The organism is Cupriavidus necator A5-1 (assembly GCF_000744095.1).
GTDB lineage: Bacteria > Pseudomonadota > Gammaproteobacteria > Burkholderiales > Burkholderiaceae > Cupriavidus > Cupriavidus necator_A.
The window spans coordinates 3,141,440-3,601,355 of record NZ_JQLI01000001.1; the positions used below are offsets into that span (position 1 = coordinate 3,141,440).

At 65.4% G+C, this 459,916-nt stretch carries 404 protein-coding genes, 2 tRNA genes and 14 pseudogenes (2 of these 420 cut by a window edge); 183 read left to right on the plus strand and 237 right to left on the minus strand.

Translation table 11 applies throughout. From position 1 onward, the window contains the following. A protein-coding gene (locus K307_RS13995) for an IclR family transcriptional regulator (RefSeq protein WP_042878983.1) crosses the window boundary here: on the minus strand, window positions 1–716 show its 5' portion. It extends 94 nt beyond the left edge of the window; the window shows 716 of its 810 coding nt (coding positions 1–716); the start codon lies at window positions 714–716; the stop codon falls past the left edge of the window. Window positions 717–1,018: 302 nt separating this feature from the next. Between K307_RS13995 and K307_RS14000 the strand changes: the two genes are divergently transcribed. The 4 genes from K307_RS14000 to K307_RS14015 all read left to right on the plus strand — a co-directional run bounded on the left by K307_RS14000 (window position 1,019) and on the right by K307_RS14015 (window position 5,510). Continuing rightward, window positions 1,019–1,978, plus strand: coding sequence for an MBL fold metallo-hydrolase (locus tag K307_RS14000; protein WP_042878985.1), 960 nt, complete (start codon window positions 1,019–1,021; stop codon window positions 1,976–1,978). A 45-nt stretch (window positions 1,979–2,023) separates the two neighbouring features. After that, window positions 2,024–3,754 (plus strand): FAD-dependent oxidoreductase, encoded by a 1,731-nt coding sequence (locus K307_RS14005; protein ID WP_042878986.1) that lies wholly within the window; start codon window positions 2,024–2,026, stop codon window positions 3,752–3,754. Window positions 3,755–3,787: 33 nt separating this feature from the next. Next, complete coding sequence (locus K307_RS14010) at window positions 3,788–4,024, plus strand: DUF2783 domain-containing protein (RefSeq protein WP_042878987.1); 237 nt, start codon at window positions 3,788–3,790, stop codon at window positions 4,022–4,024. Window positions 4,025–4,163: 139 nt separating this feature from the next. Then, entirely contained in the window at window positions 4,164–5,510 is a 1,347-nt protein-coding gene (locus K307_RS14015) for an MFS transporter (protein WP_042878989.1), read from the plus strand. Window positions 5,511–5,566: 56 nt separating this feature from the next. Here the strand turns inward: K307_RS14015 and K307_RS14020 are convergent, their stop codons facing one another. After that, window positions 5,567–5,875 carry a hypothetical protein gene (locus K307_RS14020; protein WP_022538918.1) on the minus strand — a complete coding sequence of 103 codons (309 nt, stop codon included), beginning with the start codon at window positions 5,873–5,875 and terminating at the stop codon, window positions 5,567–5,569. Window positions 5,876–6,061: 186 nt separating this feature from the next. Between K307_RS14020 and K307_RS14025 the strand changes: the two genes are divergently transcribed. Then, window positions 6,062–6,283 (plus strand): DUF2188 domain-containing protein, encoded by a 222-nt coding sequence (locus K307_RS14025; RefSeq protein ID WP_042878991.1) that lies wholly within the window; start codon window positions 6,062–6,064, stop codon window positions 6,281–6,283. A 55-nt stretch (window positions 6,284–6,338) separates the two neighbouring features. After that, complete coding sequence (locus tag K307_RS14030; RefSeq protein WP_042878994.1) at window positions 6,339–7,706, plus strand: erythromycin esterase family protein; 1,368 nt, start codon at window positions 6,339–6,341, stop codon at window positions 7,704–7,706. Between the two features lie 101 nt (window positions 7,707–7,807). On the opposite strand, the gene K307_RS14035 is transcribed toward K307_RS14030, so the two are convergent. From K307_RS14035 to K307_RS14050, 4 genes are read right to left on the minus strand one after another with little or no spacing between them, the layout of a single operon-like run. Next, the gene (locus tag K307_RS14035) at window positions 7,808–8,107 is read right to left on the minus strand and encodes a hypothetical protein (RefSeq protein ID WP_042878995.1); all 300 of its coding nucleotides are present in this window, start codon (window positions 8,105–8,107) and stop codon (window positions 7,808–7,810) included. Between the two features lie 24 nt (window positions 8,108–8,131). Further along, window positions 8,132–8,410: a BON domain-containing protein gene (locus K307_RS14040; protein WP_042878996.1), complete on the minus strand. Its 279-nt coding sequence runs from the start codon at window positions 8,408–8,410 to the stop codon at window positions 8,132–8,134. A gap of 12 nt (window positions 8,411–8,422) precedes the next feature. Next, window positions 8,423–8,971 (minus strand): BON domain-containing protein, encoded by a 549-nt coding sequence (locus tag K307_RS14045; RefSeq protein WP_042878998.1) that lies wholly within the window; start codon window positions 8,969–8,971, stop codon window positions 8,423–8,425. A 23-nt stretch (window positions 8,972–8,994) separates the two neighbouring features. Continuing rightward, window positions 8,995–10,107 (minus strand): flavodoxin family protein, encoded by a 1,113-nt coding sequence (locus tag K307_RS14050; RefSeq protein WP_080745019.1) that lies wholly within the window; start codon window positions 10,105–10,107, stop codon window positions 8,995–8,997. A gap of 274 nt (window positions 10,108–10,381) precedes the next feature. Here K307_RS14050 and K307_RS14055 point away from each other — a divergent pair, with 274 nt between their 5' ends. The 3 genes from K307_RS14055 (at window position 10,382) to K307_RS49465 (ending at window position 11,992) form a co-directional block, all read left to right on the plus strand. Continuing rightward, window positions 10,382–10,999: a DUF421 domain-containing protein gene (locus K307_RS14055; RefSeq protein WP_042878999.1), complete on the plus strand. Its 618-nt coding sequence runs from the start codon at window positions 10,382–10,384 to the stop codon at window positions 10,997–10,999. Continuing rightward, the gene (locus K307_RS14060) at window positions 10,996–11,583 is read left to right on the plus strand and encodes a CinA family protein (protein WP_051974878.1); all 588 of its coding nucleotides are present in this window, start codon (window positions 10,996–10,998) and stop codon (window positions 11,581–11,583) included. Before K307_RS14055 ends, K307_RS14060 begins: the two co-directional genes overlap by 4 nt. A gap of 235 nt (window positions 11,584–11,818) precedes the next feature. Continuing rightward, window positions 11,819–11,992: a hypothetical protein gene (locus tag K307_RS49465; RefSeq protein WP_230625666.1), complete on the plus strand. Its 174-nt coding sequence runs from the start codon at window positions 11,819–11,821 to the stop codon at window positions 11,990–11,992. A gap of 101 nt (window positions 11,993–12,093) precedes the next feature. Here K307_RS49465 and K307_RS14070 read toward each other — a convergent pair whose 3' ends face one another. The 3 genes from K307_RS14070 to K307_RS14080 form a co-directional block, all read right to left on the minus strand. Continuing rightward, the gene (locus K307_RS14070; RefSeq protein ID WP_051974879.1) at window positions 12,094–12,720 is read right to left on the minus strand and encodes a hypothetical protein; all 627 of its coding nucleotides are present in this window, start codon (window positions 12,718–12,720) and stop codon (window positions 12,094–12,096) included. A gap of 139 nt (window positions 12,721–12,859) precedes the next feature. Next, complete coding sequence (locus K307_RS14075) at window positions 12,860–13,303, minus strand: PA2169 family four-helix-bundle protein (protein WP_042879000.1); 444 nt, start codon at window positions 13,301–13,303, stop codon at window positions 12,860–12,862. Between the two features lie 37 nt (window positions 13,304–13,340). Then, a complete protein-coding gene (locus tag K307_RS14080) occupies window positions 13,341–13,793 on the minus strand; it encodes a hypothetical protein (protein WP_230625668.1) in 453 nt (150 codons plus the stop codon). A gap of 298 nt (window positions 13,794–14,091) precedes the next feature. On the opposite strand from K307_RS14080, the gene K307_RS14085 reads away from it, so the two are divergent. From K307_RS14085 to treY, 8 genes are all read left to right on the plus strand, one after another. Beyond that, window positions 14,092–17,502: an alpha-1,4-glucan--maltose-1-phosphate maltosyltransferase gene (locus K307_RS14085; RefSeq protein ID WP_042879002.1), complete on the plus strand. Its 3,411-nt coding sequence runs from the start codon at window positions 14,092–14,094 to the stop codon at window positions 17,500–17,502. A 21-nt stretch (window positions 17,503–17,523) separates the two neighbouring features. Further along, window positions 17,524–20,880 (plus strand): maltose alpha-D-glucosyltransferase, encoded by a 3,357-nt coding sequence (treS, locus tag K307_RS14090; protein WP_042879004.1) that lies wholly within the window; start codon window positions 17,524–17,526, stop codon window positions 20,878–20,880. Then, complete coding sequence (glgB, locus tag K307_RS14095; RefSeq protein WP_042879006.1) at window positions 20,877–23,141, plus strand: 1,4-alpha-glucan branching protein GlgB; 2,265 nt, start codon at window positions 20,877–20,879, stop codon at window positions 23,139–23,141. The genes treS and glgB overlap by 4 nt, the downstream gene beginning before the upstream one ends. 11 nt (window positions 23,142–23,152) lie before the next feature. Next, window positions 23,153–25,393, plus strand: a complete 2,241-nt coding sequence (gene glgX, locus K307_RS14100; protein ID WP_042879007.1) for a glycogen debranching protein GlgX — start codon at window positions 23,153–23,155, stop codon at window positions 25,391–25,393. Further along, window positions 25,390–27,660, plus strand: coding sequence for a 4-alpha-glucanotransferase (malQ, locus tag K307_RS14105; RefSeq protein WP_042879009.1), 2,271 nt, complete (start codon window positions 25,390–25,392; stop codon window positions 27,658–27,660). The genes glgX and malQ overlap by 4 nt, the downstream gene beginning before the upstream one ends. Window positions 27,661–27,802: 142 nt before the next feature. Further along, window positions 27,803–30,337, plus strand: a complete 2,535-nt coding sequence (locus K307_RS14110; protein WP_042879011.1) for a glycogen/starch/alpha-glucan phosphorylase — start codon at window positions 27,803–27,805, stop codon at window positions 30,335–30,337. Between the two features lie 312 nt (window positions 30,338–30,649). Further along, window positions 30,650–32,632, plus strand: a complete 1,983-nt coding sequence (gene treZ, locus K307_RS14115) for a malto-oligosyltrehalose trehalohydrolase (protein WP_042879012.1) — start codon at window positions 30,650–30,652, stop codon at window positions 32,630–32,632. After that, on the plus strand, window positions 32,629–35,388 hold the full coding sequence (treY, locus tag K307_RS14120; protein WP_419187121.1) for a malto-oligosyltrehalose synthase: 2,760 nt from the start codon (window positions 32,629–32,631) through the stop codon (window positions 35,386–35,388). The genes treZ and treY overlap by 4 nt, the downstream gene beginning before the upstream one ends. Here treY and K307_RS14125 read toward each other — a convergent pair. Continuing rightward, window positions 35,333–36,001: a hypothetical protein gene (locus K307_RS14125; protein ID WP_042879014.1), complete on the minus strand. Its 669-nt coding sequence runs from the start codon at window positions 35,999–36,001 to the stop codon at window positions 35,333–35,335. The two genes, treY and K307_RS14125, sit on opposite strands and share 56 nt — an antisense overlap. A gap of 574 nt (window positions 36,002–36,575) precedes the next feature. On the opposite strand from K307_RS14125, the gene K307_RS14130 reads away from it, so the two are divergent. Genes K307_RS14130 through K307_RS14140 form a run of 3 tightly spaced genes read left to right on the plus strand, consistent with a single transcriptional unit; the run spans window position 36,576 to window position 37,658 of the window. Next, entirely contained in the window at window positions 36,576–36,947 is a 372-nt protein-coding gene (locus K307_RS14130; protein WP_042879017.1) for a BON domain-containing protein, read from the plus strand. A 48-nt stretch (window positions 36,948–36,995) separates the two neighbouring features. After that, entirely contained in the window at window positions 36,996–37,226 is a 231-nt protein-coding gene (locus K307_RS14135) for a hypothetical protein (RefSeq protein ID WP_042879019.1), read from the plus strand. Window positions 37,227–37,256: 30 nt separating this feature from the next. Continuing rightward, on the plus strand, window positions 37,257–37,658 hold the full coding sequence (locus K307_RS14140; RefSeq protein ID WP_042879020.1) for a hypothetical protein: 402 nt from the start codon (window positions 37,257–37,259) through the stop codon (window positions 37,656–37,658). A gap of 111 nt (window positions 37,659–37,769) precedes the next feature. On the opposite strand, the gene K307_RS14145 is transcribed toward K307_RS14140, so the two are convergent. The 4 genes from K307_RS14145 to uvrA all read right to left on the minus strand — a co-directional run bounded on the left by K307_RS14145 (window position 37,770) and on the right by uvrA (window position 45,904). After that, window positions 37,770–38,528 carry a BON domain-containing protein gene (locus K307_RS14145; protein WP_051974880.1) on the minus strand — a complete coding sequence of 253 codons (759 nt, stop codon included), beginning with the start codon at window positions 38,526–38,528 and terminating at the stop codon, window positions 37,770–37,772. Then, window positions 38,525–39,424 (minus strand): endonuclease/exonuclease/phosphatase family protein, encoded by a 900-nt coding sequence (locus K307_RS14150; protein WP_419187153.1) that lies wholly within the window; start codon window positions 39,422–39,424, stop codon window positions 38,525–38,527. The genes K307_RS14145 and K307_RS14150 overlap by 4 nt, the downstream gene beginning before the upstream one ends. Window positions 39,425–39,579: 155 nt before the next feature. After that, the gene (locus K307_RS14155; protein WP_042879022.1) at window positions 39,580–39,933 is read right to left on the minus strand and encodes a hypothetical protein; all 354 of its coding nucleotides are present in this window, start codon (window positions 39,931–39,933) and stop codon (window positions 39,580–39,582) included. A 91-nt stretch (window positions 39,934–40,024) separates the two neighbouring features. After that, window positions 40,025–45,904: an excinuclease ABC subunit UvrA gene (gene uvrA / locus K307_RS14160; RefSeq protein WP_042879025.1), complete on the minus strand. Its 5,880-nt coding sequence runs from the start codon at window positions 45,902–45,904 to the stop codon at window positions 40,025–40,027. Window positions 45,905–46,220: 316 nt separating this feature from the next. On the opposite strand from uvrA, the pseudogene K307_RS46120 reads away from it, so the two are divergent. Further along, a pseudogene (locus K307_RS46120) lies at window positions 46,221–46,495 on the plus strand (type II toxin-antitoxin system RelE/ParE family toxin). A gap of 10 nt (window positions 46,496–46,505) precedes the next feature. Continuing rightward, window positions 46,506–46,826, plus strand: coding sequence for a HigA family addiction module antitoxin (locus K307_RS14165; protein WP_042882021.1), 321 nt, complete (start codon window positions 46,506–46,508; stop codon window positions 46,824–46,826). 71 nt (window positions 46,827–46,897) lie between these two features. Here K307_RS14165 and K307_RS46125 read toward each other — a convergent pair. Both K307_RS46125 and ribA read right to left on the minus strand, forming a co-directional pair. After that, window positions 46,898–47,065 (minus strand): annotated as a pseudogene (locus tag K307_RS46125) (6-aminohexanoate hydrolase); the annotation flags it as partial. A 282-nt stretch (window positions 47,066–47,347) separates the two neighbouring features. Next, a complete protein-coding gene (ribA, locus tag K307_RS14170) occupies window positions 47,348–47,944 on the minus strand; it encodes a GTP cyclohydrolase II (protein ID WP_042879026.1) in 597 nt (198 codons plus the stop codon). A 266-nt stretch (window positions 47,945–48,210) separates the two neighbouring features. Here ribA and K307_RS14175 point away from each other — a divergent pair, with 266 nt between their 5' ends. Next, the gene (locus tag K307_RS14175; protein WP_042879029.1) at window positions 48,211–48,741 is read left to right on the plus strand and encodes a hypothetical protein; all 531 of its coding nucleotides are present in this window, start codon (window positions 48,211–48,213) and stop codon (window positions 48,739–48,741) included. Between the two features lie 21 nt (window positions 48,742–48,762). Here K307_RS14175 and K307_RS14180 read toward each other — a convergent pair whose 3' ends face one another. After that, window positions 48,763–49,233: an Lrp/AsnC family transcriptional regulator gene (locus K307_RS14180; RefSeq protein ID WP_042879030.1), complete on the minus strand. Its 471-nt coding sequence runs from the start codon at window positions 49,231–49,233 to the stop codon at window positions 48,763–48,765. Between the two features lie 152 nt (window positions 49,234–49,385). Between K307_RS14180 and K307_RS14185 the strand changes: the two genes are divergently transcribed. After that, window positions 49,386–49,727: a hypothetical protein gene (locus K307_RS14185; RefSeq protein ID WP_042879032.1), complete on the plus strand. Its 342-nt coding sequence runs from the start codon at window positions 49,386–49,388 to the stop codon at window positions 49,725–49,727. Between the two features lie 11 nt (window positions 49,728–49,738). Here K307_RS14185 and K307_RS14190 read toward each other — a convergent pair whose 3' ends face one another. Further along, the gene (locus K307_RS14190; protein ID WP_042879034.1) at window positions 49,739–50,662 is read right to left on the minus strand and encodes a LysR family transcriptional regulator; all 924 of its coding nucleotides are present in this window, start codon (window positions 50,660–50,662) and stop codon (window positions 49,739–49,741) included. 131 nt (window positions 50,663–50,793) lie between these two features. On the opposite strand from K307_RS14190, the gene metE reads away from it, so the two are divergent. Continuing rightward, window positions 50,794–53,166 carry a 5-methyltetrahydropteroyltriglutamate--homocysteine S-methyltransferase gene (metE, locus tag K307_RS14195; protein ID WP_042879035.1) on the plus strand — a complete coding sequence of 791 codons (2,373 nt, stop codon included), beginning with the start codon at window positions 50,794–50,796 and terminating at the stop codon, window positions 53,164–53,166. Window positions 53,167–53,341: 175 nt separating this feature from the next. Beyond that, entirely contained in the window at window positions 53,342–55,435 is a 2,094-nt protein-coding gene (locus K307_RS14200; protein WP_042879036.1) for a TonB-dependent receptor family protein, read from the plus strand. 87 nt (window positions 55,436–55,522) lie between these two features. Here K307_RS14200 and K307_RS14205 read toward each other — a convergent pair whose 3' ends face one another. The 3 genes from K307_RS14205 to K307_RS14215 all read right to left on the minus strand — a co-directional run bounded on the left by K307_RS14205 (window position 55,523) and on the right by K307_RS14215 (window position 57,923). After that, window positions 55,523–56,938, minus strand: coding sequence for a DUF1254 domain-containing protein (locus tag K307_RS14205; RefSeq protein ID WP_042879038.1), 1,416 nt, complete (start codon window positions 56,936–56,938; stop codon window positions 55,523–55,525). A gap of 299 nt (window positions 56,939–57,237) precedes the next feature. Continuing rightward, window positions 57,238–57,534, minus strand: coding sequence for a YciI family protein (locus K307_RS14210; RefSeq protein WP_042879039.1), 297 nt, complete (start codon window positions 57,532–57,534; stop codon window positions 57,238–57,240). Window positions 57,535–57,545: 11 nt separating this feature from the next. Further along, window positions 57,546–57,923: a hypothetical protein gene (locus tag K307_RS14215; RefSeq protein WP_042879040.1), complete on the minus strand. Its 378-nt coding sequence runs from the start codon at window positions 57,921–57,923 to the stop codon at window positions 57,546–57,548. A 247-nt stretch (window positions 57,924–58,170) separates the two neighbouring features. Here K307_RS14215 and K307_RS14220 point away from each other — a divergent pair, with 247 nt between their 5' ends. After that, complete coding sequence (locus K307_RS14220) at window positions 58,171–59,868, plus strand: MBL fold metallo-hydrolase (RefSeq protein ID WP_042879042.1); 1,698 nt, start codon at window positions 58,171–58,173, stop codon at window positions 59,866–59,868. Between the two features lie 91 nt (window positions 59,869–59,959). Then, a tRNA-Arg gene (locus K307_RS14225) sits at window positions 59,960–60,036 on the plus strand. 89 nt (window positions 60,037–60,125) lie between these two features. Here the strand turns inward: K307_RS14225 and K307_RS14230 are convergent. Next, window positions 60,126–61,040 carry a hydrolase gene (locus K307_RS14230; RefSeq protein WP_042882022.1) on the minus strand — a complete coding sequence of 305 codons (915 nt, stop codon included), beginning with the start codon at window positions 61,038–61,040 and terminating at the stop codon, window positions 60,126–60,128. Window positions 61,041–61,270: 230 nt separating this feature from the next. Between K307_RS14230 and K307_RS14235 the strand changes: the two genes are divergently transcribed. Beyond that, window positions 61,271–63,076, plus strand: a complete 1,806-nt coding sequence (locus K307_RS14235) for a GGDEF domain-containing protein (RefSeq protein ID WP_042879044.1) — start codon at window positions 61,271–61,273, stop codon at window positions 63,074–63,076. A 272-nt stretch (window positions 63,077–63,348) separates the two neighbouring features. Here the strand turns inward: K307_RS14235 and K307_RS14240 are convergent. The 7 genes from K307_RS14240 to K307_RS14270 form a co-directional block, all read right to left on the minus strand. Beyond that, window positions 63,349–63,435: transfer RNA gene (locus tag K307_RS14240), tRNA-Leu, on the minus strand. Window positions 63,436–63,537: 102 nt separating this feature from the next. After that, complete coding sequence (locus K307_RS14245) at window positions 63,538–64,824, minus strand: amidohydrolase family protein (RefSeq protein WP_042879045.1); 1,287 nt, start codon at window positions 64,822–64,824, stop codon at window positions 63,538–63,540. Window positions 64,825–64,902: 78 nt separating this feature from the next. Then, on the minus strand, window positions 64,903–65,607 hold the full coding sequence (locus K307_RS14250) for a TetR/AcrR family transcriptional regulator (protein ID WP_042879046.1): 705 nt from the start codon (window positions 65,605–65,607) through the stop codon (window positions 64,903–64,905). Then, complete coding sequence (upp, locus tag K307_RS14255) at window positions 65,607–66,305, minus strand: uracil phosphoribosyltransferase (protein WP_042879048.1); 699 nt, start codon at window positions 66,303–66,305, stop codon at window positions 65,607–65,609. Before upp ends, K307_RS14250 begins: the two co-directional genes overlap by 1 nt. 100 nt (window positions 66,306–66,405) lie before the next feature. Further along, on the minus strand, window positions 66,406–67,728 hold the full coding sequence (locus tag K307_RS14260; protein WP_042879050.1) for a URC4/urg3 family protein: 1,323 nt from the start codon (window positions 67,726–67,728) through the stop codon (window positions 66,406–66,408). Beyond that, window positions 67,725–68,963: a GTP cyclohydrolase II gene (locus K307_RS14265; protein WP_042879051.1), complete on the minus strand. Its 1,239-nt coding sequence runs from the start codon at window positions 68,961–68,963 to the stop codon at window positions 67,725–67,727. Before K307_RS14265 ends, K307_RS14260 begins: the two co-directional genes overlap by 4 nt. A gap of 297 nt (window positions 68,964–69,260) precedes the next feature. After that, window positions 69,261–70,355 (minus strand): acyltransferase family protein, encoded by a 1,095-nt coding sequence (locus K307_RS14270; RefSeq protein ID WP_042879053.1) that lies wholly within the window; start codon window positions 70,353–70,355, stop codon window positions 69,261–69,263. A 250-nt stretch (window positions 70,356–70,605) separates the two neighbouring features. On the opposite strand from K307_RS14270, the gene K307_RS14275 reads away from it, so the two are divergent. Together K307_RS14275 and K307_RS14280 are read left to right on the plus strand one after the other, a co-directional pair. Beyond that, window positions 70,606–71,565, plus strand: coding sequence for an amino acid ABC transporter substrate-binding protein (locus K307_RS14275; RefSeq protein WP_042882025.1), 960 nt, complete (start codon window positions 70,606–70,608; stop codon window positions 71,563–71,565). 194 nt (window positions 71,566–71,759) lie between these two features. Next, window positions 71,760–72,071 (plus strand): hypothetical protein, encoded by a 312-nt coding sequence (locus K307_RS14280; protein ID WP_042879054.1) that lies wholly within the window; start codon window positions 71,760–71,762, stop codon window positions 72,069–72,071. A gap of 82 nt (window positions 72,072–72,153) precedes the next feature. On the opposite strand, the gene K307_RS14285 is transcribed toward K307_RS14280, so the two are convergent. After that, window positions 72,154–73,053 (minus strand): hypothetical protein, encoded by a 900-nt coding sequence (locus K307_RS14285; RefSeq protein ID WP_042879056.1) that lies wholly within the window; start codon window positions 73,051–73,053, stop codon window positions 72,154–72,156. A 491-nt stretch (window positions 73,054–73,544) separates the two neighbouring features. Between K307_RS14285 and K307_RS14290 the strand changes: the two genes are divergently transcribed. Genes K307_RS14290 through K307_RS14320 form a run of 7 tightly spaced genes read left to right on the plus strand, consistent with a single transcriptional unit; the run spans window position 73,545 to window position 80,764 of the window. Continuing rightward, complete coding sequence (locus K307_RS14290) at window positions 73,545–75,281, plus strand: glycosyltransferase family 39 protein (RefSeq protein ID WP_042879058.1); 1,737 nt, start codon at window positions 73,545–73,547, stop codon at window positions 75,279–75,281. Between the two features lie 18 nt (window positions 75,282–75,299). Then, window positions 75,300–75,671: an EamA family transporter gene (locus K307_RS14295; RefSeq protein WP_042879060.1), complete on the plus strand. Its 372-nt coding sequence runs from the start codon at window positions 75,300–75,302 to the stop codon at window positions 75,669–75,671. 49 nt (window positions 75,672–75,720) lie between these two features. Continuing rightward, a complete protein-coding gene (locus tag K307_RS14300; protein WP_042879062.1) occupies window positions 75,721–76,890 on the plus strand; it encodes a DegT/DnrJ/EryC1/StrS family aminotransferase in 1,170 nt (389 codons plus the stop codon). Further along, complete coding sequence (locus K307_RS14305; RefSeq protein ID WP_042879064.1) at window positions 76,869–77,864, plus strand: glycosyltransferase; 996 nt, start codon at window positions 76,869–76,871, stop codon at window positions 77,862–77,864. Before K307_RS14300 ends, K307_RS14305 begins: the two co-directional genes overlap by 22 nt. Further along, a complete protein-coding gene (locus K307_RS14310; RefSeq protein WP_042882027.1) occupies window positions 77,864–78,802 on the plus strand; it encodes a formyltransferase in 939 nt (312 codons plus the stop codon). Before K307_RS14305 ends, K307_RS14310 begins: the two co-directional genes overlap by 1 nt. Next, the gene (locus tag K307_RS14315; RefSeq protein ID WP_042879066.1) at window positions 78,799–79,851 is read left to right on the plus strand and encodes a bifunctional UDP-4-keto-pentose/UDP-xylose synthase; all 1,053 of its coding nucleotides are present in this window, start codon (window positions 78,799–78,801) and stop codon (window positions 79,849–79,851) included. The genes K307_RS14310 and K307_RS14315 overlap by 4 nt, the downstream gene beginning before the upstream one ends. A gap of 13 nt (window positions 79,852–79,864) precedes the next feature. Beyond that, on the plus strand, window positions 79,865–80,764 hold the full coding sequence (locus tag K307_RS14320; RefSeq protein WP_042879068.1) for a polysaccharide deacetylase family protein: 900 nt from the start codon (window positions 79,865–79,867) through the stop codon (window positions 80,762–80,764). A 74-nt stretch (window positions 80,765–80,838) separates the two neighbouring features. Here K307_RS14320 and K307_RS14325 read toward each other — a convergent pair whose 3' ends face one another. The 4 genes from K307_RS14325 to K307_RS14340 all read right to left on the minus strand — a co-directional run bounded on the left by K307_RS14325 (window position 80,839) and on the right by K307_RS14340 (window position 86,011). Continuing rightward, a complete protein-coding gene (locus tag K307_RS14325) occupies window positions 80,839–83,202 on the minus strand; it encodes a heavy metal translocating P-type ATPase (protein ID WP_042879069.1) in 2,364 nt (787 codons plus the stop codon). Window positions 83,203–83,310: 108 nt separating this feature from the next. After that, window positions 83,311–83,721 (minus strand): VOC family protein, encoded by a 411-nt coding sequence (locus K307_RS14330; protein ID WP_042879070.1) that lies wholly within the window; start codon window positions 83,719–83,721, stop codon window positions 83,311–83,313. A 155-nt stretch (window positions 83,722–83,876) separates the two neighbouring features. Then, window positions 83,877–85,325 (minus strand): heavy metal sensor histidine kinase, encoded by a 1,449-nt coding sequence (locus K307_RS14335; protein ID WP_042879072.1) that lies wholly within the window; start codon window positions 85,323–85,325, stop codon window positions 83,877–83,879. After that, window positions 85,322–86,011 carry a heavy metal response regulator transcription factor gene (locus K307_RS14340; RefSeq protein ID WP_042879075.1) on the minus strand — a complete coding sequence of 230 codons (690 nt, stop codon included), beginning with the start codon at window positions 86,009–86,011 and terminating at the stop codon, window positions 85,322–85,324. Before K307_RS14340 ends, K307_RS14335 begins: the two co-directional genes overlap by 4 nt. A 213-nt stretch (window positions 86,012–86,224) precedes the next feature. On the opposite strand from K307_RS14340, the gene K307_RS14345 reads away from it, so the two are divergent. Then, window positions 86,225–86,650, plus strand: coding sequence for a hypothetical protein (locus tag K307_RS14345; RefSeq protein WP_042879077.1), 426 nt, complete (start codon window positions 86,225–86,227; stop codon window positions 86,648–86,650). 90 nt (window positions 86,651–86,740) lie between these two features. Here the strand turns inward: K307_RS14345 and K307_RS14350 are convergent, their stop codons facing one another. Together K307_RS14350 and K307_RS14355 are read right to left on the minus strand one after the other, a co-directional pair. Beyond that, a complete protein-coding gene (locus tag K307_RS14350; RefSeq protein ID WP_042879079.1) occupies window positions 86,741–87,106 on the minus strand; it encodes an H-NS family nucleoid-associated regulatory protein in 366 nt (121 codons plus the stop codon). Window positions 87,107–87,285: 179 nt separating this feature from the next. Further along, window positions 87,286–87,501 (minus strand): hypothetical protein, encoded by a 216-nt coding sequence (locus K307_RS14355; RefSeq protein ID WP_042879082.1) that lies wholly within the window; start codon window positions 87,499–87,501, stop codon window positions 87,286–87,288. 333 nt (window positions 87,502–87,834) lie between these two features. Here K307_RS14355 and K307_RS14360 point away from each other — a divergent pair. The 11 genes and pseudogenes from K307_RS14360 (at window position 87,835) to K307_RS14410 (ending at window position 102,531) form a co-directional block, all read left to right on the plus strand. Next, a pseudogene (locus tag K307_RS14360) lies at window positions 87,835–89,959 on the plus strand (TonB-dependent receptor). A 240-nt stretch (window positions 89,960–90,199) separates the two neighbouring features. Beyond that, window positions 90,200–91,405: an ATP-grasp domain-containing protein gene (locus K307_RS14365; RefSeq protein ID WP_042879084.1), complete on the plus strand. Its 1,206-nt coding sequence runs from the start codon at window positions 90,200–90,202 to the stop codon at window positions 91,403–91,405. Continuing rightward, complete coding sequence (locus K307_RS14370; RefSeq protein ID WP_042879086.1) at window positions 91,402–93,222, plus strand: IucA/IucC family protein; 1,821 nt, start codon at window positions 91,402–91,404, stop codon at window positions 93,220–93,222. Before K307_RS14365 ends, K307_RS14370 begins: the two co-directional genes overlap by 4 nt. Beyond that, window positions 93,219–94,394 (plus strand): MFS transporter, encoded by a 1,176-nt coding sequence (locus K307_RS14375; RefSeq protein WP_042879088.1) that lies wholly within the window; start codon window positions 93,219–93,221, stop codon window positions 94,392–94,394. The genes K307_RS14370 and K307_RS14375 overlap by 4 nt, the downstream gene beginning before the upstream one ends. A gap of 46 nt (window positions 94,395–94,440) precedes the next feature. Beyond that, complete coding sequence (locus K307_RS14380; RefSeq protein WP_042879089.1) at window positions 94,441–96,258, plus strand: IucA/IucC family protein; 1,818 nt, start codon at window positions 94,441–94,443, stop codon at window positions 96,256–96,258. Continuing rightward, a complete protein-coding gene (locus K307_RS14385) occupies window positions 96,255–97,487 on the plus strand; it encodes a type III PLP-dependent enzyme (protein ID WP_042879090.1) in 1,233 nt (410 codons plus the stop codon). Before K307_RS14380 ends, K307_RS14385 begins: the two co-directional genes overlap by 4 nt. Next, complete coding sequence (locus tag K307_RS14390) at window positions 97,474–98,238, plus strand: HpcH/HpaI aldolase family protein (protein WP_042879092.1); 765 nt, start codon at window positions 97,474–97,476, stop codon at window positions 98,236–98,238. Before K307_RS14385 ends, K307_RS14390 begins: the two co-directional genes overlap by 14 nt. A gap of 127 nt (window positions 98,239–98,365) precedes the next feature. Continuing rightward, complete coding sequence (locus tag K307_RS14395; RefSeq protein WP_042879094.1) at window positions 98,366–99,811, plus strand: alkaline phosphatase; 1,446 nt, start codon at window positions 98,366–98,368, stop codon at window positions 99,809–99,811. 26 nt (window positions 99,812–99,837) lie between these two features. Beyond that, window positions 99,838–101,223, plus strand: coding sequence for an alkaline phosphatase (locus K307_RS14400; protein ID WP_042879096.1), 1,386 nt, complete (start codon window positions 99,838–99,840; stop codon window positions 101,221–101,223). Between the two features lie 99 nt (window positions 101,224–101,322). Continuing rightward, a pseudogene (locus tag K307_RS14405) lies at window positions 101,323–102,018 on the plus strand (hypothetical protein). Between the two features lie 279 nt (window positions 102,019–102,297). After that, complete coding sequence (locus tag K307_RS14410; RefSeq protein ID WP_042879099.1) at window positions 102,298–102,531, plus strand: hypothetical protein; 234 nt, start codon at window positions 102,298–102,300, stop codon at window positions 102,529–102,531. A gap of 16 nt (window positions 102,532–102,547) precedes the next feature. Here K307_RS14410 and K307_RS14415 read toward each other — a convergent pair whose 3' ends face one another. Together K307_RS14415 and K307_RS14420 are read right to left on the minus strand one after the other, a co-directional pair. Further along, entirely contained in the window at window positions 102,548–103,426 is an 879-nt protein-coding gene (locus tag K307_RS14415; protein WP_042879100.1) for a 3-keto-5-aminohexanoate cleavage protein, read from the minus strand. After that, window positions 103,423–104,391, minus strand: coding sequence for a 3-hydroxyacyl-CoA dehydrogenase family protein (locus K307_RS14420; protein WP_051974881.1), 969 nt, complete (start codon window positions 104,389–104,391; stop codon window positions 103,423–103,425). Before K307_RS14420 ends, K307_RS14415 begins: the two co-directional genes overlap by 4 nt. A 179-nt stretch (window positions 104,392–104,570) precedes the next feature. On the opposite strand from K307_RS14420, the gene K307_RS14425 reads away from it, so the two are divergent. After that, window positions 104,571–105,509 carry a LysR family transcriptional regulator gene (locus tag K307_RS14425; protein WP_042882030.1) on the plus strand — a complete coding sequence of 313 codons (939 nt, stop codon included), beginning with the start codon at window positions 104,571–104,573 and terminating at the stop codon, window positions 105,507–105,509. Window positions 105,510–105,606: 97 nt separating this feature from the next. Here the strand turns inward: K307_RS14425 and K307_RS48540 are convergent, their stop codons facing one another. The 3 genes from K307_RS48540 to K307_RS14440 all read right to left on the minus strand — a co-directional run bounded on the left by K307_RS48540 (window position 105,607) and on the right by K307_RS14440 (window position 108,276). Beyond that, window positions 105,607–105,777: a hypothetical protein gene (locus K307_RS48540; protein ID WP_042879102.1), complete on the minus strand. Its 171-nt coding sequence runs from the start codon at window positions 105,775–105,777 to the stop codon at window positions 105,607–105,609. Window positions 105,778–105,900: 123 nt separating this feature from the next. Next, window positions 105,901–106,566 carry a GntR family transcriptional regulator gene (locus K307_RS14435; protein ID WP_042879104.1) on the minus strand — a complete coding sequence of 222 codons (666 nt, stop codon included), beginning with the start codon at window positions 106,564–106,566 and terminating at the stop codon, window positions 105,901–105,903. A gap of 3 nt (window positions 106,567–106,569) precedes the next feature. Further along, entirely contained in the window at window positions 106,570–108,276 is a 1,707-nt protein-coding gene (locus tag K307_RS14440) for an IlvD/Edd family dehydratase (protein ID WP_051975055.1), read from the minus strand. A 350-nt stretch (window positions 108,277–108,626) separates the two neighbouring features. On the opposite strand from K307_RS14440, the gene K307_RS14445 reads away from it, so the two are divergent. The 3 genes from K307_RS14445 (at window position 108,627) to K307_RS14455 (ending at window position 111,300) form a co-directional block, all read left to right on the plus strand. Next, complete coding sequence (locus K307_RS14445) at window positions 108,627–109,658, plus strand: Bug family tripartite tricarboxylate transporter substrate binding protein (RefSeq protein ID WP_051974882.1); 1,032 nt, start codon at window positions 108,627–108,629, stop codon at window positions 109,656–109,658. Window positions 109,659–110,062: 404 nt separating this feature from the next. Then, window positions 110,063–110,977 (plus strand): NAD(P)-dependent oxidoreductase, encoded by a 915-nt coding sequence (locus K307_RS14450; protein WP_268989216.1) that lies wholly within the window; start codon window positions 110,063–110,065, stop codon window positions 110,975–110,977. A 146-nt stretch (window positions 110,978–111,123) separates the two neighbouring features. After that, window positions 111,124–111,300, plus strand: a complete 177-nt coding sequence (locus K307_RS14455; protein WP_029046952.1) for a glycine zipper 2TM domain-containing protein — start codon at window positions 111,124–111,126, stop codon at window positions 111,298–111,300. A 66-nt stretch (window positions 111,301–111,366) separates the two neighbouring features. Here K307_RS14455 and K307_RS14460 read toward each other — a convergent pair whose 3' ends face one another. The 6 genes from K307_RS14460 to K307_RS14485 form a co-directional block, all read right to left on the minus strand. Next, the gene (locus tag K307_RS14460; protein ID WP_042879108.1) at window positions 111,367–112,035 is read right to left on the minus strand and encodes a DUF799 domain-containing protein; all 669 of its coding nucleotides are present in this window, start codon (window positions 112,033–112,035) and stop codon (window positions 111,367–111,369) included. Between the two features lie 9 nt (window positions 112,036–112,044). Next, entirely contained in the window at window positions 112,045–112,485 is a 441-nt protein-coding gene (locus K307_RS14465; protein ID WP_230625670.1) for a DUF4810 domain-containing protein, read from the minus strand. Continuing rightward, the gene (locus K307_RS14470; protein ID WP_051974884.1) at window positions 112,482–112,799 is read right to left on the minus strand and encodes a hypothetical protein; all 318 of its coding nucleotides are present in this window, start codon (window positions 112,797–112,799) and stop codon (window positions 112,482–112,484) included. Before K307_RS14470 ends, K307_RS14465 begins: the two co-directional genes overlap by 4 nt. Before the next feature lie 11 nt (window positions 112,800–112,810). Further along, window positions 112,811–113,761 (minus strand): CsgG/HfaB family protein, encoded by a 951-nt coding sequence (locus tag K307_RS14475; RefSeq protein WP_051974885.1) that lies wholly within the window; start codon window positions 113,759–113,761, stop codon window positions 112,811–112,813. Window positions 113,762–113,954: 193 nt separating this feature from the next. After that, entirely contained in the window at window positions 113,955–114,809 is an 855-nt protein-coding gene (locus K307_RS14480; RefSeq protein ID WP_042879111.1) for a glycosyltransferase family 2 protein, read from the minus strand. A gap of 42 nt (window positions 114,810–114,851) precedes the next feature. Then, on the minus strand, window positions 114,852–115,112 hold the full coding sequence (locus tag K307_RS14485) for a phosphopantetheine-binding protein (RefSeq protein WP_042879112.1): 261 nt from the start codon (window positions 115,110–115,112) through the stop codon (window positions 114,852–114,854). A gap of 296 nt (window positions 115,113–115,408) precedes the next feature. On the opposite strand from K307_RS14485, the gene K307_RS14490 reads away from it, so the two are divergent. The 9 genes from K307_RS14490 (at window position 115,409) to K307_RS14530 (ending at window position 125,337) form a co-directional block, all read left to right on the plus strand. Continuing rightward, window positions 115,409–116,149: an acyl carrier protein gene (locus K307_RS14490; RefSeq protein WP_080745022.1), complete on the plus strand. Its 741-nt coding sequence runs from the start codon at window positions 115,409–115,411 to the stop codon at window positions 116,147–116,149. 32 nt (window positions 116,150–116,181) lie between these two features. Further along, window positions 116,182–117,885: an AMP-binding protein gene (locus K307_RS14495; RefSeq protein ID WP_042879114.1), complete on the plus strand. Its 1,704-nt coding sequence runs from the start codon at window positions 116,182–116,184 to the stop codon at window positions 117,883–117,885. Further along, entirely contained in the window at window positions 117,879–118,853 is a 975-nt protein-coding gene (locus K307_RS14500; RefSeq protein WP_042879115.1) for an acyl-CoA synthetase, read from the plus strand. Before K307_RS14495 ends, K307_RS14500 begins: the two co-directional genes overlap by 7 nt. Before the next feature lie 13 nt (window positions 118,854–118,866). Next, window positions 118,867–119,496, plus strand: a complete 630-nt coding sequence (locus K307_RS14505; protein WP_042879117.1) for a LolA-related protein — start codon at window positions 118,867–118,869, stop codon at window positions 119,494–119,496. Between the two features lie 29 nt (window positions 119,497–119,525). Further along, window positions 119,526–121,940, plus strand: coding sequence for an MMPL family transporter (locus K307_RS14510; RefSeq protein ID WP_042879118.1), 2,415 nt, complete (start codon window positions 119,526–119,528; stop codon window positions 121,938–121,940). Further along, complete coding sequence (locus K307_RS14515) at window positions 121,937–122,785, plus strand: polysaccharide deacetylase family protein (protein ID WP_042879120.1); 849 nt, start codon at window positions 121,937–121,939, stop codon at window positions 122,783–122,785. Before K307_RS14510 ends, K307_RS14515 begins: the two co-directional genes overlap by 4 nt. 64 nt (window positions 122,786–122,849) lie before the next feature. Further along, window positions 122,850–124,052, plus strand: a complete 1,203-nt coding sequence (locus K307_RS14520; RefSeq protein WP_042879122.1) for a beta-ketoacyl-[acyl-carrier-protein] synthase family protein — start codon at window positions 122,850–122,852, stop codon at window positions 124,050–124,052. 9 nt (window positions 124,053–124,061) lie between these two features. Further along, the gene (locus K307_RS14525) at window positions 124,062–124,868 is read left to right on the plus strand and encodes a beta-ketoacyl synthase chain length factor (RefSeq protein WP_042879123.1); all 807 of its coding nucleotides are present in this window, start codon (window positions 124,062–124,064) and stop codon (window positions 124,866–124,868) included. Further along, window positions 124,861–125,337, plus strand: a complete 477-nt coding sequence (locus K307_RS14530; RefSeq protein ID WP_042879125.1) for a 3-hydroxymyristoyl-ACP dehydratase — start codon at window positions 124,861–124,863, stop codon at window positions 125,335–125,337. Before K307_RS14525 ends, K307_RS14530 begins: the two co-directional genes overlap by 8 nt. A 6-nt stretch (window positions 125,338–125,343) precedes the next feature. On the opposite strand, the gene fahA is transcribed toward K307_RS14530, so the two are convergent. From fahA to K307_RS46130, 4 genes are all read right to left on the minus strand, one after another. Next, entirely contained in the window at window positions 125,344–126,606 is a 1,263-nt protein-coding gene (gene fahA, locus K307_RS14535; protein ID WP_042879127.1) for a fumarylacetoacetase, read from the minus strand. A gap of 148 nt (window positions 126,607–126,754) precedes the next feature. Next, window positions 126,755–128,074 (minus strand): homogentisate 1,2-dioxygenase, encoded by a 1,320-nt coding sequence (hmgA, locus tag K307_RS14540; RefSeq protein WP_042879129.1) that lies wholly within the window; start codon window positions 128,072–128,074, stop codon window positions 126,755–126,757. Between the two features lie 51 nt (window positions 128,075–128,125). Continuing rightward, window positions 128,126–129,823 (minus strand): FAD-dependent oxidoreductase, encoded by a 1,698-nt coding sequence (locus K307_RS14545; RefSeq protein ID WP_042879131.1) that lies wholly within the window; start codon window positions 129,821–129,823, stop codon window positions 128,126–128,128. Window positions 129,824–130,311: 488 nt separating this feature from the next. Then, window positions 130,312–130,695, minus strand: coding sequence for a helix-turn-helix domain-containing protein (locus K307_RS46130; RefSeq protein ID WP_080745023.1), 384 nt, complete (start codon window positions 130,693–130,695; stop codon window positions 130,312–130,314). A 350-nt stretch (window positions 130,696–131,045) separates the two neighbouring features. Here K307_RS46130 and K307_RS14560 point away from each other — a divergent pair, with 350 nt between their 5' ends. From K307_RS14560 to K307_RS14570, 3 genes are all read left to right on the plus strand, one after another. Further along, window positions 131,046–131,651 (plus strand): TetR/AcrR family transcriptional regulator, encoded by a 606-nt coding sequence (locus tag K307_RS14560; protein WP_041681816.1) that lies wholly within the window; start codon window positions 131,046–131,048, stop codon window positions 131,649–131,651. Between the two features lie 170 nt (window positions 131,652–131,821). Next, on the plus strand, window positions 131,822–132,835 hold the full coding sequence (locus K307_RS14565) for an alpha/beta fold hydrolase (RefSeq protein WP_042882043.1): 1,014 nt from the start codon (window positions 131,822–131,824) through the stop codon (window positions 132,833–132,835). Between the two features lie 14 nt (window positions 132,836–132,849). Then, window positions 132,850–133,182, plus strand: a complete 333-nt coding sequence (locus K307_RS14570) for a DUF2917 domain-containing protein (RefSeq protein ID WP_042879135.1) — start codon at window positions 132,850–132,852, stop codon at window positions 133,180–133,182. Window positions 133,183–133,395: 213 nt separating this feature from the next. On the opposite strand, the gene K307_RS49470 is transcribed toward K307_RS14570, so the two are convergent. From K307_RS49470 to K307_RS48545, 3 genes are read right to left on the minus strand one after another with little or no spacing between them, the layout of a single operon-like run. Then, window positions 133,396–133,566 (minus strand): hypothetical protein, encoded by a 171-nt coding sequence (locus K307_RS49470; protein ID WP_230625672.1) that lies wholly within the window; start codon window positions 133,564–133,566, stop codon window positions 133,396–133,398. Further along, window positions 133,563–133,736, minus strand: a complete 174-nt coding sequence (locus tag K307_RS49475) for a hypothetical protein (protein WP_230625674.1) — start codon at window positions 133,734–133,736, stop codon at window positions 133,563–133,565. Before K307_RS49475 ends, K307_RS49470 begins: the two co-directional genes overlap by 4 nt. Next, window positions 133,720–133,950 (minus strand): hypothetical protein, encoded by a 231-nt coding sequence (locus K307_RS48545; RefSeq protein ID WP_196251552.1) that lies wholly within the window; start codon window positions 133,948–133,950, stop codon window positions 133,720–133,722. The genes K307_RS49475 and K307_RS48545 overlap by 17 nt, the downstream gene beginning before the upstream one ends. Window positions 133,951–134,065: 115 nt before the next feature. On the opposite strand from K307_RS48545, the gene K307_RS14575 reads away from it, so the two are divergent. Continuing rightward, on the plus strand, window positions 134,066–134,509 hold the full coding sequence (locus K307_RS14575; protein WP_051974887.1) for an aminotransferase class III-fold pyridoxal phosphate-dependent enzyme: 444 nt from the start codon (window positions 134,066–134,068) through the stop codon (window positions 134,507–134,509). Window positions 134,510–134,557: 48 nt separating this feature from the next. Here the strand turns inward: K307_RS14575 and aliA are convergent, their stop codons facing one another. Genes aliA through badH form a run of 4 tightly spaced genes read right to left on the minus strand, consistent with a single transcriptional unit; the run spans window position 134,558 to window position 139,019 of the window. Further along, window positions 134,558–136,201 carry a cyclohexanecarboxylate-CoA ligase gene (gene aliA, locus K307_RS14580; RefSeq protein ID WP_042879136.1) on the minus strand — a complete coding sequence of 548 codons (1,644 nt, stop codon included), beginning with the start codon at window positions 136,199–136,201 and terminating at the stop codon, window positions 134,558–134,560. Window positions 136,202–136,247: 46 nt separating this feature from the next. Next, a complete protein-coding gene (gene aliB, locus K307_RS14585; RefSeq protein ID WP_042879137.1) occupies window positions 136,248–137,399 on the minus strand; it encodes a cyclohexanecarboxyl-CoA dehydrogenase in 1,152 nt (383 codons plus the stop codon). Window positions 137,400–137,429: 30 nt separating this feature from the next. Then, on the minus strand, window positions 137,430–138,212 hold the full coding sequence (badI, locus tag K307_RS14590; RefSeq protein WP_042879139.1) for a 2-ketocyclohexanecarboxyl-CoA hydrolase: 783 nt from the start codon (window positions 138,210–138,212) through the stop codon (window positions 137,430–137,432). A 39-nt stretch (window positions 138,213–138,251) separates the two neighbouring features. Then, a complete protein-coding gene (badH, locus tag K307_RS14595; protein WP_042879140.1) occupies window positions 138,252–139,019 on the minus strand; it encodes a 2-hydroxycyclohexanecarboxyl-CoA dehydrogenase in 768 nt (255 codons plus the stop codon). A gap of 138 nt (window positions 139,020–139,157) precedes the next feature. Between badH and K307_RS14600 the strand changes: the two genes are divergently transcribed. Beyond that, complete coding sequence (locus K307_RS14600; protein WP_042879141.1) at window positions 139,158–139,679, plus strand: MarR family winged helix-turn-helix transcriptional regulator; 522 nt, start codon at window positions 139,158–139,160, stop codon at window positions 139,677–139,679. Window positions 139,680–139,952: 273 nt separating this feature from the next. Next, complete coding sequence (locus K307_RS14605; protein ID WP_042879143.1) at window positions 139,953–140,246, plus strand: GYD domain-containing protein; 294 nt, start codon at window positions 139,953–139,955, stop codon at window positions 140,244–140,246. Between the two features lie 69 nt (window positions 140,247–140,315). Here K307_RS14605 and K307_RS14610 read toward each other — a convergent pair whose 3' ends face one another. The 7 genes from K307_RS14610 to oxlT (K307_RS14645) form a co-directional block, all read right to left on the minus strand. Beyond that, on the minus strand, window positions 140,316–141,332 hold the full coding sequence (locus K307_RS14610; protein WP_042879145.1) for a zinc-binding alcohol dehydrogenase family protein: 1,017 nt from the start codon (window positions 141,330–141,332) through the stop codon (window positions 140,316–140,318). Between the two features lie 176 nt (window positions 141,333–141,508). Further along, window positions 141,509–144,322, minus strand: coding sequence for a formate dehydrogenase subunit alpha (gene fdhF, locus K307_RS14615; protein WP_042879147.1), 2,814 nt, complete (start codon window positions 144,320–144,322; stop codon window positions 141,509–141,511). 9 nt (window positions 144,323–144,331) lie between these two features. Beyond that, window positions 144,332–146,041 (minus strand): NADH-ubiquinone oxidoreductase-F iron-sulfur binding region domain-containing protein, encoded by a 1,710-nt coding sequence (locus K307_RS14620; protein ID WP_042879149.1) that lies wholly within the window; start codon window positions 146,039–146,041, stop codon window positions 144,332–144,334. Window positions 146,042–146,222: 181 nt separating this feature from the next. Continuing rightward, a complete protein-coding gene (gene oxlT, locus K307_RS14625) occupies window positions 146,223–147,542 on the minus strand; it encodes an oxalate/formate MFS antiporter (protein WP_042879151.1) in 1,320 nt (439 codons plus the stop codon). A gap of 747 nt (window positions 147,543–148,289) precedes the next feature. Beyond that, window positions 148,290–148,508 (minus strand): hypothetical protein, encoded by a 219-nt coding sequence (locus K307_RS14630; protein ID WP_042879153.1) that lies wholly within the window; start codon window positions 148,506–148,508, stop codon window positions 148,290–148,292. A 136-nt stretch (window positions 148,509–148,644) separates the two neighbouring features. Next, window positions 148,645–149,568, minus strand: a complete 924-nt coding sequence (locus K307_RS14635; RefSeq protein WP_042879154.1) for a LysR family transcriptional regulator — start codon at window positions 149,566–149,568, stop codon at window positions 148,645–148,647. Window positions 149,569–149,855: 287 nt separating this feature from the next. After that, entirely contained in the window at window positions 149,856–151,196 is a 1,341-nt protein-coding gene (gene oxlT, locus K307_RS14645; RefSeq protein ID WP_042879158.1) for an oxalate/formate MFS antiporter, read from the minus strand. Between the two features lie 212 nt (window positions 151,197–151,408). Here oxlT (K307_RS14645) and K307_RS14650 point away from each other — a divergent pair, with 212 nt between their 5' ends. The 3 genes from K307_RS14650 (at window position 151,409) to K307_RS14660 (ending at window position 153,508) form a co-directional block, all read left to right on the plus strand. Continuing rightward, window positions 151,409–152,350 carry a LysR family transcriptional regulator gene (locus K307_RS14650; protein WP_042879159.1) on the plus strand — a complete coding sequence of 314 codons (942 nt, stop codon included), beginning with the start codon at window positions 151,409–151,411 and terminating at the stop codon, window positions 152,348–152,350. Window positions 152,351–152,453: 103 nt separating this feature from the next. Continuing rightward, window positions 152,454–152,759, plus strand: a complete 306-nt coding sequence (locus tag K307_RS14655) for a hypothetical protein (RefSeq protein WP_042879161.1) — start codon at window positions 152,454–152,456, stop codon at window positions 152,757–152,759. Between the two features lie 227 nt (window positions 152,760–152,986). After that, on the plus strand, window positions 152,987–153,508 hold the full coding sequence (locus tag K307_RS14660; RefSeq protein WP_063771678.1) for a hypothetical protein: 522 nt from the start codon (window positions 152,987–152,989) through the stop codon (window positions 153,506–153,508). A 25-nt stretch (window positions 153,509–153,533) separates the two neighbouring features. On the opposite strand, the gene K307_RS14665 is transcribed toward K307_RS14660, so the two are convergent. The 9 genes from K307_RS14665 to K307_RS14705 all read right to left on the minus strand — a co-directional run bounded on the left by K307_RS14665 (window position 153,534) and on the right by K307_RS14705 (window position 164,800). Next, on the minus strand, window positions 153,534–153,974 hold the full coding sequence (locus K307_RS14665; RefSeq protein ID WP_042882047.1) for a PAS domain-containing protein: 441 nt from the start codon (window positions 153,972–153,974) through the stop codon (window positions 153,534–153,536). A 146-nt stretch (window positions 153,975–154,120) separates the two neighbouring features. After that, window positions 154,121–155,371: a formyl-CoA transferase gene (gene frc, locus K307_RS14670; protein ID WP_042879163.1), complete on the minus strand. Its 1,251-nt coding sequence runs from the start codon at window positions 155,369–155,371 to the stop codon at window positions 154,121–154,123. A 42-nt stretch (window positions 155,372–155,413) separates the two neighbouring features. Continuing rightward, the gene (gene oxc / locus K307_RS14675; RefSeq protein ID WP_042879165.1) at window positions 155,414–157,147 is read right to left on the minus strand and encodes an oxalyl-CoA decarboxylase; all 1,734 of its coding nucleotides are present in this window, start codon (window positions 157,145–157,147) and stop codon (window positions 155,414–155,416) included. A 559-nt stretch (window positions 157,148–157,706) separates the two neighbouring features. Next, window positions 157,707–159,053 (minus strand): oxalate/formate MFS antiporter, encoded by a 1,347-nt coding sequence (oxlT, locus tag K307_RS14680; RefSeq protein WP_042879166.1) that lies wholly within the window; start codon window positions 159,051–159,053, stop codon window positions 157,707–157,709. A gap of 265 nt (window positions 159,054–159,318) precedes the next feature. After that, window positions 159,319–160,716 carry a Re/Si-specific NAD(P)(+) transhydrogenase subunit beta gene (gene pntB, locus K307_RS14685; protein ID WP_042879167.1) on the minus strand — a complete coding sequence of 466 codons (1,398 nt, stop codon included), beginning with the start codon at window positions 160,714–160,716 and terminating at the stop codon, window positions 159,319–159,321. A gap of 18 nt (window positions 160,717–160,734) precedes the next feature. After that, the gene (locus tag K307_RS14690) at window positions 160,735–162,297 is read right to left on the minus strand and encodes a Re/Si-specific NAD(P)(+) transhydrogenase subunit alpha (protein WP_042879169.1); all 1,563 of its coding nucleotides are present in this window, start codon (window positions 162,295–162,297) and stop codon (window positions 160,735–160,737) included. Between the two features lie 36 nt (window positions 162,298–162,333). Further along, on the minus strand, window positions 162,334–163,116 hold the full coding sequence (locus K307_RS14695; RefSeq protein ID WP_042879171.1) for a fumarylacetoacetate hydrolase family protein: 783 nt from the start codon (window positions 163,114–163,116) through the stop codon (window positions 162,334–162,336). Window positions 163,117–163,330: 214 nt separating this feature from the next. Next, complete coding sequence (gene frc / locus K307_RS14700; protein ID WP_042879174.1) at window positions 163,331–164,563, minus strand: formyl-CoA transferase; 1,233 nt, start codon at window positions 164,561–164,563, stop codon at window positions 163,331–163,333. Between the two features lie 27 nt (window positions 164,564–164,590). Then, complete coding sequence (locus tag K307_RS14705) at window positions 164,591–164,800, minus strand: hypothetical protein (RefSeq protein WP_042879176.1); 210 nt, start codon at window positions 164,798–164,800, stop codon at window positions 164,591–164,593. A 673-nt stretch (window positions 164,801–165,473) separates the two neighbouring features. Here K307_RS14705 and K307_RS14710 point away from each other — a divergent pair. The 3 genes from K307_RS14710 (at window position 165,474) to K307_RS50360 (ending at window position 167,337) form a co-directional block, all read left to right on the plus strand. Continuing rightward, window positions 165,474–166,517 (plus strand): IS110 family transposase, encoded by a 1,044-nt coding sequence (locus tag K307_RS14710; protein ID WP_051974888.1) that lies wholly within the window; start codon window positions 165,474–165,476, stop codon window positions 166,515–166,517. Continuing rightward, window positions 166,507–166,776 (plus strand): hypothetical protein, encoded by a 270-nt coding sequence (locus tag K307_RS44430; RefSeq protein ID WP_051974889.1) that lies wholly within the window; start codon window positions 166,507–166,509, stop codon window positions 166,774–166,776. Before K307_RS14710 ends, K307_RS44430 begins: the two co-directional genes overlap by 11 nt. Window positions 166,777–167,043: 267 nt before the next feature. After that, complete coding sequence (locus K307_RS50360; protein WP_051974890.1) at window positions 167,044–167,337, plus strand: IS110 family transposase; 294 nt, start codon at window positions 167,044–167,046, stop codon at window positions 167,335–167,337. Between the two features lie 137 nt (window positions 167,338–167,474). Here the strand turns inward: K307_RS50360 and K307_RS14720 are convergent, their stop codons facing one another. Together K307_RS14720 and K307_RS14725 are read right to left on the minus strand one after the other, a co-directional pair. Next, window positions 167,475–168,194: a GntR family transcriptional regulator gene (locus K307_RS14720; RefSeq protein ID WP_042879177.1), complete on the minus strand. Its 720-nt coding sequence runs from the start codon at window positions 168,192–168,194 to the stop codon at window positions 167,475–167,477. A gap of 276 nt (window positions 168,195–168,470) precedes the next feature. Continuing rightward, window positions 168,471–169,448, minus strand: a complete 978-nt coding sequence (locus K307_RS14725; protein ID WP_042879180.1) for a 2-dehydropantoate 2-reductase — start codon at window positions 169,446–169,448, stop codon at window positions 168,471–168,473. A gap of 198 nt (window positions 169,449–169,646) precedes the next feature. Between K307_RS14725 and K307_RS14730 the strand changes: the two genes are divergently transcribed. The 3 genes from K307_RS14730 to K307_RS14740 all read left to right on the plus strand — a co-directional run bounded on the left by K307_RS14730 (window position 169,647) and on the right by K307_RS14740 (window position 172,975). Then, window positions 169,647–170,402: a TerC family protein gene (locus K307_RS14730; RefSeq protein ID WP_042879182.1), complete on the plus strand. Its 756-nt coding sequence runs from the start codon at window positions 169,647–169,649 to the stop codon at window positions 170,400–170,402. Between the two features lie 131 nt (window positions 170,403–170,533). Further along, complete coding sequence (locus K307_RS14735; protein WP_042879185.1) at window positions 170,534–172,144, plus strand: glucan biosynthesis protein; 1,611 nt, start codon at window positions 170,534–170,536, stop codon at window positions 172,142–172,144. Between the two features lie 138 nt (window positions 172,145–172,282). After that, window positions 172,283–172,975 carry a GntR family transcriptional regulator gene (locus K307_RS14740; protein ID WP_042879186.1) on the plus strand — a complete coding sequence of 231 codons (693 nt, stop codon included), beginning with the start codon at window positions 172,283–172,285 and terminating at the stop codon, window positions 172,973–172,975. Window positions 172,976–172,994: 19 nt separating this feature from the next. On the opposite strand, the gene yedA is transcribed toward K307_RS14740, so the two are convergent. The 3 genes from yedA to K307_RS14755 form a co-directional block, all read right to left on the minus strand. Continuing rightward, on the minus strand, window positions 172,995–173,873 hold the full coding sequence (gene yedA, locus K307_RS14745; RefSeq protein ID WP_042882051.1) for a drug/metabolite exporter YedA: 879 nt from the start codon (window positions 173,871–173,873) through the stop codon (window positions 172,995–172,997). A 246-nt stretch (window positions 173,874–174,119) separates the two neighbouring features. Continuing rightward, window positions 174,120–174,305, minus strand: a complete 186-nt coding sequence (locus K307_RS14750; protein ID WP_042879188.1) for a hypothetical protein — start codon at window positions 174,303–174,305, stop codon at window positions 174,120–174,122. A gap of 338 nt (window positions 174,306–174,643) precedes the next feature. Further along, window positions 174,644–175,618, minus strand: a complete 975-nt coding sequence (locus K307_RS14755) for an AraC family transcriptional regulator (protein WP_051974891.1) — start codon at window positions 175,616–175,618, stop codon at window positions 174,644–174,646. Between the two features lie 280 nt (window positions 175,619–175,898). Here K307_RS14755 and K307_RS14760 point away from each other — a divergent pair, with 280 nt between their 5' ends. Together K307_RS14760 and K307_RS14765 are read left to right on the plus strand one after the other, a co-directional pair. Then, entirely contained in the window at window positions 175,899–176,642 is a 744-nt protein-coding gene (locus K307_RS14760) for an SDR family oxidoreductase (RefSeq protein ID WP_042879190.1), read from the plus strand. A 45-nt stretch (window positions 176,643–176,687) separates the two neighbouring features. Continuing rightward, window positions 176,688–177,448 (plus strand): annotated as a pseudogene (locus K307_RS14765) (SDR family NAD(P)-dependent oxidoreductase). A 195-nt stretch (window positions 177,449–177,643) separates the two neighbouring features. Here the strand turns inward: K307_RS14765 and K307_RS14770 are convergent. Both K307_RS14770 and K307_RS14775 read right to left on the minus strand, forming a co-directional pair. Beyond that, on the minus strand, window positions 177,644–178,573 hold the full coding sequence (locus K307_RS14770) for an NADP-dependent oxidoreductase (protein WP_042879193.1): 930 nt from the start codon (window positions 178,571–178,573) through the stop codon (window positions 177,644–177,646). Beyond that, window positions 178,573–179,001, minus strand: a complete 429-nt coding sequence (locus K307_RS14775; protein WP_042879194.1) for a nuclear transport factor 2 family protein — start codon at window positions 178,999–179,001, stop codon at window positions 178,573–178,575. The genes K307_RS14770 and K307_RS14775 overlap by 1 nt, the downstream gene beginning before the upstream one ends. A gap of 217 nt (window positions 179,002–179,218) precedes the next feature. On the opposite strand from K307_RS14775, the gene K307_RS14780 reads away from it, so the two are divergent. Further along, a complete protein-coding gene (locus K307_RS14780) occupies window positions 179,219–180,187 on the plus strand; it encodes a LysR family transcriptional regulator (RefSeq protein WP_051974892.1) in 969 nt (322 codons plus the stop codon). A 123-nt stretch (window positions 180,188–180,310) separates the two neighbouring features. Here K307_RS14780 and K307_RS14785 read toward each other — a convergent pair whose 3' ends face one another. The 5 genes from K307_RS14785 to K307_RS14805 all read right to left on the minus strand — a co-directional run bounded on the left by K307_RS14785 (window position 180,311) and on the right by K307_RS14805 (window position 186,828). Then, window positions 180,311–181,783, minus strand: a complete 1,473-nt coding sequence (locus K307_RS14785; RefSeq protein WP_042879196.1) for an aldehyde dehydrogenase family protein — start codon at window positions 181,781–181,783, stop codon at window positions 180,311–180,313. A gap of 46 nt (window positions 181,784–181,829) precedes the next feature. Then, window positions 181,830–183,635, minus strand: a complete 1,806-nt coding sequence (locus K307_RS14790; protein WP_051974893.1) for a thiamine pyrophosphate-binding protein — start codon at window positions 183,633–183,635, stop codon at window positions 181,830–181,832. A gap of 33 nt (window positions 183,636–183,668) precedes the next feature. Beyond that, complete coding sequence (locus K307_RS14795) at window positions 183,669–184,646, minus strand: Bug family tripartite tricarboxylate transporter substrate binding protein (protein ID WP_042879198.1); 978 nt, start codon at window positions 184,644–184,646, stop codon at window positions 183,669–183,671. Between the two features lie 293 nt (window positions 184,647–184,939). Continuing rightward, window positions 184,940–185,734: a class II aldolase/adducin family protein gene (locus K307_RS14800; protein WP_042879199.1), complete on the minus strand. Its 795-nt coding sequence runs from the start codon at window positions 185,732–185,734 to the stop codon at window positions 184,940–184,942. A gap of 149 nt (window positions 185,735–185,883) precedes the next feature. Next, entirely contained in the window at window positions 185,884–186,828 is a 945-nt protein-coding gene (locus K307_RS14805; RefSeq protein WP_042879200.1) for a LysR family transcriptional regulator, read from the minus strand. 134 nt (window positions 186,829–186,962) lie between these two features. Here K307_RS14805 and K307_RS14810 point away from each other — a divergent pair, with 134 nt between their 5' ends. The 3 genes from K307_RS14810 to K307_RS50650 all read left to right on the plus strand — a co-directional run bounded on the left by K307_RS14810 (window position 186,963) and on the right by K307_RS50650 (window position 189,281). Beyond that, window positions 186,963–188,015 (plus strand): tripartite tricarboxylate transporter substrate binding protein, encoded by a 1,053-nt coding sequence (locus tag K307_RS14810; protein ID WP_051974894.1) that lies wholly within the window; start codon window positions 186,963–186,965, stop codon window positions 188,013–188,015. A 178-nt stretch (window positions 188,016–188,193) separates the two neighbouring features. Continuing rightward, the gene (locus K307_RS14815; protein WP_329955869.1) at window positions 188,194–189,051 is read left to right on the plus strand and encodes a porin; all 858 of its coding nucleotides are present in this window, start codon (window positions 188,194–188,196) and stop codon (window positions 189,049–189,051) included. After that, window positions 189,018–189,281: a porin gene (locus K307_RS50650; protein ID WP_329955916.1), complete on the plus strand. Its 264-nt coding sequence runs from the start codon at window positions 189,018–189,020 to the stop codon at window positions 189,279–189,281. Before K307_RS14815 ends, K307_RS50650 begins: the two co-directional genes overlap by 34 nt. A gap of 218 nt (window positions 189,282–189,499) precedes the next feature. Here K307_RS50650 and K307_RS44435 read toward each other — a convergent pair whose 3' ends face one another. The 4 genes and pseudogenes from K307_RS44435 to K307_RS14835 all read right to left on the minus strand — a co-directional run bounded on the left by K307_RS44435 (window position 189,500) and on the right by K307_RS14835 (window position 192,648). Further along, the gene (locus K307_RS44435; RefSeq protein WP_155301152.1) at window positions 189,500–189,907 is read right to left on the minus strand and encodes a hypothetical protein; all 408 of its coding nucleotides are present in this window, start codon (window positions 189,905–189,907) and stop codon (window positions 189,500–189,502) included. 316 nt (window positions 189,908–190,223) lie between these two features. Beyond that, window positions 190,224–190,808, minus strand: a pseudogene (locus tag K307_RS14825) (isochorismatase family protein). Between the two features lie 18 nt (window positions 190,809–190,826). Next, window positions 190,827–191,564 (minus strand): pirin family protein, encoded by a 738-nt coding sequence (locus K307_RS14830; RefSeq protein WP_042879201.1) that lies wholly within the window; start codon window positions 191,562–191,564, stop codon window positions 190,827–190,829. A gap of 10 nt (window positions 191,565–191,574) precedes the next feature. After that, window positions 191,575–192,648 (minus strand): alkene reductase, encoded by a 1,074-nt coding sequence (locus K307_RS14835; RefSeq protein WP_042879202.1) that lies wholly within the window; start codon window positions 192,646–192,648, stop codon window positions 191,575–191,577. A gap of 230 nt (window positions 192,649–192,878) precedes the next feature. Here K307_RS14835 and K307_RS14840 point away from each other — a divergent pair, with 230 nt between their 5' ends. The 5 genes from K307_RS14840 to K307_RS14860 all read left to right on the plus strand — a co-directional run bounded on the left by K307_RS14840 (window position 192,879) and on the right by K307_RS14860 (window position 197,096). After that, the gene (locus K307_RS14840) at window positions 192,879–193,796 is read left to right on the plus strand and encodes a LysR family transcriptional regulator (RefSeq protein ID WP_042879203.1); all 918 of its coding nucleotides are present in this window, start codon (window positions 192,879–192,881) and stop codon (window positions 193,794–193,796) included. Window positions 193,797–194,097: 301 nt separating this feature from the next. Next, complete coding sequence (locus K307_RS14845; protein ID WP_042879205.1) at window positions 194,098–195,141, plus strand: CDP-6-deoxy-delta-3,4-glucoseen reductase; 1,044 nt, start codon at window positions 194,098–194,100, stop codon at window positions 195,139–195,141. Window positions 195,142–195,171: 30 nt separating this feature from the next. Continuing rightward, window positions 195,172–195,723, plus strand: a complete 552-nt coding sequence (locus K307_RS14850; RefSeq protein ID WP_042879207.1) for a VOC family protein — start codon at window positions 195,172–195,174, stop codon at window positions 195,721–195,723. Continuing rightward, a complete protein-coding gene (locus K307_RS14855; RefSeq protein ID WP_042879209.1) occupies window positions 195,724–196,617 on the plus strand; it encodes a fumarylacetoacetate hydrolase family protein in 894 nt (297 codons plus the stop codon). A 74-nt stretch (window positions 196,618–196,691) separates the two neighbouring features. After that, window positions 196,692–197,096: a GlcG/HbpS family heme-binding protein gene (locus K307_RS14860; protein ID WP_042879211.1), complete on the plus strand. Its 405-nt coding sequence runs from the start codon at window positions 196,692–196,694 to the stop codon at window positions 197,094–197,096. Between the two features lie 158 nt (window positions 197,097–197,254). Here the strand turns inward: K307_RS14860 and K307_RS14865 are convergent, their stop codons facing one another. The 14 genes from K307_RS14865 to K307_RS14930 all read right to left on the minus strand — a co-directional run bounded on the left by K307_RS14865 (window position 197,255) and on the right by K307_RS14930 (window position 210,267). Further along, window positions 197,255–197,947 carry an ABC transporter ATP-binding protein gene (locus tag K307_RS14865; protein WP_042879213.1) on the minus strand — a complete coding sequence of 231 codons (693 nt, stop codon included), beginning with the start codon at window positions 197,945–197,947 and terminating at the stop codon, window positions 197,255–197,257. Between the two features lies 1 nt (window position 197,948). Next, window positions 197,949–198,692 carry an ABC transporter ATP-binding protein gene (locus tag K307_RS14870; protein WP_042879215.1) on the minus strand — a complete coding sequence of 248 codons (744 nt, stop codon included), beginning with the start codon at window positions 198,690–198,692 and terminating at the stop codon, window positions 197,949–197,951. Then, window positions 198,685–199,692, minus strand: coding sequence for a branched-chain amino acid ABC transporter permease (locus K307_RS14875; RefSeq protein ID WP_042879217.1), 1,008 nt, complete (start codon window positions 199,690–199,692; stop codon window positions 198,685–198,687). Before K307_RS14875 ends, K307_RS14870 begins: the two co-directional genes overlap by 8 nt. A 7-nt stretch (window positions 199,693–199,699) precedes the next feature. Then, window positions 199,700–200,611 carry a branched-chain amino acid ABC transporter permease gene (locus K307_RS14880; RefSeq protein WP_042879218.1) on the minus strand — a complete coding sequence of 304 codons (912 nt, stop codon included), beginning with the start codon at window positions 200,609–200,611 and terminating at the stop codon, window positions 199,700–199,702. A gap of 24 nt (window positions 200,612–200,635) precedes the next feature. After that, window positions 200,636–201,823 (minus strand): ABC transporter substrate-binding protein, encoded by a 1,188-nt coding sequence (locus tag K307_RS14885; RefSeq protein WP_042879220.1) that lies wholly within the window; start codon window positions 201,821–201,823, stop codon window positions 200,636–200,638. A gap of 183 nt (window positions 201,824–202,006) precedes the next feature. After that, window positions 202,007–203,098, minus strand: coding sequence for a porin (locus K307_RS14890; protein WP_042879222.1), 1,092 nt, complete (start codon window positions 203,096–203,098; stop codon window positions 202,007–202,009). A gap of 138 nt (window positions 203,099–203,236) precedes the next feature. Continuing rightward, window positions 203,237–204,274, minus strand: a complete 1,038-nt coding sequence (gene dmpG, locus K307_RS14895) for a 4-hydroxy-2-oxovalerate aldolase (protein WP_042879224.1) — start codon at window positions 204,272–204,274, stop codon at window positions 203,237–203,239. A gap of 21 nt (window positions 204,275–204,295) precedes the next feature. After that, entirely contained in the window at window positions 204,296–205,240 is a 945-nt protein-coding gene (locus K307_RS14900; protein ID WP_042879226.1) for an acetaldehyde dehydrogenase (acetylating), read from the minus strand. A 40-nt stretch (window positions 205,241–205,280) separates the two neighbouring features. Next, window positions 205,281–205,505, minus strand: a complete 225-nt coding sequence (locus K307_RS14905; RefSeq protein WP_268989195.1) for a 2-hydroxymuconate tautomerase — start codon at window positions 205,503–205,505, stop codon at window positions 205,281–205,283. A 30-nt stretch (window positions 205,506–205,535) separates the two neighbouring features. Next, entirely contained in the window at window positions 205,536–206,324 is a 789-nt protein-coding gene (gene dmpH, locus K307_RS14910; protein ID WP_042879230.1) for a 2-oxo-3-hexenedioate decarboxylase, read from the minus strand. Window positions 206,325–206,356: 32 nt separating this feature from the next. Beyond that, entirely contained in the window at window positions 206,357–207,139 is a 783-nt protein-coding gene (gene dmpE, locus K307_RS14915; RefSeq protein WP_042879232.1) for a 2-oxopent-4-enoate hydratase, read from the minus strand. An 8-nt stretch (window positions 207,140–207,147) separates the two neighbouring features. Continuing rightward, the gene (locus tag K307_RS14920; protein ID WP_042879235.1) at window positions 207,148–208,602 is read right to left on the minus strand and encodes a 2-hydroxymuconic semialdehyde dehydrogenase; all 1,455 of its coding nucleotides are present in this window, start codon (window positions 208,600–208,602) and stop codon (window positions 207,148–207,150) included. Window positions 208,603–208,696: 94 nt separating this feature from the next. Continuing rightward, a complete protein-coding gene (locus tag K307_RS14925; protein ID WP_051974896.1) occupies window positions 208,697–209,404 on the minus strand; it encodes a class II aldolase/adducin family protein in 708 nt (235 codons plus the stop codon). Next, the gene (locus K307_RS14930) at window positions 209,401–210,267 is read right to left on the minus strand and encodes a VOC family protein (protein WP_042879237.1); all 867 of its coding nucleotides are present in this window, start codon (window positions 210,265–210,267) and stop codon (window positions 209,401–209,403) included. The genes K307_RS14925 and K307_RS14930 overlap by 4 nt, the downstream gene beginning before the upstream one ends. A 219-nt stretch (window positions 210,268–210,486) precedes the next feature. Here K307_RS14930 and K307_RS14935 point away from each other — a divergent pair, with 219 nt between their 5' ends. Next, window positions 210,487–211,392 (plus strand): LysR family transcriptional regulator, encoded by a 906-nt coding sequence (locus tag K307_RS14935; protein WP_042879239.1) that lies wholly within the window; start codon window positions 210,487–210,489, stop codon window positions 211,390–211,392. Between the two features lie 467 nt (window positions 211,393–211,859). Here the strand turns inward: K307_RS14935 and K307_RS14940 are convergent, their stop codons facing one another. Then, window positions 211,860–213,776 carry a potassium transporter Kup gene (locus K307_RS14940; RefSeq protein ID WP_042879241.1) on the minus strand — a complete coding sequence of 639 codons (1,917 nt, stop codon included), beginning with the start codon at window positions 213,774–213,776 and terminating at the stop codon, window positions 211,860–211,862. Window positions 213,777–214,836: 1,060 nt separating this feature from the next. Between K307_RS14940 and K307_RS14950 the strand changes: the two genes are divergently transcribed. Together K307_RS14950 and K307_RS14955 are read left to right on the plus strand one after the other, a co-directional pair. Further along, entirely contained in the window at window positions 214,837–215,385 is a 549-nt protein-coding gene (locus tag K307_RS14950; RefSeq protein WP_042879245.1) for a universal stress protein, read from the plus strand. Between the two features lie 127 nt (window positions 215,386–215,512). Next, window positions 215,513–215,728, plus strand: a complete 216-nt coding sequence (locus tag K307_RS14955) for a DUF2188 domain-containing protein (protein WP_042879247.1) — start codon at window positions 215,513–215,515, stop codon at window positions 215,726–215,728. 170 nt (window positions 215,729–215,898) lie between these two features. On the opposite strand, the gene K307_RS47810 is transcribed toward K307_RS14955, so the two are convergent. Then, window positions 215,899–216,117 (minus strand): hypothetical protein, encoded by a 219-nt coding sequence (locus K307_RS47810; protein ID WP_155301153.1) that lies wholly within the window; start codon window positions 216,115–216,117, stop codon window positions 215,899–215,901. Between the two features lie 71 nt (window positions 216,118–216,188). Between K307_RS47810 and K307_RS51050 the strand changes: the two are divergent. Further along, window positions 216,189–216,407, plus strand: a pseudogene (locus K307_RS51050) (NUDIX domain-containing protein); the annotation flags it as partial. A 150-nt stretch (window positions 216,408–216,557) separates the two neighbouring features. Here the strand turns inward: K307_RS51050 and K307_RS14960 are convergent. From K307_RS14960 to K307_RS14985, 6 genes are all read right to left on the minus strand, one after another. Continuing rightward, on the minus strand, window positions 216,558–217,169 hold the full coding sequence (locus tag K307_RS14960) for an ABC-type transport auxiliary lipoprotein family protein (RefSeq protein WP_042879249.1): 612 nt from the start codon (window positions 217,167–217,169) through the stop codon (window positions 216,558–216,560). Window positions 217,170–217,171: 2 nt separating this feature from the next. Beyond that, the gene (locus K307_RS14965) at window positions 217,172–218,062 is read right to left on the minus strand and encodes an MlaD family protein (RefSeq protein ID WP_042879250.1); all 891 of its coding nucleotides are present in this window, start codon (window positions 218,060–218,062) and stop codon (window positions 217,172–217,174) included. A gap of 30 nt (window positions 218,063–218,092) precedes the next feature. Beyond that, the gene (locus tag K307_RS14970; RefSeq protein WP_230625678.1) at window positions 218,093–218,857 is read right to left on the minus strand and encodes an ABC transporter ATP-binding protein; all 765 of its coding nucleotides are present in this window, start codon (window positions 218,855–218,857) and stop codon (window positions 218,093–218,095) included. Next, window positions 218,854–219,978 carry an ABC transporter permease gene (locus K307_RS14975; protein ID WP_080745027.1) on the minus strand — a complete coding sequence of 375 codons (1,125 nt, stop codon included), beginning with the start codon at window positions 219,976–219,978 and terminating at the stop codon, window positions 218,854–218,856. Before K307_RS14975 ends, K307_RS14970 begins: the two co-directional genes overlap by 4 nt. 295 nt (window positions 219,979–220,273) lie before the next feature. Next, window positions 220,274–220,858, minus strand: coding sequence for a YSC84-related protein (locus K307_RS14980; RefSeq protein ID WP_042879255.1), 585 nt, complete (start codon window positions 220,856–220,858; stop codon window positions 220,274–220,276). 427 nt (window positions 220,859–221,285) lie between these two features. Next, complete coding sequence (locus K307_RS14985) at window positions 221,286–221,999, minus strand: YoaK family protein (protein ID WP_042882061.1); 714 nt, start codon at window positions 221,997–221,999, stop codon at window positions 221,286–221,288. A 545-nt stretch (window positions 222,000–222,544) separates the two neighbouring features. Between K307_RS14985 and K307_RS14990 the strand changes: the two genes are divergently transcribed. The 4 genes from K307_RS14990 to K307_RS15005 all read left to right on the plus strand — a co-directional run bounded on the left by K307_RS14990 (window position 222,545) and on the right by K307_RS15005 (window position 227,434). After that, window positions 222,545–223,624 (plus strand): mechanosensitive ion channel family protein, encoded by a 1,080-nt coding sequence (locus tag K307_RS14990; protein ID WP_042879257.1) that lies wholly within the window; start codon window positions 222,545–222,547, stop codon window positions 223,622–223,624. 374 nt (window positions 223,625–223,998) lie between these two features. Next, complete coding sequence (locus K307_RS14995; protein ID WP_042879259.1) at window positions 223,999–224,667, plus strand: DUF2076 domain-containing protein; 669 nt, start codon at window positions 223,999–224,001, stop codon at window positions 224,665–224,667. Between the two features lie 337 nt (window positions 224,668–225,004). Then, a complete protein-coding gene (locus K307_RS15000) occupies window positions 225,005–226,030 on the plus strand; it encodes an IS110 family transposase (protein WP_042879261.1) in 1,026 nt (341 codons plus the stop codon). 1,017 nt (window positions 226,031–227,047) lie between these two features. Beyond that, on the plus strand, window positions 227,048–227,434 hold the full coding sequence (locus K307_RS15005; protein WP_042879263.1) for a potassium channel family protein: 387 nt from the start codon (window positions 227,048–227,050) through the stop codon (window positions 227,432–227,434). A gap of 288 nt (window positions 227,435–227,722) precedes the next feature. Here the strand turns inward: K307_RS15005 and K307_RS15010 are convergent, their stop codons facing one another. Continuing rightward, on the minus strand, window positions 227,723–228,295 hold the full coding sequence (locus K307_RS15010; RefSeq protein WP_329955870.1) for a hypothetical protein: 573 nt from the start codon (window positions 228,293–228,295) through the stop codon (window positions 227,723–227,725). A 6-nt stretch (window positions 228,296–228,301) separates the two neighbouring features. On the opposite strand from K307_RS15010, the gene K307_RS49485 reads away from it, so the two are divergent. Next, entirely contained in the window at window positions 228,302–228,706 is a 405-nt protein-coding gene (locus tag K307_RS49485) for a LysR substrate-binding domain-containing protein (protein ID WP_051974898.1), read from the plus strand. On the opposite strand, the gene K307_RS46145 is transcribed toward K307_RS49485, so the two are convergent. From K307_RS46145 to K307_RS15030, 3 genes are read right to left on the minus strand one after another with little or no spacing between them, the layout of a single operon-like run. Beyond that, window positions 228,598–229,290: a LysR family transcriptional regulator gene (locus K307_RS46145; RefSeq protein WP_042879265.1), complete on the minus strand. Its 693-nt coding sequence runs from the start codon at window positions 229,288–229,290 to the stop codon at window positions 228,598–228,600. The two genes, K307_RS49485 and K307_RS46145, sit on opposite strands and share 109 nt — an antisense overlap. 58 nt (window positions 229,291–229,348) lie before the next feature. Next, window positions 229,349–230,095: an SDR family oxidoreductase gene (locus K307_RS15025; protein ID WP_042879267.1), complete on the minus strand. Its 747-nt coding sequence runs from the start codon at window positions 230,093–230,095 to the stop codon at window positions 229,349–229,351. A gap of 29 nt (window positions 230,096–230,124) precedes the next feature. Beyond that, window positions 230,125–230,526, minus strand: coding sequence for a nuclear transport factor 2 family protein (locus K307_RS15030; protein WP_042879269.1), 402 nt, complete (start codon window positions 230,524–230,526; stop codon window positions 230,125–230,127). Window positions 230,527–230,727: 201 nt separating this feature from the next. Between K307_RS15030 and K307_RS15035 the strand changes: the two genes are divergently transcribed. Then, a complete protein-coding gene (locus K307_RS15035) occupies window positions 230,728–231,357 on the plus strand; it encodes a TetR/AcrR family transcriptional regulator (protein WP_042879271.1) in 630 nt (209 codons plus the stop codon). Window positions 231,358–231,665: 308 nt separating this feature from the next. Here the strand turns inward: K307_RS15035 and K307_RS15040 are convergent, their stop codons facing one another. Continuing rightward, window positions 231,666–232,460 carry an SDR family NAD(P)-dependent oxidoreductase gene (locus K307_RS15040; protein ID WP_042879273.1) on the minus strand — a complete coding sequence of 265 codons (795 nt, stop codon included), beginning with the start codon at window positions 232,458–232,460 and terminating at the stop codon, window positions 231,666–231,668. A gap of 123 nt (window positions 232,461–232,583) precedes the next feature. On the opposite strand from K307_RS15040, the gene K307_RS15045 reads away from it, so the two are divergent. After that, a complete protein-coding gene (locus tag K307_RS15045; RefSeq protein ID WP_042879275.1) occupies window positions 232,584–233,525 on the plus strand; it encodes a LysR family transcriptional regulator in 942 nt (313 codons plus the stop codon). 265 nt (window positions 233,526–233,790) lie between these two features. Here the strand turns inward: K307_RS15045 and K307_RS15050 are convergent, their stop codons facing one another. Further along, a complete protein-coding gene (locus K307_RS15050) occupies window positions 233,791–234,090 on the minus strand; it encodes a hypothetical protein (RefSeq protein WP_042879277.1) in 300 nt (99 codons plus the stop codon). Window positions 234,091–234,417: 327 nt separating this feature from the next. Here K307_RS15050 and K307_RS15055 point away from each other — a divergent pair. Further along, window positions 234,418–234,630 (plus strand): annotated as a pseudogene (locus tag K307_RS15055) (ISL3 family transposase); the annotation flags it as partial. Window positions 234,631–235,047: 417 nt separating this feature from the next. On the opposite strand, the pseudogene K307_RS15060 reads toward K307_RS15055, so the two are convergent. Beyond that, window positions 235,048–236,204, minus strand: a pseudogene (locus tag K307_RS15060) (IS110 family transposase). Between the two features lie 166 nt (window positions 236,205–236,370). Beyond that, window positions 236,371–236,631 (minus strand): hypothetical protein, encoded by a 261-nt coding sequence (locus K307_RS15065; protein WP_230625680.1) that lies wholly within the window; start codon window positions 236,629–236,631, stop codon window positions 236,371–236,373. Between the two features lie 607 nt (window positions 236,632–237,238). Between K307_RS15065 and K307_RS50655 the strand changes: the two genes are divergently transcribed. From K307_RS50655 to K307_RS15090, 5 genes and pseudogenes are all read left to right on the plus strand, one after another. Further along, window positions 237,239–237,487 carry a sensor histidine kinase gene (locus tag K307_RS50655; RefSeq protein ID WP_329955917.1) on the plus strand — a complete coding sequence of 83 codons (249 nt, stop codon included), beginning with the start codon at window positions 237,239–237,241 and terminating at the stop codon, window positions 237,485–237,487. Between the two features lie 96 nt (window positions 237,488–237,583). After that, the gene (locus tag K307_RS47820) at window positions 237,584–237,880 is read left to right on the plus strand and encodes a hypothetical protein (RefSeq protein ID WP_155301155.1); all 297 of its coding nucleotides are present in this window, start codon (window positions 237,584–237,586) and stop codon (window positions 237,878–237,880) included. 19 nt (window positions 237,881–237,899) lie between these two features. Continuing rightward, window positions 237,900–238,172 (plus strand): annotated as a pseudogene (locus K307_RS15080) (acetoacetate decarboxylase family protein); the annotation flags it as partial. A gap of 16 nt (window positions 238,173–238,188) precedes the next feature. Next, a complete protein-coding gene (locus K307_RS15085; RefSeq protein WP_042879282.1) occupies window positions 238,189–238,971 on the plus strand; it encodes a 3-hydroxybutyrate dehydrogenase in 783 nt (260 codons plus the stop codon). Between the two features lie 16 nt (window positions 238,972–238,987). Next, a complete protein-coding gene (locus K307_RS15090; protein WP_051974900.1) occupies window positions 238,988–240,265 on the plus strand; it encodes a DUF3734 domain-containing protein in 1,278 nt (425 codons plus the stop codon). A 234-nt stretch (window positions 240,266–240,499) separates the two neighbouring features. Here the strand turns inward: K307_RS15090 and cyoD are convergent, their stop codons facing one another. From cyoD to K307_RS15150, 12 genes are all read right to left on the minus strand, one after another. Further along, complete coding sequence (gene cyoD, locus K307_RS15095) at window positions 240,500–240,874, minus strand: cytochrome o ubiquinol oxidase subunit IV (protein ID WP_051974901.1); 375 nt, start codon at window positions 240,872–240,874, stop codon at window positions 240,500–240,502. Further along, window positions 240,871–241,491 (minus strand): cytochrome o ubiquinol oxidase subunit III, encoded by a 621-nt coding sequence (cyoC, locus tag K307_RS15100; protein WP_155301156.1) that lies wholly within the window; start codon window positions 241,489–241,491, stop codon window positions 240,871–240,873. Before cyoC ends, cyoD begins: the two co-directional genes overlap by 4 nt. Then, window positions 241,488–243,464 carry a cytochrome o ubiquinol oxidase subunit I gene (cyoB, locus tag K307_RS15105; RefSeq protein WP_042879287.1) on the minus strand — a complete coding sequence of 659 codons (1,977 nt, stop codon included), beginning with the start codon at window positions 243,462–243,464 and terminating at the stop codon, window positions 241,488–241,490. The genes cyoC and cyoB overlap by 4 nt, the downstream gene beginning before the upstream one ends. A gap of 3 nt (window positions 243,465–243,467) precedes the next feature. Then, a complete protein-coding gene (gene cyoA, locus K307_RS15110; RefSeq protein ID WP_042879288.1) occupies window positions 243,468–244,370 on the minus strand; it encodes a ubiquinol oxidase subunit II in 903 nt (300 codons plus the stop codon). A gap of 402 nt (window positions 244,371–244,772) precedes the next feature. Next, complete coding sequence (locus K307_RS15115; protein WP_042879290.1) at window positions 244,773–245,708, minus strand: electron transfer flavoprotein subunit alpha/FixB family protein; 936 nt, start codon at window positions 245,706–245,708, stop codon at window positions 244,773–244,775. A 16-nt stretch (window positions 245,709–245,724) separates the two neighbouring features. Beyond that, window positions 245,725–246,474: an electron transfer flavoprotein subunit beta/FixA family protein gene (locus K307_RS15120; RefSeq protein WP_042879292.1), complete on the minus strand. Its 750-nt coding sequence runs from the start codon at window positions 246,472–246,474 to the stop codon at window positions 245,725–245,727. A gap of 57 nt (window positions 246,475–246,531) precedes the next feature. Then, window positions 246,532–248,229, minus strand: coding sequence for an electron transfer flavoprotein-ubiquinone oxidoreductase (locus tag K307_RS15125; RefSeq protein WP_155301157.1), 1,698 nt, complete (start codon window positions 248,227–248,229; stop codon window positions 246,532–246,534). Between the two features lie 13 nt (window positions 248,230–248,242). Then, window positions 248,243–250,033 (minus strand): acyl-CoA dehydrogenase, encoded by a 1,791-nt coding sequence (locus K307_RS15130; protein WP_042879294.1) that lies wholly within the window; start codon window positions 250,031–250,033, stop codon window positions 248,243–248,245. A gap of 97 nt (window positions 250,034–250,130) precedes the next feature. After that, entirely contained in the window at window positions 250,131–251,078 is a 948-nt protein-coding gene (locus K307_RS15135) for a 3-hydroxyacyl-CoA dehydrogenase NAD-binding domain-containing protein (RefSeq protein ID WP_329955871.1), read from the minus strand. Next, window positions 251,075–251,965 carry a 3-hydroxyacyl-CoA dehydrogenase gene (locus tag K307_RS15140; RefSeq protein WP_042879298.1) on the minus strand — a complete coding sequence of 297 codons (891 nt, stop codon included), beginning with the start codon at window positions 251,963–251,965 and terminating at the stop codon, window positions 251,075–251,077. The genes K307_RS15135 and K307_RS15140 overlap by 4 nt, the downstream gene beginning before the upstream one ends. Further along, a complete protein-coding gene (locus K307_RS15145; RefSeq protein ID WP_042879299.1) occupies window positions 251,962–253,188 on the minus strand; it encodes a CaiB/BaiF CoA transferase family protein in 1,227 nt (408 codons plus the stop codon). The genes K307_RS15140 and K307_RS15145 overlap by 4 nt, the downstream gene beginning before the upstream one ends. Window positions 253,189–253,226: 38 nt before the next feature. Continuing rightward, window positions 253,227–254,060 (minus strand): enoyl-CoA hydratase-related protein, encoded by an 834-nt coding sequence (locus K307_RS15150; RefSeq protein ID WP_080745030.1) that lies wholly within the window; start codon window positions 254,058–254,060, stop codon window positions 253,227–253,229. A 1,039-nt stretch (window positions 254,061–255,099) separates the two neighbouring features. Between K307_RS15150 and K307_RS15155 the strand changes: the two genes are divergently transcribed. The 3 genes from K307_RS15155 to K307_RS15165 all read left to right on the plus strand — a co-directional run bounded on the left by K307_RS15155 (window position 255,100) and on the right by K307_RS15165 (window position 258,192). Then, entirely contained in the window at window positions 255,100–255,483 is a 384-nt protein-coding gene (locus tag K307_RS15155; RefSeq protein ID WP_042879300.1) for a response regulator transcription factor, read from the plus strand. 253 nt (window positions 255,484–255,736) lie between these two features. Then, complete coding sequence (locus tag K307_RS15160) at window positions 255,737–257,557, plus strand: PAS domain-containing sensor histidine kinase (protein ID WP_042879302.1); 1,821 nt, start codon at window positions 255,737–255,739, stop codon at window positions 257,555–257,557. Then, window positions 257,554–258,192 carry a response regulator transcription factor gene (locus K307_RS15165; protein WP_042879304.1) on the plus strand — a complete coding sequence of 213 codons (639 nt, stop codon included), beginning with the start codon at window positions 257,554–257,556 and terminating at the stop codon, window positions 258,190–258,192. The genes K307_RS15160 and K307_RS15165 overlap by 4 nt, the downstream gene beginning before the upstream one ends. Window positions 258,193–258,251: 59 nt before the next feature. On the opposite strand, the gene K307_RS15170 is transcribed toward K307_RS15165, so the two are convergent. The 4 genes from K307_RS15170 to K307_RS46155 form a co-directional block, all read right to left on the minus strand. Continuing rightward, window positions 258,252–258,452, minus strand: a complete 201-nt coding sequence (locus K307_RS15170) for a hypothetical protein (RefSeq protein ID WP_042879306.1) — start codon at window positions 258,450–258,452, stop codon at window positions 258,252–258,254. 71 nt (window positions 258,453–258,523) lie between these two features. After that, window positions 258,524–258,847: a hypothetical protein gene (locus K307_RS15175; RefSeq protein ID WP_155301158.1), complete on the minus strand. Its 324-nt coding sequence runs from the start codon at window positions 258,845–258,847 to the stop codon at window positions 258,524–258,526. Between the two features lie 853 nt (window positions 258,848–259,700). Further along, complete coding sequence (locus K307_RS15180; RefSeq protein ID WP_042879308.1) at window positions 259,701–260,342, minus strand: response regulator transcription factor; 642 nt, start codon at window positions 260,340–260,342, stop codon at window positions 259,701–259,703. Window positions 260,343–260,496: 154 nt separating this feature from the next. Beyond that, a complete protein-coding gene (locus K307_RS46155) occupies window positions 260,497–260,961 on the minus strand; it encodes a lecithin retinol acyltransferase family protein (RefSeq protein ID WP_196251589.1) in 465 nt (154 codons plus the stop codon). A gap of 579 nt (window positions 260,962–261,540) precedes the next feature. Here K307_RS46155 and K307_RS15190 point away from each other — a divergent pair. Together K307_RS15190 and K307_RS15195 are read left to right on the plus strand one after the other, a co-directional pair. Next, on the plus strand, window positions 261,541–262,008 hold the full coding sequence (locus tag K307_RS15190) for an MEKHLA domain-containing protein (RefSeq protein WP_042879312.1): 468 nt from the start codon (window positions 261,541–261,543) through the stop codon (window positions 262,006–262,008). 293 nt (window positions 262,009–262,301) lie between these two features. Beyond that, on the plus strand, window positions 262,302–269,414 hold the full coding sequence (locus K307_RS15195) for a PAS domain S-box protein (protein WP_051974904.1): 7,113 nt from the start codon (window positions 262,302–262,304) through the stop codon (window positions 269,412–269,414). 33 nt (window positions 269,415–269,447) lie between these two features. Here the strand turns inward: K307_RS15195 and K307_RS15200 are convergent, their stop codons facing one another. From K307_RS15200 to K307_RS15245, 11 genes are all read right to left on the minus strand, one after another. Further along, window positions 269,448–270,929, minus strand: coding sequence for an MdtP family multidrug efflux transporter outer membrane subunit (locus K307_RS15200; protein WP_051974905.1), 1,482 nt, complete (start codon window positions 270,927–270,929; stop codon window positions 269,448–269,450). Further along, window positions 270,926–273,031: an FUSC family protein gene (locus K307_RS15205; protein ID WP_051974906.1), complete on the minus strand. Its 2,106-nt coding sequence runs from the start codon at window positions 273,029–273,031 to the stop codon at window positions 270,926–270,928. Before K307_RS15205 ends, K307_RS15200 begins: the two co-directional genes overlap by 4 nt. A 21-nt stretch (window positions 273,032–273,052) precedes the next feature. Beyond that, entirely contained in the window at window positions 273,053–274,108 is a 1,056-nt protein-coding gene (gene mdtN, locus K307_RS15210; protein WP_042879313.1) for a multidrug transporter subunit MdtN, read from the minus strand. Between the two features lie 22 nt (window positions 274,109–274,130). Further along, on the minus strand, window positions 274,131–274,430 hold the full coding sequence (locus tag K307_RS15215; protein ID WP_230625684.1) for a YtcA family lipoprotein: 300 nt from the start codon (window positions 274,428–274,430) through the stop codon (window positions 274,131–274,133). Between the two features lie 300 nt (window positions 274,431–274,730). Continuing rightward, window positions 274,731–275,306 carry an acyloxyacyl hydrolase gene (locus tag K307_RS15220; protein ID WP_042879314.1) on the minus strand — a complete coding sequence of 192 codons (576 nt, stop codon included), beginning with the start codon at window positions 275,304–275,306 and terminating at the stop codon, window positions 274,731–274,733. Between the two features lie 2 nt (window positions 275,307–275,308). Then, on the minus strand, window positions 275,309–276,049 hold the full coding sequence (locus tag K307_RS15225; protein WP_051974907.1) for a YoaK family protein: 741 nt from the start codon (window positions 276,047–276,049) through the stop codon (window positions 275,309–275,311). 3 nt (window positions 276,050–276,052) lie between these two features. Further along, window positions 276,053–276,352, minus strand: a complete 300-nt coding sequence (locus K307_RS46160) for a XapX domain-containing protein (RefSeq protein ID WP_080745031.1) — start codon at window positions 276,350–276,352, stop codon at window positions 276,053–276,055. 26 nt (window positions 276,353–276,378) lie between these two features. Further along, on the minus strand, window positions 276,379–276,807 hold the full coding sequence (locus tag K307_RS15230) for a DoxX family protein (protein ID WP_042879316.1): 429 nt from the start codon (window positions 276,805–276,807) through the stop codon (window positions 276,379–276,381). A 26-nt stretch (window positions 276,808–276,833) separates the two neighbouring features. Continuing rightward, on the minus strand, window positions 276,834–278,705 hold the full coding sequence (locus tag K307_RS15235) for an amidohydrolase (protein WP_042879318.1): 1,872 nt from the start codon (window positions 278,703–278,705) through the stop codon (window positions 276,834–276,836). A gap of 148 nt (window positions 278,706–278,853) precedes the next feature. Beyond that, complete coding sequence (locus tag K307_RS15240; RefSeq protein WP_042879319.1) at window positions 278,854–279,537, minus strand: hydrolase; 684 nt, start codon at window positions 279,535–279,537, stop codon at window positions 278,854–278,856. A gap of 219 nt (window positions 279,538–279,756) precedes the next feature. Further along, window positions 279,757–280,122, minus strand: coding sequence for a response regulator (locus tag K307_RS15245; protein ID WP_042879320.1), 366 nt, complete (start codon window positions 280,120–280,122; stop codon window positions 279,757–279,759). 688 nt (window positions 280,123–280,810) lie between these two features. On the opposite strand from K307_RS15245, the gene K307_RS15250 reads away from it, so the two are divergent. Further along, window positions 280,811–281,554: a response regulator gene (locus K307_RS15250; RefSeq protein ID WP_042879322.1), complete on the plus strand. Its 744-nt coding sequence runs from the start codon at window positions 280,811–280,813 to the stop codon at window positions 281,552–281,554. A gap of 51 nt (window positions 281,555–281,605) precedes the next feature. Here the strand turns inward: K307_RS15250 and K307_RS15255 are convergent, their stop codons facing one another. Continuing rightward, entirely contained in the window at window positions 281,606–282,580 is a 975-nt protein-coding gene (locus K307_RS15255; protein ID WP_230625685.1) for a response regulator transcription factor, read from the minus strand. A 276-nt stretch (window positions 282,581–282,856) separates the two neighbouring features. Here K307_RS15255 and K307_RS15260 point away from each other — a divergent pair, with 276 nt between their 5' ends. From K307_RS15260 to K307_RS15270, 4 genes are all read left to right on the plus strand, one after another. Continuing rightward, the gene (locus K307_RS15260; protein WP_042882081.1) at window positions 282,857–283,963 is read left to right on the plus strand and encodes a porin; all 1,107 of its coding nucleotides are present in this window, start codon (window positions 282,857–282,859) and stop codon (window positions 283,961–283,963) included. 381 nt (window positions 283,964–284,344) lie between these two features. Next, window positions 284,345–284,740 carry a DUF3331 domain-containing protein gene (locus tag K307_RS46165; protein WP_080745032.1) on the plus strand — a complete coding sequence of 132 codons (396 nt, stop codon included), beginning with the start codon at window positions 284,345–284,347 and terminating at the stop codon, window positions 284,738–284,740. A gap of 593 nt (window positions 284,741–285,333) precedes the next feature. Next, window positions 285,334–287,055: a ubiquinone-dependent pyruvate dehydrogenase gene (gene poxB, locus K307_RS15265; RefSeq protein WP_042879327.1), complete on the plus strand. Its 1,722-nt coding sequence runs from the start codon at window positions 285,334–285,336 to the stop codon at window positions 287,053–287,055. A gap of 156 nt (window positions 287,056–287,211) precedes the next feature. After that, window positions 287,212–288,384: an MFS transporter gene (locus tag K307_RS15270; RefSeq protein WP_230625687.1), complete on the plus strand. Its 1,173-nt coding sequence runs from the start codon at window positions 287,212–287,214 to the stop codon at window positions 288,382–288,384. A gap of 124 nt (window positions 288,385–288,508) precedes the next feature. Here the strand turns inward: K307_RS15270 and K307_RS15275 are convergent, their stop codons facing one another. The 6 genes from K307_RS15275 to K307_RS15300 form a co-directional block, all read right to left on the minus strand. Next, complete coding sequence (locus K307_RS15275) at window positions 288,509–289,033, minus strand: RidA family protein (protein ID WP_042882083.1); 525 nt, start codon at window positions 289,031–289,033, stop codon at window positions 288,509–288,511. A gap of 63 nt (window positions 289,034–289,096) precedes the next feature. Then, the gene (locus tag K307_RS15280; protein ID WP_042879331.1) at window positions 289,097–289,762 is read right to left on the minus strand and encodes a PAS domain-containing protein; all 666 of its coding nucleotides are present in this window, start codon (window positions 289,760–289,762) and stop codon (window positions 289,097–289,099) included. Between the two features lie 104 nt (window positions 289,763–289,866). Then, entirely contained in the window at window positions 289,867–290,682 is an 816-nt protein-coding gene (locus tag K307_RS15285; RefSeq protein ID WP_080745135.1) for an ABC transporter ATP-binding protein, read from the minus strand. 14 nt (window positions 290,683–290,696) lie between these two features. Then, entirely contained in the window at window positions 290,697–291,410 is a 714-nt protein-coding gene (locus K307_RS15290; protein ID WP_419187122.1) for an ABC transporter permease, read from the minus strand. After that, window positions 291,410–292,096, minus strand: coding sequence for an ABC transporter permease (locus tag K307_RS15295; protein WP_042879335.1), 687 nt, complete (start codon window positions 292,094–292,096; stop codon window positions 291,410–291,412). Before K307_RS15295 ends, K307_RS15290 begins: the two co-directional genes overlap by 1 nt. Window positions 292,097–292,155: 59 nt before the next feature. Continuing rightward, the gene (locus K307_RS15300; RefSeq protein ID WP_042879336.1) at window positions 292,156–293,400 is read right to left on the minus strand and encodes an NAD(P)/FAD-dependent oxidoreductase; all 1,245 of its coding nucleotides are present in this window, start codon (window positions 293,398–293,400) and stop codon (window positions 292,156–292,158) included. On the opposite strand from K307_RS15300, the gene K307_RS48550 reads away from it, so the two are divergent. After that, window positions 293,341–293,511: a hypothetical protein gene (locus K307_RS48550; RefSeq protein ID WP_196251601.1), complete on the plus strand. Its 171-nt coding sequence runs from the start codon at window positions 293,341–293,343 to the stop codon at window positions 293,509–293,511. The genes K307_RS15300 and K307_RS48550 overlap by 60 nt on opposite strands. On the opposite strand, the gene K307_RS15305 is transcribed toward K307_RS48550, so the two are convergent. Beyond that, window positions 293,495–294,283, minus strand: a complete 789-nt coding sequence (locus K307_RS15305) for an ABC transporter substrate-binding protein (protein ID WP_042879338.1) — start codon at window positions 294,281–294,283, stop codon at window positions 293,495–293,497. The genes K307_RS48550 and K307_RS15305 overlap by 17 nt on opposite strands. 469 nt (window positions 294,284–294,752) lie before the next feature. On the opposite strand from K307_RS15305, the gene K307_RS15310 reads away from it, so the two are divergent. The 5 genes from K307_RS15310 to alr all read left to right on the plus strand — a co-directional run bounded on the left by K307_RS15310 (window position 294,753) and on the right by alr (window position 300,588). After that, window positions 294,753–295,715: a GlxA family transcriptional regulator gene (locus K307_RS15310; protein ID WP_051974908.1), complete on the plus strand. Its 963-nt coding sequence runs from the start codon at window positions 294,753–294,755 to the stop codon at window positions 295,713–295,715. Between the two features lie 153 nt (window positions 295,716–295,868). After that, a complete protein-coding gene (locus K307_RS15315) occupies window positions 295,869–296,888 on the plus strand; it encodes an arginine N-succinyltransferase (RefSeq protein ID WP_329955874.1) in 1,020 nt (339 codons plus the stop codon). Window positions 296,889–296,907: 19 nt separating this feature from the next. Then, on the plus strand, window positions 296,908–297,954 hold the full coding sequence (gene astA / locus K307_RS15320; RefSeq protein WP_042879340.1) for an arginine N-succinyltransferase: 1,047 nt from the start codon (window positions 296,908–296,910) through the stop codon (window positions 297,952–297,954). Then, a complete protein-coding gene (gene astB, locus K307_RS15325) occupies window positions 297,947–299,362 on the plus strand; it encodes an N-succinylarginine dihydrolase (RefSeq protein ID WP_080745033.1) in 1,416 nt (471 codons plus the stop codon). The genes astA and astB overlap by 8 nt, the downstream gene beginning before the upstream one ends. A gap of 107 nt (window positions 299,363–299,469) precedes the next feature. After that, window positions 299,470–300,588 (plus strand): alanine racemase, encoded by a 1,119-nt coding sequence (gene alr, locus K307_RS15330; RefSeq protein WP_230625692.1) that lies wholly within the window; start codon window positions 299,470–299,472, stop codon window positions 300,586–300,588. A gap of 278 nt (window positions 300,589–300,866) precedes the next feature. Here the strand turns inward: alr and K307_RS15335 are convergent. The 16 genes and pseudogenes from K307_RS15335 to K307_RS15410 all read right to left on the minus strand — a co-directional run bounded on the left by K307_RS15335 (window position 300,867) and on the right by K307_RS15410 (window position 322,224). Continuing rightward, window positions 300,867–302,178: pseudogene (locus K307_RS15335) on the minus strand (MFS transporter). A 276-nt stretch (window positions 302,179–302,454) separates the two neighbouring features. Further along, complete coding sequence (locus tag K307_RS15340; RefSeq protein ID WP_230625694.1) at window positions 302,455–303,537, minus strand: C45 family autoproteolytic acyltransferase/hydolase; 1,083 nt, start codon at window positions 303,535–303,537, stop codon at window positions 302,455–302,457. Window positions 303,538–303,544: 7 nt separating this feature from the next. After that, entirely contained in the window at window positions 303,545–305,188 is a 1,644-nt protein-coding gene (locus tag K307_RS15345) for a biotin carboxylase (protein WP_230625695.1), read from the minus strand. Between the two features lie 13 nt (window positions 305,189–305,201). Then, window positions 305,202–306,098 (minus strand): carbon-nitrogen hydrolase family protein, encoded by an 897-nt coding sequence (locus K307_RS15350; RefSeq protein WP_051974910.1) that lies wholly within the window; start codon window positions 306,096–306,098, stop codon window positions 305,202–305,204. Between the two features lie 175 nt (window positions 306,099–306,273). Then, window positions 306,274–307,026 (minus strand): class II aldolase/adducin family protein, encoded by a 753-nt coding sequence (locus tag K307_RS15355; RefSeq protein ID WP_042879348.1) that lies wholly within the window; start codon window positions 307,024–307,026, stop codon window positions 306,274–306,276. A gap of 16 nt (window positions 307,027–307,042) precedes the next feature. Continuing rightward, a complete protein-coding gene (locus K307_RS15360) occupies window positions 307,043–308,542 on the minus strand; it encodes an aldehyde dehydrogenase (RefSeq protein WP_042879350.1) in 1,500 nt (499 codons plus the stop codon). Between the two features lie 31 nt (window positions 308,543–308,573). Next, window positions 308,574–309,815, minus strand: a complete 1,242-nt coding sequence (locus tag K307_RS15365) for a Zn-dependent hydrolase (RefSeq protein ID WP_042879352.1) — start codon at window positions 309,813–309,815, stop codon at window positions 308,574–308,576. Between the two features lie 19 nt (window positions 309,816–309,834). Further along, complete coding sequence (locus K307_RS15370; protein ID WP_042879353.1) at window positions 309,835–310,920, minus strand: histone deacetylase family protein; 1,086 nt, start codon at window positions 310,918–310,920, stop codon at window positions 309,835–309,837. A 56-nt stretch (window positions 310,921–310,976) separates the two neighbouring features. Next, window positions 310,977–312,704 carry a thiamine pyrophosphate-binding protein gene (locus tag K307_RS15375; protein ID WP_042879355.1) on the minus strand — a complete coding sequence of 576 codons (1,728 nt, stop codon included), beginning with the start codon at window positions 312,702–312,704 and terminating at the stop codon, window positions 310,977–310,979. A gap of 54 nt (window positions 312,705–312,758) precedes the next feature. Then, a complete protein-coding gene (gene gabD / locus K307_RS15380) occupies window positions 312,759–314,216 on the minus strand; it encodes an NADP-dependent succinate-semialdehyde dehydrogenase (RefSeq protein ID WP_042879357.1) in 1,458 nt (485 codons plus the stop codon). Between the two features lie 23 nt (window positions 314,217–314,239). After that, window positions 314,240–315,502 (minus strand): 4-aminobutyrate--2-oxoglutarate transaminase, encoded by a 1,263-nt coding sequence (gabT, locus tag K307_RS15385; RefSeq protein ID WP_042879360.1) that lies wholly within the window; start codon window positions 315,500–315,502, stop codon window positions 314,240–314,242. 136 nt (window positions 315,503–315,638) lie between these two features. Beyond that, a complete protein-coding gene (locus K307_RS15390; protein WP_268989217.1) occupies window positions 315,639–317,324 on the minus strand; it encodes an ABC transporter ATP-binding protein in 1,686 nt (561 codons plus the stop codon). Further along, window positions 317,296–318,135 (minus strand): ABC transporter permease, encoded by an 840-nt coding sequence (locus K307_RS15395; RefSeq protein ID WP_042879362.1) that lies wholly within the window; start codon window positions 318,133–318,135, stop codon window positions 317,296–317,298. Before K307_RS15395 ends, K307_RS15390 begins: the two co-directional genes overlap by 29 nt. Further along, window positions 318,132–319,136, minus strand: coding sequence for an ABC transporter permease (locus tag K307_RS15400; protein WP_042879363.1), 1,005 nt, complete (start codon window positions 319,134–319,136; stop codon window positions 318,132–318,134). The genes K307_RS15395 and K307_RS15400 overlap by 4 nt, the downstream gene beginning before the upstream one ends. Window positions 319,137–319,202: 66 nt before the next feature. Continuing rightward, window positions 319,203–320,792, minus strand: a complete 1,590-nt coding sequence (locus K307_RS15405; RefSeq protein WP_042879366.1) for an ABC transporter substrate-binding protein — start codon at window positions 320,790–320,792, stop codon at window positions 319,203–319,205. A gap of 94 nt (window positions 320,793–320,886) precedes the next feature. Next, on the minus strand, window positions 320,887–322,224 hold the full coding sequence (locus tag K307_RS15410; protein WP_042879368.1) for an ArgE/DapE family deacylase: 1,338 nt from the start codon (window positions 322,222–322,224) through the stop codon (window positions 320,887–320,889). Window positions 322,225–322,344: 120 nt separating this feature from the next. Here K307_RS15410 and K307_RS15415 point away from each other — a divergent pair, with 120 nt between their 5' ends. After that, window positions 322,345–323,937, plus strand: coding sequence for a PLP-dependent aminotransferase family protein (locus K307_RS15415; protein ID WP_042879370.1), 1,593 nt, complete (start codon window positions 322,345–322,347; stop codon window positions 323,935–323,937). 84 nt (window positions 323,938–324,021) lie between these two features. On the opposite strand, the gene K307_RS15420 is transcribed toward K307_RS15415, so the two are convergent. Next, window positions 324,022–325,023, minus strand: a complete 1,002-nt coding sequence (locus K307_RS15420; protein ID WP_042879371.1) for a LysR family transcriptional regulator — start codon at window positions 325,021–325,023, stop codon at window positions 324,022–324,024. Window positions 325,024–325,151: 128 nt separating this feature from the next. Here K307_RS15420 and K307_RS47825 point away from each other — a divergent pair, with 128 nt between their 5' ends. From K307_RS47825 to K307_RS15470, 9 genes are all read left to right on the plus strand, one after another. Next, window positions 325,152–325,913: a hypothetical protein gene (locus tag K307_RS47825; RefSeq protein ID WP_155301159.1), complete on the plus strand. Its 762-nt coding sequence runs from the start codon at window positions 325,152–325,154 to the stop codon at window positions 325,911–325,913. A 26-nt stretch (window positions 325,914–325,939) separates the two neighbouring features. Beyond that, the gene (locus K307_RS15435) at window positions 325,940–327,247 is read left to right on the plus strand and encodes an NAD(P)/FAD-dependent oxidoreductase (protein ID WP_042879376.1); all 1,308 of its coding nucleotides are present in this window, start codon (window positions 325,940–325,942) and stop codon (window positions 327,245–327,247) included. Window positions 327,248–327,462: 215 nt separating this feature from the next. Then, the gene (locus K307_RS15440) at window positions 327,463–328,203 is read left to right on the plus strand and encodes a FadR/GntR family transcriptional regulator (RefSeq protein WP_042879378.1); all 741 of its coding nucleotides are present in this window, start codon (window positions 327,463–327,465) and stop codon (window positions 328,201–328,203) included. Window positions 328,204–328,669: 466 nt separating this feature from the next. Then, window positions 328,670–330,022: an MFS transporter gene (locus K307_RS15445; protein ID WP_042879380.1), complete on the plus strand. Its 1,353-nt coding sequence runs from the start codon at window positions 328,670–328,672 to the stop codon at window positions 330,020–330,022. Between the two features lie 43 nt (window positions 330,023–330,065). After that, window positions 330,066–330,698 (plus strand): RraA family protein, encoded by a 633-nt coding sequence (locus tag K307_RS15450; RefSeq protein WP_042879382.1) that lies wholly within the window; start codon window positions 330,066–330,068, stop codon window positions 330,696–330,698. Window positions 330,699–330,764: 66 nt separating this feature from the next. Then, window positions 330,765–331,691 carry a 2-hydroxyacid dehydrogenase gene (locus tag K307_RS15455; protein ID WP_042879384.1) on the plus strand — a complete coding sequence of 309 codons (927 nt, stop codon included), beginning with the start codon at window positions 330,765–330,767 and terminating at the stop codon, window positions 331,689–331,691. Window positions 331,692–331,723: 32 nt separating this feature from the next. Further along, complete coding sequence (locus tag K307_RS46170; RefSeq protein ID WP_080745035.1) at window positions 331,724–332,683, plus strand: HpcH/HpaI aldolase/citrate lyase family protein; 960 nt, start codon at window positions 331,724–331,726, stop codon at window positions 332,681–332,683. Between the two features lie 107 nt (window positions 332,684–332,790). Continuing rightward, complete coding sequence (locus tag K307_RS15465; RefSeq protein ID WP_042879387.1) at window positions 332,791–333,594, plus strand: BPL-N domain-containing protein; 804 nt, start codon at window positions 332,791–332,793, stop codon at window positions 333,592–333,594. A gap of 45 nt (window positions 333,595–333,639) precedes the next feature. Then, on the plus strand, window positions 333,640–335,214 hold the full coding sequence (locus K307_RS15470) for a M20/M25/M40 family metallo-hydrolase (protein ID WP_051974911.1): 1,575 nt from the start codon (window positions 333,640–333,642) through the stop codon (window positions 335,212–335,214). Between the two features lie 378 nt (window positions 335,215–335,592). Here K307_RS15470 and senA read toward each other — a convergent pair whose 3' ends face one another. Next, complete coding sequence (gene senA / locus K307_RS15475; protein ID WP_042879388.1) at window positions 335,593–336,792, minus strand: selenoneine synthase SenA; 1,200 nt, start codon at window positions 336,790–336,792, stop codon at window positions 335,593–335,595. Between senA and senB the strand changes: the two genes are divergently transcribed. The 5 genes from senB to phnE all read left to right on the plus strand — a co-directional run bounded on the left by senB (window position 336,791) and on the right by phnE (window position 341,281). Next, window positions 336,791–337,804: a selenoneine biosynthesis selenosugar synthase SenB gene (senB, locus tag K307_RS15480; RefSeq protein ID WP_042879390.1), complete on the plus strand. Its 1,014-nt coding sequence runs from the start codon at window positions 336,791–336,793 to the stop codon at window positions 337,802–337,804. The two genes, senA and senB, sit on opposite strands and share 2 nt — an antisense overlap. Before the next feature lie 209 nt (window positions 337,805–338,013). After that, window positions 338,014–338,838, plus strand: coding sequence for a putative selenate ABC transporter substrate-binding protein (locus K307_RS15485; protein ID WP_051975061.1), 825 nt, complete (start codon window positions 338,014–338,016; stop codon window positions 338,836–338,838). Next, window positions 338,835–339,662 (plus strand): phosphonate ABC transporter ATP-binding protein, encoded by an 828-nt coding sequence (locus K307_RS15490; protein WP_051974912.1) that lies wholly within the window; start codon window positions 338,835–338,837, stop codon window positions 339,660–339,662. Before K307_RS15485 ends, K307_RS15490 begins: the two co-directional genes overlap by 4 nt. Continuing rightward, a complete protein-coding gene (locus K307_RS15495; protein WP_042882100.1) occupies window positions 339,659–340,480 on the plus strand; it encodes a PhnE/PtxC family ABC transporter permease in 822 nt (273 codons plus the stop codon). The genes K307_RS15490 and K307_RS15495 overlap by 4 nt, the downstream gene beginning before the upstream one ends. 3 nt (window positions 340,481–340,483) lie before the next feature. Further along, window positions 340,484–341,281: a phosphonate ABC transporter, permease protein PhnE gene (gene phnE, locus K307_RS15500; RefSeq protein WP_051974913.1), complete on the plus strand. Its 798-nt coding sequence runs from the start codon at window positions 340,484–340,486 to the stop codon at window positions 341,279–341,281. A gap of 50 nt (window positions 341,282–341,331) precedes the next feature. Here the strand turns inward: phnE and K307_RS15505 are convergent, their stop codons facing one another. Together K307_RS15505 and K307_RS15510 are read right to left on the minus strand one after the other, a co-directional pair. Further along, window positions 341,332–341,997, minus strand: a complete 666-nt coding sequence (locus tag K307_RS15505) for a response regulator (RefSeq protein WP_080745036.1) — start codon at window positions 341,995–341,997, stop codon at window positions 341,332–341,334. Continuing rightward, window positions 341,978–343,648: an MASE1 domain-containing protein gene (locus K307_RS15510; protein WP_042882106.1), complete on the minus strand. Its 1,671-nt coding sequence runs from the start codon at window positions 343,646–343,648 to the stop codon at window positions 341,978–341,980. Before K307_RS15510 ends, K307_RS15505 begins: the two co-directional genes overlap by 20 nt. Before the next feature lie 499 nt (window positions 343,649–344,147). Here K307_RS15510 and K307_RS49490 point away from each other — a divergent pair, with 499 nt between their 5' ends. Beyond that, window positions 344,148–344,366: a hypothetical protein gene (locus K307_RS49490; RefSeq protein ID WP_042879392.1), complete on the plus strand. Its 219-nt coding sequence runs from the start codon at window positions 344,148–344,150 to the stop codon at window positions 344,364–344,366. 227 nt (window positions 344,367–344,593) lie between these two features. On the opposite strand, the gene K307_RS15520 is transcribed toward K307_RS49490, so the two are convergent. The 5 genes from K307_RS15520 to K307_RS15540 are packed head-to-tail and all read right to left on the minus strand — an operon-like array spanning window position 344,594 to window position 348,721. After that, entirely contained in the window at window positions 344,594–345,169 is a 576-nt protein-coding gene (locus tag K307_RS15520; protein WP_063771679.1) for a DUF1404 family protein, read from the minus strand. A 7-nt stretch (window positions 345,170–345,176) separates the two neighbouring features. After that, window positions 345,177–345,824 (minus strand): SCO family protein, encoded by a 648-nt coding sequence (locus tag K307_RS15525; RefSeq protein WP_230625697.1) that lies wholly within the window; start codon window positions 345,822–345,824, stop codon window positions 345,177–345,179. Then, window positions 345,821–346,435 (minus strand): c-type cytochrome, encoded by a 615-nt coding sequence (locus tag K307_RS15530; protein WP_042879394.1) that lies wholly within the window; start codon window positions 346,433–346,435, stop codon window positions 345,821–345,823. Before K307_RS15530 ends, K307_RS15525 begins: the two co-directional genes overlap by 4 nt. Before the next feature lie 13 nt (window positions 346,436–346,448). Next, entirely contained in the window at window positions 346,449–347,096 is a 648-nt protein-coding gene (locus tag K307_RS15535; protein WP_042879397.1) for a cbb3-type cytochrome c oxidase subunit II, read from the minus strand. Window positions 347,097–347,098: 2 nt separating this feature from the next. Further along, window positions 347,099–348,721, minus strand: coding sequence for a cbb3-type cytochrome c oxidase subunit I (locus K307_RS15540; RefSeq protein WP_042879399.1), 1,623 nt, complete (start codon window positions 348,719–348,721; stop codon window positions 347,099–347,101). 285 nt (window positions 348,722–349,006) lie between these two features. Between K307_RS15540 and K307_RS15545 the strand changes: the two genes are divergently transcribed. After that, on the plus strand, window positions 349,007–350,425 hold the full coding sequence (locus K307_RS15545) for a PLP-dependent aminotransferase family protein (RefSeq protein ID WP_042882113.1): 1,419 nt from the start codon (window positions 349,007–349,009) through the stop codon (window positions 350,423–350,425). Between the two features lie 292 nt (window positions 350,426–350,717). Continuing rightward, window positions 350,718–351,644: a 4-hydroxy-tetrahydrodipicolinate synthase gene (gene dapA / locus K307_RS15550; RefSeq protein WP_230625699.1), complete on the plus strand. Its 927-nt coding sequence runs from the start codon at window positions 350,718–350,720 to the stop codon at window positions 351,642–351,644. Window positions 351,645–352,103: 459 nt separating this feature from the next. On the opposite strand, the gene K307_RS15555 is transcribed toward dapA (K307_RS15550), so the two are convergent. Then, window positions 352,104–355,613, minus strand: a complete 3,510-nt coding sequence (locus K307_RS15555) for a pyruvate carboxylase (RefSeq protein ID WP_042879401.1) — start codon at window positions 355,611–355,613, stop codon at window positions 352,104–352,106. A gap of 190 nt (window positions 355,614–355,803) precedes the next feature. Between K307_RS15555 and K307_RS47830 the strand changes: the two genes are divergently transcribed. The 11 genes from K307_RS47830 (at window position 355,804) to K307_RS15605 (ending at window position 365,809) form a co-directional block, all read left to right on the plus strand. Continuing rightward, complete coding sequence (locus tag K307_RS47830) at window positions 355,804–356,103, plus strand: hypothetical protein (protein WP_155301160.1); 300 nt, start codon at window positions 355,804–355,806, stop codon at window positions 356,101–356,103. 154 nt (window positions 356,104–356,257) lie between these two features. Next, window positions 356,258–357,904: an alkaline phosphatase D family protein gene (locus K307_RS15560; RefSeq protein WP_051974915.1), complete on the plus strand. Its 1,647-nt coding sequence runs from the start codon at window positions 356,258–356,260 to the stop codon at window positions 357,902–357,904. 45 nt (window positions 357,905–357,949) lie between these two features. Then, on the plus strand, window positions 357,950–359,008 hold the full coding sequence (locus K307_RS15565) for a LacI family DNA-binding transcriptional regulator (protein ID WP_080745039.1): 1,059 nt from the start codon (window positions 357,950–357,952) through the stop codon (window positions 359,006–359,008). A 240-nt stretch (window positions 359,009–359,248) separates the two neighbouring features. Continuing rightward, window positions 359,249–360,052 carry a transporter substrate-binding domain-containing protein gene (locus tag K307_RS15570; protein WP_042879402.1) on the plus strand — a complete coding sequence of 268 codons (804 nt, stop codon included), beginning with the start codon at window positions 359,249–359,251 and terminating at the stop codon, window positions 360,050–360,052. A gap of 54 nt (window positions 360,053–360,106) precedes the next feature. After that, the gene (locus K307_RS15575; RefSeq protein ID WP_042879404.1) at window positions 360,107–360,865 is read left to right on the plus strand and encodes an amino acid ABC transporter permease; all 759 of its coding nucleotides are present in this window, start codon (window positions 360,107–360,109) and stop codon (window positions 360,863–360,865) included. Next, entirely contained in the window at window positions 360,862–361,512 is a 651-nt protein-coding gene (locus tag K307_RS15580; protein WP_042879405.1) for an amino acid ABC transporter permease, read from the plus strand. Before K307_RS15575 ends, K307_RS15580 begins: the two co-directional genes overlap by 4 nt. After that, window positions 361,499–362,233 carry an amino acid ABC transporter ATP-binding protein gene (locus tag K307_RS15585; RefSeq protein ID WP_042879406.1) on the plus strand — a complete coding sequence of 245 codons (735 nt, stop codon included), beginning with the start codon at window positions 361,499–361,501 and terminating at the stop codon, window positions 362,231–362,233. The genes K307_RS15580 and K307_RS15585 overlap by 14 nt, the downstream gene beginning before the upstream one ends. Then, window positions 362,230–363,018, plus strand: a complete 789-nt coding sequence (locus tag K307_RS15590) for a sugar phosphate isomerase/epimerase family protein (protein ID WP_051974916.1) — start codon at window positions 362,230–362,232, stop codon at window positions 363,016–363,018. Before K307_RS15585 ends, K307_RS15590 begins: the two co-directional genes overlap by 4 nt. Then, entirely contained in the window at window positions 363,015–363,959 is a 945-nt protein-coding gene (locus K307_RS15595) for a sugar kinase (protein ID WP_042879408.1), read from the plus strand. The genes K307_RS15590 and K307_RS15595 overlap by 4 nt, the downstream gene beginning before the upstream one ends. A gap of 20 nt (window positions 363,960–363,979) precedes the next feature. Continuing rightward, a complete protein-coding gene (locus K307_RS15600) occupies window positions 363,980–364,969 on the plus strand; it encodes a 2-hydroxyacid dehydrogenase (RefSeq protein WP_042879410.1) in 990 nt (329 codons plus the stop codon). Between the two features lie 24 nt (window positions 364,970–364,993). After that, window positions 364,994–365,809, plus strand: a complete 816-nt coding sequence (locus K307_RS15605; RefSeq protein WP_042879411.1) for a shikimate dehydrogenase family protein — start codon at window positions 364,994–364,996, stop codon at window positions 365,807–365,809. 46 nt (window positions 365,810–365,855) lie between these two features. On the opposite strand, the gene K307_RS15610 is transcribed toward K307_RS15605, so the two are convergent. From K307_RS15610 to K307_RS46180, 8 genes and pseudogenes are all read right to left on the minus strand, one after another. After that, window positions 365,856–366,818 carry a tripartite tricarboxylate transporter substrate binding protein gene (locus tag K307_RS15610; protein WP_042882124.1) on the minus strand — a complete coding sequence of 321 codons (963 nt, stop codon included), beginning with the start codon at window positions 366,816–366,818 and terminating at the stop codon, window positions 365,856–365,858. 145 nt (window positions 366,819–366,963) lie between these two features. Next, window positions 366,964–367,482, minus strand: a complete 519-nt coding sequence (locus K307_RS15615) for a hypothetical protein (protein ID WP_042879413.1) — start codon at window positions 367,480–367,482, stop codon at window positions 366,964–366,966. A gap of 131 nt (window positions 367,483–367,613) precedes the next feature. Beyond that, entirely contained in the window at window positions 367,614–367,961 is a 348-nt protein-coding gene (locus K307_RS15620) for a DUF3574 domain-containing protein (protein ID WP_230625701.1), read from the minus strand. 130 nt (window positions 367,962–368,091) lie between these two features. Further along, window positions 368,092–369,078, minus strand: coding sequence for a hypothetical protein (locus K307_RS15625; protein ID WP_042882126.1), 987 nt, complete (start codon window positions 369,076–369,078; stop codon window positions 368,092–368,094). A gap of 27 nt (window positions 369,079–369,105) precedes the next feature. After that, window positions 369,106–369,612: pseudogene (locus tag K307_RS15630) on the minus strand (RNA-guided endonuclease InsQ/TnpB family protein); the annotation flags it as partial. Window positions 369,613–369,781: 169 nt separating this feature from the next. Continuing rightward, window positions 369,782–371,371 (minus strand): gamma-glutamyltransferase family protein, encoded by a 1,590-nt coding sequence (locus tag K307_RS15635; protein ID WP_042879415.1) that lies wholly within the window; start codon window positions 371,369–371,371, stop codon window positions 369,782–369,784. Between the two features lie 65 nt (window positions 371,372–371,436). Further along, window positions 371,437–372,414 (minus strand): Bug family tripartite tricarboxylate transporter substrate binding protein, encoded by a 978-nt coding sequence (locus tag K307_RS15640; RefSeq protein WP_042879417.1) that lies wholly within the window; start codon window positions 372,412–372,414, stop codon window positions 371,437–371,439. A gap of 274 nt (window positions 372,415–372,688) precedes the next feature. Beyond that, window positions 372,689–373,056: pseudogene (locus tag K307_RS46180) on the minus strand (aldehyde dehydrogenase family protein); the annotation flags it as partial. Window positions 373,057–373,084: 28 nt separating this feature from the next. Between K307_RS46180 and K307_RS46185 the strand changes: the two are divergent. Continuing rightward, on the plus strand, window positions 373,085–373,423 hold the full coding sequence (locus K307_RS46185; protein ID WP_230625705.1) for a GntR family transcriptional regulator: 339 nt from the start codon (window positions 373,085–373,087) through the stop codon (window positions 373,421–373,423). Window positions 373,424–373,486: 63 nt separating this feature from the next. Continuing rightward, window positions 373,487–373,948, plus strand: a complete 462-nt coding sequence (locus K307_RS15655; protein ID WP_042879423.1) for a ProQ/FinO family protein — start codon at window positions 373,487–373,489, stop codon at window positions 373,946–373,948. Here the strand turns inward: K307_RS15655 and K307_RS15660 are convergent. Continuing rightward, on the minus strand, window positions 373,933–374,841 hold the full coding sequence (locus K307_RS15660) for a LysR family transcriptional regulator (protein WP_042879425.1): 909 nt from the start codon (window positions 374,839–374,841) through the stop codon (window positions 373,933–373,935). The genes K307_RS15655 and K307_RS15660 overlap by 16 nt on opposite strands. A gap of 114 nt (window positions 374,842–374,955) precedes the next feature. Between K307_RS15660 and K307_RS15665 the strand changes: the two genes are divergently transcribed. After that, window positions 374,956–375,699, plus strand: a complete 744-nt coding sequence (locus K307_RS15665; protein WP_042879426.1) for an SDR family oxidoreductase — start codon at window positions 374,956–374,958, stop codon at window positions 375,697–375,699. A 36-nt stretch (window positions 375,700–375,735) separates the two neighbouring features. On the opposite strand, the gene K307_RS47835 is transcribed toward K307_RS15665, so the two are convergent. The 11 genes from K307_RS47835 to K307_RS47840 all read right to left on the minus strand — a co-directional run bounded on the left by K307_RS47835 (window position 375,736) and on the right by K307_RS47840 (window position 387,278). Further along, complete coding sequence (locus tag K307_RS47835) at window positions 375,736–375,918, minus strand: hypothetical protein (RefSeq protein ID WP_155301161.1); 183 nt, start codon at window positions 375,916–375,918, stop codon at window positions 375,736–375,738. Window positions 375,919–375,938: 20 nt separating this feature from the next. Then, window positions 375,939–376,922 carry a 4-hydroxy-tetrahydrodipicolinate synthase gene (dapA, locus tag K307_RS15670; RefSeq protein WP_051974918.1) on the minus strand — a complete coding sequence of 328 codons (984 nt, stop codon included), beginning with the start codon at window positions 376,920–376,922 and terminating at the stop codon, window positions 375,939–375,941. A 2-nt stretch (window positions 376,923–376,924) separates the two neighbouring features. Then, on the minus strand, window positions 376,925–377,266 hold the full coding sequence (locus K307_RS15675) for a hypothetical protein (protein ID WP_042879428.1): 342 nt from the start codon (window positions 377,264–377,266) through the stop codon (window positions 376,925–376,927). Window positions 377,267–377,408: 142 nt separating this feature from the next. Beyond that, window positions 377,409–378,188, minus strand: coding sequence for a TorF family putative porin (locus tag K307_RS15680; RefSeq protein WP_042879430.1), 780 nt, complete (start codon window positions 378,186–378,188; stop codon window positions 377,409–377,411). Between the two features lie 129 nt (window positions 378,189–378,317). Continuing rightward, entirely contained in the window at window positions 378,318–379,013 is a 696-nt protein-coding gene (gene kdpE / locus K307_RS15685; protein ID WP_042879433.1) for a two-component system response regulator KdpE, read from the minus strand. Between the two features lie 90 nt (window positions 379,014–379,103). Next, window positions 379,104–381,947: a sensor histidine kinase gene (locus tag K307_RS15690; RefSeq protein WP_042879435.1), complete on the minus strand. Its 2,844-nt coding sequence runs from the start codon at window positions 381,945–381,947 to the stop codon at window positions 379,104–379,106. A 53-nt stretch (window positions 381,948–382,000) separates the two neighbouring features. After that, window positions 382,001–382,627, minus strand: a complete 627-nt coding sequence (gene kdpC, locus K307_RS15695; RefSeq protein ID WP_051974919.1) for a potassium-transporting ATPase subunit KdpC — start codon at window positions 382,625–382,627, stop codon at window positions 382,001–382,003. A 23-nt stretch (window positions 382,628–382,650) separates the two neighbouring features. Then, the gene (gene kdpB, locus K307_RS15700) at window positions 382,651–384,879 is read right to left on the minus strand and encodes a potassium-transporting ATPase subunit KdpB (protein WP_042879436.1); all 2,229 of its coding nucleotides are present in this window, start codon (window positions 384,877–384,879) and stop codon (window positions 382,651–382,653) included. 103 nt (window positions 384,880–384,982) lie between these two features. After that, window positions 384,983–386,803: a potassium-transporting ATPase subunit KdpA gene (kdpA, locus tag K307_RS15705; protein WP_042879438.1), complete on the minus strand. Its 1,821-nt coding sequence runs from the start codon at window positions 386,801–386,803 to the stop codon at window positions 384,983–384,985. Then, complete coding sequence (kdpF, locus tag K307_RS15710) at window positions 386,803–386,892, minus strand: K(+)-transporting ATPase subunit F (protein WP_042879440.1); 90 nt, start codon at window positions 386,890–386,892, stop codon at window positions 386,803–386,805. The genes kdpA and kdpF overlap by 1 nt, the downstream gene beginning before the upstream one ends. Further along, entirely contained in the window at window positions 386,892–387,278 is a 387-nt protein-coding gene (locus K307_RS47840; protein ID WP_155301162.1) for a hypothetical protein, read from the minus strand. The genes kdpF and K307_RS47840 overlap by 1 nt, the downstream gene beginning before the upstream one ends. Before the next feature lie 157 nt (window positions 387,279–387,435). Between K307_RS47840 and K307_RS15715 the strand changes: the two genes are divergently transcribed. Next, window positions 387,436–388,044 carry a universal stress protein gene (locus K307_RS15715; protein WP_080745040.1) on the plus strand — a complete coding sequence of 203 codons (609 nt, stop codon included), beginning with the start codon at window positions 387,436–387,438 and terminating at the stop codon, window positions 388,042–388,044. Between the two features lie 36 nt (window positions 388,045–388,080). On the opposite strand, the gene K307_RS15720 is transcribed toward K307_RS15715, so the two are convergent. From K307_RS15720 to tcuA, 7 genes are all read right to left on the minus strand, one after another. Continuing rightward, window positions 388,081–389,088, minus strand: a complete 1,008-nt coding sequence (locus tag K307_RS15720) for a D-2-hydroxyacid dehydrogenase (RefSeq protein WP_042879442.1) — start codon at window positions 389,086–389,088, stop codon at window positions 388,081–388,083. Between the two features lie 9 nt (window positions 389,089–389,097). Beyond that, complete coding sequence (locus K307_RS15725) at window positions 389,098–390,078, minus strand: Bug family tripartite tricarboxylate transporter substrate binding protein (RefSeq protein WP_042879444.1); 981 nt, start codon at window positions 390,076–390,078, stop codon at window positions 389,098–389,100. A gap of 78 nt (window positions 390,079–390,156) precedes the next feature. Next, window positions 390,157–391,053 (minus strand): amidohydrolase family protein, encoded by an 897-nt coding sequence (locus tag K307_RS15730; RefSeq protein WP_042879446.1) that lies wholly within the window; start codon window positions 391,051–391,053, stop codon window positions 390,157–390,159. A 16-nt stretch (window positions 391,054–391,069) separates the two neighbouring features. After that, complete coding sequence (locus tag K307_RS15735) at window positions 391,070–392,044, minus strand: Bug family tripartite tricarboxylate transporter substrate binding protein (RefSeq protein WP_042879448.1); 975 nt, start codon at window positions 392,042–392,044, stop codon at window positions 391,070–391,072. Window positions 392,045–392,115: 71 nt separating this feature from the next. Then, complete coding sequence (locus tag K307_RS15740) at window positions 392,116–392,904, minus strand: class II aldolase/adducin family protein (protein ID WP_042879450.1); 789 nt, start codon at window positions 392,902–392,904, stop codon at window positions 392,116–392,118. A 29-nt stretch (window positions 392,905–392,933) separates the two neighbouring features. Next, window positions 392,934–394,145, minus strand: a complete 1,212-nt coding sequence (gene tcuB, locus K307_RS15745) for a tricarballylate utilization 4Fe-4S protein TcuB (RefSeq protein WP_042879451.1) — start codon at window positions 394,143–394,145, stop codon at window positions 392,934–392,936. Next, complete coding sequence (gene tcuA, locus K307_RS15750; RefSeq protein WP_042879452.1) at window positions 394,132–395,544, minus strand: FAD-dependent tricarballylate dehydrogenase TcuA; 1,413 nt, start codon at window positions 395,542–395,544, stop codon at window positions 394,132–394,134. The genes tcuB and tcuA overlap by 14 nt, the downstream gene beginning before the upstream one ends. Window positions 395,545–395,821: 277 nt before the next feature. Here tcuA and K307_RS15755 point away from each other — a divergent pair, with 277 nt between their 5' ends. The 5 genes from K307_RS15755 (at window position 395,822) to K307_RS15770 (ending at window position 399,053) form a co-directional block, all read left to right on the plus strand. Then, window positions 395,822–396,148, plus strand: a complete 327-nt coding sequence (locus K307_RS15755; protein ID WP_042879454.1) for a DUF2188 domain-containing protein — start codon at window positions 395,822–395,824, stop codon at window positions 396,146–396,148. A 164-nt stretch (window positions 396,149–396,312) separates the two neighbouring features. Continuing rightward, complete coding sequence (locus K307_RS50365; RefSeq protein WP_268989196.1) at window positions 396,313–396,447, plus strand: hypothetical protein; 135 nt, start codon at window positions 396,313–396,315, stop codon at window positions 396,445–396,447. A 94-nt stretch (window positions 396,448–396,541) separates the two neighbouring features. Beyond that, on the plus strand, window positions 396,542–397,006 hold the full coding sequence (locus K307_RS15760; protein WP_042879456.1) for a MarR family winged helix-turn-helix transcriptional regulator: 465 nt from the start codon (window positions 396,542–396,544) through the stop codon (window positions 397,004–397,006). Between the two features lie 88 nt (window positions 397,007–397,094). Beyond that, window positions 397,095–398,087 carry a nitrilase-related carbon-nitrogen hydrolase gene (locus K307_RS15765; RefSeq protein WP_042879457.1) on the plus strand — a complete coding sequence of 331 codons (993 nt, stop codon included), beginning with the start codon at window positions 397,095–397,097 and terminating at the stop codon, window positions 398,085–398,087. A gap of 51 nt (window positions 398,088–398,138) precedes the next feature. Next, window positions 398,139–399,053, plus strand: coding sequence for an NAD(P)H-binding protein (locus K307_RS15770; RefSeq protein ID WP_042879458.1), 915 nt, complete (start codon window positions 398,139–398,141; stop codon window positions 399,051–399,053). Between the two features lie 33 nt (window positions 399,054–399,086). Here the strand turns inward: K307_RS15770 and K307_RS15775 are convergent, their stop codons facing one another. Together K307_RS15775 and K307_RS15780 are read right to left on the minus strand one after the other, a co-directional pair. Continuing rightward, entirely contained in the window at window positions 399,087–400,229 is a 1,143-nt protein-coding gene (locus K307_RS15775; RefSeq protein ID WP_042879460.1) for a DSD1 family PLP-dependent enzyme, read from the minus strand. A 2-nt stretch (window positions 400,230–400,231) separates the two neighbouring features. Then, window positions 400,232–403,267, minus strand: coding sequence for an FAD-binding and (Fe-S)-binding domain-containing protein (locus tag K307_RS15780; protein ID WP_042879463.1), 3,036 nt, complete (start codon window positions 403,265–403,267; stop codon window positions 400,232–400,234). 287 nt (window positions 403,268–403,554) lie between these two features. Here K307_RS15780 and K307_RS15785 point away from each other — a divergent pair, with 287 nt between their 5' ends. Next, window positions 403,555–404,283, plus strand: a complete 729-nt coding sequence (locus tag K307_RS15785; RefSeq protein WP_042879465.1) for a GntR family transcriptional regulator — start codon at window positions 403,555–403,557, stop codon at window positions 404,281–404,283. 51 nt (window positions 404,284–404,334) lie between these two features. On the opposite strand, the gene K307_RS44440 is transcribed toward K307_RS15785, so the two are convergent. Continuing rightward, window positions 404,335–405,051, minus strand: a complete 717-nt coding sequence (locus K307_RS44440; RefSeq protein ID WP_051974921.1) for a BON domain-containing protein — start codon at window positions 405,049–405,051, stop codon at window positions 404,335–404,337. 151 nt (window positions 405,052–405,202) lie between these two features. Then, window positions 405,203–405,871 (minus strand): alpha/beta hydrolase, encoded by a 669-nt coding sequence (locus K307_RS15795; protein WP_042879467.1) that lies wholly within the window; start codon window positions 405,869–405,871, stop codon window positions 405,203–405,205. Between the two features lie 480 nt (window positions 405,872–406,351). On the opposite strand from K307_RS15795, the gene K307_RS15800 reads away from it, so the two are divergent. The 3 genes from K307_RS15800 (at window position 406,352) to K307_RS15810 (ending at window position 410,981) form a co-directional block, all read left to right on the plus strand. Continuing rightward, on the plus strand, window positions 406,352–408,823 hold the full coding sequence (locus K307_RS15800) for a DUF3772 domain-containing protein (protein ID WP_042882131.1): 2,472 nt from the start codon (window positions 406,352–406,354) through the stop codon (window positions 408,821–408,823). A gap of 201 nt (window positions 408,824–409,024) precedes the next feature. Beyond that, a complete protein-coding gene (locus tag K307_RS15805; protein WP_042879469.1) occupies window positions 409,025–409,381 on the plus strand; it encodes a hypothetical protein in 357 nt (118 codons plus the stop codon). A gap of 208 nt (window positions 409,382–409,589) precedes the next feature. Then, entirely contained in the window at window positions 409,590–410,981 is a 1,392-nt protein-coding gene (locus tag K307_RS15810) for an IS4 family transposase (RefSeq protein WP_230625707.1), read from the plus strand. 80 nt (window positions 410,982–411,061) lie between these two features. Here K307_RS15810 and K307_RS15815 read toward each other — a convergent pair whose 3' ends face one another. From K307_RS15815 to K307_RS15860, 11 genes and pseudogenes are all read right to left on the minus strand, one after another. Beyond that, on the minus strand, window positions 411,062–414,178 hold the full coding sequence (locus K307_RS15815) for an efflux RND transporter permease subunit (protein ID WP_042879472.1): 3,117 nt from the start codon (window positions 414,176–414,178) through the stop codon (window positions 411,062–411,064). A gap of 6 nt (window positions 414,179–414,184) precedes the next feature. After that, entirely contained in the window at window positions 414,185–415,345 is a 1,161-nt protein-coding gene (locus K307_RS15820) for an efflux RND transporter periplasmic adaptor subunit (protein ID WP_042879474.1), read from the minus strand. A gap of 2 nt (window positions 415,346–415,347) precedes the next feature. After that, a complete protein-coding gene (locus K307_RS15825) occupies window positions 415,348–416,796 on the minus strand; it encodes a TolC family protein (protein ID WP_042879475.1) in 1,449 nt (482 codons plus the stop codon). 219 nt (window positions 416,797–417,015) lie between these two features. Beyond that, entirely contained in the window at window positions 417,016–417,420 is a 405-nt protein-coding gene (locus K307_RS15830) for a hypothetical protein (protein WP_042879478.1), read from the minus strand. Window positions 417,421–417,962: 542 nt separating this feature from the next. Then, window positions 417,963–419,000: an IS110 family transposase gene (locus K307_RS15835; RefSeq protein WP_042879481.1), complete on the minus strand. Its 1,038-nt coding sequence runs from the start codon at window positions 418,998–419,000 to the stop codon at window positions 417,963–417,965. Further along, window positions 418,936–420,419, minus strand: a pseudogene (locus K307_RS15840) (dihydrolipoyl dehydrogenase). The gene K307_RS15835 and the pseudogene K307_RS15840 overlap by 65 nt, the downstream one beginning before the upstream one ends. A gap of 162 nt (window positions 420,420–420,581) precedes the next feature. Continuing rightward, entirely contained in the window at window positions 420,582–421,313 is a 732-nt protein-coding gene (locus K307_RS15845; protein WP_042879483.1) for a glutathione peroxidase, read from the minus strand. A gap of 119 nt (window positions 421,314–421,432) precedes the next feature. Continuing rightward, window positions 421,433–421,672: a DUF2798 domain-containing protein gene (locus K307_RS46190; RefSeq protein ID WP_230625709.1), complete on the minus strand. Its 240-nt coding sequence runs from the start codon at window positions 421,670–421,672 to the stop codon at window positions 421,433–421,435. A gap of 106 nt (window positions 421,673–421,778) precedes the next feature. Further along, complete coding sequence (locus K307_RS15850) at window positions 421,779–422,504, minus strand: cysteine hydrolase (protein WP_042879485.1); 726 nt, start codon at window positions 422,502–422,504, stop codon at window positions 421,779–421,781. A 78-nt stretch (window positions 422,505–422,582) separates the two neighbouring features. Continuing rightward, window positions 422,583–423,575, minus strand: a complete 993-nt coding sequence (locus K307_RS15855; protein WP_080745041.1) for an alpha/beta fold hydrolase — start codon at window positions 423,573–423,575, stop codon at window positions 422,583–422,585. 115 nt (window positions 423,576–423,690) lie between these two features. Beyond that, complete coding sequence (locus tag K307_RS15860) at window positions 423,691–424,281, minus strand: TetR/AcrR family transcriptional regulator (RefSeq protein WP_042879487.1); 591 nt, start codon at window positions 424,279–424,281, stop codon at window positions 423,691–423,693. A 140-nt stretch (window positions 424,282–424,421) separates the two neighbouring features. Here K307_RS15860 and K307_RS50370 point away from each other — a divergent pair, with 140 nt between their 5' ends. Continuing rightward, window positions 424,422–424,553 (plus strand): hypothetical protein, encoded by a 132-nt coding sequence (locus tag K307_RS50370; protein ID WP_268989197.1) that lies wholly within the window; start codon window positions 424,422–424,424, stop codon window positions 424,551–424,553. 47 nt (window positions 424,554–424,600) lie between these two features. Here the strand turns inward: K307_RS50370 and K307_RS15865 are convergent, their stop codons facing one another. The 3 genes from K307_RS15865 to K307_RS15875 form a co-directional block, all read right to left on the minus strand. Further along, window positions 424,601–426,208, minus strand: a complete 1,608-nt coding sequence (locus K307_RS15865; protein ID WP_042879489.1) for a rhodanese-related sulfurtransferase — start codon at window positions 426,206–426,208, stop codon at window positions 424,601–424,603. Next, window positions 426,205–426,831, minus strand: a complete 627-nt coding sequence (locus K307_RS15870; RefSeq protein ID WP_042879492.1) for a cysteine dioxygenase — start codon at window positions 426,829–426,831, stop codon at window positions 426,205–426,207. The genes K307_RS15865 and K307_RS15870 overlap by 4 nt, the downstream gene beginning before the upstream one ends. A 113-nt stretch (window positions 426,832–426,944) precedes the next feature. Beyond that, window positions 426,945–428,156 (minus strand): acyl-CoA dehydrogenase family protein, encoded by a 1,212-nt coding sequence (locus K307_RS15875; protein WP_042879494.1) that lies wholly within the window; start codon window positions 428,154–428,156, stop codon window positions 426,945–426,947. Window positions 428,157–428,383: 227 nt separating this feature from the next. Here K307_RS15875 and K307_RS15880 point away from each other — a divergent pair, with 227 nt between their 5' ends. From K307_RS15880 to K307_RS15910, 7 genes are all read left to right on the plus strand, one after another. Further along, window positions 428,384–429,475 (plus strand): LLM class flavin-dependent oxidoreductase, encoded by a 1,092-nt coding sequence (locus tag K307_RS15880; RefSeq protein WP_042879496.1) that lies wholly within the window; start codon window positions 428,384–428,386, stop codon window positions 429,473–429,475. A 22-nt stretch (window positions 429,476–429,497) separates the two neighbouring features. Further along, window positions 429,498–430,331 carry a class II aldolase/adducin family protein gene (locus tag K307_RS15885; protein ID WP_042879498.1) on the plus strand — a complete coding sequence of 278 codons (834 nt, stop codon included), beginning with the start codon at window positions 429,498–429,500 and terminating at the stop codon, window positions 430,329–430,331. 37 nt (window positions 430,332–430,368) lie between these two features. Further along, entirely contained in the window at window positions 430,369–431,379 is a 1,011-nt protein-coding gene (locus K307_RS15890) for an ABC transporter substrate-binding protein (protein WP_042879500.1), read from the plus strand. Window positions 431,380–431,383: 4 nt separating this feature from the next. Continuing rightward, window positions 431,384–432,430 carry an ABC transporter permease gene (locus K307_RS15895; protein ID WP_042882135.1) on the plus strand — a complete coding sequence of 349 codons (1,047 nt, stop codon included), beginning with the start codon at window positions 431,384–431,386 and terminating at the stop codon, window positions 432,428–432,430. After that, window positions 432,424–433,302, plus strand: coding sequence for an ABC transporter ATP-binding protein (locus K307_RS15900; RefSeq protein ID WP_042879501.1), 879 nt, complete (start codon window positions 432,424–432,426; stop codon window positions 433,300–433,302). The genes K307_RS15895 and K307_RS15900 overlap by 7 nt, the downstream gene beginning before the upstream one ends. Before the next feature lie 31 nt (window positions 433,303–433,333). Beyond that, window positions 433,334–434,509: a c-type cytochrome gene (locus tag K307_RS15905; protein ID WP_042879503.1), complete on the plus strand. Its 1,176-nt coding sequence runs from the start codon at window positions 433,334–433,336 to the stop codon at window positions 434,507–434,509. Between the two features lie 177 nt (window positions 434,510–434,686). Then, window positions 434,687–435,586: a DMT family transporter gene (locus K307_RS15910; protein ID WP_042882137.1), complete on the plus strand. Its 900-nt coding sequence runs from the start codon at window positions 434,687–434,689 to the stop codon at window positions 435,584–435,586. Window positions 435,587–435,590: 4 nt separating this feature from the next. Here K307_RS15910 and K307_RS15915 read toward each other — a convergent pair whose 3' ends face one another. Beyond that, the gene (locus K307_RS15915; RefSeq protein ID WP_042879505.1) at window positions 435,591–437,459 is read right to left on the minus strand and encodes a bifunctional sugar phosphate isomerase/epimerase/4-hydroxyphenylpyruvate dioxygenase family protein; all 1,869 of its coding nucleotides are present in this window, start codon (window positions 437,457–437,459) and stop codon (window positions 435,591–435,593) included. Between the two features lie 130 nt (window positions 437,460–437,589). On the opposite strand from K307_RS15915, the gene K307_RS15920 reads away from it, so the two are divergent. Next, entirely contained in the window at window positions 437,590–438,357 is a 768-nt protein-coding gene (locus K307_RS15920; RefSeq protein ID WP_042879507.1) for an IclR family transcriptional regulator domain-containing protein, read from the plus strand. Here the strand turns inward: K307_RS15920 and K307_RS15925 are convergent. Next, entirely contained in the window at window positions 438,354–439,301 is a 948-nt protein-coding gene (locus tag K307_RS15925; RefSeq protein ID WP_042879509.1) for a LysR family transcriptional regulator, read from the minus strand. The two genes, K307_RS15920 and K307_RS15925, sit on opposite strands and share 4 nt — an antisense overlap. Window positions 439,302–439,385: 84 nt before the next feature. Between K307_RS15925 and aroQ the strand changes: the two genes are divergently transcribed. Next, on the plus strand, window positions 439,386–439,859 hold the full coding sequence (aroQ, locus tag K307_RS15930; protein ID WP_042882140.1) for a type II 3-dehydroquinate dehydratase: 474 nt from the start codon (window positions 439,386–439,388) through the stop codon (window positions 439,857–439,859). Between the two features lie 118 nt (window positions 439,860–439,977). Here the strand turns inward: aroQ and K307_RS15935 are convergent, their stop codons facing one another. From K307_RS15935 to K307_RS15945, 3 genes are all read right to left on the minus strand, one after another. After that, the gene (locus tag K307_RS15935; protein ID WP_042879511.1) at window positions 439,978–441,042 is read right to left on the minus strand and encodes a porin; all 1,065 of its coding nucleotides are present in this window, start codon (window positions 441,040–441,042) and stop codon (window positions 439,978–439,980) included. Window positions 441,043–441,087: 45 nt separating this feature from the next. Further along, window positions 441,088–442,416, minus strand: coding sequence for an MFS transporter (locus K307_RS15940; protein WP_042879513.1), 1,329 nt, complete (start codon window positions 442,414–442,416; stop codon window positions 441,088–441,090). A gap of 95 nt (window positions 442,417–442,511) precedes the next feature. Next, window positions 442,512–443,345, minus strand: a complete 834-nt coding sequence (locus tag K307_RS15945) for a shikimate dehydrogenase family protein (RefSeq protein ID WP_042879514.1) — start codon at window positions 443,343–443,345, stop codon at window positions 442,512–442,514. Between the two features lie 275 nt (window positions 443,346–443,620). On the opposite strand from K307_RS15945, the gene K307_RS15950 reads away from it, so the two are divergent. The 9 genes from K307_RS15950 to K307_RS15990 all read left to right on the plus strand — a co-directional run bounded on the left by K307_RS15950 (window position 443,621) and on the right by K307_RS15990 (window position 454,482). Then, window positions 443,621–444,703 (plus strand): 4-hydroxyphenylpyruvate dioxygenase family protein, encoded by a 1,083-nt coding sequence (locus K307_RS15950; RefSeq protein WP_051974924.1) that lies wholly within the window; start codon window positions 443,621–443,623, stop codon window positions 444,701–444,703. Between the two features lie 107 nt (window positions 444,704–444,810). Continuing rightward, window positions 444,811–446,421, plus strand: a complete 1,611-nt coding sequence (locus tag K307_RS15955) for an ABC transporter substrate-binding protein (RefSeq protein WP_042879515.1) — start codon at window positions 444,811–444,813, stop codon at window positions 446,419–446,421. Continuing rightward, window positions 446,396–447,424: an ABC transporter permease gene (locus tag K307_RS15960; RefSeq protein ID WP_051974925.1), complete on the plus strand. Its 1,029-nt coding sequence runs from the start codon at window positions 446,396–446,398 to the stop codon at window positions 447,422–447,424. Before K307_RS15955 ends, K307_RS15960 begins: the two co-directional genes overlap by 26 nt. Further along, the gene (locus K307_RS15965; RefSeq protein WP_080745042.1) at window positions 447,421–448,308 is read left to right on the plus strand and encodes an ABC transporter permease; all 888 of its coding nucleotides are present in this window, start codon (window positions 447,421–447,423) and stop codon (window positions 448,306–448,308) included. Before K307_RS15960 ends, K307_RS15965 begins: the two co-directional genes overlap by 4 nt. Before the next feature lie 10 nt (window positions 448,309–448,318). Next, window positions 448,319–449,326, plus strand: coding sequence for an ABC transporter ATP-binding protein (locus K307_RS15970; RefSeq protein ID WP_042879517.1), 1,008 nt, complete (start codon window positions 448,319–448,321; stop codon window positions 449,324–449,326). Continuing rightward, window positions 449,323–450,270 carry an ABC transporter ATP-binding protein gene (locus K307_RS15975; RefSeq protein ID WP_042882149.1) on the plus strand — a complete coding sequence of 316 codons (948 nt, stop codon included), beginning with the start codon at window positions 449,323–449,325 and terminating at the stop codon, window positions 450,268–450,270. The genes K307_RS15970 and K307_RS15975 overlap by 4 nt, the downstream gene beginning before the upstream one ends. A 429-nt stretch (window positions 450,271–450,699) precedes the next feature. Further along, window positions 450,700–452,466, plus strand: a complete 1,767-nt coding sequence (gene xsc, locus K307_RS15980; RefSeq protein WP_042882151.1) for a sulfoacetaldehyde acetyltransferase — start codon at window positions 450,700–450,702, stop codon at window positions 452,464–452,466. 214 nt (window positions 452,467–452,680) lie between these two features. Next, window positions 452,681–453,715, plus strand: coding sequence for a phosphate acetyltransferase (gene pta / locus K307_RS15985; RefSeq protein ID WP_042879519.1), 1,035 nt, complete (start codon window positions 452,681–452,683; stop codon window positions 453,713–453,715). Further along, on the plus strand, window positions 453,712–454,482 hold the full coding sequence (locus K307_RS15990) for a sulfite exporter TauE/SafE family protein (protein ID WP_042879521.1): 771 nt from the start codon (window positions 453,712–453,714) through the stop codon (window positions 454,480–454,482). Before pta ends, K307_RS15990 begins: the two co-directional genes overlap by 4 nt. Window positions 454,483–454,515: 33 nt before the next feature. Here the strand turns inward: K307_RS15990 and K307_RS15995 are convergent, their stop codons facing one another. From K307_RS15995 to K307_RS16020, 6 genes are all read right to left on the minus strand, one after another. Then, on the minus strand, window positions 454,516–455,817 hold the full coding sequence (locus K307_RS15995; RefSeq protein ID WP_042879522.1) for an MFS transporter: 1,302 nt from the start codon (window positions 455,815–455,817) through the stop codon (window positions 454,516–454,518). A gap of 24 nt (window positions 455,818–455,841) precedes the next feature. After that, the gene (locus K307_RS16000) at window positions 455,842–457,338 is read right to left on the minus strand and encodes an amidase (RefSeq protein WP_042879525.1); all 1,497 of its coding nucleotides are present in this window, start codon (window positions 457,336–457,338) and stop codon (window positions 455,842–455,844) included. 238 nt (window positions 457,339–457,576) lie between these two features. Further along, on the minus strand, window positions 457,577–457,756 hold the full coding sequence (locus tag K307_RS16005; RefSeq protein WP_042879527.1) for a hypothetical protein: 180 nt from the start codon (window positions 457,754–457,756) through the stop codon (window positions 457,577–457,579). Between the two features lie 250 nt (window positions 457,757–458,006). After that, window positions 458,007–458,714: a GntR family transcriptional regulator gene (locus K307_RS16010; RefSeq protein WP_042879529.1), complete on the minus strand. Its 708-nt coding sequence runs from the start codon at window positions 458,712–458,714 to the stop codon at window positions 458,007–458,009. Window positions 458,715–458,789: 75 nt separating this feature from the next. Then, window positions 458,790–459,788: a 2Fe-2S iron-sulfur cluster-binding protein gene (locus K307_RS16015; protein ID WP_042879531.1), complete on the minus strand. Its 999-nt coding sequence runs from the start codon at window positions 459,786–459,788 to the stop codon at window positions 458,790–458,792. Between the two features lie 47 nt (window positions 459,789–459,835). Continuing rightward, window positions 459,836–459,916 carry the 3' portion of a GlcG/HbpS family heme-binding protein gene (locus K307_RS16020; RefSeq protein ID WP_013953475.1) on the minus strand. 399 nt of this gene lie beyond the right edge of the window, so only the last 81 of its 480 coding nucleotides appear in the window; its start codon lies beyond the right edge, outside the window; its stop codon occupies window positions 459,836–459,838.

Consider the following 459,916-nt stretch of genomic DNA (forward strand, 5'->3'; position numbering starts at 1 on the left):
TCGATGGCGCCGGTCGAGCCGACCAGGGTCAGCACCAGTCGCAGCACGCCGGCGGCGTCCAGCACCGGCACGCTGAGGCTGCTGACGGCGGGGCTGGGGGTATCGATGCTGCGCTCGATGCCGCGCTCGCGGATGGCCTGCAGCGCTGCGCTGAAGGCGGCCAGCTCGGCCTCCGTCGCGCCCGGCTGCTGCACGCGCCATAGCGGCTGCCATTGCGGCGGCGGCTGGAAAGCGCAGAACACGCGCCCGGTGGCGGTGGCAGCCAGCGCCATCACCGTGCCTACGTGCAGATTCACATGCAGCGGCGCGCTGGCCGGCACATAGCGCACGATGGTCGGCCCCTGCGGGCCGGCAATGCTGATCGCCACGCTGAAGCCGGACCCCTGCGCCAGCGCATCCACCCGCGGCAGCGCCGCGCGGTAGGCCGGGTCCTGCTCCAGGTGCAGCAGGCCCAGCTGCAGCGACAGCGGCCCGGGCTCGTAGCGGCCTGACAGGTGGTCGCGCTTGATCAGGCCCAGCCGCGTCAGGCTGACCAGGTAGGCATGCGCCTGCGCTGGCGCCAGCTGCGCGGCCTCGGCCAGCGCGGCCAGCGGCATCGGCGTGCGCGCGGCGGCCAGCGCGGCCAGCAGGCGCCCGCCCACCTCCACGCTCTGGATGCCGCGCTGCGTCTTGTCGGCTACCTGCGTACCTTCGTCTCCCGCCTTGCGCCTGGCCATTGCCGTCCTGTGTGATCGGAAAACCCGGATATTAATCGAACGCCTCTGGCGAGCGCTCCTAGGGGGGTTTACCCGCGCCTGTCCCGGGCCCTTTCATGCCGACTCCTGCACACGGCAAATATTTATCATAGGCTAATCGTTTCGCTATTGATTAATTTTCGAACGTTTCCTAAGATTGCACTACCCCGTCGCACCAGTCGTGACACATCCATAGAAACGGGGCGAGACAGCCCGCGTGGCCCCGCTGCGCATCACTGCATGTCCGTGCGCCGTCTCGCCGCCCCACACAGAGGAAAGACGCCATGTCCAAGGCATTCGCATCCCAGGCCGACCTGGAAGAAAAGCAGATCACCTTTACCCAGCTTTCCGAGAACGCCTGGGCCTACACCGCCGAAGGCGATCCCAACTCGGGCGTGATCATCGGCGACGACGGCGTGCTGATCGTCGATACCACCGCCACCCCGGCGATGGCGCAGGACCTGATCGCCCGCATCCGCAGCATCACCGACAAGCCGATCAAGTACGTGGTGCTGTCGCACTACCACGCGGTGCGCGTGCTGGGCGCGTCGGCCTACTTCGCCGAAGGCGCGCAGCAGATCATCGCCAGCCGCGGCACCTGGGAAATGATCGTCGAGCGCGGCGAAGCCGACATGAAGTCCGAGATCGAACGCTTCCCGCGCCTGTTCGCCGGCGTCGAGACCGTACCTGGCCTGACCTGGCCGACGCTGGTATTCGAGAAGGAAATCACGCTGTTCCTGGGCAAGCTGGAAGTGCGCATCGCCCACCTGGGCTCGGGCCACACCAAGGGCGACACCGTGGTCTGGCTGCCGCAGCAGAAGGTGCTGTTCTCCGGCGACCTGGTCGAGTACGACGCCGCCTGCTATTGCGGCGACGCCCAGCTGGAGGACTGGCCGGCCACGCTGGACGCGCTGCAGGCGCTCAATCCGGAGAAGCTGGTGCCCGGCCGCGGCCCCGCGCTGACCACGCCGGAGGAAGTGAAGAAGGGCATCGCCTACACCAAGGACTTCGTCACCACGCTGTTCCAGTCCGGCAAGGAAGCCGTGGCCGAGAAGCTCGACCTGAAGGCCGCGATGGCGCACACCCGCCGCGCGATGGATCCCAAGTTCGGCCACGTCTTTATCTACGAGCACTGCCTGCCCTTTGACGTCTCGCGCGCCTACGACGAGGCCAGCGGCATCCGCCACCCGCGCATCTGGACCGCCCAGCGCGACAAGGAAATGTGGGCCGCGCTGCAGGATTGAGCCATAGAGGACACAAGCAACAAAGACGTGGATGGAGACACAAGCATGAGCAGCATCGACTACCAGCGGCTGTCGTTCGAGTACCAGCCCTGCGCGGAACAAGCGGCAGGGGCCGACCCTGCCATCCACCCGGTGGTGGTGGTAGGCGCCGGGCCGATCGGCCTGGCCACCGCCATCGATCTGGCGCAGCGCGGCGTGCGCGTGGTGCTGGTCGATGACGACTGCACGCTGTCGACCGGCTCGCGCGCGATCTGCTTTGCCAAGCGCACGCTGGATATCTTCGACCGGCTGGGCTGCGGCGATCGCATGGTCGACAAGGGCGTGAGCTGGAACGTCGGCAAGGTGTTCCTGCGCGACCAGCAGGTGTACAGCTTCGACCTGCTGCCCGAAAGCGGCCATCGCCGCCCGGCGTTTATCAACCTGCAGCAGTACTACGTTGAAGGCTTCCTGCTGGAGCGCGCGCAGGCGCTGCCCAATATCGAGATTCGCTGGCACAACAAGGTGGTGGGCCTCGAGCAGCGCCAGGGCGGCACGTCGGACGCGAATGTGGTACTGACCATTGAAACGCCCGAAGGCTGCTATCCGCTGGCCGCGCGCTACGTGGTGGCCGCTGACGGCTCGCGCAGCCCGATGCGCAAGCTGCTGGGCCTGGACAGCAAGGGCCGCACCTTCCGCGACCGCTTCCTGATCGCCGACGTGAAGATGGAGGCCGACTTCCCCACTGAGCGCTGGTTCTGGTTCGACCCGCCCTTCCACCCCAACCAGTCGGTGCTGCTGCACCGCCAGCCCGACAACGTCTGGCGCATCGACTTCCAGCTTGGCTGGGATGCCGACCCGGTGCTGGAGAAATCGCCGGAACGCGTGATCCCGCGCGTACAGGCGCTGCTGGGCAAGGACGTGAAGTTCGAGCTGGAGTGGGTCAGCGTGTACACCTTCTCGTGCCTGCGCATGGACAGCTTCCGCCACGGCAATATCCTGTTCGCCGGCGATTCGGCGCATGGCGTGTCGCCGTTCGGCGCGCGCGGCGCCAACAGCGGTGTGCAGGATGCCGAGAACCTGGCGTGGAAGCTGGCCTATGTGCTGCAGGGCCATGCCGCCGAAACCTTGCTGGACACCTATGCCAGCGAGCGCGAATACGCCGCCGACGAGAACATCCTGAACTCCACGCGCGCCACGGATTTCATCACGCCCAAGAGCGCAGTGAGCCGTGTGTTCCGCGATGCCGTGCTGTCGCTGTCCAGACGCCATGCGTTTGCGCGCGGGCTGGTCAACAGCGGCCGGCTGTCGGTGCCCGCGGTACTGCATGGCTCGCCGCTGAATACGGACGACGATGCCGATGGCTACAGCGGCAACATGGTGCCCGGCGCCGTGTGCTCCGATGCCCCGGTGTCCGGTGCGCAAGGCGAAGGCTGGCTGTTGTCGCACCTGGGCGAGGACTTCACCCTGCTGCTGTTCGGCAACCCCGAAGCGATCGATGCCGGCACGCTCGCCGACCTGGCCGCGCTGAAGCAGTCCGGCGTGCCGCTGCGGCTGGTCTACGTCACCGATGCCGCGCAGCCAGTAATGACATGCTCCAACGCCACCGTGCTGCGCGACGACCAGGGCCTGGCCGCGGCCCGCTACGGTGCCACGCCGGGCACCTGCTACCTGGTGCGTCCGGACCAGCACGTGTGCGCACGCTGGCGCCGCGCCGACCCCGCCGCGATCCGTGCCGCGCTTGCACGCGCCACCGGCGCCGGCCTACGCGCGCCGGAGCCGGGCCGGATAGCCGCCTGAGACGCGTCGGACAGAAGTACAGCGGAGACAACCATGCCCAATACCCTCAACACCCAGCCCAACCTCGCGCGTCCTGACGACTTCTACGAAGCGCTGATCGAGATGCACCGCGACCTCGACGAAGCGCAGAGCCAGGCGGCCAACGCGCAACTGATCCTGCTGCTGGCCAACCATATCGGCGACCACGACGTGCTGATGGCCGCGCTGCATGCCGCGCGCGAAGGCGTCGCGGACATGCCGGCACTTGCTCCGGCCACCGCGCCGGCCTGACCTGCCCCGGGCGCGGCGATGCCGCGCCCGCCCTGCTCTTTCCCTCGCACCAACCTGGGCTAACGCGCGCAAGACGCCGCCCTGGCGGAACCCCACGGCTGCCCGCCGCCGCAGCCATCACCGTACGGAGACAACGTTCATGAGCCATCCGGTCTCAGGGGATCTTTCGTCCCTATCCACCCTATCGCCCCCCGCCACGCTGGCCGCGCACGATGAAGACGCACTCTACCGCAAGGTCTGGCTGCGCATCATCCCGTTCCTGTTCGTCTGCTACGTCGTGTCGTTCCTGGACCGGATCAACATCGGCTTCGCCCAGTTGCAGATGAAGCAGGACCTTGGCTTCAGCGACGCCATGTACGGGCTCGGCGCCGCCGTGTTCTACGTCGGCTACGTGCTGTGCGAAGTGCCCAGCAACATGCTGCTGGCGCGCTTCGGCGCGCGGCGCACCTTCACCCGCATCATGGTGCTGTGGGGCATTGCCTCGGTGGCGATGATGGCGGTGTCCACGCCCACGCAGTTCTATACGCTGCGCTTCCTGCTGGGCGTGTTCGAAGCCGGCTTCTTCCCCGGCATCGTGCTCTACCTGACCTACTGGTTCCCGGCACGGCGCCGTGCCGCGGTGATGGCGATCTTCTTCGCCGGCGTGGCGGTGGCGGGCGTACTGGGCGGGCTGGTATCGGGCTGGATCATGCGCGACATGGCCGGCGTGCTCGGCCTGCAGGGCTGGAAGTGGATGTTCGCGATCGAAGGCGCGCCCGCGGTGCTGCTCGGGCTGGTGGCGGCGCGCTGCCTGGTCGACGGCCCGCAGCAGGCGAGCTGGCTCAGCGACAGCGAACGCGCGCACCTGGCCCGTGCCACCGCCAGCGAGCCGCATGCCGGCGGCCATTCGCTGCAGGCGCTGCGCCAGGTGCTGCGCAACCCGCGCGTGTACCTGTTCGCCTTTATCTATTTCTCGCTGACCTGCGGCTCGCTCGCGCTGAGCTTCTGGATGCCGCTGATGATCCGGGACTTCGGCATTACCGACGTGATGTCGGTCAGCCTCTATTCGGTGGTGCCCAATGCCGTGGGCGCGGTCGGCCTGATCCTGATCGCGCGCCATTCGGACCGTACCGGCGAGCGCCATCGCCACTTCCTGCTGTGCACGGCCGGCGGCGCGCTGGCGCTGGCAGCGTTGACGCTGCACCCGTCCAGCCTGGCTGCGATGCTGGCGATCCTGTCGGTGGCCGCGGTGCTGATCTTTGCCGCGCTGCCGGTGTTCTGGTCGCTGCCGCCCAGCTACCTGCCGGGCGCCGGCACGGCCGCGGGCATCGCCTTTATCAGCAGCATCGGCATCACCAGCGGCATCGTCAGCCCGTGGGTGATCGGGCAGATCAAGACCCAGACCGGCAGTCTCGACAACGCGCTCTACCTGCTGGCCGCGCTGCTGCTGGCCAGCGGACAGGCGATGTGGCTGGGCGTGCCAAGGCTGCCCGCGCAGCGGGCCTGAGCCGCGCCGCGGGTGCCTTCAGAAGCGGGATGTCCGCGCCCGACGGGGCGCGGTCTTCAGTGGGAGCGGCCGCAGGGGATGACGGAGGCGATTTCCTCGCGCATCACCTCGACCACATCGTCGATCTCCAGCCCCTCGGCCGTGACCAGCACATCCTGGCCGCGGCCGATGGCGTAGACCACGCCGCGCCAGCGGCCAGGCTCGACGGCCTCGCACAGGCGGATATTGAATTCGGTGTCCTGGTCCTGGCTATAAACGGTCACCAGGTCGCCAATCTGGGGGGCTTGCACCGCTTCTCCGTCGAACGCCCGGGCCACTACGGTCACCGGCGACTGGGTAAGTCCCCTGGCAAATCTTGCTCGCATGGTCCGCTCCTCTTATTGCGATCCGAGTCAGCTTACAAGAGGAGCTTACAAAAGGCCCGGCAAATAACCAGTAATTTCCGTCATAAAGTGGGGCTTGCTGCCCTTGACCGCTTGTCAGACGCCGCCGGATAGACAGGTCGGCCAGAAGGGCCACAATAAAGGCATTGACAGTCGAGGAGACCGCAAATGGGCACCAACCTACACGTCGTGCCGCATCAGGATGGCTGGGATGTGATCCATGAAGGCGCCCGCTATGCGGAATCGCACCATGCCACGCAGGAAGAAGCGATCGCGGCCGGCACGACCGCAGCACGGCGCGAGCACGTCGAACTGCTGATCCACGGCCGCGACGGCCAAATCCGTTCGCGCAACAGCTTCGGGCGCGATCCGCGCGCCATACCAGGCTGAACCCTGCCGGACACGACCGGCGGCACCGCAGGCGCCGTCGGAACCCTGACCCGACATGCCTGCCAGCCAGGCTGACCTGCACGCCGCGGCCGCGATTGCCGCCGCGTCGATTCCCCTTCCGGCCATCGACGACATGGCCGAAAGCCCCTTTAGCGGTCCGTTTGCCACCACACTGGCGGTGCAGGCCGACGCACTGGCCGCGCATCGGGTGGTGCTGCTGGGCGAAAGCAGCCACGGCACCGCCGAGTTCTACCACGCCCGCGCCACACTGACGGCGCATCTCGTTGCCCGCCACGGCTTTCACATCGTCGCCGTGGAAGCAGACTGGCCCGATGCCGCCGCCGTGGACCGGCACGTGCGCGACCGGCCTGCGCAACCGACCGAATCGCCTGGGGCACCCTTTACCCATTTTCCGGTCTGGATGTGGCGCAACCGCGAAGTGGCGCGCTTTATCCGCTGGCTCCGCGCGCACAATGACACCCTGCCGCCAGCACAGCGCACGGGCTTCTTCGGGCTCGATATTTACAGCCTGCGCGCTTCCATTGCCGCGGTGCTGGCGTACCTGGAGGGCGTCGATCCGGAGGCCGCGCGCGAGGCGCGCGAGCGCTACGCCTGCCTCGAACCCTGGGGGCGCGACCCGGCACGCTACGGCCGCGCCGTGCTGCACGGCACGCACGAGGATTGCGAAGAGGCGGTGATCGAACAGCTGCAGGCGCTGCTCGACAAGCGACTGGCCTATGCCCGCGACGGCCATGAAGACTTCCTCGACGCGGCGCAGAATGCGCGGCTGGTGGCGTCGGCCGAGCGCTACTACCGGGTGATGTACCACGGCAGCGACGACAGCTGGAACCTGCGCGACACGCATATGTTTGAAACGCTGGAACAGCTGCTGCACACGTACGGCCCGCAGTCGCGCGCGGTGGTGTGGGCGCACAACTCGCATATCGGGGATGCGTCGAAAACCGAGATGGGCACGAGGCAGGGGCAACTCAATATCGGGCAGCTGTGCCGCGAGACCTTTGGCGACGCGGCGGCGCTGGTGGGCATGAGCACCTACGACGGCACCGTGGCGGCAGCGACATGGTGGGATGGTCCGATGGAGGTGAAGGCCGTGCGGCCGGCGCGGGCCGACAGTTATGAGCACCTGTTCCACCTGGCCGGGCAGGCGCAGTGCTGGCTCGATCTGCGCGGTGCGGACAGCGGTGTGCTGGACGATGTGCGCAGGTTGCTCATGCCACAGCGGCAGGAGCGATTTATCGGCGTGATCTATCGTCCGGAGACCGAACTGCGGAGCCACTATACGAAAGCCTCGCTGCCGAAGCAGTTCGATGCGCTGCTGTGGTTCGATCGCTCGCGCGCGGTGCCGGCGCTGCCGACGGCTCCCGCGCCGGGGGCACCGGAGATGTGGCCCTACGGGCTTTGAAGGTACTACGGCTACCGATCCCGCTGGTTTGCTCCCCCTCTCCCGCGAGCGGGAGAGGGAGCACACAGGCAGCAGCGAAAAGCTTCGCAGCAACCCACTGCCTACTTCCGTGACTTAGGCGCCTTCGGCTCCGAAGCCGGATAGTCATACCGCTGCGCCGACTGCGGCCCCTCATTGACCGCCGGCGACGCAGGCGTAGCAGGCGTGGCACGCGTGCCGGCACCGCCCGGTGTCGCTGGCGTGGCCGGCGTCGCCCGGCGCGTATCCCCCTGTCCCGGCACGACATCGGAAGCCGATGTGCCCGGCGCACGCATGTCCGCACCCGGGCGCGTGGTGGATGTCTGTGCCAACGCCGGCATGCTCAGCAGCGCGGCCAAGGCAACGATTGCGGCGTGCTTCATGGTGTTCTCCTTCTCGGTGGGCGGTCAACCGCCGGTGCGGTCCGGTGCGACCTGGATATGGTTGACGATGCCGGCCACCCCGGCGCACCCGCGCACGCAGGCCTCCACTGCATCGCGGTCGGCCGCGGTGCCGATGGCGCCTTCAAGCGTCACGCGGCCCTGCGCAACGCGCAGCGATACCTCGCTCACGTCCAGGCCGGCGTCCCACAGCCGCGCGCAACACTCGGCCTGCAGCGCGGCATCGGCCTGCGCCGTGCCTTGCACCCCGCCGGTGTCGCCCGGTTCCGTCGATGGATCTTGCATGGGCGTGTTCGCTCAGTACACCGGCGTGCCGGTCCGCGGCACGCGCAGGTGGTTGGCCACTTCCTTCACGCCGAACACTTCATCGGCGATATCCTCGATCCGGTACTTCTGCTGCCGGTCCGGCACGCTGCCCTCCAGCTTCACCACGCCCTGCTCGACCTTCACCTCGACGTCGTTCAGGTCCAGCCGTGCGCTGCGCGTCAGTTGCTCGCACAGATCCTCCAGGATGCGTTCGTCCGAGCGCTGGTAGTTGCGCGGGCCGACCGGCCGCGCGCGCTGCGGGCCGCCGTGGTACAGGCCCATGCGCTCGTTGTAGCCGGTGAACTGCCGGTACGGGTCGGCCATACCCTGCGGCGCGCGGCGGCGCTCCGGCGGCATCTCGCGCGGCGCGCGCTGCCGCGCGCCGCGCGCCACGTCGAACTCGCCGGGGTCGACCGGCTCGTCATAGTCATAGACCCCATAGGCCCCTACATAGTGGCTGCGCATGTCGGTTTCCGGCACCGCGCTCTCGTGCCACGGTTCGCCGCGCCAGTGGTCTCGTCGCTCGTCTCGGCGGTCCATTGCTGTCTCCCCTGCAGTTGGCATTACTTCTGCCGCGGCGATACCACGCCGCGGTCGGGTTCGCTGAGTTCGCCCGCGCGCAGCTGCCGCACCGCGCACGCCAGCGCCCGCGCCACGTTGTCCACTTCGCCCTGCACGCCGCTGTCCTGGTCGAGTTCGACATGGCTGGTGGCGTAGGGCTTGTAATAGCCGATATAGCGGTCCAGCCGCGCCTGCGAGCCCGCGTCGATCAGCCCCATCCAGTCGAGCCAGTCGGACAGCGAGCGGCGCACGCTTTCGATGCCCGCCACGTCGCCGTGCACCACCAGCCCGTAGGCGCGCCCCGCGAGGTGCTTGGGGTAGTCCCAACCCTCCAGCTCCAGCGACTTGGCGCGCACCACATCCTTGCCCTGCGTCGAGGTCGGATCGGGGTTGCCGCCGTCGGCGCAGACCAGCCGGTCCATCATCAGCTTGAGCGGACTGGTGACCTGGTACCAGTACACCGGCGTGACGATCAGCACGCCATGACAGCCGGCCCAGCGCGGGTAGATGTCGTTCATCCAGTCATTGACCTGGCCCAGCGCATGGTTCGGGTAGCAGCTGCACGGCCAGTGGCACAACGGCATCGAGGTCGATACGCAGCCCTTGCAGGGGAAGATGCGCAGTTCCGCGTCGGAGGTCAGGTGGCTCAGGTCGAGCACGTCCACCTCCATGCCGTCCGCTTCCAGCTGTTGCCGCGCGCGCTCCGACAGGCGCCAGGACTTCGACATCTCGCCGGGGCACGTGTAGTCGTTGCGCGCCGCCGCGCACACCAGCAGCACGCGCGACGCCGTGGCCGCATCGGCCTGGCGCCGCTGCGCGGCCGCGATCGCATCGCTAGCTGCGCGCCATTCGTCGGAGAGTTCATAGTCGGGATCGGCATAGCTCGGCCCGGCCTTATGCTTGCGCGGCGCCTTGCGGCCTTGCTCGTACGCGTCCCAGGCGATGCGCTCGAGCCGGTCCAGCGCCGCAGCCTCCTGCCGGTAGGCCGGGTCGGTGAAGCGCGCGAGAAAGCGCTGTCGGAAGGCATCGCGCGGCAGCGGGCTGGTCACCTGGCCCTTGCGGACGTCGTTGGGGTCGCCAGGGTAGCGCTGCGGCTTTGGCGGCTGCTCGGGCATGGCTGTCTCCATACGTGCTGGTAGCCGGTTGGCATGCAAGATGGACGCCATCGCGGCGCGACGCGGGACACCGCTGTGGCGGCACCGGCGCAGCACGCGCCCACGCAGCTTTTACAAGGCGGCGGCCGGCGCTGCATGTACATTTTTCCCCGCATGGCGCGCGCAATGTGGCCTGTGCAGAGCCTGTACGCCGCGTGCAGGGTGGCATGCCCGATGTGGCGGCCCTGGCACGGAACCTGCCGCCGCAGGCATCGAATCCGCTCCGGATGCCGACATGGACATCATGGAAATTCTTGCCGATGTGATGCGCAACCTCGTAGGCGAAGGCGACGACCTGGCCTGGTGGCAGGGCGCGGTGCGGGCCGCGATCATCTTCGTCGGCACCTGGGCCATGCTGCTGTTGGCCGGCCGACGCGCCTTCGCGCAGAAGACTTCATTCGACCTGTGCATCGTGCTGCTGCTCGGGGCGGTGCTGTCGCGCGCGGTGGTTGGCGCCACGTCGTTTGCGGTGGCGTTCGCGGCGGCGCTGGTGCTGGTGCTGCTGCACCGCGCGGTGAGCTGGCTCGCGAGCCGCTACCCCGCCTTTGACCGCATCACCGGTGGTCATCCGCTGGACCTGCTGCACCAGGGCGAGCTCGACCGCAAACGCGTCAGCCGCGCAATGCTGACTGAAGAGGATTTGAAAGCCAACCTGCGCGCCTCACTGCAGACCGACAGCTTCGACGATCTCAGCCGCGTGGTGCTGGAGCGCGACGGCAAGGTGACCTTCGTGCGCGCGCACAAGGGCCACGCCCCGGCACAAGGTCGCAGCGCGCCTGCCCCCGCGCAGGGCGCACACGCGGTGTCGCGCGGCAACGGCGTGCAGGTCCGTCATCGGGGTACACGACGATGACGCACATTGGCAGCGACAACCAGAGCGTGGCGCGTTACCTGTTGCGCCACGGGCTGCACATGGTGACCGCTGAATCGTGTACCGCCGGGTTGATCGCCTCGCGCATCGCCGAAGTTCCGGGATGCGGCTCCGTCCTGCGCTGCGCGATCGTCGCGTATTCGCCGTGGGCCAAGGAAGAATTGCTGCGCGTGCCACCGGAGACCATCCGCCGCTACGGTCTCACCAGCGAGGAAGTGTCGCTGGCCATGGCCACGGGCGCCATGCAGCTCACCGGTGCCGAGCTGGCGCTGGCCAACACCGGCGTCGCCGATGACGGCGGCGACGGCGACACGCCCGCGGGCACGCAGTGTTTTGCCTGGGTCTTTCGCCGTCCCGGCCATGCCGCACGCAACGTGCTCGACACCACCGCTGGCGTCGCCACCTTCACCGAGACGCGCCGCTTTCCGGGCGAGCGCAACGCCGTGCGCGAAGCCGCGGCCGACTGGGCGCTGGCGCGCATCTGCCACTACCACGAGCTGGCGCGGCGCGGGCAGAGCGGCAGCCGTTTGCGCCTGGCTTCACCCGGCGCGGCAACACACCCGTGACTCGCTGGCTGCGCCGAAACGGCGCACCGGCATTACCGGGGCCCTGGGCCCGACCGACGTAGTCTTGCAATGGAGACCATCATGAAACGCACCCTCGCTACGACGGCACTGGTCGTCGGCACCGCGCTCTGCCTGCCGGCCTTCGCTCAACAAGCGCCTGCTTCGCGCACCGAACCCGAGCGCGCCGCCCATCGAAGGCGCCGGCGCTTCGCGCAACCAGCCGGCCGCCACCGACATGGGTGCCGCCTCGGCCCCAGGCTCGACCAAGGAGATGAAGAAGTCGAAGTCGACCAAGCAGTCGAGCTCGCGCAGCAAGAAGCCGCGCGAACAAGACGCGCCGCCGGCACCGACCGCCGATGCGCCGAGCGGCCCGAAGGGCGATTCGCCGAGCCCGGCACCGAAGCAGTAAGCAGCATCCTTCAGGGGTTGGCCCCGGCAAGGCCCGGGGCCACGGCGGGCGCTCCAGCGGACGGAGGTGCCCGCCGCCACCGGGCGGGCGCGGCCACGCGGCTATAAGCCGCCGCCGCGCGCGGCCCGCGTGGACTGCGCCAGGGCCGCCTCGCGTTCACGCCGGCGCCAGCGCACGCAGCGCCACAGCTCTTCCAGGTAAGGCAGGCCCGCAAGCACCACCACCGCACCCAGCAGCCCGGCCAGGTAGGCGGGCGGCAGTGGCTCGGGCTTGAGCGCCATGCGCGCCGGCTCGCTGCCCAACCCGAACAGGGCCAGGAACTGGCTCCAGTACATCACCACCAGGTACGACGCCGCGGTCAGCGGCAGGACCTCGAGCAGGCTGTGCATGTGCTGCTCGACCGGCGCGATATGGCGCCGCTTGCTGGCGTACTGCACGTCCCACCACGCGGTGGGCTCATGGATCACCAGTGCGGCGAGCACAATGCCGATCACCAGCGCGTTGACCTCGAGGAACAGCACCATCAGCATCGGCAGGCCGACCTCGGCCAGCATCAGCATATGCAGCAGCGATTCGGTGGGACCGGCATTGCGCTCGATGTGGGTGGCGCGGTGGCACAGCCAGTCGGCCAGGCCGGCCAGCAGCCATAGCGGCACCAGGCCGTACATCAGCACCAGGCGGGCGGCATGCTCGAAGGCTTGCAGGTCGGCGGACGTGGCAGTGGGCATGGCGGTGGCAGTGGCGGTGACGGCGGGCAGGGCACGGAAGCGATGACGCCATCCCGCAAGTTCAGTGCCCGCCGGACATCCACACCGCAGCGGCGTGCAATTCGTTCGAATCCTTGTAAGAAATGCGGGCGCCTTCGCGCTAAGGCGTGGTGCGCGCGGAGCGGTACCGTTCGTGCAGCACCCGAAACAGCTCATGGCTGACCTGCACGCCCCGGTAATGGCGCCGCACTACCGCGCGCAGGCGCGAGCCGAGGACATGCGCGCGCAGCGCACGCGCATAGCGCCTTTGCACCGCGTGCTCGCCCTTGCTGATGGCCTGCAGCAGGGCGCGATCAGAACTGCCCTTGCCGATGCCGCGCCCGGACGAGGGGGCCGGTATCGCCACCGACTCAGGCTGTTGTCCCAGGTCCAGCAGGCAGGCCTGGAGCTCTTGCGCGGCCAGCGCAAACGCATTGGCGCGGCTGGTGAAGAGCGACTTCAGGTGCGGATTGGCCGCGGCCATGGCCGCCCTGCGGCAAGCGTGTTCGCCCTCGCGCGAGGCCGCGATCAGCGCATTGAGCAACAGGATCTTTTTCTTCGCCATGGCACACCTGCCCTGGTCCGTGGCCGGACCCGTGAAGTCATCGATCAGGACCGGCTTCCGCCGGCGGTTGTCCGTTGGCACCGGTCCTGCCGCGCGCGGCCCGCACGCCAGGGTCCGACAAGGATAGGTGCCCTTCCCGCCCGGCGCCAACTGCGGAAAACGCGCGGTGCGAGGCCGCCCGCCACGCCTTGCGCGCCACGCGCATGCCGCGCAGGTTCATGACGATCAGGGCCAGCTGCAGCACGATCAGCGCGTACGCATCGCCATGCCACCCCCAGGCAATCCACAGCAAGTTGCTCGCGATGAATACCCAGAAGCCCGCGCGCCGCCGCGCGATCGAGCGCGACCCGACCATCCAGGTGGCGATCACCGTCACCACCATCGCCGGCCATTGCGTTGCCTCCAGCCACCAGTCCATGCGCATGCGCTCCATGTCGTGTTGATCGGTTCGCCCCGCCTTGACGCAGGCGCGCCTGGTCAGCGTTGGCACCTTCCGGTCAACAAGGGCAAGAAGCGTACCGGGCAGTCCACCCCGCCGGCACGGCCGATCCGTTATGCGCGTTCTTTCCATCGGCAAGAACGGCGCGGGTACTTTTTACAAGTAGTTGCCCATCGCGCACATCGTTCGATCGGGCGCTTGCCCTTGAACCGTCTTCGACCGACACTGACTGAAGCAACGCCGGGCGTGCTGGCACGCACTTCGCGTGGCAGTGCCATCCCGCCGGCTGGCCGCGAGGCGCCGGGCGGGGCATTGTTGCTCCAGCGGAGCGAAACCCCGGGAGGACTTTGTGCGGATCTGCCAGATCGACCTGACCGGAACGCCCGACGCCGATGAGCATGCGCTGAAACGCGTGGCGGCGCTGGGCTTCGACCACGTACTGATTGGCGGCTGGCCGCGCCTACTCGGAGAAGACGCTCTCGCGGCGTGCGCCCGGCATGGGCTGGCGCCGCTGCTCGATCTCTCACTGGACCGCTTTACCGCCGACGGCGCGGACAGCGCCGCCGACCCGCGCTGGATCGACACCAGCGCGCCTGCCTTCGCCCCCCACGAAACCGACAACCACATCCCCGGCGCGCGCCTGCGCTGGCACGACCCACAGGTGGCCGAGGCACTGGTGCAGTGGTGGGCGGCGCAGCTGCGCATGGCGTGGGCCGCGGGTGCGGCGGGATTCTGCTGCCGCGCGCCGGCACGCGTGCCTGGCAAATGGTGGGCGGCGCTGACCGCGACGCTGCGCGACGACGCCGTGCCGGAACCGGCGCGCGGTACGCCGCGCTTCCTGGCCTGGACGCCCGGGCTCAACCCCGCGCAGCTGGACGAGCTGGCACCTGCGGGCTTCGACGCCGCCTTCTGCTCGCTGCCGTGGTGGGACTTCCGCAGCGCCTGGCTGACCGAGGAAATCGCGCGCCTGCGCCGCTTTGGCCGCGTCCTGGCCGCGCCGGCGCTGACCCCGGCGCGCCAGGATGCGCTCAGTGCACGGCGTGCGCTGTGGACCGCCGCCGCCATCGGCGACGGCATCCTGGTGCCGGCGGGATTCGAGACCGGAGGCGCGCTCGCCCGCGATCCGCTGGCGCCCGCCGGGGCTGCGCAGGATGGCGCTCCCTACGACATCACCCACGAACTGCTCGAAGCCAATACCTGGCTGGCCGCTCGCGACCCCGCCCCGGCTTTGTCGGTGCGGCTGCTGAGCGGGCCGGACGCGCCCCTGACGGTACTCGCCCGGCTGCCAGCGCCCGACGGCTCCTGCGCCGTGCCCGGCGCCGCTGCCGATGACAGGGCGAACGCCTTGCCCAACGGCGCCGCGGCGCTGGCCGTGGTGGTCAATCCGGATCCGATGGCCCCCGGCACGCTCGGCGCCGACCGCGTGTTGAGCGCGCTGCCGCATGCCAGTGCGCACCTGGAAGCTTCGCCGGGCGGACCGGGCGGCACGCTCGACGGCGCCAGCCGGCTCGATGCGCTCGCCAACATCACGCTGGCGCCCGCCGATATCCGCCTTTATGAAGTGCCGCCAGTGCCGCTGACGCGCCCCGGCGTGCCGCGCCGCGACGCGCGCGAGCCGCACGGGCATGAAACGCTGGCGGCCACCGGGCTGGGCAGCGTGGTGGCGGCGATGGAAGCACCACGCATCGCCATCGAACGCGTCGAGCCCGCCTGCGACGACGGCCGCTTCGCGGTGCGGCGCATCGTCGGCGAGCGCGTCACCGTCAGCGCCGATATCTGGATGGATGGCCACGACAAGCTCGCCGCGGCGGTGCTGTGGCGCGCGCCCGGCGAATCCGACTGGCACGAGGCGCCGCTGCAACCCGTGATCAACGACCGCTGGGAAGGTAGTTTCCCGCTGGTGGCGCTGGGCCGGCATGAATTCACCGTGGAAGCCTGGCGCGATGCCTACGCCACCTGGCTCGACGAAATCGGCAAGAAACGCGCCGCCGGCCTCAACGTGGCGCTGGAGATCGAGGAAGGCGCGCGGCTGGTGGCCGATATGGTGCTGGGGCCCGCCGGCAAGAATGGCAAGAAAGGCAATGGCAGGAAGAACGGCGGAAAGTCGCCCGCGGACAGCGAACTGTCCGCCCTCGTCGATGAACTGACCGAAGCCGCCGGCGACGACGAACGCCGCCTGGAAATCCTGCTGTCGCCGCGCACCGCCGCCGCCGTGCAGACGGTGATGGCCACGCCCGCCGGGCGCCAGTTCGCCTCGCGCCACCCGCTGGCGATGCCGGTCGAGGCCGACCGTCTCGCCGCACGCTACGCCAGCTGGTACGAGCTGTTCCCGCGCTCGCAAAGCAACGACGAGCAGCGCCACGGCACCTTTGACGACGTGATCGCGCGCCTGCCCGCGATCCGCGCGATGGGCTTCGACGTGCTCTACTTCACGCCGATCCACCCGATCGGCCGCACCCACCGCAAGGGCCGCAACAACAGCCTGCGTTCAAAGCCGGGAGATCCCGGCAGCCCCTACGCAATCGGTAACGAGGAAGGCGGCCACGACGCGCTGCATTCCGAGCTGGGCACCTTCGACGACTTCCGCCGCCTGCTTGATGCAGCGGCAGCCCACGGCCTGGAGCTGGCGCTCGACTTCGCCATCCAGTGCTCGCCCGACCATCCGTGGCTGCGCGACCACCCGGAATGGTTCGCGCACCGCCCCGACGGCTCGCTGCGCTACGCCGAGAACCCGCCCAAGAAGTACGAGGACATCGTCAACGTCGACTTCTACGCAGCGCCGCCCGCCGGCGCCGCGCTGTGGCAGGCGCTGCGCGACGTGGTGATGTTCTGGGCCGACCATGGCGTGCGCATCTTCCGCGTGGACAACCCGCACACCAAGCCGCTGCCGTTCTGGGAATGGATGATCGCCGACATCCGCGCGCGCCACCCCGACACCATCTTCCTGGCCGAGGCCTTCACCCGGCCCAAGATGATGGCGCGCCTGGCCAAGCTGGGTTTCAGCCAGTCGTACACCTACTTCACCTGGCGCAACACCAAGTGGGAGCTGACCGAGTACCTGACCGAGCTGAGCCAGGGCCCGCTGCGCGACTTCTTCCACCCGCACTTCTTCGTCAACACGCCCGACATCAACCCCTACTTCCTGCACCACGGCGGCCGCCCGGCGTTCCTGATCCGCGCGGCGCTGGCGACCTTGCTGTCGGGGCTGTGGGGCATGTACAGCGGCTTCGAGCTGTGCGAGAGCGCGCCCTTCGTGCTCGACGGCAAGGTGCGCGAGGAGTACCTGGATTCCGAGAAATACCAGCTGCGCGCGCGCGACTGGCACCAGCCCGGCAATATCGTCGCCGAGATCTCGCGCCTCAATGAGATCCGCGCCAGCCACCCGGCGCTGCAGAACCACGTGGGCCTGCGCTTCTACCACGCCGGCAGCGATGCGGTGCTGTGGTTCGCGCGTTTCGTGCCGGGCACGGACTACCTGTTCGGCGACGACGTGCTGCTGGTGGCGATCAACCTGGACCCGCGCCACGCGCACGAGGCCGATATCGAACTGCCGCTGTGGGAATGGGGCCTGCCGGACCATGCCCGGGTGGCGGTGCAGGAGCTGATGCGCGGCGCGCACTTCGAGCTGCGCGGCAAGCACCAGCACATCCGGCTGGATCCGACGCACCTGCCCTTCGCGGTCTGGCATGTGCGCCCGCTGGAGCGGCCCGCGCCCCGCCCTGCGTCAGTACCGGCATCCACCGACCCGCACGGCGCCTGACAGGCATACGTGGAGACACGGATGAAACGCCTCACCGAAACCGGCAGTGCCGCCCTGCTCAACGCCGACCCGCTCTGGTACAAGGATGCCGTCATCTACCAGCTCCACATCAAGTCCTTCTATGACGCCAACGGCGACGGCGTGGGCGACTTTGCCGGCCTGCTGGCCAAGCTCGACTACCTGGTCAACCTGGGCGTGGACACGGTCTGGCTGCTGCCGTTCTACCCGTCGCCGCGCCGCGACGACGGCTACGATATCGCCGACTACCGCAACGTCCACCCCGACTACGGCACGCTGTCCGACGCGCGCCGCTTTATCGCCGCGGCGCATGCGCGCGGGCTGCGCGTGATCACCGAGCTGGTGATCAACCACACCTCCGACCAGCATCCGTGGTTCCAGCGCGCGCGCAACGCCAAGCCCGGCTCGGCGGCGCGGCGCTACTACGTGTGGTCGGACCATGACCAGGCCTACGCCGGCACCCGCATCATCTTCTGCGACACCGAGAAGTCCAACTGGAGCTGGGACCCGGTGGCGGGCGCCTACTTCTGGCACCGCTTCTACTCGCACCAGCCGGACCTGAACTTCGACAACCCGCAGGTGCTCAACGAGGTGCTGTCGGTGATGCGCTACTGGCTCGACATGGGTGTCGACGGGCTGCGCCTGGACGCGGTGCCCTACCTGGTCGAGCGCGAAGGCACCAGCAACGAGAACCTGCCCGAGACCCATGCTGTCATCCGCCATATCCGCGCCCACCTGGACGCGCGCTTTCCCGGCCGCATGCTGCTGGCAGAAGCCAATATGTGGCCGGAGGACGCGCAGCAGTACTTCGGCCTGACCGGCCCCGAGCCGGAAGGCGACGAATGCCACATGGCCTTCCACTTCCCGCTGATGCCGCGCATGTACATGGCGATCGCGCGCGAAGACCGCTTCCCGATCACCGACATCATGCGCCAGACGCCGGAGGTGCCGCCCAACTGCCAGTGGGCCATCTTCCTGCGCAACCATGACGAACTGACGCTCGAGATGGTGACCAGCAGCGAGCGCGACTACCTGTGGGAGGTCTACGCCACCGACCGGCGCGCGCGCATCAACCTGGGCATCCGCCGCCGCCTGGCGCCGCTGATGGAGCGCGACCGCCGCCGCATCGAGCTGATGAACAGCCTGCTGTTCTCGATGCCGGGCACGCCGGTGATCTACTACGGCGACGAGATCGGCATGGGCGACAACATCCACCTGGGCGACCGCGACGGCGTGCGCACCCCGATGCAGTGGTCGCCCGACCGCAACGGCGGCTTCTCGCACGCCGACCCCGAGCGGCTGGTGCTGCCGCCGCTGCAGGGCCCGCTGTACGGCTACGAGGCCGTCAACGTCGAGGCGCAGGCGCGCGACCCGCATTCGCTGCTGAACTGGATGCGGCGCATGCTGGCGCTGCGGCGCAAGCACCGCGCCTTCGGCCGCGGCACGCTGCGCTTCCTGTTCCCCGGCAACCGCAAGATCCTGGCCTACCTGCGCGAGTACGACGACGAGCACATCCTGTGCGTGGCCAACCTGTCGCGCGCGCCGCAGGCCGTGGAGCTGGACCTGTCCGCCTTCAACAGCCGCGTGCCGGTTGAGATGATGGGGGCCACGCCCTTTCCCGCGATCGGCACGCTCACTTACCTGCTGACGCTGCCGCCCTATGGCTTCTACTGGTTCGTGCTCAGCGACGAGGCGCAGCCGCCGTCGTGGCACGTGGAGGCGCCCGAACAGATGCCAGACCAGATCACCCTCGTAATGCAGAACGTCGCCCGCCCGGAGCTGACGGACGCCTCGCGCCGCATCCTGGCCACCGAAGTGCTGCCGCACTACATCAGCCGGCGCCGCTGGTTCGGGTCCAAGCATGAGCGCATCGAGCGCGTCGGCATGGCCTATGTGCTGCCGTTCACGCGCGGCGCCAGTGGTGAAGACGTCTACCTCGGCGAGGTCGAGGTGGTGCTGTCCGGACGCACCGAACGCTACCAGCTGCCGGTGGGCATCCTGTGGGACCGCGAAAGCGCAGACAGCGTGTCGCAGCTGGCGCACGGGCTGTCGATGGCGCGCGTGCGCCAGGGCAGCCGCGTGGGGCTGGCCACCGACGGCTTCGTGGTCGAACCCTTTGCGCGCGAGGTGGTGCGCGCGCTGCGCAACGGCGCGGAAATGCGCGCCGGGCAGGACACCATCCGCTTCCTGGCCGAACCGGGCCTGGCCGCGCTGGAGCTGGAGCACGACCCGATCGAATGGATGTCGGCCGAGCAGTCCAACAGCTCGCTGTCGTACAACAACACAGCCGTGCTCAAGCTGGTGCGCCGGCTCTCCGGCGGCATCCATCCCGAAGCCGAGATGACGCGCTACCTGACCGCGCAGGGCTATGCCCACGCCGCCTCGCTGCTGGGCGAGGTGGTGCGCACCGGCGCCGACGGCGTGCCGCACACGCTGATGCTGCTGCAGGGCTATATCCTCAACCAGGGCAACGGCTGGGACTGGACCCTGGACTACCTCGGCCGCGCCATCGACGACGCGCTGCCGGCGCAGGAAAGCGAGGACGAGTTCGCCGAGGCCATGAACGGCTACGCGGCGCTGGCCGGCACGCTCGGGCGCCGCCTGGCCGAGCTGCATGAAGTACTGGCGCGGCCTACCGACGACGACGCCTTCACGCCGCAGCCCGCCAGCAACGAGGATGCGCACGCCTGGGCCGAGCAGGCCATGAAGGCGCTGCAGCGCGCGCTGGCGTTGCTGGAAAAGCGCGCCGCCAGCATGCAGGGTTCGGAACAGCAGTCATTCGAAGCTGACGTGCAGGCGCTCGCGGCCGCGCGCGACGTCCTGCCGGCGCTGGTCGAGCAACTCGCCGCCACGGCGCCGGGCAGCCTGCAGACGCGCATCCACGGCGACTTCCACCTCGGCCAGGTGCTGATCGCGCAGAACGACACTTACCTGGTCGACTTCGAGGGCGAGCCCGGCCTGCCGCTGGACTGGCGGCGCCGCAAGGCCTCGCCGCTGCGCGACGTCGCCGGGCTGTTGCGTTCGCTCGATTACGCCGCGGCTACGGTGGGCACCGATCGCCAGGAGCGCACGCATACCGAGCTGCCCCCGCAGCTGGCCGAGCGCCGCGCCGTGCTGCTGGAGCGCTTCCGCAGCACCGCCAACGAAGCCTTCCTGAGCAGCTACCAGCAGCATATGGAAGCGTCGCCCGCGCCGTGGGTGGCGTCCGACCAGTTGCAGCCGCTGCTGGACCTGTTCCTGCTCGAGCGCGCAGCCTATGAGGTCGACTACGAAGCCGCCAACCGCGTCGCCTGGATCGACCTGCCGGTCAGCGGCCTGGCGCGCCTGGTGCGCAAGCTGGTGCCGGGAGGCCAGCCATGAGCCCCCCGACCACAAGCACCCGCGGCGCGGGCATGCTGCCGGGGCATGAACTCGACGCCCTGCTCGGCGCGCGCCACCATGACCCGTTTGCCGTACTGGGTCCGCATCCCGATGGCGACGGCACGCTGGTGCGCGCCTGCCTGCCGGGCGCGGTCTCGGTGCAGCTGGCCGATGCCAACGGCACGCCACTGGCACCGATGGAGCCGCTGCACGGCGGCGGCGTCTTTGCCGGGTGCCTGCCCGCGCGCGAGCGCCAAGCCCACGCCACCGACTACCGGCTGCGAGTGCAATGGCCCGACGGCTCCGAGCAGTGCGCCGCCGACCCCTATGCCTTCGGCCTGCTGCTGGGCGAACTGGACCTGCACCTGATCGCCGAGGGCCGGCACTTCAAGCTCGGCGAGTGCCTGGGCGCGCAATGGGAGAGCGTGGACGGCGTCGACGGGGTGCGCTTCGCGGTGTGGGCGCCGAATGCGCGGCGTGTGTCGGTGATCGGGGATTTCAACGGCTGGCATCCGGCGCGGCACCCGATGCGGCTGCGCCATCCCAGCGGCATCTGGGAGTTGTTCGTGCCGGCGGCGCTGGGCGCCGGGCCGGGCTGCCGCTACAAGTACGACCTGCTCGACCCGCACGGCACCGAGCTGCCCGACAAGGCCGATCCGCTCGCGCTCGCCACCGAGCCGCCGCCTGAGACCGCTTCCGTGGTGACCGCGCCCGGCAAGAGTGCGCCGCCCTTCGACTGGCACGATGCCGACTGGATGGCGCGCCGCGACGCCGCCAACCCCTACGCATCGCCGATGTCGGTCTACGAGGTCCACGCCCTGTCATGGCTGCGCGCGGCCAACGACACGCAACGCGGCTGGGAGGTCCTGGCCGAGCGGCTGGTGCCATACGTGCAGGAGCTGGGCTTCACCCATATCGAACTGCTGCCGATCACCGAGCATCCGTTCGGCGGCTCGTGGGGCTACCAGCCGCTGTCGCTGTATGCGCCCACCGCGCGGCTTGGCCCGCCGCAGGCCTTCGCCGCCTTTGTCGACCGCTGCCACCAGGCCGGCATCGGCGTGATCCTGGACTGGGTGCCGGCGCACTTCCCCACCGATCCGCACGGGCTGGCGCGCTTCGACGGCACCGCGTTGTACGAGCACATGGACCCGCGCGAAGGCTTCCACCAGGACTGGAACACGCTGATCTACAACCTTGGCCGCAACGAGGTGCGCGGCTTCCTGCTGGCCGGCGCGCTGCACTGGCTGGAGCACTTCCACGCCGACGGCCTGCGCGTGGACGCGGTGGCTTCCATGCTCTACCGCGACTACAGCCGCGAGCCCGGCCAGTGGGTCCCCAACCGTTTCGGCGGCCGCGAAAACCTGGAAGCCGTCGACTTCGTGCGCGAACTGAACACTGTGGTCCACGAACGCTGCCCGGGCGCGTTGACCATCGCCGAAGAATCCACCGCGTGGCCCGGCGTCACCGCCAGCATCGCCAGCGGCGGGCTGGGCTTCGACTTCAAGTGGAACATGGGCTGGATGCACGACACGTTGCGCTACCTGGGACACGAGCCGGTCCACCGCGCGTGGCACCACCAGGACATGACCTTCGGGCTGGTCTACGCCTGGTCCGAAGCCTTCGTGCTGCCGCTGTCGCATGACGAGGTGGTGCACGGCAAGGGTTCGATGATCGGCAAGGTGCCTGGCGACGACTGGCAGCGCTTTGCCGGTCTGCGCGCCTACTACGGCTTTATGTGGACCCACCCCGGCAAGAAGCTGCTGTTCATGGGCGGCGAGCTGGCCCAGTGGCAGGAATGGAACCACGACGCCGAGCTGGACTGGGCGCTGCTCGACCACCCCATGCACCGCGGTATGCACACGCTGGTGCGCGACCTGAACCGGCTCTACCGCGAGCTGCCGGCGCTGCATGCGCTGGATCACAGTCCGGAAGGCTTCCAGTGGGTCGTCGGCGACGACAACCACAACAGCGTCTTTGCCTGGCTGCGGCGCGCCGCGCCGGGCAGCCGCGAGGTGGTGCTGGTGGTGGCCAACATGACGCCGCTGCCGCGCTACGGCTACCGCCTCGGCGTGCCCTTTGCCGGCCCCTGGCAGGAATGCCTGAACACCGACGCCGAGTGCTACGGCGGCAGCAATGTCGGCAACGGCGGCACGGTGACGGCAGTGGACGTGCCCTCGCACGGCCAACCGGCCTCGCTGGCGCTGACGCTGCCGCCGCTGGCCACGCTGGTGCTGCGGCTTGACCAGGTTGAGGGTGCATAAGGCGCAACGACATGCCCCGACCGTTCGCAGACCGGCTGATGCCGGGCAAGCCATACCCACTGGGGGCCCACTGGGACGGGCTGGGGGTCAACTTCGCGGTGTTCTCGGCGCATGCTGCGCGCATCGACCTGTGCCTGTTCTCTGAGAGCGGCCGTAAGGAACTGACGCGGATGCCGCTGCCGGAATGCACCGACGAAATCTGGCACGGCTACCTGCCCAACGCATCGCTCGGCACGCTGTACGGCTACCGCGCGCACGGGCCCTACGATCCCGCGCACGGGCACCGCTTCAACCCGCACAAGCTGCTGCTGGACCCGTACGCGCGCCAGCTGAGCGGCCCGGTGCGCTGGGCCGATGTGCTGTTCGGCTACCGCCTGCAGAGCACGCGCGGCGACCTGACGCCGGACCGCCGCGACAGCGCCCAGAGCATGCCCAAGGCGGTGGTGATCGATGAGAGCTTCCACTGGGGCGACGACCGCCCGCCCGCGGTGCCGTGGCCATCCACCGTCATCTACGAAGCCCACCTGCGCGGCCTGTCGATGCTGCGCGACGACCTGTTGCCCAACCTGCGCGGCTCCTTCGCCTCGCTGTGCGACCCGCGCTTTATCGACCACCTGGTGCAGATGGGCATCACCACCGTCGAGCTGCTGCCGGTGCACGCCATCCTGCAGGACCGCTTCCTGCTGGAGCGCGGGCTGCGCAACTACTGGGGCTACAACACCATGGCGTTCTTCGCGCCGGAGCCGGCCTACCTGGGCACCGGGCAGCTGCAGGAATGCAAGGTGGCGATGCGGCGCCTGCATGCCGCCGGTATTGAAGTGATCCTGGACGTGGTCTACAACCACACCTGCGAGGGCAACGAAATGGGGCCGACGGTATCGTGGCGCGGCCTGGACAACGCCAGCTACTACCGCCTGATGCCGGGCGACGAGCGCCACTACATCAACGACACCGGCTGCGGCAACACGCTCAACCTGTCGCACCCGCGCGTGCTGCAGATGGTGATGGACTCGCTGCGCTACTGGGTGGAGTGCTACCACGTCGACGGCTTCCGCTTCGACCTGGGCAGCACGCTCGGGCGCGAGGGCAACGGCTTCGACCAGGGCTCGGGCTTCTTCGATGCGCTGATGCAGGACCCGGTGCTGAGCCGCGTCAAGCTGATCTCGGAACCGTGGGACCTGGGACCCGGCGGCTACCAGCTCGGCAACCACCCGCCCGGCTTTGCCGAATGGAACGACAAGTTCCGCGACGTGGTGCGCCGCTTCTGGCGCGGCGATGCCGGCAAGCGCGGCGAGCTGGCCGCGCGGCTGGCGGCCTCGGCCGACCTGTTCGACCGGCGCCACCGGCGCCCATGGGCCAGCGTTAACTTCATCACCGCGCACGACGGCTTCACGCTCGCCGACCTGGTCAGCTACAGCACCAAGCACAACGAGGCCAACGGCGAGGACAACCGCGACGGCACCGACGACAACGCCAGCGCCAACTGGAGCCCGGACGGCAGCGTCGAAGGCCCCACCGACGACCCTGAGATCCTGGAGCGCCGCAGCCGCGTGGCGCAGGCGCTGATGGCCACGCTGCTGCTCGCGCAGGGCACGCCGATGCTGACCGCCGGTGACGAATGGGGCCGCAGCCAGCAGGGCAACAACAACGCCTACTGCCAGGACAACGAGATTTCGTGGATCGACTGGAAGCAGGCCCAGACGCCCGGCGCGCAGCCGCTGCAGCACATGGTGCGCCGCCTGCTCGCGCTGCGCCGGCGGCTGCACGCCCTCACCGGTGACCGCTTCGCCCACGGGCGCCAGGAACCGGCGCGCGGCATCGCCGACATTGCCTGGTTCGATACCGACGGCAAGCCGCCCACCCCCGAGGAATGGGCCGATCCTGAGATCCGCACGCTGGCGCTGCGCCGGGCGGCCGCGCCGCCGCAACCGGAGCGCCCGCAGCTGGGATCGCTGCCGGAAGAGGAAGAGGACGAGGACGATGCGCGCACCGTGCAGGTGACGCTGCTGCTGCTCAACGCCGGCGAGGCCGAGGCGTCGTTCCTGCTGTCTGGCCCCAAGCTGGCCTGGACCCTGCTCTTCGACAGCAGTCGGCCCGAAGCCACCGAGTCCGAGCTTGCCGGCGAAGCGGTGGGCGAGAGCCAGGCGGTGCCGGGCCATTCGCTGGTGCTGCTGGCCGCCCCGGCCCGCAGCCGCGAGAACCCGCACCAGGAAAGCCCGCCGCTGGGCGCGCCGCAGGAGACACAGGAATGACCCGACGACGTACGCACCGCAGTGCCGCGCCGGCCGCCACGCCTCTGCAGAAGCTGGCGCTGTGCGCGGGCCTGCTGCCGCAGTGGACGGATGCCTGGAACCAGCCACAGACCGTCTCCGACGACGCCCTGCGGCGCGTGCTCAGCGGCCTCGGCCTGCCGTGCGCCACCGCCGGCCAGTGCGAGGCTTCGCGCGCGTGGCTGGCCGCCGACGATGCCGTCCATGCGTTGCCGCCGCTCATCACCGCCGAGCGCGGCAGGCCGGTGGCCGTGCCGTGGCCGCACACGCTGCCGCAGCGCGCCTACCGGCTGACGCTCGAAGACGGCGCCATCGTCACCGGCACCGCGGTGCGCGGCGACGATGACAGCGCGCGCGGCAACCACGGCACCATGCTGCTGCCGGCCATCGACGTATGCGGCTACCACCGCCTGGAACTGGGCGGCGCGCAGACCGTGCTGGCGGTGGCGCCGCCGCGCTGCTACGGCGTGGCCGATGCCCTGCGCCATGCCGGACGCGCCGGCGCCGACCCGCGCGCGCGGCCCTGGGGCCTGGCGGTGCAGCTTTACAGCCTGCGCCGCGGCGCGCCCTGCGGCATGGGCGACCTGAGTGCGCTGGCGCAGTGCTGCGTGAGCGCGGCCGGCGCGCACGCCGATGCCGTGGCGATCAACCCGCTGCACGCGGGCTTTGCCGCGCTGCCCGAGCGCTACAGCCCGTATGCGCCGTCCAGCCGGCTGTTCCTGAACCCGCTCTATGCCGACCCGGCCGTGCTGTTCGGCCAGGCCGCGCTGGACGCCGCCATCGCCGCGCTGGGCGCGGGCGAGGCGCTGGCCGCGCTGGAGGCGCGCACCGAGATCGACTGGATCGCGCTGACGCCGCTGCGCTACGCCGTCCTGCAGTGGCTGTGGCAGCGCCGCGAGACGCTGCTGCCGCGCGCGGCGCTGGACGACTGCGCCGCCTTCCGCGCACGCGGCGGCACCGCGCTGCACGCGCACGCCTGCTACGAGGCGATCCAGGCCCAGCGCCTGGCCGACAGCGCCAACGGCCTGAACCACAACGCCGCGCCGGACTGGCGCTGCTGGCCGGTGACGCTGCGCTCCCCCACCGATGCCGCGGTGTCCGGCTTTGCGCAGGCCCATGCCGACGACGTGGCCTACCACGCCTTCCTGCAGTGGATCGCCGGCGACGGGATGGCGCGCGCGCAACGCGCCGCGCGCGATGCCGGCATGGCCATCGGCATCGTCTCCGACCTGGCGGTGGGCGCCGACCCTGGCGGCAGCCAGGCCTGGACACGCCAGCAGGAAATCCTGGCGGGCGTGCATGCGGGCGCGCCGCCGGACGTGTACAACCCGCTGGGACAGGACTGGGGCGTGGCGGTGTTCTCGCCGCGCGGGTTGCGCCAGCATGGCTTTGCCGCCTTCCTGGAAATGCTGCGTGCCAACCTGGCCCATGCCGGCGGGCTGCGCATCGACCATGTGCTGGGGCTGGCGCGCATGTGGCTGGTACCGGGCGGCGCCCCGGCCAGCGACGGTGCCTACCTGCGCTATCCGCTGGACGACCTGCTGCGGCTGGTGGCGCTGGAGTCGTGGCGGCACCGCGCCATCATCATCGGCGAGAACCTCGGCACGGTACCGCCGGAGCTGAATGCGGCGCTGTCGGCGCGCGGCGTGCTGGGGATCGACGTGCTGTGGTTCCAGCGCGAGGATGATAGTGGGGACAGTGAGGACAGTGCACCGGCCGATACCGGCGACGAAGCCCGCAAGCCTGACGACGCCGTCCCGGCCTTCCTGCCACCCGCCCAGTGGCCGGCAGAAGCCATTGCCACCACCTCCACGCACGACCTGCCCACGGTAGCCGGCTGGTGGGCCGGCCGCGACCTGGACTGGCGCGAGCGGCTGCAACTGCTGGCGCCCGGCGAAACCATCGAACAGGCCCACGCCGGCCGCGCGCGCGAACGCAGCGCGCTGTGGCAGGCGCTGTGCGACGCCGGCCTGTGCCGCGGCCCTGAGCCAGGCCCGGCCCATGCGCCGCTCGACGCGGTGCTGGCGTGGCTGGGCACGGCGCGCACCGCGCTGCGCGTGGTGCCGCTGGAAGACCTGCTGGGCGAGGCCGAGCAGCCCAACCTGCCTGGCACCACCAGTGTCCATCCCAACTGGCAACGGCGCCTGGATGCCGACGTGCGTGCGCTGGCCGACACGCCCGAGGTGCGTGCCCGCGCCGAAGCCGTGCGCGGTGGCCGCCACGGCGCGCGGCCCCCGCCGCGCCGCTAGCCCCTCAGCGCACCCCTCAGCGCGCCGCCAGCCGTACATGTGGCGGCTGCCAGACCTTGTGGCAGTGCCGTAGCCAATTCCCGCGTTGCGACATTGCCTGATCCGCTAAGCTTGACGCACCAACATGCGCAGGAGCCTCGCCATGAAGGACGCCCTCCGGCCCGAGCATGCCGACGACACCCGTACCGCCCTGTCCGGCGCCAGCCTGCGCCGCGCTTTCCTGGACCACGTGTTCCATACCCAGGGCAAGCTGCCCGGCCACGCCAGCGAGAACGACCTCTACCAGGCCGCGGCGCATACCGTGCGCGACCGCCTGGTGCAGCGCTGGATCAGCACCGCCGAAGCCTACCTGGGCCAGCCCTCGCGCACTGTCGCCTACCTGTCCGCCGAATTCCTGATGGGCCCGCACCTGGGCAACAACCTGATCAACCTGGGTATCTACGACGAGGTGCGCGAGGCCATGGCCGCGGCCGGGCTGGACCTCGACAGTATCCTGGCGCAGGAGGTCGAGCCGGGGCTCGGCAACGGCGGCCTGGGCCGGCTGGCAGCGTGCTTCATGGATTCGCTGGCGACGCTGGAAATCCCCGCGCTCGGCTACGGCATCCGATACGAATACGGCATCTTCCAGCAGACCATCATGGACGGCATGCAGGTGGAGAAGACCGATACCTGGCTGCGCAACGGCAACCCGTGGGAGATCCAGCGCTCCGAATGGGCGGTGCAGGTGCGTCTGGGCGGCCACACCGAGCACTACACCGACGATCGCGGCCACTACCGCGTGCGCTGGGTGCCGGCCAAGACCGTGGTGGGCGTGCCGTTCGACTCGCCGATCCTGGGCTACCGCGTCAACACAGTGAACACGCTGCGGCTGTGGCGCGCCGACGCCACCGAGGCGTTCGACTTCCACACCTTCAACCGCGGCGACTACCTGGGCGCGGTCAGCAAGAAGGTCACCTCCGAGAACCTGACCAAGGTCCTCTACCCCAACGACGAAACCAGCCAGGGCAAGGAGCTGCGGCTGGAGCAGCAGTACTTCTTCGTCGCCTGTTCGCTGCAGGACATGCTGCGGCTGCTGGCCGTCGATGGCATCCCGGTGACGCGCTTCCACGAGAAGTTCGCGGTGCAGCTGAATGACACCCACCCCGCCGTGGGCATTGCCGAGCTGATGCGGCTGCTGGTCGACGACCACGACCTGCCCTGGAACGATGCCTGGCACATCACGCAACATGCCTTTGCCTACACCAACCACACGCTGCTGCCCGAGGCGCTGGAGCAGTGGCCGCTACCGCTGTTTGGGCGGGTGCTGCCGCGCCACCTGGAGATCATCCTCGAGATCAACGCGCGCTTTCTCGACGAGGTGCGGATCCGCTTCTACGGCGACGAATCGCGCCTGGCGCGGCTGTCGCTGATCGATGAGCACGGCGAGCGCCATGTGCGCATGGCCAACCTGGCGTGCGTGGGCAGCCACGCCATCAACGGCGTGGCCGAGTTGCACTCGCGGCTGATGCGCGAGGACGTGCTCAAGGATTTCTACGCGATGTGGCCGGAGAAGTTCACCAGCATCACCAACGGCGTCACGCCACGGCGCTGGCTGGCGCTGTCCAACCCGCGGATGACGCGGCTGGTGTCGGATGCGATCGGCGATGGCTGGGTCTCCGACCTGGACCGGCTCCGCGCGCTCGAACCCTACGCGGACGATGCCGGCTTCCGCGAGCAATGGCAGGCCGCGCGGCACGCCAACAAGGTGGACCTGGCGCAGCTGCTCCGCGACACCACCGGCGTGGTGGTGGACCCATCCTCGATGTTCGACGTGATGGTCAAGCGCATTCACGAGTACAAGCGCCAGCACTTGGCGGTGCTGCACGTGATCGCGCTGTACCACCGCATCAAGTCCGACCCCAACGCCGAGATCCAGCCGCGCACCTTCCTGTTCGGCGGCAAGGCGGCGCCGGGCTACGTGTACGCCAAGCTGATGATCCGCTTCATCACCTCGGTGGCGGACGTGATCAACCGCGACCCGCAGGTGCGCGACCGGCTCAAGGTGGTGTTCCTGCCCAACTTCAACGTCACCTACGGGCAGCGCATCTACCCGGCGGCGGACCTGTCCGAGCAGATCTCGCTGGCGGGCAAGGAAGCCTCCGGCACCGGCAACATGAAATTCGCGATGAATGGCGTGCTCAATATCGGCACCATGGACGGCGCCAATATCGAGCTGCGCGAGGCCGTCGGGCACGACAACTTCTTCCCGTTCGGCCTGACCGCGCCCGAGGTCTATGCGCTGCGCGCCAGCGGCTACGATCCCGCGGCCTACTATCACAGCAATCCACAGCTGCGCGCGGTGATCGACCTGATCCAGCAGGGCTTCTTCTCGCGCGGCGACCCGACGCTGTTCCGCCCGCTGTTCGACCCGCAGTTGCAGCATGATCCCTACCTGCTGCTGGCCGACTTCGCCTCGTATATCGAATGCCAGCAGTTCGTATCGGATGTGTTTGCCGATCCGCAGCGCTGGCAGCGCATGTCGGTGCTGTCGTGCGCACGCTCGGGCAGGTTTTCCTCGGACCGGGCGATCCGCGAGTATTGCGAGCGCATCTGGAAGGTCGAACCGGTGCCGGTGCGGCTGCTGCACAGCGCCAGCGGCACGCCCGGCGACGTGGAAGCGGGCGCGCGAGCGGCATGACCATGCGGCGGCGCAGCGAACGTGCGCTGGCGCATGTGCGGGTGGCTCGCGTAGTTTCTACAATCGCCCATGTAACAACGCCTGCAGCGTACCCGCGCCCTGCCCGCATGCCGCGCCGCAATGCGCCGTTCTGCTGGCATGGAGTTCGCATTGCGCAAGGGCCGGCCGGTCCGACGGCGCAAGCCGCGGCCGTGTTCCGGCACGCCTTGCGCGGCAGGATCCGCCGCATCACCGCATAGAAGCTGCGACACCCCAAACGCCACGAAGCGCCACGCCGCGCCCACGGTGGGCCTCTGAAGGCAGGAGCCGAATTTGAACGCGAACCCGTTTCTTCTCGCCCCCGGCGCCAGGTCCGCCCTGCCCAGCCTGGCGCCGCTCGAGTGCTTTGCGGCGCCTTCGGCGCAAGCCTTTTCCTCCAACGACGATCACGCACAAGACTACCTGTTCGGGCCCGCATGGCTGCGCGACGGCCGCGTGCGCTTTCGCCTGTGGGCGCCGGATGCCGCCGAGCAAGGCCAGGCGGTGCGGCTGGAGATCGCTGGCCTGGGGCCGGTGCATATGGCGAGCGGGCCCAACGGCTGGTACGAGGCGATCGTGCCGTGCTGCGAAGGGGCGCGCTACTGGTTCCGGCTCGATGACGGCACCACCGTGCCCGACCCGGCCTCGCGCTGGCAGGCCGAAGACGTGCACGGCCCCAGCATCGTGCCCGCCCGCGACGCCGCCGGCGCCTTTGCATGGACCTGCCCCGACTGGCGCGGGCGCCCCTGGCATGAGGCCATCGTCTACGAGCTGCACGTCGGCCTGTGCGGCGGCTACGCCGGCGCCGCGCGGCAACTGCCGCGGGTGGCGGCGCTGGGCTTCACTGCGGTCGAGCTGATGCCGCTGGCGGAATTCCCCGGCGCGCGCAACTGGGGCTATGACGGCGTGCTTCCGTTCGCGCCCGAGTCCAGCTATGGCACGCCCGACGAGCTGCGCGCGCTGGTGGACCAGGCCCACCAGCTCGGCATGATGGTGCTGCTGGACGTGGTCTACAACCACTTCGGCCCGGAGGGCAACTACCTGCACTGCTATGCCAGCGCGTTTTTCCGCGCGGACCGGCAGACCCCGTGGGGACCGGCCATCGACTTCCGCCGGCCGCAGGTGCGGCGCTTCTTCACCGAGAACGCGCGCTACTGGCTGGAGCAGTTCCGCTTCGACGGGCTGCGCCTGGACGCCGTCCACGCCATCGAGGACGAAGGCTGGCTGGCGGCGCTGCCCGGTGAGCTGCGCACCGTGCTGGCCCAGGGCGACGGCGCCAACCGTCATATCCACCTGGTCCTGGAGAACGACAACAACGACGCAGGGCTGCTGGCCACGGGCTTCGACGCGCAGTGGAACGACGATGCCCACCATGCGCTGCACGTGCTGCTGACCGGCGAGGACGACGGCTACTATCGCGATTACAGTGGCGATGCCGGCGCTATTTCCGGCGATAGCGCCGGCGGCGAGCGCGGCCAGCCCGCGCTGCGCCACCTGGCGCGCGTGCTGGCCGAAGGCTTTGCCTACCAGGGCGAGCGCTCGCTGCACCGCTCCGCCGAGAGCGCGCAGGTGTGCCGCGGGCAGCCCAGCGCGCACCTGCCGCCGACCGCCTTTGTCAGCTTCCTGCAGAACCACGACCAGACCGGCAACCGCGCGTTCGGCGAACGGCTGGCCGCGCTGGCGGAGCGCCAGGCGCTGCGTGCGGCGGTGGCGCTGCAGCTGCTGTGCCCGCAGGTGCCGTTGGTGTTCATGGGCGAAGAGACCGGCTCGCAACGGCCCTTCCTCTACTTCACCAGCCATCCGCCCGAACTGGCGCGCGCCGTGCGCGACGGGCGGCGGCGCGAGTTCGCCGCCAGCACGGCGTTCCACGACGAGGCGAGCGCCGCCACCATCCCTGATCCCAACGATCCGGCCACCTTCGAAGCGTCGCGCCCGGAGCTGGAGGACGACGGCGACTGGACCCCGTACTACCAGGAGCTGCTGTCGATCCGCCGGCGCGAGCTGCTGCACCGGCTGGCCGGCTGCCAGAGCGCCGGCGTCGATCTCCTGGGCCCGGCCGCGCTGTGCGCGCGCTGGCGGCTGACGGACGGCATGGAGCTGAGCCTGTGGCTGAACCTGGGCAGCGAAGCGGTGCCATGCACGCGCCCGTGCCGCGACCAGAGCACCGCGCTGCATGAGAGCGCACCCGGCGCCGCCGCGGAACTGTCCGCCGGCATGCTGCCGCCGCTGGCCTGCGTCGCCACCATGTGCGAGCCCGCCCCGGCGCGAGCGCGATGATGCCGGCCACGGCGGCGGACCCCGCAGACCGGGCCGCCGCGCACAACGGCCCCAGCGCCCTGCCGCGCGCCACCGCCCGGGTGCAGCTGCACCCGGGCTTCACCTTTGCCGATGCCGCCGGCGTGGTCGACTACTACGCCGCGCTGGGCGTGAGCCACCTGTACCTGTCGCCGGTGTGCAGCGCACGCCCCGGCTCCACCCACGGCTACGACGTCACCGACTTCACCAGCGTGCGCCCCGAACTGGGTGGCGAGCCCGGCCTGAAGATGCTGGCGGGCCGAGCGCGTGCGGCCGGCCTGGGACTGATCCTCGACATCGTGCCCAACCACATGGCCGCCGACGTCACCCACAACGGCTGGTGGCGCGACGTGCTGGCCCACGGGCGCGACAGCCGCTATGCCGGCTGTTTCGATATCGACTGGACCCCGCGCGACCCCGCGCTGCACGGCAAGGTGCTGCTGCCGATGCTGGGCCAGTCGTACTGGGACACGCTAGTGGCCGGCGAACTGCAATGGGTGCCGGCCAGCGGCGACGTCGCCGCGCACCTGCGCTATTTCGACCACGCGCTGCCGCTGGCGCCGGACAGTGCCGATGCCGAAGCCGGCGAGCCCGGCTGGTACGACACCACGCATGCAGAGGGCCGCGCCCGGATGCACGCGCTGCTGGAACGCCAGCACTACCGGCTCGCCTGGTGGCGCAGCGCCGCCGCGGCGCTGAACTGGCGCCGCTTCTTCGAGATTAGCGACCTCATCGGCGTGCGCGAAGAAGACCCGCAGGTCTTCGACATGGTCCATGCGCTGGTCTTCCGGCTGCTGCGCGAAGGCTGGATCGACGGCGTGCGCGTGGACCATGTCGACGGCTTGGCCGATCCGGCCGGCTACTGCCGCCGGATGCGCGAGGAACTGGACCGCCAAGCCGCCGCGCGCCCGCCGCTGCTGCGGCTCGATCGCCCCTGGCTGGTGGTCGAGAAAATCCTCGGCCCGCGCGAACGGCTGGCGCCGGACTGGCAGGTCGACGGCACCACCGGCTATGACTTCATGGACGATGTCGGCGCAGTGCTGCACGACGGGGAAGGTGAGGCGCCGCTAGGGGCACTATGGGCGCTGGTCAGCGGCGACGCGCGCCCCTTTGCCGCGCATGTCGCCGAGGCGCGACGCCAGGTGCTCGACCGGCACCTGGTGACCGAGTACGAGGGCGCGGCCGCGCACCTGCACGAATGCGCCAGGCAGGAACCCGGCACGCGCGACCTGACGCGCGCCGCGCTGCGGCGCGCGCTGGCGGCGCTGATGGCGGCGGTGCCGGTCTACCGCAGCTACTTCGACGCGCAGCCCTCGGCCCGCGACGCCGCGGCGGCGCAGGCCGATGAAGCGATGCTTGAAGACGCGCTGCAGACTGCGCGCACCGGCCTCGCGCCCGACGAAGTGGTGGCGCTGGCCTTTATCGCCGGCTGCCTGCGCACCGTGGCCGCCCCCGACAGCGAAACCGGGGCGCTGCGCCGCCGCCTGCAGCAGCTGATGCCGGCACTTGCGGCCAAGGCCGGCGAGGACACCGCCTTCTATCGCTACGGCCGGCTGCTGTCGCGCAATGAAGTGGGCAGCGATCCGGGCCAGCTGGCGATGCCGCCGGCGCAGTTCCATGCGCGCATGGCGGCGCGGCGGCTGGCATGCCCGCACGCGATGCTGGCCACCGCCACCCACGACCACAAGCGCGGCGAAGACGCGCGCATGCGCCTGGCGGTGCTGAGCGAGCTACCTGGCGCCTGGGCCGACGCCGTCACCGCCTGGGAGCGCGAATGCGCACCGCTGCTGGCCACGCTGCCGCTGGCGCCGGACCCCGGCGACCGGCTGATGCTGTACCAGGCGCTGCTCGGCGCCTGGCCGATGGAAGACACCGGCCCCCGCGCGGACAGCGCCCCCGACGCCCCCCCCCACACACTGCTCGCGCGCATCTCCGCGTGGCAGCTGAAGGCCATCCGCGAAGCCAAGCGCCATGGCAACTGGACCTGTCCCGATGCGGAATACGAAGCGGCCTGCGAGACCTTCCTGCGCGGCATCGCGGCCGGCTGGCCGCAGGGCGTGCTGGCGCATATCGGGCAGTTCGTGGCGCGCATCGCCACGGCCGGCGCGCTCAACAGCCTGGCGCAGGTGCTGCTGCAGCTGACCGCGCCGGGCATACCCGACCGCTACCAGGGCTGCGAAGGCTGGGATCTGAGCCTGGTCGACCCCGACAACCGGCACCAGCCAGACTTTGCGCGCCTGCAGTCGCGCCTGGGCTGCGCCGCAGGCTGGGCGCACTGGCTCGCGCACTGGCGCGACGGCCGCATCAAGCAGCAGCTGGTGCGCCACGTACTGGCGGTACGGCGTGCGCATCCGGACCTCTTTGGCGACGGGCAGTACAGCATGCTGGCGGCGCATGGCGCGCTGGTGCCGCAAGTGCTCGCCTTTGCCCGCACCGCGGGCTCGCGCCAGGCGATCACGGTGGTGACGCGGCTGGCGGCCGCGCGCGTCGATCCCGCCGTGCCGCGCATCCCGCCGGCCTGCTGGGGCGACACCACGCTCAACGTGGGCGCGCCGCAGCCGAGCCGCTGGACCGATGCGCTGACCGGGCATGTGGTGGACGCGCCCGCGGGCCGGCTGCGGCTGCGCGACGTGCTCGGCGGCCTGCCGGTGGCGTTGCTGCTGCGGGAACCTGACGCTCAGCTCAGGATTGCCCCGGCACCACCGTTTGGCCAGCCTGGTGCCAGACAATCGGCGTAAGCGGGCGATGGGGCGGCCGATGGGGCGCCGCGTGGTGGCTGTCCGGCATGCCCGGCCCATGCGGGGCGGCATACGGATCCGGCGGCTCGGTCGGCTCGCGCGCTGCCTGGCTGGGCGAGGCAGCGCGCTCCTGCGGCAGGTAGGGGCGGATCACCACCGCCACATAATCGTCTTCCTTCGGCGTGACCACGATGTACGCGAGGCCCGACATCACCAGGCCGACCTCGCCCAGTTCGGTCGCGATGCGCGCCACGATGAAGCGCTGCAGCAGCAGCGGATTGACGCTGTCGTCGATGGCAAGCGCAGCCGTGCAGATGGTAAGGAAGCAGCGCTCGACCTCGCGGCACACCACCACCACTTCATCGATGGCATAGCCCGAGCGGCTGGCGCGCACCAGCACCGACACGCCCGAGCTGGGCGCGGCTTTGTGCCAGCCGGGCTTGACCTTGAAGCTGGGCAGGCTCAGGCCGGAACCGGTGTCCTGCGCGACGGTATTGAAGCGCTGGGCAAAGTCGGATGGGGTGATGGCAAGCAACTGGCGCTCGACGGGCGCCGAAGATACCGAGACCGATGAGGCCAGGACGATAGTCGACAGGATGCTGGCGAAATTCATGGCTACCTCGCAACAGATGAGCCGCTCCCCCCGGCCGGCTGCGCTGATGGGCCCGGCTGCACGCGGCAAACGGGGTGCCGCCGCGGCATGGGGGCCGGCGTTGCGGGCTGTGCTCGCCGGCACATGACGCACGCCAGTTTTGGCCAGCATTTCCTTCACTATAGACAGGACGGCACGCAAGCACACGACGGCACGCAAGCGTTGCGCCAGCGCTGCCTTTGACGCGGGCGCCAGCGCAGGGAGGCGTCTGCACGGCGGCACATGCAGTTTCTGCAGCGGCTGTAAAAACTACGGCGCCAACAGTCTTTCCAGCCACTACCGGCGTGGCAGGCCTAAGCTGAGAACAGGCGTCGCGACGCCACGAGAGGCGTGCGGGGTTGTGCCGCATCGGGCCCCGGCGCGTCGTCCCCGCGCAGGCGGGGACCCAGTGACTTCCGGACTCCGGCTTTCCCAACGTGCGGCCATGGCAGGGAAGGCTCGCCAGCGCCGCATTGCGGCGGGAACGGAGCTTGCAGGTCAAAGCCAGATGCGGACAGGAACCGCCTTGCCCGCCGCCGAAAACAGGAGGATCGTCATGACATCCCGTCTACGCTTGCACGGCGCCCGCCTGACGCTGCCGCTCGCGGTGCTGGCGATGGCCGCCTCCCAGGCCATCCCGGCCGCCCCGACCGATGCCCCGCCCGCGCCGTCGTCCACCGGCCGCACGGCCGCGCCGCGCGACACTGAAGCCGCCAGCGACCGCGCCATTACCACCGAAGTGCGCGCGCGCCTGGCCAATGCGCGCACGCTGGATCCGGCCAAGATCCGCGTCTCGACCACCGATGGCGTAGTCAGGCTGGAAGGCACCGTGCGCGACGACAAGCAGCGCACCATGGCCATGGATCTGGCGCGCTCGGTGCGCGGCGTGACCGCCGTGTCCGACGAACTGCGTGCCGGCACCGACTAGCGCACCGATACGCCTATCTGCGATTGCTTTCACACCGAGGGAGACGCCATGACCACCCACCGCCAGCCCGACCACGACACCACCCGGCGCCGCACCGAGCCCCGCGATCCGCACAAGGGCGGACCGGACACCGAGCATGAACGGGGCAAGCCCGGGCGCGACCGCCGCCACGATGTCGAGCGCGAGCATGACATCCCCGACGAAAACGGCGAGCCGCCTTCCGTCAAGCGCCGCGGCGGCAACCCCGAGGAAAGCGAACCGCCGGTGGAGAACACCTGACGTCGCCGGCGCCAATGCACAGGAGAGACCATGAGCAAGACCATCCGTACCGGCGCACGCCACGGTGACCGCGTGGGCGGCACTCCCGCCATGCGGCACAGTGCGCCGCACGCCGCGGCCGCGGGCAAGCGCTCGCGCGACCAAACCGCGTCGCGCGCCGCGCGTGCCGAGGCCGGCAATATCCCGAGTACGCTGGATCCGGACCTCGACCAGGAGACCGACGATATCGAGGACGAAATCGTCCAGCGCGAGGAGGAAGCGCACACCCCGACGGAAGACGAGTCCCCCGAGGAAGAGATCGCCGATGAAGTCGTGCGCGCCGCTGAAGGGCTGCCCGCCGACATGCCGGTCGACAAGGCCGACCGCACCGACGACCGCGATGAGCAGCCGCCACACCCGCCGCGCACCGGCGAAGGCAAGGGCAGGTCCTGAGCGGTTGGAATGCCGGTTGGAAGGCCGGTTTGGAGGCCGGTCGGAAGGTCCCTGGAAGTCCCTGGAAATGCGACAGGCGGCGGTCCCGCGTTGGCGGGGCCGCCGCCGTTGTCATTCCGAGGCGAGCATGCCGTAGTGCCGCACCCGGATATGGTTGATGACGTCCTTCACGCCGAACACGCGCTCGGCGAGTTCCTCGATCTCGTACTTGGAGCGGCGGTCGAGGGCGTGGCCTTCCAGCGTCACCACGCCGTCCTGCACGCGCACCGAGACTTCGCTCACATCCAGTTCGTCGTGTCGCGCCAGCCGGTTGCAGACTTCGTCGTGGACCCGGTCATCGTCGCGGCGATAGTTCTTCGGGCCGGCGCCACGCTGCCAGCGCGGCTGCGGCGTGTCCCAGTCGCCCGGCACATAGCCGCCGTATTCATCGTATTGGCGGTATCCACCGTACTCGCCGCGGGGCGGCCCCTCGGGCCAGCCGCGCCGGTCCTGCGCGCCCGCATAGCGGCCGTAACCCGCGCCACGCGGTGCCATCCCTTCGCGCCGCCTTGACCATTCGTCCTCGAACTGTTCATCGCGCGGGGCGCCGGCGGCATGACGCGGCTCGTACGGCCGGCGCCATTCCTCCTCGACATAGTACCCATACCAGCCCTCTTCGCCGCGCCCGGCTTCGCGGGTCTCGTCGCGCGGCAGGCGCTCCGCGGTATTGCCATAGCGGCCCGCGGTGAGGTCGCGCTGGCGGCGGTTGCGTGCCTGCGCCGGGATGCCGCTGTAGCCCTGGTCGTTGCCGCCGTACTGGTGGTCGGGACGCCGGCGCAGGTAGTCGTCGTCGCCGCGCCTGCGCGGATAGTCGTCATCGCTGTGTCTCATGGGGTAGCTCCTCGGTTGGCTTCGGTTGTCCGGGAAGGATGCAATGCGGTGTCCTGCGCGGTCGGTTGCGGCTGCGCCGGCACCTCGAAGCAAGCCAGCAGCGGCAGGTGGTCCGACGCCACGCGCGCCAGCGGGCTGCGGTGGCTGGCCACGGATACCAGGTGGGCGCGCGGCGACACCCAGATGCGGTCCAGCGCGAACACCGGCATGCGCGACGGGAATGTCGCGGTGTGCGGCGTATGCTCGAAATACGCGTGCAGCCATCGCAGCGGGCGGCCCCACAAGAACCACTCGTTGACATCGCCCAGCAGGATGGTCGGCAATGGCGGCGCGGTGGCGATGTAGTTCAGCAACTGCTGCACCTGGTGGCGGCGCTCGCCCGGGCGCAGACCCAGGTGGGTAGCGATCACGCGCAGTTCGCTGGCGTGGCCCAACGCGGTGCAGGCCAGCGTCACGTCGATGGCGCCGCGTGGTTCGCAGCCCTTTACCGTCAGGTCGATCTGGTTGGCCGCCTGCGGCGCGAAACGGGTCAGCAGCGCATTACCGTAATCGGCATTGCCGCGCACGCGTGTAAAACCTGACACCACATGCATGCCGGTATGGCCGGCCAGGTATTCCAGCGTGTGGTCGTTGCTGCTGCCGGATTCGACTTCCTGCAGCGCGACGATATCGGCGCGGAGTTCCTCCAGCACCGCGGCGATGCGGTCCGGGCGGTAGCGGCGGTCCGTGCCCACGGCACGGTGGATGTTGTAGCTGACGACCGTCATGCGCGTGAGGTCCTCCGCGCGCAACGGCCCGCACTGTGCGGCGGTGGCCGCGGCGCTGGTGGCCGGGGGCGCGCCGTCCAGGTCACGCTGCTGGGCAGGATTTACAAGGGGCGGTAAGTCCGGGTGCATTCGCATTGGCCGTGCCTTCCCTGCGTGAAGTCTGCGAGACGTCTGCCAAACGTCTGCGTCCAGCCGGTCCGTCAAGGAAAGGGGATGCCGGTCCTGCGCGCTGATCGCGCGGGACCGGTGTGGCTGGCATCAATGGCCGGGGACAGTTGTGTCGATCAGCCGCCGCCGTCCAGGAACTGGTTACGCCGGCCGAGCGGACGGCCAAGGTCGGGGCTGCCCCAGCGCGTGCTGTCCATAGACGGGTCCGGGGTGCGCTGCATCGTCGCGCCAGGCATGCCAGGCTGAGCCGGCACGGTCGACGGCTGGGCCTCCGGCGCCGGTGCCAGGTCCTGCCGCGTAGGGGCGTTGGCGCCTTGCGAGTACGGGTCGAACTTCTCGGTGCTGCGTGCGCCTTGCGAATACGGATCATAGGTCCCGCGCGGCGTACCCGGCGATTGCGCCATGGCGGGGAGCGCGGCGGCCGCAAGGGCCACCGCGGCGAGAATGCGGCTGGGTCGGATATGCTTCATGGTTACCTCCGTTCAGGGGCGCGATGTGCACGCCAGTAACCATGGGCAAGCGAAAGGCGTGCCCGTGCGCGTTCCGCTTGTGCAACGCTCGCTACGCGATGCCCACTGCGCCCGCCTCCGCCGGCATGCCCGTCGCCGACTGGCCGCGCGCCAGCACCGGCACCAGCGCGGCCCCGGTATGGCTGGCCGCGATGCGCGACAGCCGCTCCGGATCGGCCGCACCGACGATGGTGCCGCCACCCGCACCGCCTTCCGGCCCCAGGTCGATGATCCAGTCGGCCTCGGCAATCACGTCGAGATCGTGCTCGATCACCACCACGCTGTGGCCGCCGTCGGTGAGCCGGTGCAGCACGCGGATCAGCCGGGCCACGTCGGCCATGTGCAGGCCCACGGTGGGCTCGTCCAGCACGTACAGCGTGTGCGGCGCCTTCTGTCCGCGGCGGGTGATGTCGTCGCGCACCTTGCTCAGCTCGGTCACCAGCTTGATGCGCTGCGCCTCGCCGCCGGACAGCGTTGGCGAGGGCTGGCCCAGCGTCAGGTAGCCCAGCCCCACGTCCTTCATCAGCTGCAGCGGATGGGCGATGTTCGACATCGCGGAGAAGAACTCCACCGCCTCGTCGATCTCCATCGTCAGCACGTCGCCGATATTCTTGCCGCGCCAGGTGACGGCGAGCGTCTCCGGGTTGAAGCGCTGGCCGTGGCAGACGTCGCACGGCACCTTCACGTCCGGCAGGAAGCTCATGCCGATGGTGCGCACGCCCTGCCCTTCGCACGCCGGGCAGCGGCCGTCGCCGGTGTTGAACGAGAAGCGCGAGGCGGTGTAGCCGCGGGCGCGCGCTTCCAGCGTATCGGCAAAGAGCCGGCGGATGGTGTCCCACACGCCGATGTAAGTCGCCGGGCACGAGCGCGGGGTCTTGCCGATCGGGGTCTGGTCGACTTCGAGCACGCGGTCGATCGATCCCCAGCCGGCGATGGCGTCGCAGCCATGCCAGTTGTGTTCGACGTTGAGCGGCTTCTTCGCCGATGATTTCGCCGCCTTGGCCTCTCCCTTCGCGGCATTGCGCGCGCGGCGCGTGGCCGGCGACGACAGCACCGAACGGCCCACCGCATCGAGCAGGTTGGTCATCAGCACGTCGCGCGCCAGCGTGGACTTGCCGGAGCCCGACACGCCGGTGATGGCCACCAGCCGCGACAGCGGAATACGCGCGTTGACGTTGCGCAGGTTGTGCAGCGACGCGCCATGCACGGTCAGCCATTCCGGCGGATCGGCCGGCTTGCCGGCCGCGCCCGGCCTGACCGTGCGCCGTGCCTGCAGCGGGTGGATGATCGGCTGCGCCAGGAACTGGCCGGTGGTAGACGTGGGCGCCGCGGCCAGGTCGGCTACGCCGCCCTGCGCCACCAGCGTGCCGCCGCGCTTGCCGGCGCCGGGGCCGATGTCGATGATGTGATCGGCGCGGCGGATGGTGTCTTCATCATGCTCCACCACCACCAGCGTATTGCCCTTGTCGCCGAGCTTGCGCAGCGCGTCGAGCAGGATCTGGTTGTCGCGCGGGTGCAGGCCGATGGTGGGTTCGTCCAGCACGTAGCAGACGCCCTGCAGGTTGCTGCCGAGTTGCGCGGCCAGGCGGATGCGCTGGGCCTCGCCACCGGAAAGACTCGGCGCGGCGCGGTCCAGGCTCAGGTAGCCCAGGCCCACTTCTTCCAGGAACTGCAGGCGGCTGCCGATCTCGCTGACCACGTCGCGGGCGATCTCGGCATCGCGCCCGGTCAGGCGCAGGCCGTCGACCCAGCGGCGCGTCTCGGACACGGTCCACTGCGCTACCTCGACGATGGCGTTCTCGTCGAACGTCACCGCGCGTGCGACCGGGTTCAGGCGCGTGCCGTGGCAGTCCGGGCACGGCGTGTCGCCCACGCCTTCGGGCTCCTGCTCCTCGGACGGCAGGCTCTGCTCGCGGCCGCGGTTGTCTTCGGCCAGCACGGTGTCGTCGTAGGCCGCGCGCTGCTCGCGCGTGAGCGCCAGGCCGGTGCCGACGCAGGTGCCGCACCAGCCGTGCTTGCTGTTGTACGAGAACATGCGCGGATCCAGCTCGGGATAGCTGGTGCCGCATACCGGGCAGGCGCGCTTGGTCGAGAACACCTTGACCTCGCCCACGTGCGCGGTGCCGCCGTTGGTCATGGCATGGTCCAGGCCATCCAGCGGCGCCAGCAGGTGCATCACACCCTTGCCGGCTTCGAGCGTCTGCGCCAGCAGCGCGCGCAGCTCCCCTTCGTTCTCCGGCGTGACCACCAGGTCGCCGACAGGCAGCTCGATGGTGTGCTCGCGGAAACGATCGAGGCGCGGCCACGGGTCCACCGGCAGGAATTCGCCATCGACGCGCAGGTGCGTGTTGCCGCGCGCCTTGGCCCACTTGGCGAGATCCGTATAGACGCCCTTGCGGTTCACCACCAGCGGCGCCAGCAGCCCCACATGCTGGCCGCGATGGTCGCGCAGCAGCTGCGCAGCGATCGATTCCGGGCTTTGCGAGGTCACCGGTGCGCCGTCATGCACGCAGTGCTGGATGCCCAGCTTGACGTACAGCAGGCGCAGGAAGTGCCAGACCTCGGACGTCGTCGCCACCGTACTCTTGCGGCCGCCGCGCGACAGGCGCTGCTCGATCGCCACCGTGGGCGGGATGCCGTAGACCGCGTCGACCTCGGGCCGGCCCGCCGGCTGCACGATCGAACGCGCATACGCGTTGAGCGATTCCAGGTAGCGGCGCTGGCCCTCGTGGAAGAGGATATCGAACGCCAGCGTCGACTTGCCCGAGCCGGATACGCCGGTGACCACGTTGAACTTGCCGTGCGGGATATCGACGCTGAGCGACTTCAGGTTGTGCTCGTGCGCGTTGACGATGCGCACCACGTCCTCGCCCTCGATCTCGCGGCGCGCGCGGCGTGCCTGCAGTGCGGTCTGCAGCGGCACGCCCTCCACCTCCGCACGCTCGGCAGCCAGCGTGCCGGCTCCACCCAGCGCCGCGTCATAGTGGATCAGCGCCTGGCCGGTATGCGATTCGACGCAGCCCTTCACGTCTTCCGGCGTGCCGGTGCAGACCACGCGCCCGCCGGCATCGCCGCCTTCGGGGCCCAGGTCGACCAGCCAGTCGGCCGCGCGGATCACGTCCAGGTTGTGCTCGATCACGATCAGCGAATGACCGCCGTCCAGCAGCTTGCCGAAGGCGCGCATGAGCTTGGCGATATCGTCGAAGTGCAGGCCCGTAGTGGGTTCGTCGAACATGAAGAGCCGGCGCGGCATGGTGCTGGCGCGGGTCCTGGATGGCGTTGCTTGCGCGGCTTCGGCGAGGAAACCGGCCAGCTTCAGGCGCTGCGCCTCGCCGCCCGACAGCGTCGGCACCGGCTGGCCCAGCTTCATGTATTCGAGGCCCACGTCGACAATGGGCTGCAGCACGCGCAGCACGGCCGTATCGCCGGCAAAGCAGGCCGCGGCCTCGCTGACGGTCAGCTCCAGCACGTCGGCAATGCTGAGCAAGCGCGGCGGCTGGCCGGGCGCGGCGCGCTCGATCTTCACCTCCAGCACTTCGGGGCGGTAGCGGGTGCCGTCGCAGTCCGGGCAGCGCAGGTAGACGTCGCTGAGGAACTGCATCTCGACGTGCTCGAAACCCGAGCCGCCGCAGGTCGGGCAGCGCCCGTCGCCGGAGTTGAAGCTGAAGGTGCCGGCGGTATAGCTGCGCTGCAGCGCCAGCGGCGCCTTGGCAAAAATCTTGCGGATCTCGTCAAACGCGCCGACGTAGCTGGCGGGGTTGGAACGCGCGGTCTTGCCGATTGGCGACTGGTCGACAAAGACCACGTCATCGACCAGCTCCACACCGCTCAGCTTGCGGTACGCCCCCGGCGATTCGGTCGCCTTGCCAAAGTGGCGCGCCATCGCGGGATGGAGCACGTCCTGCAGCAGCGTGGACTTGCCCGAGCCGGAGACACCGGTCACGCACACCAGCCGCTGCAGCGGGATCGCTACGGTCACGTCCTGCAGGTTGTGCTGGGTCGCGCCTTCCAGCACGATGCGCGGCAGCTTGTCGTCCACCGGGCGGCGCTGCCAGTGCGAGGCATCGGCCACGCGGCGACGCCCGCCCAGGTAGTCGCCGGTGAGCGTGTCGGCGCCGCGGATAGCCGACGGCGTGCCGTCGAAGATGATGTTGCCGCCGCGCTCGCCCGGGCCCGGGCCCATGTCGATCAGGCGGTCGGCGGCCAGCATCACCGAGGGGTCGTGCTCGACCACCACCAGCGTATTGCCGGCATCGCGCAGCCGGTGCATGGCCTCCACAATGCGGTTCAGGTCGCGCGGGTGCAGGCCGATGCTAGGCTCGTCCAGCACGAACAGCGTATTGACCAGCGAGGTGCCGAGCGCCGTGGTCAGGTTGATGCGCTGCACCTCGCCGCCGGACAGCGTGCGGCTCTGGCGGTCCAGCGTCAGGTAGCCCAGGCCCACATCGCACAGGTATTTCAGACGCGTGCGCACTTCGGCCAGCAGCAGCTTGAGCGCATCGTCCAGCATGGCGCTGGGCAGGGTCAGGTGGTCGAAGAAGCGGCGGATGCGCTCGATCGGCAGCAGCATCAGGTCATGGACGGTCAAACCCGGCAGCGCCTGCAGCTGGGTGCGGTCCCAGTCCACGCCGTGCGGCAGGAAGCGGCGTTCCGGCGCCAGCACGGCGTCGGCGTTGTCCTTCGATCCCAGGCGCCACAGCAGCGATTCGGTCTTCAGGCGTGCACCGCCGCAGGTTTCGCACGGCGTGTAGCTGCGGTACTTGGACAGCAGCACACGGATGTGCATCTTGTAGGCCTTCGACTCCAGGTAGCTGAAGAACCGCATCACGCCGTACCAGTGCTTGTTCCACTGGCCGTTCCAGTCCGGCGAGCCGTGGATGACCCAGTGACGCTCGGCCTCGGTCATCTCCGCCCAGGGCGTGTCGCGTGGGATGCCGGCCTTGCCGGCGTAGCGCATCAGGTCGTCCTGGCACTCCTTCCAGGCCGGGGTCTGCATCGGCTTGATCGCGCCGCCGCGCAGCGTCTTGCGCGCATCGGGAATCACCAGCCCGAGGTCGACGCCGATCACGCGGCCGAAGCCGCGGCAGGTCTCGCAGGCGCCGTAGGCCGAGTTGAAGGAGAACAGCGCCGGCTGCGGATCGGCATAGCGCAGGTCGCTGTCGGGGCTGTGCAGGCCGGTGGAGAAACGCCACACGGGGCCGTCGTCGCCATCCGTCAGCACGTAGATATTGACGCGCCCGCCGCCGCGCTTGAGCGAGGCTTCGATGGCCTCCACCACGCGCACCTTCTCGGCGTTGCCGATGCGGAAACGGTCGGCCACCACGTCGAGCATCTTGCGCGCGCCGGTCGGCGACTGCACCACGCGCTGCGCCTGCACGCGGGTATAGCCGCTGACCGACAGCCACTGCTGGACTTCCTCGTCGGTGGCCGATTCCGGCAGTTCGACCGGGAAGGTCACGACCAGGCGCGCATCGTGGTGCGGTTGGCCTGCGGCCGTGCGTGCCAGCAGCTCGGCGTAGATGGTTTCCGGCGAGTCATGGCGCACCGGCTGCGCGGTCTGCTTGTCGAACAGCTCCGCCGCGCGGGCATAGAGCAGCTTCAGGTGGTCGTTCAGCTCCGTCATCGTGCCAACGGTCGAGCGCGAGCTGCGCACCGGGTTGGTCTGGTCAATGGCGATGGCCGGCGGCACGCCGTCCACGCGCTCCACCTGCGGCCGGTCCATGCGGTCCAGGAACTGGCGGGCATACGCGCTGAAGGTCTCGACGTAGCGGCGCTGGCCTTCGGCATAGAGCGTGTCGAACACCAGGCTGGACTTGCCCGAGCCGGACGGCCCGGTCACCACGGTCATCTCGCCGGGGCGCAGGTCGAGATCGACATTCTTGAGGTTGTGCTGGCGGGCGCCGCGAATGCGGATTAGCTGCTTGCTCGACACGATTTCTCTTTCGAATCAGGGCGTTAAGGGAGAGACAGGGAGGGGCCGGCGGATGGCCTATACGGCCTGGCAAGAGAACCACCATAGCACAGCGGCCGGGGCCGCTTGGGCCAGCGGTTCACGCTGTCGGAGTGCCAGCGCGGATACTGTACATCCATACAGTGTAACAGTTTGGTAAAGATTTGGTATCGACCGCTTCACTCGAAATCAGAAGCGTGACGGTGTGGCGGCATCGGTAAGGCGATTTCATTTGGGGAGGGACACGGTCCTCGCGCAATTTCGCTTCTTTACTATTTATCGATTACCGATATACGATATGATCCAGTCATTCAGATGTGCCGACACCGCCGAGTTGTTCGCAGGCCGCTTTGTGCCGAGCTTTGCCAATATTCGTGCGGTGGGCTTCCGCAAGCTGCGCATGCTCAACGAAGCGATGTCCCTGCAATTCCTGCGTTCGCCACCGGGCAACCGCCTGGAAATGCTTGGCGGCGATCGCAAGGGCCGCTACAGCGCATCAACGGACAGTGGCGAATCTGCTTTATTTGGACGCATGACGGCCCCGCGGCTGTCGAGATCGTTGACTATCACTGAGGACAACAATATGGCTCGCTTCGAAGGCGGCATGCCCCCCATCCACCCGGGCGAAATACTGCGCGAGGAATACCTTGTGCCACTAGGCATGAGCGCCAATGCGCTGGCCCTGGCACTACGCGTGACCCCCGCCCGCATCAACGACATCGTGCGCGAGCAGCGCGGCATCACGCCGGACACCGCGCTGCGCCTGGCGCGCTATTTCGGCGGCGATGCGCGCTCCTGGATGAATCTGCAGGTCACCCATGACCTGAAGATCGCGCAGCGCGACCATGGGGAGCGGATCGCAGCGGAGGTGGTACCGCGCGACGGGGCGACCCATCCTGGCTAATCGACCACGGACAGGTAAAGACCCGGTGCTGCCGGGCGCGGGTCATTCGCTGCGCCCTGCTGGCAATCGCGTTACCGCATCAACGTTTCCGCCAACGCCCAGAACGCACGGAACGTAATCGGATTGTTCGCAGCATTCCCCGCCACGGGGTGCGACGCGTACCGGACGATGGTCAGCTCGGCCTTCGGGTCGACGTAGATGCCCTGGCCGTGGATGCCGGCGGCGTGGAACATGCCGTGGCGAAACGCTGCAGAAAGACGGCGACCACGACACCGCATTTGCCTACAAGACCGTAAATGCCGAGGTACTGGCGTGGATCCCCTGCGCCGGGCTTCGGGCCAGTCGCTGGCCAGGATCCCAAGACGAGGTGTGACGCTCAGGGGGAGGGTCGCATTGAAAAGCAGCGCGCGACAGGAAGTCGCAGTCAGGGAAACGGCTAGGACAGTATGGGGGAAGCCGGCCGGGAAAGATGGTGACCGGCGTCAGTCAGCCTGGACGGGCGGCCCTGGCTGCTTCAGGCATCAGTCGAGCAAATGCCCCATGCGGGTACGCTTGGTCGCCAGGTATTTTTCGTTCTCGGCATTGGACGGCACGATGTGGCGCATCTGCTCCACCACCTTGATGCCGGCCTTCTCCAGCGCGGCAGCCTTGAGCGGATTGTTGCTCATCAGCCGCACGGAGGTAACGCCCCACTGGTGCAGCAGGTCGGCGGCAAAGGCGTAGTTGCGTGCGTCGATCGCCTGCCCAAGGGCCAGATTGGCGTCGACCGTGTCCAGCCCGCCGTCCTGCAGCCGATAGGCGCGGATCTTCTCGGCCAGGCCGATGCCGCGGCCTTCGTGGCCGCGCAGGTACAGCAGGATGCCGCGGCCTTCGGCGGCGATCTTCTCCATGGCAAGCTCGAGCTGCGGACCGCAGTCGCAGCGGCAGGAACCGAAGACGTCTCCGGTCAGGCATTCGGAATGCAGGCGGATCAGGACGTTGTCGCCCGTCACGTCTCCCACGCTCAGCGCGAGGTGCTCGATGCCTGAATGGGCGCCCTTGAATGCGTGCGCCGTGAAGTCGCCGAACCGGGTCGGCAGGCGTGCCGAATCGATCAGCTCAATTTCTGTGTCGTTCATACCGGAATTCGTGGTCAATCGTGCTGGGGCTGCCCGGCACCGGCGACATTATGAGCGGAATTGCGGGTTCGCGCTCGGATTCCCCACAGCGGGCCCCACCGGGGGCGTCGGCCAATTCCTACAGCAGCACGCGCACCCCACTTATGCAGCCGCTTCAAAGGGGTCTATAGACTCAAGTTAACGGATACGGCTCGGGGGGATGCCAGGGGGCCGGTGCGCATGGCGCATCACCTGGCGGCTGCCGCGGGCTCTTGCAGGAGTTCACCATGAGCGCCAATCCCTTGAGCGCGGAAGCAGCCAGTACCAAGATCGCGGCCTTGTTCGACACCAAATCCGCCGCCAGCAGCGCCGCCGAGCGTGTCTGCTATGAGGCGCACCTCAAGCGCGGCCAGGTGCGACTGGTGCACCCGTACGAGGCGCACTTCGGCCGCAAGCTGGAGCCCGATAACGATGGCACCGTGCGGACCGCGATCCGAGCGCACCTGATGATGGGGGCGCTGGGCACGGTGATCGGGCTTGCCGTCGTCGGGATCCTGCACCGGCAGGGCATCGAGGCCGTCATCCAGAACCCTCGCCCCGCCGCCGGCGCGGCCATCTTCCTGGGCCTGGTGTTCGGCATGCTGCTGGCCGGCCTGGTCACGGCGCGGCCGGATCATCAGCTGGTGATCACGCCGGTGCGCGAAGCCGTGCAACTCGGCCGCTGGGCCCTGCTGGTCCACCCGACCACGCCGCAGCAATGCAACGAGGCACTGCGGGCGTTGCGGAACACTACCGCCGAGGTGCTGAGGACGGCCTAGCGATTGCCATTGACCGGCGGTTCAGGGCTCAACCGACGGCTCGCGCTTGAGCGTGCGCAGCACGAAAGTCGAGCGGCTGTGGCGCAGGCCTGGCAACTTGTAAAGCTTGTGCCGCAGGAATTCCTCATAGCCTTGCGTGCCCGCCACGGCGACCTTGATCAGGTAGTCATAGTCGCCGGTCAGCAGGTAGGCCTCCATCACTTCCGGCAGTTCCGCCAGCGCCTTGCCGAAGCGGTACAGCATGTCGTCGTCATGCCGTTCCAGCGTGACCTCGATCAACACGGTATCCGGCAACCCCAGCGCCTTCTGGTTCAGCAGCGCGGCGTACCCTTCGATCACCCCGCTCTCTTCGAGCGCCCGCACGCGGTTCCAGCATGGCGTGGCGGACAGGCCGACCTGCTCGGCCAGGCGGGCATTGGACAGGCGGCCATCGCGCCGCAGTTCGCGCAGGATGCGGCGGTCGGTTTCGTCGAGTTTGGGCAGCTGGGCCATGGCGGCGATCTCGAAAAGAAGAAATATCCACGTATTTTGTCACAGACGGATGTTTATTCTCGACATAATTTAAAACCGCAGAAATTTAAGAAGCCAATTTTGCGTGCCGGCTGGTAAATTTACTTCATCGATATACCTGCCGGAAACGCCACATGTCCGCCACTACCCTCCCTACCCTGCGCCTTTCGCTGCGACTCGACACCGCTGACCTGTTCGGCGCCATGGAATGGGTACTCGCCAATGCCCGCCGCACCGGGCTGGCGCCCGCGCAGTTCAGCTTCGACGCCACCCACGAGGCAGTGCTGCACGCCACGCTGACCGCTGGCGATGCCAACCTGCTGTGGCTGTTCCTGCGCCGGCTGGACAACGGCTTTGATGTGGAGCTGCTGTTCGCGGACGTGGATGACCCGGATGGCGATGCCCCGTCAGATCCCGCCCCGCGTGCCGTCACGCGCCGCGCCGACAGCGACGCGGCGCTCGCCCTGCCCGCCTGAACTCGCCCGCCTTATGCCGCCTGCGGCAGCAGCTCGATGCCGTCGAGCTGCGCCGCGCAGGTGTCGCGCACGATCGAGACGAAGTCCGCCACATACGGCCGCCCCGCCATCGCCACCGGCACCGTGGCATAGAGCTCGCTCCACAGGCCCCGGGCGCCGATGCGCTTGGCCAGCACATAATCGTGGTCGACGTAGTTCTTCACGCCCCAGTTCGGTAGCGCCGCCACGCCGCGGCGGCTCGCCACCAGCTGCAGCACGGCCACGGTAAGTTCGGCGGTGCGCCGTTCCAGCCGGATGCCGGCAGGCTCCAGCACTTCACGGATCAGGTCGATGCGCTGCTCCGGCACCGGATAGGTGATCAGCGTCTCGCCGGCCAGGTCGGCGGCTTCGATGCGGCGCTTGTTGCGCAACCGGTGCTCGTTGGCGATGACCGCCAAGATCTCGAAGCGGAACAGCGGCGCCACCTCCAGCCCCCGCCGCACCGCCGGCTGCGAGCCGATCACCATGTCGGCGCGGCCCTCGCCGAGCAACGCGATCGGGTCGGCGTGGAAGCCGGCCACCAGGTCCACCTCCACCTCGGGCCAGCGGCGGCGGAACTCGTCCATCACCGGCATCAGCCAGTCAAAGCAGGTATGGCATTCCAGCACCACGCGCAGTTCGCCGCGGGTGTCGCCCTTGAGCCGTTCGATATCGCGGTCGGCCGCGCTGACCGCCGCCAGCACCTCGCGGGCGAGCGCCAGCAGCCGCTCGCCCGCGGGCGTGAAGCGCAGCCCCTGCCGGGTGCGGTCGAACAGCGGCAGGCCGTAGTGCGCCTCGATCGCCTTGATCTGGTGGGATAGCGCCGACTGGCTGACGTGCACGCGCTCGGCCGCGGTGGCGAGCTTGCCGGATTCGGCAATCGCGACCAGCGAGCGGAAATGGCGGACTTCGATCATGCGCCGCCCTCGCCGCCCGGCAGATGCACCCTCGTATGAAATCGATTCATATGTTGTTTAAAACTTGTCGCTTGATTCATTTTACGGGCAAACGGACACTGTGTGCCAGACATCTTCCGGAGCAAGAACACATGGCACGCACCCATATCCTCGGCTTTCCCCGCATCGGCGAGCGCCGCGAACTGAAATTCGCACAGGAGGCCTTCTGGCGCGGCGACAGCACCGAAGCCGCGCTGCGCGACACGGCTGCGCAACTGCGCCGCCGCCACTGGCAACTGCAGGCCGAGCGCGGCCTGGACACGGTCGCCACCGGCGACTTTGCCTACTACGACCAGATGCTGAGTCTGACCGCGCTGCTGGGCGCGCTGCCGCGCCGCTTCGGCTTCGACGCGGCGCAGCTCACGCTGACGCAGTACTTCGAACTGGCGCGCGGCAACCGCGAGCAGCCGGCGATGGAGATGACCAAGTGGTTCGACACCAACTACCACTACCTGGTCCCGGAACTGGACGCCGACACGACGTTCGACGGCGGCCCGGCGTGGTTCTTCGAGGAAACCGATGAAGCGCTGGCGCAAGGCCTGCGCGCCCGCCCGGCACTGATCGGGCCGGTGACCTACCTGTGGCTGTCCAAGAGCCATGTGGCCGGCTTTGACCGCCTGACGTTGCTGCCGAAGCTGGTGCAGGCCTATCGCCGCATCCTCGGCCAGCTCAAGGCACGCGGCATCGAGTGGGTGCAAATCGACGAGCCGGCACTGTGCCTGGACCTGGAACCGGCCTGGCTCGATGCATTCGACACGGCCTATGCCGGCCTGCGCGATGCAGGCCCGAAGCTGCTGCTGGCCACGTATTTCGACACCGCCGCTGATCACGCGCAGCGCGCCGCCGCCCTGCCCGTCGACGGTTTCCATATCGACCTGGTGCGCGCACCGGCGCAACTGGCCGCATGGCAGACCGCGCTGCCCGCGCATGCCGTGCTCTCGGCCGGCGTGATCGACGGCCGCAATATCTGGCGCACCGACCTGCGCCGCGTGCTGGACACGCTGCGGCCCCTGCACGCCGCGCTGGGCGAGCGCCTGTGGCTGGCGCCGTCGTGCTCGCTGCTGCATGTGCCGGTCTCGCTCGCACACGAAGTGCGCCTCGATGCCGAACTCAAGTCGTGGCTGGCCTTTGCCACGGAAAAGCTCGATGAACTTTCGGTGCTGGCGCGCGCGCTGAACGAGGGCGATGCCGCCGTCGCCGAAGCGCTGACCGCATCCGACGCCGCCCAGGCCTCGCGCCGCCAGTCGCGCCGCGTGGTCAACCCGCGCGTGCAGCAGCGCCTGGCAGACGTTACCGCCGACATGGCCCGACGCGCCAGCCCCTTTGCGGAACGCATCGAACGCCAGCGCCAGGCGCTGCAACTCCCGCTGCTGCCGACCACGACCATCGGCTCATTCCCGCAGACCGCCGCCATCCGCCAGACCCGCGCGGCCTGCAAGCGCGGAGAGATCGGCGCGCTGGAATACCTGGAGCGCATCCGCGCCGAGATCACGCTGGCCGTGCGCAAGCAGGAAGAACTCGGGCTGGACGTGCTGGTGCATGGCGAGGCCGAGCGCAACGACATGGTGGAGTACTTCGGCGAGCAGCTGTGCGGCTACGGCTTTACCGAGAACGGTTGGGTGCAGAGCTACGGCTCGCGCTGCGTCAAGCCGCCGGTGATCTACGGCGACGTGTACCGTCCCGAGCCGATGACGGTCGAGACCGCGCGCTACGCCCAGTCGCTGACCGAGCGGCCGATGAAGGGCATGCTGACCGGCCCCGTCACCATGCTGCAATGGTCCTTCGTGCGCGACGACCAGCCGCGCGCCACCACCGCGCGCCAGCTGGCACTGGCGATCCGCGACGAGGTCTGCGACCTGGAACATGCCGGCATCCGCGTGATCCAGATCGACGAACCGGCGCTGCGCGAAGGCCTGCCGCTGCGCCGTGCAGACTGGGATGCGTACCTGGACTGGGCCGTCACCGCCTTCCGCCTCTCGGCCAGCGGCGTGCAGGACCAGACCCAGATCCACACCCATATGTGCTATGCGGAGTTCAACGACATCCTGCCGTCGATCGCCGCGATGGACGCGGACGTGATCACCATCGAGACCTCGCGCTCGGCAATGGAGCTGCTGGAAGGCTTTGGCGACTTCGACTACCCGAACGAGATCGGGCCGGGCGTCTACGACATCCACTCGCCGCGCGTGCCGTCGGTGCAGGCGATGGAGCGGCTGCTCAACCGCGCCTGCGAGGTGGTGCCGCCGCAGCGGCTGTGGGTCAACCCGGACTGCGGCCTGAAGACGCGCGGTTGGGAAGAAACCGAAGCGGCGCTGGCCAATATGGTGAGCGCGGCCCGCGCGCTGCGCGAGCAATGGTCGGTGCCGGCGACCGCATGGAAGCGGGTCAGCAAATCGACCGCTCCCGCAGCCGCGGCGCAACACGCCAGCGGCGCCTGCGTGGGCTGCACCACGCAAGCGCACTGACCCGGTGCAGCGCCGGTGCGGCGTGCGCCGCATGCGGCGCTGTGTCGCAGCGTAGCGCTGCCATTGTCTACGTATCCTTGCCGGCTCTCTGCCTTACACTCAGAGCACCGGCGCCCCGCCTTGGGAGAGGCGAGCATCCAGCAAGGGGCGCCGATGTGCCGGCATAAGGATATCGATGAAACGAGCCCGCCACTGGGGCCACGCAGCCGTGCTGCCGGCCGCCGCATTCACCGGCGTCGCGCTGGCGCAGGCCGCGCCTGACACCGCCGAACCGCCCACCCTCCCCACCGTTACCGCCACCGCCCCGGCGCCCGGATCGCTGACCGCGCCAGGCGTCGCCGCGCAGCGCTCGGCATTGTTCGAATCGGCAGGTTCGATCGGCTTTGTCGATGCCGCCGGCTACGCCAACACGTACGCATTCAATCTGCGCGACGTGCTCAAGGACTCGCCCGGCGTCTATGTGGAAGAACGCTACGGGCAGGAATTGCGCCTGTCGGTGCGCGGCTCGGGCGTGGCACGCGGCTTCCATACGCGCGGCCTGGAAATCCTGCAGGACGGCGTGCCGACCAATTTTGCCGACGGCAGCGGCGACTTCTACCAGATCGATCCCGCCGGGCTGTCGGCGGCCGAGGTCTACAAGGGCGGCAACGGCCTGGCCTATGGCAGCACCACGCTGGGCGGCGCGATCAACTTCACCACGCCTACCGCCTTCACCGCCGAATCGCCCAACGCGGTGCGCCTGGAAGGCGGCAGCTTCGGCACCGTGCGCGCCAGCGGGCAGGTGTCGCGCCAAATTGGCCAGTTCGACTTCCTGGCCAACCTGAGCGTCAATCATTCCGAGGGCTGGCGCGACCACTCGCGCGGCCAGTACGAGCAGCTCAATGCCAACTTCGGCTACCGCTTCACGCCGCAGCTGGAGACGCGTTTCTACCTGGGCGCCTACGTGGTCGACCAGCTGCTGCCGGGCGCGCTGTCGCTGCAGGATGCGCTGAACGACCCCACCAAGGCATCGGCCAGCGCGCTCGCCGGAGACCAGGCACGCAATACGCGCACCGTGCGCCTGGCCAACGTCACCACGCTGAAGCTCGCCAGCGGCCAGCTCGATATCGCCAGCTGGGCCATCCACAAGGACCTGTACCACCCGATCTTCCAGGTGATCGACCAGGACAGCTGGACCTATGGCATCGCGCCGCGCTATACCGGCACGCAGACGGTGGCGGGCCTGCGCAACCAGCTGATCGCCGGGGCGCGCTTTTTCGGCGGCAACAACGACGCGCTCCAGTATGTCAACGTGTCCGGTGCGCGCGGCGCGCAGACGCTGAACTCGCGCCAGGACGCCTACAACTACGAGGCCTTCCTGGAAGACCGCTTGTGGGTCACGCCCACGGTCGCGCTGATGGCCGGGGCCAAGGCGTACTACAGCCAGCGCCGCTACCAGGACTTCGGCGGGCTCGCCGCCAACCCGACGCCGAAGTCGGACGATACCCACTACAGCGGCGTCAATCCGAAGTTCGGCGTGCTGTGGCAACCGGCGCAGGATATCCAGGCCTTTGCCGACATCACCCGCAGCGCCGACGTGCCTGACTTCACCGACCTGAACCAGACCATCGGCACCACCACCCGCTTCGTGCCGCTGGCAGCGCAGCACGGCTGGACACTGGAAATGGGCACGCGCGGGCGCACCGAACGGCTGGGTTGGGACGTGACACTGTACCGCTCGCTGGTGCGCGACCAGCTGCTGCAGTTCACCGTCGATCCCAACGTGCCGGCCGCCAGCTTCAATGCCAACCGCACCACTTTGCAAGGCGTCGAGCTGAGCATCACGGCCGACCTGCTGCAGAACCTGGCCGGCCCGGGCGACAGGCTGACGCTGTCGCAGCTATGGAACTACAGCGATTTCCGTTTCGACAACGATCCGCAGTACGGCAACAACCGCATCGCCGGCGTGCCGGAGCACGTGTTGCGCACCACCATCGCCTACAGCCGCGCCTCCGGGCTGCGCGTGGCAGGCACCATCGACTGGGTGCCGACCGGTGCCTACGTCGACTACGCCAACACCATGAAAGTACCGGCCTACGTGCTGTTCGGCGTGCAGGCCAGCTATACGTTCGCGCGCGGCGTCACGCTGTTCCTCGATGCGCGCAACCTCGCCAACAAGCGCTACGTCAGCGATTTCAGCACGGTGGCGGATGCGCGCACGGCCAATACCGCGGTGTTTTATCCGGGCACGGGACGGGCTTTCTACGCGGGCGTGCGCTACAACTTCTGAGCGCTGCGCCGGCCGGCATGAGGGCAAAAAGGCCGCATGCCCTCGCAGGCATGCGGCCTTTTTTTGCCGGTTGCGCCGTGACGGGCGTCAGTTCACGCGCATCACCGCCGGCGGCATCCAGTTGCCGTCGAGCAGCGCCCGCTCCGGCCAGTACGCGCGCAGCATCATGTTGAGGCCGTCGGGCGGTGCCGGCAGCCAGTTCGATACCTTGGATGCGCTCGGGCGCTCGTGCTGGATATAGATATCGAGCGAGCCGTCGCGGTTGTAGCGCAGGCGGTCGCGGCTGCCGATGGCGAAGCGGTTGATCGGGTTGGGAATGAAGGCCTGGCCGTCGTTGTACAGCGTCAGCGACCAGAACGCGCGCGCCGGTGGCAGCTGCCCCTTGTCGAAATGCAGCACGTAGCGCGCCCCGCCCTGCAGCGGCTTGCCGTTGGCATCGGTGCGGGCGGAGGCGTAGATCGCATCCTCGGGCAGGTTGGCGCCCAGCCCCACCCACGCGATCACCGCGCGGCGGCCGTAGTTGGTGCCGTACGAGCCCAGGTCGCGATGCATGACCCAGCCGTTGCCGGCATCGGCATTGCCCTTGCGCGCGCCCTGGACGATCGCAGCCAGCGCCAAGGTGGCGCCTTCCTGCACCGCGCGCGCGGTGGAGGGCTCCATCACCGTGGTCTTGAACGGCACGCCGGGGGTAATGGCCATGCGGCGGATCTTGTCGACCATGGCGCTGTCGGCCAATGCCGGCGGGTTGGCCGGAAGCAGCGACGCAAAGCGCGTGAAGAACGCCTGCGCGTCCATCGCGGCCACCTGTTCGACCGGCGAGCTTTGCGTGTCGACCGTGGTCGCGCGCGGCGTGGCCTTGTCCGGCACGCGCCGACCGCTGCCCCAGGCCGACAGCGGCGTCAGCCGGTATTGGTCCTGCAGCCGGTGCACCGCCGGGAAGTCCTGCTTGCCATTGGCCTGCGTGCGGCCGATCAGCCAGACCATCGACGTGGGCGAGCGGATCTCCTGCATGCCTTTGGGCAGCGTGCCGCGCCAGTCAGGCCCGGTAATGACGAAATTGCCGCGGCGGGTGCCGGTGGTGCGCTTGCCCGGCGACGCGAACACATTGGTCCACGCATCCATCAGCGGCATCAGGTAATAGCGGCCGTTGGTGTCGGGCACGGACAGGATCACCGGCTCCTGCGACAGGTCGAGCCAGGCCGACGAGTACAGCGTGTCGGCATTGGGGCTGACCACGTCGGTGAAGCTCGCGTCCGGGAAGGTGCGCTTGTGGCTGAAGGTGTTGACCGGCGTGCGCGCGGTCATCAGCTCGCGCGTCACGTCCATCAGCACGATCGGATAGGCGTACGTGAAGACCTCGGCGGACAAGGCCTTCATGGCTTGGTCGGACGGCGGCTGCCCGGCGACGGCCGGGCTGGCAACATTGTCAGGTGCGGAGGCGCAGCCGGACAGCATGAGGGCGAGCGCGACCGCGCTCGCCAGTTGACGAAAGGAAGGCTTCATGACCCCGTTTCCCTATGTTCTTGCGGCTTGTCCGGGCGGTGCGGCTATGACTGCCGGCATGTCTTTCCGGAGGCGCATCTTGTTCCGTCCGCATCTTGTCCCGCAGGCTGGCGCCTGTCAATTGCTCCGAGGTGGGGCAGCGCGGGCAAGCGCACCAAGCGCTATCCGGGCGCGGCGCGGCGTAGTCTCGATACAAAGGACGGAACGAAAACGCGCATGATAAAGCACATAGGACATTCGATAAACGTCGGCGGCCGCTACCTTGCTTGCCGAATGGCGTCGGGTACGCGTGGCGCCGGTCAGATAAACCGGGCGCCGCCGAGATAGGCCTTGCGCCAGCGCACGATACGAACCTCGGCAAACAGGCCGGCCTCGGCGAACGGATCGGCATCGATGAACTGTTGTGCCGCCTCGCGGGTGTCGACATCGACGATATAGATGCCGCCGCCGGCATCCGAGCCATCGTCGTTGAGCTTGGCGCCGCAGGCCAGCAGCAGCGCCTTGTTGGCTTCCAGGTAGTCCAGGTGGCTGGCGCGGGTGGCCTGGCGTACGTGCTGGTGGGCGGGCTTGTCGACGGTTTCGATCAGGTATGGCATGTGCTCTCCCCTCAATAGCGCATCTGCACATCATCGACCTTCCCCGTGCGCGCGTTGTACAAGCACGCATAGTGGAATCCGATCGACGACGAACTGTTATCCGGCTCGAACACGCCCTCGCCATTGACCGAGGTCTGCGCGTTGGGCCGAGGGTAGTACTGCTCGCGGTCGGCCATCAGCATGACGCTGCCGGGCTGCGGGTAGCGGCGCTTGAGCGCTTCGACCACCGCCGGCTCGCAGGCGGCCGATGCGGCCCGGGTGTCGACCTGCGGCGCTTCCGTGATGCGGGTGGCCGGGGGCGGGACCGGGCGCGGCGCCATTTGCGGCGGCGTTTCGCAGGCGGCCAGCAGGCACGCCAGCGGCAGGCACAGGGTCGATGCTCGGATCACACTGGACCTCCTGCGGGGCCTGCGTCAAGGCAATTCGCGGCCCCAAAAAGTGAAGCGGAGCTATCAGATTACTGCGTCTGGTGGGAAAAGCCAAAGCCGGCGCTCGCTACCGCCCACCCCGAACGCCCGGCCATCCCCGGGGATGGCGAATCTTTCAACGCGGCTACACTATGGGCTCCCGGCGCCGGCCTGCCATGCCGGCACGGCACCGCGCCGCGCCGCAAAGCACACCCAAGATGCCGACACAATGACAACCACAGAGACAAACGGCAACCGCCCTGCCACCCCCACTCCGCTGCTGCGCAATGCCGCCAGCCTGCTCGTCGTGCGCGACGCGCCGGGCGGCATGGAAGTGCTGATCGTACGCCGCGTCGAGCGCGCCAACGACCGCAGCAGCGGCGCCTACGTATTCCCCGGCGGCACGCTCGACGTGCAGGACAAGGGGCTGCACGCGCATGCCCATGGCCTGGACGACGCCAGCGCCAGCGAGCGGCTGGGCCTGCCCGCCGGCGGCCTGGACTTCTACGTGGCCGCCGTGCGCGAATGTTTTGAAGAAGCCGGCCTGCTGTTCGCCTACGGCCGCGACGGTCGGCTGCAGTCGCCGCATGAACTCGGCGCGGCCGGGCAGGCGCTGCTGCGCGAGGCGGTGCAGCGCGGCGGCCCCGGTCTCGCGCATGCATGCGAGCAACTGGGGCTGCGGCTCGCGGCCGACCGGCTCGCCTATCACAGCTACTGGCTGACGCCGCCCGGCTTGCCCAAGCGCTTCGACACGCGCTTCTTCGTCGCCATCGCGCCCGAAGCCCAGGAAGTCGTTCCCGATGGCAGCGAGATCGTGGAGCACCGCTGGGTCCGCCCTGCCGAGGCCGCCGACCCGGCCAGCGGCCTGCCGATGATGCACGTCACGCGCCGCACGCTGAGCGCGATCGCGCAGTTCGACAGCGCCGAAGCCTGCTTTGCCTACTTCTCGCGGCTGCGCGGCATCGCCTGCATCATGCCGCGGCTGGCCACCGGCGCGGCCGGCGTGCGCCCGGTGATGCCCAACGAGCCGTGCTATGCCGAGATCGGCCGCATCGATCCGGACGGCAAGGTGCACGGCCGCTACGAGCTGGCGCCCGGCGTGCCGGTGCAGCTCTCCGGGCGTGTCTGGCGCGTGACCGCCAACAACGGCAGCGTGATGACCGGGCCCGGCACCAACACCTACCTGGTCGGCGGCGGTGCACGCAACGAGTGGGCCGTGATCGATCCCGGCCCCGATGATGACGAACACGTGCGCGCCATCCTGGAAGCCGCGCCCGGCCCGATCCGCTGGATCCTGGCCACGCACACGCACGTGGACCATTCGCCCGCCGCCGCCGCGCTGCAGGCCGCCACCGGCGCCACCGTGCTGGGCCGCTCCGCGCCCGCGGGCCAGTGGCAGGACGCGACCTTCACACCGCAGCGCGAGCTGGCGCATGGCGAGCGCATTGCGCTCGCCGACGACTGCACCTTGCGCGTGTGCCATACGCCGGGCCATGCGTCGAACCACCTGTGCTACCTGCTCGAGGAAGAGAAGACCCTCTTCACCGGCGACCACGTGATGCAGGGCTCGACCGTAGTCATCGGCCCGCCCGATGGCGAGATGCGCGCCTACCTCGATTCCCTGGCCGCATTGCAGGATGAGGACCTGGAATGGCTGGCACCGGGACATGGCTTCCTGATCGCGCGCCCGCAAGACGCCATCCGCATCCTGATCCGGCACCGGCTGCAACGCGAAGCCAAGGTGGCCGGCGCGCTGCGCGAACTGGGGCCCGCATCGGTCGGCGAACTGGTCGTGCGCGTCTATGACGACGTGCCGCCACGCATGCACCCCGTTGCGCAGCGCTCGCTGCTGGCGCATCTGATCAAGCTGCGCGATGACGGCAAGGCACGCGAGGCTAACGGGGTCTGGTCGGAGGTGACGGCATAGCGATGCCGGCGCACAGGCGAAGGCCGGCAAAAGTTTTTTCGCCAAACGCTTGCACAAACTGAAAACCGCGCTACAATAGCGCCTCTCGTGTGCGGCTGTAGCTCAGTTGGATAGAGTACTTGGCTACGAACCAAGGGGTCGTGGGTTCGAATCCTGCCAGCCGCGCCACCTATGCAGAACGGGAAAGGGCTTCCGGAAACGGAAGCCCTTTTTCTTTTGCCCGCTCGATTGTCCGCTCGCTTCGTCGGCCTGTGTCGCTACCAGCGGTACCGCGCCCCGACCGTCCCGCCCGGATTGCGCCCCGCCCTCACTTTGAACCACAGCTTCACGCCAGTCGACGTATTGCCGTGCGCGCCGATATTGAACGAGAACAATCCGCGCAGCAGGTCGGTATCGATCTTGGTGCCGTTGATGTTGATGGTCTGCTTGCGGCTGTCCTGCCACCAGTCCGCTTCCACGAACGGATAGATGCCGGCGAGCCGCGTGGGCTGGGCGCCGTACAGACGCACGCCGACGCCGGTGGCGCTGGAATCGCCGGGCATGGCCTGCGGCGGCATGCCGCCACTGACCGCGGGCATGCCTGGCTGGTAGGCCAGTTGCACGCGCGGCTGGATGGTCAGGCCGCCCGCGCGCGGCACGACCGCATCCATGGCCAGCGCCATGGTACGCACGCGGCTGTCGGCAAACCCGCCACCGGTGGTGATGTCGTCGAGGTGCAGCGATATGCGGCGCGGGCGCTCTGGCATCGCAGCGCTTTCGCGGTCGAAGGCGGCAAGGCCAGGGGCATCGTCGTCCGGCCCGGGGCCGACGGCAAGCGGCAATGACGATGATGGGGAAGGCGGCGGTAGCGCCGCATACTCGACGGGGATGGGTTCGGCAAGCCGGGCCGGCGCGTCCGGCGCGTCTGACGATTTCGTGCCGGCGACCAGCAGGTCAGGCACGTCGGCCGTGGCCTGTTGCGCCGGCGGGGGAAGATCCCAGCCCCAGCCCGATACCCCCTGGCCGTGGCTCTCGGGCACCGCGTCATCCGCTTGGGCCAGCGTACACATCAGCATGGCAAGGATGCAGCAGCATTGCAGGTGATGCAGGCTGTGTCCCGGGTGCGCGGCACATGGGTGCCAACCGGGGCAAGTCCCCGCCTCCCTCTCTCTCGACGATGACAAGCGCATCATGGCAACCACCTTCGGGACGTTATATGTACCCTGCCCGATGAGCTTGAGCATAGGTCAAATGCCCTGCGAGCGTTAGCGTCGAGTGTTCGGGCGCGCGCGTCGCGGCGGCCGGCGTTAGTGCAGAAAATCGCGGCGGGCCCTATCCGAAAATCACGCCTTTTCGTCAATAATGGCGGCAATGACAAATCTTCCAAGCATTGCCCGGCTTGCGGCCGCCGGGAGGAGACCTTATGGCGCTGTGGCAACGAGCGCGCCAGCGTGAATTCCCCGGCGCCGGGAGCGCGCCGACGCCCGCGCGCGGCAGCAGCCTGAAACGCAAGCTGGCGATCGCCACCGCGATCGGCGGACTGTGCACCGTGATGCTGGTCACGCTGGTGATCGCGCGTTCGTACGGCGACTTCGCCGCGGCCCGGCAGAACCTGTACGACATCTCCGAATACCGCCTGGTGCTGGACGCCGCCAACGTGCTGTCCGCGGAACGCGGGCCGGCCAACAGCGTGCTGGGCGAGCCACCCTCTGACAACAGCGCCGCGCGCGAACGCCTGCGCGCCTTCCGCGCGCGCAGCGACGCGGCGCTGGCGCGCCTGGCGGCACCGCCGCCGCCGCCCTTCGCGCTGCACAGCCACCACCTGCCGCCGCTGATGGTCGAGCGCGTGCGCGAGCGCCTGGTGCGGGCGCGCGCGCAGATCGAGGAGCTCGCCGCGCGCCCGCTGCAGGAGCGCCAGATGGACGAGATCCGGCGCGCGATCGAGAACATGTTCGACGTGGTCGACGTGCTGCAGCCGGCGATCGCGTGGCAGGTGCGGCAGTTGTCGGCCTGCCGCGAGGGCCTGGCCGCGCCCGCGCTGACCGGCAAGATGCTGGGCGACCTGCGCGAGTATGGCGGCCGCATCGCTTCGCAGATCATGGCGCCGGTGGCGGCGCGCCAACCGATGCCGGTGCAGAGCCTGGTGGATGCGACGCGCTCGCGCGGGCGGCTGCTCGCGTTGTGGCAGCTAACCGGCGCCGCCTACAACATGTACGGCGGCACGCCCACGCTGGAACAGGCCTATGCCGACACCAGCCACCAGTTCTTCGGCGAAGGGCTGGCGATGATCGACAGCCTGGTCGCGCAAGGCCGGATATCGGGCCGCTACTCGATGACGCCGACCGAGCTGACCAATCGCTACGTGCGCACGCTGCAGCCGCTGGAGCGGCTGCGCAGCGCGTTCCTGGACGAAGTGGTGGCGCATTTCGCCGCCACGCGCGCGCAGGCGCTGCGTGAACTGGCCGCCGCCTGCGGCGCCACCGCGCTGATCCTGGCCATGCTGGGTTACGTGCTGGTGTTTGCGCAGCGCTCGGTGTTCCTGCCGCTGCTGCGCGCCAGCGACGATGTGATCGGGCTGGCCGAGGAGCGCGGCCAGCCGCTCTACGCCGCGCCGCAGGCCGCGCCCACGCCGGCGACGGAAATGCGGCCGCTGTTCGATGCCCTGGATATCCTGCGCCGCAAGCTGCGCGAGCGCGCCTCGCTGACCGCGCAGCTCGAGCACCAGGCCCGTACCGACAGCCTGACCGGCCTGCTGAACCGGCGCGCGCTGGAGCTGGTGGCCACGCAGTACGCGGCGCACGAGCGCGCCAGCCTGGTGCTGATCGACGTCGACCGCTTCAAGCAGATCAACGACCACCACGGTCATGCCGCGGGCGACCAGGTACTGCGTGACATGGCCGCGCTGATGCGCGCGCTGGTGCCGCCGGAAAGCGTGCTGGCGCGCTTTGGCGGCGAAGAATTTGCCCTGCTGCTGCCGCACGGCCGGCCCGGCGCAGCCGCGGCGCTGGCCGAAGCACTGCGCGCGGCGATCGCCGCGCGGCCGGTGCACCTGTCGGGCACCACGCGGCTGCACGTGACCGCCAGCTTCGGCGTGGCGATCGGGCAAAGCGGAGAGTGCAACTGGCAGCAGCTGTTTGCTGCTGCCGACGCGGCCATGTATCGCGCCAAAGCCGAGGGCCGCAACTGCGTGCGCGAGGCGCAGAACCTGGAAGGCACTCCGGCGGCCTGACCTGCTGCGCAGCCGCCGGGCGTCGGCGATGCGGCCGACAAGAAAAACGCGGACGAAAAAAAACCCGCATCGCTGCGGGTTTCTTCCAGATATCCGAGGCTGCTGCCTCGGCATCGAATGGTGGTGCCCAGAAGAGGACTCGGTCACCCATGCGCGACCCCGGGCAACGCTTGCAAGCGTTGCCTTTTCTCGTCCTCGCGGGAAGTCCTCAAGGACTTCCCTTTCTGGGCCAAAACGAAGAAAGGCTCGCTTGCGCGAGCCTTTCTAAAAATTGGTGCCCAGAAGAGGACTCGAACCTCCACAGTGTTGCCACCGCTAGGACCTGAACCTAGTGCGTCTACCAATTCCGCCATCTGGGCTTCGTTTCGCTGCATTGCTGCTGCGATGCGAAGAACGATATTATGCTGAGCACAGCAGACACTGTCAACACCCTCTCGCAAAAAACTTTGACGTGTCGACCGCTACGCCGCGCCGCCGCCACGCAGGAAATCCACCTGCGCCGGCCGCTCCGGCAGGTGCAGCGTCGCCGTCGCCGCCGGCGTGCTGGCGATGACCTTGCCCGCACGCAGCACCCGCAGCCGCGTGGCGCGCAGCCGGATCGCCTCCACCGGGTCGCGCGCCTGCAGCAGCACCAGGTCGGCGCGGTTGCCCGGCGCGATGCCGTAGCCCTCCAGGCCCAGGATCTGCGCCGGCGTACCGGTGACGGCGGCAAAGCAGGCGCGCATCGCTTCCTGCCCGGTCATCTGCGCGACGTGCAGGCCCATGTGCGCCACTTCCAGCATGTCGCCCGAGCCCAGCCCGTACCAGGGGTCCATCACGCAATCGTGGCCGAACGCCACCGGCACGCCGGCCGCCAGCAGCTCCGGCACGCGGGTCATGCCGCGGCGCTTTGGATAGCTGTCGTGCCGGCCCTGCAGCGTGATGTTGATCAGCGGGTTGGCGATCGCCGCCACGCCCGCCTCGCGCATCAGCGGGATCAGCTTGGACACGTAGTAGTTGTCCATCGAATGCATCGAGGTCAGGTGCGAACCCGCCACCCTGCCCTGCAGCCCGAGCCGCACGGTCTCGCTCGCCAGCGTCTCGATATGGCGCGACAGCGGATCATCGCTCTCGTCGCAATGCATGTCGACGTGCAGGCCGCGGTCGGCGGCAAGCTCGCACAGCAGCCGCACCGACTCCGCGCCCTGCGCCATGGTGCGCTCGAAATGCGGGATGCCGCCGACCACGTCGACGCCCATGTCGAGCGCGCGCTTCAGGTTGTCGAGCGCACCGGGCGCGCGCAGCACGCCGTCCTGCGGGAACGCCACCAGTTGCAGGTCGAGGTAGGGGCGCACGCGCTCGCGCACGTGCAGCAGCGCTTCCACCGCCAGCAGCCGCGGGTCGCACACATCGACATGCGAGCGGATCGCCAGCAGCCCGCGCGCGACCGCCCAGTCGCAGTAGGCCAGCGCGCGTTCGACGATGGCCTCCTGCGTCAGCATCGGCTTCAGTTCGCCCCAGAGTGCAATGCCTTCGAGCAGCGTGCCCGACTGGTTCACCCGCGGCAGGCCGTACGACAGCGTGGAATCCATATGGAAGTGCGCGTCGACGAAGGGCGGCGTCACCAGCTGGCCCGCCGCGTCGATCTCCTCGCCCGCGCTTGCGGCGAGCGCCGGCTCCACCGCGGCGATGCGCCCGCCGGCAATGCCGATATCGATATCGGTACGGCCATCGGGGAGATTGCAGTGCCGCAGGATCAGGTCGAACATAGGGATTCTCTCAGGGCTGGATGCACGGCGATATTCTCATGGCGCTGAATCACGCGCCACGTGCAATCGATCCGGGCCTCACGCCTGCTCGTCGGAGAGCGCGGCAAGGGCCGCCGCCTCGGGCGCCAGCCCGCAGCCGCGCAGCAGCAGCGCCACCAGGTGCTCGGTGGCCTGCGCGTAGTCCTGCCGCCCCAGGCGGCTGACGCCGAGCACGGCACAGACCTGCGCTTCAAAGTCCGCGTACGTCTGCGTGGCCGCCCAGATGGTGAAGAACAGATGCTGCGGATCGACCGGCGCCATCTGCCCGCTGTCGATCCAATGCTGCACCACCGCCGCCTTGCGCGACACCAGTTCGCGCAGCGCATGCCGCAGGATCTCGCCGATCTCGGGCGCGCCGTGCAGCAACTCGTTGGCGAACACGCGCGATGCGTCCGGATGGCTGGCGGACAGCCGCATCTTGGCGCGGATGTACTGCTCCAGCGCCACCTGCGGCGGCAGCTCGGCGCGGATGATGTCGGTCTCTGACAGCCACAGCTGCAGCGTGTGCGCCAGCACCGCGCGGTACAGCGCCTGCTTGGTGCGGAAGTAGTAATGCAGGTTGGACTTGGGCACGCCCGCGCGCATCGCGATCTCCGCCATGGTGGCCCCGGCAAACCCGGCGCGCGCGAACACATGCTCGGCCGCGCACAGGATCATGGCCTGGTTCTCCTGGCGGATGCGGCCGCCCGCGGCAGCGCGTACGGGCAGCGCTCGCCGCGGCGCGGCGCGGGCGGGCGCGTCCATCAGCGGGTGCCGTAGAGGCGGTCGCCGGCGTCGCCCAGGCCGGGCACGATGTAGCCGTGCTCATTGAGCGTATCGTCGATTGCTGCGGTGACGATGCCGACCTCGGGATGCGCGGCGCGCAGCGCGCGCAGGCCCGGGCGCGAGGCGATCAGGCACACGTACTTCATCGTCGTGACCCCGGCCTCTTTCAGGCGGTTGAGCGCGGCGATGGCCGAGTTGCCGGTGGCGAGCATCGGGTCCACCACGATCACCATGCGCTCGTGGATGTCCTCCGGCATCTTGAAATAGTACTCGATCGGCTCCAGCGTCTCGGGGTCGCGGTACAGCCCGATATGCCCGACGCGCGCCGCCGGCAGCAACTCCAGCATGCCATCGATAAAGCCGTTGCCCGCGCGCAGGATCGACACCAGGCATAGCTTCTTGCCTGAGAGCACGCGCGACTGCGTCGGCGCGATCGGCGTGCGGATGGAGATGGTCTCCATCGCCAGGTCTCGCGTGGCCTCATAGGTAAGCAGCTGCGCGATCTCGCGCACCAGCCGGCGGAAATTGTCGGTGGTGGTTTCCTCGCTGCGCACCAGCGTGACCTTGTGCTGCACCAGCGGGTGGTCCACGACCAGCACGCCGGGAATGCCGGCAGAATTGGCCGCGGTGTCGGCAACGACAGCGACATCGGCGGGAACAGCGGACATGTCATTCATGGGACGCTCCTGAGGGCCACGTTTCACACGCAATTCCTTGCCGGCGCCGCGGCTGGCGCAGCGCCGGTCCTGCCGCGGGCGCCACCCGGGCGCCCGTGCGTCAGAACACCGTACCGTCGCTGATGATGCTGAACGGCGGCGGCCCGCCCGGGCGCCGCTTGGCCGCGATGCGCCGGCCGGCCGCCCAGGTGCCGCCTTCCAGCACGCGCGCCAGCGGGAAGTCCGCTTCCGCCAGGCCCAGCGCCTCGCGCACGCCATCGGCCACCAGGTCGAGCCCGGTGACGGTCAGCGCGCGCCATTCGACGATCACCGGCTCGTCCACCGCATGCGGCTCGGCAGCGAAGTTCGGGTCGCGCGGCACCATCAGCTCGAAGTCGTACAGCAGGCCGCCGTTGCGGTATTCGGGCAGGCCGGTCAGCGCGTCCAGCCCGGTCACGGTCAGGCCCGCATCTTCCAGCGGCTCCAGCAGCGAGTAGGTCAGCCACTGCGTCAGCTTGTGGAACGGCACCAGCCCGCCCGGCGCGGCCGGATGGCGCCAGCAGTCGCCCAGCGACACGCCTTCGATGCAAATGCGGCCCGGCCACACCGGCCCCAGGCCCACCAGCAGCGTGCGCAGCAGGAAGCTGGCGTCGAGCCGCTCGTTGACCGCGTGCGCCTTCAGGTAGTCGAACAGGTTGCCCAGCCGCGCCGGCCGGCCGAATAGCGCCGGCGTCGCCTCCATCACTTCGCCCAGCCGGCGCAGCAGCCCGGCGCGGCCTTCCAGCCCCACCAGCGGGTTGTGCTGCGCGACCTGGAAGGCATGCGCGATGCTGTCGGCATCGATGCGCTGCAGCCGTTCGGCATCCGCGCGCAGCGGATCGCCGGGCGCGGCCGAGAAGCCGCCGCGCGCGAACAGCACGAAGCTGGCCACGCCGAGGCCTTCGGAGCGGGTCAGCACCAGGTCACTCGACGGATCGCGATAGCGCCAGTCAGGGCCGGCGCCGGCATCCAGCAGTACGCTCGGGATCACCAGGTCGATGCCGATGCGGGCGCGCTCTTCGCGATGATCCGGCCCGCTCAGGCCGGCACGCTCGCACAGCACCTGCCAGCGGTCCGCGCGCTGCTCGATGCCACCGCTTTCAAAGTGGCGCCAGCGGCTGTGATAGGGCACCTGCAGGTCCGGGTAGCGCTGCCGGATGGTGCTGGCGACGTAGTCGGCAATCGCATGCACGCGGTCGGGATGCCACGTAAACAAATCTGACGCGCCGCTGGCCACGTGTTCCGTGACTGCCGCGCAATGCGTGCGCACCGCCTCGGCGCACAGCAGCGCCGAAGCGGGGTGCCCTTCCGGCACCGGGCTCAGCCAGCCGGCGCCCGGCCGCATTTCCTCGCCTGCTCCCCGACGGTCCATGCCGCCACGATCCTCTTCGGGATACATTGTCATTCGTTCAACCCCCTGCCCTTTGCCAGGGCCAGTTCGTCGGCATCCGGCGGCGTGTAGCGCGTAAAGTAGCCGGCGGCCACCTTGGCATCGATCTCCACGCGCGCGTCGGCGGGGATCAGGGCTTCGGGGATCGCCACCTGCTCGACCACCTCGATGCCCTGCGCCACCAGCGCGCCGTGTTTCATGTTGCTCATCGACGCCCAGCGGTCGATGCGGCGGATGCCCAGCCAATGGAACACATCCGGCATCAGCTCCTGGAAACGCATGTCCTGCACGCCTGCCACGCATTCGGTGCGGGCAAAGTAAGTCTCGGCGCGGTCGCCGCCCGCCTGCCGCTTGCGGGCGTTGTAGACCAGGAACTTGGTCACCTCGCCCAGCGCGCGGCCCTCCTTGCGGTTGTAGACCACCAGCCCGACGCCGCCCTGCTGCGCCATCTCGATGCACACCTCGATGCCATGCGCCAGATACGGCCTGCAGGTACAAATGTCTGACCCGAACACATCGGATCCGTTGCATTCATCGTGCACGCGGCAGGCGACCCGGGTTTCGGGCTTGCCGAGCTGGCTGATGTCGCCGAAGAAGTACAGCGTCATGCCACCGATGGGCGGCAGGAACACTTTCAGGTCGGGACGGGTCACCAGTTCCGGGAACATGCCGCCGGTCTGCTCGAACAGGCTGCGCCGCAGCACGCTCTCCTTGATGCCGAAGCGGGCCGCCAGGCCGGGCAGGTACCACACCGGGTCGACCGCCGCCTTGGTCACGCGCACGTCGCCGTTGGCGTAGAGGATGTTGCCGTCAGGCGTGAGCCGGCCCGCGGCGATGGCAGCGCCCAGCTCCGGCATATTGATGTGCGCGCGGGTGACGGCGATGGTCGGGCGGATATCGACGCCGGCGGCGATGCGGTCGGCAAACACGGTGGAGACCAGGTGCCCCCACGGGTCGAGCGAGACGATCTTGTCCGGATCGCCCCATTGCGGGTGCGGCCCGATAGCCTCGGCCGGTGCGGTATCGGTCAGGTCGGTGCGGTGGTCGCGCTGCAGCGAGCCCGCGGCCACTGCCAGCGCCCGGTAGATAGCATAAGCGCCGGCATGGGTGCCGATCACATTGCGCTGCGCGGGATTCGCCAGGCTGGCGATCACCGGTCCGCGCTCGGCCGCCGTCGGGGCGCCCCAGTGGATCGGCTCGGCCGGCTTGTCGCGGCGCGCGTGCGAGGTGAGGACGATATGGTCGGACATGGCTCCCTCGGTTCCCGATGGAATCCTGACCAAATGGTCAGGTTTACGATTCCATACTAGGCAACCTTCATGCCATCGCCCAATGCCCGTTTACGCGAGTTTTGCCGCCATGTGTATGACGGCGTACGCAAGTCCGGGGCAGCGGCATGCACACGCCGCGTGCCGGCCGCGTGACGTCCGCGGTGCACACGCACCAGCAAGAAGCGGCGCACGGCCATACAGGCGCGGCGCCGCTTCAAGCACAGTGCTAACGCTGCGCTGGCCGCCGCACATGCGAGCGCGCAGCACTTGCAAGCGTTACACGGTGGGACGGCTGGCCGAGCCGCGGTCGTCGGCCAGCAGCGAGCGCAGCGCCGCCAGCGGGCTGGCACTTTCCACGTAGCGATGGAACAGCGCTCCCGCCACGTTGCTGAGCATCCACGCCGCCACCATACCGAGCGCATTCAGCACCGGCCGCCCCGGCGCCAGGTTCGACACCGCGGCATTTACCAGCAGGCACACCGGAAAATGGACCAGGAACAACGAATAGGAGATGCGTCCGAAGAAACCGACCACGTGTGCGCGCGGCCAGCGTTCCATCCAGCCGCCGCGGCGTGAGATCGCCAGCAGCAGCGCGGTCGCCAGCGCCACGGCAATGCGCAGGCGGAATTCGACGATCAGCGCCGCCAGCACCACGGCGCCGAGCACCAGCAGCGCCATTGCCGAGCGGCCGGGGTTCGACGCCCACCACGCGAGCGTGCCCATGGCGTAGGCGCCAAAGAAGTACACCGCCCAGATATCCCACGCGGCATCGCGGTTGAACCAGAACAGCGAGGCCACCGCGAGCACGGACACGATGCCGACGCCCGCGCCGGCAGCCGCCTGCCCGCGCGACATGGCGCGCGCCGCCCACAGTGCCGCCAGCAGCAGTGCAAACAGCTGCAGGTCGATAGCCACGTACCAGACCCCGGCCGACAGTGCGTCCACGTCGAGCACGTTATGCAGCAGCGCCAGGTGCGCGAGGAACTGCGCCAGGTGCGGCGGCGCGGGGATCGACTCGTGCACCATCCAATGCCGCGCCAGGGCGGCGCCGGCAATGCTGAGCAGGATTGCCGCAGCGTAGGGCACCACCAGCTTCTGGTAGCGCTGCCACAACGCCAGCAGCGGATGCTGGCGCAGCTCCAGCCGGCCATACGGCGCGAGGCTGCGTGCGGCCAGGAAACCGCTGATCACCAGGAAGACCTGCACCGCGATGCGGGCGTAGTCGTACAGCCAGTCCACCAGCCCGGGCGCCAGCTGGTAGGCGGCGTCCGACATCGGACCATAGAACGCGAGATGGTGGAGCACGATCAGCTGCGAGCTGACCGCCTTCAGGGCATCGATGCACGGCAGGCGCGACGGACGGGGGCTCATTGTTAGAGAAAGGCGACAAAAGGCACGAAGGCGCGATTCTACCCCGTTGCCCGGCATCCAATGTGGCGCAAGGTTCACTAATTGCGGATTAGTTACATACTCGGCTGCCTCGCTACAATGCCGCGCCTCTTGTGCGTCATGTCTTAACAGGCAGGCATTTGCTTATGACGAGAATGTTCTTCGTCCACCCATGGCCCGGGTATACCCTAGCGTCTTTGCCGCACTGCCGGCCGCTTACGGTATCTCCTGCATGCCTGCCTTCGCCCTGTCTTCCCTGCTTGCCCGCCTGTCGCGCGCCCGCCGTCCGTTGGCGGCACTGGCCTTCTCCACCGTCGCCGTAGCCACCGGCGTGGCGGTGACTGGCGCGCTGACGCCGGCCTCTGCCCAGGCGCAGAGCCCCGTGCTCGACAAGATCCGCGAGTCCGGCACCATCGTGCTCGGCTACCGCGAATCCGCGCTGCCGTTCTCCTTTGCCGACAACAAGGGCCAGCCCGCCGGCTATGCGGTCGAGCTGTGCCTGCGCGCGGCCGAGGCGGCGCGCCAGAAGCTGGGCCTGAAGGACCTGAAGGTGCGCTGGATGCCGCTGACGCCGCAGAACCGTATCCCCGCGGTGGTCAACGGACTGGTGGACCTGGACTGCGCGCCGAACACCAATACGCTGGAGCGCCAGAAGCAGGTTGCGTTCAGCGTCTCGCACTATGTCTCGACGGTGCGCATGCTGGTGCGCGCCGATTCGGGCATCCGCTCGCTCGCCGACCTGCGCGGCAAGACCGTGGTCACCAGCGCGGGCTCCACCGGCGACCGCCACGTGCGCCGCCTGAAGGGACAGTACGGCTACCACGACGTCTACGCCAAGGACCACGGCGAGTCGTTCCTGCTGCTCGAGTCCGGCCGTGCCCAGGCCTTCGTGATGGACGACGTGCTGCTGGCTGGCCTGCGCGCCCGCGCCAAGGACCCGTCGCAGTACGTGATCATCGGCCCGGTGCTGTCGGTCGAGCAGAACGCGCTGATGCTGTCCAAGGCCGACCCGGAATGGAAGCGCGTGGTCGACCAGGCGTTGACCACCACCTTTGCCGGCGCCGAGGTCACCGCGTTGCAGAAGCGCTGGTTCCAGGAGCCGATCGGCAGCCGCGGCATCAACCTGGCGCTGGCACCGTCGGGCGAGGTGCGTGCGGCCTGGAAGCATCCGTCCGACGCCGTTACCGAGTAAGCGCACAAGACGTGCCTGCGGCCCCCATCGCAATCGGAGCGGGGCCGCAATTCAGGGTTTCCATGAGGCGTTGGCGCCGGGCAAGCCCCAAGTTGACAGCAAAGAACGATGTTGGCGACACTGGCCCGGGCTGTCCCTGCGAGGGGTAGGCCACATAATCGACCGCCCGACGGCGGCATTTCTCAGGAGAAACCATGAACAAGTTCGTCGCGACCGCGATTGCACTCTGCCTCGGCGCCGCCTCGCTGGCCGTGCAGGCCCAGACCGCAGGCAAGAAGCAGTTCGACCCATATTCCCAGGGAGCCAAGTCGGGCGAGAAGTTCGACACGTATTCACAAGGCGCCAAGTCCGGCGACAAGTTCGACCCGTACTCGCAAGGCGCGAACAAGAGCACGCGCAGCGACCTGACCGACGCCGCGGCACCGGCCGCTGAAAAGCCCGCCAAGAAGGCCACCAGCAAGAAGAGCAAGAAGAAAGCCACCCCCGCACCGGCCGCCGCCAGTTGAGCGCTGGCCGCGTGCACAAGAAAACCCGCCTCGGCGGGCGCCTCGGCGGGTTTTTTTGTGTCCTGCCGATGGCCAGCCCGGCTCAGGGCGCTTCAGAATCGCGCTCGAGCGCCGTCACGTCCACGCGCTGCACCTGGTTGTTCTGGCGCACCTCCGTGCGCAGCACGAAGGCCTCGGCCGGGCAGTACCAGTCGGTGATATGCATCACCGTGGGCTCGACCTGCACCACCTCCTCGCCGACCATCAGCGGGCCCAGCGAGGTGCGCTTGTCGTAGGTGATCGGCAGGCATTCCTTGCGCCCCATGGCCGTATCGATCATCTGCTTGCGTCCCACCTTGCGCGAGTCGATATGGATCGATGCGTGCAGGGCGCGCATGGTGCTGACCACCTGGTCCGATGCCACGGGGTAGATCTTGAGCGAGACGCTGGACTCGAAAGTCTCGCCCTCCAGCGTGCTGCCCTCGCGCAGTTCCAGGCCTGCGTAGTTGAACACGCCCTTGCCGCGGAAAGCGGCCTCTCCGTACATGCGCGCATAGCGGGCGCGGGCGTTGATGATGGCATGCTGGCTTTCGATGCTGGTCTGGTCGGCCGGCGTGCGGCGGTCGATCACCACCTCGTGGACCTGGTCCATGACCACAGGTGGCCCCATCAGCGCCGACATCGCCGACTTGGAGTTGACCTCGAGCTGCGCCCGGCAGCCGGAGGGACTGCGGCTGACTTCGCGCAGCGTCATGCGGATCGACATCGGCAGCACGCCGTCGCCTTCCATCTGCACGTGCGCGCCGGACTGGAACCAGGGCGCATTGCACAACACGGCCGCCGCCGAGGCCGAGACCTCGCTGACCGCCGTGTGCGCCGCCGCCATCGCCGCGGCGCTTGCCGCTCCCGAGGGCGCGGGCGCCTGCTGCGCGCCGGCCGCGCTTGCCAGCGCCATCCCCGCCATCAGGCCCGCCAGCCGGTACTGCTGCGCCTTTGTCTTCACATCATTCCCTGTCTAGAATGTCCAGACGCCCCCGACGTAGCGCCCGGCCTGCCAGGCGACGGCCTGGTCACTGAAATTATGGTGTCTTTGTCGCGCCTTTGTCGCGTTTTTACCCGCTACTGTCTTGTCGGGTTTTCCTCGATTCCAGTCCTGGCCAGGTTTTCTCGATGCCGGCGCCCAGGGCCACGGTGTGGCGGGCACGCTGGCGGTGCTATGAATGATCGGTTCGTGTGCCATCCTGTGCGGCATTCTGCTCCTCCCCGGCGGGGCTCCCCCGCCGCCGTGCTACCATTGCCCGCCGCGCGTGCCCCCGCGCCGGCTGTGGCGTTCCAGGCGCCTGTCAGCCGGTCGCCGGCGGTGTCCATCCGAAGGTGTTACGCCTCGGTGTTTCCCCTGATGTCCACCAATGGGCGGCGCAATGCGTTGTGATGGTTTCCCCCCACCGCGCCCCTCGGAGGACCATCCATCCGTCATGCTTTTCCAGGAGATCTATGCGTAGTTCATTGACCTCGCGATATGCCGGGCTGTCCGTCGGAGCCGCCACGGGTGCCATCGCCCTGGTCAGCCTGTTTATCCTGCTGGTCTGGTTCGGCACGCTCGACATGCGCCACCTGCTGCGCTCGGACGAGGGCCGCTACGCCGAGATCGCTCGCGAGATGTTCACCACCGGCGACTGGGTCACGATCCGCTACCACGAACTCAAGTACTTCGAGAAACCGCCCTTCCACCTGTGGGTGACCTCGCTGGCCTATACGCTGTTCGGCGTGGGCGACTGGCAGGCGCGCCTGTGTGTTGCGCTGTCGGGCATGCTCGGCCTGGGCGTGTCGATGCTGGCCGCGGCGCGCTGGTTCGGCACGCGCGCGGCGCTGCTGACCGGGCTGGTGCTGGTGTCGGCGCCGATGTGGAATGTCTCCGGACATTTCAATTCGCTGGACATGACGCTGTCCGGCGCGATGGCCTGCGTGCTGGCTTTCATGCTGCTGGCACAGCACCCCGAAGCCACGCCGGCGGCACGCCGCAACTGGATGCTGGCCTGCTGGGCCGCCATGGGCGTGGCGATACTGGTCAAGGGCCTGGTCGGGCTGGCGCTGCCCGGCCTGGTGCTGGTGGTCTATACGCTGGTGACGCGCGACTTCGGGCTGTGGCGCCGCCTGCATCTGCTGGCCGGCATCGCCGTGATGCTGCTGGTGACGGTGCCCTGGTTCTGGCTGGTGTCCGAGCGCAACCCGGAATTCCTGCGCTTCTTCTTTATCCACGAGCACTGGCAGCGCTACACCTCCAACGTGCACCAGCGCCAGGGCGCGATCTGGTTCTTCGTGCCGCTGCTGCTGGCCGGCTTCCTGCCGTGGCTGGGACTGGCGCCGCAGATGTGGCAGGCGGTGCGCGAGCGCGTGGGCGTGGCGCGCGGCACGTCGCCGCGGCCGTTCCAGCCGGCGCTGCTGGCCGCGCTGTGGGCGGTGGCAATCTTTGTCTTCTTCAGCCTGTCGGGCTCCAAGCTGCCGGGCTATATCGTGCCGATCTTCCCCGCGCTGGCGCTGCTGGCCGGGGTGGCGCTGGACACGGTGACGGAACGCGCGTGGCGCTGGCAGGTCAGCGCCATGATCGCGCTCGGCGTGGTGGGCCTGCTGGCCTGCCCGTTCGTCGCGATGCTCGACAAGCCCAGCACGCCCAATGTGGTCTATCGCGAATTTTCGCTGTGGATCGGCATCGCCTTTGCCGTGATGCTGGCCGGTGCGCTGCTGGCGCGCCGCCTGCTGCGCACGCGCGGCGTGTTCCCCAGCGTGGTGGTCTATGCGCTGGCGATGTTCGTTTGCTGCACCGTGGGGCTGCGCGGCCACGAGGCCATGGGCCGCCCCAGTTCCGGCGTGGACCTGGTGCCCGCCATCACCGCCGTGCTGGCGCCGGACATGCCGCTGTACAGCGTGGGCATGCTGGACCACACGCTGCCGTTCTACCTGCGCCGCACCACCATACTGGTCGAGCATCCGGACGAGCTGGAATTCGGCGTCGGCCAGGAGCCGCAGAAGTGGATCCCGACCATGGACGGCTTTATCGCCCGCTGGCAGGACGGGCAGCGCGCGGTGGCGATCATGTTGCCCGAGACCTACAACGCGCTGGCCGCGCGCGGCGTGCCGATGCACAAGATCGCCGGCGACCGCCGGCGCGTGGCGGTCGCCAATTTCGCGCTGCCGGGCCAGGGCCCGCAGGCGCAATCCCAAGGACAGTAACCGGCATTACCCGGCGCCATGACGCTTTCGACTTTCGCTTTCATCTTTTCCGGCGTGCTGCTCAATGCGGCCGCGCAACTGCTGCTCAAGGCCGGCGTCAACGCCGTCGGTGCCATCACGCTGGACCGCGGCACGCTGCTGCTCACGGCACTGCGTGTGCTGACGCAATGGCCGGTGCTGGCCGGACTGACGCTGTACGTGGTCAGCGTGGGCGTGTGGATCGTGGGGCTGTCGCGCGTGGACGTGTCGATCGCCTACCCGATGCTGTCGCTCGGCTACGTGGTCAATGCGGTGGCCGCCTGGTACCTGTTCGGCGAGATGATCGGCCCCTTGCGCGTAGTCGGCATCCTGCTGATACTGGCTGGCGTCTTCCTGATTGCCCGTTCCTGACGCGGTTGCCCGGCGCCCCCAGCACCAACCGCACTCTTTCGCCATTTCCATGACCGCTCCCGCCGAATTCCTGCCTTTCGTCCGGCCCGACATCGATGCCGCCGCCATTGCTGAAGTCAGCAAGGTGCTGGCCTCGGGCTGGATCACCTCCGGCCCGCGGATGCAGGCCTTCGAAGCCGCGCTGTCTGATCTCTTTGGCGGCCGCCCGGTGCGCACCTTCGCCAATGGCTCGGCAACGATGGAGATCGCATTGCGCATCGCCGATATCGGCCCGGGCGATGAAGTCATCACCACCCCGATCACCTGGGTCGCCACCGCCAACGTGGTGCTGGCGGTGGGCGCGCGGCCGGTGTTCGTCGATATCGACCCGCGCACGCGCAACCTGGACCTGGATGCGGTCGAGGCCGCGATCACGCCGCGCACGCGCGCGATCATGCCGGTGTACCTGTCGGGCCTGCCGGTGGACATGGACCGGCTCTACGCCATTGCCGCGAAGCACAACCTGCGCGTGATCGAGGACGCCGCGCAGGCGATCGACTCGCGCTGGCGCGGCCAGCGCATCGGCAGCTTCGGCGACCTGGTCAGCTTCAGCTTCCAGGCCAACAAGAACATCACCACCATCGAAGGCGGCTGCCTGGTGATGAACACGCCGGAAGAAGCCGTGCGCGCCGAGCGCCTGCGGCTGCAGGGCGTGATCCGTACCGGCATGGACGGCATGGATGTCGAGGAGCCCGGCGGCAAGTTCAACCTGACCGACGTCAATGCCGCCGTCGGCCTGGCGCAGCTCGCCAAACTCGATGCCATCACCGCGCGCCGCGCGGAACTGGCACAAGCTTATTTCCGCTGCGCGGCCGACAGCGGCCTGGCCGGACTCGGCATCGAACTGCCGCAGCCGCTCGATGCGCAGGCCGCCACCACCAACTGGCATATGTTCCAGGTTGTACTGCCGACCGAACGCCTGGAGGGCGGACCGGTGCAGGCACGCCAGAAAGTCATGGAGGCGATGCGCGAGCGCGGCATCGGCACCGGCGTGCACTATCCGTCCATTCATCTTTTCACCTATTACCGCTCGCTCGGCTGGCGCGAAGGCATGCTGCCGCATGCCGAACGCATCGGGCGCGGCATCGTCACGCTGCCGCTGTTCCCCGCCATGCAAGCCGCCGACGTGGAGCGGGTCTGCGCAACCCTCAGCGAAACATGCAAACGTCTTTCCAAATGAGCCCGGTCGAGGTTTCGGTCGTCATTCCGGTCTACAACGAAGAAGACGGGCTGCAAGCCCTGTTCGACCGCCTCTATCCGGCGCTGGATGGCCTCGGCGAGTCGTACGAGATCATCTTCATCAACGACGGCAGCGTCGACCGCTCGGCGCAGATGCTGGCGGCGCAGTTCCACAAGCGCCCGGACGTGACCCGGGTGGTGCTGTTCGCCGGCAACTTCGGCCAGCATATGGCGATCCTGGCGGGCTTCGAGCACACCCGCGGCAAGATCGTGATCACGCTGGACGCCGACCTGCAGAACCCGCCGGAAGAAATCCCGCGCCTGGTCGAAGCCATGCGCGCCGGCCACGACTACGTCGGCACCATCCGCCGCCAGCGCAACGACACCGCGTTCCGCCGCTATGCCTCGCGCGCGATGAACGGGCTGCGCGAGCGCATCACCAAGATTCGCATGACGGACCAGGGCTGCATGCTGCGCGCCTATGACCGCAATGTGATCGACACCATCAACGCCTGCCGCGAGGTCAATACCTTTATCCCGGCGCTGGCGTACACCTTTGCTTCCAACCCTGTCGAGATCGAGGTCGGGCACGAGCAGCGGCATGCGGGCGAGTCCAAGTATTCGCTGTACCAGCTGATCCGCCTGAATTTCGACCTGGTGACCGGCTTCTCGATCGTGCCGCTGCAGTGGTTCTCGGCCATCGGCACGATCCTGTCGCTGTGTTCAGGCGTCCTGGTGGTGGTGCTGCTGGTCCGGCGCTTCCTGTTCGGTTCGGAAGTCCAGGGTGTGTTCACCCTGTTCGCCATGAACTTCTTCCTGATCGGCATCCTGCTGTTCGGCCTGGGCCTGCTGGGCGAATATGTCGGCCGCATCTACCAGGAAGTGCGCGACCGCCCGCGCTACCGCATCAAGGCGGTGCTCGAGGGCGATCCCACGCGCGCCGCCGCACCGCACGTGGCCGGCAGGGAGCGATGATGCGCGCCGTCGTCTTTGCCTACCACAATGTCGGCGACCGCTGCCTGCGCGTGCTGCATGCGCGCGGCGTGGAGGTGGCACTGGTGATCACTCACCGCGACCGCGCCGACGAGAACATCTGGTTCCGGCGCGTGGCCGACACCGCTGCCGAGCTGGGCATCCCGTTCCTGTACGGCGAGGACCCGACCGATCCCGCCATCGCGCAGGCCGTGCGCGATGCCCGCCCGGACGTGATTTTCTCGTTCTACTACCGCTCGATGATCCCCGCGAGCGTGCTGGCCCTGGCGCCGGGCGGCGCCTTCAACATGCACGGTTCGCTGCTGCCCAGGTACCGCGGCCGCGTGCCGGTGAACTGGGCGGTGCTGCACGGCGAGACCGAGACCGGTGCCACGCTGCACGCGATGGAAGCCAAGCCGGACGCCGGCTATATCGTCGACCAGACCGCCGTGCCGATCCTGCCTGACGATACCGCCGGCGAGGTCTTCGAGAAGGTCACCGTGGCCGCCGAGCAGACCCTGTGGCGCGCCCTGCCCGCGATGATGGCCGGGCAAGCACCGCAACGGCCCAACCGGCTGGCTGAAGGCAGCTATTATTCCGGCCGCAAACCCGAGGACGGGCGCATCGACTGGAGCCGCCCCGCAGCCGAGGTCTACAACCTGATCCGCGCGGTGGCGCCGCCCTATCCCGGCGCGTTCACCGAGCCGGCGGGACAACGCTTTATCGTCGCACAAGCCCGCCGCCCGCTGCCCGATGCCGCGCTGGCGCTGCCGCCCGGCACTTCGCCCGGCCTGCACGTTCGTGACGGCCGCATTGTCGGCCTGTGCGGCGACGGCGGCCTGGTGCTCGTGACACAACTGCTGGCGCAGGACGGCTCGGCCGTCACGCCGGATGCCTTCGCCCAATTTCTTACCGAACAGTCCAACGAGGAACACCGATGAAAAAGGTCCTGATTCTTGGCGTCAACGGCTTCATCGGCCACCACCTGACGCGCCGCATCCTGGAAACCACGCCGTGGGAGGTCTACGGCATGGACATGTCGACGGACCGCCTGGGCGACCTCGTCGAGCACCCGCGCATGCACTTCTTTGAAGGTGACATCACCATCAACAAGGAGTGGATCGAGTACAACATCCGCAAGTGCGACGTGGTGCTGCCGCTGGTGGCGATCGCCACGCCCGCCACCTACGTGCGCCAGCCGCTGCGCGTGTTCGAACTGGACTTCGAGGCCAACCTGCCGATCGTGCGCGCCGCGGTCAAGTACGGCAAGCACCTGGTGTTCCCGTCGACCTCCGAGGTCTACGGCATGTGCAGCGACGACGAGTTCGATCCCGAGGCCTCGCCGCTGGTCTACGGCCCGATCAACAAGCCGCGCTGGATCTACGCCTGCTCCAAGCAGCTGATGGACCGCGTGATCCACGCCTACGGCATGGAGCAAGGGCTGAACTACACGCTGTTCCGCCCGTTCAACTGGATCGGCGCCGGGCTCGATTCGATCTTCGAATCGAAGGAAGGCTCGTCGCGCGTGGTGACGCAGTTCCTCGGCCATATCGTGCGCGGCGAGCCGATCAAGCTGGTCGACGGCGGCGCGCAGAAGCGGGCCTTTGCCGATATTTCGGACGGCATCAGCGCGCTGATGCGCATCATCGAGAACCCCAACGGCATCGCCACCGGCAAGATCTTCAACATCGGCAACCCGGCGAATATCCACTCGGTGCGCGAGCTGGCCGAGATGATGCTGAAGATGGCGGCGGACTATCCGGAGTACGCGGAGGAAGCGCGCAAGACGCAGATCGTCGAGACCTCGTCGGGCGACTTCTACGGCAAGGGCTACCAGGACGTGCAGCACCGCGTGCCGAAGATCGACAACACCATCGAGGAGCTGGGCTGGAAGCCCGAGATCAGCATGGAAGCGGCATTGCGCCGCATCTTCGAGGCCTACCGCGGCAAGGTGGTCGAGGCCCGCACGCTGGTCGATTCGGCCAACTGAGCGCGCACCGCAAATGGCACGCATTGCCCTGAAGGTCGACGTCGACACGCTGCGCGGCACGCGCGAAGGCGTGCCGAAGCTGCTGTCGATGCTGGCGGCCGCGCAGGCGCAGGCCACCTTCCTGTTCAGCCTCGGGCCCGACCATACCGGCTGGGCGCTGCGGCGCGTGTTCCGGCCGGGTTTCCTGAAAAAGGTATCGCGCACCTCGGTGGTGTCCAACTACGGGCTGCGCACGCTGATGTACGGCGTGTTGCTGCCGGGGCCCGACATCGGCCGCAAGGGCGCGGCCGAGATGCGCGCGGCACGCGCGGCCGGCCATGAATGCGGCATCCATACCTGGGATCACGTCTACTGGCAGGACAACGTGCGCGAGCGCGATGCGGCGTGGACGCGGCGGCAGATGCAGCAGGCGTTCGCGCGCTATGCCGAGATCTTTGGCGAAGCACCCACCACGCACGGCGCGGCCGGCTGGCAGATGAACGAGGATGCGTTCCGGCAGATCGATGACTGGGGCATGGCGTATGCGTCAGACGGACGCGGCACCGCGCCGTATATCCCGACCATCGACGGCGTGGCGTGCCGGCATGTACAGATGCCGACCACGTTGCCGACGCTGGACGAACTGATCGGCACCGGCGACCTGACCGAGGACAACGTCCATACCGCGCTGCTGAAGCTGACCGAAGGCTCGCGCGACCATGTGTTTACGCTGCATACCGAGCTGGAAGGCGGCAAGCTGGCGCCGGTATTCGAGCGGCTGCTGGCGGGCTGGCGTGCGCAGGGGCACGAGCTGGTGTCGATGGCAACCTGGTATCGCGGGTTGGATCGCGAGGGGTTGCCGGAATTGCCGGTGACGTGGGGGGAGATTCCGGGGCGTAGTGGGGAGTTGATTGTGCAGCCGGAGGTGGGCTGACCGATCGTCCCGACTACCGATTGTTTGCTTCCCTCTCCCGCTTGCGGGAGAGGGGAGCAAACCGAGAGCGGGATTTAAGCCACGCGCCTCACCGCCCCCACTCGCAGCCCATTAAACACCACCAGCAAGCTAGCCCCCATATCGGCGAACACCGCCATCCACATCGTCCCCATCCCCATCACCGTCAGCACCAGGAACACCGCCTTGATGCCCAGCGCGAGCGTGATGTTCTGCGCCAGGATGCGCGAGGTGCGGCGCGACAGCCGCACAAAGGCCGGGATCTTGCGCAGGTCATCATCCATCAGCGCCACGTCCGCGGTCTCGATGGCGGTATCCGTGCCCGCAGCCCCCATGGCAAAGCCGATATCGGCGCGCGCCAGCGCCGGCGCGTCGTTGATCCCGTCGCCCACCATGCCGATGCGGCCGCCGCGCGCATGCGCCGCGTCGGCCAGCGCGGCGATGCCGTCGGCCTTGTCCTGCGGCAGTTGGTTGCCGCGCGCCTCGTCGATGCCGACCTGGGCGGCGATGGCCTGTGCCGTGTGCGGGTTGTCGCCCGACAGCATCAGCGTCCTGACGCCCAGCGCATGCAGCTCCGCGATGGCCTGGCGGCTGGTGTCGCGCACGGTGTCGGCCACCGCGAACAAGGCCAGCGCGGTGGCGGCGCCGTTGCCGTCGACACGCGCCAGCAGCACCACGGTCTTGCCGTCGCGCTCGAACGCCTCGAGCCGCGCCTCCAGCGCCGGCGAGCATGCGCCCAGGTCATGCACCAGCCGGTGGTTGCCGAGCCGGTATTCCACACCACCCACCTTGCCGCGCGTGCCACGGCCCGCCAGCGCCTCGAAGTCATCCACCGCCAGCGTGGCGATGCCCTCCGCCACGGCCGCCGTGGCCACCGCGCGAGAGACCGGATGGTCCGAGCGCGCCGCCAGGCTGGCGGCAATGGCGCGCGCCTGCGGCACATCGTCGGCCAGCAGCGCGTGGTGGGTCTGCGCGGGCTTGCCGTGCGTGATGGTGCCGGTCTTGTCCAGCGCCAACCAGGCCAGGTGCCTGCCCTGTTCCAGGTAGACGCCTCCCTTGACCAGGATGCCGCGCCGCGCCGCCGCCGCCAGCCCGCTGACGATGGTCACAGGGGTGGAGATCACCAGGGCACAGGGGCAGGCGATCACCAGCAGCACCAGCGCCTTGTAGATCCAGTCGACCCAGGCACCGCCCATGAGCAGCGGCGGCACCACGGCCACCGCCAGCGCAATCGCAAACACCGTGGGCGTGTAGATGCGGGCGAACTGGTCGACAAAGCGCTGTGTCGGCGCGCGGCTGCCCTGCGCGGCTTCGACGGCGTGGATGATGCGCGCCAGCGTGGAATCGCTGGCCGGTGCGGTCACGGTGTATTCCAGCTCGCCGGACTGGTTGATCGAGCCGGCAAAGAGCGCATCGCCCTCCGCCTTGTCCACCGGCACGCTCTCGCCGGTAATGGGCGCCTGGTCCAGCGCCGACTGGCCGCGCACGACCTTGCCGTCCAGCGCCACGCGCTCGCCCGGACGCAGCCGCACCAGCACGCCCACCGCCACACTGGCGGCGGGCACGACCTCCCAGCTGCCGTCGGCGCGCCGCACCGTGGCCTGCTCCGGCGCCATCGCCATCAGCCCGCGGATGGCGTTGCGCGCGCGGTCCAGCGAGGCGGCCTCGATGCGCTCGGCCAGCGCGAACAGCACCATCACCATGGCTGCTTCGGGCCACTGGCGCAGCACCAGCGCGCCGGTGACGGCGATGCTCATCAGCGCATTGATGTTGAGGTTGCCGTTGCGCAGCGCGATCCAGCCCTTGCGATAGGTGGTCAGGCCACCAAGCGCCACCGCCGTCAGCGCCAGCACGGCCGGCAGCCACGGCAGGCCCAGCGCCAGCCATTCCGTCACCTCAGCGCCGATTGCAGCCACGCCGGCCAGCGCCAGCGGCCACCAGGGCTTGCTTGCGGTCGTTTCCGGCAGCACCTGCTGCGCCGCCTCGGTACTCAGCGGCACCGCTTGCATGCCCAGGCTCAGGATTGCTTTCTCGACCGGCTCCGGCGACGGCAGCGTGTGGTGCACCGTCAGCACACGCTGGATCAGGTTGAATTCGAGCGCTGCCACGCCCGCCATGCCGCCCAGCTTGTTGCGGATCAGCGTCTCCTCGGTCGGACAGTCCATGGCGTCGATACGCCAGACGGCGGTACGGGCGCCGGCCGGCACTTCGACTGGTGTCGGCGGCGTCAGCGCGACCGCCGACGAGCAGCCGCCACCGCAGCAGGCGGAAGCCGGCGCTGCGTGCGCGTGGTCGTGCGCACGGTCGTGCTCATGCCCGTGGTGGTGGTGATCGTGGTCGCCGTGCCGGTGCGCGGCGCCGTCGTGCGCATGGGCGGCGTGATCTTGAGGAAGGGCGTCTTCAGGTGACGTGCGAGCCATCTCTTGTTGTTCCCGCTGGTTTGACCTGATGACATTGAAGACCCTGTAGCGACTACAGAGTCAAGGGGCATGGCCGCGCCACTGTCCGCCATGCCACGCACTGGCGGGTCAGTGCTCGCAGTTGACCATCCAGGACATGCCGAAGCGGTCCACCAGCATGCCGAAGCCTTCGGCCCAGAAAGTCTTCTGGTACGGCACCACGACCTGGCCGCCATCGCTGAGGCCGTCGAAGATGCGCTGGCCCTCGTCCTTGCCGACCGCGCCCACCGACAGGCTGAAGCCGCTGAACGACGGTTGCGCGCCGGGGCGCCCGTCGGACGCCATCACCTGGTTCTCGCCGAACTGGATGTTGGCGTGCATCACCTTGTCCTTCCAGTCCTCCGGGACTTCCATGCCCTCGCTCGGCGGGGCGTCCTTGTAGCGCATCACGAACGTGACCTGCGCGCCCAGCACCTTGCCGTAGAAGGCCACGGCCTCGTCGAAGCGACCGCCAAAGTCCAGATAGGGTTGCACCTGCATGTCATTCTCCTTTTGGGTTGCCAATCGGGTTGCAATTCGGGGTTGCCATTCGGGGTTGCATTGCACTGGCGATGTACCGCGCACCCGGGTGGGGCGAAGCGGCACGCGCGCCATTATGCGCGCGTGCCGGCTGCATGCAAAGTGACGGAGGTGGCTCAGGAAACGGTCGCCGCGGCCGGCGCGGCAGCCGCCGTGGCATCGGCCGGGAACTGCAGCGAAAACACCGTTTCATCGTCGAGGCTGCGCACCGTCACGCTGCCGCCATGCAACCGCATGATGGTGTCGACAATGGCCAGCCCCAGCCCGGTCGACGCCGCCGAATTGCGGCGCGACGGGTCGGCCCGGTAGAAGCGCCCGAAGATATGCGGCAGGGTCTCGGGCGGGATCGCCGGCCCGGCATTGGCCACGCGGATGCAGGTAGTGGCGCCGCCGGGCGCCGGGATGCGGCTGACGTCGAGCCGAACCGTGCTGCCCTCCGGCGCATGGCGCAGGGCGTTGTCGAGCAGGTTGGTGACGGCGCGGCGCAGCAGGGTCTGGTCGGCCTGCACCGGCGCGTGCCCGGCGACCGCCAGCGTTACATCGCGGTCGGCGGCGACGGCCTCGAAGTACTCGGCCATCTTGTCCAGCTCTTCGCGCGCGTCCAGCGTGCGCACGCCCAGCGCCACCTGCGCGTGGTCGGCGCGCGCCAGGAACAGCATGTTCTCGATCATGCGCGCGAGCCGTTCATACTCTTCCAGGTTGGATTCGAGCAGCGTCTCGTACTCCGCCACGCCTCGGCTTTGCGCCAGGGTCACCTGGGTCTGGCCGATCAGGTTGCTGATCGGCGTGCGGAAATCGTGCGCCAGGTCCGCCGAGAACTCGGACAAGCGCGAGAAGCTGTCTTGCAGCCGCGCGAGCATGTCGTTGAGCGCCGCCGCCAGCTCGCGCAGCTCGGCCGGCGCGCTGCCCACGTCCAGCCGCGTGGCCAGGCGGCTGGTGGTGACCGCGGCGGCATCGGCGGCCATGCGCCGCAGCGGCCGCAGCCCGCGCCGCGCCAGCACGAAGCCCAGCCCCGCCGCGACCACGGCGCCGCACAGAGTGGCCCACAGCACCTGGTGGCCGTATTCGCGGATCAGCGCGACGCGGTAGCCGGCGTCGCGCAGCACCACGATCTCAACGGCCTTGTCCGAATTGCCCAGCTGGCCAAGCGCGGCAATGCCGCGCGACGGCACGCGGTTGCGCGGGTACCAGGTCTGCAGCATGCCCTTTTCAGGCTGCGTCGTGACGGGCAGCACGCGCAGCGGCGGCACGGTCTCATTACGCGGATTCAGCGTGACCAGCGGCTCGCCCTGGCGCGTGCGCACCACCAGGATCAGCCCTTCATGGCCCATCGCGATGTCGGCAAATCGGTGGGTATCGGCGCGGATCTCGGCTTCGCTGCTCACTTCGCGCAGCAGGTGGCGCACCAGCAGCACCTCGCCCACCAGCTCGCTTTCATCGCGCCCTTCCAGCTGGGTCGACAGCGCACTGGAGAGATAGGCGGCGACGCCAGCCAGGATCACGGCCGTGGCCAGCCCGTACGCCAGCGCCAGCCGCGTGGTGAGGGAAGACGTGAGCCGCTTCATTCGTCGCGCAACGCGTCGTCGCCATCATCCAACACGTAGCCCATGCCGCGCCGCGTATGGATCAGCTTGCGCGGGAAGGGATCGTCGACCTTGGCGCGCAGGCGCCGGATCGACACGTCCACCACGTTGGTATTGCTGTCGAAATTCACGTCCCACACCTGCGAGGCGATCAGCGAGCGCGACAGCACTTCGCCGCGGCGGCGCGCCAGCAGGTACAGCAGCGCGAATTCCTTCGAGGTCAGGTCGATCTTCTGGCCGGCACGCACCACGCGGCGGCGGATCGCATCGATCTGCAGGTCGGCCACTTCGATGAATTCGCTCTCGCGCAGCGGGCCACGGCGCAGGATGGTGCGGATGCGCAGCACCAGCTCGGCAAAGGCGAAGGGCTTGACCATGTAGTCGTCGGCGCCCAGCTCCAGGCCCTTGAGGCGGTCGGACAACTCGTCGCGCGCGGTGAGGAACAGCACCGGCGTGTCGCGTTCGCGGCGCAGCTCGCGCAGCACCTGCCAGCCGTCCAGGCCAGGTAGCATCACGTCCAGCACAATCAGGTCGTACGGGTGTTCGCGCGCGTGGGCCAGGCCGTCGACGCCGTCGCGCGCCAGGTCCACCACGAAGCCGGACTCGGTCAGGCCCTTGTGCAGGTAGTCGCCTGCCTTGGGTTCGTCCTCGACAATCAGGATACGCATGAATCAGTCACTTTCCGGCGGCACCAGCGCCGCCATGGCGTAACGCTATCCGAGGATGGCCGGAAATGGGCGAAGATTTCAGAAATGTCATCCCGCGGCAAGGGTAATGCAGGGGAAAACCCCGGTAAAATGCGCGGTGACCACAGGCATCGCCTTTGGTTCACGCCTCTCCGCCCCCCATTCTGTCGCGAACTCCCTCGCCCTGCCCTTCCGATGAAACGCCTCCCGAACCGCCTGCTGCTGTGCCTTGCCCTGTCCTCGCTGCCGCTCTCCGTCGCAGCAGCGACAGCGTTGACGGTATGCAGCGCGTTGCAGGCGGCGGGGCTGTCGCTGCCGGAACGGCATGTCGCAGCAAAGATGGAAGCGCAAGCGGTACTCGATGGCGCCAGCCAGCGTTGCAGCGGCGGCGCGGTGCAGTTGATGGCGGAGCCCACCGGCAATGGCGAGCCGCTGAGGTTGCAGGATGCTGATGCGTCGCAGTCGACCGACGACAGCGCCGCCTTGCCGGCACAACCCTTTGCCGCGGCCGGCGACCTGCCGGAGCTGCCCGCCGAGGTCCTGGTCCATTGGGCCCATGCGGCGCCGCTGGCGACGCCGGCCGTGTTCACCGGCCTGCTGCCGTTGGCCCCGCACTGCTGACGGCATTCGCGGCGCGGGCTTCACGCGCTGCGCATTATCCCCGAATCACTCCGAAGGCTGCGCAGCACGGCCGGCGTGCATGCGTGCGCCTTATTCGACGCGGAAGAATTCGATCGATTGCCCGGCGTTGACCGCGCGCTGCAGCCAGTCGGGATATTCGCCCTGGCCGTCCCAGCTCTGCCCCAGGGCATTGCGGTAAAGCGGGCGGGACGCGAAAGCCTGCGGCGTACCGTTTGGCGCGGGCTCTGCAAGCGGCGACTGCGCGGCGGCGACATCGGACTGCGGCGCAGCCGCAGTCTTTCGCGGTGCTTTCGCGGCAACAGGTTGCGCAGCGGGCGCCGGGACCTTGTCGAAGCATCCGGCAGCGACCAGGTCGTCGAGCGTCAGGGCATGACGGTCCATTTGCTCGCGGATCCAGGCCACCGCAGCGAGTTTGGCTGAATCAGACTCGGACATGACTTTCGTGAGAGACCCGCTGCATTCCCGCGGGCAATGGAGGACCGGCGATGGAACCGCTGGCCGGTCAGACAGACATGATTCTACAGCCTTTGCCTGCGCCGCCGCTTCTCCCTCGTGGCCGCACGGGCAATTGCCTCACGCGCGGCCGTCGCCCCCCGCGCAGAATGAGGGCGTTGTCATACTGCGGTCACGGCCGGCCAATTCGACTTCACGGACTCTCCGCCAGTGCGCAGACAGTGCACGTCGTCCATGGCGCCATTCAGTTCCCATACCGCCGTGCGAAGGCCCTCGCTGGCCAGGCGTTCCACCAGCAATTGCAGGAGCATCGGGTAGAGCGGGTTCGACAGACTTCCTACCACCACCGCTACCGTGCCGCTGCGACGCGTCTTCATGCCAAGAGTCTGCGGCGGTTCGTAACGGATTCCCTCTCTCACCACGGTGTGCGTGACGGCCCTGACGCCCACCGGCAGCCCTGGTGCCATCAGGTGCAGGCCCACCGTGATTCACAGCGGCGCAGCCCGAAACCGCATGCCGGAGCCTGCCGCGCGGGCAGTCACTGCCCGAGCTAGTACACAAGCTCCCTCGCCCGCTGAAGCGGGGGCTCGTTCCACGCGCGTATTCCCCCAGTTGGGTCAAGGTGTTTGTTGACCGGCCTCCACATGCAAATGATAATGCGTCGCATTTGAAAAATATATTACAGGCCATTACAGGGAAACAAGCAGGAAATGAGAACAAAACTTCACCCGATCTGTGCAGCGGTGGCGGGGAGCTTCCTTTTTCAACCGATGGCTGCATGGGCCCAGGCCGCGCCAGCCGCTTCGCAGTTGCCGGAGGTCACCGTCAAGGCCGATGCCAGCCGCGAGCTTGGCGTGGGCTATAACCCGCCCAATGCGGTCAGCGCGACCAAGACCGAGGCGCCGCTGCGCGACATCCCGCAGACGGTCAACGTGGTCACCGCGGACGTGATGCGCGACCAGCGCGCCAACTCGATGCAGGATGCGCTGAAGAACGTGCCGGGGGTGTCGTTCTCCACCGGCGACGGCCAGCGCGACCAGGTGTCGATCCGCGGCTTCAGTGCGATCGCCGACCAGTTCGTCGACGGCATCCGCGACGACGCGCTGTACTTCCGCGACCTGTCCAACGTCGACCGCGTCGAGGTCATCAAGGGCCCGGCGGCGGTGCTGTACGGGCGCGGCTCGGCGGGTGGCCTGATCAACCGCGTGACCAAGAAGCCGGGCATCGACGTCACCGACTTTGCGCTCAGCTATGGCATGTGGGCCGACCGCCGCGCCGAGGCCGACGTCGGCCGCGTGTTCGCCGACGGCGCTGCCGCGTTCCGCATCACCGGCGCGGTGCAGAAGGCCAACAGCTACCGCTCGCAGCAGTTCCTGGACCGCTCGGCGATCGCACCGTCGCTGGAACTGCGCGTGGCGCCCGAGACCACCGTGCTGCTGCAGGCCAGATCGCCGCGTGACCGACTTCGGCATCCCGGCCTTCCAGGGCCGTCCGGTCGACGTGCCGGCCTCGCGCTACTACGGCGCGGCCAATGCGCGCGACGCCGACTACTCGCAGTCGCGGGTGTTCTCCGGTACCGCCACGATCAACCATCGCTTCAATGAGAACTGGTCGATCCGCAATGCGACCCGCTACTACCACTACTCGCTGGACCGCAACAACACGCTGACCAACACGGTCAACGAGGCGGCCCGCACCCTGACCATGAACCACGGCAATGTCCGCCGCGAGGAGCATGGCTGGTTCAACCAGACCGACCTGATCCAGAAGGCCACCTTCCTCGGCACGCAGCACGAGCTGCTGTACGGCATGGAGATTGGGCAGCAGAACAAGGACCAGGTCAACAACACCAAGCCGGTGCTGGGCGCCAACGGCCAGGTCGCCACCTTTGACCTGTTCAACCCGGTGCTGCTGACGCTGCCGCGCCAGGCGCCGGGCACGCCGACCACCTCCAACCTCGGCATCTTCAATACCCTGGCGTTCTACACCCAGGACATGATCACCTTCAGCGAGCAGTGGAAGGCGCTGGTGGGCGTGCGCTACGACAACTTCCAGCAGGAGACCAAGAACCGCATCGCCGGCCAGCGCGACCTGTCGCGTACCGACACTGCCTGGAGCCCGCGCGCCGGCCTGGTGTGGCAACCGTCGAAGGCGCAGTCTTACTACGTGTCGTGGAGCAAGTCGTTCCAGCCTTCGGGCGAGGCCTTTGCGCTGGCGGCGAACAACGCCGACCTGGCGCCTGAGACCACCAACAACACCGAAGTCGGTGCCAAGTACGACTGGCTGAACGGCAAGGCCAGCACCACGATCTCGGTGTTCCGCCTGGAGCGAAACAACATGAAGGTGTCGAATGCCGCCGGCACCGCCCTGCTGCCGATCGGCACGCAACGCACCGACGGCGCGGAGCTGACCGCGGCTGCCGAGCTGCCCCAGGGTTGGCGCGTGCTGGCCGGCTACGCCTACCTTGACGCCCGGGTGATCAACTCCACCCAGATCGATGCAGGCCAGCCTGTGCAAGGCAAGCGCGCCACGCTGACGCCGATGCATAGCGGCAATGTCTGGCTGACGAAGGACCTCGGCCACGGCTTTGGCATTGGCGCCGGCCTGAACCTGGTCGGCAAGCGCTTTGCCAATCCGGGCAACACGGTCACCCTGCCCGGCTACGTCACCGCCGACGCCATGGCCTGGTACCGCCGCGGCGCGTTCGAGGCGCAGCTCAACGTGTACAACCTGTTCGACCAGGGCTACATCGTGTCGGGGCACGGCACCAACGCCAACCTGAACATGCCGGGCGCCCCGCGCAGCGTGATGGCGACGCTGCGCTACCGCATGTAATCAACGCGATCCCCACAGGTGAAAACCTGTGGGGGCAACGCTCCACCGGGGCATTTGCAGCAAGCTGACGGCCTTTCACGCGTCGCACGATTTTTGGGGCACCGGCCCGCTCACTTAGTTTGTCGTAACAAGACGTATCAAAACGACGTAATGCGAATCATTACAATTAGCATCACGATTTACTAAGCGCGCTTAACTAAACATCTCCAGCTGCACAACCCAACTCCAAGGCCCAAATCCATGCAAGAACTCTTCGTACTCGCCCACGTATCGACCGCCCCCGTCAATGAAGGCTTCCTGCCGGCGGCACGGGCACTCGGGCTTTCCGTCGTCTTGCTGACCGACTGTGCCGATGCGCATCGCGCCCACTTTGCCAGCACCGGATTGCCCGCCTATCCGGATGACGTCATCCCGTGCGATGTCTTCAACCCGCTGGCGGTCATCGATGCGATTACCCGTCGCGGTGGCAAGCCCGCCGCCGTCTTCTCCAACAGCGATCATCTGCAGACGGCCACGGCGATTGCAGCAGCCTACTTCGGCCTGCCGGGCAAGGACTGGCGTACCACCTACGCCGCCAAGAACAAGGCGGAAATGCGGCGGCGGCTGGCGGAGTCGGGCATCGATACGCTCTGGCACGCGGTCGTCTGCGATGCCGCCGGCCTGGCGGCCCTCGCCAACGTCCCGATGCCATGCATCGTCAAGCCGCGCGAAGGCGTGGCTAGTCAGCAGGTCAGCCTGGCGCGCAGCCACGCCGAGCTTGCCGAGCATTGCGGGGCCATATGGGCCCGGCACCCGGGCCAGGCGCTATTGCTGGAGGAATACCTGGAGGGCCCGCTCTACACGTTGGAAACGCTGGGCGATGGCGAGGAGATCCGCGCGCTGGGCGGCTTTCGTGTGAGCCTGTCGCCGCCGCCATACTTCGTTGAACTGGAAGCCGTGTGGGGCACCGCCCTGCCCGCGTCGGTCGAGGCCGAAGTCCTGGCCACCATCCGCCGCTTCGGCATCGGCTTTGGCGCCTGCCACACGGAATACGTGCTGACCCCGAAAGGCCCGCGGCTCATCGAGATCAACTACCGCAGCATCGGCGACTACCGCGAGTTCCTGCTGTCCGACACCCTGCAGTTCCCGCTGTTCGAGCAAGTTCTGCGCCTTCACCTTGGCGAGGCCCTGCCGGCGCTTGAGGTGCCGAAGCGGGCGGCCTGGATCCGCTATTTCACGGCGCAGGCGGAAGGCACGCTCCGGCATGCGCCCTCCCATAGCCAGCATGAAGGCGACGGTGTGCGCCTGACCTACCAGCCCCTGCGCAAGGTGGGCGACGCCATCCAGCTGACGAACTCCAACAAGGATTACCTGGGCGTGCTGCGCGGCAGCGGTCCGGATACCACGGGCCTTGCCGCCGCGGTGGAGCTGGCCAGCAGCAAGCTCGCATGGGAGATTGCACAATGACCGCCCGCCTGCCTGACCAACCGGGCCTGTCTGCCGCGACGACGGATCTGGATGCCGCCTACATCTGCGTCCGTGTCGTCGACACCTTGCTGCGCGAAGATGTCCGCACGTGCGTCAGTCACGGCGAGTTGCACGGCGCCGATGCCGTACCGGCCGCCATGGCGCATGGTTTCGACGCCAGCCAGCAGTGGCTGCGCGTGGCGCACCTTGGCGCCGGCACCCTCTGGATTCCGGTGATGCCCACCCGCTACATGCAGGAATGGCGCCTGACCCGCCTGCCGCTGCTGCGCGAAGACGCCGGCGCGTTCTCCCCGCTGCATGAAATCGACACGATCCTGGCAGCATTCGCCGGCGACCTCCCTGCCGAAGACGCACGCCTGTTCACCGCCTACGGCGACGAATGCCGTGCGGCTGTCGAGCATCGCAAGGTTTCGATGGCCGAGCGCGCGCGCTGGTTCGCGCAGCCCGACCGTGCCGACGGCCACGCGCTGCCGGCATGGGACCAGCGCATGCTGCACTACGACCGCGTCGCGGGCTTCCTCGACCACCCCTACTACCCCACCGCGCGTGCCAAGCTTGGCTTCACCGCCAACGATCTCGCACATTACGCGCCGGAGTTCCAGCCTGTATTGGCGCTGAACTGGCTGGCGGTGCCGCGCGAGCGCCATCATCCCAGCGGCGACATGCTGCCGCCGAACTGGCCGGATTTCGCTGATGTCGGCCTCGATCCCGCGCTCGCCCGGTCGCATGCGCTGGTGCCCGTGCATCCGTTCGTGTGGCAGCATCACCTGGACGGCTTCATGGTGGAAGCCGGACTCGACGGCCAGGTCATCCGGGCCCCGCGCCCGTACCTGCGCGTGTCTCCCACCCTGTCGGTGCGCTCGCTGATCCTGCTCGATGCGCCCGATTGGCACGTCAAGCTACCGCTCACGATCCGGACCCTGGGTGCCAAGAACATCCGCACCATCAAGCCCAGTACCATCGGCGACGGGCATCGCATCCAGACACTGCTTGGCGATATCGTCCGGCGTGAACCGGGCCTCAATGGGCAGGTGCTGTTGACGGACGAGGTCAACGGCGCCCATGTGGACCAGCGCCCGTTCCTGGGCTACATCCTGCGCCGCTACCCCGAACCTCAACTGGCGAACGCCACGGTGGTTTCGGTGGCCGGCCTGCTGGCCGAAACCGCCGGCGGCCTGTGCGTGGCCGAGGAACTCGCCGGCCGCTACCACGGCGGCGATCTCGATGCCTGGTTTGACGCCTACCTGGCGCTCACGCTGCAGCTGCACCTTACGCTGTGGCTGCGCTACGGCATTGCCCTGGAGTCGAACCAGCAGAATTCGATGCTGGTCTACGGCGACGATGGCCTGCGCCTGCTGCTGAAGGACAACGATGCCGCACGCATCGACCGCGGCACGCTCGGGCACCGCTGGCCGGCACTGGCGGCCCGCCTCGACGGCCTGGAAGACCAGCGCATTGGCGTGGCCGATGCGCTGCCGCTGGCGCAGATGTTCGTCACCATCACGCTGCAGCTGAACATTGCGGCCCTGGTGGAAGGCCTTGCGCAGCGTCGCGGCACCGATCCCGCCGCGGGTTACGCGCACGTGCGGCGCCATGTGGAGGCCGTGCTTGCCGACCTGGCCGCCGCCGGCGAAGACACCGCCTTCGCGCGCCAGGTGCTGCTTGACGACGACCGGCTGCACCTCAAGTACCTGCTGACCGCGGCGTCGCTGGTGGAAAAGGCGCAGACCGGCGCGACCGACGTCAACAAGTTCTATGGCAAGCGCGCGCCCAACTTCCTCCAGGTGGCCTCATGAGCACCGGCACGCGACAGGTGGTCGCGGTGGTCATGTTGTGCCATTTCATCGCCGCCTTCGCGGCGTTGGGCATGCCGCCGTTCTTCGCGCTGATCCTGCAGCGCTCGCTGCACAATGACGTGCCGTGGCTCGCGGGCGCGTTCTACGTGGTGCCAACGCTGCTGGCAGCGGTGTCGGCGCCATGGTGGGGCCGGCTCGCGGACCGCTTCGGCAAGAAGCCGCTGCTGATGCGCGCGCAACTGGGGCTGGCGGCAAGCTTCCTGCTTGCCAGCTACGCGACCAACTCGTTTGCCTTCCTGGCGGCGCTCGTGCTGCAGGGCGTGCTGGGCGGCACCTTCTCGGCATCCAATGCCTACCTGGCAACTGTCGCCAGCGGCACCACGCTCACACGCAGCCTGACGGCGATGCAGTGGTCGGCGCGCGCCGCGCTGGTGGCGGCGCCCGCCTGCCTCGGCCTGTGGATAGGGGCGGAGTCGCCAATCGTCCTCTACCGCTGGCTGGCGTTGCTGCCGCTGGTCGCCGCGGCACTGATCGCATGGTTGCCTGCGGGCGATGCCGCCGGCGCCGCAAAGCGCCCGGCTGCTCGCGCCGCCGCCACAAGCGCCGCGGCACCAGCCACGCCCCGGCAGATCTACGTGCTGCAGTTCGCGTTCGTGTTCGCCACCGTCGTGACGTTCCCGTACTTCATCCCCGACATGCAGCAGCGCATGCCTGCCATATCCGCGGCGACGGCCGGGCTGCTGTTCGGCCTGCCACACCTGGTCTACCTGGCCGCGGCACCGTTGCTGTCACGGCGGCTGGGACTGGCCCCGTCGCTGGGGCTGCTCGCCACCGCCTACGGCACGCTGGTGATCACCCTGCTGGCACAGGCGGCGCCGCTCGGCCTGCCGGCGCTGGTGGCCTGGCGCTTGCTGATGGGCACCGCCATGACGGTCGGCTTCATCGCGCTGCATGCGCTGGTGGCAAGCGTCGTGCACGCCGGCAACGCCGGCCGGACCTTCGGCTGGTTCGAAAGCAGTTCGAAATGGGGTGGCGTCGTGGCCGGGCTTGCCGCCGGCGCGGCAGTCAGCCTGGCCGGCCAGCGTGCGCCTTACCTCTTTGGCGCCGCGCTGCTTGCGCCGGCCGTCGCTTACCTGATCCTTACCGCCAGACAGCGGATGAGCACACTCTGATCCCTCCCGAGAACGAGGTCACAAGACAATGCAAGTGCAAACCAATATGGAAGTTACCAGCACGCGCCGCCTGTCGGCGGAACTGGCTGCCGCGCGTCGCTGCCAGGAAACGCTGCTGAACTGCTACTGCCGCGAGGTCGCGGCGCCCGCCGGCCAGTTGCGCGTCGGCCCGCCCGTCGGGCAGAACGACTGGCCTGCGACGATCACCATGACGCTGCGGCGCGAGCCGGCGCAGGTCCTGGAAGTGCAGCTGCCGCATATCCACGACCGGCTCCTGGCCGTGGTCGGCGGCGCCTGGCTTACCGGTAACTACCGCTACCTGTCGCCGGTGTTCCACAAGGCCGAGAACAAGCCGTGGGCACTGCTCGACTGGGAATCGCTGGCCGCGCTGCTGTTGCGCGAGATGGCGCAGCAGCACGAACTGCCGCCCAATACCGAGCTGATGGAGCAGATCCGCAACAGCGTGGCCGTCAGCACGGAAGTGCTGTCCGTGCCGGTGCCCGCCACGATTCCTGCCGATCCGGTGGAGGCCTACATCGATTCCGAGCAGTCGCTGACCTTCGGCCATCCGTTCCACCCTACGCCGAAGAGCCGGCAGGGCTTCTCCGACAATGACCTGCTGCGCTACTCGCCGGAACTGCGCACCCGCTTTCCGCTCGCGTGGTTCGCGGTGCCGCGCGAAGACCTCGCGCAGCAGTCCCTGCTCGACGCCAGCTGCGACCAGCTGATCGCCGCGACTGCCCCGGCAGTATCCGCCGACCGCGTGGCGGTGCCGGTCCACCCCTGGCAGGCGGGCTACCTGCGCGAGCTTCCGCTCGTGCGCGATGCGCTGGCGAGCGGCCGCATGCAGGACCTGGGCAAGCAGGGCGCGGACTTCTTTCCCACCTCGTCGATCCGCACCCTGTACCAGCCCGGCAATCCGTACTTCTACAAGCTGTCGCTGAACATCCGCATTACCAACTGCGTGCGCAAGAATGCATGGTACGAGCTGGAGAGCGCCATGCACGTCAACCGCGTGCTGCGTCCGCTGCTGCCGGATCTCGGGCGACTGTTCCCGGGCCTGGCGCTGATGGAGGAGCCGGCGTTCCTGTCGGTCGACCTCAAGGATGCCGATATCGAGAAGAATCGCCAGGTCATCGAAGGCTTCGGCCTGATCCTGCGCCAGAGTGTGGATACGCTGCGCACGCCCGACTGCGTGCCCCTGCTGGCCGGTTCGCTGTTCGGCAACCATTACTACGGCGAAGCCCGCATGCAGCGGCTCCTGACGGAGCTCGCCGCGCAGGCGGGGACGCCTGTGGATGTCATGACGGAACGCTGGTTCTCCGCCTACGTGTGGCAACTGGTCTATCCGGTCTTCCACCTCTTCTTCGCGCATGGCGTCATCTTCGAGCCGCACCTGCAGAACGTGGTGCTCGGCCTGCGCCAGGGCCTGCCCGCGCAGCTATTCCTGCGCGACTTCGAGGGTGTGAAGCTGACGCCCTCGCGCCATCCCGCGTCTTCGATGCCTGCGCTCAGCGAACGCGCGCAGGCCTCGCTGTGGTACGACGAGGAACAAGGCTGGAACCGCGTGGCCTATTGCCTGTTCGTCAACAACCTGTGCGAAGTCATCGCCCAGCTCGGTGCCGGCAGGCCGTCCATGACCACGCGGCTGTGGTCCGTGGTGCGCCATCACCTGCATACCTACCAGCATCGCCATGGCAATGCGGCCTCGGCCCGGCGCATCAATGGGCTGCTGGCCGGCACCCCCTTCCCGGCCAAGACCAATTTCAGCAACCGCTTCTTCCAGCGCGCCGACCGCGCTTCCACCTACGTGCCCGTCACCAATCCCATTCCCTTCGCCGGCGTGGAGGCCGCATGGCAATGACCGCCCCCGAACTGCGCTGGACGCGCGTCGCCGCCCAGCTGCACGACGCGCTTGCCAGTGCCAGCGCCCCGCTGTGCACCTACGTCTACGACCTGGAGGCGCTGCGGCGCCACGCCGCGGCCACGGCGCACAGCCTGCCGCCCGGCTTCGAACTGTTCTACGCGATCAAGGCCAACTCCGACCTGCCGATCCTGCAAACACTGGCGCCGCTGGCGCACGGCTTCGAGATCTCCTCGGGCGGCGAACTGGCCTGGGTGCGCGAGCACTTTGCCGAAGTACCGCTGATCTTCAGCGGCCCCGGCAAGACCGATGCGGAACTGGCCAGCGCGCTCGATCTCGGCGTCGAGGCACTGCATGTGGAAAGCCTGCATGAACTCGAACGGCTGGCATGGTTCGCGCGGGAGCGCGGCGTCACCGCCCCGGTGCTGCTGCGTGTCAACCTCGCCATCGAAGGACTGCAGGCCACCACGCTGATGATGGGCGGCAGGCCCACGCCATTCGGCATCGCCGGCGACCAGCTGCCGGCCTGCCTGGCGTGGCTGCGCGCGCACCCGGAAATCCGGCTGCGCGGCTTCCATTTCCACCTGATGTCGCACCAGCTCGACGCCGCCGCCCACCTGCGCCTGCTCGACGCCTACCTGCAGCAGGTCAGGCGCTGGCGCGCGGAGTACGGGCTCGATACGCTGGACCAGGTCAACGTCGGCGGTGGCATTGGCGTCAACTACCGCGAGCCCGAGCGGCAGTTCGACTGGGCCGCCTTTGCCGCAGGCCTCCCGGCGCTGTCGGAGCAGCGCGACGGGCTGACCGTCCGCTTCGAATGCGGGCGCTATATCACGGCCTTCTGCGGCTACTATGCGATGGAGGTGATCGACGTAAAGCACGCCTTCGATCGCGCCTTCGTCGTGGCCTGCGGCGGCACGCACCACTTCCGTACGCCGTATGCGCAGGGGCACAGCCACCCGTTCCGGGTGCTGCCTGTGGAATCGTGGCGCTATCCGTTTTCCCGCCCCGGCGTAAGCGACGCGCGCGTCAGCGTGGTCGGACAGCTCTGCACGCCGAAGGACATCCTCGCCCAGGACACGCCGGTGGACAGCGTGCGTGCCGGCGACATGGTGGTGTTCCCGTATGCCGGCGCCTATGCTTGGCATATCTCGCACCACGACTTCCTGCGCCACCCGCACCCGCGGCACTGCTACCTTCCCGCGGAGGATGCCGATGCTGCAGCCTAACCAGCTGAAGGCCGCGCTCGCGGCCGGGCGCGATGTGTTCGGCCTGATCAACTCGCTGCCCTTGCCGCTGATGACAGAGATGATCGGCTACGCCGGCTTCGACTTCGTGATCCTGGACCTCGAGCACGTCGGCGTGAACCCCCAGACGCTGGAGAACATGATCCGCGCCGCGGAATGCGCCGGCACCACCGCCCTGGTACGCGTGCCATGCACGGCGCCGGACATCATCCTGCGCGTGCTGGATGCCGGCGCGCAAGGCATCGTGGTGCCGCACGTGCGCAGCCGGGCGGAGGCCGAGCTGGCGGTCGACAGCGCGCGCTATCACCCGCTCGGCACGCGCGGCATCACCGGGGGCCGGACCACCGGCTTCGGCACGCTGACGTTGCCGGCCTATTTCGAGCGGGCCAACCGTGAGCTGATGGTGGTGGCCATGATCGAGGACCGGGAAGGCGTCGATGCAATCGAAGAGATCGTCGCCGTGCCGGGCATCGACATGGTGCTCGAGGGTGCGATCGACCTGTCGCAAAGCCTCGGCGTGCCCGCTGACGCGCAGCATCCTTCCGTGCAGGCGGCGATCCGCCGCATCGCGCAGGCCTGCCAGGCACGTGGCGTGCCGTTCTGTGCGATTCCGCGCGCCGCGGGGCAATGCGAGCACTGGCGCGAACAAGGTGTCCACGCCTTCCTGCTCGGCGACGACCGCGCCACGGCCTTCCGGGCAATGAAGCAACTGGTTGCCGGCTATCGGGGGTGAAATTCGAACAATGGATTGTGCGCGTGCCGAACCCGGAGTCGTAGCCATTCTCCTGCCGGCCCCTTGTCGTCATGCGCGCGAAATATTCTTCGTGCATCCTCTGCGCCGACTCTAAAGGGGAGCAAGAATGAGAAGAATTTCGGCATTGATGGCACCGCTGCTTGCGCTGGCCGTGGCGTCGTGCGGCAGTGACGACAACAGCGCATCGGTCACGCCACCGGCTTCCGGCGGCACCGCACCCACGAAGAACGTGGTGTTCTTCCTCGGCGACGGCATGGGCATGACGACCATGACCGCGGCGCGGATCTACAAGGTCGGCGAGGATGGCGAACTGACCATGGACACGCTGCCCGAAAGCGGTTTCATCCGGACCTATTCGAACAACGCCCAGGTTACCGACAGCGCGCCCTCGATGGCGGCCTACATGACTGGCGTGAAGATGAACAACGAAGTCATCTCGATGACGCCGGATACCAACGCCTTTGATGCCACCGGCAAGGACTACCTGTCCGGTGCGGACAGCGCCTGCCCGGCCTCGGGCAACGGCCAGAGCGTGCCGACGCTGCTCGAGCAGATGAAGGCCGCTGGCTATGGCACCGGCGTGGTTACCACCACCCGTATCACGCACGCGACCCCGGCCACCACGTATGCCCACGTCTGCCATCGCGACGCCGAGAACACCATCGCCGCGCAACTGGTGCCAAATGGCGCCGGCTACAACAGCGCGCTCGGCGACGGCGTGGATGTGATCTTCGGCGGCGGCCGCAAGCACTTCCAGAACAAGGCCGCGGGCGGCGCCCGTACCGACGGCCGTGACCTGGTCGCCGAGCTGACGAAGGCCGGCTACACCTACGCCTCCAACAAGTCCGATTTCGACAAGATCGACGCCGCCAGCGCCGCGAAGGTGGCGGGACTGTTCACGTCCAGCCACATGGCCTACGACCTGGACCGCGTGCCGGCCGACGAGCCGAGCCTGGCGGAAATGACCAGCAAGGCCATCGACGTGCTTGCCGCGAAGAAAAAGGGCTTCTTCCTGATGGTGGAAGGCGGCCGCATCGACCACGCGCTGCATGAAACTACCGCACACAAGGCGCTTCAGGACACCGTGGCCTTCGACACTGCGATCAAGACGGCCATCGACAAGCTCAACGTGATCGATCCGGGCCTGAAGAAAACGCTGATCGTCGTCACCGCCGACCACGACCACACGCTGGTACTGAACGGCTACGCCAGGCGCACCGGCCCCACCAGCGACAGCAACCCGGGCGTGCTGGGCCTGCTGAAGAACTATGTGACCGGCGCGCTCGCCACGGACTCCGGCGGCAACCCGTTCACCATCATCGGCTTCGGCAATGGCGAAAACCGCCCGGCCGCGCGCACCGCGCTGACCGATGCGCAGGTCTACGACAAGAGCTATCACCAGGAAGCCGCGATTCCAATGGCGGCAGGTGGCGAGACCCATGGCGGCACCGATGTCTTCATCGGCGCGCTGGGCAACGGCGCTGAATCCTTCACCGGTGTGATGGACAACACCGAGGTGTTCGGCCTGATCAGGAAGGCCATCGGCCTGTAAGCCACTATCGCTGACGGAATAACGCCATGAAATCCATCATTTTTACCGGCCTGTCGGCAGCCGCGGTTGCCTGCGCCTGCTTCGCCCTCCCCGCGCAAGCCGCGGGCGAGGCCAAGAACGTCATCTTCTTCCTGGGCGACGGCATGGGCCCGACCACCGTCACCGCTTCGCGCATCTACAAGTATGGCGAAACAGGCAAGCTCAATATGGAGTCGCTCAAGCGCACCGCGCGCGTGAAGACGTACTCGAACGACGCGCAGACCACCGACAGTGCGCCGTCGATGTCGGCCTACATGACCGGTGTGAAGATGAACAACGAAGTCATCTCCATGTCGGCGGATACCAAGGCCAGCGACAGCACCGGCAAGGCCTATGTGACCAGCGCCGGTGACAGCACCTGCCCGGGCGGCAACGGGACGCCAGTTGCCACTGTGCTGGAACTGGCCAAGGCCGCCGGCAAGTCGGTCGGCGCGGTCACCACCACGCGCGCCACGCATGCCACGCCTGCGGCCACTTACTCGCACGTCTGCCACCGCGACGGCGAAAACAATATCGCCGCGCAGGCCGCCCCCGGCAACGCCGCCTACAACACGGCGCTCAAGGATGGCCTGGACGTGCTGCTCGGGGGCGGCCGCCGCCAGTTCCTGCCAAGCGCCGCGGGCGGCAAGCGCACGGATGGTGTTGACCTGACCACTCAGTTCCCGGGCTACACCTACGTGACGACCGGCACCGCGCTCAAGACCGTGGACCCGGCCGCCACGAACAAGCTGCTCGGCCTGTTCAACATGGACCACCTCAACTACGAACTGGACCGCGTCAAGAGCAATATCGACGAGCCGAGCCTGGCCGACATGACCGAGAAAGCCATCCGCATCCTGCAGAAGAACGGGAACGGCTATTTCCTGATGGTGGAAGGCGGCCGGATCGACCATGCGCTGCACGGCACCAATGCCAAGCGCGCGCTGGAAGACACGATCGCGTTCGACGACGCCATCAAGCGTGCGCTGTCGATGGTGGACCTGTCGAACACGATGATCGTCGTAACTGCCGACCACGACCATACGATGACGATCAACGGCTACTCGCATCGCGGCAACCCGATCCTCGGCACAGTGACGGACATCAAGACGAAGCAACCCGCCACGGCGGCTGACGGCCTGCCCTACACCACGCTGGTATTCGGCAACGGCGGCAGTCCGCGCAAGACACCACGCGACAACCCCGCGCTGGTGGACACCACCGCCGACGGCTACCTGCAGGAAGTCGGCGTGAACCTCGGGGCTCCGGGTTCGGAAACCCACGGCGGCGGCGATGTGATGCTGTTCTCGACGGGTCCGGGCAATGCCGCGCTCAAGGGCACCATCGACAACACCAAGGTCTTCGGCGTGGTGAAGTCCGCGCTGGGGCTCTGATACCTGCCACGGCACTGCTGCACGCCCGAACGCAGTGCCTGACTGCCATGCGCGCGCCGGCAAACCGGCGCGCGCATTTTTCGCTTTCTGAACAGTTTCATGAAGACCAAACAAACATTTCCTGTCCTTGCGCTGCTGGTTGCCACGGCGGCCTTCACCAATGTGGCGGCGGAACCGGCAAAAGCCTCCGGCCCCCTGGCACTGCGCGTGTAGCACGAGTTGTCGGCGCTCGGGGCCGACGGCGTGCGCCGCGACATCTACTTCACCGAGCGCGTTTACCGCGAGGGCGAGACAGTCTGGATCGAGCGCGAGATCCCGCACGGCGCGCACGACGAAGCCGAGCACGCCAGGGCGGACAAGGGCCACAAGCACATGGATATGTCGGCCGCCGCGCGCTGGATCGAGCGGCAGCCGTCCGGCAAGCTGTCGGTGCGGCTGGTCAGCGACACCATGCGCAAGACCTTCGAAGTCAGCCCGGCTGAATACGGCAACATCGGGTTCGACGGCTCGTGGGCGACCGCGTACCACCTGCTGGACCCGGCTGCGCTTAAGACGATGAACGCGAACGGCCCTGCGCGCGGCGGTGTGCAGGAGTATCGCGCCAGGCGCGGCAACGAACAGGTGACGGTCCAGTGGGACGTGGCCGGCCAGTATCCGCGCCTGGTCCAGTCGCGCAATGCCAGCGGTACGCAGAAGAAGGTCACGCGGGTGACCGCAATTGCAGCGCCGCAAGCCGCTCCGTGGAGCCGGACAAGGCCCTATGCGAAAGGCGAGTACACGGACCTGATGGATTAGTCAGAGTCAGCGAGACACTTCATCGGAACCAATCCCGGAATTCCGATACCTCGCGCCTTCCAGAGACCTGTTTCCCATCGACTTTAACTTCCTGGCGGCCTTTGCTGCCATAGGTCGGCGGGTCATTCTCCGGCGTCCAGCCGGGCCTCGCTGAGACTTCTCTCGCTTGCGAGAATGACGGCATTGTCATGTGCCGGTCATGCTGGCGTGGGGGGGCGCTGCCTAGACTTGCATTACCGCCGGCCACCCCGGGCCGGCACTCTTACGGAGAAGCCATCCATGCAAGCACTCAGGCAAGTCCTTATGGCCACCGCCCTCGTTGCCGCCGTGGTCGGCACTGCGCAGGCTGCACCGCGCAACGTCGATCCCTTCAGCGACGGCGCCAACAGCGCCACCGGTACCCGCAGCTCGTTCACTGACGGCGCGCACAGCGCCACCGGCACGCGCAGCACCATCACCGACGGCGCGCACAACCCGAACGGCCCGCGCGACAGCTTCAGCGACGGCGCCTGACGCCGCCGCGCGAGCCTCAGCGTACCTCGCCGTAGATCCTGCGCGCATCGGCGGCGTCGGCGATCGGCCGGCCCAGCGTCAGCCCGCCCTGCACCGCCTGCGCCACCAGTGCTTCGTTGCCGGGCGCACGACTGCCGTCGCGCAACAGCAAGTTGTTTTCGAAACCTACCCGCACATGGCCGCCAAACGCGGCGGCTGCGGTCACGCAGGCGTTTTCTTCGCGGCCGAAAGCGCAGATCGCCCACGGCAGCGCATCGGCGCTTTCGTCCGCGACCTGCAGGAAGGGCAGCAGGTCACGCGGCGACGATACCTGTCCAGCCGAATAGCGCCCCAGCACATACAGTAACGACCACGCCCCCGCCGGCACCATGCCGCGTTCGCGCATCGACTGCCAGCGCCGCACGTCGGCCACGTCATACAGGATCACCTGCGTCATCACGCGCTCGCCGGCCAGCCAGGCGAAAAACGCCGCCAGTTCGCTGTCCGGGATTTCCGTCACCGCCAATTCGCGCAGCCCAACGGACACGGCCTCGGGCCGCAATTCGCGCACCATCGCCATTTGCTCGGCGGCCTTGTACACGCCCGCTGCTTCGCTCGTCACCTGTACCAGCAGCGAATCGCCCACCGCCTGCTTCACCGCCGCCATCGCGTCGCGGTAGGTCTGCACGTCGAGCGAATGGCGGCCTTGCGCATCGCGTACATGCATGTGCATCATGGCCGCGCCGGCGTCCAGGCAGGCGCGCGCCTCGGCGGCCAGCGCCGCCGCGGTCAACGGCACTGCGGGATGGTCGGCAGCTTGCTTGTAGGCGCCATTCGGTGCAACCGTGACGATCAGAGGCGAGTCGGCCAGCGGCGTGCGCACCGCGGCATTGGGCTTGGGATTGGCTTGGGTCATGGCTGGATCTCGGGCAATTCGGGCGCAATCAGTTCCAGGCCGGCGCGCAGCAGGCGGTCATAGCGCGCGCGCTCGGCGGCAATGGTCTCGGGTGTCCACTGGTAGAAACCTTCGCCGCGCTTCATGCCGTGGCGGCCGTCGGCGGCGCGCTCGGACAGGCAGCGCGCGGGATGGTCGTCATTGCAGAAGCTCGGGTACATGGTGGCGCCGGCGGCGGCATGCACGTCGATGCCGGCATGGTCGCGCTGCAGCACCGGCCCCGCGGCCAGGAAGCGGAAACCGAAGCCGAAGCGCACCGCCGCGTCCACATCCTCGGGCGAGGCGATGCCGCGGTCGATCAGGTTGAAGGCTTCGCGCGACAGCGCATGCTGGAGCCGGTTGGCGAGGAAGCCCGGCAGGTCCTTGCGCACCTTGACCGGCACCATCGCGCAGCGGCGCATGAAGGCGATCAGCGCGTCGGCGCAGGCCTCGTCGCTGCCCTCACCCATCACCACTTCCACCAGCGGCACCAGGTGGGCCGGCATGAAGAAGTGCAGGCCCAGCATGCGCGCGCGCGTCTCGAGCCCTTCGCCGATGGCGCTGATCGGGAAGCTGGAGCTGTTGCTGGCCAGCACGGCATCGGCGCGCGCGCGCCGGACCAGGTCGGCGAACAGGGCCTGCTTCAGGTCCAGCCGTTCCGGGATGCACTCGATCACCAGGTCCACGGTGGACCAGTCCACGTCATCCAGCATCGCGGCCACGGCCAGCCGTTCGGCGCCTTGCTCGCGGCCGATAGTGGCGAGGTTGTCGCGCACGCGTTGCGGCAGCGCGGCGGCACGGCCGGCGTCGGGCTCGATCACGGTGGTACGGCACAGCGCGCGCGTCAGCACCACGGCGACATCGGTGCCCATGGTGCCGCCGCCCACCACCACCGCATGCGCGGTGCCGGGGCGGCTCAGGATGACCGGATCGGTCAGGTTCGGCATAGGATCTCCAGGGGGATGCGGTGCGGCCCGCACACGCCAGCAGCGCGCCAGGCCATCGAATCCCGGCAGTGTAGAGAACTCGCTTTGATTGATGAAGTCGATTCTTTGGATAAAATGATCCGCAAATCAGATCAATCGCAAGACTCCGCCGGCCGGTGCCCGCCCGCCGCAGCTACACCATGAAAATCAACCTGTCGATGCGCGACATCGATACCACGCTGGTACTCGGCCGCACACTGAACTTTCGCCAGGCCGCCAGCCAGCTGCATTTGTCGCAGTCCGCCCTGTCTACGCAGATCCTGCGCATTGAGGAGTCCCTCGGTGTGCGCCTCTTTGACCGCACCACCCGCACCGTGCGCCTGACCGCCGCCGGCCAGGTCTTCATGCAACAGGCAGCGCTGCTGCAGGCGGCATTTCGTGGCGCCATCGACGCCGTGACCGGCATCGCCAGCGCCGAGCGCGGGCAGGTGGCGGTGGCGGCGCTGCCGTCGCTGGCGGCACGCATGCTGCCGCGCGTGCTGATGGCCTACCACCGCGCGCGCCCGGAAGTGGCGCTGAAGGTGATCGACACGCTGTCCGGCCCCGCCTTCGACCTGGTGCGCGCCGGCGAAGTGGACTTTGCGCTGACCGCGGCCGATCCGCAGCAGGCCGACCTGCAGTACGAGCCGCTGCTGTCCGACCGCTTCGTGCTGCTGATCCCGTCCGCGCACCCGATGGCGCGCACCGCCGGGCCGTTGCGCTGGGCCGATACCGCCAACGCGCCGCACGTGTCGATGACGCATCCCAGCAGCGTGCGCCAGTATGCCGAATGGGCCTTCCTGCAGAACCGCATCCGCTTCCAGCCGGTGTTCGAGGCCGAGCACCTGGCAACCATAGCGGCCATGGTCGAGTGCGGCTTTGGTGTCGCCGCGCTGCCAGAGATCGCCGCCGGCACCGTGCGCCAGCCCGGCATCGTCGAGCGGCTGCTGACTGCACCGGTGACCGAGCGCTCGATCGGGCTGGTGACGTCGCGTAACCGCACCCTGTCGCCTGCAGCCGCGGAACTGGCGGCCGCGGTGCGCACACAACTCGCCCATCCGCCAGCCGCGCAAAGCAGCACCGCGGGGGCCGGCGCATGAGCATCATCGGCTGCCGCGCGCGAGGCCGCTGCGCGGCGTAAAGAAAAACGGAAGCGGACAAGCAAGCGGGCCCGGCATCGCGCCGGGCCCGCAGCGGTCAGGAAGGATCTTTGGTGCGGGTACGGGAGACGGCCGCCATGATCCCGATCCCCAGCACGATCAGGCAGGCAATGCCGATATAGACGGGCGCGAGGCCGGCCGTTGACATGCCCCAGGCGATGCCGCCCACCAGGACCATCAGGCCTATGATGTATAGCGCGAATGACATAAGTCGGCTCCTTGCGGTGGTGCTAGGTTCAATGTAGGCAGTGGCGGGCACGCAAGGGATAGGACAAGGGCGGATGCTGGCGTAGGCGGGTTCTGACTCGGCTGTGATGCGTGAGGCGTTTCTTCAGGCCGCCCCGCGCGCCTGCTCGGCGGCGAGGTAGGCATCGCGCGATGGCAGCAGGTGGCGCCGGCACAGTGCCATGAGCGCGTCGCGGTCGCCGGTCTTCAGCGCCTCGATCATCGCCCAGTGCTCCTGCCGCGCGCGCTCGCGGTACGCCGCCGCAGCCAGCGTGCCGAAGCGGATCGGGTGGGCGCGGCGCGCGTAGTCGCCGATGGCCTGCTGCAGCACCGCGTTGTCGGTCAGCGCGAACAGCTCGCGGTGGAAGGCCTGGTTGATGCGGAACACCGCGCGCGCGTCGCCCGCCGCCACCGCCGCATCGTGTTGCTTTTGCACGGCCACCAGCGGCGCCAGCCGCGCCGCCGGCACCGGCAGCGTGATCAGTTCGGCAGCATGGCATTCCAGCACCTCGCGCAGCGCGTACAGCTCCAGCACCTCGCGCGCGGAGAAGGCGCGCACCACCGCGCCCACGTTGCGCTTGCGCTCGACCACGCCGATCGCCTCCAGCCTGGCCAGCACCTGCCGCACCACATGGCGCTTCAGGTCAAAGCGCGCCATCAGGTCGTCTTCGGTCAGCCGCTCGCGCGGATGCAGGCGGCCGAAGACGATGTCCTCTTCCAGGGTGTCGACGGCCTGCTGCATGGCGCCGGCTTCGGCTTGCATATCGTTCATGGCTCAGCGCTTGTGCGGCACGGTTTCCACCGTCTGCGTGGCGCGCAGGAAGTCGAAGTCGACGCCCTGGTCGGCCTGCGTCACGGTCTCGAGGAAGAGCTTGCGATAGCCGCGATCCGCACGCGGGCGCTCCACCGGCTGCGCCGCGGCGCGGCGGGCCAGTTCGGCTTCGTCCACCAGCAGCGTCAGTTCGCGCTCGCGCACCGACAGCCGGATGCGGTCGCCGCTCTGCACCAGCGCCAGCGGGCCGCCGATGGCGGCTTCCGGTGTCACATGCAGCACGATGGTGCCGGCCGCGGTGCCGCTCATGCGCCCGTCGGAGATGCGCACCATGTCCTTGACGCCGGCACGTGCCAGCTTGCGCGGGATCGGCATATAGCCGGCCTCCGGCATGCCCGGCGCGCCGGTCGGCCCGATGCGCTTGAGCACCAGGATGTCGTCGGCCTTGACGTCGAGCGCTTCGTCGTCGATGCGCTGCGCCATGTCCTCGGCGTTCTCGAACACCACCGCGCGGCCCTCATGCTCCATCAGCACCGGGTCGGCCGCCGACTGCTTGATGATGGCCCCGCCCGGCGCCAGGTTGCCGCGCAGCACCGCAAGACCGCCGGCCGGGTAGATCGGGTCGGGCGCGCGGCGGATCACGTCCTGCGCGAACGGCGGCGCCGCCGCGTCCAGTTCTTCGCCGAGCGTGCGGCCCGACACCGTCAGCGTATCCAGGTGCAGCAGCGGGCGCAGCTCGCGCAGCAGCGCGGTCATGCCGCCGGCCTTGTGGAAGTCTTCCATGTAGTGCTGGCCGGAGGGCTTCAGGTCCACCAGCACAGGCGTCTCGCGGCTCATGCGGTCGAGCCCGGCCAGGTCGATGTCGATGCCCAAGCGACCCGCGATCGCGGTCAGGTGGACGATGCCGTTGGTCGAGCCGCCGATCGCCAGCAGCACGCGCAAGGCGTTCTCGAAGGCCTTGCCGGTGAGGATGCGGTCGGGCGTCAGCCGCGCCTTGGCCATCGCCACCGCGGTGGTGCCGGTGCGCTCGGCCACGCGGATGCGGTCGGCCGTCACTGCCGGGGCGGAGGCGCCGCCTGCGACCATCATGCCGAGCGCCTCGGTCACGCAGGCCATCGTGCTGGCTGTGCCCATCACCGAGCAGGTGCCGACGCTGGCCACCAGCTGGTTGTTGACGTCGGCGATCTCGGCCGCGTCGATCTCGTCGGCACGATAGCGGCCCCAGTAGCGGCGGCAATCGGTGCACGCGCCCACGCGCTCGCCGCGGTGCGCGCCGGTCAGCATCGACCCGGTCACCAGCTGGATCGCCGGCACGCCGGCCGAGGCCGCGCCCATCAGTTGGGCCGGCACGGTCTTGTCGCAGCCGCCGATCAGCACCACCGCGTCCATCGGCTGGGCACGGATCATCTCTTCCGTATCCATCGACATCAGGTTGCGCAGGTACATGCTGGTCGGCGCGGAAAAGCTCTCGTGCACCGAGATGGTCGGGAAATCCACCGGCAGGCCGCCGGCCAGCATCACCCCGCGGCGCACCGCCTCGATCAGTTGCGGCGCGTTGCCGTGGCAGGGGTTGTAGCTGCTGCCGGTATTGACGATCCCGATCACCGGGCGCGACAGCGCGTCGTCGGTATAGCCCGCGCCCTTGATAAAGGCCTTGCGCAGGAACAGCGAGAAGCCATTGTCGCCGTAGTTGGTCAGGCCCTTGCCCAGGCCTTGAGGGCCGCCGGCCGGGGCGCCTTCGTCCTGGGCCTTGGGGTCGGCGGCGGCAGCCGGGCTGGCCTTGCTGGGATCGGTGAGGGACACGGGGCTATCTCCAATAGGATTATTGATAATCGATGGCCGAAGCTTAGCTGCCAATGCACGAACGGCGCAAGCCTGGCAGCGCGCAGCGAAAATTAATCTGTATTTCAGATCAGTCGATAGAAAAATACGTCTTCATCAATCAAGAGCCGCCCCCTACACTTGGCCCCGATGACGAAGCCGGGGCGTCATCGGCCGGGCGGGCCTCAGCCGTCGGGCACTCCTCCAATTTCAAGATTTCCCGGTACAGGAGACCCCACATGCCTGGCATTTCCCTGGCCGGCCGCGGCATTCTTGCGCCGCGTCGCACCCCTCGCCGCTCCGTCCTGGTTGCTTCGCTCGCGGTTGCCGGCATGCTGCTCGCACCCACATTCGGCAGTGCCGCGGAAACCTATCCCGGGAAGCCGATCCGGCTCGTCGTGCCCTATCCGCCGGGCGGCGCCACCGACGTGATCGGCCGCACGCTGGCGCAGCGCCTGTCCACCACGCTGGGCCAGCAGGTCGTGGTCGACAACCGCGCCGGCGCCGCCGGCAATATCGGCGCCGAACTGGTCGCCAAGTCGGCCCCCGACGGCTATACGCTGCTGATGGGCGCGCTGACCAGCCACGCCATCAACGCCGCGCTGTACAAGAGCCGCGTGCCTTATGACCTGGAAAAGAGCTTCGCGCCGGTGTCGATCGTGGGCACCGTGCCGCTGGTATTCGTGGTCAATCCTTCGGTGAGCGCCAACAACCTGCCGCAGCTGGTGTCGCTGGCCAAGTCGAAGCCGGGCGCGATCACCTTTGCATCGGCCGGCAACGGCTCGCCGCAGCACCTCGCCGGTGAAATGTTCAAGCGCATGGCCGGCGTGGAAATGCTGCACGTACCCTACAAGGGCAGCGGCCCCGCCATGACCGACCTGATCGGCGGCCAGGTGCTGAGCATGGTCGAGACCGTTCCCGCCGCGCAGGCCTACGTCAAGAGCGGCAAGCTGCGCGCGCTGGCCGTGACCTCGTCCGAGCGCGTGAGCGCCCTGCCTGACGTGCCGACCGCCAATGAGGCGGGTCTGAAGGACTTTGAGGTGAGCTCGATGTTCGGCATCGTCGCGCCTGCCGGCACGCCCGCGCCGGTGATCGACCGGCTGAGCAACGATTTGAAGAAGATCCTTGCCGAGCCGGAGGTCCAGGCCACGCTGCTGAAGCAGGGGGCGATCGCCACGTGGACCACGCCTGCGCAGACGGGGGCGCGGATCAAGGCGGAGGTGGGCAAGTGGAATGCGGTGATCAGGGAGGCGGGGGTGAAGCCGGAGTGAGCGGCGGAGCCTCGGCATTGCTCCCGACAAAGGACAACAGGTCGCTCAGAGCGACCTGTGTCGGAAGGCAAGCCAGGAGAGGAAGACCCTCAACGCGCCGCATGCTGGTCAGCGCAACCCGACCCGAAGGCGTAGGTTATGGACGGGGTTAACGGGCTGTCAATGCCGCTTCCGTTTGTCATGAGTATTTCGGCAAATACCTATCTCATGCGCATTTCTGATTTAGCGATGTGATAGGTATTTGTGCCCGATGCGCCGCCCTGTCATGCCCAGACTGGCGCATCGCTGTATCTGTCCCCCGCCCCACCGCACCCGTATACTCTGTGTCCGGGACGCGTCCCAACCGCGCCCACCCGCGCAAGCGCCCCGATGCGTCACCACGCAAATGGGACCGCGCCTCACCGATCTCACAACGAACAAACAAGCAACGGAGCAGCAGCATGCGTGTCGCATTTCTCGGACTCGGCGTCATGGGTTTCCACATGGCCGGCCACCTCGCCGCCAAGGGGCACGAAGTCACGGTCTACAATCGCACCGCCGCCAAGGCGCAGGCCTGGGTCGAGAAGTTCGGCGGCAAGGCGGCCGCCACGCCCGCGCTCGCCGTGCGCGATGCGCAGGTGGTGTGCTCCTGCGTGGGCAACGACGACGACCTGCGTTCCGTGCTGACCGGGCATGACGGCGCCTTCTTCAGCGCGCCGAGCGGCTGCATCTTCGTCGACCACACCACCGCGAGCGCCAACGTGGCGCGCGAGCTCTACGCCGCCGCGGGCGAGCGCGGCCTGCACTTTATCGACGGCCCGGTTTCCGGCGGCGAAGTGGGCGCGGAAAAAGGCATCCTGACCATCATGTGCGGCGGCGATGCAGAGGTCTATGCGCGCGCAGAGCCGGTCATCGCCGCCTACGCGCGCGCGGTCACGCGCATCGGGGACTCGGGCGCGGGGCAACTGGCCAAGATGGTCAACCAGATCAGCATCGCCGGCCTGATCCAGGGCCTGTCCGAAGCCATTGCCTTTGGCGAGCGCGCCGGCCTCGACATGAAGCTGGTGCTGGACGTCATCAGCAAAGGCGCGGCCGGTTCGTGGCAGCTGGAAAACCGCGGCCCGACGATGATCGACAACAAGTTCGATTTCGGCTTCGCGGTGGACTGGATGCGCAAGGACCTGGGCCTGTGCCTGGACGAGGCGCGCCGCAACGGCGCCGGCCTGCCGGTGACGGCGCTGGTGGACCAGTTCTATGCCGACCTGCAGCAGATGGGCTGTGGACGCGCCGACACCTCCTCGCTGATCAAGCGCCTGCGCCAGCACGCGAAGTCCTCCTGACGTCGCTGCGGCGTCACCCGCCGTCGTCCGATTCCTACAGCGCAATCGGCGTGTCTCGGAAAGGCCGCTGCCGGGCGCGGGCCTAAGCTGGAGACATGGGGCCCGTCCAGCGGGGCCGGCCCGGCAACGATGCAGAAGAGACCATCATGTGGAAACTCGCAGGCGCGCTTCTGATAGGCGCGAGCATGGCGCTGGCTGGCTGTACCGCGGCGGGCGCAGTGGCGGGCGGTGTGGCCGGACATGAACTTACCGACGGCAGCACTGCGGGCACGATTGGCGGCGCCGTGGTTGGCGGCGTGATCGGCCACGAACTGGGCAAGTAAGCTGATGCCCCGGCCCTGTACAAAAAGGCCGCTTTGCGCGGCCTTTCTGCATGGTGGCGTCGGCGTTCAGAACTCGGCCGAGTCAGCCTTGAACTTCGGATCGTACGGGCCTGCGGGCAGGCCTACGCCTACCAGGCCTACTGCCGACGCATTGGCCTGCTGTGCCAGCGGCACGTAATTGGGCTTTGCCTTTTCCACGGCGGCAGCGATTGCCGAAGCGATCAGGCCTGCGAGGCCGCCGCCCGCATTGTTATTGGGCGTGTAGGCCAGTTGCTGATGGCGAGTCCACAAGGTCTTGCCGTCTTTCACGCTCTTGAGCGTGTAGTCGAGCTCTACCGTCGTCGTGGTCTGCAAGACCAGGTACTTGGAATCCCAGCGGTCGATACGGACATACATCACGGCATCCGCGCCGAACATTTTGCCAAGCACGGCAGGGTCGTTGCTGTGCACCAGGTCCGCGTCGGACAGCCCTTCATCTTCCATCAGGCGCTTGGTCAAATGCACCGGGAAAACGTAGTAGCCGCGCTCTGCGATCGGTCGCGAGATGGTCGACAGGAAGTAGTCAGGCGCATCGACATCGACACTGCGGTTCACTACCGGCACCACCAGGATCGAACGCGGCTGTTCGGCACGGAAGGCAGTGTAGTCGGAACGCTTGGCCATGGGCGCGCAGGCGGCAAGGCTGCCTGCCAGTGCCAGCAGGCCGAGCGTGCGGAACGATTGGATAAGGCGCATGGATTCCCCTTATTGCTTGGTAGTCTGGCCGGGGGCCTGCGCAGGAGCGACAGCCTGAGCGCTGGTCTGGGTGTTTTCCACCGCCTTGCCTTTGCCCTTGTCGGCAGCCGGTGCGCTGGCGATCTGGATCATGCGGTTCATCAGTGCGGCGGATTCCGGCCACGCGGCCTTTTCCTTGCCGAACCAGACCACGGCGTCCTTCGCCTTGCCTTGCTCGAGCAGCACGTTACCGTACTCGGCATAGAGCCCGGGCGGCACCTTGGCGCCACTGCTTTCGGCGCCCGAGATCGTCTTGCCGAGCTGTTCCGCGAATGCCTCGGAAGCGGCTGGCGTCTTGTAGTAGGTGTAGAGCGCCGGCTCGTATGAGCCCCAGGCGTACTTCTGCTGCGGCGCGCAGGCGCTCAGCAGCACGGCGGTCGCCAGCACGCCGGTGATGTGGATCATTTTCATTGTTGTTGCTCCGCGGAAACTTCGATGCTGACGGACTCGCCGCCCGAGGCAAAGATGCTGCGCGTCAGCAGCGCGCGCCCGCCTTGCCGGACCTCGACCTCGTGCGGGCCCTCTTCGATCTTGAGCACCGACTGCACGCCATCGAAGGCGGACGCCTGGCCCACCTGGATGCCATCCACCATCAGCACGGACTGTGGCGGTGCGCCGACGACGCGCAGGGTCGGACGGCCCTGCCCGCTCTGTACGGTCGTATTCGGCAATGCGCAGCCGTACATGGCCAGCGCCGCAAGTGCGGCGCACAGAAGCTGTTTCATCTTGGGGTTCCCTATTGCGCGACGAAGAGGTTGGCGGTGCCCTTGGGCAGCGTGCCGGACACGAGTTCCGTCACAGATCCCTCATTGGTTTCGCTGTCGCCGAACGACGACTGCACCCGCACCTTGGCCACGGGGCGCGCCGGCAGCGCAATCTGGAATCCGCTCTGCGCGCTCTTGACCTGTTCGCCTTCGGCATAGACGTACAGCATGTCGCCGGCACGGATGCCCTGGCGGCTGCCGCCGGAGATGTACACCGTGCGGCCTTCGGCCTTGAGGATGTCGGTTTTCCACTGGCGCTCTTCGAGCTTGCTCATCAGGCGGCCCAGCACATCCGAGATCGCGGCGGCAACGGCCTTGTCGTTGAGCGTGCCGTCGTAGTCGGCCTTGCTGCCGAATCCCGCCACCTCACCGGACTCAGTGGAAGCCTCGCCAGCACCGCTGGCGGAGAAAAAGGCATGGCCGGTCTTCACATCGACCAGGCGGATTTCCACCTTGGCGTGGGCGGTCTGCACCTTGGTCGAACTGAGGAAGCCCGCCTTGCCCGTGGTGGCGCGACCGAATTCCGTCACGGAGCCGATGATCAGCGTATCCACGCCCACCAGCTGGCTGTCCTTGGTCAGGCTCTGCTCTGCCTGGACCTTGCCCAGGTCGGGCCGTTCGAACACCAGGAATCGTTTGGAGGCCACCAGCCGGCTGGACAGGATGTCGCTGGCCTGCTTGCCGAGCGGATCCAGGTTCTGGTCCGTGAAGAACGTGCGGCCATAGCGCGTTTCATTGGAGAAGCGACCAATGGCAATCTTGCGCTTGAGCTGGTTCACCGGCGGCAGCGACACGGCCTCCTGTGCGGCGACCTGCTGCTGGCGCGGCGTGGGCGCCTCCACGACCTTGGGCGGCGCGGTGACGGTGGCACAAGCGCCCAGCCCCAGGCACATGCCTGCAGCCAACAACCTGTTGAAACCCATCGTTTCCCCCGATTACAAATAGTTACAAATTGCAAGTCGGGCGATTGTATGGAACATCACCACCCTGCGCAATAGGCTATGTCGGGGATATCGACACGTCCCACCAGTTCTTGAGCGGTAAATGCGGCCTTGTTGTAGCAGGTCAAATATCCGCGACGGTGCGGACTGGGCGGTGTGAAAGAGGAAGGAAGGGTCAGGCCACGTCGTCGGACGAAGGGTTGCCCGCGGAACGCTGCAACCGTCGCCACACCAGCACCGGCAGCCGCAGCAGGAAGCCCGCCACCAGCCGCAGGTGCATCCCCGTCAGCAACAGGTTGTCGCGCAGGTAGCGGAAGTGCGAGACCCCACCCTCTCGCCGAGCGAAGTAGCGCACCGGGGCATCGAGGTTGATCGGCCAGACGCCGCGCCAGCACAGCCGCACCGCGACCTCCGGATCGAAGTCGAAACGCCGCATCCACCGGCTCTCCTGCATCACCGCGCGCAGTGGCGCGATCGGATAGACGCGAAAGCCGAACAGCGAATCGCCGATGCCGGCCCACAACGTTTCCAGGTCGGACCAGAAATTGGACATGCGCCGCCAGTAGACCCGCTCGCGCGGCGCGCTGGCGTCGAAGATGGGCCGGCCCAGCACCATCGCGCCGGGCTGGCGCTGCGACAGCGCCATGAACTCAGGGATCAGGTGCGCGGGATGCTGGCCATCGGAATCCATCACCAGCACGTGCGTAAAGCCTTCAGCGGCGGCGGCCTCGATGCCCTGCAGCACGGCGGCGCCCTTGCCCTGGTTGCTGGGCAGCACCAGCACGCGCAGTCCCGGGTCGGTGGCGGCCTGCGCCTGCAGCCAGCGCTCGCTGCCGTCGGTGCTGCCGTCGACCACGACCCAGACCGGCGACCAGGCCTCGCGCGCGGCGCGCAGCGTGTCATGCAGGCGCGGGCCCGGGTTGTAGCTGGGGATCAGGACAAAGTGCGTGGCCGACGGCGCGGGGCCACCGTTGGGATGGGGCGTGCCGCCGGTCACCAGCGCCGGGCGGGGCGTGGCTTGCTGCGGCATGTTCGTGTGCTGGGGCTGGCCGGGTGGCGAGGAAGCGCCGCGCTAGCGCGTGCGGTTGGCCGCCAGGTAGGCGGCCAGGCTACCCAGCGAGGCAAAGATGGTCTTGTTGTCGGGATTGTCCGAACGCAACTCGACGCCGTACTTGCGCGAAACCAGCAGCGCGATCTCGAGGATATCGATGGAATCCAGCCCGAAGCCCTCGCCATAGAGCGGCGTGTCGGCCTTGACGTCCTCCAGCCGCAGTTCGGCGATGTCGAGTTCGTCGATGATCAGGCGGGCAAGTTCGGTTTCGAGTTCGGTCATGTCGCAAAGGGGCTGCAGGATGGCCGCTGCGGCACGGGTCCGGGCAGACTTCGACCCGGAACGCAGGGCAGGGCAACCGATGCTATCAAAGGGCCCAAGCCCGAGCCAGTTGAGAGAAGTTTAGTAACAACAAAGGCGGGGCTTTTGGGAATCATCGCACCGCCGGCGGGGTCTTTTAAGGTATAAAGCGTTCGCTTTCGCGCGCTGTGCCCGCCGTGGCAATGCCGCATCGCGCCGCACGCATTATATAGAGGGCGCCCATGAAGCGCCTTATGCAACACACAATAAACCCACAGATGCCTTCGAGCCAGCCCTTGGACCTCCCCACCCCGATCGCCGCACCGGCCTACCCGGTCCGTCCGGATGCCGCGACTTCGCCGTTGCGACGCCATGGCTGGATTGCTGCGGTGCTGGGCTTCGTCGTCTATGAGTCGGCCCTGCATCGCGCCGCCCACCAGCCGGGTGCCGAGGTCGCCGCTCTGTTTCTCGGCATGGCGCCGTTCCTGGCGATCGGCTTCGTCGCGCTGCGGCGTACTGGCTGGCGCGCGCCGGCATGGCTGGCGCTGCTGGCGGCATGCGCGGCCTTGTGGATCTGGCGCGCGCCGCTGGCCGGGCATTTCGGCTGGACCTATTTCCTGCAGCATGCGGGCGTAAACGCGGCGCTGGGCGTGATGTTCGGACGGAGCCTGCGCGCCGGCAGCACGCCGCTGTGCATGCAGATCGCCACGGCGCTGCACGGGCCGCCGCTGTCGCCCTCGCACGCGCAGTACACACGGCGCGTGACCCAGGCCTGGACGCTGTTCTTCGCGGCGATGGTGGGTGTATCCACGCTGCTGTTCGTGCTGGCACCGGTGGCGACCTGGTCCAGCTTCGCCAACCTGGGCACGCCGCTGCTGATTGCCGCGATGTTCGCGGGCGAAGCCGCGTGCCGCCGCATCGCCTTCCCCGGCATGCGCCACACCGGCCTGCTTGACGCCGTGCACGGCTACCGCGCGGTCATGGCTGCCCGGGCGGGCCGGTCCGGGTCGTCGCGCTGACGCGCCGCCGCCCGCAGCACAGGCTCAGCCCCATGACCATGCTCCCGATCGTCGCGCATGCCTCGCCCGAAGACGTTATCGCCTGGGCGCACGGGCGGCCCGTTACCGTGCGGCAGTTCCTGGCCGACGTGACCCGCGTGGCCGCCGCGATGCCCGTGGGCGGCCACGTGTTCAACGCCTGCACGGATCGCTACCGCTTCACCGTCGGGCTGTGCGCTGCGCTGATAGCCGGCAAGTCCACCCTGCTGCCGCCGTCGCAGACGCCGGAGATGGTGCGCCAGCTCGCCGCCTTCGCACCGGATGCGTTCTGCCTGCATGACCAGCCTGTCGCGGATTGCGCGATGCCGGCAGTCCGTTATCCGGATGTTTCAGACGCGGCCGCGGCCGGGCTCGTGGACATCCCCGAGATTCCGGCGGCGCAGGTGATGGCCTACGTATTCACCTCCGGCTCGACCGGCACCCCGGTGCCGCACCGCAAGACCTGGGGCGCGATGGCCCGCAGCGCGCGCGCCGCGGCGCAGCGGCTCGGGCTGCTGGACGGGCGCGCGTGGACGCTGGTCGGCACGGTGCCGCCGCAGCATATGTTCGGGCTGGAAGCTACAGTCATGCTGGCGCTGCAGGGCGGCGCCGCGCTGGCCGCAGCCACCGCGTTCTACCCGGCCGATGTGCGCGACACGCTGGCCTCGGTGCCGGGCCCGCGCGCACTGGTCAGCTCGCCGGTGCACCTGCGCACGCTGGCGCAGGCCGGCATGGCCATGCCCCCGGCCGACGTGTTGCTGTGCGCCACCGCCCCGCTCGGCCGCCAGCTCGCCGCCGAGGCCGAGAAGCTGTTCGGCGCGCCGCTAGTCGAGATCTACGGCAGCACCGAGACCGGCCAGCTCGCCACCCGGCGCACCGCGCAGACCGACACCTGGACGCTGGTCCCGGGCGCAAGCCTGCATCAGCGCCCCACCGCCGGCGGCGACGACACCGAGACCTGGGCCGAAGGCGGCCATATCGAACAGCCGGTGCCGCTGGGCGATGCCATCGCGCAGCTGGATGCAAGCCACTTCCTGCTGCACGGCCGCAAGGCCGACCTGCTCAACATCGCCGGCAAGCGCACCTCGCTGGCCTACCTGAACCACCAGCTCAATGCGATCGAAGGCGTGCAGGACGGCGCGTTCTTCATGCCCGACGACGCCCACGAGGGCGACCTCCGCGGCCACGTGGTGCGCCTGGCCGCGGCCGTGGTCGCGCCTGGCGTGGCGCCGGTGCAGATCCTGCAGGCGCTGCGCATGCGCATCGACCCGGCCTTCCTGCCGCGGCCGCTGGTGTTCGCCGAGAGCCTGCCGCGCAATGACGCCGGCAAGCTGCCGCGCGCCGCGCTGGCGGCACTGGTCGCGCAACTGGCCGCCGCGCACCACGGCGATACCATCGAGCCGCCCGCCTTTGTCATCGGCGCAGACCATCCGGCCATTGCCGGCCACTTCCCCGGCAACCCGATCGTGCCCGGCGTGGTGCTGCTGGACCACGCGGTGCTGGAACTCGGCGCGGCGCTGGGCCGGCGGCTTGTGCCCACGCAGGTGGGCACCGTCAAGTTCCTGAGTCCGGTGCGGCCCGGCGAACGCGTTGAGGTCTTGCACCAGCAAGGCGGCGACAGCCTGCGGTTCACGCTGCGCAGCGCGGGGCGCAATGTCGCCAGCGGCACGCTGCAGGTGCGCGACGCCACGCCGCCAGCGGAGGCCGCGCCATGCTGACCTGGCCCTGGAAGCGGCAGCAGCCGCTGGAAACCGACTGGTCGCGCCAGCAGGAGCGCAGCAATATCCCGCTGCTGCGCATCATGACGACGATTTCGCTGGCACTGGGCCGCCCCGTCGGGCGCGTGCTGCTGCGGCTGATCGCGGCGTATTTCACGCTGTTTTCGCCGGCGGCGCGCCATGCCTCGCGCGCCTACATGGACCGCGCGCTCGGGCGCGAGGCGAACTGGATCGACGGCTACCGGCATGTGTTCACCTTCGCCTCGACCATCCTCGATCGCATCTACCTGCTCAACGGCCGCTTCGACCTGTTCGATATCCGCCTGCATGGCGAGGCGCAGCTCGAAGCAGCCATGGCGCAAGGGCGCGGCGCGATCCTGCTGGGCGCGCACCTGGGCAGCTTCGAGGTGGTGCGCGCGCTCGGGCGGCAACACCCGGACATGGAAGTCGCAATCACCATGTACGAGGAGAACGCGCACAAGCTCAACGACGTGCTGCAGTCGATCAATCCCGCGATGCGCCAGGACGTGATCGCGCTGGGCCGCTTCGACACCATGCTCAAGGTGCGCGACTACCTGGACCGCGGCTACATGATCGGCATGCTGGCCGACCGCACGCTGTCGCAGCGCGCCACCGACCCGGTGCAGCAGTGCAGCTTCCTCGGCACCCCCACGGGCTTCCCGACCGGGCCGCTGCGCATGGCCGCGATGCTGCGCCGGCCGGTGTTCTTTATCACCGGCCTGTACCGCGGCGGCAACCGCTACGATGTCCATTTCGTGCCGCTGGCGGACTTCACCCAGACCGGGCGCGGCCAGCGCGAGGCGGCTGTGCAATCGGCACTGGCCGGCTACGTCGGCTTGCTGGAGAACTTCTGCCGCAGCGCGCCGTACAACTGGTTCAACTTCTACGACTTCTGGCACGCCGGGCCGCCGCTCTCCGAGCAGCCGCCGCCGGGCAACGAACCCTGAGATCTCCTCCCGCATGTTCCTGTCCAAGCGCCCTCTCCGTTCCCTGCTGCCAATGCTGCTGGCCAGCGCCGTGCTGGCCTTTGCGATCCCTTGCGGCGCCGCCGCGCGTGAAGGCGCCGCGGCCTTCGGCGTCGACCAGCTGATGTCGACGCTGGCGCAGCGCAAGTCCGGCCGCGTGCTGTTCACCGAGACCAAGTACCTGGCGATCGTCGGCAAGCCGGTGCAGTCGTCGGGCGAGCTGCTGTTCACCGCGCCGGATCACCTGGAAAAGCGCACGCTGGCACCCAAGCAAGAGAACCTGGTGCTCGACGGCGACATGCTGACGGTCGAGCGCGACGGCAAGCGCCACACCCTGCCGCTGCAGAACTACCCCGAGGTGGCCGCCTTTATCGAAAGCATCCGCGGCACGCTGGCAGGCAACCGCGATACGCTGGAGCGCTACTACAAGCTCGGCCTCGAAGGCCGCGCCAGCCGCTGGACGCTCACGCTGACGCCGGCGAACTCGCGCATGGCCGCGGTAATCAGCCAGGTGCGCATCGACGGCAGCCAGGATGCACTCAACCGCGTCGAGATCCGGCAGGCCGACGGCGACCGCTCCGTGATGCAGATCCGACCCGCCGGCAAGGCCGCGGGCCGTCCATGAGCACCACCCCACCGGGACAACCACCCGGGATGCCACGCCGCTTCACGCTGCCGGGCGCACGCCTGGCGCTGGCGCTGTGGATCCTCGCCCTGCTCGCCTGCGCGGCGATCATCAGCCGTACCACCTTCACCGCCGACCTGTCGGCCTTCCTGCCGCGGCTGCCCAGTGCCGAGCAGCAGTTGCTGGTGAACCAGCTGCGCGACGGGCTGGTGTCGCGGCTGGTGCTGGTCGGCATCGAGGGCGGCGACGCCGATGGCCGCGCCGCGATCTCGCGCGCGATGGCGGCAAAATTGCGCGGCGATGCGCGTTTCTCCTCGATCCAGAACGGCGAGCCGGTCAACCAGGCGGCTGACCGCCAGTACGTCTTCACGCACCGCTACCTGCTGAGTCCCGCGGTCACGCCGGAGCGCTTCAGCGAGCGCGGCCTGACGATGGCGCTGAACGAGTCGTTCGAACTGCTGGCATCGTCCGCCGGCCTCTTTACCAAGTCGCTGCTGCCGCGCGATCCCACCGGCGAAGTCGCGGCGATGATGGCGCAGCTCGACGCCGGCCAGCGCTTGCCGATGCATGCCGGCGCCTGGGCCTCGCGCGACGGCAAGCGTGCCGTGCTGCTGGCGCAGACCGCGGCGACCGGCTCCGACACCGATGCCCAGGCACAGGCCATCGGCGCCATTCGCGCGGCCTTTGAACAGACCACGGCGCCCGGCGCGTACAAACTGGTGATGACCGGTCCGGGCGTGTTCTCGGTACAGGCGCGCGACACCATCCGGCATGACGTCGAGCGGCTGTCGACGATCGGGCTGGCCATCATCGTCACGCTGCTGCTAGTGGTGTACCGCTCGGTGCCGCTGCTGGTGCTGGGACTGGTGCCCGTCCTCAGCGGCGCGCTGGCGGGCATCGCCGCGGTCAGCCTGGGCTTTGGCGGCACCGTGCATGGCCTGACGCTCGGCTTCGGCACCACGCTGATCGGCGAGGCGGTGGACTATTCGATCTACCTGTTCGTGCAATCCGCGCAGTATGTGCGCGGCGGACAGCGCGACGAACGCGCGTGGCTGGGCGGCTTCTGGCCCACGGTGCGCCTGGGCGTGCTGACCTCGATTTGCGGCTTCGCCTCGCTGCTGTTGTCTGGCTTCCCCGGGCTGGCGCAGCTGGGGCTGTATTCGATCGCCGGGCTGGCGACGGCAGCGCTTGTGACGCGCTTCGTGCTGCCGCAGCTGATGCCCGCCACGCTGCACCTGCGCGACGTGACGCCGCTGGGCCGCCGCCTGGCCTGGCTGGCAACGCGCGCGCACCGGCTGCGCTGGCTGGTCGCCGTGCTGGTGCTGGCCGCATGCGCGGTGCTGGTGGCGCATCGCGGCACGCTGTGGGGCCGCGAGCTGCAGGCACTGAGCCCGGTCTCCGCGAGCGACCAGGCACTCGACGCCTCGTTGCGGGAGGACCTGGGCGCGCCCGACGTGCGCTACCTGGTGGTGCTGTCCGGCCCCGACCAGGAGTCCGTGCTTCAGCACGCCGAGCGCGTGGCGCATGAGCTGGACCCGCTGGTGGCGCAGAACTTCATCGGCGGCTACGAGAACCCGGCACGCTACCTGCCCAGCGCAGCGACCCAGCGCGCCCGCCAGACCAGCCTGCCGCCGCCCGAGACGATGGCGCAGCGCCTGCAGGCGGCCATCGCCGCGCACCCGGTGCGCGCGTCGCTGTTCGCGCCATTCCTGGAAGACGTTGACAAGACGCGCACCGGCCCGCTGCTGCGGCGCGAGGACCTGCGCGGCACGTCGATGGCGCTGGCGGTCGACGCACTGCTCTCGCAGCGCGACGGGCGCTGGAGCGCAACGCTGCCGCTGCGTGCACCGACCCACGCGCAGGGCAGCGCAGCCGATGGCGTCGACAGCGCCGCGGTGCGCGCCGCGATCGCGCGGGCCGGCGTGCCCGACACGCTGTTCGTCGACCTCAAGGGCGAATCGGACCGCCTCTACACCGGCTATATGCGCGAAGCGCTGCTGCTGTCGCTGGCCGGCCTGCTGGCGATCATCGCGCTGCTGGTGGTGGCGCTGCGCTCGGTGCGGCGCGTGGTAGCCACCGTGCTGCCGCTGGCGGCAGCGGCCCTGGTGGTGCTCGGCGGCCTGGCCGCGCTGGGCCAGCCGCTGACGCTGCTGCACCTGGTGGGCTTGCTGCTGCTGGTCGCCGTGGGTTCCAATTACGCGCTATTCTTCAACAGCCCCACGGCCGGCAGCCAGGTGGCGGCCAACTCACCGCATACGCTGGTCTCGCTGCTGCTGGCCAACCTGACCACGGTTGCCGCTTTCGGGCTGCTGGCGCTGTCCAGCCTGCCGCTGCTCAAGGCCTTCGGCCTGACGGTCGGTCCTGGCGCGGTGCTGGCGCTGTGGTTTGCGGCGATCCTGGCCCGCCCCGCGGCGCCGGATGCAGCCGGGAGTTCAAGACAATGAAGCCGTTATCCGCCTCCGGCGTCGCCCTTCCCGACGCCGCCCACAGCCGCCCCTGGCGGCCGAGCCCGCTGCTGTACGGCACCGCCGCCGTTCATGCCGCCGCGGCCGGCGCCATGCTGGCGTATCCGCCGAGCATGGGCGTGGCGCTGGCGGGCATTGCCGCCACGCATGCGGCAATGTGCTTCGCCGGCCTGTGGCCGCGCAGCAACTGGCTGGGTCCCAACCTGCTGCGGCTGCCGGCGTCGGCGCACGACTGCGTGGGGCTGACGTTCGACGACGGCCCCAATCCGGAACTGACACCGCGCGTGCTCGACATGCTCGACCAGCATGGTGCGCGCGCGACTTTCTTTTGCATTGGCGAGCGCGCCGCGGCGCATCCGGGACTGGTGCGCGAGATCATCCGGCGCGGGCATGCGGTGGAAAACCACAGCATGTACCACCGGCTGCACTTCTCCGTCTTCGGCCCGGGCCGCATGCTGCGCGATATCGGCGCCGCACAGCAGGTGCTTTCCGATATCACCGGGCAGGCGCCGCGTTTCTTCCGCGCACCCGCGGGACTGCGCAATCCCTTCCTGGAGCCCGTGCTGTGCCGGCTTGGCCTGCAGCTCGCCGCCTGGACGCGGCGCGGCTTCGATACCCGCTCCGACTACGACGCGGCCAGCGTGGCGCAGCGCCTCACGCGCAACCTGGCCGGGCGCGACATCCTGCTGCTGCACGACGGCGATCCCGGCATCGATGCGGCCGGCAATGCACATTGCGCCACGGTGCTGCCGGGTCTGCTCGCGGCCATCGAGCAGGCGGGCCTGCGCTGCGTGACGCTGCGCTCCGTGGTGCCGCCAGCCTGATCGGCCGGCGCCTTGTTACAATTAGCCCAGCCTTACCGAGATTCCCATCCCTTCCCCCAAAGCCGTGTCCCCGCTCCTGTTCTCGCATTTCACGGCCACCAGCTGTATCGGCACCGGCGTTGACGCCACCCTGTCGGCGCTGCGCGCGCAGCGCGGCGGCCTGGCGCCCTGCCGCTTTGGCGATGTCAGGCTCGACACCTATGTCGGCGAGGTGCCGGGCCTGGATGCCGTGGCGTTGCCGCCCGCCCTGTCGGCGTTCGACTCCCGCAACAACCGCCTGGCGCAGCTGGCGCTCGAACAGGACGCCTTTGCCGCACGGGTGCGCGACGCCGTGGCGCGCTACGGCGCCGACCGGATCGGCGTCTTTCTCGGCACCAGCACGGCCGGCGTGCTGCAGACCGAGCTGGCCTACCGCCAGCGCGATCCCGCCACCGGCGCGCTGCCGCCTGGCTTCAACTATGGCGGCACCCACAACCCGTATTCCCTGCCCGCCTTCCTGCGCCAGCTGCTCGGCCTTGCCGGCCCGGCCGCGGCGGTGTCCTCCGCGTGTTCGTCCGGCGCCAAGGTGTTCAGCTCGGCGCGGCGCATGCTGGAAGCGGGGCTGATCGATGCCGCAGTGGTCGGCGGTGTCGATTCGCTGTGCCACACTACGCTGTACGGCTTCAATTCGCTGGAGCTGCTGTCCGACCTGCCGTGCCGTCCTTACGACGTGACGCGCAACGGAATCTCGATCGGCGAAGGCGCTGCCTTCGGGCTGCTCGAACGCGCTGACGGCACGCTCGAGGGCGATGCCATCCTGCTTGCAGGCATCGGCGAATCGAGCGATGCGCACCATATGTCGACCCCGCATCCGGACGGACTCGGCGCGCGGCTGGCGATGGAACAGGCGCTGGCGAGCGCGGGCATCGCGCCGTCACAGGTGGACTACGTCAACCTGCACGGCACCGCCACGCGCAGCAACGACACGGCCGAAGCGCTGGCCATGGCTGCGGTGCTGCCCGGCACGCCGTGCAGCTCCACCAAGGGCGCGACCGGCCATGCGCTGGGCGCGGCGGGTGCGCTCGAAGCAGTCATCTGCGCGCTGGCGCTGCGCCACGGGCTGTTGCCCGGCGGCATCAACACCACGCAGCCGGACCCTGCGCTGGACGTGAACTACGTGCTCCTGAACCGCGACACGCCGCTGCGCTACGCGATGAGCAATGCGTTCGGTTTCGGCGGATCCAACTGCAGCCTGCTGTTCGCCCGCGCGGACACGGCCTCTCACTGAGCCAGCACCATGCCGCAGCACGTGTATATCGAAAGCATCGGCTTGCTCGGTCCCGGCCTGACCGGCTGGACGCAGGCCGCTGAAGTGCTTGCCGGCCGCGCGCCGTACGCGCACGCGCCCACCGAACTGCCCCCTCCCGCCGGCTTGCCGCCCGCCGAGCGCCGCCGCACCGGCCCGACCGTACGCCTGGCGCTTGGCGCAGGCCAGGAGGCGGTGGCCGCCAGCGGCCGCGACGCCGCGCAGCTGCCGACGATCTTTGCCTCGTCCAGCAGCGACGGCTTCAACTTCCATGCGATCTGCGAAGCGCTGGCCGAGCCCGAACCGCTGATGTCGCCCACGCGCTTCCACAACTCCGTGCATAACGCCACCGCCGGCTACTGGTCGATTGCGGCGGGCGCGATGCGCACCTCCAACGTGCTGTGCGCGATGGACGGCAGTTTCGGCGCGGGCCTGCTGGAATGCGTGCTGCAGGTGGCCGCCGACGCGGAGCCCTGCCTGCTGATTGCCTACGACACCGGCTACCCGGAGCCGCTGCACAGCCACCGGCCGATCCCGGATCCGTTCGGCGTGGCCGTGGTGGTCACGCCGCAAGTGACGGCGCGCTCGCTTGCGCGCATCGGCGTGGCGCTGACGCAGGCGCCCGCTGCCGGGATGCCGGATGCGGCGCTGGAAGCGCTGCGCATGTCCGCGCCTGCGGCACGCGCGCTGCCGTTGCTGGCGGCGATCGCCCGCGGCGAGACCACCACGGTGGTGCTCGACTACCTGGACACGGTGCGCATCGAAGCTGACGTGGCCCCCGGCAATGCGGATGCCTGATGTGGTGAGGGACCGCGACTGGATCGCGGCGCGCATTCCGCACCAGGGCACGATGTGCCTGCTCGATGGCGTGTTGGACTGGGATGCGGACTCGGTGCGCTGCCTGTCGGCCACGCACACGCGCGCGGACAACCCGCTGCGGGCGCAGGGCCGGCTGGCGGCGGTATGCGGGATCGAATATGCGGCACAGGCGATGGCCGTGCACGGCGCGCTGCTGGCGGAAGCCGCAGCGGAACAGGCGCCGCAGCGGCCGCGCTCAGGCTACCTGGCCAGCGTGCGCAAGCTGGTGCTGCAAGTGGAGCGGCTCGACGATATCGATGCGCCCCTGGAGGTTGCGGCGCAACGCGAGAGCGGCGAAGGCAACAGCGTGCTGTACGCCTTCACCGTCAGCGCCGCGGGCCGGCTGCTGCTGTCAGGGCGGGCGGCGGTGATCCTCGATGCCGCCCTGCATGACAGCCACGCCGGCTGAAGGGTTTCAGCGAGCCGGCAGGATCTTGCCGGACACCGAACCGAAGCCGACGCGGTAACCCTCGCCCTGGCAGAAGCCAGTCATGATCACGTCGTCGCCATCCTCCAGGAAGCCGCGGCGGCTGCCGTCGGCCAGCGTCACCGGCTCGGCGCCGTTGCGGGTCATTTCCAGCAAGCTGCCGTAGGAGTCCGGCGTGGTGCCGCTGATCGTGCCCGAGCCCATCAGGTCGCCCACGCGCACATTGCAGCCCGACACCGTGTGGTGCGCGAGCTGCTGCGCCATGGTCCAGTACATCGCCTTGAAGTTGGTGCGGCAGATGGTGCTGGGGGCCGCTGCGCCCTGCGGCTGCAGCGCGACTTCCAGCGCGATGTCATAGGCGTTCTTGGCCTGCTGCTGCAGGTACGACAGCGGCTGCGGCGACTGCTCGGGGTTGTCGCGGCGGAACGGCTCGAGCGCTTCCATCGTCACCACCCACGGCGAGATCGAGGTGCCGAAGCCCTTGCTGTTGAACGGCCCCAGCGGCACGTATTCCCACTGCTGGATATCGCGCGCGCTCCAGTCGTTGAGCAGCACCATGCCGAACATATGCGCCGGCGCATCGGCGGTGCTGATGGGCTCGCCCAGCGCCGATTCCTTGCCAACGATAAAGCCCATCTCCAGTTCGAAATCCAGCTTGCGGCAGGCGCTGAACACCGGGCGCGCCTCGTTCGGCAGCTTGATCTGGCCGTTGGGGCGATGCAGCGGCGTGCCGCTCACCACCACCGAGCTGGCGCGGCCATTGTAGCCGATAGGGATTTCCAGCCAGTTCGGCAGCAGCGCGTTGTCCGGGTCGCGGAACATGCGGCCGACGTTGGTGGCGTGTTCCTTCGACGAATAGAAGTCGGTGTAGCCCGGGATCTCCACTGGCAGGTGCAGCGCGGCGGCGGACATCGGCACCAGTGCCTTGTCGCGCAGGGCGGCGTTGTCGCGCAGCGCGGCGTCTTCGCCGGACAGCAATGCGGTCAGGCGCTTGCGGGTCTCGCTCCACACCGGCTTGCCGAGTTCGATAAAGCGGTTCAGGCTGGCTGCGGCGAAGGTGCCCTTGGCGGCGGCCGGCAGCAGGCCGGCTTCATCGAGCGCGGCGAGGTCGAGCACCTGGTCGCCGATGGCCACGCCGACGCGCGGGGACTGGCCCTTGGTCAAGAACACGCCGTAGGGCAGGTTCTGCAGCGGGAAATGGGTCTGGCCGTCGTTGGCGGAGGCGATCCAGCTGGTTTGGGGGGCGGTCATTGGGTTACTCCGTGATGGTTTGGGTGGCACGGTGGGTGGCGCGTGCCGTGACTCGTCATGCTTGGCGGAGGCCTGCCCTCTCCCCCGGCCCCTCTCCCGCTCGCGGGAGAGGGGAGCAAACCGGCAGGTGAGGTCGGGCGTCCGGGGTTCAGCGAACGTTCGGGTTGAAATGCTTCTTCAGGCCTTGCCAGCAGGTGTAGTACTCCTGCTGCAGCGAGGCCGACTGCGCCGCGTACGGCGTCGGACGGATCACGCCCGGGGTTTCGAACATGAAGGCCATGGTGTCTTCGATGTGGTGCGGCTTCGAGGTATCGGCGGCACTGGCCTTCTCGAACGTCTCCGCATCCGGGCCGTGGCCACTCATGCAGTTGTGCAGGCTGGCGCCGCCCGGGGCGAAGCCTTCGGCCTTGGCGTCGTAGACGCCGGTGATCAGGCCCATGAATTCGCTGGCGATATTGCGGTGGAACCAGGGCGGGCGGAACGAGTCCTGCATCGCCAGCCAGCGCGGCCCGAAGATGACGAAGTCGATGGTGTCCACGCCCGGGGTGTCCGACGGCGACTGCAGCACCAGGAAGATCGACGGGTCCGGGTGATCGAAGCTGATCGAGCCGATGGTGTTGAAGTTGCGCAGGTCATACTTGTACGGCGCGTAGTTGCCGTGCCAGGCCACCACGTCCAGCGGCGAGTGGCCGATGTCGGCGCGCCACAGGTTGCCCTGGAACTTGGCCACCAGCTCGAAATCGCCCTCGCGGTCTTCATAGCTGGCCACCGGCGACAGGAAGTCGCGCGGGTTGGCCAGGCCGTTGGAGCCGATCACGCCCAGGTCGGGCAGCTTGAACAGCGCGCCGTAGTTCTCGCAGATATAGCCGCGCGCCTCGCCATCCGGCAGTTCCACGCGGAAACGCACGCCGCGCGGGATCACCACGATTTCCTGCGGTTCCACTTCCAGGCGGCCCAGCTCGGTCACCATCAGCAGGCGGCCCTGCTGCGGCATGATCAGCATCTCGCCGTCGGCGTTGTAGAAGAAGCGGTCCTGCATCGACTGGTTGGCCAGGTACAGGTGGATGCCGCAGCCGGTCATCGCCTCGGGGCCGCCGTTGCCGGCCATGGTGACGATGCCGTCGATGAAATCGGTCGGCACGGACGGCATCGCCGGCGGGCTCCAGCGCATCTGGTTGGGCGACGGCGGCACCTGGTCGAAGCGGCTCAGGAAGCGCGACTGCTCGATCTGCGTGAACGGCTTGTGCATTGCCGCCGGGCGGATGCGGTACAGCCACGAGCGGCGGTTGTGCGCGCGCGGCGCGGTGAAGGCCGTGCCGGACAGTTGCTCGGCATAGAGGCCGTAAGGCGCGCGCTGCGGCGAGTTCTGGCCCACGGGCAGCGCACCGGGCAGCGCCTCGGTGGCGAATTCATTGGCGAAGCCGGACATGTAGCCGTGCTCGGCGAGCTGGGTGTGCGTGAGGTTCATGGTGTCGTCAGCGTTGCGGGTGTCGGTCGGGGGTTCGGGGTTGCAGGTTCACTAGTGAGGCTGGCTGTCCGGCGGCCGGCACAGCGCGCGCAGCAGCGCGGCATACACGGCGTCGGTATCAAAGGCACGCCAGCGGGCACAGACATGCTGGTCGGGGCGAATCAGGTAGCAGGTGCCGTCGCGGCCGTCGTAGCGGCGCGCGAGCAGGCCCTCGCTGTCGGTGACGCAGCTCGCGCCCTGCGGCGAAGCGGCTTGCTGGTCTGGCGCGAGCACCAGCAGGATGCGCACGGGCACCGCGCCCGTTGCCAGCTTGTGCCGCACGTCGGACGGGATGGCGCTGCCGTCGCCAAAGACCATCAGCGTGAAATCGCCGCCCAGTTCGCCCAGCAGCCAGCCAGATCCGGCGGTGCCGTTGCGAAGCAGCGGTGCATCCACGCACGGTGCGCCGGGCACCATGGCGCCGGCAAAGCTGTCGGCATCCGGCGTATTGAGCGGCGACGCCGCCAGCACCGTCGGCAGCGACAGCCGGCCGCTGTTGACCAGTTGGCGCGCAAAGGCATGGCGGCGCGCCAGGCGCAGCACGGCATCGCGGAAGGTGCGGCTGACCGCGCTCTTGGGCGTGATGAAATCGGTGGAACGCGTGGAGTGGCGGATGTTCTCGTCCGCCGCGGCCTCGCGCTCGCTGGCGTAGGAATCGAGCAAGGCATCGCCGGCCTGGCCAGCCAGCACCAGCGCAAGCTTCCACGCCAGGTTCTCGGCATCCTGCACGCCGCTGTTGGCGCCGCGCGCGCCGAACGGCGAGACGCGGTGCGCGGCGTCGCCGGCAAACAGCACGCGACCGTGGCGGAAGGCATCCATGCGCTGGCAGCAGAAGGTGTAGACGCTGACCCATTCCAGGGTAAAGGCGACCTTGTCGCCCAGCATCGCGCGGATGCGCGGCACTACGCGCTCCGGCTGCTTTTCAGTCTCGGGATCGGCGTCCCAGCCCAGCTGAAAATCGATGCGCCAGACATTGTCCGGCTGCCGGTGCAGCAGCGCCGACTGGTTGCGGTTGAACGGCGGATCGAACCAGAACCAGCGCTCGGCGGGGAACGGCGCCGCCATCTTCACATCGGCAATCAGGAAGCGATCGCGGAAGACGCGGCCTTTGCTCTCCAGGCCCAGGCACTGGCGAACCCCGCTGTGGGCGCCGTCGGCGGCCACCACGTAGCGGGTGTGCAGCACGTAGTCGCCATCCGGGGTCGACACGGTCAGTGCCACTTCATCGGGCCCGGGCACAACGCCAGTGACGCGATGGCGCCAGCGCAACTCGATGCCCGGCAGTTCGGCGGCGCGATCGACCAGGAAGCCTTCCAGGTAGTACTGCTGCAGGTTGATAAAGGCCGGGCGGCGATGGTCCGCCTCAGGCAACAGGTCGAAGCTGTACACCTGCGCATCGCCGAAGAACACCTTGCCGACATGCCAGCTCACGCCCTTGTCCGCGACGCGCTCGCCGCAGCCCAGGCGGTCCAGGATATCGAGCGTGCGCTTGGCAAAGCAGATCGCGCGCGAGCCGGTCGCCAGCGTGCAGTCGTCGTCCAGCACCACCACGGGTACGCCGCGCTGGGCGAGGTCGATGGCCGCGGCGAGCCCGACCGGGCCCGCGCCGACCACGGCCACCGGGTGCACCGCGGGCACGGCGCCGCCGGCCTGGCGCTGCTCGGCGCAAGGCTGGTACGCAAAGGTGCGTTGCGGGTAGGTGGTGTCCACGGCGTCTCCATATGGCGCTGCGCTGGCGCGCTGGCGGGCTCTTCAGAGCGCCTGCCGTTCTGTTTTGTCCGATGCCTGCCGCACCCCACGAGAATTACGGAATGCGTAATGCATTTACCATATCGTAATAGCCGATGCGGGACGTGTCAAACAGCGTCTGAGGACGCATGCGTCGGGCGTCGCTTTCAATGCAGTTGTAGGCCGGAAACGGGAAAAGCGGAAAAGACGACAGCGATGTGCAGTGCACACGCGGCGGCGCAATGGCGAATCGCTACAGGTAGGAAGGCAAAAACGGGAACAGGCGGGAAGACGCCGATGCAGGCAGCCAGGCCTGCGGCGTCATAGGCGCCCGGCTAGCGAAGCGCTGCTCCGGACGAGAGCAACCGGCGCAGAGCGGATCGCCCCGCGCCGGTTGTCAGGATGGTGGTCTGGACGCCAGTTGCCTGCACCGGCCTGTGGAGAACAGGGCCGGCCAGGCATCGGCCCGCTCAGACCGGCTTGTGACCCTCGCCGGTGCCGGAGCCGAAGCTGCCGGTCGCGGGGGCCGCGGCCGGTGCCTGGGCACTGCCGGCGGCCGGCTGACCGGCCATCGAAGCTGCGGTCACGCCGCCGTTGCGGCTGGCAATAAATGCGTTCACGTCGGCGGCAAGATGTTGCGGGGCCAGCACCACTTCCAGGCCCAGCGCCTCGCATGCGGCCAGGAACGTCGACATGCGGGGATCGGCCTGACCCGACTCCGCTCGCAGGTACGCTTCCCGGGAAATGCCCGCTTTACGGGCGACGTCCTCTTGCTTGAGCTTGCGCGCGCGACGCAACGCCCGCAGTTGCCGGAACGGTTCGCTAGCGCCTCTTGGCACGGCTGTACTGTTCATGTCGGTCTCCAGTCACCAATGAAAAAAAGTGCGCGGACGTGCATTCGAGTATAGAGCACGCAAAGCGTTCCGTATGTACCCGCCGAAACACTTTGTGCAGATTTCTTCCAAGTCCGCCATCCGGGCCTGACACCGGCCGGCAACCAGTGTGCAAAGAGCCGGATCGTGCACCAAATCGTCGCGCCGCCCAGTCTCTAACGAGACTTTGCAGTTCGCGTTGACGTCACATGCCCCCCCTATATGACGTTATGGCCTCCCCGCCACAACTACGCAAGTCCGGGCAACTACCATGCATCCGGTTTCGTTTTAGTCTCGTTGACAAACCGACCGGTCGTGCTATTCTCTAATGCATGCAAAAAGGACAGCTCACCCGTAACGCCATCATCGAACAGGCGCTCGATACCGCCGCCAAGGTCGGCTTCGAACAGTTGTCGCTGGCCACGCTGGCCGCGGACACCAATATGTCGAAGAGCGGGCTGTATGCGCACTTCAAGTCCAAGGAGGCGCTGCAGCAGGCGGTGCTCGACCTGGCCGTCGAGCGCTTCGGCGAGATCGTGGTGCGGCCGGCGATGCGCCAGCCGCGCGGCCTGCCGCGCCTTGAAGCATTGTTCGAAGGCTACCTGGACTGGCTCGGCGGCACGGTCACCCAGGGGCGCTGCCTGTTTATGGCGCTGAGCCAGGAATACCGCGACAAGCCGGGGTCGATACGCGACCTGGTGGTGCAGTCTCTTAAGGACTGGCACAGCACCGTGGCGCGCGTGGTGAGTGACGCCATCGACGAAGGCCACTTTGGTCCCGACACCGATCCGCGCCAGTTCGCCTTCGATCTGTCCGGCATCGGCATGGCCTTCCAGCAGTCGTTCAAGCTGCTCGGCAGGGCGGATGCCGAACTCATGGCGCGGCGCGCCTTCGCGTCTCTGGTGGCCCGTGCCGCCGAGGGCACCGGGAAGCACTGACACGCAAGACATTGGCGCCGGCGCTATCCCGCCGGCGGGCAGCAACCCTTCCGGTCGTTTTTTTGCCCATAAAAAAGCACGACTGGTCGGTCTTAGAAGAGCGCGGAACGCCACCGGCTGGGCCGGTTCCGATGACCCGCGCAATCCAGAATCCATTGGAGGTGCAGGTCGTGACGCAAGCAGTATCTTCCCCTTCCCCGGCTTCTTCATCCCCGGCGCCCGTGCGTGCCGGCACCGTACCAGCACGCCCCGGCTCCGCAGGCCCCATGCAGCAGGCGATGCTCGGATGGCAACGGCTGCGCCGGCAGGCCGGCAGCCTGGTTTTCCCCGGCGCGAGCGCGCGGGAGCTTGAGCGCCTCTGGTTCACCCCGCCCCGCGCCGCGGCCACGTCGGCGGCACGGCGGCTGCTGGACAGCGCGCGGGCCGACTGGGCCCTGGTCACCGGCCACGGCCCCAGCCGGCGCGTGCGTGTCTATCGCTGGGGCGCCAGCGGTCCGGTCGTGCTGCTGGCACATGGCTGGGGTGGCCATGCCGGGCAATGGCACGCGGTGGTCGAAGGCCTGCTCGCCGCTGGCATGCGGGTGGTGGCGTTCGACGCGCTCTCGCATGGCGCCTCCGATGCCGGCGCGCGTGGCGCGGCGCAGACCTCGGTGCTGGAGATGTCGCATTCGCTGCTGGCGGCCGCATGGCACGCCGGGCCGGTGCATGCCGTGGTGGCGCACTCGCTCGGCGGCGCGGCCACGGCGCTCGCGCTGCGCGAAGGGCTCCCTGCCCGCGCGGCGGTGCTGGTCGGCTCGCCGGCGGACATGCATGCCGCGTGCGCTTCGCTGGCCTGGCAACTTGGCTTCGCCCCAGGAGTGCTGGCGCGCATGCAGCGGCAGAGCGAGCGCTGGCTGGGCATGCCGTGGTCGGCGTTCAACGTGCTGGATGTCGGCCGTACCCGGCCAGTACCGCCGGCGCTGGTGATCCATGACCGCGACGACAAGGAAGTGCGCTGGGAAGACGGCGCCGCCATCGCCGGCGCATGGCCCGGCGCGCAACTGGCCACCACCACGGGGCTGGGCCATCGCCGCATCCTGCAGGACCCGGCCGTGATCCGGCAGATCGCGGACTTCATCCGCCCCGCCGCTGCGCCCGCGCGCGCCGTGATCGCGCCCGCGCTGCACGGCCTGGCCGTCGACTGAACCTGGAGACCATCATGTTCCTGGTAAGCAACGACATGACCGCCACCCTGCCCGCGCGCAGTTCGCTGCGGTTGGTGGCGGACCCCGGCGAACACGTCGCCGTGCGCTGCACCGCAGGCGAGCTCTGGCTGATCCGTGACGGCGACCCCAAGGACACGGCGCTGACGGCGAGCGAGTCCTTTACGTTGTCAGACAGCGGCCATATCGAGCTATATGCGGTCACCACGGCATCGCTGCAAGTGACGCGGTGCCGGCAAGGCGCCGGGCAAGCGGCAGGCGCGTGGCGGCAGTGGCTGCGGCGCTTGCTTGCGCCGCATGGCCGTGGCTATACCGGCGCCGGCCGGTGATATCCGGCTGCGGCTGGCTGGGACCGGGGCGGTTTTTCGCGACTGGTGCCACACGGTGCGTCGTGTCTGCCAGTTGCCCCGGGATACCCACTCGATGAACAACACCCCTCGCTTTGCCAGTTTTGGCGCGCCTGCGCGAATGTGGTCGCGTGTAATGCCTGGCGGTTAATTGCGTTTTCCGGCGAAATGCATGCGCCCCGAAGGGCGCATGCCTCAGATGCGCAAGACCGCCAGCAGCCCGAGTGCGATTGCCTGCAGAAAGCCGCACCGCCAGGTCAGCGTGAACGACACCGCCAACGCCCCCATCCTCATCGCCAGCGCGCACAGCAGCACGCCAAAGCCGGTGCGGTTGCCCGCCAGCGCGGCCACGGCGCCAAGCGTCACCAGTGCCCAGGCCGCGAGCCGCAGGCGCCGCCGGCGGCTGTCCGGCAGGTCGCCGCCCTGCCCGACAGTCCGGTCCAGTGCCGCTCCGTGGCGCAGGCGAACAGCACGAAGGCGCTGTAGGCGCACAGCGCCAGGCCCAGCCACAGCAAGTGTTCAAGCGTGATTGGCACGGTCCATCTCCTCTAGCGTCTGCCCGCTGGCAGCAGCGATCCGGGCCTGGCGTGCCGCATCGACGCGCCGCAGCCGGCGCGCCGCCGCCAGCGCCAGCCCACCCGTCATCAGCAGCACAATGTCGACGCCGGCCACCGCAAGATGGCCGCGCGCCAGCGCGAGCGGCCGCCCCGCCCCAGCGTGCGCGCGCGTGCAGACCGGGCTGGGCCGCACCGGGCGCATGTGCGTTCGAGCATGCCGGCATCGTGCCGGACGTGCTGGTCCTTTCCAAGGCGATTGGCGGAGGCTTGCCGATGTCGGTGGTGATCTACGACAGCGCGCTTGACGCGTGGCAGCGGGCGCCCACGCCGGCACCTTCCGCGGCAACCAGCTGGCGATGGCGGCGGGCTCCGCCACCATCCGCACCCTGGTCGCGCAGGGCATCGTCGCCCATGCCGAGACCATGGGGCAGCGCCTCGCCACGCGGCTGCGGCAGTTGCATACCGCGTGCCCCGCGATCGGCGAAGTGCGCGGGCGCGGCCTGATGATCGGGGTGGAACTGATCGACGAACGTGCCGAGGCCGACGCGGTGGGCGCCTACCCCGCCGACGGCACCTTCGCGCACACGGTGCAACGCGAATGCCTGCAGCGCGGGCTGATCGTCGGACTGGGCGGGCGCCACGGCGCGACGGTGCGCTTCCTGCCACCGCTGGTCATCGGCGAGACCGAAATCGACCTGGTGGCGGAGTTGTTCGGCGAGGCGGTCGGCGCGGCGCACAAGCAATGCCGCTGAGCGCTTGCGCGCCATTCCGCGGTGGCCGTGGCCACCGCGGAGCCAGCTTCAGGGCGCGTCGCCGCGCAGCATCTCGCGCAGCCGGAATTTCTGGATCTTCCCGGCGGGCGTGGCCGGCAAGGCGTCCTGCACCACGAGCTTCTCGGGGATGTACTGCAGCGCCATTTTCTGCGCCTTGAGCCAGTCCACCATCGCCGCCTGGTCGAACCGCTGGCCGGCGCGCGGCACGACGAAGGCGCAGGCGCGTTCGCCCAGGCGCTCGTCGGGATAGGCGACGATGGCCACCTGCGAGACCGCGGGATGGCGGTACAGCAGGGTCTCGACCTCCAGCACGGGGATGTTCTCGCCGCCGCGAATGATCACGTCCTTGCTGCGCCCCGCGATGCGCAGGTAGCCGTTGGCATCCAGCCGCGCGAGATCGCCGGTGTCGAACCAGCCGTCGGCATCGGTGCCGTTGAGTTGCGGGCGCTTCAGGTAGCCGCCGAAGTTGGAACAGGCGCGCACCAGCAGGCGGCCGGTTTCGCCGGGCGGCACGTCGGCGTCGGTGCCGTCCACGATTCGAACTTCGACGCCTGGCAGCGGGCAGCCGTCGGTGGTCGAAGCGAGTTCGTCGCTGTCATCCGGCAGCGTGGTGGTGACCGCGCCGTTCTCCGTCATGCCCCAGGCCGACACGATCCTCGCGCCGAGCGCCGCGCGCGCGCGTTCGACCAGCGCGCCGGGAATCGGCGCGCCCGCGCACAGGAAGGTGCGAAGGCTGGGGACTGGCGTGCCGGACGCCGCCACCACGCGCGCCAGGTCGGTCAGGAACGGCGTCGAACCCATGGTGAAGGTCACGCGCTCGTCGCGAATCAGCGCGGCGGCGCGCGCGGGGTCCCAGATGTCTTGCAGCACCGCATGCGCGCCCAGCAGCACCGGCGTCAGCAGTCCATACATGAAGCCGGTCTGGTGCGCCATCGGCGAGGCCATCAGCACCACATCGTCGCCGGTCAGGCGCAGCCGTTCGGCATAGGCGACGATGTTGGAGAACAGCGTGTTGGCGCTATGCATCACGCCCTTGGGCTCGCCGGTGGTGCCGGAGGTGTAGATCAGCTGGGTGACATCGTCCGGGCCGGGGCGGCTGCGCAGCAGGATGTTGGCGGCATCGGGCTCATCTTCCCAGGCGGGACCGCTCAGCAGCGCGTCAAAGCTGTCCGCGCCATCGCCGCCGGTAACGACGATATGGCGCAGCGCCGGCAAGGCCTCGCGCAAACCCCGCAGCATCTGCGCATGGCCGAAGCCGCGGAACACCTGCGGCACCACCGCCACCTTGCATTGCGCATGCGCCAGCATGAACGACAGCTCGCGCTCACGGAAGATCGGCATCAGCGGGTTGAGCACCGCGCCCAGCCGCGCGCAGGCGAGATACAGTACGGTCAGGTGCCAGCCGTTCGGGAGCTGGCAGGACACCACGTCCTGCGCGCCGATGCCGAGACGGCTGAGTCCCACCGCCACCCGGTCGGCCATCCGGGCCAGTTCGCGCCAGGTGAAGCGTATCACGCTCCCGCTGTCGATGCTCACCGCCGTCAGCGCGGCAGCGTCGGGCCGGTCGCGCAGGCAGGCGGTGAGATAGTCGTTGACGGTGCGGTCATGCCAGTGCCCGGCGGCAATGCTGGCGGCACGGCGCGGCGCAATCAGTACGGCGTCGAAGTCCATGGGTGTCTCCTCTCTATCGGATGGCTCGGGCGGTCGTGTCGCTGCGTCAGGCCGGTACCGCTTCGCGCCCCGCGCGCGTGCGGGCGATGATGGTCTTCATGATCTGGGCCGTGCCGTCGCCGATCTGGAAGCCGAGTACGTCGCGCAGGCGCTGCTCCATTACGCCGCGGTCATAACCGCCGTGGCCGAACGACAGCAGGCACTGGTGCACCACGTCGTACGCCAGCTTGGGCGCCCACCACTTGCACATCGCCGCCTCGGCGGTGTGCGGCAAGTCACGGTCCTTGAGCCACAGCGTCTGCAGGCACAGCAGGCGCGCGCCCTGCACCTGGGTCTCGAAATCGGCCAGGGGGTGCGACACGCCCTGGAAGGCCGACAGCGGCTTGCCGAAGGCCTGGCGCTCCGCCACATAGCCCCAGGTCTCGTCCAGCGCGGCCTGCGCCACCGCCAGCACCTGCAGGCCGATCAGCGCGCGCGAGAAGTCGAAGCCCTGCATCACCTGCACGAATCCCTCCCCCTCCTTGCCGAGCAGGTGGCTGACTGGCACGCGCACGTTCTCGAAGAAGATCGAGCCGCGCCCGATGGCGCGCTGGCCGTGGCAGTCGAAGCGGTTGCGCGTGATGCCCGGCAGGTCCATCGGCACCAGCAGGGCCGAGACGCCGCGCGCGCCGGACTCGACCGTACCGCTGCGGGCGAAGACCACCGCGGCATCGGCCTGGTCGGCGGCGGAGATCGAGGTCTTCTCGCCGTTGAGCACGTAGACGTCGCCATCGCGCTCCATGCGCAGGCGCAGGCTGGCCGCGTCGGAGCCGCCGCGCGGCTCGGTCAGTGCGATCGCCAGCAGCGCCTCGCCGCGCGTCAGGCGCTGCAGCCACGGCTCGGCGATTTCCGGCCGCGCATGGTGCGCCAGGATCTGGCCGTTGAGCGAGGCCAGCAGGTTAATGTACGACAGGCTCAGGTCGGCGCGCGCCACGGCTTCATGGATCACGCCGGCGGCCAGCGAGCCCATGCCCTGCCCGCCATACTGTTCCGGCAGTTCGGGCGCGATAAAGCCTATCTCGCCCATTTCGCGCATCAGCGCGCGGTCCAGCACGCGGGTGCGGTCGCGCTCCAGGTAGCCGGGCGCCACGCGCGCATCGGCAAAGCGGCGTGCGTGCTCGGCCAGCGCCGTCAGGTCTTCGTCAAGGTAGGGATTCATGGTGGTCTCCGCTCGTTCGGACGGCACGGCTTACTTGGCGTACTTGCGGAACTCGGGCTTGCGCTTTTCCTGGAAGGCGCGCACGCCCTCGCGCGATTCCTCGGTGTCGTAATAGAGCTTGAGCGCGTACATGCCCATGCCGGCGATGCCGCTCTGGTGCGCGGTATCGAGATTGAAGGAGCGCTTGGCGATGGCGATCGCGGTGGGGCTCTTCTCCATGATTTCGTCGCACCACTTCTGCACTTCGGCATCGAGCTGCTCGTGCGGCACCACCGCATTGACCAGCCCCATCGCCAACGCTTCCGCAGCCGGATAGCGGCGGCACAGGTACCAGATCTCGCGCGCCTTCTTCTCGCCCACCACACGCGCCAGGAACGCGGTGCCGTAGCCCGGGTCGACCGAGCCGACCTTCGGCCCCACCTGCCCGAACACGGCCTTGTCCGACGCGATGGTGAAATCGCAGATCGTGCACAGCACGTTGCCGCCGCCGACGGCATAGCCCTGCACGCGCGCGATCACCGGCTTGGGCACGTCGCGGATGGCGTTGTGCAGTTCTTCCATCGGCAGGCCGATGGTGCCGCGGCCGTCGTACTGGCCCTCGTGCGCGGACTGGTCGCCGCCGGTGCAGAAGGCCTTGTCGCCGGCACCGGCCAGCACGATGGCGCCGATTTCGCGGTCATAGCCGGCGCGGTTGATGGCGTGGATCAGCTCGTCGCAGGTGCGGCCGCGGAAGGCGTTCATCTTTTCCGGGCGGTTGATGATGATCCAGGCGGCGCCGTTGCGCACTTCGTACAAGATGTCTTCATATTGCATGGTGGTCTCCGTTGTCTCGTTGTCTTGCTTGAACAGCGCTCAGCCGTTCATGGTCAGGCCGCCCGACACGCTCAGCACCTGGCCGGTGATAAAGGCGGCGTCGTCGCCGGCGAAGAACAGCACCGCGCCGGGCAGGTCGTCGGGCTGGCCGATGCGGCCCAGCGGGATCGAGCGGGTGAAGGCTTCCATCAGCTTCTCGGGGTTGCCCGCACCCTGCTTGTAGTCCTCGAACAGCGCGGTCTCGGTCGGCCCCGGGCACACCACGTTGACGGTGATGCCGTGGCGCGCATGCTCGCGCGCGATGGTCTTGGAGAACGACACCAGCCCGCCCTTGCACGCGGCATAGACCGCTTCGCCGGACGAGCCCACCCGCGCGGCATCGGAGGCGATATTGACGATGCGCCCGCGCTTGCGCTCGACCATGCCGGGCAGCACCGCGTGGTGCATGTGCAGCGCGCCGGTCAGGTTGATGGCGATCAGCCGCTCCCATTGCGCGGGCTCGGTCTTGATAAAGGGACGGAACACATCCCAACCGGCGTTGTTGACCAGCACATCCACCGGGCCCAGCTCCCGCTCCACCGCGGCGACCGCGGCATCGACGCTGGCGCGGTCGGTGATATCGCAACGCATTGCCAGCGCGCGGCCGCCGGCCTCGCGGATCTGCGCGGCCACGCGTTCGCCGGCCTCCGGGTTCAGGTCGAGCACGCCGACCGCCGCCCCTGCCCGCGCAAAGCGCAAACAAGTTGCGCTGCCAATGCCGCCACCACCACCGGTCACGATGACCGTCTTGCCTACGAGTCCTTGCACAGCATTCTCCTTTCAGGGTTCTGGTGCTATCGTGCCGGCGATGCCGCCGACACTTGCGTCGCTAAATAGGTAAATATGTTTACCTATAATAGAAGGCACCCGCAGTCCGCGCAAGGCGCCAATCCTATGGAAATGACTATGGTTAACCCCGACACGGGAGGAGAACTCCCGACAAATGCACGCATGGAACTGGCCAATCGGCTGTTCTTTCGGCTCTACCAATGTGCAAACATGTTGCATAAAACGGGGTCACGAGCGGTTGAGGCGGAAGGCCTGACCACGCAGCAGTGGGCTGTGCTCGGCGCCCTATCGCGCCCGGAGGCCGCCGATGGCATGAGCGTCGGCGACCTGGCCCGCTACCTGATGGTGAGCCGGCAGAACCTGTCGGGGCTGGTCAGCCGGATGGAACGCGACGGCCACGTGACGCTGGCGCCGGACGGGCGCGACCGCCGCTCGCGGCTGGTGCGGATGAGCGAGCCGGGCCGCGAGGTCTGGCTGCACCAGGCACAGCCCAAGATTCGCGACTATTACGAGCGGGCGCTGGATGGGTTCTCGACCAATGACCTTACCCACACGCTGCACTACCTGCTCAAGCTGCTGGACAACATGCGGGAGCTCGACACACCCGACAGCGCAGAGGGTGCCAGTCCACAGGACTGACCACACGCGGTATCGCACCTGATACACACCGGCCCGCTGCAACCGCCCGCTGTGCGGCCGCTGCCCGCAATCCGGCCTGCCGTGCCGACTGGCGCGCAATATGCGTTAGTACGCAGTTGCTCAGACACCCGGGTGCATGCCCGGCGAGGCGCCATGCCATTCACGCCTCCCCACGCTCCGAAGCCCTGAACCACTGCCCCGGTCGATTGCCGCGATTCGTGCCGTGCGCATCGCCGGGACGGCGTCCGATCCATCTAAACAGGAGATCCCGCCATGACCCGTTACATCGTGCTAGCCAGCTTCACCGACCAGGGCATACGCGCCGTCAAGGACACCACCAAGCGCGCCGCCGCCGTGCGCGAGATGGGTGCGCGCTTCGGCGTGGAGATGAAGGACATCTACTGGACACTGGGCGAATACGACATCGTGCTTACCATCGAGGCGCCGGACGACGCCAGCATGACCGCCTTCGGACTGACCATCGGCTCGCTGGGGAACGTGCGCACGGAGACCCTGCGCGCCTTCAATACCGACGAGATGGAGGGCATCCTCGGCAAGATGGGCTGAACCCTGCTTCAGAAAGTAACAACGCCCGCCGGGTCCCGGCGGGCGCTTTGTTGTTTGCCGAGCGCCGGCTCAGAATCCTTCCAGCACCAGCTTGCCGATGGTGCGCCCGCCCTCCAGCATCGCGTGAGCGCGCCGCAGGTTCTCGGCATTGATGCGGCCCAGGTTCTCGCCCAGCGTGGTGTGCAGCCGGCCAGCATCGACCAGCCGCGCCACCTCATTGAGCAACCGGTGCTGCGCGATCATGTCCGGCGTGATGAACATGGCGCGCGTGAACATGAATTCCCAGACGAAGGTGGCGCTCTTGTTCTTGAGCAGTTCCACCGGCAGCGGCCGCGCATTCGAGACAATGGTGCAGATCTTGCCCTGGGGTGCGACCAGTTCGGTCATCGCCAGGAAATGGCCGTCGATATCGTTGAAGCAGAGAATGTAGTCGACCTCGGCAAATCCAAGCGACTTCAACTGTGCCGGCAGGTCGCCACGATGATCAACCGTATGGTCAGCGCCGAGCCGGCGGCACCATTCCTGCGACTCGGGCCGCGACGCGGTGGCGATCACGGTCATCCCGGCCAGCACCTTGGCCAGCTGGATGCCGATCGAGCCCACGCCACCGGCGCCGCCGATGATCAGCACGGAACGGCCCGCGTCCTCGCCCTTGGGTGAAATGCCAAGGCGATCGAACAGCCCCTCCCACGCGGTAATCGCCGTCAGCGGCAGCGCGGCCGCGTTGGCGAAATCGAGCGAGGCCGGCTTGTGGCCGACGATGCGCTCGTCGACCAGGTGGTATTCGGCATTGGTGCCGGGCCGGGTGATGCTGCCGGCGTAGTAGACCGGATCGCCAACCTTGAACAGCGTCACGTCCGGACCGACCGCCGCCACCGTGCCGGCCGCGTCCCAGCCGAGCACACGCGGCGCGGGCTCGACCTGCGGCTTGGGTGCGCGCATCTTGGTGTCGACAGGGTTGACGGAGATGGCTTCAATCTTGACCAGCAGGTCGTGGCCGGTGGGGGTGGGCTTGTCAATCTCCACGTCCTGCAGGGAGCGCGGGTCGGAGATGGGCAGGTATTCGGTCAGGCCGATGGCTTTCATGGCGGGGCTCCTGAATGAGTCGGGGGATGAACTCAAGCGTAGCTCGTCTGGATTAATTTGATTAGCCGGAAACTCCGGCAATCAATTTCCCGGAAACCAGGAAAATCGGCGCCATTAAAAAAAGGGCCGCCTGCGCCACCGGCGCAGAACGGCCCTGCTGTTTGTCGCGGCAACTGCTATACGGCCAGGATCTGCCCCCCGCCGTAGCTCGACTGCATCGGCGCCTCCCCACCCAGCGCCATCTTCACCGCGCAGTACTTGAACTCCGGGATCTTGCCGAAGGGATCCAGCGCAGAATTGGTCAGTTTGTTGATAGCGGCCTCGTAGTAGCAGAACGGCACGAACACGGCGCCCCGCGGCGTTCCGGCATCGGCCCGCGCATAGAGCATGACCTCGCCGCGCCGCGACGACAGCGTGACCACGTCGCCGGGCTTGCCGCCGAGCGCATCCAGGTCCAGCGGATGCACCAGCGCCACCGGGTCCGGCTCGATCGCGTCCAGCACCCCGGCGCGCCGCGTCATGCTGCCGGTGTGCCAATGCTCGAGCTGGCGGCCGGTGATCAGCACCATCGGGTAGTCGGCATCGGGCCGCTCGGCCGCGGGGATGATATCGGCCGGCACGAAGCGCCCGCGCCCGCTGGCGGTCGGGAAGCTGTCGGTAAAGATCACCGGCTCGCCCGGATCGCCCTCTTCCGTGCACGGATAGGTCACGGCGTGCTCGCGTTCCAGCCGCTCCCAGGTCACGCCGCCGATGCTGGGCATGGCCTTGCGCATCTCGTCGAACACGTCCGCCACGCTGTCGTAATGCCAGTCCAGCCCGAGCTGCGCCGCCATCTGCTGGATGATCCACAGGTCCTGGCGCGCGTGTCCCGGCGGGTTGAGCGCCTGGCGGCCGAGCTGCACGGTGCGGTCGGTGTTGGTGAAGGTGCCGGTCTTCTCCGGGAAGGCCGAGGCCGGCAGCACTACATCGGCCAGGTACGCGGTTTCCGTCAGGAAGATGTCCTGCACCACCAGGTGGTCGAGCGAGGCCAGCGCCTCGCGCGCGTGCTCGGCATCGGGGTCTGACATCGCCGGGTTCTCGCCCATGATGTACATGCCGCGCACCTCGCCGCGCTCGATCGCCTGCATCACCTCGACCACGGTCAGGCCCGGCTGACGGTCCAGCGGCATGCCCCACAGGGCCTCGAAGCTTTCGATTGCGGACGGATCGTCCACGCGGCGGTAGTCGGGATACATCATCGGGATCAGGCCCGCGTCGGACGCGCCCTGCACGTTGTTCTGCCCGCGCAGCGGATGCAGGCCGGTGCCGGGGCGGCCGATCTGGCCGGTCATCAGCGCCAGCGCGATCAGGCAGCGCGCGTTGTCGGTGCCGTGCACGTGCTGCGACACGCCCATGCCCCACAGGATCATCGACGCCTTCGAGGTCGCATAGAGCCGCGCGACTTCACGGATGGTCTCGGCCTCGATGCCGCACACCGGCGCCATCAGTTCCGGGCTGTAGGCTGCCACGTTGCGCTGCAGCTCGTCGAAGCCGATGGTGCGCTGGTCGATGAAGTCCTTGTCCACCAGGCCCTCGGCGACGATCACATGCATCATTGCGTTGAGCAGCGCCACGTCGGCATCGGGCTTGAACTGCAGGAAGCGGTGCGCAAAGCGCGCCAGGTCGGAGCGGCGCGGATCGGCCACGATCAGCTTGGTGCCGTTCTTTACCGCGTTCTTGATCCAGCTCGCCGCCACCGGGTGGTTCACGCTCGGGTTGGCGCCGATCACGATCACGACCTCGGCCCTGTCGACGTCCATCACCGGGTTCGAGACCGCGCCCGAGCCGATGCCCTCCAGCAACGCCGCCACCGACGAGGCATGGCACAGCCGCGTGCAGTGGTCGACGTTGTTGCTGCCAAACCCGGTGCGCACCAGTTTCTGGAACAGGTAGGCCTCTTCATTGCTGCCCTTGGCCGAGCCAAACCCAGCCAGCGCGCGCTTGCCGTGCGTGTCGCGGATCTGCACGAGCTTGCCGCCGGCCAGCGCCAGCGCCTCTTCCCAGGTGGCTTCGCGGAACACATCCATCACGTGGTCCGGGTCCATGACGAAATCGCCGCGCTTGGGCACGCCTTCGCGGCGCACCAGCGGCACCGTCAGCCGCTGCGGGTGCTGTACGTAGTCGAAGCCATAACGGCCCTTTACGCACAGCCGCTGGTGGTTGGCCGGGCCGTCGCGCCCTTCCACGAACAGGATGCGGTTGTCCTTGACGTTGTAGGTGAGCTGGCAGCCCACGCCGCAATACGGGCAGACCGAGTCCACCTGCTTGTCGGGCACCGCCAGCGCCGCGTCGCGCGCGGGCATCAGCGCGCCGGTCGGGCAAGCCTGCACGCATTCGCCGCAGGCCACGCAGGTGGAGGCGCCCATCGGGTCGTCCATGTCGAACACGATCCGGGCTTCGTCGCCGCGCAGCGCCAGGCCGATCACGTCGTTGACCTGCTCGTCGCGGCAGGCGCGCACGCAGCGGGTGCACTGGATGCAGGCATCCAGGTTGACGGCGATGGCCGGGTGCGACAGGTCCGCCGCCACGCGTTCGCGCGGCGCAAAGCGGGGCTTGCCGATCTCCAGCTTCGCGGCCCACTGGTCGAGCTCATTGTTGCGGGTGTAGTCGGTTTCCGGCATGTCCGACTGCAGCAGTTCCAGCACGGTGCGCTGGGCGCGGCGGGCGCGCTCGGACTCGGTCTGCACCTGCATGCCCTCGGCGGGATAGCGGCAGCAGGAAGGGGCCAGCACGCGCTCGCCCTTGATTTCGACCATGCAGGCGCGGCAGTTGCCGGCGGGTTCGAGGCCGTCCTTGTAGCACAGGTGCGGGATATCGAAGCCTTCGCGCTGGGCCACCTTGAGCAGGCTCTCGCCGGGCTGCGCGGATACTTCGCGGCCATTGAGCGTGAAGGTGACAGCTGGCTCGGCGGATTCGACAAGCGCGCGTTCGGCGCGGGTCAGTGCATTCATTTCAGTCTCTCAGGCCAGTTCGTGCGGGAAGTACTTGATCACGCAGTCGACCGGATTGGGCGCGGCCTGCCCCAGCCCGCAGATCGATGCATCGCGCATCACCGCGGACAGGTCATCCAGCGCCGACAGGTCCCACTTCGGCTGGCGGATCAGGTCGAGCGCCTTGGCGGTGCCGGTGCGGCACGGTGTGCATTGCCCGCAGGACTCGTGCTTGAAGAAGTGCATCAGGTTGCGCGCTGCCTGCGTGGCGCTGTCCTGGTCGGACAGGATAACCACCGCGGCCGAGCCGATAAAGCAGCCGTAGGGCTGCAGCGTGTCGAAATCCAGCGGGATATTGCCCATCGATGCTGGCAGGATGCCGCCCGAGGCGCCTCCCGGCAGGTAAGCGTAGAACTCGTGGCCATCGAGCATGCCTCCGCAGTATTCGTCGATCAGTTCGCGCACGGTAATGCCCGCTGGCGCGAGATGTACGCCAGGCCGTTTCACACGGCCGGAGACCGAGAACGAACGCAGCCCCTTGCGGCCATTGCGCCCCTGCGAGGCGAACCACTCGGCGCCCTTCTCGATGATGTCGCGCACCCAGTACAGGGTCTCGAAGTTGTGCTCCAGCGTGGGCCGGCCGAACAGGCCCACCTGCGCCACATACGGCGGGCGCAGCCGCGGCATGCCGCGCTTGCCTTCGATCGACTCGATCATGGCCGATTCTTCGCCGCAGATATATGCACCTGCGCCGCGGCGCAGTTCGATCCTTGGCAGGCCGGGGATTGGCGGATGTTCGTGCAGCCGGCGCAGTTCTTCGGCCAGCAGCGCGCGGCAGCCCGCGTACTCGTCGCGCAGGTAGATATAGATCGCTGACACGTTGACCACGGTCGCAGCGATCAGCATGCCTTCCAGGAAACGGTGCGGATCGCGCTCCAGGTAGACGCGGTCCTTGAAGGTGCCGGGCTCGCCCTCGTCGATATTGACGGCCATCAGCCGGGGCGCGGGCTCGTTCTGCACGATGCGCCATTTGCGCCCGGTCGGGAAGCCCGCGCCGCCCAGGCCGCGCAGGCCGGAGTCCTCCATCGTGCAGAGCACGGCGGCGGGGTCCAGGTCGCCTGCGGCGAGCGACTTCAGCAAGGCATAGCCGCCGCCTTTGCGATAGGCGTCGTAGTCGATATAGGGTTCGGGCTCGTGGCGCACGGCCCTGGCTTGCACTGCTGCATCGATGGCCTCGGCAGTCGCGCCGTCGACCGGATGCTGGCCGACCAGCGCCGCGGGCGCCTTCTCGCAGCGGCCGATGCACGGTGCCGCGACGACGCGAACCTCGGTGCCCAGCAGCGCCGGCAGCTTGTCGATCAGCGCCTGCGCGCCCGCCAGTTCGCAGGCAATGCCTTCGCACACGCGCACGGTGAGCGCGGGCGGCGGTGCGATCTCGCCGTCGGCGTCCTCGCGCACCACGTCGAAGTGGTGATAGAAGGTCGCGACCTCATACACCTCCGTCATCGACAGGCGCAGTTCGCTGGCCAGCGCCACCAGGTGCGGCATCGCGAGCTGGCCGTAGCGGTCGTTGATGCAGTGCAGGTGTTCGATCAGCAGGTCGCGCCGGCGGGGCATGTCGCCCAGCGCCACGCGCACTTCGGCCAGCGCGGCCGGGTCGACCTGCCGGCCCTTGGGCTGGCGGCGCTTGCGCTGCCGGCCGAGTCCCGTCGCCTCGAGGGGGATGACAACCTGGTTCATGGCGGTGCCTGGATTCTCTTTGTGGGGTTCGGATGCGCGATCAGGAAGGCGCCCGGCGGGCGGCCCTCCTGTCGTGTTTTGTTGTTGTCATATTGTGCTACCGGGCGAGGCGGCTGTGCAGGCATCGCAGCCGCCTCGCCCCGGGTGATGCCGGCGCCGGGGCGCCGCACTGCTTTCTTCATCAGGTCAGGTCTTCCGGTACGGCGCGGTAGCCCATCGGCGCCGAGGTATTGGCATGCACATACTTGCGGGCATGGGCTTCGCGCATCGGCTTGAGCACGAACAGCGCCAGGATCGCGGACAGTGCCGCCATGCCGGAGGCGAGCATGAACACCGCATGCCAGTCGCCGGTGGCGGCCGTGATCACGCTGGAGAACGGCACCAGCAGCGCGGCCGTGCCCTTGGCGGTGTACAGCAAGCCGGCGTTGGTGGCGGCGAACTTCGGACCGAAGGTATCGCCGCAGGTAGCCGGGAACAGGCTGTAGATCTCACCCCAGGCAAAGAACACCACGCCCGTCAGGACCACGAAGGCAACCGGGTTGTGGCCATACTTGGACAGCAACAGGATACCCACGGCTTCCACCGCGAAGGCGAAGAACATGGTGCGCTCGCGGCCGATATGGTCCGAGATCCAGCCGAAGAACGGTCGGGTCAGGCCGTTGAGCACGCGGTCGATGGTCAGCGCGAAGGTCAGCGCGGGCAGCGTCAGGCCGAGGATCGACACCGGCGAATCGTGCAGGCCGAAGTCCTTAGCGATCGGGCCAAGCTGCGCGGTAGCCATCAGGCCGCCGGCGGCCATCATCACGAACATGCCATACATGATCCAGAAGATCGGCGACTTCAGTACCTGGCGCGGCGTGGCGTTGTAGGTCGCGGCAGCCTTCAGCGTCGACTTGACGTCGCTCAGGATCTTGGCCGACGGCGGGTACAGGGCCATGCCCAGCAGGAACACGATCAGGCCCTGGCCGAGGCCGAACCACAGGAACGTGGCTTCATAGCCCGAGGACTTGATCATGTTGGCGATGGGCACCACCGTCATCGCGGAGCCCGCACCGAAGCCCGCCGCGGTAATCCCCGCCGCCAACCCCCGGCGATTCGGGAACCACTTGAGCGCGTTGCCCACGCAGGTGCCATACACGGCGCCGGCACCGATACCGCCGATGGCCGCGGCGAAGTACAGCATCGGCAGCGAGGACGCCACCGAGTTCAGGGCCCAGGCAATTGCGCACAGCAGGCCACCGCCCACCACTACCGGGCGCGGGCCGTATTTGTCGACCAGGTAGCCCTCGATCGGCACCAGCCAGGTTTCCGTAACAACGAAGATCGTGAAGGCCACCTGGATCGCCGTGCGGCCCCAGTGGTACTTGTCATCGATCGGATTGACGAACAGCGTCCAGCCGTACTGCATGTTGGCGATCATCGCCATGCAGATCACGCCGAAGACCAATTGCACCCACGGCGACGCAAAGCGCGACGTGGACTCCCTCTGCTGCAGTTCCATTGATGTCTCCTATTAGCGGCATGCCGCCAAGGTGGAAGGTTGGGCGCCTTGTGACGCCTCTGCGTGACTCTCGGTCTCGAACAGCTTAGCCGTTCTAGTGCTATACGGTATGTGATATATCAACCAAGTCAAGCGACTTCTCTGCGGCCCTGCAGCATGAGGTGGCCGTGATCGACGCCTTTCTGGCCGATGCTGCAGCGCGACCGGTGCGCTCGCCGCATCAATAGCGCGTCCGAAAGCATCAAGAGTTCTTGGAAATCAAGCAGTTGGCATGTGCCGCCGCATCAATCCGCCGGCGCATGGCGGCCTCCAGAATGCCGGGGATCGGACCTCGCGAAAATCGGGGAAAAGGCCAGTTCGGGAAAGTCCCTAGTTCAATACAATCAAGACATGAAGCGCATGGACAGCGTCGGAATCATGCGGAAAATGCTTGGGGAGGAAGCGGGCTGGGCCGGCAGAGAGGCTGCCAGAGCGCGTGAAACGAACACCTGCGGGCGTCCATGTAGCGGGACGGCTTGCAGCGTGCTGGAGGGGGATGGCGGCCGCTGGTTCGCAAGGAACCCTGCCCTGCCTGCCGGCTCGTGCGGCAACCAGGGAAATCGCACCGTGGGTACTGCTACAAGGGATGCCGGCCGCTACAGCCCTTGCGTGGCTTTGCCGCAGGCAGGAACGGTGCGTCCTGCGTGCCTGCGCGGCCGCGGTTTTAACCGTTTGACGCCCGCGGGCGCACGGCCTTGCCGGCGCGCATCAGGCGTATGCCAGTTCGCCGGCAGCGGGCACGATGCGCGACGGGCGGGCACGGCCCACGCCATTGCTTTCCTGGTTCGAACCCAGGCCGGCAAAGCGACCATGTTCCTGCGCGGTCGCCAGGACTTCCACCGGCAAGCGGGTTGCCAGCATGATGGTCATGCTGACGCCGCCAGCGATAAGAGCCAGGCCAAGGACGAAGAGAAGAGCGACTTCCATTTGAAAACTCCAGTAGCGTTGTGATCAGGAGTTTTCATTATATGGTGCGCCGCAGTATGTGTAAATATCCTGTATGTAATATATCAGAGAAAGTTTTGCATGAATCCAACAGATTCAGGCGGACGATCAGCGTCGATCACACCAGGGTGTTTTCACGGCGTGCCGTGGATGACTCCTTGTACTCAAAACCGCGCAAAGCGTCCCAGATCGCCGCCGCGTTGGGCTTCAGCGACCGGCTCTTGCGGCGCACCAGCATGACGGTCGAGGTCACCTGCGGCCTTAGCGGCCGCATCACCGCTGCCGGGTTCATGCCTGCCGCCTGCGCGCGCGACGGCACCACGCCGATCCCCAGCCCCAGCGCCACCATGCTGAAGACCGCGGCAAAGTGCCCGAGCAACTGCAGCGAGCCCGCGCGCACGTGGTAGTTGCTGAACGCCTTCTCCACCGCCGGCTGCATGCCGCACTGCTGGTCCAGCGTCAGCACGTTGGCGTCGCTCAGGTCGCCCCACCCTACCGAGTCACGCAATGCCAGCGGATGCTGGGCCGGCAGCACGGCGTGATAGGGGTCGATGCACAGCGGTTCGCAATAGAGGTCGTCGCCCGCCCTGGGGTCGGTGGAAATGCCGAAATCCACCTCGCCGCTGCGCACGCTTTGCAGCACCGATTCCTGCGAGCGGTCCTTCAGGTGGATGGCAATCGCGGGCCACGCCTGCCGGCAGCCGGCCAGCCACGCGGGCAGCGACATCGAGCTGAGCACCGGGTCCGAGGCGATCTGCACCAGGCCCTGGCACGGACGGCTGGCGCTCTGGCTGTCGCGCAGGGTCTGCTCCACTTCCTCGATCAGGTGGCAGATGCGCTGCGACAGGTGCTGGCCGGCGTCGGTCAGTTCCACCTGGCGCGTGGTGCGGTCGAACAGGCGCTGGTCGATCTCCTCTTCCAGCTCGCGCACGCTGCGGCTGACCGCGGACTGCGTCAGGCCCAGTTCAGCGGCCGCGCGCGTAAAGCTCTTGTGCCGCGCGACCGCGGCGAAGGCTTTCAGTTGTGGCAGCGAGATATTCATGACTGCGCTCCGTGGCGGGCACCGGCATCGCGGGTGCGAGGCGAGTCAGCAAGCGTGGCGTGGGGGGTGGCGAGGCATCGGGGTGCAAGCACCGTTCCGTTCAGTCCGGTCACGGCAGTCTCCTTGGTGGATCGTGGCTGTGCGCAGCCATCGTTGGTGTTGGTCATTCTCGTGGCAATGGCCTGCACAAGCACAGGCCGGTATGCCAGGTCGATGCTGCCGGGGGCGCGCTGGCTGCCTGGCTCGACGCGCGCCCCTTGTGGGATCCTCCTTGCTCCGTGTGCGGGCTAGTCTCCCTTGCTTTGCATGCCGGGCATGTATGTGGCGTCGGACACTGGTATGCCGTCGGCCTTTCCGGTGATGAAGCGCCTGCGCATCGGCGCCAGGAATACCTTGGCCGAGATCCCGGCCGCGATCGTCACCACCGCCGCCACCGTGAACACCGCTTCCCAGCCCCCTTGCGCCGACAGGACCGACGCCAGCGGCACCAGCATCGCCGCCGTGCCCTTCGCCGTATAAAGCGTGCCGGCATTCGACGCCGCGAACTTGCTGCCGAACGTATCCGCACACAGCGCCGGGAAGATCGAGAAGATCTCGCCCCAGAACAGGAACGTCAGCGCCGCGAAGAACATGAACCAGTACGGGTTGTGGCCCAGCTCCATCAGCCCGAGCAACGCCAGCCCCTCGCCGATGAAGATCACGAACATCGTGTTCTCGCGACCGAACCGGTCTGACAGGAAGCCGCACAACGGCCGCGTGAAGCCGTTGCACAGGTTGTCGATCGACAGGGTCATGGTCAGAAGCGGCAAGGTCATGCCGAGCATCGTCACCGGCATCGACGCAAAGCCGTAGTCCTTGGCGATCGGGCCCAGCTGCGCCGTGGCCATGATCCCGCCGGCGGCCACCGCGACGAAGCACACATAGATCAGCCAGAACACCGGCGTCTTCACCATCTGGCCCGGCGAATACTCCACCGAATTGGTCAGCACCGCCTTGGCCGCGACCAGGCCCTTCGGCGCCTTGGGTTTCACCAGCAGCAGCGCCAGCACGAAGATGCACACGCCCTGCAGGATGCCGAAGGTCAGGAACGCCTTCTCGTAGCCCGAGCTCTGGATCATGTTGGCGATCGGGATCACCGTGATCGCCGAGCCGGCGCCAAAGCCCGCTGCCGTCAGCCCCGCCGCCAGGCCCCGCTTGTCCGGGAACCACTTCAGCGCGTTACCGACGCAGGTCCCGTAGACGCCGCCCGCGCCGATGCCCGCGATCACCGCGGCCGCGTACAGCTCCGGCAGCGTCGTCGCATACGCATTCATCACCCACGCCAGCCCCGCGCAGATCGCCCCGCCGGCCACCACCGGCCGCGGGCCGAACTTGTCCACCAGCCAGCCCTCCAGCGGCACCAGCCAGGTTTCAGTCACGATGAATATGGAAAACGCTACTTGTATCGCGGACGCGCCCCAGTGATGCTTGGCGTCCATCGGTGACACGAAAAGAGTCCAGCCGTACTGCAGGTTGGCCACCAGCCCCATGCACACCACACCGATTGCGAGCTGCACCCAACGGTTCTGCAGGCCCCGACCGTTCACATTGCCATGTCCGGACGTGGCCGTTGCTTCATATTGCGCCATCTTTTTTGTCTCCTGGTGCTTGTTTGCTGCGTCCCGGACGGGACGCCCTCCCGGGCCTCTTCAGAGCGGGCCCTTGGTCACGATGAGATTGGCGCCTGACATTGCGGCATGCAAATCTGACGATTGATGCTACTTGAATCTAAGATCAGCACCGCATAAAGTTTTTTATCGTTTGTATTGACGATCGTTTATATATTGCACGGAACGAGGGAATGAAGAACGCCACGCTGCGGCAGCTCAAGGTCTTTGAAACCGTTGCTCGCCACATGAGCTTTTCGCGTGCCGCCGAGGAGCTGCACCTGACGCAGCCGGCGGTTTCCACCCAGGTGCGGCAGCTCGAGCACCACGTCGGGTTGCCGCTTTTCGAGCAGCTTGGCAAGAAGATCTACCTGACCCCCGCCGGCCATGAAATGCTGCACTACAGCCGCAGCATCATCCAGCAGTTCCGCGAGGCCGAGGACGCCATGTCCCAGCTCAAGGGCATTTCCGGCGGGCGGCTCAATGTGGCGGTGATCAGCGCCGGCGACTATTTCTTCCCGCGGCTGCTGGCCGAGTTCATGGACCGCCACGAGGGCGTGACGCTGAACCTTGCCGTCCATAACCGGGAGGAATTGCTGCATCAGCTGGCCGGCAACCTGACCGACCTGGCCGTGATGGTGCGACCGCCCGAAGGCATGGATACCATCAACGAAGTCTTCGCCCCGCATCCCTATGTGATCGTGGCCGCCCCCACCCATCCGCTGGTCAGGCAGCGCAATATCCCTCTAGCCAGCCTCGCCGACGAAGCTTTCGTTTCGCGCGAGAAAGGCTCGGATACCTGGAATTCCATGCAGGAAGGCTTTGCCGGGCGCCTATCCAACATGCGTATTGCGATGGAAATCAAGAGCACCGAGACCATCAAGCAGGCGGTGATCGCCAATATGGGCATCGCCTTCCTGTCGGCGCATACGGTCGGGCTGGAGCTGCAGGCCGGCAAGCTGGCGGTGCTCGATATCGAGGGCTTCCCGGTCATGCTCAACTGGTATGTTGTGCACCGCAAGAACAAGCGGCTGCCGCCAGTGGCGCTAGCGTTCAAGCAGTTTCTGATGGAGGAAGGTTCGGCGCTGATCGAGCGGATCACCGGGGTGGAAGGATTGATCCGCCAGCATGCATAAACGATAGCTTATGGTTTCTCAATGAAACTTTAATTATCGTAAATCCATGCCCGTCCCTATGCTTGTCTCAACGCCACCGCCAGCGTGTCACAAGGAGACGAGCATGAACCAGACCCAGTCGCAAAGCCGCCCCGCTGCCATCACGGTCGGCACCGACAACCAACCGATCCCGCGAGAAACCCAGCTCGCCGCCTACAACGCCGCCTTTATCGAACTAGGCCTGCGCTTCCGCTGGGACGCCGAGATGTATGAATGGCTGTGCGGGATCGAATGCGAAAAAGCCCGCGTGGCCCGCTATATCGAAGAACACCACGCCCACCTGCTGGCGGCCTATGACGCCGCCTTCCTGAGCGAGCTGATCTTCGAGAAGAAGAACGAATACCTGCGCGCGGTCGGCCATCTCAACTGAGCGGTCCAGATCGGTTACAGGCGAGGCGCGCAAGCGACCTCGCCTTTTTTTGTCAGCTGGTCCTGGCCACCATCAGGCACGCCATTACCCGTCCGCAATCGACGGCACGATATTCGCTTGTCAGGGCGGCATGGCTGCCATGCGGCCGCTTCGGGTGCAACCGGCGCCGGCACGCGCCGCTCGCCCGCTATCACATGGAATCCTCCAGTCAGCATTGCGGCGCAGGCATGCGGGCCGATAAAGCCGCCGGCGCCGAGCACCGGTACGCGGTGGATGCGGCCACCGTGCTGCGCCGCGCCGCGATCTCCGGCACTTGCGCCAGCCTGGTGTCCACCGGCATGCTCGTCCGCGGCGGCAGCGTCGACTGCGGCAGCGCCTTCGCGCCGGTCAATGCGGTCAGCCACTGGATCTGGGGCGAGCGCGCCATGCACGTCAACCGGCCGTCGTTCCGGCATACCGTGCTGGGCTACGTGATCCATCATGCGATGTCGGTGTTCTGGGCGGCCTTCTATGAGGGCGCAGTGGCGCACCGGGGGGCGCATCGCGCAGCGCCCGCGCTGGTGCTGAGCGGCCTCGCGATCGCGGGGATCGCCTGCTTCGTGGACCTCAAGTGCACGCCGCACCGCCTCACTCCGGGCTTCGAGCTCCGGCTCTCGCCAAGCATGCTGGCGCTGGTCTACCTGGCCTTCGGGCTGGCCCTTCCGCTCGCTTCGATGCTGGTGCGGCGCGCCACCCGGCGCCGGGACTGAAGCGCGCCCCGCCCTGCCCCAGCCTTCAGGCCGGGGAGGATGTCAACTGGCTCTCCAGCTCCACGATCCGCTTCTTCAACGCCCGCTCCTCCTGGAAGCGCACGGTCTCGTCGCGGATCACGGCGACGATGCCAGTGATGGCGCCGGCCTCATCCTTTAGCAACGCCACGGTGAAGGCGATCGACATCGACTTGCCGTCCTTGTCGACCGCCGGCACCTTCAGCAGGTCATGGCCGTAGCGCGTGATGCCGGTGGCCATGGTCTTGTCATAGCCCTCCCAATGCCGCCCGCGCAGGCGCTCCGGGATGATCAGGTCGAGCGACTGGCCCATGGCCTCGGCCTGGCTGTAGCCGAACATGCGCTCGGCCGCAGGGTTCCACAGCGTGATGGCGCCTTTCGCGTCGGAGATGATGATGGCGTCGCCGATGGCGGTCACCAGTTGCGCGTGGTCGATCTGGTCTGGCATGGGGATTCCCTCGTTGTCGGTCATTGCCGTGTTGGGGTGTTGCCATCAAGGTAGCGCGGCAGGTGTGCGCGCTGCAAGCAAAAACGCCGGAGCCCGCTCACGCGAGGCCCCGGCGTACGCACCGGCACAAGTGCCGGTGTGCGGCGTCAGATGACCTGGGACTCGCGCAGGCGCTTGATGTCGTCCGGACCGTAGCCCAGGCCGGCCAGCACCTCGTCGCTATGCTCGCCCAGCAGCGGCGACCCGGTGATCGCCGGCTTCAGGTCGGAGAACTTGATCGGGCTGCCCACCGTCAGGTAAGTGCCACGCTCCTTGTGCGGAACTTCGGTGATGCTGCCGCTGGCGCGCAGCGACGGATCGGCGGCGATTTCCTTCATCGACAGTACCGGCGAGCACGGGATATCGAACTTGCGCAGGATGTCGACGGCCTCGTACTTGGTCTTGTCGGCGAGCCAGTCCTCGATGGTCTTGAAGATATCGAAGATATGCGGCTGGCGTGCCTTGGCGGTGCTGTAGTTCGGATCGTCGATCCATTCCGGCTTGCCCAGCGCCTTGCAGATCGGCTCCCAGGCGTGGCCCTGGATGGTGAAGTAGATATAGGCGTTGGGGTCGGTTTCCCAGCCCTTGCACTTCAGCACCCAGCCCGGCTGGCCGCCGCCGCCCGCGTTGCCGCCGCGCGGCACCACGTCACTGAAGCTGCCATGCGGGTACTGCGGATACTCTTCCAGGAAGCCCAGGCGGTCCAGGCGCTGCTGGTCGCGCAGCTTGACGCGGCACAGGTTGAGCACGGCGTCCTGCATCGATACGGCCACCTTCTGGCCCTTGCCGGTCTTGTCGCGGCCGATCAGCGCGGTGAGGATACCGATGGCCAGGTGCATGCCGGTGTTGGAATCGCCCAGCGCGGCGGCGGACACCGTCGGCGGGCCGTCCCAGAAGCCGGTGGTCGAGGCCGCGCCGCCGGCGCACTGGGCCACGTTCTCGTAGACCTTCAGGTCTTCATAGTGGTGGCCATCACTGAAGCCCTTCACCGAAGCCACGATCATCTTCGGGTTCAGTTCGTTGATGCGTTCCCACGAGAAGCCCATGCGGTCCAGCGCGCCGGGGCCGAAGTTCTCGACCAGCACATCCGACTCGCGGATCAGCTGCTCCAGGATCTTCTTGCCTTCCGGCTTCTTGGTGTCCAGCGTCAGGCTGCGCTTGTTGGAGTTGAGCATGGTGAAGTACAGCGCATCGACATCCGGGATGTCGCGCAGCTGCGTGCGCGTGACATCGCCGGAACCGGGGCGCTCCACCTTGATGACGTCTGCGCCGAACCACGCGAGAAGCTGCGTGCAGGCGGGCCCGGCCTGGACGTGCGTGAAGTCGATGATCTTGATGCCGTTGAGTGGGAGGTTCACTTTCGTTCTCCTATTGGATCAGAGGGGTGAAATTCGGGTGAATTACTTCGTGGCCGAGCTTTGCGGATTCAGATTGGTCAGACGACCGCTTTCGGTGCCAGCAGCCGGGTCGATGACGGCATTGACCAGCGTGGGCTTGCCCGACCGCAGGGCTTCGTTCACCGCAGCTTCGAGTTCCGCCGGCGTGGTGACGTTGTGACCGACGCCACCGAACGCTTCCATCATCCTGTCGTAGCGCGCGCCCTGGACGAACATCGTGACCGCCGGATCCTTGCCGCCGGTCGGATTCACGTCGATACCCTTGTAGACGCCGTTGTTGTTGAAAATGACGATGCAGACCGGCAGGTTGTAACGGCAGATCGTCTCGACTTCCATGCCCGAGAAACCGAACGCACTGTCACCGCACAGCGCCAGCACCGGCTTGTTGGTCTCGACCGCCGCGGCGACCGCGTAGCCCATGCCCACGCCCATCACGCCCCAGGTGCCCACATCAAGGCGCTTGCGCGGCTCGTACATGTCGATCACGGCACGGGCGTAGTCCAGCGTGTTGGCGCCTTCGTTGACAAACGAGATGCTCGGATTGGCCTTGACGACCTCCTTCAGCACGCGCAGCGCGCTGTGGAAGTTCATCGGCGACGCATCCTTGGCCAGCGTCTCGGCCATCTTCGCCAAGTTCTTGTCCTTGCGTTCGACCACCGCGTTCAGCCACTCGGCGCCCGGCTTGGCAAAGTCGTTGCCGATCTTGTCGAGCATCGCCGACACGCACGAACCAATGTCACCCACTACCGGCGCGGCGATGGCGACGTTGCTGTCCATCTCGGTCGGCGCGATGTCGATCTGGATGAATTGCTTCGGCTTGCCCCAGGTCTTGCCCTTGCCGTGCGACAGCAGCCAGTTCAGGCGGGCGCCGACCAGCAACACCACGTCAGCTTCAGCCAGCACATACGAGCGTGCGGCCGAGGCCGATTGCGGGTGCGTATCGGGCAGCAGACCCTTGGCCATCGACATCGGCAGGTACGGAATGCCCGTCTTCTCGACCAGCGTGCGGATATCCGCATCGGCGCGTGCGTACGCGGCACCCTTGCCCAGCAGGATCAGCGGGCGCTTGGCGTTCTTCAGCAGCGCGACGGCACGGTCGACCGAGTCCGGTGCAGGCAGTTGGCGCGGGGCCGGATCCACCACCTTGATCAGCGACTTGCGGCCCCGCTCGGCTTCCATCGACTGGCCCAGCAGCTTGGCCGGCAGGTCCAGGTACACACCGCCCGGACGGCCCGACACGGCGGCACGAATGGCACGCGCGATACCGACACCAATGTCTTCAGCATGCAGCACGCGGAAGGCAGCCTTGGCGTGCGGACGGGCGATGGCCAGCTGGTCCATCTCTTCGTAGTCACCCTGCTGCAAATCGACGATCTCGCGCTCGCTCGAGCCGCTGATCAGGATCATCGGGAAGCAGTTGGTGGTCGCATGCGCCAGCGCCGTCAGCCCGTTCAGGAAGCCGGGCGCAGAAACGGTCAGGCAAATGCCCGGCTTTTGCGTGAGAAAGCCGGCAATCGCTGCTGCGTTGCCTGCGTTCTGCTCGTGACGGAAGCTGATGACGCGCATGCCGTTGGCCTGCGCCAGACGAGCCAGATCGGTGACCGGAATGCCGGGCAGGCCGTAGATGTTTTCGATGCCGTTCAGCTTCAGCGCGTCGATGACCAGATGAAAACCATCGGTTTGTGCCTGATGTTCTTCCGCGGCGTGACGCTGCAGTTCGTTTCCGACTTCTGCCATGGTTGCTTCCTTCTATACAAATTGACTGGGGTTGGAATTCTTCTATTTCAGGGTGTCTTCCGCGGTGGTGCTCTCGGCCCGCTTCGCTACGACTTCGGACATGCTTGGTCTCCTCGTTGGACTCGTGTTCGTAGTGCGCGGGGGCTGCCCCCTTGCTTCAACCTCTGCCGTCCGTTCGGCCGGCCTTAATGACATACGGTATGTGATATATCAGAGAACGGCAAGCTATTTTCCTACTCTGCGACAAACTTTCGTCAGTGCACTGCAGCAAACCGATCTCTATCTGCGCTCAAATCAGCGCAATTCCTTAATCTGTGCAATCCATTCCCCCTTCGCACAGATGCAGGAGGCTCAATCCGCAAGCTAATTGCACTGCGGATCCAGGCAATAGATATATTACATACCAAGTTTTTGAGGCACTTTGAGGCCATCTGAAATGCCCTTGCGAGGTCCTCAATTTCTCATGCCCTGCTCCAGGCGCTTGCGCCTGGGCGGCCTGGCGCAAGCGCCTGGCCTCCAAAAACTTCAATACATCACTACAGACACAGTGATGCCGAGCCTAATCACCGCGCCTGGCCGATGCGCTCGCAAGGAAGCCCACGTCCGATACCGGCATGGTTGGCTCCGAATGGCCCGTGATGAACCGTTTGCGCATGGGCGCCAGCAGCACCTTGGCCGAGATCCCCGCCGCGATCGTCACTACCGCCGCCACTGTGAATACCGCCTCCCAGCCACCGCGCGCCGACAGCACTGAGGCCAACGGCACCAGCATCGCCGCCGTCCCCTTCGCTGTATAAAGCGTGCCCGCGTTCGCCGCCGCGAACTTGCTGCCGAACGTGTCCGCGCACAGCGCCGGGAAGATCGAGAAGATCTCGCCCCAGAACAGGAACGTCAGCGCCGCGAAGAACATGAACCAGTACGGGTTATGCCCCAGCTGCATCAACCCCAGCAGCGCCAGCCCCTCGCCGATGAAGATCACGAACATCGTGTTCTCGCGGCCGAACTTGTCAGACAGGAACCCGCACAGCGGCCGTGTAAAGCCATTGCACAGGTTGTCGATCGACAGCGTCATCGTCAGCAGCGGCAAGGTCAGCCCCAGCAGCGTCACCGGCATCGACGCAAAGCCGAAGTCCTTGGCGATGGGGCCCAGTTGCGCCGTGGCCATGATCCCGCCTGCCGCCACCGCAACGAAGCTCGCGTAGATCAGCCAGAACACCGGCGTCTTCACCATCTGCCCCGGCGTGTACTCCACCGGGTTGGTCAGCACCGCCTTGGCCGCCACCGCACCCTTCGGCGCACGCGGCTTCACCAGCAGCAGCGCCAGCGCGAAGATGCACACCCCTTGCAGGATGCCGAAGAACAGGAATGCCTTCTCATAGCCTGCGCTCTGGATCATGTTGGCGATCGGGATCACCGTGATCGCCGCCCCCGCGCCAAAGCCCGCCGCCGTCAGTCCCGCGGCTAGCCCCCGCTTGTCCGGGAACCACTTCAGCGCATTGCCCACGCACGTGCCATACACACCGCCCGCGCCGATGCCCGCGATCACCGCCGCCGCATACAACTCCGGCAGCGTCGTCGCATACGCATTCATCACCCACGCCAGTCCCGCGCAGATCGCACCACCCGCCACCACCGGGCGCGGACCGAACTTGTCCACCAGCCAGCCCTCCAGCGGCACCAGCCAGGTCTCGGTCACGATGAAAATGGAAAACGCCACCTGGATCGCGGACGCGCCCCAGTGGTGCTTGGCGTCCATCGGCGACACAAACAAGGTCCAGCCATACTGCAGGTTCGCCACAAGCCCCATGCACACCACGCCGATTGCCAACTGCGTCCAACGGTTCTGCAGGCCTCGGCCGTTCACGTCGCCGTGAGCCGCCGGGGCCGCTGCTTCATATCGCGCCATCTGTCCTTGTCTCCTGGTATTTTTTGTATTGCGCCTCGACGGGCACTTCAGGGCTGTCCGTGGGTGAGCCCTTTACGACTAGACCGGCGCCGGTATTGCGGCACATAAATCGGTGGATTGATGCTACCTGAAGCTTAATTGGCCTTGCCTTAAAGTTTTTTATCGTATCTATTCACGATCGTTTATACATCGGGGATTTGGCATGAATTGCGGCGCAGGAATGCCATAGCGGCCCGTCCACGGTATCCCCGACCCAGGAAAACCCCTACGCAGGCGTTTCCTCCAACTGCCGCAGCAAGGCATCGACACTGCCCTTGGCATCGCCAAACCACATGCGCGTGTTGTCCTTGTAGAACAGCGGGTTGTCCACGCCCGCGTAGCCCGCCGCCATGCTGCGCTTGGACACCACCACGGTCTTGGCCTTCCACACTTCCAGCACCGGCATGCCGGCGATCGGGCTGGCCGGGTCTTCCAGCGCGCCGGGGTTGACGATGTCGTTGGCGCCGACCACTAGCACCACATCGGCCTTCTCGAAATCGTCGTTGATCTCTTCCATTTCCAGCACGATGTCGTACGGCACCCGGGCCTCGGCCAGCAGCACGTTCATATGCCCCGGCAAGCGGCCCGCCACCGGGTGGATGCCGAATCGGACATTGATCCCCTGCGCACGCAAGCGCCGCGCGATCTCGCTGATGGTGCCCTGCGCCTGTGCCACCGCCATGCCGTAGCCCGGCACGATGATGACCTCGCTGGCATCCTTGAGCAGGCTGCTGACTTCCTCGCTCGACACCGGCAGCACCTCGCCCTGCTCGGTGGCAGTGCCTTGCGCCTGCACCGCGCCGAAGCCGCCCAGGATCACCGACAGGAACTTGCGATTCATCGCCTTGCACATGATGTAGCTGAGGATGGCGCCGCTCGAGCCCACCAGCGCGCCGGTGATGATCAGCAGGTCGTTGCCCAGCATGAAGCCGGTCGCCGCCGCGGCCCAGCCGGAGTAGCTGTTCAGCATCGACACCACCACCGGCATGTCGGCGCCGCCGATGGCCAGCACCAGGTGCGCGCCGACCAGCAGCGCGATCCCGGTCATGATCGCCAGCGGCACCAGCCCCTGCTGCGGATCGGCAGCGCTGAGGAAGCGATACCCCAGCCACACGCACACCAGCAGCGCGCCGGCGTTGAGCATGTGGCGGCCCGGCAGCAGCATCGGCTTGCCGCCCATGGTGCCCTGCAGCTTGAGGAAGGCGATGATCGAGCCGGTGAAGGTGACCGCGCCGATCAGGATGCCGAGGTAGGTCTCGACCTCGTGGATCATCTTCTCCGCGCCGGCCAGCGTGGTCGGCTCCAGGTAGTTGGCGTAGCCCACCAGCACCGCGGCCAGCCCGACGAAGCTGTGCAGCATCGCCACCAGTTGCGGCATCTGCGTCATCTCCACGCGCTTGGCCAGCATCGCGCCGGCCGCCCCGCCCGCGAGCATCGCGCCGATGATGATGGCGATGCCGTCCGGGCTGCCGGCCAGCACGGTGGTCAACACCGCGATCACCATGCCGGCGATGCCAAGCATGTTGCCGCGTTTGGCGGTGGCGGGGTGGCTCAGCCCGCTGAGGCTGAGGATAAAGAGCGCGCTCGCGCCAAGGTAAGCGATATTGCTGATTCCGGAAGGCATGGCTCTGTCTCCTTGGCCTTAATCTCGCTGGAACATCTTCAGCATGCGCTGCGTGACCAGGAAGCCGCCGGCGATATTGATGGTGGCGACGAACACCGCGCAGCCGGCGATCACCGCCGTCAGCAGCGACGGCTTGCCCAGCTGCACCAGCGCCCCCACCACGATGATCCCGCTGATGGCATTGGTCACGCTCATCAGCGGCGTATGCAGCGCGGCGGTGACATTCCACACCACCTGGTAGCCGACAAAGATCGCCAGCACGAACACCGTGAAATGTGCCATGAACGCCGGTGGCGCGACCGCACCAAGGCCAAGCAGCGCGGCTGCGGCAAGCGCCAGGGCAATCAGCGTCACGCCGGTACGGCTCGGCGGCTCGGCAGCTTCGGTCTGCACCGGCGGCGCCGCGGCCGGCGCCTGCTGCTGCGGGATGGCCACCGTCAGCGGCGGCGGCGGCCAAGTCACTGCGCCCTGGTGCAGCACCGTGGCGCCGCGGATCATCTCGTCGTCCATATCGACCACGAGCTGCCCGTCCTTGCCCGGCGTCAGCTCGGTCAGCAGGTGGCGGATATTGGTGGCGTAGAGCTGGCTGGCCTGCGCCGCCATGCGGCTGGGCAGGTCGGTATAGCCGATGATCGTCACACCGTTGTGCCGCACCGATTCACCCGGCACGGTCAGTATGCAGTTGCCGCCCTGCTCCGCGGCCAGGTCCACCACCACGCTGCCCGCGCGCATCAGGCCGACGGTGCCGGCTTCGAGCAGCTTCGGCGCGGGCTTGCCCGGGATCAGCGCGGTGGTGATGATGATGTCGACCTCGCGCGCCTGCTCGGCAAAGAGGCGCATCTCCGCCTCGATAAAGGCGGGACTCATTTCCTTGGCATAGCCGCCGCTGCCGCTGCCGTCTTCTTCGATTTCAACCGTGAGGAACTCGGCGCCAAGGCTTTCGATCTGCTGGCGCACCACCGGCCGCGTATCGAAGGCCCGCACCACCGCCCCCAGGCTGCGCGCCGCGCCGATCGCCGCCAGCCCCGCCACGCCGGCGCCGATCACCAGCACGCGCGCCGGCGGGATCTTGCCCGCCGCCGTGATCTGCCCGGCAAAGGGACGGCCAAAGGCATGCGCGGCCTCGATCACCGCGCGGTAGCCCGCCATATTGGCCATCGAGCTGAGTGCATCGAGCTTCTGCGCGCGCGAGATGCGCGGCACGCAATCCATTGCCAGCACCGTTGCGCCGCGCTGCGTCAGCCGCTCCAGCATCGCCATCTGCTGCGCCGGCCAGACAAAGCCGATCAGGGTGGCATGCTTCTTCAGCAGCGCCGCCTCTTCCACGCCCAGGCTGGGGTGGGCCTGCGGCGGGCGCACCTTGATCACCACGTCGACCGACGCCCACAGGCTGGCCGCATCGACGATGGCCGCGCCCGCGCCGCGATAGTCATCGTCGGAGAACGAGGCCTCCTGGCCCGCGCCGGTCTCTACCGCCACCTTGTAGCCGAGCTTGAGCAGTTCCCTGACCGAGTCCGGGGTGGCGGCAACGCGGCGCTCTCCCGGATGGACCTCGCGTGGCACACCGATCGTCATTGGCATGGCATTCACCGTCCTGTATGTGAGTGCGGATGGCGTTCAGCCGCGCACGTGGTTGACCAGCGAACCGATGCCCGCGATCGCCACCTCCACCACCGCGCCGTCCTTCATCGAGCCCACGCCGAGCGAAGTGCCGCACGCGATCACGTCGCCCGGCATCAGCGTCAGGTCCTGCGAGATGCGGCTGACCTGCTCCTCGGGCGAGAAGATCATGTCCGACAGCGGATAGTTCTGCCGCTCCACGCCGTCCAGGCGCGTCACCACGCTGGCCGCCTTCCAGTTGAAGCCGGTGACGATGGCAGGGCCGACGCAGCCGAAGGTGTCGAAGCCCTTGGCGCGCGTCCACTGCGGGAAGTTGGGGTCGGCGGCGATCAGCTCGGCCGCCGTCACGTCGTTGACGATGGTGTAGCCGAAGATATGCGAGCCCGCTTCCGCCACCGATACGTTGCGCGCCTTCTTGCCGATGACGATGCCGAGCTCGCCTTCATAGACGATCTTGCCGTCGTAGCTCTTTGGCCGCTGCACCGCGTCGCTGGGCCCGGCCAGTGACGATGCCGGCTTGATCAGAAACAGCGGGTGCGTGGGCACTGGCTTTTCCAGCTTGCGCGCGAGCGCGTGAAAGTTGTTCCACAGGGCCACGACCTTGCCGGGCTCGCAGGGCGCCAGCAACGTCAGGGCCGCGCGCTCGTGCACTTCGCCCGTGGGTGCGGGGTCGTTGAAACCGTCGCCGTCATATTCAACAACGCGGGTGCCATCGGGGCCATCCAGACGGCCATGGGCAATGCGGCCGTCGGCGCGGCGAAAGCGTATCCAGGTTTGCACAGCGTGCTCCTTGCGCAGGAAAAAGGGGGGCTTGCCTGCTCCGAGATGGGTTGCAGGATCTTGGAAGAGAAAAAGAGACTTGGGGCGGCGCGCGCCTGTCATTCCCGCGCAGGCGGGAATCCAGCGTCTTTCACGTCCCCTTCGGGGAAAAAGTCACTGGGTTCCCGCCTGCGCGGGAACGACGTGGTGGCAAGGCGTCGCGACGCCCGCTACCTCATACCGCCCCGGCCAGCTTCATCGCCGCGATCTGCGCCGGCGAGCGGCCCAGCCACTCGAGGATCTCGTCGGTATGCTCGCCCAGCAACGGCGAACGCTCGACTTCCACCGGCGAGGCCGACAGCGTGATGGGGCAACCGAGCTGCACATAGTTGCCGCGCTGCGGATGCTCCAGCTCCACCAGATAGCCGCGCTGGTACATCGACTGGTCCTCGATCAGGTCCTTCATCGACAGGATCGGGCCGCACGGCACGTCGACTTCATTGAGCGCCGCCATCACGTCGAACTTGCTGAGGCCGCCGGTCCATTTCTCGATCACGGCGAAGCAGTCGGCGAGATGCTTGAGCCGCGCTTCCGGCGTGGCGTAGTCCGGATTGGTGATCAGGTCTTCGCGGCCGCACAGGCGCATCAGCGGCTCCCAGCCCTGCGGCTGGATGATGACGTAGACGTAGTCATTGGGGCCGCCCGGCGAGCAGCGCAGCGCCGCGCCCGGCTGGCCGCCGCCCGAGGCGTTGCCCGCGCGCGGCACGTGGTCGCCGAATTCCTGGTTCGGGTATTCGCGCAGCGGCCCGTTGTCCAGGCGCTGCTGGTCGCGCAGCTTGACGCGGCACAGGTTCAGCACCGCGTCCTGCATCGCCACTTCCACGCGCTGGCCACGGCCGGTGTGCTCGCGCTGCAGCAGCGCGGCCAGGATGCCGACCACGCAATGCACGCCGGTGCCCGAGTCGCCGATCTGCGCGCCCGTCACGGTCGGCACGCCGTCGGCATCGCCAGTGGTGGAGGCCGAGCCGCCCATGCACTGCGCCACGTTTTCATACGCCTTGCAGTCAGCGTACGGCCCCGGGCCGAAGCCCTTGATCGAGGCATACACCAGCTGCGGATTCAGGTCCTGCAGGTGCTCCCAGTCGAAGCCGGCGCGCTCCAGCACGCCGGGCCCGAAGTTCTCGATCAGCACGTCGCTGCGCTGTACCAGGTCTTCGAGCAGCGCCTTGCCTTCGGGCGTCTTCATGTTCAGCGTCAGGCTGCGCTTGTTGGAGTTGAGCATGGTGAAGTACAGGCTGTCGGCGTTGGGCACGTCGCGCAGCTGGCTGCGGGTAATGTCCCCGCGGCCCGGCATTTCCACCTTGATCACGTCCGCGCCCAGCCACGCCATCAGCTGCGTGGCCGAGGGGCCTGCCTGGACGTGGGTCATGTCCAGGATGCGAACACCTTGCAGGGCCTTGGTTTCCATTGCGGTTGTCTCCTCGGGCGATGGTTTTTACTTGTACATGGTCTGGTTCTTGGTGCCCGGCGCGTATTCGCTCGGATCCACGCCGCACAGCGTGAAGATGGTATCGATCCCTTCGTTCTTCAGCGCACGCGTCACCAGGTGACCGCCCGAAACAATGCCGGCCTCCCGGCTCTTCAGCTTCAGGGTGTCTTCCGCGGTGGTGTTGCCGGACCGCTTGGCTTCGACGACTTCGGACATGTCTTGGTCTCCTCGTTAGATTTACCGTTTCCGGCTTCCTTGATGACATACGGTATGTGATATATCACGAGAGAGCAAGGGGAGTTTGCCCGATAAGGCGCAAGTTTTGACGGTGCAATGCAGCAATTGTGGTTCGTAAGGCACATTCGCCTCGCCACGGCATCTCTTTAGAGTGCGTGCCGTGGAACGCCCTCACCCGGTGGAAGCGGCGGGCTTCCATTGATATATCACATATCTAAAGACGAAGCCGGCAAAACATAAACGGCGGACTCGCGTCCGCCGTCTAGCAGCTACCTATCGGGTACTCCCTCTCCCGCTTGCGGGAGGGGTGGGGTGAGGGCCAGGCGCGTCGACGAAGTGCATCGCCGTCGGTATGCCACCGTCCGCCCTCACCCCCTGCCCTCTCCCGCAGGCGGGAGAGTCCCCCGCATGCGGCCCATGCCGGCTTGCCCCAGGAACCGGTAGTACAGTGGTTGATACTCGGCCTTGACGCGCAGTGTGGCCGCGTCCCCTCTGGTGCACTTCTTGTTGCCCGTGGGAGAGACTGGCTCCGGCAGACAGCATTGGGCTTGATTGGTGAGCGTCGTTAGCTTCCCGCTGGGTAGGTTTGTTTCCATTTTCGGGTCTGCCGGGCACGTTGGCGCCGATCCTTCCCAAGAAGAGGAGGCCGCAGATGAAAACGCTACCGGTATTGGATGACCGGGCCACCGGCATCGACGTGGGCAGCGAGAAGTTGCACGTGTCCATCGCGGGTGACACGCCGCGGGTCTTTGGCACCCTGACCCAGGACGTCTCGACGCTGATCCATTGGCTGCGCGACCAAGGCGTGCGCTCGGTGGCCATGGAGGCGACCGGCGTGTACTGGCTGTACCTGTACGGCGCGCTGGAGGCCGCCACCATCACGGTCCTGGTGGTCAATGGCCGGCAGGTGCGCAACCTGCCCGGACGCAAGACCGACATGGCCGACTGCCAGTGGCTGGCCACGCTGCATGCGCACGGCCTGCTGCACTCCGGCTTCGTGCCCCCGGCCGAAATCCGGCAACTGCAGGACTATCTGCGCTTGCGCCAGGATCACATCACGATGGCCGCCAGCCACGTGCAGCACATGCAAAAGGCGCTCGAGCGCATGAACGTCAAGTTCCATGCGGTCATCAGCGACCTCACCGGCGTCAGCGCGCTCAAGGTCATCGACGCCATCCTGGCCGGCCGGCGCGACCCCGCTTACCTGCTGACGCTATGCGACGCGCAAATCCGCAAGCACAAGGGCGATCGGGTCAAGGAATCGCTACGCGACATGTGGAAGCATGAACACCTCTTTGCCCTGCGCCAGGCCTTGCAGAGCTGGCAGCACTACCAAAGCCAGATCAGCGAATGCGATCGCGCCATCGAACAGGTGCTACGCGCACTGAGCGGTCCCCCCCGCGACGACGACCCGGCCTCGCCGGCCAAGCCGGGCGGCACTCATACGCCCAAGATCGACGGCCTGCACCGCATGCTGCTGCAGCTGTGCGGCGGCAATGATCCCACCCAACTGCCGGGGCTCGCCGACTACTCGCTGCTGCTCATGATCGGTGAGGTCGGCACCGATCTGAGCCGGTGGCCCACCGCCAAGCACTTCACCGCCTGGACCGGGCTCGCACCAGAGCGGCAAGCGCCGCTCCCAGCAAGCGCGCCACCGCAACCGTACCGGCCAACTGTTCTGCACCATGGCCCGTAGCCTGGCCAACAGCGTTGATAAGGCCCTGGGCCGCTTCTATCGCCGGCTCAAGGCCCGCCGCGGCGGACTCATTGCCAACAAAGCGCTCGCGCGCAAGCTCGCTGCCTTGTTCTGGCAGACGATGCTCAAGGGCTCGGACTACGTCGAGCAGGGTCTGCGCTACTACCAGACCCGTACCGCGCAGTCCGAGCAGCGCGTGCTACGCAAGCTCGCGCAGAAACATGGCCTGGATCTGGTGCCAGCAAAAACAATGGGTTAGCGCTGGTTCATGGGTAGTCCCCTGTTTCGTCCAAAACTGCGCACGGACCATGAACCGTCTACTGTTATCAAGGACGTGGAATGCCGCAAGCAGCGTAGCCGTCATTCCCTTTGGTGCTGGCTGCCCGGTGGGTAGATTGGCTCCGTTCGCGGACGATTGCGCATTTTGGTGAGCCCCTGCTTCCCGTTGGAAAGATTTGTCATGCCCTGAACGCGACCGGGCTGGCGGCAAGACACGCCATGACTTGCACCTTGCCAGGAGTAAATCATGAGCGATTTACCAGTGCTGGATGCGGGTGCGGCCTTCGTAGACGTCGGCAGCGAACAGATGCATGTTTCGATTGCAGGAGGGCCACCAGCGGTTTTCGATACCGTGACGATGCAATTGCATGCCCTGCGCGACTGGCTGCTGGCGCACGACGTGCGCTCGGTAGCAATGGAGGCCACCGGCGTGTACTGGTTGCCCTTGTATGGCGTACTGGAAGCCGCAGGTTTGGAAGTGGTAATGGTCAACGGCCGCCAGACCAAGAACCTGCCCCTCTTGGCCGAGTTGTTTGGCTAGGCGTCTGAGGGCCCGTTGCTTGGTTTCGAGGACGCGGGCCTCATAGGCTAATCCCGCTCCCTGCTACCGCATAGGTTCATGGAAAGGGGAGCAAGCCGTCGCGAGGCGGTTGGCCTCAGCAACTGTCCCGGCGCACCTCAATCCAGGAAGTCGCAGTGCTTCTCCACATAATCGGCCAGGTCCAGCGAATGCTGCCGCACCAGCCTCTCCGCCAGTTCGGTGTCGCGCCTCTCCAGCGCCTCGATAATGCGCAGGTGATCGACGATCGAGCGTGACGCCCGGTCACTCTGCGAAATCGTCATCTTCCGGATTGCCCGCACGTGGATAAAGATGTTGCGAATCGTGTCCATGATGATCTGCGACCTGGACAGCTGCACGATTGCCTGGTGAAACGCAATATTGGCGTCGGAATACTCGTCGATATGCTCGGCCGGGGTGGCATCGCGGAAGCTGTCGAACATATGGCGCAGCTTCGCGATCTCCGCGTCGGTGGCGTTCTGCGTGGCAAGCCGTGCCGCCATGCTCTCGAGCGCCGCCCACATCTGGATCATCTCGACGATCTCGCGCTTGGTCTTGCGCATGATGTAGATGCCGCGGCGCGGTACGGTGCGCAGGAAGCCCTCCTGCTCCAGCAGCGTCATGGCTTCGCGGATCGGCGTGCGGCTCACGCCCATGGCCTCGCTCAGCACCCGTTCATCCAGCCGGATCTCTTCATGCGACTGGTAGATGTCCGCGTCGGCAATGGCCTGCCGCAGCATGGCATAGGCCTGGTCGCGCAGGCTGGCGCCGGCGTTGATCGGTTGCACGGACAGGCTCAGGCCGGGAGGCTGAGCGATCGATTGGCTTTGCGCAGACATGAATGAGCTCGTGTGAGACCGTGGCGCGGCGGCCGGAATGGCTGCCCTCCGCATTCCCGCACAGCTTAGCAAAAACGTCCGACTCATCTCGAATATGCATCAAGCAATGCGTGTTCGTCATGCATCGGCACTGTGGCGGTGCGCGGTCTGTCGTATATGGTATATCACTATCGCCCTGCCTTCCCGCTTTGCAAGCCGGGCGCGCGCAACAATTGCGCGGCCGGCGTGCTGCAGGGGACACCCGATACTGCGGTATCCCTCTGCTGTTGGCCCGCTTCAGGCGGCCAGTTTCGCCATCGTGTCGCGCTGCTTGATCAGGCCCAGCACGGCGTCGCACATCGGCGTGGGCTGCCCCACCAGCCGCCCCATCTCCTGTACCACGGTCAGCAGCGGGTCGATCTCCATGGCCCGCCCCGCCTCCAGGTCCTGCAGCATCGAAGTCTTGTGCGCACCCACGGCGCCGGCACCGTCGATGCGACGCTCCACATCGACACGAAACTTCACGCCGAAGCGCTCGGCAATGGCCTGCGCCTCCACCATCATCTGGCGCGACAGCGCGCGCGTGGCGGGATCCGAGGTAATGACGTCGAGCGTGGCATGCGTGAGCGCGCTGATCGGGTTGAAGCACAGGTTGCCCCACAGCTTGAGCCAGATCTCGTCGCGGATGTTGTCGCGCACCGGCGCCTCCAGGTCGGCGGCCATCATCATCTCGCTCAACTGCGTGACGCGCGACGAGCGGCTGCCGTCGGGTTCGCCCAGCGGAAACTTCTTGCCGTAGACGTGCTTGATCACGCCGGGCGCCACGATCTCGGCGGCGGGATAGACCACGCAGCCGATCGCCCGCTCAGGACCCAGCCCTTTCCACTGGCGCGCGCCCGGATCCACGCTCTCCAGCGTGCTGCCGGCGAGGTCGCCGCCATGCTTGTAGAAGTACCAGTACGGGATGCCGTTGACGCCGGTGACGATCGCGGTCTGGGGCCCCAGCAGCGGCTGTATCAGGTCGACCACGCCAGGCACGGAGTGCGCCTTCAGGGTAATGAACACATAATCCTGAGGGCCGAGCTCGTGAGGATCACTGGTGCAGCGCACCTGCGCCACGCGTTCCTCGCCGTCGATCAGCAGCCTGACGCCGTTTTCCTTCATCGCCGCCAGGTGCGGACCGCGCGCGACGAAGCTGACCTCCGCTCCCGCGCGCGCCAGTTGCGCCCCGACATAGCCCCCAATGGCGCCCGCGCCGTAGATACACACTTTCATGCCTGTCTCCTTGTGGCTCGATATGAAGCTCGAATAGTGTTTTGATATATCACATACTATATTCCACAAGAGCGCAAAACAACCTTTATCTTTCCGGATGCGTTTGCGGCAAGCGACGCTGCGCTAACATGAAGCTTCATGCGCCTTCGGCGAATCACGCGCCGGGCGCCAGCCTGAAAACTGACACCCGGAGCTTGTATGGAATCGACGCTGGCATTGGTGCAGGACCCGGCCGCCTGGGCGGCGCTGGCCACCCTGGTGGCCATGGAAATCGTACTGGGGATCGACAACCTCATCTTTATCTCGATCCTGACCAACAAGCTGCCCGAGGCCATGCGCGAGAAGGCACGCAAGGTCGGCATCAGCCTGGCGCTACTGATGCGGCTGGGGCTGCTGGCCACCATCGCCATCATCGTCAGGCTCACCGAGCCGGTGTTCACCCTCCTCGGCCAGGGAATCTCGTGGCGCGACATGATCCTGATTGCCGGCGGCGCCTTCCTGGTGTGGAAGGCAACGCGTGAAATCCACCAGCACGTCAGCACCGACGAAGAAGGCGAGGACACCGGCACGGCCAAGGCGGTGCAGAGCTTCGCCTCGGCCATCGGGCAGATCCTGGTCCTCGACCTGGTGTTCTCGATCGACAGCATCATCACCGCGGTCGGCATGACCGAGCACGTGCAGATCATGTTCGTGGCGGTGATCGCCGCGGTGATGACTATGCTGTTCGCCGCCACCCCGCTGGCCAACTTCATCAACCGCAACCCGACCATCGTGATGCTGGCGCTGGCCTTCCTGATCATGATCGGCATGACGCTGGTCGCCGAAGGGCTCGGCACCCATGTGCCCAAGGGCTATATCTATACGGCGATGGCGTTCTCGGCGGGAGTCGAGGGGCTCAACATGCTGGCGCGGAATCGGCGCAAGCAGCGGCGGGCGGCGGGCGCAGCGCACTGAGTTGTGCCCGGAAGCGCACACCGAGCGCGCGCTCGCAGCCTGTAACAGAGGGTGTCCGAACTTTTCCCGGGCGGCGCCGTCTCTTACAGTTCTGCACTAACCCCGGACAAAAAAAAGGACGCTTTCGCCACATGATGAACCGCCGAACCCTGCTGGTCTCCGCCACCGCCTCGGCCGCGCTTGCCGCGCTGGGCATTACCCCATCGGTACTGGCAGCCAGCCGGATCAAGCTCGGCGAGGCCCAGCCGTTCGGCTTCGACGCCCTGATCGAGCGCGCCCGCGCGCTGGCCGCAAAGCCGTACGCGCCGCCGCCGTCCCCGCCCGCCGATGTGCTGTCACGCATCGACTATGACGCCCACGGCAAGATCCGCTTCCGCACCGACGACGCGCTGTTCGCCAACGGCCCCGGCCAGTTCCCGGTGACCTTCTTCCACCTCGGCACCTACTTCCGCACGCCGGTGCGCATGCATGTGATCGAGCGCGCGAAGGACGGCGCCGGCAAGGCGCGCGAAATCGTCTACGACGACGCCTACTTCGACATGCCGGCCGACAGTCCCGCGCACAAGCTGCCGCCGGGCAGCGGCTTTGCCGGCTTCCGCTTCCAGGAAAGCCGCCTGGGCGACCAGAAGGTGCGTGACTGGCGCAAGAACGACTGGGTTGCCTTCCTGGGCGCCTCGTATTTCCGCGCCATCGGTGACCTGTACCAGTACGGGCTGTCTGCGCGCGGCATTGCCATCGACGTGGCCGAGGCGGGCAAGCCCGAGGAATTCCCGGCCTTCACCCATTTCTGGTTCGAGACGCCTGAAGGCAACGCCGATACGGTCACCGTCTATGCGCTGCTCGACGGTCCCAGCATCTCCGGCGCCTACCGTTTCGTCATGCAGCGCGCCAAGGCCGTGATCATGGACGTGGAATGCGCGCTGTTCCTGCGCAAGGACGTGGCGCGGCTGGGGCTGGCGCCGCTGACGTCGATGTACTGGTTCTCGGAAAGCATCAAGGGCACCGCCGTCGACTGGCGCCCGGAGGTACACGATTCCGACGGCCTGGCGCTCTGGAACGGCGCCGGCGAACATATCTGGCGTCCGCTGAACAATCCGCCGCAGACCACCGCCTCGGCGTTTTCCGACGACAACCCGAAGGGCTTCGGCCTGCTGCAGCGTGACCGGCTGTTCGACCACTACCAGGACGGCGTCAACTACGAGCGCCGCCCGAGCCTGTGGGTCGAGCCCCGCGATGGCTGGGGCGCCGGCGCGGTGCAGCTGATCGAGCTGCGCACCGACGACGAGATCCACGACAACGCCGTCGCCATGTGGGTGCCCAAGGCGCCCGCCAAGGCCGGCAGCACTTACCGCCTGCGCTACCGCCTGCACTGGCAGGCCGACGAGCCCTTCCCCTCGCCGCTGGCCCGCTGCGTCGCCACACGGCTGGGCAACGGCGGCCAGCCCGGCCAGCCGCGGCCCAAGGGCGTGCGCAAGTTCATGGTGGAGTTCAAGGGCGCGCCGCTGGAAAAAATCCCCTTCGGCGTCAAACCCGAAGCCGTGCTGACCGCCTCGCGCGGCACCTTCTCCTATGTCTTCACCGAAGCCGTGCCCAACAACGTGCCCGGCCACTGGCGCGCCCAGTTCGACCTCGCCGCCGAAGGCAACCAGCCGGTCGATATCCGCCTGTTCCTGCGCCTGAACGGCAAGCCGCTGTCGGAAACCTGGCTGTATCAGTACCACCCGTTCCAGTCGCCGGGCTGATGCGAGTGGTCCGGCGGGTCCGCGCCGAACCGGCGGCGCGGCAGGGCTTTGCACCGTATTGCGACACAGTGATGTCGACCGCGCACGACCGGGTATGATGGCTGGTAACAACAGTCACACAGTACCAGCCAGCCTCACATGATTTCTCAAGAGTTCGCCGGTGCCGCCGAGGGCGGCCAGGCTGCATCGCTTCCGCGCTCGGAGCGCGCCTACCAGCAACTGCGCGCCGCCATCCAGGCCGGCCAGCTCTCGCCCGGCACGCGGCTGCGCGAGGTGGAGCTGGCGGAATCGCTCGGCCTGTCGCGCACGCCCGTGCGCGAAGCGCTGTCGCGCCTGGAATCCGAAGGCCTGGTCGTCAACGAGCCCAACCGCGGCATGATGGTGACGCAGCTCGACGCCAGCATGGTCAGCGAGCTGTACGTGATGCGCGAAGTGCTGGAAGGCACCGCCGCCGCGCTGGCCGCGCGCCATGCCACCGACGTGGAAATTTCGCTGCTGCGCGATATCGTCGAGCGCGACCTGGCGTTCGCCGACGATCCGGACCGGCTCGCGCAGAACAACCGGCTCTTCCACGAAACCCTGCACCGCTGCGCCCATAACCGCTACCTGCTGAAGAACCTGCGCTCGCTGCATGAGTCGATGGCGCTGCTCGGGCGCTCCACGCTGTCAGTGCCGGGGCGCGCGCGCAGCTCGTACGAGGAACATATCGCGTTGGTGGAGGCGCTGGAACAGCGCGACCCGGTGCTGGCGGAACAGATCGCGCGCCGGCATATCCAGCAGGCCTACAAGGTGCGGCTCTCGCTCTGGATCCAGGAGCAGTCGGGTACCTGAACCCCAGGTGCCGGCGGAATCAGGCCGCCGCCTGGGCCCGCGCCGAGCGCAGCGTGCCCAGGCTCAGCACCGTCAGCGCCAGCAGGATCAGCACCACCGCGCCCAGCGTCTGCGGCGCGATCTGCTCGCCGCCCAGCCATGCGCCCATCGCCAGCGCCACCGGCGGGTTCACATAGACATAGCTGGCGGCGAGCGTCTGGCTAACCGTCGACACCAGGTACATATAGGCCGAGAACGCCACCAGCGACCCCGCCACCACCAGGTAGACCCAGGCCCAGCCGGCCTGCGCGCTGACCGATGCCGGCCACGGCTCCTGGCGCAGCGCCGACAGCACCATCAGCACCGCCCCACCAATCAGCGTCTCCGCGGCAAAGGCCGCGGGCCCTTGCGGCAGCTCCAGCCGGCGCACCAGTTCCGAGCCGAACGACCAGCTCGCCACCGCCAGCATCAGCGCCACCACGCCCAGGGTACTGACGCGGAATTCCGCGCCCGCCGTCAACACGAGGATGCCGACGCTGCCGATCGCGATCGCCACGTACTCGTACCACCTGGGCCGGTTGCCAAAACAGGCACCCCAGATCAGCGCAAAGATCGGCATCGACCCGATCATCACCGTGGTCGCGCCCGACGAGATGGTCTGCTCGGCAATCGCCGTCAGCCCCATGCCGCCCACCAGCAGGAACACCGCCGGCACCGCGCAGTTGCGCAGCTGCCGCCAGCTCGGCATCGGCGTGCCACGCCACGCCAGCCAGGCGGCCAGCAACAGGCCCGCGCACAGAAAGCGCGTGCCCGTCATGAACAGCGGCGGAAAGCTCTCCAGCGTAAAGCGGATCGCCAGGTAGGTCGTGCCCCAGACCACGTAGGTGATCAGCAGGCAGAGCAGGACAAGCGGGGGTATGGTCGGACGGAGGTTTAGAGAAGGCATCCAAGATAGCCCCCGCAACCGCCGCGACCAAACGAAAACGTCTGGCAAGCCTTGTGAAAGTTGCTCACAAAGCACCCAAAACCGCAGGCAAAACAAAACCGGCCGCGCTCAGCCCGGAGCGGGCGCGCGTATGGCCTGTTCTACAACGCAGCCGAGAAGGCTGCAAAAAGCTCAGCGGTTTGCAGCAAATGCCGCAAATTACCGCAGCTTAAGCACAGCTTAGCCGTTAGCGTAGACCACCTTGGCCTTGCGAGCCTGAGTCTGCAGGCGCTCGATCGTGGCCTGGAAGGCAGCGATGGCGCGCTTCACGTCGTGGGCGAATCCCAGGCGTTGCGTACCGAGTTCGCGGTCGATCAGATCGCGTTCGAGTTGGTCAGTCAGCTTGATATCGGATTGGGTGTTCATGGCGTCCTTCCTTTCGGGATTACCCTTATCGGGTTTTCCCTGATTGTAGCAAAGGAATTGTCGCATTGCAGCATTAGGTGAAAGTACGTATGAGGGAAAGCAACGGTTAGTGCTGAGAAAGACAGCCATGACATGCCGCAAGCGAAGCAATAGGCCTTTGACAAACTGCGGCACGATAGAAAAGCCATGCGGTTGACCAACGAACGCTTCGCGGAAGGTGTCATTCCGAACGGCCGACAGGACTACCGTACCGGCCCTGCAGCCCCACGGCATCCGCTGCGACCCTCCGATATGCGCCACTTTTCGGTATTACTGTCAGGTGCCCCACGCCCAACCGGTCACGCAGTAACGCGGCGCTGTGACGTCGCAACAGTCGATCGCGCACTCTTCTGCCGCGTGAGCGCCATACTGTCCCATTCCAAATGGTCGAGCGTTACCGCCGGCGAGAGCGTGAACGACTCGCGCATGTCGCGCACCTCTTCGACCGGCGTCCTGCCGAACAGGCGCTTGAACTCGCGGCTGAACTGGGATGCGCTTTCATAGCCGACACGCGCCGAAGCCGCCGCCGCGGTCACGCCGTCTCGAATCATCAGCAGCCGGGCCTGATGAAGACGGGTCGACTTGATGTACTGGATCGGCGATGTCTGCGTCACCGTACGGAAGTTGGCATGGAACGCCGGCACACTCATGCCCGCTTCCTCCGCAAGGCGCGTGACGTTGAGCGGCATTGCATAGTCGGCATGAATCCGCTTGAGTGCCCGCGCCACCCGTCCGAATCGGCCATGATGTGCAAGCGCAGCGCGCATTGCCCCGCCCTGCTCGCCCGTCAGCACGCGATAGCAGATTTCGCGCACGATGGCGGGCCCCAGAACCTGCGCATCGAGCGGTGACGTCAGCGCCTGCAACAGCCGTAGCGTAGCGTCAGCAAGGTCACCTTCAAGCGGTGTGGAAACGATGCCAGTCGGGGGCGCCTTGGGATGATGCCCGGCGGCGTCGATCTGCGTGATCAATTCGCTGAGTTCGATCAAGTCCAGGCGCACCGACACCGCGAGCATGGGCTCCTCTGGCGTGGCCTGAGTCTCTGTCGAGAACGGCAGCGGCACGGACAGTACGAGGTAGTGCTGCGCGTCATAAACGTAGACCCCATCGCCCAGGAATCCGATCTTGCGCCCCTGACAAACAATGACGATGCTCGGCTCATACAGCACTGGCGTGCGCCCGAGCGGACGGTCCGAGCGCATCAGCCGGACGCTGTCGAGCGCCGATTGAGTATAGCCCTCGTTCGGCGCCAGTCGCTCAAGCAGGCGGACCATGCGAGTGGAAGCAGGATTAAGGGCGTTCGACACGGCTCGCTCCTTTCGCTTGCAATTGTCGCCATTCTAGTCCCCGCCATCCGCGCCCGTCACCCAGATTGATAGAAATAGGCAATAACGCCATCGGTACGTGTATTCGCCGCGGGGCCAGCCGTACCTAACATTCCCTCACCGGCCAACAAACAGTACAGCTTTCCTGAAGGCCGATCCTGGAAGGGCGTCTCGCGCGGCAATCGCCGGCAGCCCCTCCCAAATCGATCCACCAATAGGAGTATGCAAGATGGCAATCCAACCCACCGAATCGAAGGTCATCCTCATCACCGGCGCCAGCAGCGGCATTGGCGAAGGCACCGCCCGATTGCTCGCGGCCCAAGGTCATCGCCTTGTCATCGGCGCACGACGCACTGATCGGCTCGCCGAACTGGCGGCCGAATCGTTGCAGGCGGCTGGCGGCACCGTCCGCTATCGGGCACTCGACGTCACCTCGGCGGAAGATGTTGCTGCCTTCGCGCGCTTCGCGCTCGAAGCCTTCGGCCGCATCGACGTGCTGATCAACAACGCTGGCGTGATGCCGCTCTCTCCGCTGAACGCGCTGAAGGTCAACGAGTGGAACCGGATGATCGACGTGAACATCCGCGGCGTGCTGCACGGCATCGCTGCCGTACTGCCAACGATGGAGCAGCAAGGCGCGGGCCAGATCATCAACATCTCGTCGATCGGCGGCTTGTCCGTATCGCCGACCGCAGCCGTCTACTGCGCAACCAAATTCGCCGTGCGCGCCATTTCCGATGGGCTGCGCCAGGAAACGGACAAGATCCGTGTGACGGTCGTCTGCCCCGGCGTCGTCGAATCCGAATTGGCCGACTCGATCTCCGACGATGTCGCACGCTCGGCGATGCAGGAATTTCGACGCATCGCCATCACGCCAGATGCGATTGCCCGCGCCATTGCGTACGCGGTGGAGCAACCGGCCGATGTCGACGTGAGCGAGATCATCGTGCGTCCGACGGCCAGCCCGTTCTGAACGCGCGGAACACATAGCACAAGTCAATCCCAGGAGAACATCATCATGACGTCATGCAATGGAGCGACTGACGCCTTCGCAGGCAAGGTCGCGATCGTTACCGGCGCGGCCAGCGGCATCGGCCTGGCCACCACTGAACTGCTGTATGCCCAGGGCGCAAACGTTGTCGCCGTTGACCGCAACGCCAACGTCGAGGCGCTCGCCAGACCCGGCATCGTACCGCTCATGGCCGACGTTGCGCGCGAGGAAAGCGCGGTGCGAGCTGTGTCGACCGCTGTCGAACAGTTTGGCAAGCTCGATATCCTCGTCAACAACGCCGGGATCATCATCAACAAGCCCGTGGTCGAGATGTCGCTCGACGACTGGAACAGCATCCAGGCAGTCAACGCAACGGGCGCGTTCCTGTTCTCGCGCGAGGCGATGCGCGCGATGGTGTCGGCCGGGTCTGGCGCCATCGTCAATGTCGGCTCCTATGCCTGCTACCAGGCGTTTCCGCTCATCGCGGCCTATGCCGCCTCCAAGGGCGCACTGGCGCAATTGACGCGCGCGTTGTCGCTCGAAGCCATCGAGCACGGCATCCGCGTCAATGCGGTGGGCTCAGGCGACGTGGTGACCAACATCACCAACCACATCCATGCCGATGGGCAAGCGTTCCTGGCCGAACACGGCAAGAACGCTCCCATACGCCGCGCGGCCCAGCTGAGGAGATTGCAGAAGTGATTGCATTCCTGGCATCGGAAAAGGCCAGCTACATCGTCGGCGCGGTCGTGATGGCCGACGGCGGCATGAGCGTCGCGTTGCCTTGAGCGCGCGTAGTCAACATTCAAGGAAGTACCTCGACGTGTGGAAGGAGTCCTCTGAAGCCACGGACTTCGCCGCGTAATCGAGAGATAAGGGGGGGTGCCCCGGCATTGATGCCGGGGCACCGCTTAGCGGAAGGCATCACAACTAGCGAGCGCACAGCACCGGCAAAAATTTCGCTGTCGCCGGGCGCCAATTCGTCAGTCGTTCTCCGTCAGGAGAACAACCTTTCCTCGGACATGCCTTGTCAAGCTCCTGGCCATCGCCTGGCTTGCTTCCGTGAGGGAATAGACCGAATCAACGGTAGTGCGAAGCTTGCCCGATTCATACAAGGCAGCCATCTCGGAAAGCTGCTTGCCATCCGGGCGAGTGGCGAACCACTTGCCTTCTATTCCTCTGTCTCCGCCATGCTTGGTGTACGGTTGACTGACGGTCGAAACGAGGACCCCGCCGGGCCTGAGCACTGACCATGACCTGTCTTGCGTCTCCCCTCCAACAAGATCCAGGACCACGTCTGCATCCGACACCCTCCTCGCAAAATCCTCGGCGCTGTAGTCGATCACTTCGGCGGCACCAAGACTGCGCACATAGTCGAAGTTTGCGCTTGACGCTGTACCGATCACCTCAGCGCCTGCCAGGGCCGCCAACTGAACGGCGATGCTCCCCACGCCCCCTGCAGCGGCATGAATCAGAATCTTCTGCCCCGCGCGAAGGCCACCGTGCTCGAAAAGCGCTTGCCAAGCCGTGAGCGCGACGGCCGGGATTCCGCCCGCCTGCGCAAACGCAACATTCCTTGGCTTGCGGGCAAGTCGCTCCGCGTTGACCGCGGCGCGAGTCGCATAGCCACCGACAATTCCGATATAGCCCATGACTTCGTCACCCGGGACGAACGCCGTCACGTTGCGTCCCACAGCGACCACGGTCCCTGCAGCATCCACGCCAGGCGTAAACGGGAGCGGCAACGGGATCATGTTCCGCATCGCGCCGGTCACAATCTTCCAGTCGATTGGATTCACGGACGTAGAGGAGATGTCCATCAGGACTTCATTGTCGCCCGGGCGTGGATCGTCCACCTCGCGCAGCACCAAGGCTTCCGGGCCGCCGAATGCATCAACTTGAATGGCCTTCATCAAATGCTCCCTGCAGGAATTGCCGCAATCTCGGCATCCATCGCCACTGCGGCCTGGACTGGGTTGAAGTACTCGCGCAGGTGCGCAATCTTTCCATCTCTGGCGGCCAGGAAGACCACGTACTCCTGCTCATATGCGCGTCCTGTTGATCGGATCTGCCCTGTTGCCTTTACCACGCCGCTGGACTCTCGTGGATCGGCCAGCGCGGAGATCCACGCATCGTGGAAACGAAAATCGGACACCTCGCTGATGAACCACAAGGCATGCCTGACAACTGCTTCCCTGCCGACCAACCGGCCCGGGTGACCGAGGCTCGGCGCATACGGCAGTTCCCACACGACGTCGTCGGCAATCAGGTTCTGCCATTGCTGGTGGTCATCCACCAGCCATTTGAAATGCTGCTCCAGCAGCATTGCTGCGCTTCCCATGATGTTTCCCTTACGATTCGGCAGCCTTTCGGGCCTTTGCCAGCGAACGCCACTTCAGCGCAAGATCGCTGCCGAGATTCAGTTGGCGTGGACCAGCGGTATGGCTGTCGTCCGGCGACTGTCCAGAAGTCTTGCGTGTACGAAAGATAGACCAGCTATTCCACATTTATTAGGTGGTATAGACTTGATCCATTTTCAATCAAACGTTGAAGATGACATGGAGACCCTGGCCAACCTGGAAAGCTTCGTGAAGAGCGCGGAGGATGGCAGCTTTTCGGAAGCGGCACGGCGGCTTGCCCTGACGCCTGCGGCAGTCAGCCGCAATGTGGCAATGCTTGAGCGCAACCTCGGCGTCCGACTACTCCAGCGCTCCACTCGACGACTGACGCTGACAGAAGCCGGAGAGCGCTTCCTGCAGTCGATCGGCAGCAGTCTTGACGCGTTGCAGGCCGCTATTGCCGAAACATCTTCCGGAGCGTCCGAACCCGCTGGCGTACTCAAGGTGAGCTTAAGCCCGACCTTTGGCGCGGGACATATCCTTCCGCTTCTTCCGGAGTTCCTGAGCCGGTATCCGCGGATTCGCCCGGAGTGGCATTTCGATAATCGCCAGGTGGACCTGGTTCGGGAGGGTTATGACCTGGCCATTGGCGGCGGCTTCGAACTTGCACCGGGTATCGTGGCCAGAACGCTGGCGCCAGTCCACATCGTCGCCGTGGCATCGCCTGACTATTTGCACGGCCACAAGGCTCCGGCCACACCCTCCGACCTCGCTGGACTGCAAGGCATCGTCATGCGATCGCTTGATACCGGTCGCATTCGGCAGTGGACCATGCGTGACGGACGCGGGAAGGAGGTGGCAGCGCTAATGTCTGAAAACATCGTCGTGAACGATCCGTCGGCGATGCGCGAAGCTGCCCGCCTTGGACTTGGCGTAGCGCTGTTGGCGGTTCCTGACGTGCTGGCAGACCTGAAGACTGGTGCGCTTGTCCGGGTGCTTCCGCGCTGGTACGCGGAAGCGGGCGAAATATCTCTTTATTACGCCTCGCGGACCTTATTGCCAGCCAAGACCCGGGCCTTTGTCGACTTTGTGACCGAGATGTTCAGACGACAGAGACTTGCCGACCGCTTCTCGGCCACACACAGCAAACCACTGAACACTGCTAGCTGCGCAAGGCCAGGCGATTGATGATCCAACGATCAATACTTTGGCGTTGAATCGTCAATGTTCAGTGGACGGTCCGCTTTCTGAAGCGTACCCCACTGAAGCCGCACGGCCCCGGTCCGCCCGGGGCTGAGTCGGGCAAGCGCCTTAAGCCAGTTTCAGATTCACATTCTTGGTGTATGTGAACTCCAGCAGCTCGGCAAAGCATTCCTCACGCCCTATGCCCGACTGCTTCACGCCGCCGAAAGGCGCACCCATGAAGTGCTGGCTGGAGTTGTTGATCCACACATAGCCGGTGTGCATCCGTTTGGCGGCGCGATGCGCAGTGTTCAGGCTCTGCGTCCAGATCGAGCCCGTCAGGCCGAACTCCACGCCATTGACCTGCTCGAACAACGCGTCTTCGTCGCTCCACTTGAAAACCGACATGATGGGGCCGAACACTTCTTCCTGAGCCAAACGCATGTGCGGCTTCATGTCGGCGAACACGGTGGCTTCGTAGAAGAAGCCGTCCTTCAGTGCAGGGGCGTCCGGCTGCTTGCCACCGCACACCAACCGTCCGCCGTCTTCCAGACCCTTAGCCACATAGCCCAGCACTTTTTCCAGTTGCGCGCGGCTGACGAGCGAGCCCATCGTGGTCTCCGGGTCTGTCGGGATGCCGGGCTTGTGGCGCTCCGGCAGCAGCTGGACGACTTTCTCCAGTACCTGGTCATGGATGGACTCATGCAGAAAGACGCGGCTGGTGGAGCCGCAGCTCTGGCCCGACCAAGTGAAGTTCATACCTCCCAGGATGCCGTTCACGAGTTTGTCGAGATCGGCATCGGGGTAGGCGATCAGCGCGTTTTTGCCGCCAAGTTCCAGTAGGACGGGCTTGAGGTTGTCGGAAGCCGTCTTCATGACGGCACGGCCGGTGGGCACCCCGCCAATCAGCGTGATCTTGCGCACCAGCGGGTGCCGTGCCATGGCGTCGCCGCATTCACGACCGCCGCACAAAAAATTGGCCACGCCGAGCGGAAAGATTTCGCCCACCAGTTCGGCCAGCCGTAGGATGGACAGCGGCGCCTGGTCGGGCGACTTCACCACCACTGTGTTGCCGGCCGCCAGCGGCGCGGCAAGGCGCGCAGCGGCAAACATGAGTGGGTGGTTATACGCCACGATACGGGCGATAACGCCTAGCGGCTCCTGCATGGTGTAGTTCAGGTTGCCGTCGCCCATGGGGATGGTCTCCCCTTTGATTTCCGTGGCCAGGCCTGCGAAGTACTCCAGACAGTCGGCAGCAAAGGCCGCGTCCATGGCCAGAGCCGACACCGGATTGCCATTGTTGAGCGAATCCAGCAGCGCCAGCGGCTTGGCATGCTCGCGCAACACCGCGGCGGCCTTGCGAAGGTAGCGCCCCCGCTCGACGGGTGGCGTGGCGGCCCAGGCTGGAAAAGCGGCATGGGCCGCCTGCACCGCGGCGTCCACATCGGCCTCATCGGCAAGCGGCGCAGTGGTAATGGTCTCGTTGTAAGCCGGGTTGATGGTCTCGGCGTAGCCGCCCGCCTTGGGGGTGTGCCACGCACCGCCGTAGTACAGTTCGCGTCGCGTCGGCAAGACGCCGGGGGGAATTTCGTGTGCGCGCATAGGTTCTGTGTCCTCAACAATAGAAATGCCGGGCGCCGGAGCGCAATCAGTCCTTCGACCGCGTCAGGCCCGCCGTCATGGCCGGGCTGTAGCCGGTTTGCACCACCACGTCGACCACGACCGTCTCGCCCTTCTTGACTGCCGCGATGGCATCGGCCAGGATTTTCTCCAGTTCGGCGGCTTCCTCGACTGGGCCGATGCCGGTGAGCCCCTGGCCGCGCGCCATCATGGCGAGGTCGGGCGCTGGGTCGCTGATGCGCTGGCCTATCCAGCGGTTTTCAATCGGCCGCTTGCGCTGGCGCGCGACGCGCTCCTGGTGCACCTCGTCGTTGAAGAATGAACGGTTGTTACACACCACCATCAACATTGGGATGCGTGCATTGGCGGCCGTCCAGAGCGCGTTGACGCCCATCATGTAGTCACCGTCGCCGATCACCGCGACCGGTAGACGGTCGCTGCCTTTGAGGGCCAGCGCAGAGCCTATCGACATGCCGGGGCCCGAGCCGATGCCCCCGCCGCCGTCGTACCCCAGAAAGTCCAATGGGTGCCGGAAGTCCCACATCTCGCCGCTCCAGCTCAACGGCAGGCGCATCAGGCAAACCTCTTGCTCACCAACGGCGCGCTTTAAGGTGGCCGCCAGAGTGGTCACCGTAATGTTGCTACCGCCGGTGGCGCCTGGCACGGGCAGCGTCACTGAGACCGGGGGAAGCGGCCGTTTGGCGGGCGCCGGCGTCTCGCGCGGCTTGACGCGCTGGTTCAACAAGGCCACGGCCGGCTCAGGCTCGCACAACATGAAGACATCGACCGGCGGCAGGCCCTGGTGGTCCATGCTCCAGCCATTGTGGTTGTAGTGGTCCACGGAGACCTGGATGATCTTGCTGCCGACGGGCTTGTCGCCCCAGGCCTGCTTCAGCGTTCCTGAAAGATCCAGCCAGTCCAGGCTGAGCACCACGTCGGCTTCGCGCAAGACTTCCTGTGCATTAGCTGTGAGGAAGGCCCCGCTGGGCGCTGCGTGCAGCGGGTGGTCGGTCGGAAAGGCCGCGCCGACACGCAGGTCGGTCAGCACTTCAGCGTTCAGTGTTTCGGCCAGCTGGATGCGCTGCTCCCAGCCTTCGACGTCGCGCGACACGCGGCCCATCAGGATCACCGGGCGGCTGGCCTTTGACAGCAGCGCTGCCGCCTGCGCCACGATGTCATCCGAAGGCCGGGCCGGCGGCGGCGCGAGGTAGCGCGCCGGGTCGGGAATCGCCGGCCGCTCAGCCAGCCTGGATTCCTGCAGGGCCGCATCAAAACAGACGTAGACCGGGCCCTTGGGTGCGGTGGTGGCAATCTGCCGGGCCCGCAGAAGCGCTTCGTGCGCCGACGGAATCGAAGCCGGCTGCGCATCCCACTTGATAAAGTGACGCACCAGCGCGGCCTGGTCCTGCGCCGTATGAATCCAATCGATCCACGGTCGGCGCTTGTTCGCGTCGACCGGCCCGGTGGCACCGAGCACAATGACCGGCATGCGGTCCACCCAGGCATCGAAGATGGCCATGGAGCCGTGCATCAGCCCGACATTGCTGTGCACAATCGCCACCAGCGGCTTGCCGGTAACTTTGGTGTAGCCGTGCGCGATGGCCACCGCATGCTCTTCATGGAGCACCACCATCATCTGCGGCTTTTCATTGCCCAGGTGGTTCACGATACTGTCATGCAGGCCGCGAAAACTTGCGCCAGGATTGAGCAGCACATAGGGGATGTTCATAGCGCGCAGCATGTCGGCAATCGCGTCACTGGCCCAGACGGCTTCATCCGGTTCGGAAGGCGTGGGAATATCGCGGCGCACGGAGGGGCCGGAGGGAACGTTCATGGAAACTCCCAGGTGAAAATGAGAAGAAGAGAATTATTCGGGATTGATGTTTGCGGCCCTGATCACCTCTGCCCAGCGCTTCTGGTCGCTGGCGATCAGCCTGGTGAATTCGAGGGGCGTGCTGCTTTCCGCATAGATGCCCTGCTCGGCCAGCTTGCCCTGTACATCGGGCAGCGCCAACGAGCGGCGCAACTCAGCATTGAGCTTGCTGATGATGGCCGGTGGCGTCCTGGCTGGGGCAACCATGCCGATCCAGATATCGCTTTCGAAATTGGGAAGAGTCTCGGCAATCGTAGGCACCTTCGGCAGCAGCTCGACACGCTTCGCGCCACTGGTGCCAAGCGCGCGCAGCTTGCCGCTGCGGATGTGCGGCAGGGCTGAATTGATCGGGCAGAACATCATGTCCACATTGCCACCCAACAGATCCACCAGCGCGGGGGCCGAGCCTTTGTACGGAATCTGGGTGATGCGGGTTCCTGTCATGGACTTGAAGACTTCCGCTGCCATGTGCTGCGGGCTGCCCGAGCCGGCGGACGCATAAGAAAGCTTGTCGGGGTTGGCTTTGACCAGCGCGATCAATTCGGCAACCGAAGTTGCCGCCACCTTGCCTGGCGACACCACCAGCACCATGGGCACGCGACCCAGCAGGGTGATGCCCGTCAGGTCCCGGCTCACCTCAAACGGCAGCCTAGGATACAGAACCGGGTTAACCGCCACGGTCTGATTGGGTGCAACGGCGATGCTATAGCCGTCGCCTTCGGCCTTGGCTATGAAATCGGTGGCGATATTGCCTGCGGCACCCGGCTTGTTATCAACGATGACCGGCTGGCCGAAAGACTCGGACATTTTCTGCGCCAGGATGCGGGCAAGCACGTCATTGGATCCGCCGGGCGGGAGCGGCACAACGATGTGGATGGGCTTGGTCGGGTAGGTCTGAGCCGAGGCAGGTACGCCAATGATCACGGTGCAAAGGCAAAGGGAAAGCATCCCTGTGCCGGGATTGAATTTCATGTCTTGTCTCCTGTATTTACTGCGGGTGGGGCTCTGTCAGATTGCTGGCCCCTGTCGCGTTAGAGCGCGTGCAGTAAAGAAGTAGCAATCGCTCTTCCACGGTCACCGCATTCCGGCATTTGTTATCGTCAGTAGCGCCGTCGGCGGGCGTTTCCTGATTTCGTGATTCGTGCGTGACCTTTGTGAGCTCCTCTCGAAAAGCCTTTGCTTACGGTTCGAGAGCGATGTGGGCGCCAGCAATAGACGCGCCGGTGTTGGCAGCAAACGACAGGCACCGGCTCGCGCCCAGCTCCTCAGCGTCCGTCCACGGCGCCGGTGCGCTGCACGCGCTTTTTCCAAAGCGCCCATGGGCGTTCGATTTGTGTTTCGATATTCCGGCAAGCCGTGGCGGCTTCGTCCTGGCTGAGATACGTTACTTCGCCAAGCCGCATGGCGCCCACCTGTAGCTGCGCATTCACTTCGGCGTAGACCGCTCGGTAGACTGCGTGCTTGAGCGTAGGACCGACGACGGTGGATCCATGGCCTCGCATCAGAACAAACGACGCTTCGCCGAGCTTCTGCGCAAGCGCGGCGCCAAGGTTGCCATCGCGGATCAGCAGGTCGGTCGCGTCGCCGGCAGTTTCGCGAATCTCGAAGATCGGTGTTCCAGCGCCCAGGAAACCGCTCATATGGCAAACGGGCCTGAAAGGGGTGTTCTTGACGACGCTGAATGGAAGCACGGTAGGCGAGTGGCTGTGCACGATGGCGTGCACGTCGGGTCGGGCCCTGTAGATCTCGCCATGGATGAATCGCTCCAGGTAGATGGCGCGCCCCCCCGCGTTGACTGGAGACCCGTCCAGCTTGAACTCCACAATGTCGTCTGGCGTAACAGTGGCGGGTGCCATGTTCCTCGCCAGCAGGAACCGGCCTGGATCCTTGTCATGCCGGACGCTGACGTGGCCAAAGGCATCGACAATGCCCTGATCGAACAAGATGTGATTGGCGCACACCAGGTCTTCGATCAACGTGTCGCTTGCGGAGCCGGAAGGACAATCGAGATCTTCAGCGTAGTCGACGCTGCTGCCGGGATTGGTATGGGAGTTGCACATGGAGGGCCTAGTCTCAGGTTGGCGAGTGTGGTTCGATTCGCGTCCCGGGACATACGACGCCGCACTACTGCCCGGAACGTCGTTACAGCTTAGACTTGGGTTGATGATAGGTCTATTAGCTATTTAGGCCTTGATCCATACTTCGCTAACTATGATTTGAGATGCGCCTGCAGGGCGTTGTTTTGCGGCGCCGCGTCGCGGATAAACTGCAAGAGCGCTGCCTGAAAAGCGGAGAAGCGCTTATCTTCCCGGTACACCACGTAGGATGGAATCTTCATTGGCAAGTCGGGGCGATCAAGAACCACCAGGTCTCCGCGTGCCACATCGGCGCGGATCGAGGAAGCAAGCATGAAACTCAGCCCGATGTCCTGCCGGACCGCGTGCTTCATTGCTTCAGGATGCCCGAGCTCCAGCACGACCCTGCGGTTCTCGAGGCCATGCTTGCGCAGATGCGTGTCCTCCAGCTCACGCCTTGCCAGATTCCGTGGCGTGCTGATAAATGGCACCTGATAAAGGTCGACTTCCTTCGAGGGTTGTTTGACCCAGCGGCTATCCGGCGCGCATACCAGAAGAAGGTCTTCCTCCCACAGCGGAATCACCGTCAGCCCATCCAGATCTTGCTTTGCCGTCAGCAGGATTACCGCAAAATCGCAGCCCCCTATGCGCGTCGCGTCCACTGCCGCTTGCGGATTTGAAATCTGAACGGTCACCAGTCCGTTGGGGTGTTGCCGGTAGAAATCCGCTATCAGTGGCGGCAATGCATAGGAGCCAATCGACATCGACGTTGCCACGACCGCGTTTCCGGCACCCCCGCCCTCAAGTCCTGCGAGCTCCCGCTCGATCTCGCGCGTCCGCGTGATGACTTCGGTCGCCCAACGATAGACACGCTCTCCTGCTTCGGTCAGCGCGATGTTCCTGCCGGCACGCGCCACCAGGGCATACCCCAGCCGTGCCTCCATGCTGCGCAGGTGTGCAGTTACGACGGGTTGCGCAATGCACAGCCTGTCGGCTGCGCGCGTCACACTGCCGAGTTCCGCCACGGTGCAGAAAACTTCAAGTTTCTGGAAGGTGAGATATGGGTCGAATCCGCGCACGCGCCTCCTCCATCCATAGCTGGATTGCTATGTGATTACGGTATAAGAACTATTTGAAGATATGGATGAGGTTACCCACAATTGCAGCCACAAACAACATGGTGGCCTGGCATCAGGCCCTCGCAGGAGACAGCATGGACTGCATGACCTTTATCAATCGCGTTTCTTGCCGGCGCCACGGTAAGTCATGCCTTGCCTCGGAAAGGGCACCGTTGGCCAGGGTCGCAGCCGCCACGCTCGCGGCAATGCTCTGGTCGACCGTAGTCGTCCAGTCCGCCTTCGCGGCAGAAAACTTTCCCACCAGGCCGGTCCGCATTGTTGTGCCCTTTCCCGCCGGCGGCGGAACAGACAGCATTGCTCGCGTACTCGCAAAATCCTTCACGACGGATACAGGACAGCCTTTTGTTGTAGAAAACCGCGCCGGCGCGTCCGGGAACATCGGCCTCGATGCCATCGCGAAGTCGCAAGCAGACGGCTACACCATCGGCCTCACCACCAGCAATCTCACGATGAATGGTGCGCTGTACAAGCGGTTAGCCTTCGATCCACAGCGAGATTTCCAGCCGGTCTCGCTGATTGCCTCGTCCCCGCTCGTCATTGGTGTATCGAACACGCTTGGCATATCGGCATTGTCGGCCCTTCGCGCCAAAGCGAAAGCGTCTGGCCAGCCGCTCGCATATTCGTCGTGCGGAAACGGCACACCGCAGCATTTCGCCGGCGCCATGCTCGCCGCGGCGTGGAATGTACGCTTCGTCCATGTTCCCTACAAGGGCTGTGCGCCGGCATTGGTCGATGCGTTGGGCGGCCAGGTGCCCATCTTTATCAGCACGGTAGCCAATGCGCTTCCGTACAGCCGCGATCCCCGTATCGGCGTGCTGGCGGTCACCGGTCATGACCGCAGCAGGTACATTCCGGCGGTGCCATCAGCGTCGGAACAAGGCGTGACCAGCCTGGATATGCGCGTGTGGTTCGGGCTCATTGCCCCGAACGGCCTGCCTGAGCCAGTTCTGAAGAGACTGGTCGCGCTCACGTTGGCCGCGATGAAAAAGCCTGAGGTGCGCCAGATCCTCGAGGCCCAGGGATATGACGCGGTGGGCTCAGATCCGGCAACTTTTGCCGCGACGATCGCGACCGAAATCCCGTTCTGGAAGCAACTCGCGGCGAAGTACGCGATATCTCTCGAATAGAGCTTGCTTGCTGGCCGTTCCGGCAGCACAGAAACGTCAATCCACAAGTCATACATGGACCTGGGAGCCGACGCGGACATGCGCCGCACCGGCTGCCTCAGTGCGCCCACTCGCGCCGCGCTCACTGCGCGGCGCAGCGTTTTCCCACCCTGCGTGCAATAAGAAAATGGAGGATTCCATGAGAAGAACACTGTGCCTTGGCATGCTGCTGGCGACATCGGCCCAGCTTGCCGCCGCGCAATCGTCGGTTACGCTCTACGGCGTAGCCGACATCGGCCTCGAGTACCTCAGCAATGCCAATGCGCAAGGCGACAAACTGTTCCGGATGACCTCCGGCAATGTTTCCGGCTCGCGCTGGGGCCTGCGCGGCGTCGAGGACCTCGGTGGCGGCGCCAAGGCGGTCTATGTCCTGGAGAGCGGATTCGACCTCGACTCCGGCACCTCCAGCCAGGGCGGCCGGCTCTTCGGGCGGCAGGCCTTCGCCGGGCTGGAAAACCAGTGGGGCCGCGTCACCGTCGGGCGGCAGCAGAATGCACTGTATGACCTTCTGATCAACTATGAGCCAATGGTGCTGGCTGCGCACTACTCCGCGCTGATGATGGATCCCAACTTCGTCGGCCGCTACGACAACACTGCCAAGTACACGGGGAAGCTCGGGCCCGTGACCGCCGTCGCGCTGTACAGCTTTGCCAGGGGTACCACCATCACCAGCGGCGGCGCCAATTCGTTTGCCAGTGAAACCGCGGGCGACGTCAAGAGCGACCGCGCCTTCGGCGGCGGGCTGGAATACGCGAGCGGCCCCTTCGGCCTGACCCTGATCTATGATCAGCAGCAAGGCACGCGCGGCCTCACGGGCCAGAATTCTGGTCAGCGCGACCGCCGCCTTGCAGCCGCCGGCAACTTCAGCTTTGGCAGCTCCACGCTGTCGCCGGCTATCGCTGGTTCAGCGGCAATATCGGGCTGGCGGCGACCGCGCCAGGCCGCAGGAACGATGTTTATTGGCTGGGTTACCGCCTCCAAGCCACACCGGCCCTGACCCTCACAGCGGCCGGCTACTACTTTAATGACAAGCGCTCTGGCCAAGACCCGTGGAGCCTGGTGGGGTCAGCCAGCTATGCGCTGTCCAAACGCACCGACGCCTTCCTGACCATCGGCTATGCGCGCAACAGGGACAACGCCAATCTCGGTCTGAACGGCTTCGGCAGCACCATCACGGCCGGGCAGAACCAGACTGGAGTCACACTGAACCTTCGACATAAATTCTGACGGCGGCCCGGCCGCTCGCAAGCCCGATAAGTTACTTGAGCAGCCGTTGACTTAAGCTGATCACGACACCGAGTCCACCAATGACCGCAATCACGGAAAAGTGGTCAAGGTTTGCGAGAAGATTTGCCTGTTGAGCCAAGGACTGCGCGACCAGCGCCACGGCGACTCTGCCTGCGTCCGCTTGCCCGAGTACGGCCGACACCTGGCTTGCCAGGTGGTCAACAGCCTGGAGATAAGTGGAGTTGCCGGGATGGATATTTCTGGCCAGCGCGTCGTCGTGCACTGTCGACCGCCATTGCTGTCCGATTGTCGCCAGACTGAAGCGCCAGACCGATCTTCGCCAGCATATTTTTAGCTTGCTGGGCATGGGAGAACACCGTTTCGTCGTACTGGACATCCCTGAATGTCTGGATTGCAGCATTGGCCATGACAAACATCATGAAGACGCCGTTCAGAAGCAACGCCGGCAGGATATCCAGCCAGAGGTTGGCTGCCGGCGTGAGCCCGGACAGAAGCCAGCCGAATATCGCCAGCGCGCCGAATCCAATCACAAAGAATTTACGAGGACTCGGATACTTTGGCAGAAGTCGCGCCAGGATAAACCAGCTGACGAGAGCCGAGGACAAGCCCATTGCCTGAAACTGCCCAACCGTCTGCCATGGATACCCAAGTGTCCGTTGCAAGAACGGTCAGTCTCGCACCGGTGAGCGACCTTGGGCGGAGCTGGAAAGCTACCAGGACTCCAAAAAATGGGCGCACCTCTGAACACCCAGCCCCAGTAGTAACGACACGGCGTTCCGAAGCCATTGTTAATGTTCGAGATAGACAATCTAGCGGATCACCTTGGCTAGCCAACACAAAGTAAAACCGGATGTCGCTTGTCGAAAGGAAACTTCCAGTAGCTATACACATACGGCCGACCTGTGCCAGTACCTTTGCTGCTTAAGCCTGAAACGATTCCATCAACACCTGTACCGGCTGACCACCTTCCGGCGTGGCCAAGCTACCGGCAAGTTCTGCCATCAGCTGGTTGGTGCTCGTCAGCGTGACGCCACCACGCTCCATCCGGCGCAGGGCGATGTCGTCGGCCATCTTGCTCGGCGAGCCGCCTGCATCAGCGACCACCTGTACCTCGAAACCATCGCACACCAGGCTCCGCGCCGGATAGACCGTGCACACGTCGTTGGTGACGCCGGCAATGATCAGCTTCTTGCGCCCGGTCGCCTTGACGGCCGCGGCAAAATTCTCGTCGTCCATGGCATTGACGATGCCAAGCCGCTTGATTCGGGCGGCGAACTCGGTCGGCAGGATCGATTCCAACTCTTCCTGCAGCGGCCCCTGCGCGTGCTCCTCCATGCTGGAGGTCAGCACAACAGGCAGCTTCAGGATGCGAGCCGCCTACGCCAGCATCAGCGCATTGCGCTTCATCTCCTCGAAGGGGATGGAATGTACCCAGCCCATGGTGCCGACCTGATGGTCGATCAACAAAAGCGCGGCGTTATCTCCAGTGAATCGTTCGTAAGCCATGATGAGACTCCTTTGTAGTCAGGTGGCAGTGGAGTGCAGCGGCGGGCCGGCAAAAAGCATGACCTTGGCGCTGCCGTGGGGGGCTTGAAGCGTGATCGCGTGAGGCGTGTCCCGTGCGGGAAAAACAGGGAGCTTGAGATCGTTGTGCTCGAAGTTTTGGCCGTCCACCATCGCCGTGCCGAAAATCGGCATGACGAAGGCGCAATATCCGGCTGCGACGGGCACGGCCAGTTCGGCACCCTCCTCCAGCGAAATGTCGAGCATCGTCACTTCGGTCGGCGGGTTCAGTGGGGAACGTGCGTCTCCGAAGCTCCCCACGGGCACGCGCACCCTGGCGCCTGGCAACTGCATAACCGGCACGTCCTGCGGTTCCACGGTCAATGCGAAAGGCGCGATGCTCTGTCGCTCGGGGGCGAGGTTGACGAAGATTTGCAGCGAATGGACGGTCTTGCCGGTCTCGGCCGGTACTTCTTCGTGGACGATGCCGCTCCCTGCCGTCGCCCAGTGCAGGCCACCGGGCCGGATCAGGTTGTGGGTGCCGAGCGAGTCACGGTTGTTGATCCCGGTTTCCGAATCGAGGAACAGGTAGGACACCGCCGAGAAGCCGGCATGGGGATGCGGCGGAAAGGTCGGCGCGCTCATCCAGGCGTGATCGACCCCGATGAAGGGGTCGATCAGCGCGGCCACGCCACGCAGGCCATAGGCCCGGAAGTGGCTGCCGTGGTTGGCGCGCTGGAGTGGGGCAATGACGGACATGTTGGTGGCCTCAGGCAGCCTGGGCTTCGCTCAGGGTCGGGTAATCGGTGTAGCCCTGCGCGGTACCGCCGAAGAAACCATTGCGGTCCGCCTCATTCATCGGCGCGCTGTCCTTCAACCGGGCAACGAAATCCGGGTTCGCAAGAACCATCTGGCCGTAGGCTTCCAGGTCGGCCAGCCCCGATGCCAGGTCGGCCCCGATCTGCTCACGCAGGCGGCCCGGCCGGTTCAGGATCAGCGTGCCCTTCCAGAGCTTGCGGATATCGGCCAGCAGCGGTTCGTTGCCCTGCTGCATGATGTGCAGGTAGGCCAGCCCCAGCTTGTCGAGTTCGGCGATCAGGTAGCGGTAGAGATCCGGTCCTTCAGCGCCTTCGTCGATGCCCCACATCGTCGTGCCGGGCGACAGGCGGATGGCGGTGCGACCCGCGCCGATTTCCTCGGCAATCGCGGTGGCCACCTCGATGGCAAAGCGGGCGCGGTTCTCGATCGACCCGCCGTATTCGTCGGTGCGCGTGTTGGCACTCGGGGCGAAGAACTGTTGGATCAGGTAGGCGTTGGCACCGTGGATTTCGACGCCATCGGCACCGGCCTCGATCGCGCGGCGAGCCGCGTAGCGGAAATCCTGGACGGTCTGGCGCACGTCCTCGGTGGTCAGCGCGCGCGGCACGGGAATATCCTGCATGCCCTTGGCCGTGAACATCGGCGTGCCCGGCGCGATGGCCGAAGGCGCGACGCCCGGGCGATGATGCGGCGTGTTGTCGGGGTGCGACATGCGCCCGGCGTGCATGAGCTGGATGACGAGGTGGCCACCCCTGGCATGCACGGCATCGGTGGTCTCCTTCCAGCCCGCGACATGCGCGTCGGTGTAGATGCCCGGCGTGGTCAGGTAGCCCTGTCCATCGTCCGAGGGCTGGGTGCCTTCGGTGACGATCAGGCCAACGCTGGCGCGCTGCGCGTAATACTCGGCTGCCAGTTCTCCCGGCGTGCCGTCGTACTGGGCACGGCTGCGGGTCATCGGCGCCATGACCAGGCGGTTTTGCAAGGTGTAGCCGCCGACGCGGACGGGATCGAACAGTTTGCTCATGATGAAATGGCTTCCTCGGATTGGGATGGAAGCATCATCGCCCGCTTCTCACGCGGGATAAATATGGTAATTTGGGGAACATTGATCCACTGATGGAGCAGTGAACTGCGGAAAGGCATGGCCTTGTTCGTCAAGTTCCTGCGGGAGCACCTGGGGCAGTGATACCTCTCTCCGGAGGCGCTGACAGCGACCTACTATTGATACAATCAATTCGCCCACTCGACGCAACGATGAACAAGCTCTACTCACTGGACCTGAATCTCCTGCTGGTGTTTGATGCGATGCTCCGCGTCGGCAGCGTGTCCAGGACCGCAGAGGAGATGGGGCTGACCCAGCCTTCCACGAGCAACGCGCTCGCGCGCCTGCGGAATTTCTTCGGCGACCCGCTTTTCGTGCGTTCTGACGGTGCCATGAGGCCGACGCCGCTGGCCTTGCAAATGGCGGAACAGGTCCAGGAGGCGCTGGGACAACTCCGCCGGGCGATCGAGGACAAGCGGCACTTCGACCCGATGACCTCGTGTCGGCGTTTTTCCATCTGCATGAACGAGATGGGACAACGCGTCTTTTTGCCGAAGATCGTCACCCACTTTGCCGAGATCGCGCCGGGGGTAGACCTCGAGGCTATCGAAATGACATCGCAGCAGGCGCAGGCGGCGATGCCCAATGGCGACGTGGACCTTGTGATCGGCTATTTTTCAGATTTCGGGCCGAGCTTCTTCCGCCAGCGCGTGACGACAGGTCATTACGTCGCCGTTGCGCGCAAGGGGCATCCGGATATTGACGGGACCCTGACCCTGCCCGCCTACCTGAGCGCCGCGCACATTTCCTACGTGCCTGCACTCGGCAATCACGCCGCGCTGGAAGCGCTCCTCGCGGAAGAGTTCATGAAACACGGCGTGCGGCGCCGCGTCGCGTTGCGCGTAGCGAATTCGCTCGGCATCCCGAAGATCATCTCGAGCACCGACCTGATCATGACCGTACCGTCCGTGCTGGCGCAGGCGTTCTGCGAAACGGCCCCGGTGCAGGTCTTCGACCTGCCGTTCGATATTCCGCATATCGAGATATTCCAGTACTGGCACGCACGCTATCACCACGACCCCGCCAATCAGTGGCTGCGCGCCCAGTTCAAGAGCTTGTTTCCCGCCTGACACTCCGATCGGTATTGGCAGAATCAATGCTCTGCCGATGCTTGCAGGGCACATTTCCTCCTTAAGCCCGGCCTGATACCGGCGATTTCCGCCTCGCGCCTTCCGACTTCCCCCCCGGTATTCATTGCGCCAATAACTTACATTGACGCTACTGCATAGACGCACCGAGGGTCGCGCTCTAACCTCCCCTTCACATTCCGAAAGAAGGAGGAGACGCAATGAAGATATCTGAGCTGCGGCCGTCAGCGCGTGTGACGGCAGCGCCCAAATCCCCGATCGCAGTGGCCTGGGAGCTTTTGTCATGACCAGGCACACGATCACCCTGCTGCCCAGTGGCAACCAGTTCGAGTGCGACGACGGTGAGACGATCCTGAAGGCCGGCCTGGCTGCCGGCCTGCTCATGCCTTTCAGCTGCCGCTCTGGTGTCTGCAACACCTGCCGCGGCACCGTCAAGCACGGCAAGGTTGATTTCGGCAATGTCCACCCGACCTACCTCAGTGAAGACGACAAGCGTGCCGGCAAGGCGCTGCTGTGCTCGGCCAAGGCCATCGGCGACTGCAGCATCGAAGTCGGCGAGCTGGACCCCGCGGAAGCTTTCCCGGTGCGCCGTTTGCCGTGCCGCGTACTGCATCTCGAAAGGGTAGCGCCGGACGTCATGCTGATCACCGTCGGCCTGCCGCCCAACGAGCCAACCGTCTTCAAGGCGGGCCAGTACGTTGACTTCGTGCTCAAGGACGGCACGCGCCGCAGCTACTCGATCGCGACCGCCCCCGCCAGCGAAGGTGTAAGGCAGTTCGACCTGCACGTCCGCCTCGTTCCCGGTGGCCGCTTCACGGAACACGTGTTCAGCACGATGAGGCTGCGCGAAACTATGATGCTGGAAATGCCGCTCGGGTCCTTCTATTGGCGCGCACGCAGCGACAAACCGATGATCATGCTTGCTTCGGGCACCGGCTTCGCGCCGATCAAGTCCATCATCGACCACAGCATCGCGTGCGGAAACAAGCGTCCCATCACCCTCTACTGGGGGGGCCGCACACGTGCATGCATCTACATGGCGGCGCTTGCCGAGAAATGGGTCGCTGAGCACGACCACATCAAGTTCATTCCTGTCGTGAGTGACGCCACCCCGGAATGCAACTGGACTGGTCGCAGCGGATTCGTGCACGAGGCGGTCATGGAAGACTTCCCCGACATGTCCGACTATCAGGTGTATGCCTGCGGCGCGCCGCTCGTGGTCGATTCCGCCCGCCGCGATTTTACGGCGCGGTGCGGCCTTCCGGAAGGCGAGTTCTACGCCGATTCTTTCATCAACGAAGCAGACCGGCAGAAAGCCGCAGCTTGAGCTGACCGGCAATACTGAGGAGACAACACCATGGAAATCAACATCGAAGACGCCATTCCCGCGGACTTCACCGCGCCCGTCCCAGAGCGCAATTCGCACGTGAAGCCCTTCTGCCTGGGACATGGCACGCTGGAATGCTACAGCCTGAAGGCGTCCCGCAAGTTCTACGAGGAGTTCCTCGGCCTGGAGTGCCGCCGCCACGCCAAACCGTCGATGTCGGTTCGCCTGGGTATGCGCTTCCACATTGTGTGCGTGGAAGTCGGCGACGCGGTCCACCCCTGCAACGTGCTTAACCACTGGGGGCTGGACGTCAAGTCGCGCGAAAGCGTGGACGATGCCTACCAGGCGGCGCTCAAGTACAAAGACCAATACAAGATCCGCCAGGTGCTGGAACCGCACGAGCAGCACAGCGTGTACTCGTTCTACCTGGAAGACCTGGACCACAACTGGTGGGAGATCCAGTACTACCCGAACGGGTTCCAGCATGACGACTTCTTCGATTTCGGGGACCGATTCTCCGACGACGAAAAAGCCGACCTCAACGCGCTTCCTGAACTCAATATCTTCGGAAAGGCAGACTAAATGATCCAGCTCGTTACCTTCAAGGTGCCCGAGGGCGTGCGCACCGGCATGATGACCAACGGCAAAATTTACCAGTCCCGCGCCTACAACGACATGCTCGAAGTGCTCGCGGACTGGTCCAACGCTTGCACAAAGCTCGCGACGCTTGGCTCCAAACTGGCCGAGCGGGAAGACGTGAAGAATGCCGAACTGGTTGCGCCGCTTCCGGCGCCGCGGAACATCTATTTCGCGGGGGCGAACTACAAGGACCACGTCGAGGAAATGAGGGAGCGCCTCAAGCTCAATATCAACCCCGATCCGAAGGGCAGCGGTGAGAAGCCCTGGCACTCGCTCAAGGCGACCGGCTCGAGCGTGGTGGGTCCCGGCACCAGGGTGGCGCTGCCCGGCGGGTCGAAGATGCTCGACTGGGAGGTGGAACTGGCGGTCATCATCGGCAAGCCCGCAAAGGATGTGTCGCGGGACGAAGCGCTTGGCCATGTCGCTGGCTATACTGTTGCCAACGACCTGTCCGCTCGCGACCACATCTTCCGCCCCGAAGCGGCAGAGACCTCGCCCTTCCGCTATGACTGGATCGGTCAGAAGTCATTCGACGGTTCCTGCCCGATGGGCCCGGCCATCACGCCTGCGCAATTCATCGGCGACCCGATGAACCTGAGCATGAAGCTGTGGGTCAACGGCAGGCTCAAGCAGGATTCCAACACCAACCAGATGCTGTTCGACATCGCCGACCAGATCTCCCATCTGTCCTCGCGCGTGACGCTCCTCCCGGGCGACGTTGTCCTGACGGGTACGCCAGCCGGGGTTGGCATGCCGAACAGCGACTTCCTGAAGCCGGGCGATGTCGTCAAGCAGTGGATCGAAAACATTGGCGAGTTCGAGTTCACGATCGCATAAGCGGCATAAAGATTAGCGGGCCGCGCCGGCGCACCCCAGCGCCGGCGCTCCCATTATTGGAGAGGACTTTAAAGATGAATCAGAAGATCAGTCTCGGCATGGTGGAACTGAAGAAGGTAGCCGACGCTGCCCAGGCCTATGCCAGCACAAAACAGTGGGTCGTGACGATTGCCATCGTCGACGATGGAGGCCATCTGCAATGGCTGCAGCGTGCTGACGGTGCCCCGCCGGCGACCGCTTACATCGCAGCCGCCAAGGCCCGCACGGCGGCGATGGGCCAGCGTGAAAGCAAGTTCTATGAAGACATGGTCAATGCCGGCCGGCAGGCGTTCTTGTCGGCGCCCGGCCTGGATTGCCTGCTGGAAGGCGGCGTGCCGATCATGGTCAGCGGTAGCTGCGCTGGGGCGATCGGCGTGAGCGGCGTCCGCTCCAACGAAGACGCTGAAATCGCGCACGCTGGCATCGCTGCGCTCGCATAGCCCGTCTGCGCGGGCGGCCGGGTTGGCCCGCGCGGCAAGCGTCGATGCAGATAACGACGCAGTTTGCGCACACGTGTTTCTGCAATGAAAAAGGCCGGAAATGTTCTTGGAAACATTTCCGGCCTTTCCTCGTTCACGCGGCTCCTACGGGTGAGCGATCAAACGCCAAGATATCGCTCCCAGATCTCCGGGTGTTCACTCAGCTGTGCGCTGCTTCCTGTCCATCCGATCCGTCCGTTCTCGATGAAGTAGTGACGATCCGCGAGGTCAATCAGGTTCTGGACATACTTATCGATCACCAGGATCGACTGGCCTTCCTTCTTCACCTCGTGCAGGCAGCGCCAGATCTCCTGGCGGATCAGCGGCGCCAGCCCTTCGGTCGCCTCGTCGATCAGCAGCAGCCTGGCGTTGGTCAGCAGCGCCCGCGAAATGGCCAGCATCTGCTGCTCGCCGCCAGAGAGCTGGAAGCCCATGTTGTCCTTACGCCTTTCCAGGACCGGAAACAGCTTGTATATCCGCTGCAGGGTCCACTGGCCCCGGCGCGCGAACGCAACGAGGTTCTCGTATACCGTCAGGTTGGAAAAAATCCGGCGGCCTTCCGGCACCAGGCCGATCCCATTTCGACTGATGCGTTCCGGCGCCATCCCGGCCACCTCGCATCCGTTGAAGCGCACACTGCCGCGCCTCGGCCGTAGCAGGCCGGAGATGGCCTTGACGGTCGTGCTCTTGCCCATGCCGTTGCGGCCGAGCAGCGTCACCACTTCGCCTTCATCGATGAAGAGGTCGACACCGAACAGCACCTGGCTCGCGCCGTAGCCGGCCTCAACCGAGGTTAGTTCCAGCAGGCTCATATCACTCTCCCAGATAGGCACGTTTTACTTCCGCGCTGTACTTGACTTCGTCAGGTGACCCATTAAAGATCCGCTTCCCCGACACAAACACCGAGATCCGGTCGGACAGTCTGAAGACTGCGTCCATGTCGTGCTCGATCAGCAGGATGGACAGGTCCTTGCCCTTCAGGCTCTTGATGAAGTCGACAAACCAGGGCACCTGGTTCGGGGACAGGCCGGCCATCGGCTCATCAAGCAGCAGCAGGCGCGGCCTGAGCGCCAGTGCGAGCCCGATTTCCAGTTGGCGCTGCTGGCCATACGACAAGTGGCAGGCCAGGGTGTGAAGTTCGTCCGCCAACTGGATGCGGTGCGCAACCGAAACCACTTCGTCGCGCAGCTGTTCGACCAATGCCTTGCCAAAGAAGCGGAAGCTTGCCTTCAGCCGCGACTGAACGCTGATGGCGAGATTCTCGAATACCGAGAGATTGCGGAAAATGCTGGTGATCTGGTAAGAGCGCACCAGGCCCATGTCGGCGCGCTCGGCCATGCTCAGGCGTGTTATGTCGGTTCCGTAGAATGCAATGGATCCCTTATCCGGATGCAGACCGCCGGCGAGCTGCGATATGAACGTGGTCTTGCCTGCTCCGTTTGGCCCGATCAGCGCGTGGATCTGGTTGTCCGTGATGTCGAAGTCGACATGATCGGTGGCCATCAGTCCGCCAAAGCGCTTGACGAGGCCCCTTACCGATAAAACTTGCTCAGCCATTACCCACCTCGCTCGACGAACGGCGCTGCGCCGCATGCGGGACGCGGACGCGCCACCGCAGGCCGGTCAATCCTTCCGGCACACGCATGACAACCAGGATGACAAAGACGCCCATGGCGATCTGCCAGTACCTGGTCAGGTGTGGCAGCACTTCTTCCAGCACACAAAATACGATGGCACCTACAGCGCCACCCCAGAAGTTCACGCTGCCGCCGAGGATCACCATCATGAGCAGGTTGCCGGATTGCAGCCAGCTGAACAGGTTCGGACTGGCATAACTATTCTGGTTGGCCAGCAGTGCACCGGACAGCCCTGCCGCGGCACCGGCGATCGCGAACACCATCAGCTTGTACCTGTAGGTGCGGTAGCCGAGCGCTTGCATCCGGGTTTCGTTTTCCTTGATGCCTTTCATCACGCGCCCCAGCGGCGACCGGATCAGGAAGCGGAAGAACAGGTTCGCCAGGACCACGGTAGCGAGGACCACGTAATAGAACGTGACGTTGTCACCAGTATCGAGACCGAAGCCAAGCCTGGAGCGGTGCGCCATGTTGATGCCCTCGTCGCCACCGTACATCTTCAGCGATTCAAACAAATAGAACGTCATCTGGGCGAAGGCAAGCGTGATCATGATGAAGTAAGCGCCCTTCGTGCGCAGCGAGATCATGCCGATCACCACCGCCAGCAACGCCGACACCATGACGGCAATCGGCCAGGCGATCCACGCGGAATCCGTACCAGGCAGCAAGCCGACCGGTGCCGTCAGTTCCTTTGACAAGATGGCGACCACGAATGCGCCGGTGCCAAAGAAGGCGGCGTGACCAAAAGATACGAGGGCCAGCTCGCCGACCAGCAGTCGCAGGCTGGTTGCGGCCAGGGCCAGGATCAGCACACGCGTGGCGAAGCCGACGTAGAAGCTGCCGCCGAACGCCTCTGCCATCGCGGGGAAAGCGATCAGCAGGACGGCAAGCAGTGCCCAGGCAATGTGAGAATGAGCTTTCATGACAGCCTCAGCGCGAGAAAAGACCTTGCGGCCGCCAGTACAAGACCAGCGCCATGAGTAGATAGATCGATACGGCGGACAGCGTAGATGCCAGCGATTCGGCCAGCCCCTGGTCCGGCAAGCTGCGCAGCGCCATCGGAATCATCGCCCGGCCCAGCGCATCGACAATGCCGACGAGCACTGCGCCGGCAAGCGCACCCTGGACGGAACCGATGCCACCGATCACCACCACCACGAAGGCCAGGATCAGGATGCTCTCGCCCATGCCGACATTGATCGACAGCAAAGGACCGAGCAGGCCTCCGGCGATGGCGCACAGCGCCGCGCCGAGACCAAAGACGAGCGAGAACACAAGGTTGATATTCGCCCCCATGGCACAGGCCATCTCGCGGTCGGACGCGCCCGCCCGGATCCACATGCCCACTCGCGTCTTCTTGATGAGCAGCGCCAGCAGTGCGGCGATCAGCAGGCCGACGGCGATAATGAACAGCCGGAAGACCGGATATTCGAAGCTGCCGACGAGCGGCACGGACGCACTCAACGAGGCCGGCATGCTGGTCATGATCGGCTGCGCCCCCCAGATCTCCTGCACCGCCTGGTTGGCGATCAGGATGATGCCGAAGGTGACAAGCACCTGGGTAAGATGGTCCTTGTCATAGAGCCGGCGCAACAGGCTCATTTCGAGCAGGATGCCAATCGCCGCGGTCAGCGCCACGCCGCCGACCAGCCCTATCAGGAAGCTGTCCGTCTTCAGGGTCAGCGTGGCGACCAGATAGGCGCCGATCATGTACAGCGACCCATGCGCCAGATTGATCATGTTCATGATGCCGAACACGAGCGTCAGGCCCGCCGACAGCAGAAACAGCATGAGCCCGAACTGCACGCCGTTGAGGAGCTGTTCGAACAGAAAAACCAGCATGATGTACTCCTTCCAACCGTTACCCTATTTCGCCGCGAGCTTGCATTCGCCCACGTAGGGATCGCTCTGGTCGGCATATACCGGCGTGCTGCTGACGGTCTTGTTGGTCAGCTGGCCCTTCTCGTTCTTCACCACCTGGCGCAAGTAGATGTGCTGGGTCGCGTTCTGGTTTGAGGAGAACTTGAAGTAGCTGCGCACCGATTCGTACTTTGCCGACATGATCGCGTCGTGCAGTACCTTGTCATCCTTGTATTTGCCCTTGCTGTCGCGAATTGCAGCATCCAGCAGCAGTCCGACCTCATAGCCCTGCGAGGCGTAGCTCGACGCCGGTCGCTTGAATTCCTTCTCGAAATCCTCGACGAATTTCCTGTTGACCGCGTTGGGAAGGTCCGGGCTCCACTGGCTGGTGTTGTAGATGCCGACGGCTGCATCGCCGAGCGCAGGCAGGGTGTCCGCGTCGACGGCGAAGCCGGCAGTGACCAGGTCGATCTTCTTGTTCAGGCCGGCCTGGTTGAACTGCTTGACAAAATTGATCGCCATCGGCCCCCACAGTGCGAAGAAGACCGCGTCAGGTTTGGCGGCGCGGATCTGGCCGATTTCTACCGAGAAATCCAGCTGGCCCACCTTGTTGCGGGCGCGGCCTGCGATCTCGCCCTTGTATTCTTTCTCGAAGCCCTCGGCATGCTCGCGACCTGCTTGGTAGTTCGGCGCAATCACGAATATCCGCTTGTACCCCTTCTGGGTGGCGAAGCGGCCAGCGGCCTCGGACAGCGCGCTGGTATGCCAGGTAGGATTGAAGTAATAGTAATTGCACGAGGCCCCGGCGAGCTCCTTGGGGCCTGCGTTGGAATTGACGAAGAAGATCTTGTCCTTGAACGCCGTTGGTGCCACCGCCAGCATCACGTTGGTGAATGCCATGCCGGTGATGATGTCGACATTCTCGCTTTTGGCCATGCGCTCGTAGACCTGCTTGCCGGTATCCGGGTTGGCCTGGTCGTCGCCGTAGGCCACGACTGTGTCGACACCGCCCAGCTTGCCCCCCTTATGCTTGAGCGCGAGATTGAATCCGTCTTTCATGTCGGTCGACAGGGTCGACAGTGGTCCGGTGAGGGAACCGATGAAACCTATCCTGATTGGGTCAGCGGCCTGTGCAGTCGCCGTGCAGGACAGGGCGATGGCAGTGAAGGCAATCCATCTCTTTGCTTGAAGCATGTGCGTCTCCTCTTTGTGTACTTGTGGTCCGTCTATTCCCGGCGGCCACTGTGTGCAAAGCGCATTGCGTGCGGCAATACGGAATGCATGCAGAATGATTCTGTGGGGGCCAGATGTAGCCTGAAGACTGGCTGGCTGGATCCTCAAGGGGCGCCGCCCCCGGCGCCATGCAAAATGACTCGCCTAAAAGATGTGCTTCACGCCGACCATCGCGCCAAACTGGTTCCCACCTGGCGCCGGGCTGGTACCGGCCTGACCACTGTTGACGGACAAGGCGAGGTTGCCGAGATTGTCGATAAAGCCTGCGGTCGCATACGCCGAGGTCCGTTTTGAGAACGCATAGCTGCCGCGGCCTGCGAACATCCATGCCTTGTTCGGGCTGTTGTGATAGCGAAGGTGATAGGCCTCTGCATCAACGCTGATCCTCGGCGTGATCGGGTAGGACGTCCCAAGGTAGTAGAGATCGCTGCGCGGCGTCGCGCTTGCCCGGTTGTCGCGGCGCAGCCATCCGCCCCCGATCTTCGCCTCTCCCACCATGAAATACCCGTTGAGGGAGAGCCGGTCGTCTGTGAGGGCGCTGCTTGTCAGGCCACCAAAAGCACCAGGCCCGCCTCGTAACGAATCGTAGGCCGCCGCTACGCTCCAGCGCGCCGCATCGTATTTCAGGAGCACCGACCACTCGCGACACGCGCGCTGGTCTGCCGGGTTCTCCCCCGCGCAATTGGTGCCGCCCGGGCTGGGGCCGGCATTGACCGTGTCGCGACCGAAGCTGTAGGTGGCGCCCACCGTCAGGCCACCAAAGGTGCCCTTGTAGGACACGGCGTTGTCCGCGCGCGTATTGGGTATGTAACTGTCGAGCGATCCTGAACCAAAGAGATTTGGGCCGAGCATGTCGGGCTCGGCCATGGCCCAGAACAGCATCGTGTACTGGCGCCCGATGGCCACCTGCCCCCAGCGCCCGGACAGGCCTACCAGCGCCTGGCGGCCGAACAGCCGCCCTCCCTGGCTCGACGCACCGCTGTCTGGCAGGAAACCCGACTCCAGCCAGAAGATCGCTTTGTTACCGCCACCGATGTCTTCGCTCCCGCGCAGGCCCCAACGGGACGGAACGGTACTGGTCAGGCCAGGCATGAAGGTTTGTGTGTCGCGTGCCTGGCCGACTCCGTTGACGAAGGCGATGCCGGTGTCGATGACTCCATATAACGTCACGTTTTGCGCGGCGGCCCATCCGGGCGCTGCCATCAGAAGCGCAGCGGCCATCTTACGAATCTTCATGTCTCCTCCATTTCTTTCATATAGTTGTTGGCTGACGTTGCGAGAGCGCCACCAAGCCTCCGTCAAGGTGGTAAATGCCCAGCCGTACGTGCCGGAAATTCCTGTGACCGGTGTTGCAATCCACGGCGAAGGCTGTCGCTAAACCTCAGCGGGTTCCCCGCCTCGTTGCGTAACCAGGTCGAGCGCCACATCGACGATCATGTCCTCCTGGCCGCCCACCATGCGACGCTTGCCCAGTTCCACCAGGATGTCGACGGTTTTCAGCTTGTAGCGTGCCGCTGCGGCTTCGGCGTGGCGCAGGAAGCTCGAATAGACGCCGGCGTAGCCCAGGGCCAGAGTTTCCCGGTCCACGCGTACTGGCCTGTCCTGCAACGGGCGTACGATGTCGTCGGCGGCATCCATCAGGGTGTAGAGGTCGCAGCCGTGCTTCCAGCCCAGTCGGCTGGCGGCTGCGATGAACACCTCCAGCGGCGCGTTCCCTGCGCCTGCGCCCATGCCGGCCAGGCTCGCGTCCACACGGTCGCAGCCCTCTTCCACCGCAACGATGGAGTTGGCTACGCCCAGGCTCAGGTTGTGGTGGGCGTGAATGCCTGTCTGGGTCTCCGACTTGAGCACGTCCTTGAAGGCGCGGAAACGATCGCGCACATCGCTCATGTTCAGCGCCCCACCGGAATCGACCACGTAGATGCACTGCGCGCCATAGCTTTCCATCAGCTTCGCCTGCTGCGCCAGCGCAGCAGGATCGGTCATATGACTCATCATCAGAAAGCCAACGGCATCCATGCCGAGTTCGCGCGCGAATGCAATGTGCTGGCGCGAGACGTCCGCCTCGGTGCAGTGCGTGGCGACGCGCACGACCCTCGCGCCCGCATCGTAGGCAGCGCGCAGGTCGTGCACCGTGCCCACTCCGGGCAAAAGCAGCGTCGCCACCTTGGCGCGACGCACGGTATCGGCTACCGCGGCGATCCACTCGACATCGGTATGCGCGCCGAAGCCATAGTTGAAGCTCGAGCCAGAGAGGCCGTCACCGTGCGCAACCTCGATCGAGTCCACGCCCGCTGCGTCCAGCGCGGCGGCAATGCGGCGCACGTGGCCCAGGCTGTACTGGTGGCAGATGGCGTGGCTGCCGTCGCGCAGGGTGACATCCGAGATATAAAGCTTCTTGTTCAGATCCATGTCTGTCTCCTTCTGCACCGGTCAGGCGGCTGCCAGGCTGGTCTCGGCCAGGCGCTCGGCGCAGGCCAGCGCGGCGCTGGTCATGATGTCGAGATTGCCGGCATAGGCCGGCAGGTAGTGAGCGGCGCCCTCCACTTCCAGGAACACGGTGGTTTTCAATCCGCTGGCGGGCCCGATGCCCGGCACGTTCAGCGGCGCGGAAGCGGGAATGCGCTCAAACTGCACGCGCTGCTTGACTCGGTAACCTGGAACATAGGCCTGGACGGCCTGCACCATCTGCGCAATGCTCGCCTCGATTTCCGCCTCGTCGGCAGCATCGGACAGCGTGAACACCGTATCGCGCATGATCAGCGGCGGCTCGGCGGGGTTCAGCACGATGATGGCCTTGCCGCGTGCGGCGCCGCCGACCGAGCAGATCGCCTGGCTGGTGGTCTCGGTGAACTCGTCAATATTGGCGCGCGTGCCCGGCCCGGCCGACTTGCTGGAGATCGACGCCACGATCTCGGCGTAGTGCACCTTCGCCACGCGCGATACCGCCGCCACCATCGGAATGGTGGCCTGGCCGCCGCAGGTGACCATATTGATATTGCTGGCCTCCAGGTGCTGGTCGAGGTTGACCACCGGCACCACATAGGGGCCGATCGCCGCCGGCGTCAGGTCGATCACCCGCACGCCGTGCTGCTGCAGCAACTGGTTATGGTGCGCGTGCGCGCCGGCCGAAGTGGCGTCGAAAGCGATGCGGATATCGCCAAAGGTCTCCATCGCCAGCAGGCCTTCGATGCCCCCGGCGGTAGTCGGCACGCCCAGGCGCGCGGCGCGCGCCAGGCCGTCGGAGGCGGGATCGATGCCGACCATCGCGCCCATCTCCAGATGACGGCCGTGCCGCATCACCTTGATCATCAGGTCGGTGCCGATATTGCCCGAGCCGATGATGGCAACCTTGTGCTTGCCTGCTTTCATGTCCATGCTGACTCTCCCTTGCCGCCGCTGTCCGTTAGCGGCCTGATTAGCGGCCCAATTCCTTGGCTGATTTCCCGCCGATGCCGAAATGCGCCTTGGGCATTTCGGTGATCAGCACACGCACGGATTCGCGCGGGACGCCGATCGACGCCACCGCCGCGTCAGTGAGCGCGCCGATCAGGCCCACCTTCTGTTCCTCGGTCCTTCCTTCCATCAGGAAAACTTGCATGATGGGCATTGCCTTACTCCTGTCATTTGTCATTGGGAGCACACAGTCTTGCTCCCGCCGGTTGTGCTGCTATCAGACAAAACGCATCGATACCGTCCCCAGGTGCTGGTAGCGCACGGTGACGTTGTCGCCCGCCTGCACCGCCACCGCCTCGGTCACGCCGCCGGTCATGATGAAGGTGCCGGCCGGCAGTTCGCGCCCGCGCGCACCCAGCATGTTGGCCAGCATGGCCACGCTGCTGGCCGGGTGGCCGAGCACGGCGGCGCCGGCGGCGGTGGCGACCACTTCGCCGTTCTTTTCCATCACCACGCCGAGGTTCTTCAGGTCGATGCCATCGGCGCTGCGATGCGTGCCGCCCACCACGAAGCGGGCCGAGGAGGTGTTGTCCGCAATCACGCTCTTCAGGTCGAAACGGAAGTTCTCGTAGCGCGAGTCGATCACCTCCACCGCCGGCAGCACGAAATCGGTGGCGGCCAGCACGTCGCCGATATGGCAGCCGGGCCCCTTGAGCGGGCACTTGAGGACGAAGGCGATCTCGGCCTCCACCTTGGGATGGATCAGCGATGCGGTATCGATGGCGCCACCATCCATGCAGGCGCCGTAGTCGGTCAGGAAGCCGTAGACCGGATCGGTCACGCCCATCTGGCGCATCTTGGCGAACGAGGTCAGCCCCATCTTGAGACCGGCAATGCGCGTGCCGCGCGCCTCCTTGCGTGCCCGGATCGCGTCCTGGACGGCGTAGGCGTCGTCCCAGTCGATGTCGGGATGGTCGTCGGTGATCTTGCGCACCGGCTCGCGGTTGAGTTCGGCGTTCTCCAGGTGCTCGGCGAGCTGCTGGATGATGTCTTGGGTGAGATGCATGGCGATGTCGTGGGATGCTATGGGGAATCCGTTCAGATGAAGCGCACGCCGGCCGAGCCGATGCCGCCCAGGCTGATGCGAAGCTGGTCGCCAGCCTGGACCGGCGCCATCGCGGCCAGCGAGCCGGACAGGATCACCTCGCCCTTCTTCAGCCCCATGCCGAGACGGCCCAGCGTATTGGCCAGCCACGCCACGGCGTTGGCGGGATGGCCGAGCGCGGCGGCACCGGCACCGGTGGCGACGATCTCGCCGTTCTTCTCCAGCGTCATGCCGACCGTGCCGAGATCGAGCCCGCGCGGGTCCACGGCAACATCGCCCAGCACGAATACGCCCGAGGACGCGTTATCCGCCACCGTGTCCTGGATGCGGATCTTCCAGTCGCGGATGCGCGAGTCGACGATCTCGAAGCAGGGCAGCACGTAGGCGGTGGCGCGCAGCACATCGGCATTGGTGACGCCCGGGCCTTCCAGGTCTTCCTTGAGCACGAAAGCGATCTCCCCTTCGGCCTTGGGCGCGATCAGCGTGTCGGCGGCAATGGCGGCGCCATCGCCGTAGACCATGCCGGACAGCAGGTGCCCGAAGTCGGGCTGGCGCACATCGAGCATGTCCATCACCACCCGGCTGGTCACGCCGATCTTCTTGCCGATGACACGCTCGCCGGCATCCAGCCGATGCTGCACCATGGCAAGCTGGATGCCGTAGGCGTCATCGATGGACAGATCCGGATAGCTTTCAGTCAGCGGCGCGATGGGCTGGCGCGCGGAAAGCGCATGGTGAAGGCCAGCAGCGATATCGAGGATTTGTTCTGGTTTCATGGCCCGGCTCACAGTTTCACGCACACATTGCGCAGCTCGGTATAGAACTCCAGCGAATGCACCCCGCCCTCGCGGCCGATGCCGGATTGCTTGGCGCCGCCGAAGGCGGTGCGCAGGTCGCGCAGGAACCACGCGTTGATCCAGCAGATGCCCACCTCCAGCGCGCTGCCCATGCGGTGTGCCGCGCCGAGATCGGACGTCCACACCGTCGCGGCCAGGCCGTAGGGCGTGTCGTTGGCGAGCCGGATAGCTTCTTCCTCGGTATCGAATGGCGCGATATGGCAGCAAGGGCCGAAAATCTCCTCGCGGATCACGGCCGAATCCTCGGGCAGGCCTGTCCAGATGGTGGGCTGCACCCAGGCGCCTTCGGCCAGTGCTTCGGGCATCTCGGGCACGCCGCCGCCGGTGACGACGGTGGCGCCCGCGTCAGCCGCCTTCCTGTAGTACGACAGCACCTTGGCCTGGTGCTCGAGCGAAACCAGCGGCCCCATGTTCACGCCGTCGCCGTCCGGGGAGCCCAGCCGCAAGCCTTCGGCCTTTGCCTTGAGCGCCGCGACAAAGCGCTCGAAGATCGGCCGCTGTACGTAGACGCGCTCGGTGCCCAGGCACACCTGGCCGCTGTTCTCGAAGGCCGCGCGCGCAATGCCGGCGACGGCCTTGTCGAAATCCGCGTCGGCGAACACGATGCCGGCGTTCTTGCCGCCCAACTCCAGCGAGACCGGACGCACGCCATTGGCAGCGGCCTTCATGATGGCCTCGCCGGTACGGGTTTCGCCGGTGAAGGTGATGCCGTTCACATCCGGGTGCGCGGTCAGGAAGGCACCGGCGGAATCCGGACCAAAACCGTGGACCACGTTGTAGACGCCGGGCGGCACGCCAGCCTCGTTCATCACTTCGCCGAGCAAGGTGGCGGTAGCCGGCGTTTCCTCAGACGGCTTGACCACTACCGTATTGCCGCAGGCCAACGCCGGGCCGACCTTCCAGGTCATCAGCAGCAGCGGCAGGTTCCAGGGGCACACCACGCCGATCACGCCGCGCGGCGAGCGCACCGCGTAGTTGATGGCCTCGCCGCCGTCGGGCGTGGCCATGGCGAAACTCTCCGCCGGTACGTTCCTGATCAGGTCGGCGAACACCTTGAAGTTGGCCGCGCCGCGTGGAATGTCCACATGGCTGGCCAGCGAGAGCGGCTTGCCGGTGTCGGCAATCTCGGCCTGCAGGAATTCGTCGAAGCGGCGGTTGATGCCGTCCGCCACGGCGTGCAGCAGCTCGACGCGCCGGGCCACCGTCATGCGCCCCCACTCGCCCTGCAACGCGCGGCGCGCCGCCGCGACAGCGGCGTCGACCTCTGCCTGGCCGGCCTCGTGGACGTGCCCGATCAGGCTGTTGTCGATCGGATTGCGGTCCTCGAAGGTCCGTCCGGTGCCGACCCATTCGCCGTTAATGAAGTTGCGGAATTGTTTCATGCAATTGCCTCGGTAACTGATTTTGAAAGGGATTGGGAGCCGCGCCGTCCAGGGCGCGTCGGACCCGAGCAGCACCGCCTGGTCGCCTGAAGCGCTAGGCTGATCCGGTCGCCGTGCCCTCCGAATCGCCGGCTGTCAGGTATCCCCACATCCGTTCGAAGATCCGGCCAACGCGGGTCGCCCGCAATTCGGCGTCCGCCTGCGGGATGACCGCGGCACGGTCGCTCAGTCCCGCACCGCGCAACGCGAGATCCATGCGTGCGGCATCTTCCAGGTACCACGTGAGCACCACCGCATCCTCCAGCGAGTCGCCGGCAACCACGGCGCCGTTGCCCCGCATCACCACCGCGCTGGCCGTACCCAGGGTTTCGACCACCGCTGCCGCCTGCTCAGGCGTGCGGACCAATTGCGGGTCGTCCCACAGCGGCACCCCGGCGGAGAAGTACGTGCCAATGCCGTGCAGGCAGCGCGGTGTCAGGCGTGCTGCCGACAACGCCATCACTGCCGGTGGCATGCTGCGCACCACGCCGCCAATGTGCGGATGCTGCCGGTAGATCTCCTGGTGAATGCGGACTTCGCCCAGCACGCCGTCAGGAAGCGCCCCGTTGATGTTCACCACCGTGCCGGTATCGCTTGCCACGATCAGCCCCATCGGTTTGGCCGCACACACCAGAAACTCGCTCGGGCTGAGGCGCACACTGCAATGTCCATAGGCATGGGCGAGATGGGCCCGACCGATTGCCCGCGCTGCCACACGCAGGAGGCGTTGTTGCGCGTCAATGAGCGTGGAGGTCGTGCTCATGAACGAAACTCGGCAATGTCCGGCTTGGCACCCCACATGCAGAAGGATGACGAAGTCCCGGTGGGAAAATGCCGAGGGCGGTAGGTCTTCTCGTCTTCCACCGAGATGGTCCTGACGCCTGTCGAGTACTCGTAGATCATGTCGTCCGGACCTTCGAAATAGAGGAACACGGCGCCCGAGGTGGGATGCCGCCCCGGCCCGAACAGGATGCGGACGCCCCGTTCGCGCAACAGGTAGTAAGACCGCATCAGGTCGTCGACACTCTCCACCTGGTGGTTGATATGCTGGACGCCGGCGTAAGTGGAAGGAAACAGCGCGATCTTGTGGTGAATCTCGTCGATTCGCAGCAACGGCGCCTCGCCGATCCAGTCACTTACCTTTGCATTGCAAAGCCCCGTCCAGAACGTTTCGTCGCGCCCCGGATTGGTCGAGCGCAAGCCGATGTGGCTGAAGCCGGTGATGCCGGCATCGCGCGACGGAAAATAACGGCGACCGCTGTGGTCGGGCGCGACAACGAGATCGATGCTGTTGCCAGACGGATCACGAAAGTTGATGAAGGCACCAACCCGTCGTAACTCGCACTGCTCTTTCGAGCCCGTGACGACACGCACGTCGTTGCGATCGAGCAAGTCGGCGGCCGCGGCAAGCTCGGCGGGAGACGCTACCTCGAAGGCGGAAGTATGGTCTTTGGGGTCGCCCTCGAAATAGCACAGCGTGTGGTCGCGGCTGTCCGAGCGGAAGTAGAGGGCGCCTCGCTCGCGATGCGCGACCTCCAGGCCCAGCACCTGCGTAGCGTACTGCTCGCAACCCTGCAGGTCGCGCGTCCCAAGACGCACATAACGGATATCGGAAAGGTGAATCATCGGGTCTCCTGTTGATCGCAGCCGGCAGATCACGAGGCAGGAGTCCTCAGGCACGCGCTTCGCCGGTCACAGCGTGAGCCGGCCTGGCTATGTTCGTCTCCTGCCCCGCAGGCATCGATGCTGAGCATCCCGCCGGCTTGTTTTCGAAAAATGTAGCGGCGCCGAACGCATAAACAAAGCAAATTGTTATAATTCAGATTATTTGATTTTCGAATATCCATGCGACTCGATCTGAATTTGCTGCGGGTCTTGCTGGCGATCTACGACACCGGCAGCGTGACGGCAGCGGCCAAGCGCCTGAACATGAGCCAGCCGGCAGCCAGCGCCGCTCTCGCCCGGTTGCGCGAGTCATTGGGGGATGCCCTGTTTATCCGGCAGGTCGATGGCATGTCGCCTACGCCGCGCGCGCAAAGCCTGGCGGGCAAGGCCAGGGAAGTCCTGGACGCCATCGATCACGATATCCTGCGGGCGCCGGAATTTGATCCGGGGGTGTGCAGCGACGAATTCGTCTTTTGCCTGAGCGCGATCGGAGAGATCGTGTTCCTGCCAAAGCTGGTGCAACACATCCGTGCTACGGCACCGTCGGCGCGCATTCGTGGCGTCAGCCTCGCCCCCGCCCAGTTGGAGGACGCCTTGCGGGCCGGCGAGGTCGACCTGGCGCTGGGCTACTTCCCGGATCTACGCAAGGCCGAATTCTTCCAGCGGCGCCTGTTCTCGCATGACCTTGTCTGTATGGTGCGCACGGGGCACAGGATCAAAGGACCGCGCATGACCCTGGCGCAGTTCCAGGCGGCAGAACATGCCTTCGTCAAGGATGGAAGTCGTAGCCAGGAGATGTTTGAAGAGGTTCTCGCCAGGCAGGGCATCCAGCGCAATATCGTGTTGCATACTGCGCACTATATGAGCATCCCCACCATCATCGCCGAATCCGATCTGGTGGTAGTGCTTCCGCGTACCGTCGCCAATGTGTTTGCCGACTCCAAAAGGGTGCGCATCGTAACGCCTCCAGTTGAAATTCCGCATTACGATCTGAAGGTGTACTGGCATCGGCGCTTTGCCAAGGATCCCAAATCGAAATGGCTGCGCTCCGTGGTCACAGAGGTTTTCGCCACCGACGCCGACTGAGCGATTGGGGCGTTTTCGTTTCGCCCGCCAATGCGTGGACTTATCGTTGCCACATGCCTTCGCTTGATTAGGAGCAAAGACCCATTCCCGCGGTTCCTCGAGTCGACGCTGTGTGCGGGTCGCGAGCTTTCATACTTAATTTCAGGGTCGCGCGCACCGCCTGTCAGGCCGTCGATCTCGAAAGAGAACCCATGGCGGACGATTCCCATGACGCGCGAGCGCCCCTGGTCGTAGTGCGACCGTAGAACTTCTAATCTAACTGATTTTCTCAAGGTCCTTCATTTCAATGACTCCTGTTGAACCGACTCAGAATTATCGCGTGAGCAACAGGATTGCCGGTGGCCCAGGGAGAGCCGACGGCATTCGGCGACACGCCTGGAAAAGGAGGCCCAGTCGGCCGGCATGACGGGCAGGTGCAATCCGCCAGATGGCGGGCGCGCACCAAATGATCTTCTGAGCGAGAAGACCTAGATCTGGATCTGCGTACCAATTTCGATCACGCGATTTGCCGGTATGTTGAAATAGTCGGCCGCGTTGCCAGCGTTCCTGCTCATCGTGGCAAACAGCCGTTCACGCCATAACGCCATGCCACTGGGGATGCCGGCCACCGGAATGATGGTCTCGCGGCTCAGGAAAAACGAGGTCTCCATCATGTCGAAATCCAGGCCAGATCCTCGGGGCAGCGCATTGAGCGCCTGCGCGACGTCGGGCCGGTTCATAAAACCAAAGCGCAGCGTTATCCGATAGCAGTCGTGCCCGAGCGGCTCCACGGCCAGGCACTCGTTCAGTGGCACCCAAGGTACATCCTTCATCTGCACGGTAAGAAACAGGACGCGCTCGTGTAGCACCCTGTTGTGGTTGAGGTTATGCATCAACGCGTGTGGCACCACGTCGGGTGTTGGGGTGAGGAACACCGCTACGCCGGGCACACGCGGCGGTAGTGCGAGAAATAGCGAATCCAGGAACGACTTGAGCGGGACGTCGGAACTCTGAAGCCGTTCAAGCAGGACTTTCCGGCCGCGAAGCCATGTCAGCATCACGACGAACATCCCGGCCCCGACAATGAGCGGGAACCAGCCACCCTCGGCGACTTTCAACAGGCTCGAGGAAAGGAAAGCAGCGTCCACAGCAATGAAGAAACCAGTCGCGAAGAGGCTTAGCAACAGGTTGTAGCCCCAGCCGTAGTGAATAACAAAGAAGGTGAGGAGGGTCGTCGCCAACATCGTCCCGGTCACTGCGACGCCGTATGCCGAGGCGAGGTTCGACGAGGAGCCGAAGCCGAGCACGGCGACCAGAACCGCAAAAAGCAGTATGCCGTTGAGACTCGGTATGTAGATCTGTCCGATCGCCTTCTCCGATGTTTGCACCACGTTCATACGCGGCAGGTAGCCCAGTTGGATTCCCTGTTTCGTAAGCGAGTAAGCACCCGAAATCGTCGCCTGCGAGGCGATCACTGTTGCGGCAGTCGCGAGTGCAACCATCGGATACAACGCCCAGGACGGATAGAGCAGATAGAAGGGGTTCTCGATCGCCTTTGCATTCACGATGAGCAGCGCACCCTGGCCCAGGTAGTTGAGCACAAGTGCCGGGAATACCAGCCCGAACCACGCCAACCGAATCGGGCCACTGCCGAAATGTCCCATGTCTGCGTAGAGCGCTTCGGCGCCAGTGAACGCGAGCAGCACCGCGCCCAGCACTGCGAACGAGGCGAACCCGTGTAGCGTAACGAAGCCGAACGCGTGCAGCGGGTTGAGTGCGCCCAGAATGGCGGGATACTGGACGATGCCGTAGATGCCCGCCGCGGCCAGGGCGAGGAACCACACTATCGTGATTGGCCCGAACAGCGCACCTATGGTCGCGGTGCCATGCCGCTGAAACAGGAACAGCGCGATCAACACGCCCACGGATACCGGGAGGACGTAAGGCTTCAGAGCCGTCGTGCCCACTTCGATTCCTTCGACCGCAGAGAGTACCGAGATGGCAGGCGTCAGCACGGCATCACCGTAGAAGAGCGAGGCGCCGAACAGCCCCACGAACAGGATCGGCGTGGGTGAGCGGGCCAGCCTTTTCACGGATGACAAGGCAAGCGCGAGCAGTGCCATGATGCCGCCTTCCCCCTTATTGTTCGCTCGCATAATGAGTATCACGTACTTGAGCGAGACCACCACCATCAGCGACCAGAAGATCGCGGAGATTCCCCCGAGTATGTTTTCGGGTGCGAGCGGAATCCCGTGGGCAGGATTGAAGGTCTCCTTGACAGCATAAAGGGGGCTCGTGCCGATATCACCGTAGACGACGCCCAGCGCAGCAAGTGTCAGGGCAGCGCGGGATTGCTGCAGGTGCGAGTCGCTTGACGTTTCGCCGTTATTCGCGTACGAGTCCACAGCTGCCCCTCCTGATCGTTGGAACTGTCAAGCTCTGACCGGGCTCCTGCGGCGCCGGGGACGACGTCGCGCTGGCCGACTCTAACGGCATACTGCTTGTGGGGAGCCCATGGCTAGGGATGGAGGAGTTCGCCGTGCTGCTGCCCGGCACCGACGGCGAATCAGCCGCGGCCGTGGCAGAGAAGTCTTGAGTAGCGGTCCACCGCCTCCAACGTCCTCAACGTTTAGAGCATATACGGTGAACTCGCCGTCAGCATCAGGTGCCGTCACCACAGACGCTGCACGCAGGGATTTTCCCAATCTCCGCGCGATCTGGATCGGGCATGCCAACGCTCCCCGTCGTTCATCCCCCACCCGTCATCTGGCGGGTGAAGTAAGACACGCACGATTGGCGAATTATCGCTCCGTATCCATGAGCCCCATCAGTTCAGCCTGGTCGGCGATCCAATCCCGGTCGACGCTAAGCTCATGGTGGCAGGCGGGGCAAGTCAATGGCTGCGACAACTTTCCAGAGACCATATCCTGCAGGGTTTTCGAGTGAACATGACCGCACATCGCGCAGGTCATGAAGATGGGCACTAGAGGTTTCATTTTTGCACCAACGATGAGCCGGGGTAGTCCGGCAAGGGCCCGGCATTGGCGTTCAGGACCTTGCGTGTACGGCGTCCCAAACTCCGGGGCCTGATATCAATTTACAAACGCCACCGCAAAGCCGGTGTAAATACCTCGCCCACGACATAAACAACGCATAAAACCCGTTAACTGCTCGGCCGGATGCTGGACGGCAGGACGGCCGGGCAGTGACGGCTGGCTTTCAGGCCGCAAGATACCTGTCCCGCACGATGGCTCCAGAGCTTGCCGCACCAATGCGCCGCGCTGGCTGCTCACCGTCATCGACCAAGGAACCGCCAGGTTGGCCGGTGCTTCTTTATCGGATCTTTATGCGCTGCTGCCATATATTGATGCAAGATAAACGCGGCCTCGCATACGCTGGTTGCATGGGACTCGCCGCGCCGACAAATCGTCGCCGGCGCGGTGCCGCTACCAGTGTTGAACCGCCATGATCAAGCTCCTCGTCGCTGTTGACAGCTCAGATAGTTCGTTATGGGCTGCCCGGCATGCAGCGTTCCTCTATAGTGAGGGCAACGTTTCGCAGATTGTGCTGCTCAACGTGCAAGCTCCGATTGAGCATGGAAGGGCCAGCGCCTACCACTCCCTCGCCGAACTGCGAGAGCGAGAACGCAAGCAAGGGGAAGCCGCACTGGCACGTGCAGGCGAAATCCTTGACGATTCCGGCGTGGATTACGTGGCGCAGATTGGCATCGGCTCGCCCGCGAATACGATATTGAATGCCGCACAGGCGTGTCAATGCGACGGTATTGTGTTGGGCCTGTCAGCCTGGGCGCGGGTCTTGGCCCTTGCAGGCGCCGGTACTCCGGCCAAGGTCATGCGACGCTCCCGCGTACCCGTCACGCTGGTCAATGCCCCGCACGCGCAGGTCCCATCCGAGTTCACGGTGCACCGGCCACGCACCAGTCATGCACGCCCTGCGCTTGTCGTCTATTCGTCTGCATCCTTGCCTCGATGCGTTGACAGGCTTGCCCACTGAGAGTCCCCCTCAGGACCTGCTGGCTCGGCACTCTCCATGGAGGCACCCCAAAGCAGGTCCAACTAACAATGAACAATGCACGATCGACGCTCGTGAGTGAAATGTGTTGGTCGGTAAAGGAGCCCCCATGTCCGCCGAACTCCAAGTCGTCCCCTACCGTGACGGATGGGATGTCATCTACGAAAGCGGGCGGAACGCAGAGTCACACCATCCTACCCGCGAGGCTGCGGTGGTGGCTGCGATCGTCCAGGCCAGACGCGATGGCGCGATTCTCGTGACATTCGATCGCGATGGCAATGAGATCCTCGGCACGACTACGGCACCGTCCTTGCGGGATGGTTAGCGTGACACGCGCCTCGATCACTCAACGGCCTGTCCTCCGAACCGGGTCGGATGTCAAAGACGAGCCTGTCCGTACAGGCCGGTGCGTGACAATGCATATCACCATCGATGCAACGCATGCCGCCCCCCTTGCGCCATGCATTGATACGGGAATGCGCCGATCAGTCCTGGTCAATCTGCCTGGCCACGTTGCCGGGAGGCGCACGTATGCGTCTTTCGTTGACCCTCCCCAAAGCAGCTGTCAACGACGCCATGTTTCAAATCGTTGAGGTTGCGCCAGGGGCGGTTGTGGGGCAACTTGAGTTCCCATCGCTCGACGGCCGCCGCTTCATCGCGGACAATCGAAGCATCCGAAACAGCCAGCCACGCCGAGATGATTTCCTTCGACATTGCGCAATACTGTTTCGACCTGCGGGCTGTCGCAGTTGCGGTGCGCGGAGACTACGTCCTTCTCCACCGCGTTGAGACCGACAGCTTTTGGAGGCCTTCCCGGCGGGCGGGTGGAGCCGGGCGAGGAAGCTGCCCACGCCGTTGTCCGTGAAGTACAGGAAGAGCTGGGCGTCGCCACTATCGTCGACGGCCTGCTATTTGCGGCGGAAAACTTCTTCGAGGGCGGCGGAAAGCCGCACCACGAGATCGGCTTCTATTTCGCCGTCTCCCTGCCGGACGAGTCGCCGGTGGTCGACGTCACAAAAGAGCGCATGCGCATGGTATCCACGCAACGGCTGGTATTCCGCGCGTACGATCGATCAGTCCTGCCGGCAGGCGCGGCGGAATCAGCTTCGTGGCTAGCAGGAGGGGCAGCTTCTCGGTGGCCATCCGCTCCACAACTATGGCGCTGCCGCCCAGATATAGACCTGCTCGATCAGCTGGTCGCTGGCCTCCGAGAAAGCCTGTGCACCGCCGGCCGCGTCCGCCGTGCGTGCCGGCACCTGTGCCCGGAACATCGCACTGCGTACCTGCGGCGGGGTCGATGCGCTCAGCGTCGCGACCGCCACCACCCGCGCCTCGCTCTCGGTGGCGCTGGCGTAGTGCTGGACGAACTCCACTACGCGCAGGCTGAGCGCGAGGGGACGCGGTTCCCCCGCTGCCCGCGCCGGCTGAGGCGAGGGCCTCGCCTGAGCGTAGGCGCGCATCATCAGGTCTTCGATCAGCACCGGCGGCCGGTCGATCCATTGGTTTTGCGCATAGACTTCGACTGCCTGGGCGGCCTTGTAGTCGAGCGAGTACAGGAAGCTGGTCTGGTTGATCCAGGGCGCAGCCGTGACGCGCAACTGCAGGCCGGGCGGAAGCTTGTCGGCGGCGGTCGCGGCACGCTCCCCACCGGCAAGCGACCAACGGGTCGGTTGCGTGGGTGCCGAGGCGCAGGCCGCGAGCAGGCATGCAACCAGCGCGCCTGGCAGCACGCGTGCGAGTACTTTCTGGGGAAGATGTGCCGGCATGATCAGCCTCCAAATCCGACTTCACCCGGGCCGGGCCTGGACCGATGCTTGCCGAAGATGATCCGTTGCGGGTCGTCCCGCTGCTGGACGGCGACCTCATTGAGCGAGCTGGTCATGTCATCGACGCCTTGCAGTGTCTGCTCCAACTGGGGAAGGATATCGCGGTCCACACGCGCAGCAGAACTGTCAAAACTGCTTGCCATGCCCTTGATGCCGGACAGCGTGCCGGTAGCTTCGCGCTGCAAGCCGGCGACGTCGGTCTTCAGGTCTGCGGTAAGGCCGCGCAGGTCGCTCGTCAGGCGGTCGACCCCGCCCAGGCTGGTGCGGGCAGACTTGAGCAAGTCCGGCAGTTCAGTCGACGCGATGCGGACATTGTGCATGGTGTTCTGCAGGTCTTCGCGCATGGCCGGGTTGACGATCTCGATCAGCGCCTGCGTGAGCTGCCGCAAGTCGTCCACGGCTTCGGGCAAGGACGCGCCAACGCGCTGCAGCGACGAGGGCTCCACCGGGATGGCGGCGTGGTCCTGGTCAAGCGGGGCGCCGCGCCCGCTGTCCAGCAATTCGATGTCCGACAGGCCCGTGATGCCCTGGCTGACCAGCCTCGCGGTGGTAGCAGTGCTCAGGCGCAGCGGCTGAGACAGGCGCGCCGTGATCAGCACCTGCTTCTGGTTCTTGGAATTGATCCGCAGATCGGCCACCTTGCCGATGGGAATGCCGCGGTAAAGCACTGGCGCCTCGCGGTTGAGGCCGCTCACGGATTCTTCGGAAATCAGCGTCAGGTCCTGGGAATAAATGTCGCGGGTGCGCCCCATCCAGACGGCAAGCACGGCGCCGGCTGCCACCAGCACGACGAAGAAAATGCCGGTGAAAAGCGCATAGGTCTTGCTTTCCATGATGCCTCCCGTGGATTGGCCTGGCGACGGTCAGGACGCGCCGGTCATGAAGTATTGGTGGATAAAGGGGTGATCGACCTTGCGAACCTCGTCCAGGGTGCCATTGGCCACGACGTGCTGGTCGGCCAGCACCGCCACGCGATCGATCATCGGTTCAAGCCGGAAAATCTCGTGGGTCACGACGATGGCCGCCAGGCCAAGCAGGTGGCGCAGTGACAGCATCAGTTCGACGAATTCGCCGGCCGCGACCGGGTCGAGGCCGGAAGTAGGTTCGTCCAGGAAAAGGAGCTCCGGGTCCAGCACGATCGCGCGCGCCAGGGCGGCGCGCTTGATCATGCCGCCGGACAACTCCGAAGGCAGCTTGTCCGCGTCGGACGGCCTCAGTCCGGACTGGGCGAGCTTGAGATAGGCGATGTCCATCATCTCGGCGCGGGACAGATTGCCGCGTTCATGCAGTGGCACCATGATGTTCTCGAGCACCGACAGGGCGCTGTACAGAGCGCCGAACTGGAACAGCACGCCCCAGCGTTCGCGCAGCCTGCGTTGCCGCAGGAAATGGGCCGATTGGATGTGCTCGCCGAAGACTTCCACGGTGCCCCTGGCCGGCTCGGTCAGTCCCATCATGTGGCGCAGCAACGTGGTCTTGCCGCTGCCGGAGCCGCCCACGAGCCCTACCACCTCGCCTGGCTTCACCTCCAGGCTGAGGTCTCTGTGGATGACCTTGTTGCCGAATGTCGTCCAGATTCCCGTCATGCGCACGGGCAGGGCTGTTTGCGCGAGTTCAGGCATGCTCATTTGCCCGTCAGTGACAGCGCGACGGCGACGATCGCGTCCAGCACGATCACCATGGTGATCGACGCCACCACCGAGGCCGTGGTCGAGGTGCCGACACTGGTGCTGTCCGGCTTCACGCGTTCGCCAAAGTAGCAACCGACCATGCCGATGGCGAAGCCGAACATGACGCCTTTGGCCAGTCCGATATAGAGCTGCCGTACCGGCACGACATCCCGGAAGCGGTCGATAAACAGCGAGAACGGGATATCCAGTTGCGCCCTGGCGGCCACCGCGCCGCCAGCCAGCGCGAACAGCGTGGTCCAGAGGGTCAGCAGCGGCACGGCAAGGGCCAGCGAGGAAATCATCGGCCAATAGAGGCGCAGCGTATGCGAGATCCCGTGCACGCTCATGGCGTCCAGCTCCTGGCTCAGCTTCATGGCGCCGATCCGCGCGGTCAGCGCCGAGCCCGATCTGCCTGCGATCAGGATGGCGCACAACAGGGGACCAAGCTCGCGCAGAACGGCAATACCGAGGAAATCCACGATGAAGATGTTCGCACCGTACTGCAGCAATTGCTGTGCCGACAGGTAGCTCAGCACCATGCCGATCAGGTAGCCGACCAGTGCGGTGATACCCAGCGCGGTGACTCCCGCCCGATAGCTTTCCACCGACAGTTCGCGCCATGGCATCAGGCGGGGCCTGAGCACAATAACGACCGTGGCAAGCACATAACCGCCCAGCAGGCGGAGAAAATCCCCGACATGGCTGAATGGACTGAGCAGGGCTGCACCGATTGCCGTCAGCGTATCGATGAGGATATGCCGCCTTGGCATAGGCGGCGCATCGCCGACCGTGATGATCTGTTCCAGCAACGCGCGCTGCGCGTCGCTGCAGACAAGGTGCTCCGGCAGGACGCGGCCCCAGCTACGGACCAGCAGGCGCAGGCCGACCGTGTCGAAGCGCTCCACGCCGCTGATGTCCCAGCGCGATGCGGTCAGGGCGTGAAGGGCCTTTTCGGTGGCGGCGATCCGGCCGTGCAGCGCGGGGAACGTCCACAGCCCTTCGAGAACGGCGGTGCTGTTCTCGAGACGCCAGTGCGGTTGTCCGGCCAGAGCACGTTCCATCGACACAGACGCAGCCATCGGACTACCTCCCTGCGGTTATCACGGTAGCGCACGGCATGCCGGCCGCCCTCCGATCGCCAAGTTACACGCACTGAAATGTGCTTGCATCTTGCCTTTTGCGCGAGCGAGGCAGGATGATCCGAACGCTGTTGAGCGACGAGGTCTCTCCACCATATGGCATCGATGGGCCAGTGCTAGTTTTCCCAAACACACAAGGAACGCAGCCAGAAGACATCCCGACCGGAGCCAGGATCGTCTGGCAAAGACGCAGGCAGGCCCGGCGGACAAGCCGCCGCGCTGCCGGACCCTCATGTCAGATATCGAGCTTGCTGATCTTGGAGCCGTTCAGCGAGACGTCGAACATCAGGCCAGAATTGGTCTGAACGAAGGCGATCACCGGCTGCTGGGTGGTCAGGCTATCGAGCCGGCCATCGGCGCCGACATGGGCCAGTGCCACATTAGCGTCTGCCCCGACGGTCCAGCCACTGCTGGACACAAACTTGTTGTAGGCCTCCGGCGTCATGATCATGATGATGATGGCCTTGGACTGGCCGCCGATGGTAGCACCCACCGAAGCCTCCGTCATCTTGTAGTAGCCGCCGTCAGCGCCGCGCGAGCGCAGCGCGCCCTCGCCATACTCGCCACCGATCCCGAGACCGGCCGAGATCACCCGAGGGAACACCAGAATGCCCTGCGCGCGCTGTGCTAGCTCGCGCGAACCGCTTGTCGCCGAGAACAACCGATTAAGCGCGCCATCGACACCCGCATCGATTTCCTCTTTTTTTGCGGCCGTATCAGTCGTGCTACCGGTGCCTGTCGTCGAGCAGCCCGCAGCGAACACGGTTGCGACAAGCAGTCCTGATCCGGCAATCCGGGTAACAAAATGGCGTCGATTCATAGTACCTCCTGGAAAGTGTGGTGACATGGGTCCCAACGGGTCAACTACTAACTGGGGAATCGGCTGAGCGCCCGCGAAAGAAGGCATGAACCGGTTCACCGTTTATGGACGGCACTTATGCGCCGGAAACGGCGTGTCGATAGGCCAGAGAATTGGACGCTTATCGAGCCGGGATTGGCTTTCAGTCCTACCCGGATTTGATGATAGTTAACGGGGGGAAGGACGGCCATTACATAAAACTGGAATCAGCTATGTGTGTCGATCGGTGTAATTTCTCTGACGCAGTGGGCTAGTCCGGTCAGCCACGGCGGTTGGTCACCCTTTCCACAAATGTTGCAGTTGGCCAAGCACTCGCCAGCCAACATAGCCCACTGGACGGCCGTAATGGTGTCTACGGAGGATCGAGTGTGTAGCCGAAGCGGCCGCATTACTTCCGGGCATCCGTCGCAGCCTTGAGATCGGCCACGGCTGGCTGCGTTCTCCATGCATTGAAAGTTAGCCAAAGCAGGGCGGCAAACGGCAGCAGCAAAGCCATGAACCCCACACGCCGGTAAGCCAGAGCGCCAGCTACCGCACCCCCTGCGAATGCCACGACCGCCGGCACCATCCTTTCCAGGCGTGCACGCGAGGTAGCCTTTGCTTCGGGCGATGTCGATGGCGTCAGCACTTCGAATGCGTCCAGCATGACCTGCGTCACGTTGCCCGTCATCACCGTGTTCGGCACGCTGCCTGGACGCGAGACCAGCCTGTCGCGCGCATTCTGTACACCCATCGCCGCTGCGCCCAGCATCGCGCAGACGATCACCGAGGTATTTTCTGGATGCACGATGGGCACCGCACCGATGCCAGCGACGCAAAATGCCAGCATCAGTGCCGCCTGCACGGCATAAATGCGCCATGCGGCGCGGCCTGGCGCCGCGGGCGCGCTCCTGGCGATCACACTTGTGATGACCACACCCACCACAAATGCCGGAAAGGCCATCAGTTTCATGAATACGCCCTGGCCGAACCCAGCCGTACCGGCACCGATCAATACGAAGTTACCGGTGACGTGTGCCGTGAAAAGCCCGAAGAGTGCGACAAAACTGAGGGTATCCACATAGCCGGCAATGGCCGCGAGCGAGGTGTCCTCACGTTTCATCATGAGCCTCCGTCATGTGTCTTGTCTCAGCGCACTGGCGCGTGAATTTCGGCAACGTATTCACCTGGGAACTGCACGGCGCTTCGACCATGGCGATGAAGTTGCGCAACTGAGCACGAGTCGATGGTAGGCGTCGCGAGCTGATGTGGAAATAACAGATTCCAGTTAGATGGGCCGTTTGGCGCACTGTGCTTGCACGCACGTCAGGTTGGTCGCGTCGCCAGAGACCGACTGCATGATGTCGGCATTCGCGCGTAAAATCTGTCGGATAGCCGCCAGTGACGCCGGTCGCAACGGTTGCCGTTCGTCGTATTCCCAGGCCGGTGCGGGAAACCAGCCGACACGTTCACGAAACCCGAACCCTCAACCGATCGGCAATCATTCAATATAGGCCGATCAGAGAGGTCGATTTCTGGCGCTCGCGTGGATCGAATTTTTCAACACTATCGGTCGATAGCAACCGCTTGAAACTTGCGATTGGCCCGCGCTCCGACGACCGCGCGCGCTCCCCGCTGACGATACCTCGCAATGACAAGGGACGACCGATGAACTTTGCAATCCTCCTTGCCCACCCCTGGTTCGGCACCTGGACCGCAGCCGTTATCGCTGTCCTCGTCGCGTTGCTAGCGCATCGTCTCGGTGGCGTGCTGCTGTTGCGTATTACCCGCTCTGCCCCAGTGCTGAATGCCATCGTGAGGAAAGGTCGGGCCCCATCGAAGGCAGTCTTGCCACTGCTGGCGCTGCAGGCAGTCTGGCAAGCCGCGTCAGGCGATTTGCACTGGATTGACAGCGTGCGGCATCTCAACGGTGTGTTGCTGATTGCCGCAACTACCTGGCTTGTGGCGCGTATCATTGCCGGTTTTGCGCAAGGCGTACTGGACCAACACCCATTGGATGTAGAGGATAATATGGGTGCGCGGCGCATCCACACGCAAACGCACGTGCTCTCCCGCATTGCGATGACGCTTGTCGTGGTGATGGGTGCAGCTATGGCGCTCATGACCTTTCCAGCCGCTCGGCATGTCGGCGCCAGCCTGTTAGCCTCGGCGGGCGTGGTCGGTCTGATTGCGGGCTTTGCGGCCAAGCCCGTGTTCAGCAGCATGATAGCCGGGTTGCAACTCGCCCTGACGCAGCCCATCCGGCTCGATGACGTACTCATCATCGAAGGCGAGTGGGGCCGGGTGGAGGAGATCACCGGCACGTACGTCGTGCTCCGGATATGGGACGAGCGTCGCCTCATCATCCCGCTCCAGTATTTCATTGAGAAGCCGTTCCAGAACTGGACTCGCAACAACGCGCAGCTCATGGGATCGGTGTTCTTCCACGTGGACTACGGCATGCCACTGGCACCGCTACGTAAGGAGTTGGAGCGCATCGTGCGCGCAGCGCCCGAGTGGGACCAGCGGTTCTTCAATCTGGTGGTCACCGACGCCACGGAGCGGACGATGCAGGTCCGCGTACTCTGCACGGCGGCGTCATCTGGCCTGGCGTGGGACTTGCGCTGCGTGGTGCGCGAAGGGCTGATCGACTTTATGCAGCGCGAATTCCCGCAATTCCTGCCGCGGCTACGAATCGAGGACAACGACTATGCGCCGCAGCGAACCACTCCTGCGCAAGTCTCCTGAGCGCGACTGTCGCGCATTTGGAGCCGGAAACCGGCGTCCACTGCTGCCGTGACCAGCCGCTTTCACTCGGGACCCAATGGAATTCGCATGGCAACAGGATTTGCGGCTGGAGGTTGCCGGTTCCTTCTTCTGGCTGATGACGGCAACGACTACTCCGGCGCCCGAACCCGTCTTTCTCAATGCACGGCCCGTGCTCTCAATGTCTCGCGTCTTGGCGGCAACTGCCAGGCAAAGGCCGCCGCACATCCTCGAGCGCGGCTGCGGCCAAAAGCCGCTTGCTGCGCGCATCACCTTCGATGTCCCCTGCCCTTTAAGTCTCCCTTAAGTCTTTCCTCATAGAGTGAAGGCGTACCAACAACCGGGATAGAGACGCCATGACCCCGCAGGATACGCAAGCACTCGAAGTCTTCCTGACTCAATTGACCCAGGCCCGCGCCGGCGCGAAGGACCCGCAGGCGGAGGCACTCATCGCCCAGGCGGTCGCGATACAGCCGGACGCCGCCTATTTGCTGGTCCAGCGGGCCATGCTGCTCGATCATGCCTTGTCGACGGCAAAGGCGCAGATCGCTGCATTGCAGGGCCAGTTGCAGGCCGCGCAGGCCAACGGCTCCCGCAGCTTCATCGATCAGCAGAATGCGTGGGGCGCCAGTGCGAATCCTGCTGCCGCGACGCCCTTGCCTGCGCCCGTTCAGGCCGTGTCACCCGCGCTGCAAACGCCCCCGGCGACGTCGCCCCGGCCGGGCTTCCTGAGCGGCGGGTTCGGCGGCACGCTGGGCAGCATCGCAACGACGGCTGCCGGCGTGGCCGGCGGTGCCTTCCTGTTCCAGGGTATCGAGAACCTGTTCGGCCACGGCAGCAAGAACGCGTTCCCGGCGCAGTCCGGCATGAACACGCCAGGAACGGAAACGAACGTCGTCAACAACTACTACGGAAACGATGACCAGGCATCGGTCGCTGCGCGCGATTGGGGATCGGATAGCGGCAATCTCGATTCAGGCCTGAGCGACGACGGTTTCCTGGACGACGATTCGACCGTGATCTAGCGTCATCGCGCTCTCAATGGGGCAAAGGGATCAATACTTCGTCGCTCACCCGCCGGGCGGCATCGATCTCTGCCCCGAGACGCTGTATGCCATCTTCACAAAATTTCCTGCCTCAACATATTGTGAGTTGCAAATCTCTTCCGCAACCTCGCTAAGCACGCGCAGAGCCGCGCCCAGCAAGGATCCGCGGCCCACCTGATCAGTCGGATCGACGAAGCAATCAACTCATTGATAGATAACGCCTTTCCGGACCAAACCGTCAGAACTTACTGAGATGGACCCGACGCTTCCCTTCGGGGGACACTATCGGCCTCAACCTGACACGTGGAGGTTCATCATGGAAATCGACATCCTCGGCATCGATCTCGCCAAACATGTGTTCCAGCTCCATGGCGCCGACCGCCGCGGACGGCCTGTGCATCGAGCAAAGGTCTCGCGTGGCTCGCTCCTGGAGGCGGTGCGTACACTGAAGCCAGCGATGGTTGTTATGGAAGCCTGCAGTACAGCGCACCACTGGGCACGGCGCTTCCAGTCGCTCGGCATTGAGGTTCGGCTGATCAGCCCACAGTATGTGTCGCCCTTCGTCAAGACCAACAAAAATGACCGCAACGACGCCGAGGCGATCGTCGAAGCCGCCAGCCGGCCCGCCATGCGTTTCGTTACCGTCAAATCGGTTGAGCAACAGGACATTCAGGCTGCGCACCGCATGCGTGCGATCCTGCTACGCCACCGTACCGCCATGATCAATCAGATGCGCGGCCTGCTCGGCGAGCGCGGACTGACGATTTCGCGCTCCCCAGAGGCGTTCAAGCGTGCAATCCCGGAACTGCTTAGCAAGAGCACCGACGAACTGACGTCGTTCTGCCAGACGCTGCTGACTGAACTGCTGCAGCACCTGCATGCGATCGAGGAGCGAGTCCACCTGATCGAAACATCGATCCAATCGTTCATGAAGCGATCCGCGCTGTGCAAGAAGATCGCGGAAGTGCCTGGCATCGGCCCGATCACCGCCACGGCTATGGTCGCCGCCGTCGGCGATGCCAAGCAATTCAGGAACGGCCGACATTTGGCGGCCTGGCTCGGCCTGGTGCCACGTCAGTACTCCTCGGGCGGCAAGCCTCGTCTGCACGGCATCAGCCGGCGCGGCGACACATACTTGCGGACCCTGCTCATCCACGGGGCCCGGGCGGTCCTCCGCTACGCAACGAGAAAAGTTGATCCGCAGAGCGTCTGGCTGCAGCAGCTGATTGCGCGACGCGGCCACAACTGTGCGGCAGTCGCGCTGGCCAACAAGAACGCCCGCATCATCCAGGCACTGCTCAGCAGCGACTCGACCTATATGAAGCGAAGCGCGGCAGCATAGCCCAAAACCGCTTGCAGGGAGGGAATACCCACGCAGGTTTGCGAAGCTTCTCAAAGCGATGACGAAATTGGTTGAACCAGCATCCTAAAGCCTGTTTTTCGTGCCGGCTGCCGTGTTCGGCGAGCCGTGAATTTGCTAAGGACGGGATGCGCGGATCTCATCGAGGCTGCGGGGCGTGCTTCGGCAAGCCCCCATTGGGAAAGCCGGATACATGCATGCAGACCGTTTCGACATCACGAACAAGAAGCTTGCAAAAGGCGTCGGGTCCATACATGCACGAAACGGACGATAACCCCAAAAATCGCAGTAAGTAGCGTACTTCCTGAGCTGTCGATGAAGACGCAGACCGCCGGCCCCGGCGGCGCGTCCTTGCGGTAAGAACCCTCATCGCCATAAGCGCATCGCCCGGTAACCGCCGACAATCATCCCGGTCGACCGGCCAAGCGAACTGATTCCAGCTTTATGTAATAGACGTCGTGGAACACGCTAACTAGCATCAACGGCAGGTAGACACTGAGGCATCCATACCAATCGACCAACCGGTACGTACGGTGTGTCTCGACGGTTCATCGCCTTATCGTTGGGCCACGATTGACAGAGGAGCGCGCCGAGTCAATCTTTGTGCAGCGGCGCCGGAGTGAGGAAGCGCTCTTGTGCGCTGAAAGGAGAAGTCAATGAGAACGTTGGCCGCCACCATCCCGGCCCCTTCGGAGCCAAGGGTCTCATGACAACAAGCCCGACGAAATCGCGAGAAACTGGCTCACCGCATCGCCTCATTTCAACGTCGCGATTGCCATTTGGCGGAGTGCTTCAAGTCTTCAGCCAGTCGGGAAGATAGATCGATTCCCGGAGCGAGCTATCGCATTGATTTGCATTGAACGCAAACTGATTGCGCTCCCGCTCCCCGGCACCTTGTCATACTTGGCTTGAGGAATTGTTCAGGATCGACCCCGTAGTAGTAGTATCGATTTTAGGCTTCAAAAAAAAAGAGGCAGGACGATCTGGGAGGATCATGACATGGATAATGCCGCCCAAAGGGCCGTTCGCGCCCGAATCCAGCCGCGCCAAGCAATTGCCGAGTTTGCCATGGTTCTCTGGCACCTGCGCGCCATCCTGGCGATGCAACTGATACTTTTCCTCATTTTATCGGTCGCCATGTATTACGTCGGGGGGGCTGTCGATGCAGCCACGCGCACACCATCATCGCTAGGTCAAACTTTCTACTTTTGCGCGGTCACGGCACTGACCATCGGCTACGGCGACGTGGTACCGACCACCACGCTTGGTCGGATCGTCGCGGTTTCGCTTGGACTGCTCGGCGTGTTGATAACGGGTGTGGTAACCGCTTCCGCTGTTTATGCTATCCAGGTGGCTGCGCATCGGGCCGGGCTACGACCTGGCTAGGCGCGAATGACCGCTGACCATCTGTCGTGCCCCAACGCTTTCTAGCCAGAATCGCCACTCCTCATGGCCATGTCTGGGATGGAGCCGAGTGCGTCGATTGTGCTCAAGGTCCCTTCCGGCCCAAGTTCAGGTCAACGTATGATCGGCGGCTGACTGAGTCGTCCGAGGAGCGGCCGTTCGCACCTTCGCGATGAAGGAATGGCGGCCATGCAGAAGCCCCCAGCGAAATCAGGAGCGGCCATTTCGCGGCATGCGCTCCCGATGGAGAGGCATTCTTCGCAGGGCGCGTCAGGCGGCAGCGCGTTCCTCGTAGAACGGATAGTCGATGTAGCCGACGTCCGTACCGCCGAAGAAGGTTTCGCGATCGTAGGGATTCAGCGGCTGCCTGCGGAGCAGCCGTTCGGGCAGGTCGGGGTTGGCGATGAAGTCGCGGCCGAACGCCACCAGGTCGGCGTCACCTGCGGTGATGATCGCTTCCGCACTGGCGCCCTTGAAGCCCCCTGCCGCGATGATCGTCCCGCTATAGAACTTGCGAATCAGTTGCGAGGCCACCGGGTTGGGGCTCCTGGTTTCGTCGTCGAGATTTCCCCGCACACGCGGCTCGATCAGGTGCAGGTAAGCGAGATTGAGCTTGCCCAGTTCGGCGGCCACGTAGGTGAACAGACCTTCCGGGTCGCTGTCGGACATGTCGCCAAACGCGCCGCTCGGGCCCAGGCGCACCGCGACCCTATCGCTGCCCCAGACAGAGATCACCGCCCGCGTGGCGTCGAGCAGGAAGCGTGCGCGGTTCTCGAACGAACCACCGTAGATGTCGGTGCGCTTGTTGCTGCCGTCCTGCAAGAACTGGTCGAACACAAGCACGCCTGCATGCTGCATCGTTACCCATCGACCGGCAAGGTCGACCGCTGGCTGCTGCGCGATGGCGACAACGTGCTGGAGATGGACCTGCCGCCGCTGCTTACCGCGACTACCGTCGAGCCACTGATCGCGTTTGCAGAACAGGGACTCGGTCTCGCCTATATTCCGAACTTCCTCGTGCGGCAGCAGCTCGCCGATGGCCGGCTGGTGCCGGTGCTGCCCGGCTATGCCACCGATCGCAAGGTGTTTCGCGCGGTCTGGCCGTCCGGTCGGCATCTGTCGCCGAAGATCCGGGTATTTGTCAATTACATGGCAAAGCACCTGTTTCCGGAAGGCGCGACGGAGCGCAAAGCTGCAAGGTCGCACTCACAGGAAGACGCAACGGAGCGCGACGATTCGCGCTCCGCAGGCTGATCACGACAACGGGATCTCGCGGCGTTCGGTGGTCGACTGCGCAGGTCGTCCGGCACCTTGGGTACGCCGCGTCGCGACAGGTACGCGGGTGCCGCCACGATCAGCGGCGTGTAATAACCGAGCGCGCGCGTCATCAGCCTGGAATCGGTTGCCTCGCCGGTGCGGACCACCACGTCGAACCCCTCGTCAATCACATTGACCATGCGGTCCGAGAAATCGAGTTCGAGTCGTATGTCGGGATACTCGCGCACGAATGAACTGAGTACCGGCAATAGCAAGGTCTCGACCAGCGGCATGCTCACACGCAGTTGCCCCTTGGGTGAGGACGCAGCCGACAATTCCGACTCTGCTGCCTCAAGCTCATCGACGATGCGCAGGCAACGACTCAGGAATAGCTGCCCTTCCGGCGTCAGCGTAATGCTGCGCGTGCTGCGATGAAACAACCGGACATCGAGCCGCTCTTCCAGCCGCGAAATGGCCTTGCCCACGGCTGACGACGAGATACCCAGTTGCCTGCCCACTTCACTGAAATTGCGAAGCTCCGCAGCTCTGACGAAGGCATCGACGGATCCAAGTCTGTCCATGGCGCATTAGGTATGGGTTATCGGGGGATTGCCTGGCTCCTTTCAGGCAATCCCGTACTCAACCGGCAGCCATCATATCGTTGAACTCATTGACCCAGGCGTGCTCATTGGGTCCCGGATTGGCGCGCATGTTCACGGCGGGGCCCACCAGTATTTCGTTGGCTTCCGTGCCCAGTTGTTCGATCGCGCCCGCGATGAATGCTTCGAGAGGCATCGCGCGCTCCTCCTCGCTGCTGTTCATCAGCTCGGTGCGGACCCAGGGTGGCGCGATCTCGATGACCGAGACCTTGCTGTCCCGGAGCAGATAGCGTTGGGAGAGCGTGTATGAATGCAAGGCCGCCTTGGTCGCGCTGTACGCGGCCGTGATGGCCATGGGCACAAAGCCAAGTACCGAGGTGACATTGGCCACGACGGCGCCCTCTCGCGTCTTCAGGTGCTCGATCAGCGCCGAGGTCATGCGTATCGGCCCGAGCAGATTCGTCTCGACGGTGGAGGTCAGCAGGTCGTCGTCGACCGGGCCGCCAGCGCCATCGGGCAACATGATGCCCGCGTTGTTGATCAGCACGTTGAGCCCGGGATGGTCGGCAATCAACCTGGCAGCGACCTTTGCGATATCCGCCGGATCGGTGATGTCGAGCGATACCGCCTGCATGCCGGGGTTCGCTTCGATCGTCGCCTGCAGACGCTCCGCGCGCCGGCCGGAGATGATGACCTGGTTGCCGAGCTTGTGGAGCGCTTCGGCGAGACCGCGGCCAATGCCCGAACCGCCGCCGGTGATGAATACGGTGTTACCTGTGAGTTTCATGATGCCTCCGATGGAGATGACGGTTGGAGTCAGCGCGGAAAGCTGTTCCCGAACATGGGCAGGCCGCTTTTCGATTCGGCCTCGGTTGCCTCGTCCTGCAGCACGTCCCAATGCTCGGCGAGCACGCCATCGGCAATCCGCAGGATGTCGGCGGCAATCCAGGCGACGGAACGGCCATTGCCGGAAAAGCGCCCGTGGATGATCACGTAGTCGCCATCCGCCACAATCACGCCGGGCTCGTACCGCAAGGTCGGCGGCAGGCTCTTGATGAGGTTGAACAGGCCGTCGCGGCCCGGTTCGATATGCGCGCTGTGCTGGATATAGTCGGGCGACCAGAATCGTTCGGCGGCGGCGTAGTCGCGTTGATTGAAGAGCGTGTGGAACGCATCGCGCACGAGAGCCTTGTTGGCGGCTTCGGTGGTAGTGGTCAAGTTAATTTCTCCTGGGCGGGTCGGTGGCGTGGCGGATCGGCTTAAGCAAGGGTTAGTGACTTTCGATGTACATGAAGTCAAACACAATGGTGATTGCCATTGAGTTTTGGCGATCGAATCCGAAAAGTCAAGGGCAATCACCATTGTCTTTCTCGAGGGCGGCTATACTGAGGTGACAACCGCACAAAGGAGCATTGAGCGATGGGCGTCTCAAAACAGCAGGCGGCAGAGAACCGCCTAGCCATCATTGCGGCTTCGGAGAAGCTGTTCCGCGAGCACGGAATCGATGGTGTCGGCCTGAGCGCGCTGATGAAGGCCGCAGGCTTTACCCAGGGTGGCTTCTACAACCACTTCGAATCGAAGGAGGCGCTCGCGGCCGCAGTCGTGGCGACTGCGATGGACAAGGCCAACCACGATCTGAAGGACGCCATCGCAGCGCCAATTGCAGTGGGCGGCAACCGCTTGAGGCGCCAGGTCGACTTTTACCTGTCCGGCACGCATTGCAGTGATATCGAGCAGGGTTGCGCGGTAGCCGGCCTCACCGCGGACGTCCGCCGGCTAGGCCACGAGGCGCAAGCGAACTTTGCGACTGGCTTGCAGGAGATGATCGAAACCCTGACGGGGCTCGTCGCGGAGCAGCGCGCCGACGGCGGAGACAGCCAGGACGCGCGCCGGGAGGCAATCGCGTTCTACAGCGAGATGGTAGGCGCGCTCATCCTGTCGCGCGCGGTAGCCGGCGCCAATCCCGGGCTCGGGCAGGAAATACTGAACGCAAGCCGGCAGATGCTTCTCAGGGATTTCGCACTGGAAGTGACAGGGGGCACGCGGTAAAGGATGTCATGTCCTGACCGGATTGCGGCCGATGACTCGCCGGCTCCGATATTTGGCAAATGGCGGTGATACCGGCGCGGCCGCAACGAACTCAGGCGGCGTACGACCCGAGCTCGATATCGTGCAGGATGTCCGTGCGAGTTGGCGACCAGCCCAGCAAACGTTGTGTCTTATCTGCCGACATGCGCTTGTTCAACGAGAGACTCACGCCGACCGGGCCGCCAGCAGCGTACATGGCGGCGCCAGCCGTCCAGCCGGCGATAACTCGCGCAAGATGATCGAGCGGTTGCGCAAATCTCCGAGTACATTCAGCCTTGAAGCCCCATTTTTCCAGTGGCCATTGCTGCGAGGCGTACAACGAGCGTTCGCGGAAACAATCGCGACAACCAGGTGGCCGCTCGCACGCTTGCCCGCCCCGGGTAGGCGACCGCTTTCCGTCGATCGAAGGCCTTGAGTGTTTTCTGAACAACCGATTCCGAGCTGTCCATGTCCTTGGGCGCCACGTCGGTCGACACGCCGTCAAAGAAGTTCGTTGCCGTTGGCCCCGGGCAAGCTGCCGTCACATGAACGCCCGTGCCAGCGAGCTCATACTGCAGCGCTTCGCTGAAGAAAAGGACGAACGCCTTGGTTGCAGCGTAGGTGGCCATATAGGGGAGTGGTTGAAAGCTTGCGTTGGACGCGAGATTGATGATTCCGCCTCTGCCTCGCTTTGTCATTCCGCTGCCAAGCAGGTAGGTAAGCGCGACTAGCGCATTAACGTTCACCTGGATCTCCGACTGTACCTTCGTGAAATCCTGCGAGAGGAAGCTGCCGGTCAGACCAAGTCCCGCATTGTTGACCAGCAGGTCTACCTGGATGCCGCTGCGCTCGAGTTCCTCACCGATCCGGATGCCGGCCTCGGGATTGGCCAGGTCGGCGTTGAGCGGGAGGCACTGCACCCCGTATTTGTCGGTAAGCTCCTCCGCCAGGGCACGCAAAGCGTCACCAGACCGGGCCACCAGCACCAGGTTCATGCCTCGTGCCGCAAGTGTCTCCGCGAAGACCTTCCCAAGTCCTTTTGATGCTCCTGTAATCAGAGCGGTCGAGCCACGATAAACAAACATTTTGTCTTCCTTGTGTCGAGATGAACTTCATGCCGCTTGCTGATGTGGCACATTGTGCAAGGTCCGCCAGGCTTTGATAATTGGCCTACTATTTGAATCATCTTCAAAAAGAACGGAAATATCGTGGAGAACCTCGGCGACATCCGGCTTTTTGTTGAGGCGGCAAACTTGGGCGGGCTGTCGGCCGCGGGACGGAAGCTGGGACTTTCTCCCGCGGCGGCGAGCGCACGTCTCGTCAAGCTGGAGGCGACCCTGAAGACGCGGCTCTTTGAGCGCACGACGCGCCAGTTGCGGCTCACGGAGGAGGGGCGAATGTACCTGCTCCATTGCCAGCAGGCGCTTCAGGCCCTGGAAGATGCCCATGCGGCACTACAGGCCGGCCGGAGCGTCGTGCGCGGAAAGGTGCGGATTTCGGCGACCTCCGATTTCGGCCGTCACGTCCTCAAGGGCTGGCTTGACGAGTTCAACGTGCAATATCCGGAAGTGACTTTCGCCCTGGTGCTGTCCGACTCGTTGTCGAATCTGTTGCTCGACGACATTGACCTTGCCATCCGCTTTGGCGTGCCCCCGGATAGCTCGCTCATCGCGCGGCACCTTGCGCGCAATCGACGCGTGCTCTGTGCGTCGCCTGGGTATGTGGCGACGCATGGGGCGCCCAAGCATCCACGCGATCTGGAGCGATTCGATTGCATCGTCCTGGGAACGGCAGCCGGGCTTGCGAACGACTGGCGGTTCACGCGCGGCGGCAAGGTCGAGACCTATACCGTGCCCCTTGCAACGGCTCGAGAGACGAACGACGGTGCGCTCGCGCGCGAGTGGGCGGTGGCAGGTTACGGCATAGCGATGAAATCCGTATGGGACATCGGCGCTGATCTGCGCGCGGGAACATTAAGGATTCTGATGCCGGAGTGGCGGTCTCCGGATGTTCCGGTGCATGCGCTGTATCACCGTAGCCGGTACATGGCGCCGCGCGTCCGGGCGCTACTCGACTTCCTGTTGGAGCGCTTTTCCACAGTATCTCGTGACCTCGAGGTCTATTTAGACTCGGTCACTGAGGCAAGCTGAAAGAAAGTGGAGATCGACGTTCCGTCGAATGAGAGGAACGGAGCGTATTGCTTTATGTAATAGCCACCCTTCTCCCCGCTAACTATCATCAACGTCAAGTAGGACACTGACGCCTCCAGTTCGATGAGCGTTCAGTGCCCTGACACGGCGGGATACGCGGCGGCCGGGGCGCCCACACCTATTAACTTCCCGAGCTGCTGGCTGGAGAGCTCTCGCCAGCAGCGTCGTGCACTCGTGCACGGGCCTCTTCTTATTGCCCTGCAGATCAGTTGGCTACCGGCGCCGACGCCGCCTTCTCCTTCTTGCTCTTCTTGCTCTTGCTCGACTTCTCCGTGGCCGGGGCCGAAGCGTCAGTCAGCTCGCTGCGCGTGCTCTTGTTCGCGCCCTGGGTGTACGGGTCGAACTTGTCGCCAGCCTTGGCGCCCTCGGTGTAGGGGTCGAACTTCTCACCCGCCTTGGCACCCTGGGAATACGGATCGAACTGCTTTCCGGAGCCTTGTGCCTGGGCGGCCAGGGAGGCAGCGCCGAGGGTGAGCGCGATCGCCGTCGCGACGAATTTGTTCATGATTTCTCCTGAGAAATGCCGCTCTCGGGCGGTCGGAATATCGGGCTGACCCCGCCGGGGGGGCAGCCTGGGCCAGGGTCGCCAACTTCGCTCCCGGCTGTCAACTTGGGGCTTGCCCGGCGCGATTCCTCAAGCCCCCCGTTACTATCTACACGGTCGGATACTAGAGGACGAGCCTTCAGATGCCAATGACATGATTGTTGTAGAGACATTTGCATCGACCTGTGTCCAGCGTTGACTGAACGACGTCATATCAACGAATAGGCCTCTTTTGAACTTCAAGTGGGTGGTATCGTGGCGGATTCCAGGTAAAGAAGAACACAAACGATGCACAGCAAACTGTTTGAAGCAGCCCTTGGCGTACGCGATCCGTGGTTCGTGCGGGAAGTCGACTTCAATGCGGAAGCCAAGACGTTGACGATCCAGATTGACTTTGCCGCTGGCACCCGCTTTTCCCACCCGGAGGTCGCCGGTGCTCACCCGGTTCACGACACGGTGACCAAACGCTATCGGCACCTGAACTTCTTCCAGCACGACTGCTGATATGACTCCCCCTGTCAATCGGAGATTGGTTGAGTTCAGTTTCATAGCTCCATATTGCTCCCCACCAATTTCCTGAGGGCGACGTAGCAGTAAGCCTCGACGGTGGATCACGCGTCTATGAGCGAGGATTTGTCAAGATCGCTATTGGCCGAAATTTTCATGACTTGTAGCTGAAGTCGCCGTTGCGCTCGCGAGAGGAACCAGCATCTCACCACCTTCTATCCGCTGGCGCGTCGCCAGCCTCATCCTGTATGCGCGTTACGCCGGAATCTTTTCCCGGGAACATGCCCCATCTGAAAATATTCGGTTACATCGAGGCAACCCAGCGTGATCACGGGCATGTTCACTCCAACCGTGTTTGCTACGTCACTGCTTGACTAGACCTTACCTCCTTCCTATGAAACCCTGCGGGATTTAAGCCGACTTAAGGTGTGCGCCTTCGGGAATGACCCCATCTTTGAGATAGCGCCACAGCGCAATGGCGAGACGTTGCGCTACCGCGACGATGGCGATGCGTCGTGCGCGTCGGTTCGGTCCTGTGCCCTGTGTGCGCTGGTCAAACCATTTCGCTAATGCGCTGCCAGGCTGATAACGCAGCCAGGTCCAGGCCATCTCGATCAGCAACGCGCGTACCCGCCGGTTTCCCTGTTTGCTAATCCCTTGATCTATCTGGCTTTCGCCGCTGTCGTAGGGTTGCGGCACCAGCCCGACGCACGCACCGACTTGGCGGTGGTTGTTGAATTCCCGCCAGAACAGTTCGAGGGCAAGGCGCGAAGCGCCCACTTCGCCGATCCCCTTCAGGCGCGCCAGCGCATCGCGACGCTGGCGCGCGAGTGCCGGTACATTTGTCTGTCGCGTCTTCTCCAGCGCCGCAAGTTGCTGTTCGACGACTGCCAGCCGTTCGCACTCGTGCAGTAACCGCTCACGCAACTCACGCGGTAACCGCGCACCATCGTGGCAGCGTACCTCATCTCGCTCGAGCCGGTTGGCGAAGGTCCGGTGATCGACCTCATCCCAGCAGCCGAGCGTGGCCAGCAGCTTGCGCATCCGGTCGCGGTGCTGCAGGACTTCCTTCTGCAGTTGCCCGCGCTCGCGCATCAAGTGGCGCGATGCCTCGTCCTCCGGTGACGGGACGTGAATGACGTGCATGCGATCGCGCTCGCTGCGCAGCCACGCGCGCAGGTTTATGACGAGCTTGATGACATCGAGCCGGTCCGTCTTGGCGCGCCGCTGATGGCGTTCGACCGGAATGCTGGCCGGATCGACAACGTAGCATTCGATGTGTCGGGCCTGCAGCGCGCGACAGATCCAGAACGCGTCCTGTCCGGCCTCATAGCTCACGACGGTCTGTACGTCTGCTGGCAACGACCACTTCTCCTTGTGTGCCGCGATCAGGTTCAGCACCTCCTGCAGACGCGCCGAGCCTGCGGCTGTGCGACGGTGTGCACGGCTGGCTTCTCGCGCCGGCCGTCGTGAAGCGCAACTTTCCATTTGGCCGCCGCCAGTTCCAGCGAGACGGCCAGCACGGGAGTGTCTGAATAGGTCGTGTGTGCTTGAACTGTAGGCATCATCCTCTCCTTTGAGCAAGTGTCGACATGCTGATTTTAGGCATCAACGCGTCGGGTCTCCCGCTACATAGGATCTGGATCCCACCAAGGAACGGCAACTGCGGGACTGGGTGCGCACTTCAGGGCATCTTCGGCGACAACATTCCCACACTCAACTGTGAGAGGTGCATTATGAAATCACCGTCGGTATCCCCAACGGCCTCGTTCCCGCACCCCCGTCCTTTGGTATATCAACCCGCAAGACCTGTGGTGGCATGTAGCTGCCAGAGGACATCCGATTCCAGATCCGATACAAATTGTTCTTCAAATCCGCCTCGAATTCCTTCATCGACTGTCCATCCACGCCCGCCGCCCCGCGGTTGGCCTTCACCTGCTGATACGCTTCCCACACCTCACGTTTGGAAATACAAAACGGTTTTGCTTTATCCATGCAGGTCCTCCCCTTGCGGGTTGCCCGCAGCATAAAGCCGGACGATGACGCCCCTTCGGTCCGACCCTATTACAGAGCCTTCAACCCTACTATGGACGTCTCCGCCCCTATGCCCCGCATCGGTACTCTCATCCTTGCGGAGTCCTTCCGCTTGGATTTCTCCCTTCGCATCGGGGCGACAGGTTCCCAAGTTCCTTACCAAAGCCTGAATCGAAGTCACGCCGCCTTTATGCCGGATGCCGATTGGGCCGTCAGCAGGCGCCGCCCAACCTTGTCCCGGAGCAAGTGGGCTCCCCGGTTTCGACATCTTCTGGTGAATCTTTCGACACGTCATCAGCGGTTCACTTACGTTCGTCTCTTCGATCCCTACCTGACAGAGTTCATCCCTGCCTTTTCCAGCGACGCTCACCACGCAGGCTCCTTACCCACGCAGCTCGTGGCGGTTTGGAGCCCGCTCCTGCAAGCCGACTCCGAAGGACCTTCCTTCATCTTTGGTAAAGCACCGCAGGTATCGATCCTCAGACACCCGCGTTCTTGGCACACCCCACTCATTTTTCAAAAGAGCCACGAATAGGCTTCAGGACCACGCCTCCGTTTCCGAGGCTCCATAGCCCGAAAGCCCTTCCCTGCCGCGCCCACCGTCGAGGCGTCACGCCGCGCTGACGGGGCGGTCGTAATCTCCATGTCGGATGATGGGCCGGGCGTCCCCGATGAAGAAGAGCACAAAGTTCTTGAACGCTTCTACCGCGGCGACGCAAGTCGCAGTACCTTAGAGATCGCGCTTGAGGAGGAATCCACCAAGCTTCTGATTGTCTCCCGTCCCTCGACGCACTCTGGCCGACGCGCACATAGCTGACTCCAGCTTTATGTAATAGCCACCCTTCTCCCCGCCAACTATCATCAAAGCCAAGTGGGACGCTCAAGCGGCTCCAGCCGAACATTGGTTTGCCTCATGGACCGCGTGATCCTGACCCTCTCGCCTTGGTGCGGGAATGTCCCGCACACTGATCGCCTGAAGGAGCGTCAATTGTTCGACGATACGAGACATTGGAAAGGCGATGTGCCGCCAGGCCAACCACCGGACCTGTATATGTGGACCATGGCCTGGTATGAGAAGGCAGTCGACCTGGGCTTCATCGAGCCACCTTTCGAGCCGGATGATTTCGCTGCCTGGCGGCTGCAGGGCTACTTCGACGCCAGACTGACACCCACCGAAGCCGTTCAGGCACTGTTTGGCTGCAAACACTAGGGCTTTTCGGGCGAGGTACTACCCGCTCAAGATCATTCCGCATGTCGATGGCTCGTCCCGGATCTGTGAACTGGTCCGCTTCTACCTGCGGGATGTCACCGTGCTGGGCGCATGGGAAGGCCCCGCCGCACTGGACCTCCAATCGCACGCGCTCCCGCCGGTCGCGGACCTGTCAGTCAGGAAGGTCGCCGGCGCCGGGTACGTGATCGCCAATCTCACTCTCGATATCCGCGAGGTCGCCTTTGACTACCTCGCCACCCCACGGGCACCCAGGCTCGTCGTCAATCAGTAATCCACAAGGAGCAAACATGTCATTGCAAGGAAAAGTCGCGCTGGTCACCGGCGCAGCAAGCGGTATCGGAGAGCAGGTCGCCCGCCAGTTGGCGCAGGATGGCACCGCGGTCGTCATCGCCGACCTGAATATGCGGAATGCACAAGCGGTCGCCGATTCCATCGGCGCGCAGGGCGGCAAGGCGCTCGCCGTGTCGATGGACGTGACCAGCGAAGATGCCGTCAATGCCGGCGTCGAAGCGGCAGTCAACGCCTTCGGCAGCATCGACGTCCTGGTGTCCAACGCGGGCATCCAGATCGTCAACCCGATCGAGGACTACGCCTTCGCGGACTGGAAGAAGATGCTGGCCATTCACCTGGATGGCGCCTTCCTGACGACGCGCGCAGCCATCCGCCACATGTATGCCTCCGGTAAGGGCGGCGCCATCATCTACATGGGGTCCGTGCACTCGCACGAAGCCTCGAAGCTGAAATCGGCATACGTAACCGCCAAGCATGGGCTGCTCGGCCTGGCTCGCGTGGTGGCGAAGGAAGGCGGGCCGCATGGCGTGCGCGCCAACGTGGTGTGCCCGGGCTTCGTGCGCACGCCCCTGGTAGACAAGCAGATTCCGGAACAGGCCCGCGCGCTGGGCATCTCCGAGGCCGAGGTCGTGCGCAACGTGATGCTGAAAGAGACGGTGGATGGCGAGTTCACGACTGCCGCCGATGTCGCCAGGACTGTCGCCTTCCTTGCCGGGTTCGGTTCGGCGGCGCTGACAGGCCAGTCCGTCGTGGTCAGCCACGGTTGGTCGATGCAATAAGGTCGGGGAGCACGATATGCACCGCACTCGACAACACGATACCGGGCGGGCGAGCCGCGAGGAATTACGCCACTATGACGAAATCGCCCTGGTCCTGCAGGGTGGCGGGGCGCTGGGCGCCTACCAGGCCGGCGTCTATGAAGGCCTGGCGGAAGCCGGCGTCGGACTCACATGGATCTCCGGCATTTCGATCGGTGCACTGAACGCCGCCATCATCGCTGGCAATGCGCCGCAGGACCGCGTCGAAGCCCTGCGCCAGTTCTGGAACACCATCTGCCAGCCTGCGGATCTCGTCGGCCACGCCAGCGCCTGGTTCCCCGCGGCGCTGGGATTCCCGGACCTGGCGCGCAAGTGGGCGGGCATGTGGGCCGCGGCGCGCGCACTGACGAAGGGCCAGAAAGGATTCTTCAAGCCACGCTCCCCGTTCGAGACCCTGGGTTTCTCGCACGGCACACCCAACCAGGTGAGCTTCTACGACACGGAGGCGCTACGTGCGACGCTGCTCGCGCATGCGGATTTCGATCGCATCAACCGGGGAGACCTCCGCGTCTCGGTGGGCGCCGTCAATGTGCGCACGGGCAACCTGACCTACTTCGACAACTCGGTAATACGGCTCGCGCCCGAGCACTTCATGGCGTCGGGTGCGCTGCCGCCGGGTTTTCCCGCCGTGGAAATCGACGGCGAGTTCTACTGGGACGGCGGCCTGGTTTCCAACACACCGCTCACGGAAATCATCCGGGAGTGCCAGCACAAGAACACGCTGGTGTTGCAGGTCGACCTGTGGAGCGCGCAGGGGCACCTGCCGGAAAATCTCCTAGATGTGTCCGAGCGGACCAAGGACATCCAGTATTCAAGCCGCACGCGCGCCATCACCGCCTTCATGAAACAGGGCCAGCAGTATGCCCGCATGATCAAGGACCTGCTGGAACATATTCCCGAACATGTGCGGCAATCCAACGAAGTCTTCCGGCAGGCACAGCGGGTGGCCGATGGCAGCGCGGTCAACGTTGTCCACCTGATCTACAACAACAAGTCCTTCGAAGGGCACTACAAGGACTATGAGTTCAGCGTGGAAACGATGTCGGAGCACTGGCACAGCGGGCTGGATGACATCCGGCGCTCCTTCGGCAACGCCGACTGGTTCGAGATCCCGAGCCACGACCTGGGCTTTGTCACGCACGACATACACCGCCATCCACTGGCCGCCAATGCACCTGATCACCGCGAACTGGCCGATACCGATGACGCCGCGAGGATTGCGACTGCCGATAGCCGTATTCGTGTGGACGCCTAGCGCTGCGCTGGAGGAAGCTGAGCCAGGCCAGACAAGCCGAGGCTCGGCCGCGTATCGAGGTGACAACCAATTGAATCGCAACTCCCGGAACATTGGCCACGATCGCAGCGCCTCCGCCTCAGCACAGAGGCATGAGGTGCAATGTGCTATTGCTCTCGATCAGCAGCAGCGGCGGTTCGACCGCGAAGCATAGGTCTGAAGCCGTCAGCACCGGCCGTTCAGTTCCATCATGGACTAGTCGCGCACCTTCGCCCGATCGACCGTCATGTTTGTGGGCATCATGTTCTCGTTGGCGTTGTGCATGACCCACAGCGAACCGGCGACGATAATGGCCAAAAGCAGGCCACAGCAGAATAGGATAGCTGTGTTCTCGCGCTGGTCTCGCGATGTGCCCAAATGCAGGAAGAAAACAAGCTGCACGATCAACTGGGCGACGCACAACACCACAATGCCGACCAGGACCTTCCCCGGTGGCAACCGGCCCGACATCACGGCGCCAAATGACGCGAAGGTGAGTACTAGCGATAGCACGAAGCCACTCAGATAGCCCTTCAGGCTCCCGTGCGACGCCGACGCGGCACCGACCGCGTGCAAATTAGGGTTGCTCATACAAACTCACGAAGATAGACGAAGGTAAACACGCAGATCCAGACCAGATCCAGGAAGTGCCAGAACAAGCTCAGGCAGGCCAGCCTGCGACGGGTCACGCCATCCAGTCCGAAGCGGCTGACCTGATGCATCATGACCGCCATCCACAACAGGCCCAGGGTGACGTGAATCCCGTGCGTGCCGACGAGGGAGAAATACGAGGACAGAAATGCGCTCACTCCAGGCCCCGCACCCTTGAGCATCAGCTCGCTGAATTCATGGAGCTCCATGCCGATGAATGCAGCGCCAAGGATGAACGTGATGCGAAGCCAGCGCACTACGCTGTCCTGGCGCCCGTCTTGCATCGACAGCATGGCCACGCCGAAGGTAAAGCTGCTGAACAGCAGCAACATTGTCTCCCCGAGCACGAACGGCAGGCTGAATAGTTCCCGACCAGCGGGCCCGCCAGCCGTGTTGGCCACCAGGACGCCGAAGGTGGCAAAGAGCACCGCAAAGATCAGGCAGTCGCCCATCAGGTAGATCCAGAACCCAAGGGTCGTCTTCGCGCTGTCGTCGTGTCGATCGTGGGCGAGGTGCTCACCAAGGACGTGAGCGTCACCAGTCATTGGATGCGTCATGCTGCCACCTGGAGTTGCGCATAGCGCGCGCTTTCGAGCCGCTCAACCTCGGCGGCGGAAACAACATAGTCAACATCGCGGTTGTAGCTACGCACAATAAAGGTCCCGATTGCACCGACAAGACCAACGAACGCAACGAACCACATGTGCCAGACCAGGGCAAAACACAAAACCAGGCCGAACGCCGCGATGATGACGCCGGCAGCCGTGTTCTTCGGCAGGTGAATGGCCTCGTATCTGGCCGGGCGAACATAGGCCCGACCGCTTTCCTTATCGTCCCAGTGCTGCTCCATCGAAGTGATTTTGGGTACATGGGCAAAGTTATAGAACGGCGCAGGCGAAGCCGTAGCCCATTCCAGGCTCCGGCCATCCCAAGGATCGCCGGTCAGGTCCTGGTTCTTCTTTCGGTCACGGACGCTGACGCCCAGTTGCACAATCAGCGCGAGAATGCCTGCACCGATAATTACGGCTCCGCACAGGGCGACGACCAGGTAAGGGTGCCAGTCCACGTTGGCATAATGATTCATCCGGCGTGTCATGCCCTTGAAGCCGAGCACATAGAGCGGCATGAACGCCAGGTAGAAACCCACCAGCCAGCACCAGAAGGAGACCTTGCCCCAGAATTCATTGAGCGTGAAGCCGAACACCTTCGGGAACCAGAAGTTCAATGCGGCCAGCAAGCCAAACAGCACGCCGCCGATGATGACGTTGTGGAAGTGGGCAATCAGGAACAGGCTGTTATGCAGCACGAAGTCGGCGCCAGGGACCGCCAGCAACACCCCCGTCATCCCCCCTATCGCAAACGTGACCATGAAGCCAATGGTCCACAACGTTGACGAGTGGTAACGGATCCGCCCGCGGTACATCGTGAACAGCCAGTTGAACAGCTTCACGCCGGTCGGGATGGAGATAATGGACGTCATGATGCCGAAGAAGGCATTGACATTGGCACCCGATCCCATGGTGAAGAAGTGGTGCAGCCAGACGCAGAAGGAAAGAATGCCAATGGAGCACGTGGCGTACACCATGGAACGGTAGCCGAAGAGAGGCTTGCGCGAGAACGTGGCAATAATCTCCGAGAACGCGCCAAAGGCTGGGAGAATCAGCACGTAGACCTCCGGGTGTCCCCAAATCCAGATGAGGTTGATGTACATCATTGCATTCCCACCGAGCTCATTGGTGAAGAAATGCATCCCGAGGTATCGGTCTGCCGCCAGCAGCGCAAGCGTCGCGGTCAGGACCGGGAAGATGGCGACAATCAGGATATTGGTAATCAGCGCCGTCCAGGTGAAAACCGGCATCTTCATCAGCGTCAGGCCTGGCGCTCGCATGCGCAAGATCGTGACGATAAAATTGATGCCAGTTAGTGTCGTGCCGAGACCTGATATCTGTAGCGACCATATGTAATAGTCAACGCCGACCGTTGGGCTATACCCGAGCTCCGATAACGGGGGGTAAGCCACCCAGCCGGTCGCAGCAAAATCCCCCACGAACATCGACAGCATCACGAGCACCACGCCGGCTGCCGACAACCAGAAGCTCAACGAGTTGACAAAGGGATAGGCGACGTCGCGGGCGCCGATCTGCAGCGGCACGATTACGTTCATCAGGCCAATGATGAACGGCGTGGCCACGAAGAAGATCATGATCACGCCGTGCGCGGTGAATATCTGGTCGTAGTGGTGTGGCGGCAAGTAGCCAGCCGCATCGCCAAAGGCCATTGCCTGCTGCGTACGCATCATGATGGCATCGGAAAAGCCGCGAACCAGCATCACCAGCGCCAGGATGATGTACATCACGCCGATTTTCTTGTGGTCGACCGAGGTAATCCACTCGGTCCACAGGTACTTCCATTTTCCGAAGTAGGTGATGGCCCCGAGTAAGGCCGCGCCCGCCAGCAGGACGACTGCCAGCGTCCCCATGATGATGGGCTCATGGAGTGGGATGGCAGAAAGATTCAATTTTCCAAACATAGCTCAGCGCTCCATAGCCATTGCATGCGGGGCTCGCACGGTCTCCGGACTGTCCGTCCGGCAAATCTGCCCGGCACCATGCATGTACTTGTCCACGACGTTTGCGAAGAGCGCCGGCGCGACGCTGGAATACAGCGTCACCGCGTCGCGGCTGCTGGGGCGCTCAAGCATGTGGTACGTCTTCTCATCCAGGGGTCGCGCAGACTGCTTCGCTTCCCGAACCCAGTTGTCGAACACCTCACGCGATGTGGCGACAGTTTTGAAGTGCATGTCGGAGAAGCCCGACCCGCTGTAGACGGCGGACTGGCCCAGGTACACGCCAGGCGCGTTCGCGATGAGATGCAGGCGCGTCTGCATTCCGGCCATCGCATAAACCTGGCTGCCGAGCTGCGGAATGAAGAAGGAATTCATGATCGATTCCGCGGTCACTTTGAAGTCGATGGGCGTGTCGACCGGAATGGCGAGCTGGTTCAGCGAGGCGACGCCATACTGTGGGTAGATGAACAACCACTTCCAGTTCAGTGCTACGACCTCAACCTCGACCGGTGCAACGTTCGACTGGATGGGTCGATAAGGATCGAGCTTGTGCGTGGTGTTCCAGATGAGAATGCCAAGCGAGGCCACGATGACACAAGGAATGCCCCAGACCACCACTTCGATCCTGGTCGAGCGGGCCCACTTGGGCGCATAGGTCGCCTTCGGGTTGGTATCGCGATAACGCCAGGCGAAGTACAGCGTCAGAACGATAACGGGGATAACCACCATCAGCATCAGGACCAGCGCGATGATGATGAGCGACTTCTCCTGCTGGCCGATAATGCCTTGCGGGGAAAACAGTTCCATCGTGCAGCCATTGAGGAGAAGCATGGCCATGGCGCCGAAAGCCAGAGCGCCTGGCCGGCGCATGCCGAAGAATGCCTTGGAGGGAGCGTAAATGGGATTAGCAGTATCCATCGTAATGACCTCGACAGCGAATCTCTTGAGCATCCGGCCGCGAAAAATCACGGCAGACCGGGACTGCTGGCTCGCATCGCTCAAGTCTGCGTCTTATGTTGAGGATTGAAGCCTGCTCCCGCCCACGTGTCCTATTCCCTTGCATCGGGACGGCGTACACATGGTCACTAACGCGGCAGCAATACGAGGGTAGGCGGCCAGGAGGCCCATTACAATTCCAGATTGCTTGTAGATGGGTTCCCGGCGCCAGGCATGCATAGCTCCAAGCCTGAGGGTGAGGGGGCCACGAGGACAGGCTGTCGCGGACCCATGCTTCGCGTTGCTCGGCTACTCAAGCCAGTGTTCAGACTGCGGTCAACTCAGTGCTGCAACCAGTTCCGGGACGACATCGAACAGGTCACCCACCAATCCAAAATCGGCGACGCTGAATATCGGCGCTTCAGGATCCTTGTTGATCGCGACAATCACCTTTGAATCCTTCATGCCCGCCAGATGCTGAATCGCGCCAGAGATGCCCACCGCGATGTAGAGCTGCGGCGCGACGATCTTGCCGGTCTGCCCGACCTGATAATCGTTCGGCGCGAAGCCGGCATCCACTGCCGCACGCGACGCGCCCAGCGCCGCGTTCAGCTTGTCTGCAAGGGGTGCAAGCACCTTCGTGTAGTTCTCGCCGCTGGCGAGGCCGCGGCCACCTGAAACTACGATGCTCGCGCTCGTCAGTTCGGGGCGGTCGAGCTTCGTCACTTTGCGGCTCACGAACCGCGACACGCCGCTGTCCGCGGCAGCTTCAATCCTTTCGATCGCGGCACTGCCACCGACGGCTGCGACGGCATCGAAAGCCGTCGTGCGCACCGTGATGACCTTGATCGGATCCTGACACTGCACAGTCGCCACCGTATTTCCCGCGTAGATGGGCCGTTGGAAGGTGTCCGCGCTGACCACCGCCGTGATGTCGCTGATCTGCGCGACGTCGAGCTTCGCCGCCACGCGCGGTGCGACGTTCTTGCCGTAGGCGGTCGCCGGCGCGAGGATGTGCGAATAGTTCCTGGCGATGTTCAGTACCGTCGCTTCGACGTTTTCCGCGAGCCCTGCCCCGAGCTGCGGCGCGTCGGCGATCATCACCTTCGCGACGCCCGCAATCGTCGCCGCCGCATCGGCGGCACCCTGCGCGTTATGGCCCGCCACGAGCACGTGGATGTCGCCACCGATCTTCTGCGCGGCCGCAACCGTGCTTAGCGTGGCACCCTTGATCGACGCGTTGTCATGTTCGGCAATTACAAGAATCGTCATTTTCCTTACACCTCTCTCAGAGAACCTTCGCGTCGGTCTTCAGCTTCTCTACCAGCGTCTTCACGTCCGGTACTTTCATGCCTGCGCTGCGCTTGGGCGCCTCGGTCACTTTCAACGTCTTCAGACGCGGCGTGATGTCGACGCCGAGGTCTTCAGGCTTGATGGTCTCGAGCGGCTTCTTCTTCGCCTTCATGATGTTCGGCAGCGTTACGTAACGCGGCTCATTGAGGCGAAGGTCGGTCGTGATGACGGCTGGAAGCACTACCGACAGCGTCTCCGCGCCGCCGTCCACCTCGCGCTCAACGACTGCCCGACTGTCAGCGATCGATACCTTCGAAGCAAAGGTAGCTTGCGGCAGGCCCGCCAGCGCGGCCAGCATCTGGCCGGTCTGGTTCGAGTCGTCGTCGATCGCCTGCTTGCCGAGGATCACAAGTTGCGGCACTTCCTTGTCGAGCAGCGCCTTGAGGAGCTTGGCCACCGCCAGTGGCTGCAACTCCTCGTTCGACTCGATCAGAATCGCCCGATCCGCGCCCATTGCGAGCGCGGTGCGCAGGGTCTCCTGCGCCTGCACCACGCCCGCCGAGATGGCGATGACTTCGGTTGCCACGCCCGCTTCCTTCAAGCGCACCGCTTCCTCGACTGCGATCTCGTCGAACGGGTTGATCGACATCTTCACGTTTGCAATGTCGACGCCCGTCCCATCCGATTTGGCACTCACTTTCACGTTCGCGTCGACGACACGTTTTACTGGTACAAGAATTTTCACGACATACTCTCCTGGATGGTTTAATGCCGGTTCGCTGGCGAATGACGCCCACTTCCCTCACATATTCGGATAATTCGGCCCCCCTCCTCCCTCAGGCGTAACCCACACGATGTTTTGCGTCGGGTCCTTGATGTCGCAGGTCTTGCAATGCACACAGTTCTGCGCATTGATGACCAGGCGATCCCCGCCATCCTCGCTCCTGACGAACTCGTAGACGGCCGCGGGGCAATAGCGGCCTTCCGGGCCTGCATAGGTGCTCAGGTTGACGTCGACAGGCACGCTCGGGTCCTTCAGCGTCAGGTGCGCGGGCTGGTTTTCCTCATGGTTCGTGTTCGAGAGGAACACGGACGAGAGCCGGTCGAAGGTGAGCTTGCCGTCGGGCTTCGGATAGACGATCTGCGCGCACTGCGAAGCGGGCTTTAGCATTTCGTGATCGCGATGCCGGTGATGCAGCGTCCACGGCACCTTGCCGCCGAAGAGCCTTTGCTCGATACCAACCATCAGCGTACCGAGATAGAGCCCCTTGCTCATCCATTGCTTGAAGTTACGCGCGCGATGCAGCTCCTCATGGAGCCACGACTGCCTGAACGAATCGGGGTAGGCCGCGAGCTCGTCCCCTTGTCGTCCGGCCTGCACGGCGTCGAATGCGGCTTCCGCCGCGAGCATCCCGCTCTTGATCGCCGCATGCGAGCCCTTGATGCGCGAGGCGTTGAGAAAGCCCGCATCATCGCCGACGAGCGCGCCGCCCGGAAACACGAGCTTCGGCAGCGACATCAGGCCGCCCGCCGTAATGGCGCGCGCGCCGTACGCGACGCGCTTGCCACCCTCAAGGAACGTGCGGATCGCCGGGTGCGTCTTGTAGCGCTGGAACTCCTCGAACGGCGAGAGGTACGGATTCGTGTAGCCAAGGCCGACGACAAAGCCGACCATGACCTGGTTGTTGTCGACGTGATAGAGGAAGGAGCCGCCGTAAGTCTGAGAATCGAGAGGCCAGCCCGCGGTGTGGATGACGAGCCCGGGTTCGTGCCGCGCAGCGTCGATCTGCCAGAGTTCCTTGATGCCAATGCCGAAGACCTCCGGGTCGGCACCGTCGTGCAGCCTGAATGTGTCGGAGAGCTGCCGGCCAAGATGTCCGCGCGCGCCCTCGCAAAAGAGGGTGTACTTCGCGTGCAGCTCCATCCCGAGCTGGAAGTTCTCCGTGGGCTGACCATCCTTGCCGATGCCCATGTTCCCCGTGGCCACGCCTTTGACGGCGCCGTCCTCGTTATAAAGCACTTCCGCCGCAGGGAAACCCGGAAAGATCTCGACGCCGAGCGCTTCGGCCGATTCCCCAAGCCAGCGCGCGACGTTCGCGAGGCTGACGACGTAATTGCCATGGTTCCGGAAGTTACGCGGTAGCGCCCAGTTCGGGGTTTTCACGGCGCCCTTCTCGGTGAGGAAGAGAAACCGGTCTTCGGTCACCTCCACGCTCAAAGGCGCGCCTTTTTCCTTCCAGTCGGGAATGAGCTCGGTGATGGCGCGCGGGTCCATGACCGCGCCCGACAGGATATGCGCGCCGATTTCCGAACCCTTCTCGAGCACGCACACGCCGATCTCGACACCTCTCTCCTGCGCCAGCTGCTTAAGGCGGATCGCAGCGGAAAGGCCGGCAGGACCGCCGCCCACGATGACGACGTCGTACTCCATCGACTCGCGTGGGCCGTATTGCTCGATCCATCGTGCGGAGGGGTTTTCTGCCCCGATTACGGTCGTCATCCTCCCGCCCCGCTCAGAACTGATCGTCCGCAAGGGCCAGCACGGCTTCCGAACCGTCAGCGCCCGTGATCGATGCCTCGAGCGCCACCGCCTGCGGCAGCAAGTATTCGGCGAAGAACTGGGCAGTTGCCATCTTCGCGCCGTAGAACGACGGGTCTTCAGACAGCTTGCGCGAGGCGACGAGCATCGCGCGGGCCATTTGCCAGCCGCCCAGCACAATACCCGCCAGCTTCAGGTACAGCACGCTGCCGATGAATACCGCATTGGGATTGTGCGTCGCATTCGCGACAACGTACTCGACCGCCGCCTGCAGCGAGCGCCGCCCCTGCGCCAGATGCTTGTGCATCGCCTCAAACGGTTTGCCTTGCTCGGCACGCAGCTCTTCGAGCGTCTGCCCGATTTGCGCCAACAACGTTTTCGCGACCGCGCCTTGATCGTGCAGCGTCTTGCGGCCAACGAGATCGTTAGCCTGAATCGCCGTCGTGCCCTCGTAGATCGTGAGGATGCGCGCGTCGCGGTAATACTGCGCCGCGCCGGTTTCCTCGATAAAGCCCATGCCACCGTGGACTTGCACGCCGAGGCTCGTCACCTCGAGCGCCGACTCGGTACTCCAGCCCTTCACGACTGGCACGAGGAATTCAAAGATCGCCTGATGGTCGGCACGGGTCGCCGCATCCTGGTGATGCTGGGCGATATCGGCGTGCGCAGCCGCGACGTACGCGAGGGAACGGGCGGCTTCGGTCAGTGCACGCATTGTCGCGAGCATTCGCCGAACGTCGGGATGTCGGATGATCGCCACGGACTGCTGGGCCGAACCATCTACCGGGCGGCTCTGGACGCGCTCCTTCGCATAGGCGGCGGCCTTCTGGTAGGCCGCGTCGGAGATGGCAACCCCTTGCGTACCGACGCCAAAGCGCGCCGCATTCATCATGACGAACATGTACTCAAGGCCGTGGTTCTCCGCACCCACGAGATGGCCGAGCGCACCGCCATGATCGCCGAACTGGAGCACCGCCGTCGCGCTCCCCCTGATGCCGAGCTTGTGCTCGATCGACACGCATTCCACATCGTTGCGCTCGCCGAGCGAACCGTCGTCGTTCACAATGAACTTCGGCACGATGAAAAGGGAGATTCCCTTCACACCTTCGGGCGCGCCTTGCGTGCGGGCCAGCACGAGATGGACGATGTTCTCCGCCATATCGTGCTCGCCCCATGTGATAAATATTTTCGTGCCGAAGAGCCGATACGTACCGTCTCCCTGCGGCTCGGCGCGCGTGCGTACCAGGGCGAGGTCGGAGCCTGCCTGCGGCTCGGTGAGGTTCATCGTGCCGGTCCACTCGCCCGAGACGAGCTTCGGTACAAAGCGCTGCTTCTGTGCTTCGCTGCCAGCCGTCAGCAGCGCTTCGATCGCGCCGTCGGTCAGCACCGGGCAAAGCGCGAACGCCATGTTGGACGCGTTGGCCATCTCATAGTACGGCGTTGCAATCAGTTTCGGCAGCCCCTGGCCGCCGTACTCGACCGGGTGTTTTACACCCTGCCATCCGCCGGATGCGAACTGACGCAGCGCATCGGCAAAGCCGGGCGGCGAGGTGACTGTACCGTCCTTCCAGCTGCTCGGATGCGTGTCGCCTACAGCGTTCAGCGGCGCAAGCACTTCGCCGCATAGTTTCGCGCATTCTTCGATGACGGCCTGCGCTGTATCCAGCGTGGCATCCTCGAAGCCGGGCAAGCGGGTTACGCGCTCGAGGCCGGCGAGCTCCGACATGGTGAACAGCATGTCTTTCACGGGTGCGGTGTAGCTCATTGCAATGCTCCAATCTCTATCGTGTTTAGAACCACTCGTGGTTGATGGGGACGCACACGCAAGCGGGCAGCGTGTGGTCATGCTCCATGCAGGGACCTCAGCTGCGCCCGGATCGCAAGCGAAGCAGACCGACCAGCATCTCGTTCTCCGCCTCCGACAGCTGTGCGACCGAACGCCCGGCGGCCTCTTGCTGGACTTCGTCGGCCAGCCTTTGCTTGAACTCGGCGGTGAGCCTCGGAGTCCCGAGCTCCTTCCACAAGGCTTCGAGCACCGGGGGCATCAGATGGTCAATGAAATGCTGAATGCCACCGGCGCCGCCTGCGAGGTGGAACTGCAGGCTGGGTCCCATGACGCCCCAGCGAAGCCCGGGCCCCCAGCTCACCGCGTCATCCGCGTCGGCCACACTGAGCACCCCCTGCTCGACGAGATACAACACTTCCCTATACAGAGCCGACTGGAGTCGGTTCGCGACGTGCCCGGGGACCTCCTTGCGCAAGAGAATCGCCCGCTTACCGATGGACTTATAGAACGCCATCGCCTTTTCGATGGCCGCCGGCGATGTTTTTGCGCCGCCCACCACTTCAACGAGCGGGACAACGTGCGGGGGATTGAACGGATGTCCGATGACGCACCGTTCCGGATGCTCACACTTTGACTGAACAGCACTCATGGTCAGCGACGAGGAACTCGATGCGATCAGTGAATCGGGCGGCGTCACGCCGTCCATGTCAGCGTAGAGCCTGATTTTGAAGTCCAGCCGTTCCGGACCGTTCTCCTGCACGAAGTCCGCCTTCGCCAGCGCTTGCTTCATATCAGGCGTAAACTCCAGACGGTCACGCGAAGCACCGGGGGACAGCCCGATGCGCGTGAGCACCGTCCAGGCATCGTCTACGAACTTGCGCAAATTGGCTTCCGCGTTCGGCGCCGGATCGGTCGCGATCACGTCTAAGCCACTGGCCAGGTACTGTGCGGCCCAGCTGGCACCGATGACTCCGGTGCCAACGATGGCAATGCGGCGAATAGGTTTGTCAAAGTTCGTCATCATTTCTCCGTCGGAGTGGTTTTCGCGTAGGCCACGCCCGTGAGATTTCCTTGCATGGCGGCCAGTACTCGCTTCTTCGACCCATTGAGTTCAGCGGAGTAGATCGAGCCGCCCAGGTCGGTCACGAACATGCGATTGCCCGGAACATCCAACGCAAGGCCGATTCCCTCCATCAGATCGTGCAGCACGATTTCCTGGCTCGGCTTGCCGTCAATGGATGTGCGGCTCACGGTGTTGCCGCGCGGGGGATCGCCCCGATCGGTCCAATACAGATGGCGACTCGTCAGGTCGAGCTCCAGATCGATCGGCTCCGGCAGTCCGTCGAACAGCACGGTGATGTCTTGACGACTGGCGGCGTCCTGGCCCGGGGGAATCTCCAGATTCGCACGGAAGATGCGGCCGCGTTCGCCATTGTCCGGGCCTTTCTGCGTCCAGTAGATGTGCCCGCGCTCAACGTCAACCGTAATACCCACACACCAGTTCGACGCATCGCCGCGGTCGCCATCACCGCGGCCGGCTTCCACGAGCGTTTCGATGTGCGAGCCGTCGAGATTCGAGCGCATGACCCGCATGCCTTCGCGATCCGACCAATAGAGCTTGCGATTCTTGCGATCGAGATGGATCTGCTTCGGCGTGTAGGTGGCGCCCTCGGGAATGATCGTCGTGCGGTTACGACCGTCGAGATCTGCGCGTTCGATCATCCCATCGTTGAGATCGGGAACACCCATATCCGTCCAATAGATATGCCCCTTCTCCAGGTCCAACGCGATGCCGTCCGGGTGGCGGCATCCCGTGACCAGGGTTTTTGGATCAGAGCCGTCCGGGTTCATGGAGAAGATCCGGCCGTCGCTCAAATCGAGTACGAACAAACGATCCACTGATTGATTCATCGCGGCCACTCCTTCATCTTCCCAAGGGCATCGCTCGATTCCAATGCAACGATATCGCTCGCACTGAAGCCGAGTTCCTTCAAGACACCCTCGTTGTGTTCTCCAAGGGACGGGGCGCGCCTGGCTGACACCTTGCTGACGCCGTGCACTTGTATTGGACTGCTGATGGTGGAAGTCAGCTTGCCGGGGGCGCCCTCCAGTGGAACGACAATGTCATTAAGCCGCAGCTGTGGATCGTTGATGACTTCTTGCGGGCCGCGCACGACTCCGAACGTAACGTTGACGCTTTCGAAGACCTGCTGCCAATGCGTCATGGGTTGCGCTGCGAATATGTCATCGAGAATCGCCGTCAGCTGCGGCATGTTTGTCGTCAGCTTCGCAGGATCGGAGAACCTCGGATCCGTCAGAAGATCCTTGCGGCCCAGAGCCTCCGCGACCACCTGGAACTTGTCCGGCATGACGATGAGAACGAACCAGGTGTCATCGGCGGCGCGGTACACATTCAGGGCCGCATTGGCGGGATGCTTGCGATCGTGCAGCCCATAGAACGTCGCCTCGCACAGTGCGGCCTGGATCGAAACGCTCGCGGCCCAGACGCCCTCCGCAAGCAGTGATGTCGTGACGTACGAACCTTCACCCGTGCGCTCCCGACGATAGAGCGCGGTGACAATCGCGGAATACAGGCCCACGGCGGTCGCGTTGTCGCCGCTACCGGCCACCGGCCAGGTTGGCGGGGCGCCGGCATCGCGCGTCATGGACAGCAATCCGCTGCGCGCCCAGTAGGAAGTGATGTCGAAGCCCGGCAGATCGGCGTCCGGCCCCTTTTCGCCGAAACCCGTCACATCCGCATAGATCAGGCGGCGGTTATGTTGCACCACGTCGTCATACTCGAGCTTCAATCGTTTGCGTGCGGGGTGCGGCGTGTTGACAATGAACACGTCAGCCCACTCGATCAGGCGCTGCAGGACCGGCTGAGCACTCGAAGATTTCAGATTGAGAGTGATACCGCGCTTATTGCGGTTGGCCAGGTGCCAGGCATAGGGATCCTTCGCCTGTGGCTGCGGCGGTAGCTCATGCCCATGTCGCCAAAGGTCTCCCGCCGGAGGCTCCACCTTGATGACGTCGGCACCGAAGTCGGAAAGGATGACCGCGGCACTGGGACCCGCGATAAAGCTGGCGAGGTCCACCACCTTCAGGCCAGAAAAGATATTCTCACTTGCCATAGTTGTTTCCTGTTAATAGTCGTTCACGATGTACGGGCTCAGCGCCCATGAAAGTGAGCGGCGCGCTTTTCCAAAAAGGCAGCGGTGCCCTCGCGTATGTCTTCCGTCCCCGCGCAAACCGCGAACACGGAGGCCTCGAGCAACAGCCCCGTCGACAAACTCGTCTCCATTCCTTTATTCACTGCTTCGAGCGCAAAGCGCACAGCCACCGGCGCGTTCGCCAGAATCTGCCTCAGGATCTCTTCACAGCGTGCGATCAACTCCCCGGCCGGCACCACTTCGTTGACCAGCCCGATACGCCAGGCCTCCTGAGCGCTGATCACCTCTCCGGTAAGAATCATCTGTAGCGCTCGTCCCTTGCCGACCAGCCGCGGTAATCGCTGTGTTCCGCCGGCGCCCGGCGGAATACCTAACTTGACCTCCGGCTGTCCGAACCGCGCGTGCTCCGCGGAGACACGGATGGTGCAAGCCATGGCCGTCTCGCACCCGCCGCCGAGTGCAAAGCCGTTAACGGCCGCGATGACCGGCTTGTCAAGGTTTTCAATGAGGTCGAGCACCGCCTGTCCACGGCGAGACAATTTTTCGGCAACAACTGGCGTCACATGCTGCAGCTCACTGATGTCCTGCCCTGCGATGAAAGCCTTGTCGCCAGCCCCGGTGAGGATCACCCCGAGCACCGCAGCGTCATCGCGCGCCTGTTCGAAAGCCGTTCTGAGATCTTCCCAGGCGTGCTGGCTCAGCGCATTGAGAACCTTGGGCCGATTCATAGTCACGTAGGCGATGGGCCCCTTCTTTTCGTACAAGACATTGGTCAACGTCGCTGCACGCCCGACCTGGTCAGCAGGTGTCGATGGGATGGCGGAAACAGCCATGGATATCTCCTGTGTTGAAATGGGAGTCATGCGTCGCGGACGGGTGAACGCTTCGTGCGGACGGCTGTCGAGCGATAGCCCAGCACGTCGGATGGCGCCGTTCGCAACTACGGGAAATTCGGATCGATCGGTCAGAATCCGGAACGACCGGGAACGGGCCACACCCAGAGGAATACTCGGCACCGCGAATGGCGGGCCACCATCACCACTTCTGAAACTGAACGCATGCCAGCCGATTGAGACAAAGAACGCTGATGCAATCCAGCAATGTATCGACGGGTTCCTGTCAACTCTTGCCAGACCCTTCGCACCGCTGCACGAATTGTTCATCCTTGGATCGTGTTTGACTCTGTCACGGCTTCAAGGTCTAAGGATGGTAGATTCAAGGACGACGATTCGCTATTACATAAAGCTGGAGTGTCGGCATGGACTATGCGGGTCCGTTAGCAAATGTCGTAGATAGCCGAGCAGATACACAAGTTGAGTCGACAGTGCAGGGAACGACTTCACTGTATGGCTGCCCGCGCTACGTTCGGCGGGCCGCATAGGCAGATCGATCATCAAAGAATTCACGGCCTCATGCTTCCACGACGGTGGATCAGCCGGCGAAGTCTGGCCCTCTTGTCGGGCTCGATTCGGCGTCGCTGGAATCAGCACCCGCATGTGACACGGCAGTTCGCGACTCCACCTCCGGGAGGCTGGCAAGCAGCGTCATCTCGATCGCGGGAATGGGTGCACTGCCATATCGCGAGAGAGGCGGTGCCACCGCACCAACGCGTGGCCTCACCACTGTCGGGATTGCACCATTGCCGGACCAGTGCCTCCGGCCATGCGCTATCCATGGCATGCGGAGCGGTGCTGATGAAGTGCCGTCTACCAGACACGGCAGGATACGCGGCGGCCGGGGCGCCAATACCTATACGTTCATGTAATTCCCCCCGGCAAACAGTGCGCATAAGATGCCTGCAAAGGCAAAGGGTATGGATGCCGCGCACGGTCGGTGCGCGGACCCGATGCTCAGCTTGGCAGAGGTAGTCGCTTGTACAACAATCAGATAGTAGCGATCGTCGACGACGACGAATCGGTCCGCGTGGCGACATCGAGCCTGGTCCGCTCGCTCGGCTGGGAAGCCCGCCCGTTTTCCTCGGCGCGTGATTTCCTGGATTCGGGCAGTGCCACCGAGGTGGCGTGCGTGATCTCCGATATCCAGATGCCGGGCATGACCGGCCTTGAAATGCAAAGGGCGCTCGTTCAGGCCAGCGTCCTCGTACCGGTGATCTTCATTACGGCCTTCTGTACCGAGGCCATCCGCAAGCAGGCACTGGAGTGCGGGGCAAGGTCCTTCCTTTGCAAGCCCGTCGATGGCGCCGCGGTATGTGAATGTCTAGAACAGATAACGCGCGAGTCCGCCCGCGAGCCGTAGCGGTTGCACGCGGGAGGAGACGCAGTGAAGGCAATCGGACGGGCGCAATGCGCATTGGTCCGCGTGCGCCGGAGCCTGGCATCGGCATGCAAGGCGAAGCGCCAGATTACAACCCATGCCGGCCAGCATGGGTTTCGCGCATTGGCATGCCGCCAGCGCCAGGAAACCATGCCATCGAGCCCCCATGAAGCGAGCGCGTCGTTTTCACTTCCCGTCTGTCTTCGGCTGGGCCGCCAGCCCGGATAGGTCCGGCATGACCGAGTCATTCCCCGCCATCGGGCCGGCGCGCCCCAGCACGCAAGCGCAGTCGCTGGTCGCGCTGGTGCTCGCGCTGGCCGTCTTCCTGATCGATGCACTGACGCCGCTGGATATCGCCATTGCCGTACTTTATGTGGTGGTGGTACTGCTGGTCGCGCTGGGCGGATCGCGGCGGAGAACCCTTGCCGCGGGTGTGGCCTGTGTTGTCCTGACGCTGGTCGGGTTCGCGCTTTCCGTGGATGTTAGCGACAGTGCCGGCTCGCTGGCGCGCTGCGTACTCAGCGTGCTGGCGATCACGATTACGTCGCTGCTGGCGATGCGCAATCTGGCCAGCACGGCGCGGCTGCGCGAGCAGATCCAGATGCTGAACCTGACGCATGACGCCATCGTCGTGTACGACATGGAGGACAGCGTCACTTTCTGGAACCGCGGCGCCGAGGAGGTCTACGGCTGGACCGCGGATGAGGCCATGGGCCAGTCGGTCCACCGGCTGACGCAGACCCGCTTTCCCGTCCCTGTGGAACATATCCGAGCCGAACTGCTGCGGACCGGGCGCTGGGACGGCGAGCTGCAGCGCATGCGCCGCGACGGCAAGCCGCTCACCATTTCCAGCCGCTGGGCGCTGTGGCGAGACCAGTCCGGCAAGCCGGCCGCCATCCTCGCCACGAGCAACGACATTACCAAACGCCACCAGGCCGAAGCCGCGCTGACACGCAGCGAGGCCTTCCTCGCCGAGGCGCAGCGGCTCAGCAAGACCGGCAGCGTGGCGCTGAGGCTGCCGGAAGAGGAAATGACTTGGTCGGACGAGGCCTACCGCATCCTGGGCTACGATACGGGCGTACAGCCCACCTCCGATCACATGTTGGAGCGGACACACCCGGACGACCTGGCGCTGGTACAGGAAGCCCGCGCCCAGATCCGGGCGGGTGCGCCGCGCATCGACGTCATGCACCGCCTGCTGATGCCGGACGGCTCGGTCAAGCATGTGCACCTGGTGACCAGGCTAAACACCGCTACCGCAGGCCACCTCGAGTATGTCGGAGCCCTGATGGACGTGACGGAGGCCACGTTGACGCAACAGGCGCTGCAGCGCTCGCTGACCGAACTGGCCCATGTCACGCGCATCACTACGCTAGGCGAACTCGCTGCCTCGATTGCCCACGAGGTCGCCCAGCCGATCGCAGCCATCGTCACCTGCGCGGATGCCGCGCTGCGATGGCTGCACCGCCCGCAGCCTGACATCGACGAAGCCACGCGATCGATCCGGCAGATGATCTCCGACGCCAAGCGCTCCAGCGAGATCATCCGCCAGATCCGCGCGATGGCGCAGAAGCGCGATCCCAGCTATGCCGAAGTCGATCTGAACGCTCTGGCGCGAGAATCGGTGGAACTGCTGCGCCGCGAGCTGCAGGACCATGGCATCGAAGCCATGCTGCAGCTGGATGAACCGGCTTCGCTGATCCGCGGCGACCGCGTGCAGCTGCAACAGGTGCTGGTCAATCTGGTGGTGAACGCCGTGCAGGCGATGGATGGCGTGACCAGCCGCCGGCGCCGCCTGTGGGTCAGCACCTGCCGGGTCGAACCGGAGCAGGTGAAGCTGACGGTCCGCGATTCAGGCAACGGGTTTCTCGCTGGGGATGCCGAGCACCTGTTCAACCCATTCTTCACCACCAAGACGGACGGCATGGGCATGGGCCTGTCCATCTGCCGTTCGATCGTCGAAGCGCACGGGGGCCGGATCTGGGCGGAATCCCCGGATGACGGTGGCGCGTCGCTGCAAGTGGTGCTACCGATTCAGCATGAGGACGGACAATGAGCAATGAGCCAGGCGGCACTCCCGTTGTCTACGTGGTGGACGACGACGATTCCATGCGCGCGGCGCTCAGCATGCTGCTGCGTTCCGTGGGCCTGCACGCGCAGGCATTCCCCTCGGCGCAGGAGTTCCTCGCGCACAAGCAGGCCGATGCGCCGAGCTGCCTGGTGCTGGACGTACGCCTCAAGGGCCAGAGCGGCCTGGTGGTGCAGGAACAGATTACGGCGGTCGGCCTGCCCATCCCCATTGTCTTCATGAGCGCGCACGGCGATGTCGCCATGACCGCGAAGGCCATGAAGGCGGGTGCCACCGATTTCCTGGCCAAGCCGTTCCGCGACCAAGACATGCTGGATGCGGTCAGCAGCGCGCTGGCGCGCGACGCAGCACGCCGTACTTCCGACCAGTCTGGCGCCGACCTGCGCCGCCGCTATCAATCCCTGACGCCGCGCGAGCGCGAAGCGATGGCGCTGGTAGTACGGGGGCTGACGAACAGGCAGATAGCCGCGGGGATGAACCTGAGCGCGATCACAGTAAAACTCCACCGCGGCCAGGCCATGAAGAAAATGGGATCCAAGTCGCTGGCGGACTTCGTGCTCAAGGCCGAAGCGCTTGGCTTGGTCTCCGGCGCGCTCTCCTGAAGCGCGGTTCCAGCCAGCGCGCCTGTCGCTGGCACTGGCACGCCGGCGCTGGCGCGCCGTCACAGCGGCACCCACAACGCCACGACCGCAGCCATCGCGCAACTGGCGGCACACATGCCAAGCCACGCTGCCGTCAACAGGACGTGCCTGCGGCCACCGGGGCACGGCGGCGTTGAATCGCCGGGAACGCCGGAGACGGTCCTCGCTTCCGCCGCTTCGCCGACGCGCGTGGGCTCAAGCATCAGAGCAACGTTGTTCATCACGGACCTCCGTGGGCAGAATCACCGCCAGGAAACAGGGGCTGCCCACGCGGTGATGGGCAGCCCTGGTATCAGCCTTGCGCCGTGCCGTCGCCGGCCGACGATCCCCATACGCCAGTCAGGTCGCGGCCGGCGACCAGTACGCCGTCGAACGGGCGGGACGTCCCTTCCAGGCGGGCGCCCTCGGTATAGGGGTCGAACTTGCGGTCAATCCGACCGCTGCGCGCACCATCGGTGAAGGCGTCGGGCTTGCTGTTGGCGTTGACGTTGTAGCCGTACCGGTCTGCGCTGTCGGGGCTGGTACGCGGGTCGGCAGCGTGGGCCACGCCGGCGGAGAGGATGCCCGCGCCGATGAGGCCGGCGATGGCAAGGCGGAGTTGGGTGCATGTGGTCATGATTTCCTCGGGTCGGTGATAGATGGCGCCGGCACAGATCTCCGGCAAGCGGAACATGGCGTTGCGGATCGCGCCTTGCTCCGTGGAACTGCACGGTCCGGGTGCGATGCATGCCTTGCTATCGGGATCGTCGAGCGGGCTCGATTTCCCTAGCTCGAAGCATAGGTGCGACGGTGCGCGCGCGCCTTCATGCGTGCGTTGGCTTTTGCTAGCGCATTGGCTAGCTCCAAGTCATACCTTGGTTTAGGCGGCGCTGCCTGGAAGCGCCATGCCCATGCCCCGCCGGGATACGTGGGGACAGGCCCGCCGATGCCGCGATATACCGGGGTATGAAGCGGTCAAGCCAACCGGCGCGGCGGGGCTAACGTTGACTCGCGAACGCCAACGTCAACCAGACAGCGGCGCAGCCGGCCCAGCAGCTTCAGGTAGCGCATCCTTGGTAGCCGGCGTGTACGTAGCCGCATCGAGCCAGAAGGCGTCAATCAGATCGGGGCCAAAGCTGGCGAGCGCCGCGCCGTGAGCCACCACATGGCGGTGGAATCAATCAAACACGGCTCGGTGCTGAACGATGGAAGTGGGCTTCCCTGGCTCTCCCGGACACATCAGATGGCATGATGTAGTCCGGAAAGAGCGGGAGGAGCCCAGTCTATGAGCACGCCTCCGCAAGAAAATGGGCATGGCCCCAGTCATGGGAGACATCACTCGCAACGAGTGTGATTGTGGCTAAGTCTTCGCCGCCGCAGCGGTACTTGTACGCTGACTTGCGTGCATGCCTAAGCCCTGGCGAATGGTCGGTAATGGAATGCACCCCGAGCATTCGCTCCTTTCGTGGAAAGTGTTACAACGGCCGGCGTTAGTGCCGGTTACCCCTGGTAGGCAGGTACGTCTCAAGCTCCAGCCAGCCTGCTTGCCTGACGAGTGTGGCAAATGAGCCCGCTTGCATCTTCTTCATAATGTGACCACGATGCACCTGCACGGTGTACTCAGTGATCCCCAGTACGTCCGCTGCCTGTTTGTTCAACAACCCCCCGACAAGCAAAGGCAGAAGCTCTTGCTCCCTTGGGGTCAGGGTTTCGTACAACGCTCGTAGCGCAGCAGCTTCTGCGGCATTTCTTCGCTGCGAATGCGTCCTGGCAATTGCCGTGTCGACGGCTCGGAGCAGAGCATCCTCACTGATGGGCTTAGCCAGGAAGTCAACTGCCCCGCTCTTCATCGCCAGAACCGTGGAAGGCACGTCATTTCTTCCAGTGACGAAAACGATCGAAGCATGAGAGTTGTAAATAACTTGCTCCTGGACTTCCAGGCCGCTCATGCCCGGCATGCGCATATCAAGGATCAAGCATGCGACTGCGTCCCACTGAATGGATTCCAGAAACTCCTTCCCCGAGTTGAACGACAGCACGCTTCTTCCATGGGCGCGCAGCAGGCTTGTCAACGCTTCCCGGATGCTTGCATCGTCATCGACTACACACACAAATTGATTGACCGACTCCATGGCCCTTCTCCATCTTTACCTCAGCGTGCTTGACTTCTCGCTGTGGTGACACAAACGGTTGAGGCGACGAGAATTTCCTGTCGCTTAGAATTGAAATGCTGCTCACGGCGCGACGCGCAGGGACAGCCCCACAACTGCCGGCAAGAATCGATCGTCAGCTCACACGAGGTCCGGTGCGCCGCATCGGCCATGCCGCCGCAAGGAATGCAGTGAACAGGCATAACGCGGTCCGAAGGGCCGCGCGCGGGTCGACGAAGCACGCGAGCACTTGTTTGCTACGGCTTTCTCCATACAGGCACCAGGCGCAGAAGTGCTCGCAGTTATTGGTCAGCACCCTGTAGCGATTCTCGCCTAACCGCGAGCGTGCACGCCACACGGCTTCGTGCCTGACGTACACCGGATCAGCACTTGGTTCGATCAAGACCTCGTATCCGGCGGCGAAACGCGTGATGCTGACTTCCTCGACCGGGCCGCGACGCAACGACCTGGCAAGTCCAGCGTAATGCACAACGTTGCCGTCGCCTACATAGATGCCATGGTGGCTGTAGCCGTGGCGCGGAGTGATGAGATGGGCACCGAGCGGCGGTTCTGCGCCGGCATCGAGGAGGCGTTGTGTCAGGACTGCGTTGGCAGTGCGACCTTGGTGGAGGTTGGCTGGCCCATATTCGAATGCCCAAGCGATCAGGTGAACTTGAGAAAAGCCTAAACCCGGCAACACATTAATGACAATTAAACATTCTTCTATTGACCATAAGATTTTGCTTATGCAATGCCTTTTGCTACTGGATCTGCGTCGCGCACAGCGAGACTGGCAAGCAGCGTGTTGGCGCATCGGTTTGCCAGGCGGTGAGCCCTTCGCGATCGCTGGCCTGTGGCGCGCGTGGCTGGACAGCGCGGTGTCCCTGATCGCTTCCGGAATCTCCGCCCGTCATGCACGGGGGCGTACTTCTACAACCGCGTGACCGGGCGGTCGCATTTCGACACGTTCGGCGCCGGCCCGGCATCGGTTCCGGGCGAGCACGGCTTGGTCCGCTGCGCGAACCCGCGCCACATTACGTCCCAAGCCCGGTTGACGAATACGGAATTGATTCCAGTTTCATGTAATAGCCGTCCGACCACCTGTCGGCTACCATCAGGTGGAACACTGAAGGGAATACGTACATAAAGCCTTTACAATGCCCCCACGATTTCCGTTGCAATGTCTCAGATAGTCCCACTCTACAGCAACCCTGCGTTCTACGAACTCCTCGCCAACAGCTACGCCCAGCTGCTCCATCAACCGCTGGTTCCACAGGGCATGCCGGTGCCCGAGGCTACCAAATGGCTCTATGAGTGCGCCCCGTTCGCGGTGCTCGCGCACAATACCGATCCCGACCCGCTCTTTATCTACGGAAATAAGGCCGCTCAGCGCCGCTTCGAATATGGCTGGGATGAAATCACCCGCTTGCCGTCGCGGCTCTCAGCCGAGCCCCAGAATCGCGAGGAGCGGCAGCAGTTCCTCGCGCGTGTACAACAGATCGGCTACGAAGCTGGCTACAGGGGCGTGCGTATCAGCAAGTCAGGCCGGCGCTTCGTGATCGAAGAGGCCACGCTGTGGCAGCTCCTGGACACGGATGGAAAGGTACACGGCCAGGCGGTCGTCATCCCGCGCACGCGCGACATCTGACCGGCAACCCGCCTGATTCTGTGTCGTGCCATCCTGACGAGACTGGCATCGCAATCGAAACGCAATTCAGGGAGATAAGATGTGAGTCGTAGGGAACCCGGTTGTACCAACCGACACGATTGTACTTTGGACGGCTCATATCGTATTCTCTGACGCTTGCTTCGATAGCAGTAACGAGTCGACAGCAGGTGCTCGATCATCGCCAGCCAGCCTGGCCGCGCGCAACCTTCCAGCGCTTTCGTGGGCCACAAAAAAGACCTCACTCCTGAAGGACTAGAATCGACCAGCATTCCATGAAGCCGATTGAACTCGATGTGGTTCACGCCCCGTGGCTCCACGAGCGCGACCGAATAGCCCTTGCTCCCGAAGATGACGGCGGCAAGCCCCTCGAGAGTCTCCTCGATGCACCGATGGACTCGGGGTCCTTCCTGCGCCTCGCTATTGGCATAGCGTCGGCACTGGGCGAAGTCCACCAGACTGGACTCGTGCACAAGGACGTCAAGCCGGCCAACATCCGGGTGAATCCCGACAGTGGTGAAGTCCGGCTTACGGGTTTCGGTTTCGCCTCGCGGCTTGCGCGAGAGCGCCAACGATCCGAGCCGCCCGAGTCCATCGCCGGTACGCTCGCCTATATGGCGCCTGAGCAGACCGGGCGGATGAATCGTTCGGTCGACTCCCGCAGCGATCTCTACGCGTTCGGCGTGACGCTCTACCAGATGCTCACGGGATGCCTGCCCTTCGCCGCCGCCGATCCGATGGAATGGGTACACTGCCACATCGCGAGAGAGGCGGTGCCACCGCAAGAGCGCGTGGACCACCTGGCGCCAGTCCTCTCAGCGATCGTGATGAAGCTGCTCGCCAAAACGGCGGAGGAGCGCTATCAGACCGCGGCAGGCGTTGAAGCGGACCTGCGACGCTGCCTTGCGCAATGGGATACCGAGCAACGCATCGGCGAATTCCCGCTCGGCGAGCGCGACATGCCGGACCAGTTGATGATTCCGGAGAAACTGTACGGGCGATCGCGCGAGGTCGAGACCTTGCTCGCCGCCTTCGAGCGTATCGGCGAAAACGGGGCGCCTGAGCTGGTGCTGGTCGCGGGATATTCCGGCATCGGCAAGTCCGCCATCGTCAACGAGCTGCACCAGGCACTGGTACCGTCGCGCGGGCTTTTCGCGGCGGGCAAGTTCGACCAGTACAAACGCGACATTCCATATTCGACGCTGGCGCAAGCCTTTCGGAGTCTGTTACGGCCGCTGCTTGGCAAAAGCGAGGCGGAGCTGGGACCCTGGCATGACGCGCTTCGCGAGGCGCTGGGATCGAATGCGGGACTTGTCGTCGATCTCGTTCCCGAAGTGGCACTCATCATCGGAGCGCCGCCGCCAGTCCCGGAGTTGCCTCCGCAAGACGCGCAACGCCGGGTTCAGCTGGTGCTCAGTCGGTTTATCGGCGTTTTCGCCCGGCCGGAACATCCGCTGGCGCTCTTCCTCGACGACATGCAATGGATCGACGCGGCGACGCTCGACCTGCTGGAGGACCTGTTGACCCGGTCCCGGCCGCAGAACCTGATGCTGATCGGTGCTTATCGTGACAACGAAGTCAATGCCGCACATCCGCTGACGTGCAAGCTCAATGCCATCAAGACCGCCGGCGGAGCGTTGGCGGAGATCAAGCTGGCGCCGCTTGCCCAGGAGCACCTTGAACAGTTGATCGCGGACGCGCTTCGCTGCGAGACAGAGCGTGCCACTCCACTCGCGCAACTGGTGCTGGACAAGACCGGCGGCAATCCGTTTTTCGCCATTCAGTTCATCGCTTCGCTCGCCGAAGAGGGAATGCTTTCCTTCGATCACGACGCGGCGCGCTGGTCCTGGGACCTCGATCGCATCCATACGAAGGGCTATACCGACAATGTGGTGGAGCTCATGGTCGGCAAGCTGAATCGACTGCCCATCGGAACACAGCAAGTACTGCAAACGCTTGCATGCATGGGTAACGATGCGGAACTCGTCCTGTTGGAAACGGTATCCCAGCGGCCGAGAGGCGAATTCCAGGAACAGCTCTGGGAAGCAATTCGAGCAGGTCTCATTTCCTGCACGGAAGATTCCTGCAGCTTTGTCCACGACCGGGTTCAGGAGGCGGCGTACTCCCTGATCCCGGAAGACGCGCGCGCACAGATCCATCTCCGGGCAGGCAGGTTGCTCGCTGCCTGCTTGCCGCCGGAAAAGCTGCCGGAGATGATCTTCGAGGTCGTCAACCAGCTTAACCGCGGCGCCCCCCTCATCACGTCACAGGACGAGCACGAGAAGCTCGCCGAGCTGAACCTGATCGCCGGCAAGCGCGCAAAGGCATCGTCTGCCTACACCTCTGCGCTGACGTATCTCAGCGCCGGCGCGGCGCTGATAGCGGAGGATTCGTGGGAGCGCCGGCAGGCGCTTGCCTTCGCCCTGCAACTGCATGGGGCCGACTGCGAGCTCTGGACAGGAGCACTGCCGTCCGCGGAGGAACGTCTCGCGGCGCTTGCAACGCGCGCTGCCGACACGGTCCAACGTGCGGCCGTCGCGAGCCGGCGCGTGGATCTTTACACGATGCTCGGGGCTAGCGACCGCGCGGTCGCGGTCGGCTTGGAATACCTCCGGCATGTGGGCATCGATTGGGCAGCGCATCCCACTCAACTGGAAGCGTGTCGCGAATACGATCGGATCTGGTCCTTGCTGGGAAGGCGGGCGATCGAGGATCTCATCGACCTGCCGCTGATGAAGGATCCGGAGTCCCTGGCTACGCTCGACGTGCTCACCACCCTTGGAGCACCGACGTTATACACCGACGAGAATTTGTACGCGCTCACCATCTGCAGGGCGGTCAATCTCAGCCTGGAGCGTGGCAATAGCGACGCCGCACCCGCGCACTACGTCTCGGTCGGGCTTATCGCCGGCAACCGCTTCGGCCATTACGACGCAGGTTATCGACTCGGAAAGATGGCCTGCGATCTGACCGAACGCAGCGGATTGAGGCGCCTGGGAGGAAAGACCTATCTGGTCTTCGCGCTCGTCGTACCCTGGACGCGACCGCTCCGGGAGAGTGTCGACCCGGCTCGACGTGCCTTTCAGATGGCGAACGAACAAGGCGACCCGACGTTTGCTGCATACGCCTGCCGCAATATTAGTTCCAATCTTCTCGCTTCCGGTGTTCCACTCGACCGGGTTGAGCGTGAAGCCGAGCACGGATTGGAGTTTGCGCGCACGGTGCGTTTTGGATTCGCTGCCGACATGATCTCCGCCCCGCTCGCGCTGGTCCGCACGCTCCGCGGCGAAACCGCGAAATTCGGCTCGCTCGAGGCTGGCCCGTTCACAGAGCGCTCGTTCGAGGCGCGCCTCACCGGTCACCCCGCTCTGGCCTTGCCTGAATGTTTCTACTGGATCCGAAAGCTGCAGGCGGGCTTCTTCGCTGGCGACTACGCATCGGCTGTCGATGCCGCGGATAAGGCGGAAAGATGCTTTTCGACGTCAGCGTCGCTTTCGGTCATGCTCTTGGAGAGGGCGGAATACCATCTCTATGCCGCTCTCTCTCGCGCTGCCTGCTGCGAGCCCATGGGTCCCGATCCGTATGCCAAGCATCGAGACGCGCTGTCGGCACATCACCGACAACTCCGGGCATGGGCTGAAAACTCCCCCCAGAACTTCGAGGATCGTGCGGTGTTGGTCGGCGCGGAGATTGCGCGCATCGAGGGGCGCCCGCTCGAGGCAATGGATCTGTACGAGCGAGCCATTCGCTCTGCGCGTTCGAATGGCTTCGTCCAGAACGAGGCGCTGTCCTACGAACTGGCTGCCCGCTGCTATGCCGCGCGCGGCCTTGAGGAGATTGCGCATCTCTACCTGGGAAACGCACGGCGTGCCTATCTGCGGTGGGGGGCCCATGGGAAGGTGCGACAACTCGATCAGCTCTATCCTGAGTTAAGGCAGGACGGGCTGGACGATCGTGCCCCGGGCCCCGCCGGCACGATCGACGCGCCGGTTGAAGATCTGGATCTTGCCACTGTGATCAAAGTGTCGCAGGCAGTGTCGGGCGAGATCGTCCCGGAAAAGCTCATCGAAACGCTGTTGCGTACGGCCATCGAGCACGCCGGCGCGGAACGTGGGTTGCTGATTCTCCCGCGTGACAGCGAATTCCTGATCCAGGCGGAAGCGAAGACTTTCGGCAGCGCCGTGACGGTCAGCCTGCGAGAGACGCCAGCTTCCGCGGACACGCTTCCCGAGTCGGTGGTCCGTTATGCCGCGCGTACCCGGGAGTGCGTGATTCTCGACGATACTTCAGTCCCGAGTCCGCATTCCACCGATCAGTACATCGGTGCGCAGGGCGTCCGGTCGGTACTCTGCCTGCCGTTGATGAAGCAGGGTGCGCTGGTCGCGCTGCTGTACCTGGAAAACAGGCTTGCTCCAGGCGTTTTTACGCCCGGCAGGATTTCTGTCCTGAAGGTGCTTGCTTCCCAGGCGGCGATTTCGCTGGAAAACAGCAGTCTGTACCGCGAGCTTCAGAAGCGGGAGGCTGAGATCCGCCGCTTGGTCGACGCCAACATTGTCGGGATCCTGATCTGGGACCGGGAAGGTCGGATTCTCGAGGCCAATGACGCATTTCTACGCATTGTCGGGTACAGGCGCGAGGATATCGTGTCGGGTCGGTTACGGTGGACCGACCTGACACCTCCCGAATCACTCGCCCACGAACTCGAAAAAATCTTGCCGCAGTTCGAGCTGACCGGCAGCGCGCAACCCTACGAAAAGGAATATCTCCATCAGGATGGTCACCGCATTCCCGTGCTCGTCGGGTCGGCCGCTTTCGACGACGAACGCAGGCGAGGCGTGGCCTTTGTCGTCGACATGGCCGAGCGTAAGCAAGCGGAGGAAGAACTGCGGCGCAGCCGCCAGTACCTGGCGGAGGCGCAGAAAGTCAGCCACACCGGAAGCTGGGCATGGTGCCCCGCGTCGAAAGCCATTCTGTACTTTTCGGAGGAGTGCTATCGCATTTTCGGGTACGACCCGGCGCAGGGGGTTCCTTCAGTCGACGACACCCTGGAACGCATCCATCCCGAGGACCGGCCCGGATTCCTGGAAAAGGTGGACCGATATGTGCGCGACGGTGTGGAGTTCGAAGTCGGGCACCGCCTGCTCTTGCCAGACGGCGAGATGCGCTACGTCCGCACCCTGGCGCATCCCGTGCTGGCAGCCTCCGGCGACGTGGTCGAATACATCGGCACCGTCATTGACGTCACGGAGCAGAAGCGCGCAGAGGCGGAGCGCGAGGAATACCTATGGTTCCTCGAGTGCATGGACCGCATCAACCGCGCCATGCAGCGAACGAACGAGGTCTTTGGCATGATGCGCGGCGTGCTCGAGGAGGCGCTGGCGATCTTCGGTTGCGATAGGGCCTGGCTGGTATATCCCTGTGATCCCGATGCGCCGGCGTGTCGCGCGGTGATGGAGCACACGCATCCTGACTATCCGGGCGCCTTCGCGCTCGACCAGGAGTTGCCGGTGGACGCCCGGGGAGCCGAATTCCTGCGTGACATGCTGCACGCCCCAGGGGCGGTGGTAGATCCAGGCATCCCGCCGGAGATTCGCGACCGATTCAACATCCTGTCGATGATCGCGAGCGCGGTTCGCCCCAAGGGCGACCGGCCGTACTTGTTCGGGTTGCACCAGTGCTCGCACTTGCGCTCCTGGACCACCGTGGAGCAGCGGCTGTTCGAGGAGATTGCCAGACGCCTGGAAGAAACGTTGACGAGCGCGCTCGCGCACAGCAACCTGCTCGCGAGCGAGGACGCGCTGCGCACAAGCGAAGAACGCTTCCGAACCCTGGTCGAGCACGCGACCGATGCCATTTTCCTGTACGACGAGGAAGGGATCGTGCTCGACGTGAACGGTGAGGCGTGCGAGGCGCTGGGTTATACGCGCGAAGAGCTCATCGGCATGCACAGCTGTCAGTTCGACCGCGACATCACGCCGGAAAAGGTCCAGTGGATCAGGCAGCGGCTGCGGGAGGACGGAAATGTGACGTTCAGCAGCCGCCGCCAGCGAAAAGACGGAAGTCTCTTTCCCGTCGAGGTGCGCACACGGGCGTTCAACCGCGGTGGGCGCCTCTTCGCCATCGCGCTCGCCAGCGACATCACCGATCGCAGGCGCCGCGAGCAGCGGCTGCTCGCGGAATTCAGCGTCACGCAGACGCTGTCGGAAGCGGGCTCGATCGCGGAAGCGGCACCGCGCATTCTGCGCGAAATGTGTGAAGCCCTCGAGTGGGACTGTGGCGCAATCTGGCGCGTCGATTCGGAAGCGGGCGTGCTGATGCACGTGCAATCATGGCCCTCGTCCACCTTCGCGCGGTCCGGTTCCGGGTTAGTGTCGGGGACGAGTGGCTTCGGCATGGGGCTCCCCGAGCGAGTATGGTGGAGCGGCGCGCCCGTATGCATCCCCGACATGGCTCTCAGCAGGGAGCTTCCGCGGACAGAATCTGCCGCTAAGGAAGGGCTCCACGCGGCCTTCGCCTTCCCGATCATGCTCAAGAGCAACGTAGTGGGCGTGATCGAATTCTTCAGCCGCGAGGTTTGCGCCGCCTGTCCCGAGTTCTTGCAGATGATGACCGCCGTGGGGTACCAGGTCGGGCAATTCATCGAGCGCACGCGAGCGGAGGACGCTTTGCGACAGGCACGGGAACGGCTCGCGCAGGCGTCACGAACGGCGACAGTGGCCGAGCTGTCCGCGTCCATCGCCCACGAAATCAATCAGCCGCTGCAGGCCGTTGTGGCCCACGGGCAAGCGTGCCGACGCTGGCTCGCTGCAACGCCGCCCGACATCGACAAAGCCCGACTCAGCGTCGAAGCCGTCGTCCGTGATGGCATTGCCACTGCGGACGTGATAAGCCGCATTCGCGCGCTGTTCAAGCGCACAGCCCCTGCAAAGGCCGATCTTGACATCAATAAGCTGATACTTGAGGTCTGCACTCTGATGGCTGACGACATTCACGGGAACGTGATCTCGCTCGAGACTCAGTTAGCCGAAGACGTTCCGATGATCAGGGCCGATGCGGTGCAGATTCAGCAGGTCATCGTCAACCTTGTGCGCAACGCCATCGAGGCAGTGTCAGCCACGGTGGAGCTACCGAAGTCGCTGCTGATCCGCTCTCGGCGCGACGGGGACAACGTGCTGGTCGACGTACAGGATGAAGGCATAGGACTGGAGAATCTGGAGACGATATTTGAGCCATTTGTCACCACCAAGGAAACGGGCATGGGCATGGGGCTGGCAGTCTGTCGGTCGATCGTCGAAGCACACGCCGGCCGTATCTGGGTCGTGCGCAATGAGGTCCGGGGCGTGACTTTCAGCTTCAGCCTTCCGACTGATCCTTCGGATGCAATTTGAAACCATGTGGACCGGCCTTCGACCCGTACCACTTCAACGCATATCGCCTTCCGCCTGGTAGCCGCCGCCCAGTGTTCTTGTCAGCACGATGGATTGCTGGAGACTTTGGGCTGTCAGTTGAAGCATCGCCAACTGCTCCTGAACCTCCATCTCGCGTGCCTGCTCCACTTGCAATCTGTTGCCCAGCCCCCGTACGTATTGAGCGGATGCGCTGTCCAGCGTGAAATGCACCGCTTGCAGTTTGCTCTGCTGCATGGCGGTGCGCTCACCCAGGTCCTTGAGTGCGCTTCCTGTTTGCGCCACATCGCGAACCGCATTCAATACGGCCTGGTTATATTGCAGAATGACGGCATTGCTCCCCGCTCTCTCTCCCCTCAGATTGGCGTTGAGGCGACCGCTGTCGAACACCGGGAGGTAAAGGCCGGGTGCAATGTTGATCTGCTGGCTTGCATGCAGAAAGAGTTGGGAAAGGTCGAGGGCGTTGAATCCGAAGAAGGCTTTGATGTCAAAGCTCGGATAAAACGCCGCTTTCGCCGCCTCTACCTGTTTCAGGGATGAGACGACATACCAATGCAGCGCCTGCAGATCGGGGCGGCGTGCAAGGAGCTGAAAGCCGAGACTTGACGGTACCCCTGTTGCCACAACCGGGAGCGTCCTGGGCGCAATGTCCACGGGTTCGCGCGAATCCGCGCCAATCAAGGCACGCATTGCCTCCTGTCCGTTTGTCACCTCATCGGATGCCTGCGAGATCTTCTGCTCGACAGAGAGTAGCTTAGCCTCCGCTTGCTTGGCGGTAGTCTCGGGTTCAAGCCCGCGCGCAATCTTCGAACGGTGGGCATCGACCTCGATGGCGATGGCATCGCGCTCCCGTTTCAGCAGATCGATGGCGGACAGCGCGGTCTGCACGGAATAGTAGAGTCTCGCGACACCCGTCGACAGTTCGAGCGCAACCTGTGCTGTCTCTGCTTTCCGTGCGTTCTCAACGCCAATGGCCGCGGCAATCTCCGCTCGATGCCGCCCCCAGATGTCCAGATCCCACGCGCCACCTAATCCGATGAGCCCCGTCGTATACCACGGGCCGTTCGCTCCGATAGCCGGTTCAAATCCCGAATATGCGCTCAGGAAACCGTGGGATGACACCCGCTCACGGTCGATAGACCCGATGGCGCTCACCTGCGGTCCGGATGCCGCTGCCGCCAGTTCCGCCCGCGCTTGAGCCTGTGCCACACGCTGATGTGCCAACGCCATCGTCGGGGAGGCCGATAGTGCGCGGTCGATAAAGGCCGTCAGTTGCTGGTCATCATATTGCAACCACCATTTCTCGGACGGCCAATCGCCTGCGGTCAAGTCCAGTTGCCGCGGGACCTCGACCTGCGCTGCCTCCACCTGCTGAACTGGAGCGCTGTCGTGATGAATCAGCGCGCAGCCGGCCAATACTGTAACACTTGCCATGGCAAGACAACGCAAATGACGAGAGAGACTACCCCGCGGGGCCGGCGACATGGAATCCATCATTGTGCTCGCACGTTGGCTGGAAGACCCGGCGCGCGAGAGCCGGCCTCCCCAACCCACTCTGGTAAGCTCGATACCGCTTGCAGTACGCGATGGACCTCGGCACTCAACTCCACAACGCTGCCGACAGCGCCCTCTTCCAGTCCGCCCCCGACCAGGTATGCTTTGGGGGCCGTCAGCCTGGGGGGCCTTGCGCAGGGCGTCGGCTCCTTCAGCCCCGTTGCATACGCCATGATTGCCGAGCCAGCGTTCGATGCGAAGTCGCGTGCGGCATCGCTCAGAAGCGTAGACATCCTGCCGCCGGCGACATCAAAGGCGCTGCGCAGGGCGTCCGCGGCAAGCAGCAGCTCTCGCGCGGCAACAAGCACGGAATTTGCGCGCAACGTGACGCGCTCTTCTTCGCCTTCGCGCCAGGTTGGCTCAAGTGCGACCCGCAATAACATACTCTCGCAGTCATCGAGCGCAGCCCATGCCGCCATTCGCTGCTTTCCACTATCCGGGCTATCTTCGACGACTTTCGGATGCCCGAGGCTCAGCAGCAGCCTGGCCGTTGAAACGAGGCTGGCCGAGAGGCGGCGCCTGAGCAACGCTGCCTCACCTTCCGGCCAGAGGCTCATCTGCACGAAGGTGGCGACTACGATGCCCAGGAAGATGCCAACCATGCGGTCCCGGATCTCTGTCAGGTCAAACGTGGGGGCGAATTGCTCCAGGAACGCCAGCGAGAATGTGAACCATATCTGCACCCCCGCGTAGCTGATCCGCTCCGAGCCTGATGCCACCCATGCTCCGATAAACAACACCGGCAGAACGTTCACAATCAGCGCCGCGATGCCGTCAATCCTTGGGAGAATGAACACTATCTCGAACAGTGCGAGCAGACTGCCAATAGCGGCTCCCCAAAAACGCAGCAATGACCGTCGGCTTGACGCACCGAGACTGGGCTGGGCCACAATCAGACACGTCAGCATCACGGTATGCGCACCTTGCCAGTCGGCGGAGTTGTAGAAGAGGTAGCACACCAGCACCGCCAGCAAGGTCTTGAGTGCAAACTCTCCGTATACAGGGTTATTAAAGGCGTCCGGTGCGAGTAAAGGCTGTTTTGGCGGCTTGTGCATGGCGTCGCCCTGTGCCACCGTGAAGGCGTCGAGTTCCAGAAAAGCGCGATTCATCGCCACCAGGGCCCAGGGAGATCCAGCGCCAGATGTCGAGCCAACGGCGGGGTCCCTTCGCTCTTCTGCAATCGAAAAGGGTTCGTCTCTACCGATCGCGCCGGCCAATGCTCCGCACGCCTTTTGCAGGGACCTGACCCTACCCTCGAGCATCCCTGGGACGAACGAAGTCTGCTGCAAGTTCGACGCGGCGACATAGAGGTTCGAAACCGTTGTGACCGTCGCAAGATCGCGCGCCTCGGCAATGTCATCGCGCCTGCCGCGCATTGCTGTAAATCTCAGCAGCTTCTGGAGAGCAGTCGTTGTGCCCTCTACGTCCCGCGCGGTAATGGATCCGGACGCAGATGCGCTGCCAAGCAATGCACCCAATCTCGCCTGCACTACCATGAGCTTCGAAACCAGCATCTGGCGCAATTGCTGCCGAGGTTCAGCCGGCAAGAGTAACGTGTTGATGATGAGCGTGAGGGCTATCGGGTAGCACACCGAAACCCATACCCAAAGGATTGCCCGGATTAGCGCTTCCGCATTCGGCGTTACGTCGACAAACGACTGGACGTAGATGATTACGATGGCGCCAATGAAGAAGACAATGCCAAGCTGGAAGACCCGCATTCCATAGACGCAGAAGAAGAATATCAGGCTGGCAAATACGATTCGTAGCAGCGGATAGTCGAAGGTGAACTTGAGCAGAAGAATGGAGCTGCTCAATGCAAGCGTGGCCCCGGCAAGAAACAGGATTCCCGTTATCCTGGTGAGAACGACATTCGACTGTGTCGCAAAGAACGTCACGAGAATCGACAGCGCGAGAAACGGCACCTGCAGCGTCATGGAAATGACGATCACAATTGCGGCGCTGGCTACGCAGCGTAGCGTGACGTTCATCCGGCCGGGGAACGGGGTAAGCTCGTCACGCAGAAATTGCAGAAAGCGATTCATGTCTCGCACGCCTGTGTATTCTCACTCCGCAAGTCCCCGGTCACTCCGCTCAGTTGGGTGGAATGTAGCCACCGCGGAAGTTCCAACTCGAAAGAGCTCCGGATTCGGGTCTTTGATCCGGATCTTCACCGGAAACCGTTGTGACACATGCACCCAATTCAGGCTGCGTTGGACTTTCGGCAACCCTTGCGCCAGGCTCCCGCCATCGTCGGGGGCCACGCCGTATCCGACGGAGTCGACTTCCCCCTCGAAATGCACCGCAGTCTTGCTCATGAGGTACACCGTGGCCCGAGTGCCGGGCCTGATATTCGCCAGCTCTGTCTCGCGCAGGTTCGCTATGACGTACCATCGTGTCGTGTCGATGAGCGTGAACACAGGCGAAGACGCCGATGCAAACTGACCGCGCGTGGTTCGAAGCGAGACCACGACACCGTCGAATGGTGCCCTCACCGTGGCGAATTCAAGATTCAGCTCGGCAGATGAAATCTCCGCCTGCACGACCGAGCGCTGCGCCTGCAATGCGTCCACGCCGCTGACCGCAGCCGTCGCCTCACGCGCCTTCAGTTCCGCGGCCTCGAGTTCCGCTGCGGTGCTTCGCGCCGAGGTTCGCGCCTTGTCCAGCTCATCGGCCGAAACATATCCCTTCTCGACAAGCGGCTCCATCCGACGCAGTGTGTCTGCCGCTTGCTTCGCTGCAGAACGGGCCCGATCGACGCTGGCCCGAGCCGCAGACGCATTCAGTGTCTGTGCGTTGACCGAGCGCTGCGACAGCATGATCTGCTGGTCCAATTGGACCAGGGAAGCGCGGGCCTTGTCCAACATATCCTGGAAGGGGCGCCGGTCCAGTTCGAACAGGAGATCGCCTTTCTTCACACGCTGGTTGTCCCGAACTGCGAGGTTCACGATCCGACCCGACACCTCGGGAACCACATTGATCGTGTCGGCATACACGAATGCATCATCGGTCCGAGGCTCCGTATTCACGCGCCAGACAACAATGACTCCTAATCCGATAGCCGTCAGCAGAAGAAGGATGGTGAACAACTTCTTCCTTCGGCTGTGCGCGCTGTCTTCCATGTGCTTCTGCTCTCGATAGACGTCAGAAAAACAACAGCCAACCCGCGAACGCCAGCAGCGCCAACAGGGCTGGGTAAGCAATGGCTGGGGGGGAGAGCCAGTCGTTGAGCCCGGCGCGCAGCAACAGCAGCCGAATCAGAACAGCGGCCACAACGGCACCGACGATGCAGAAGAGCCAGTCTGGGTAATACGCCCCAAGCACGCTGGTTGACGGGGACCGGCTGCAGCCATGCAGCAGGCCAAGGGTCCAGGCCACACTTGCGAACTTTGGCCGGTGAGCCATGCAGCCGCATCGACGCCCTTCTTTCTCGCTAAACTCCATGACCAGGTCACCATTATTTCCAGATTGAGCGACAAGCGTCCCCCAACGGCTGAGCAGAGATCAACGCGGCGGAGACAATGGATTGCGATATGGAGGCGAAAATCCGACGACTATCACTTGACCGGACGTTCGCACCATACTCGCCTTCATCGTAAGAGACGCTAGCGGTCGTGGGTATTACATATTCATGTTGCCAGGCGCCGTGCTCAGCCTGTCAACCGGCATCGTCCCGCCGGGCGTAACTTCTCGCATTACTGAGTCACGCTCAGCCGATGGAGAGCCGCCGCCCTATATCTCCCGTTAGAAACGGTAGCGCAAGTAAGCGGTGTAGAAATTGCTGCCGGGGTTGGGTTCCTTGATCCCTGCGTTCGAGATATGCTGGAAGCGGAAGCCAGCTTCAGCCGCTTGCCTGGCACCGAACGCGACACCCATACCGATCATGTCCGAAAACTGGAATGCAGAACTGAAGTTGTGCTGATCCGACGTGCTCGTATGGCTCAATAGCCGGGGTCCGACAGAGGCCTCCAGGAACGGCACGACCGACCCGCCACGCTTCTCGAGACGAAAGATTGGCGAGAACCCGAATTCGGTCACGCTTTGACGGTTGGTGCCGCTTCTCGAATCCCATTGCGCAAGCTCCACCTCCCAGTGCAGCCTCGCTTGCCAACCCTCCGGGTTGCCCCACGCAAAGCCTGAGTTCCAGTTGATGCCGACTTCGTACTTGTCAATACCATGCGACGGATCTCGACCAAAGGCCAAGTGGACCGCCGGATCGGCGCAGGCCGGTGCACAGATCGCGGCGGAAAGCGAGATGGCTGCATACCATGCACGAAGACGAACGCAAGCCAGGTGCGTGCTTTGACGGTGCGAAATCATGATCAGTATTCAATATTTGGACTCAAGCTGCCCCTGCATATTTGCCGAGCGATGCTGGCGCTAACGAATGCGAGCGCTGCAATGGGTAGCAGGACACACCAGAAAGAAATAAGCGTGTAGGCGGCAGCGCCTGATCCTGCGCCGATTACGAATCCGGCGATAGCGGGTGCCGTCTTCCAGATCCTCTTCTTCAGCACGGACCGTTGAGCTTGCGAAGCGCCTTGCAGATCTACCAGATCGATGACCAGCTGAGTGGTGTTTCCTGTCATGACGGTGGTGGTACCAAAATCGGCGAGCGCGGTCCTGGCGAGGGCATTCTGAATTCCCATTGCAGCGACAGCGCTCAGACCCGCCAGCACGGCGACAGGAGCATCAGCATTCCTGATTGGGAGTGACAGATAGGCGAGACCCATGAATGTCGCCAGGAGTATGCACTCGGCAAACAGCAACGCGGGAACGGGCTGCCTATTTTTGCGTACCAATCTGGATTCCGAAATTCTCGTGCCGGCGGCGGCGAGCACGAAAGTCGGGAGGGCCAGGATCTTCGCGAGAAGGACGTGCGCCGTCGGCGACGATAGTTCGATGCCAATCATGACGAAGTTCCCGGTTACGTGCGCGGTAAGCAGGCCGAACAATGCCGTGAAACCCACCACATCGACATAGCCCGCCACGAACGAGAGAAGGAGCCTTGAGGAAGCAGAAGCGGCTACCGCAGGGGGTGCGCCAAGATTGTTGGACGACACAATTCAATCTCGCGCGGAAGGATCCTTGTCCTTTTTTGTAAGGATCACTGCTTCTGAATGCTTATCCGATGACTTGGATGGAAGCCCGGATATCTTCGGTGCACATTCCTGCCGAAACCAGGCTGCAGTAACCGGTGAGCCAGCACGCATGCGCTGGATAGGGGCGACGATCTGCTCCCCAACCAACATCCCAAGCAGACCCACCAGTGCAATAGCCGGCGGCGCCGGCGAACGCACGTGTATTACGGCATAAATGATGCCGACGAGAATCCCGGCGGCCAGGGATACGATATAAGGCTTCATGGCTTCATCTCCATCATGACCTTGAATTACGGGGTGCCGCGCATGTCTTCCCAAGCCACCAGCAGAAAGCCGCCGACCAGGCCCAGATGCTCGAAGAACGCGTTGGCCATCATGAACTGCACCTCCGGCGGCGCACTCCAGAAGCGGTTGGCCATGAACGTGGCTGCCAGCGTGAAGGCAGCCAGTGCCAGCGCGCCGAGCCAGCGCCAGCAGCCGAGCAGGATCATCGCCGACGCGCCAAGCTCCAGCGCGATCGTCGCGCCAGCCAGCGGAATCGCCGGTGACAGGCCGAAGTGCTGCATCTCCGCCACGGCGCCAGCAAAGTCGATTAGCTTGACCAGCCCGCCTTGCAGGTAAGCTGCGCATAGCAACAAGAGCGCGATCCAGCGAAGCCAGCGCGGCAACCGGTGCGTGTCTTCGCCAGCGTTGGCCAGCAAGGATGTCGATGGGTTCATGGGCGTTTCTCCGTATGCGTCCTGCCTCAGAACGCCCAGCACGAGCAGCCGAGGGCGCCCCAGAACGAGCTTTCGTCGGACGTAGGTACGTTCGAGGTCCACGCCTTTTCATGCGCATGGCCATGCACGCCACATGCGCTGGCGCAACCGCAGGCGGTATTCATCGCCAGCGTGTGCGCCCCGGCTTGCGGGCGCGGCTGATAGCCGCCGCCACGGCGCACCGGCGACCAGTCCGGCATCGCCGGCGGGATCTCGGGAGACAGCTTGCCGAAGTCGCCATCGCCATAGACCACCTTGCCGCCGAGAATGGTCATCACCGAGGTGATGTCCTGGATCTCGTCGCCCGGCACGCTGAAGTAGTCGGCGGACAGCACCGCTAGGTCGGCAAGCTGGCCGACCTTGATCTGGCCCTTCTTGCCGACTTCCGACGAGAACCAGGTATTGGCCTCGGTCCACAGCCGCAGCGCGGTCTCGCGATCGAGCAGGTTGGCCTGCGGGTACATCGGCATGCCGCCCACGGTCTTGCCGGTGGTCAGCCAGTACAGCGATACCCACGGGTTGTACGAGGCCACGCGCGTGGCGTCGGTGCCGGCGCCCACCTTGACGCCCTTCTCCAGCATCTTCTTTACTGGCGGGGTCGCTTCGGCGGCGCGCGCGCCATAGCGTTCGACGAAATACTCGCCCTGGTAGGCCATCCGGTGCTGCACCGCGATGCCGCCGCCAAGCGCGGCGATGCGGTCGATATTGCGGTCGGAGATAGTCTCGGCGTGGTCGAAGAACCAGTTCAGCCCGTCGAACGGAATGTCCTTGGCGACCTTCTCGTAGACGTCGAGCGCGCGCGTGATGGTCTGGTCGTAAGTCGCATGCAGGCGCCACGGCCAGCGCTTCTCGGCGAGCAGGCGGATCACGGGTTCGAGGTCGGCCTCCATCGACGGCGGCATGTCCGGGCGCTCGACGCGGAAATCCTCGAAATCCGCCGCGGTGTAGACCAGCATCTCGCCGGCGCCGTTGTGGCGGTAGAGGTCATCGCCCTGGCCGGGCTTTACCTTCGACGTCCAGGTCTTGAAGTCGCTGAGTTCTTCCTTGGGCTTCTGCGTAAAGAGGTTGTACGCCAGCCGCACCGTGAGCTGCCCTTCCTTGTGCAGCTCCTCGATGATGCTGTAGTCCTCGGGATAGTTCTGGTAGCCGCCGCCGGCGTCGATCACGCCGGTGACGCCCAGCCGGTTGACCTCGCGCATGAAATGGCGCGTGGAGTTCTTCTGGTATTCGGGCGGCAGCTTCGGGCCCTTCGCCAGCGTCGCGTAGAGGATGGTGGCGTTGGGCTTGGCCAGCAGCAGGCCGGTCGGGTTGCCGCGCGCATCGCGCAGGATCTCGCCGCCGGGCGGGTTGGGGGTGTCCTTGGTGTAGCCCACCGCGCGCAACGCGGCGCCGTTGAGGATCGCGCGGTCGTACAGGTGGAGGATGAACACGGGCGTGTCCGGCGCGACGGCATTCAGCTCCTCCACGGTAGGCAGGCGCTTCTCGGCGAACTGGTGCTCGGTGAAGCCCCCAACCACGCGCACCCACTGCGGCGCAGGGGTACGCGCGACCTGGTCCTTCAGCATGGGCATCGCATCGGCCAGCGAGCGCACCCCGTCCCAGCGCAGCTCCATGTTGTAGTTCAGGCCGCCGCGGATGATATGCATATGGCTGTCGATCAGCCCGGGAATGGCCCGGCGACCATTCAGGTCGATCACCCTGGTCTGGGTCCCCGCGAGTTTCATGATCTCCTGGCGCGTGCCCACGCTGACGAAGCGGCCGTCCTGGATCGCGACCGAATCGGCTTGGGGGTTGGTGCGATCGAGCGTGGTGAACTTGCCATTGACAAGAACGAGGTCGGGAGTCGGGGTCGGTGACATGGCTAAGAAGGCTCCGAAGGGGCTGTCGTGCCCGGCACGGCAGTCAGGTCGATGAATTACCCGCGGGCAGTGACACGAGCGATAGTGCCAAAGCGTGTTCGACGGTGCGGATTCCGATTGCAGGGGCGCCGTCGGAATCCCCGGTGCGTCAGCGCGCTGGTACAGCGGCCAGCATCTCGTGTGGTACTGCCGTACGTTGCGCGGCCTTGTGGACCATCGTGTACGCGTAGTCGACACCCATACCGTAGCCACCGGAATGTTCCTTGACGACTTTCATGACCTCGTCGTAGGTGTCGCGGTGGGCCCAGTCGCGCTGCCATTCCAGCAGCACCTGCTGCCAGGTCATCGGAACGACGCCAACCTGGATCATCCGCTGCATGGCGTAGTCGTGAGCCTCCTTACTGGTCCCGCCGGAAGCGTCGGAGACCATATAGATCTCGTAGCCCCCCCCAGCCATTGCAGAGAGTGCAAAGCTGGTGTTGCAAACTTCGGTCCAGAGGCCGGCCACGACCACCTTCTTGCGCCTGCTTGCGGCCAGGGCGTCGCGCACCTTCTGGTCATCCCACGAGTTCATCGACGTGCGCTCCAGCAGCTTGTGGTCCGGGAACACGTCGAGCAGCTCCGGATAGCTGTATCCGGCGAACGACTCGGTTTCCACCGTCGTGATGGTCGTCGGAATGTTGAAGATCTTTGCGGCTTTGGCCAGGCCGACGGTGTTGTTCTTCAACGTCTGGCGGTCGATGGATTGCACACCAAATGCCATTTGCGGCTGATGATCGATAAAGATCAGCTGGCAGTTTCCCGGAGTGAGCAGTTCTAACTTCTCGTTCATGACGGAACTCCTGTAGTCGGTGTATGGACGATGCCATTGGTAGGCGAGCTTGAGTCTGTCCAACACCGATTTCAGGCTTGTGACCAATCAGCGAGACTCGATGACAATTGAAATATGACCTGTGGTACCGTGACCTGCTGAACAGCGGGGCGAGGACCCGCGGTCAATGAGCGCAAGGACCAGCGGACGCTGCCACCGACATTCCGTCCGCCGATGGGGTCACTGACATTGGTCAATGAGCGCGATAAGCGCATCTCCATCGACTGGCTTGCGAAAGAAGCCTGCCGCACCGTGGTCCAGAAAGAACGACTCAGCGTGATCGCCGGGCTTCCCGGTGATGATGATTACCGGTAGCGCATCTGCCCGACTTCGGACACGATGGAGCACCTCCAGACCATCGATCGGCCTCATGCCGAGATCCGTAATGACACATAGGAAGTCGGACATGTCCGCAGCCAGAAACAGCTCCGCTGAAATGAAGAGCTGAGTTTCATAGCCGCAGGACGCGAGAAGGTTCGCAAGCGAATTCAGTACCCTGCGGTCGTCGTCGACAACTGCGATGGCTTTCGCATTTCGGGACAGCATCTAGGCAAAGCCTCCCTTCGGCCGCACGGTATAGGAGAAATATAGCCGCTTCCGGACACTTAGCGGCCACTTCGACCACATTGCATGATCAGCGCAGAGCGAGAGCTCGCCTCGACGGATATGACCGAGTCTGCGGCAGCTACGATCTCTGGGCGGCACAGCGATGGTTCCTCACTCGAAGCGAAAGGACGGGCAGCGATGCCCCACTGCTGAAGGGTAGACGTACATGAATATGTAGTATCGCAGGGACGATCCACGATACAAGATGGAGCCGCACCATAAGTCACGGTCCCATATCGCTGAACTGTCTTTACGCGACCGTCCCACCCTGACGCTCGGGCAAGCGGCCCTTTACGTGTAGCTGGTCTCCGCAGCGAGGGAATTCCGCAACTAGGGATTCTAGAAGGCAAGCCTCCCGATTCCAATAACATGAATGTTGTAGAGCATTCATATTTACCTCGCGCCCCTGGGCAACTGAACGACGTCATATCGACGAACAAGCCCCGGCCCGCCCTACACTGCATCCCGCGAATCGGATTCCAACTTTATGTAATTGCGAAGCGCAGGGAATCTAACGGAGACTCCCTCAGATCCAACGGTCGCGACGCCGCCCCAAGCATGGCGGCAACATCCCGGGTCGAGTCAGGCATCGATTTTGTATTGCGATCGCTAATACCTTGCGACAGACATGAGACCAGCAACCTCCCCTACCGATACCGTGCATATCCTCGTCGCCGTCGATGATCCTGAGATGCGCCAGCTGATCGTCGACTATCTTGGCACCAACGACATACGCGTAACCTCCCTGCCGGATGCCCGCGGAGTGGAGGATGCACTGGCTCGCGAGACCATCGACCTGTTGATCGTTGCCGTAAAGCCTCCCGGCGATGACGGATTGCGACTGACCCAACGACTACGGGATGACTCCGACTTGCCGATAATCCTGTTAGCCGGTCGGTCCGACGAGGCGGATCGTGTCATGGGGCTGGAGCTGGGGGCTGATGACTATCTCGTCAAGCCTTTCTCTAACCGCGAGCTTCTGGCCAGGATACGTGCCCTGCTGCGCCGATGCCGTTCACGGTACTCGGTAGCGGACCGGTTGACGCGTATTCGCGCCTATCGCTTCCAGGGATGGGAGCTGAACGTTCGATTGCGTCGCCTGATCCGACCGGATGGCGCTGTCGTCGCTCTGACCAATGCCGAGTTCAACTTGCTGGCCGCATTTCTGAACGCACCGCAGTGCGTGCTGAGTCGCGACCAGCTACTTGAGCTTTCCCGGCTGCACAACGACGAAGTCTATGAGCGTGCGATCGATGCACAAGTTGCGCGCCTGCGCAAAAAGCTAGGCATGGGCCCGGTCGCGGGAGACATCATTCGCACGGAGCGTGGCTTTGGCTACGTCTTCGCCGCCGCGGCGGTACTTGTGAGCTGATTGGCTTGCCAAAATACACCAGGTGACACCTCGAACGAGCCTCGGGCGGCGCTAGCCGCCCCCGGCAGGCTGGTGTGTCTCTAGCCCCAGCCGGCTTGCTTGCCTGACGAGTGCGGCAAATGAGCCCGCTTGCATCTTCTTCATAATGTGACCGCGATGCACCTGCACGGTGTACTCAGTGATCCCCAGTATGTCAGCTGCCTGCTTGTTCAGCATACCCCCGACAAGCAAGGGTAGAAGCTCTTGCTCTCTTGGTGTCAGGGTTTCGTAGAGCGCACGAAGCGCAGCAGCCTCGGCGGCCTCTCTGCGCTGTGCTCGCGTCTTGGCAATTGCGGTGTCAACAGCTCGGAGCAGGGCATCCTCACTGACGGGCTTGGTCAGAAAATCGACGGCCCCGCCTTTCATCGCCAATACCGTGGAAGGCACATCATTTCTGCCCGTGATGAAGACGATGGAAGCATGAGAATTATTGATAACCTGTTCCTGGACTTCCAGGCCGCTCATGCCGGGCATGCGCATATCGAGAATCAGGCACGCCACTGTGTCCCACTGAGTTTCTTCCAGAAACTCGTGCCCTGAGTTGAACGACCGCACACTTTTGCCATGAGCGCGCAGGAGGCTTGTAAGCGCTTCCCGAACGCGTGAATCGTCGTCTACCACACACACAAATTCGTTGACCGACTCCACGAAACGCTCTCCATCTTGCGTCAGCGTGCGCCGCCCCTCACTGTGGCCGAGGGGATGAGACGCGCTATCACTGTGAATAGAAATGTCGCTTGAATTATAGCAAAGCGAGTATCCGACCAACGTCCGGTAGCCGGCAAGTTGCCCTACATGAATATGTAATTTCGCGAAATCAAAAGACGATGTAGCGACCGGGCAATGAGCCCCTTCGATCACCTCATAACGCTCGGTCGGCGGGACGGCCCCAGTTGAAAGATGTCGCCGACACTCCAGCTTCATGTAATAGCGATCCTGCTTCGTCGAATTTACTATCGGAACACCTTGAGTTTGCGACAGCGGCAAACACAGGGTCCTCGGTGCGCCGCAGTCGTTCCCGTGCTCGGCCGCCGCCTTCGGGTATGTCGGCGTCATCCCAGCCCCGACCTCCCGCCCTTTGGTGCGCCCGGCCCGCTCTCGGCCGGCCACCATTCTTTTTGTGGATTGCCACTTGACAGGACAAATCCACGGTGGAAATGCTCAGTTGGTCTGAGCGCTTAAAGCGTTTGCTTCCTTTCAAAAGCGGCACAAGCATGACCAGCATTTCCGGTACAGGCCAGCCCCAGGGACAAAAGCTCAATGATGACAAAGATTGGCGTGTGGCGTGGGATCTTCCCACTGGCGGCTTCGACGGCGTGCATGATTGGTGTGGCCCATGCCCAGTCGTCGGTTGTTCTCTATGGGAGACTGAATACCGCACTCGAGTATTCCAACGCCACGACCGCAACGGATGGCACGCATCCCGGTGGCACTGCCCGCCTTACCAACAACCGGTCCGTCGTTGGCATTCACGGAGAAGAGTCGCTCGCCTACGGGCTCAAGGCAATCTGGCAAGTTGAGAGTGCGGTATCGATCGACACTGGTTCCGGGCAGATTGCCGCCCGCGACACCCGGATCGGCCTGGACAGCCCCTATGGCAGCGTGTTCATGGGCAATTGGGACACCCCATATACCAGGGCGACCAAAGGCTACGATCCATACTATCCGACCACCGCCGGCTATATGGCTCTTATGGGCAATGGATCGGCCGCTAGCTCAGACAACGTGCAGGACACCAGTTCCTTCGACCGGCGTCAACAGAACTCGCTCCACTACCAGTCGTCACAGTGGCACGGACTGAGTGGCGCCGTCGCCTGGGGGCTGCCGGAGGAAAAGCTTAGTGTGCCTCGCAATCCCGCGCTGTATTCTTTTTCCGGTGCCTATGACAATGGCCCGCTCAATGTCTCGCTGGCATATGAAGTCCACCAGCACTATCACACCGCTGGCCGTAATGACGACGGCATGAAGGTGGGTGTTTCGTACCAGTTTCCCACTACCACGATTGCACTGGTGTATGAGCGACTGCATTACCGCACGGCTACCGGGGACCTGACACGCAATAGCTACTACACCTCGCTGGTACAGAAGCTCGGCCCGGGAAGCCTAAAGCTTGGCTTCACCTTCGCCAGCAACGGAGCGGGCAATGCAACCGAGACGATTGGATCTTTCCGGAGTGGTGCCGAGACCGGTGCAACGCAGATCACCCTCGGCTATGACTATCCCTTGTCCAAACGCACATCGATCTATACCTACTACAGCAGAATCAATAACAAACGAAACGCCGTTTACGACTTCGCCATCAATGGCCTCGGTGTCAAGGCCGGCGCCGATCCTCAGACCTTTGCATTGGCCATCCGCCACAACTTCTAGCATCGAGAATGGCTGGCCCTGGTACGTGGCCTGCCCTGTGCGTGGAAGGCACCCCCCGACGGCTATTGCATAGAACTGGAAGCCTTAACGTTGGCGAGGTGAAGGACACCACTCCAGATTCATGTAATGGCCGTTCTTCCCGCCTTAACTATCATTCCAGGTAGGACGCTGAAGCGAAGCGCGGATCGATGAACGTTCAACGCGCTGGCCTATCCACATGCCGTTTCTGGCACGTAGCGCCGTTCATGCACGGTGAAACCGGATCACGCTCTCTTTCGTGGGCGCTCAGTCGATTTCCCAGTTGGTAGTGGACCCGTTTTTGGAAGCCATGTCACCACGCTTTGACGCTGATTCTTTTCGCTTGTTCGAAGGAGCACCACTATGCAAGATGCCTCCAAAGTCGATCGCGCCTGGTTCCACACCATGGCCCTGCTCAACCCTGAGGGTGACGGGATCATCCATGCACCTCAACCTCACCCTGCTTGCCCAGAGTATCAGACCGACTCGCGCCAGCCGTGCGCAATCAAGGTATTGGAGCGACGCAGTCTGACTACCGCCACCGTCGCATGGAGCGACTCAACCACTGGCCATTATGGCGAACAACTCTGGCAACGCGTTATCACACGAAGAAGTGGAATCTGTGCGGTGAGCGGGCGGGTCATCGCCGAAGGGGATGCCGTGTATCGTCCCCGCTTTGCGCTGCCTACTCCTCGAAACGCCGCGGCGATGATTCTGGCCTCGGTGATGGAAGCAATCCCATCAGCGGACTATCTTTAACCCACCGTGGTCCGCCAGTCGAGCACAGGTCGGTCCCGCAGTCGTCGCCAGCGACTCATTCGGGAGCCACGGCCCATTTCCTTGGGCAGCCATCGGCGCTCTCGCTATCCTGGACGCAGGCTACTGTACGCCTTTGGCGATCGATCTCCGCTTCGTTCAATGCCGGCTCCTGTCCGTGATGAAACGCGATGGCGGCCGTTCCCGTTTACCGTTCTACTCCCGGAATCCCAAGATCCCAGAATCATGTAATAGGCGCAATCCACTCCCGCTTCTATCATCAAACCAGCAAATGATGCTGAAGCTACCACGAGCTGTGTGGTAACGATCTTTTCGATGAGGACCGTTTGTGGTTGCTACGGTAGGCCCTTGCCAGTGGCCCGTTTGCGCAGGGGTCTCATCAGCTCAATAAGCAGCACTCTGCTTAATTTCCCTCGAAGACCACGAACACCAGCGCTCCGCGACTGGTGTTCGCCGCGACAGGTCTGCACCGTCCCATGACAGAGGGCGATGCGCTCACGCAGGTTGTGTCTGCTTTATCTCTTTGAGAAAGCGGCGGATCTGCAGCAATTGCTCAACTTGAATGGAGATGCGACATGGCAACGATAGCTGCCGACTACATGGTCGGTGCACTTGTAAAGGCGGGCGTAAAGCGTGTGTATGGCGTGGTCGGGGATTCACTGAACGGCTTCACCGATTCCCTGCGTCGCGATGGTTCGATTGAGTGGGTTCACATGCGGCACGAGGAAAGCGCGGCGTTCGCCGCTGGCGCCGAGGCGCATCTCACGGGGCAGCTCGCTGTCTGCTGCGGAAGCTGCGGACCCGGGAATCTGCACCTTATCAATGGTTTGTTTGACTGCCATCGGAACGGTGTTCCTGTTCTTGCTATCGCTGCGCATATTCCAAGTACGGAGATCGGCACCGACTATTTTCAGGCTACCCATCCCGAGGTGCTGTTCAAGGAATGTAGTCACTATGTCGAACTCGTATCGAGTCCGGACCAATTGCCTCAGATTCTCGGCCGTGCCATGCGAGCCGCAATCGCGTGCAGAGGCGTCGCGGTGGTTGTCGTCCCGGGAAATGTAGCACTCAGTCCGCTCACAAAACCTGTGCCGAACTGGAGCGCGCCTTCGGCCCCTTCGATTCGACCATCGAACGCCGAAGTTGCCAAACTCGCAAATCTTTTGAACCGGTCGTCGCGAGTGACATTGCTCTGTGGGGCCGGTTGCAAGGATTCGCACGCGGATGTCATCGAACTCGCCCGCAAGCTGCAGGCCCCCATCGTGCACGCGCTGCGAGGCAAGGAGTACATCGAATACGACAACCCGTTCGACGTGGGTATGACGGGACTTATCGGATTCTCTTCCGGTTATTCCGCGATGAAAAGCTGCGACATGCTGCTGATGCTGGGTACCGATTTCCCCTATCGTCAGTTCTACCCCGAAGGGGTCACCATCGCACAAGTCGATATCAGGGCGGAGGCGCTCGGCAACCGGTGTCCGCTGGACCTCGGGGTGCTGGGAACAGTCAAGGATACGCTCGGCGAACTGCTTCCGCTGATTGCGGAGAAGACCGACCGCAGCTTCCTCGACCGCGCACTCGAAGACTATCGCAAGGCTCGGAGCCATCTGGACGCGCTGGCGGAGCCCGAAGCAGACGGAAACACCGTCCATCCGCAATACGTGACGCGGCTCGTCAGCGAGCTTGCGGATGACGACGCCATCTTCTCCTGCGATGTCGGCACGCCGGTCGCATGGGCTGCCAGATACCTGAAGATGAACGGCAAGCGGCGTCTGATTGGATCGTTCAATCACGGATCGATGGCCAACTCGCTGTTGCATTCCATTGGCGCTCAGGCCGCCTTCAGGGACCGACAAGTGATATCGATGTCCGGTGACGGCGGATTCACCATGATGATGGGTGAGTTCCTGACGCTTGTTCAGGCAGGATTGCCGGTCAAAGTCGTCGTGCTCAACAACGGAACACTAGGCTTCGTGGAAATGGAGATGAAGGCCAATGGGTTCCTGGATACCGGATGTGACCTGAAGAATCCGAACTTTGCCACGATGGCCAATGCAATGGGCATCAAAGGCGTGCGCGTCGAGCGTCCTGCAGACCTGGAAGGCGCCCTGCGCGAAGCCTTTGCACACCCCGGCCCCGCCCTGGTTGACGTCGTAAGCGCGCGCCAGGAACTCGTGATGCCGCCTACGACCACCGCCGACCAGGCGGCCAAGTTTGGCCTGTTCATGCTCCGTGCCGTGATGGACGGTCGGGGACAGCAGCTTATCGACCTCGCAAAGGTCAATCTGTTCCGGTAGTGCTGTTGCGCAAGTGCGTACGGGCCAATGTCGTCTAAAGGAGATCGAATCATGTCCAGCAATGTCGCGGGCACTACTGCATACCAGGCATCAGACCGCGAGACCCTACACATGGGTTTTGTGATCGCATGGATCTTTTGCGTCGTGTTCTACTTCATGCAGTACGCGCTGCGTTCCGCGCCGGGCGTGATGATGCCCGAGCTGAGCGCGGCGTTCGCCCGCGATGTGGTGGGTGTGAGCGCGCTCGTCGGCCTGTACTACTACAGCTATTCAGTGTTCTCGATCGTCGTCGGCGCGGCGCTCGACCGGCTCGGCGGCAAGGCTGTCATTCCGGCCGGCATCGTTCTCGTTGCCGTCGGGGCGGCACTGTTCGGCCTGGGCACCGTGGTGACCGCGGAGATCGGCCGCCTGCTGCAAGGCGCGGGCTCGGCGTGCGCATTCATCGGGGCCGTGTATCTCGCCACGCATGGTTTTCCCTCACGCTTTCTCGCGACAGCGGTCGGGTTCACGCAATGCTTCGGCATGCTGGGCGGGTTCGCGGGCCAGTTCGCCGTCGGCCGGCTGATTCACGGTCTCATCACGTGGCAGCAGTTCTGGTGGCTGTCTGGCCTCGCAATCTTTGTGATTGCCGTACTGGTGTTCATTGCGACGCCAGCGGGCCATGACGACAGCCCCGCAAGCCAGGGCTCGTGGCTGACGATGTTCGCGCCGTACAACGAGGTGCTGTCCAACCCGCAGTCGTATCTTTGCGGTTTCTGCGCTGGCCTGCTGTTCTTGCCGACCACGATCGGCGACATGATCTGGGGTATAGCGTTCCTGCACAACGGTCTCCACGTCAGCTATGCCGAGGCCGTCAACCGCGCGAGCATGGTGCCGCTCGGCTGGGTGATCGGCTGCCCGCTGCTCGGGTATATTTCCGACCATCTGGGCCGGCGCAAGCCCGTGCTGATCGCCGGCGCGCTGCTGATGCTTGTGTCGGGTGCCGGCATTTTCTATCTGCCGCCCGGTGTGGTGCCGCCTTACGTGCTCGGCCTGCTGCTTGGCATCGGCTCGGGCGCGGCCATGTTGCCCTACACGGTAATCAAGGAAGTCAATTCGGACGACGTGAAAGGCAGCGCGACCGGAGCGATCAACTTCCTCGTGTTCACATTCAGCGCTTTGCTCACGCCCGCATACGGCAAGTTGCTCGCCCACATCGCAAATGGCGGCGCAATGAACCTTGAGGTGTTCCGCGCAGCAAGCATGTGGCTACTCGGCGGTATCGTGCTTGCAATCGTCCTGTCGCTGTTCCTGCGTGAAACCGGACCGCGAGCGCGCGCGGCGGCGTGAGGCTGAACTCCCATACTGCACACGATATGAGCCTCCCCACCACCATCGCCGAATCCGACCCGGCGGTGGTGCTCTTCGCTTGCTTAGGAGCAACGACCCAATTCCCCCGGTTCCTCCCAAGCCGTCATGCCCATGGGCTACCGCTCCCAGCTTCGCCGAGCCTCGGGTCTTCCTGGCTCGGCAGGACCTCTGCGATCAATTCGATTTCCACACATGCACCCAGCGGCAACTGGGCCACGCCAAATGCGCTTCGTGCATGCCGTCCCGCCTCACCAAAGACTTCCAGCAACAGGTCCGATGCGCCGTTGGTCACGACATGTTGCTCAGTGAAAGTGGGCGAAGAGCTCACCAGGCTCATTACCTTGACGATTCGCGCTACCTTGCCGAGATCGCCCAGGAAGCCGTGCAGCGTGGCAACGAGATCGATGGCAGCAGCCCGTGCTGCGGCCTTGCCCTCGTCCGTGCTGACGTCGTCCCCAAGCTTTCCCGTCCATGCCGCCCCGTTCTTGCGCGCAATATGTCCGGAGACAAAGACCAGGTTGCCGCTCCGCGCGGCCATCTCGAATGAGGCGCCCGCAACGCTGAGGGGCTCGAGCTCGATCCCGAGCGCCGCAAGTTTTTCGTAGGCTGTTTGATTGCTGGCAAGCATTTTCATCTGGTCTCTCTATCCAAAATCACATCAGGCCAGCGCCCGCCATCGGACGCTGGTCATTCACTTGTACCCTTCGAGTTCCGGCACCGGATCATCCCGCAAGCCCTTGAGATGCTTGTAGACCGTGGCCCGGCCCATACCAAGAAGGTTTGCCACATAATTCGCTGCGCTCTTCCCGTTGAAGGCACCCTCAAGGTAAAGCGCTTCGACCAGCTCGCGCTTGTGGTCCCGGCTCAGCGAATTAAGCGCGAGCTGGCGTTCCTGCAGCCAACGGTGCAGGAACACGTTGATGCGCTCCTGCCAGTCGTCCTTGAAGAGGTCCAGGGGACGAGACGCGACACCGACGCCGCGCACGAAGAGTTCGAGCGCACTCCCGATCTCCTCGAACACCGCAATGTTGAAGTTGACGCACATTACCCCCGCCGGCTTGCCCTCATCGTCGTCCACCGCGACGCTGATCGACCGCATCCGGCGGCCGTCCCAGTTGATCTTCTCGTACGGGCCATAAAGCTTCTTGGCGGCGTTGATGTCCAGTTCGTCGATGGCCGAATCGTCCCCGACCTCCCGTCTCGACAGATTGTTGGAGATGTGCACGACTTTCTTCTTCGCGGTGTCGTGAATGACAACCTCCGCGTATGGGAAGAAGAGCGTCGATATGCCGTCGGCGATCGGCGCATAGCGCTTGATTAGCATGGCTGTACTGTCCGGGCGTCTCTTCCTGTTCATCGTCGTTCCTCACAAATGCGATATAGCTCACATGGCTCTCGGCCTGCAAGATACATCAATTGAAGATGGCCGACGACTTTGGCACGGTGCGGCAGGAACCGCCTCTATTTGAGGTTGCTCGACAGAAACTGACGCAATCTCTCTGATTGCGGGTTCGCGAACAGCATCTCACCTGCACCGGATTCCTCGACCTTGCCCTTGTGCAGGAACATGACCTGGGAAGATACCGAGCGCGCGAAGCCCATTTCGTGGGTCACCACAACCATCGTGCGGCCTTCCGCAGCCAACTGCTGCATGACTTTCAGGACTTCCCCGACGAGTTCCGGATCGAGCGCCGAAGTCGGCTCGTCGAACAGCAGCACGTCCGGGCGCATGGCAAGGGCCCGCGCAATCGCAACCCGCTGCTGCTGACCGCCTGACAGGTGGGCTGGATACGCGCCCATCGTGCGGGCGGTCAGGCCCACTTTGTCGAGACAGTGCACCGCCCACTCCTGTGCTTCCTTCTTCCCGACACCGAGCACATGCTGCGGAGCTTCCATGACGTTCTGCAGTACCGTCATGTGCGACCACAGGTTGAAATGCTGGAACACCATTGCCAGCTTTGTACGGATTCGCCGAAGCTGCCTGGCATCGGTGACGCGCAGCCGCCCATCCTTGCCATTTTGCATATGGATCGGCTCGCCGCCGACGGTGATCTGCCCCGCATCCGGCTGCTCGAGAAAGTTCATGCAGCGCAGGAACGTGCTTTTTCCGGAACCGCTCGACCCAATGATGGAAATCACATCCCCCGGAGCCGCCGTCAGTGAAACGCCGGATAACACCTCATGACTGCCATAGCTTTTGTGGATATCGCTGGCTACCAGCGCGGGCTTGGTCACACTACGCGGTGAAACTTCCGCATCCGACTTAACTGCCTTCATCGCAACTGTGGACATCATTTCTTCTCCGTCGGCCGCAGGAATGCGAGCCATTTGTGCTCCGCCTTCCGGAACAAGTGAACGATCGCGAGGGATACACCCAGGTACAACATGGCCGCCAGGCCGAACGCCTCAAAGGAGCGATAGGTCGCAGCATTGGCGTCGCGTGCCACCTTGAGCAGGTCCGGCACCGTCGCCACAAAGGCGACAGTCGTGGCGTGCAGCATGAGAATGACCTCGTTCCCATAGTTGGGCAGTGAGCGGCGCAATGCCGATGGCAGGATGACGCGCAGGTACAGCTTCAGGCGCGACATGCCATAGGCCCGCGCGGCCTCCACCTCCCCGTACGGCGTGCTGGCGATGGCGCCTGCAAAGATCTCGGTGGTATAGGCACACGTATTCAGGGCAAACGCGAGGATCGTGCAATGGAAGCCATTGCGAAAGAAATGGTTCAACACATCCACTTCCCTGACCACGGCAAGCCCGTACACGCCGGAGTAGATCAGCAGCAACTGCACATACAGCGGAGTACCCCGGAACAGGTAGGTGTAGATTCGCACCGGAACCGACAGCCAGCGGTCCGACGAAGCCCGCGCGACAGCAAGCGGAACCGCTGCCACAAACCCCAGCGCCAGCGAGAGGACCAGCAGCCAGAGGGTCATGGCCAGGCCCGTCATCTTCGCGCCGTCGGAATAGAGATAGGCCTTCCAGTATTCGTTTAGCAGGTCCATCAGAGCTTTGCCTCCCTGACGCCGAGCGAGTAGCGCTTGCCCAGCCAGATCAGTACAAGGTTGGAAACCGAGGTCAGCGCCAGGTAGATCACGGCCGCCGCCAGGATGAAATTGAACATGCTGAACGTGCTCTTGCCGGCATCCAGCGCAACCTTCACCAGATCCGTCAGGCCGATCAGCGATACCAGGGCCGTCGCCTTCACCAGCACCTGCCAGTTGTTGGCGATACCGGGCAGTGCGAAGCGCATCATCTGCGGAAACAGAATCCGCCTAAAGGTCTGGAAGCCCGACATCCCTACCGATACACCGGCCTCAAGCTGACCAGCGGGAACCGAGAGAAAGGCGCCGCGGAAGGTCTCGGTGAAGTACGCCCCGTAGATAAAGCCGATGGTCAGCACACCCGCGACGAAGGGATCGATGTCGATCTGGCCCATGCCGGCGTAGTCGGTCAGCCGGTTCAGCCACATCTGGATGCTGTAGTACAGCAGCAGCATCATGACCAGGTCGGGCACACCGCGTATCAGCGTGGTGTAGAACGAGGCAATCCTGTTCAGGCTCCGGTGCCTCGCCACCTTGGCGCTCGCGCCGAGCAGGCCGAGCGCGGTTGCCAGCAAGAGGGAAAGCAGTGCCAGCTTGACGGTCTGCCAGGTACCGTCCGCTATTACTGCGCCATATCCGTGAAGCATTGCAGTCTCCATTGTCGATGTCTGCCCTGGTGCGTCGCGCACTCAGCGTTTGCCCGACTTCATCCGAAGCGCCTGGGGCTATATGGGGTGGGATCCGTGAAGGGTCGGGCACCGGTCATCATCTCCGCCAGCAGCCGGCCCGTGACTGGCCCCAGCGTCAGTCCGTGATGGTTGTGGCCAAACGCGAACCAGAGGCTCGCGTGTCGCGGCGCGGGGCCGATCACCGGCCGCATGTCCGGCGTGCACGGGCGATGCCCCATCCATGGCTGCGCTTCGAGCCTCCGGCCTAGGCCGAAGATTGGCTTCGCATGCCGCTCCGCCCTGTCGAGTTGGATCGTGTTGGGCGGACGGGACTCGGACGTCAGTTCCACACCGGTGGTCAGGCGTAGCCCTTGCTGCATTGGCGCCACGACGTATCCGACTTCACTATCGGCAATCGGGAAGCGTTGCGGTACGTCGGATTCCGGCTGGTAATGCATGTGGTAGCCGCGCTTGCCCAACAGCGGAATGCGATAGCCGAGGGGTGAAATTAGCTGGCCGGACCACGGGCCTTGCGCGATCACAACTTCCCGGGCTCGCACTTCCTCGCCGTCGAAGCGCACCCGCCAGCCACCGGCATCCTGGTTGAGCCCCGACACTGTCCCGAGCACAACGCGCCCGCCCATGGTTTCGAGCAATCGCGCGTAGCCCTTGGTCAGCAAACCCGGGTTGGTGACGCTCTTGGGATCGATCCAGTGAATTGCGCCGATGAAACCAGGCCTGAGGCCCGGCTCGGTCTTCTGAAGCCCCGCCTGGTCCAGCGGCGACATGATCAGGCCGTGGCATTCAGCCAGCGGCAGGCAATCCGCCACGCGACGCACCAGTGCCTGCTCGGTGCGATAGGCCTCGATCCATCCACCGGGCTTCACCAGCGAATCGAGCCTGCCGAGCGCAATCAGCTTGTCATGCTCGACAACACTGTTGGCGATCAACGGCAGCATGTCGGCGCTGGCGCGCGCCAGCCTTGCCGGCCCTGATTCGCGCCAGTATCTGGCCAGCCACCGCGCGAATGACGGCAGCGAGCGCGCGTCGTAGCGCATGGCCGTCTGCCGGTTGCCGGCATATCGCAACAGGGTAGCCAGCTCGCGCGGAAATCCGTACGGCACCACCGATGCCCGTTCAATCAGACCCGCGTTTCCGAAGCTGGTCTCTTCGCCGGGGGCGCGGCGGTCGATCACGATGACGCTGCGCCCTCGCTGCGCGAGATGAATCCCGACACTTACGCCGACAATGCCAGCCCCTACCACTACAACATCCGCATTCACACCGTTACCTCGCCAATTCGACTTTTGTCTGTTTGCCGGTTCCACGCACGTATGGCGATGGCCGCGCGCTGGCGCCGCCATCGCCGGCGCTTCGTCAATCCCGGGCAATGATGTCGCGCTTGAAATACCTCTGCGAAAGCGCCGTCAGGGTGCCGTCCTGCTTCAGTGCCGCGATGGCAGCCACCAGCTTCTCGCGCAACGCGTCGTCGCCCTTGCGGATGCCAAGGCCAGTGCCCACGCCCAGCGTGGCCGGGTCGACCAGCGCAGGGCCGGCGAAGTCAAAGTCACGGCCTTCCGGCTTGCTCAGCAAGCCGTCCAGCGCGGTCTGCGATTCCTGGACAGCGCCGTCGATACGCCCGGCGATCAGGTCGGCAAAGACTTGCGCCTGGTCCTGATAGGAGACGATCTCAACCCCGGACTTCGCCCAGTGCTTCTGCAGGTAGGTCTCCTGCGTCGTACCTCGCATGACGCCGACCGTCTTCCCCTTCATGCCGGCAGGCGTGGGCTGGAGCTTTGCTGTATTCCGGGCGACGAGCTGGATCGGCACGATGTAGATCGGCGGTGTGAAGTCGATGATCTGCTTGCGTTTCTCGGTGATGTTCATGGCCGAGTTGACCACGTCGAACTTTCTCGCCTGCAGGGCAGGGATCAGCCCGTCGAAGTCGTTCTCCACCCATACGCATCTGACGTTGAGTTTCTTGCAGATGGCATTGCCGACATCGATGTCGAAGCCCTGCAGATCACCCGATGGCGACTTGCTTTCGAACGGCGGGTAGGTGGGGTTCAGCCCCATGCGCAACACTTGCGACGACTGGGCACTGGCCGACGCCGCGAATCCGATGGCTGCCAGCAGGCCGACCACGAGCTTGATTTTCCACTTCATCGTTATTCCTTTTGAAGTCTTGCTGTCAGACCCCCGGGGGTGCTGGCTTCGGACTTGCGATCCCTGACGAATGTCGATGCCCGCGGCGCATGGAGCATCGGACAAGGCCCGGCGGCAATGCAGCGCCGCACGGAATGAAAGCGCGCTGCCCCTGACAGTCGAACCAGCTTGCCGGGACAGGCAACCTACGCACCGCGGAGCGAAATATAGACATAAAATCTATAATGGACAATCGGGTATACGCTGACACATACGCTGGCAATCGGGGCTGACTCCCCCCCACCGCGTCGCAAGCGGCAACCGGAATATTGGCCTCGTGCGTGCATGTCAAATTGGCCCTTACCGCGTCCATCGCGATTGACTACGATGGACGCGCGGCGTCCGGGTCTCGCCCCGGGGCCGCGCTCCGCACGCAGGCGGTGATGCGGAACGCAGCCAAAGAGCGATCAGCCAGGAAGGGACACAGAGCATGAGCACCGGGATTGACGCGTCGATCAGCGGGTCGCCTTGGGGCAAGCTTGCCGGTGCCATGACAGTGGATGTCGTCATGTTCGGCGAACCGGAAGCACTTCCGCCAGACGTCGCACTGCTGCGGCAAATGCTCGACCTTGCCGCGGCGGCGCACGAGGCCCTCCGGGTCTCGTGCCTGTCGGCAACGCAAGCCGATCCATCGGTTTCCTGCGACGTCCTGATCCTCTGGGACCGGGAGCCCGGCGCGCCCTCACTATTGCAAGCCACGCGGCTCGATGCGCTTGTCGAGCGCGCCACCTATGTCATTGCGGTCGGTGCAGCGGTACTGTGGCTGCTGCGCACCCGCCGGGCCAACGGCATGCGTGTCGCCCTGCACTGGCACTACGCCGCGATGCTGGATCCGGCGGGTGACGACAGCATCATTTCACCGGCCATCATCGAGCACGCGGGCAGGTGGACCACCTGTTGCGGCGGCGCTGCGGTCATCGATCTTGGCCTGACCTTTGTCCGCGACGTCCTTGGCACCAAGGCTGCCGGCGAGATCCAGGACCGCCTTTGCATCGAGCGCATCCGCGCTTCGAGCGAAAGGCAACGCACCGCCCCGCAGCCGGCCGCCAGCGGACACGCTCCCAAGCTTTCCGAGGCCATTGCCCTGATGGAGGCCAACATTGAAGAGCCGCTCCAGACCGAGGAGATCGCACGCCTGGCCGGCGTGTCGCGGCGGCAGCTCGAAAGGCTCTTCCGGCAGCACCTCGGTGCGGTGCCATCGCGCTACTACATGGAGATCCGCCTGGCACGCGCCCAGCGGCTGCTGCGGGAATCTCGCCATTCCCTGCTGCAAATCGCCCTGATGTGCGGCTTCTCTTCGGGACCGCATTTTTCCACCGCATACCGGACGGTATATGGCACCACGCCCCGCGAGGAACGCCAGCGCATCCTGCGCACAAGCGGCGCGCCCTGAACGCCGCGGATCGAGCGTCGCGACGCATCGGTGCAATAAAGCGTCGCAATCCTGAATTGCAGTCGCGCCCCCCTGCCGTAGAGTTGCACCCAGCCTCCGGTGTGACCAGCAACCCGTAACCGGACTCCAACCCACGCCTTGCTGAATCGCCCCATGATGTGGATCGCACGACCCGCCACCGAAGACGATGTGTCCGGCCTGATCGCCCTGGCGGAAGTCGCGTCCCCGCACGTTCACACGCTGCCCCGCACGCGCCCGGGCGTTGAAGACGCCATCGCCCGTACGCGCGAAGCGCTGGCGCGCCCGGTCGACACGCCGGCCGACGAGCACTATCAGCTCGTGCTGGAAGATACGGATGGGGCAATCGCCGGCACCGCGGCCATTGCAGCTACCGCGGGCTCGGCAGGTGCGTATTTCTCCTATCGCAACGACGTCATTCACCATGTCTCGCGCGATCTGCGGATCGCCAACAACGTCCATGTCCTGACGCTCAACTCCGACCTGACTGCGCACTCCCAGCTATCCGGCCTCCAGGTGACGCCGGGCTGCGCCGCGGCAGGCCCGCTGCTGTCGCGCTCGCGGCTGATGCTCGCGGCCGCCGACAGGCGACGCTTTGCCGACAGCTTCTTCGCATGCCTGGCCGGGCAGACGCACCCGGACCATACTTCGCCGTTCTGGGACGCCATCGGCCGCAAGTTCTTCAACATGGACTACCTGTCTGCCGAGCGCGCCGTGCGCGGCGCCCGCAACGGCACGCTGATTGTGGAACTGATGCCCCACTATCCCATCTACGTGCCGTTGTTGCCGGATGCCGCCTGCGAAGTCATCGGCCAGTTGCATCCCGAGGCCGTCGCGGCGTTTGACATCCTGGCTGCGGAAGGCTTCGAAGCCGATCGCTACGTGGACATCTTCGATGGCGGTCCCGTGCTCGAGGCGCATGCGTCGCGCCTGAAAACGCTGTCGACGGCACGCAACCTCACCGCCGAGGCAGCCACGGAGAGCCGGCCGGGCGAGACTTGCCTGATTGCGACGACCGGTGCGCTCAGTCAGTTCCGCTGCACGATCTCGCCCGGTACGGTAGAACTCGACCGCGGCCGGATCCTCCTGCCTGCCGAGACGCTGGACGCGCTGCGGATCTGCGCCGGCGACGCGGTCATCGTCGCCGCAGCCTGACGCACGGCCGGGAGTTCACATGCTTGTACTACGCGCGATCCAATCGAAAGACCTTCCCGCCCTATACGCCCTGGCCGAACGAGTGGGACCGGGCATGACGACCCTCAAGGCGGATTCCGGTGCGCTGGCCCGACGCATCGCGACGGCCGAGGCGTCTTTCGCCGGTACCGTGCCCCAGGCCGAGCGCGACTACCTTTTCGTGCTCGAGGATTGCGGCAGCGGACAAATCGCGGGCGTGAGTGCGTTGAAGGCTGCGGTTGGGCTGGACGAAGCCTTCTACAGCTTCCGGCTCGGACAGCTCGTGCACTCGAGCCGTGAGATCGGCGTCTACTCCAGCAAGAAGACGCTGTTCCTGTCGAACGACCTCACCGGCTGCGCCGAGCTTTGCACGCTCTTCCTCGACCCGGCACACCGCAGCGGCCACAACGGCAAGCTCCTTTCTAAGGCGCGCTTGCTCTTTGCCGCCAACTTCGTCGATCTCCTGCCGGAAGTGCTCTGCGCGGAATTGCGTGGCTACCTGCGCCCGGACGGCACTTCGCCGTTCTGGGAAAGCCTCGGTCAGCACTTCTTCAAGATGGACTTCTCGGTGGCCGATGACCGAAGCGGCGGGGGCGCAAAATCCTTTATCGCCGAACTGATGCCGCGCTTCCCGATCTACACCGATTTCCTGACCGAGGAAGCGCGCGAGGTGATCGGGCGAGTTCATGCGTCCACGGAGCCAGCGCGCCGGATGCTCGAGCAGGAGGGCATGGCCTATGAAGGGCTGGTGGATATCTTCGATGCCGGTCCGGTGGTGCAGGGGCACATCCGGCATCTGCGCATCACCAAGCAGAGCACGCTGGCCATCGCCCGCCCCGCGCCGGACGGCACCACGACTTCACCCACCGGGTGCCCGCTGCTGGTCTGCAATACACGGCTCAATGACTTCCGGGCGATCGTCACCCATGCAGTGCCCGCGTTCGGCAGCCTGCCGCTGACAAACGAGGAATGCACCGCGCTGGCTGTCGGCGCAGGCGATCCGGTGCGAGTCGCCACCCTCAAGCCAGGAGACACACTGCATGGCTGATCTGCACGACGCCGGGCGGCAACCGGCCGGCCAGGATTCCCGGACGGCCGCATTCGGCCCGGGCAGGGGCGGCGAGGCGCGCGAGTTCAACTTCGACGGCCTGGTCGGCCCGAGCCATCATCATGCCGGGCTTGCCAGCGGCAACGTTGCGTCCATGCGCCACGGCGGCACGGCTTCGAATCCGCGCCTTGCGGCCCTGCAGGGGCTGGAGAAAATGCTTGCCCTGCATCGGCGCGGCATTCCCCAGGCCATCCTGCCGCCGCTGGTGCGGCCAAACCTGGGTTTTCTGCGACGTCTTGGCTTTACCGGCAGCGATACTGCAGTGCTGAGCGCCGCCGCACACGCAGACCAGCGGCTCCTGTCTACCGCGTACTCCGCTTCCTCCATGTGGGTGGCGAATGCCGCGACCGTCAGTCCTGCCACCGATTCCGCCGATGGCAAGGTGCATTTCACGCCGGCCAATCTGAGCGCAAAGCTGCATCGCTCGATCGAACACCCGGACACGGCCAGGCTCCTGCGCGCCATCTTCAGTGATCCGCGCCATTTCGTCGTGCATGACGCGATTCCGGGCGCCCCCGCGCTCGGCGACGAGGGCGCCGCCAATCACACGCGGCTTGCCGCCAGCCACGGATTGGCCGGTGTGCAACTGTTCATCTACGGCCGCGAAACGTTCGACGACGATGCGGCACAGCAGCGGTTCGAAGCGCGCCAGTACGCCGAGGCCAGCCGGGCCGTGGCGCGGCTGCATGACCTGGACCCCGCGCGCGTGGTCTTCGGCCGGCAGTCGGCGGCGGCCATCGATGCCGGCGTCTTCCACAATGACGTGATTGCAGTGGGGAACCTGGACACCCTGTTCTACCACTCGGCCGCGTTCCAGGACGAAGCCACGCTGATCGATACGCTGGCCCGGACCTGCGAAGCCAGCGGCTTCCGGCTCCGCCCCATCCGTGTCGATGCCGGGCAGGTTTCCCTGGCCGACGCGGTATCCACCTATCTGTTCAACAGCCAGTTGCTGCAGGATCCCGCGCGGCGCACGCTCATCGTCGTACCCCAGGAGTGCCTGGCACATGCGCCCAGCCGTCGCTACCTGGAATCCCTGTCGGCGCCGGGCGGGCCGGTGGCCGAGGTCCTGTCCTTCGACCTGCGCGAAAGCATGCGCAACGGCGGCGGCCCCGCCTGCCTGCGGCTTCGGGTGGTACTGGATGCCGGCCAGGCAGCCGCCATCGGCGCCAACATCTTCTTCAGCGAGTCACTGCATGCGACGCTGGTCGACTGGGTAAAGCGCAACTACCGCGACCGCCTGCTCCCGCAGGACCTGGCTGACGCGAGCCTGCTGGAAGAAGTCCGCCGTGCGCTGGTGGAGCTGGAGGACATCCTGGCCCTTCCCGGGTTCTATGCGGAGCGTTGAGGACCGGAAGGCCGCCAGACTTCGCCACGCCCCAGCGACCTGCCCCGGTTGGCCGGGGCACTCATGCTCGCAGTACGGCATATGCACAACAGAAATTGACGATCAATATGGAAAGTAATGCATGGGTAGAAGTGGATCTCGGCAAGTTCGAGCAGAACGTCCGGGGCATTCAGTCGCTGATCGGAGGCTCGACGCAGATGTGTGCGGTGATGAAGGCCGATGCCTGTGGCCATGGCATCGGACTGCTCATTCCCTCGCTGATCGCGCTTGGCGTGCCGTCCGTCGGGATCGCAAGCAATGAAGAGGCAAGGCTGGTTCGCCAGGGGGGCTTCACCGGCCGCATCCTCCGTGTCCGTGCGGCCACGCTCGCCGAGATTGAAGACGGCCTGCAATACGGGCTGGAGGAAATCGCCGGCAACCTGGAGTATGCGCGTCAGATGGACGACATCGCCCGTCGCTACGGGCGCTGGATTCGCATTCACCTCGAACTGAACTCCGGCGGCATGAGCCGCAACGGCTTTGACCTCCAGACGGCCGAAGAGCGCGAGAAGTGCCTGGCGGCAGCCGCGCTGGCGCACCTTCGGGTCGTCGGCATCATGACGCATTTCCCGGTGCCGGATGTTAGCGACGTGGAACGCGGCCTTGCCAGTTTCCAGGAGGAAGCCGCATGGCTCATCCAGTCCGCCGGCATGGATCGCAGCAAGATCCAGTTGCACTGCGCCAATTCGTTTGCCACGCTCGAGGTGCCCGGCGCGCACCTGGACATGGTGCGCACCGGCGCCATCCTGTTCGGGTGCCTGCCTGCGTATGCGGGCTTCCAGGCCATTGCCAGCCTGAAATCCAGGGTGGCATCGGTCAACGCCTATGCTGCCGGCAATACGGTGGCTTACGACCGCACGCTGCGGCTGGCGCGCGACTCGCGCCTGGCCAATATCCCCGTGGGATATGCCGACGGCTACCGCAGGGCGTTCTCGAACTGCGGGCATGCCCTGATTCGCGGCGCCGCATATCCCGTAGTGGGGCGAGTAACGATGAACACCCTGATGGTGGATGTCACCAGTGGCCCTGACATCCTGCCCGGCGATGAAGTGGTCCTGTTCGGCTCGCAGGGCGACTCGCGGATCGACGTAGCGAGTATCGAGGCCATCGCCGGAACGATCTATCCGGACCTTTGCGTCGGCTGGGGCAATTCGGTGATCCGGATCGCCAAGCCTGCCGGCAGGTAGCGGCTGCCGTACCCGTTTCTCATACCTTTACTGATCAACGCTCAAGACTCGCAAGGACCATCATGTCCCAGGAACTCCGTCAGCTCACAGCCCCATGCAGCCATGGCACCGGCGCAGAATCGTCGAATCGGGACGAAGGCATCCCGGATAATCACAGCCTCTCGGACCAGCCGGCACCCGAAGCGCCTTCTGACGAAGATGCGCTTCGGCACGTAGCTGTACTTGGATACAACTGAGCATGGCTGCCGCCGGCGCTTCTCCGGCGGCACGGATATTCCTCAGTAGGCCAACACCGGATCGGACGCCGCCTTCACCTCGCGCAAACGCGCCAGGCCGCACACGCCGATCAGCGACAGGCCCGACAGCAGCGTGAAGAAGATCGCCAGAGGCAACCATTGCCCGGCATACTTGCCTGCCAGCAACGTGCCCACCAGGGGCGTGGTACCGCCGGCAATGGCACAGCAGAGCTGGTAGGCAAGCGAGATGCCGGAGTAGCGCACGCGGGCCGGAAACGCCAGGCTCATGTATCCGGCGATCACGGCATATAGCGCCGAGAGGATGACAACCGCGATCGCGATGCCAATGGTCATCAGGAAGATGCTTTGCGTGCCGACCAGCAGGAACATCGGATACGGCGTGATCATGCACAGGAAGGCCGTTATTTTCAGGAACCGCCCCTCGCCCACGCGCTCAGCAAGTAGCGCCGAAACGGGCTGCGACAGCAACTGAATGATCGTCACCAGGAACAGGCAGTCCAGGATCGTCGAGCGTGCGATGCCCTGGTACTGCGTGACGTAAGTGATCATGAACGTGTTGGTGAAGAAGAAGCCTGCCGAGCCGATGGTGACGGCGAAGGCGGCGAACATGACCTGCTTCCAGCCGTCGCGAAGAACTTCCAGGATCGGATACTTCGCCGTCTCGTTGTGCTCGCGTACTGCCTCGAATTCCGCCGATTCCTTCACGCCGCTGCGGATTATCAGGCCGGATTATCAGGCCTACGGTCATCAACACGCCGCTGGCCAGGAACGGAACGCGCCATCCCCATGACAGGAAAGCCTCCTGGTCCAGCGAGGACACCAGCCGGAATGCGATCAGCGACAGCAGCAGGCCCGCGGGACTGCCAAGCTGCGCAAACGAGGCATAGAAGGTCTTCCGGCCTGCCGGCGCATTTTCGCTCGCCATCAGCACCGCGCCGCCCCACTCGCCGCCCACGGAGATACCCTGCAGCATCCGCAGCGCGATCAGCCCGATCGGTGCCCAGATGCCGGCGGTCGCGTAGCCGGGCAGCAGGCCGATGCCGGTGGTGGCAATGCCCATCAGGGCCATGGTGAACAGCAGCATCTTCTTGCGGCCCAAGCGGTCGCCGAGATGGCCGAACACCACGCCTGCCATCGGCCGGGCGATGAAGCCTACGGCGAACGTACCGAACGCCGCCAGTGTGCTCAGATGGACGTTATTGCTGGGAAAGAAGACCTGGCCGAGCACCAGCGCAGCCGCCGTAGCGTAGATATAAAAATCGTAGAACTCGATGGTGGTGCCGATAAAGGCGGCGGCGGCCGCACGGCGTGCCTGGTTTGGGTGTGCTTTCATGCATCAATCCTTGGTGGGCGATATGACTTGTCTTCAGGTAGCCTCTCGGCTGTCCAGTCACAGAGATTGACGCGGGCCTGCGCACCGCCTGGCATTTCACGTAGCGACCGTTTGATTGCCGGTGCCCGTTGTCGTTTTCTGGAATGGATTGTCCCCGGCGCGCAGTGTACGAAGGGGTTGTCCCATCCAGAAGAGCCATTTCCCGTTTATTGATGGGGCCAAATCACGAGGATGGCCTGCCGATCTCATTTGACCCGACGGAAGTCATGGCCCCGCCTACTGGAAGCTCCCGACGTCGTCCAGCACCCAGCGGTGTGAAGTCGGCGGTGCCCCATCTGCGCCGCTGTCCACGTCGAAGTCGATCAGCCGGGCGCCCGGCTGAAATTGCCTGCAGGACTGGCGCCAGGTAGCGTCGGGCCAGACCATCTCGACAGCGCTGTCAGCGGGGTAGTACACGGCCGTGTACAAGGTGCCATGGCCGCGGCCGTACGCCGTCTGAAACAATGGCGGCTGCAGCAGCGCGCGCAGGACATCGTTCTGGTGATGGGCCTGTTTCACCGCTATGCCCAGTGCCTCCTGTCGCTGCGCCGCATGGGTAGCTTCGGCATGCGCAGCCCATTCGACCCCGTGCTGAAGATTGGTGACCGCCTGCCGGCGCACGACCTCGACCGTCCGATCCGGTGTCACGAAAACGCTGGCCCACGCGGCCTGTCGGTCGAGCAGCGTCACGGTATAGCTCATGTGCACCGGGACTCGCGAAAGGATCGCGACAGCTTCGTCGACGTTTTCCGCGAACTCCAGCACATAGCGCATAACCAGGGGAATACCAAATCCCTCGCCGACTTCCTGCCGCCCGCCAAATGACAAGGAGGCTGCGAGGCCGCTTTCATTGATGCCGTCCAGCGCGCCCCAGAGGCAGTCGCTCACGGCCAGCACTCTGCGGCCATGCCAGCGCGAGGCCAGCCAAACCCCCTCCAGCAACCCAGGAGCAAAGTCGTAGTTGCGAAGTAGCGCCGGAGTGCCGCCTGCGCGCGCCCCGGCAGGCGCAGGCAGCCAGACAGCCTGTGAACAGCCAGCGACGTAGGGCGGCGGCGCCCACATCGACAGGAAGCGCGCCTCCAGATCGCCGCCGCCGCTCAGCGCCACCAGGCGCTCCCAGGTCGGAATGAGCTCCGGCATGTAGCTGCGCAACGCCTTCCTGCACATCAGGAAGCCGGGACGCGAGCGCCCACCGTCGCGCAAGTACCATTGCCGGTACGCCGGCCAGTACTGTTCGAAGACCTGCCGCCATCTGGGGCCCGGCAGATCTTCGTTGATCGCTTCGAACGTGCAACGCATGATTCCCTCGCGTCCCGGCAATGCTGCCTCAGAGGATCTTGAACGCCCCGGGCTGCGGGCCCGGCTCGGCCTGCGCCGCGACCAGCGGCCTGGCGTCGTAGTACTGCTTGATGCCGCGGATCCAGTGATGCGCCCGCTCGTTCAGGCTGAACGCATCATCCATCGAGCGCCCACGCGTGATCAGGATGCCGAGATCTGCCCCTTCATAGCGATAGTCTCCGGGCCCCGTGATGCGCAGGAAGAATGCCTCGCGCTCGTCTTCGATCTCGCGGCGATTGAAGTCGAAGCGGTCATAAGCCACGGTATTGTCGGCGCCGAGCCGGTAGATGCCGGATGGCGGTGCATGCGTCACTACGTCGACGTTCTGTTCGGTGTATTTGATCACCAGTTGCGACCAGCCGTCGATGAATGTTCTCTCGGCCCACCGCTCGTTGAGCTCGCGGACATTGAGATCGAACGGCACACCCGAGAACTCGAGCAGGTGAAAGAGGAAAAGCGGTGCGTCCGCGTAGGCAAACGCGGCATGATTGGTCATCGGGCTTGCCCCGCAGATGCGGGGATTCAGTTCGCCCAGGTACACCTCGCCGCTGTCGACGTCGATCAGGAAGTCCAGGTCGAAGTAGCCACGATAGCCTTCTTCCAGCAGCTGGTTGCCGAACTTGAATGCCATGTCCCGGGCTTTCATCCGCACCGACTCGGAGAACGCCCCCGAAAACACTTCGTTGCCGCACCAACCGCCTTTGTAAGGGGTCAGTTCGCGCGCACCGACCACTTCCGTCAACAGAGGGCCAACCAACGTGCCCGATTGCGTCGCGCAGGCCTCCAGGGTCGCGCCGCGGCAGTTGATGCGCTTCATGATCTTGACTTCGTCCTCGCCAAGGATTTCCTTGCTGTAGCGATCGAAATCATCCCGGTTGGCAATGAAGAAGGTCGTGTGCCCGGAATCCCCGAATGCACTTTGCACGACCAGGTCGGTACCGAGCCGACGCTGTTCGGCAATGGCCATCAGCTCGGCATAGCTCCCGACCTTCGCCAGTGCATTGGGGACCGACGGCACTCCGGCCTTGTTGCCGATGCGAACCGTCTCCATCTTGTTGTCGCAGCGGTTGCGCAGCGATGCCGGCGGAAACCAGATATCAAGCTTGAGTTCGCGGGCGAGCGCTTCGGTCTTCTCGTCGAACATCAGGAAGGTGCCGACCGGGCGGCCGTCGCGCTGCTCGATCAGTTCGACCACGTCCTTGTGCTGAAGCAGGTAGTTGGTGATGTCTTCGATCGAACCAAATTCTTCATGCGGCACCTCGCGCGGCACGAACACGTTCGGATGCCGTCCGTCGAAGCAATCAATGTAGTTGATGTATTTGAAGTGATTGACCCACTGGTCGATGCCCAGAAGATTGAAGTTCGTGGCGCTGATGAAATAGATCGGCCGCTCGTTCCTGTGAAACATCAGGCGCAGGTCTGAGATATTGCGGACTTTTTCCATGACCATCCTCCCTTGACAAGCGTGAGGCGCGAATCGCGGGGCCGGCAGCCCCGGAGTCTTCCGCCTCAGGTTTTCGTGCTCTGTTGATTGATGCCCGTTGGCCAGAGCGTAATCGGCCCCAATAGCGCTTCTGACCGTTTTCCTTCTTCTGTCGCGCTCCTTGCGGGGCCAGCGCTTTCTCATCAGCATTGCGATCCCCGCCCTAGTCGCCGCCAGGACCTGCCAGCCCGGGCTCTGCGCGTTCAGGCTCGCCTGGCTTGCGGAGCGGACCAAGTGAATGCAGATACGCATCGGCGCCGGTGCCGCGCTGGTAGACGGGGAACTCCACACCGCGATCGCGGAAGCTTTTCAGCGGCTGCCCCAGGCCACGCAGGCCGAGCTCGCGTTCGCGGCGTACCTTGCCGAAATCGATCTCGATCGGGATGATCTCGGCCGCACCGGCCGACGCCTCATGCAGGACATAGCCGGAAGGATCGACCACGATGGAACGGCCGACGCCGCCCTGGCCAACGCCGTTGATATCGAAGAAGTAGACCTGGTTCGTCGCCGCCGACGCGCGTGCAATCGCGAGTTCAACATCACGGTCGATCGTGTCCGTCATGGTGGGATGCAGAATGACTTCCGCGCCCATGGCCGCCAGGGTTCGGGTGGTCTCGGGAAACCACATGTCGTAGCAGATCGATATGCCGATGCGCCCGGCTCCGGGCACATCGAACACGACGAACTCGCTGCCCGCGGCAACGCCCTGCTCATAGGGGCGAAACGGAAACAGCTTGCGGAACCGCGCAATCACGTTGCCTGCGGGATCGATCACCGGCGACATGTTGAATATCTGGCCATCGCGCAGCTCAAACAATGAACCGGGAACCAGCCACAGGCCGTGACTGCCAGCCATCTCGCAAAGCCTCGACTCGGCCTCGCCCGGCATCGGCTCCGCCTTGAGAGGACTGGGGCCGAGCGCCGCCAGTTCGGAGAACACCACCATGTTGACCCAGGGAAACCGTTGCCGCACATGAGACAGGTAGCGACCCATCTGGCTGATGTTTTCCTCGAACGCCGACACCTGCATCTGGATGCCGGCAATGGCAAAGCGCACCATGTTGTGCCCTCCCTGATCCGCTGCGTTAGTGCCCCGCCGCGCGAGACACGGGACGAGCGCCGCCCGCCCGCAGGGGAATTGCGGGTTGCGCTCGCTTGGTCGGAAGCTGTCAGGCCCGACGGATCGGCCGGGCCCCCGGTGGTGGTGCGCCGCCCCTAAGGGCGACGGTCAGGACTTATGACCGATAGTCGATTGGACCGCCCTCGATCAGCCCCAGCGCTGCATTCCATGCCAGGTTCCGGATCTCGGCCGACTCGTCCCGCTCGAACTGCGACGCGGTGAGCTGGCGCACGGATTCCGGCGGGAAGCGCAACTGGCTGCCGCCAGCCATGGCGGCGACCTGCGCCTGGCAGGCACGCTCGAGGAAGAAGATCTCGTGGAAGGCATCCGCAGCCGTGCGGCCGCCGACGATCAGTCCGTGGTTGCGCAGGACCATGGCGTTGTGGCTGCCAAGGTCCCTGACCAGTCTCGCCTTCTCTTCAGGATTCAGGGCGATGCCCTCGTAGTCGTGATAGCCAAGCTTGCCGTAGAACTTCAGCGCGTGCTGGCTGATCGGCAGCAGGCCATGTTCCTGCGCAGAGACCGCAATGCCCGCCGCCGTGTGCGTGTGCAGCACGAAGGCCAGGTCGTGGCGCGCCATGTGGACTGCCGAATGAATGTTGAAGCCTGCCGCATTGACACGAAAGCGCGCGGGGTCGGACGCCGCCCGCTCGTCGATGACGTTGCCTTCGTGGTCGATCCGCACCAGGTCCGAGGCACGCATATGCTCGAACAGCACACCATAGCGGTTGATCAGGAAGGTGGGCGTCTCGCCCGGCAGCTTCGCCGTGATGTGCGTGTCGATCAGGTCGGTCATGCGGAAGTGCGCCGCCAACCTGTACAGCGCTGCGAGGTCGCAGCGAATGGAATACTCGTCAGTCTGATTCATGGTGTCCTCCTGCCTGTCAGGCCAGATTGATCCAGGTGGTCTTCAAGTCCGTGTACTTGTCCAGTGCATGCAGGGACTTGTCTCGTCCGGAGCCAGACTGCTTGACGCCGCCAAACGGCACCGTCACATCGCTGTCCATGTAGCAGTTCACCCAGACCAGTCCCGCCTGCAGCTTGCGCGAAACACGGTGGGCGCGCGACAGGCTGGACGTCCAGAGGCCGGAACCCAGGCCGTAGGGCGAGTCGTTCGCCATCCGGATGGCCTCCTCTTCCGTGTCGAACCTGGTCACGGCCAGGACCGGCCCGAAGATCTCCTCGCGCACGATGGTCAGCACCTGCGTCGGGCATTCGAAAATGGTCGGCTGCATGTAGAAGCCCCCGGTGTCGGCATATGCGCGCTCGCCACCGATGCGCAGGCGCGCGCCTTCGTCTTTTCCGCTCTTCACGTAGGACATCACCCGATCGAGCTGGGCGCCATCGACGATCGCCCCCATGGCCGACGCCGGATCGAGTGGATCGCCCGGCTGCATCCGCGCGGCGTGGGCCTCCAGTTTTTCCAGGAAGGCATCATAGATGCCGGTCTGCACATAGAGCCGCGATCCTGCGATGCAAATTTCACCCTGGTTGTTGAAGATGCCGATGGCCGCCGCCTGCGCGGCGCGGTCCAGGTCGGGGCAATCGTCAAAGACAATATGGGGCGATTTGCCGCCGCATTCCAGCCATACGCGCTTGAGGTTGGATTGCCCGGAGTACTCCATGAAGCGCTTGCCGGTAGCAGTGGAGCCGGTGAACGCGATACAATCGACGTCAGGATGCCGCCCGAGCGCCTGCCCGGCATCCGCCCCCAGCCCCGGCACGACATTGAAGACGCCAGCCGGCACCCCAGCGGCCTCGGCAAGCTCCGCCAGCCGCAGCGCGGTCAGCGAGGATTGCTCGGCGGGCTTCAGGACCACGCTGTTCCCGGCGGCCAGCGCGGGCGCCACCTTCCAGCTCGCCATCAGCAGCGGATAGTTCCAGGGCACTACCGCCGCGACCACGCCCAGCGGTTCGCGCGTGATGGTGGCCAGCACGTCCGGCGCCGTTGGTGCGATTTCGTCATAGACCTTGTCGATGGCTTCGGCGTACCACGCGTAGGTGCGGCCGGCCTCGGGCACGTCATATTGCAGCGTATCGGCAATCGGCTTGCCCATGTCGAGCGTTTCGAGCACCGCCAGCTCTTCGCGATGGGTGTCGATCAACGCTGCCAGCCTGAGCAGCACGGCCTTTCGCTCGCTTCGTGGCATCTCGGACCAGATGCCGGCTTGGAAGGCCCGTCGCGCCGCGGCGACCGCGCGGTTCACGTCCTGCTCTGCGCAGGCCGCGATCGTGGCCAGCACCTCCCCGGTGGCAGGATTGATCGTCTTGAAGGTCTGGCCGTCGGCGGCGTCCGTCCAGGTGCCGTCGATATAGGCCTGGGCGCGGATGGAGACTGACTGCGCCCTGGCGCGCCAGTAGGCGGCATCTCGCAAGTTGTTCATGGTCTGGTCCTGTTTTTCGTCTCTGCTGCGATCAGGCATTGGCCTGCGCCACCATGGCGCCCAGCAGCACATTGGCACCCGCCTCCAGATGCTCGGGCCTGGCGTCCTCGATCTCGTTGTGGCTGATCCCGTCCTTGCATGGCACGAAGATCATCGCCGTGGGCGCGACACCCGCGAGATAGACCGCGTCATGCCCGGCGCCGGTTACGATGTCCTGGTGCGTATAGCCACGCGCGCCCGCTTCTTCGCGCACATGACCGATCAGTCCAGGCGCGAACGGCGTGGGCGGGAAGTACTGCACGTCTTCCACCACGACCTCCAGCGGCGTGCCGGTGGTCGTGCCATCGCGCAGCGCGGCACAGGCAGCGCGCAGCCGGGCATCCATTTCACCGAGGCGTTCCGGGTCCAGGTGGCGCAGATCGACGGTGAACTTGACAGCCCCGGGAATGACATTGCGCGACGACGGGTGGATATTGACGACACCCACGGTGCCGCGCCCGTGCGGTGCGAAGTCGTTGGCAATCTTCACCACTTCCTGCATCAGGAAGGTCGCGCCATAGAGCGCATCCTTGCGCAAGGGCATCGGCGTGGGGCCGGCATGCGCCTCCATGCCCGTCACCGTCACGTCATACCAGCGCAGCCCCAGCGACCCGGTCACGACGCCGATCACCTTGTCCTCGGCTTCGAGCACCGGGCCCTGCTCGATATGGGCCTCAAAGTACGCGCCTACCGGACGGCCGACCTCGGCGTCGCCCGCGTAGCCGATCGCCTTCAGCTCGTCGGCGACCCGCTTGCCGTCCGCGTCCCTGGCGTTCAGCGCGGTCTCGGCAGAAAAGATGCCGGCGAACACCCCGGAGCCCATCATCACCGGCACGAAGCGCGACCCTTCTTCGTTCGTCCAGATCGCGAGTTCGAGCGGCGCCTCGGTGGTCACGCCCCGCTCGTTGAGGGTGCGCATGACTTCCAGCCCGGCCATCACGCCATAGCAGCCATCGAACTTGCCGCCGGTAGGCTGGGTATCGATATGGCTGCCGGTCATCACCGGCGGCAGGCTGTTGTTGCGCCCGGCGCGGCGTCCGAAGATATTGCCGACCTTGTCGACCGTCACGCTCAGCCCGGCTTCGCGCATCCATCCCACCACCAGGTCACGTCCCTGGCCGTCCAGCGCGGTGAGCGCCAGGCGGGCGTTGCCACCCTTGGGCGTGGCGCCGATCTCGGCCAGGTCCATCAACGATTGCCACAGGCGATCGCCATTGATTGACAGCGTCGTCATTTCTCTTCCCCTTGGTCGGTCACAGCACAGCCTGGGCTGCGACCGGTGCAAAACCTGTAAAAAATGCATCGATGGCGTCAGCCGCGCCCTCAATCTCGTCATCCCCTTCCTGCACCACCACCGTGGGAACGCCCAGTGCGTTGATGCGCTCCCCGATGCCCCGGAAGGCATCCGGCCCGAGATGCAGCGCGCCTGACGGCGCCTTGCCACAGGCATCGAAGCCGAGCGCCAGCACGAGCGCCCCGGGGCGATAGTCGCGCAAGGCGTCCAGCGCGGTGTCCAGCACGGCCAGGTAGCCGGCGTCATCCGTCGGATGGCGCAACGGATAGTTCAGGTTGTAGCCGTACCCGGCGCCATAGCCGCGCTCCTTCGCATAGCCGGCGTAGAACGGGAAGTTCGTGGCAGGATCTGCGTGCAGCGAGATCGTCATGACATCCGCGCGTTCATAGAAAATCTGCTGTGTACCGTCCCCATGATGCGCGCCGACATCCAGCACCGCCACCTTGTCGAAGCTGCGCAACAGGACTTCGGCGGCAACTGCCGCGTTGTTCACATAGCAGGCGCCGCTGGCCCGGTCGCTATGCGCGTGGTGGCCTGCCGGCCGGGATAGCGCATAGGCCACGTCGTTGCGCGCCTCTTGCGCGCAGACATATTCCGCGGCTGCCACCGCACAATGCGCCGAGCGAAGAATGGCCTGCCAGCTATGCGCACCGATCGGGCTGCTCTGGTCGCCGAGATAGTAGCCAGCCTGCGCGACGATGGCGTCCGAGGGACATTCGCCGCGGTCTGCGCCCCCGCACTGGCTGGCGTAGTAGGGCGACAGGCTGGGCAGAACGACGTCCCGCCGGCCCGATCCCGCGCCGGCCTGCGCCGCCCACCGCTCAAATGCGCTTTCCAGAAAGGCCAGATAGGCCGCACTGTGGACGGCGCGAAGCGGCGCCACGCCATATTCGGGGGGCGCCACGGGCAGGATGCCGCGCTCGCTCAGCGCCTGGCGCAATGCCAGCGCGCGCGCCGGCAAGGCCTGGCCTTCACTGCCCTCGCCGGCTTGCGCGAGCTGCTGCGGGTGGTGCAGCATCTGCTCGTCGGAAAAAAAGGCTCGCATGCTGATTGGCTCCGTGGTTGCGCCAGCGGCGGCACGCGAGCGTGCCGCCGTAACCCTTACCTGTCGGCGGACTGACGGGCAAATGCCTCCGCGCGGATCTGCGACAGCGTCATACCCGGCGCAATGCCGTCCGCATCGTAGCGAAGCTCGAGCAACGCGGGCAATTTCCTGCTGTTGGCGAACGCCAGCGCGCGGGCAAACGCCGGGCCGAACTCCGCGTCGCTGGAAACGACCTCGCCATAGCCACGATACGCGCGAACCAGCTCGCTGAACTCCGGATTTTCGAAACCCAGCGCCACCGTGCGGCCTGGGAACTCGCGTTCCTGGTGGGCACGAATGGTGCCCCAGATGCCGTTGTTGAACACCAGCACGACGATGCCCGCGCGATACTGCATCGCCACGCCGAGTTCCTGCAGATTCATCTGGAAGCAGCCATCGCCGGCGTAGCAGATGACCGTGCGGTCGGGATTCTCGAGCTTGGCGGAGATGGCGGCGGGCAGCCCGTAGCCCATCGAGCCGACGGTCGGTGCAAGGCTCGTGCCGACACCCTTGAAGCGGTAGTACGCATGGGGATAGAGCGCGTAGTTGCCCGCCCCGACAGTAATGCAGCTGTCTTCCGGCACGTTGTCGCGCACGTGGCAGGCAGCCCGGTTCAGGTTCAGCGCACCGGGGGCGTCTTTCGGGTCCTGCTCGGCGCGGTAGGCGGCATTGGCTTCACGAAAGGCCTGGCGGCCGGCACGGCTGGCCGCCGGCGTGAGCGCACTGACGGCCGCGGCAAATGACACGACGTCGGCAACGATCGGGACCGTGGGGTGAAACACCCGTCCGAGCTCGTTGGCATCCGGGTAGACATGCACCAGCCGCTGCCTGGGCACGGGGCTCTCGATCACGGTATAGCCCTCGCTGGTGGCCTCGCCCATGCGCGTGCCAACGGCGATCAGCAGATCGCTTTCCTGGATGCGCCGGCGCAGCGACTCGCTCATGCCCCAGCCGACATGCCCGGCGAAGTTCGGATGATGGTTGTCGAAGCATTCCAACCGGCGCCACGCCACCCCTACCGGGAGCGCATAGCGCTCGGCAAAGACCTCCATCTGCCGGGCGGCGGCCGGGGTCCATCCCGAGCCGCCCAGCAGCAGGAACGGACGTTCGGCGTCTTCGAGCAAGGCCGCCAGGCTGTCCATCGCGGCCGGCGTGGGGGCGCTGTGCGCGCGCTGGTAGCGCGGCACGTCGGCAACGGTCGCCTTGCCCCACAGCGTGTCTTCCGGCAGCGCCAGCACCACGGGGCCCGGGCGGCCGCTGGTCGCCACCGCGAAAGCGCGAGCGATGAATTCGGGGATGCGATCGGTGCGATCGATCTGCGCCACCCACTTGGTCATCTCGCCGAACATGCGGCGATAGTCGATTTCCTGGAACGCCTCGCGCTCATAGAAGTCGTTTCCCACCTGCCCGACGAAGAGAATCATCGGCGTGGAATCCTGGTACGCGGTATGCACCGCGATGCTGGCGTTGGTGGCGCCGGGGCCGCGCGTCACAAAGCAGATGCCGGGCTCGCCGGTCAGTTTGCCGTGCGCTTCGGCCATGTAGCCCGCTCCGCTCTCCTGCCGGCAGACGATGGGCTGGATGCGGCCCTGATGGTCATAAAGGGCGTCGATGCAGGGCAGGTAGCTCTCGCCCGGCACCAGGAAGACACGCTTGACGCCCTGGATCAGCAGCTGGTCGATCAGGATCTGGCCGCCGTTGCGCTCCCTGAGCGCCGGCTGCACTGGTGAAGATTGGTCGTTCATTTTGTTGATTCCTCTGCCGGACCGCCAGCGCGACGGCCCGCCGTTCTCCGCTTCTCAGCGATCCACCCCGCCCATGCAGAGATACTTGATCTCAAGATAGTCTTCAATGCCGTAGCGGGAGCCTTCGCGCCCGAGGCCCGACTGCTTCATGCCACCGAACGGCGCGACCTCGTTGGAGATGAGCCCCGTGTTGATGCCGACCATGCCGTATTCCAGCGCCTCTGCCACGCGCCAGATGCGGCCGATCTCGCGGCTGAAGAAGTACGATGCCAGGCCAAACTCGGTATCGTTGGCCATCGCGATCACCTCGTCGTCACTGGAGAAGCGGAACAGCGGCGCCAGCGGCCCAAAAGTTTCTTCCCTGGCCACGCGCATGGCCGGCGTGACGTCGGCGAGCACGGTCGGCTCGAAGAAAGTGCCGCCCAGCCGGTGGCGCTTGCCGCCCGCGAGCACGCGGGCGCCCTTGCCCACGGCATCGGCAATGTGCAACTCCACCTTCGCGACGGCGTCTTCATTGATGAGCGGCCCCTGCAGCACGCCCGGCTCCACGCCATGGCCGACCTTCAGCTTCGCCACAGCGGCAACGAGCTTCTCCGCAAAGGCATCGTAGACCTTGTCGTGGACATACAGGCGGTTGGCGCACACGCAAGTCTGGCCGGCGTTCCGGTACTTGGAGGCAATCGCGCCCTCCACCGCGGCATCCAGGTCGGCATCGTCGAACACGATGAACGGGGCGTTCCCGCCCAGTTCGAGCGACAGCTTCTTGATGGTGTCGGCCGACTGGCGCATCAGGATGCGGCCCACTTCGGTCGAGCCGGTAAAACTAAGCTTGCGCACGGTCGGGTTGGCGGTCAGCTCGCCGCCGATGGCCCTTGCCTCGCCAGTGATCACACTCAGCACACCGGCGGGGACACCGGCGCGCTCGGCGAGCACGGCCAGCGCCAGCGCAGACAGCGGCGTGTCCTCGGCCGGTTTGATGACCATGGCACAGCCCGCGGCCAGTGCCGGGCCGGCCTTGCGCGTAATCATCGCCAGCGGGAAATTCCAGGGCGTAATTGCCGCGCAGACGCCCACGGGCTCCTTCACCACCAGCAGGCGCTTGTCGCCGGCGGGCGTCTGCAGCACGTCGCCGCAGACACGCTTGCCTTCTTCCGCAAACCATTCGAGGAACGAGGCCGCATAGACCACCTCGCCGCGGGCTTCCGCCAGCGGCTTGCCCTGCTCCGTCGTCATCAGCAACGCCAGATCGTCGGCGTTGGCCAGCATCAGCTCGTGCCACTTGCGCAGGACCGCGCTGCGTTCGCGCGCAGTCTTGCCTCGCCACGCAACCTGGGCAACGCGCGCGGCCTCGATGGCCCGCCGGGTTTCGTCGGCGCCCATGCGGGGCACGGCGCAGATCGTTGCACCGGTGGCCGGATTGGTGACCGGGAATACCGCGCCGGAATCCGCGCCCGTCCACGCACCGCCGACCAGCGCCTGCTCACGCAACAGGCTCGCATCCTTTAGTTTCATCTCGATCTCCTTGGGCTTTACGCTTACTTGGTCAGGGCGTCAGCGAGAATGCTCAGGCCTTCTTCCATCACTTCATCCGTGATGGTGAGCGGGAACAGGAAGCGGATGACGTTGCCATAGACACCGCAGGACAGCAGCAGCAGGCCCTTCTCCAGGGCACGGCTTTGCACCTGGCGGGTGAACTCCGGATTCGGGCTGCCATCGGCCTTGCGCAGTTCCACGGCGATCATGGCGCCGACACCACGCACTTCGCCGATCTCCGGCACGCGCGACTTCAGGCCTTCGAGCTTGTCCTTCAGGCGATTGCCCAGCGCGGTGCCGCGCTCGACCAGCTTCTCGCTTTCCAGCACATCCAGCACGGCCAGCGCGGAGGCCACGGCGAGCGGGTTGCCCGCATAGGTACCGCCAAGGCCGCCCGGAGCGGGCGCATCCATGATTTCTGCACGGCCACACACTGCCGACAGCGGCAGGCCGCCAGCCAGGCTCTTGGCCATGGTGGTCAGGTCCGGGGCCACGTCATAGTGCTCCATGGCAAACAGCTTGCCGGTTCGGCCAAAACCCGTCTGCACCTCGTCGGCGATCAGCAGGATGCCGTGTTCGTCGCAGATCGCACGCAGCGCGCGAACGAATTCCGGAGGTGCCACGTTGAAGCCGCCCTCGCCCTGGACCGGTTCGAAGATGATGGCCGCCACACGCTTCGGGTCCACATCCGACTTGAACAACTGCTGCAGGGCATTGAGCGAATCCTGCACGCTGACGCCATGCAGCGCGTAGGGGTACGGCGCGTGGAAGACTTCGGCCGGGAACGGGCCAAACCCGACCTTGTACGGCACGACCTTGCCGGTCAGCGCCATGCCCATCATGGTGCGGCCGTGGAAGCCGCCCGAGAACGCCACAACGCCGGGACGGCCGGTGGCGGCGCGGGCGATCTTGATGGCGTTCTCGACCGCCTCGGCGCCGGTGGTGAAGAAGGCCGTCTTCTTGGCCCACTGGCCCGGCGCACGCTGGTTGATCTTCTCCGCCAGCTCAATATAGCTGGCGTAGGGAACGATCTGGTAGGCGGTATGGGTAAAGCGGTCCATCTGCTCCTGCACGGCCTTCAGCAGGCGGGGATGGCGGTGGCCGGTATTCAGCACCGCGATGCCGGCGGCAAAGTCGATATAGCGCTTGCCCTCCACATCCCAGAGCTCCGCGTTGTCGGCACGCTCCGCGTAGAAGTTGCACATCACGCCGACACCGCGCGGGGTAGCGGCGTCCTTGCGGCGAACCAGATCGGCATTCTTCATTTCATACTCCATAGATTTAGGTGGTGCTGTGACTGTGCGGGGGTATTGGGTATTGGCCCCTCATCTTTTTGTGAGACCGCCGGTGCCAGGCACCAGCGGCCGGGAATCCTCATTCGGGCGGCTTGCGTGAAGGCGTCTATGCGGCGCTCCGTATCAGCGTCGGGTCCCACGTCTTGCCGGGGATCGCGCCGATCAGGCGCCGCGTGTAGTCGTGCCGCGGCGCGTCGAAGATCTGTGCCGGTGGCCCGGACTCGACGACGCGGCCCTTGTGCATGACGACCACGTGCTGGCAGATCTGCGCCGCAACGCGCAGGTCGTGCGTGATAAAGATGAGCCCGATGTTCAGGCGTTTCTGCAGCGCAGCCAGCAGCTCCAGGACCTGTGCCTGCACCGATACGTCGAGCGCAGACACCGATTCGTCGGCGACCAGCAGCTTGGGCTCCAGCGCCAGGGCCCGTGCGATGCCGATGCGCTGGCGCTGGCCACCCGAGAACTGGTTCGGGTAGCGGTCGAACGCCGACGGCTCCAGCCCGACCAGTTGCAGCAGTTCGCGTGCGCGGGCCTGGGCCTGCTGGTACGGCATGCCGTTCGCGACTGGTCCGTCAGTGATGATGCGGCCGACGGTGTGGCGCGGGTTCAGGGAAGCGAACGGGTCCTGGAAGATCATCTGCACGTCCTTGCGCAGCGGTCGGAACTGCCGCTCGGAGAGGCGCGCGATATCCTGGCCGTCAAACATCAACTGGCCGCCGTCGATATCGGTCAGCCGAAGCAGGCATTTGCCGATCGTCGACTTGCCGGAGCCGGATTCGCCGACGATGCCGAGGGTTTCGCCGCGCCGCACGCTGAAGCTAACGCCATCCACGGCGTTCACCACACGCTTCCTGGCGAAGATCCCACCGCCGGAGCTGTACGTCTTGCGCAAGTCGCGCACTTCCAGCACGGTCTCCGCCGCAGCCTGTCCGCGCTCTTGCGCGCGGCCGTGCGGCACGGCGCCGATCAGGCGGCGCGTATAGGGATGCTGCGGATGGTTCAGCACCTGCTGCGCCGTCCCGCATTCGACCAGCACGCCCTTCTCCATCACCGCGACGCGATCGGCAATCTCCGCCACCACGCCGAAATCGTGCGTCACGAACATCACGCCCATGCCCTTCTCCTTCTGGATGCGCTTGATCAACGCGAGGATCTGGGCTTGCGTGGTTACATCGAGCGCCGTGGTCGGCTCGTCGGCAATCAGCAGGCTCGGCTCGAGCGCGAGTGCCATGGCAATCACCACGCGCTGGCGCTGGCCGCCGGACAGGCGGAACGGGTAGCTGTGCCGCAGCGTCGCGGGATCGGGCAGTCCGACGAATTCGAGCAGTTCCAGTACCCGCCGCTCGCGCGCGGCACCCGGGTTGGCATTGTGGACCGCCATGACCTCGGCGATCTGGTCGCCCACGGTCATCACCGGGTTCAGCGCCGACAGCGGCTCCTGGAACACCATCGCCATCTCCTTGCCGCGCATGGCAAGCAAGGTGGCCTCGTCCAGGGTCAGCAGGTCCTTGCCCTGGAAGTGGATCTTGCCGCCCTGCGGCTTCAGGTAGCCGGGCAGCAGTCCCATGATGGCGTTGGCGCTCATGGACTTGCCCGAGCCGGACTCCCCGACGATGCAGAGGATCTCGCCCGCGCGAAGATCGTATGAGATGTCCTGGACGGCGTAAGCGCGATCCCCGCCGGCAGGCAGCGCGATGGAGAGATTGCGGATCGAGACCAGTGGTGTCTTGTCGTTGGCTTGCATGACTTGGCTCCTCGTATCCTTACTCGCCGCGGCGACGCAGTTGCGGATTCATGGCGTCGTTCAGGCCCTCGCCAATCAGGTTGATGGACAGGACGGTCAGCAGGATCGCCACGCCGGGCCAGACGCTCATCCACCAGGCTTCGCGAATCATGGTCCGCGCCGCGCCGATCATGAAGCCCCAGCTCATCATGTTGCGGTCGCCGAGTCCGAGGAAGGAAAGCGCCGACTCGGTCAGGATCGCCGTGGCCACCATGAACGATGCCGACACGATGATGGGCGACATGGCATTCGGCAGGATCTGCGTCAGGATGATGCGCAGCGGCTTCTGGCCGATCACGACGGCCGCCTGCACGAATTCCCGTTGCTTGAGCGTCAGGAACTCGCCACGCACCAGGCGCGCCACCGGTGGCCAAGACACCACCGAGATGGCGGCCACGATGGAGACGATGGTCGGGTTGAAGATGGCGACGATGACCACGGCCATGGCCAGTTGCGGAATGGTCTGGAAGAACTCCGTGAAGCGCATCAGCGCATCGTCCACGCGGCCGCCGCAATAGCCGGCGACCGAGCCGACCAGGATCCCGAGCACCAGCGCCACGGCGGTGGAGATCACGCCTACCAGCAGCGACACGCGAGCGCCGTACAGCAGTCCGGCGGTGATGTCGCGGCCGAGCATGTCGGTACCGAAGGGGTACGAAGACTCGGCAAACGGCTTCACCAGTGGTTCCCCCACCATCAGCCAGGGCGACTCCTCGTACAGCACCGGGGCCAGGAAGGCAAAGGCAATGACCGCCAGCAGCACGGCAAGTCCCGCTACCGCACCATAGTTGCGGCAATATCGTTTCAGAAAGGCTGTCATGCCGGTGCTCCCTGACCGCCCATCGAGATGCGGGGGTCGATAAACCGGTAAATCAGGTCCGTCAGCAGGTTGAAGAACACAACCAGCGCCGAGGTGACAAAGAAGATGCCCAGCAGCAACTGATAGTCGCGCTGCAGCAGCGCATCGAACATCAGGCGGCCGATGCCGGGCCAGGAGAACACCGTTTCCGTCAGCACCGCGCCTCCGGCCATCTGCCCGAGCTGGATGCCGGCGAAAGTGATGACCGGCAGCAGCGCATTGCGCAACACATGGACCCGGATCACGCGCCGCGGCGGCACACCCTTCGCGCGGGCGGTCTTGACGAAGTCCATGCCGATGACTTCCAGCATCGAGGCACGCGTCAGCCGCACATAGACCGCCATGAAGAAGCAGCCCAGCGACAGCGTTGGCAGGATCAGGTGCAGCGCCACGTCCTGCACCCGCGCGAGGCCGGTGTAGCCCGCCCCGATGCTCTCCATGCCAAAGGCCGGCAGCCAGCCCAGCACCACGGAGAACAGGATGATGGCCATCAGCGACAGCCAGAACAAAGGCGTGGCATAGAGCAGGAGCGCCCCCGACATGACCGTGCTGTCGATCCAGCGATGACGGTTCTCATAGCGGCTTCGCGCAGCCACCACGCCCAGGAACACGCCCAGCATGATGGAGAACAGGAATGCGCTGCTCATCAGCAGGAACGTGGCCGGCAGCCGGTCCACGATCAGGTCGAGCACAGGCAGGTGATTGCGGTAGGAATAGCCCAGATCGAGGTGTGCGACCCCCTTCAGGTAAATGCCAAGCTGCGTCAGCACCGGCTTGTCCAGTCCGAACTGGTCGCGCAACTGGCTGACGAAGGCGGCATCGCCCGCTCCGGCCTCACCCGCCAGCACAGTCGCGGGATCGCCCGGCGCCATGCGGATCAGGAAGAAATTGATAATGACGACGCCCAGCACGACGATGGCTGCCTTGCCAAGGCGTGCGAGCAGGAATGAAAGGAACTTCATGGCTGACTCCATTTCCGGCACCGGGCCGACAGTCCGGCTGGACTGGCGGCCGGGCCAGGTCCCGACTTAGTCTTTCTCGATGGAGACGCTGTCAAAGGTCTCGTTCAGGCCGATGCCGGAGGTGACGAGGTTCTTCACGTTCTTCCGGTACAGCGTCGGGAACTCAAGTTCGAACAGGTTGCCGATGGCCACGTCCCGGACCAGCACCTGCTGCACTTCCGAGTAGTACTTCTGGCGTTCGGCGGGATCGAGTGCCGCACTTCCCTTTGCCCACAGCTCGTCGGCCTGCGGGTTGCTGTAGCCCTGGACGTTCGCGAACGGCGTGCCCTTCACGATGTTCCGGGTCACGTAGAGCCGCTCCACGCCAAGCGCCGGATCGCCATACTGGTAGCTGTAGGTGACCGTCAGGTCGAAATCCCAGTTGCTGACGCGGCTGGACCAGGTACCGGCGTCGGCAGATTCGATGCTGACTTTGAAGCCGATCTGCTCCAGCATCTGCTTGATGTATTCGTCGAGGCGGTCCCAGTTCGCGCCGTAAGAGGTCGACAGGATCTTGATCGGATACTGGCCGACATTGACGCCGGATTCCTTGATCAGCTCGCGCGACTTCTTGAGATTGAAGTCATATTCCGGCGTGCTCTTGTCGAAGAACATCGTGGCGGACGCAAAGGGGCTGATCGCGGGTTTCCCCATGCCGAAGAAGATATTGCTGACGATCATCTTGCGATTGAGGGCATGCATTACCGCCTGGCGCACCTTGACGTTGTTGAACGGCGGCTTGCGCTCGTTCATCAGCATGGTGGACATGGGCGAAAACATCTCCCAACCCTTGGTGGTGTACTCCGCCTTGGGCAGCGCCCGCAAACGCTTGACATCGACGTTGTCTACGTCGCCGCCGCGCAGCACCTGGACGTCGCCCTTTTCAAAGGCCACCGCCCGCGATGCCGAGTCCGGAATCACATAGAAGACGATCTCGTCCAGATACGGCTTGCCCTTCTTCCAGTAGCTCGGGTTCCTGGCCAGCTTGATATAGGCGCCCTTCTTCCATTCCTTGAACATGAACGGACCGGTGCCGACAGGCTTCTGGTTGGCCGGGTTGTTGCGGTAGTCGGTGCCGTCGTAGATGTGCTTGGGCATCATCGGCATCGTCCCCGCCTCGAACATCGAGATGAACGGCGGGAACGGCTCCTTCAGCTTGATCTCGACCGTACCGTCGTTGACTGCGCGGACCGAGGCCACGTACTTGTTGATCACCGCGCGTGTGCGCACGTGCACCTCGCGCAGCATCTTGTCGATGGAGAACACCACGTCCGCCGAAGTGAACGGCTTGCCGTCATGCCACTTCACGCCGTTCTGGAGTTCGAACGTGTAGGTGAGGCCATCCGGCGAGATCTTCCAGGACTTTGCCAGTTCGGGACGCGGCTTGAGATCCGGGCCATAGGTCAGCAGGCTCTGGTAGATCTTGCCCGCCACGTACTGCGTGGGCGCCTGCGAGTTGATCGCGCTGACGAGCACCGGGGGCTCAGGCTGCACGATGCCTGACAAGGTGCCGCCCTTGGTCTGGGCCATGGCGCTGCCCATGAGGATGGAAAAGCCAGCAATTGCTACCGCCGTCGACAGCGCGCCCGGCAGAAGGCGTTGGGTGACGTGTTTCATTGTTCAGTTCCTTGAGTAGAGGAGGAATGTGTGCTGGAACAACTGCTGGAGAGATGCCGCGCGCTGGGCGCGGTCTGTTTTATCGGTATCGGGGTCAGGCACTGGCCAGTGGCTCGACGCCGCACCAGTCATGGATGAACTGGGCAAGCGTGATCGCCACGCGGACCATGCTCTCGATCGACACCGATTCATCGATGCCGTGGATGTTGCGTGCGAGCGGACCGAAGCACGTGACGGGCGTGTCGAGCATGAGCCGGAAGTGACGGGCGTCGGTCGTCGCGGTGGTCGCCACGCGCCGCACGGGCTCGCCATAGACTTTGCGGAACGCGTCTGCCAGCGTCTGCATGCTGGGGACGTCCAGATCGAATTCACAGCCTGGCGCGTGAAAGCCCTGGTAGCCGATCTTGACGGCCAGCCTGCCGCCGAGCCGCTGCACCGCGCGCATGACGCAGGCTTCGACCAGCGACTTGGCCTCGTTCACATCCATGTCCGGGTAGAAGCCAATGCGCACGCCGAGCGTGCAGGTACACGGCACGGAAGAGTTCCATTCGCCGCCGTGGATCTGGCCGATGTTGAAGTTGATCGGCTGTGCGTGGTCGCGATAGGCCGGGTGGCGATTCTGGGGCAGGTTCCAGAACGCCTCGAGTTCGCGCAGGCCATTGATCACGGCCATGGCCGCCTCGATGGGGCTGGCGCCGGCGGTCATGTATGCGGCGTGCGCCGGATGGCCCGTGATCTCGATATTCATCCAGAACACACCGACCTGGGCGCTGACCAGGCTTTCTCCCAGCGGCTCGGGAATGATGACGGCGTCGAACGACGACAGCTTGCCGGCGCCCACCGCGCTCTGCAGCGCGCTCACCGTGGCGAGCGCGCCATTGCCGGTGCTCTCTTCTTCCAGGACGGCATTGAACCCGACCGCACCTGCCGGCTGGACACCAAGCGCGCGCAGGGCCCTGAACGCGGTCAGCGCACAGACGATCCCGCCCTTCATATCGCCCGCGCCGCGGCCGAACAGCCAGCCATCCTCCACATACGGGGAAAAAGGCGCGCGCGTCCACATGGCTTCGGGCCCCGTCGGGACGACATCCAGGTGGCCGTTGAACAGGACCGAGCGGCCGCCCTTGCCGGCGGGCCGGTGCGTGGCTAGGAGGTTGTACCTGCCGCCATCGGGGCAGCAAGGCGGCGAAAACAAGGGGAGGGACTCGAGCGCCGAGGAATTCAGGTGGATACGTTCCGATTGCAGGCCAAGGTCATGCAACGCCGCTTCCATGAACGCTGCCGCAGGCTGCTCTTGCCCCGACGGGCTCGGTGCAGCGACGAAGGCAGACAGCATCTCGACCATGTCGGCGGTAAGCGCGCGAACCGCGCTGCCGATCTGTTCGGTCGAAAGCACCGGCGTCTGGCGATTCAGCAGGCCTGCGTCTTCCATGGGGGTCTCCATCTCTGTGCTCGCTTGTCAGGCGAAGCGATTCCTCTATCGATGGACGAAAAATAGCCTAATCTTGGTACCATACATAGAGCCACATCTCACTTTTATGCAGGTACCACTTTGAAAGAATCCATTCTTTCCGATCTTCTTCTGCAGCGACTCGAACGCCCCCAAGACGGTTCGGCGCTGGCAGCCGGCAACCATATGAACCGGCAGATCTACGAGATCATCCGGCAGGCCATCCTCACCGGGACCCTCCCTGCAGGCAGCAAACTACCGGCCTCGCGGCTGCTGTCGCAGGAGGTGGGTATCTCGCGGAACACGGTCCTGTATGCCTATGAGCAGTTGCTGGCAGAGGGCTATGTGACGGCATCCGTTGGAAGTGGCACCTTCGTGTCTCACACCACTCCCGACCATAGTGCAGAGGGCTCAGGAATCGTGCGAAGCGGCCCCATGGAGGGGATTGCGGCGCAGCAGACACCCAGCCGCCACACCCTGTCGCGCCGGGGGCAGCATCTGGTCTCCCACGCGGGGGTCTCGGACAAGCAATGGGGCGCGTTCGTCCCAGGGGTGCCGGACGTCTCGCTGTTCCCGCATGCCACCTGGGCACGCCTGCTTAACAAGCACTGGCGCTCGCCCAAGCCGGAAATGCTGACTTATTCACATACGGGGCACGCAAATCTACGTCGCGTGCTTGCCGAACACCTGCGGCTGGTCCGGTCGGTCAATTGCGATCCGGAGCAGATTGTCGTGACCACGGGCATCCACCAGGCCATCGACCTGATCTCACGCCTGCTCGGCGACGTCGGCGATACCGCATGGATGGAAGATCCGGGCTACTGGGGGGCGCGCAGCCTGCTGAAGAGTTCCGGCATCGAGCCGATACCGATTCCGCTGGACGCCGAAGGCATTGCGCCTGACGCCGAGACGCTGCAGAACCCGCCCCGCTTTATCTTCGTGACTCCGTCGCACCAGTATCCGCTCGGCACTGTCATGAGCCTGTCGCGCCGGCGCATGTTGCTCGAATATGCGCGGCAACGCGGCGTCTGGATCATCGAGGACGACTACGACAGCGAATTCCGCTTCGAGGGCCGCCCGCTCGCCTCGCTGCAAGGCCTCGACAGCCATGAACGGGTGATCTACGTCGGCACTTTCTCAAAGACCTTGTTCCCGGGCTTGCGCATGGGCTTCATGGTGCTGCCCAAGCCCCTGGCCGGGCATTTCGCCGCGGGCCTGTCAGAGCTCTATCGCGAAGGGCAACTCATCCAGCAAGCGGTATTGGCCGATTTCATTGACGAAGGCCACTACGCGGCCCACATCCGCCGCATCCGCAAACGCTATGCGTCGCGCCAGGGCCTGCTCCGGGAATCGATTGCGCGCCACTTCGGCAGCGACTGGCCCACCTCGACCCAGGAGGCCGGCCTTCACCTCGTCATGCATCTGCCGCCGGAATCGGATGACCTGGGCATCAGCATGGCCGCGCGCACCCAGGGCCTGATCGCACGCCCGCTCTCGCGCTACTACGCCAGCGAGACGCCCGAAGGCCGTGGTCTGCTGCTTGGCTATGCCTGCGTGCCTGAGGAAACCATCGAACCATCGTTCCTGAAACTGGCCGAGGTCATAGAGCCCGCCCTGGAACACATGGCGCGCATCCATGCCGCGCCGCGCCAGGGCACCAACTGGATCAACCGGGAAGCCTGGAGCGGGGCCTGATGGTGGTCGAGACACGCGCAATGCTGATTGGCTCCATCAGGCCTGCACCGATTGGCACCAGCGGCCGCTGGCAGGAGCGCGGCGTCATGCCCTCGCCTGCTTCCTCGCGCGCTGGTCGCGACGCTGGCGCGCGAGCCGCGCATGCAGGCGGCTCAGGATTCCGTCAAAGGTCTCAAGTTGCCGTGTGATCTCCGCCTGCCCATGGTCGATCAGGAACGCGCGGAACGCCGCCGCAACGCGGGGCAGGCGCACGCCGGGGAGATGCATCACATACCAGTCGCGCTCGATCGGGTTGTTCTTTATCGGCAGCACGCCGATCAGGCCCGCCTGGAACTCCAGCGTGCAGGCGTGCAGCGAAAGAAATGCCACACCCAGCTTGGCCGCAACCATTCGCTTGATCGCCGCGTTGCTGGACAACTCCGATCCGAGCGGGAGCCGCAGCCCTGCCTCCCGGAATAAGCGCTCGACTGTATTGCGCGTACCGGAGCCCCGCTCCCGCACCAGCAGGTTCGCGTCCATCAGGTCATGCAGTGTCACGCTCCTGCGCGTCATCAACGGGTGGTCCGGTGCTGCAATGAACGCCATCGGGTGTTTCGCAAATGGCGTCGCGTGCGTCCGCATCTCTGTCGGCGGCCGGCCCATGATCGCCAGGTCGATCTCGTGCATGGCCAGCATCCGGATGATCTCCTCGCGGTTTCCGACGTTTAGCTTGATCTTCACCTCGGGCCGTTCCTCGGTGAACGCCACCAGCATTGGCGGCAGCAGGTACTCCGCTGTCGTGATCGCGCCCACCCGCAGCGTGCCGGCGATATCACCTTTGAGCGCAGCCACTTCCTCGACCGCGTCGCGCCAGAGTCGCAGGATCTGGCCGGCGTAGCCAGCCATCACCTCCCCGGCCGGGGTCAACTGCATGCCTCGGCCAACTCTTTGCACGAGCGGCGTCCCAGTCGCCTGCTCTAGCATCCGCACCTGCAGGGACACAGTGGGTTGCGTCAGATGCAGTTCTTCGGCGGCCCGCGACACGCCACCCAGGCGGGCAATGGCATCGATCGCATTCAACTGGCGAAACGTGGTGGTTCGATTCATATCAAAAAACCAATGGGATGGTTTTATTAACCAATTTTTCAGTATGGGCCGCCTACCTTATAGTGGTCCCGACCGAAACGCAATGCGCGCCAGCCCCCACGGCAATGGCGCCGACAATGAGGTAGGCAATGGCACTAGAACTGCTTGTACTGACAGTAGACGACGCCCTGTTTCAGCGTGATGACCTGCATGAGGAGCGCCTCGGAGGTGCCGTGCAAGAATGCACGAGTGGCACCGACGATCTGCATTCCGGGGCTGCGGTCAGCGCAGATGCTGGTAGCTACAATCAGCTTCGTCACAACGCTCGCTCCGCAAAGGGGGAGCTCGCTCGCTCCCATTTTGATTCTCTGCTGCGGGCCTATGAGAACGCCTACGTGGCGGCGTGCTCCGAACGCCGGTTGCACATTCGTGAGCAGGCCTTGGCAGTGATGGACGGAGCGGAGCGCAACGGCGTACGACTTGCACTGGCTTCCACCCTCTCTTCCCGCATGGTCTGTGCACTGATGGAAAGTGCCATTGGCCGCGACTGGGCCGACCAGTTCGCTGTCGTGGCGACCGCCGATGCGTTGTCTGACCAGGACACGGAAGCCGAGCTCTACCACCTGATCCTGCGCACGGCCGCCGTGCCGGCGCACCGCGCGCTGCTTGTGACAGCGACCGAACGCAGCCTGGAAGCTGCGCAAGGAATCGGCATGCATTCGATCTGCTTGTCGGCGCGGGGCGATTCGCTGACGGGGGCATCAGGTGCTTGCATCTCGCATCCGGACAACAACGGCATGCCCTTGCGGGGAAGCGATGTACTGGAAATGCTTGCGGAGATCACCCAGGCTTCGCGCGCCACGCCAGTCCCGTTTCGCGCCTCATATGCAACGGCCACGGCCGTAGGCTGATTCCCCGTCATCACGTACAGGCCTCCATGAAAACCATCGTTATCGTCGGCGGCGGCGCCGCCGGCTTGCAAGTCGCCATTGGTCTTGGCCGCACGCTTGGCAAGAAGCGGCGTGCCAGGGTAGTTCTCGTCGACCGCAGCCCAACGCATCTCTGGAAGCCGCTCCTGCACGAAGTCGCGGCTGGCCGGGTCGAGCCCACCGTTCACCACACCTCGTTTGCCCTGCAGGCGGAACGTAATCACTTCCATTTTGTTCAGGGTGAGCTTGCCTCGCTGGACCGCACCGGCCGGGTCATCTCGGTAGCGACAGGTGGCACGGGTGATGGCACCGGGGCCACGCTGCAGGCCATCGCATATGACAAGCTGGTTCTCGCCGTGGGCGGCGTCACGCAGTACTTTGGCGTGCCCGGGGCGCGCGAGCATGCGCTGGCGCTGGACAGCGTCAGCAGCGCAGAGCAGGTGCGCGAGCGCCTGCACGCGACGTTGCGCCGTGCCTGCGCACGCGCTGCCGCGGCACCCCAGGCGCGGCCACCGCAGGTCCGGGTCGCCATCGTCGGGGCCGGAGCGACCGGGGTACAGTTGGCCGCCCAGTTGCGACGAACCACCCGGGTTCTGAATCGCTACGGGGTTCATCGCCTGGATCCCGTCCGTGATGTGGACATCTCCGTGCTGGAAGCGTCCCCGACCATCCTCCCCGGTATGGACAGGGAACTTGCCTCGCGTGTTGCCCGGCAGCTAACGAAGATGAACATACGTGTTGCCACTGGCCAAAAGGTAACGTCCGTCACCGCAGGCGGGCTAACGCTTGACGGCAGCAATTACGTGGATGCCGACATCGTGGTCTGGGCCGCCGGCGTAGCCGCCCCGCCGCAAATCGCCACCTTCGGCCTTGCTGTCAACGAGAAGGGACAGGCGCGCGTGGGCTCGACGCTGCAAAGTCTCGATGACGACAACATTTTCGCGATCGGCGATTGCGCAAGCTGCAGGCCGACCAACGGGGCGAATGAACTCCCCACACGTGCCCAGGTTGCCTATCAGCAGGCCCTGTACCTGCAGTCAGCATTGCCCCGGCATATGTCCGGCAAGGCAGTCGAGCCATTTGCCTACCGCGACTACGGGTCCCTGATTTCCCTCGCGGGTGGGCGCGCCGTGGGATCTCTGGCAGCAGCAAGGGGCATTTCGGGTTGGTATGTGGAAGGCAAGTTGGCCGCGCTGATGCACCACGCGGTGTATCGCCGCCACATCCTTGCCATCAACGGCTGGGGTCGTGCGCTGGTGGTTTCGCTGTCCCATGGCCTGGAGCGGCTGCTCGGTGCGGGCACGCGCCTGCACTAGGCGGAGCGTCGGCATTGCCGGGTCGAGCCTGCGCGGCACACGACCCGGCGATAAAGGTTGCCGCCCATATTGCGGTGCAGCAATTCATGCGACTGGACTGACCACTGGGCCTCGGGACCAGAAAGCTGGGGCGCAAACGTCACGGAACACTTGAAACCAAGCGCATATTTGCGGTATTGATCTGACCATCAGTCTACTTTTGGTGGTCTTACGCCATGTCGTCCCTTCAGGCAGTTTCGGCCCAGCGGCTTTACCGGCTGATCGCAGATCAGATTGCCCAGAAAATCCGCAACGGCGAGTTCGCGCCCGGTGAGCGCCTGCCCTCCGAGCGCGAGCTCGCGGAACAGCTCAGCGTCGCCCGTTCGACGCTGCGTGAAGCGCTGATTGCGTTAGAAATTGGCGGCTTGATCGAAGTCCGCGTCGGCAGCGGCGTGTTCGTGTCGGAGCCGCCGGAACAAGGAAAATACCCGGCCCCGTCCGACGGCACGCCTCTGGCCACGAATGCGCCAAGCACCGCCGCCGAGGCAAGCCCGTTTGCGTTACTTGAGGCGCGAACACTGATCGAGCCGGAATGTGCCGCCCTGGCCGCGCAGAACGCGTCCGCCGATCAGCTTGGCGCCATCGAGGAAGCCCGCAGCAAAATGAAGCCGGACCTGGCTTCGAATGCCAGGAACTTCGCCTTCGACCGGGCCTTTCACGAATCCATCGCAGCGGCCTGCGGCAACGCCGCCTTGCAGTCGGTCGTCACGCACATATGGGACCTGTGCGAGGCCAACACGTTGTACCAGCGTCTCGACAAGCACTTCGTGGATGAGTCCGCCTGGCGACAGGCGATGGGCGAGCACGACCGTATCGTCGCGGCCCTGACTGCGCGCGATCCGGTCAGGGCCCGCCACGCGATGTCGTTTCACCTGATCGCGATCCGCGCACGGCTGTCGGAAGATATTCAGCAGTAGGCCACATTGCTGCCTTGCTGCCTGTCCATCGGACGGATGACAGGCAGCCTTTTACCCTTTCCTCTCAAGAAACCAAACAGGCGTGGCCTCGCACTGCAATGGTGCGGCTTGAAGCGCGATAGACGAGTCACTCGCGACGCTTCCATCTGCCATGTCGACATTGCACGCGCATTAAGTGCCTCTTTGGGCATAAATTTACGTGGCACAGCTCTTGCTGGATATGCCACAGAGTGTGCTCGCGCACCCATATTGGTCTGACCACCCTTCCGGAATACCGAGAGAAATCCCTAATTTCGCCATCCAATCAGACTAACTAAGATAAATTGGCCTGACCACCAGATCAATTTACCTATGCACGCGCCATCGCAACCGCCCTGCCCGGGTGGTATGCATTGATCACCCGAGCCAGCCCGCCTGTCTCTACTGCGATCGCCCCCTCAGGATCGCGCCACACTGGAAAACATTCATGAACGCAGACCACGCCAACCACGCTTCCACGGAAGCAGTTCCTCCAAGTCCAAACATGAAGAAGATCGCCGTTGCCAGCGTCATTGGCACAACGGTCGAGTGGTATGACCTGTTCCTGTTCGCAACGGCTTCGGCCCTTGTGTTCAACAAGATCTTCTTTCCGGCCTTCGATCCGTTGATCGGAACGCTGCTTGCGTTTGGCACCTTCGCTTCCGCCTACCTGGCCCGCATGGTCGGTGCCGCGCTGTTCGGGCACTATGGCGACAAGGTCGGACGCAAATCGATGTTGCTGATTTCGCTGGTCATGATGGGGCTGGCAACGTTTGCGATCGGCCTCCTGCCCAACTACGAGACCATTGGCATCTGGGCTCCGATCCTGCTGCTTACGCTGCGCATCATCCAGGGCCTCGCACTTGGCGGCGAGTGGGGAGGCGCAGTGCTGATGGCCGTGGAGCATGCACCGGCCAACAAGCGAGGCTTTTATGGATCGTGGGTGCAGATCGGGGTCCCCGCGGGAACACTGATCGCCAATCTTGCATTCCTGCTCAGCAATGCCGTCCTTTCCAATGAAGCACTGCTCTCGTGGGGCTGGCGCATCCCGTTCCTGGCGAGCATCCTGCTTGTTGGCGTTGGTCTCTACATCCGGCTGAACACCTCCGAGACCCCCTCCTTCCGCAAAGTGAAGGACACGGCCTCACAGGTCAAGGTCCCGCTCGCGGAAGTGCTGACGAAGTCCTGGAAACAGGTATTGCTGGGTGGCGTCGCCACGATGTCGACCGGTACCGCTTTCAACCTGATCGTGGCATTCGGGCTGACGTACGGCACGCAAACGCTGGGTTTCTCCCGCAATCAGATGCTCGCCATCGCCCTGATCGCCTGCGCCCTCTGCATCGTCCTGCTACCGGTATTCGGACGACTTTCGGACCTGGTAGGACGCAAGCCCGTGATCATTGGCGGCATCGTCGCCGAAGCCCTGCTCGCTTTCCCGCTGTTCTGGCTGCTGGACACGCGCGTTTTTCCGCTCGCATTGCTTGGCTACCTGCTGATGATGGCCGCCTTCGCAGCCAACTACGGCCCGATTGCCACATTCCTGGCCGAACTGTTTGGCACCAAGGTGCGGTATTCCGGCCTCTCTGTCAGCTACATGCTGTCTGGCCTGCTGGGAAGCGCCGCCACGCCTATCGTTACGACCGCCCTCCTGTCGGCCACGGGCCGCGGTTCGTCCGTCGCGTGGTACATGATCGGCTCCGCAGTACTGTCCGCGCTGGCATTGGTCATGTTGGCTGAAACGCTGAAGAAGGATGCGAATTCGACCGCAGCCGAGGCTGGCGCCCGTGCCTCGATCTCCTGAACTTCGATCCCCTCTCCCGGCCATAACAGATCCGGACCTCGCCATGAAAACGAAAATCGACCCCACCCTGGTGCGTCAGCTTGAGGACGTCAGCTTTCCCACGCTTGGTCACTTTCTCGAGGATGGCTTCGCCAGCTACAAGATCCGTGCACTGGTTCCTGGCAGCAAGCTGGTTGGCCGCGCACTCACGCTGCGGCTTGCAGCGCCGGATGCCATCGCCGTGAACCAGGCCATTGCCCGCCTGACCGACGGCGACGTCCTTGTCGTTGAAGCCGGCAACGACCATGCGCATGCCTGCATCGGCGCGGTCACCGGCACCGCCATCCTGTGTGCAGGAGCAAAGGGCGTCGTTGTCGACGGCGTAGTCACGGACCTCGTCGAACTGCGTGCGATGGGGCTGCCCGTGTTCGCGCGAGGCACGACCGCCCTCACCACCAAGCGACTAGGCGCCCCGGACAGCGAAATCGGCCAGCCGGTGGTCTGCGGGGGTGTCACCGTCAATCCGGGAGATCTTGTCCTGGCCGACGACAACGGCGTTGTCTTCCTGGCCCCGCAAGTCGCGGCGGACGTCATCGAAGCCGCGCTAGCGTCAGATCGCGCCGAGCCCGCAATGCTCGATCGCCTGCGGTCTGGAGAACATGCCAGCAAAGTCCTGGTCCTGGCCCTGGACATCTGAACGCCAGGCACCACCCAAGCTCGCCCGGCCTGGCCGGGCGGCACTCATATCTCGATTCTGTTTGCAATGACCACCGTTGTTCTGATCAGCCGTGACTACGACATGTCACACCTCGCACCCGCCATCCGACGTGCCGCACCCGAGCTTCGCGTGCTGATGTATGGCGACAAAGGTACCGCAGACGCGGAAGTCGCGGTCTGCTGGAATCCGCCCGCTGGCGCTCTGGCCGATCTTCCGCGGCTGCGGCTTATCCACAGCATGGCGGCCGGGGTTGACAACATCATCTCCGATCCGACGCTCCCCGATGCACCCGTCTGCCGGGTTGTCGATCCGGGCCACGCCCAAGGCATGAGCGAGTTCGTAACATGGGGGGCATTGCATTACCTCCGGCAACTCGATGTCGTCATGGCGAACCAGCCCGCGGAAACCTGGTATCGGCCCGAGCAAAGGAAGGCGTCGGACTGCCGCGTGGGGATCATGGGGCTCGGAGAAATCGGCAGCCGAGTCGCCCAGGACCTCAGGCGCATCGGATTTTCGGTCCGCGGCTGGGCGCGCAGCGCGCGAGATCTTCCAGGGGTCGAAATATTCAGCGGCGAAGGCGAATTCGGTGCATTCCTGCGGGACACGGAAATCCTGGTCTGCCTGCTGCCACTCACCGAGCTGACCCGCGGCATTCTTAACAGGCAAACACTAGCCATGTTGCCTCATGGCGCAAAGCTCATCCACGTCGGTCGTGGCGAGCATCTCGTTGCCGAGGACGTCATGGCCGCCCTGAGAACAGGGCAGCTCTCCGGCGCGATTCTCGACGTCTTTCCGCAAGAGCCATTGCCACAAGGTGATGCGTTGTGGCGGGCGCCAAATGTCATCATCACTCCGCACATGGCTTCGGTGGCAAGCGCGGAAACCATTGGCTCGCAGGTAGCGGCAAATGTCCGCCAGTTGCTGAGTGACGAGCCTCTATACAACGTGGTGGACGTGAGCCGCGGTTACTGAGTGTTCTCCATCCACGATCACCTGAAACCATCATGAAGCGTCAGGTACATAGCGTCCCCTCACGCCCACTGCGGCCGTCCGAACTCCGACGTAGCTGGCTCTTCGTCCCCGGGCTGGATCCGATACGTCAGCGCGAAGGTCTGGAGAGCGGCGCCGACGTGCTGGTCGCCGATCTGGAAGAATTCACGCGAGCTGAGGATCGCCCTGCTGCGCGTGTCCGCATTGTCGCCCTCATGGACGAGTGCCGGGCTCGAGATGTTGTCGGGGCCGTGCGAATCAACAAGCTGGACGGCGATGGTCTGACCGATCTCCGCAATGTCATGGCGGGCGCACCAGCCGTCATCTTTCTCCCGCATGCCGAGACGGCTGCTCAGATCCTGCAACTCGATCAGGAAATCACTGCTCTGGAACGTGAACTGGACCTGCCTGCGGGACAAACTGAAATCGTCCCTACGCTAGAGTCGGCGCGAGGCATTGTTGCCGCTGGCACCATCCTGACAGCCAGCAAGCGCGTTAGTGCATGCCTGCTGGCGGCCGAAGACTTGAGCGCCGACCTCGATGCCGTTCGCGGACCTGACGGCGCGGAACTGCATCACGTCCGCGCGCGGTTCCTGGTGGACTGCATTGCCGCCGGCTGCGTGCCGATCGACTGCCCTTTCAACTATCGGGATCCCGCGGCGCTTTCGGCGGATCTTGGCTGGGCCCGCCGTATCGGCATTAAAGCGAAATGCACTGTGTACCCTTCTCAGGTCGCATCGATACACGCTGCGTTCACGCCTGACGGGCAACAGGTGAATGACGCCATGGACGTGGTTCGTTGCTATGAGACCGCTTCTTCAGAAGGGCCTGTGCGCGGGGGCAAGCCAGTCGATCCGCCCGACTACAACACCGCGCGGCGCCTGCTTGCCAGGCATGCAAAGTTCCTTCATTGGGAGCAGTCTCAATTCGAACTACCTGCGCGTACCATGGTTCTCCAAATTCCGCCGTGCTGAAACCACAACCCGAAAGAAGTTGCACGCGGATCAAGAGTCACGATTCCGACTTGGAATTTGCTATCCGGAAGGGTTAAAGTTGGAAAACTACAAAAACGGATGCAGGCATGCCAAGGCCCCAGATCCTGACCTATGTCGACGCCGGCGCTTCCGACTGGACCGCATGCCTGATGCGGACCATCGGGCACCAACTCCTTGCCGGCGCCTATGAAATCCGCGCGGTAATGGCGGACGACATCCGGCACGACGCCACGCTGTTTGATGAGGCGGTGCTGTTTGTCATGCCGGGTGGTGCCGACCTTCCCTATTGCGCATTGCTGAACGGCGCCCCGAACGCGCGCATCCGGCATTACGTCGAGCAGGGTGGCGCCTACCTCGGGATTTGCGCAGGCGCGTACTACGCGTGCCGGGAACTGGCGTTTCATGCCGGCACCAGGGGCGCAATCTGCGGCCCGCGCGAACTGAGCTTTGTCAATGCGGTGGCAGTCGGCTCGCTACCCGAACTTACCGGCGGTAGGCTCTATGACGGCACGCCGCAGACCACGGCCGCGGTGGAACTGCGGACCACGGACCGGCTGACCATTGTCCCGATGTCGCTCTATACGCACTACCATGGCGGCTGCCGCTTTGACTTCGGCGATGCACCCGCTCCCGACACCGAGATCCTGGCCGTCTATGCGGGTATCGACGGCACGCCGCCCGCCATCGTCAGTTCACGCGTTGGCAAGGGCCTCGTGGTGCTCACCGGCGTCCACCTGGAGATCTCCGAGCGGGAGTGCAAGGATGCGCTGCGCGGACACAGCGATATGCCTAAATACCTCCATGTCTGCGAACGGCTGGCGGAGACCGGCGACGCGCGCCTGGCGGTGTTTCGCAGGCTGCTGGCGCACGCCGGGCTTACGCTGGACTGAGTAACCTGTCGGAATCGCTTACTAAAAACGCACGCAAGGAAAAACATGAAAAACCTGCCCGCCTGCCCCGCCGAGCCGACAACCCGCAAGAACGCATGGGGACGTCTCTCATGCCTGATCGTCGCATCGTGGCTGGGCGCCGGCGTGGCGCACGCCGCCGCACTCGCGCCAGAGACGGCGCAACGCCAGGCACAAACCAGCTACCGCGAGTATTTCGAGTTGCTGTCCATGCCCAATGATGCGGTGGTGCCTGAGGACATTCGCCGCAACGTCGACTGGCTCGAACAGGTGTTCCGCAAGCGCGGCTTTGCGACGCGGCAACTCGCCAACGATGGCAAGCCGATGCTGTATGCGGAATTCCCGGGCAAGTCTCCGACGCGCAAAACTGTGCTGTTCTACATGCACCTGGACGGCCAGCCGGTGATCGCGTCCCAGTGGGCGCAGAAGAGCCCCTGGACGCCGGTGCTCAAGCGTAAGGCAGCCAACGGCGAGTGGGAGGAAATTGATGCCGCGCGCCTGTCCGCCGGCCCCGTTGATCCGGAATGGCGTGTGTTCGGCCGCTCGTCTGCGGATGACAAGGGACCAATCATGATGATGCTGGCCGCCATCGATGCGTTGAAGGCAGCTGGCGGCCAGCCGGCGATCAACATCAAGGTAATACTCGACAGCGAGGAGGAGAAAGGTTCGCCCTCCATCAGCAAAGTCATGCTGGCCCATCGCGAGCTGCTCTCCTGCGATGCGATGGTGATCCACGACGGCCCGATGCATGCGACCAACCGTCCCACGCTTATCTTCGGCAATCGCGGCGCGGCGCGGGCCAAGCTGACCGTGTTCGGGGCCAAGGTTCCGCTGCACAGTGGCCACTATGGCAACTACGCGCCAAATCCGGCGCAGCGGCTCGCCAATTTGCTGGCCTCGATGAAGGACGACAGCGGACGGGTGACCATTCCTGGCTACTACGACAAGGTCCGGCTTGGCGAGGCGGAGCGCAAGATCATGGCCGCCGTGCCGGACGACGAGGGTGCACTCAGGCGACGCATCGGCATCGCGCAGTCCGACAAGGTCGGCACGAACTACCAGGAAGCGATGCAGTACCCGTCGCTGAACGTGCGCGGTATGGGGTCCGCCGCGATCGGTGACAAGGTGGCGAATATCGTACCCGACAAGGCCGAGGCCGAACTCGACCTGCGCACGACGCCTGAATCGGATGCGGCCTACCTGGGCAAGCTGATCGAGCAACACATCGTGAAACAGGGATACCACCTGGTGCAAGGTACCCCGACCGATGAGGACCGTGCCCGTTACGACAAGCTCGCCAGCTTCACTTACCAGAGCGAAGGCGCCGACGCAGCCGGTTCGCCGATCGACTCGCCCGTTGCGAAATGGGCCTACCAGGCGATTGCGGACACCTTTGGCACCACGCCGGAGCCGGTGCGCATCCGGATGATGGGCGGCACCGTGCCGACCGCAAAGATCGTCGAAGTACTCCAGGTCCCTTTCGTCATCATTCCGCTGGTCAACGCCGACAACAACCAGCACGCGGCAAACGAGAACCTGCGGCTGGGCAACTACGTCAGTGGCGTGCGAACGGTCTATGGGCTGCTGACCCAGCCGTTTTAGCGCGTGCCATGAGCGAGTAATGAACGCAGCCCGGCAGACCTGGGACCGAAAGCGGCACTTGATCCAGTCTTAAGCTGGGCTTACATCGCCGTACACTGGCCAGGCAGTCCTGCTACCGCCGCGCTGGCCGTCCCTGGTGAGCGCGGTTTTTTTGGGCGATCCAACGCTTTTCGCAACGCACGTATGGACCCCAATTGCATGCCCGGGCGAGTTGGCGGATACTGAGCGTGGGCAACTCGCAATGGTTACCCATTTCTTCTTGGACGTTCAATGGCTCTCTTCTACCGGGTTGAGAGCCTTTTTTTGTCGGCGGTATAAAGCGCTTTTGCCCTGGCTACCATTGGCAACCGGGTTTCGCGACCACACTCAAAACACCCGTCAAACGCTGCACCGGAATCCGACAAACATGTCACTCCGGTGCGGCAGGTAGAAATTCCGGTAGCGGGGATGCTGCATGCGGGCATGCGTGGCGAACGATCCGCCGCGAACCACGCGATGCGTGCCGAACCAGGGCGCGGAGTACTCCTGGTAGGGGTCTGCCGAGAAACCCGCATAAGGCAGCAAAGGATCGGCCGTCCATTCCCACACCGCCCCACCCCACTCGATCAGGCCGCGGCTCGCCGCATACTCCCATTCGGCTTCCGTGGGCAGGCGCTTGCCGGCCCACCGGCAATAGGCCTGCGCCTCATAGGCGTTGACATGGCAGACTGGCAGGTCGAGAGGAAGCGGCACCCACTGCCCGAACCAGCGCAATTCCCATTGCCCCGGCACGTCGCGCGCCGCCCGGCGCCACCGTGCCGGATGCGCCAGCCCGCCCTGCTGCAGCCACGCCAGACCTTCCTCCGACCACCAGCGCCGGTCGCGATAGCCGCCCGCGGCAACGAATTCGGCGAATGCCGCGTTGCTGACGCATTGGCGGTCGATACGAGCGGGGTCGATGCGGACCGGGTGGGCCCACTTCTCATTGTCAAACACGAACCCGCCGTCTCCCGATGCGCCCATCACGAAGGCGTCATCGGCAATCGCCACATCGCCGCCGCCGGGCGCGAGCGAAGGCATCGCAAGCGGAGCATGTAGGGGATAGTCAAGCGTCTGGCGCATGTAGGTCAGCGCCTCGGCGTGCATGTCTTCGTGAAACAAGGCGAGACGGAAAAAATAGAGCGCCTCGTCGGTGTCGTCGGTTGCGGCAAGCCGGTTGCGCACGCCTTCCAGCACCGCGCCCACATAGTCGCGTATCTCTGCGAGCTGAGGCAGGTCCAGATGCCAGCGGTCCTGGTGGGCAACGCGCATGGAATCGAACCAGCGGTCCGCGTCGGCCAGCAAGGACGGGAGCCTGGCAGCGAACCGGCCGCCCTGGTCGGCACGCGGATCGCGCAGGATCCAGTGCTCCGTAAACCAGGCGATATGGGCATACTCCCACAATGGCGGGTTGATGCCCGGATCGTAGCGAACCCGCCATTGGGACGGCGACAAATCCTGCAGGATGGCCCACGTGCGTCGATGCGCTTCGACGAACGCCTCATCCAGCCCGAACTTGTTTATGCTTCTCGCAGCAAGCCCTTCAGCCCTCATCGCCATGCACCCTCCAAAGGCCACTGTGGCAATTATCAGTCCGGCACTCCGGAAAGCCAATAACGGCAACTGGCAGACCGCCAGCCGCTGGTCCCGCTTTCTGCGCGCCGACTACGATGTCCTGCTGGCCGCGGAGTGGCCGTCGGGCGGCGAGCGCGCCGCCCTGCCCGACGGCATGATCGCCTTGCACGCCCGGCGGTCGGCCGACAGTATCGCAAGGTTTGCCGCGGCCTGCCCGGACCGTCCGCTGGTGGCGGTGCTGACCGGGACCGACCTCTATCGCGACATCCACTGCGACGAATCCGCCCGGCGCTCCCTCGACCTCGCCACCCACCTGGTGGTGCTGCAGGACGAAGGGCCAGCCGAACTGTCTCCCCGGCATCGCGCCAAGTGCCGTGTGATTTACCAGTCGGCTCCGGCATCCGCGCCGGGACCACCCGGTGGTGTCACCTTTGACATCGTAATGGTGGGCCACATGCGGGCCGAAAAGGACCCTCTGACCCCCATGCGGGCGCTGGAACTGCTCCCCGACGATTCGCGCGTGCGGCTCATCCACGTAGGCGGCGCCCTTGACGATGAATACAGGCAAGCGGCGCAGGCTCTGCAAGCGCGCCCCTGGCCGGCGGTGCAGCGCTACGTCTGGCTGGCCAGCCTGCCGCACGCCGAGACGCGCCGGCGCATCCGGCAAGCGCAGGCGATGGTGATCTCGAGCGTGATGGAAGGCGGCGCCAACGTCATCGTCGAGGCCGTAAGCAGCGGTGTGCCGGTGCTGGCCAGCCGCATCCCGGGCAATATCGGCATGCTGGGCTCCGACTATGACGGGTATTTCCCCGCGGGCGACGCCCGGCAACTGGCGCTCCTGGTCGAGCGGGTCAGCCGGGATGCCGGCTTTCTGGCCCGCCTGCGGGAGCAGGTTGCGCGCCGGGCGCCGCTGTTCGCACCGGCGCGGGAACAGGCGGAAGTGATTAAACTTGTCGCCGACGCCCTGAAACAAGCACAAGCCGCATGCCCGCCGTGAACGAGACAACGAATGTCGGAGATTGCGGACACCCGGTGTGCTGTCGGAGATCCTCGTGAATCCAAGGCAACTCGAGGGACTTCCCGGCCCCGTCGGCGCTGCTGGTCCGGCATGGCGACCAGCGACGACCGCCCGTCCCCACCGTGCCAACCCCTGAATCCTCCACCACCATGTTCCCTGTTCTCTCGCGCACCCTGAAGCGCCTTTCCATGCTTGGCCTGTTGGGCCTGGCCGGTCTTGCGAGCGCCCAAACGGTGCTCAAGGTGTCGGCCATCCCCGATGAGGCACCGACCGAATTGCAGCGCAAGTTCGCGCCGCTGGGCAAATACCTGGAGAAGGAAACCGGCATGAAGGTGGAGTTCGTGCCGGTCACGGACTACGCTGCCGTGGTGGAGTCGCTGGCAACGGGCAAGATCGACATGGCCTGGCTGGGCGGTTTTACCTACGTGCAGAGCAAGATTCGCACGAAGGGGGCGACCATCCCCATCGTCCAGCGGCAGGAAGATGCCGCCTTCACCAGTAAATTCATCACCGCCGACAAGACAATCAAGTCCCTGGCGGACCTGAAGGGCCGCACCTTCGCCTTCGGTGCGCCGTCCTCGACTTCCGGCCACCTGATGCCGCGGCATTTCCTGTTGCAGGCCGGCATCGATCCGGACAAGGACTTCAAGACCGTCGCCTATTCGGGCGCCCACGATGCGACGGTCGCCTACGTCCAGGCCGGCCGGGCCGACGCCGGCGTCCTCAATGCCTCGGTCTGGGACAAGCTGGTGGAGCAGAAGAAGGTCGATCCCGACAAGGTCAGGGTGTTCGCCGTCACGCCGCCGTATTACGACTACAACTGGACCGTACGCGGCGGTCTCGATCCGGCCTTGCGCCAGAAGCTGACCGACGCCTTCCTCCGGCTGGACCCGGGCAACCCTGAACAGCGGGAGATCATGGCATTGCAGCGGACGTCCAAATACATCACCACCCGGCCGGAGAACTACGCGGGCATCGAGGCTGCGGCTCGCGGCGCGGGCCTGATCAAGTGAGCTTCCGCGTCGATACCGCCAGCATCAGCTTCCCTAACGGACAGCGCGCGCTCAGCCAGCTGACGCTTGCCGGGGACCGCGGCGAACGCATCGCCGTCATCGGCCCGTCGGGGGCCGGCAAGACTTCCTTGCTGCGTTTGCTGGCAACAGCGCTGCGGCCAAGCGAGGGCCGCGTCGAGGTGCTGGAGCAAAGCCCCTGGGCGCTGTCCGCCGCACGCCTGCGGCGCTTGCGCTGCACTATCGGCATGGTGCACCAGGCGCCGCCAATGCCACCGCGGCAGCGCGTCGTCACCGCCATCCTGGCCGGCCGCCTCGGCGTCTGGCCAGGATGGAAGTCGATGCTGTCCCTGGCCTACCCGGCTGACCTTGCCGGCGCCACCGAACAGCTCGCCCGCCTCGATCTTGCCGACCGCCTGTTCGACCGTTGCGATCAACTGTCCGGGGGCCAGCTCCAGCGCGTAGGCGTCGCCCGCGTGCTATATCAGCGCCCGGAGCTGATCCTGGCGGACGAACCCGTCTCGGCGATGGACCCTTCGCTGGCCAACCTCACTCTGGCCGAGCTGAGCAAGGAAGCGGCGACGCGCACAGCGACCCTGGTCGCCAGCCTGCACGCGGTGGATCTGGCCTTGCGCTGGTTTCCCCGCATCGTCGGGCTCAGGGCAGGCGCGATCGCCTTCGACCTGCCGGCCGAACGCGTCACCGATGCGCTGCTGCGGGAGCTTTATGCCTCCGAAAGCGACACGCCTCCGGTGCACGGCCGCGAGCCGCTGCTCATGGCCGCCGGATCGACTGGCGGCGACCGGCCCAGGTCGGCATGCCGATGACCGCTCACCCGCGCGATCCGCAGGCGCTGCGCCGGGCGAATGGCCTGGTCGTTGCGCTGCTTCTGCTGTGGCCCTTGCTGAGGCTTTCCCAGTTCAGTCCATCGGCGCTGTTCGAGGCCGGAAACCTGACGGTGATGGGGCGCTTTTTGCGCAACTTTCTGCCCCCTGAGGTTTCGGCCGAGTTTCTCGGCTACGTGGTCAAGGCCACGCTGGAGACACTGGCGATCGCCACTGCGGGAATTGCCCTCGCCTTCGCCGTTGCCACGCCGCTGGCCGTAGCGATGACGAACAGCCTGTCGATCTCCCGCATCGGACCTGGTCCCGCCCGCAAGCCGCGCATGGCATTGCGCGTCGGCGTGCGCGCCCTTGTGCTCCTTCTGCGCGGGGTGCCCGAACTGGTCTGGGCCCTGCTCTTCGTGCGCGCGCTGGGGCTGGGGCCAGCGGCCGGCGTGTTGGCACTTGCCATCACCTATGGCGGCATGCTGGCGAAGGTCTATGCGGAAATCCTCGAGTCCAGCGACCGGCGCGCGGTGGACGCGCTCCTCGCCGGCGGCAGCGGGCGCGTGGTGGCGCTGCTCTACGGGCTGCTGCCGAACGCGGCGCAGGAGCTGGTTTCCTACACGGTCTATCGCTGGGAGTGCGCGATCCGGGCTTCGGTGGTGATGGGCTTCGTCGGCGCCGGTGGGCTCGGCCAATTGATGGACCAGGCGATGAAACTGCTCAATGGCGGTGAAGCCGCGACCATCCTGCTTGTCTTCCTGCTGCTGGTCCTGCTGGCGGACGCAATCAGCGCCCGGCTGCGCAAACTGCTGGCGTAAATCATGGCGAACAAGACCAAGGCCGCCCAGCTCTGCTTGAGCTGCCTGTTCACCCTGATCGCCGTAGTGCTGGTGGTGTCGGCCAGTTTCGCTTATCTCTCGCTCAATCTTGGCCGGCTTCTCTCCATGGACGCGGCCGGCGAGATGCTGCGCTTCATGCAATCCTTCTTTCCCCCTGACCTGTCGGCTGGCCTTCTTGCCAGGACAGCCAGGGGTATGCTCGAAACGCTTGCAATGTCTGCCGTTGGCACCTTGTGCGCGGCGGTCCTTGGCCTGGGCCTGGCGTTACCTGCCTCCGGCCGTCATGGCGCTGCGCTCAAGGCGCTGTCGCGGCTGGTGCTGAACCTGTTGCGCTCGGTGCCCGAGCTGGTGTGGGCGGTCCTCACCGTGCTGGCCGTGGGCCTCGGACCATTCGCCGGCACCCTTGCCCTGGCCTTGCACACCGCCGGCGTGCTTGGCCGCCTGTTCGCCGAAGCACTGGAGAATGCGCCGGCGGCGCCGGCACAGGCGCTGCTGGCAACCGGGGCGCCCCCCGCCCTGGCCTTCCTGTATGGCACGCTCCCCTGTGTCCAACCGCAGTTCCTCGCCTACACCCTGTATCGATGGGAGACAAATATCCGCATGGCGGCGATCCTGGGCTTCGTCGGCGCTGGCGGGCTTGGGCAGATGCTGTACTTCGAGCTCTCCCTCTTTCATCTGGCGCAGGCCTGCACGGTCATCATCGCCATGCTCGTCCTCGCGGCACTGGTCGACGCCGCGAGCGCATTCATGCGCCGCGATCGGGTCATGATTCACGCCTGACCCTGGTGCCCGGCAGAAAGTCTCCAGGACATTGCCTATCCGGTAGACCCCTATTGGCTCTCGATCCACTGAATGGCGAAGCGCATCAGTTCCTTGCCGTTACAAATATCCAGCTTTTCCTTGATATTGGCCTGATGTGCCTCGATGGTCTTGATGCTCCGATTCAGTTTCCCGGCGATCTCGCGGGTGCTGAAGCCGAGTCCGATCAGGTGCAGGACCTCGAATTCCCGTTCCGAAAGGCTCGCGATCGAGCCCGTCGGGATTTGCTTGGGAACCGTCAGAGCCCGCGCCAACCTCTCATGCATGGCGGCGCTCAGGTAAACATTACCTGCCAGCACCTCGCGGATGGCGTTCAAAATATGCTCCGTGGCCTCGAGTTTCATCAGATACCCGTTTGCGCCTGCCCGCAGTGCGCGTTCGGCAAACAGGGTTTCGTCATGCATGCTGAGGACGAGGATTGCCAGCTTCGGATAATGTTGCCGGAGCGTCTTGACAAGATCCAGGCCGGAGTTCGAGTGCAGGCTGAGGTCCACAATGGCCAGGTCAGGCTGGCACGCCACCGCCGCCATGGCTTCTTCGGCACTGGCGGCCGCACAGCAGACGTGCAGATCCTCATGCATATTCAGCAAGTGGGCTAACCCCTCCCGGATGATGGGGTGGTCATCCACGATCAGGATCTGGGTCGCGCGGCCCAGGCTAGATGGCTTCCCTTTCATTCCCTGGACTCTCCGGTATCGGATAGCTGATGGCAACCGTGGTGCCACCCAAAGCATTGCGGGTGACCGTGCAAGAGCCGCCCAGGAGGCTCGCCCGGTGACGCAGGTTGTGAAGTCCCAGTCCCGAGGCACGCTCCATTTGTTCCGGGTCGACCCCCACCCCGTCGTCACTGATGGAAAGCCTCTGCATTCCACCTTCACGCTCCAGGTCGATCCAGATATGGCGGCCATGGCTATATTTCAGCGCGTTATTGACGGCTTCCTGTGCCGCACGGTAAAGGTTGATCTGCATCGGCGGATCCAGTACGTCCACATCTGACTCGATGCGCAGCGCGCAGTCAATGCCATTCAGCGAGCGGGTCGTCTGTGCCAGCCCTTGCAAGGCGACCGTAAGGCCACCAGGTTCCATGGCGACCGGGTCCAGCCCATGGGCAATCTTGCGAGTCATCTGGGACGCCTGCTTCACCAGTTCGACGATGGTCGCCGCCTCCGCGGCGGCTGGATGGCTATGCCTCTGTAGTTCCTGATTCAAGGTGGTGCAGTAGAAGCCCAGACTGGTAAGGTGCTGCCCGAGTCCGTCATGCAGTTCCCGGCCGATGAGTCTTTGCTGCTGATCGCCGATTCGGATCAGTTCTGCTTCCAGCCGACGACGTCGCGCCATCTCCTGCTTCAGCTCCTTGTTTGCTCGTTCCAGGTCCTGGGTTCGCTCTTGCACGCGCCGCTCCAACTCGACGTGGGATGCGAGCAGGAGGCTATGGATGCGCTTCTCCTGGGCATGTGCCGCCACCAGCAGCAGTCCGGTGACTGCCACGACATTCGCGAAGGCGCACCATCTCACGAGGCTGTCCACCGGAGATTCGGCGGCAAAGGGACCGGTGCCGTTCGTGGTGCCCCAGATGGCCACGATTGAGACCAGCAAGGTTGAGAGGCAGGTGCCCAGGTGATCGAAGCGCAGAGCCGCCCAGATAGTGAACGGAAAAATCGCGAGGGCCGCCGGATAGTAGCCGTGCCCGGAAAGTTCGGTGGCGCCGAAGATGAGGTAACTCACCCAGAAGATCGCAACTGTCAGTCCGCACGCTTCCACGGTCTGCTTTGCGGAGCGGATCGGGTTCCGATGCGTGAGCAAGCTGAGCAGCGGCGGGGCCACCACGAGCACCCCCATCATGTCACCGAGCCACCATTCGAGAAGGGCTGCGCCGTACTCGGTGACTGGCACCAGGCCCCCTCCAACGAGGGCGGTCGCACCAATCAGCGCACTCACTGCCGTGCTGACCGTCGCAGCAAGGATGATGAAGGCAATCACGTCCTTGATGCGATCCAGGGTGATCTGGAATCGGGCTACCCGCTTCAACAATATTGAAGCCGTCAAGGCTGCAGCCGTTGCGCCGAGGCCAATCACCGCAGCCACCGGTAGCGGCACGCCCACCGACATGTTGGCCAAAACGGAACCAATGGCAATGCCGGGGGCAACTGCGAAGCCCATCACGAGCAGCGCAACAAGGGCGATGCCGCTGGAAGGCCACACCAGGGACACTGCACCGCCAACTACCGCATAAGCCAGTCCCAACTTTGCACATGCGAAATACGCCAATGCGACCAATCCAGTGTGGATAAAGAGGCGGAGCTTCGAGTTTCGCGTAATGATTACCATTGCTCGCTTCAAATCCTGGGACAGCCCCTGGCACATCAGGTCTTTTTCTCGTTAGCCGCAATGACAATACTCTTGCGAAAGTTCGTATCCGACGCACCTGTGGCAAATCACGTATTTGCACCGAATCCGTGCCAGACGAAGTGCTGCGAAACCATGGTGCCGCAAGACTACTATGAATCTACGTCAGAACTCCCCTGCGCGGTAAGCGTAGCCGGACGGATTCGATGCGCCATACCGTCCGGGTTCGACGCCAAATTCCATACGAGCGCTGTCGTGCCGGGTTTCGGGTCTTTGGCCAGAATCCGGGCTCGGCCCAAGAGGGCGAGTTCGCGCTTCCCTATCGAATAGGGCAATCCCCTAGCCTCTTTTCGGACCAACCCCTTATTCATGCGCTTGCCGTCAGGGCATACATTGAAGCGTACGAAGTTGCGGCGCACAAACTGGAGCGAAATGAATCCGCTTCGGGGTTCTTGAACCACCTGAATAGGAGGTGAAAAAAATGGTAAAGACAGTCTTATTGCTCGCTGCGGCGGGTGCGGCGCTTAGCGCCGGGGTGGCCTATGCCGGCATCGGCGCGCGAGATGTCTACACCGACGGCGCTAGCGTGATGGGGCCGCGAGATCCTTATACCGATGGAGGGAAGGCCACAAAGTTTGACGTCTATTCAGATGGGGCGAGAGTCACGGACAGGCGAGACGGGTTCACCGATGGCGCGTGAATCACCAACCGCGATGGACTGGTTGACGGCAGTATGTAAGCAACTACAGAAGCGTCCCCAATAGAACACAGTGGTTGGCGCTCAGCGTCCCCGGCCACAAACCAGCACTCCCCCGAGTAACAGCCTCGGGGGATTCTTTTTGCAGCGACCTCCCTGCCGGAGAAAGTTGCAGAACTGAAACAGATAATGCAGAGAGCCCAGCCATTTGCGCGAAGGCGGCTCTTCCTTCAAAGCCAGGGCGCTTCCTCGAATTGGCGGGGGTGCCTCCGGAAAGCCTTGAACAGCCAAACCATCAGGACAGCTGCGGCAAGTGCCATCATGGCCAAGCCGGCCGACTCCTGCTGATTGGAAAGATAGACACTACAGAGCTGGTCAGGCGTCGAGTGGTATAGCATGCCCGCGACAAATGTCATCCACGCCCAGTTAAGCACAAAGAACGCCTGCACGATGATGCCGGCACTACGCCAAGATAGCCCGGCAAGCACTCCGGCCAGGACCATACTGACGACCTCGCCCATGCCCGCACTCGGACTGAGGACCGCACTGTCTAATGCCACGGGTAGCATCCAATAGCCCAGAATCAACGCTGAGGCGGTAAGACCGGGAATCCCGAAGGCATTCCAGCGCACCAACGCATGGCGCATTGGTGCCCGGCACAGGACTGCGGCATGAAACCCGACTGCAAACAATATTGGTAACTCTATCGCCATGTGCCGCGCCATCGACGCTTCCAGCCATGGGCGCAGTAGTGCTGCGGCGCTGAGCAACATGCCGGGCAACCACAGCAGAAGCCGGGCATGCATAGCGCGGTCACCCCTTGAGTGCGGAGGCAATCTCGGCCAGGACGAGATCCGGTCGGGCAACATCGTAGGCACGGACAAGGTGTCCGCTCGCATCCACCAGGAATAGCGCAGTATTGTGGGAGTAACCTCCAAGTCCGTCGGGCAGGACAACGATGCCAAACTCACGCAACGCTGCCTTGATGTCGGCGGGATCCGTGACCGTGGCAAAGCGCCAATCCGGGGCATTGGCCTGCATTCTGCGCGCGGCAGCGGCCAGCACAGCCTGCGTGTCCCGCCTTGGATCAAAGCTCAGCGTGAGGAGCCTGACCTGGTCATCAAGCCCTCTTGCCTTCAGTTGCTGTTGCAGGTAGGAGAACTCGGCCAGCGTCGAGCGGCAGACAGTCTGGCACTCAATGTATACCCACAGGACAAGCGTGAGCTGTCGGCCTCCCCTGTCGAGCGCTGATAAGCTGAAGGTTGAGCCGTCCTGGTCGACCAGCTGCACGGGAGGCAAGTCCCGCGGTGCGCGGGCGATCTCGATTCGGCGAAGTCCGTCACTGGTGACAGCCGAAAAACCAGCCGTCGTCGCCCAGTACGCAGCGATACCCAGAACAATCACCGCGAGCAGCGCGACGATCGTTCCTGACAACCCGGGCTTCGAGACCGCCTGGTTCACCTGGCCTCACCCTGCCCGCCTTTACTGGCGACGAAGGCGCGTAGCCCGGCCGCCCCGTTCCATGGGGCCTTCTGGTCAGCCGATAGCTGCCGCGCAGCAGCCAACGCATCTGGTTCGACCGGCGGAGCGCTATTGCCCCAGTTAGACCGGACGTAGCTCAGGACCGCAACGAGCTCATTATCCGAGAGTTGCGCACCGAACGCCGGCATCGAGCCGCTATAGGTCTTGCCCAGGACTTCAATTTCACCGGTCATCCCGTGCAGGACGAGCTGTACCAACGGCCCGGGGTCACCGGTGACCCATGGCGAGCCTGCCAGCGGCGGAAAGACACCGGGCAGGCCCTGCCCGTTTGCCTGGTGGCAGGCCTGGCAGTTGGCAGCAAACACCTGTGCGCCATCAGCACGACCAGTGGACTTGCCTCCAGTTCCGACGAGTGCCGACGCAGGCCGCTGGTCACCTAACGCGCTGCTCTCATCAGGACGAGCGATGAGAATATAGCCGACAGCCCACAAGACCATGCCGCAGACCAGGCCCAATACCACGCGTGGCACCGGATTGTATTGCTCATGCGGATCGGAATGCTCGCCGCGGCGGATATCTTCAGACGTCATTGCATAACCTCTTTCACTTCGCGTGCTCCGAACTGGCCGCAGGGGGCTTTATCCTGGTTGCGTTCGCAGCATCTTCCGGCGTGAGCACAGCGTATGTGTGGTTCAGGGATTGCAGATAGGCAACCAGGTCCATCGCCTCAGGACGGGCGACCACCACCTTGTCATATGGCGCAACGCCCGGCGGCAAGGACACCACGCGCTCACCCTTCGCGACCGCAGACTCGTCCTTGACCTCGAACAGGAAGCGATAGGCCGGCATGATGCTTTCCGGCACATACGCCCTCGGCTGAAACAAATGCCCGAGATGCCAGTCGGCGCTGGGCTGCCTGGCGCCAATGTTGAACAGGTCAGGCCCCGTACGCATTGTTCCAAGGAGCGGGGGATCGTCGTAGTGATAGTCTGCCGCTACGGAGGGGCGCCCCCAGCCTCGCCTGGCATCAGCGCGGCCGGCGCCAGTGCTGCTGGGCTGCTGCGTATGGCAGGCGATGCAGCCGTTCGCCATATAGACTTCCCTGCCACGCAGTTCGGCGCTGGTATATGGCTTCAGGTCCTTAGGAGCAGGCACATCCTTCAGTTGCAGGAACGGCGTGACCACCATCGCCGCGGTGGCGAGCGACAGCGTCACCATTGCCCCGCCCACCAGTTTCAGTTCGTTTTCCATATCTATGCTGCCGAATGCAGGGGTTTCTGCTCGTTCTGCGTGACACCGGACGGAAGCGCGAACAAGACCATATGCGTGGCAAACACGAGGTGTCCGAGCGTCATTAATGCACCACCGATTGAGCGGCCGTATAGCCACGGTAGCGTGACCGTCACCGATTCGAGGAACGGCTTGTCCGGGCTCAACAGCGACAGTCCCTGCAGGACGCCGCCGGTGCTTAGCGTAACCATGTAGACGGTGAACCCGGCCACCACGAGCCAAAAATGCAACGCAATCAGCCTGGGATGCGGCCAGCGGGTGTCCAGGATCCGCGGCAGTGCGAAATAGACACCGCCAAAGATAACCATCGACACGAACCCGTACATACCCAGGTGGGCGTGAGCCACGGTGAAATGGGTGAAATGCGTAACGGCGTTGAAACTCCGCAGCGCCTCAAAACTGCCCTGCAACGACGCCAACGTGTACATGATCGCGCCAAAGACGATGAAGCGCAGGGTTGGCGAATGACGCAGCGCCCCGAAGTTCCCCTTCAAAGTCAGGTGCTGGTTCAACGAGAAGGAGACCACCGGGATGATCATCATCACACTCTGCACAATGGACAGGGTGATGAGCCACTCAGGAACCGGGCCGCCAATCAGATGGTGGGCGCCCACTTGACCATAGAAGAATGCAAGGGTCCAGAAGCCGAGCAGTGACAAGTTGTACGATTGGACTGGCTTGCCAATGACCTTTGGCAACAGGTAGTAGATGGTTGCGAGAGACAGCGGCGTGTAGAAGAGGCCAAGCACGTTATGGCCAAACCACCAATTCATCGTCGCCTGCTCTACCCCGAAGTGGACGCCTGGGATCTTGGCTACGATATAGAGAACGGGGAACCAAAAGAGGGCCGCTCCCATATACCAGACCGAAACGTAGAGATGATGTACGTTCCGACGTTGCAGCATGAAAACGAGCGGCAGGCCAATCATCATTCCGCCGACCGCGAACAAGCCGCCGATCTGCCATGGGATTTCCAGCCACTCCATCCCGGCGCTCAGCCCTGCAGCAATGGCACCAAGGCCCGCCACCACCCCGGCATTCCAGACAATCGCGCCAAAGATCGCAAAGCGCCCGCCAACCAGGGGCGTACGCAGCAGGCGCGGCATCATCCAGATCGCAAGGCCAAGCAGCCCCATCGGCGCCCATCCGTAAGCGACGGCATTCAGGTGAATGGTGCGCAGGCGCCCGAACGACAACCATGCGCTGTCTGTCAGCAGGTCAGGCCAGTGAAGTTTCATCGAGCTGAGCAGACCCGCTGCAGACGCGACAATTAGCCACACCACCGAGGACATCAACATGACGAACGCCGGAAAGGCGCTCGACCGGTCCGCGCTCTCGCGCAAGGCCAGGTCTTCCCTGGAAACCCCAGTGACATGATTGCGGCGCCCCACATTGCGCTCGAGGGCATCATGCTGTGCCGGATCGGCTGCGGGTTCCTCAGGAACGCCAATCTCATTGGCCGAGAAGATGACTTTCGCGGCGTTGGTGTCAATGTCAAACAGGCCGCGCCGCAGTGACCATATGAAGGAAAAGAGGCCTACGATCGATAGAACGAAAGTAGCCAATAGCAAACCTGTGGGATTCATGAACTTCTGCGCTCTCTGCCGGGACGAATGTCAGCCGTTTGTCGGCGGACGATACGCGACTATGCTATGCGGTCATTTCACCAGGCGGAAGACGCAGATGCGGGGAAAAAGAGCGGAGCAGATTCAAGGATCGCGATCGCTGATATGGAACTTTCATGGCGGCCCGATGAGGATGACCCGATCCAGTTCGTGCAAGACGCGCTACCGCGAACATCTGATACGCTGTACACACGTCAAACGCCACTCCCGGCAGTCTCCCGCAGCATACGAATTCAGATGAGCAGCATGAAGCGATATGAAACCCTTGCGTCCGACATTGCGGAGTCTATCCGCAAGGGTGTTCTCAGGCCCGGCGACCGGCTGCCGTCCGTCCGGCACTGTAGTGAAAGTCGTGGAATCAGCCAGTCGACTGTCTTTCAGGCTTACTACCGGCTAGAGGCGCAGGGGCTCGTTCGTGCCCGGCATCGTTCCGGGTATTTCGTCGCCGCAGGAGACACCGCAATTCTTCCGCAGCCGGAGACCGCACCGCGACCGCTTGGCGAGGCGGTGTCCCTGGATGTCAGCGAGCGTGTCTTTGAGGTCATGGAGTCCAGCCTGGCAAGAGATCTCGTGCCCTTTGGCTCGGCGTTTCCCAGCCCACTGCACTTTCCGATGACGCGGCTAGGCCAGATCTTCGCCTCCAGCGTAAAGAAACTGGATCCGTGGAGCAGCGTTGATGACCTGACGCCTGGGAGCGCACGCCTTCGACGTCAGATTGCGCTTCGTTACCTGGCTGATGGCCTGCAGATCCATACCAACGACATCGTCATCACCAACGGCGCGCTGGAAGCGCTTAATCTGTGCCTGAGTGCGGTAACCCGCCCTGGCGACGCCGTTGTCGTGGAGTCCCCCACGTTCTCTCCGGCCTTGCAGGCGCTGGGGCGCCTGGGCCTTCATGCCATCGAAGTCACAACTCATCCACGCGAAGGCGTCGAACTCGACGCCTTGCAGCAAGCCTTGGAGCGGCACAGACCCAAGGCTTGCTGGCTCATGACAAACTTCCAGAATCCGCTCGGCAGCCTCATGCCGGACGAAAAGAAGCGCGCATTGGTCGAGTTGCTCACACGATATGGCGTCCCGCTCATTGAGGATGACGTGTTCGGCGAACTGTACTTCGGGGCCAACCGCCCCAAGCCGGCCAAGGCATTCGACACGGCCGGAATCGTGATGCACTGCTCGTCCTTCTCCAAATGCCTGGCACCGGGATACCGCATCGGCTGGACTGCCCCCGGCAAGTTCGCACGCAAGGTTGCGCGCCTTAAGCTGGTGACAACGTTGGCTTCATCCGCGCCAGCTCAAGAGGCCATCGGTTCTTATCTCGAAAAAGGGGGATTCGACAAACACCTCCGGCGCCTTCGCCAGACTTTGAACACTCAGCAAAGCTGCTTCCTGCAGACGATCAGCGAGCATTTTCCGGCTGGGACAAAAGCAACTCGCCCGGCTGGGGGATACCTGCTGTGGGTCGAACTCCCCCGACACGTTGATGCCCTTGCTATCCACCGCCAGGCGCTGTCGCTGGGGATCAGCCCGGCACCAGGTCCAATCTTTTCCGCCAAGCAGGAATTCCGGAACTGCTTGCGCCTGAACTACGGGCATACATGGGATGCTCGCTCCCAAAAGGCCCTCGTCACCCTTGGACGACTGACAGCCGCCTACGGTCATTAAGCCAGGATCACGCACAAGCTCGCACCCGATCCGCCCACGTGGCTCCGCTGCCTGCTTTACGCAGGCTAGCGCACGCCTGGCCATAAGAGTAGTACCAGCTGGCGATCAAACCACCATACCAGTTTTCCCGCGCGCGACGGAGGGATGCGTGCCGCGCCAAATCGTTTGATTTCGCCGAGCGCCCCTCTGATATGCAATTTCGGCGATCGCCTGATGCTGTTCTCTGCCGGACGTTCAGCGTACGCTAAACATTCAATGGGAGTGTGCCCAATCTAACGCCTGGAGGAAATTCATGAACGCTCGCGCTGACGAACCCATGCCCAATCGCGGTCACATCACAGGCAGCATCCCTGCGTTAGTTACGCCGATGAATGACAACGGGATGCTGGATATTCCCAGGCTTCGAGCTCTGGTTGACTGGCATGTCAACGAAGGTACATCGGCATTGGTCGTAATGGGGTCCACAGGTGAGTCACCGACCCTCGACATGGATGAACACTGCACGACGATACGCGAAGTGGTGACATACGCTGCGGGGCGATTGCCTGTCATCGCAGGCACCGGCGCAAACTCGACCAGCGAAGCACTTGATCTGACCAGGTATGCGAAGAGCGTGGGAGCCAGCGCCGCCCTCTCGGTTACCCCCTATTACAACAAACCGACACAAGAGGGACTCTTCCAGCATTACCGCAAGCTTGCGGAGAATGTTGACATTCCACTCATTGTGTACAACGTGCCAGGACGCACCGGCGTTGATTTAGCCGACGATACGATTCAGCGGCTTGCCGAGGTGCCTGGAATCGTAGGGCTTAAGGACGCCACCGGAGATGTCGCTCGTGGCGCCAGACTCATTCATACGTTGCCTGAGACGTTCTCCGTATATAGCGGCGACGATGAGACTGCGGCTGCGCTGATCTTGCTCGGGGCAAAGGGAAATATCTCCGTTACTGCCAACGTCGTTCCCCGCTTGATGCGGGAGCTCTGTGATGCCGCCATGAATGGGGATGTAGCCATGGTGAGGCTCATCTCCAGGAAGATCTACCTCCTGAATCAAGCCATGTTTGTCCAGTCGAATCCGATTCCCGTGAAGTGGGCGCTAGCCAGGATGGGTCGAATCGAGGGCGCGTTGCGCCTGCCCTTGACACCGCTTGGCACTAAATGGGAGCCAGTCCTCTCTCATGCGCTGGCTCATGCTGGTGTAGAGCTTCGCGCGGGATGAGCCCCCGTGTCGCCTGGAGAACAAGGGCTCTCAGGGACTAGCCTGCGCGACGTCGCCCCATCACGCTCCCCAACGAGAAGCATGCTCTGCCAACCCGCCCAACCCGACTCCGCGTCTGACGACATGTGGTCTGCCATTGCTGAACTATCGAGTGAGCAGTTGCATACCATTGTCGATCTATCTCTCACTCCACCCGGCCCTCTGACAGATCTTGCCTCTTTCAGAAATCACGTTCTCGGTATCTTCGAGAACGTCGCAGGCTTCGAGTCAACGGCGCCTCCGGAATCCATCATGCAAAAGCTCTGGACAACATATCGGCGCACACCTGTCGTGCGCTCCGCTCCCACACAAGCCAGGTAAAAAGGATCAGGCCCATTGCGGCCTCCGGTCCCGAACGGACGGGAGGCTGCCAGCTTGCCAGCCCCCTGCGATTCGCTGTGCGCGCGAAGCATACCGACATCAATCCGCAGGCTTCAACTCGATCAGCAGATCCTTCGCGGCCACACGGTCCCCCTGTTTCACATGCACCGCGGCGATTTCGCAGTCGCGATCCGCCGGGATGTGGGTTTCCATCTTCATCGCCTCCAGCGCCATCAGCGTCGTACCCGCAGCCACGCGCTGTCCCGGCTGGACCGCCACCGTCACGATCGAGCCCGGCATGGGCGCGGCGATATGCAGCGGATTGCCGGGCTCGGCAATCGGACGGCTGCTGCGCACCACCGTCGCATGCGTGGTGCTGCGCTGCTCGACCAAGGTTGTGCGCGATTGTCCGTTCAGTTCAAACTGGACCTTGATGACGCCCTCTTCGGCATCAGGATGCGTGCCTTGCAGGGAGACCAGCAGGGTCTTGCCCGCCGCGATGTCGATGGCCACCTCCTCCTGCGGCTGCACGCCGTACAGGAATGCCGGCGTGGGCAGCACCGAAGTATCGCTATAGGCGCGCACATGCGCGTGGTACTCGATGGCCTGTTTCGGATACATCAGGTACGAAGCCAGCTGCCGGTCGTCGAGGGCCTGCTCGCAGGCCGCTTCGCCCGCGGCGCGCGCCGCATCGAGATCGACTGCCGGAATCTGGTCCCCGGGCCGGTAAGGCGCGGGCGGCTCACCCCGGAGCACCTTGCGCGAGAGCTCCGCGGGGAAGCCGTCAGGCGGGAAGCCCAGTTCACCCTTGAACAACGAAACCACCGATTCAGGAAATGCAATCTCCTTGGCCGGATCGGACACATCGGTGGCGGTCAGGTCATTGGCCACCATCATCAATGCCATATCTCCCACTACCTTGGACGTGGGCGTCACCTTGACGATATCGCCAAACAAGTGGTTGACATCGGCGTAGGCGCGCGACACCTCGGTCCAGCGATGCTCGATACCGAGCGAGCGGGCCTGCTCGCGCAGGTTGGTGTACTGGCCGCCCGGCATTTCGTGACGGTACACGTCGGCCGTGCCGGCGCGGATTTCGGATTCGAACGGCGCGTAGTAACGACGCACCCCTTCCCAGTACATCGACGCCTCATGCAGGCGCTCCAGACTGAGTCCGGGATCGCGTTCGCTGCCCGCCAGGGCCGCGACAATGCTCGACAGGTTAGGCTGGGAGGTGAGCCCGCTCATCGCATCGAGCGCGCCGTCCACGGCATCGCAGCCGGCCTCGATGGCAGCCAGTGCGGATGCGGCCGAGATGCCGCTGGTGTCGTGCGTATGGAAATGCACGGGCAGTCCGGTTTCTTCCTTGAGTGCCTTGACCAGCGCAGCCGCGGCCTGCGGACGGCAGATACCCGCCATGTCCTTGATGCCCAGCACGTGCACGCCGGCGCGCTGCAGTTCGCGGGCGATACCGACGTAATACTTCAGGTCGTACTTGGCGCGCGACTTGTCGAACAGGTCGCCGGTATAGCAGATCGCGCCTTCGCACAGCGCGCCGCTTTCGCCGACGGCATCGATCGCCACACGCATATTGCGCACCCAGTTCAGCGAATCGAACACGCGGAACACGTCCACGCCGGCGCTGGCGGCCTGGCGCACAAAGAAGCGCACCACGTTGTCCGCGTAATTGGTGTAGCCGACGGCGTTCGAACCACGCAGCAGCATCTGGAACAGCACGTTGGGCACGCGCTCGCGCAACTGCTCAAGGCGTTGCCACGGATCCTCCTTGAGGAAGCGCAGCGCCACGTCGAAGGTGGCGCCGCCCCAGCATTCCAGCGAGAACAGCTGCGACAGCTCGCGCGCGTAGAACGGCGCGATCGGCAGCATGTCCGCGGTGCGCATGCGCGTGGCGAACAGCGACTGGTGCGCGTCGCGCATGGTCGTGTCGGTCAGCAGCACCTGCTTCTGGTCGAGCATCCACTGCGAGAACTTTTCCGCGCCGAGCTCGCGCAGCCGGTCGCGCGTGCCATAGGGCAGCGGGCCGCTGTTGTCCACGGCGGGCAGCACCGGTTTGGGCAGCGGCAACGACGGCAGCGTGCGGCCGCTCATTTCCGGGTGGCCGTTAACGCTGACCTCGCCCAGGTAGCGCAGCAACTTGGTGGCGCGGTCCAGCCGCTTGGTGAATGCCAGCAGCTCCGGCGTCAGGTCGATAAACCGCGTGGTGACGTCGCCGGACCGGAAGGCGGGATGGTTGATGACGTTTTCGAGGAACTGCAGGTTTGAAGCGACACCGCGAATGCGGAACTCGCGCAGCGCGCGGTCCATGCGCCGGATCGACTCGGCGGCCGTGGGCGCCCAGGTCGTTACCTTGACCAACAGCGAATCGTAGTAAGGGGTGATCACTGCGCCGCCGTAAGCGGTGCCGGCGTCCAGGCGCACACCGAAGCCCGCCGCGCTGCGGTAGGCGGTGAGCCGGCCATAGTCGGGCAGGAAGCCGTTCTCCGGGTCTTCGGTCGTGATACGGCATTGCAGCGCATGGCCGTTCAACGCAATCCCCGCCTGGGCCGGAACGCCCGCGGCACGCACGACGATGCCACCGTCTGCGTTGCACGTGTTTTCGGTCATGCCGATATGGCCGCCCTCCGTGATGCGGATCTGCGCCTTGACGATATCGATGCCGGTGACCATCTCCGTGACCGTGTGCTCGACCTGGATGCGCGGATTGACCTCGATGAAGTAGAACTGCCCCGCGTCCGCATCCATCAGGAATTCGACCGTGCCGGCGTGCGTGTAACCGACCGCGCGCATGAGCCGCAGAGCCGCCTCGCACAGGGCCGCCCGGCCAGCATCGTCGAGGTACGGGGCGGGAGCCCGCTCCACAACCTTCTGGTTGCGCCGCTGCACGGTACAGTCCCGCTCGTAAAGATGCACGAGGTTGCCGTGCGTGTCGCCGAGCACCTGTACCTCGACATGGCGTGCGTTGCGCACCAGCTTTTCGACATACACCTCGTCGTTGCCGAACGCGGCCAGCGCCTCGCGCCGGGCCGCGGCGAGCGCGCCCTCGAGGTCCTGCTCGCTTTCCAGGGCCCGCATGCCGCGCCCGCCGCCGCCCCAGCTTGCCTTCAGCATCAGCGGGTAGCCGATGCCCGCAGCCAGTAGCTTGCACGCTTCCAGGTCATGGGGCAGCGGACCGGTTGCCGGCATCACCGGCACGCCCGCCTCGATCGCCGCGTTGCGCGCCGCCACCTTGTTGCCAAGCTTGCGCATGACCTCCGGCGACGGGCCGATCCAGCGGATCCCGGCATCGATCACCGCCTGTGCGAACTCCGGGTTTTCGGAGAGGAAACCATAGCCCGGATGGATGGCGTCGACCTTCGCCTGCCTGGCGATGCGCAGGATGTCGTCGATATCGAGGTAAGCCGCCAGCGGCTTCTTGCCCTCGCCGACCAGGTAGCTCTCGTCAGCCTTGAAGCGATGGAGCGCAAGGCGGTCTTCCTTCGAATAGATCGCCACCGTGCGAACATTCATCTCGGCGGCCGCGCGCATCACGCGGATCGAGATCTCGGAACGGTTGGCAATCAGCAGGGATTTGATCGGGTTGTAGTCCATGGGGCGCGCAAAGAAATGAACCACGGCACGGCGTGGTCAATGGATCGGAGAGCAGGAGAAGGATGAAGACTTCGCCGGGCCGCTAGTCGTAGTGAGCAAATGGGGTGTGCGAATCCATCCAGTCGTAGTGCCCTGTCGTAGCCGCCCAAGCCCAGTTTGTTCGCCATGGCGACTGCTCATTGCTTTCGCAATGCTCGCCTCGCTTCTGTCCAGCACGCGGCTTGCTGTCATCGCCGGCAAGCTCGCGGCTGTCCGCGCCGGCTCCGTGTCTTCCGTAGTACATCGCGGTGCATTCCTCTTCAAGATCCAGGGCGCCTGCCCTTCAACGCAACGCGATAGCCAGGCGACGGCAAATTTTGCAGGCAGAGCCAGAGGCGTGCCCGTTCGATCTTCTTTGCGCAAGAAACGGACCAATGCCAACCAGATCGTGCATCTCCTTGATTTATCGGGAGATTTTCAAGGGACTCAGTTCCATGGATTTCATAATTGAAATCCAATATTGCATCCGTGAGATCCGGTAGCCCGCAACGAACGCGGCCTCGACGGGACGATAACGTCATCTCATACGTGGCCACGGCGCCGCGGGCGTCCGGCACAATCGAACCTTTCCACCGCCCTCGGTCGCCTGAACCCACCGTACTGGCATGCAACGAAGAACCTTCCTTCATCTGACGGCAGCCGCCGGCCTCGCCACGCACCTGCCCCGCTGGGCACGATCGGCCACACTGCGCCAGCGCGACCTGTTCGCGCTTGGTGTGGCGAGCGGCGTGCCCGCTGCCGACGGATTCGTGCTGTGGACCCGCCTGCTCGACGGGGCCATCCCGGGCACCGCGCAAGCCGATGCCCGCGGCATCACCCCATTGCAGGGCGCGCTGACAGTCCAGTGGGAAGTGGCCGAAGACGATGGATTCCGGCGGATCGTGCGCCGCGGGCACGCGCAGGCCCTGCCGGAGCTGGGCCACTCCGTCCATGTGGAAGTCGGCGGGCTGCGCCCGGACCGCTGGTACTTCTACCGTTTCATGCATGGTGACGCGGTGACCGCTACCGCGCGCACCCGCACCGCGCCGGCGGCCGATACACTGGCGCCGCGCGTCCGCTTCGCCTTTGCTTCCTGCCAGCGCTGGGAACAGGGCCACTATGCGGCGTACCGGCAGATGCGGCAGGAAGACCTGGACCTGGTGGTGTTCCTCGGCGACTACATCTACGAGAACGCGGTGGTGGCAGGCGCGGCGCAGTTGCCGCGCACGCACAGCCTGCCCAGGGCAACCAGCCTGCAGGACTTCCGCGACCGCTATGCGCTGTACAAGAGCGATGCGCTGCTGCAGGCCATGCATGGCACCTGCCCTTGGCTGGTCACCTGGGACGATCACGAAGTCCAGAACGACTACGCGGCACGCGTGGGCAGTGAACCGGCGGCGGACTTCCTCGCCCGGCGCACCGCGGGTTACCAGGCGTTCTACGAGAACATGCCGATCCGGGCGAGCGCGCTGGTCCATGGCACGGCCGGCCTGGGCACGCCGGACGCGCTGCGCATCCATGCGCGGCATCGCTGGGGTCGCCTGGTCGATTTCCATATGCTGGACGACCGGCAGTATCGCGATATCCAGGCCTGTCGTGAGCCCGGGCATCCGCGCAAGGGCTCGGTGTCGCCGGACCAGTGCAGCGCGCTCAACGACCCGCGCCGCACCATGCTCGGCAGCGCGCAGGAGCAATGGCTCGCGCAAGGGCTGGCGCAGGACCGGCGCGACCAGACCCGCTGGAGCGCGATCGCCCAGCAGACCATCTTCTCGCGGCGCAACTACAAGGCGTTGCCCGCGGAAGCCTTTCACAGCGACACCTGGGACGGCTATCCCGCCGCGCGCCAGCGGCTGCTCGACAGCATCGTCGCGGCGGCACCGCGCAATACGGTGTTCATTGGCGGCGATATCCACCAGCACTATGTCTGCAATGTGCTGGCCGATTTCAACGACGCGAAGTCTCGTGTGATCGCCAGCGAGTTCTGCGCGACCTCGATCGCTTCGGCGTCGGGGAGCACCGTAGAGAGGAGCGCGGCCAGGATCGCGGCGCTGAACCCGCATATCCTGCACGCGCGGCCGGACCAGCGCGGCTACACCGTTGTCGATGTCACGCCCGAACGCTGGGCCAGCACGCTGCGCGGTGTGGAGGACGTGGCGCGGGTGGACAGCCCGGTCGGAACGCAGGCGGCGTTTGTCGTGGAGGACGGTCGGCCGGGGGTGCAGCGCGTGGGGAATTCGCAGACGCTGGCACATCCCGACAGGCACGAGGCATAATTCTGAAACTGGTGTGAAACTGGTTTCACCGAAGACCCGAACCCTATGCCACCCCGCCCTGTGACCCGACCGACGTCCGACCTGAAACCTGCAGAGAAACTCACCATCCAGGACGTTGCCGACTATGCGGGCGTCTCGAAGGCAACCGTATCGCGCTACCTGAACCGCGGCGGCGAGCAGTTGTCCGCGGACGTGGAGGCGCGCGTGGCCGCGGCCATCCGCGCGCTCGGCTACAGCCCCAGCCCCATGGCGCAGGGGCTCAAGCGCGGCAAGTCGCGCCTGATCGGGCTGGTGGTGGCGGATGTTTCCAATTCGTTCTCGGTGGCCGTGCTGCGTGGCGTGGAAAAGGCCTGCCGGGACGCCGGCTATATGGTGATGCTGTTCAACCTCGGCAATGACGAGCAACTGGAGCGCGAAGCGATTCGCTCGCTGTCGGCCTACCGGGTCGAGGGCTTCATCCTGCACACGCTGGGCCACGACGCGGGCGCCCTGGCCGATGCGGCGCAGCTGGGCAAGCCAGTCGTACTGGTCGACCGCAAGGTCGGCGATGCGGAAGTGGACCTGGTGGCCCTGGACAACCTGACCGCCGTCCATGAAGCTGCCGGCCATTTGGTGGATGCCGGCTATCGGCACGTGCTCTTCATCAGCGAGCCGATCAAGGCCATCAGCTCACGCAATGAGCGGGCCCGGGCCTTCCAGAGTTACATCGCCGAACACGCGGACTCGCTTGGCGGGACCATTTTTGAAGCGCACCGGGGTGACAACGATGCCCTGGATGAAGCGCTGCGCGACCTGCGCCGTCGTGCCGGCCAGGCGCCCGTTGCGGTGCTGGCGGCCAACGCGGTGATCTCGCTGCGCGTGGCCGCATCGGCCGCCAGACTGGGGTGGCAGCTCGGCACCGACCTTGGCCTGATTGGCTTCGATGATCCGGAATGGGCCGCATTGGTCGGGCCTGGCCTCAGCGCCATTTCCCAGCCCACCGACGATATCGGGCGCGTTGCGACCAACTGCCTGATCGAACGCCTGCAAGGCGCGCAGTTGCCGCCGCGCCGGGTCCTGCTGCCCGGCACCCTGGTCACGCGCGGGTCCACCCGCCGCGGCTAATCCCTCCCCGCCGCCGTCCGGCGTGCGCGCTTGATCCACGCCTCTAGGCCCGCTGCTCCCAGCCAGCGGGTGCGTGAACCTGCCCATTTCCACCTCAGGCCAAACGCGGCATTGCCCGTAAGGGTTTTCACTGCTGGATCCCTGAAACCGGTTTCCTATAATCCTGAAACCGGTTTCAAGACGGTGCTTGCCAACGCTGCGACGCCAGCGACACACCCCATATACGTGCAGGAGACATTAATGAACGTCCAACGCTTGTTGCGCCGCGTAGCCGCGCCCGTGCTGACTCTGCTGGTCCTGACCAGCGCCGCTTTCACCGCCCAGGCGCAGACCGTCGCCGAGATCGTCAGGAAGGGCAAGGTCACCATCGGCGTGGTGACCGGTGCCCCGCCCTTCGGCACCACGGACGCCGCCGGCAAACCCGCCGGCTATGACGTCGACGTGGCCAACCTGCTGGGCAAGTACCTGGGCGTGCCGGTCGATATCGTTCCGCTCACCTCTCCCAGCCGGATTCCGGCGCTGGAGGCCGGCAAGGTCGATTTCCTGGTCGCGACGCTGGCGCCGACGCCCGAGCGGGCGCGGGCCATCATGTTCAGTGCGCCCTACAGCGCGTTTGAGCTGACCATCTTCGCGCCCAGCGCTGCCAAGTACGCCAAGCTGACTGAGCTCGGGAAGAAGAAGGTGGGCGTGACGCGCGGCACCACGCAGGACACCGCGCTGACCCGCCTGGCCGTGCCCGGCATGAACATCGTCCGCTTCGAGGACGATGCCACCTGCGCGCAGGCCCTGATCAGCAACCAGGTCGAAGCCATTGCCCTGCCCAATACCACCGGCAACGAGATCATGAAGGCGCGCGGCGCCGGCAAGTTCGACGCCAAGTTCGCGTTCTCGGTGCAACCGAATTCGATGGCCGTACGCAAGGACGCCTTCGAGCTGCGCCAATGGCTCAACACCACCATCTCCTACGTCAAGCTGAACGGCGAACTCGACGCCATTGCGCAGAAGTGGACCGGCAAGGCGCTGCCCGCGCTGCAAGCGTTCTGAACCAGGCCGTCTGAGGTTGCGCGCCGGCGCCAGCCGGCGTGCCAGGAGACCCACATGAACTACCAATTTGAATGGACCCCGGTGCTGTCGCAGCTGGATCGCTTCGCGGAAGGCGCGGCGATAACGCTGGCGCTCAGCTTCGGCTCGATCTTGCTTGGCACCGTGGTCGGCACCGCCGGCGCCATTGCCGCCGCATTCGGCGGTCCGTGGCTACAGCGTGCCACCAGGGCCTACGTCGAGGCGATCCGCAATACGCCCTTCCTGATCCAGCTCTTCATCATCTTCTTCGGCTTGCCGACCGTGGGCCTGCAGATCGATGCCGTCACCGCCGCGGTGATTGCGATGACCGTCAACCTCGGCGCCTACTCGACGGAAATCATCCGGGCCGGCCTGCAGGCGGTTCACCGCTCGCAACTCGAAGCTGCCGCCGCGCTGGGCATGACACGCTGGCAGCTGATCCGCCACGTCGCGCTGGTGCCGGCCTTCGAAAAGGTCTATCCGGCCCTGACCAGCCAGTTCACGCTGATGATGCTGACGTCGAGCGTGGTGTCGGCGATCTCGGTGGAAGAGCTGACGGCGGTTGCCAGCCATGTCGATTCGCAGACCTTCCGCACCTTCGAGAGCTACATCCTGGTCATGTTCATCTATATCGGGCTGGCACTGCTGCTGCGCGCCATGTTCGGCCTGCTCGGCAACCTGGTGTTCAAGCGGCGCCGCGTGGTGGCGCGCGCACGAAAGCTGGCCCGCACGGCCCCGGTCGTGCCGCTGGCGCAGGCGGAACTGACGGCAGCGGTTGCAGGGAGCGCGAAATGATCACCGAGTTCTCCTGGAATCATCTTGAAATCCTGCTGCTGGCGGCACGCTGGACGCTGTGGGTGACCTTGCTTGCCTTCGTCGGCGGCACGCTGGCCGGTTTCCTGGTGGCGCTGGCGCGTACCTCCAGAAGCCCGCTGCTGCGCCTTGCCAGCACGGTCTATATCCAGGTCGTGCAAGGGACGCCGGTGCTGATCGTGCTGTTCCTGAGCTACTACGGACTCTCCGTGCTCGGGCTCAAGCTGTCGCCGATGGTGGCGGCAATGCTGGCGATGTCGATCTACGCCAGCGCCTACCTTGGCGAGATCTGGCGCGGCTGCATCGAGGCCGTGCCACAAGGACAGTGGGAAGCCAGCGAAGCGCTCGCCCTCACCCGCTGGCAGCAACTGCGCTACGTGGTGCTGCCGCAGGCCGTGCGGCTGGCCTTGCCGCCCACGGTGGGGTTCTCGGTCCAGCTGGTCAAGAACACCTCGATCACTTCCATCATCGGCGTCATCGAACTGACCCGCGCCGGCCAACTGATCAACAACGCGACCTTCCAGCCCTTCGCGGTTTTCGTCGTCGTCGCACTTATCTACTTCGCGCTCTGCTTCCCGCTTTCGGCGGCGGCCCGGCGCATGGAAAGGAGGCTCCATGTCAATCGTTGAAGCACAAGGCGTGCATAAGTCGTATGGCTCCGTCGAAGTCCTGAAGGGCGTATCGTTTGCGATCGAGCCGGGCCAGGTGGTCGCCATCATCGGCCGCAGCGGCTCCGGCAAGAGCACCATGTTGCGTTGCCTGAATGGCCTGGAGACGATCAACGCCGGCAACATCACTGTCGCCGGGCACAAGCTGGATCACGACCGCAAGCGTTTGCTCGACCTGCGCCGCGACGTGGGCATGGTGTTCCAGAGCTACAACCTGTTTCCGCACCTGACCGTGGGCGAGAACATCGCGCTGGCGCCGTCCATCGTGAAGAAGATGGCCGCAAGCAAGATCGACGGCATCGTCGACCAGGTGCTGACCCAGGTCGGCCTGCTCGACAAGAAGGACTGCTATCCCGAGCAGCTCTCGGGCGGCCAGCAGCAGCGCGTGGCCATCGCCCGTTCGCTGGCGATGGAGCCCAAGGTGATGCTGTTCGACGAAGTCACCTCCGCGCTCGATCCCGAGCTGACGGCGGAAGTGCTTCGGGTCATGGAAAACCTGGCCGCCTCCGGCATGACCATGGTGCTGGTCACGCATGAGATGGAGTTCGCGCGCCGCATGGCGCATACCACCATCTTCATGCACCAGGGCAAGGTGCACGAGGCGGGGCCGTCGAAGGCGCTGTTCGCGCAGCCGCGGACACCGGAGCTGCAGCAATTCCTCAGCGCGGGAGCACTGAAATGAGCCAGTGGCAAGCAGATGGTTCTTCGCGCCCGCCGGTGCTGATCTCGCTGACGGCCTATGGCGCCGACCTCGCCCTGCGCGACGGACAGGCTGCGCTGGCACGGATTGCCGCGGCAGCCGGCGCGGACGGCGTGGAATTCCGCGGCGAACTTCAGCGCGGGCACAAGGATGAAGTCATTGAACAGCGCGAGGCCGCCGGGGAGCATGGACTGAGCGTGGTCTGGTCCAGCGCGGAAGGCCTCTGGAATGACGCAGGCAGCCTCGATGCCGCCGCGCTCGACCGTGCCTTCACGACCGCGCTGGCGCTCGGTGCGACCCGGGTCAAGATGTCGCTTGGCGGCTATCGGGAAGGCACGGCGCTGGAAGCATTGCTTCCCTGGCTGCAGCACGATGGCATCGAACTCGTCGTGGAAAACGACCAGACCGCCCAAGCCGGCACCGTACCGCCGCTGCGCGATTTCTTCGCGCGTATCACGGCGCTCGGGGAGAGCGTACCGATGACCTTCGATATGGGCAACTGGCACTGGACCGGCGAAGACCCGCTCGACGCCGCGCAGGTCCTCGGCGCCGGCGTCGGCTACGTGCACTGCAAAGGCGTGCAGCGCACGCCCGCCAAATGGATCGCGGTGCCGCTGGACCAGTCGGCGGCACCATGGCGCAGCGTCTTGCGCCGCCTGCCCACGCACGTTGCGCGTGCGATCGAATTCCCGCTGCAAGGCGACGACCTGGTGCAGGTCACGCGCCGTCATGTCGAACTGCTGCGTTCGGTGGAGATTCCCGCATGAGCACCGATCTTGACGTAGTCACGCTGGGCGAGGCGATGCTGATGCTGGTCGCCGGCGAGGCCGGGCCGCTCGAAGGCGCGCAGACCTTCCACAAGCGCACCGCCGGTGCCGAGACCAATGTAGCCATCGGCCTGTCGCGCCTGGGCCTGAAGGTCGGATGGGCCAGCCGGCTGGGCGATGACTCGATGGCGCGCTACCTGCTCGGTGAAATGCAGCGCGAAGGCGTGGATTGCAGCCAGGTGGTGTGCGAGCCCGGTGAGCGCACCGGTTTCCAGTTCAAGGGCCGGGTCGACGACGGCAGCGATCCGCCCGTCGAATACCACCGCCGCGGCTCGGCGGCGAGCCGCATGCACCCGGGGCACCTTGACGACAGGTGGCTGCGGCGCTCACGTCACCTGCACGTCACCGGCGTGTTCCCCGCGCTGGCCGCAAGCACGCAGGCCGCCACGCGCCAGGCCATCGCCACCATGCGCGCCGCCGGCCGCACGATCTCGTTCGATCCCAACCTGCGGCCCACGCTGTGGGCCACGCCCGAGTTGATGCGGGAGACGCTGAACGACCTCGCGCAGCAGTGCGACTGGGTGCTGCCCGGCATCGAGGAAGGCCGCTTCCTCACTGGCCATGCCGAGCCGGAACGCATTGCCGCCTTCTACCGTGCGCGCGGCGCCAGGCTGGTGGTGGTGAAGCTTGGTGCCGACGGCGCCTATTTCGATGGCGAGGCTGGCACCGGCCATGTCGCGGCATTCAGCGTCGAGCGTGTCGTCGACACCGTTGGCGCCGGCGATGGCTTTGCCGTGGGCGTGATCAGCGCGCTGCTGGAGGGCCGCCCGGTGGGCGATGCCGTCCGTCGCGGCGCCTGGATCGGCGCCCGCGCGGTGCAGGTGCGGGGCGATACCGAAGGCCTCCCGACCCATGCCCAGCTGGCGGCCGCCAGTTTGTGAAGCCACTGCAAGGATTTCCCATGCGCAAGAATGTTCTGGTATTCCGCCCGATTCCTGACGACCTGCTTGCCAGGATCGAGTCGGAGCACGACGTGATCGTGGCCGACCCGCGCCAGCCGGCACAACGGCCGGCCTTCCGCGCCGCGCTGACGAATGCCCATGGCCTGATCGGCTCCAGCGTGAAGCTCGGCGCCGTGGAACTGGCCGACGCCGGCCGGCTGGAGGTCATCTCGAGTATTTCCGTCGGAGTCGACAACTACGACCTCCCCTGCCTGCACCGGCGCGGCATCACCCTGTGCCATACGCCCGGCGTACTCACCGAGACCACCGCCGACACCGTCTTCGCGCTCATCATGGCCACGAGCCGGCGTCTGGTCGAGCTGGCGGCCCACGTAAGCGAAGGCCGCTGGACCGCCAATATCGGCGAAAGCCTGTTCGGTTGGGACGTGCACGGCAAGACCCTGGCGATCCTGGGCTTCGGACGCATCGGCCAGGCCGTGGCGCGACGCGCGGCGCTCGGCTTCGGTATGGAGGTGCTCTACGTCAACGAGACCGCCGCGGACCCGCCCGACCTCGTGGGACGCGCCACCCGGACGGAACTCGACGATGCCTTGCGCAGAGCCGATATCGTCGCCGTCACGCTGCCCCTGACCGATAGCACGCGCGGCCTGATGGGCCGGCGCGAGTTCGCACTGATGAAGCCGGGCGCCATCTTCGTCAACGGCGCCCGCGGCCAGATCGTGCAGGAAGACGCGCTGCTCGCGGCGCTCGAGAGCGGCCACCTGCGCGCGGCCGGGCTGGACGTCTTCGCCACCGAGCCGCTGCCGCAGGATTCACCGCTGCGCAGCCATCCCAAGGTGACAGCCCTGCCCCATATCGGCTCGGCCACGCATGAGACCCGGCGTGCCATGGCCGATCTCGCCACGCGCAACCTGCTGGACGCGCTCGCCGGGCGGCAACCCGCCGCGCGTTTCGACCTGGCGGCCATTGCCGTCCAGGCAGCCGCCTGATTTTCCCCGCAAGGACAACCCCAAATGCCCGGTTCCATTCCCACGCTGTGCGGCTCGATCATGGGCGAGCCTTTCACCTTCAATGTGCGCATCCACAATGCCGCCTATCGGGCGCTCGGGATCGACTACACCTTTGTGTGCTTCGGGGTGCAGGACGTGCCCGGCGCCGTGCAGTCGATCCGCACGCTCGGCGTGCGCGGCATGAATGTCTCGATGCCGCACAAGCAGGCCGTGATCGCGCATCTCGACCATCTCGACGAGACCGCCCGCGCCATCGGCGCGGTCAACACCATCAACAATATCGATGGCGTGCTGACTGGCTACAACACCGACTGCATCGGCGCCGTCCGGGCGTTCCAGGAGGTGACTGAAGTGGCCGGCAAGCGCATTGCGCTGCTGGGCGCGGGCGGCGCGGCGCGGGCGATGGCCTATGGCTTGCGCGAGGCCGGCGCCAGCGTGACCGTGTTCAACCGCACCGCGGCGCGCGGCGAGGAACTGGCCGCCTCGCTCGGCCTGCGCTTTGGCGGCGGGTTGACGGACTTCCGCGCGGCGGACTTCGACATGCTCGCCAACGCGACCGCCGCCGGCTTTCGGGCCCCCGACGTCAACCCGGTCGCCGGACAGCTAGCCGCACACCTGCACGTCATGGACGCTGCCTTCATCCCGGTCAGGAGCAAGCTGATCCGGGATGCCGCCGCGCTTGGCTGCCGCACCATCGACGGCACGCGCATGATGCTGCACCAGGCGTGCGCCCAGGTCGAGTTCTACACCGGCTGCGCACGCGTGCCGATCGAGGCGATGGAGACGGCGCTGCTTGAGGAGATTGGCCGCCTGTCTTAAGCTTCCTGCCGCCCTTGGCTCTGCTGATTGATGCGGACTCGCTGCCTCACTTCCGCAGGTTGGTCTTGGCCACCAGTGCCTTCATCACCGCGTTGTCTGCCGCGATCATCGCCTTGAACGTCGCCGCGTCGGCATAGGCAATGCCCAGGTTCTGCCGGCGCAGCGCCGCCACGAAGACAGGATCCGCCACCGCCTTGCGGCTGGCGGCCGCCAGAACATCAAGCACTTCGGGCGGCGTGCCTTTGGGCGCGGCCAGGCCGCGCCATGTGCCGATCGAGAGGTCGATACCGCGCTCACGCAGCGTCGGAACGTTCTCGAAACCCCTGACACGCTGCTCGGCCATCACCGCGAGCGTCTTCACCTTGCCTGCGGCCACATAGGCGGATACCTCGGCGGGACTGACGGCCACCGCGTCGATATGCCCGCCCATCAACGCCACCAGGGCCGGCGCCGCACCGGAGAACGGCACATGATTGAACCTGACGTGCGCCTTGTCCTCCAGCGCCGTCGCCGCCAGGTGCCAGATCGAGCCCGGGCCGGAATTCCCGACCTGCACCTCCCCCGGGTGCGCCGCGGCATATTCCAGGAACGCCTCGATGGTGTTCCAGCGCGAGTCGGCCTTGACCGTGATGGCGGACGGATCGGCATTCAGGCGTGCGATCGGCACCAGCTGGGCGGCGTCGAGGGTGGTCGGCCCGAGATGCGGGACGATCACGGCTTCCGCGATGATGATGCCGACCTTGTAGCCATCCGGCTTGGCGCGGGCCACTTCCGTCATGCCAATTGCGCCACTGGCACCTGGCTTGTTCACCACCGTCAGCGGCTGCGGCAGGTACTTTCGCATGGCTTCGCTGAAGGCCCGAGCAACGGTGTCGGTACCACCGCCAGCCGCGCTTGGCACCACGAGTTCGACAGGATGTTCCGGGTAGGGAGCCGCGGGCGCCTGGCCGACGGCGGCAAGTGAGGCCAGCAGTGCGGCCATGGGAAACAGCTTGCGGGGCAATCGCATCAGATCGCTACCAATATGCCTCATTAATCACTTCAAAGCAAAGCCGAACTGCACCGCCGGAGCGAGGACGGAAAGCCGGCCATGAAGTGTCAACCTCCCCGCGCTGCGACGGGGAGGAAACCCTGTGGAGCAAGGCGGGCAGCGCCTACTTGCCGCTGTCGCGCGTGTCGCCGCCGATTGCGTCGACGATGATCATCGTGCGGTCCAGCACACCGCGTTCGTCAAAATAGGCACTGAAGTGCGCCGGCTGATAGGCGCCGGCGTAGAGCCTGTAGGACCAGGCCTCCCGTTTCATCAGGGGGTAGTACTGGATCGGCTCGCGGGGGCGGCCGAAGCGCTCGGCAACGTCCTGCTTGGTCCAGACGCCAGGGCGGGCCTCGTAGATCTCCTTCTCGGTCAGCATCTGGCGGAAATTGGTCAGCTTGCCGCTGGCGTCGAAGTCCGCTGCGTAAACGTCGAAGCCGAGCGGCTGCTTCGAGTAGATCCACCGGCTGGTGCCGTTGGCGAGCTGGTATGTCTCCGAGGGCGCGCCGAAGGTATCGCGTACGGCGCTCTGCGGGCTGCCGAGCATCTTCTGGGCGGTCTCCACGGGCTGGAGGGTGGCACAGGCACATAGCAGGGCTGCCGCTGCGGCGGCCAGCCAGACGGACAGGCGATGGCACATGATTGATCTCCGGTAAGCGCGGCGGGCGTGAACCAATTCAGCATAGTGCACGCCGCGCCGGGCAGGTGCGTCTGCCCGGCGCGGCAACAGCATGGTGACGCCCAACCAAGATTTTTCTCAGACGCACTGGGCTAGAACGATACACAAACCGGGCTGCGCACCCGGAGCACCGCTTCCTGCTGGAAGCGGGTCTTGTACTCGCCGACGATGGCTCGCGCCGCGGCTTCGCTGCGCTCGTCCGCGGCGTGCACCACGCTGAGCACGTACGAGGCCTCGCGAACCACGCCGCCATCGGCGCCGCGCCATTGGCCTGAAGCCGGCCAGGCCGTGGAGCCCTGCGCAAAGCGCGGCGTCACCGAGGCTTGCAGGAAGGCTTCCCATTCGGATACCGACACCACACCGTCGGGCTTCGCCGTTCCAAAGTACATCAGTTCGCTGATCGCGCGTTCCTCGCTGGCAGTGCATGCGGGACCGGACACGGCTGCGCAGCCGGAAAGGACGAATATCAGCGCCAATGGCAGCGCGACAGCGACGGCATTTTGAGTTCGGGGTGGAAGTAAGTGCCGATCTTGCATAGGTGCGGCCACTTCCTCAAGGGGCTGTGGCATTTCAGTCCAGTCGTTTGTCTGTTGGCCTCAGGGGCTCCGCTGCAGGCGCCTCGAAGGCGTCGAACATCAAGTCAGGCGCACTGCTGTTGTGGCGCGACCAGACTGTGCGGCCGAATCGCACCGCAGTCGCCTGCATCGAGGAGACGGCCATCACTGGCTTCCTGCGGACTTCACCTGCCGGCCCGGTCCACCAGGTGGCCTCGCTTGCGTCTGCGTTGTCGTCGGCAACATACATCGAGCGCAGCATTGCGAAGGGTCGCTTGGCGTCGGAGGCCGGCTGGAACCGGACATCGAGCGCGGTGCGCAGGTCGCTGATCTCAGTGACCGTGACCGTGGTCTGGCCCCCGCGCGTGAAATGCAGCCTGACAGACAAGGGCTCCGGCTCGATTTCGATCCGCGCGATGTTGACCACCGGGCGCCCGTCCTGCTCTATCGGCCCCAGCAGGAACGATGAGCCATACACATTGACGCCCAGATGGCGCGCCGGCAACGGTTTCGCCCGCCAGTAGCCATCGGCGGGATAGAGCACCAGGACCTCAGTACGCGTCCGGCCGGATTTGTGAAACACCTGGATCAGGTGAAAGCCATCGTCCGGCCTGCCCGCGACCGTGACCGGCACCCTGTGTGGCCGCCAGAAACTTGCAAACGTAATGCCGACAATGGCAATGTTCTTGCCGTCATAAAGGCTGGTCGTGCGCGGCACGAAAACATGGTGCGGATCGGTCGGGTGCGGCGCCTCACCCAAGTTGCAGCCGGAGAAATCAGGCGCGGAGCTGTCGGTGCGGATGGCGTCGACATAGGGGGGATGTAATGCCTGGATCCGGAACTTCCCGACTGCGGCAGCGGAAAGCGCGAATGAGACATTGTCTTCCTCCGCACACGAAACTGGTGTGCTGAAGTTCTCGATACTGACGGTCACCCGCTCCGCGTAAGTCGGCACGGAAAGCAGGGCGAGGTACAGGATGGGGATCAGCCGCTTTGCACACATGCCCGCCATTTTGACATCCTCTCCTCCCTAAAGGGAGGAGATTCCCTCTGCAGGCGATCGATGTCCCGATCGGGCAAGGACATTTAGCGCAGCGTTCACATCGCGATCATGTACAGCACCGCATTCACTGCATACCCACCGCCTTATTCCAAGGTCTGCGATACCTTTCGGCCTCTTCGGCGGCATCGCGTCGCACGAAGAACAAACCTGGGTGGTGAAACGTTCGTCGACTTCCTCGTATCACGCGCCGTGCGCAATCGCCTTGTACGCGAGCATTGTGCGGAAGGACGACCAGCCCGCATCGAGGACTGACTTCGCCATGCTGGTCCTGGCGAGGCCGGCGGCGTTCACATTCCCCACCGCAATGTAGTCGAAGTCCTGCACGAAGCGATGCGAGAGCTTGTGCAGGAAGTCACGCCGCGCGTTGGTGATGCGGGCGTGAAGGTTCCTTACCTGTCGCCTCTTGCGCGCACGCTGCGCTCTGGCAAGGGCTTGCTCGAGTTGGCCAAGGTGACGTGGATTCCCGATCTTCTCGCGCCGGCGGCACTCCTTTCACTCTCCGCCCTGAAGGGCGAGGTTTCTCGGAGCACGTCTGATGATTTCCCGGCGGCGTTTCGCAAGGCAATCAGATGTCTCTTCATTCGTGCTGTGCCGAAGTCTGGCCTGCAGCCGATCTGCACCGGCCATCGTCGCGTCTCCCCGCCTAGAACCCCACTGCCTGTCCGTCGCGCCGCGAGTCGGAAGCAGCAATATAGCCATTCGGCGCCTTGTAGATCAGCTGTGCCGAGCCGAACTCCAGGCTGTCGCGCGGCGCCACCTCGACGCGATGGCCCATGCCACGCAGAGTTGCGACCACGTCCGGCGGCAGATGCGCCTCGACATGGACCACCGGCCCATGCTCCACGCGGAAGCGCGGGGCATCGCTCATGGCTTGCGGATTCTGGCCGAAGGCGGCAAGCCGCGCCATCATCTGGACATGGCCCTGCGCCTGCATCGAGCCACCCATCACGCCGAACGACATCACCGGCGCGCCGTTGCGCGTAACGAATCCCGGGATGATGGTGTGCATCGGCTGCTTGCCGGGCGCCACGCAGTTGGCATGGCCGGGCTTCAGGTTGAAACCCGCGCCGCGGTTGTGCAACGCGATGCCGGTGCCGGGCACCACCACGCCAGAGCCAAAGCCACGGTAGTTGGACTGGATATAGGAAACCATCGAACCCGCAGCATCCGCTGCCGACAAGTAGACGGTACCGCCGCTCTTCGGGATACCTGCAGTCGGTGCGCCGGCCCGCTTCATGTCGATCAGCGCCGCGCGCTCCGCAAGATAGGCCGGGTCCAGGAAGGCGGCGGGCGTATGCTGCATGGTGGCCGGGTCCGACACGTGGCGGTGCAGGTCGGCAAAGGCCAGCTTCATCGCCTCGATGCTGACGTGATAGAAGTCGGCGCTGTCGCAACCCATGCTTTCCACATCGAAGCGATCCAGGATGCCGAGGCCGATCAGCGCGGCAATGCCCTGCCCGTTCGGGGGGATTTCGTGGAGCGTGTAGCCGCGGAACTGCTGCGCCATCGGCTGGACCCACGCGGCGCGATGCGCGGCCAGGTCGTCGGCGCGGATGGCGCCTCCGGTTTCCTCGGCGAACGCGACGATGCGCGCGGCGAGTTCACCCGTGTAAAAGCTCTCGCCATCGCTCTCGGCAATGCGCTGCAGCGTGGCGGCCTGTTCCGGGAAGCGCCAGCGCTCGCCCGCCTGCGGCGCCCTGCCGTCGCGCAGGAAGGCCTTGGCAAAGCCAGGCTGCCCGGCCAGCACCGGCACCTGCGCGGCCCATTGCCGTGCGATCTGCGGCGACACCAGGAATCCCTGTTCCGCGTACTCGATGGCCGGCGCGAACAGCCGCGCGAACGGCAGCTTGCCGAAGCGGGCCGACAGCGCCTTCCAGCCCGCAACCTGGCCCGGCACGGTGACGGTGTCCCAGCCCACTTCGGCCATGGTGTCGCGTCCGGCGAAATGCTCCGGCGTCCAGCGCGCCGGCGCACGGCCGCTGGAATTGAGCCCGTACAGTTGCCCCTCGTGCCAGACCAGCGCGAACATGTCCCCGCCAATGCCGTTCATGACCGGCTCCACCACGGTCAGCGCAATCGCGCTGGCAATGGCGCTGTCGATGGCATTGCCGCCTTCGTACAGCATGCGCAGCCCTGCCTGCGCGGCGAGCGGCTGGCTGGTGCTGACCGCGTTGGCGGCCAGCAGCGGCATCTTCTGCGACGGGTAGGGAAAGGTCCAGTCGAAAGGCAACATCGGGAACTCCATTCAGAACAGGTAAATGGGCGCGCTGGCGGCTCCCCGGGGTTGCGGCACGCCGGCTATTGCAAAGTCACGCCGGACTGCTTGACGAGCTTCTCGGTGCGCGGGATCTCAGCGCTGACCATCGCGCTGAATTCGCCGACGCTGCCGCCGCGCGGCTCGGCGCCGGTGGCCGCCAGCCGCTCGCGGAACTCCGGTGACTTGAGCAGCTTGTTGATCGAGACATTGAGCTTGCTGACCACGTCGGCCGGCGTGCCCTTGGGCGCGACAATGCCGTACCAGGGCGCGATATCGAAACCGGCATAGCCCTGCTCGGCGATCGTCGGGATCTCCGGCGCGTTCGGCGAGCGCTTCGCGGTGGACATGCCGAGCGCACGCAGCTTGCCTGCCTTCACATAGGGCAGGCCGGTCATGATGGTGTCGAAATACATCGACACCTGGCCGGACAGCAGCGCCGGGATCGCTTCGCCGGCGCCCTTGTACGGCACATGGACGATATCGATACCGGCCGCGGCCTTCAGCATCTCGCCGGCGATATGCGAGGTGGTGCCGGCACCGAACGAGGCATAGGTCAGCTTGCCCGGATTGGCCTTGGCATAGGCCACCATCTCGGGGAGCGCCTTGAACGGCAGCGAAGGGTTGGACAACAGGATGTTAGGCGTGACCGCGACCACCGCCACTTTCTCGAACGCATCCGGGTCATAGCTGAGCTTCTTGTACAGGAACCGGTTGGTCACCATTGACGCCGGCCCGGACATCAGCAGCGTATAGCCATCGCCAGGCGCACGCGCAGCCGCTTCGCTGCCGATCATGGCAGCGGCGCCCGGCCGGTTTTCGATCACGAAGGTCTGGCCATATTCCTTGCCGAGGCCAAGGCCGATCTGCCGCGAGATCAGGTCGGTGGCCGAGCCGGCCTGGAACGGCACGACGATACGCACCGGCTGGCTGGGCCAGTCGCGGGCGCCCTGCGCAAGTGCCAGGGAAGAGGCCGCCAGCATGGTGACTGCAAGCAGACCGCGGATAGCAGTGAATCGCATGTTTATACCCTCGTCGATAGAAGAAATGTCATCCGCTCACAGGGAGGAATGGCACTTCCCGGTCCGCAATATGCGTGCCATTGGCGTCGGGCCGGTTCCGGCGCGCGTCCCGCCCGCCCCCTTCCCTTTCCTGGAAGTTTGCGCAGGTCTTGCACCGGAGTCGTCAGCCTCGCACCGGCAATTGCCGGACTGTCTCGTCTCCATGGGGCCGGCGCACTGCGTGGGTGCGCCATGGCCCCGCCCTTGGTGGGGGGTGTCCTTCACCCCATCGTTGTTATTCGACTTCCATGCAGAGGTATTTGGTCTCCAGGTACTCGTCGATGCCATGGCGTGAGCCTTCGCGGCCCAGCCCCGATTGCTTGACGCCGCCGAACGGCGCCACCTCGTTCGAGATCAGCCCGGTATTGATGCCGACCATGCCGTACTCGAGCGCCTGCGCCACGCGCCAGATCTTCGCCATGTCGCGCGAAAAGAAGTAAGCGGCAGGCCCGACTCGGTATCGTTGGCCAGCGCCACCACCTCCTCATCAGTACTGAAGCGGAACGGCGGTGCCAGCGGGCCGAAGGTCTCCTCGCGTGCCACCCGCATCGACGCTGTCGCATTGGCCAGCACCGTCGGCGCGAAGAAGGTGCCGCCGAGCGCATCGGGTACCTCCGGCAAGAGCACAGCGATGCCAGCCATTTCAGCCGGCTTTGGCCCTATAATCCAGTACCACTTTCGACAAATCCGATGGTGCCAATTTGAAGTCGATCTGCGGCGACCTGCTCTCCAGCGCCTCGGCCCTGAAGGCCCGACAGCGCTGGGCAAGCCGCTCAACCGGGGCCGCTACGAATGCATCCGCGGCGCGATACAGGACGGCAGCCTCGCACCGGCCACGCGCCTGCCGCCACAACGCGACCTTGCCGCCGAACTGGGGCTATCGCGCAATACGGTGATGCTTGCCTACGACCAGCTGCTGGCAGAGGGTTACCTGTACGCGCGCACCGGCAGCGCGAAGTCCCCAGATTGACGCGATGCAAGGCGGCCGGCGCAGCCTTGCTACAATCCCGTCGAATACAGAACGGCAGATACCATGGGCTTTGAAAAACTGGCAGCACTGAAAGAACAACTGGCGAAGAAGGCACAGGCCGAGTCAAAGGCAGAGGCACAGCGCAAGAAGAATACGCGCGCTGAAACGCCCGCGAAACCGGTCGATCCGGTGGTGCATTCCATTGCCCGGCTGCAGAAGCGCTTTCCCAAAGCCTTCCCGAAGAACCCTGCTCCCAAGGTGCCGCTCAAGGTCGGCACGTTCGAGGATCTCAGGCAGCATGCGGCGGCGCTATCCTTGACCGAGGAGGAATTGCGCGAAGCGATTCGTACCTGGTGCAAAGGGGCACGCTATTGGTCTTGCCTGGTCGAAGGGGCTAAACGGGTAGACCTGGACGGCCAGGAGGCTGGCGTCGTCACTCAGACCGATGCAAAGCGGGCACAGCAACTAAAGGCCCGTCGCCCTGCGAGCGCCCGGTCCGGGCAAGGCACTCAGTCGCCGTCCTGATACCCTCCCGACAGCGCGTTCACCAGGCCATCGAACACCAGGCGAACGCGTGGCGGAACGGGCCCACGCTGCGGACGATAGACAAAGAGGCCCCATGGGTCCGGCGCGTACTTCTGCAGTACCGGCACCAACCTGCCGGCGGCAATATGCTCGTCCGCCAGGATTCCCGCGAGCTGGCCGAAGGCCAGTCCTGACAGCACCGCATCGCGCTCGGCCTCGGAATCGTTGCTGGTGAAGGCAGGAGCCGAGGGCGTGTACTGCTGGCCCCGCGCGAACAACCAGGGCCACGGCCGCCCGGTCGTGACATCCTGCATCACGGTGGTGGGCAGTGCCTCCAGGTCCTGGATCTGCCGTGGCCGGCCGAGCCGGTCGATCAATCCCGGTGCGCCCACGACGTGGAAGGCATGCGTCGCCACCTTGCGCGCCACGAAACGGCTATCGCGCACGAAGCCGAGGCGCACGCCAATATCGATCCGCTCATCCACCACATCCGCCGGCACGTCGCTGAGGTCCAGTTCGATGCGCAGCCCGGCATGCCGGAGCGCAAGCCTGGCCAGCGTAGGCAGCACGCCGATGCGGCCGAGCGCCTTGGGCGCCGTTACCCGGACCACGCCCGTGAAGTCGGGGCCTTCCGGATCACTGCGTGGCGCGAACAGCGCGTCAACCTGCATGACGCCGTCGCGCGCCCGGGCGGCCAGTTGCTCGCCGAACGCCGTAATGCGGATCTGGCGTGTGTTCCGGTGGAAGAGCAATTCTCCCTGGATGCGTTCCAGTTCCTGGACGGCGCGCGTGACCGCCTGTGGCGAGATGCCCAGTCGGATCGCCGCGTGCTTGAAGCTGCCGGCTTCCGCTGCGGCGACGAAGATGCGCAGCATCTCAAGACGGTTGAGCATGATGTCTCGATTCCAGTTTCAGGAATTCTGAAATCTTAACATTTCCATTTTCCGCAAGCGCCCGGCAACCGATACTTGCTTCATCGCATCAACGTTCCTTTGAAAGGAGATGACATGAGCACGAATATCGAAGGCAAGGTAGTCGTCATTACGGGCGCCAGCAGCGGGCTTGGCGAAACCACGGCGCGTTACCTGGCCGCGCGCGGTGCGTCGGTGGTCCTGGCAGCGCGCCGGGCGGACCGGCTGGCCGCCATCGCGGAAGAAATCCGCGCGGCAGGCGGCAAGGTGGAAGTGGTGCCCACCGACGTGACGCGCCAGGAAGACGTGCGCGCGCTGATCGACACCGCCGTGCGCGTATTCGGCAAGCTCGATGTGCTGGTCAACAACGCGGGCCTGATGTCCATCGCACCGCTGAGCGAGGCGAAGGTCGACGAATGGGACCGCATGATCGACATCAACATCAAGGGCGTGCTCTATGGCATCGCCGCGGCGCTGCCGGTATTCCAGCAGCAAGGCAGCGGCCACTTCATCAACATCGCCTCCGTCGCGGGCATCAAGGTATTCAGCCCCGGCGGCACGGTCTACAGCGGCACCAAGTTCGCGGTGCGGGCCATCTCGGAAGGGCTGCGCCATGAAGTGGGCGGCGCGATTCGCACGACGACCATCGAGCCGGGCGCGGTCGACTCCGAACTGAAGCTGGGCAGCAGCCACGAGGCCAGCGCGCAGTTCGTGAAGGACTTCTACCAGATCGCGATTCCGTCAGAGGCTGTGGCGCGCGCCATCGCCTACGCGATCGAGCAGCCGGCAGACGTGGATATCAACGAAATCGTCCTGCGTCCGACGGTACAGGAGTTCTGAACGGTCAAGGACCACATGCCCCGCAGGAACGGCGCGCTATCGCGCCGTTTGCGTGAGCCCCATGCGTTCAGCCTGATCGGCGATCCATTCCCGGTCGACGGCAAGCTCATGGTGGCAGGCAGGACAAAGCAACGGCAGTGGCAGCTTTCCGGAGACCAGGTCCTGAAGGGTCTCCGAATGCACATGACCGCACACCGTGCAGGTCAGGAAGATAGGCACGGGAGGTTTCATTTTCGCGTCTACGCAGCAGCCCGGCGCTTTGGCAACGGCCCGTCTTCCCGTTCCTTGCACGGCGGAAGCAGGGCCATGGCCTCCTCCAGCCGCTGGACCAACGCGGAGCTTGCCGGCTGCAACGGCAGCCGGGTTTCCGCGGAAATATCGCCGGAAAGCGCGAGCGCCGCCTTTACCGGCGCCGGATTGGGTTCTGAGAACATCAAGGCAATCAGTGGCGCGAGCCGGGCGAACAAGGCGCGGGCGGCGTCGACATGGCCGGTCTGCGACAAATGCAGCAGGCGCACGAAGAGATCCGGCCAGATATGCGAAGACGCCGCGATGACTCCGGCACCGCCGCCAAGCAGATGATCCAGCATGGCGGCGTCCTCGCCACACATCACGGTGGCATGCGGATCGTCAGAAAGCGCAGCGAGGTTGCCGCTGTCGCACTCTTTCACCGCGGCGACCCGCGGATGGGCAAGCAGGGATCGGATCAGCGCAGGCGACATCGCGCATCCCGTCCGCATCGGGACGTTGTACAGCATCAGCGGGCGGTCGGTGACGCGCGCCACCTCGTTGAAATGCCAGCTGATGCCCTCATCGGACGGGCGCAGGTAGTACGGAGGCGGCACCAGGTAGCCAGCCAGGTCAAAGCCATCGAGTTCGGCAACCTGCGCGCACACGGCGCGCGTATCCACCCCGCCCACGCCGGCCATCACGGGCAGCTCGCCATGCACGGCCTCGAGCACGGCTGCCGTGAAGGCTTGCCGTTCATGGCTCGTAAGCAGGCTTCCCTCGCCCGTCGTGCCGAGGATGACCAGCCCGTTCACGCCTGCCTCGGCATAGCGCTCGGCCAGCCTGGCTGCTGCCGGCAGGTCGAGCGCCCCGCCGCGCATCGGCGTGATCATGGGCACCCAGATGCCCCACGGCGACGTCCGGAGACCCGCATCGATGCCGACGCAGGCGCGGACGGCGGCACCGGAGAAACTCTCCTCATCAGTGCGCCACATGCTTACTCTCCCAAGGCTGTGGTGGTCCCGAACTCCGCGGCGGGCAAAGCCATCATGATGGCGTGCATGGCTGCATCGCGGTCGCCACGGGCCAGGTCAACATGCATCACGGTTTGCCCGTGCCGGTAGTCCACCTTGACCACATAGGCGCGCGCAAGCTCGCCCAGTGCCCGGTGCATGGTCTGCCGCAGCGCGAACACATCGATGGAGGCCACGGCAAGGCGCAGCCGGATGCGGCATGGCGCCTGCAGCGGGACCGCTCGCAGCGCGGATACGGTGCCTTCGCCGCTACGCAAGGCGGTACGTCGGGGAACGGTGTCAACGGCCAGGCTTGCCTGTTGCATGATTCGGTGGACCCTCGCGGTAAGGGGTCGCGTGTTGGACATGGCTTTATGCTAGCCAGCGCCGTCTAAATTTGATGCAAGGATATGGGGCCGGGGCGTTAAATCGGCATCAAAATCGGCGGCGCTGGCAAGGCTCACGCGCTCAGAACGTTTTCGTCAGCGAAGCCCAGGCCGTGCCACGCCCCATGTAGCGGCCCTTGGCATTGGTGTACACGGCCTTGTCGGCGTTGGTGTCGATGTAAGCCACCGCCAGCGAGAAGCCCTTGCCCAGGTCCTTCGTCAGGCCGATCTTCCAGTCCACATACGATGCATCGGCAACCTGCACCTTCTGGTAGCCCACATGCGTATTCAGCGTCAGGTCCCAGAAATTCAACGGCACGTTGGCCGACAGGTCGATGTACCAGCTGTGCTTGCTGTCAGCGAAGCCGAAGAGATTGGTTGGCGCATAGGAGTACTTCAAAGTCACCGGGCCATAGCCCAGGCCAGCGTACACCTCGGTGGTATATGGCCGCGTGTAGTTGGCCGGATAGTCGCCCGGGTAGTAGTACTGCAGCACCCCGATGTCGTAGCTCAAGTCTCCGCCGAAACTGCCCTTGTAGCCCCCGTAAAAATCCATTTCGATCGGTGCCGACACCTCGGCATTGCTGTCTCCCAGCCAGCTGATGCTCGAGTTCCAGTTGCCGAGGTAGAAGCCGCTCGAATGGCTGTAGTCGAAACCGCCCTGGATCGCGGGCTGGCGATTGGTCTGCATCAGGCCGCGGTAGCGATAGTCGGTGGCCAAGGAAACATTGGCGGTGAACGTATGCGCCGACGTCTCTGCGTCTGGCTGGGATTGGGCCATGGCGGGCATGGCGGCGAACATGAGGAGAGCGGGGACGGAACACGCAAGCAGCGCGGTGGCGGTCTGGCGCAGTACAGGCATTTTTTGTTGTGGCGAAAGTTGATGGAATCCCGTTACGACGGGCATCGCCACGATATGGATTTACGCCTAAAAACGGTATCAAAAGCCGTCGTTCCGCCATCCAAATACGGTAAAGAACCGCAATCCGAGTCACCCGACAAAACGGTAACCCAGCCCGATCTCAGTCAGCAAATGGGCCGGTTGGGCTGGATCCGCTTCAAGCTTGTGCCGCAAATGTCCCATGTAGACGCGCAGGTACTGGCTGCTCTCGGACTGCGCAGGTCCCCACACTTCCCGCAGCAGTTCCCGGTGTGTCATGACCTTGCCGCGGTGGGCAATCAGCACCGCCAGCAGGCGATACTCGATCGGGGTCAGGTGCACGGACTCTCCGGAGCGGGTGACCACACGGTTCGCCAGGTCGACGTGGACGTCCCCGAACGTGACATGGTGGGCGCCGTGGGCGCTGGCCCTGGCATGCCGGCGCAGCAGCACGCGCACGCGCGCCACCAGCTCGCCGACGCCGAATGGCTTAGTCAGGTAGTCGTCCGCACCGGCATCCAGCGCGCCGATCTTGTCGGCTTCCCCGGTGCGCGCGGATAGTACGAGGATCGGCACCTCGGTCCACGTGCGCATTTCGCGGATCAGCTGCACGCCATCGCCGTCCGGCAACCCCAGGTCGAGTATGACAAGGTCGGGCTGCCGCGTCCCCGATTCGATCAGTCCGCGCCTGAGCGTTTCCGCCTCGTGCACGGTGCAGCCTTCGGACTCCAGCGTCGCCCGGACGAAGCGCCGGATATGCGGCTCGTCTTCCACAAGCAGGATCGTCGGGGAAAAATCGAATGGCATGAACTCTCTCTTGTCAGCGTTGCGTGTTGCGTGTTGCGTGTTGCGTGTTGCGTGTTGCGTGTTGCGTGTTGCGTGTTGCGTGTATCGGTACTAGGCGACGGGCTCAGGCTCCAGGGCCGGCGGATTGCCGCGCGGCAATGCGACCATGAAACGCGCGCCCGCCTGCCCGCGCGGGCGCTCCGGCCGCTGCGCCGGCTCCGCCCAGATGCGGCCGCCATGGGCCTGGACAATGGCCTCGCAGACGGCGAGGCCAAGCCCGACGCCCGCGGTCGCGGACTCGCGCTCGCCGCGGGTGAACTTCCCGAAGATCTGCCGCTCCTTGCCGGCCGGCACACCCGGCCCGTCATCCTCGACCGCGATCCTGATTTCCGCATCGACCGGCGCCGCCCACAACCGGATCTCGGTTCCCGCCGGCGTGTACTTGGCAGCGTTCTCCAGCAGGTTGCACAGCACGCGCTCCATCAGCACGGCGTCGCATTCCACCAAGGGCACGCCGGACAGATCGGCGACGACGACGCGATGGCGCACCAGCGCGTCGCGCATGGCAGCGAGGCTGGCACCGACGAGCTCCTCCACCGACTGCCACTCCATATTCGTGCGGACATCGCGGCTCTGCAGCCTGGCCATATCGAGCAGATTGACCACCATCGTCCGCATCCGCTTTGCCTGCTCCAGCATCGCCGCTACCGTCTCGTCCAGCGGGGGTGCCAGTGCGGGAACGCTGCGTTGCATGGTCTCGGCCATGCCGATGAGGCTTGTCAACGGGGTGCGCAGGTCATGCGAAACGGCGGCCAGCAAGGAACTGCGTAGGCGCTCGGACTCCATCGACAGCAGCGCCTGCTGTGCCACGTCGACGTAGTGCAAGCGTTCGATGGCGATCGCGATCAGCGTGCAGAATACGTCGACCTGCCGCCGCAGCGCGGGTTGCGCAAAGGCGTGCGCGGCCGCAGGCTCCACCGCCAGCACGCCACGCGTCTGCATCGGCGCCTTCAACGGGACGTACAGCACGGTGCTGCCAGGCAAGGTATGGGTGCCGGTGCCGGCCGGCTGGCCATGCGCGAAGACCCACTCCGCCAGCACGCGGTCGATCGAGTCGGTTCGGGCCGCCGTGTCTTGTTGCCCGGCATCCGACACCGGCGGCAGCAAGCGCCCGTCGGGTGAAACCAGGAAGAACGCCGAGTTGGCATCGAATGCCGCGCGCAGGAACCGGCTGCCGATCGAGACGATCTGGTCCGGCATCAGCGCCGCAGACAGTTCCCGGGCCAGCTCGTACAGCGTGCGCGCGTCTTCCTCGCGCTGGACGGCCACCTGCGCCTGCTCGCGCATGCCAGCCATCAGCTGCCCGATGACCAGGCCCACGGAAAGCAGCACCAGGAAGGTCAGCAGGTACTGCACGTCGCTGACAGCGAATGACAGCCGCGGCGGCACGAAGAAGAAGTCGAAGGCGGCCACGGCCAGCACCGAAGCCAACGCCGAAGGTCCGCGGCCATGGCGCAGCGCAACCCCGACCACCGCCGCAAGGAACAGCATGGCAATGTTGACGATGTCGAACCAGGGAAACGCCAGCGCCGACAGCGCGGTGGCGCCCGCGCACCATACCACTGCCCACAGGTAGTCCTTGCGGGTCGCACCATCGATGGCCTGCTGCGCCTCCGGCTCTTCGGCGGCGTGGCGCGGCCGGATATCGGCCCGGGTCGTGTCGGCCGCGACGCGGATGATATCGATCTCCGGGCAGCCGAGCGCCAGCGCATCGGCAAAACTGCGGCGCCCGAACAGCCACGCCGGGGCACTGACAAACGGCGACAGGACGCGCCCGAGGAGGGAACGCGCCCGCTCGGCAACGGACGCGCCGCCCCGGCGCCAGTCTGCCGGCGCGCGACCGATCACCACCTTGGTCAGGTTATGGCGACGCACGTACCCGACGACAGCCTGGACCATGTCATTGCCAGCCAGTGTCTCGGTGCGCGCCCCCAGCTCTTCGGCAAGGCGCATTGCCGTCTGCAGGCGCAGCTTCGCCACATTAGATGGCGGCGCCAGCCTCGGCGTGGCGATGGTCACCACATGCCAGTCGCAATCGAGCTGGCCGGCCAGCCGCCGCGCGCTCTTGACGACCTGCTCCGCATCGTCGCCGCTGCCGATGCAGGCGAGCACAGCCTCGCGCGTTCGCCAGACCGACTGCACGGCTTCAGACTGGCGCCATGCCCGGACATCGTCGTCCACGCGGTCCGCCGTGCGGCGCAACGCCAGCTCGCGCAGCGCGATCAGGTTGCCTTTGCGGAAGAAGTTGCGCGCCGCGTGTCGCGCCTGCTCCGGCAGGTAGACCTTGCCCTCCTTCAACCGGTGCAGCAGTTCATCGGCGGGCAGGTCCACCAGCACGACTTCGTCCGCGCTGTCGAAAACAATGTCCGGCACCGTTTCCCACACGCGGATGCCGGTGATGCCCCCGACCGCTTCGTTCAGGCTATCCAGGTGCTGCACATTGACCGTGGTCCAGACATCGATGCCGGCGGCCTGCAACTCCTGTATATCCTGCCACCGCTTGGGATGGCGACTGCCCGGCGCGTTGGAATGCGCGAGTTCGTCAACCAGGATCAGCGCGGGATGGCGGGCCAGCGCCCCGTCCAGGTCGAATTCCTTGAGCACCCGGTCGCGGTAAGGCACCTCCTTCATCGGCAGCCGCTCGACGCCGGTGATCAGCGCCTCGGTCTCCGCGCGGCCGTGGGTCTCGACGATGCCAATGACGACATCCGTGCCCTGCGCCGCCGCCGCCCGCGCCGCGGTCAGCATGGCAAAGGTCTTGCCTACCCCGGCCGAAGCGCCAAAGTAGACCCGCAGCTTGCCGCGCGCTGCGCGCTCCCCTTCGGCCTGGACCATCTGGAGCAGCGCATCGGGATCGGGCCGCGCGGCGGCTTCGCGGAATTCGGCGTCAGGCATGGGAAGGCTCGCTCCCGGTCATGGCCGCATGCATGGCGCTGCCCTCATCGTCTTCATCGCTTCGGCGCAAGGCCGTCCAGCGCCAGGTTCAGCTTCAGGACATTGACGCCTGGGTCACCCAGTACCGGCAGCAGCGGCGCTTCGGTATTCGCAGCGATCAGCTGCTTCACCTGTTCGATCGAAATCCCCCTGATCCGGGCGACGCGCACCGCCTGGTATTCGGCTGCGGCGGGACTGATATGCGGATCCAGGCCGCTACCGGATGCCGTGGCCAGGTCCACGGGTACCGGCGCCTGGTTGTCCGGATCGGCGGCGTGCAGCGCGTCGATGCGCGCGCGGGCCGCGTCGGTCAGCGCCGGGTTGGTGGGGCCCAGGTTCGAGCCGACCGACGCCGCGGAGTTATACGGCATGGGCGCCGTCGCCGACAACCGGCCCCAGAAGTACTTCGGGTCGGAGAACGGCTGGCCGATGAGTTCCGAGCCGGTGGGCTTGCCGTCCTTCTCGATCAGCGAGCCCCCTGCCTGGTGCGGGAACACGGCTTTCGAGATCGCGGTAATCACGCCGGGATACAACAGGCCGGTCAACAGCGACAGGGCAACGAACACCACCAGCATCGGCCTGGCAAGGCCCGCCTGCACGGGCTGCGGCGCGGGCTTGGGGGATTGCACTTGGGTAATCATGAGAACTCCGAATCGTAGGGAAATCAGACCCAGCCAAACAGCGCAAGGACCATGTCGATCAACTTGATGCCGGCAAATGGCACCAGGATGCCGCCAAGACCGTAGATCAGCAGGTTGCGGCGCAGCAGCAATGCCGCGCCCAGCGGCCGGTAGACCACGCCCTTGAGCGCGAGCGGAATCAGCACGACGATGATCAGCGCGTTGAAGATCACGGCCGACATGATGGCCGACGCCGGCGTAGCCAACCCCATCACATTGAGCAGGTTGAGCTGCGGATATGTCGTGGCAAACGCCGCCGGGATGATCGCGAAGTACTTGGCGATGTCGTTGGCGACGCTGAAGGTTGTCAGCGACCCGCGCGTCATCAGCATCTGCTTGCCGATCTCGACGATCTCGATCAGCTTGGTCGGGTTGCTGTCCAGGTCCACCATGTTGCCGGCTTCCTTGGCTGCCTGCGTGCCGCTGTTCATCGCCACGGCGACGTCGGCCTGGGCCAGCGCCGGCGCATCGTTGGTGCCATCGCCGGTCATCGCCACAAGACGTCCGTCGGTCTGGTACTGGCGGATCAGCTTGAGCTTGGCTTCCGGCGTGGCCTCGGCCAGGAAGTCATCGACGCCGGCTTCCGCGGCGATCGAGGCCGCGGTCAGGCGGTTGTCGCCGGTGATCATCACGGTCTTGATGCCCATCTTGCGCAGCTCGCCGAAGCGCTCGCGGATGCCGGTCTTGACGATGTCCTTCAGTTCGATCACGCCCAGCACGCGCACATCGTCACCCCGTGCGTCGGCTACCACCAGCGGCGTGCTGCCGACGCGCGCCACCTCGTCCACGGCTTGCAATACGGCATCGGGGAATTTGCCGGCGCGCTCGGTGACGTAGCGGCGCACGGCATCCGCTGCGCCCTTGCGTACGTGGCGTTCACCGCCATTGCCCAGGTCGACGCCGCTCATGCGGGTCTGGGCAGTGAACGGCACGAACTCCGGCTTCAGGCTTGCCATCTCCGGCGCCGCCAGCCCCGGCTGCTGGCGGGCCAGCGTGACGATGCTGCGGCCTTCCGGGGTCTCGTCGGCCAGCGACGACAGCCAGGCTGCTTCTGCGAGCTGCAGCAGCGAGACGCCCGGCGCCGGGATAAAGCGCGATGCCTGGCGGTTGCCGTGGGTGATCGTGCCGGTCTTGTCCAGCAGCAGCACATCCACATCACCGGCGGCTTCGACCGCACGGCCCGACGTTGCGATCACGTTCGCTTCCATCATCCGGCTCATGCCGGCGACACCGATTGCCGACAGCAAGCCGCCGATGGTCGTCGGGATCAGGCAGACCAGCAGCGCCACCAGCACGGTGATCGTTACCGGCACGCCAGCCTTTGTCACCAGGACGCTGTAGAGCGAGAACGGCTGCAGCGTGGCGGTGGCCAGCAGCAGTACGAGGGTCAGGCCGACCAGCAGGATGGTCAGGGCCAGCTCGTTCGGGGTCTTCTGCCGCTTGGCGCCCTCGACCATCGTGATCATGCGGTCGATGAAGCTCTCGCCCGGGTTGGTCGTGATGCGTACCACGATCCAGTCGGACAGCACGCGCGTGCCGCCGGTCACGGACGAGAAATCGCCGCCGGACTCCCGGATCACCGGTGCCGATTCACCCGTGATGGCGCTCTCGTCGACCGAGGCCACGCCGTCGATCACCTCCCCGTCACCGGGGACCATGTCGCCGGCTTCCACCAGCACGACGTCGCCACGGCGCAGCGCCGTGGCCGCACGGGCCTCCGTGGCACTGCCACGCTTGCCTTCCTTCAGCACGCGCGCGGTGACTGTCGTCTTCAGGCCGCGCAGCGCCTCGGCCTGCTGCTTGCTCCGCCCTTCAGCCAATGCCTCGGCAAAGTTGGCGAACAGCACCGTAAACCACAGCCAGACCGATACCGCCAGGATGAAGCCCGCGCTCTCGCCGCCAGGGGCAGCCGTGGGCGCGAACATCGCCCGCAGGAAGAGGATGGTCGTCAGGATGCTGCCGACGTAGACCACGAACATCACCGGGTTGCGCAGCTGGTCCCGCGGCGACAATTTCTTGAAGGCCGCAACGAGCGCAGGTTTCACCAGCTCCGGGGCGAACATGCTGCGCGCCGGCGGGCGATGCGGATGATGATGCGTACCGCGTTGCTGGCCGGAGGCCGGCGCGAGCTTGGCCTGGACCGTGTTGGAGGAAGCAGCGTCCGGCGTCTTGCCGCCGCGCTTGGCCGCTGGGGCCGTCGATTCATGTTGCATGGTTTCTCCGCAATCCGCTGGAGACACCCGGTACCCGCGTCTGCATCGCAGTGCAGGTACCAGACGTGTCGGAATGCTCAATATCTCTTCGTCAGTAGTCGCCTTACTTCGCCGCGGTTGCCATCACCGCGCCCTGGAGTTGCTCGGCAACCGGCCCGAGCGCCAGTGCCGGCACATAAGTCAGCGCGCCGACCATCAGTACCGTCCCCACCAGCAGGACGACAAACAGCGGGCCGTGCGTCGGCATCGTGCCGCCGCTCGGAGGCACGCGCTTCTTGGCCGCGAGCGAGCCCGCCAGCGCAAGGACCGGGATGATGATCCAGAACCGGCCGAACCACATGGCCGCTGCCAGCAGCGTGTTGTAGAACGGCGTATTGGCAGAGAGGCCCGCAAAGGCGCTGCCGTTGTTGTTGGCCGCCGACGAGAGCGCGTAGAGGATCTCCGAGAAGCCGTGCGTGCCGGGATTGAACACGCCCGCTCGCCCTGCTTCGGCCATCACCGCCACCGAGGTGCCGAGCAGCACCAGCAGCGGCGTGACCAGGATCGCCACGGCGGCCATCTTCATTTCGTAGGCTTCGATCTTCTTGCCGAGATACTCCGGCGTGCGGCCGATCATCAGGCCGGCGATGAAGACAGCGAGCACTGCATAGACGAGCATGCCATACAGCCCTGAACCGACACCGCCGAACACCACTTCGCCCAGCTGGATCAGCAGCATCGGCACCAGCCCGCCGATGGCGGTGAACGAGTCATGCATCGCATTGACCGCGCCGCACGATGCCGCGGTCGTGATGGTGGCGAACAGCGCCGACGCCGCCATGCCGAAGCGCGTTTCCTTGCCTTCCATATTGCCGCCCGCCTGCAACAGGGAACTGGCATGGTCGATCGGCAAGCCGGACAACGCAGGCGTGACCATTTGTTCGGACTTCGCGGCGACGCAAGCCATGGCGACAAAGATCACTGTCATCGAAGCCAGCACCGCCACCCCCTGTCGCCTGTCCCCCACCATCTCGCCGAAGGTGAAGCACAGGGCCGCCGGGATCAGAAAGATCGCGAGCATCTGGATAAAGTTGGCCAGGGCATTCGGGTTCTCGAACGGATGCGCCGAGTTGGCATTGAAGAAGCCGCCGCCGTTGGTGCCGAGCATCTTGATGGCCTCTTGCGAGGCGACCGGACCCATGGCCAGCGTCTGCTTGTCCGTCTTCAGGTCTTCCGTCACCGGCTTGCCCTGCGCATCGAGCACCGGCTGCCCGGCGGCATCGACCTTGGGCTGGCTGTACTCGACCGGCGTCACCAGGCTGACTTCCTTGTAGGCATCGAAACTCTGGATCACGCCCTGGCTGACCAGCGCCAGCGCGATCACCGTGGAAATCGGCACCAGCACGTACAGCGTGATCCGGGTCATATCGACCCAGAAGTTGCCGATGGTGGCCACGCTCTGGCGCGCGAAGCCCCGGATCAGCGCGAAGACCACGGCGATGCCGGTTGCGGCGGACAGGAAGTTCTGCACGGTGAGCGCGAGCATCTGCGTCAGATAGCCCATGGTCGACTCGCCGGCATAGCCTTGCCAGTTGGTATTGCTGACAAAGCTGATCGCCGTATTGAAGGCCGAGTCCGGCGTGATTGCGCCAAAGCCTTGCGGATTCAGCGGCAGCATGCCCTGCAGGCGCTGCAGCGCATAGACCGCCACCACGCCAAGCAGGTTGAAGGCGAGGAGCGCGGCGGTGTATTGCTTCCACCCCATCTCGGCGTCGGCGCGCACGCCGCCCAGCCGATACAGCAGCCGCTCCAGCGGGCGGCCCCACGCGGTCAGCGTGTAGCGGCCATCCTCCACGGCACGCCGCATATAGCGGCCGACGAATGGCGCGCACGCCAGGAGGATGGCGAGATACAGGACCAGCAGGCCCACGAATTGCGAGGACATCAGAATTTCTCCGGCCGGAACAGCGCGACGAGTAGATAAATGAAAATGGCGGCCGCTAACACGCCGCTCAACAGATCGGTCCAGCTCATCACAACCCCCTGTCCGATGCGCTGTTCTTTGCCGACAGCTGGTTATGCGAACCGCCGTGCCTGTTGCCCGCCGAGGATTGCGGGGCAAGCACCGCGCAAAGCCCCAGCAGGGCCGCGCTCAGTACGGCGAAGCCTATCAATACGATCAGAAAGATCCCGTCCATGACAAAACACCCTTGAGTGGTTTCGGCTTGGAGCTTAGCGACGGGGTGGTAAAAACAGGGTAGAAAGGTGGGCGGTGCGTATAAAGAACGCATAAAGATCGGCGTGGAGGGGCCTGGCAAGCGGACGACGAAGCACTCTCCATCCGCTTTTGCCGCTATGATCCGTCGCTGCGAGCTCGCCGAAATCGGCGTGGCGCTGATGGCTGCAGAGCTTGCATCCATGCGCCGTACTGGCTCGCCCGCTGCCCCTTTATCGGATCTTTACGCGCTGCCGCCATATCTTGATGCGCGGTAAACACGAACTCGCATACGCTGGTTGCATCGGACTTGCCGCCCCGACAAATCGTCGCCGCGACACCGCTACCAGTGTTGAACCGCAATGATCAAGCTTCTTGTCGCTGTTGACGGCTCAGACAGTTCGTTATGGGCTGTCAGGCATGCCGCTTTCCTCTATAGAGAGGGCAGCATTTCGCAAGTCGTGCTACTTAACGTGCAAGCCCCGATTGAGCAGGGCCGCGCCCGCGCCTATCACTCCCTTGCCCAACTGCGGGAGCGGGAACGCAGCGAAGGCGACGCCGCGCTGGCATGTGCGGGAGAAATCCTTGACGATTCCGGCGTGGATTATGTGGCGCAGATAGGCATCGGCTCGCCGGCGACTACGATATTGACCGCTGCACAGGTGTGCCAATGCGATGGCATTGTGTTGGGCCTGTCAGCCTGGTCGCGTTTCCTGGCCCTTGCAGGCGGCGGTATTCCGGCGCAGATCATGCGACGCTCGCGGGTACCCGTCACGCTGGTCAATGCTCCGCGCGCCCACCTCCCCGCTGAGTTCAAGGTGTATCGGCCGCGAGCCAGTCTTGCACGCCCTGCTCTTGTCGTCTACCCGGCGACATTGCAGCCCCGAAACGCTGAGACGGTTACCCTCTGTGAGTCGCCCGTCAGGGGCTACCAGCTAGGCGAAGCCCGGCCGGGAGCGGTCGCTCGCTAAGTTGCTCCCCCGACCGTCCGGAAGGGGGCGGAGCGCCTACGGCACCCGATTGCGCAGAGGCTTCCCGTTACGCCAGCCACGCAGGTTGTCGAGGAAGATGCCAAGCACGCGCGCCGCGTTGCCATCGGAGAACCCGGCACTGTGCGGCGTAGCGATGACGTTTGGCATCGCCCAGAGCGGGGAATCCGCATCCAGTGGCTCGTGTGCGAACACGTCCAGGTAAGCGCCCGCGAGGCGGCCGTCGCGCAGCGCCGCGATCAACGCGCCTTCGTCCACCACCTCGCCGCGGGCGATGTTGACCAGGCGCGCACCGGCAGGCAGCAGCGCCAGAGCCTGCGCGCCGACCAGCCCGCGCGTGCGTTCCGTCAGCGGGCAAGCCAGGATCAGCCAGTCCGTGCGCGGCAGTACGTCCGGCAGATCGTCCACCCCGACACAGGCGATGTCATCCGCCGCGGGTGCGGCGCGCTGGCGCACTGCCACCACCTCCAGGCCGAGCAGCTTCAGCACCGCGCCCAGCTGCTGCCCGATCGGGCCCCAGCCGACGATCGTGGCGGTCTGCCCTTGCAGGTCCCGTGGCAGGCCGGAGCCAATCAGCGGCGCCCAGCGGCGTTCGCGCTGGGCGGCGAGCAACTGCGGGAAATGGCGAGCCAGCGCCAGCACTCCTGCCAACGCGGTTTGCGCCACGACCGCCGCGTTGGCGCCGGACGACGTGCTCACCGCTACCCCGCGCCCGCGCAGCTGGCCGAACACGGCGCGATCGGCCCCGGCCGAATGGGTGTGCACCCAGCGCAGCGACGGCGCCTGCAGCATGGCGTCGTAGAAGCGCCGGGTGGCGGCGTGGATCTCGTGCTTGGTGGAAAGCCCCGTCACGTCGCGCGACACGAAAGCGACATCGGCATCGACTTGGCGCGCATCGTCAACGGCCGGCGCCAGCACCGGCTCCCAGATGCCCGCCGCCGCGCCGATGGCCTCGCCATACTGGCGCAACGCCGGCTCGGACAACAGGATGCGCAGCGGTGCCGCGCCCGGCTGGTCAGTCGTCATGCCGTTCGCTCACTCGACGGTGGCGCCGGTCGCCTCGACCACGGCTTTCCATTTGACGTACTCCTTGCGCGTGAACTGCCCGAACTGGTCAGGCGACCCGCCCACCGGGTCGGCGCCCTCGCGGATCATCTGTGCGTGCAGCGACGGCAGCGCCTCATTCACCGCCTTGTTCAGCCTGGCGATGACCGGCGCCGGCGTGCCTTTCGGCGCGAAGAAGCCGAACCACGAGCCTGCCTCGAAGCCGGGGAAGCCCTTCTCGGCAACCGTCGGCAGGCTGGGCAACGAGCGGGAACGCTTGGCGCTGGTGACCGCCAGGGCCCGCAGCTTGCCCGCCTGGATATGCGGCATCACTGAGGGAATGGTGGCAAACATGAACTGCACGCGGCCCGACAACAGGTCGTTGAGCGCGTTCGCACCCTTGTACGGCACGTGGATGGCCGGCGCGCCGATGCGCTCGGTCAGCATGAAGCCCGACAGATGCGACGAGGTGCCCACGCCGGTCGAACTGTAGTTCAGCTTCCCCGGGTTGGCCTTGAGGTAGCCGACGAACGCCTCGAAGGTCTTCACCGGCAGCGACGGGTGGACCACCAGCACGTTCGGCACGTCGGCGATCTGTACCACCGGCACGAGGTCGGTAAGCGGATCGTATGCGAGGTTCTTGTAGAGCGTCTGGTTGATGGAGATGGGGCCGACCGAGTTGACCAGCAGCGTGTAGCCATCGGCCGGCGCGCGCACCACGAACTCGGTCCCGATGTTGCCGCCCGCGCCGGGCTTGTTCTCCACCACGAAGGACTGCTTCAGCTGCTGGCCCAGCTTCTGGCTCACGCTGCGTGCCAGCATGTCGGTGGTGCCGCCGGCGGTAAAGGCCACCACCACGCGCACTGGCCTGTCGGGATACGGGTCGGCGGCGTGGGCGGCGAGGCTGGCTGCGGCCAGCATCAGGGTGGCGGCGAGCCGGGCCGGCCAGCGTCGGAATGCGAAGCGGGGCATGGGTGTGTCTCCTCTCTTGGTGCGGCGGTGCTACCGGTGGTTGGCCGCCGTCTGTTGTGGTGGGAATGGAGGCCGCGGTCAGGCCGCGGGGAAGCCGTACAGCCGGGCCGGATTGCTGACCAGCACGCGTTCGCGGGCGGCCGCATCCGGCAGCCAGCGCGCCAGCAGGTTGAACAGCACGCCGTCGTCGGGCACCTGTGCGGACTCGTAATAGTTGATATGCGGCCAGTCGGAGCCCCACACGACCTGCTCGGGATTGGCGGCCAGCAGCGCGGCGACGAACGGATCGACCTCGCGGTATGGCGCGCCGGCCGGTTGCAGGCGGTCGGCGCCGGAGATCTTGGTCCACGCGGCGCCCTCCGCCAGCAGCGCGCATAGTGCCCGGAAACCGGGGTCGTCCACGCCGCGCGAAGTCGCCATGCGGCCCATGTGGTCGATGACCAGCGGCACGCCGAGCGCTTTCAGGCGCGGGCCGAGTTCGACCAGGTCGGGCGCGTGAATCCAGATCTGCGCATGCCAGCCGCGCTCGGCCAGCCGGGGCGCCAGCGCCTCCAGCACGTCGAGCCCCACGCCGTTGCGGTACACCGCGTGGCCGCCCAGCTGGTACAGGTTGATGCGCACGCCGCGCACGCCGGCGTCGTGCCAGTCGTCCAGTTCGGCGTCCGTGGTGCCGGCGGCCGGCACGGCGATGCCGCGCAGCCGCGCGGGGTAGCGGCGCAGCGCGTCGAGCACCACGCTGTTGTCGCTGCCGCTGGCGCTGGCCGTGACCAGCACGCCGCGCGTCAAGCCGAGTGCGTCGAGGTGGCCGATAAAGGCGTTGGCCGGATGCTCGGCCGGGGTGTAGCTGCGGTCCTCGGCCAGCGGAAAGCGGGCAAAGGGCCCGAATACGTGGGCATGGCTGTCGCAGGCGCCGGCCGGGGCGCGGAAGGCCGGCGGTGTCAGCGTGTTTTGCGGGGGCAGGCAGGGTCGCGTCATGGGCGGTCTCCGTGGCTTATTCGGCAGCCTTCAGGCGGCCGGCCGCGGCGAGCGTTTGCGCGCGGGTGTCTTCACGTTGCAGCAAGGCGAGGAATTCCGCTGGCGTGGAACCCTTTGCGACGCTGCCCACGCTGAGCAAACGGCTCTTGACGCTGCCTTCGGCCAGTGCCTTGCGCAGCGCGGCGTTGATGTCGCTGACCACCGCCGCGGGCGTGCCGGCGGGAGCAAGCAGGCCGGTGGCGGTAGTCGCCTCGAAGTTGGCGAGACCCGCCTCGCGCAGGGTCGGCACCTTGGGCAGCGTGGCATCGCGCTCGCGCGACATCACCGCGAGCGCCCGCAGCGCGCCCGACTGGATATGCGGCGCGGAGCTGGAAAGCTGGTCCACCACCAGGTCGATCTGGCCACCCATCAGGTCCACCAGCGCGGGCGCCGAACCCTTATACGGCACCTCCGTCAGGCGGATGCCGGCCGCGTCCTCCAGCTGCATGGTGGCCATGTGGTTGGTGGTGCCGGGTCCGGCGTGGCCCGCCGAAAGCTTGTCGGGATTGGCGCGGGCGAAAGCGAGCAGTGCGCCCACGTCCTTGAAGCGCGTGTCGCCGCCCTTCACCACCAGCACCAGCGCGGTGGAGGACACCAGCCCGACCGGGCTGAAGCTGGCCAGGCTGAAGCCGGTGCGCGTCATGCGCGGCAGCACGACAATGGCGTTGGGCGTGGTGACCAGCAGTGTGCTGCCGTCGGGTTCGGCACGCGACACCAGCGTGGCGCCGATCACGCCGCCGGCACCGGGCCGGTTGTCGACGATCACGTTGCGGCCGAGGCTGGCTTCCAGCGCCGGCACGATGGCACGCGCCACCACGTCGAGGTTGCCCCCGGGGGCGAACGGCACGACCAGCGTGACGGGCTTGCCGGCGCGCGCCAGCGCCGGCGACGACAGGACATAGGGGGCGGCGCCGAGTGCCAGCACTTGCGCCAGCATGCGTCTGCGATTCATTTGTCTCACTCCGTGGCGGCTTTCTTCTCTTTATCTTTTGTCTGTGCTTGCCGGCGCAGGCAGCCGGGTCTTCATTCCCGGTAGCTGGGGTCCATCCGGTCCAGCTTGCGCAGCAGCGCCGGCCACTCCATCACGCCATACGGGCGGCGCGTGCCGGGCTGGTAGTTGTTCCAGGTTTCCTGCAGTACATCCGCCGGCACCGCGTGCAACGGCGTGCCGCACGACATCGCCGCCACTTGCGAGCGGCAGGCCAGCTCGAGACGGTGCATCCAGTTGAAGGCCTCACCCACGGTGTTGCCCACCGTCAGCGCGCCATGGTTGCGCAGGATCAGCGCCTCGCCCTTGCCGAGGTCCTCGATCAGCGAGGCCTGCTCGGCGGTGTCGAGCACCACGCCCTGGTACTCGTGGTAGCCGATCTTCAGGAAGCGCATGGCCGTCTGCGTGATCGGCAACAGGCCGCATTCCAGCGACGACACCGCCATCGAGGCCCAGCTATGGGTGTGGATCACGCAGGCCACTTCCGGGCGGGCATGGTGGACAGCGCTGTGGATCACGTAGCCGGCCTTGTTGATGCCGTAGTTGAGTTCCCCGAAATCCGGCTTCGACAGGATCTTGCCGTCGTGGTCGACCTTGATCAGGCAGCTCGCGGTGATCTCCTCGTACATCATCCCGTAAGGGTTGATCAGGAAGGCATCTTCCTCGTCGGGCACGCGCACGGAAATGTGGTTGGCCATCATGTCGGCCATGCCGTACAGCTCCACCAGCCGGTAGCAGGCGGCGAGGTCCACGCGGGCCTGCCACTCGGCCTCACTGCACTGCTCGCGCATCGAAGGGATGTTCAGCACACCGGGTTTCCTCATGGTCGGGCTCCTTTGTCTCTTTGGGCTTGTCAGTCCGAGCCGAGGGTCAGGCCGCTCGGCTTGCGTTTTTCGATATTGAATTTGAGCAACGCCGCGCTGCGATAGATGCCGTGTGCGAACTTGCCATAGGGCAGCGTCGCGAACAGCGCCATCACCACACCGAGGTGGACCGCAAGCAGCGTCGCCATCGCCGCCGTCTCACGCCATGCCAGCAAGGCCAGGCCGGTCGCACTGGTCAGCAGCAGCAGCGCGATGAAACCGCGGTCCATCGGACGCTGCTTCGTGTCGCCTTGCATCGGATGCCGCCGCAGGTTCAGCCACAACAATCCCGCCGGACCAATCAGCAGGCCCACGCCCCCAGCAACGCCGAGCAGCACCGGCAGGCTGAGCACCGGATACGGCGCGTCCCAGCCCAACAGATAGTGGTAAGCCGTCGCCACGGTCGTGGACGCAAAGCACAGCATGAAGCCGTAGAACGTGAAATGATGGAAACGCCGGCGCGCGAGCGTGAAGCGGTCGTCCGCCTCATTGCAGCCTTCGCCGTGTCCGCCATCCAGGTACGAGAGCGTCAGCACGTTCTTCGTGGCTTCGGCAACCGCCGCTGTCGACGCGGTACCCGCCGACACATCGCGCCAGAACCCACGCACCCCGATGCCGAGCGCAAGCACCGCAAAGCCGAACACGGCGCCAAACAGGCTTGCCAGCGTGTTGTGCGGGAATACCGCGTAGAAATTGCCGCCCGCATGCCCGCGCCACAGCGGACCGCCCAGCACCACGGCCAGCACCAGGAACAGCGCCAGGCCGACCGCGAGCGCAACCGATACCGTCAGGCCATTGCGCTGGTACAGCTTGCCCAGCGGCGCCGGCCACGCATACTCGGTGTAAGTCTCCAGCCGCACCTTCGCCATGGCCTGCGGCACGTTGACGCCGAACTCGTGCGGCGGCGCGTACTGGCAGGCGTGATAGCACGCGCCGCAGTTATGGCAGAGATTGGCGAGGTAGTTGACGTCAGCCTTGCCGAACTCAAGTCGCCGGGTCATGGCCGGGAACACGGCGCAGAATCCTTCGCAATAGCGGCATGCGTTGCAGATCTGCATCTGGCGGGCCACTTCGGCCTCGTTGTCGGTCAGCGGCAGCACCCGGATCGGGATCGCCTTGCGCCCGCCCGCTTCACCAGACGCACCGCCGGACTCGGCGGCGAGATCGCGGGCTTCGCGCGCCAGGGCCTCAAGCTGCTTCACGTTGTACTCCTTGCTTCTGTTGCGCGGCGGCCTTTGCCGCTTGCGTGCCCGCAATGCGCCCGAACGCCGTGCCGATCGACATGCCCACGCCTGCCGTATAGCCCTTGCCGAGCACATTGCCGGCCATCATTTCGCCGGCGACGAAGAGGTTGTCGCTGGGCTGGCCGTTGAAATGCACGGCGGCATGCTCGTTCACCTTCAGGCCGAGGTAGGTAAACGTGATCCCCGGCCGCAGCGCGTAGCCGTAGAACGGTGCGGTGTCGATCGGCCGGGCCCAGTGAGTCTTGGCCGGAGACAAGCCCTCGGTGTGGCAGTCGTCGAGCGCCGTGTGGTCGAAGGTGCCGGTGCGGCACGCAGCGTTATAGGCGGCAATGCTGTCGACGAACGCCTGCTCCGGCAAGCCGAGCTTGCGGGCCAGTTCGGGCAACGTCTGGGCGGTCGTACCGGGAAACACGGGCGGCATGAAGCGGCCCACTGCCTTGGCGTCAATGATCGACCAGGCGATCTGTCCCGGTTGCTGGGCGACGAGGCGGCCCCAGATGGCATACCGCTTCGGCCAGAAGTCCTCGCCTTCGTCATAGAAGCGTTGTGCGTCGCGGTTGACCACCACGCCCAGCGATACGCAGTCGATGCGCGTGCAGATGCCGCCGTCGTACAGCGGCGCGCGGGCATCGATGGCCACGCAGTGCGACTGCGACGAATCGCCGATGGCGTCAGCGCCCGCGTCGATCATGTACTTCAGCAGCACGCCCATATTGAAGCGCGTGCCACGGATCAGGAAATTATCGGCCGGCCATTCGCCGCGCTCGTTCTGGCCCCACGCGTCGCGCAGCCATTCGCGGTTGGATTCGAATCCGCCGGCCGCCAGCACGCAAGCGCGCGCCGTGAAGCGCTCGGCGCCGCTGCGTGCGGCCACGAAGCGCCCGTCTTTCAGCTCGATGGCATCCACCGGCGTTTCGTAGCGGATCTCCACGCCGAGCGCCTCGGCGCTGCGGTAGTAGGCATTGACCAGCGCCTTGCCCCCGCCCATGAAAAATGCGTTGGTGCGCGCCACGTGCAGCGCGCCGGAGAGCGGCGGCTGGAAGCGCACGCCATGGCGCCGCATCCATGGCCGGCACGTCGACGAGGCCCGGATCACCAGGCGCGCGAGCTTCTCGTCGGTAATGCCGCCCGTGACCTTGAGCAGGTCCTGCCAGTACTCCTCTTCCGGATAGCTGTCGACCAGCACGTCCTGTGGCGCATCGTGCATGCAGCGCAGGTTCCGGGTGTGCTGGGAATTGCCGCCACGCCATTCGCGCGGCGCGGATTCGAGCAGCAGCACACTGGCGCCGGCCTCGCGCGCCATCAGCGCTGCGCATAACGCCGCATTGCCGCCGCCCACTACAAGTACGTCCCACATCTGCACAGTCTCCGTTGTTGACCGAGACTGTACGGGCGCCGCCTGCCCGCCGCCAGACGTTGCCAGGCAAGGGGTATTCACGCTTTGTGAAGGCTCATTGCGAAACGTGCGAGCGCCCGGCCCGAGCGTTTATGCTGTGTCCGAGAGCCGTGCGGATTCGACCTGATTCACCTCTCCGACCATTCCGCCTCATTCCCCGCTATCCCACCCCGTTGGGGCCGCTTAGAATGTCTTGAAGAGCCACTGACAGATTTCCACAAGTTCGCCAGGACCAGTTATGGAAGCTCAGAACAGCAATCTCCATGTTGTTTACGACGGGAAGCGGTGGGCGGTTGCTGCCGAAGGCGAAGGCCGCCTGGAAGTCGATCTGGAGTTGACCCAGGCCATCGCGGTTGCCACTGCGCTCGGCGTGGAAAGGCGTGTGCTTCTTTATGTACACGACAAGCAAGGCGCGATTACCGAGCGGGTTGATTTCAGTGACCCGGCAATTGCTGCCGAAAACGGAAAGCTTGCCGACCGCACCGACGAAGGCGTGGCCGACGAAGAAGAAAAAGCCCTTCCCAACGCACAGTTGGAAAAGAGCGTGCACCCTGGCGGAGGGTAGCCGTCCCGGCTCGCAAAGAATAAGGCGTCGGCCAGGGTGCGGATCATCGACATATCGATATCCGCAAGCCTTCGTTGGTCGCGGCGCCTCACGGCGATAGCATCCCTCCGCTAAGGCCTATGGTGCAAAGCAAGCCATGCCTGATGTCGCGCGCAAGGAGGGTTATGGACCTTCTCGACTGGATCACTGCAATTGGCGCCGTCCTGCTCGTGTTCGCGGCACTGCGTTATCCCATCTATCCGCCGGGCATGTACGGGAAGCAAGGCAAGCGCACGTCGGGCAACGGACCACGCGAATAGCCAGGCGCCTGGGCGTTGAACACGATCACGTGGCGGATACGGCGCGAAAAGATTTTCCTTGCATATTCGTTGCATATGCAACATACTCCCCTGCATGACTTCAGACGTCCAACACAAAGAGGCTCGCGACGTAACCGGCGAGATCACGCGGAACTGCCTGCTTACGCGCACACGGCAGATCTCCCGGGTCCTGACCGCGATCTATGATCAGGAGCTGCGGCCGTTTGGCATCAACGCTCCCCAGTTCACTTTGCTCGTACTCGTCATGGAGCTTGGTCCGATCAGCCGGGCAGACCTCGGGCGCAGGAACCATCACGAGCGTTCGACGCTGACCAGAAATTTGCAGCCGCTGATCGCGCAAGGATGGCTTGCCGAAGAATCCCCCGCCGAGGATGGTCGCATTCGCCCGCTTTCGGTGACGGCGGAGGGCAAAGCATTGCTGCGCAGCGCTGCGTCCGCATGGTCGGCCGCGCAAGCGAAAGCCAGGAAGCTTCTGGGCGAGGACGGCGCCAACGCGATCATGGGGATCGCGAAAGAGCTGCCGCGTCGGATGAATTAAATTTTTTTGGCGATGATGTTGCATATGCAACATCATCGCCAGCGAATACCGGGACTTCAAGTCCCTCCCCGCAAAAACGGAGATCGCAATGCAAGTCGTCAAAGCCGCAGCTGTGCAAATGAGTCCCGTCCTCTACAGCCGGGAAGCGACCGTCGAGAAGGTCGTGTGCAAGATCCACGAACTCGGCCGCCAGGGCGTGCAGTTCGCCACCTTCCCCGAGACCGTGGTGCCCTACTACCCGTACTTTTCTTTCGTGCAGAGCCCCATGCAGAACATCACCGGAGGCGAGCAGCGCAAGCTCATGGACCAGGCCGTGACGGTGCCGTCGCCCGCCACCGATGCGATCGGCGAAGCCGCCCGCCAGGCAGGCGTGGTGGTGTCCATCGGCGTCAACGAGCGTGATGGCGGCACCCTGTACAACACGCAACTGCTCTTCGACGCCGACGGCACACTGATCCAGCGGCGCCGGAAGATCTCTCCCACCTATCACGAGCGCATGATCTGGGGCCAGGGCGACGGCTCGGGCCTGCGCGCCGTCGACAGCAAGGTCGGCCGCATCGGCCAGCTGGCATGCTGGGAGCACAACAACCCGCTGGCGCGCTACGCGATGATGGCCGACGGCGAGCAGATCCATTCGGCCATGTATCCGGGCTCGATCTCCGGCGACCTGTTCGCCCAACAGACGGAAATCAACATCCGGCAGCATGCGCTGGAGTCGGCGTGCTTCGTCGTCAACGCGACGGCCTGGCTGGACGCCGACCAGCAGGCGCAGATCATGAAGGACACCGGCTGCGCCATCGGCCCGATCTCCGGCGGATGCTTCACCGCGATCGTGGCACCCGATGGCACCTTGCTGGGCGAACCGCTGCGCGCCGGTGAAGACGAGGTCATCGCCGACCTCGACTTCACGCTGATCGACAAGCGCAAGCAGATGATGGACTCGCGCGGCCACTACAGCCGGCCGGAATTGCTGAGCCTGTTGATCGATCGCACGCCCACGGCGCCTGTACACGAACGCGCTGCGCATCCCAAGTCAAGCGCGGAACAAGGCCCGGAAGATCCGCGCACGACCGTTGCCTGAGCATCGGTACCGCCCGACATTTCCTTATCTGAATACCCCGAGACGAAGACAATGACCTCCACACATGACCGCCCTATCCTCGTAACCGGAGCCGCCGGCGCGATCGGCGCCATCGGCCGCAATGTCACCGCCATTCTGCTGGACAAGGGGCACAAGGTACGCGCCCTGGTGCGCCAGGAAGATGAACGCGCCGACGATCTGCGTCGCCTCGGCGCCGAGGTCGTGCAGGGCGACCTGACCGACCTTGACTCGATGCATCGCGCCATCGAAGGTGTTTCGCGCATCTACTTTGGCATGTCGGTGTCGGCGGCCTATCTGGAAGCCACGATCAACACCGCCGCGGTTGCGCGCCACCACGGCGTTGAAGCCTTCGTCAATATGTCGCAGATGACGGTCACGGAGATGAGCATCACGCAGACCACCGACAGCCCTCAGCACAAGCTGCACTGGCTTGCCGAGCAGGCCCTGGCATGGTCCGGGCTGCCGGTCATCACGGTGCGGCCTACGGTCTTCCTTGAAGGATTCTTCCTGCGTCTTGCCGCCGCAGGCGTACGGGAACGCGACGAACTGGCGTTGCCGCTGGGCAGCAGCAGGACCTCACCGGTCTCCGCCGTCGATGTGGCGCACGCCGTTGCCGGGATCCTCGACAAGCCGGCGCCGCACATCGGCAATATCTATAATCTGACCGGACCTGAGTCGGCCGACCTGGAGCATTACGCGCGCGTCTTTTCCGAAGCGCTCGGCAGGACGATCCGCTATCGCGATGTACCGGTCTCGGCGTGGGCCGACAAGCTGCGGGAGGCGGGCGTGCCGGCACACCTTGTCAGTCACCTTGCCGTGATGGCGGAGCTTCATGCGCAGGGGCGGTACGACCGTATGACTGACGACCTCATCAAGCTCACCGGCAAGACGCCGACGGGCATGCATGAGTTCGTCAAGCGCCATGCGGCTGAATTCACTGCCTGAGCGGAAGGGACTGCCGCGCGGCGCCGCGCCGCGTCAGCGGCTCAGCCCGCGCGCCTCGATCGCCCACACCGCCTCGATGCGCTCACCGCGCACGCAGACATAGGCGTCGTGCAGGTTGACGGTCGGGTCGCAATGGCCCGGCACCAGCCACAGCTTCTCGCCGAGCAAGGTCTTGCTTTCGATCTCGCTGACCTGCAGCACGCCGTGCTCGTCGTTGGCCGCGGCATAGGTGAGCGCCCCGTCGGCGTTGCGCGGCCACACGTGCGGCAGGCCGGAATCGACCGCCACCGACTTGAGCCCGACATCGCAGACCGCCACGCCGGGTCGCGCGGCGCTCATCACCGTCGCGGCGACGAACAGCGAATGAAGCGGCTGCAGCGCGCCGTGCCATTCGATGGCGCCGTAGTGGCCGTCGAGAAACAGGTACGAACCCGGCTGGATCTCGGTATAGACGCCGCTGGCCAGGTCGAACTCCGCGGTGCCGGTGCCGCCGCCAGTTACCACCGGGCAGCGCAGGCCGCGCGTCTCGAGCTCGCGCACATAAGCCGCGGTGGCCTGCGCCGCGCGCTGCGCCGCCTCGCCCCGCTGGCCCCACCCTTCGATATGCTGCACGCCGCCGTGATAACCCTGCAGGCCGCCGAAGCGCAACGACTTCTGGCCGTCGATGGCCTCCACCAGCGCCAGCAGTTCGTCGGTGCTGGCAACACCGCAGCGGCCCTGTCCCACATCGACTTCCGGCAATACGTCGATGCGCACCCCGGCACGCGCCGCGGCGGCGCCGATCTCGCGCACCTGCCGCACATCGTCGACGCAAACCGACAGCCGCGTATGCGCGGCCAGTTCGGCCGCCATCGCGGCCTTGTCGGGGCCGATAAACTCGTTGCTCAGGTGGATGCTGCCGATGCCGGCGGCAGCGAAGGGGTACGCCTCGGACAGCTTCTGGCAGCAGATGCCCACCGCGCCCGCAGCCACCTGCCGCTCGGCGATGGCCACCGATTTGTGCGCCTTGGCATGCGGGCGCAGCGCCACGCTTGCGTTTGCCGCCAGTTCCGCCATGCGCGCCAGGTTGGCCTCGAACGCATCGAGATCGATCAGCAGCGCGGGCGTGGCGAGCGCCGACAAGGAATGGCCCACAACCGCCGCCGGCGGCGGCCTCAAACCCCTGGTTTCATGCATAGTCACTCCTGGCCCGGCCGGCCCGGCTTACGCAAGGCCGCGGCGAGCACGCGTGCGACGTGGACCGCTTCGGTGTCCGCGCCATCGTGGATCTGGTGGCGGCAACTGGTGCCGTCGGCCACCACGATAGCATCGGCCGCGCGCTTGCGCACTGCCGGCAGCAAGGACAGCTCGGCCATGGCCTGGGAGGCGGCGTAGTGCTCGGCCTCGTAGCCGAAGCTGCCGGCCATGCCGCAGCAAGACGATTCCACCGTCGATACCTTGAGCCCGGGGATCCAGCCGAGCACGGTCTGCACCGGTGTGAAGGCGTCGAAGGCCTTCTGGTGGCAGTGGCCGTGGACCAGCACTTCGGCGCCCTCCTCCGCCGCGAGATCGAGCCGCAACCGGCCAGCCTGCTGCTCGCGCACCAGGAATTCCTCGAACAACAAGGCCTGCCGCGCCAGCTGTTGCGCCGCCTCGCCATAGCCGTAGCCGAGGAATTCGTCGCGCATCGACAGCAGGCACGACGGCTCCAGCCCGACCACCGGCACACCGCGATCCAGCCACGGCTTGAGCGCATCCAGCGTTCGCCGCGCCTCGGCCTTCGCCTCGTCGACCAGCCCGGCGGCAAGGAAGGTGCGGCCGCAGCACAGCGGGCGCTCGCCGGGACGCACGTTGAAATGTACGGTATAGCCGGCTGCTTCCAGCACCTGCCGGGCGGCGCTTGCGTTTTGCGCCTCCATGTAGTTGTTGAAGGTATCGACGAAGAGCAGCACTTCGCGGCCACCGGTTGCCACGGGCGCGCGCACGCCGTCGAGGAACGGCCGGTCGAAGCGCGGCAGCGCCCGCCGCGGCGCCAGCTTCAGCACGCGCTTGATCGCGGCAGACACGCCCGGGATCGCCTCTGCCAACGCCATCGCACCACGCATGCGGCTCGCCAGCGGCGCATAGCGCGGCATGAACGCCACCATGCGCTCGCGCAGGCCGATGCCATGCCGCTGCGTCCAGGCATGCCGCGCTTCAATCTTGAAACGGGCCATGTCGATCCCGGTCGGGCAGTCGCGCTTGCAGCCCTTGCACGAAACGCACAGGTCGAGCGCGTCGTTGACCTCCTGGCTGGCCAGCCCCTCCGCGCCAAGCTGGCCCGACACCGCCAGCCGCAGCGTATTGGCACGCCCGCGCGTCAGGTGCTGCTCGTCGCGGGTGACGCGATAGCTCGGGCACATGGTGCCGGCGTCGAACTTGCGGCAATGGCCGTTGTTGTTGCACATCTCCACCGCGGAGGCCAGGCCGTGGCTGGCATCGTGCCCGGTGCCGGGCGCGCTCTCCGTGCCGGTCAGCGGATCGCGCGTGACGTTCCAGGCGGACCAGTCCAGTGCTGGCGTCAATGGCATGGCCCGATAGCCGGGCGCGAAGCGGAAGTGCTCGCGTGCATCCATCTTCGGCGGGCGCACGATCTTGTCCGGGTTGAAGCGGTTGTCGGGATCGAACAGTTGCTTGATTTCGCCGAAGGCGTCGTTGATCCGCGGCCCGTACTGCCACGCCACCCACTCGCCGCGGCACAGGCCATCGCCATGCTCGCCGGAGTAGGCGCCCTTGTGCTCGCGCACCAGCTCGGCGGCTTCCTCGGCAATCGCGCGCATATGGAAGGCGCCATCGCGGCGCATGTCGAGGATGGGCCGCACATGCAGCGTGCCGACGCTGGCATGCGCGTACCACGTGCCTTCAGTACCGTGCTTGTGGAAGACCTCGGTCAGCCGCGCGGTGTACTCGGCCAGGTGCGCCAGCGGCACCGCGCAATCCTCGATAAAGGACACCGGCTTGCCGTCGCCCTTCATGCTCATCAAGATGTTCAGGCCTGCCTTGCGCACATCCCACAGCGCCTTCTGCGCGGCTGGCTGCGGCATACGGACCACCGAACCGGGCAGGCCGAGATCCGCCATCAGCGTCACCAGATCGTCGAGCCGCGCGTTGAGCGCATCCCGGTCATCGCCCGCGAACTCGACCAGCAGGATCGCCTGCGGATCGCCGCTCAGCGCGGTCTCGATGACGGGCCGGAACGCCGGGTTCTCCATCGACAGGTCGATCATGGTCCGGTCGACCAGCTCCACCGCCACCGGCTTCAGACGCACGATATGCTGCGTCATGTCCATCGCCTGGTAGAAGGTGGGGAAGTTCACCACCCCCAGCACCTTGTGCTGCGGCAGCCGCGCAAGCTTGAGCGTGACCTGCCGCGTAAAGGCCAGCGTGCCTTCCGAGCCGACCAGGATATGCGACAGGTTGGCATGCCCGTCGTCCGTATAAGCGCGCGGATTCTGGCAGTCGAACAGGTCGATGTTGTAGCCCGCCACGCGGCGCAGCACCTTGGGCACGCGCTCGGCGATCTCGTCGCGCTCGCGCGTGGCGATGCGGCGCAGGCCATCGAGAATCTGCCGCACGCGCGCGCCCTGCGCGGGCAACGCCAGCGAGCCGAAGTGCCCGAGGCTGCCGTCCGCCAGCACCGCATCGATGGCCAGCACGTTATGCACCATGTTGCCGTACTCGATCGAGCGCGAGCCGCACGAGTTGTTGCCCGCCATGCCGCCGATGGTGCATTGCGCGCCGGTCGACACATCCACCGGGAACCACAGCCCGTGCGGCCTCAGCCACGCGTTCAGGTGATCCAGCACGATGCCGGGCTCTACCGTCACCGTCATCGCCGCGGCATCGAAATCCAGCACCCGGTTCAGCCATTTGCTGTTGTCGATCACCAGCGCCTCGCCCACGGTCTGGCCGCACTGGCTGGTGCCGGCGCCGCGCGCCAGCACCGGGATGCGCCGTGCGCGCGCGATTTCCAGCGCGGCCAGCAGATCGTCCTGGTCGCGCGGGACCACCACGCCCAGCGGCATGATCTGGTAGATCGAGGCATCGGTGGCGTAGCGGCCGCGGCTGGCGCGGTCGAACAGCACGTCGCCGCGCAGCGCCTTGCGCAGTTGCGCCGACAGCGCGGAGCCGGCATGGCCCTGCGACGGCACGAGATGGATGGGCTTGACTGGCATGGGCGAGGATGGCGTGTTCATGGGTATGCGGTGCGGCTCAGGCGGCCGCGCAAGGCCGGCCTTTGCGAATGGCCCGCAGGATGCGGTCGGGGACCGGATCAAGGGTGCGCTGCCTCCTTGTTGTAATCGGAATTTTGCATTCAAAATACTTTAGCAGAGCTAAACAGGACAGGAAGGAGGAATTTTCCGGGCCCAGCATGGGCGTTTACCCGCGTATTCATACGCGTATTCACGCGCGATCCGCAGCGCCCGCTTCACTTCCATAGCAATGCGTTAGAATGCGATGGATGCCAATCAAAGGACATTGCATGCAAAATTCCGACAGCGCGGGTGCCGCGGCCGGTGCCCTGGTCCTGCCCAAGGTCATGCGCCAGAGGCTGCACGACACCGTGGTCGACCACCTGCGCAACTTCATCGTCGAGGGGGTATTGGCGCCCGGCATGAAGCTCAACGAGCGCGAGCTGTGCGAGACGCTGGGCATCTCGCGCACGCCGCTGCGCGAGGCGCTGAAGGTGCTGGCCGCCGAAGGGCTGATCGAGATCTCGCCCAACCGCGGCGCGAGCGTGTTACGGATGAGCGAGGCCGAGGCGTGGGAAACCTTCGAGCTGATGAGCGGCCTCGAGGCGTTCGCCGGCGAACTGGCGTGCGAGCGCATCACGCCGCAGGAGCTGGCCGAGATCAAGGCGCTGCACTACGCGATGCTGGCCTGTCGCGCGCAGAACGACCTGCCCGGCTACTACAGCCGCAACCAGGAAATCCACGACCGCATCAACGAGGCCGCGCGCAACCAGATGCTGCGGCAGACTTACCTGAGCCTGAACCGGCGGCTCAAGGCGATGCGCTTCCGCTCCAACCACCAAACCGACAAGTGGGACCGCGCCGTGCACGACCACGAGGAAATGATCCGCGCCCTGGAAGCGCGCGACGGCAAGCGGCTCGCGGCCATCCTGCGCCAGCACTTGCTGGACAAGCGCGCCGCCGTGATGCAGATCCATTCCGATCCGGTCGGCGGCGCGCCGGCCGTGCCGAACGCCTGAAGTCCGGCGCCCGGCACGCCGGGTGCCTTGGCCTTGCCCCCTGCCTATGCCTTAACGGCGCGTGGCCAGCAGCCGGTAACCGCGGGCGCAATGCTCGGCGGCCGCCGCGCGGGCTTCGTCGGGATCGTCGAACAGCCCGGCCCGGGCGATCGACGGCACCAGCGCGGCCTCGCCCGCTTCAGAACCGAGGAAGCGCCCGTCGCGGGACTGTACGATATACAGCACATCGCCCGCGAGCACGCCGACTTCCTGCCATTGGCCGGCCGACTGGCCAACGGGCCGCTCGCGGCCCTGCCTGCCCTGGCTGGCGCCTTGTTCGCGGCCTGTGCCGTCGTCCTTGCCCCGCGCCACCTGGATGTTGTTGTGGACCCCGGTGACGCCGAGCACAGCCTCGGCCATCTCCTCGATCCTGATCTTGACGTTGCGGTCGGCCACGGTGCCGGCCAGCGTGACGATGCCCGAGTCCACCTCGACGGTCACGTCCGAGACATCGTCGTCGGCGTGTGCCAGGCGCTCGCAGAGGTCGTCGCGGATGCGGGCGTCGGGGCGCTGGTAGTTCTTGGGCAAGCGACGCGATGCCCATGGCGCGGCCCGCTCGGGCCGGTAGCTGTCATCTGGGCCTTCGCTGCCCTCAGCGCCATAGCGCGCCTGCCCGTAACCGAAGGGCGAGCCGCCTGGGTTGCCGTTGCGCCGGCGGGTGTCGCCAGGTTCACCGTAGCCCCGGTGTCGCCACGTTTCCCTGATTTCGGACGGTGGATAGTCTTTCATGGATCGCCTCCGATCTGACGTCATTGTCTGGTATCGGTAGCATCAACCATGCCGTGCCTGGCGCCCCCTGCCGGGGTCGAAGACACGTCGCGAATCGGAAGTTTTTACACGGCAGCGCCGGCGCGCGCGCAACAACGCGCAGGTCGGCGCGCTACGCCGCGGCGCCTTCGGCGGGGCGGTCCAGGTACTGCCCGACGATGCGGACCAGCAGCGGCAGCTTGCCGGTAAAGAAGTGATCCGCGCCCGGGACCACCACCACCGGCAGGGCCTGCGGCCGGGCCCAGTCGAACAGCGCGCCGAGTCCCGCGCGCTCGTCCTGCTCGCCATGGACGAGCAGGCAGTCGGCAGGTACGGCTGGCGTGTCATAGCTGCGATGGCCCTTGACGGTGCCATACGGCGTGCCGGCCAGCACCAGGTGCCGGATCGGCACACCCTGCGCCGCCAGCGTGGCGGCAACGTGCGCGATCACGAAGGCCCCGAAGGAGAAGCCCCCTAGCGCCAGCGGCAGGCCCGGATAGGTCTCGCGCAGGTGGGCGACGACGGCAAGCATGTCCTGCGCCTCGCCGCGGCCCTGATCGTGCTCGCCCGCCGAGCCTTCGACACCACGGAAATTCGGCCGCACCGTCAGGAAGCCGCGCGCCACCAGCGCCTTGGCCAGCTGGTGCGGCACCTTGTGCGTGGCCGACCCGCCCAGCAGCGGATGCGGATGCCCCACCACCGCAATGCCGCGCGGCGCGCCGGCGGGACGGTCGACCAGCATTTCGATCTCCCCGGCCTCGCCGCCGAGCTGCGCCTTTTCCGTGCGCGACGGAACTGCCATGCCTTCTCCCTGTGATAACGATGGGCCGCCTGTGGCCCGCAAACCGAGATGGTAATGCGATCGCGGCAATGTTGCCGGCCTGCTGCCCCGGGCTGCCCCGTATCGCACGATTCCGGATGAATTTTCGCGCGCGGTGCGCCATGCGCCACACCACGAGGCCGTGTGATCTGAACGCTCTCGTATAATTCCCCGGCTGCGGCGAGCTGGATCGACCAGCCCTGCCGCCCTCGGTCAGCACACCCCGTGCCACGCATCCCGGCCTGCGGCGCAGCCCGCCGCGCTTCGTGCCCTGACCAGATTTCGCTGAAGCGGCGAGCCGGCGAGCGGCCCGCCCTTCCCATGTTCATCGCCGGTGTCCCGGCAGTTCCGTATCCCGATCGCCGCTGCGCTGCGTAGCCCCCGCACACGCCGCCCTGCCAGCGCGATCCATTGCCGATGCCGGACCTGCCGGAAGCCGTCACCATCCGACGAGATTCCGCCATGAGCAAAGCTTCACGGCTCGCACTGGGCCTTGCGCTCGCTGCGCTATGCCACCTGATGCCGGCCACGCTGCCGGCCGCCGCTGCCGCACCTCTCGCAGGCAAGACCGCCTCCGAGGCCGAGGCACAGCAGCCGCCCGCGCTCACGCACGGCGAAGCCGCCGCCGAACTCAAGCGCCTGCAGACCGAACAGGACCACATCAAGCAAGCGGCCTCCGATCCGGACGGCAACACCAAGCTGGACGACCTCGACAATGCGCTGCACAAGCTCGACGCCGACGTCGACAAGCTGACCTCGGTGCTGACGCCGCAGCGTGCGCAGTTGCAGGCACAGCTCGACGTGCTCGGCCCGCCGCCCACGGACGGCACCACCAAGGAGGCGCCCGCCGTGGTCCGCCAGCGCGCCGAGCTGAACGCGCGCCGGATGCAGCTGGACGCACAGCTCAAGCAGGCCGCGGAAAGCAAGGAGAACGTTGCCAACCTGAGCGAGCAGATCGGGCGGCTGCAGCGCAGCCACCTGAAAGACCAGCTCGCGCTGCGCTCGGAGAGCATCCTCAACCCGCAGTTCTGGCAGCCGCTGTTCAGCCCGTCGCCGGAAGACCGCGCGCGCATGGATACCTTCCGCGACCAGGTGGTGCCGATGGTGCAGCTCGCCTGGCAGCCGTCGCAGCGCGCGGCCACCATCGCCTTGCTGCTGCTGGCGCTCGCGGTCTGGACGCTCGGCCGGCGCCTGGCCGAGCGCGCGCTGGCGTGGTTCTGCCTGACCAGGCTGCCCGAGACACGCCTGCGGCGCAGTGCGCTGGCACTGGCGACCACGCTGGCGACCGTCGCCACCACCGGGCTGGCGGTGCAGCTGGTCTACAACGCCTTCACGCGCCACTATGAACTGCCGCCGGACCTGATGGCGCTGTACGCCCAGCTGCTCAAGCTGACGATGACCAGCGCGCTGATCGCGGGCCTGGGCCGCGCGCTGCTGTGCACGCGCCATCCGTCGTGGCGGCTGCCGGCGATGGCCGATCCGGTCGCGCTGGCGATGAAGCCCTTCCCTGCCGTGCTGGCGGGGCTGTTGCTGCTGGCCGGCACGCTCGAACAGCTCAACCGGATCGCCGATACCAGCGTGCAGGTCACGCTGCTGGGGCGTGGACTGGTGTCGCTGGTGGTGGTGCTGACCATCGGCGCGGCGCTGCTGCGCGCCAACCGCGTGCGCAACGTGCTGGCCGCCGCGGGCGAGCGGCCCGAGGCACGCGCCACGCTGGCGGGCATGATCCACGCCGGCGTGTCGGTCATCGTGCTGGTGTCGATGGTGGCGCTGCTGGCCGGCTATATCAGTTTTGCCCGCTTCCTGACCTACGAGCTGGTCTGGTTCGACATCGTGCTGTGCAGCCTGTACCTGCTGACGCAGGTCACGCGCGACGTCTGCGAAAGCCTGCTCTCCACCAACTACGCCAGCGGCCGCGTCATCAAGCAGCTGTTCGGCGCCGACGATGCGCACCTGGAGCAGGCCTCGACCATCCTCTCGGGCATCGGTGCCAGCGTGTTGCTGCTGGTGGCGGTGCTGGCGCTGCTGACCGGCGGCTTCGGCACCACGCCGGCGGACCTGCTCAACAGCCTGGTGATGGTGCTGGGCGGCGAGAAGCTGCGCAGCCTCAACATCATGCCCGACCGCATCCTGAACGCACTGGTCGCGCTGGGCGTCGGCATCTGGTTGCTGCGCTCGGTGCGGCGCTGGCTCGATGGGGAACTGCTGCCCAAGGTGTGCAAGGAGCCGGGCCTGCGCGCCTCGCTGATCACGCTGTACAGCAATGTCGGCTACGTGCTGCTGGTGCTGCTGGTGCTGTCGCTGCTGGGCGTGCGCTGGGACAACCTGGCGTGGATCGTCAGCGCGCTGTCGGTGGGTATCGGCTTTGGCCTGCAGGAGATCGTCAAGAACTTTGTCTCGGGCCTGATCCTGCTGACTGAGCGCCCGGTCAAGGTCGGCGACATGGTCAGCATCGCCGGCGTCGAGGGCGATATCCGCCGCATCAACGTGCGCGCCACCGAGATCCAGCTGGGCGACCGCTCCACCGTGATCGTGCCCAACTCGCAGCTGATCTCGCAGAACCTGCGCAACGTGACCATGAGCAACAGCACGCAGGGCGTGGCCTCGCTGCAGCTGACCTTCCCGCTGAACACCGACCCCGAACAGCTGCGCGACCTGCTGCTCGACGTCTTCCACAAGAACGAGACCATCCTGGACGTGCCCGCGCCCTCGGTCATGTTCAGCCAGCTGGCGCCCAACGGCATCACGCTGTCGGTGACCGGCTATGTCGGCAGCCCGCGCATCGCGGCCAACACGCGCAGCGACCTGCTGTTCGAGATCCTCAAGCGGCTGCGCGCCGCGGGCATTTCGCTGTCGGTGCCGCAGTCGCTGCGGCTGGAGAACATGCCGCCGCCGTTCGGCGACGCCCCGCAGCAATCACTGGCGGCGGGCTGACGGTCCCGGGCGGTCCGCGACGCGTCATGCTTCCGCCCCGCCCTCTCCTTCCACCGCCAGCGCCACCAGCCAGCGGCGGATCCGGGTCCGGTTAAAAGCAGCCGTTACAAACCTAACAAGTCGTGCGCCGTCCCGAAACACCTTGGCTGCCGCTTTGCGTGCATGATTCCTTCACACAAGCTGCATGACAAGGAGTCCGATATGCGCCCCTCCATCCGAATCGTCTCCGCGGTTGCCCTGTGCGTAGCCATGGCGGCGGCCGGCCCCGCATCGGCACGCGACCGCCACTACCACGGCGGCGGGTCGGATGCTGGAGCGGTGCTCGCAGTCGGCGCCCTGGTCGGGCTGGCCTTCGGCGCGGCCCTTGCCTCGGCGCCGGTGGTCGCCGCCCCTGTTGCCGTGGCGCCGCCTCCGGTCACGTATGCCCCGGCACCGGTCTCGTACGCCCCGCCGGCCGCCCCTCCGGGCTACTGCTACCGCGACTACGACCGCGCCTATGTCCCGTGCGGGCCCCAGCCTTCCGGCTATTACCAGGAAGCTCCGTACTACGGCTACTGAGCAGGTCCACCCTGGCTCAACTCGGAGATAAAAAATACGCCCCATGCAGACATGGGGCGTCGGTTTTAAGACGGATGGCAAGGGCCACGGGCTCTGAATAGCCACTTACGTGCCCCCCTCTCCCGCGTGCTTGCCTTTACCCACATCTCGATAGGAAAGGTTGTAAACCGGATTGGACGGTGTTAACTTCGGATGAAGTTGACAATCAGTGGTGGCAATTTTGCCTGATACGGAAGATCTGGAAGACTGGGCCAGCGACGAATTCGGTGGCGCTCAGTTGGGCGATGCACGTCGCATGCAGCGCCTTGTGGCATTGGCGCGCGGACTGGCGCAAAAAGCCCATGTTTCGTTCCCGCAGGCCTTGAGTGGTGCCCAACTCAAGGCAGCATATCGCTTCTTTGATAATGAGGCGGTTGACCCGGACGGAATACTGGCGAGCCACGTCGCTCAAACCGTGGGTCGCATGCAGCAGGTGCCTGTCGTATTGGCGGTGCAGGACACCACGGAATTCAATCTGGCAAATTTGCCTGCGACTGAGGGACTTGGTCACGGCACGGGCGGCAATTTGCACGGATTCATGTTGCACAGCGTGCTGGCGGTGACGCCTGAGGGCCTGCCACTGGGCGTGTTGAGCATGAAGACGTGGGTGCGTGCGCCTCAAGCATCGGGCAAGGCCAGGCAGCGCCGGGCGCTGTCCATTCGCGAGAAGGAAAGCGTGAAGTGGCTGGAGGGGCTGGAATGCCTTGAGCCGCTCAAGATGCAGTGTCCGGACACGCACCTTGTTGCCGTCAGCGATCGCGAGGGCGATGTGTATGACGTGTTCCTGGCGCCGCGCCCAGCGGGGGTGGACTGGTTGGTGCGGGCCGCCTGGAATCGGGGCGTGGACCACCCAGAGAAGTATCTGTGGGAGACGGTTGCCGCGGCTCCTGTACTTGGGGAGACCGTACTGCACGTGCCCAGGTCCGGCGCCAGGCAGGCACGTAGTGCCCGACTGGCTTTGCGCTGTGTGCCCGTCCAACTGCGACCGCCGCGCAGCCGCGGTGCAGAGGCTCTACCGAGTCTCGAAGTGTTTGCCATTCAGGCGCTGGAAATCGACCCGCCCGAAGGCGTTGAGCCGCTCGAATGGATGTTGCTCAGTTCGATGCCCACCCAAACGCTGGAAGATGTGCTCGAACGGCTGAGCTGGTACGCTCGTCGCTGGACCATTGAATCCTGGCATCGTGTCCTGAAAAGTGGCTGCCAGATCGAAGCCCGGCAGTTCGGGACGCTGGAGCGGTTCCTGCGGGCCACGGCCCTGTTCGCCGTAATCGGCTGGCGCATCTTGTATGCGACTATGCTGGGCCGGCTCGAAGCCGATATCCCTTGCTCGGTGCTACTGCAATCGCTCGAATGGCAGGCCTTGTACTGCCGCACGCACGGCACAACCAAGCCACCGGAGCAGGCACCCAAACTCAGCGAAGCGGTCCTTTGGATCGCCAAGCTCGGCGGCTACCTGGGTCGCAAAAACGACGATCCCCCCGGTGCTACTGTCCTCTGGCGCGGCTTCCTCGTTTTGCACGAAATCACCGAAATGTATCGGATCTTCCAGAAAAACGAGTAAGCCGCCGGAAGTTGTGGGTAAAGGCAAGCCCGCGTGCGGGAGAGGGGGGCAAACAAGCGGCATCTTCAAACGGACCAGCCTTACACCGGCACATCCCTGGTCGGATCCGGCTTGCGGTCATCAAACCAGCGATACAGCGTAGGCACCATCACCAGCGTCAGCAGCGTCGACGTAATCAGCCCGCCGATCACCACCACCGCCAGCGGCCGCTGCACCTCCGAGCCGGGCCCTGTCGAGAACAGGAACGGCACCAGCCCCAGCATCGCAATGGTCGCCGTCATCATCACCGGCCGGAACCGCTGCGTCGCACCCTGCACCACCGCTTCATCGAGCGACAAACCCGAATCGCGCAGCGTGCGGATATACGACACCAGCACTACCCCGTTCAGCACCGCCATCCCCCACAGCGCGATAAAGCCCACCGAGGCCGGCACCGACAGGTACTCGCCGGTGACGAACAGCCCGATGATGCCGCCGATCGATGCGAACGGCAGCACCGTGATGATCAGCGTGGCAAAGCGCACCGAGTTGAACAGCAGGAACAGCAGGAAGAAGATCGCGGCGATGGTCACCGGCACGATGATCTTCAGGTGGCCCATGGCCCGTTCCATGTTCTGGAACTGGCCGCCCCACTCGAGGTAGTAGCCCTCCGGCAGCTTGACCTTGGCACCGGCCGCCTGCTGCAGCTCAGCCACAAAGCCGCCGAGGTCGCGGTCCTTCACGTTGATCATCACCACCACGCGGCGCTTGGCCATTTCGCGGCTGATCTGCGCGGGGCCGTCATTGACCTCGATCCTGGCCACGCTCTGCAGCGGCACCTGCGTGCCGTTGGGCGTCGACACCAGCAGCTGGCGGATCGCCTGCACGTTGTTGCGGAAGTCCTCGGGCAGGCGCACGGCCGCGGCAAAGCGGCGTTCGCCCTCGAAGATATCCGTGGCACGCTTGCCGCCGATCGCGATCTCGATCACGTCATGGATGTCCGACACGTTCAGCCCATAGCGCGCAATCGCCTGGCGGTCGATCTCGATCGACAGGTACTGCTGCCCCGAGACCCGCTCGATACGGATGTCCTGCGATCCCTGGATGCCGCCGGCCACGCGCGAAATCTCGCCCGCCAGCTCGCGCAGCTTGTCCAAGTCGTCGCCGAACACCTTCACCGCCACGTCCGACCGCACGCCGCTGACCATCTCGTCGACGCGGTCCGAGATCGGCTGCGCCATCACGATCTGCACGCCGGGGATGGCCTTGAGCTTCTCGCGGATGGCGTTGGCAATATCGTCCTGGGTCCAGCCGTCGGGCCACTCGTCGCGGTCCTTCAGGCTGGCGATCGGGGTCGACTCGTTCTGGCCCTGCGGGTCGGCCGGGCTTTCGCCGCGGCCCACGCCGGACACCACCGACTTCACGCCCGGAACACCCAGCACCAGCTTGTTGGCTTCCTTCTCGAGCTTGACCGACTCTTCCAGCGAGATGTTCGGCACGCGGTCGATCGCGGGCACGATCGAGCCTTCCTTCATCTCCGGGATGAACGAGGTACCGAGCAGCGGCACGATCGCCAGCGTGGCGACGAAGGCCGCCACCGCGCCGATCACCGTCTTGCGGCTGTTGCCCAGCGCCCAGTGCAGCATGCGCAGGTAGTGGCGCTTCATGAACGCGATCACGCGCGTGTCATGCTCGGCACCGCCCTTGAGCAGGTAGGACGACAGCACCGGCGACAGCGTCAGCGACAGGAACAGCGAGATCGCCAGCGCGATCGAGATGGTGAACGCCAGCGGCGCGAACATCTTGCCTTCCATGCCCGACAGCGTCATCAGCGGCAGGAACACCAGGATGATGATGCCCACGCCCACGATTACCGGCGTGGCCACTTCCTGCACAGCCTTGACCAGGATCTCGGCCTTGGTCAGGCCCGGTTCCTTGTGGCCTAATCGCTCGAACGCGTTCTCGACCACCACCACCGAGCCATCGACCATCAGGCCGATGGCGATTGCCAACCCCCCTAGCGACATCAGGTTGGCCGACAGACCCACCTCGTTCATCACCATGAAGGTCAATAACGGCGTCAGCACCAGCGTGGCCAGCACGATCACCGACGAGCGCACATCGCCCAGGAACAGAAACAGCACGATCACCACCAGCACCACGCCTTCGAGCAGCACCTTGGTCACCGTCCACAGCGCGGCGTCGACCAGTTCGCTGCGGTCATAGTAAGGCACGATCTGCAGCTTGCCGGGCAGCATGCCGCGCTCGTTGATCTCGGCCACGCGTTCCTTCACGCGGCTGACCACTTCCTTGGCATTGCCGCCGCGCATCATCATGACGATGCCGCCGACCGCCTCGGTCTGGCCGTTCTTGACCAGCGCGCCCTGCCGCACCTCATGCCCGATGGTGACGTTGGCCACGTCGCGCAGGTACACCGGCGTGCCGTTGACCTCCTTGAGCACGATGCTGCCCAGGTCGTCCACGCCCTTGGCCAGGCCGACGCCGCGGATCAGGTACTGCTCGGCGTAATGCGGCAGCACGCCGCCGCCGGAGTTGGCGTTGTTGCGCGCCAGCGCCTGGTAGACCTGCTGGATCGAGATCTCGTAGTGGCGCATGCGCTCCGGGTTGACTAGTGCCTGGTACTGGCGCACGTAGCCACCCTGCGAGTTGATCTCGGCCACGCCCGGGATCGAGCGCAGCAGCGGGCGCACCACCCAGTCCTGGGCGATGCGGCGCTCGGCCAGCTCTTCCTGGGTCAGTTCGCGGTTGCCGTCGTCGGCGCGGTCCAGGGTGTACTGGTAGACCTCGCCCAGGCCGGTCGAGACCGGACCCAGCACCGGCGACACGCCTTCCGGCATGCGTCCGCCCACTTCGATCAGGCGTTCCAGCACCAACTGGCGTGCGAAATACACGTCAGTGGCGTCGGTAAACACCAGCGTGATCAGCGACAGGCCCGCCTTGTTCAGCGAGCGCATTTCTTCCAGGCCGGGCAGGCCCGTCATCGCCATTTCCACCGGCACGGTGACAAAGCGCTCGACTTCCTCGGGCGAGCGGCCCGCGGCTTCAGTGGCGATCTGCACCTGCACGTTGGTGACGTCGGGGAAGGCGTCCACCGACAGCTTGGTGGCAGCGTTCAGGCCGAAGAAGAACAGCACCACGGCAATCACGCACACCACCAGCCGCTGCTTGATGGCGGCTTCAACCAGGGATTTCATCATGTCCGATTACCCTTGCTCGATGCGCTTGCGCTCGTTGTCCAGATGGAAGGCGCCATCGACCACCACGCGGTCCCCGGCCTTGACGCCGTTCTGCACCACGCGCATGCCGTCGCTCTCGGCGCCCAGCTTGACCTTGGTCAGGCGGAACTTGTTGCCGGGCATCTCGACATAGACCAGCTCGTCGTTGCCATCACGCACCACCGCGGAAGCCGGGATGACCAGCTGGTCGACCGGCTTGCCGGCGATCAGCATGCTGGCCAGCATGGCGGGCTTGAGGCGGCCTTCGCGGTTCTCCAGCTCGGTACGGACCAGCACCGTGCGCGACTGCGGATTGACCGTGCGGCCGACGTAGATCAGCTTGCCCGTGATGGTCTCGCGGCCGGCGCCGTTGCCCAGCGACGGCACCTCGATCTCGACGCTCTGGCCCTCGGCCACCTCGGCGGCCTGCTGCTCGGGCACTTCGGCAACCACCCACACGCGCGAGAGGTCGGCCACGGTGTAGAGCGCGTCGGCCGGCTGCACCACTTGCCCTTGCGCCACGTTGCGCTCGACCACGGTGCCACTGATGCTGGAATGCACCGGCGAATGCGAGTTGATGCTGCCGTTCTTCGCCAGCTCGGCGATGGAGGCCTGCGACATGCCCAGCACGCGCAGCTGGTCGCGGTAAGCGCGCATCTCGGCCGAGGCGATCGCCAGCTCGCTCTCGCGGCGCTGCAGTTCGCCGCGCCCGATCACGTCGGCGGCAAACAACTGGCGCGCGCGCTCCGCATTGCGCACCTGCAGCTCGTGCTGCGCCTCGCTCTTCAGGAAGGCCATCTGCGCCGCGCCCAGCTCGCTGCTGTGCAGGCGCGCCAGCACCTGGCCAGCCTTCACTTCCTGGCCCAGGGTGGCGTACAGGTCAGTCACGCGGCCGGTCACGCTGGCGCCGATGCGCGACACGCGCTGCTCGTCAAAGTCGATGCGGCCGGCCACGCGCAGCATCTCGCTGAACGGGGAGGTGGCCACGGGTGCCACCTTCAGCGACTTCTGCAGGTTGCCTTCCGGCTGGATCACGCCGGGCGGCAGCCTGGGCGCTTCGGCAACGGGTTCAGGTTTATCGGAGCAGGCCGCCAGGCTGAACGTCAGGACGGCCGCGGCCGTCAGCGAAAGCAGGAAATTGGGACGCATGGTTATTTCTGTTCGATGATGGAGGTCGGCTGCAGACCCGGCGCGGCGGTGGCGCCCGGGGCGGTCGACATGAGCTTTTCGATCTGGATGGCGGCCACCTGCAGCTCGTACTGGGCGGCAATCAGCTCGTTGCGCGCGCCGCGCAGCACGCGCTGGGCATCGATGTAGTCGAGGATGCCGCGCTCGCCAAAGCGGTAGGCGGCCTCGGCCACGCCCAGCGCCGACTCGGCCTCGCGCACGATGCCGGACTCGAGCGCGGTCACCTGCGCCTGCGTGATCTCGTACTGGCGGTAGGCGGATTCCAGCTCCTGCGTGAGCTCGAACTCGCGCGCTTCCAGCGCGCTGCGCGCCTGGGTGGCCTGGGCCGTGGCCTCGCCCACCGGGCCGCTGCGGCGGTCCCACAGCGGGATGGTCATGACCAGGCCGATCTGCGAGACGTTGTTGTCAGGCTGGCGGTCGGTGCTGGCGCGCACCGCCACTTCCGGCCAGCGCAGCGAGCGCTGGTAGTCCACGCCCAGGCTGGCGCGCTCCAGCTCCATGCGGCGCTGGACCAGTTCGGCATTGCTGGCGGTCATGGTGTCGCGCAGCACCGGCAGCGGCGGCACGTCCGGCGACTGGCCCAGGGTGCCTGCCAGCGAGAACTGGCCGCCCGCCATGGCGCCGCCGACCTGCTGGCGCAGCGCCGCCTTGGCCTGGTTGACGCGCAGCTCGGCGGTCTGCTGGTTCTTCTGCGAGGCCAGCAGTTCGGTCTCGGCCTTGATCAGTTCATAGCGCGGCGCTTCGCCGACCTCCACGCGCAGACGAGCGCGCGAGTGGATCTGCCGCATCATCGCCAGGTCTTCCTCGGCGGCGTGCAGTTCGCTCTCGCGGCGCAGCACGTTGTAGTAGGCGGTCTTGACGCGAGCGGCGAGGTCGGCACGGAAACCCTGCCGCACGGCCTGCGAGGACTCCAGGCCGCGGGTGGCCATGGCTTCGCGCAGGCTGCGCTGGTGCGGGTAGTCCAGCTTCTGCACCACGGCGTAGCTGGGAGCATTGCCGCTGGTGACGCCGGGCTGCTTGCCGGACAGCCGGCCGTACATCACCTCGACCTGCGGGTTGGGATAGGCGCGGGCGCTGGTGATGGCTGCGCTGGCAGCATCGACATTCGCCTCGGCGGCAGCGACGCCCTTGTTGGTGGACTGCGCCATGTCGAGCAGCTGGGGCAGCGAGTAAGCGGGGCCGGTCTGGCCGACGGGGCGGGCCGAAACGTTCTGGGGCACCGCCGTGGCGACCAGCAGTTCGGCGCCTGGGGTGGGCAGCGTGGCAGGCCTTGAGAGGGGCGCGGTGGCTGGAGCAGCGGGTGCGGTACCCGGCGCCTTCGCGGCCGATGCGCCTTGCGCGCCGGCGTGGGCCGGAGCGGCGAGCGCGAGCAGCGAAAGCGACGCGATCAGGGTCAGCTTGGTTGTTGTCATGAGTCCGGAGTGCAAGCAATACGACGCCTGCGCCATGCCGCCGCGCGCCCCGGCGCGCACAAGTCACGGCAAGACGGAAAACGGCAGCGGCTTACCCGCGCGGCAAGGCAGCGGGCAGGCTGGCGGTATCAGGCAAGGGGGCGCGGCCCGCGGCACGGCAACTGCATGCGCAGCGCGTGCGTGCGGGAGCGAGCGGCAAGGCGTGCGTACGCCAGGCGCTCAGGAGAGGGAAATCGGTGGCCGGAAGAAAGCCGAAGGCGGCGGATCGGCGCGGCCGGGAGGAGATTGCGCGATGTCGCCGCTGGGCAGCAGCAGCTTCACCGGCGGCAGGGCAAACAGGGCACTGGATTCCTCGATCTCGTCGAGCAGGTCGAGCGGATCGAGCAGGTCGGCCGACCAGATATTGCAGTACCCGGGCGGCGGGTCATCGCAGATATCGTCGTCATGCAGGCCATCGTCGCCCGGCACGATGACCCGGCCGATATCGTCCACTGACTGCAGCGCCGCCATGTCCGCCACGTCCACGCTGGCCTGCGCCTGCAGCGGCGCGCGCGCGTCCGCCACTGCTCCAAAGGAGAGCAGCGACAGGCACATGACAGTCAGCAGCAGGAACAACAATCGCATGGTCGGGGGCGTTGGCGGCAGGAGCCGGGGTCGCCATTTTCTGGGCTAACCGGCCGTGCTGCGGTACAGCATTGTAACTTAACGATTACGATTGACAGAGAATCGTTACGTTCGTTCCCCTGGAGAGTGCCAATAGAAAGTTGCTATGAGACGTGTTAGCTGCGCAAATTGTGTCAGACAGACCTGTCTTACAAGCACGGCCCTCCCTCAGCCCGCCAGCTGCGCCGCCGCGTCGCGCAGCGCTGTGCGCAGGCCCTCTTCCATACATGGACGCCCCCGATTTGCCAAGCCTTCACGCATGACGGGTAGACAGGGTTGAGATTGCGGCCATACATCCGGACTTTTGCGAGGTAATTGCCCTCTGTCCCTGATGGAATCTGCTGATCGGGCTCTTTTCACCACCTCGCGCTCGAAGCGCCTGTGAGAGGACAGAGTATTCCGATCCCGGTCCGACCTATCTTGCCATCACGTCATGACTGCCTAAGCAATCGCTGGAGGAACCTCTATAACGTTTCCCTATGTTGCTAGCCAAACCGACCAGACTACGCGCCGGCGACAGCCGGGGGGTAATCTGGTCGGAACGTACGTCCTTGAGTCAGCAATGCCCAAACAATCCGGGCATTCCTGTTGGCCAGGGCCACCACAGCCACATTCTTGTGCCGGCGCGCCTGCAGGCTTTGAAGCCAGGCGGAGGATGGATCCTTTTTGTTTGCCGAATAGCGAACCACAGCCCGCGCCCCGTGTACCATCAGCGTGCGCAAATAGCTATCACCGCGCTTGCTAATGCCCAACAACGTCGACTTGCCTCCGCTCGAATGTTGTCGCGGAACCAGACCTAGCCAGGCCGCTAATTGGCGACCATTGGTGAAGCACTTGGCATCCCCTACGGAGGCCACTAAGGCGCTCGCCGTGATTGGCCCGATGCCAGGGATCTCCGCAAGCTTCCGACTGGCATCATTAGCGCGGTGCCACACCTTAATCAGCGTTTCAAGCTCGTCAACTTGTCGATCGAGTTCCTTGAGGTGATCCGTCAGACGCTGTATCAACAGCCGGAATGATCCAGGCAATTCATTGCTGGCATCTTCGATTAGTGCCGGTACGCATTGGGCGATGTTGGTAATCCCCTGTGGGATCACAAGACCAAACTCACCGAGCAACCCGCGGATCTGGTTAGCCTGCGCAGTGCGCGCACGCACGAAGCCTTGGCGAGCGCGATGCAATGCCAGTACAGCCTGTTGTTCGACAGTTTTGACGGGAACAAACCGCATGTTTGGGCGTGCCACCGCTTCGCAGATGGCTTCAGCATCTGCAACGTCATTCTTGTTCGTCTTCACATAGGGCTTGACGAATTGCGGTGCCATCAACCGTACCGTATGCCCGAAGCCTTGCAGCTTACGGGCCCAGAAGTGGGCGCTGCCGCACGCCTCCATGCCGATCAGGCAACATGGCAGGTTGGCAAAGAACATTGCCACCTGGTGCCGCTTGAGCTGCCTCTTCAATACTGGCTTACCGTGCTCATTCACGCCGTGCACCTGTAACACGTTCTTGGCTAGATCGATCCCAACTGTAGTAACGTTCATGATGACGCCCCCTTCGATGAGGTTGTGCTTCGACGCACTTACCACTTTGGCACATCGATGCCGTTTCGGACGGGGGCGTCCATTCCATTACCACCGGATGGTAGAACGGCATCGCCAGCATCTGCCCGATGGTCAGGCCTTGCTGGTACGACCACGCCAGCAGGTGGGCGATGTTCTCGGCACGCGGGCCGGTCCATTCAGCCCCCAGGAAGCAGCCGGTGGCCTTGTCGGCATAGACGTGCATCAGCCCGCGGTTCTTCAGCATCACGCGGCTGCGGCCCTGGTCTTCGAAGCTGACTCTGCCAGTGACGAAGTGGCCTTCGGCCAGATCGGCATAACACTGGCCGACCATGGCGATCTGTGGATCGGAGAACACCACCGCGAGCGGCGCCCGGCGCGCCAGCGGCTTCACCTGCGGATAGCTGGCGGCATTCTCGCCGGCGGCCTTGCCCTCGTCCGCGGCCTCGTGCAGCAGCGGCAGGATGTTGTTGGCATCGCCGGCAATGAATACCGGCGCATTGCCGCACTGGAGCGTCTGCGCATCGAACAGGGGCACGCCACGCTGGTCCAGCGCCAGGCCGGTATTCTCCAGGCCCAGGCCGCGCACATTGGGCTCGCGTCCGGTGGCGGCCAGCGCGTAGTCGAAGCGCTCGGTCACGCTGCGGCCTTCGCGGTCGAGATAGGTCACCACCACCTGATCGCCATCGCGCTCCATTTCGGTCACCCTGGCATTGGGGTCGAGGTAGAACTCGTCATTGAAGGTACTGGCCGCATAGGCACGGATCACCGGATCGGTCAGCGGCCCGAGCGAGCCGCTGACGCCGAACACGCGCACCCGCACGCCGAGGCGCGACAGCGCCTGGCCCAGTTCCAGCCCGATCACGCCCGGGCCGAACACCACCACGCTGGCGGGCAGGTCTTCCCACGCAAACACGTCGTCATTGACGATCAGGCGGTCGCCGAACGCCTTGAACGGCGCCGGCAGCGTCGGCGTGGAACCGGTGGCACGCGGCTGGCGCGCACGGTGGTCTGGCCGTCCACTTCCAGCGTGGTGTTGTCGATAAAGCGGGCGTAGCCGCGGATGCGGTCCGCTTCCGGGATGTTTTCCACGCCGCGCACCACGAAGCCGACGAAGCGGTCGCGTTCGCTGCGCACGCGGGCCATCACCTCGCGGCCGTCGATGCGGATCTGGCCGTCGACGTGCACGCCGAACGGCGCGGTGTGGCGCAGTTCGTGCGCTGCCTCGGCGGCGGCGATCAGCAGCTTGGAAGGCATGCAGCCCACGCGCGCGCAGGTGGTGCCGTACGGGCCGCCTTCGATGATCACGGCGCGCTTGCCGGCGGCAATCGCGGCGCGGTAGGCGGCAAGGCCGGCGGTGCCTGCGCCGATCACGGCGACGTCGGTCTGGATGGTAGTCATGGCGTACGGTTCCTCTGTTTTTATGGCGTCAAAGCGGCTCTCAATCAGCGGGCTGGATGGCACCGCCATGTCCCTCGCGCACGAAGCGGAGGGCAAGGCGGTGCCATCGGGTCCGGCGACTGCCGGATCCGCGGGGGCGGAAATCGATGGGGATCGGGTGGCTTACCTGGCCAGGTACTGCTGCAGCGCTTCGGCGCCGCCGACCAGCTTGCCGTTGATGAAGACCTGCGGTGCCGTCATCTCGCCCGACACGGCGCCCAGCATCTTGCCGCGCACCTTGTTGTCCAGCGGCACGTCGATGTAGTCGTAGCCGTTGTCGTCCAGCAGTTGCTTGGCCTTGGCGCAGAACGAGCAGCCGACCTTGGAGAACACCACCACCTGGTCAGGCTTGCGCGCATCCGGGGCGATATGGGCCAGCATGGTGTCGGCGTCGGACACCTTGAAGGGGTCGCCCGGCTCTTCCGGCTCGATGAACATCTTCTGCACCACGCCGTCCTTGACCAGCATGGAATAGCGCCAGCTGCGCTTGCCAAAGCCCAGGTCGGTCTTGTCCACCAGCATGCCCATACCATCGGTGAATTCACCGTTGCCGTCGGGGATCATGGTGATGTTCTCGGATTCCTGGTCCTTGGCCCACTCGTTCATCACGAAGGTGTCGTTGACCGACACGCACAGGATGTCGTCGACGCCGTTCTTCGCGAACACCGGTGCCAGTTCGTTGTAGCGCGGCAAGTGCGTGGACGAGCACGTCGGCGTGAAGGCGCCCGGCAGCGAGAACACGACCACGGTCTTGCCGCTGAACAGTTCGCCGGTGGTGATGGTCTTCCACTCATTGTCTTCCCGCACGCGGAAAGCGACATTGGGAACGCGTTGGCCTTCACGGGATTCCAGCATCAGATCACTCCTTGGTCTAAGTTCAGTTAATTGTTTCGGCTGCATCTAGCAGCGGAGGGCTCACTCCCCTTCAATTCAGAAGGGCGTACTTTGTATCCATTCTTTATGACACCGTGATGCTAAGAATTGGTTGTCATTCGCTCCACCATACGTCGAATAAACGGAGCCGCCAACAGCACAACCGGTAACATGGTGAGCCAGGAAATGCTCCAGGACCTTAGCCATTGCTGAAAGAACAAGCCCTCTTCTGCAAATGGAATGCTTGCGATGGCAGCAGCGATGGCACAGGTTAATCCGGCCTGGATAACGCCATAGACGAAATGGCTGTAGCGTGAAGGCAGCTTAAGCATTTGGGTCATCCCTCTACCTTTGAACCAGACATTGATGTGCCGGCCGCCCCATGGCCGCGCCAGGAGAAGTCGCCTCCTGGCGCATGGGGTCATGCTTACATCAAAATCGCAGGGATTACGCCGCTGCGCGAACACTTCCTGCCAGCCGCCGCACAGTTTCGTCGGTATCCCACAGCGCGTTTGCGATAAAGCGGAAGTTGACCAGCGCCGCGTGATATCCATCGCCTTCCGGCACCTTCGGACCTGCCACCGCGTCGCGTACGACCGCAACTTCGAAACCCTGCTCCAGCAGATCCCGCAGATGGGATTCGACGCATAGGTTGGCGGCCATGCCAGCAAGGATCACCTGATCGACGCGCTGCTTGCGCAACTGCAAAACGAGGTCGTTGGCTTGTGGGCCGTACAGCTTGTGCGTCGAGCAGATAATGGTTTTTCCATCTTCGATGTACTGCTTGAACTCCGGCATAAAATCTGCCCCCGAACCCCGGAAGCCGTCCAGCGTCAGCGCACCATGCCGGTCAAACATGCCCAAGGCATGCTGCAGCTTCTCGGCGGGACCGTGCACTTTCCATGTGTGATCATGGGGATAGTAATAGTGGGGAGAGATGGCGACGGTGATGCCCGCCTGCTTCGCAGCCTGGAACAGGCGGACAAGGTTGGGCACCAGATTCTGCTCCGTCACGCTTTCGCCGACGACCTCCCAGCTGCGCCCTTCGGGACTCATGAAGTCGATCTGCGGGTCGATGACCACCAGCGCCGTCCGCGGGAGGTCCAGTGTCAAATCGCTCTTCGGCAAAGCCGGTTCAACGGGATCTGCATAGCAATTGTGATGGTTGCTCATGGGAATTACCTGTCAGGTTGCGTTGGTTCGCTGCCGGCAACAAAAAGCGGTGTCCGACATTGAACTAACAATGAGATTTCAACTGCGAATGAACGCCAACAGATCGGCGTTGAATTTTTCCTTATGCGTATCGGTCAGTCCATGCGGCGCGCCGGGATAGACGATCAGCCTGGAGTTTTTGATCAGCTTTGCCGAAGCGCGTCCGGCGGCATCGATAGGAACAATCTGGTCATCGTCGCCGTGGATGATCAGGGTAGGCACGTCGATCTTCTTGAGGTCTTCGGTGAAATCGGTTTCCGAGAACGCCTTGATCGAGTCATAAGTGTTCTTGTGTCCGCCCTGCATACCTTGGGCCCACCATGCGTCGATCAGCCCCTGCGAAGGCTTTGCGCCGGGACGGTTGAAGCCATAGAACGGACCGGTGGGCACATCCTTGTAGAACTGGGACCGATTGGCGAGCTGCGCGGCGCGCAGGCCGTCGAAGACTCCGATTGGCAAGCCAAGCGGGTTGGCGGGCGTCCTGAGCATCAAAGGCGGCACTGCTGAAACCAGCACGACTTTGGACACGCGTCGCGTGCCGTGCCGGCCGAGATAGCGAGCCACTTCGCCCCCGCCCGTGGAGAAACCCACGAGTACGGCATCGCGCAGGTCAAGGGTGTTGAACACAGCAGCCAGGTCGTCGGCATAGGTGTTCATCTCGTTGCCGTTCCAGGGCTGGCTTGAACGGCCGTGGCCACGACGATCATGTGCGACGGCACGATACCCTTCCAACGCAACCAACATCATTTGAGATTCCCAGCTGTCCGAACTGAGCGGCCAGCCATGACAGAACACGATGGGGCGACCAGCGCCCCAGTCCTTGAAATAGAGCTGCGTGCCGTCCTTTGTCGCGATGTAACTTCCGGAGGCCGTGCCGCCAGCCTTTGCGTGATGCGCCTCCTTTGCTGACGGAGCGGCCATTACCGGGCTCGGCAAGCTGGCCGCGGCAAGAGAGCCAGCTGCGGCGGCGCTACCGAGCAGCAAGTCACGCCGCGACACACCCTTGGTGAGGTTGAGATTATTTGAAGACATGGGTAGTACTCCTTTCTTGACCGCACTCGGCGGCATAGGATGGTCTTTCAATGACGTCGGCCAATTTACCCAAATAAATAGCCGACCAGTCGTCTATTTAACAAAGCAAAAAAAATCAGTACAGCAGCCGCTTCAGAGTGAGGTGCTGAAAGCGTCGGCAAGCATCGCCGTTGCGCTCGACCTTACTACGTAGAACCGCCCCCTCGAAAGCCTCGACAATAACGGCCGCGAGCTGACGGCTATCAGTGCCTGCAGAAAGCTCCTGGCGCAACTTCGCCTCATCCAGACACGCGACAATCATGCCCTCCCAGCGCTTCATGATGCCCTCCAAGGCGCTTCGGACGTGACTGGAGGTATTTGACAATTCAAGGGAGAGGTTACCCACAAGACACCCGAGCCTGAATTCCTGGGCTGCGTGGTCCTCCACCAACCATTCAAACAGGCTTTCGATGCGCGTGAGAGGCGGGATTCGAGCGTCATACATCACTTGTCCGTGGCGACTTTCGATAGACTCCCAATAGGCCTCCAGCACCTCGGCGGCGAAAATTTCCTTACTCTCGAAATAGCTGTAAAAGGATCCTTTCGGAACATTCGCCGCGGCGACAATGTCTTGCACGCCGCATGCATTGAAGCCCAGTTCGTGAATAACACGACCACCTTCGCTAAGGAGTCGATTACGCACCTCGGGGTTGGCTGGCCTTGGCATGTCGATTCGGTTGATAGTGTCCTCGGCGGATTATAGACGACTGACTTGTTATTATCAAGCGTTCACCGCTGCCGAGTTCGGTGACCCCCTCGTGCCGAGTTCGGTGACCCCCTCGACCTGGAGAACCTCAACTCGCGGCAATGTCGCTCAAGGAGGGCGGCCTGCGGGTGAAGTTGGGCGCTGAGGAACTCAGCACGATCCGCACCAATACGCTGCTGAAGGCGGTGGACCGCAAGCATCCTGGCCATCACCTACGCACTGCGCAGACGTGATCGTGACCCCGCTGGGCAAGGAGCGGACGGGTCGCGCCGCGATCGCCCTACGCCACCCGGAAGCCGTGCGTGCCGTCGCGCTCCAGTTGCGCGATCAGGCCGAACTCCCAGTCGAGGTAGCCCTGCATGGCCTCACGCGGACTGTCGGTGCCCTCATAAGGCCGGCGGTAGCGGTCGGTGCGTTCCGACGCCAGCCGCGTTTCGCCGCTTTCCAGCGGCAGGCCCGCGGCAATCCACGCCTGCGTGCCGCCTTCCAGCACGAAGATCTCGGCATCGGTCAGGCGCGCGAGGTCGGCGGCGGCAAAGCGCGCCAGCAGGCTCGAGCCGCAGGTCAGCACATAGCGGCGCGGCGGCGGGATGCGCTGCAGCGCGTCAGCCAGTTGCCCGCGGATGACGAAGTACGCGCCGGGGATATGGCGCTTGACGTAGTTCGCGCTCGCGGTAAAGTCGAGCACGGTGGTGCTGCCATCCTTCGCATCAAGCCATGCCGCCAGTTCTGAGGGCGTCACCGATGGCACCAGGGCCGACGCGGGCACCTGCGCGGTGACCGCACCCGTCTCGCTGCGCACCGCGGCGTCCACCGGCTCCACTACCCAGACTTCCCACCCCATCTGCGCCAGCCACGACCCGGTCATACTGGCGCGCACGTCATCGTCGTCGGCCAGCAGGATGCGCGCGCCGCGCACGGGGGCGTTGTGATCGGTTTCCTGCACCAGCTGGCCGCCCGGGGCGTTGACGAAGCCCGGCAGGTGGCCGTCGGCGAATTCCTCGGGCGTGCGCACATCGAAGCGGTACAGCGTGCGTCCCGGTTGCTGCAGCGTCTCGAGATCGGCCAGCGCGATACGGCGCACGCCGGCACGATCGGCGATCTCGCGCGCGCCGTGGCGGGCGCTGTCGCGATTAGCATCGCTCACTGCGGCCGGCGCGCGGCGGCTGGCGCCGTGGTCCAACTGCTGCCCGGCCAGCGTCCAGCCGATGGTGCCGTTGCGCAACGCGGCGACCGGGTTAGGAATACCCGCGTTGACCAGCGACTGCGTGCCGATGATGCTGCGCGTACGGCCGGCGCAATTGACGATCACCCGCGTGCGCGGATCGGGCGCCAGCTCGCGCACGCGCAGCACCAGCTCCGCACCCGGCACGCTGGTGGCAGTGGGAACGCTCATGGTCTGGTACTCATCGAAGCGGCGCGCGTCGACGATCACCACGTCGGCCTTGCTGTCGATCAGCGCCTGCACTTCCTCGGCCGCCAGTGACGGCGTATGGCGTTTGGCCTCGACCAGTTCGCCGAACGACTTGCTGGGCACGTTGACGTCGCGAAACACCTCACCGCCGCCGGCGATCCATGTGCGCAGCCCGCCTTCGAGCAGATGGACGCGCGTATAGCCCAGCTCGCGCAGCACGGCTGCCGCGCGTGGCGCCAGGTCTTCGCCGGCGTGTTCGCCGTAGACGACGAGCAGCGTGTCGCGGCGCGGGATGCGCGACCACGCTTCAAGCTCAAGCTTCGACAGCGGGAAATTGGCCGCCCACAGCGGGTGCTCCTGCGCGAAGGGATCTTCCTCGCGTACGTCGAGCAGCGCGATCTCTTCGCCGTCGAGCAGGATCTTGCGCACGTCCTCGCGCGAATAAGTCGGAAAGGCAGCGTTGTGGTTGGTCATGACTGGGCAAGTTCTCGGGAGCGGTCCCACAGGTTGGGCAGGGTCTGATTGGAATAGCCGGAGATAAAGGGCTTGCGCGTGCCGTCCTCGGCATAGACCGAGCGGCGCACTGCGCCGATATTGCCGCCGTAGACGTGGATACTGACCGAGACTCGATCGTCATGGACGTTGTTGACGCGATGGATGTCGCCAACGGTCGGCGAAACGGCCTCGACCTGTCCCGGCGACAGCCGCACGGCGTCGCCCCGTGGCACCGGCCACCCGGCGGCATCGAGCACGAACGGCTGCGATTCCTCCGCACCACGCAGCATGCCGATCAGGCCCCACACGGTATGGTCGTGGATCGGCGTGCGCTGCCCCGGCCCCCAGACAAAGCTGACGACGGAAAAACGCTCGGCGGAATCGCAATGCAGCAGGTGCTGCTGGTAGTACTCGGGATGCGGTCGGGCCCAGGCATCGGGCAGCCAGTCGTCGTGTGCCACCAGCTTTGCCAGCAACGCCCCGCCCTCGCGCAGGATGCGGGGTTCGTCGGGATGCTGGTCGAGCAGCGCGGACAATGCGGTGACGAAGTCGCGCAGCGGCGCCAGTGCGTTTGGCGCATTGGGGTTGGGGGAATTGCCCATGGGAATCACTCCGGAGTGTCTCGTTCTGGTTTGCCGGCACGCCAGGCGCCGGCCGCGCGGCCTCTGCGGGGCGCTGGCCCTGCAAACATAGCACGGCCCGGCGGGGCGCGTGCCTACAGGCCGAGTTGCGCACGCCCGGCGGCGCCCAGGATGGCATCGTTCTGCGGCGTATGGATGCGGCTGCACAGTACGTCGCGATAGTGGCGCTCCAGCGGGTTGTTGCGGCTTAGGCCGTGGTTGCCAGACAGCTGCAACGCCAGCTCCACCGCGCGGATCGCATTGCCGGTAACGGTGAACTTCAGCAGGCCGCTGTCGGCAGCCGTGGGCGGCTCGCCCGCGTCGGTGCGCGCGGCGGCATCGTCGAGCACCACGGCGTTGGTCCGCAGCAGCGCCGCGATCTCGCCGATGGTTTCCTGCACCCGCGGCAGCGTGGCGAGCGGCGCGCCCAGGCTGCCGGGGGCGCGTTTGCGCACAAAGGTGCGGACCCACGCGTCGGCGGCGCGCGCCACGGCGTCGTAGAGGCTGCCGAGCAGCACCACCATCCACGCCTGCTGGTCGGCGTTGGCGTCGATGTCGGCCTGGCTCGCGCCGGCCGGCGCCCACGCCGACGGCGGGCGGATATCGACGGCGTGGCCGGGCGGAATCCACACATTATCGAGCACGGTCTCGTGGCTGCCCGAGGCGCGCAGGCCGAGGTGGTTCCAGTTCTCGACGATGCGCACGCCCGCGATGCCCGAGGCCGGTCCAGGCACCAGGAATATGCCAACGCGTGGCTGCGGCTCGTCCGTGCGCGCCCACACCGCCAGCCAGCGCAGCGCGGGGATGCCGGTGCTGTAGAGCTTGCGCCCGCTGAGGCGCCAGCCGTTGCCCACGCGCGTGGCAATCGTGCCAGGCAGGCCGCCGCGCGCGGGCGAGCCCAGCTCCGGCTCGACGCGCAGCGCGTTGATCAGCGCACCGTCCTGCACCGCACTGGCAAAGACCTGGTCGCGCACGGTCGGTGACCAGTGCGAGTCGGCGCGGGCAATGGCGCGGTGCTGCAGGTAGGTCATGGTCAGCACCAGCGCGGTGGCCGGCTCGCCGCCCGCCACCGCGGCCACGATCCGGCGCGCCTCAACCAGCCCTGCCCCGCCGCCGCCGTGCGTGCGCGGCACCACCTGTGCGGTCAGGCCATGCGCGTGCAGTTGCGCGAAGTTGTCGTGCGGAAAGCTGGCAGCCGCGTCATGCGCGGGGGCGCCGGCGGCAAAGCGCGCGGACAGCTCGGCCAGCACGTCGCCAAGGCGCGCGTCACTGCTGGGCAGCCGGCGCAGGGAAGACGTCAAAGACATGGGAAACGCTCCGGGAAGGATGACGGCCGATGCCTGCTGCTGCGGACGGCATCGCCATGAATGCCGCATAGCGTACCGCCGGCCCCGCGTTCCGGAAACGACGCTTATTGAATATGGACCGTCGTTTTTATTCGTTAGTGGCGAGACGCCGCTGTCGTACTTTCTTCCTCAGCCCACAACCATCCGGGCGGCCACGCTGCCGCTATCACCGATACAGGAGCACCCGCATGAGCGTCGATTTCATCGGCATGATCCAGAGCCAGAAGCAGTCCGAGATCCATCCGCCCTCGGGGCCCGCGATCGATCGCGACTACGTTCGCGCCTTTGCGCAGGCGCATGAGCAGGCCGGCTTCGACCGCATCCTGGTGCCGCACCACTCCACCGGTCCGTCGGCCACGCTGACCATCGCCTACGCCGCCTGCGTGACCGAGCGCATCCACTTCATGCTGGCGCACCGCCCCGGCTTTACCGCGCCCACACTGGCCGCGCGCCAGATCGCCACGCTCGACCAGTTCAGCGGCGGCCGGCTCGGGGTCCACTTTATCTCCGGCGGCTCCGACAGCGAGCAGCAGCGCGATGGCGACTTCCTTGACCACGACCAGCGCTATGCGCGCACCGATGAGTACCTGCAGATCCTGCGCCGCATCTGGACCGGGACTGCGCCGTTCGATCACGAAGGCCAGTTCTACCGCTTTACGCAGGGCTTCTCCGAAGTCAAGCCCGCACAGCAGCCGCACGTGCCCATCTACTTCGGCGGCGCCTCCGAAGCGGCGCTCACCGTGGCCGGCAAACATGCCGACGTCTACGCGCTGTGGGGCGAATCGCTCGACCAGGTGCGCGAGCTGACCACGCGCGTGCGCGCCGAAGCCGCGAAGCATGGGCGCGAGGTGCGCTTCTCGGTCTCGTTCCGCCCGGTGCTGGCGGAGACCGAAGAGAAAGCCTGGGCCCGCGCCGACAGCATCCTGGAGCGCACCCGCGCACTGCGCGTGCAGGCCGGCTATAGCCGCGGCGGGCCGCAGCAAAGCGAAGGCGCGCGCCGCCTGCTGGCTGCCGCCGACAAAGGCGACCGCGTCGACCAGCGGCTGTGGACCGCCATCGCGCGCGAAACCGGCGGGCGCTCCAACTCCACCGGCCTGGTCGGCACGCCCGAACAGGTGGCGCAGGCGCTGTTGGTGTACTACGAGCTCGGTGTGACCACCTTCCTGATCCGCGGCTTCGACCCGCTCGAAGACGCTATCGACTACGGCCGCGAGCTGATCCCGCGCGTGCGCGAGCTGGTCGCGCAGCACGACGCGGCGGCCGAGCGCAAGGCCGCCTGATCCCCCCGGAAGAACCCTCGCCATGAACGCCGTCGTCCCCATCCAGCGCCCCGCCGCGCTGAAGCTGAACCCGCATCCGCAGCAGAAGTTCTGGTTCGATCCCATCCCGCCGCGCCCCACCATCGAGGCCGAGCGCCGCCATCGCCAGGAACGCCTGGCCGGCGCCTTCCGCATCTTTGCCCGCCAGGGTTTCGACCTCGGGCTGGCCGGCCATATCACCGCGCGCGACCCGGAGCTGACCGACCACTTCTGGGTCAACCCGCTGGGCGTGCATTTCTCGCGCCTCCGCGTGTCCGACCTGCTGCTGGTCAATGCACGGGGTGAGACCGTGATCGGCAACCGGCCGCTGAACAAGGCCGCCTTTGCCATCCACGCCGCCATCCACGAAGCGCATCCGCATATCGTCGCCGCCGCGCATACGCATTCGACCTACGGCAAGGCGTGGTCGACGCTGGGGCGCAGGCTCGACCCGCTAACCCAGGACTCGTGCTCGTTCTTCGAAGACCACGCGCTGTTCGACGACTTCACCGGCATGGTGGTCGACGACAGCGAAGGCCAGCGCATCGCGCGCGCGCTCGACAAGGGCAACGGCGAGACCTACAAGGGCGCGATCCTGAAAAACCACGGCATCCTCACCGCCGGCCCGACCGTGGAGGCCGCGGCGTGGTGGTACATCGCGCTGGAGAACGCCGCGCACACGCAGCTGCTGGCCGAAGCCGCCGGCACGCCGCAGCCCATCGATGCGGCCACCGCGCGCCATACGCATTCGCAAGTCGGGGGCAACGAAGGCTCGCTGCATGCCTTTGAAAGCCTGTATGCCGGCCTGGTCGAGGCCGAGCCCGACCTGCTGGACTGACACCTCATATCAAACAACGAGAACGGGGAGTTTCACCATGAGCCAGAAGACCACCACCGATCCGCGCCGCCGTGACGTGCTGCGCCTTGCCAGTGCCGCGGCCATTGCCGCGCCCGCGCTGATCCTCGGGCGCCAGGCCTGGTCGGCGCCGCGCAAGCTGACCTTCGCCTGGAACCAGAACTCGTTCTGCCTGACGCCGATCGTGGTGGCGCAGGAGAAGGGCTTCTTCGAGAAGAACGGCCTGCAGATCGACCTGATCAACTACAGCGGCTCGACCGACCAGTTGCTGGAATCGATCGCCACCGGCAAGGCCGATGCCGCGGTCGGCATGATCCACCGCTGGCTCAAGCCGCTGGAAGCGGGCTTTGACGTCAAGATCATCGGCAGCTCGCACGGCGGTTGCGTGCGGCTGGTGGGTTCGAAGGCCGCGGGCGTGACCAATCTGCAGCAGCTCAAGGGCAAGACCGTCGGCGTGAGCGACCTGGCGGCGCCGGGCAAGCACTTCTTCACCATCCTGCTGGCCAAGAACGGCATCGACCCGGACAAGGACATCACCTGGCGCCAGTATCCGGCCGACCTGCTCGGCGTGGCCGTGGACAAGGGCGAGATCCAGGCCATCGCTGACGGCGATCCCAACCTCTACCTGCTGGAGAAGCGCACCAACGGTGCCTACGTCGAACTGGCCACGAACCTCACCGGCGAGTACGCGCGCAAGGTCTGCTGCGTGATCGGCGCGCGTGGCGAGCTGGTGCGCAACGACCGCCCTGCCGCTTCCTCGCTGGCGCGCGCGATCGTGCAGGCGACCGATTACGTCAACGAGAACCCCAACGAAGCTGCCAAGGTCTTTGCCAAGTACTCGCCCAAGATCAACCCGGACGACCTGCGCAAGCTGTACGCGACGCTGACCTATACCCACCACCCGACCGGCGTCGACCTGCGCGACGAGATCGCGTTCTACGCCGACGATTTCCGCCGCATCGGCGTGCTGAAGAAGACCACCGATGCCAAACGCCTGGCGCAGCATGTCTACGCCAATGTCCTGGGGTGATGCGATGACGACAAGCCAACCTGCACTCGATGCGGGGCTCGCGCGCGAGCCAGCCGCACCTGCCATTGCCACCGTGCGTGGTACCAGCCCGGTCTGGGCCACGGGCATCGTCGCGGCGCTGGCGTGGGCCGCGTTCGGCGCGTTGACGTGGCAATGGCCGAACCAGGTGGTCGGCTTCAGCGACTGGGCCTATACGGAGGAACTGGGCATTGCGGCGCTGGCGGGCGCCGTGCTGCTGGCGCTGGTCGCGCTCGTCGGCCAGCGTGTCAGTGCGGCACAACGCGCGTTGGCCGCGTTGCGCACCGCCGGTCCATGGCTGGTCGCACTGCCGGTGGTGCTGGCGGCGTGGGAAATCCTGACCGCCAAGACCGCGATCCTGCCTACGCCCTTCTTTGCGCCGCCACAGGCGCTGATCGAGGTCTATGCCGACGACTGGCGGCGGTTGGGCGACAGTGTGCTCAATACTCTCAAGCTGCTGGGACTGGGCGTGGCGTATGGCGGGCTGGCGGGTTTCCTCGTAGGGGTGTCGATCGGCTGGTCGCGGCGGATCGGGTACTGGGTGCATCCGGTGCTACGGGTGTTGGGGCCATTGCCTTCGACGGCGCTGCTGCCGCTGACGTTCTACTTCTTTCCGTCGAGCTATTCGGCCGCGGTGTTCCTGATTGCGCTGGCTACGGGGTTTCCAGTCGCGGTGCTGACGTGGTCGGGCGTGGCTGGGGTCAACAAGAGCTACTACGACGTGGCGCGCACCATGGGCGCTTCCGGTTGGTTCCTGGTGCTGCGGGTGGCGATTCCGGCGGCGCTGCCGCAAGTGTTCGTCGGACTGTTCATGGGGTTGGGCGCTTCGTTCTCAGTGCTGGTGACGGCGGAGATGATGGGCGTGAAGTCAGGGTTGGGCTGGTACCTGACCTGGGCGCAGGGCTGGGCTTCGTACGTCAATATGTACGCGGCGCTGATTGTGATGGCGTTGTTGTTTTCAGGCGTGATCACGCTGTTGTTTGTTGCGCGCGATCGCGTGCTGTCGTGGCAGAAGGGGACGGTGAAATGGTGAGTGTTGTTGAGCGGTTGAAAGCCTCGCGATCCAACGATCGCCCGCAGAAGGCTCCCCTCTCCCGCGAGCGGGGGAGGGGAGTTAACGCGGCGGCAGGCGATACGTCCGGAGCTCTAACGGGCGCGCGTATCGACATCCGGAATGTCAGCCACTGGTTCGGTTCCGCCGATGACCAGCTGCAGGTCCTCGACAATGTCGACCTCGACGTCGCCCCCGGCGAATTCGTCGCCCTGCTCGGCCCCAGCGGCTGCGGCAAGTCCACGCTGCTGCGCCTGGTCGCTGGCCTCGACCACCCCTCCTCCGGCGACATCCTGCAGGACGGCACGCCCATCACCGAGCCCGACCCCTCACGCATTGTCGTGTTCCAGGACCCCACGCTATACCCCTGGCGCCGTGTCTGGGACAACGTCGCACTCGGCCTGCAGGCACGCGGCATCCTGGCGCAGGAGCGGCACCGCGTCGACGACGCGCTGCGCCGCGTCGGGCTGGAAGCCTTCGCCCGCGCCTTCCCGCACCAGCTCTCGGGCGGCATGGCGCAGCGCGTGGCGCTGGCGCGCGCGCTGGTCAACGATCCGCGCCTGCTGGTGCTGGATGAACCGCTGGGCAAGCTGGATTCGCTGACGCGGCTCGCGATGCAAAGCGACCTGGTCGAGCTGTGGCAACGCTCGCGCTTCTCGGCGCTGCTGGTCACGCACGATGTGGAAGAGGCATTGTTCCTCGCGCAACGCGTGATCGTCTTCAGCCAGCGCCCTGCGCGTATCACCGCCGAGATCAAGGTCGACCTGCCCTACCCGCGCCATCGCGGCGACCCGCGGCTGACCGAGCTGCGGCACGCGGCGCTTCGCCACCTGGGACTCGACGCGAGCTGGTAATGCCTCACCGCTTCACCCTGCGGGCCGCATCATGAGCGGCCCGCCTCCGCAGGCATGGCTGAACGCGCTGCTTGTGCTGATCGAGAAGTTCCAGTTGGGATTGCTATCGCTATGGCACCCGCTGGGCCTGACCGGCGACAGTCACGGCCAGCCCGCGTGGCCATGGGCGCAGCGCGTGGCCGGAGAAACGTTGCTGATCGACCTGGGCCTCGCACGCCAGGTCGGCCTGAGCGTATGTGCCATAGCCTTCGCCGTGCTGGCCGTGGCCATTGCCCTGGCCCGGCGTCGCGGGCGTGGCGTGCTGCTGGCCGCTGCCGCCCTCGCGCTGCTGGTGGCGCCGTGGCCCAAGGCATCGCTGCTGCTTGGCCCCGCCGTGCCCACCAGCTTCCACGCCAGTCCGACCCGCTTCTCCGTCGATGCCATCGCACTCGGCGGGCGTGTCTATGCGCAACACTGCGCCGGCTGCCATGGCGCCGACGGACGCGGCGAAGGGCCGCTGGCCGCGAGCCTGTCACAGTGGCCGCCGACGCTGGCCAGCCCGCTGCTGGCGCGTCGCGCCGATGGCGAGTTGTTCTGGCATGTGCTCGCCGGGATGCGTGACCGCAACGGTCAGCCCACCATGCCCGCCTTTGGCGCTACGCTCGGCGCGCGCGAGACCTGGGCCGTGATCGACTACATGAAGGCGCTGTCGGCCGGCAGCGAAGCCGATGGCAACTGGCCAGTGCCGTTGCGGCTGCCGGAGATGGCGATCCGCTGCGGCACCGAGGCGCCGCTGTCACTGTCGCAATGGCGCGGCGACCAGCGCGTGCGCCTGGTGGCGGTCGATGGCACGGCCTCACTGCCGTACGAGGATCCGCGCTTCCTGACCGTGCTGGTCACGCCGGACGGCCGGCCGCCCGCAGAGGTGCCCCGCTTCCGCGCCGGCTGCACGGCCACGTCGCCGCTTGCGTGGCAGGCGGTGGCATCGATCGCCGGGGCATCACCCGCCCGACTGGCGGGAACCCAGTTGCTGGCCGACCGCGCAGGGTGGCTGCGTGCGCGCGGCGCACCCGGCCGGCAATGGTCCGACGCGGATCTTGTGTGCGTCTCGGGACCAGCGGGAATCCCACCGCGCAATGCCGGGCCGGCCCCGGACGGCCTGAGCGCGCTGCTGCTGCGCATGGATGCCGAACCGGTGCGCTTCGTCAAGGGCGGCTTCATTCACTGAACGCGGCCATCGCCTTCCCCGGATTGTTCGCTCCCAGCGAATTCTGACTTTCCACCCATTGCCGTGATCGCCCCCGCTCGTGCCAGTAATCTGCACATCGAGGACAAAGCCAACGTGGATCAGTGACATGGTGCAGATAAGGACGGCCGTGGCAAGCGCAGCTTGCCGGCCAGTGGCGTGAGCCCCGTCGGGGGCGCCCGGGCCCTGCAGGGCATCGCGCTGATGGTGGGGGCGGTAGCTTGCTTCGCCGCACTGGACACGCTGACCAAGATCGCCGGCGCCGCGGTGCCGGTCGTGATGGCACTGTGGCTGCGCTACCTGGTACAGGCCGCCCTGACCGGCGCGGTGTTGCTGCCGTCGCGCGGCCGGGCCCTGCTGCGCACCCACCGGCCACTGCTGCAAGGCGTGCGGGCGGTGGCGATGCTGCTGTCCAGCGGCTGCGCGTTCTTCAGCCTGCAGGTGCTACCCGTGGGCGAGTTCACCGCCGTGGTCAGCCTGACACCGCTGGTGATGGCGCTGGCCGCCGCTGCCATGCTTGGCGAGCGCGTCTCGGCCGTGCGCTGGCTGTGTCTGTTGACCGGATTCGCCGGAGCCCTGGTGGTGATCCGGCCGGGCGCCGGCCTGCAGCCGGCGATGCTGCTGCCGCTGGGCGCGGTGCTGTGCAATGCCGTCTACCAGTTGCTCACCAGCGTGCTGACCCGCGCCGACGGCGCCGGCACCACGCACTTCCATACCGGCTGCGTGGCCACGGTGCTGCTGTCGGTGGCGCTGCCGTTCGGCTGGACCTCGCAGCTCACGGTGTGGCACTGGTGCCTGCTCGCGGGCATGGCGCTCGCCGGCAGCGCCGGTCACATGCTCCTGGTGCTGGCCTATGCGCGCGCGCCGGTCAGCCTGCTGACACCCTATCTCTACCTGCAGATTGCCTTTGCGATGGTCGGCGGCTGGCTGGCGTTTGCCTACCTGCCCGATCAATGGTCGCTGCTCGGCGTTGCACTGATTGCCGCCAGCGGCGTGGGCGGAACGGTGGCGGCAGCGCGCGAACGTGCGCTGCCGGCGCGGCCAGTCGGCGCGACCTAGCCGCTTAGCCGTGCCGCAGCTGCGCCTGCGCGGCCATGCGCACCGCAGCGTTGGCCGCGCCGTACCCGAGGTAGCCGGTGCGCTGCACGAGTTCGAAGAAGAAGCGTTCGTGGAACGGCTCGGTGTAGGCATGCAGGAATTCGCCCTGCGCGTCCCGGTCATAGAGCACGCCGAGGCCTTGCAGGCGCCCGAGCAGCGCATCGTCGAGCGCCAGCCGTGCGGCCACGTCATCGTAGTAGTTGTCCGGCACGTGCAGCATCGCGGCACGGCGGCGGTCGATCGCTTCCAGCGTGGGTTCGATACGGTCGGAGCGGAAGGCGATGTGATGCACGCCCGAGCCTGCGTAAGCGGCAACAAAGCGCCCGGTGGCGGTGCGGCCGCTCTCGGACACATTGAGCGGGATCCTCACGTTCTGGCCGGGGCTGACCATGGCGCGGCTCTTCACCAGGCCATACGGGTCGGCGATCTCGTGCACGGCCTCCGGCTGCATGCCGAACACCGCGCGGTAGAACAGCACGAAGCTGTCGAGCCGGTTCGCCGGCAGCGCCTGCGCGACATGGTCGATGGCGGAGAGCCCGGCGCCGTGGTGGACGGCTTCCGCGGGCCCGTCGAGCAGGAAGTCGCTCTCGTAGATGCTGCGGTCGGCATCGCGGTCGTCGATCAGGTGGAACAACATGCCGTCCGGGGATCGCAGTGCTGGGATCACCCTTTCATCGGGCCCCACCGGCTCGCGCCATTCCTTGCACAGCAGCGCACGGGCGCGCGCGATGGCACGGCGGGCGTCGTCCACCTTCAGGCCGAGCGCGCATACCGACGGCCCGTGCAGCTGGAAATGCTCGGCGGCGGCACTGTCCTGTTCCGCATTCAGGATCAGGTTGATGCCGCCCTGGCGGTACAGGTCGACCGCCTTGGAGCGATGGCGGCCGGCGTGGGCAAACCCCAGCGATTCCAGCCGTTGCGCAAGCTCGCGGCCGGCCACGTAGTCGACGGCGAACTCGATGAAATCCACCCCGCCGAGCACCGGCGGCTCGGGCAGCGGCGCCCCGCCGGCCTCGGACTCCAGCCAGATCAGCGAGCGCAGCCCGTCTTGCGCGGTCTGCCGCGCAGGCGCCGCGCGGAAGTCGTCGTTGAACACCTCCAGCGACAGCGGCCCGGAATAGCCCGCCTGCAGCACGGCGCGGGCGAAATCGGTCACCGGCAGGTCTCCCTGGCCGGGGAAGTTGCGGTAGTGGCGGCTCCACGACAGCACATCCATCGACAGGCGCGGCGCATCGGCCAGCTGGACGAAGAAGATCTTGTCCGCCGGCACGGCGTCGAGGCCCTGCAGTGAATCGCCCAGCGACAGCGTATGGAAGCTGTCGAGCACCAGCCCGAACGCGGGGTGGTCGGCGCGCCGCACGATGTCCCACGCCTGCTGCCAGCGGCGCGTGTGGCGGCCCCAGGCGAGCGCCTCGTAACCCACGCGCAGGCCGCGCCGGGCGGCGGCCTCGGCCATGCAGCGCAGGTCCGAGGCGGCACGCGCCGGGTCATCAATGGCCACGTCCTGCACATTGCTGCACACCAGCACCATCTCCGCGCCAAGCTGCTCCATCACATCGAACTTGCGTTCGGCGCGGGCCATATTGCGTGCGAACACGTCGCCGGGCATGGCCTCGAAGTCGCGCAGCGGCTGGTAGAGCAGGATCTGCAGGCCGAGGTCGGCCGCCATGCGCCGCACTCCGGCGGGCGAGCCGTCGAAATGCAGCAGGTCGTTCTCGAAGATCTCCACGCCATCGAAGCCAGCGGCCGCGGCGGCTTCGAGCTTTTCCGGCAGCGTGCCGGAAAGGGAGACGGTGGCGATCGATTTCGGGAGGGGCCTGCGGACTGCGGTCATGGCGATAGCGAGGTGGCGGTGTTGCTCCAAAGGTTATGAGCCAGCCGGCCCGTCAACAACCACAATTCGCGCGCAAGCGTGCGACAATCGCTCCATTGCGATCATCACTCGCGCGAAACTCGGGTTAACCATGGAAAAGGAACCGCTGAACCGGCGCGACTGGATCGCCGGGCTGGAAAAAGGCCTGGCCATCCTGGAGGCCTTCGACAACGACCACCCGCGCCTCACGCCCACGCAGGCGGCGCAGCTGACGGGGCTCACGCGCACCGCCGCGCGCCGCTACCTGCTGACGCTGGAGCACCTCGGCTACACCACCAGCGACGGCACGCTGTTCAGCCTGACCCCGCGCGTGCTCAAGGTGGGTTGGTCGTATTTCGATTCGGCGCGATTGCCGCGCACGGTGCAGCCGTTCCTGCAGCAGATCACCGCGCAGCTTGGCGAGGCGGCCTACCTGAGCGTGCTCGATGGCTGGGAGCTGGTGTTTATCGCCCGCACCGGCACCAGCCGCGTGATGAGCACGGGCTTCGTGCTGGGGGCACGGGTGCCGGCGCCGCTGGGCTCGGCGGGTGTGATGATGCTGGCCTCGCGCCCCGAGGAGCAGGTGCGCGAATGGCTGGAAACCTGCGTGCTCGCCCCCTACACGCCGTACACCATCCTGCAGCACGAGCGCCTGCTCGAAGAGATCCGCAAGGCCGGCGCGCAGGGCTATGCGATGCTCGAGCAGCAGTTGCAGACCGGCGTGCGCGGCATCGCGGTGCCGCTGCGCGACCGCCACGGCAAAGTGATCGCCGCGCTCTCGGTCAATATGCCGATCGGCGACGAGACGCCGCAGCAGGCGCTGGACCGGGTACTGCAGGTGTTGCAAGACACCGCATTGCTGATCATGCGGGTGCTTTAGTCCAGGCTCGTCGCCAACGCGTGCGGCCCTTGCGACAACTGCGTCTTCAGGAATTCAAGGCACACGCGCATGCGGACCGACGCCGACGCCCGCGCGCTGGTCACGGCCCAGATATCGGCCGGCTGCTGCCAGTCCGGCAGCACGCGCACCAGTTCGCCGGCGCGCACGCTAGCGGCCACGTCCCAGACCGAGGCCATGATGATGCCGAAGCCTTCGAGTGCCCACTGGTGGGTCACGTCGCTGTGGTTCGATGCCATCGGCCCGGTCACCTTCACCGTCTCCCACCCGTCCGGCCCCTGCAGCCGCCATACGCCAAAGGCCTGGTCGCGTTCGCGCAGCAGCAGGCAGTCGTGCCGGGGCAACTCGGTCGGGTGCTCCGGCATGCCGCGCCGCGCCAGGTAGGCGGGCGCGGCGCAAAGCACGCGGCTGCCCGTGGCGATCTTCCTGGCGATCAGGTGCGGTTCCTCGACCTCGCCCACCCGGATGTCCAGGTCGAAGCTCTCGCCGATCAGGTCGACGCGCCGGTCGAGCAGCTCCAGCCAGGCCTCCAGCCCCGGATGCTGCTGCCGCAGCAGCGACAGCACCGGCGCCACATGCCGGCGCCCGAGCCGCACGCTGGTGGCGATGCGCAGCAGCCCGCGCGGCTCGCCACCGGTGGCCCCCACGGCCTCGAGCATGCCGTCGACGTCTTCGAGGATTTTCTGCGCCCAGGCAAAGGCGCTTTCACCCTCGGCGGTCACGCTGACGCGGCGCGTGGTGCGGTGGAACAGCTTGGCACCGAGCATGGCTTCGAGCATGGCGATGCGCTTGCTGACGTGGGCCGGCGAAATGCCGGTCTCGTTGGCGGCGGCGATAAAGCTGGCGCGCCGCGCTACCGTGCAGAACAGCCGCAGGTCCCGCAGGAACGGGTCATTGTTCGCCGTCAGCGCATTCTGAGTTTCCATGGCGGTCGATGATGGGATGAAGGGACTAACGATAGGCTATCGGCGATGGCCGCGCCAGCGCCGCGGCCGATTCCAGGAGACATGATGAAGACAGTACTGGTGCTCAACGGGCCCAACCTCAACCTGCTCGGCACCCGAGAGCCAGCAGTCTATGGCAGTGAAACGCTGGCGGATGTGGAACGCATCTGCCAGGAAGCCGCGCAGCGGCTGGGGCTGGAAGCGCAATGCCGGCAGACCAACCATGAAGGCCAGCTGATCGACTGGATCCATGAAGCGGGGCGGCTGTGTGCGCAAGGGGAGATGGTCGGGGTGGTGCTGAATGCGGGGGCGCTCACGCATACGTCGATTGCGCTGCATGATGCGATCAAGGGCGCGGCGGTGCCGGTGGTGGAGTACCACATCTCCAATGTGCATGCGCGCGAGGCGTTCCGGCACCATTCGTGGATTTCGCCGGTGGCGCGGGCGGTGATGGCGGGGCTGGGGGTGAAGGGGTATGCGTTGGCGGTTGAGGCGCTGGTGCAGCTGACGTCTGCTCAGGCACAGTTAGGGAAAGCTTGAGGCCTGCCGCGGGCTTATGCCCGCTGCCGGTTTGCTCCCCTCTCCCGCAAGCGGGAGAAGGAGCCGGCTTGCGGGAGCTTAGCAGCGCGTCGCAATGCGCATGCGCAGTCAAACACCATCAAAACTTATGCCGCACCCCCGCCATCACCCCGATGCGCGACGCATTGCCATAAGTATTCCCACTGTTGGCAAACGTCGGCGAACTGTTCAACGCAATCCACTGCCCCTGCAGGTGGGTGTAGTCCACCTCCACATACACGTCGGTACGCTTGCTGAAATTGTAGTCGAGCATGCCCGCCGTGGTGAGCCGCTTGCCGCTCTCCCCCGCATGGCGCACCCAGTCGTATTGCAGCGTGCCGATAAACACCAGCGCATCGGTGATGTTGAACCGCGTCCCCACATAGCCGACGTTGTTGCGATAGTCCGCCACATCCAGCCGGTTGTTGGTATAGCCAAGGTAGTACTGCGCCCGCGCCGCCTTCCACGTGCCACCCAGGCCCCACACCGTCTGCTTGCTGGCCAGCGCCGCCGGCACCGCGCCGAAGAAGGCCGTGGTCACGTTCTGCGTCTGCTGATACACGGCGCCGATCTCCAGCGGCCCTGAAGTGTAGGCGAGCGAACCGGCAGCGGCCGAGCCGCTCTTGATGCTGCCCGGCACCTCGCCGAAGGTGTAGGCCGCCGCCACTTGCAAGCCGTTGAAGCTCTTGATGTACTTGACGGTGTTGTCATAGCGCAGCCCGGTGTAGTTGCCGCCCTGGTAGCCGACGATGGAATTGTTGGCAAAGGCCATGGCCTCGTACGACGACAGCAGCTCGTGCGCCAGCGTGTACTGGCGCCCGAACGCGAGCTTGCCGTAGTCGCCGTCGAGCCCGATCACGGCGGTGCGCCCGAACAGCCGCCCGCCCTGCTGGCTGGTGCCGGTGTCAGGCGAGAAGCCCGACTCCAGGATGTACCAGGCCTTGTTGCCGCCACCGATATCCTCGGTGCCGCGCAAGCCCCAGCGGCTGCCGGTCAGTACGCCATCGGTCATCTGCGTGCGGCTGTGGCCGGCCGCGTCCTCATGGGTGCTGTAGCGGATGGTCGTATCCAGCAAGCCGTAGAGCGTGACGCCACCGGAATTCTGGGCGAGCGCGGGCAGGCTGCCCGCGCCCAGCGCGAGCAGCGCAATCAGTCGTTTTTGCATCGGAGCTTTGTCTCTGTGTCTAGTTGTTGTGATGCGAAGAGAGGGTCAGGCGACGTCCGGCACCTTGCGCGGGGCCAGGAAGAACAGCCAGGTGAGCGCGATGAAGTAGGCGCAGGGGATCATCGTGAACAGCACCGCATAGTTGTTGTGCGTGGTGGTGAGCACGTAGCCAACCAGCTGCGTCATGAACATGCCGCCGATCGCGCCGATCATCCCGCCGAAGCCGAACACCGAGCTGACCACATGCTTGGGCGTGTAGTCCATCACCATGCTCCAGATGTTCGCGGTCCACGCCTGGTGCGCGCCGATCGCGACCGAGATCGCGGCCACGGCCATCCACAGGCTGCTGGCGCCGGCGGCCATCACCACCGAGGTGATGCACGCGGCGAAGATCAGCATCGACAGCAGGCGCGCACGCACTGCCGGCATGCCGCGGCTGATCAGCCACGACGACAGCGCACCGCCGCCCACGCTGCCCACATCGGCCGCCAGGTAGATCACGATCAGCGGAATGCCCATCTGCGTCACGCTTATGCCGAGCTGGTACTGCTGGTTCAGGAACGGCGGCAGCCAGTACAGGTAGAACCAGAACACCGGCGCGGTGATGGCGTAGGCCAGGGCGAAGGCCCAGGTGCCGCGCATGCGCAGGATCTGCGAGTAGCGGATGCGGTGCGGCGGCGGTTCGACATCGCGCGTGACGTGGGCCAGTTCCGCGGCGCTGACGGTCGGGTGCTGTTCCGGGTTGTGGTAGCGGGCATACCAGAATGCCAGCCACACCGCGCCCAGCGAGGCGATGGCAATAAAGGCGGCCTGCCACCCCCAGGCCTGCAGGATCAGCGGCAGCATGATCGGCGTAAGCATAGCGCCGACATTGGTGCCGGCATTGAAGATACCGGTGGCGATGGCGCGCTCGCTCGCCGGGAACCAGATGCGCGTGGTCTTGACGCAGGCGGGATAGTTGGCCGCCTCGGACAAGCCGAGGAAGAAGCGGCAGATCATGAAGCCGACCGCCGAGGCCGCGAACGCGTGCGCGCCGCAGGCGATGCTCCACAGCAGCACCGCCAGCGCAAACGCACGCTTGACGCCGACCATGTCGATAAACCGCCCCTGCAGCGCAAAGCCGATGGCGTAGCCCACCTGGAACCAGAAGTTGATATTGGCGTAGTCCTGCGCGGTCCACGCCATGGCCTTGGCCAGCACCGGTTGCAGCACGCCAAGCGCGGCGCGGTCGATGTAGTTCAGCGTGGTCGCGAAAAACACCAGCGCCAGCATGCCCCAGCGCACCTTGCCGAAGGCAAAGGCGGCGCGGATCTTGTCGCCGAGCGAGTTGCCAGGTGCCGCAGCAGCCGGCAGCTCCTTGTGAGTCGTGGTCATCTTGTCTGTCTCCACCATTGAATTGGAAATGCTTGCCGGCGTGCCTTTATGAGACGGCTTCCGCTCGGCTGTCGGCCAGGGCATGCGCCCTGCCCTCAATACCGGATCTGCGCAACCGCACGCAGCGCTTCGGGTGTGGCCGTACCGTAGCCAAAGAACTCCAGGTAGGCCGGGATCATCTCGAACAGCATGTCGGTGCCCACCTGGACCTTGCAGCCGCGCGCCAGCGCGGCTTCAAGGAACGGGGTGTATTCGTGCTTCATCACCACCTCGCCGACCATGGCGCCGGGGGCAATACGCGTGACGTCGAACGGCAGCGGGTCGCCTGCGTGCATGCCGAGCGGGGTCGCGTTGACCACCACGTCGAAACCTTGCGGATCGTCCGAGCCCGTGCTCACGCGCAGCGCCGGGTAGTGCTCGGCCAGGCGGCGGGCCAGCGCATGCGCGACGCCCTCGCGGGCATCGAACAGTGCCAGCTCGGCCACGCCGGCTTGCGCCAGCGACGCTGCGATCGCGCTGCCCACGCCACCGCTGCCGGAGACGATGGCGCGCGCGCCTTCCGGCCGGCAGCCCTTGCGCACGATGCCGCGCACAAAGCCGACGCCGTCGAACTGGTCACCGACCAGCGTGCCGTCGTCGCGCCGCAGCACGGCGTTGCAGGCGCCGGCAATGCGGGCGGCCGGCGTCAGTTCGTCCACCAGCTCCAGCGTGGCGACCTTGTGCGGCATGGTCACGAGCGCGCCGCGGATATTGGTCAGGCGGAACAGGGAGCGGAACACTTCGGCATAGTCGTCGGGCTTGACGCCCATCGGCACCACTACCGCGTCGATGCCCTGCTGCGCGAACCAGGGGTTGTAGATCATCGGCGCCTTGAACGACTCCGTGGGATAGCCAAGGTGCGGGATGAGCGTGGTCTTGCCGTTGATCATGGTGTTGGTGAGTTCGGGGCGCAGGCCTGGCGGCCGGCCGGGGTGCGTTTCGATGACCGGAGATTAGTGGCCGGCAGCGCGCCAGCCAAGAGCGCTTTACGCCATATTGCGCGATCAGTGAACGCGTATGCGCGCTCAAGGCGCGCAGTTCGGGTTTCTACGAGGTGCTGCGACGCGCCGTCCAGGCGCGGCCCGGCGAGGGTGGGTTGCTATGATCCGATCGTCGCCGCAATGGCCCGGCACCGCCCCCTCGCCACCCAACAGGAGCAAAGACAATGAGCGCCGCAGACGTCTCTTCCCCGCGCGCCGACGATTCCCAGACGTGGGACAACCCGCTCGGGATCCAGGGCTACGAGTTCATCGAATTTGCCTCGCCCGACCCGGCCGCGCTGGGTCGCACCCTTGAACGCTTCGGCTTCGCCGCCATTGCCCGCCACCGTCACAAGGCGGTGAAGCTGTACCGGCAGGGCGAGATGAATTTCATCGTCGATGCCGAGCCGGATTCGTTCGCGACGCGCTATGCCAGCGAGTACGGCCTGTCGATCTGCGCCATCGGCATCCGCGTGCACGATGCCGCGGCCGCCTTTGCCCGCGCGCTGGAAGCCGGCGCCTGGCCGTTCGAGGGCGGCACGGTGGGCCCGATGGAACTCAATATCCCCGCGATCCAGGGCATCGGCCAGTCGATCATCTATTTCATCGACCGGTGGCGCGGCAAGGAAGGCCGGCCGGGCGACGTGGGCGATATCTCGATCTACGACGTCGATTTCCGCCCGCTGCCGCAGGCCGCCGAGGCGCTCGACGCGGGACTCATGCGCGTCGACCACCTGACCCAGGCGGTCGAGCCTGGCCATCTGGAGGAATGGCTGGAGTTCTACCGCAAGGTGCTGGGCTTCCGTGAGATCCAGGTCGCCAGCGAGGCGCGCGCGCTGGTGTCGCCGTGCGGGCGCATCCGTATTCCGCTGTACGAGAAGGGCACGCCGCGCCATGACCAGATGCGCCACTACCTGTCGGACCAGCATGGCGAAGGCATCCAGCACATTGCGCTGGGGAGCGCCGACATCCTCGGCAGCGCCGCGGCACTGGCGGGCAACGGCGTGCGGTTCGTGCAGCCGCCGGCGGCCTATTACGATTCCGTCGACGCGCGCCTGCCGGGCCATGGCCTGGACCTGGCCGCGCTGCAGCGCTACGGCATCCTCGCCGACGGCGCCGTGCGTGCCGATGGCACGCTGGACCGCTTCCAGCAGGCGTTCGTGAAGCGAGAGGCGGGCGAGTTCTTTTTCGAGATCGTCCAGCGCGACGGCTACCAGGGCTTTGGGGAGGGCAACCTGCCGGTGCTGGAAGCGCTGTCGGGGCGCTGAAACGGGGCGCTGACACGAACCTGATAACCAAAGAGCATTTTGTTCGTTCGCCGCCTCGCGCGCGGCACATAACATCCTGGCTTGCCCGTCACCGACCGCAAGCCAACATGCACCGCAGAGATTTCCTCGCCACCACCACCCTTCTTTCCATCGGACTGCCGCTGTCCGCCGAAGCCTTTGCGCAAACCGCCGCTGAAACGGCCGTTCGCGGCGGCGTGCTGAACGTCGCGGTATCGCCCGAGCCGACCCTGCTGACCTCGGCCTTTATCACGACGATGAACATCGGCCAGGTCTCGAGCAAGGTGCTGGAAGGGCTGGTCAGCTACGACCTGAACCTGCAACCCGTGCCGGCGCTGGCGACCTCATGGAACACCACGCCGGACGGCCTGGCAACCACCTTCCACCTGCGCAAGGCCGTGCGCTGGCATGACGGCAAGGACTTCACGGCGGCGGACGTCAAATACACGCTGCTGGAAGTCTGGAAGAAGCTGCACCCGTTCGGCCGCGCCGCGTTTGCCAACGTCACTGCGGTCGACACGCCCGATCCGCATACCGTTGTGATCCGGCTGTCGTCACCGGCGCCCTACCTGCTGAACTACATCAACACCTACGGCGCGCAGATCCTGCCGCGGCACATCTACGAAGGCAAGGACGTGCTCAGCAACCCCGCCAACAACGCGCCAATCGGCACCGGGCCGTTCGTGTTCAAGGAATGGGTCAAGGGCAGCCATGTGCGGCTGGAGCGCAATCCGAACTACTGGCAGAAGGACCAGCCCTACCTGGATGGCGTGGTGTTCAAATTCATCCCCGACGCCGCGGCACGCACGGTGGCGCTAGAAGCCGGCGAAATCGACGTGGCGCTTGGCTCCAGCATCCCGCTGTCCAACCTGAACCGCTTCCGCGACAAGCAGCGCTATGCGATCAACCTGGATGACGGCCGCTACCTCGCGACCATCTTCCTGACGCAGTTCAACGTGCACAAGCCGTACTTCGGCGACAAGCGCGTCCGACAGGCGCTGGCGTATGCGATCGACCGCAACGCGCTGCTGAAGGTGGTGTTCCTTGGCTACGGCAAGCCCGCCACCGGGCCGGTGCCTTCGTCGGTGGTCAACTACTACTCGCCCGACACGCGCCGGTACCCGTACGACCTGAAGAAGGCCGCCGCGCTGCTGGACGAAGCGGGACTGAAGCCGGGCAAGGACGGCAAGCGCCTGAAGATCACGCTCGACTACGACGGCGGCGGCGGCGTCAACGCGAGCCGGCCGGCGGAGTTCATCAAGCAGTCTCTGGCGCGCGTGGGCGTGGAGGTGGAACTGCGCGCGGGCGATACCGCCACCTACCTGCGCCGCGTCTTCACCGACCAGGACTACGACCTGATGATTTCCAGCCTGCACCGGCTGCCCGATCCCACGCTGGGCGTGCAGCGGCTGTTCTGGACGAAAAACATCATCAAGGGCGCGCCGTGGACCAACGGCTCGGGCTACTCCAACCCGCAGCTCGACCAGATCATGGAAGCCGCGGGCCGCGAGGCCGACGTGGCCAAACGCAAGGCGCTGATCAAGTCCTGGCAGCAGATCGTGCAGGAAGACGTGCCGGTGCTGGACCTGGTCGAGCAGACCTGGGTCACGGTCTCGACCGCACGCTTCCGCAAGCGCACCGCGCAGGGCGACGGGCTCTTTGCCTCGTACGCGGATGCGTGGTTGCAGCGGCGGGCGTGACGCAGTGCGTGCGACCTTCCCGCGCTTCGTGCGCCAGCGCCTCCTGCAGGTGGTGCCGGTGGTGCTCGGCATCGCCCTGCTCAACTTCCTGATCCTGCAGCTCGCCCCCGGCGATGTGGTGGACGTGCTGGCAGGTGAGGCCGGCGCCGCCACGCCCGAGTACATGGCGCACCTGCGCGCCAGCTTCGGCCTGGACCAGCCACTGTGGCTGCAACTGCTGCACTACCTGGGCAATGTGCTGACGCTGGACCTTGGCTATTCGTTCCGGCAGAACATGCCGGTGTTCGAGCTGATCGTGAAGCGGTTGCCGGCCACGCTGCTGCTGATGCTGCTGGCGATGGGGATTGCGCTGGTGCTGGGCGTGGTGCTCGGCGTGATCAGCGCGGTGCGGGTGCAGCGCTGGCCGGATCGGCTGATTTCGCTGGCGGCGCTGGTGGCCTACGCCATGCCCACGTTCTGCCTGGGGCTGATGGCGGTGGTGCTGTTCTCCGCGCGCCTGGGCTGGCTGCCGTCCGGCGGCATGACCGATGTGGGCGCCGGGCACACCGGGCTGGCGCTGGTGCTCGATGTCGCGCGCCATGCGGTGCTGCCCGCCTGCACGCTGGCCACCTTCTACCTGGCGGTCTATACGCGGCTGGTGCGCACGGCCATGCTGGAGCTGGACGGAGCCGACTTCGTGCGCACCGCGCGCGCCAAGGGCGCCGGCGAGATCCGCGTGACGCTGGCCCATGCGCTGCGCAATGCGCTGCTGCCACTGGTGACGATGGCGGGCTACCAGGTGGCGTCGCTGCTCAGCGGCGCGGTGCTGGTCGAATCCGTGTTCAGCTGGCCCGGCCTGGGACGACTGGCATTCGAGTCCGTGCTGGCGCGCGACTTCAACCTGCTGCTGGGCATCCTGCTGCTGAGTTCTTTGCTGGTGACCTTCGTCAATATCCTGGTGGACTTGCTCTATGCGCTGCTCGATCCGCGCGTCGCGGTCGGACAGGACGGAGGGCGGGCATGAGCACACTGAGCCTGCCCGCACTGGCGCGCCTGCATGCCGGATGGAAGCGCGGCCGCGCGCTGGTGCAAGGCCTGCTGCGCAATCCCTCCGCGCTGGCCGGCGCGATCCTGCTGCTCGCCGTGATCGCTGCCGCCGCGCTTGGCCCAGTGCTGTTCCCCGGCGATCCCTGGGAGATGGCCGGCGCGCCGATGCTGTGGCCGGGCGACGACCCCGCCCATCCGCTCGGTACTGACTTCATGGGCCGCGACCTCGCCACCGGCCTGGCGGCCGGCGCGCGCGTGTCGCTGCTGATCGGGCTGGTCAGCACGGCACTGTCCGCCACGCTGGGCATTGCGGTGGGCGCGATCGGCGGCTACTTCCGTGGCCGCATCGACACCGCGCTGATGCGGCTCACCGAGCTGTTCCAGACCGTGCCCAAGTTCGTGCTGGCGGTGGTGCTGGTGGCGATCTTCAAGCCGTCGGTAACGACGGTGGTGATGGCGATCGGCGTGGTCTCGTGGCCCGCCACCGCGCGGCTGGTGCGCGCCGAGTTCCTGTCGCTGCGCGAGCGCGAGTTCGTGCTCGCCGCCGAGACCATCGGCATGGGGCGTATGCGCCTGATCCTGACGCAGATCCTTCCCAACGCGCTGCCGCCGGTGATCGCCATGTCGACGCTGACGGTCGCCACCGCGATCCAGACCGAGGCCTCGCTGTCGTTCCTCGGCCTGGGCGATCCCAATGTGATGAGCTGGGGCACGATCATCGGCAGCGGCCGTGAGCAGGTGGTCGATGCCTGGTACATCTGCGGCCTGCCCGGGCTGGCGATCGTGGTGACGGTGCTGGCCTTCAACCTGCTGGGCGAAGGCCTGAACGACGCGCTCAACCCGCATCTTCGGCAACGATAGGGAATACAGGATGCCATTGCTTGATATCCGGCAGCTGCGCACCGCGTTCGACACGCGCGCCGGCACCGTCACCGCTGTAGACGGCGTATCGCTGTCGCTGGACCGCGGCGAAACGCTGGCGCTGGTCGGCGAAAGCGGCAGCGGCAAGTCCGTCACCGCATGCACGCTGCTGGGCCTGCTGCCGCGCCGCGGCGCGCGCGTGACCGGCGGCCAGGCGTGGTTCGACGGCACCGACCTGCTGGCGCTCGCCCCCAAGGCCATGCGCGCGATCCGCGGCAACCGCATCGCGATGATCTTCCAGGAACCGATGTCGGCGCTGAATCCGGTGATGCGCATCGGCGACCAGATCGCCGAGGCCATCCGCCTGCACCGCAAAGTGAGCCACGCGCAGGCCTGGGCGCGCGTGCTGGCGCTGCTCGACCAGGTGCGCATGCCCTCGCCCGCAGCGCGCGCCCGCGATTACCCGCACCAGATGTCGGGCGGCATGCGCCAGCGCGCCATGATCGCGCTGGCGCTGGCGTGCGAGCCCGACCTGCTGATCGCCGACGAACCGACCACGGCACTCGATGTCACCACGCAGGCGCAGGTCCTGGCGCTGCTCAGGCGCCTGCAGCACGAGACCGGCATGGCATTGCTGCTGATCACGCATGACCTGGGCGTGGTGGCGGAGACCGCCGACCGCGCGGCCGTGATGTACGCGGGGCGCATTGTCGAACAGGGGCCGGTGGATGCGCTGCTGGCCGCTCCCGCCCATCCTTATACGGCAGGCCTGCTGGCGTCGCTGGCCATCGAGACGTTGCCGCCGGGCGCACGCCTGCCGGAGATTCCCGGCACGGTGCCGCCGCTGTCGGCGATGCCGCCCGGCTGTGCCTTCGCGCCGCGCTGCGCCCTGGCGCAGGCGGCCTGCACCCGGCACGTGCCGGCTCTGGAAACCAGCGGACTACGGCAGGTGGCGTGCCACGCGCCGCTGCGCCGGCGGGCCCGACCCAGCCAACCGGCATGGGAGATCGCGGCATGAGCGCGCCGCTGCTGGCATTGCAGGCAGTCAGCCGCCACTATCGCACCCAGGCGGGCACGGTACGCGCGCTGGACGGCGTGTCGCTGTCCGTGCAGCGTGGCGAGACGCTCGGTCTGGTCGGCGAGAGCGGCTGCGGCAAGTCCACCGTGGCGCGCATCGCCATGCGCCTGACGGTGCCGGACGGGGGGCGCGTGGTGCTCGATGGCGAGGACATCACCGACCGGCGCGGACCTGCGCTGCATCCCGTGCGAGCGCGGCTGCAGATGGTGTTCCAGGATCCGGCCGCCTCGCTGAATCCGCGGGTAGCCATCGGCCGCGCGCTGGAAGAGCCGCTGATCGTGCATCGCCGTGGCAATGCCGCCGAGCGCCGCGAACGCGTGGCGTGGGCGATGGCGCGCGTGGGCCTGCGGCCAGAGTTCGCTGCGCGCTTGCCGCACGAACTGTCCGGCGGCCAGCGACAGCGCGTGGCGATTGCACGCGCGCTGATGCTGCAGCCGGACCTGATCGTCTGCGACGAAGCGGTGTCGGCGCTGGACGTATCGATCCGCGCACAGGTGCTGAACCTGTTGCTGGAGTTGCGCCAGGCGTTCGGCATGGCCTACCTGTTCATCTCACATGACCTGTCCGTGGTGCGGCATATGTCGGACCGCATCGCGGTGATGTACCTGGGGCAGGTGGTGGAGACCGGCGAGCGCGATGCCGTGTGGAATGCGCCTGCCCATCCCTACACCCGCGCGCTCATCGCCGCGGCGCCGTCGGCCGATCCGGCCGCGCGCTCCAGGCCTCGCGCGCTGCTGGAGGGCGACCTGCCGAGTCCGCTCGACCCGCCCACGGGGTGCCGCTTCCATACGCGTTGCCCGTATGCCGCACCGCGTTGCCACGAGGCCGCGCCCGAACTGCGCGAAGGCAGCCCGGGTCACTGGGTCGCCTGCCACTTTTCCTGAAGGCCAGACGGCGCTGCGCTTCCTCTCTCCGTGCGGCCTGAGCCGCGGCGGCCTTGCCTCCAGACCTCCCGCCTCCTGGCCGGCGCCGGTACCCCAACCGGCGCCGCACTTTCTCGCTGTCTCCCCCTCGTTCCCCGCCGCAATTTATCGAAAGCCGCGAAGTCCTTAGTGACTTATGCAGCTCTGATGGCCAATTTGTCTCGATTTTTTGTCAATTTCATTCCGTAAACCAAAACTTTATATTGACCGCGGCCACTCTTCCGCCTACATTCCTCCCAACAAACAATTTTTCGGAACGTCTAGTTCCACTTTATAACACCTTCATCAGGAGACAACGCCATGCGCGACCTCGATACCACCTCGAATCCCGCCGTTTCCGGTGGCTCGGCCGCCGCGAAGGAGAGCCAGCTCCCGGCCGGCCCGCAGACCATGACCCCGTCCGAAGCCTTTGTCGAAACGCTGGCCGCCAATGGCGTGACCGACATGTTCGGCATCATGGGTTCGGCCTTCATGGATGCGATGGACATCTTCGCGCCGGCCGGCATCCGCCTGATCCCGGTGGTGCACGAGCAGGGCGCCGGCCATATGGCCGACGGTTACGCCCGTGTGTCGGGCCGCCACGGCGTGGTGATCGGCCAGAACGGCCCGGGCATCTCCAACTGCGTGACCTCGATCGCCGCCGCCTACTGGGCCCACAGCCCGGTGGTGATCGTCACGCCCGAGGCCGGCACCATGGGCATCGGCCTGGGCGGCTTCCAGGAAGCCAACCAGCTGCCGATGTTCCAGGAGTTCACCAAGTACCAGGGCCACGTCACCAACCCGGCGCGCATGGCCGAGTTCACCGCGCGCTGCTTCGACCGCGCCATGGCCGAGATGGGCCCGACCCAGCTCAACATCCCGCGCGACCACTTCTACGGCAAGATCAACGCCGAGATCCCGCAGCCGCGCCGCCTCGACCGCGGCCCCGGCGGCGACGACAGCCTGAACGAAGCCGCCGAGTTGCTGGCCAATGCGAAGTTCCCGGTGATCATCTCGGGTGGCGGCGTGGTGATGGCTGATGCGGTGGAAGAATGCAAGGCACTGGCCGAGCGCCTGGGCGCCCCGGTGGTCAACAGCTACCTGCACAACGACTCGTTCCCCGCCAGCCACCCGCTGTGGTGCGGCCCGCTGGGCTACCAGGGCTCGAAGGCTGCCATGAAGCTGATCTCGCGCGCCGACGTGGTGATCGCGCTGGGCTCGCGCCTGGGACCGTTCGGCACGCTGCCGCAGCACGGCATGGACTACTGGCCCAAGAACGCCAAGATCATCCAGATCGACGCCGACCACAAGATGCTGGGCCTGGTGAAGAAGATCTCGGTGGGCATCTGCGGCGACGCCAAGGCCGCCGCGGTCGCGCTGACTCAGCGCCTGACCGGCCGCACGCTGGCCTGCGACGCCACCCGCGACGCCCGCGCCACCGACATCGCCAGCGAGAAGGCCGCGTGGGAGAAGGAGCTGGACGACTGGACGCATGAGCGCGACCCGTACAGCCTGGACATGATCGAAGAGCAGAAGCAGGAACGCACGCCCACCGGCGGCCATTACCTTCATCCGCGCCAGGTGCTGCGCGAGCTGGAAAAGGCCATGCCGGAAGACGTGATGGTGTCCACCGACATCGGCAACATCAACTCGGTGGCCAACAGCTACCTGCGCTTCGAAAAGCCGCGCAGCTTCTTTGCGGCGATGAGCTGGGGCAACTGCGGCTACGCCTTCCCGACCATCATCGGCGCCAAGGTGGCGGCACCGCACCGTCCGGCCGTGTCGTACGCCGGTGACGGCGCCTGGGGCATGAGCCTGATGGAAACCATGACCTGCGTGCGCCACAACATCCCGGTGACCGCGGTGGTGTTCCACAACCGCCAGTGGGGCGCGGAGAAGAAGAACCAGGTGGACTTCTACAACCGGCGCTTTGTGGCGGGCGAACTCGACAACCAGAGCTTTGCCGACATCGCCAAGGCGATGGGTGCGGAAGGCATCGTGGTGGATCGGCTGGAAGATGTCGGCCCGACGCTGAAGCGTGCCATCGACCTGCAGATGAATCATGGCAAGACCACGATCATCGAGATCATGTGCACGCGTGAACTGGGGGATCCGTTCCGCCGCGATGCATTGGCTAAGCCGGTGCGTTACCTGGACAAGTACAAGGACTACGTCTGACCAGGCTGTTGCATCTCGCAAGCTGACTGTGTGCTCCCTCTCCCGCTTGCGGGAGAGGGTTGGGGAGAGAGGGCCGGTGTGTCCACGAAGCGAGGCCCTCGGCATAGCGAAGGCCTGCCCTCTCCCCCGGCCCCTCTCCCGCAGGCGGGAGAGGGGAGCAAACCACCGGCATAGCAAGGGCTTCGGCCCTTTTCTTCATTTCTGAAAGAAGACCATGAAGCCCATCCTCCGCATCATCGACCGCGCCCGCGCCGCCCCCCGCCGCATCGTGCTGTGCGAGGCCGAAGACCCCCGCATCCTGCAGGCCGCGCAACGCGCCACGCAGGAAGGCATCGCCCACATCGTGCTGGTCGGCAACACCCGCCAGATCAACGCCGCCGCGGCCATCCACGGCATCGAGCTGACGGGCGTGACGCTGGTCGATCCATCGACCTCGGCGCTGACGCCCTCCTTCGCACAGCAGCTCTTTGCCCTGCGCCAGAAGAAAGGCATGACGCTGGACGAAGCCAAACGCGCGGTGCTGGACCCCTTGTGCTTTGCCAACCTGATGGTGCGCCTCGGCCACGCCGACGGCTCGGTGGCGGGCGCCGACCACACCACGGCCAACGTGGTGCGCAACGCGATCCAGCTGATCGGGCTGGCGCCGGGTTTCCGGCTGGTGTCGAGCTTCTTCCTGATGATGCTGTGCGAGCCCTTCCATACGCTCAAGGGCGGGCTGATCTTCTCCGACTGCGGCCTGGTGGTGGACCCGGACGCCGACGCGCTCGCTGACATCGCCATCGCCGCCGCCGACAGCGCCCGCGCGCTGCTGATGGACGAACCGCGAGTGGCAATGCTGTCGTTCTCGACCAGCGGCAGCGCCTGCCACGCCGCGGTGGACAAAGTAGTCGCCGCCACCGAGCGCGTGCGCGCGCAGCGCCCTGCGCTGGCCATCGATGGCGATGTGCAGCTCGATGCCGCCATCGTGGCTGAAATCGCCGCGCGCAAGGTCGCGCATTCGCAGGTGAACGGCCGCGCCAATGTGCTGGTGTTCCCGAACCTGGAGGCCGGCAATATCGGCTACAAGCTCGCTGAACGCGTGGGCGGGGCCAAGGCCATCGGGCCGATGCTGCAAGGGCTCAGCAAGCCCGCCAACGACCTGTCGCGCGGTTGCAGCGCCGACGACGTGTTCCATGTCATTGCCGTCACCGTGGTCCAGGCGCAAGCCACCGCGGAACAGGCCAGCAAGGGCGAGCAGGCGGCGGCATGAAAGCAGAATTGTTGTTGCCGCTGCTGGGCCTGCAGGCCCTGCTCGGCGCCGGCACCTATTTCCAGACGGTGACCGGCTTTGGCCTGGGCATGATCGTAATGGGCGCCACCAGCGGGCTGGGCCTGGCGCCGGTGGCCACCGTGGCCGCGGTGGTGAGCCTGGTCACGCTGGCCAACAGCGCCTGCGCGCTGCCCGGCAAGTTCCAGCATATCGACTGGCGCGCCGTGGGCGCCGCCGCCATCGGCATCCTGCCGTCGGTGCTGGTTGGCGTGCTGGTGCTGGACTACCTGAGTTCCAGCGCCGCCACGCTGCTGCAGTTGCTGCTGGGCGCGGTGATCCTGTACGGCGGCCTGAGCGCCGCGTTCAAGCCCGACCCGCTGCCGCGCCGCTCGGGCGACGGCAGCTTCTTCATGAGCGGGGTGTTCGGCGGGCTGCTGAGCGGCATGTTCGGCGTGTCCGGGCCGCCGCTGATCTTCCAGTTCTACCGGCAGCCGATGAAGCCGGTGGAAATCCGCTGCGCGCTGATCCTGGTCTTTACCGTGACCTCCACCGTGCGCACGCTGTTCTCGGCGTGGCAGGGGCAACTGGATGCCACGATCTGGCTGCAGGCCGCGGTCGGGGTGCCGGTGGTGGTGATCGCCACCCTGCTGGGGCGGCGTTTTCCGCCGCCGTTTTCGCCAACCACGACCCGGCGCGTGGCGTTCGGGGTGTTGATCGGGATCGGGGTCAGCCTGATGTTGCCAGCGATTTCGGGGTGGGTGCGGTAAGGGCACCCCGTTGCGCCCTTACCCCCAACGCCCTCAGGCGACCGTCCCCGCCGGCCGCGCCAGCGGTGCGGCTTCCTCCTCCCCGCCGCCGCCGGCCTGCCCGAGATCCATGCCCGTGGTCTCGGGCAGCAGCACCGCGGCGACCACGACCATCGCATAGCCGACCCCCGCCACGATGGCGATCGCGATCGGCAGCGAGGTCTGGCCCGTGCTCAGCCACCCGACCGACAGCGGGAACAGCGAGCCGATCACGCGGCCGGCGTTATACGACACGCCATAGCCCGTCGCCCGGATATCGTTGGGATAAGACTCCGAGATCGTCGCCCCGATGCCCGAGAAGACGCCCTGCATCAGGATGCCGAGCGGGAAGCCGAGGAGCAGCATCGACGTGTTCGACACCGGGATCACCATGTAGATCAGCGCGATCACGAATGCCCCGGCCGCGAAGACGATATAGGTCATCCGCCGCCCCCAGCGATCGGTGGCATAGGCGCCTGCCACATACCCGATCAAGGACCCGATGATGGTCACCGCCAGGTACGAACTGGTGCCGAATACCGACAGGCCACGTTCGGTCTTGAGGAAGGTCGGCAACCACGTAGCGATGGCGTAGTACGCGCCCAGCATCCCGCCGGAAAGCAGGCTGCACAGCAGCGTCTTGGGCAACAGCGCCCCGCGGAACAGCCGGCCGAGCCCCGCCAGCGCCGACCCCTGCCGGCCCGCTGCCCGGCTCTGCAGGAAGATCTCCGGCTCCTCCAGGTTGCGGCGCAGGTAGACCACCACCAGCGCCGGCAGGATGCCGAGGAAGAAGCAGACCCGCCACGCCGTCTCGGCCGGCAGCACGCTGAAGGCGATGGCGTACACGATGGCCGCCGCGCCCCAGCCGAAGGAGTAGCTGCTGGCGGTAAAGCCAGAGTATTTGCCGCGATGGGCCGGGTTGCGGATCATCTCCGTCACCAGCACCATGCACAGCGACGACTCGCCGCCAAACCCCAGGCCCTGGATCATGCGGAACAGCATCAGTTGCTCCGGCGACTGCGCCAGCCCGCACAGGAAGCAGGCCACCGCGAACACCACGATGGTCCAGCGCAGCACCCGCACCCGCCCGTAGCGGTCGGCCAGGATGCCAGCCCCGATCGCACCCACCAGCGACGACACCAGCGTCCAGGTGACGATGGCACCGGCCGTCGATTTGCTCATGCCCCATTGCCCCAGCAACGTGGAGATGAGGAACGAATAGATCATGAAGTCGAATACATCGACCGCATGCCCCAGGAACGCGCCATAAAAGCCCTTGCGCTCCATGCGCGACAATTCTCGGAACCAGTCGAACATGCTTCCTCCCTGTGGTCTTGTGTCTTAGTTGTGGTGGTCCGCCGGCAAAGTGGGCGGCCGCGGCGGGGGCCGGTAGTTGTGGCCCGCGTCTTCCAGCAGGCTGGCGAAGCGCAGGGCGGTAAGGTCCTGGTAGCGGCCGGCAACAATCTGCACGCCGACCGGCAGGCCACTGGTGCCGGGCCCGATGGGCGCGACCGCCGAAGGCAGACCGCACAGTCCGGAGTGTCCGGCCCAGAACAGCTGTGTGGTCATCGGCTGCGCGCGGCCGTTGACGGTGATGCTCCGTTGCCAGGGCTCGTCAGCTACGTTCAGCGCGAAGGCCGTGGTGGCCGCGGCGGGGCACAGCAGCACGTCATAGGCCGAGAAGAAGCGACGCCAGGCCGCGGCAAAGCGCTCGCGGGGGGCTTGCAGGCGCAGCCAGTCACGGTGGCTCAGCGTCGCGCCGGTGTACTGGAGGGTGGCATAGGAATGGTCGTCCGCGGCAGCGGCGGCGCTGTGGGCCAGCGCATCGGCATAAGCGGCGTCGTCCATGTGCACCGCGGTGGTCGCCCGCAGCAGGGTCACGTAGACGTGCCACAGTTCGGCGGCGTCAAAGTCAGGCCGCACGTGCCAGTCCACGCGGGCGCCCTGCCCGGCCAACCAGTGGCCGAGCTGTTCGATCTGCGCAGCGACCTCGCCGTCGACTTCGGCCTGCGCATGGGTGGGCAGCACGGCGACGCGGAAGTCACCCAGCCGGCGGTGCGGGCAAGCTGGCAGGTCGAGGCGGTACGCGAGCGCATCGTCGCCGTCGGGACCGGCGATGGCGCGCAGCACCGGTTCGAGGTCCCGCGCGCTGCGTGCCAGCGGGCCGGCTACGTTGATGTCCTGTTCGCCGAAGCGGGCCGGGCCGGTGCCGTGGCCGGCCAGCGGCACCAGTCCATGGCTGGGCTTGAGCGAGAAGATGCCGCAGTAGTGGGCCGGGTTGCGCAGCGAGGAGCCGATATCGGATCCGACATCGAAATACGACAAGCCGGCGCACACCGCCGCCGCGCTGCCGCCAGACGAGCCGCCCGGCGTGCGCGACGGATCGTGCGGATTGCGGGTCGTGCCGTAGATGGCGTTGTAGCTCTGCCAGTCGCGCAGGCCGAGCGGGACATTGGTCTTGCCAAGCAGCACGGCGCCGGCCTCGCGCAGGCGCTGCACCACTACGGCGTCGCGCTGGGCCGCGCGGTCTTGCAAGGCCGGATTGCCGCAAGTGGTCGGCCAGCCGGCGACGTCGAACGATTCCTTGACCGAAAACGGCACGCCATCGAACATGCCGCGCGACTGCCCCGCCCTGCGGCGCCGGTCGCTTTCCAGTGCGGCGGCGCGGGCGGCGCCAAAGTCCGACAGCACCAGCGCATTGATGGCGCCGTGCCAGTCACGCCAGGCCGCCTCGCAGGCGTCCACCAGTTCCACCGAAGAGACCTGGCCGGCAGCGAGCTGCTGTGCCACCTCCCATAGCGGCGGAAAACCGCCGGCACTCCGGTCGGGCAGGTTCACGTTGATTCCTTGTCGTTATCCGCGCCAGCAATGGGACGCGGTGGGAGCGTATAGGACAGGCTTCGGGAAGTGCTGCGCTTGCGTTGGTATACTATATTCACTCTTGCGCAGAGAGCAAGACGAATATGGCGCGTGCCGGCGCGCTGGACAGCGCAGCGGTAGTGGACAGCTGGGGGGAGTAGTCGGCGGGCAGGACGCGCCGGGAGGCCGCGGCGGCGCGATGGCGCCGCCGTGTCAATCAGGCTGGATGGCCACGGCGCGGCGCGCGCCCGCCAAGGGCCAGGAGGAAGCGGCCGATATCGCGCAGGCGCAGCGGCAGCAGCGGCGTGGCATGGCGGACGGCATCGCGCACGGCAAAGTGGCGCAGCAGTTGCTGGCCGACGGGTTGCGAGAGATAGCGTTGCTCGGGCGACTGCATGGTAAATCCCTATTGATCTAGAATGCCTACAGTATACACATGTTGGTGCAATGCGTCATGACGGGGCACGCAACGCCCAATTGCCGGGCATGCAACGAAGAGGCTGGCAGGGAACTAAGGTGTCGGCGCGCGATGGCGCGGCCGGACATCCGGCGCGGCGTACGCCGCGCCGATACGGGGAAGGCTTATTTCAATGGAACCGGCCGGAGCGATCAGGCACCAGGTTGCGAACAGTCCGGGAACAACGCCCTCAGGCCGCCTGTGCCGTGCCCTGCCCGTCCACCGGCAGGTCGGCCGCCTTGGCGGCACTGTAGACATGGCGCGCCGACAGCAGCGCGGCAAGGTCGGCATCCCCCGCGATCACGGCCTGCAGGATCTGCGCGTGCTCGTCCCAGTTCTGGCGCGCGCGCACCACGTTGGCCGGACCGAACAGCACGGCGGTGCGCTCGCGCAGTGAGCGCATCATTTCCTGCAGCACGCTGTTGGCGGCAATGGTGCCGAGCACTTCATGGAAGCGGGTATTGAGGGCGAGCAGCTCATCCGCGCGGCCCTGCGCGGCCGCGTCCATGCCCTGGCGCAGCACGGTCTCCAGTTCGGCAACCAGCGCGGGGTCGCGGCGCTGCGCGGCCAGCTTGGCGTTGAGGCCTTCCAGCGTGGCGCGCACCTCAACCATTTCCCGGGCGATCACCGGCGACAGGCTGGCCACCGACGCGCCGCGGCGCGGCTCGATCAGCACCAGCCCTTCGCTGGCCAGCGCGCGCAGCGCCTCGCGCACCGGAATGCGCGACACGCCCAGTTCCGCCGACAGCTTGTTCTCCACCAACCGTTCGCCAGGGGCGTACTTGCCGTTCAGGATGCCCTCGCGCAGCTTGTCGGTGACAAGGGCGAACAGCGGCGAGTGGCTGGCACCGAGGCTCAGCGGCTCGGCGGGCGCGGCAGGAGATGGAGTGAGGGACATGGGTCGGCAGAGGCGTAAGCGGAAAGGCTGGCGTTATTGTATACCAAGCCTCCATCGGTATACACCCATGTCTTATCAATCATGCTGGAAGGTAAAGCTGTCCGCATAGATGTGATCCAGACTGGCCCCACGTGCCAGGAAAGCAGCGCGTGCGTCACGAATCATGTTGGGGGAACCGCACAAATAGATGGCATGCTCGCTCAGATCGCCGAGATCTGCCTGCGCCGCATCGTGCACGTAGCCGCGTCGCCCCTGCCACCCAGCGCCTGCGCGGGACAGCACGGGCACGTACTGGAAGTCATACAGCCGTTCACCCCACGCAGGGATATCGGCGTGCAGGTACAGGTCTTCCGGCTGGCGCATGCCCCAGTAGAGCGACACCGGCGGGCAGTCGGGATCGTCCATCAGCGATTCCAGGATCGCCTTGATCGGCGCCAGGCCGGTGCCGGTGGCCACCATCAGCAGCGGCCGGTAATCCCTGGCGCGGTAGAAGAAGGTGCCGAGCGGCAGTTCGACGTCGATGGCATCGCCCGCCCTCATCCGCGGCAGGATGCCGTCGGTGAAGGCCCCGCCCGGGATGCGCCGCACGTGCAGGTCGACCCGTCCGTCGCGAGGCACCGACGCCATCGAGAAGCTGCGCGCGCGCCCGTCTCCGCTCAGCAGCTTCAGGTACTGGCCTGGGCGATAGTCGAGCGCTCCCGCGTCCGGCACTTCCAGCTCGATGTGCAAGACGTCAGCCGACAACGGCCGTACTGCCTGCACGAGCGCCCGATAACGCGCGGGCTCGGCGCACGTCTCGTCCTCGCGCGCTGTGCTGATGACCAGGTCGCCCAGCGGCTGCGCCTGGCAGGCCAGGGCGTATCCGGCGGCGGCCTCGTCCGGGGCCAGGCCGAACGGTTCCTCGTCATACCGCACCTGCCCGTCGAGCAGGCGGATGCGGCAGGTGCCGCAGCCACCCAGCTGGCAGTCGTGCGGCAAGGCGATGCTGGCGCGCCCGGCGGCCTGCAGCAGGGTCTCGCCGCGTTCGACAAAAAAGATCTGCTGCGTCTCGGCGATCTGGATGCGGTATGACATGGAACCTCCGCGTGTTCGGAATAGTGGCAGGCGGCCGGCCGCCTTGCTTACTTCTTGATATCGGCCTGCACCAGCACCTTCAAATCCTGCGGCGCCAGCAGCTCGGCCAGCGCCTGCAGCGCGGCCAG

What these genes read in the sequence shown, in the direction of transcription:
- K307_RS14425 (WP_042882030.1), top strand. Translation starts at nt 104,571, where the DNA reads ATGAAAATCAACCTGTCGATGCGCGACATCGATACCACGCTGGTACTC.
- K307_RS14510 (WP_042879118.1), top strand. Translation starts at nt 119,526, where the DNA reads ATGCCACGCCGCTTCACGCTGCCGGGCGCACGCCTGGCGCTGGCGCTG.
- K307_RS15920 (WP_042879507.1), top strand. Translation starts at nt 437,590, where the DNA reads ATGGAAAAGGAACCGCTGAACCGGCGCGACTGGATCGCCGGGCTGGAA.
- K307_RS15845 (WP_042879483.1), bottom strand. Translation starts at nt 421,313, where the DNA reads ATGCTGGAATCCCGTGAAGGCCAACGCGTTCCCAATGTCGCTTTCCGC.
- K307_RS14975 (WP_080745027.1), bottom strand. Translation starts at nt 219,978, where the DNA reads ATGGCTGCGTCTGTGTCGATGGAACGTGCTCTGGCCGGACAACCGCAC.
- K307_RS14395 (WP_042879094.1), top strand. Translation starts at nt 98,366, where the DNA reads ATGAGAAGAATTTCGGCATTGATGGCACCGCTGCTTGCGCTGGCCGTG.
- K307_RS14655 (WP_042879161.1), top strand. Translation starts at nt 152,454, where the DNA reads ATGAACCAGACCCAGTCGCAAAGCCGCCCCGCTGCCATCACGGTCGGC.
- K307_RS14850 (WP_042879207.1), top strand. Translation starts at nt 195,172, where the DNA reads ATGGAAATCAACATCGAAGACGCCATTCCCGCGGACTTCACCGCGCCC.
- K307_RS15740 (WP_042879450.1), bottom strand. Translation starts at nt 392,904, where the DNA reads ATGAGGAAACCCGGTGTGCTGAACATCCCTTCGATGCGCGAGCAGTGC.
- K307_RS14070 (WP_051974879.1), bottom strand. Translation starts at nt 12,720, where the DNA reads ATGCCCACTGCCACGTCCGCCGACCTGCAAGCCTTCGAGCATGCCGCC.
- K307_RS14600 (WP_042879141.1), top strand. Translation starts at nt 139,158, where the DNA reads ATGGTTAACCCCGACACGGGAGGAGAACTCCCGACAAATGCACGCATG.
- K307_RS14880 (WP_042879218.1), bottom strand. Translation starts at nt 200,611, where the DNA reads ATGCTGGTTTTTCTGTTCGAACAGCTCCTCAACGGCGTGCAGTTCGGG.
- K307_RS15640 (WP_042879417.1), bottom strand. Translation starts at nt 372,414, where the DNA reads ATGCGATTCACTGCTATCCGCGGTCTGCTTGCAGTCACCATGCTGGCG.
- K307_RS14785 (WP_042879196.1), bottom strand. Translation starts at nt 181,783, where the DNA reads ATGCGCGCACACGAAATTCCCCCCGGCGTCTTGCCGACGCGACGCGAA.
- K307_RS14025 (WP_042878991.1), top strand. Translation starts at nt 6,062, where the DNA reads ATGGGCACCAACCTACACGTCGTGCCGCATCAGGATGGCTGGGATGTG.
- cyoD (WP_051974901.1), bottom strand. Translation starts at nt 240,874, where the DNA reads ATGAGCAACCCTAATTTGCACGCGGTCGGTGCCGCGTCGGCGTCGCAC.
- K307_RS15565 (WP_080745039.1), top strand. Translation starts at nt 357,950, where the DNA reads ATGCCACCCCGCCCTGTGACCCGACCGACGTCCGACCTGAAACCTGCA.
- K307_RS14140 (WP_042879020.1), top strand. Translation starts at nt 37,257, where the DNA reads ATGAGCAAGACCATCCGTACCGGCGCACGCCACGGTGACCGCGTGGGC.
- K307_RS15290 (WP_419187122.1), bottom strand. Translation starts at nt 291,410, where the DNA reads ATGGACCTGCTAAACGAATACTGGAAGGCCTATCTCTATTCCGACGGC.
- K307_RS14245 (WP_042879045.1), bottom strand. Translation starts at nt 64,824, where the DNA reads ATGTTCGACCTGATCCTGCGGCACTGCAATCTCCCCGATGGCCGTACC.
- gabD (WP_042879357.1), bottom strand. Translation starts at nt 314,216, where the DNA reads ATGAAACTAAAGGATGCGAGCCTGTTGCGTGAGCAGGCGCTGGTCGGC.
- K307_RS15505 (WP_080745036.1), bottom strand. Translation starts at nt 341,997, where the DNA reads ATGAAAGGGAAGCCATCTAGCCTGGGCCGCGCGACCCAGATCCTGATC.
- K307_RS48550 (WP_196251601.1), top strand. Translation starts at nt 293,341, where the DNA reads ATGAATCCCGACACTTACGCCGACAATGCCAGCCCCTACCACTACAAC.
- K307_RS15850 (WP_042879485.1), bottom strand. Translation starts at nt 422,504, where the DNA reads ATGAGCAACCATCACAATTGCTATGCAGATCCCGTTGAACCGGCTTTG.
- K307_RS14705 (WP_042879176.1), bottom strand. Translation starts at nt 164,800, where the DNA reads ATGTCCGAAGTCGTCGAAGCCAAGCGGTCCGGCAACACCACCGCGGAA.
- K307_RS14350 (WP_042879079.1), bottom strand. Translation starts at nt 87,106, where the DNA reads ATGTCCGAGTCTGATTCAGCCAAACTCGCTGCGGTGGCCTGGATCCGC.
- oxc (WP_042879165.1), bottom strand. Translation starts at nt 157,147, where the DNA reads ATGGCAGAAGTCGGAAACGAACTGCAGCGTCACGCCGCGGAAGAACAT.
- K307_RS14665 (WP_042882047.1), bottom strand. Translation starts at nt 153,974, where the DNA reads ATGCCAGACCAGATCGACCACGCGCAACTGGTGACCGCCATCGGCGAC.
- K307_RS47830 (WP_155301160.1), top strand. Translation starts at nt 355,804, where the DNA reads ATGCTCGCCTCGCTTCTGTCCAGCACGCGGCTTGCTGTCATCGCCGGC.
- K307_RS15725 (WP_042879444.1), bottom strand. Translation starts at nt 390,078, where the DNA reads ATGCCCCGCTTCGCATTCCGACGCTGGCCGGCCCGGCTCGCCGCCACC.
- K307_RS15780 (WP_042879463.1), bottom strand. Translation starts at nt 403,267, where the DNA reads ATGAACACGCCATCCTCGCCCATGCCAGTCAAGCCCATCCATCTCGTG.
- K307_RS14315 (WP_042879066.1), top strand. Translation starts at nt 78,799, where the DNA reads ATGAAAAAGGTCCTGATTCTTGGCGTCAACGGCTTCATCGGCCACCAC.
- K307_RS14800 (WP_042879199.1), bottom strand. Translation starts at nt 185,734, where the DNA reads ATGTGCAACTCCCATACCAATCCCGGCAGCAGCGTCGACTACGCTGAA.
- hmgA (WP_042879129.1), bottom strand. Translation starts at nt 128,074, where the DNA reads ATGAACCTCACGCACACCCAGCTCGCCGAGCACGGCTACATGTCCGGC.
- K307_RS15520 (WP_063771679.1), bottom strand. Translation starts at nt 345,169, where the DNA reads ATGCATGCCCGGCTTCTGCTGTGGTTGCCCGGCATGTTGCTCAGCGCC.
- K307_RS15595 (WP_042879408.1), top strand. Translation starts at nt 363,015, where the DNA reads ATGAGCACCGATCTTGACGTAGTCACGCTGGGCGAGGCGATGCTGATG.
- K307_RS15765 (WP_042879457.1), top strand. Translation starts at nt 397,095, where the DNA reads ATGCAAGTCGTCAAAGCCGCAGCTGTGCAAATGAGTCCCGTCCTCTAC.
- K307_RS15445 (WP_042879380.1), top strand. Translation starts at nt 328,670, where the DNA reads ATGAACGCAGACCACGCCAACCACGCTTCCACGGAAGCAGTTCCTCCA.
- K307_RS44440 (WP_051974921.1), bottom strand. Translation starts at nt 405,051, where the DNA reads ATGAAAGACTATCCACCGTCCGAAATCAGGGAAACGTGGCGACACCGG.
- K307_RS15170 (WP_042879306.1), bottom strand. Translation starts at nt 258,452, where the DNA reads ATGAACAACGTTGCTCTGATGCTTGAGCCCACGCGCGTCGGCGAAGCG.
- K307_RS14890 (WP_042879222.1), bottom strand. Translation starts at nt 203,098, where the DNA reads ATGAAGATTCGTAAGATGGCCGCTGCGCTTCTGATGGCAGCGCCCGGA.
- metE (WP_042879035.1), top strand. Translation starts at nt 50,794, where the DNA reads ATGGCACGCACCCATATCCTCGGCTTTCCCCGCATCGGCGAGCGCCGC.
- K307_RS46160 (WP_080745031.1), bottom strand. Translation starts at nt 276,352, where the DNA reads ATGAAGCCTTATATCGTATCCCTGGCCGCCGGGATTCTCGTCGGCATC.
- senA (WP_042879388.1), bottom strand. Translation starts at nt 336,792, where the DNA reads ATGGCGATGAGGGCTGAAGGGCTTGCTGCGAGAAGCATAAACAAGTTC.
- K307_RS14860 (WP_042879211.1), top strand. Translation starts at nt 196,692, where the DNA reads ATGAATCAGAAGATCAGTCTCGGCATGGTGGAACTGAAGAAGGTAGCC.
- K307_RS44430 (WP_051974889.1), top strand. Translation starts at nt 166,507, where the DNA reads ATGGCCCGTAGCCTGGCCAACAGCGTTGATAAGGCCCTGGGCCGCTTC.
- K307_RS14295 (WP_042879060.1), top strand. Translation starts at nt 75,300, where the DNA reads ATGACGCTTTCGACTTTCGCTTTCATCTTTTCCGGCGTGCTGCTCAAT.
- K307_RS14265 (WP_042879051.1), bottom strand. Translation starts at nt 68,963, where the DNA reads ATGTCCGACCATATCGTCCTCACCTCGCACGCGCGCCGCGACAAGCCG.
- astA (WP_042879340.1), top strand. Translation starts at nt 296,908, where the DNA reads ATGCTTGTACTACGCGCGATCCAATCGAAAGACCTTCCCGCCCTATAC.
- K307_RS14000 (WP_042878985.1), top strand. Translation starts at nt 1,019, where the DNA reads ATGTCCAAGGCATTCGCATCCCAGGCCGACCTGGAAGAAAAGCAGATC.
- K307_RS14620 (WP_042879149.1), bottom strand. Translation starts at nt 146,041, where the DNA reads ATGAACCAGGTTGTCATCCCCCTCGAGGCGACGGGACTCGGCCGGCAG.
- K307_RS15450 (WP_042879382.1), top strand. Translation starts at nt 330,066, where the DNA reads ATGAAAACGAAAATCGACCCCACCCTGGTGCGTCAGCTTGAGGACGTC.
- K307_RS15905 (WP_042879503.1), top strand. Translation starts at nt 433,334, where the DNA reads ATGAGCGGCCCGCCTCCGCAGGCATGGCTGAACGCGCTGCTTGTGCTG.
- K307_RS46130 (WP_080745023.1), bottom strand. Translation starts at nt 130,695, where the DNA reads ATGAACAGTACAGCCGTGCCAAGAGGCGCTAGCGAACCGTTCCGGCAA.
- K307_RS14560 (WP_041681816.1), top strand. Translation starts at nt 131,046, where the DNA reads ATGCAAAAAGGACAGCTCACCCGTAACGCCATCATCGAACAGGCGCTC.
- K307_RS15615 (WP_042879413.1), bottom strand. Translation starts at nt 367,482, where the DNA reads ATGTGCCATCGCCTGTCCGTCTGGCTGGCCGCCGCAGCGGCAGCCCTG.
- K307_RS15035 (WP_042879271.1), top strand. Translation starts at nt 230,728, where the DNA reads ATGGGCGTCTCAAAACAGCAGGCGGCAGAGAACCGCCTAGCCATCATT.
- K307_RS14185 (WP_042879032.1), top strand. Translation starts at nt 49,386, where the DNA reads ATGTCCGCCACTACCCTCCCTACCCTGCGCCTTTCGCTGCGACTCGAC.
- K307_RS15545 (WP_042882113.1), top strand. Translation starts at nt 349,007, where the DNA reads ATGAAGCGATATGAAACCCTTGCGTCCGACATTGCGGAGTCTATCCGC.
- alr (WP_230625692.1), top strand. Translation starts at nt 299,470, where the DNA reads ATGGAAAGTAATGCATGGGTAGAAGTGGATCTCGGCAAGTTCGAGCAG.
- K307_RS15485 (WP_051975061.1), top strand. Translation starts at nt 338,014, where the DNA reads ATGCTTGGCCTGTTGGGCCTGGCCGGTCTTGCGAGCGCCCAAACGGTG.
- cyoA (WP_042879288.1), bottom strand. Translation starts at nt 244,370, where the DNA reads ATGCGCCGGCCAGGCGCTCTGGCTTTCGGCGCCATGGCCATGCTTCTC.
- K307_RS14340 (WP_042879075.1), bottom strand. Translation starts at nt 86,011, where the DNA reads ATGCGTATCCTGATTGTCGAGGACGAACCCAAGGCAGGCGACTACCTG.
- K307_RS14020 (WP_022538918.1), bottom strand. Translation starts at nt 5,875, where the DNA reads ATGCGAGCAAGATTTGCCAGGGGACTTACCCAGTCGCCGGTGACCGTA.
- K307_RS14390 (WP_042879092.1), top strand. Translation starts at nt 97,474, where the DNA reads ATGCTGCAGCCTAACCAGCTGAAGGCCGCGCTCGCGGCCGGGCGCGAT.
- K307_RS15360 (WP_042879350.1), bottom strand. Translation starts at nt 308,542, where the DNA reads ATGAACAACTTGCGAGATGCCGCCTACTGGCGCGCCAGGGCGCAGTCA.
- oxlT (WP_042879151.1), bottom strand. Translation starts at nt 147,542, where the DNA reads ATGGAACTGCAGCAGAGGGAGTCCACGTCGCGCTTTGCGTCGCCGTGG.
- K307_RS14725 (WP_042879180.1), bottom strand. Translation starts at nt 169,448, where the DNA reads ATGAAAGTGTGTATCTACGGCGCGGGCGCCATTGGGGGCTATGTCGGG.
- K307_RS15220 (WP_042879314.1), bottom strand. Translation starts at nt 275,306, where the DNA reads ATGATTTCGCACCGTCAAAGCACGCACCTGGCTTGCGTTCGTCTTCGT.
- K307_RS15960 (WP_051974925.1), top strand. Translation starts at nt 446,396, where the DNA reads ATGCGTGGTTGCAGCGGCGGGCGTGACGCAGTGCGTGCGACCTTCCCG.
- K307_RS14165 (WP_042882021.1), top strand. Translation starts at nt 46,506, where the DNA reads ATGGCTCGCTTCGAAGGCGGCATGCCCCCCATCCACCCGGGCGAAATA.
- K307_RS14030 (WP_042878994.1), top strand. Translation starts at nt 6,339, where the DNA reads ATGCCTGCCAGCCAGGCTGACCTGCACGCCGCGGCCGCGATTGCCGCC.
- K307_RS14015 (WP_042878989.1), top strand. Translation starts at nt 4,164, where the DNA reads ATGAGCCATCCGGTCTCAGGGGATCTTTCGTCCCTATCCACCCTATCG.
- K307_RS14010 (WP_042878987.1), top strand. Translation starts at nt 3,788, where the DNA reads ATGCCCAATACCCTCAACACCCAGCCCAACCTCGCGCGTCCTGACGAC.
- K307_RS15665 (WP_042879426.1), top strand. Translation starts at nt 374,956, where the DNA reads ATGAGCACGAATATCGAAGGCAAGGTAGTCGTCATTACGGGCGCCAGC.
- K307_RS14855 (WP_042879209.1), top strand. Translation starts at nt 195,724, where the DNA reads ATGATCCAGCTCGTTACCTTCAAGGTGCCCGAGGGCGTGCGCACCGGC.
- K307_RS14925 (WP_051974896.1), bottom strand. Translation starts at nt 209,404, where the DNA reads ATGAGCACGACCTCCACGCTCATTGACGCGCAACAACGCCTCCTGCGT.
- K307_RS14965 (WP_042879250.1), bottom strand. Translation starts at nt 218,062, where the DNA reads ATGGAAAGCAAGACCTATGCGCTTTTCACCGGCATTTTCTTCGTCGTG.
- K307_RS14495 (WP_042879114.1), top strand. Translation starts at nt 116,182, where the DNA reads ATGACCATGCTCCCGATCGTCGCGCATGCCTCGCCCGAAGACGTTATC.
- K307_RS15895 (WP_042882135.1), top strand. Translation starts at nt 431,384, where the DNA reads ATGACGACAAGCCAACCTGCACTCGATGCGGGGCTCGCGCGCGAGCCA.
- K307_RS15835 (WP_042879481.1), bottom strand. Translation starts at nt 419,000, where the DNA reads ATGAACGTTACTACAGTTGGGATCGATCTAGCCAAGAACGTGTTACAG.
- K307_RS14970 (WP_230625678.1), bottom strand. Translation starts at nt 218,857, where the DNA reads ATGAGCATGCCTGAACTCGCGCAAACAGCCCTGCCCGTGCGCATGACG.
- K307_RS14330 (WP_042879070.1), bottom strand. Translation starts at nt 83,721, where the DNA reads ATGCAGGTGCAACCCTATCTGGACTTTGGCGGTCGCTTCGACGAGGCC.
- K307_RS15935 (WP_042879511.1), bottom strand. Translation starts at nt 441,042, where the DNA reads ATGCAAAAACGACTGATTGCGCTGCTCGCGCTGGGCGCGGGCAGCCTG.
- aliA (WP_042879136.1), bottom strand. Translation starts at nt 136,201, where the DNA reads ATGGACTTCGACGCCGTACTGATTGCGCCGCGCCGTGCCGCCAGCATT.
- kdpA (WP_042879438.1), bottom strand. Translation starts at nt 386,803, where the DNA reads ATGTCCTCGCAATTCGTGGGCCTGCTGGTCCTGTATCTCGCCATCCTC.
- K307_RS14650 (WP_042879159.1), top strand. Translation starts at nt 151,409, where the DNA reads ATGAAGAACGCCACGCTGCGGCAGCTCAAGGTCTTTGAAACCGTTGCT.
- K307_RS15875 (WP_042879494.1), bottom strand. Translation starts at nt 428,156, where the DNA reads ATGTCTTTGACGTCTTCCCTGCGCCGGCTGCCCAGCAGTGACGCGCGC.
- K307_RS15375 (WP_042879355.1), bottom strand. Translation starts at nt 312,704, where the DNA reads ATGAACGACCAATCTTCACCAGTGCAGCCGGCGCTCAGGGAGCGCAAC.
- K307_RS14885 (WP_042879220.1), bottom strand. Translation starts at nt 201,823, where the DNA reads ATGCTTCAAGCAAAGAGATGGATTGCCTTCACTGCCATCGCCCTGTCC.
- K307_RS15240 (WP_042879319.1), bottom strand. Translation starts at nt 279,537, where the DNA reads ATGAACGAGAAGTTAGAACTGCTCACTCCGGGAAACTGCCAGCTGATC.
- K307_RS49465 (WP_230625666.1), top strand. Translation starts at nt 11,819, where the DNA reads ATGGGTGCCGCCTCGGCCCCAGGCTCGACCAAGGAGATGAAGAAGTCG.
- K307_RS15140 (WP_042879298.1), bottom strand. Translation starts at nt 251,965, where the DNA reads ATGAATCAATCAGTGGATCGTTTGTTCGTACTCGATTTGAGCGACGGC.
- K307_RS14990 (WP_042879257.1), top strand. Translation starts at nt 222,545, where the DNA reads ATGAACTTTGCAATCCTCCTTGCCCACCCCTGGTTCGGCACCTGGACC.
- K307_RS15735 (WP_042879448.1), bottom strand. Translation starts at nt 392,044, where the DNA reads ATGAATCGCAGACGCATGCTGGCGCAAGTGCTGGCACTCGGCGCCGCC.
- K307_RS15770 (WP_042879458.1), top strand. Translation starts at nt 398,139, where the DNA reads ATGACCTCCACACATGACCGCCCTATCCTCGTAACCGGAGCCGCCGGC.
- K307_RS15355 (WP_042879348.1), bottom strand. Translation starts at nt 307,026, where the DNA reads ATGAATCAGACTGACGAGTATTCCATTCGCTGCGACCTCGCAGCGCTG.
- K307_RS15970 (WP_042879517.1), top strand. Translation starts at nt 448,319, where the DNA reads ATGCCATTGCTTGATATCCGGCAGCTGCGCACCGCGTTCGACACGCGC.
- K307_RS15470 (WP_051974911.1), top strand. Translation starts at nt 333,640, where the DNA reads ATGAAAAACCTGCCCGCCTGCCCCGCCGAGCCGACAACCCGCAAGAAC.
- K307_RS14485 (WP_042879112.1), bottom strand. Translation starts at nt 115,112, where the DNA reads ATGACCGAACTCGAAACCGAACTTGCCCGCCTGATCATCGACGAACTC.
- K307_RS14720 (WP_042879177.1), bottom strand. Translation starts at nt 168,194, where the DNA reads ATGTCTGCGCAAAGCCAATCGATCGCTCAGCCTCCCGGCCTGAGCCTG.
- K307_RS14985 (WP_042882061.1), bottom strand. Translation starts at nt 221,999, where the DNA reads ATGAAACGTGAGGACACCTCGCTCGCGGCCATTGCCGGCTATGTGGAT.
- K307_RS14950 (WP_042879245.1), top strand. Translation starts at nt 214,837, where the DNA reads ATGATCAAGCTCCTCGTCGCTGTTGACAGCTCAGATAGTTCGTTATGG.
- K307_RS14155 (WP_042879022.1), bottom strand. Translation starts at nt 39,933, where the DNA reads ATGAAGCATATCCGACCCAGCCGCATTCTCGCCGCGGTGGCCCTTGCG.
- K307_RS15940 (WP_042879513.1), bottom strand. Translation starts at nt 442,416, where the DNA reads ATGACCACGACTCACAAGGAGCTGCCGGCTGCTGCGGCACCTGGCAAC.
- K307_RS14995 (WP_042879259.1), top strand. Translation starts at nt 223,999, where the DNA reads ATGACCCCGCAGGATACGCAAGCACTCGAAGTCTTCCTGACTCAATTG.
- K307_RS14710 (WP_051974888.1), top strand. Translation starts at nt 165,474, where the DNA reads ATGAAAACGCTACCGGTATTGGATGACCGGGCCACCGGCATCGACGTG.
- K307_RS15440 (WP_042879378.1), top strand. Translation starts at nt 327,463, where the DNA reads ATGTCGTCCCTTCAGGCAGTTTCGGCCCAGCGGCTTTACCGGCTGATC.
- K307_RS14730 (WP_042879182.1), top strand. Translation starts at nt 169,647, where the DNA reads ATGGAATCGACGCTGGCATTGGTGCAGGACCCGGCCGCCTGGGCGGCG.
- K307_RS47840 (WP_155301162.1), bottom strand. Translation starts at nt 387,278, where the DNA reads ATGGATGCAAGCTCTGCAGCCATCAGCGCCACGCCGATTTCGGCGAGC.
- frc (WP_042879174.1), bottom strand. Translation starts at nt 164,563, where the DNA reads ATGGAAACCAAGGCCCTGCAAGGTGTTCGCATCCTGGACATGACCCAC.
- K307_RS15680 (WP_042879430.1), bottom strand. Translation starts at nt 378,188, where the DNA reads ATGCCTGTACTGCGCCAGACCGCCACCGCGCTGCTTGCGTGTTCCGTC.
- K307_RS14660 (WP_063771678.1), top strand. Translation starts at nt 152,987, where the DNA reads ATGCGGGCCGATAAAGCCGCCGGCGCCGAGCACCGGTACGCGGTGGAT.
- K307_RS46190 (WP_230625709.1), bottom strand. Translation starts at nt 421,672, where the DNA reads ATGACCCAAATGCTTAAGCTGCCTTCACGCTACAGCCATTTCGTCTAT.
- K307_RS14260 (WP_042879050.1), bottom strand. Translation starts at nt 67,728, where the DNA reads ATGACAATGTATCCCGAAGAGGATCGTGGCGGCATGGACCGTCGGGGA.
- oxlT (WP_042879166.1), bottom strand. Translation starts at nt 159,053, where the DNA reads ATGGCGCGATATGAAGCAGCGGCCCCGGCGGCTCACGGCGACGTGAAC.
- K307_RS46145 (WP_042879265.1), bottom strand. Translation starts at nt 229,290, where the DNA reads ATGGACAGACTTGGATCCGTCGATGCCTTCGTCAGAGCTGCGGAGCTT.
- K307_RS15065 (WP_230625680.1), bottom strand. Translation starts at nt 236,631, where the DNA reads ATGGATAAAGCAAAACCGTTTTGTATTTCCAAACGTGAGGTGTGGGAA.
- K307_RS15250 (WP_042879322.1), top strand. Translation starts at nt 280,811, where the DNA reads ATGAGACCAGCAACCTCCCCTACCGATACCGTGCATATCCTCGTCGCC.
- K307_RS14035 (WP_042878995.1), bottom strand. Translation starts at nt 8,107, where the DNA reads ATGAAGCACGCCGCAATCGTTGCCTTGGCCGCGCTGCTGAGCATGCCG.
- K307_RS16010 (WP_042879529.1), bottom strand. Translation starts at nt 458,714, where the DNA reads ATGTCCCTCACTCCATCTCCTGCCGCGCCCGCCGAGCCGCTGAGCCTC.
- K307_RS15130 (WP_042879294.1), bottom strand. Translation starts at nt 250,033, where the DNA reads ATGAGCTACACCGCACCCGTGAAAGACATGCTGTTCACCATGTCGGAG.
- K307_RS15625 (WP_042882126.1), bottom strand. Translation starts at nt 369,078, where the DNA reads ATGTGTGCAAAGCGGCTGATCCCCATCCTGTACCTCGCCCTGCTTTCC.
- K307_RS15555 (WP_042879401.1), bottom strand. Translation starts at nt 355,613, where the DNA reads ATGGACTACAACCCGATCAAATCCCTGCTGATTGCCAACCGTTCCGAG.
- K307_RS14980 (WP_042879255.1), bottom strand. Translation starts at nt 220,858, where the DNA reads ATGAATCGACGCCATTTTGTTACCCGGATTGCCGGATCAGGACTGCTT.
- K307_RS14630 (WP_042879153.1), bottom strand. Translation starts at nt 148,508, where the DNA reads ATGGAAGTCGCTCTTCTCTTCGTCCTTGGCCTGGCTCTTATCGCTGGC.
- K307_RS49485 (WP_051974898.1), top strand. Translation starts at nt 228,302, where the DNA reads ATGCTGCATCGTTACCCATCGACCGGCAAGGTCGACCGCTGGCTGCTG.
- K307_RS14235 (WP_042879044.1), top strand. Translation starts at nt 61,271, where the DNA reads ATGGCGCTGTGGCAACGAGCGCGCCAGCGTGAATTCCCCGGCGCCGGG.
- K307_RS14475 (WP_051974885.1), bottom strand. Translation starts at nt 113,761, where the DNA reads ATGGGTTTCAACAGGTTGTTGGCTGCAGGCATGTGCCTGGGGCTGGGC.
- upp (WP_042879048.1), bottom strand. Translation starts at nt 66,305, where the DNA reads ATGAATGACATGTCCGCTGTTCCCGCCGATGTCGCTGTCGTTGCCGAC.
- K307_RS15305 (WP_042879338.1), bottom strand. Translation starts at nt 294,283, where the DNA reads ATGAAGTGGAAAATCAAGCTCGTGGTCGGCCTGCTGGCAGCCATCGGA.
- K307_RS14795 (WP_042879198.1), bottom strand. Translation starts at nt 184,646, where the DNA reads ATGAAATTCAATCCCGGCACAGGGATGCTTTCCCTTTGCCTTTGCACC.
- K307_RS14770 (WP_042879193.1), bottom strand. Translation starts at nt 178,573, where the DNA reads ATGAAGGCCATTCAAGTTGATGCATTCGGCGGCCCGGAAGCCTTGGTG.
- K307_RS14505 (WP_042879117.1), top strand. Translation starts at nt 118,867, where the DNA reads ATGTTCCTGTCCAAGCGCCCTCTCCGTTCCCTGCTGCCAATGCTGCTG.
- glgB (WP_042879006.1), top strand. Translation starts at nt 20,877, where the DNA reads ATGAGCCCCCCGACCACAAGCACCCGCGGCGCGGGCATGCTGCCGGGG.
- dmpE (WP_042879232.1), bottom strand. Translation starts at nt 207,139, where the DNA reads ATGAAACCAGAACAAATCCTCGATATCGCTGCTGGCCTTCACCATGCG.
- K307_RS16015 (WP_042879531.1), bottom strand. Translation starts at nt 459,788, where the DNA reads ATGTCATACCGCATCCAGATCGCCGAGACGCAGCAGATCTTTTTTGTC.
- K307_RS15580 (WP_042879405.1), top strand. Translation starts at nt 360,862, where the DNA reads ATGATCACCGAGTTCTCCTGGAATCATCTTGAAATCCTGCTGCTGGCG.
- kdpE (WP_042879433.1), bottom strand. Translation starts at nt 379,013, where the DNA reads ATGCCATTCGATTTTTCCCCGACGATCCTGCTTGTGGAAGACGAGCCG.
- K307_RS14320 (WP_042879068.1), top strand. Translation starts at nt 79,865, where the DNA reads ATGGCACGCATTGCCCTGAAGGTCGACGTCGACACGCTGCGCGGCACG.
- K307_RS15990 (WP_042879521.1), top strand. Translation starts at nt 453,712, where the DNA reads ATGAAAGCAGAATTGTTGTTGCCGCTGCTGGGCCTGCAGGCCCTGCTC.
- K307_RS15820 (WP_042879474.1), bottom strand. Translation starts at nt 415,345, where the DNA reads ATGCGTCCCAATTTCCTGCTTTCGCTGACGGCCGCGGCCGTCCTGACG.
- K307_RS14960 (WP_042879249.1), bottom strand. Translation starts at nt 217,169, where the DNA reads ATGCCGGCACATCTTCCCCAGAAAGTACTCGCACGCGTGCTGCCAGGC.
- K307_RS14290 (WP_042879058.1), top strand. Translation starts at nt 73,545, where the DNA reads ATGCGTAGTTCATTGACCTCGCGATATGCCGGGCTGTCCGTCGGAGCC.
- K307_RS15660 (WP_042879425.1), bottom strand. Translation starts at nt 374,841, where the DNA reads ATGCTCAACCGTCTTGAGATGCTGCGCATCTTCGTCGCCGCAGCGGAA.
- K307_RS14380 (WP_042879089.1), top strand. Translation starts at nt 94,441, where the DNA reads ATGGAAGTTACCAGCACGCGCCGCCTGTCGGCGGAACTGGCTGCCGCG.
- K307_RS14500 (WP_042879115.1), top strand. Translation starts at nt 117,879, where the DNA reads ATGCTGACCTGGCCCTGGAAGCGGCAGCAGCCGCTGGAAACCGACTGG.
- K307_RS15855 (WP_080745041.1), bottom strand. Translation starts at nt 423,575, where the DNA reads ATGTCTTCAAATAATCTCAACCTCACCAAGGGTGTGTCGCGGCGTGAC.
- K307_RS15215 (WP_230625684.1), bottom strand. Translation starts at nt 274,430, where the DNA reads ATGGAGTTTAGCGAGAAAGAAGGGCGTCGATGCGGCTGCATGGCTCAC.
- kdpB (WP_042879436.1), bottom strand. Translation starts at nt 384,879, where the DNA reads ATGCAACATGAATCGACGGCCCCAGCGGCCAAGCGCGGCGGCAAGACG.
- K307_RS15405 (WP_042879366.1), bottom strand. Translation starts at nt 320,792, where the DNA reads ATGAAACACGTCACCCAACGCCTTCTGCCGGGCGCGCTGTCGACGGCG.
- badI (WP_042879139.1), bottom strand. Translation starts at nt 138,212, where the DNA reads ATGCAATATGAAGACATCTTGTACGAAGTGCGCAACGGCGCCGCCTGG.
- K307_RS14220 (WP_042879042.1), top strand. Translation starts at nt 58,171, where the DNA reads ATGACAACCACAGAGACAAACGGCAACCGCCCTGCCACCCCCACTCCG.
- K307_RS15900 (WP_042879501.1), top strand. Translation starts at nt 432,424, where the DNA reads ATGGTGAGTGTTGTTGAGCGGTTGAAAGCCTCGCGATCCAACGATCGC.
- K307_RS15610 (WP_042882124.1), bottom strand. Translation starts at nt 366,818, where the DNA reads ATGCGATTGCCCCGCAAGCTGTTTCCCATGGCCGCACTGCTGGCCTCA.
- K307_RS14370 (WP_042879086.1), top strand. Translation starts at nt 91,402, where the DNA reads ATGACCGCCCGCCTGCCTGACCAACCGGGCCTGTCTGCCGCGACGACG.
- K307_RS15235 (WP_042879318.1), bottom strand. Translation starts at nt 278,705, where the DNA reads ATGTCACCGACCCCGACTCCCGACCTCGTTCTTGTCAATGGCAAGTTC.
- K307_RS14465 (WP_230625670.1), bottom strand. Translation starts at nt 112,485, where the DNA reads ATGAAAATGATCCACATCACCGGCGTGCTGGCGACCGCCGTGCTGCTG.
- K307_RS47810 (WP_155301153.1), bottom strand. Translation starts at nt 216,117, where the DNA reads ATGTCGAAGGAAATCATCTCGGCGTGGCTGGCTGTTTCGGATGCTTCG.
- K307_RS15410 (WP_042879368.1), bottom strand. Translation starts at nt 322,224, where the DNA reads ATGGAAGACGCAGGCCTGCTGAATCGCCAGACGCCGGTGCTTTCGACC.
- K307_RS15200 (WP_051974905.1), bottom strand. Translation starts at nt 270,929, where the DNA reads ATGATGGATTCCATGTCGCCGGCCCCGCGGGGTAGTCTCTCTCGTCAT.
- K307_RS15870 (WP_042879492.1), bottom strand. Translation starts at nt 426,831, where the DNA reads ATGGGCAATTCCCCCAACCCCAATGCGCCAAACGCACTGGCGCCGCTG.
- K307_RS14480 (WP_042879111.1), bottom strand. Translation starts at nt 114,809, where the DNA reads ATGCCGCAGCAAGCCACGCCCCGCCCGGCGCTGGTGACCGGCGGCACG.
- K307_RS15570 (WP_042879402.1), top strand. Translation starts at nt 359,249, where the DNA reads ATGAACGTCCAACGCTTGTTGCGCCGCGTAGCCGCGCCCGTGCTGACT.
- K307_RS15955 (WP_042879515.1), top strand. Translation starts at nt 444,811, where the DNA reads ATGCACCGCAGAGATTTCCTCGCCACCACCACCCTTCTTTCCATCGGA.
- K307_RS15115 (WP_042879290.1), bottom strand. Translation starts at nt 245,708, where the DNA reads ATGACGATTCTTGTAATTGCCGAACATGACAACGCGTCGATCAAGGGT.
- K307_RS15690 (WP_042879435.1), bottom strand. Translation starts at nt 381,947, where the DNA reads ATGCCTGACGCCGAATTCCGCGAAGCCGCCGCGCGGCCCGATCCCGAT.
- K307_RS15150 (WP_080745030.1), bottom strand. Translation starts at nt 254,060, where the DNA reads ATGGCTGTTTCCGCCATCCCATCGACACCTGCTGACCAGGTCGGGCGT.
- K307_RS15880 (WP_042879496.1), top strand. Translation starts at nt 428,384, where the DNA reads ATGAGCGTCGATTTCATCGGCATGATCCAGAGCCAGAAGCAGTCCGAG.
- K307_RS14305 (WP_042879064.1), top strand. Translation starts at nt 76,869, where the DNA reads ATGCAAACGTCTTTCCAAATGAGCCCGGTCGAGGTTTCGGTCGTCATT.
- K307_RS15535 (WP_042879397.1), bottom strand. Translation starts at nt 347,096, where the DNA reads ATGGAAAACGAACTGAAACTGGTGGGCGGGGCAATGGTGACGCTGTCG.
- K307_RS46185 (WP_230625705.1), top strand. Translation starts at nt 373,085, where the DNA reads ATGCCAGCCATTTCAGCCGGCTTTGGCCCTATAATCCAGTACCACTTT.
- K307_RS14930 (WP_042879237.1), bottom strand. Translation starts at nt 210,267, where the DNA reads ATGATTCACCTTTCCGATATCCGTTATGTGCGTCTTGGGACGCGCGAC.
- K307_RS15730 (WP_042879446.1), bottom strand. Translation starts at nt 391,053, where the DNA reads ATGACGCGACCCTGCCTGCCCCCGCAAAACACGCTGACACCGCCGGCC.
- K307_RS15435 (WP_042879376.1), top strand. Translation starts at nt 325,940, where the DNA reads ATGAAAACCATCGTTATCGTCGGCGGCGGCGCCGCCGGCTTGCAAGTC.
- treS (WP_042879004.1), top strand. Translation starts at nt 17,524, where the DNA reads ATGAAACGCCTCACCGAAACCGGCAGTGCCGCCCTGCTCAACGCCGAC.
- K307_RS14180 (WP_042879030.1), bottom strand. Translation starts at nt 49,233, where the DNA reads ATGGCCCAGCTGCCCAAACTCGACGAAACCGACCGCCGCATCCTGCGC.
- K307_RS14835 (WP_042879202.1), bottom strand. Translation starts at nt 192,648, where the DNA reads ATGAGCAAACTGTTCGATCCCGTCCGCGTCGGCGGCTACACCTTGCAA.
- K307_RS15190 (WP_042879312.1), top strand. Translation starts at nt 261,541, where the DNA reads ATGTCTCAGATAGTCCCACTCTACAGCAACCCTGCGTTCTACGAACTC.
- K307_RS14900 (WP_042879226.1), bottom strand. Translation starts at nt 205,240, where the DNA reads ATGGACATGAAAGCAGGCAAGCACAAGGTTGCCATCATCGGCTCGGGC.
- K307_RS14750 (WP_042879188.1), bottom strand. Translation starts at nt 174,305, where the DNA reads ATGAACACCCAATCCGATATCAAGCTGACTGACCAACTCGAACGCGAT.
- K307_RS15195 (WP_051974904.1), top strand. Translation starts at nt 262,302, where the DNA reads ATGAAGCCGATTGAACTCGATGTGGTTCACGCCCCGTGGCTCCACGAG.
- K307_RS14525 (WP_042879123.1), top strand. Translation starts at nt 124,062, where the DNA reads ATGCCGCAGCACGTGTATATCGAAAGCATCGGCTTGCTCGGTCCCGGC.
- K307_RS15050 (WP_042879277.1), bottom strand. Translation starts at nt 234,090, where the DNA reads ATGAACAAATTCGTCGCGACGGCGATCGCGCTCACCCTCGGCGCTGCC.
- K307_RS46165 (WP_080745032.1), top strand. Translation starts at nt 284,345, where the DNA reads ATGCAAGATGCCTCCAAAGTCGATCGCGCCTGGTTCCACACCATGGCC.
- fahA (WP_042879127.1), bottom strand. Translation starts at nt 126,606, where the DNA reads ATGACCGCCCCCCAAACCAGCTGGATCGCCTCCGCCAACGACGGCCAG.
- K307_RS14345 (WP_042879077.1), top strand. Translation starts at nt 86,225, where the DNA reads ATGAAACGCCTCCCGAACCGCCTGCTGCTGTGCCTTGCCCTGTCCTCG.
- K307_RS15560 (WP_051974915.1), top strand. Translation starts at nt 356,258, where the DNA reads ATGCAACGAAGAACCTTCCTTCATCTGACGGCAGCCGCCGGCCTCGCC.
- K307_RS15125 (WP_155301157.1), bottom strand. Translation starts at nt 248,229, where the DNA reads ATGACGACCGTAATCGGGGCAGAAAACCCCTCCGCACGATGGATCGAG.
- oxlT (WP_042879158.1), bottom strand. Translation starts at nt 151,196, where the DNA reads ATGGCGCAATATGAAGCAACGGCCACGTCCGGACATGGCAATGTGAAC.
- K307_RS14755 (WP_051974891.1), bottom strand. Translation starts at nt 175,618, where the DNA reads ATGGTCCGCCTGCTTGAGCGACTGGCGCCGAACGAGGGCTATACTCAA.
- K307_RS15860 (WP_042879487.1), bottom strand. Translation starts at nt 424,281, where the DNA reads ATGCCAAGGCCAGCCAACCCCGAGGTGCGTAATCGACTCCTTAGCGAA.
- malQ (WP_042879009.1), top strand. Translation starts at nt 25,390, where the DNA reads ATGACCCGACGACGTACGCACCGCAGTGCCGCGCCGGCCGCCACGCCT.
- dmpH (WP_042879230.1), bottom strand. Translation starts at nt 206,324, where the DNA reads ATGCATCTCACCCAAGACATCATCCAGCAGCTCGCCGAGCACCTGGAG.
- K307_RS14040 (WP_042878996.1), bottom strand. Translation starts at nt 8,410, where the DNA reads ATGCAAGATCCATCGACGGAACCGGGCGACACCGGCGGGGTGCAAGGC.
- fdhF (WP_042879147.1), bottom strand. Translation starts at nt 144,322, where the DNA reads ATGAATGCACTGACCCGCGCCGAACGCGCGCTTGTCGAATCCGCCGAG.
- K307_RS14445 (WP_051974882.1), top strand. Translation starts at nt 108,627, where the DNA reads ATGCCTGGCATTTCCCTGGCCGGCCGCGGCATTCTTGCGCCGCGTCGC.
- K307_RS15815 (WP_042879472.1), bottom strand. Translation starts at nt 414,178, where the DNA reads ATGATGAAATCCCTGGTTGAAGCCGCCATCAAGCAGCGGCTGGTGGTG.
- K307_RS50370 (WP_268989197.1), top strand. Translation starts at nt 424,422, where the DNA reads ATGTCGCTCAAGGAGGGCGGCCTGCGGGTGAAGTTGGGCGCTGAGGAA.
- K307_RS15590 (WP_051974916.1), top strand. Translation starts at nt 362,230, where the DNA reads ATGAGCCAGTGGCAAGCAGATGGTTCTTCGCGCCCGCCGGTGCTGATC.
- K307_RS14300 (WP_042879062.1), top strand. Translation starts at nt 75,721, where the DNA reads ATGACCGCTCCCGCCGAATTCCTGCCTTTCGTCCGGCCCGACATCGAT.
- K307_RS14870 (WP_042879215.1), bottom strand. Translation starts at nt 198,692, where the DNA reads ATGGCTGAGCAAGTTTTATCGGTAAGGGGCCTCGTCAAGCGCTTTGGC.
- K307_RS15175 (WP_155301158.1), bottom strand. Translation starts at nt 258,847, where the DNA reads ATGACCACATGCACCCAACTCCGCCTTGCCATCGCCGGCCTCATCGGC.
- K307_RS15950 (WP_051974924.1), top strand. Translation starts at nt 443,621, where the DNA reads ATGAGCGCCGCAGACGTCTCTTCCCCGCGCGCCGACGATTCCCAGACG.
- K307_RS14055 (WP_042878999.1), top strand. Translation starts at nt 10,382, where the DNA reads ATGGACATCATGGAAATTCTTGCCGATGTGATGCGCAACCTCGTAGGC.
- K307_RS50360 (WP_051974890.1), top strand. Translation starts at nt 167,044, where the DNA reads ATGAGCGATTTACCAGTGCTGGATGCGGGTGCGGCCTTCGTAGACGTC.
- K307_RS15205 (WP_051974906.1), bottom strand. Translation starts at nt 273,031, where the DNA reads ATGAATCGCTTTCTGCAATTTCTGCGTGACGAGCTTACCCCGTTCCCC.
- K307_RS14435 (WP_042879104.1), bottom strand. Translation starts at nt 106,566, where the DNA reads ATGAACGATATGCAAGCCGAAGCCGGCGCCATGCAGCAGGCCGTCGAC.
- K307_RS14470 (WP_051974884.1), bottom strand. Translation starts at nt 112,799, where the DNA reads ATGAAACAGCTTCTGTGCGCCGCACTTGCGGCGCTGGCCATGTACGGC.
- K307_RS15090 (WP_051974900.1), top strand. Translation starts at nt 238,988, where the DNA reads ATGCACCGCACTCGACAACACGATACCGGGCGGGCGAGCCGCGAGGAA.
- K307_RS15890 (WP_042879500.1), top strand. Translation starts at nt 430,369, where the DNA reads ATGAGCCAGAAGACCACCACCGATCCGCGCCGCCGTGACGTGCTGCGC.
- K307_RS14920 (WP_042879235.1), bottom strand. Translation starts at nt 208,602, where the DNA reads ATGAAACAATTCCGCAACTTCATTAACGGCGAATGGGTCGGCACCGGA.
- K307_RS14045 (WP_042878998.1), bottom strand. Translation starts at nt 8,971, where the DNA reads ATGGACCGCCGAGACGAGCGACGAGACCACTGGCGCGGCGAACCGTGG.
- K307_RS15285 (WP_080745135.1), bottom strand. Translation starts at nt 290,682, where the DNA reads ATGAAGGCAGTTAAGTCGGATGCGGAAGTTTCACCGCGTAGTGTGACC.
- K307_RS14145 (WP_051974880.1), bottom strand. Translation starts at nt 38,528, where the DNA reads ATGAGACACAGCGATGACGACTATCCGCGCAGGCGCGGCGACGACGAC.
- K307_RS15825 (WP_042879475.1), bottom strand. Translation starts at nt 416,796, where the DNA reads ATGACAACAACCAAGCTGACCCTGATCGCGTCGCTTTCGCTGCTCGCG.
- K307_RS14570 (WP_042879135.1), top strand. Translation starts at nt 132,850, where the DNA reads ATGTTCCTGGTAAGCAACGACATGACCGCCACCCTGCCCGCGCGCAGT.
- K307_RS15775 (WP_042879460.1), bottom strand. Translation starts at nt 400,229, where the DNA reads ATGCATGAAACCAGGGGTTTGAGGCCGCCGCCGGCGGCGGTTGTGGGC.
- K307_RS15635 (WP_042879415.1), bottom strand. Translation starts at nt 371,371, where the DNA reads ATGTTGCCTTTCGACTGGACCTTTCCCTACCCGTCGCAGAAGATGCCG.
- K307_RS14205 (WP_042879038.1), bottom strand. Translation starts at nt 56,938, where the DNA reads ATGAAGCCTTCCTTTCGTCAACTGGCGAGCGCGGTCGCGCTCGCCCTC.
- K307_RS15760 (WP_042879456.1), top strand. Translation starts at nt 396,542, where the DNA reads ATGACTTCAGACGTCCAACACAAAGAGGCTCGCGACGTAACCGGCGAG.
- K307_RS15275 (WP_042882083.1), bottom strand. Translation starts at nt 289,033, where the DNA reads ATGCTTGCCAGCAATCAAACAGCCTACGAAAAACTTGCGGCGCTCGGG.
- pta (WP_042879519.1), top strand. Translation starts at nt 452,681, where the DNA reads ATGAAGCCCATCCTCCGCATCATCGACCGCGCCCGCGCCGCCCCCCGC.
- K307_RS14760 (WP_042879190.1), top strand. Translation starts at nt 175,899, where the DNA reads ATGGCAATCCAACCCACCGAATCGAAGGTCATCCTCATCACCGGCGCC.
- K307_RS14515 (WP_042879120.1), top strand. Translation starts at nt 121,937, where the DNA reads ATGAAGCCGTTATCCGCCTCCGGCGTCGCCCTTCCCGACGCCGCCCAC.
- K307_RS15720 (WP_042879442.1), bottom strand. Translation starts at nt 389,088, where the DNA reads ATGACGACTGACCAGCCGGGCGCGGCACCGCTGCGCATCCTGTTGTCC.
- K307_RS15270 (WP_230625687.1), top strand. Translation starts at nt 287,212, where the DNA reads ATGCAGTACGCGCTGCGTTCCGCGCCGGGCGTGATGATGCCCGAGCTG.
- K307_RS14200 (WP_042879036.1), top strand. Translation starts at nt 53,342, where the DNA reads ATGAAACGAGCCCGCCACTGGGGCCACGCAGCCGTGCTGCCGGCCGCC.
- senB (WP_042879390.1), top strand. Translation starts at nt 336,791, where the DNA reads ATGCACCCTCCAAAGGCCACTGTGGCAATTATCAGTCCGGCACTCCGG.
- K307_RS14280 (WP_042879054.1), top strand. Translation starts at nt 71,760, where the DNA reads ATGAACAAGTTCGTCGCGACCGCGATTGCACTCTGCCTCGGCGCCGCC.
- K307_RS14830 (WP_042879201.1), bottom strand. Translation starts at nt 191,564, where the DNA reads ATGTCCGTCATTGCCCCACTCCAGCGCGCCAACCACGGCAGCCACTTC.
- K307_RS15585 (WP_042879406.1), top strand. Translation starts at nt 361,499, where the DNA reads ATGTCAATCGTTGAAGCACAAGGCGTGCATAAGTCGTATGGCTCCGTC.
- K307_RS47820 (WP_155301155.1), top strand. Translation starts at nt 237,584, where the DNA reads ATGGACCGCGTGATCCTGACCCTCTCGCCTTGGTGCGGGAATGTCCCG.
- K307_RS14530 (WP_042879125.1), top strand. Translation starts at nt 124,861, where the DNA reads ATGCCTGATGTGGTGAGGGACCGCGACTGGATCGCGGCGCGCATTCCG.
- phnE (WP_051974913.1), top strand. Translation starts at nt 340,484, where the DNA reads ATGGCGAACAAGACCAAGGCCGCCCAGCTCTGCTTGAGCTGCCTGTTC.
- K307_RS14230 (WP_042882022.1), bottom strand. Translation starts at nt 61,040, where the DNA reads ATGATGCGCTTGTCATCGTCGAGAGAGAGGGAGGCGGGGACTTGCCCC.
- K307_RS15395 (WP_042879362.1), bottom strand. Translation starts at nt 318,135, where the DNA reads ATGACAGCCTTTCTGAAACGATATTGCCGCAACTATGGTGCGGTAGCG.
- K307_RS47825 (WP_155301159.1), top strand. Translation starts at nt 325,152, where the DNA reads ATGGCACTAGAACTGCTTGTACTGACAGTAGACGACGCCCTGTTTCAG.
- dmpG (WP_042879224.1), bottom strand. Translation starts at nt 204,274, where the DNA reads ATGGATCTGAACAAGAAGCTTTATATCTCGGATGTCACCCTGCGCGAC.
- K307_RS15025 (WP_042879267.1), bottom strand. Translation starts at nt 230,095, where the DNA reads ATGAAACTCACAGGTAACACCGTATTCATCACCGGCGGCGGTTCGGGC.
- K307_RS14420 (WP_051974881.1), bottom strand. Translation starts at nt 104,391, where the DNA reads ATGCCGAACCTGACCGATCCGGTCATCCTGAGCCGCCCCGGCACCGCG.
- K307_RS15455 (WP_042879384.1), top strand. Translation starts at nt 330,765, where the DNA reads ATGACCACCGTTGTTCTGATCAGCCGTGACTACGACATGTCACACCTC.
- pntB (WP_042879167.1), bottom strand. Translation starts at nt 160,716, where the DNA reads ATGCCTTCCGGAATCAGCAATATCGCTTACCTTGGCGCGAGCGCGCTC.
- gabT (WP_042879360.1), bottom strand. Translation starts at nt 315,502, where the DNA reads ATGAAGAATGCCGATCTGGTTCGCCGCAAGGACGCCGCTACCCCGCGC.
- K307_RS14355 (WP_042879082.1), bottom strand. Translation starts at nt 87,501, where the DNA reads ATGAAGACGCGTCGCAGCGGCACGGTAGCGGTGGTGGTAGGAAGTCTG.
- aliB (WP_042879137.1), bottom strand. Translation starts at nt 137,399, where the DNA reads ATGAATCCCTACCTTGACGAAGACCTGACGGCGCTGGCCGAGCACGCA.
- K307_RS15925 (WP_042879509.1), bottom strand. Translation starts at nt 439,301, where the DNA reads ATGGAAACTCAGAATGCGCTGACGGCGAACAATGACCCGTTCCTGCGG.
- kdpF (WP_042879440.1), bottom strand. Translation starts at nt 386,892, where the DNA reads ATGAGCTGGACCGATCTGTTGAGCGGCGTGTTAGCGGCCGCCATTTTC.
- K307_RS15795 (WP_042879467.1), bottom strand. Translation starts at nt 405,871, where the DNA reads ATGGCAGTTCCGTCGCGCACGGAAAAGGCGCAGCTCGGCGGCGAGGCC.
- K307_RS14275 (WP_042882025.1), top strand. Translation starts at nt 70,606, where the DNA reads ATGCCTGCCTTCGCCCTGTCTTCCCTGCTTGCCCGCCTGTCGCGCGCC.
- K307_RS15280 (WP_042879331.1), bottom strand. Translation starts at nt 289,762, where the DNA reads ATGAACAGGAAGAGACGCCCGGACAGTACAGCCATGCTAATCAAGCGC.
- K307_RS15575 (WP_042879404.1), top strand. Translation starts at nt 360,107, where the DNA reads ATGAACTACCAATTTGAATGGACCCCGGTGCTGTCGCAGCTGGATCGC.
- K307_RS14270 (WP_042879053.1), bottom strand. Translation starts at nt 70,355, where the DNA reads ATGAGCCCCCGTCCGTCGCGCCTGCCGTGCATCGATGCCCTGAAGGCG.
- K307_RS14385 (WP_042879090.1), top strand. Translation starts at nt 96,255, where the DNA reads ATGACCGCCCCCGAACTGCGCTGGACGCGCGTCGCCGCCCAGCTGCAC.
- K307_RS15465 (WP_042879387.1), top strand. Translation starts at nt 332,791, where the DNA reads ATGCCAAGGCCCCAGATCCTGACCTATGTCGACGCCGGCGCTTCCGAC.
- K307_RS14605 (WP_042879143.1), top strand. Translation starts at nt 139,953, where the DNA reads ATGACCCGTTACATCGTGCTAGCCAGCTTCACCGACCAGGGCATACGC.
- K307_RS14840 (WP_042879203.1), top strand. Translation starts at nt 192,879, where the DNA reads ATGAACAAGCTCTACTCACTGGACCTGAATCTCCTGCTGGTGTTTGAT.
- K307_RS14130 (WP_042879017.1), top strand. Translation starts at nt 36,576, where the DNA reads ATGACATCCCGTCTACGCTTGCACGGCGCCCGCCTGACGCTGCCGCTC.
- K307_RS14005 (WP_042878986.1), top strand. Translation starts at nt 2,024, where the DNA reads ATGAGCAGCATCGACTACCAGCGGCTGTCGTTCGAGTACCAGCCCTGC.
- K307_RS15915 (WP_042879505.1), bottom strand. Translation starts at nt 437,459, where the DNA reads ATGACCGCAGTCCGCAGGCCCCTCCCGAAATCGATCGCCACCGTCTCC.
- K307_RS14175 (WP_042879029.1), top strand. Translation starts at nt 48,211, where the DNA reads ATGAGCGCCAATCCCTTGAGCGCGGAAGCAGCCAGTACCAAGATCGCG.
- K307_RS14935 (WP_042879239.1), top strand. Translation starts at nt 210,487, where the DNA reads ATGCGACTCGATCTGAATTTGCTGCGGGTCTTGCTGGCGATCTACGAC.
- K307_RS49490 (WP_042879392.1), top strand. Translation starts at nt 344,148, where the DNA reads ATGGTAAAGACAGTCTTATTGCTCGCTGCGGCGGGTGCGGCGCTTAGC.
- K307_RS14110 (WP_042879011.1), top strand. Translation starts at nt 27,803, where the DNA reads ATGAAGGACGCCCTCCGGCCCGAGCATGCCGACGACACCCGTACCGCC.
- K307_RS15655 (WP_042879423.1), top strand. Translation starts at nt 373,487, where the DNA reads ATGGGCTTTGAAAAACTGGCAGCACTGAAAGAACAACTGGCGAAGAAG.
- K307_RS15160 (WP_042879302.1), top strand. Translation starts at nt 255,737, where the DNA reads ATGACCGAGTCATTCCCCGCCATCGGGCCGGCGCGCCCCAGCACGCAA.
- K307_RS15805 (WP_042879469.1), top strand. Translation starts at nt 409,025, where the DNA reads ATGCGCCCCTCCATCCGAATCGTCTCCGCGGTTGCCCTGTGCGTAGCC.
- K307_RS14740 (WP_042879186.1), top strand. Translation starts at nt 172,283, where the DNA reads ATGATTTCTCAAGAGTTCGCCGGTGCCGCCGAGGGCGGCCAGGCTGCA.
- K307_RS15005 (WP_042879263.1), top strand. Translation starts at nt 227,048, where the DNA reads ATGGATAATGCCGCCCAAAGGGCCGTTCGCGCCCGAATCCAGCCGCGC.
- K307_RS15605 (WP_042879411.1), top strand. Translation starts at nt 364,994, where the DNA reads ATGCCCGGTTCCATTCCCACGCTGTGCGGCTCGATCATGGGCGAGCCT.
- K307_RS15365 (WP_042879352.1), bottom strand. Translation starts at nt 309,815, where the DNA reads ATGACGACGCTGTCAATCAATGGCGATCGCCTGTGGCAATCGTTGATG.
- K307_RS14610 (WP_042879145.1), bottom strand. Translation starts at nt 141,332, where the DNA reads ATGAAAGCCATCGGCCTGACCGAATACCTGCCCATCTCCGACCCGCGC.
- K307_RS15975 (WP_042882149.1), top strand. Translation starts at nt 449,323, where the DNA reads ATGAGCGCGCCGCTGCTGGCATTGCAGGCAGTCAGCCGCCACTATCGC.
- K307_RS15245 (WP_042879320.1), bottom strand. Translation starts at nt 280,122, where the DNA reads ATGCTGTCCCGAAATGCGAAAGCCATCGCAGTTGTCGACGACGACCGC.
- K307_RS16005 (WP_042879527.1), bottom strand. Translation starts at nt 457,756, where the DNA reads ATGCAGTCGCCCGAGCAACGCTATCTCTCGCAACCCGTCGGCCAGCAA.
- K307_RS15510 (WP_042882106.1), bottom strand. Translation starts at nt 343,648, where the DNA reads ATGGTAATCATTACGCGAAACTCGAAGCTCCGCCTCTTTATCCACACT.
- K307_RS14310 (WP_042882027.1), top strand. Translation starts at nt 77,864, where the DNA reads ATGCGCGCCGTCGTCTTTGCCTACCACAATGTCGGCGACCGCTGCCTG.
- K307_RS15785 (WP_042879465.1), top strand. Translation starts at nt 403,555, where the DNA reads ATGCAAAATTCCGACAGCGCGGGTGCCGCGGCCGGTGCCCTGGTCCTG.
- glgX (WP_042879007.1), top strand. Translation starts at nt 23,153, where the DNA reads ATGCCCCGACCGTTCGCAGACCGGCTGATGCCGGGCAAGCCATACCCA.
- K307_RS14050 (WP_080745019.1), bottom strand. Translation starts at nt 10,107, where the DNA reads ATGCCCGAGCAGCCGCCAAAGCCGCAGCGCTACCCTGGCGACCCCAAC.
- K307_RS48540 (WP_042879102.1), bottom strand. Translation starts at nt 105,777, where the DNA reads ATGTCATTCGCGCTATACATCATAGGCCTGATGGTCCTGGTGGGCGGC.
- K307_RS14690 (WP_042879169.1), bottom strand. Translation starts at nt 162,297, where the DNA reads ATGCCAATGACGATCGGTGTGCCACGCGAGGTCCATCCGGGAGAGCGC.
- K307_RS15715 (WP_080745040.1), top strand. Translation starts at nt 387,436, where the DNA reads ATGATCAAGCTTCTTGTCGCTGTTGACGGCTCAGACAGTTCGTTATGG.
- K307_RS15530 (WP_042879394.1), bottom strand. Translation starts at nt 346,435, where the DNA reads ATGACGTCTGAAGATATCCGCCGCGGCGAGCATTCCGATCCGCATGAG.
- K307_RS14325 (WP_042879069.1), bottom strand. Translation starts at nt 83,202, where the DNA reads ATGGCTCGCACGTCACCTGAAGACGCCCTTCCTCAAGATCACGCCGCC.
- K307_RS14780 (WP_051974892.1), top strand. Translation starts at nt 179,219, where the DNA reads ATGGAGACCCTGGCCAACCTGGAAAGCTTCGTGAAGAGCGCGGAGGAT.
- K307_RS15400 (WP_042879363.1), bottom strand. Translation starts at nt 319,136, where the DNA reads ATGAAGTTCCTTTCATTCCTGCTCGCACGCCTTGGCAAGGCAGCCATC.
- dapA (WP_051974918.1), bottom strand. Translation starts at nt 376,922, where the DNA reads ATGTGGCGCACTGATGAGGAGAGTTTCTCCGGTGCCGCCGTCCGCGCC.
- K307_RS15965 (WP_080745042.1), top strand. Translation starts at nt 447,421, where the DNA reads ATGAGCACACTGAGCCTGCCCGCACTGGCGCGCCTGCATGCCGGATGG.
- K307_RS15135 (WP_329955871.1), bottom strand. Translation starts at nt 251,078, where the DNA reads ATGATGACGAACTTTGACAAACCTATTCGCCGCATTGCCATCGTTGGC.
- K307_RS15540 (WP_042879399.1), bottom strand. Translation starts at nt 348,721, where the DNA reads ATGAATCCCACAGGTTTGCTATTGGCTACTTTCGTTCTATCGATCGTA.
- K307_RS14775 (WP_042879194.1), bottom strand. Translation starts at nt 179,001, where the DNA reads ATGGGAAGCGCAGCAATGCTGCTGGAGCAGCATTTCAAATGGCTGGTG.
- K307_RS14125 (WP_042879014.1), bottom strand. Translation starts at nt 36,001, where the DNA reads ATGAATTTCGCCAGCATCCTGTCGACTATCGTCCTGGCCTCATCGGTC.
- K307_RS15755 (WP_042879454.1), top strand. Translation starts at nt 395,822, where the DNA reads ATGGAAGCTCAGAACAGCAATCTCCATGTTGTTTACGACGGGAAGCGG.
- ribA (WP_042879026.1), bottom strand. Translation starts at nt 47,944, where the DNA reads ATGAACGACACAGAAATTGAGCTGATCGATTCGGCACGCCTGCCGACC.
- K307_RS15600 (WP_042879410.1), top strand. Translation starts at nt 363,980, where the DNA reads ATGCGCAAGAATGTTCTGGTATTCCGCCCGATTCCTGACGACCTGCTT.
- K307_RS14790 (WP_051974893.1), bottom strand. Translation starts at nt 183,635, where the DNA reads ATGAACGTTCCCTCCGGCCCCTCCGTGCGCCGCGATATTCCCACGCCT.
- K307_RS15885 (WP_042879498.1), top strand. Translation starts at nt 429,498, where the DNA reads ATGAACGCCGTCGTCCCCATCCAGCGCCCCGCCGCGCTGAAGCTGAAC.
- K307_RS14400 (WP_042879096.1), top strand. Translation starts at nt 99,838, where the DNA reads ATGAAATCCATCATTTTTACCGGCCTGTCGGCAGCCGCGGTTGCCTGC.
- K307_RS15165 (WP_042879304.1), top strand. Translation starts at nt 257,554, where the DNA reads ATGAGCAATGAGCCAGGCGGCACTCCCGTTGTCTACGTGGTGGACGAC.
- K307_RS14190 (WP_042879034.1), bottom strand. Translation starts at nt 50,662, where the DNA reads ATGATCGAAGTCCGCCATTTCCGCTCGCTGGTCGCGATTGCCGAATCC.
- K307_RS14210 (WP_042879039.1), bottom strand. Translation starts at nt 57,534, where the DNA reads ATGCCATACCTGATCGAAACCGTCGACAAGCCCGCCCACCAGCACGTA.
- K307_RS15995 (WP_042879522.1), bottom strand. Translation starts at nt 455,817, where the DNA reads ATGTTCGACTGGTTCCGAGAATTGTCGCGCATGGAGCGCAAGGGCTTT.
- xsc (WP_042882151.1), top strand. Translation starts at nt 450,700, where the DNA reads ATGACCCCGTCCGAAGCCTTTGTCGAAACGCTGGCCGCCAATGGCGTG.
- cyoC (WP_155301156.1), bottom strand. Translation starts at nt 241,491, where the DNA reads ATGACGCATCCAATGACTGGTGACGCTCACGTCCTTGGTGAGCACCTC.
- K307_RS14410 (WP_042879099.1), top strand. Translation starts at nt 102,298, where the DNA reads ATGCAAGCACTCAGGCAAGTCCTTATGGCCACCGCCCTCGTTGCCGCC.
- K307_RS15830 (WP_042879478.1), bottom strand. Translation starts at nt 417,420, where the DNA reads ATGCGATTGTTGTTCCTGCTGCTGACTGTCATGTGCCTGTCGCTGCTC.
- cyoB (WP_042879287.1), bottom strand. Translation starts at nt 243,464, where the DNA reads ATGTTTGGAAAATTGAATCTTTCTGCCATCCCACTCCATGAGCCCATC.
- K307_RS14335 (WP_042879072.1), bottom strand. Translation starts at nt 85,325, where the DNA reads ATGAAGCGGCTCACGTCTTCCCTCACCACGCGGCTGGCGCTGGCGTAC.
- K307_RS15345 (WP_230625695.1), bottom strand. Translation starts at nt 305,188, where the DNA reads ATGCTGATGAGAAAGCGCTGGCCCCGCAAGGAGCGCGACAGAAGAAGG.
- astB (WP_080745033.1), top strand. Translation starts at nt 297,947, where the DNA reads ATGGCTGATCTGCACGACGCCGGGCGGCAACCGGCCGGCCAGGATTCC.
- K307_RS14060 (WP_051974878.1), top strand. Translation starts at nt 10,996, where the DNA reads ATGACGCACATTGGCAGCGACAACCAGAGCGTGGCGCGTTACCTGTTG.
- K307_RS15350 (WP_051974910.1), bottom strand. Translation starts at nt 306,098, where the DNA reads ATGGTGCGCTTTGCCATTGCCGGCATCCAGATGCAGGTGTCGGCGTTC.
- K307_RS14135 (WP_042879019.1), top strand. Translation starts at nt 36,996, where the DNA reads ATGACCACCCACCGCCAGCCCGACCACGACACCACCCGGCGCCGCACC.
- K307_RS14490 (WP_080745022.1), top strand. Translation starts at nt 115,409, where the DNA reads ATGCCTTCGAGCCAGCCCTTGGACCTCCCCACCCCGATCGCCGCACCG.
- K307_RS14845 (WP_042879205.1), top strand. Translation starts at nt 194,098, where the DNA reads ATGACCAGGCACACGATCACCCTGCTGCCCAGTGGCAACCAGTTCGAG.
- K307_RS50365 (WP_268989196.1), top strand. Translation starts at nt 396,313, where the DNA reads ATGGACCTTCTCGACTGGATCACTGCAATTGGCGCCGTCCTGCTCGTG.
- K307_RS14955 (WP_042879247.1), top strand. Translation starts at nt 215,513, where the DNA reads ATGTCCGCCGAACTCCAAGTCGTCCCCTACCGTGACGGATGGGATGTC.
- K307_RS15675 (WP_042879428.1), bottom strand. Translation starts at nt 377,266, where the DNA reads ATGCAACAGGCAAGCCTGGCCGTTGACACCGTTCCCCGACGTACCGCC.
- K307_RS46170 (WP_080745035.1), top strand. Translation starts at nt 331,724, where the DNA reads ATGAAGCGTCAGGTACATAGCGTCCCCTCACGCCCACTGCGGCCGTCC.
- poxB (WP_042879327.1), top strand. Translation starts at nt 285,334, where the DNA reads ATGGCAACGATAGCTGCCGACTACATGGTCGGTGCACTTGTAAAGGCG.
- K307_RS15085 (WP_042879282.1), top strand. Translation starts at nt 238,189, where the DNA reads ATGTCATTGCAAGGAAAAGTCGCGCTGGTCACCGGCGCAGCAAGCGGT.
- K307_RS15315 (WP_329955874.1), top strand. Translation starts at nt 295,869, where the DNA reads ATGATGTGGATCGCACGACCCGCCACCGAAGACGATGTGTCCGGCCTG.
- K307_RS14815 (WP_329955869.1), top strand. Translation starts at nt 188,194, where the DNA reads ATGAGAAGAACACTGTGCCTTGGCATGCTGCTGGCGACATCGGCCCAG.
- K307_RS15420 (WP_042879371.1), bottom strand. Translation starts at nt 325,023, where the DNA reads ATGAATCGAACCACCACGTTTCGCCAGTTGAATGCGATCGATGCCATT.
- K307_RS15260 (WP_042882081.1), top strand. Translation starts at nt 282,857, where the DNA reads ATGACAAAGATTGGCGTGTGGCGTGGGATCTTCCCACTGGCGGCTTCG.
- K307_RS14455 (WP_029046952.1), top strand. Translation starts at nt 111,124, where the DNA reads ATGTGGAAACTCGCAGGCGCGCTTCTGATAGGCGCGAGCATGGCGCTG.
- K307_RS14150 (WP_419187153.1), bottom strand. Translation starts at nt 39,424, where the DNA reads ATGCACCCGGACTTACCGCCCCTTGTAAATCCTGCCCAGCAGCGTGAC.
- K307_RS14250 (WP_042879046.1), bottom strand. Translation starts at nt 65,607, where the DNA reads ATGGACGCGCCCGCCCGCGCCGCGCCGCGGCGAGCGCTGCCCGTACGC.
- kdpC (WP_051974919.1), bottom strand. Translation starts at nt 382,627, where the DNA reads ATGATTACCCAAGTGCAATCCCCCAAGCCCGCGCCGCAGCCCGTGCAG.
- K307_RS14365 (WP_042879084.1), top strand. Translation starts at nt 90,200, where the DNA reads ATGCAAGAACTCTTCGTACTCGCCCACGTATCGACCGCCCCCGTCAAT.
- aroQ (WP_042882140.1), top strand. Translation starts at nt 439,386, where the DNA reads ATGAAGACAGTACTGGTGCTCAACGGGCCCAACCTCAACCTGCTCGGC.
- K307_RS14415 (WP_042879100.1), bottom strand. Translation starts at nt 103,426, where the DNA reads ATGACCCAAGCCAATCCCAAGCCCAATGCCGCGGTGCGCACGCCGCTG.
- treY (WP_419187121.1), top strand. Translation starts at nt 32,629, where the DNA reads ATGATGCCGGCCACGGCGGCGGACCCCGCAGACCGGGCCGCCGCGCAC.
- tcuA (WP_042879452.1), bottom strand. Translation starts at nt 395,544, where the DNA reads ATGTGGGACGTACTTGTAGTGGGCGGCGGCAATGCGGCGTTATGCGCA.
- K307_RS15180 (WP_042879308.1), bottom strand. Translation starts at nt 260,342, where the DNA reads ATGGAGTCGGTCAATCAATTTGTGTGTGTAGTCGATGACGATGCAAGC.
- K307_RS15145 (WP_042879299.1), bottom strand. Translation starts at nt 253,188, where the DNA reads ATGGCAAGTGAGAATATCTTTTCTGGCCTGAAGGTGGTGGACCTCGCC.
- K307_RS15865 (WP_042879489.1), bottom strand. Translation starts at nt 426,208, where the DNA reads ATGACCAACCACAACGCTGCCTTTCCGACTTATTCGCGCGAGGACGTG.
- K307_RS15800 (WP_042882131.1), top strand. Translation starts at nt 406,352, where the DNA reads ATGAGCAAAGCTTCACGGCTCGCACTGGGCCTTGCGCTCGCTGCGCTA.
- K307_RS14865 (WP_042879213.1), bottom strand. Translation starts at nt 197,947, where the DNA reads ATGAGCCTGCTGGAACTAACCTCGGTTGAGGCCGGCTACGGCGCGAGC.
- K307_RS14810 (WP_051974894.1), top strand. Translation starts at nt 186,963, where the DNA reads ATGGACTGCATGACCTTTATCAATCGCGTTTCTTGCCGGCGCCACGGT.
- K307_RS15040 (WP_042879273.1), bottom strand. Translation starts at nt 232,460, where the DNA reads ATGTTTGTTTATCGTGGCTCGACCGCTCTGATTACAGGAGCATCAAAA.
- K307_RS14460 (WP_042879108.1), bottom strand. Translation starts at nt 112,035, where the DNA reads ATGCGCCTTATCCAATCGTTCCGCACGCTCGGCCTGCTGGCACTGGCA.
- K307_RS14735 (WP_042879185.1), top strand. Translation starts at nt 170,534, where the DNA reads ATGATGAACCGCCGAACCCTGCTGGTCTCCGCCACCGCCTCGGCCGCG.
- K307_RS15495 (WP_042882100.1), top strand. Translation starts at nt 339,659, where the DNA reads ATGACCGCTCACCCGCGCGATCCGCAGGCGCTGCGCCGGGCGAATGGC.
- K307_RS15945 (WP_042879514.1), bottom strand. Translation starts at nt 443,345, where the DNA reads ATGATCAACGGCAAGACCACGCTCATCCCGCACCTTGGCTATCCCACG.
- K307_RS15295 (WP_042879335.1), bottom strand. Translation starts at nt 292,096, where the DNA reads ATGCTTCACGGATATGGCGCAGTAATAGCGGACGGTACCTGGCAGACC.
- K307_RS15230 (WP_042879316.1), bottom strand. Translation starts at nt 276,807, where the DNA reads ATGAACCCATCGACATCCTTGCTGGCCAACGCTGGCGAAGACACGCAC.
- K307_RS15000 (WP_042879261.1), top strand. Translation starts at nt 225,005, where the DNA reads ATGGAAATCGACATCCTCGGCATCGATCTCGCCAAACATGTGTTCCAG.
- K307_RS15310 (WP_051974908.1), top strand. Translation starts at nt 294,753, where the DNA reads ATGAGCACCGGGATTGACGCGTCGATCAGCGGGTCGCCTTGGGGCAAG.
- dapA (WP_230625699.1), top strand. Translation starts at nt 350,718, where the DNA reads ATGAACGCTCGCGCTGACGAACCCATGCCCAATCGCGGTCACATCACA.
- K307_RS15370 (WP_042879353.1), bottom strand. Translation starts at nt 310,920, where the DNA reads ATGCGAGCCTTTTTTTCCGACGAGCAGATGCTGCACCACCCGCAGCAG.
- K307_RS14875 (WP_042879217.1), bottom strand. Translation starts at nt 199,692, where the DNA reads ATGAAAGCTCATTCTCACATTGCCTGGGCACTGCTTGCCGTCCTGCTG.
- K307_RS14375 (WP_042879088.1), top strand. Translation starts at nt 93,219, where the DNA reads ATGAGCACCGGCACGCGACAGGTGGTCGCGGTGGTCATGTTGTGCCAT.
- mdtN (WP_042879313.1), bottom strand. Translation starts at nt 274,108, where the DNA reads ATGGAAGACAGCGCGCACAGCCGAAGGAAGAAGTTGTTCACCATCCTT.
- K307_RS14635 (WP_042879154.1), bottom strand. Translation starts at nt 149,568, where the DNA reads ATGAATATCTCGCTGCCACAACTGAAAGCCTTCGCCGCGGTCGCGCGG.
- K307_RS14075 (WP_042879000.1), bottom strand. Translation starts at nt 13,303, where the DNA reads ATGGCGAAGAAAAAGATCCTGTTGCTCAATGCGCTGATCGCGGCCTCG.